Origin of the sequence: Mucilaginibacter sp. OK283, assembly GCF_900110415.1 — a bacterium.
Classification (GTDB): domain Bacteria; phylum Bacteroidota; class Bacteroidia; order Sphingobacteriales; family Sphingobacteriaceae; genus Mucilaginibacter.
In genome coordinates, this window is sequence record NZ_FODR01000002.1 from 171796 (window position 1) to 633168 (window position 461373).

Sequence of the window (461373 nt, forward strand, 5' to 3'; positions counted from 1 at the left end):
GTGGTGTGGGTTGCGCGGTTCATACTGCATAATGCGTACGTGCTTGCCGCCAATGCAGTAGCAGCGAAAGTAATCGTCGAAAACAACCTCTTCCTGCAGCATCATTACATATTGTTTGGTTTTGTTGTATTTATCAAAAAAGTCTTCTTTATCCTCCAGTTTATAAACCTCTTTCCAGCCGCCGCCATCAAAGGGCTTCATATAGGCTGGGAAACCAACGTAGTGGAAAATGCCATCCCAATCAAGTGGGTAGGCCAGGTTGCGGAACGATTTGTCGGTAGTATCATCGGGCAACTCTTTTGAGGGTAGTATCACCGTTTTAGGCACCGGTACCCCAATTTTTACAGCCAGCGCATTATTAAAAAACTTCTCATCGGCGCTCCACCAAAAGGGATTATTGATAACAGCAGTACCGCAAATAGCGGCATTTTTTAATGCTGCGCGATAAAAAGGAACATCCTGCGAAATACGATCGATAATAACAGCATAATCCAATGGCTCGGCCTGCATCACCTTATCAATGCGTACAAATTCCGCCGATATGTTTTTCTCTGCCTTCTGGTTTATCCTATCCACAAAAGCTTGTGGGAACGAATTTTCCTGTCCGAATAAGATGCCTATTTTTTTCATTATGTATATGTTTTTTGGTAGTTGTAGCTTTTAAATCAATAATTCACTAATTAAGTAAATCAATAATTATTTTATCGTTGATAAATAATGCGGAAACATTTCCTTCCAAATCGGCCAGTCGTGGCTGGCATTCGGGCGGATATCCAACCAATGCTTAATGCCTTTTTTGTTTAGTATGTTTGATAACTGTATGTTATAATCTTTACAAATATCGTGCTCAGATGTGCCCAGGATGATGTTGATGTTCCATAAGTCGCCCGCGTTGCTGCCGGGCAAATAATCTACAGGGTTGTTGTAAAAAATATCATCGTTATAAAAGCCGTCGGTAAACATTTTAATGTCAAATGCCCCGCCCATTGTAAAAAGATGCGCCACTTTTTCGGGGTGTTTAAATGCAAAGTTTGCTGCATGGTAACCGCCAAAACTGCATCCGGCAACTGCTACTTTACCAACACCTGTTTCGTGCATAGCCCAGGGTGCCAGTTCATGTAAAAGCATTTTATCGTACCAACTGTAATTACGGGCGCGGTCGGCCGGGTGGATGCCTTTATCGTACCAGGTTCTGTCGTCTAATGTATCGGGGCAATAAATCTTCACCAGGCCTTCGTCTACAAACCATTTTACACTATCAATCAGGCCAAAATCTTTGTTTTGGTGATAGCGCCCTTTGGTAGTAGGGAATAGGATGACAGGAAAACCACGGTCGCCAAATACCAGCATTTCTACATGCAGGTTTAGATTTGGTGAGTACCAGCGATGATATTTTTCGATCAAAATGAGCAGTTTAAGTTTTTAAATGATGTAAGTTAAGTGCTTTAACTGAAAAAGGCAACTAACTGATAAATTAATACGTTAGCTTAATAAATTGAAAACATAGCGTACTTTTGTGCCCTTTAAAATTAACATAAGATGAATTGGGGCTGGGTTGAAACAGAGATGACGATAATAGAAAAAAGGATAACGATAAATTCTGCCTTGCTTGAAAGAGAGGTATTATGCACGCTATTAATACCCGATGAACAGGAAATTGCAGAACCGTTAAGCCTGTTGTTGCTGAATGATGGGCAGGAGCTGGAAAATCTTGCGTTTAGCCAAACACTGGAGCAATTATATAACACCAATCGCATAAAACCGTTGTTGGTGGTAGCCATATATGCCGGTGAAGACCGGCTGCAGGAATATGGCGTAGCCGGCAGGCCCGATTTTAAAAAACGGGGCGCTAAGGCTGATATTTATACGCAATTTATTATAACCGAATTGCTGCCACAGATAAAAGCCGGAACAGGTATTCACGAATTTGAAAATACAGCCTTTGCAGGTTTTTCTTTGGGTGGATTATCGGCATTTGACATTTGTTGGAACAACGCGGATGTGTTTGATAAAGTTGGGGTATTTTCAGGTTCGTTTTGGTGGAGAAGTAAGGATTTAGCTAAGGGATATACTGACAACGACCGGATTGCGCATACTTTAATCAGAGAAACCGAAGGTAAGCCCGGTTTAAAGTTCTGGCTGCAAACAGGTACAAAAGATGAAACCAGCGACCGCAATAAAAACGGTATTATAGATGCGATTGACGACACCATCGACCTGATTAAGGAACTGGAGGCAAAAGGCTATTCGCGCCCTGCGGATATTCAATATGTTGAAGTAGTTGGCGGCAGCCATAACACTGAAACCTGGGGTAGGGTAATGGGTAAGTTTTTGTGTTGGGCGTTTGGGAGGTAGGATAGGTGTAGTAGTGGCCGAATAAGAAATAAAGCGATATTAAATCCAGGTCATTACCGCCCTTTGGTAATGAAATTGTTAAATCTGTCACTATAACTTGACTGCGTTTTAAATTCTCATATATTAAACGTACCTTTGCGCCAAATTTATAGGGGCATATTTCATGCAAAAAATAAGAAACATTGCGATTATCGCACACGTTGACCACGGTAAAACTACATTGGTTGACAAAATTTTACACAGTTGCGCCATCTTTCGTGATGGTCAGGAAACTGGTGAATTAATATTGGACAACAATGACCTGGAACGTGAGCGAGGTATCACCATCGTATCAAAAAACGTTTCGGTAAGGTATAAAGACGTTAAGATAAACATCATAGATACTCCTGGTCACGCCGATTTTGGTGGCGAGGTTGAGCGTGTATTGAAAATGGCTGACGGTGTATTGCTACTTTGCGATGCTTTTGAAGGTGCTATGCCTCAAACACGCTTTGTAACTCAAAAGGCTTTGGCTTTAGGCTTAAAACCAATTGTGGTTGTAAACAAAGTAGATAAAGAAAACTGCCGCCCTGAAGAAGTTTACGAACAAATATTCGAATTGTTCTTCAACCTTGAAGCAACTGAAGATCAGCTGGATTTTCCGGTTATCTACGGTTCATCAAAACAAGGCTGGATGAGCACCGACTGGAAAACACCTACAGATAATATTTTCCCGTTGATGGATGCTATCTTAGAGAACATTCCTCCCGCACCTATTGCCGAAGGTACTTTACAAATGCAGATAACCTCTTTGGATTATTCTTCATTCGTAGGTCGTATCGCTATTGGTCGTGTAGCACGTGGTACTATCAAAGAAAACCAGCCGGTATCTTTGGTAAAACGCGATGGCACTATTCAAAAATCAAGAATTAAAGAGCTTTATACTTTTGAAGGTTTAGGTAAAGTACGCGCTACAGAAGTTAGCTCGGGCGATATCTGTGCTGTAGTTGGTATTGAAGGTTTTGATATTGGCGATACCATTGCCGATTTTGAAAAACCAGAGCAACTGGCAGTTATCAAAATTGATGAGCCTACAATGAACATGTTGTTCACCATCAATACTTCACCTTTCTTTGGTAAAGAAGGTAAATTTGTTACATCTCGCCACTTACGTGACCGTTTGTACAAAGAGATGGAAAAAAACCTGGCGCTTAAGGTTGTTGAAACCGAATCGCCTGACTCATACCTGGTGTATGGTCGCGGTATCCTTCACTTATCAGTACTGATCGAGACCATGCGTCGCGAAGGTTATGAATTGCAGGTAGGCCAGCCGCAGGTTATCGTTAAAGAAATTGACGGTGTTAAATGCGAGCCGGTTGAAACGCTTATTGTTGATGTACCGGGCGATGTTGCAGGTAAAGTAATTGAGCTGGTAACACAACGTAAAGGCGACCTGTTGGTGATGGAACCTAAAGGTGATTTACAACACCTGGAGTTTGATATCCCGGCACGTGGTATCATTGGTTTACGTAACAACGTATTAACCGCTACAGGTGGCGAGGCTATTATGGCACACCGCTTTAAAGCATACGAGCCATGGAAAGGTACTATCCCAGGCCGTTTAAATGGTGTTTTGGTATCTATGGATACAGGCAAAACCACCGCTTTCGCAATTGATAAATTACAGGACCGTGGCAGGTTCCACGTTGATCCCGGAGTTGATATTTACGAAGGACAGGTATTAGGCGAGCACATCCGTGATAACGATTTGGTTATTAACTTAACCAAAGGCAAGCAGTTAACCAACATGCGTGCATCTGGTAGCGATACCAACGTGCGGATTGCGCCAGCCATCAAATTCTCGTTGGAAGAATCAATGGAATACATCCAGGCTGATGAGTACATCGAGGTTACGCCGCAAAGCATCCGTTTACGTAAAATCTACCTGAACGAAAACGAGCGTAAAATTAACGCTAAGAAATTCACAAGCCAATAATTTGGTGGATGAATTATAATATTGAGAGAGGCAAGCTTAGGTTTGCCTCTTTTTTTTAACAATAATTAATGCGATACCTAAGTTATTTGCTTTTGTATATTTTTGTAAACATGGCTACATGCTCGATAATGCCCGAATGCCTGCCGTTTTTAATTTGATAAGCTGATGCAGAAAAATAAAATTGAAGGTGTGGTAGTTCTATATCAGCCTGATATTTCGGTTGTTGGTAATATCAAATCATATATTGATGGTTTGGAGCATTTGTACATTATTGATAATTCTGGCGAGACCGATTTAAGTATTATTAACGGGCTAAGCGCCATTTCTAAATGCGTATATATAAAAAACCAAACCAACAAGGGCATCGCTAATGCCTTAAACCAGGGTGCAAAGCTGGCCATCGCTAACGGAGCCGATTGGTTGCTCACGATGGATCAGGACAGCAAATTTGAGCCGGGTGATATTTTACGGCTAATTGAATTTGCAATACAGCAGGATGACGAGTTTACTGGTATTGTATCGCCATTTCATCAAACCAATGTTTCTGTTAAGCCGGCAACTCATGATGATGTGGTGCTAACAACCATGACATCGGGAAACCTAATTAGTCTGTTTGCTTACCGGCAGATTAACGGTTTTGACGAACGATATTTTATTGATGCGGTTGATTGGGACTACTGCCTGCGCCTAAATATGCATAACTTTAAGGTGCTAAGGCTTAATACTGTACACCTTTCGCACGGCCTGGGCAATGCAACCAAACACCAATCGCCTGCGGGCTACCAAATAACCGCGCTTAATTACAACGAGATAAGGCGGTATTATATTACAAGAAATAAACTAATGTTTATATTCAAGTACTGGCGGCATTATCCCAACTTTTGTTATAATGTATTTTTAAGCATGTTTAGAGATCTGAGGCATGTTTTATTATATGAAAAGCATAAGATGATAAAACTCAGGTTTATGCTAAAAGGATGGCTGCATTTTATCACTAAAAAGACAGGTAAGCTTCAATAGCAGCATTTTATTCTTCTCCCAGTTACCCAACTTGTTAATTAATGCCGTTTTTTTATTGGCGTCTAAAAGAAAGCCAAAAACATGTATTGAGCATACTAATGCTGAAAATAGGCATGACCTTTTATTAAATACCGGCTTATTCTCCTAACCCTGGAAGCTTTCAGTATGGAACACGGCAAAATCAATACCCTGGGCCGCCCAAGCACAGCATTCATAGGTGTTCAATTATATCTCGATTCATCCTTGTTGATCCGGTTTTTGTAATTAGGTTGTATGGGTGTGATATTTGAAAACGAAGAAAGTTCCTTTTGTTTCTTCGCCTGACACCCATAATGTTGTATGAATATTGAATATGCCTATATTTGCAGCTTAATTTACTGCGATACCCTCTATATTTATCTAATGACCTTTAAAGAAAAGCTAAACTGGGAAATAAAGTACATTACAACGCTATCTAAAACCCCAATACGTTTAGCGCAATATTTGTACTCGAAATTTCATACCAAATTGGGTTCGTTGAATAAAATATCCTATTTATACCGCGAAAAAAGAGGACTCGAAATTGGTGGGCCAAGTCCGATATTCGGAGCTAAAGGTTATATACCTGTTTATCCTTTGGCCAAACAGGTTGATGGGGTCAACTTCAGCAACAACACCGTGTGGGAAAACACGATAAAAGAGGGGCCAACTTATAGTACAGGTGCAAATTTGGTTGGGCATCAATATATTTTAGATGGTATCGACCTGAACCCTATAGCTTCCTCATCATATGATTTTATCTTATCCAGCCACAGCCTGGAACATATTGCCAACCCAATAAAGGCGCTAAAAGAATGGCTCAGAGTATTAAAAACCGGCGGGGCGCTTACACTCATCTTGCCGAATCCAAAATACACCTTTGATCATAAACGGCCTATCACTAAACTGCAACACCTGATTGACGATTATAATAAAAATACTGATGAAAATGATTTAACACATCTTGATGAGGTACTAACCTTACATGATTTTGAACGCGATGGGGGAGTGACCGATATGGACCAATTTAAACAACGTTGTTTAGATAATATTAATAATCGCTGTATGCACCAACATGTGTATAACCTCGATCTTTTAACCCAGATATTTAATTACCTCAACGTTACCGTACTTATTACCGATTCATCTTTCCCGCATCATTTAACCATTGTCGGCATTAAGCAATAGCCTGATTTTAATGCCATAAGCCAGCACCGGTACTTTTATAACAGACAGATTTTTTTTTAAGCTTGTGGCGGAAGGGCTATTTCAAATCAGTTTCTTCAGGTGTCGGTTGTAAAACCTTTTATCGCTGTACTGCGATAAACATCGAAATATAGCCTTGTATAAGTAAATAATGGTTCTTTACAATACCATTTGCCGGTGTTTCGCCCGCTTATAAATAAGCCATCCTAAAATATTTATAAACAACTTTTGCAATTAACGCAAATCGGATACCAGATTGTTAGGGATTTGTACAGTAGCGTCCACCTTGAAAAATGCTACTATACAGTGGACACTGCAATTGTTTGATAAATTAAAACATGTTAGTTATTAGTGATAAAATGATAATTTTGACGACCGATGTCAGGCTTAGAAAATAGTGTATGTATCTTAACTGTTACTTATGGCGATAGGTGGCGGTTTCTGGAAAAAGTACTAAAACGCGTACTTGCCTATGATCAAATAACGCAGGTGATTGTTATTGACAATGCTTCGTTATATAGTGTGACAGATGAAGTAAAAAAACTGGAAGACAGTAGAATAATTGTTATAAGTAATACCGAGAATACAGGATCAGCAGGGGGGTATAAAACGGCGATTGAACATGCCGTAGAAAACACCCAAGCCGATTTTTTTTTTCTGCTTGACGACGATAACCTGCCCGGTGCCGATGTGCTTACCAAGCTGCTGACAGAATGGCAAAGTATTGAAGGTGCCAACAACAAGAAGGCTCTGTTTTGCCTTCGCGAAGACAGGGTTCAACACGTAAAAATAGCAAAAGGAGAAAATTCTCTTCGCTACCTGACTTTTAACGATTTTATGGGATTTAATGTTTTCAGGATATTAGCTAACCAATATCGTAAGTTGAACTATAAATTTCAGAAAGATGGGCCGTATAAAAGCCGGGTTCAGATGCCATACGTTCCTTATGGGGGATTATTGCTTCACAGAACAATAATTAATGATATTGGGTTTCCTGATGAAAGGCTGTTTTTATATGTCGACGATTCTGAGTACACTTATCGTATTACCCAAAATAAGGGCATTATCTGGCTAATACCTCTATGCAAGATAGTTGATATTGACAAATCGCAAGGATTAGATTACAAGCGAAGGCCCCTTCACTCTCATTTACTTGATCAATGGAATTTCCGAACATATTATCATGTCAGAAACCGCATGTTTTTTTACTCCAATAACTTTATCAGCAATATGCTGGTTTTTAAACTGAACAAAGGGCTGTATTTAAGCTATCTGAAAGTGATAAGTTTGATAAGTTCGAAAAGGGAAGCGTACTCAAAATTATTGGTAGCGGTAAAGGATGGGCTCGGAGGGAAATTAGGTAAAGCTGATAACGAAAAGTTTTAGCAGGCCAGCTTTTAAACAACAGGACTCTTTTTAGTAAATATTTGTTAAACAATTCAGCTTTATAAATACCGTGCATGGGCATTGTTAAAAAAAACGCTTATAAAAATACACTTATAACTTATACCGGTATGGTTATAGGTTATATAAACTTGGTTTTATTGTACCCTATTTATTTAAGCACTAAGGAATATGGCTTATTTAACTTAATTGGCGGTATAGCCATTTTATATTCAATTATCGCATCGTTGGGTATCCCTAATATTATTGCCAGGTATTTTGCCTATCACCGTACAGAAGACCGCGAGCATAAAGGTTTTATGCATTGGGCGGCAATGGTTTCGTTAATTGGCTTTATAGCGGCAACGTTGCTTTTTATAGTATTTAAGCCAATTATTGTTGCCAGCTATATCCAAAAATCGCCATTGTTTTTAAAATATTATTATTACCTGATACCGCTTACTTTTTTTACCATTTGCTTTAATTTTCTTGAAATGACAGGAAGGGTTATTTACCAAACTGTTTTTTCGGGCCTTTTAAAAGATGTTCTTTTGCGGCTGTTTACTACCGCTGGTATTTTAATGCTTGCAGTAAAGTGGATCGATTTTCAGGGGTTTATAATATTATATGTTTTTATTAACTTTTTGGTATCTGTTATGCTGTTAATCAGCATAGCTGCGTCCAAAAAAATCTCAATCAAGCTAAAACGACAAAGTATCTCGAAAATCAACAGTAAAGAGCTTATAACTTATGGTTTGTACACTTTAATATCGACTACGATATATGTACTGCTGCAGAAAGTAGATATAATTATGCTAAGTTCAATGTCCGGGCTGTCTGAACAGGGGGTTTATAGTTTTTTCTTTAATATAGCCGTAGTTATAGGGGTTCCGGCGCAAGCGTTAAGCCGTACAACCTATCAAATAGTAACCGACTCCTGGAAATCAAAAGATATGCCCACTATTGCCGGCCTTTATTATAAAACTTCTATTATACAATTGGTTGTTGGCTTGCTGTTGTTTATTGGTATTATTATTAACAGAGATAATTTGACAGGTATTCTTCACAAAAAAGAATATAGCGATCACTTTAACGTGTTTATCATAATAGGTTTAGGATTTTTGGTTGATATTACCGGGGGCTTAAATACCGCTATTATTGCGGCATCTCATAAATACCGCCTGGCGATGGGCTTTGTTATTACTTCAGGAGTAGTATGCGTAATTTTAAACTACCTGCTTATACCCAAATTCGGAGGTGCCGGCGCCGCTTTGGCATACCTGATAACGATGACTGCTTTTAATTTGGGCAACTGGTTTTATATTAAGGTGCGGTTTAAAATGCAGCCATTCCATTATAAACACCTGGTGGCTGTAGTTATTGCGCTTGTAAGTTTTTTTGTGGGGAAGTACTTTTGGCGTATGCCCAATTTATACCTGGATATAGCGGTACGCAGTGGAGTAACAACCCTGATTTATATATTGATGACATATTATCTTCATGTTTCTGATGATGTGAATGAAAAAGTAGATTCGGTACTAAAAAGAGTGGCTACAATTAATAAACGCAATTAGCTATAAGTTTACCTTTTTGTTTAAAAACTTAAGCTATAATTTTACCTTCGTAAACAATGCAGGAGTCAATTATAAGCGGCGATTACAAAACCGCCTACGATAAATTTTATCAAAAGCACGATGAGGCATGGCGTATGCTGGGTGCCAAATACAAAGCGCGGCATATTGTGGATGTGTGCAAAGGCCTTGCTTTTGCCAAAGTATTGGAGGTAGGCGCCGGCGATGGCAGTATCTTGAAAATTTTATCTGAAAATAACTTTGCTCCCGAATATCATGCTGTCGAGATTTCTGAAAGCGGGGTTAGCTATATTAAATCGCGCGAAATAAGAAACCTCAAATCTGTGCAGGTATTTGATGGCTATAAATTACCTTTTGCAACAGATAGTTTTGATTTGATCATCCTGTCGCACGTGTTGGAGCATGTAGAGCATGAACGTATGTTGCTGCGCGAGATAAAACGTGTGGCAAAACGTTGTGTTATTGAGGTGCCACGCGATTATAAAGCAGGAGTTGATACACGAATAAAGCACTTTTTGGCTTACGGGCATATCAATGTATATACGCCAAGTTCCCTGCGTTACCTGTTAAGTACCGAAGGTTTTGAGATAGAGAATGACCTAACATCGATGATTGAGCCCGAGGTTACCAGGTTTAATGCCTACGTTAATCAAAAGAAAACCAAAAGCTTGCTGAAAAATATAAGGATAGCAGCCGAATATTCGGTTAAGCAAGCCCTAAGTAAATTGATGGGAAAAAAGGTACGCGAACAATTTGCCAACGCTTATACCGTTTTGTGTAAGAAAGCCGACCATCAACCCGAATTGTTCTGACTTTTTATGTGATCGATGCAAAAACTTGCCCCAATAGCCCTGTTTGTATATAACAGGCCAGACCATACACGCCGAACCATTATCCATTTGCAAAAAAATGTACTGGCAGCCGAATCCCGCTTGTATATTTTTTGTGATGCACCTAAAACCGAAGCCGACCGGGCCAAAGTTGAGGAGGTAAGGCAGGTTGCCAAAGAAACCTCCGGCTTCAAAGCGGTAAAGGTTATCATGCGTAATCATAATCTTGGCCTGGCAGAATCGATCATTAGTGGCGTTACACAATTGGTTTATGAATATGGTAAGGTAATTGTTTTTGAAGATGATTTATTATCGTCGCCCTATACCCTGCAGTATTTTAATGAGGCGCTAGCCCGTTACGCCGATGAGGAAAAAGTAATGCACATTGGCGCTTATATGTATAACCTTAAAGAAAAGGATTTGCCCGAGACCTTTTTTTACCGTGCAGCCAGCAGTTGGGGCTGGGCAACGTGGGCACGCGCATGGGATAGTTTTGAACCCGATATTGATAAACTGATAAGCCAGTTTGATGCGCTTAAGATCCTTAAATTCTCTATTGAAGGCAAGATGAATTTCTGGAAGCAGATTAAAGAGTTTAAGGCTGGCAAAAATAATTCATGGGCCATCCGTTGGTATGCGTCTATATTTTTAAAAGGGGGGGTCACCCTAAACCCGGCCAAATCACTTATCAATAATATAGGGCACGATGGCACGGGTTTTCATAGTAATAAAGAGAATATGTATGATGTACATATTTCGCAGCAACCGGTTAAAAAATTCCCCGACGTTGTAGAAGAAAATGAAAAAGCATACCAGTCAATTAAGCACTTCCTTGCACATCGTAAGGGTACCTTGCTGCAGCGTGCTGTAAGATTTGTTAAACAAAAGATAGGGTGACTTCTATAATTTCGGTCAGCAGGATTAAGCGTATTTTTATACCATGTTAAAAGTAGTGCATCTCAATACCTATGATGGCAACGGCGGCGCAGGCCGCGGCTGCATGCGTCTTAACCGGGCCCTAATAACCCAGGGTATCAACTCAAAAATGGTGGTGCACTATAAATTTGGTAATAATCCACAAATAGATACTTTCAATTCCAATAGCATTCAAAAAGCATATACAGCGTTTACCATTATATTGGAACGGATTTTAGCTAAACGGTTTTTAAAGCCGCTGATGAAAACGCCGTTTTCGTTTGCCTGGTTTGGCCGTTCGGTAATTCATCACCCGGATGTTAATAATGCTGATATTATTCACCTGCACTGGATCAATCATGGATTTCTTGATCCGAAGCATATTGCCGAGATTGCCAAACTCAACAAGCCTGTTGTATGGACTTTTCATGATAGTAATGCTTTTACAGGCGGTTGCCATGTACGTTATGCCTGCGATCATTTTGTGCGTGAATGTGGTAACTGCCCGTTGCTGGTTAAGCCTTCGGATGGTGATATCTCGCACCAAATCTGGCTACAAAAAAATAAGGCTTATCACCAGCTTGATTTTGTCATTGCAGCGCCAAGCTTATGGATGCAGCAATCCATAGCCAACAGCAGCCTGATGCAAGGTAAAGCAATCCATCATATCCCCAATACACTCGAAACTGATATTTTTAAACCAATTGCCAAACAACAGGCAAAAGAAAAGGCGGGATTGCCAATTGATAAATTTGTTTTTTTGAGCGGCTTTATGCCGTCGCGTAAAGATTTGCATAAAGGCACTCAATACCTGTTGGATAGCCTTGAGTTATTGAAGCAGCGTTTAGGTATCGATGCCGATAAAATAGAATTGATTGTTTTTGGAAACCGTGGCACAGAAGGACTGCCCGATTTTCCATTTAAAACCAGCTTTTTAGGTACCATAAATAACGACGAACAATTAGCATTACATTATGCGGCTGCCGATGCATTCCTGATCCCCTCGCTGGAAGATAACCTGCCTTATACGGTGATGGAAAGCCTGGCCTGCGGAACGCCCGTAATAGCCTTTACAACGGGCGGTATACCCGATATGGTAAAGCATGAATACAATGGCTACCTGGCCACTTATCGTTCGGCAGAGAGCTTTACAGATGGTATGGAATGGGTTATTAAACATCCGCAGCCGCAGCTATTGCAAAAGCAGGCCCGGGATACTGTAATGGAAATGTTTTCAGAAGAGGTGATTGCCAAAAAGCACATCGAACTTTATCAAAGTCTTTTAAACGGTGTAGGAGGTAATGATGTTTAATCCTAAGCTTAGCGTTATCACCATAGTATACAATAACGTGCGCGATATTGAACGCACTATCTTGTCGGTTTTAAATCAAACCTATAACAATATTGAATATATTGTTATAGATGGCCTTTCCACAGATGGAACTTTGCAGGTAATTACTAAATATCAGGATAGTGTAAGCAAATTTATTAGCGAGAAGGATAATGGCATTTATGATGCCATGAACAAAGGGTTGGCGTTGGCTTCTGGTGACTACGTTATCTTCATGAATTCCGGCGACGAGTTTTTTGATGCAGACACTGTAGCCGCTGTTTTTGCCGCAGCTGATAATGCCGATATTTATTACGGCGAAACCGAAATGATAGCAGGTAACGGCGAGAGCTTAGGCCAGCGCCGACATAAGGCCCCGGAAAAGTTTACGTGGCGCGGGTTCAAATACGGCATGAGTATTAGTCACCAGGCTATTTACGTAAGGCGGGCATTAGCCGAGCCTTACGATATGCAATATCAGTTAAGTGCAGACATTGAATGGATCATCCGCGCCGCAAAAAAAGCAAAAAAGATAGTAAACGTAAACAGGTATGTTGCCAAATACCTGGTAGGGGGGATGTCTAAAAAAAAACATCGGCAAAGTTTGCAGGAGCGTTTTGCTGTTATGAAGCGATATTATGGATTAATTCCTACGATTTTAAACCATTTCGTTATAGCTTTCAATTTGGCGTGGTATTGGCTGAAAAATAAGCGGACAAACGATTGACATTAACAAAAAAGCGATGAACTGTCTGCCCATCGCTTTTTCATACAAGATTCAAAATTTTATTAAGCCTTTTTTGTAGCCGGCTTGGCAATCGTTTTCTTTTTTGTTTCGGTATACGCTGCTCCACCGAGAGCCAATACCAGCAGGATAGATCCTGCTAATGATATATTCTCGCCTGCATAATAAGACGTAGGGTGGAAAACAAATTCAATTTTGTGATTGCCTATCGGAATCACAGCAGCACGTAACAGGTAATCGGCCCGGAAATAAGGCTCTTCTTTGCCGTCTATAAACATTTTCCATCCTTTATCATAATAGATCTCGGAGAACACGGCTACTTGTGCCGCAGTTGAGCCACTTTCATACGTGAGGTGTTCTGGCGAATAACTTGTTAGTTTTATGGTTGATGAAGCATCAATTCCTACTGATTTTCCATCAATCATACTTTTGTATTGTTTATCAACAATGGCTTCGTCTTTTGGCGAAAAGCTGCTGATGGCTTGCATTTCCTGGTCGGCGTTATCAGCGAATTTTACGCTCTTCACAAACCAGGCATTTCCGCAAGCCGTGGAATTGGCCTGCATACCCGCATTTCCGGTTTTAGGATCTGCGGTAATAATATACTTGGTATTCAGCATATCAAGCACGTCGTGGTTTACACTTTTGGTAAATTGGTTTTCAATCAATTCATCAAATCGTCTTAGCCTGGCCGAGTGGAAACCGCCTACTGTTTTGTAGAAATATGATGAATGCGAATCATGAAAAGGATCGCCGGATGTCATGTCAAATACGCGGAAGTTAGGATCGGTGTCTTTCATGATAAATTGATCAACCTCGCGCGGGGTATATTGTTGCTCCAGGTCGGATTTGGCCACAAAATTGGCATCTTTAAGGTAGCGTTTATCAACGCTCCACATATCAATTATAACAATAACAGCCAATAGCAGGGCGGCAATATTCGCTTTGATTTTTTGTTTAACAATTAACCATAACAGACCGGCTGTTAACAACACGAAAACTAACGAACGAATGGCATCTGCACGCTCCAAACTCACCCGGTCATCCACTACGGCGTTGGCAACCGAGTTTGCCATCCCTGTATCACCTTTAAAAATTTGTGTAAGGTTAGCCACAAACGCCTGGTGTTCATCTGCCCTAAAGCTCAATAGCGCCTGCGGAATGGCTATCATCAGTAATAATAAACCGCCGGTAATGTAAAAGGCGATTTTAGCACGCTTTAAAATAAATGCTTTATCGGTATTGGTGATAACTTCGTTCACTGCAAGTAAAGCCAGTATTGGGAAACAAAATGCCGCTATCACCAGTGTCGACTCAACCGCCCTGAACTTGTTGTACATGGGTACGTAGTTGAAAAAGAAATCGGACAGGAAAGGCAGGTTTTTGCCAAAAGACAATAACATGCTCAGTAGTACTGCTCCTAAAACCCACCATTTAATACGGTTTTTAACAATCAGCAGCCCTAAAATAAACAGGAAGCATATGGCAGCCCCAAAATACCATGGGCCAAATGTACTTGGCTTATTACCATAGTACATTGATTGTGCAACAAAACCCTGTGCCTGGCCTGCATCAACACCTTTATCGGTTAATATTTTTACTGCTTTGGAGTCGTCATCAACAACTGTGCTGCTGCCACCGCCATAGGCGTTTGGTACCAAAAAGGTAAGGCACTCGCCAACGCTCTGGCTCCATGTATAGGCATAATCTTTATCCAAACCATGGTTAGGGCCCGCTGTGCCCTTGGCAGTTAAATTTGCTTTGCCCCTGATGGTATATTGGCTATATTCATAAGTGGTCCACAATGTACTTGCATTTACCGCGATGGCCAACACAACGCCGGCTGCCAAAAAGCCGATAGCCTTTAAAAATGGCTTGGTTTGCTTGTCTTTTATAGCGTGATAAAGTTCGATACCCAATAATATAGCTATAGATAACAGCAGGTAATAAGTCATTTGCACGTGGTTACTGCGGATTTCCATAGCAAGGAAAAATGCTGTAAGCGAAGCGCCCAAAAGGTAGCGGCCACGTAGGGTTAAGATAATGCCTGCCAGCAAAGGGGCAAAAAATGCTATAGCATAAGCCTGGTTACTATGGCCGGCGGTGATATAGATGAAGTTATATGACGAAAATGCAAAAGCTATTGCCCCTGCTGCCGCCAACCAGGGCGAAAGCCGCAATACGCTGAATAGCAGGTATGCCCCAAGCAAATAAAGCAATACCGTATCAACCGGGTTGGGGAACACGGTTTTCAAAACGCTAATCACATGTGTTGTGAGGTTTAATGGGAATGCGGCCCAGATTTGATAGGCAGGCATCCCGCCAAACATCTGATTGGTCCATAACGGCGCTTTACCGGTTGCCGCCCTAACATCGTTAATCTCTTTTTGCATGGACTGCGCCTGAGATACATCGCTTTGAAATAAAACCTTGCCCTGTGTTAACGGAGTGATGAAATAAGCAAAGGAAATTGCTATAAAAATTGCCGCAATAATGAGGTGAATACTATTGCGCTTGAACCAGTTATTCATTTATATTTTTTGAAATGGATATTAATTCCTCAAAAATAGAAATTTGAACGGGAATAGGAATTATTAGTTGTAAAGGAATTGCTTAACAGTTTCAGGAACGGCCGCGCATTACAAAAAAGAAAATAACCATGATAATCAAACTTAAAACATAAGCTATTACCTGTGCTTTATTGTAATCTTCCCGGTACTTGCGGATGTTAAAAAAATTATAAACCGCCAGTGCGCCAACCACCACCCAAAAAAAAGTATGGATTTTGGCAGCAGATACAAACAACTGGGTAGCTACGGCAAAAACAATAAAATTGGCAATAATCAATGTTATCGACTCTGGTGTATTATTGTGGTTTGGGCGTCGTTTGTATACTTCGTCTGGCAACATACGGGGTTATTTTACTTCTTCATAATCAACAAATTCGCCTTCGGTATCCGGCAACTTACCTTTTTTGCCTTCGGGAATATAGTCAACCTTTACAGTGCCTTCCGGCTTTCTTTGCTGATAGTTTTGCTGCTGCTGCGCCTGTTGCTGTGCTTTATTGATAACGTTTTGAAACAAAGCAGGTATCAGGTACCGCATTAAACTGCGGATAATGTATAAAACACAAATTGATATGATCAGGAAACGAATAAGTAACATCTGATTAATTTTAAGCTTACAAATATAAGTATATAACGGATAAATTGTTTTTTAGATGTGCAGATGTGCAAATTTCAGATGTGCAGATGTTTTTTATGTATAAAGATGGAAAAATCTTGCAATCATTTTACAATCAATACATTGTCGTCGGTGTTTAAAATCACTCATCTGCATATTTGAAATTTGCACATCCAATCAAAACTTCTCCTCCATCATTTTCTCCAATGCAAACATTTCATCGCGTAGTTTGGCTGCCAACAGGAAGTCCATATTTTTGGCGGCGGCCAGCATTTCTTTTTTGGTATTGTCTATCGATTTTTTTAGATCAGGTTTGGTCATATACTGAACAATAGGATCGGCCGCCAACGTGGCCATATCTGCTTCTATATAAGCCTTTTGTACCCCGCCTTTAAAGTCGACAACCGATGTTTGTTCCATGATCTCTTCGCGGGATTTGCCTACTGTGGTTGGTGTAATGCCATGTGCGGTATTGTATGCAATTTGGATTTCACGGCGGCGGTTAGTCTCATCCATCGTTATCTGCATCGAATCAGTAATCTTATCGGCATACATGATAACCCGGCCGCGATCATTACGGGCGGCGCGGCCAATGGTTTGAATCAACGAACGTTCTGACCGTAAAAAGCCCTCCTTATCAGCATCCAGGATGGCAACCAGCGATACTTCCGGTAAATCCAGGCCCTCACGTAATAAGTTAATCCCTATCAGTACATCAAACTCACCAAGGCGTAACCCCCTCAAAATTTCTACCCTTTGCAGGGTTTTTACTTCGGAGTGAATATATCGACATTTAATACCCAGCCTGTCCATGTATTTAGCCAATTCTTCAGCCATACGTTTGGTGAGAGTAGTTACCAGGATACGGTCGCCCATTTTTATGGTGCGGTCAACTTCATCTAACAAATCGTCAACCTGGTTTATTACCGGCCGTATTTCTATAACCGGATCTAATAACCCCGTGGGGCGTATCACTTGCTGAACCACTACGCCTTCCGATTTTTCCAACTCAAAATCGCCGGGAGTTGCGCTTACATAAATCGTTTGCGGCGCCAGCTTTTCAAACTCCTGGAAGTTGAGCGGCCGGTTATCCAATGCGGCCGGCAACCTAAAACCATAATCAACCAACGACATTTTGCGCGACCTATCGCCACCATACATCGCCCTGATCTGGGGGACCGTAACGTGGCTTTCATCTATAACCATCAGGTAATCATCCGGGAAATAATCCAATAAACAGAAGGGCCTTGCCCCTGGCAAACGGCCATCAAAAAAGCGCGAATAATTCTCGATACCAGAGCAATAGCCCAGTTCGCGGATCATTTCCAGGTCGTAATTAACCCGCTCTTCCAGGCGTTTGGCTTCCAGGAAACGGCCATCGTTTATGAATTGCTTTTTGCGGGTTTCCAGTTCCTCCTGTATAGCCCAGATAGATTGCACAAAGCGTTCGCGTGGCGCCACATACAGGTTGGCAGGGTAAACCACCATGTGCGTCATTTTCTCGATGGTTTTGCCGGTGCTTACATCAAAGGTTGTAAGTTCCTCAATATCATCGCCAAAAAAGGAAATGCGGTAGGCGTGGTCCATATAGGCCGGGAAAATATCCACCGTATCGCCCTTAACCCTGAAGGTACCACGCTTAAAATCGGCGGTAGTGCGGGCGTATAATATTTCAACCAGCCTATGCAAAAATGCATTCCTGCTGATGCGCGTACCCACCGCGAATTTAAATACTGATTGCGCAAAATCCTCCGGGTTACCCATACCATAAATGCACGATATAGACGACACCACGATCACATCCCTGCGCCCCGACATCAGGGCTGAAGTGGTACGCAACCGTAGCTTTTCAATCTCTTCGTTTATCTGTAAGTCCTTCTCAATGTAGGTGTTAGTAGTGGGTATAAAAGCCTCGGGCTGGTAATAGTCGTAATAGGATACAAAGTAGTTAACCGCGTTCTCCGGAAAAAACTGCTTAAACTCGCCATAAAGCTGGGCCGCAAGGGTTTTATTGTGGCTTAGTATCAGCGTGGGTTTTTGCGTTTGCTGGATAATATTGGCCACCGTAAATGTTTTGCCCGAGCCCGTAACGCCCAAAAGAGTCTGGAACGGATCGCCATTGTTTACGCCCTCAACCAGTTGCCTGATGGCCTCGGGCTGATCGCCGGTTGGGAAGTATTGGGAAGTTAAATTAAAATCCATGTGTAATGTAAAAATACAAATAATCCCGCAATAGGGTTTACAGATCAAATTAAGCAGGCAATAATGACAACAGTATGTCAACAGCGTTTGATGCCGATTTTTATATCTATTTACAACAGGTATTCCCGGTTTATGTTCGATGTGGACGGTGGTAAAACAATCAATCCACTTACTTCTCACCCTTTAACCGCTGCGCCCTTGCGAAAAAGCTTTGCAGGTTTATTTGTTCCTCTACCTCGTCAATGGCTTTCATGAGGTTGTTTTGAGTGTTGGTAAGTTCGGTGGCAGCGGCTTTGATGATGTCCCAAACGGGGCGCATGCGCTCCACCAGTTCCTGGCCTTTGGCGGTGAGCAGGACCAGCCGTTTGCGCTCGTCGGCCTTGTCCTTCTTCGACCGGATGAGCTTTTCCTTCTCCAGCTCTTTGAGCAGGCTGATGGTAGAGGGGTGGGTGTACCCAATTTCATTAGCCAGTTCCACCACGCTTAGCACAGGTTTAAAATGCAGGGTATAAATAACCGGGAACCACTTCGGTTCAAAATCAATATTGTTAGCCTTGTAAATCAGCACGCCGTCCTTGCGCAGCGTATCGGCCAGGCGCTGCAGCCGGGTGCTGATGGCTAAAATGCCCGATTCATCAATAACGTTCATCCGCTTGTGGTTAATTGTTCAAATGTAGCTCATAAAAAATATTATCGGCGCCCATCAGCGGGAACGATGGCGGCAAATCCTGTTTGGCCAGTTGCGTAAAGCCATTTTTTTCGTAAAACCTGTGGGCGGCTTTCAGCATATCCACCGTACCCAGGTATATAGCTGTAATATCATGTAGCCTGCAATAAGCAATCAATTCATCCAGCAAACGCTGCGCAATGCCCAATTCTTTGCCCCGGTACTCTTTGCGTACAAACATTTTGCGCAATGCACCGGCATTGCAGTCAATAGCAATAAGGGCTATGGTGCCCACCAGTTCGCCATCAATTTTGGCGCCCAGGAAAGTGCCGCCGGTTTGGTGGTAATTGCTTTCAATATCCAGCAAATCGGGCTGGCCTTCCAGCGTTACGGGTACGTTAAATTCTATCTGCTGTATGGGCAGTATAATGTCAATAATCTGCTCACAGTAAGCATTGTCAAGAGGGGTAATTTCAAGCGAAGTATCCATAATAGTTAATTTATGTATAAATCTACGTAGTTAACTACATATATTGCAAATAAAAATTTACTTGTGATGCATTTTATGACATAACACTAATAAATGATGGCTAAAATCACGCTCTTTTTAAAGCCTGATTTTACCAGGACCAAATTAACCGGTTGTGGGGAGAGTACCAGATTTTGATATCAAAACAACAGAAATTTAAAAATTAGATAGGGGCAGAATCGGGGCCTTGTAGGGAGTTCCGGGAAATGGCGTAAATAATATTGTTGTACATTGATTATGCTCCGGCAAAATTTAACTCCGGTGTTTTGCTACCGCAACTTCATTGCCCGTTAATCAAATAACGTGCATCCGGCCGTGTTTTAACGATATATCGCAGCACTGTTATAAAACAATATTAATTAACTATTTGATTTTTAGGTATTTGAGTGGATGGCATTTATTTGGTAATCATGGGTGTAAACAAAAAAATATTTACACTTAACACTATCGCCATGAACACATTTTTTTTACTCACCCACATTACTATGGCTGTATGCATGTTCGCTATTATATATACATCCGCATTAAAGGACGCAAATCCGCATACCGAAATAAAACAATGGCTTGCGCTTTTTGCCTCGTTCAAATTGAAACCTATCCGGTTAACCCGGCTCCAGCTTTATCGTGCGGCCATAGGGCTTATTACGATAATTATGAGGTAACATAATGCCTTAAATACACAAACTGCAAAATAATGCGATTAGTAGGCAGAAAATCAACTACTCAAAACTTGTGTAAGAGAGGGCGGGCTTTCCGTGAAAATTACTCCCGGGTTGCAATTACAGCCGACTGTTCTGCGTTATCAAAATTTTCCCAGGTATACTGTATGTTTTTCATCTTGATATAATAGGGAATAATTGCAATTAACTCCAGTCGAAGGTTAAATCCGTGATTGGGTCCAACAATCGACAAAATCATGGCTACACAACAAATAACTATGCTCAGAAGTGCGTCAATTTTGGCTACCCCCACAGCCCATTTTTTTTCGGTCCACAATCCAAAGGCTACAATGCCCTTAAATGTAAATAAAAGCATCAGGCACAGGCCAATGATTGAAAAGGGATCGTTAGTAGAGAAGCCAAGCAACGATATTAGAAAGATACGATGCAATAATCCAAAAACAATGGCTACGGGCATCATAACTAAAAATGCTATAAAAATCCATAAAAAACAGGTTACCCACCAAGGCAGTAATTTTCTTCGGCGCGAAGGCTTGGCTATATTTTCAGAAATTGGCTGGCGGGTTAATTCATCCTCGTGCATATCAGGTTTAGTATTGATATGCTAAATATATCAATAAGTATGGATTTTGTAGAAAAATTAAGGTTAAAAAGCAAGGTTTGGGATTGTTTTGATATCGCCACACTCCCTGTATATGCCTTATGAAGTTAGTGGGCAAGCACCTAACCCAAGGTAAGGGCCGTGTTAACTGAAAATTTATTGCTGGTAAGCAGCCTGGCAAAGCCAGCCATAGCAGGATAAATACTTATTTAACATCGACGTTAAATTTGCCGTTGGTAATTGTTTTGGTTGCGCCGGAGTTGTCGGCTGCTATTAAAGTTCCGTTAAAAGCGCCCTCTATATTGGTGCTGCTGATGGATGATACGGTTATAGATGCCGGATGGTTGCCGGTGTAATCAATAACATAATCATTGGCAAAATTACTACTGCCGTTAATTTTATAGATGATTAAAATTCCGAATGGCGGGTTGTAATTTTTAGTTAGGCTGTATGTGCCCACGGCAATGGCATTTGGCGAATATATATCCAGTTCCATTTTATCGGCGGTAGCGGAGGTGGAGGTTTTTGCCGAAATAAAAGCCGAGTAATATGTTGCTGTATTGCGATACCCCGAACTATCAATAGTATTGAAACTTTCATTGGCTCCGTCGATAGTTGCCGATATAGCACTACTGGCAGCCACCACAGGCGCGGTGTTTTTGTTGCACGATTGCCAAATAAATGCCAAACAAACAGCAAAAAGGAATAGTTTTTTCATCTGCATTGCTTTCATTTTCGGGTTGATTTATTAGTATGAATGTAAGCTTTTTTTAATTCAAAAATAACGAGTGTCCACGTAAATTATTCCTTGCAGAACAGTGGATGCCAGCAACAACAGCGCCCTCAATAAAGTCTGGTAAATGAACTTTGCCGGCATTGCAATGAGTTAAATTCGGGAGGCTATGATGTTATAATTGAAAAAGATATTATAAAAAACATTGCTTTGGTGGCATACGTAAGAAGGTATGACGACGAAGCTTATACTTTTATTTTATTGATGAGTAACCTTCGGGATAAAAGGTAACTGCTTTTTTGTATACCCATTAAATCACAAAGCCTCACGTACGTACGTGAGGCTTTGTGATTTAATCCGCTAATGATTATAATTTACCGCTTGGGTATACCCTTCACGCTATTTAACATACACAGAAACAACCTGGTTAGCCGATGTACGCGCACAACCTGAGCTCAGTACGGTGCATCCGGGATCCATTTCAACAAAACTGCCATTTTTCCAGTAACCGTTTTCGCCCGATGACGATGATGCACCGCCCGCATACAAATCGGTGTTATTGTATAAGAACAGCGAAGATACGTTTTCGGCAACTGCATAGGCCGATGGAGCAAGCATGGTGCCATTTTTCCAAACTGCCCCTGCCCCATTGTATTGCCCGCCTACATATACATCACTGCCCGCTACCAGTATGCTGGAAACGCTGTTGAATAAACTGTTGCCAGGTGTGTTTAACGGGATAGAAACGCCATTTTTCCAGAGGCGTGGTGCTTTATTTATGATTCCGCCCGTACCAGGGTCCCTTATTTCTTCAGTGCCGGCCACGTAAACGGCGCCGCCCGAAACAGCTATTGCCGTTGCCAGCGCGTTACCTGAGTGTATGCCATCGGTTATGTCAATTGGAGTGCCGTTTTTCCAGTAAGTGGCTTTTAAAATGGTAGAAGTTCCCAGGTATCGCGCCCCTGCCACGTATGTGTCGCCATTGCTCACGGCTAAAGCGTTGTTTAAATAATTACTTGTACCCGAGCCTCCGATATTAGTGACTGTTGTAGTTGTTAACTGGGTAGCCGTGCCATTTTTCCATACATAGTAAGTACCATTAATCTGGCCAAGGCAATAAACATCGGTACCCGAAACAACTATCGAAAACGTGTACCCTGTTTGTGAAGATAGATGCACAGCTGTGCCATTTTTCCAATAAATTGGTGTATTCGTAGATGCAGGCCCGGCTACATAAATATCGGTACCCGAGCCAACCATAGCGTAAGGGGTTGTACAATCGGTTATGGCCGTAAAGGATGAGTTTTTCCAATAACCAAAGCCTTTGACGATATCAGACCCAAGTACATACACACTTGGGCCGGCTACAGTATAAGTAAAAGCTAAGCCATTAGATGTGCCGCCAACAGTGGTAACGGTTACATTACCCGAACTGCCGCCGCCTGGCACTTTAACAACCAGTTGCGTAGTACTTGCCGTGGTAACGGTGGCAGCGGTCCCGTTAAATTTAACCGTATTATTAGCAGCTACGGCATCAAAATCGGTCCCTGTAATGGTAACTGATGCTCCTTCGGCAGCCGAGGTTGGATTAATTGCCGTGATAGTTGGGGCTACAATGTAGGTAAATACAGGCCCGGTAGCGGTTCCGCCCGATGTGGCTACAGTTACGGCCCCGCTGGTGGCCGCAGCCGGCGCGGTAACCACCAATTTTGTGGCTGTAGCCGATGTAACAGTTGCTGCCACACCGTTAAATTTTACGGTGTTATTAGCAGCAGTTGCATCAAAGTTTGTCCCGGTAATTGTTACGGCAGCGCCTGCTTTGGCCGAAACAGGGCTGATTGTGGCAACTGTTGGCGCCATTAAGTAGGTAAATACCGGCCCGGTGGCGGTTCCGCCGGTTGTGGTTACGGTTATGGCCCCTGTGCTGGCAGCCGCGGGCGCTGTTACAACCAAAGTACTTGCGGTAGCCGATGTAACACTTGCAGCAGTTCCGTTAAATTTTACGGTATTATCGGCGGCCGTAGCGCTGAAGTTTACTCCGCTGATAGTAACAACAGTGCCTGCTATGCCGGAAGCGGGGCTGATGGTATTAACCGCGGGCAGTTTTATAGGTATGATTATCGGGCTGCTTTTTTTACAGCCAGGCGAAACAAAAAGTATCGCAAAAAATATACAAATGGAGTAGCTGAGCTTTGTTTTCATAAGGTATAGTTTGACGTTTTAGCGCGAAGTGTTAAAACCGCATTTACTTGCCTATGAAATTGAGCATATTTAGGATGGTGGTCAATCCTCTTTTTGAGTGAATTGCGGGCAAACCTTCCTGATCAGCCTATTACAATATTTTTTCCTTCAGCGCCTTGGCTATCGCTTCTTTGCCACAGTTTACATGAAGTTTTAGATATATTTTTTTGAGGTGCGAGCGTACGGTGTCAAAAGCCATATTCAGCTCATCGGCTATTATTTTAATACTGTTCCCTTTTATTAAAAGCTGCAGCACATCAGTTTCGCGCAAGGTGAGGTTGTATTGGTTGTCGTTTTTTTGCTGAAATGACATGAGCACTTTTCTGGCAATTACGGGCGACATGGGCGCGCCGCCATCCAATACCTCGCGGATAGCATCAAACAGCCGGGCCGGCGGCGTTTTTTTTAATAAATAACCGTTGGCCCCGGCGCAAAGGCACTGAAAAAGCTTCTCATCATCCTCAAAAACAGTATACATGATTACGGCAGTTTCAGGGTGGGCTTGTTTTACCATAGCAACCCCGCTTATACCAGTTTTGCCCGGCATATCTATATCCATCAGCACAACATCAGGCTTAAGCCGTTCTATGATCTCTGCCGCCTGGTTGCAATTATCAAAATCGCCTTTAACTGCGTACTCAGGGTCGCTGTTAAGCAGGTAGGCCAATGATTCGCGCAGGCGGTCATTATCTTCAAATAAAACTATACTTACCGGCATAGGTGCTAAATTACGGTTTACTATTCAACAGGCCTATCACTCTTTTGAGTGATTAAAGCAGGGGTATTATAATGGTAAGTAAAGTACCTTCATTGCTGGCCGACAAAATTGAAATACTCCCTTTCCACTTTGCTAACCTTATTTTCATGTTTTTTATACCGTTACGTGCCGTAGGCTGTGTTGTATCAAAGCCTTTGCCATTGTCTTTAATAATCATTTGCAAATGGTTTTGGTTGGTTTGCAGGCTAATGTCGACATACGTTGCGGCGGCGTGTTTGTAAATGTTGTTTACCGCCTCTTTAAATACCAGGTAAATATCTTTTCTTTTTTCCATGTGCAGCTTTTTGTGGGCTATCTTTTCGTCAAAATGGAAATGATAGGCAATGTTTGCACCTTCAAACAATTCGGCGGTGTATCTTTTCATCCGCGCCACGGTTTGCTCATAGCTGTCATTTAGGGTGTTTATACTCCACACAATATCATCTAATGATTGGTTGGATGTATTTACTTCTTCGGTTATCCGCTTCAAAAATCGCCGGGCTTGTTCTGGTGCCGATAGGTTGGCGTTGCTGAGTTCGGTAAGTATATTGATGTTGCTGAGGGTTGAGCCGATGTCGTCATGTAAATCTGTGGCGATACTATTGCGGATAGCCTGAACCCGCAATAGCTGCCTGATGCGGTTAAGGTAGACGAAATAAATAATGCCGCCGGCGGTTATGATTGCTAAAACGATAAACCACCAGCTTTTATAATAAGGAGTTTGCACCGAAAAAAGCAAAGTGGCCTGGTTTGTACTCATTGTACCATCTGCCATTTGTGCTTTAACCCTGAAAGTGTAATTGCCCGATAGCAGGTTTGAAAACGATATTTGCCGGGTTCGACCTACCGAGATCCAATTTTTGCTCAAGTTATTAAGCCGGTAATAATATCGGTTCTGCATGCCGTCAACCAGGTTAACCGCGCTAAAAGCAATACTGATATTATTGTCGTTTGCCGGCAGGCTAATGCTTTGGGCCGGATTTAAATTATTGCCCGATGAAGTTACAGCGGTAATTAATACGCCCGTGGCACGGCGCGGCCGCAGCAATTGGTTTGGTATTGCACTGTAAAATATATGTGCGGTATTAAAATACACCTTATTTACGGTGCTATCGTACTTTACGCTTAACACAGGATCTTCTGACGATGGGTAGTAACCGCCAAATAAAAAAAAATGGCCGGTACCGGGTTCCATGCAGTTTAACCCGTTTTTAGTGCCAATCCATAGGCGGCTTTTATTGTCGGCAGCAAGGCTGTAAACGGTGTTTGATGATAGGGTTTCGGGCATATCAACCTTTTTAAATTTTTGGCTGCTGATGTCAAATTTCACCAGGCCCGCATTAGTGCCCATCCATATTTTACCCCTGCCATCTGCATAGATGGCGTTGATAACGCCATTATCAAAATCGGTATTATAAGCCGTGGGGAACAGCACAAATTTATGATTAGCACGACTCCATTTTACCAGCCCGCGGCCTTCGGTACCGCCCATCCACAGGTCGCCAAATTCATCCTCGGCAATACAAACGGGGAACCTGATGGGCAGTGGATTGTTTTTATCCTTTTTTGAATAAAGCTGCAGCCTATTATTGGTTAAATTATAAGCGGCAAGACCATTCCCTTCGCCAAGGCCCATCCAAAGTAAGTTTTCTTTGTCGGTAAATTGGGTTACCACGGGGCATTTTCCAATCAATAGCACATTTACCGGCCGGGGCACGGCCTGGCCTTTTTTCCATTCATATATACCTCTTTGCGTACCTATCCAAAATTTATCCCTGCCCGCAGCCCTGATATTCCAGGTATCATTTACGCCGGCAGTTTCCCCCATTAATATTTCCTTCCATGGCGAATTGATCTGATTGGTGTAAAATAACCCGCCACCGGTGGTGGTTAAAAAAATATGGTCCTTAACCACAAAAGTGCCCGATAGATCTATCCCCCGCTGATCTTCGGCGTTATATGCCGGCAGCTCAGTTGTAGAAACCCCGTTGGCTATCAGCGTAAACTTATACAAACCATTGTTGGTGCCCACCCAAAGGTTGCCTTCGGTATCAAACAACGTGCAAAACACATGTTGTTTGGGTAATAATATGCCGCTTTTAAAGCCGCTATGCCCAATGGCCGGTGTATCGGTGTTCCAGTACGCCAGCCCACCATCGCTTAGGGTACAAGTTGCAAGCCCATTGTTTAGCAGGTTGATGTGCGTGTTATAATATATCTGGCCTTTTCCGGGCAAATGATTGAAAGTTGAGGCCGTTACCTGGCCTGATATGGAATTCAAAAAGAAAACACTATCAACCATGTGTTTCACAAACCACAGATTTCCGTTTTTATCAAATGCGATATCCCTGACATTTAAACTATCTATCACCGATAGGGGATACCCCTTTAACTGGTTTAACGGAATAATTTTATTGCTTGTGGGAGTATAAATATGATATTGAATTTTTTTACCCTTCACCAATCTGAAAAGAACGCTCCCGTTGGGTAGGGCGTGGATGCTTTCTACGAACATAACCCAGGTTGCTCCCTGGTCATTAGGCCCTTTGATAAATTGAAGTATGTTAAGGTTTTGATCAAGTTTATAAAGTCCCGTTTGCGAGGCCGCCCATATATTATTTTGCTTATCTACCGATACGATATAGAAATTATTTTCGAAAGGGAACATTTTTGCCGAAGCCGGCACCAGCAGGTTTTTAAATGTATTGGCCCTGGTATTAAACATGCATAAGCCGGTTGATGTGGCTACCAGTAACCGGTGCCCGGGGAATTTTTGTACGGAGATGATATTATTGCCCGGCAGCGAGCTTGTTGCTCTGGAATGATGAAAATTTTTAAACTCAACCCCGTCATACCGGCTTAAGCCGTAGTTGGTACCCAGCCATAAGAAGCCATCATCGTCCTGGCAAATTGTATTGATAGTGGCATCAGGCAAACCATCTTTTACAGAAATATATGTCGGCAGAAGTTTGTCCAGCTTTTGTGAGTGGGCAGCAGGTACCATACCATTCAGTAATAAAAACAAGATTAGTTTTCGGTACATGTTTTGAGATAGTTAAAGATATGATATTCAGTTAATTGTTTGGCTGGTAAAAAAATATTTTAACCCACAACAGCCTGGTACCGTCAGGGTAAACGCATCTAACCGGGTTAACATAACTTAACACGTTATAAAAAATATTTTTTATAAGTACTTTATAATCAATGTTTTGTATTCAGTTATGGTTAGCGCTAAACTGAGCGTACAATTTAGAAGCATCTAAATATTTGTGCCTGTTGTTGGCCAATGCAAGTCCCTTTGGTGCCTGGTGCATTTAACCGGTATCAGCCAATAAAAACAAGGTATAGTTTGATGCTTATATCTTCCCGGTTGTCCGTAGTCTACCGCTATTGGAATGTCTGGCAAGCTACCACAAGTGTTTTTTGCCGCCTTCAGCCTTATGGCCCGCTGATAGGTAAACGCCATGCTAAGTAATGATATGCAAATCCAGGGTGCGCGTTTCATCCGGGATTTTGTATTTTTAAAGGGAGCAAAAGAGTAATACAAGAGCGTAAGGTTAAATAACAAACATGGTTGATTGGCCTAAAGGTATGGCGTATACTTAGCATGTGGGCCACAAGGCTGGAGCCTTGCGGCAGCGGGTGGGGGAAACAGGATGATAACAGATAAAAAAGAAATAGCAGAATTTGTTAAACAAGCAAAAAAGAAATAATAATGAAGCGACGCCTATTTTTTATACTATTCTTTTGTATAGGAATGTATAAAACATCTTTTGGACAATATTTTAAGATAATAGAATTTGATTATAGTTACAAAGATGGTTTTTCCATTAAGAGTAAGGATCATTCATTTAAAATTCAAAATAGAAAGAGTAAAACCGTTGAAATGTCTTATCCGATAAAGATGGGTATTGATATATACTCCGAAAAAGACACGATTGCAATGATTAGTGAATTGTTAAAAATTGAAGGAGATAAAAGACCTTGTATTTTACCAGTCATTTGCTATAATTCTTTGAGGTCTGAGATCTTCATGGGCGAAACAAAGCAATACTCGTTGCAGGTTGAGGCTTTGTTCATAATTAACCAATTATATTTTAGTCACCCATTTAATTACTCTCCATTTCCGGCATTGTTTGATGAAAGAGATGAGTCTATATTAACGATGAATGAAAAAGGTATAGCTAAGGCTTATGCTCAATATCGACAGTGGTTTGCCGAAATTAAGACTGTAGGATTGTCTGTCGCAAGGGAAAGGAAAATTTATCCCTTAAATGGTTCAATCAGGTGGTATTGATTAGATTGGTTGTAAACGGCGGCGTGACCGCTATCTCCAGCTACCGCAAGCGTTTTTCGCTGCTGCAAGCCTCCATGCTTGTGGCCCGCTGATAGGTAAACGCCATGCTAAGTAATAAATATGCAAATCCCGGATGTTTAATTTCATCCGGGTGTTTGTATTTTTAAACGGAGTAAAGAGTAATACAAGAGCTTTAAGGTTAACAATAAACATTGTTGATTATCCTAAAGGCATGGCGTGTACTTAGCATGCGGGTCACAAGCCAGGAGGCTTGCGGCAGCGGGGGGCTTGCGGTAGCTGAGGCACAAGCCAGGAGGCTTGCGGTGCGAAGGATCAACTAAAGGGAATGCAGTTGACGATGAAAACGAAATTCGGCAAGATCTCAACCTACCTTTAAGACCGTTTGATCCCTTGCATAAAGAAAGTAACTTCAATCATTAGTTTTAATATGTATTTAGAATATGAAAAAAAATGTTTTTTTTTATTTGGTTTTATGCACGTTCATGGCCTCATGTAATTTCGCAACTCCTAAAAAAGAAGTAAGGCAACGCCGCGTTTCATTATTCTGCCTCAAAGAGAATGATACGGTTTATGTTAAGATTACAAATAACACCGATAGCACCATTTATATCCCGGGAAAATATATGCCGGACTTTACAAACAATGATGATACGCTTCATTTTGAAACGATTAACAAATTTAAATATGGTGTTACCCGTTATTATCGATATAAGCATGTATTGGCTTTTGAGTTTTATACAACCCGGGAAATAAATGGCATTAAAGCCGATTCTGTAGAAGAATATAAATCGCAGGTAACATTTTTTAATCAATTTCGGGTTCTGCCAATGCGCGATATAAAACCTGGATCGTCATTTATTGAAAGGCTCGAGTTTGACGTCCCCCGATATGTAACTGTGGGGCAAGCCGTATATTATAAGAGTCCATTTTTTCAGAAAAATCAAATTAATTCTCAATATTTATATAAAGATTTTCTGCTTTTTGACAGTTTGCGTGCAAACTACGTTAATGCTCCGGTTTTGAATAGATATCGATAAATATTCCCCCAGCTATCGCAAGCGTTTTTCGCTGCCTCCAGCCTCCAGCCTTGTGGCCCGCTGATAGGTAAACGCCATGCTAAGTAATGAATATGCAAATCCTGGATGCACGTTTCATCCGGGATTTTGTATTTTTAAACAGAGCAAAAGAGTAATATAAAAGTATTAAGGTTAAACAACAAACATGGTTAATTGGCCTAAAGGTATGGAGTATACTTAGCATGTGGGCCACAAGGCTGGAGCCTTGCGGTAGCGGTAGCAAAGGTAGTTGTGAAAGCTGCCCATGACGGTAGTGCTCCTGTGCTTGCGACCAACAAGAGTCAAAATAGGGCGTACGTGAAATACTATACCATGATGGGAATCTAAAACAATAATGGAAAATATATTGCGACTGATATTTTTATGATAAAGGGCCTCAAATCGGCAACTGTGGTTCCTTTGCATCCTGCCACAAAAAAATAATAATTACACTATGAATAAAGAAGAAAAGATATACGAACTTTCAGGGATAGTATTGCGATATCTAACAAAAAAGATAACCGAAAACCTTCGAAGACTATATATGGATGTTGATTTTCAGGAAAACAACATAATCTTGACGGCGTATTTCGAAACAGAACCTAGTTGCATCGAGTTAGACTTACTAGATGATATTGTTACGAACAGTATGGTAGCAATTGCCGATTTTAGCGTCGAGGCGAGGGTTAAATTATTTGAGGATTTCAGGTACGATGAAAAACACGACGACCTCATCTTCGCTTTTTTTGATGAAACCGAATACGACTATGATTTGTGACAGAAGCCGGCAAGCAAATTTTTTTTGCCTAGTTGTAAATAGTTTCCCTGTATCGCAAGCGTTTTGTCGCTGCCGCCTTCAGCTACTGCAAGGTCTTTTGCTGGTATTAATTTATGATATTTTGTTTTACTTAAAAATATAAACTACCAGTTGTGTACCACCCCGTACCAGGGTGTACCAGGGTGTTTCAGGGTGTACCAGGGCGTACCAGGGTGTTTCAGGGTGTCTCGTCCGTAGTGGTACACACACTTTGGTACCAAAGCCAGCCTCTATGTTGTAAGTTTAGTTCTGCTCCATGGCTGTTTCTCAAATCTAATTTAAAAAAAATTTGCGCAAGTAAAAGCTTGCATTTATATTTGCAAGCAAATACTTGCGCAAATGAAAACCAGACGAGATGTTTACCAGGCCATAGCCGACCCTACCCGAAGGGCTATAATTAACATGATTGCTACACAGCCGCATAATGTAAACACTATAGCTGCAAACTTTGATGTTACACGCCAGGCTATATCGTTGCATATCCAGATCCTGGCCGATTGCGGCCTTATTAACGTTAAGCAGCAAGGGCGCGACAGGTTTTGCGAAGCCCGGCTCGATCAGCTCAGCGAGGTATCGGCCTGGGTAGACCAGTACCGCCAGCATTGGGAAAGTAAATTAGATAACCTTGAAAACTATGTAGTACAATTAAAAAATGAACGAAATGGAAAACACAACAAGTAACACTGCCGACCGCGAATTACGCTTGACACGCACATTGGATGCCCCGGTTGAACTGGTATGGGAGGTATGGACCCAGCCCGAACATATTGCCCAATGGTGGGGCCCCGATGGCTTTACCAACACCATAAGTAAAATGGATGTTGAACCCGGCGGCGAATGGGACCTGGTAATGCATGGCCCCGACGGAACAGATTATAAAAACAAAAGCATATTTAAGGAGGTAGTGCCGCTCAAAAAAATTGTATATGAGCATATTAGCAGCCCAAAGTTTGTTGCCACTATTGAATTTGAGGCACAGGGCGACCAAACATACCTGAGCTGGCATATGCTGTTTGAAACGCACGAGCAATTTATACAGGTGGTAAAAACCTTTAAAGCCGATGAAGGATTAAAGCAAAATATAGAAAAGCTAAACCAATACGTAAAAGGTATAAGTTAGTTTTAAACGTAGCCTGTGGCGAAACACCTTAAAAAAAGGCTAATCGCGCAACTTTACTGCATTTTTGGTAGCCCCGGCCGCGAAGGATAAGGGGCTGCCGGCTTTTGAAATGTCGCCGCCGTCAATTTTAATATTACTGCAGGCGGCGCCTTCAACCCGCATAAAAACAGCTGCCGGGCTAAGTACACGCGTTGCGGTTAGTAAAACATCCTGCGCGTTAATCATCCGCAGTACCGATTCGGCGTCTTTATTGCCCTGCGCGCTGAGGCCGTTTATTGCTGCATCTGTTACCTGGTCAAAAACAAGGGCGGGCCTTAATTCGGGCGTGGCAACTTCAAACCTTACATTATTTAGTGTAAGGCCTTTGGCATAACGGGCATATAAACCATAAGCCGGAAAAACTCCGTCGGCATAATATTCGCCCGCGTTTTTAGGTACATCGCGTACGGCCGCGTCTTCTGCAGTTCCCCCTCCGGCAAAGGTGATATGAACATCGTTAAAGCTAATGTTTTCGAGCAAAAAGCCATCGGCGCCGTTAATGGCTATACATGATTTGATTTCGCCGGGGTGATAGTTGCTGGTAAATTCGGCATCGGCAAGTTGCACCGGGACAACCACATTGGCATGAATGCCATTGAAAGATATATTACGCGCAGTACCCGGATCATCTATCGAGCCCATGCCGATTGATATGGGCCCCGTTACCTTATGCATCACCAGGTTGGAGAACGAGATGTTTTCTATCCGCGAGTGCCGTTCGCAACGCATTTTTATAGGGCAGCCGTAGGCTTCTAAAATGATGCAGTTAGAGATGGTAATATTTTCGGCAACCCCGCCGCCAAAACGGAAAACCGACCAGCGTGTGCTAAACGTACAATTGGTAATGGTTATAAACCTGCAACTGCCAAACAGCGCGCAGGCATCATCCTGCGATTGCACATCGCAGTTAACCATATGAACATAATGACAGCTGATGAAATGAAAGCCATCGTTATTATGGATAACCCGGCCACGGATGTGGATGCCATCGAGCTTTACATAACTGCTTTGAATAATGCGTACAGAGTGATAGGCGCAGTCTTTAAGATATATATCATTAACGACAAGATTTTGGCATTGGTAAAAAAGCAGGTGATAGGGGCGGTGATTGCCGCTGATGCCGGCCGGCGATGGCGCGCCCTTTGTGGGGCTACGGAACTGCGCACCCTGCCCGTCAATAGTGCCCGGGCCTTCAACGCGGATGTTTTCGGCCTTTACGGCAAATAACAAGCCTACATTGCCATCATTTAATGTGGTATCGCCGGTAATTGGGATGGCCTGGGCGGCGTAGTATTGTTTGCCATCTGCACTGCCCAGTAATTTGCCTTGCTGGGCAATATACAGGGTTACATTGCTTTTCAGCTCAACCGTGCCGATAACAAACACCCCGGCCGGCACCAGCACGGTGCCACCCTGATCTTTATTACAGGCATCAATGGCTGCCTGCAGTGCTTTGGTATTAAGTGTTACACCATCGCCTTTGGCGCCATAGTCCATAATGTTATAAATGCGGGTACCCAACATCGGATCGGCTTTTTGGATGTTTGCAGGCTGTGCGTGTAAAAAAGTGGGCGCTACTGCAATCATGCCGGCACCTGCGGATGCTTTTGTAACTGTTTTTAACCAGTTGCGCCTTGAAAAATTATCGTCGTGAGGTTCCATTGGTTATTAGGTAATAAAAATAAAATGTTTTCCCGGCCTGTTTAACTTGCTATAATTGGTTATTAAGGTATCGGCCAAAATCAAAATTAGGTTTATTTTGATGGGGATATTAACCTGTTTTGGCTAAACAATAATCCCGATTGTCATAATTAAGGCGGGCCGTATTTTTTTTCTGCCGGGCAATATATTGGGGGGCATTTTTAGGAGAGAAGCCTTAAATGGCGAAAATTGGCAAAGTATATTCGTGTGCGTTGCAAATGCTATCGGGTTTGTTGCAAATTGCAGATCGGCAACCCGCGACAATTACATTACCCCCACAGTTTTGGGCGCAAAACCGAAGTGGCGGGAAAAACTGGCCGAAAAACTGGCCGGGCTGCTGAAGCCAACCATATAAGCCACCTCAGATACGGTGGCAACGCGGCGCTGGAGAAGATTATGTGCGTATTGAAGGCGAATAATACGGATCAGTTCGCCCGGCGCCTGGCCGATAAGGCCCTTTAATTTGCGATGCAGCTGTGTGCGGCTGAGGCCTATGTCGCGGGCAAGTTGGTCGGCGCTGTAGCCCTCCTCATCCAGGTGGCTTTCTACCGCGTTGCGTACCCGGGCGATAAAGTCCTGCTCAATTGAGGGCATCGATAGTACATCGCTAAACCAGAGGTCGCGGCTGCTATAGTGTTCGCGCAATTGATTGCGCACATTGATCAGGTTTTCTATAAGGGCAAATAATTCGCGTTTATCAAAAGGTTTGCCCAGGTAGGCATCCGCACCGGTTTCGATACCCTGCACCTTACTGTCCATATCAGCTTTCGCTGTGAGGATGATGATGGGTATATGGCTGGTTTTTTCATCTTTTTTGAGTGTGGCGCTCACCTGGTAACCATCTTTCCGGGGCATCATCAAATCGGTAATAACAAGGTTGGGGATGTGCTCCAATGCTAAGGCAATGCCTGCATCCCCGTCGGCCGCGCTTATAACCCGGTATTTACCGGTAAGCGATTGCTGCATAAATTCCCTCAGCTCATCATGATCTTCGATGAGCAGTACCAGTGGTTTGTCGGTGTCGACAACCGGCAGAGCGCTGTCGTCCGCATTGGTGGAATATAATGCTTCACTGTACACGGTTTCTGCCAGCGGGCTCCCGCCGGCTTCGGCAACCTGGTAGGGCATGCGGATATTAATTTCTGTAAACAGCCCTTCCATGCTTTCTGCCCTTATCTGGCCTCCCATCAATTCTACCAGCTCCTTAGCTACGGCCAACCCTATGCCCGTACCTTCTGCCGATCGGGTATCTGAAGGATCGGCCTGGTAAAACCGGCTAAAAATGTACGGCAGTTTTGAAGCAGGAATGCCGCGCCCGGTATCCCTTACAGTTATGCTCAAAACATTACCAGGCGCACCGGTATCTTTTTGCAGCAATACTTCTACCCGGCCATTGTCGGTAAACTTGATGGCATTTGAAAGTATATTGAGGATAATTTTATCCAGCTTGTCGCGGTCGCCCGATATCCAAAGATTATCCCAGTCTGATGCAAAATGCAGCCTGATCCCCTTTTGCACAACCAATGATTCGTATGAGTGTATATGCATCCTGATAAGGGCCACAAAATCTAATGGTTCCCTGCTCACTTCCATTAAGCCGCTTTCCAGCTTACTCAGGTCAAGCAATTGGTTGATAAGCCTGAGCAACCGCGCGGCGTTACTCAGGATGAGCCGTATGTATTTTGTGGCATCCGTGCCGGTGGCGACAGATAGCAGCTCATTGGCCGGATTGATAATAAGTGTTAGCGGTGTTTTAAACTCATGGGTTATATTGGTAAAAAAACGGGATTTAACTACATCCATTTCCCGCAGCTTATCGGCCTTTTCGCTAAGTTCGGCTGTACGTTGTTGCACAATTTCCTCAAGCCGTTTAGCTTCAGCTGCTATTCGTTCCCTTTTTTCGGTTTCCTGTGCAAGCGCCTGGGCAGATAGCTTTTCTACTTCGGCCAGTTTAGCTGCCAGGTTTTGGTTGGTGCGGGCAAAATCAAGCGCCAGGTAAAGTGACAAGCAAAGCGGCAGAATCAATTGGCCTATGCTCATTACAAACACCCGTACAGAATTGAGTTCATAGGTCCATAGATGAAACACATCGGACCAGGCAAAAAAGTAAACCAGTACAACTGCTACCACGCCTGTAGCGATAAGCCATACACCCCGCTGCTTTTTTTTGATTAGATGGAATGCAGACCAAAAACCATCCATGATGCAAACAAAGAAAACCACAGAAAAATAATCGTCGTGTACATTGGCCCGTAAAATAAAATAATTTAAAAAGTACCCTATGAAATAAAGCATGTTCACGCCGGTTAATGCAACCACACGCCAACGTGGTACCCTGCCATAGTCCAGCACATAAAGTAGCATCACGGCTCCCCACATCATCAAAACTTTGCATTCTTGTGTTAAAAAGTCGGCATAATACTGCACCAACGGAAAACTTGTAAAATAAAACAAGTAAATACATATGCTGTTAATACCCACCAATAGCACAAAAAGTGCATAGTATAAATTTAGTTTTTGCCTGGGATAAAAAAGGAACAACAAAAAATGTAAAACGCCCAATATAATTTCGGCAGCCGCGCACATGGGCACAAAGCTAAAAAGTTGCCTGCTGTGGGTAATGTGTTTTGAAAACGGTTCATAGTCGCCTATCAAAGCCTCAAACCCCCAAAAGTTGGCGTAAACGCCAAAATAATTGGAGTAATGCATGGTGATGAGATGGGGGCGTGTGTCATTGAACCACAGCGGGATAAGGTCTCTTGGGGCGCGTATAGCTTCCATTTGCTGCGCCGAATGGCCAACCTTACCATAGCCCCCTACTTGTTTTCCGTCGATAAATATTTCAGATGCCCCATCGTGATTGATGCGGAAGGAGAGTTTTTTGCCTACCAGGTTTGTGTCAACTTTTAGCCACAGGCCAAACCAGCCAAGCCCCTGCCACCCAGGTGGTGGATCAGATTTTCCGAAAGCAGTATAGTGCAACGCATTCCAGCCGTTGGTGCTGTTTAAGGACCGTTTCCCCTGGGGCAACTCTCCGGCATGAAAAAACCATAGGGAATCGCGAAGGGATACTTCGTGTAATGTTCCAAAACTGCTGCCGCGTATTACCACAGTATCCTGCCCGTATGCCCCGTTAGCGGCGCACAGCAACATACACCACAGCAGGGTGCGCCATAAAGGCTTGCTTAAAAACATATTTTCGATAATAGGCAGAAAATGAGAAATAATTCTTATCACTCAAAAATAATACTTTCGGCCCGGGAATCAAAGGCATTTTATAAACAGGCTGGTTTAACTGGTAGTTATTTTTTTTTACCATGCCCTTTCTGTGGAGTTTTTATTGTACGGCCAGTGTCACAGCCTTTTGTTTAATCAATCATGTTTAATGTGATAATTCCAGCGTCGCTGTCAGGTGGGTGTAGTCATGTCAACTTTGCATATAATAATTTATTAACCGGGTATGGGCATTGTTTGAATTGCCGCGCTATAAATATTAATATTTATTTATTGCTTCCAATGAAAAAGATCAGGCAATATAACCTGTTACTGGCTTATCTTAGTTTAAAATAGCAGGCCTTCGCACAGATTTGGTTCAATAAAGTAAATAGGATAGCCTTATCTTTAAGCGCACATTTTTATCTGCGGGTTAATTTAAACAGTAGTTTGCTGTTTAACATGACTTTAAGGAATATTAAGCCAACATGTGATGACAACCCTTCTAAAGAAAAATATAAACACACACATCTCGCTTTCGGATGCCGAAATGGAGTCGTTCTGTGATTTGTTTCAACATAAAACCATCAAAAAGAAAAGCTTTTTATTGCGTGGGGGCGAAGTTTGCAAATTTGAAGGCTTTGTTGTGAAAGGGCTTTTTCGCGTTTATCATATTGATAAAAATGGCTTCGAACAAATACTATATTTTGCAATGGAAGATTGGTGGATAACAGATATTGATAGCTTCACCAATGGTTTACCATCTCAACTTTATATTGAGGCGCTGGAGGATAGTGAAGTGCTTTTAATTTCTAAAAAGGATAAGGAATTTGCCTACATAAATTTGCCTAAAATAGAGAAGCTGTTCAGGGTGATGACCCAAAAAACACATGTTGCCTTACAACGCAGAATGATTGACAACCTGGGTAAAACCGCCGACCAGCTTTATCTTGACTTTATCGAAAAATATCCGGGCCTGTACCAGCGCCTTTCTAACCTGCAAATAGCTGCCTACCTGGGTATCAGCCACGAATTTTTGAGTAAAATAAGACGGAAAATTGCCGGTAAGAAATAAGCCGTATTTCATTTATTGAACTTGTTCAATGTTTTTGAGCTGTGGATGATAGCATCTTTACAGCATTATTAAAACGATAAAATGAAACACATTCTTTCTGTAATATTCTTAACAATCCTAATTTCATTCAAAATGGACGTACAAGCACAAAGTTTCAAAACTATTGAAACAGGCAGTTTTAAACTCGAGGTATATAACGCATCAGAAAACAGTTTTGGGGTAGCATCAGTCATCGTATCAGGAAAAAAAGACGCTGTTTTGATTGATGCGCAATTTACATTGCAAGATGCCGAAAAAGTAGCCGGCGAAATCAAAAAATCAGGTAAAAAACTAACAACTATTTATGTTTCCCATGGCGATCCTGATTTTTACTTTGGCCTGGAAGTATTCAAAAAGTATTTTCCCGAAGTTACCGTTTATGCAGCGGCTGCAACGGTTGAGCATATTAAAGCTACAGCACAAAAAAAATTAGAAGTGTGGGGCGAGCGGCTGGGCAAAGGCATTACATCCAACGTAGTTTTGCCACAGGTATTAAAAGGCAACAGCATCGAACTGGAAGGTGAGAAATTAGAAATTATCGGACTGGAAGAATTTCCTTCCAAAACCTTTGTCTGGATCCCGTCGGCCAAAGCGGTTGTGGGGGGCATCAACGTATTTGGAACAACTTTCCATCTTTGGATGGCCGATGCGCAAACAGCCGATGCCCGTAAACAATGGATAAATGTTTTGGATAAAATTGAAGCGCTACAGCCGGTTATTGTAGTTCCGGCCCACGCTAAATCTGAAAGTGCGTTTGACATGAGCGCTGTGCAGCATACTAAAAGCTATATCCAGGTGTATGAAGAAGCTTTAAAAACCAACAAAACTTCTGAAACATTAATTGCCGCTTTAAAAGCCAAATATCCTGCCCTTACTTTCGACATTGCCTTGCAAATAGGCGCGAAAGTAAACACCGGCGAAATGAAATGGTAAAATCAGTATTCACATTTAGCCTGGCGGCGCCAAAAGCATCGCCATGCTGTTTTTAAGCAAACATAAAATGACCAATCTGGAAATTATAAAAAGCACTTATGAAGGCAAAACTTCAAAAGAGAATGGAAGAAATTTAGCTATGTACGTAGCAGAAAACCTTGCGTGGACAGAAGCCAAAGGCTTTCCCTATGCCGGAACATATATTGGTTTGGCCAGTGTTGAAAAAAACGTTTTCAGCCGTTTAGGAAGCGAATGGGTGGATTATAAGTTTACGCCCGAAGATTACGTGGCCAGCGAGGATAAGGTTGTTGCCTACGGCACTTATACCGGCACGTACAAAACTACCGGAAAATACTTTGAAGCAAGGGTAGCCCATGTTTGGAAATTAAAAGACGGAAAAATTACGGGCTTTGAACAGTTTGTAGACAGCCAGCCTGTAAACAATGCCATGAGGTAAACTAACCATTCACGGTTATCCAACCCTGGTAATGCCGGCCGGTAACTTACACCTAAGGCGGCCGAAAAAGCCTCCATAAAATATCCGGATACAACAGTTATTTTGGCAGAGTACACCATGGTATCACCAGCCAATTACTTTGATCATAGCCTAAACCTGGCGGCTTACATAGATATCCGATTTACATTACTATTTCAACTGGCTGCAGAATTTAGCCATCGATTTGGGTGTCATACTCCAGTCAGGCGCTTTAATGCTGCCCCATGCTTTAGGGTTATCATATAAGTTAAAGTAGCATACACCAAAAATATGCGGATTGGCATTTATTGTTTTGGCGGCATTGGCAAGCCACTGGTCCTGAAAACTTTCCGGGCCTTTAACGCCAAACTCGGTTATAAATAAAGGCTTGTCCAAAAATCTCATCCTAAAATATTTGCGGTTAAATATGGTGCTGAATGCCTCCTGCTTATCCGGGTCGGTTATGTTTTTATCAGGCAGGCCATAAATAGCTATGCTTATATAATCAACTACATCGCTGCCGGGCCAAAAATCAGCCGATCCTCTGTCGCCCGCGGGACCCCAAACCTTTTTTACATTTTTGCCTGGCCCGCCGTTAAACTGCATAAAATAGCGGTAGGCGGCAATGTAGGTAACCGGGTCCTGGCTTTGCCATGCATAACGGTGAATCGGAATCTCCATTTCGTGCATCCACCGCAAGTAAACCGTTTGATCGGTTGCCGAAATAATGTTGAATAATTTCGTTATCTGCTTATCAAAAGTACCATTTAGTATCCTTTCCAATGTAAGGGTATCGGCTTTGTGGGCAGCATCTTTCCAGGGCTCCATAGTAACAATAACACCATGGTGTCGGCCGGTAACCTCCAAAAAGCTTTTTTCAAATTCACCGCGCTCTACTTGTCCCAAATCGGTAAACAAATGTTCAACGCTGATGGTTTTTTGATCAAGCAATCGTTTATTCGGATCAAAAACGCCAACCTGCAGCACTTTTCTGATGGGCTTTGCTTTGCAGCTATCGGTATAATTACTATCGGAGTATACCGTTTGGCGGTATTTGTTAATGTAGGCCTTCTCTTCGGCCAGCCATGATGCATTGAAAGCGCCTTTGGTAATGTTCCAAACATCCACAATTAAAACCGGCTTATTAATAAACCGTAAGCGGTGCAATTTCTGCCTCATCATCTCCTGTGGTGTTTTCACCATCGGAAAATAATTAAGGCTATATTCAGATGGACTGCCAAGGGTGATGCTTACATAATCAACATTTTTATTCCCGGGCCAGTATTCGGTATCGCCGGGGTAGCCGGATGGGCTCCACACTACTTTAGCGTTGGGTGCATACTGCTTTAGCTTTTTTGCAAAATAATTAAATGAGGTAATGTACGATGCCGGCGATTGATATTGCCAGGGATAAAAATTTGTGGGCACCTCCATATCCGGGTTCCAGCGGATGTATGCCTGGTGGGGTACTTTTACAATGATGGACGCTAATTCGCGTATCTGGTCGTCAAATTTTCCTTTTTTTAACTCTGTTAAAACATCTGTATTATAGTTTACGCCCGATAGCCAGGTTTCAACAGTTAACATTACATCGTGCTTTGCCAGCTCGTTTTCAATATCACCCTTGTCCGACCATAGTGCGTTGTTTCGCCAAACTACCTTATATGCTGTTGTACTGCCCGGTTGCAAATCGGTGCCCGGATTGTTAGCGTTAAAAACGGCAAGTAAACGATCATCGGTCGGATAATAAATGTTAAGATAATAAGAGCGGTACCAGGGGTTAAGCAGCCAAAGCGCCACCACCAGCAATACAATGCCCAAACCAATAAATAAATAACGTTTTGAACGGGTACTTTTCAAGATTGTTAATTTTTAAGTGGAGTATTTAATGTAACATAATCATCGTTGACATTGGTGCCGTTTACAGCCACCATGTATAAACGGTAGTTGTTGTTATTTGGCGGTATATTAACATAAACGGTAGGGCCTTCGCCAACTTTGCTCATATTAGTAGCTGTGCCAAGCGCATTGGTTTTAACCAGGTACCATTCAAAACGCAGGTTAGTTTTTAAAAAAGTGGCAACATTCCATTTATCATACGCATATACCAACGCGCTATAGGGCAATAAGGCGCCTGTGGTAGTTGTTAAAGCAGGTCTTAAAATCCTTACCGGTGGCAAATCATTACCATGTATTTTACCGTGCCAGGTTGCGCTTATTTGATACAAATAGGGCTTGTTGCGACCCCATACATCTTTCAACCCGTCAAAAGTGGTAACCGAACCGCTTTGCTGGTCCTGCCAGCTGGCATAAAAAACACCTGTTCGCGGCCATACGGCTTTTTGTAAACCTTTTGGATTTACATTGCTCATAAAGTAAGAGGCCCCGATACCGGTGGTAACATATTTTAACGATTGTTTATCCTTAACAATAAGGCCAAAAGCATCTATGGCTGGTACTTGGGCGTGCAGTAAATTTACGGTAGTTGCCAATTCAGGTACCGACAGTACATCAAACGTTACGGGCCGCGCCGGATCTGCAAGTTTAATATCGTTAACCAAATGTTTTAACCACCTGATGTAGCGGTATTGGGCATAAAATATTTGCGGCGCATGATAAAAACGGTTTAATTGCTGGTAGCTGTAATTGGCCAAATTCCAGGCCGTGATACTGGTATTGGTTTTGTTTTTATTTACGGTTTTTAAAATGAGCGAGGCTACGTCGTTTAAATTGTCGGCGTCATCAATAAAGTTTTGGGCATCGGGTATCCAAAAACTATAATGAATTTTAAGCCCATGTTGCGCGGCAGCATCAAAAGTAGAGTGATCGTAAATATTGGGCCCGTATATTTTTACGGTATTTACACCAGCCTTACGCATCTCGTCAAAATCATTGACGATTATATTTTTTGTGAGCGGCGATATGTTTTTATACCAATAGTGGCCCTTTGGATAAATAACGCCCTGAACATCGGTAAATACACGGGGATTTAACAGGATGTTCTTCACTTCGGCAAGCCTGTCGTTTTCGGCTTTAACACTATCTGTAGATGAAGCCAGCCTTGCAACGGGGGCGTACAACTTGTTTTGATTAACAACTTGCCATAAACCGGCTGTATCTGTGGTAGTATTTTTAATAATGGAGTTTTCGCCGTTATGCACCCCTTCAAAATTGATATTACCCATGTCGGCATCATCATCGTTGTTCTTACTTGATACATAAACGCTGATGCAGATAACAAGTACAGTAAGTATCATGCTTACTTTTCGTACGCCAGTATAAATTTTCCTTCGTAGCAGCCAAAAATATTTTTTTCCGGTTTTTACGTTACTTGCAATATTGAACATGGTGCTATGGTTGCCCAAATACATCTGCAGCTTAAGCTCAGAACTGGCTATCAGCATAAATACCATAAACATGCAATTTAACAACGCAATTGCCGACATGAAAAATGTAAACGGGCTCCAGTCGGTATAAAGGCCATAAGCTATGGCCACCAGTGACACCACCAGCACGGCAATGTTAGGCAGGTTGTTTTTTAAATTTTTCTCGTCCTTAACATCTTTAGGGGTTGGGATGTACGGAACATTTTTACGGATGATGGTGTATACAAAACCTAATATAAAAATCCACCAGGTGCCGATGAGTAACAGCCCGCCCACTAAATGGAAGCCCCTTTCGTTATCCTCCATTACCCATTCCTGTACAAAGTGTCTTATCAAAACAACCGATGTAATAAAAGGAATACTGATAACCAAAAATTCCGAAAAGTCCATTTTTAACGGATACACATCCATGAACAGCGATAAAATGGGGATGGAAAAATTGATTAAAAATATAAAGCCCGATAAGTAAAAAAGGGGCAGCAACCCGTAATGGATTTTTTGCCGCCAGGTAAATTTTGTAAACAGCTTTACATATGAAGTAACCAGTAGCTCGAAAACCCCGCGCGACCATTTTATTTGCTGCTTATAATAGGCTGATAATGTAGCAGGCACCAGGCCTCGGGCCAGTACCTGCGGCACATAAACAGATTTCCATTGTTTGGCGTGTAGCTGCATAGCGGTATGCATATCTTCGGCCAGCCCAGCGGCATGTCCGCCTATTGACTCCAGCGCGGTGCGCCTGAAGGTACAATTGGCCCCGATAGCTTGCGCGGTACCATAGCTGTTCATACACATCATCATGGGCCCGTAAAAATGGTAGGTTTGTTGCGCCGCACCCTTTGCAATCCAGCCAATGCGCTGGTTATAATACGCCTGTACTACCTGCACATATCCTATTTCGGGATCATCAAAATGCGCCACAATAGGATCAAGAAATTCGGGGAAAGGTACATGGTCAGGATCAAGCACCAGGCACAACTCGCCTGATGATTGTGCCAAAGCATTATTGATATTACCCGCTTTGGCATTTACTTTTTTAATACGGGTAACATGGTGTACCCCCAATTGCTCGCAAACCGACTTAAGGTACGGATCGTCGGCCTCATCGCATAAATAAGTTTGATGCGGGTAGGTTATATTTTGTATGGCGGTAAGCGTTTCTAAAATCATTTCGTAGGGCTCGCCCGCGCAAAATGTTGTAAAAATATCTACCGTATATTGTTTGGTAACCGGCGGCGTAGCCGGTACGCTGATAGACCAATAGTGGTACCACTCATAAATTACTTTAAAAAAGGTATAAACAAAGGTTACAATAAGCAACCAGTAAAGGGGCTTATAACCAATAACCGATTCGTGAAGTAAGCTATACATGAAAAAAAACATGCAGGCCAGCCCTATCACAATCATCAGCCTTAAATTAAGCAGTTGCTTTTTTGAAGGTGGTTTTATATTACTACTATTCATGGATTATACAGCACGTAAAAAGGGACATTAGCAGTGGCGAAATAGCCGTTATCGTTATATACATATACATATAAGCGGTATGGGCCTTCGGTTTCCGGTACTTTAAATTTAATTATAGGCCCATTATTTTCGGTAACTGCGTTTTTGATATCCTTCAACGGCTTATCGTTAAAAATACCATTTGGCTTAAACCAATCCTCGGCAAACAGCTGCCACTTATAGGTAAGTTTAGCTGTACCAGGTTCATTCATATAGGCAATTGCAAAAGAAGTGGTTTTAGGGCTAAGCAAAATGTTATCGCGCCCGCCTTTATTCTCCACCAGCATGTATTTTATATCAGGCGCCTTGACGGGCGGCTTTTTTCCCGTCCATAAATATTGCATGGCGTTAACTATTTCGGTTTGCCCGCCATGCTCATCAAAAAGGCTAAACCAGGTGGGGGTAAGCTCCTGCTTTTGTCCCCAGTAAAAAACCATCGAACCTAAAAATCTTGGGTTATCAACCGGCATATAGTTACTATAGGTGGCTAAATATTGTTCTGCTTTTTTTGTGCTGGTATTTTCTACATAAGCGCCCCATACATTTTGGCTGGCTGCCACCCAAGGGCCTTCAACAGACCACTCTGTTATTAAAAACGGACCGTTCCATAGCCATTTGAAATCCTGCAGATCCTGCTTTAAGGTTTGTATCGAGCCAAAAATATTGAAAGATATAAAATCAATTTTTGTACGGTACCGTATATTAAAAATATTTTCTTTTTGAAACGTCATAACGGTTGTGGTAACCGGATGTTGCGGATCGTTGTAATGAATGCTGTCAACCAGGTTATTAAAAACAGTATAAAACTGGTTAAACCTGGGCCTGAACGGGAATGTGAGCTCGTTACCCAGGCACCAGCATAAAAGGGCAGGGTGGTTTTTATATTTATTAATTACAGAGGTGATTTTTTTTGTAAAAGCGGCAGCCTGCGGAGTATTGTAAAACTCATCCATCCTTAGGCTTGGCGGCATGGGCAAACCCACTATTACCGCTAAATTGTTTGCCTGTGCCGAGTCTAAAATATTGGCCAGGTGCACAGTATCCCAAACCCTTATGGTATTGCCGCCTGCTTCTTTTAAACGTTTAAGATTGGTATGGCCCGCTGCTCCTTTTACCAAAAAAGGCTGGCCTTGGCGGTATAAAGTATACTTGCCGTTTTCATTTTTAATGTAAACTGTTTTGCCGGCGTTATCAGCAGGTTGCGCTTTATTACAGCCAAAGGAAAAAAAGCAGGATAATAAAATTAAATGAATGACGACTAATCTGAAAGAGTAAAATATCATAAATTTTAGGCCAATTCGCTCACAAATGGAGTTTTGGTTAGTGTTTAAGGTTGATTTTAGACGTTACATTCTTGAAACTAAACATACGGCTTTTTACGGAATTTAAACGTTTTATGTTGTGATTGGGTTTTGCGGGGCTCATGTTTATAAAAACCAAATAATTGCCGATTTAATACAACGCTCTACTTTGATTTGAATAAGGCACCCGCTAAGTGGTTATTCCGAAATAAATCGCCCGGTTTTCATACAAAATAACTTAATTTTAAACATGATTTTCGTCCTCGATAAAACCAACACTATTGCCAACCAGTTTTTGGCCGAATTACGTGATGCCGAAATACAACAGGACAAAGCCCGCTTTAGGCGTAACCAGGAAAAACTGGGCCAAATTTTGGCCTATGAAATCAGCAAAACCCTCCACTATGAAACTAAAGGGGTACAAACACCCTTAGGCATAGCCAACGTTAATACCCCTGCCGACCAGCCTGTGTTAGGTACCATTCTGAGGGCCGGGCTTCCATTTCATCAGGGTTTTATGCATTATTTTGATCAGTCCGAATCGGCATTTATAACCGCTTACCGCAAGGTAAAAAGGGGAGGCTCGTTCCTGATCCAGGTAGACCATATCTCGACCCCGAACCTTGACGACAAAATCCTGATCCTGTGCGATACCATGCTGGCTACCGGCCAAAGCCTGGTATCTGTTTGCAAGGAGCTGATGGCACAATATAACATTAAAGAGCTGCACATAGCCGCCGTAATTGCCAGCACCGTAGGCATAGCTCATGTACGCGCCAACCTGCCTAAAGCCAAACTATGGGTGTGTGCTATTGACGAGGAAATGACCAGCAAAGCCTATATTGTACCCGGCCTTGGCGATGCGGGCGATTTGGCGTTTGGCGAGAAGGTGTAGAAGGGATTTCGGAACTGGGATTTTCGATATTGGATTTTCAATTTTTTAAAAAAGGGGCTAATCTCCATAAATTACATCCGCATTTTTTATAAATTAGGCTGTAGCTTAAATATTGTAAAAATGCTGGACGATTTTCCGTTTTATTTATGCCTGGTAATTGTGATATTATTATTGATCATGCTGAGCAGGAAAATAAAAGTTGCCTATCCTGTTTTGCTGGTATTAGCCGGATTAGGGATTAGTTTTATCCCGGGCCTGCCTACATTGCATATCGAATCGGAACTGATCTTTATTTTGTTTTTACCTCCGCTGTTATATGACGCGGCATGGCATATTTCATGGAAAGAGCTTTGGCACTGGCGGCGGATCATCGGAAGTTTTGCCTTCCTGGTTGTGTTTTTTACAGCGTTGGCGGTTGCATTGGTTGTTAATCATTTTATTCCCGGCTTTACGCTGGCCCTGGGTTTTTTATTAGGCGCGATAGTTTCGCCGCCGGACGCGGTAAGCGTAGGGGCTATTTTAAAATTTGTAAAAGTACCCAAACGGCTATCTTATGTTTTGGAGGGCGAAAGCCTTTTAAATGATGCGTCCTCGCTCATTATTTTCCGCTTCGCACTTATAGCGGTAGCAACGGGCAGTTTTGTTTGGCACCAGGCTGCTTTAAGCTTTGTGTGGATGCTGGCGGGCGGTATAGGCATCGGCCTTATTGTAGGCTACGCATTTATGAAAACGCATAAATACCTGCCAACAGATACCAATACAGATATTGCATTATCGCTGTTAACGCCGTATATCATGTATATAGCTGCCGAAGCCGTGCATAGTTCGGGCGTGCTGGCTGTGGTGAGTGGCGGCCTGCTGCTATCCAACTACCGGCTACGTTACCTCAGCAGCAGTTCAAGGCTGGGTGGTTTAAACGTTTGGGACAGCCTTAGCTTTGTGCTCAACGGTTTGGTGTTTATGATCATAGGGCTCGATCTGCCCCAAATTACGGCCGGGCTCGAACGTGTGTCTATTGCTACAGCTATTGGTTACGGTTTATTGGTAACCGGGGTTTTAATTGCCGGGCGCATTTTATCAGCCTTCGCTGCCGTGCTGGTTACCCTGGTAGCCCGGAATTTTATAACTGTTGCCGATAGTAGAAATCCTGGCTTTAAGCTTCCTTTTTTGATTGGCTGGTCGGGTATGCGGGGCGTAGTGTCATTGGCATCCGCTTTATCGATACCGGTTTACATGGCCAACGGATCGGCTTTTCCGCAGCGGAACCTCATTTTGTTCATCACATTTGTAGTCATCTTAACCACCTTATTGCTGCAGGGTCTAACGTTGCCTTACCTGATCAGGAAACTAAATTTGACCGACCCCGATGAAGTGGCGCCCGATGAGGAAGTTTATAACGATATCAGGAAACAATTAAACCAGCATGCGCTGCTGTACTTAAATTCAAACTGCTGCGAGCAAGTGAGCAGGCAGCCAATGCTTCAGCAAATGGCGCTGAAGTGGCAAAATAACGATCAATTAGCCGATGGTTTATTGATGACCGAAGAATCTAAATCCGTTTACCGCGATGTGCTGGATCTGCAAAGGAAATGGCTGATAAACAAGAACAAGGAAGATGTGAATATTGACGAAGAGATTATCCGGCGGCACCTCTTGTACCTTGACCTGGAAGAAGAAAAACTGCAATTTATTTAGGTCGGTTTTTCTATCATAACATAATCCCCGCTTAGCCCATTCATGGGCGATTGTTTGAATATTGTAACTTTTGGTTTGAATATTGTAACCCCTAACGTGTTCAATTGCTTAGCTTTATAGTATATTTCAACTTACTTCCAAATTAACCAATTATGGATAGTTTAACTATTACTATTAACGGAAAGCAGCAAGAGGTGAATGCCGATCCTAACATGCCCCTGCTCTGGGTCATTCGTGATCTGTTAGGGCTCACCGGTACCAAATTTGGCTGTGGCGTAGCACAATGCGGCGCGTGTACTGTTCACCTGAATGGTGAAGCCGTACGTTCCTGTGTAACCAAAGTGAGCCGTGCGGCAGGCCAGCAGATAACCACCATCGAGGGACTTTCGAAGGGCAACGACCACCCTTTGCAAATAGCATGGGCCCAACTGGATGTACCGCAATGCGGTTACTGCCAATCGGGGCAATTAATGTCGGCAGCGGTATTGCTGAGAGAAAACACTAACCCGACCGATCAGGACATCGATGACGCTATGTCGGGCAATATCTGCCGCTGTGGTACCTATCCGCGTATTAGGGCCGCCATACATAAAGCTGCTCAAATGCAGCGGGAAGGAGTAAAATCATGAACCGTCGCGCATTTTTACAATCGGGTACTATTCTGGGCGGAGGATTGCTTATTTCTTTTACCATACCACAAGCCAATAAGCTGGCAGCGATGGTCAAAACAACGGCCGACGCGGGTTTTGCACCCAATGCTTTTTTAAATATTGCAACAGATAACACCATAACCGTATACCTAAGCCATGTGGAAATGGGCCAGGGTATATGGACAACGCTGCCAATGTTACTGGCCGACGAACTGGATGTAGACCTGGGGCAGGTAACTGTTAAACACAGTGGCGTTGGCAAGGCATATAATCATACCGTATATGGTATCCAGATAACCGGTGGCTCCAGCTCTACCTGGTCGGAGTTTGACAGGTACCGCAATGCAGGCGCAACCGCCCGGGTGTTGTTAACACAAGCGGCCGCCAAACGATCTGGCGTTGCGGTTGAAAACTGTAAAACCGAAAATGGACATGTTATTGCTGCCGGCAAAAAATATACCTACGGCGAACTGGCGGCAGAAGCTGCACTTTTGCAGGTACCCCAGCAGGTACCCTTACGGCCCAAAAAAGACTGGAAATACATAGGCAAAGGCGCCGGCCGTATGGATGCTATTGTAAAAACCAATGGTGAAGCCAAATTTGGCCTTGATATCCAGTTCCCGGGCTTATTAACCGCGGTTGTGGCGCACGCGCCGGTTTTTGGCGGTAAAGTGAAATCGTTTGATGCCGGCAAAGCGATGGCGATACCCGGCGTAGTACAGGTAGTACAAATTCCAACAGGCGTTGCCGTAATTGCCAATCATTTTTGGGCGGCGCAGCAGGGGCGCAAAGCCTTGCAGGTAAACTGGGATAATGGAGCCGGTGCAGATTTATTTACAACCAAACAAACAGAAACATACAAAAAGCTGGCAGCTACCAACGGGTTGGTGGCCCAACAAAAAGGAGATGCCGCGGCTGGCTTAATCAAAGCAAGTAAAGTAATTTCGGCACAATACGTGTTTCCGTACCTGGCGCATGCTCCCATGGAACCCATGAATTGCACCGTAAACCTGCAAAAAGATAGCTGTGAAATATGGACCGGCACGCAGTTACCGGGCGTTGACCAGTTAGCAGCTGCCAAAATACTGGGCATGAAGCCCGAACAGGTAACAATGAATGTTGCTTTCCTGGGTGGCGGCTTTGGCCGCCGGGCTACGCCAACTTCCGACTTTGTTTCTGAAGCTGTTCATATTGCCAAAGCCAGCGGTAAGCCGGTAAAAATGGTGTGGACACGTGAAGATGATATGAAAGGCGGCTATTACCGCGGGGCTTGTGTGCACGATGTTTCGGTGGGATTGAATGAGCAGGGGCTGCCTGTAGCCTGGAGGCATAATATAGCGGGGCAATCTATTATGGCTGGTGCTCCAATGTTTGGCCCCCCTCCGGCTGTTGATGATACCTCTGTAGAGGGCGTAAAAGGTTCGCCTTATCTTACTACTGTACCTGATCATTTTATAGGGCTGCATACCACCAAAGAGGTAGTGCCTATCCTGTGGTTTCGTTCTGTAGGAAATACCCACACCGGCTACGTAATGGAAGCCATGCTTGACGAACTGGCACATGCTGCGGGCCGCGACGCGGTAGTTTACCGCCGGGCGCTGTTTAAAGATCATCCACGCCACCTGGCGGCGCTCAATTTGGTTGCCGATAAAGGCGGTTGGGAAAAACCGGCACCCCAGGGGCGGCATAAAGGTGTTGCCGTACACGAAGCTTTTGGCAGCTATGTAGCCATTATTGCCGAGGTTAGTATTAATAATGGCCAGGTGCGTGTGCATAAAATTGATTGCGCTATAGATTGTGGTTTGGCCGTTAACCCCGATGGCGTGAAAGCGCAGATGGAGAGTGGTATCATCTTTGGCCTCACCATGGCCTTATATGGCGAAATAACGCTGGAAAACGGCAAAGTACAGCAAAGTAATTTTTATGATTACCGCATTGCCCGGATGAACGAGTCGCCGGAGATTAACGTGTTTATTGCAGACAGTAATGAGAAAATGGGAGGTGCCGGCGAGTGCGCAGTGCCGCCAACGGCGCCCGCTATTGTCAATGCTATTTTTGCTGCTACCGGTAAACGGATATATAATTTGCCTATCATGAACCATAAATTAACTCAGGCATGAAAAAACTAATTTTCATCAGCATTACTTTATTTATCGCAGGCTCAATAGTATTATCCTTTAAGGCCGATGATGCTAAACCGGTCAGCGAGCCGGTGGTTATCAAAGATAGCATTGCCTCTGTTAAAGCCTTTAAGCAGGTATATACCGTATTAATGAGCGCTCGCTGCATGAATTGCCATCCCTCAGGAAACATTCCGCTGCAAGGCGATGATAATCATCTGCACACCATGTCGCCCCAAAGGGGAGTTGATGGTAAGGGCGTTTATGCCATGAAATGTTCTAATTGTCATCAGTCAACCAATACACCCGGGCTGCATACGCCGCCGGGCAATCCCAACTGGCATTTACCACCGGCAGATATGAAAATGGTTTTCCAGGGCAGAACGCCGCGCCAACTGGCTAAACAACTTATAAACCCCAGGCAAAACGGCCATAAAGACCTGAAAAAACTGATTGCCCATGCTGATGATGGCTTAGTACTATCTGGCTGGAACCCCGGCGAGGGCCGTACGTTGCCGCCTATGAGCCATGCTGCATTCAAAAAAGCGTGGATAACATGGCTTACAACAGGCGCTTACGCTCCTGCTAAATAACTTATGTTTAATTTAACAATTGCCTGTGTTGATACAATCATCAGCATGGGCAATATCATTAAGCAGCAATAACCCTCATTGCCAAATTTAATCGCCTTTTTCCGAATTAGACGACAGCACCAGGAACCGGCCGTAGTTTTGGTTTAATAATTAAGTACAATTAGATATCATGGTTAAAATGTCTAATTTATAAGCGTGAAGCCATATCCCCGGTGCCGCGCATTATCTGATATTATGTGTACACCTGTTTTGCCGGGCTTAATAGCATTAGGGGAACTGCCTTGGGTATCAACCATAGTTATCATGGTTTTTTAGCAGTTAAATAGGGATATGATTGCTTTTGCAGTACTAAATATATCGCCTTGCAATTTCTTTTGCCGAAATTTAGCGCGACTATGTTTAAACTGCTTGTAAATTAAATAATTATCAAGTTAAATAAAGGCATGCTTTTAATGTTATATGAAACTATTTGGCATGAAAAACGTATAAACAGAAACCAAACAATCTTAAAATAATCTTTTGGGCTATTGGGGGTTGGTGATAAATATTAAACGATGGGGTGATCAATAACAAATGAGAACATGCCAGACGGTAGAATTGCTGAGATTAAATTTCCGAACCGAATTAATAATCCAACCACAATCAAAAGTATTATTTTACTGAAGCAGCGCTTTTGTTTTGACTTATAAGGTTTACGATATTAATAAAAAATAATCTGCAGTAAAAGTATCAACACAGCAAAATGAGGCGAATTTTTCTTTTTATTTCGTGTTTATGCCAGCTTTTTTTCGGATTGTGTTATTCGCAAACACGCGATCTTAAATTTAAACAACTTAGTACAAACGAAGGCCTTTCCCAAAGCCATGTAGTAACCATCATTAAAGATAGCCGTGGCTTTATGTGGTTCGGGACCGAAGATGGCCTTAATAAATACGATGGTTATAAATTTACCCATTATAAGCACGATCAGAATAACAAAGCAACCATCATTGACAATTATGTACTATCTATAATGGAAGACGGTTCCCATAATTTATGGATTGGGACCGAAAGCGGGCTTGACAGATTTGACCGCGCCACAAACACGTTTATTCATTATTCCGATCATTCAACTTTCTCCGTAAGGTCTGTTTTTTTGGATAGCAAAAAGAGGATATGGCTGGGTACCAGTAAGGGTTTATATTTATTTAATGCTGCAAATGGTTCATTTAAAAAAATTACGTACGCAGGCAAAAATACAAGCGGTTTAATTAACGGGTTTATATACCAGGTTACCGAAGATAATAATGGCTGGTTATGGATAGGAACTGATGATGGCCTGTGTCATTTTAATCCCCAAAACGGTGAGTTTATCCGTTATGTTCATGATGCTGCAAACAACAACAGTATTGGCGCCAGTTGGATAAAAGCCGTATATAAAGATAGCAAGGGTAATATTTGGGTGGGTACTCATGGCGGAGGGCTGGCATTGTATAATAGTAAAAATGATTCATTTATAAATTTTAAACACGACCCTAATAATAGTAACAGTATTTGCCATAATGATATTCTTTCGATGCTGGAAAGCGATGGGAAATTGTGGATAGGGACCGAAAATGGCGGAATAAGCGTGCTCGATTATCCGGCCAACAAGTTTGTTTGTTACAAATTTGATGCAAATGATCATTACAGCCTTAGCAGTAACTCTGTTTACTGTTTATATAAGGATGATGTGGGAAACACCTGGATAGGTACTTATTCGGGCGGAGTTGATTTTTTACCGGGGTTGGGCAACAAATTCAATTCATACAGCCAAAACCCAAACAACCCAAATAGTTTAAGCAACAATAATGTGCTGGCCATATCCGGCGATGATACCGACGAAAATATTTGGATTGGCACCGATGGAGGTGGCCTGAATTTATTTAACCGAAAGAAAAAGACCTTTGTTCATTACCTGCATAATGATAATAATACCAACACTATAAGTAATAATTATCCAATGGCTATAGTGCCGTTAGATAAAAATCTTATTGCCATTGGTTACCATATTGGCGGGCTCGACTTGTTTGATAAAAAAAAGGGGACTTTTATACATTATATGCCCCAGGCAAATAATATGCGCAGCCTTTCCCTTTCAGATATTAACAATATGTATAAAGACCATGATGGCAACATATGGTTAGGTACCTGGAAAGGGGGGCTTAATTATTTTAATGTAAAAACCGGTCTCTTTACCCGATACAGGAACAATCCGCTTGATGATAACAGCGTAGGCAGCGATATTGTTACTACCGTATACCAGGATAAACAGGGCAATATGTGGATAGGTACCGATAATGGCCTGGATATATTAAACCCTAAAACCGGCCGTTTTACACATTACAGGCACGATGAGGGAAAGAAACACAGCTTATCAAACAACACTGTCGAGTCGATTACCCAGACTGCTGACGGTGATATGTGGATAGGTACAAACGGCGGCGGGCTTAACCTTTTTAACAAGCGCAGCCAAACATTTACGATATACACCGAAAGGGAGGGCTTGCCGAATAATGTGATTTACACTATTTTGAAAGATCATAAGGGAAACTTTTGGCTAAGCACCAACAAAGGGATTGCCAGGTTTAATCCAAAAACTAAAGTCGTCAGAAACTATGGCATTTCTGACGGGTTGCAGGGAGATGAGTTTAAAGGTCACTCCGGTTTTCAAACTGCAGATGGGCAAATGTTTTTTGGTGGCGTAAACGGATTCAGCACTTTTTATCCTGATAGTTTAAAAGATAATGACTTTATTCCTCCTGTTTATATAACCGGGCTGCAGATTTTTAACAAACCTGTTATCCCTGGCGATAAAAACTCACCGCTTCAAAAAGATATCAGCGAGACAAGCGCTATAAACCTTTCCTATAAACACTCGGTACTTACATTTGAATTTGCGGCACTGAATTATACCATTCCCGAAAAAAATCAATATGCTTATAAGCTGGATAACTTTGATAAGGACTGGAACTACGTTGGCACTAAGCGGACAGCCACTTATACAAACCTTGATCCGGGTACATATACATTCAGGGTTAAGGCATCAAACAACGACGGAAAGTGGAATAACAAAGGCACAGCCATTACTATTTATATTGCGCCTCCTTTTTGGCTCACCTGGTGGTTTAAATTAATTGTGGCTTTAGCTTTTATTATTAGCGGACCGGCATTTTACGTTATCCGCACACGTTCTATATTAAAACAGAAAGCCGAGCTTGAGCGCCAGGTAAAAGAACGTACCGAGCAGCTGGCACGGGCAATAGAGGTGGAGAAAAAATCGGCCCTTGAAGCCGAGGAGGCCAATAAGGCTAAAAGTATATTTTTGGCTACCATGAGTCACGAAATCCGGACGCCTATGAACGGGGTGATCGGGATGGCTTCCTTACTTGCCGAAACACCTTTGGACGACGAGCAGCGGACTTTTACCGAATCGATACAAACCTGTGGCGAAGATTTGCTGGCGGTTATCAACGATATTTTAGATTTTTCTAAAATAGAATCGGGCAATATGGAGCTTGAGGAAAAAGATTTTAGCCTGCGTACCTGTATTGAGGAAGTTTTTGACGTTTTTGCTTTAAAGGCCGCCCACTTAAAGCTCGACCTGGTTTACCAGATTGACTATGATGTACCGGCTCAAATTATTGGCGATAGTTTAAGGCTTCGGCAAATCCTGATTAACCTGATAAGTAACGCTATCAAGTTTACCAAAAAGGGCGAAATTTATGTTGCTGTACATTTGCTTGGTACTTCAGAAGATAATGATATCGAATTAAATTTTGAGATAAAAGATACCGGCATTGGTATTTCTGCCGATAAGCTTCACCGGTTATTTAAAGCGTTTTCCCAGGTTGATTCTTCAACCACCCGTCAGTACGGAGGTACCGGCCTTGGGCTGGTTATAAGTGAGCAGCTGGTGAAGCTAATGGGCGGTAAAATTAGCGTGGAGAGTGAAATTGATAAAGGGAGTACTTTCAGGTTTAATATTCATACGCAAAGGAGTTTACTGCAAGATGCCGTGCAAATAAACCATAGTATGAATGGTTTTGAAAAAAGCGAGATTTTGATTGTTGACGATAACGATACCAATTGCCGGATTTTAAAAGGCCAGCTGGAGCAGTGGCAGCTAAGCCCTGTAGTAGCAAATTCAGGCGAGCAGGCGCTTGACATCTTGTCGCGTCCCCATAATTTTAAGCTGGTTATTACCGATATGCAAATGCCGTTTATGGACGGAATTGAGTTGGCCAATTTAATAAGGGCCAAATTTCCAGATTTACCAATAATGCTTTTAAGTTCGATAAGTTATATTTTCCATAAGGATAATCCGGGTCTTTTTTGTTCCATATTAACTAAACCCGCCAAGCAAAACAATTTATATAAACACATCATAAAAGAGCTTGCCAGGCATGTAAATTCAACCAGTAACGAACCACTGCAGGCCGATATCGCCAAACATAAACTGTCCGATAATTTCTCGGAAAGGTACCCATTGCATATTTTGGTTGCCGAAGACAACCAGATGAATCAGAAATTAATTATGAAGGTTTTGAGTAAACTGGGATATGAAGCCGATTTGGCGGCCGATGGCCTGGAAGCCCTCGATTTGGTTAATAAGAAAACATTCGATGTGATTTTGATGGACGTACAAATGCCCAAAATGGATGGACTGGAAGCCACGCGAATAATAAAAAAACGTTTCCCCGAACGTCCTTTTATTATTGCGATGACAGCCAACGCGCTGCAAACCGACCTGCAAATTTGTATAGACGCCGGTATGGACGACTATATAAGCAAGCCATTTAAACTGGATGATTTGGTGAATAAGCTGGAAAAATGGGCTTTGAAGGATAGTGTAGATATTAAGCCAGGCAAGTTTTGAATGGCTGAATATTGAATGATTTGCGGGATGTGGTAATTGGCAATTAATAACATTCCAAATAGTTCCGGCTTGTTATGCAGGGTTGCCTGCCGGGGTGTATTAATCGCCCTCGGTTAAAAATCCCTTATCAACTATTTTGAACTTTGCTATAGTTTCAGATAGGGTTTTTCTTTTGTCCAAAGTTGCTTCTTTCATGCTTTCGGTCATAAAAGAAACAAGCAGTTCAACATGGTTCCTGTAAATTCTGCTTTTGCCATAAGCATCTATATACACGCCTGTTTTTTTCCTGAGGCGTGAAAAAGCAAATTCAATTTCATCAAAATCATCCTGGCTGATTTCAAATAATATCTTTTTTTTATTCGTGTCCAATAAATCATAAAAATCTATAGCCATATTTTTTACTCACTATAAGTGGCAATTTAAGTTGTTATTAAACTCAGCCTTTATAAAAAGCCTCTCTTATCTGCACTAAAAGCAATTCGGTTTTATCCATATCCGGCCTTTCGGGCAGGGTTGATGTTTCATAGGCCGCTTTTACACTTTCCATTTTTTCTTCCACCATTTTCATCAGTTCATCAAACTCAAATTCGCCGTTGCGGATCCTGAGTAAAAAATCCCGGTCGTTGCGTTTTACTATTACCTGCTGAGATACAGCTATTTCTTCGGCCATATTGAGCAGACGGAAGGTGTGCATCATATTTTTGGCATCGTAACTTTTGCCGTGCGACAGCGTACTTTGATATCGCAAATCGTTCCGTTTATCTTCCCACTCCTGGTACTCCTTATATTCCCGGCAGTAAACGGAATAGCTATCTTTATTAAAATTCATCACAGCCAGGTTTTCAATCCCTTTAGGCACCGAACTTAGCTGCACGTCATCAGCTCCGGCGCCAGAGATAAGCCCTTTTAGCCGGCCTTCCGTAAGCTGGCTTTGATGATATAATAAATACACATTCCTGAAATGGTCCAGGTTAATAAGGCCGCATTGCTCCTGGGTGTAGTTGTTTTCACTTAGCCATTCCTTTAGCAGGATACTGCCGTTGTTGTGTATCACATAGCAAAAATCCAATACCGATTTCCGTTCGCTATCCATTGGCCGGTTTATCTTTTTGTTGAGGCCCCGCGCCTTTTTTATTTGCGTTTGCGCATAGCCTGCAAAGGTATCCATGCACAGTTTTGATAAAAAATCGGCAGGTTTAACCCAATCCATTAGCGGATGGCGAAACAAAACATGTTCGGCCGGGGTATTTAGCAACTCCAGGATATTGGGGTTGTTTTTAACCAGCAGATCAAGAAAACGGCCAATTTCAAAATAAACCTCGTCGTTGGTAGCATTGGCTATCTGCTCCTGCCGTTCAAACCCGTACAATTGTTTTTTCGGCATCATGAAGATGCCCTTCTTGTCCACGTCCGACCCGGCCACGTTGAGGTTATAAGCGGTGCTGCCGCTTACACAATCCAGCAGGATGAGGTCTTTACGTAGTTTTAATTCCTTGTAGTCCATCATCGTATATGCCTCCTGAATAGCTCATTTAACGGCTGCGCCGGTTGCTGTTCTGATGTAAATTGTTGTAGCTGCTCTTTGCATTTTGCAAGCGTATCGCCAAGCCATTCATTCAATATAGCAACAGGCGCTATCATTGCTTTTTCATCAGCGAACTTCTTCTGTTCCAGTAAGCCGTCTATTTCGGCCTGCACCTTGTTATCGGCTAACAATACCCGCAGCTTATCAAACTCCATAGGCGGTACGGTGTGCTTCTCCACTATCCACCGGCAAGCAAGCGCCGGGCGCAACGCGTAAAAATATCGTTTAAGTTTTACCTCTTCAGCCTGTAAATCATCCCGCAGGGTATTATGTGCCATAGATAAATAGTGGTTCCCGGCAGATCGTAAGGAAAAATAGCCGGGCATCAAGCTCCGCAGCTCATCAGCAAAAACATCATCCTGCCGGTATACTATCGGCGATTGCAGCCACTCGTACAACGGCGCGTTTGATTTCATGAACAGCTTTAAAGTTTTCTTTAAATCCCAGCCGCCTATGTCCAATACCTCGTTAACCGGCAGGCCAACCACATCGGGCATTTCAACAATGCTCAAATAATCGCCGGCAGGGCGGGAGTAGATAAACCGCACATCAAAATCACTATCGGGCGAGGCAAAGCCCCAGGCCCGGCTACCCGATTCGCAGACGTACAGGATTTTTATATTTTCCGACTGCTCCAGTTCGAGCAGTTTTTGGAGGATGGTTTGTTTCATGGTGGTGACTATATAATCAAAGTATAGATATTCTTGTCAGCTTTAGTTTTTACTCTGGTGTGTTTAGTTTTATACAAATATTCGGATGAACGCTGACTAAGACTCACCCGGCGAGGCTGCGCCCGCCACCCTCTCTTCGGCTTCGCCGGAAAGAGGGGCTTGAAAATTTATTATTTATTTTTTTTCAAATATATTGATATTGAGCGTTCAAACCCCTCTTTCCACCGCAGGTGAAGAGAGGGTGGCGGGCGTAGCCTCGCCGGGTGAGTCTTTGCCGTCATGCGATATGAGTCATTCTTCCTTCAGAATTTCGCGAAATTTTACCGCTCGGGATGACCAGAAAATGGGATACTTCATAGGTAGGAACGAAGCATCCATTGGCCGACATGCATCGCCGACGGAATAGTTGGCGAATAGATCCTTCACTATGACAAATTTTCAAAATTACAACCTCGGGTCAACCGGCTCGCTTTCCATGGCCAGTACACCAAACACGCACTGGTGCACGCGCCTTAATGGCTCGTTATCGGTAAAACGCTGCAGCCCTTCAACGCCAAGTAAAAACTCGCGTAATGCCAGGCCTCTTTTGGCGTTTAGCCCTCTTGATTTTAGCCGTTCCATATTTTCGGGCGCGGTATATTCCGGGCCGTAAATAATGCGCAGGTATTCCCTGCCCCTTATTTTGATGGCGGGTTGTATCAGCCCCTTTTTATCTTTTTCGATAAAATGATAGGGCTTCACTACCATGCCCTCGCCCCCATTAGCTGTTAATGTCAACCACCATTCTGTAGCCTCGTTTATGCTGGCAGCATCGTTCAGGTCCACAACTTTATAAGGCGTTGCCAGCAATATGGCGGGGTCATGTGAACAGATCTTCGCAATCTGCTCCATATGCCACTCGTGGTTTTCATCCGTCCATAGCTTGCCTTCGGATGCCATGATGTGGAAGGGCGCCAGCTTGTAATCGTCCAAACTGTTTACCGGCCAGCAATAGCGTTGGTAGGCGGCAGTAAATTGTTCTGCCTCTTTTTGCCTTTCACCGTACTCAACCAAAAGAGTTTCGCCATTGGCATCTCTGGCGGCCAGTTGCTTTAAAGCGCCGGTTACTTCTGCTAAAGCATGCGTGGCGGCCGTACCCACAGCGGCATACTGTGTTTGCAATAAAGCTTGCGCTTTGGCGCTCCAGGGCATTAGTTCGGTATCCAGGCAAACCCAATCGGTATCAAAACACTCGTAAAACCCCGAATTGATCAGCGCTTCATTCAGCCTGCTTAACAAAGCCTGCTCGGTATCTTTATCATTAAAAAATGCCCGGCCCGTACGGGTATAAATAGTACCGATACCCTCATTGCTGATGCCAAAAGCTTTGCTGATTGCCGCCTCGTTTTTACCCACAATAACCACTGCCCTTGATCCCATATGTTTTTCCTGGCAAACTACCCGGCCAATTTCTGCAGCCTGGTAATAATCAAAAGCTTCGGTCGGGAACTCCAGGTAATCATCCAAAATGCTGGTTTTGCCTGGACTCATGGTTGGCGGCAAATAAATGAGCCATTTTGGGTTGATGGCAAAGCGGTTCATCACTTCCAACGCTGCAATGGCATTCTCTTCCCTGATGGTGATATTGTTGCCCAGCCGGGTTTCTACAATTTGTTTCCCCATAAAATCGGCAATATCCAGTGCCTGGTCGTTTTCCTGTTGCAGGGTTAAGCTTTCTGCCGATGGCTTAACATAGTTTAAGGGCTTTGCAGGTTCGCAGTAAACCTCCTTAGCCTTTACGGCAACCAGTTCCCGCTCGGGATAGCGTAACGCCGTAAGCGAGCCGCCAAATACGCAGCCGGTATCAATATCGATGGTATTATTTAACCACTGCGCCTGCGGTACAGGTGTATGCCCGTAAACCACCATGGCCTTGCCGGTATATTCGGCAGCCCAGTTAAGCCTTACGGGTAAACCAAATTCATCTATCTCGCCCGTTGTATCGCCATATAAACAAAATTCGCGCACCGCGCCAGATCCCCGGCCCTGCATGCTTTCTTTTAACCCGGCATGGGCAACCACCAGTTTGCCATCGTCAAATACATAATGGCTTATTAAGTCATCTATGAATTTGCTAACCTTATTCTTAAACTCAGGTGTTTCCGTACTCAATTGCTCAATTGATTTTTCTAAGCCGTGCTTAGCCTGTACATTTTTACCATTAAGCCAGCGCATCAGTTTAACATCATGGTTGCCGGGCACGCAGTAAGCCGTGCCGGCTGTTGTCATCGCCATTACTAATTTTAACACTTCGGGCGTTTTAGGGCCGCGGTCAACCAGGTCGCCTGCAAATACAGCTTTTCTGCCTTCGGGGTGCGCCCAGGTTTCTGCATTGTTTACATAGCCTAATTTACCCAACAGGGTTACCAGTTCGTCATAGCATCCATGGATATCGCCTATAATATCCAACGGGCCGTTTTCATGCTTTTTGTTATTATACAATGGGTCGCGGACGATGCCGGTTATGGCATCCACCTCCTCTGGCGACCTTAATTCGATAATATTGCGGAAACCTTCATACTTCAGCTTTTTAAAACTGCGCTTTAACTGCGAGATATGCTGCGGGATAACATGAGCGCCAAAATTACGGTCGGGCCGCAGAGCGTTCCTGGCGGCGCAAACTTTTTCGGGCATATTCAGGATGATGGCCACCGGCAGGCAATGATACTCTTTGGCCAGTTTCACCCAGTCGCGTCGTGCTTCTTCCTGTACGTTGGTAGCGTCTATCACGGTAAGCAAGCCGTTTTTTAAACGCAGGCCGGTAATATACCTTGCCAGGGCAAAAGCATCTGCCGATGCAGCCTGGTTATTTTCATCATCGCTTACCATGCCACGGCAGGTATCCGACGATATGATTTCCGTAGGCTTAAAATGCTTTCGGGCAAAACTCGATTTCCCCGAGCCGGTTGCACCTATCAGCACTACTAAAGCCAATTCGGGTATTTTTATATTTTTATCTCTTGACATTTCTTCTTTTTATTTTAATTCCTATGCCGCCATTCTTAAGCGAATTATGCACGAGGTGTTTCGGTTCAAATAATTATTGGCTTTGAACGCTGGCCACGACTCACCCCGGCTACGCTTCGCTGGCCGACCCTCTCTCCGGCTAAAGCCGCATAGAGGGTAACCCGTTTTTATTTTTTTCTTTTTTTGCCCCCTCTATGCGACGCAGTCGGAGAGAGGGGTGACGGGCGCAGCCTCGTCGGGGTGAGTCGTCGCCATGCGTAAACTTCATCCCCGTTATTATTTCGAGTTTACAACCCACTTTCTCCTTGCTTAAATACCGCCATTTGGCTTAATGCACCTACCTCGGGGTCAACCTCACCAACGGGTTTAAATGATACGGCGTAGCCAAACTGTGTGGCCACCCGGTTTGCCCATGCTACAAATTCAGGCCTTGTCCATTCAAAGCGGTGATCGTTATGGCGCATTTTACCTGCTTCATGATTGGCAAAGCGTACATTATATTCGGCGTTGGGCGTGGTTATTACTACCACTTCTGGTTTGGCGTATTCAAACACCGATATTTCCAGCGTGGTTAAACGTTGCTCGTCCAGGTGTTCAATTACTTCTACCAGGGCAGCGCCGTCAAAGCCTTGCAGGCGTTTATCGCGGTAGGTTAATGAGCCCTGGATCAGTTGTATCCGTTGCAGCTGCCTTTCGGTCATCCGGTCCAGCTTCAGCCTATCTTTGGCAATTTCCAGCGAGCGGTAGCTTACATCCATCCCCAAAACAAACTCAAATTGCTTTTCGGCTAATAACAGTTTGATGAGGCGGCCCTCTCCGCAACCTAAATCAACCACGCGTTTAGCGCCGGCAGATAGTAATTCATCTTTGGCAGCCTGTAAACGCAGGTCATGAATGCGCAACTGCGGCTCTTCCGCATCATTTATTCGGGGAGTTTCCATTTCAGCAGTATCGGGTTCAACCTGGTCTTTACTCAGTAAAACATCCAGTGTTTGGTTTGCCAGTGAACGCTGGCCTTTCATGTGCCGGCGAACGATGAGTTCGCTTGCGGGATGTGTTTCCAACCAGCCCTTGCCTTTAGCCAGCAACTTTTCTACCTCTTCCTGGTTTACCCAATAGTGTTTATCATTATCACATACCGGGATTAACACATACAGGTGAGATAGCAATTGCTGCAGCGTTACCTGGTTGCTTAACTCTACGGTAAAATACCGGCTATTGCCCCAATCAGGGTAAGTTGTATCCAGTGGATGCTGTACCGCATTAATGGTATATCCCAAAGGTTCAAAAAGCGCTTTCAATAGTACTTCGCCTCCTTTAACAGGCAATACGGCCAGCTTTGCGGTAAAGGGCATGGCTATATCAACCAGTTCGGGTTTGTCCTTACAACGGCCGTTAAGGGCTGATGAATAGGCCCTGGCTATGGCTGCGCTCATGAACGAACTGGCTACATAAGGCCTGTCGTTCACGTATTGCTCCAGTGCAAAATCGTTCCCTTTCGGGCCTGCGCTGCGTACCAGGCCTACAGGATCTATATCCAGCAGCAAAGCGGCAGTACATTTTTGCGCGCTTACCTCCGGGTAAAATATATGGGCCTTGCCCGAAGAAATATCGACTGACTGGATCTTCGCCGGATGCTTATGCAGCAAAAAGCTCAGCTCATCGGCCGGAAAATGGGTGGTGGATATAGTGAGTAACATAAATTGATAGCTGCGCTTAATGTATAATTATTTATTGATGTTTTGTAATAGGATACAAAGTAAGGAGGGCAGTGCGCAGCCTTTTTGCGTAGTGAGGGTGGGTTTTGAAATAGTGAATTTTATTTGGGGTAACACAGGCGTAGTGCTGGTTTGAAACCTTGGGTATTTAAAAGAAAAAAGAGGTGTGGCCTGTGCGATTCCTTCCTCGGGGAAGGGAAGGTAGGGGTTAAATCAGGCGTTCAATCCGCTTTATAACTCGTCGCTCATATAAACCCCTCCCTGCCTTTGCGCTCATTTCCAACCGCACCCCTCCCGTGGGGAGGGAATTAAAAATCGTTCAAACACTCAAAGTTTCAAACCCAATCGCTATATATCCCCCCTCCCACACACTCACACTTTTAATTTTTATTCCCCGCAATACCACGTACTATTGTAAACCAATATAACCCGTTTATGAAACCAATTTTTAAAATAGCCAGGGCTTTTGTTTTGCTGCTGTTAAGCCAGGCATGTTTTGGGCAGGCTACCACCAATGTACTGCCCGACTGGGCTTTTGGCGGTTTTGCACGCCCGGCAAAGTTGAACCCTATTATATCGCCCGATACCAGCCTCACGTTTATTGACCCGATGAGTAAAAAGCCGGTGGCCTGGGAGGCTAACGATACTTTTAACCCGGGCGCGGCGGTTAAAAATGGCAAGGTGGTGGTTTTATACCGGGCCGAAGATAAGTTTGGTATTGGCATCGGTTTCCGCACATCGCGGCTGGGTTATGCCGAAAGCCGCGACGGGCTGCATTTTACCAGGCGAAAAGCCCCGGTGCTTTACCCGGCCAATGATGCTGCCAAACCCTATGAATGGCCCGGTGGCTGTGAAGACCCGCGAGTGGCCGTTACCCCCGGCGGTACTTACGTTGTGTTTTATACCGAATGGAACCGTAAACTGCCCCGCCTGGGCGTAGCTACCTCAACCGACCTTATCCACTGGAAAAAGCACGGGCCTATTTTTGAAACGGCTTACCATGGTAAGTTTTTTAACATCGCCAGTAAATCGGCATCGATACTCACCAAAGTAGTGAATGGCAAACAGGTGATCATTAAAATAAATGGCAAGTACTGGCTGTATTGGGGCGAGCAGCATGTATATGCAGCAACATCAACCAATTTGGTTGACTGGGCGCCGGTGGTAGATAAAAACATGGAATTAAAACAACTGATATCGCCACGCCCCGGCTATTTTGACAGCGACCTTACCGAATGCGGCCCGCCTGCGTTGATGACCCATAAGGGAATCATATTGTTTTATAACGGTAAAAATAAACCCGCCGAAGGCCGGGATACCAGGTTTAACCCAAACTCGTACTGCGCGGGGCAGGCCTTGTTTGATAGTAAAGACCCGGCGAAGAACATCACCCGGCTCGACCTGCCCTTTTTAAGGCCGATGGAGCCTTTTGAAAAAAGCGGGCAGTATGTTAACGGAACGGTGTTTATTGAGGGGATGGTTTACTTTAAAAAGAAATGGTACCTGTACTACGGCTGCGCCGATTCGCGGGTAGGAGTTGCGGTTTATGATCCGGCCAGTCCGGCTAAGCCCGATCCGGTTGGGGGGAATTAGTGTTAAGTCTTGAGTTCTAAGTCGAAAGTCAATTTAAGGATTTCGAAGAAAGGCGTTTAATAGTATTAAAGTGTATAATCAAAAGTTAAATTAATTCTTTTTGACTTAGAACTTAAGGCTTTAGACTAAAAATTTAAGGGCGCATACTTTTTAAGCACTAAGTGTGCACCCTTAAACACACAGACCAAGGGATGGCCTGCCTGCGCAAAGAGGTCGTTATAAAGTTCTCTCTAAAACGATAACGGTCCGTGGCTGCTGCCGAACGGAAATTTATTAACCCGCCCATGCGAATGATCACAACGCGTATGATCGCGATACATTTTGGGGTTAAAACTTTGGCAGGGTACTGATTCAGATTTTGTAGCCTCCGCCTTCTCGGGCTGATTAACTACAGTGACATTTTTCTTCATGACGACTTCTCCTGTATATTTGGTTTATTTGAAATTGGTAGTATGAAGTTAAGCACAAAATAGCTCATTTACAATAGCGTTAGGAAGAAAAAAATAGTATTAAATAATATGGGTTTCCGGCTTACAAAAGTCGATCTACAATAAACGGGCTGGACTCACTTAACAGGATTTTGTAACAGCCATTGAACAAAGTAATCGTGAATGATGGAATCGATATCGCTGTTGCCTTTAGATGTAAAATACCATTGAACTCCATCATTAAGTAGCTCCTCCTCCTTAGCATAATAAAGATGAGCAAAGTCTTCAAGATACGATCCCTCGTCGAGTTCGAAATAGATGTCATAAAATATCTTTAATACCTTTATCGTTGGCGTAATCCCATCTAAAGAAAGCAAAATTAAATAGCTTACATAATTCCTGATTATTTGGTGCTTATCTGTATAATCAAGGTTTAATTCATCTAAAGCTTTAGTGGTTAAGGGCTGCAACTCAAAATGACTATCATGAACGCTTGCACCGGCCAGTTCTACCAGGTGTTCTGTATCAAACCCTGCCATTAACATATTAACGGCCCATCTGATCCAGATTTCGTCAATATTTCTGTTTAGAACTTTATAAGCCAATATTTCGGTAGTTGATGGGATAGGTTTCATCGTAAATAAAATTAGCGCTGGCCCGTGAAACGAACCAACGCAGGTTTAGGAATTAATTTGTTAATAATCGTATAAGATATGCCTCAATCCTCGGGTTTCTCCGTTGCATCTGCCATCCTTACAATCCTCGGCTCAAACTTGGCCAGTACTTCAACCAGGTCGCTTTGGGCGGCCATTACGGTGTGGATATCCTTGTAGGCCATCGGAGCTTCGTCCATATCGCTCCCCATCAGGGTGATGCGTTTATCAATTAGGTTGGCGGCAATGGCTGCTTTATCAAGCGTTTTAAAAGCGGCGCTCCGGCTCATTAACCGGCCTGCGCCGTGCGATGCCGAGTTGATGCTGGCCGCATCGCCTTTACCACGTACCACAAAACCAGGCGTACTCATTGATCCGGGGATGATACCCAACACACCTTTGCCTGCCGGCGTTGCCCCTTTACGGTGAACCATTACTTCGGTGCCATCGGCCAGCTTTTCTTTCCAGGCGAAATTATGGTGGTTTTCAATCATCATAACCGGTTGCTGGTTAAGCGCGCGGGCTATTTTGTTATGTATCTCGTGGTGGTTGGCGCTGGCATACTCGCCGGCAAGGTTCATGGCAATCCAGTATTCATGCCCCTCCTCCTTATCCAAATCCAGCCAGGCCAGGTGCTTGGCTTCGGCAGGCAGCCTGGTTTTGTCCATGGCTATTTTAGAGTAATGATTGGCCACGCTACCCCCAAAGCCCCGCGAACCGGAGTGCGATAACAAAGCCAGGTAATTACCAGCAGGTATTCCGTCCAAAACACCATCGGCAATGCTTAGCTCGCCCCACTCCACAAAATGGTTACCTGTTCCGCTGGTACCCAACTGCGCGTACGCCTTGTTTCTTAACGAACGGATCATCCTGGTCTCACCCCAGGTATTGCTATCAAACAATGAGCTGTCAAAATGCGATTTTGTAGTACATCCCATGCCAAAAAAAGTATGGTCGCCCAGCATGGTTTTTAATTTATCCGTTTCGGTATCTATCATTTGGGCCGGCAAATCAAAAATGCTCAGGCACATCCGGCAGGCAATATCCACGCCCACCGCGAAGGGTATAATGGTATTGGCTGTTGTAGCCAGCACACCGCCAATAGGCAGGCCATAGCCTTGATGGGCATCGGGCATTAAAGCGCCTGCAACAGCAACCGGCAACTGCACAGCCGAACGCATTTGGGCCATCGCGCCTGCATGAATATGCTCTGCTCCCCAAACCGGGAAATCGGTAACGGCCTCTTTCAGCTTAAACTCGTCCTGTAGCTGTTTTAAAAAACGGCCCTCTTTACGCAAAGCGATAACATTTTCGGCAAGGTTTTTAAACTTGCCATCGTTGTTAAACAGGTAGGTTGCCGGGTCGTTAATTAAAGCTTCCAGGTTGGCCAGTATATCGGTTTTGCTCATTACCTCGTTTTTCAATAAGCCCGATGCCACACGGCCAAAGCTTACCAATATATCCACGTCATTAATACCCAGGTCTTTTAAGTTGTTGTTGCTGATCTTTTCTTTTTCCATGACCATTATTATCTTTTTGATGATACAAAATAAAAGCCTTGCTGCGCAGCCTTTTTGCGCAGTAAAAAATATTTTATAAATTCATCCAAAATAAATCCGAAATCGAACATCCGAATTCCGAAATCAACAAATATGCCTGTAAACCGCAATGCCCTTATCCGCTATCGTACTATTGACAATTGCCTGCAAAACCGCTATAAAAAATGGACGCTTGACGATTTGATTGATGCCTGCTCAGACGCCTTATACGAATTTGAAGGCATTGATAAAGGCGTGAGCCGCCGCTCGGTACAGGCCGATATCGAGATGATGCGCAGCAATAAGCTGGGTTATGAGGCTCCCATTATAGTGGTAGATAAAAAGTATTATACCTATGCCGATAAAAATTACAGCATTACCAACAGCCCCATCAACCAGCAGGATTTAAAAGTTTTGAGCGAGGTATCGAGCCTGCTAAAACAATTTAAAGGCTTTAACCACTTTACCGATCTGAACGAAATGGTGAGCAAGCTGGAGGATAAAATCTATTCCCAAAAAACGCACAGCGCGCCGGTTATCGATTTTGAAAAGAATGATAACCTGAAGGGGCTGGAGTATATCGAGGTTATCCGTAAGGCCATCGTAGCTAAAAAGACCATGTGCATTACCTACCAATCGTTCAAAGCGCGCGAGGCTAACACCTTTTGCTTTAGCGGGTACCTGTTAAAAGAATACCGTAACCGCTGGTTTGTATTGGGCATGCCACATAAAAGAAATGCCCAAATGTTAAACCTGGCACTCGATAGGATTCAAACCATAGAAGAGCATTCCGATGAGTACCGCGAAAATAAATCGATAGATTTTGGCACTTATTATAGTGATGTTATCGGTGTAACCAAATCGCCGGGACAGCGCGATACACAGGTTGTGTTCTGGATTGATGATGCCAACGCCCCCTACGTGATTACCAAGCCCCTGCACCATACTCAAAAAGTAGTGAGCGAAGAGAACGGCGGCAAAGTTTTTACTATCCGCGTAATCATGAATTTTGAGCTGGAACGCGAACTGCTGGGTTTCGGCCCCAAAATAAAGGTATTAGGACCCAGGATTTTGGTTAAACAGATGAAGATATTATTGCAAAAATCGCTCAACAGATATGAAGTTCCCTCGGCTATACAGGTTAGTTCGGAAGAATAAAGGGCAATGTTCAGTTGTAAAAGTTTTCCTCCGGTTTGTATCCCTTTCCATCGGTTTGTGTCCTCACAAACCACTATTCCGATGGCAGTTTGTTCGGACTGGGCAACCGGACTATATATTGGGAAGATGCCTGTGAGGACACAGTTTTCGGGAAAACATTTTGACCTTTTGCCCATCACCTTTAGCCTTTCCCCTTTCCTCCCCGCTTCTTCGATGCCTTAGCTACCTTATTAAACTCCAAAGCCAAACCTATCCAATAGTCAAATTTTTTATTGGAGCCAATGTCGTCTCCATCAACCCAAACATAATCCTTCATTACCCGGCCGCCGTTTATCATCTGGCGGCAATCGCCATTTTCCAGTTCAACAGCTGCCTGGTTTTGGCCAATGCGGAAAAGCAGGCCGGTATCGCGCACACAAACGCACATTTTATCATCAACCATAAAGCACAACCCCTGGAACATTTTTATCTCGGCAATTTTGGGCTGTTCGCTTAGCGCTTCGCGCACGCGGTTGGTTAATTGTTCGTCGTAGGCCATGTTGTGTTAAGTTAATAGTACTAAGTCTTGAGTCAAAAGTCAAATTTCTCCTTTTTTTTACCGGCAATTTAAGACTTTCGACTAAAGGCTATCCATCATTACATGATTAACAAAGCAATAGGTATCATTATATATAGGCATAAATTTAACGAAAATCAGGTCACCTTAATTGCGCTAAATCTTTTTTGATGCGGCTTTTCTCGCTTGCTGTTTTGGCCAGGTTTAGCGCGGTTTGCAAATGAGCTATGGCAGATGTGTTATCTGCATCTTTATACAAATGGCCCAATAACACGTGGTACAGGTGGTTATCGTTCAACTTTAGTTTTTCGGCTTCAATAATGGCATCCTGTTTACCGCGGGCTTTGTACAGAGCATAGGTACGGTTGAGTGCGGCTGCGGGCGAATAGGCAATTTGCAGCAGGCGGTTGTATAACTGCAGGATGCTTTCCCATTTATTTATCGTATCCTCTTTTACAGTATGCCAGTAGGCAATGGCCGCTTCCAGGTGGTATTTGTTTACCTGGTTACCTTTAGATGCGAGTTCCAGGTAGTGTTTTCCTTTATCTATCAACTCATCAACCCAAAGGCTGGTATCCTGATCGTCATACCGCACCATTTCGCCATGTTCATCGGTACGGGCATCAAAACGCGAGGAATGGAAACACATCAGCGCCATCAGGGCATAAGTTTCGGGCAGGTTGGTCAACTCATTTTCAATGAGCAGGTAGGTAAGGCGCATGGCCTCTAAACAAAGGTCTTTGCGTAAAGGGGCATCCTGACTGGTAGAGTAATAGCCTTCGTTAAACAATAAATACAGGGTAGTTAAAACCGCCTGCAGCCTTTTGCTTATTTGGGAAGTGGCCGGGAATTCAATCTTCACTTTTTCTTCCCGTAATTTTTCTTTCGCCCTGAACAGGCGTTTATTGATGGTGGCTTTGTTGGATAAAAAAGCGTCGGCAATTTCATCAATCCCAAACCCGCAAAGAATTCTCAACGCCAGGCTCACTTGTGCTTCGGCAGGCAACACCGGCTGGCAAATGGCAAACATCAGCTGTAGCTGGCTGTCATTAATGTGTTTGTCCGACAGGTCTATTTCAAACTCCGCGTAATCCGACTGTGCCGATTGCAGGATGGGGGTAACTTTTTGGTCGAAGATCTTATTGCGTTTTAAATAATCTTTGGCCCTGTTGCGGGCAACAGCGTAAAGCCAGGCTACCGGATTTTCGGGCAGGCCCTTAAGTCCCCAGGTTTCGGCGGCGCTTAAAAAAGTTTCGCTGGCTATATCTTCGGCAATTTCGGGATGCTCAAAACCAAAGTGCTTGTATAGCACCGATACTATTTTACGGTACTCGGTACGGAATAAATGCGGCAGCAGTTCGGTATTGTTCATGGCAAGCATAATGCCACCTCCCGCATGCAGGAGGTGGCAGCATAAAATTACATATTCATGGGTACAATCTGGCGCACCTCAACATTACCGCCAACCAGCAAAATTGGGCAGCCTTTTGAAATTTCGGTAGCCTCTTCCAAAGTATCGCACTTGATGATGGAGTAGCCGCCAATTAATTCTTTAATTTCAACATAAGGGCCGTTGGTAACTATCCCATCTGGCCTTATTACAGATCCTGTGCCGTTATACAGGCGGTTGCCATTGGTAACCAGCTTGTTTTGTGCGGCAACACCGCCCAGCCAGTCCATCCATAATTTCATGGTTGCCTGCATTTGCTCTGGCGACCGTGACTCTGTAGCGTTTTCCTCAACTTGTCTGAAGATCAATAAAAATTCGTTCATGATGATTTAAATTTTGGTGATTAAAGCTATAAGACGATCAGGTTTTGCCGGATAGGACAACGGTCCGAAAAATATTTATATATTTCAATTACCGGTTCAAGATACGCCAAATTTGCAATCGAAAAATAAATGTAGCATTTTAAAAAATCCAGTATCTAAATAATCGAAACAAAACAAGTGCATGTCGTTCGAAGAAATTTACGATACCTATTACAGCAAAATCTTCCGTGTATGCATGGGGTATATGAATGATCACGACCGTGCCCGCGATGTTACGCAGGATACATTTATTACCGTTTGGCAAAAGCTCGATCAGTTCAGGAACGAATCGGCCATAGGTACGTGGATTTTCCGCATCGCATCAAACCATTGCCTGCGCCAGTTAGAAAAACAAAACCGGATGCCACCAGGCGAGATGCCGGCCGAACTGGAAGATAAACCACCACCCGATACAGAAGGCCAGGTGCAATTGCTGTATAAATGTATAGCCCAACTGCCCGAGATTGACCGCATCATCATTTCATTAGAACTGGAAGATATAAAGCAAGCCGAAATAGCCGCTATTACTGGTCTTTCTGAAACCAACATCAGGGTAAAGGTTTACCGGATTAAAGAAAAACTATCTCGAAAATTTAAAAAGTATGAGCAGCAATATTGATTTAAAAACGCTTTGGCAACAGCAGCCCGCCGGCAATAAGCCCGATATTAACGCGGTGATAAAAAAAGCGATTGATTTAAAACGTAAAACAAAAAACAAGTTAATATGGGCCAACCTGGTATTAATGGCAACTGCCATTTTTGTAATTGTAATATGGGCCAATTTGAGTACGCGGGTATTTACAACCACCGCAGGTATTATCCTGATTGTATGTTCGATAGTTGCTTTTGTGGCGGTAAGCAGCGGTTTGCATATGGGGCTGTTTAAAAGCCATCCCGAAGCTGATACTTTTACTTACCTGAACGAATTGATTTCGATACAAAAAAAACAGCAGTTCATCCAAACCAAAGTAATGAGCTTATACTTTGTGTTTTTGAGCTTTGGCCTGTTTTTGTACATGATGGAGTTTGAAAATAGGATGAGCGTTTTATGGGCAAGTATTACTTTTTTATGCTCTTTTGGCTGGATGGCCTTTGCTTATTTTTATTTAGGCCGAAGGCGGTTTAAAAAACAACAGGCCGAAATGAGCGGCGCTATCGAAAAATTGCAGGCTATAAATAAGCAATTGGAGGCATCTAAAGAAACGGAGTAAGTTGTTCGCGATTAAATCTCTTGTCGTCCTTTTCGCTTTTTGTACTAATTTTGCCGCTGCAAATTATCGCCCGCTATGATCCAGGTTTTCCGGTCTTTTAATCCTTTGAATGTTTTGTGGCTGGTGGTTGTGCTTTTTATCACCCGGCTTGGCTATATCATTCATGTACCCGATAAACTGGAATTTGTATTTGTTGAGCCGTTTGCACGCCTGCTGGTACCTGTTGCTTACGAATATGCGCTATCGCCCGGGTTGAATATATTGATTGCAGGCGTGTTGATACTGATACAGGCAATGCTGCTTAACTATTTAATAAACCACTATAATTTATTAAGCAAGCCCTCTTTTTTGCCTGCATTGATGTATGTAACGCTTTCGGGCCTGTTTTCGCCTTTTTTAATATTAAGCGCGCCGCTAATATGTAATTTTTTGCTGATATGGATGCTATTTAAGCTATTTAGCCTGTACAAAGGAGATAATGCCAAATCAATATCCTATGATGCAGGTATGATAGTTGCCCTTGGCTCGCTTATTTACTTCCCGTTTATTTATTTGTTTTTGGCTATTTGGATAGCGCTCATATTATTTAAACCGTTTAACTGGCGCGATTGGGTATCGGGCATTTTAGGGTATGTCACCATCTTTTTCTTTTTAGCGGTGTTTTACTATCTGAATGATAAGATTGCTGTTTTTTATAATATCTGGTTGCCACTGGGTAAAAAATTTCCTGATCATATCAGCATCAACTCCTATAATTACCTGCTGCTGATACCCGTTTTGATGATATTGGTACTTTGCATTTTTAAATTGCAGCAAAATTTCTTTAAAAGTTACGTGCAAACCCGTAAATCTTTCCAGCTGTTATTTTTTATTTTTTTGATTGCAGGATTTTCATTTTATGTAAATGCTTCTTTTCACATTAATCATTTTTTATTGTGTATAGCACCCGCCGCAGTGTTTTTTGCCTATTATTTTTTATACGCAACCAAAAAATGGTTTTACGAAAGCTTGTTTTTATTGCTGTTAATCAGCATTATCTACTTTCAGTTTAACAATTTTTAACTTTTACATTCGTCCAAATTTCAGCGGTTATATTAGTTTTGTAGCGTGAAACTATTATTGGCTGCTGTTTAAACAAACAACCAGGCGATTGTAGTATCATAAAAACTTACACAAAAAAACAAATCAGATGAAATTTGGCGTAGTTATATTCCCGGGCTCTAACTGTGATGAAGACATCATATATGTATTAGAAAAAATAATGGGTCAGCAGGTTGTAAGGTTATGGCATAAAGACCATGACCTGCAAGGTGTAGACTTTGTTGTTTTACCCGGCGGTTTCTCCTTTGGCGATTATCTTCGTTCAGGTGCTATTTCGCGTTTTTCGCCAATCATGCAGGAGGTTATCCAGTTTGCAGCAAAAGGCGGTTATGTAATGGGTATTTGCAACGGTTTCCAGATATTGGCCGAAGCGGGCTTATTGGATGGCGCTTTATTGCATAACGAAAACCGTAAATTCATTTGCCGCAACATTTACCTTAAACCGCAAACAACCCAATCGTTGCTTACTGTTGGTTTAGAGCAGGAACAGGCATACAAAATCCCTATTGCCCATGGCGAGGGCAACTTTTTTGCCAGTGCCGATGTGATAAAACGCTTAAATGATAACGACCAGGTAATGTTCCGCTATTGCGATGAGGCAGGTAATATTACAGCTGATGCCAATCCGAACGGATCATTGGAAAATATTGCCGGTATTACCAATGCAACACGCAATGTATTTGGTTTAATGCCTCACCCGGAGCGTGCTGCCGATGCTTTGTTGGCTAACGAAGATGGACTGGCCATTTTTGAATCAATACTATCAGTAGTTAGGGCCTGATGACCAGCCTGGTTATCGATATTGGTAACACATTTACAAAGATTGCCGTATTTGAGCTGGACGAGTTGCTTGCGGTTGAACAATTTGAAGATGTGCCCATGACCAGGCCGGATGAACTGATCAGTGAGTATAAAGTTGACAGGGGAATTGTATCGTCGGTAAAAAAAAATGTGGAGCCCTGGCAAAAAAGCTTAACATCGAAAATACCGTTGGTTACATTTAACAACACCATGACCAGTGGAATACAAAACCACTACCTAACCCCCGAAACACTTGGTACTGATAGAATGGCTGCTGTTATAGGGGCGAGCCATATATACCCCGGACAAAATAGCCTGGTAATAGCAGGCGGCACCTGCATAACCTACGACTATGTTGATGCCAACCGGAATTATTTTGGAGGCAGCATATCACCGGGTTTAAATATGCGTTATAAGGCTGTAAATTATTATACCGCCGGTTTGCCGCTAATAAATGCCGATGCGGGGTTTACGCCGGGCTACGGAAACAATACCGAAACCGCCATACGTTCGGGGGTGCAAAACGGTATAAAATATGAGTTAACAGGGTTTATTGAAAGTTATAAAGCCATTGATAACCAACTAAATATTGTGCTAAGCGGGGGCGACAGTATTTTTTTTGATACGCTGTTAAAAAATAGCATCTTTGCCCCCTACATAAAAATTGAACCTTATTTGGTTTTAAAAGGATTAAACGCAGCTATACAAAAGCATAATGATTAAATATACCAGGTTTCTTTTAACACTTCTATTTTCTGCAGTAATTGTATTTGCAGCAAACGCGCAATCTACCACCAGCTCTCCATATTCAAGGTTCGGTTTGGGCGATATCAGCCCACAGTCAACAGCCCAAAGCCTTGGTACTGGCGGTATTGGCGTTGCAACCAATAGGATCAGCTTGTTTAATAACATCAACTTCCTTAACCCGGCATCATACGCGGCTATTAATTTAACTACTATTGATATTGGTATCTATAGTAATTTTTCAACCCTGAGCCAAACCGGGCAAACCAGCCAAAGCAATAAAAACTTCAGGTTAAGCCACATCGCTTTTGGTATTCCTGTTAGTAAGCATTCGGCATTGAGTTTTGGCTTGTTGCCTTACAGCGAACGTGGCTATAACTATAAAAAGTCGGTTAGCAGTTTAGGCACTTCGTCGCCTGCCGATACCAATGTAACCAACTATAGTTATAATGGTGATGGCGGCTTATCAAAAGCCTATATAGGTTATGGTTTTACAATAGCCAAGCACCTGTTAATAGGAGCTAATGTATCGTATATATTTGGTAATCTTAAAGATAATACCACCACCGAAACACCCGACCTGGCCGGATTTTTAAATACCAAAATTGAACAAACTAATTCAATCGGCGGTTTAAATTACGATTACGGCCTGCAATATTCCATTGATCTTTCCCAAACAAAGCACGTTATTTTGGGTTACTCGGCATCGGCAGGGTCAAAGCTTAATTCACAATCCAGCTTTATTGTAAGCCATTACACCAATGATGCCAATGGCAACCCTAACATTGCGGTTGATAGCGTTATAAACAAACAAGGCTCATCAGTAAAGCTGAAACTTCCTCAAATAAACAGGTTCGGGATATCGTTCCAAAATGATGGCAAGTTTTTAGTTGGCGCCGATTATTCAATGGGGCAATGGTCAAACTACAGCATTGATGGTCAAAACCAGGGTTTGGTAAACAGTCGCACCATTAATGTTGGCGCGCAAATTACCCCAAACATTGGTACCATCCGCAACTACCTGGCCACTGTTGATTACCGTATTGGGGGTATTTATGATGAAACCTACATGGTTGTAAATAATACCCGGATAAAAAGGGTAGCTGTTACCGCCGGCTTTGGCTTGCCATTACGCCCTAACAACGGTAGTTTTTACAAAATAAACTTCTCTGCCGAGGTTGGTAAAAGAGGTACGCTGGCTAATGGCCTGGTTAAAGAAAACTATGTTAACCTGCACTTAGGCTTTACGCTTAACGACAGGTGGTTTACCAAATATAAATTCGATTAATAACATGATGTACCACGGGGCAAAATATGTAAAAGGCTTAGGCCTGCTGTTATTGCCCCTGCTTGCCTTTTCCATATCATCCTGCGAAAATGACCTGAACAAGGTTAAAGAGATTGCATCTAACGAAGTAGGGATAGTAGTTGAACCAACAACCGGGGTTGATTTGATTATGAGCGACTCGGCAAAAGTAAAGCTGCACTTGTTGGCCCCGCTTATGTTGCAGTACCAAACAAAAGATCCTTACAAGGTAATGCCCAAAGGCGTAAAGGTTATACTTTACGATAAACAAACCCAGCAGGAATCGGGTAATATTGTTGCAGATACGGGTATTTCCCGCGATACTAAAAAGCTTATTGAGTTTCACAAAAACGTAGTGGCAACCAATGCCAAGGGCGAAACCTATAAATCTGACGAGCTTTACTGGGACCAGACTACAAAAAAAGTTTATTCGCACAAACCTGTACAGGTAACCATGAACGGGGGGAACGTAATGAACGGCGATAGCTTTGAAAGCGATGACGCTTTCCTGCACCCTACACTTAAAAGTAGTACCGGCATATTTCATGTGGACGAAAAAGTGACACAATAATGTTGTTTTTTTCAGGAAAATTTTGTGTTATAGAATTTTACTAAAAATTGTATCTTGCGCCCTCTTTTAAAAGAATATAATAATTACAGAAGTATATGGGTATAATGGGTTTCTTGCGCGAACGGATGGGAAAAATCCTGGCAATCTTTATTGGGGTTGCACTTTTTGCATTCATCGTGAGCGAGGTAGTAAGATCAGGTGGGTCTTTTTTTAGAGACGACCGCAACGAACTTGCCGAAGTAAACGGCGAAAAGGTTCAATTAGATGAGTTTAATAAAAGGCTCGACCAAAACACAAATCAGTTTAGGCAACAATCAGGGCAGAGTCTTTCGCCCCAGATATTAAACTATGTTCAGGAAACTACCTGGAACCAGGTGATAAGCGAACTGTTGCTTAATAAAGAGATTGAAAAATTGGGCTTAACGGTTGGCGACGATGAAGCTGCAGCTATGGTAACCGGTAACAACCCCGACCAGCAGATAACCCGCGTACCCCAATTTGCCGATCAGCAAACCGGGCAGTTTGATAAAAACAAGCTAAACCAGTATTTAAGCTTTATATCGTCATCAAAGGCCGATACCGCTTCAAAACGCCAGTGGGGGGAATTCCTGAAGCAGGTATTCGAGGCCAAACAAAAAACAAAGTACATGGCTATTGTTACCAATGGCTTGTACGTAAACTCGTTGGAAGCCAATGATGATTACCGGGCAAAAAACAAGTTGGTTAGCTTTAAATATGCTACACTTGATTACGCATCAATCCCCGATGCTAAGGTTACTTTAACTGACGCCGATTACAGTGCCTACTATGATGCACACAAGGCTGAATTTAAAAATCAGCAGGAAACAAGATCATTTGATTACGTTGCTTTTAATGGATCACCTTCTAAAGAGGATAGCGCTGCCATTAAAACCGAAGTAAACAAATTGGTTGACAGTATAAAAGTAAGTACCAACGATTCGCTTTTTGTACAAATTAACTCTGAAACAAAAACACCGCTTGTATTCCAGAAAAAGGGCTCGTTTGAGCCTAAATTAGATACTTTAATGTTTAACGCTGCCAAAGGCTTTGTTTATGGTCCTTACGTATCAAACGGAAGCTATAAAATTGCCAAACTAAGCGATGTTAAAACCACTTTTGATTCTGTTAGGACAAGGCATATTTTGATTAACCCTCAGGCTGAAGGCGGCATCGAAAAAGCAAGGGCGAAAGCCGATTCACTTAAAAAGCTGATTGAAGGCGGCAGGCCGTTTACTGATTTTGTTGCCACTTTCTCGACAGATAAAGGAAGCGCTGTTAAGGGCGGCGAAATACCTTCATTTGATGTTAATGGTTTAATGGCCGGTGGCCAGGGTCAGATAACCGCCGAATATGCAAATGCGGCTTTTAAAGCAAGCAAAGGTAGCTTGATTGTGGTTACCTCGCAGTTTGGTGTTCACCTTATCCAGGTTGAGGATCAAAAAGGATCGGTAAAAGTAATTAAAGTTGCTATTGTTGATAAACCGATTGTTGCCAGCAGTAAAACACAAACTGTAGCTTACAGTAAAGCCCAGGGATTTTTAGCTGCTTTAACAAAAGATAATTTTGATGCCGAAGCAAAAAAAGAAGGTGTTAAAAAGCTTACTGCTGATGATGTTGCCGGCACCGCCTCGGGCCTGCCTGGTTTAGATAATGCCCGTGAAGTTGTAAGATGGGCCTTTAAGGCAGATAAAGGCGACCTTGCCGATAAAGTATTTACGGTTGGCGATCAATATATCATCCCTCGTTTAACTCAAATTAAACCTAAGGGCATTTTACCGCTTGATGTTGTTAAAAAGCAAATTGAGCCTGCTGTACGTAACGAAGTAAAAGCAAAACAACTGAACGAAAAATTTGCGGCTGCGCTGAACGGGTCATCATCAATTGACCAGGTAGCTCAAAAAGCGGGTACCAAAGCAGTTCCGGTTCAAAACATTGTTTTTGCAAACCCAATTATTCCGGGCCAGCAAGGTGCAGAATACAAAGTTGTGGGCTCTATCTTCGGTTCGAAACCGGGTGCGCTTTCAAAACCGATTAACGGGCAACAAGGTGTATTTGTTTATATTGTTGATGGCTTTACCAATCCGGCACCACTAACAAACAACTTAAGGCAAAAACAGCAAATAGCGCAAACCTTAATACAACGTGCAGACGGACAGGTATTGGATGCGTTGAAAGATAATGCTAATGTAAAAGATAACAGGGCTAAACTGTTATAATATAAATTAAAGTAATTTTACATCCGGGAGCAGCGTTAAAACTGTCTCCCGGATTTTTTTTGCCCTGGGGTTTTAAGAGTTGTGAAAAAAAACTGTCATCCTGAGGTACGAAGGATCTATTTGCGAACTTTGCTATCGGTCATGCACAACTGATAGATTATAGGTACAGGATTTACAAGGCAAAATTAAACTCAATTTACTTTTAGATTTTTAAAATTAGGATTTAGAATTTAGTGCAATTAGGATTTAGAATTTAAACTTATGGATATACAGGAAAACATCGTAAACAAAGTAGCCCAAAGTGGTTTGGTTACTTTAGATCCCGCATCGTTTTATCCCGCAGGCGAACGTGTTATTTACGACATTAAAGATAACCTGTTCCATGGCCTGATGCTGCGCGAGAAAGATTTGCGCGATTTTATAAAGGAACACGATTTTACCCAATACCAGGACAAAAACGTAGGCATTACCTGCAGCGCTGACGCTATTGTACCAACCTGGGCCTATATGCTGCTGGCAAACCGGATGGCCCCTTATGCCCGCGAGGTTGTTTTTGGGAACGCGGATGTATTAGAAACAGTTTTGTTTGAAAAGGAGATAGCGAAAGCCGATCTGGAGCAATACGCTGGCCAGCGTATTGTATTAAAAGGATGCGGAGATATAGCAGTCCCAGTTTCGGCCTATGTGGAGCTTACCAAAAAATTAACCCCGATAGTAAAAAGCATCATGTTTGGCGAACCATGCTCTACAGTGCCAATTTATAAGCGTAAAGATTAATATTAACTATTTGCTTTTTGATTGAATCCCCCTGATCAATAGTTTCCGGCTCAGGCAATAAAAATGGGTTTAAACCATTTATAGTATCGATTGTCATATTCATGTGCCGGTTATAAACACAAATTGGCTCAGTTAAAAAGCAAATATTAATGAAAAAAATCTTCTCATGCTCCTTGTTTTTTGTATTGTTTTACACTTCGGGCTTTGCACAGGAACTTGCAAAAGTTACTGAACCTGTGTTTAAAGTAGGCGAAAAACTAAGCTACAAAATGCAATACGGTTTTTTTAAGGCAGCCGAAGCCAATATAAGGATTGAGGCCAGCGACAAAAAATTACCGGGCAACGCCTTTCATTTGATTGCCGAAGGAAAAACAGCAGGTACCTTTGATATATTTTACAAGGTGCGCAACCGCTACGATTCTTATGTAGATCAAAATACATTGTTACCTTACTTTTACAGTGAAGACCGGCACGAAGGTAAATGGAAGCATACCGACAAGGCTACCTTTGATCAGAAAGACAATAAAGTAACCGCTAATAAAGGCGAATTTTCATATAAGGGCGATTCATATGATTTTGTATCGGCTTATTATTTTGCCCGTACTATAGATGTATCCAAACTTAAAAAAGGGGAGACATTTGACCTGCAATATTTTTTAGAGGATGGCTTTCATAAAATGAATATCACTTACGTAGGTACAGAAACCATTAAATGTGATATGGGTACTTTTAACTGTTTAAAATTTAACCCCACAATTATCCCTGGCCGTATTTTTCGTAAGGATAGTAAGTTGTACCTTTGGATAACTAATGATGGTAACAGGATACCTGTAAAGGCACATGTTGAAGTTATTTTAGGCAGTATAACAATGGAGCTTCAATCGGCAAGCGGATTGAAGTATCCGTTAAACCCCATAATGAATTAAATTAAAGTATGATAGAGGTAGGTAACGTGTTGGTGCACGAGGATGTGATAAAAGAAAACTTTGTTTGCAATTTAAACAAATGCAAAGGCGCCTGTTGCCTTGAAGGTGATTCTGGCGCCCCCCTGAACGCCGACGAACTTGATATTTTAAAAGAAATATATCCAAAAGTAAAGCCTTACCTAACCGCCAAGGGTATCAAAACCATCGAAAAGGTGGGTACTTATGTAAAAGATTTTGAAGGCGACTACACCACCCCTTGTGTAGACACCAACAAGGAATGCGCTTATGTAATTTGGGAAAACGGAATCACTAAATGTGGCATCGAAAAAGCTTATGAAGAAGGCGCTGTTACCTGGAAAAAACCCATCTCCTGCCATTTATATCCCATCCGTATCACAGCATACCCGGAGTTTGATGTGTTAAATTACGACCGCTGGAGCATTTGCAGCCCCGCCTGCACATTTGGCGATGAACTAAAGGTACGTGTTCACGAATTCTTAAAAGGCCCGCTAATCCGCAAATATGGTGCAGATTGGTACCAGGAATTGGAAAATGAGGTGGCCGGAAGGTAAAGGGAGCTACTGTCTGGGGTTAAACTGCTTTGCTGCTTTTAAGGCGCTGAGGTTGATTTAATTGCACTTTGCCTATGTCTTCTGTTTAAAAACCTATAATGTGTTTTAAGCGACTTATGGCTTTTGCACAAAATATTCTGTAAATTTGTTTGATACTAAAACGGAGGTCTTAATGAAACCCGAAATTACGCTGCCACCTAACGGGTTGTTCAAAACCCATAAGGCATATTCGCCCGAAGAAATACTTGCTGCAGGCGGGGCAACTGCCTTCGGTAAAAAATCAGGCAAAAACAATAAAAGTTTAATTAAGGCTCTGAAAAATGCCCCCCCGGCTGAGCCCTTCACCCAACAAGAATGGGATCAAACCATGCAGCATCTAAAAGATTCTAAGTAGTGAATTTATTATTTGATACCAACATCATTTTAACTCTAATCCGCTCAAATAATTACGATGATATCATTGGCTTACTAAATCCTGATAGTGTTCCTATTTATATTTCTGTAGTTTCAGAAGCAGAGATCAAATCAATAGCAATACAAAATAACTGGGGTATCAACCGGCGTAATAAACTTAATTTGTTTTTAGATAACGTTAATATCGTTGAGATCAGCCAAATGTTTGTCAATACATACACGGAGATCGACAGTTATTCTCAATGCCGAAATCCTGCTTTTGTTGATTATCCTTTCTCTACCCATCGGAACATGGGCAAAAATGATTTATGGATCGCTTCATTAGCTGCGTTGCTTGGGTTACAACTAGTTACCACCGATGGAGATTTTGACCATTTAAACGGAGTGTTTTTTGACGTGCAAAAGTTAACACCAACATTGTAAAATAGTATTGTAAACGGGTCCGTCCTATTTTGCTTAAAGTTGAAGCTCTACGTTGACTGTCGGCATACCAAAGCCTAAAACATTCCCACCAACTCTTTCAAATGACCTATCTGTACGGGTACATCGTCGGGCTTTGGCACATTAAAGGGGTTAAAATAAATAGCGTCCATACCAAAGTTCAAAGCGCCATAAACATCGGCTTCCAGGCTATCGCCAATCATTACGCTTTCATGCTTGGTTGCACCCGCAAGGTCTACCGCGTGTTGAAAGATAGCCTTATCGGGTTTGTTGACCCCTACATCCTCAGAGATGATGATATTTTTAAAATAGCCTGCCAGGTTGCTGCCTGCAATTTTTATCCGGGTAGAGTCTTTAAACCCGTTGGAAATCAAGTGTAGCGTATATTTTGATTGCAGGTAAGTGAGCGTTTCATGGGCGTGCGGAAACAGGTTTGTTTTTGTGGGGCACAATTGCACATAAGCGTCTTCAAAATCAACAGGCATCAGGTCGGGGTGCAGGCCAAGATCGGTAAAGGTGCGTTTAAAACGTGCATCGCGCAGCTCATCTTTAGTAATTTGTCCGGTATGGTATTTTGCCCAAAGCTGGTGGTTATTGCGCGTATAAGTTTCAATAAACAGGCCTGCGGAAGTAAGGCCGACGCGCTCAAGCTGGTGAAGGTGATAAAGTTCATGCAAAGCCTCCTCGGCATTTTTATCAAAATCCCAGATGGTATGATCAAGATCGAAAAAGATATGCTTTTTGATTTCGGATTTCGGAGGGGGAGTTTCTGATTGATTTTTCATTTGGATATTATGCATTTGCGACACGAAAGAGCAACATCCGCCAGTCAACTGCGCATCGCGCTGCAAAGTTCGTTATTAGATTGGTTGCTGTTACCTTTTTTTAGCATTAAAAACCGATCTGCCCTCAAAATATAACAGCGGCAACCCGGGCATAAATAAGCCTTCATTTCGCCGGCCATATTTTGTCTCAAATCTAACATCTCATATCTGTTTCGGCGATATCCAAAAGTTATTATACCCCAGGCCTATTTGTATTTCTATTAGTTCCTGTTGCAGCATCTCCAATACAGCCAAAAAATTGTACACAAAATGCACTTTATTTTCCGACTCTTTGGCTAAGGCCTTAAAATCGAGCATTTTGTTGATCTTAAGCAGATCGGCAACAGCTTGCTTTTGTTTTTCGATAGTGTAAGGGTACTGAACTACGGTATGCTTTACCTCTTCGCTGCGGTTAAGGTAGTTGCGCATCAGGCGTTCGTGCACCATCATCAGCTTGTACAGGCTTATTTCTGATAGCTCTTCGCCCGGAAGTACTACTTTTTCAACTTGCTCCAGGTCGTGCTTAATGTTACCGCGTTTCTCCTGTTTAAAACGCTCCTCCTCGTAAGGACGCAGTTCGTCGCACAGTTCCTTAAACTTTTTATATTCTATCAGCTTACGGATCAGGTTTTCCTTGGTATCGGTATCATCTGCGGCATTTTCGGCTTCGTAACGGGGCAACAGCATTTTGGCTTTAATGCGCATTAGCGTTGCGGCAACAAAAATAAACTCGCTGGCCAGCTCCATGTTCAGGCTGGTCATCTGGTGAATGTAGTTCAAAAAATCGTCGGCAATTTTGGCAATGGGGATATCATGGATGTCCAGTTCATCGCGCTCAATAAAAAACAGCAACAGATCAAACGGGCCTTCAAACTGGGGTAATCTTATGGCAAAGCTGTCGTCGGTCATGACTGTAAAAATAGGGAAGGAGAATCAAGAATGAAGAATCAGGAGGCAAGATTTTTTGAGTAGACAGGTAACATAAACAAAAGGCTGTTTTGCCTTGCCTCTTGATGCTTAATTCCTGACGCTTTTTTAATACAAATCGATATGCTTTATTTATAAATAATTAGTTTACTTTGTAAGTTAAATACAGATTACAAATGTCAATGCAGGTACCGGCCGGCGATTTATTATCGAAAATAAATTACCCTTCTGATTTAAAGCAACTTAACGAAGATCAACTTGAACAAGTTTGCCAGGAACTGCGCCAGTATATCGTCGATGTAGTATCGGTAAATGGTGGGCACTTTGCCGCCAGCCTGGGTGTTGTTGAGCTAACTGTTGCATTGCAATACGTTTTAAACACCCCTTATGACCAATTAGTTTGGGATGTAGGGCACCAGGCTTATGGCCATAAAATACTCACAGGGCGCCGGGATGCATTTCACACCAACCGGATTTATAAAGGCATCAGCGGTTTCCCCAAGCGATCTGAAAGCGAATATGACACTTTTGGTGTTGGCCACTCGTCAACATCTATATCTGTTGCTTTAGGGATGGCTGTGGCATCGCATTATAAAGGCGAAACCGACAGGCAGCATGTTGCTGTTATTGGCGACGGCGCCATGACAGCAGGTATGGCTTTTGAAGCTTTGAACCATGCAGGTATCGAAAATTCCAACCTGCTGGTGATCCTGAACGACAATAACATGTCTATCGACCCTAACGTTGGCGCTTTGAAGGAATACCTTACGGATATTACTACTTCCAAGCCCTACAACCGTTTCAGGGACGACATCGCGCACGTGCTGGCCAAGCTATCGGCAATTGGCCCCGATGCGTTTAAAATTGCCCAGAAATTAGAAAAAAGCATAAAAGGTACCCTGCTTAAACGAAGCAACTTTTTTGAAGCTTTAAAGTTCAGGTATTTTGGACCGATAGACGGCCACGATGTAAACCACCTGGTGAAAGTTTTAAAAGACCTGCGCGATATTCCAGGACCCAAAATATTGCATTGCGTTACCACCAAAGGTAAGGGCTACGCCCTGGCCGAAAAAGACCAAACCAAGTGGCATGCCCCCGGTTTGTTTGATAAAATTACCGGTGAGATAAAGAAAGCTAAATACGATAAACCACAGCCACCTAAATACCAGGATGTGTTTGGCCATAGCATTATTGAACTGGCCGAGCAAAACCCTAAAATAATGGGTATTACGCCGGCAATGCCATCAGGCTGTTCATTAAACCTGATGATGAAGGCTATGCCTAACCGTGCTTTTGATGTGGGTATTGCCGAGCAACATGCCGTAACTTTTTCGGCAGGTTTGGCAACTCAGGGCCTGGTTCCGTTTTGCAATATCTACTCCAGCTTTATGCAAAGGGCGTATGATCAGGTGATACACGATGTGGCCATACAAAAACTAAACGTGGTGCTTTGCCTTGATCGCGCCGGTTTTGCAGGTGCCGATGGCCCAACCCACCACGGCGCTTATGACCTGGCCTATATGCGTTGTATTCCTAATATGACGGTATCAGCACCTATGAATGAGGAAGAGCTGCGTAACCTGATGTACACAGCCCAGCAGGAAAACATGGGCCCGTTTGTAATTAGGTACCCGCGCGGTAATGGTGTGATGGTTGACTGGCAACGCCCCTTCAAAGCGATACCTGTAGGTAAAGGCCGGAAAATTTGCGACGGCGAGGATGTAGCGATACTATCTATTGGGGCCATCGGGAATGAGGCCATAAAAGCCATAGCTGCGCTAAATAACGAGGGTTACTATCCTGCTCATTACGATATGCGTTTTGTGAAGCCACTTGATGAAGCGTTGTTACACGAAGTATTCAGGAAATTTGATAAGGTGATTACCGTTGAAGACGGGTGCCTTGAAGGCGGGATGGGCAGTGCGATACTGGAATTCATGGCCGATAACGGCTATCAGAAAACCCAGGTGAAACGATTAGGTATACCCGACAGGATAGTTGAGCATGGCGAACAACCTGAACTTTGGGCCGAATGCGGTTTTGATGCCGACGGAATTGCCATGCAGGTTAAAAGCTTAGGTGCCCAGCGCAATGCACATACAATAGCGTCGTAAAAAGTTGAAGATGTAATTAGGCCAGTCCCTAAAAGGTGGCATGGCATGATCTTTAAAACTGCAATCGAACGCTGAACAGTTGAGCTGGCGAGTGTAAAGAGCGGAAGAAAAACTAATTTCTGAGTATAGGGGAAATATTCTGTACGCTACAACTAACTATAATTAGCTTATCAGAATTCAGGAGGTCTGGGCTTTCTCTTCGGTATACCATCAATATATTTACCTGTTTATATACAGATACCCGGGTTTTAGGAAACTGGGCATACCACACGTGCAGCTTTTTAGTTTAAAATGCCAAAGCCATGGCAATCTTATAAAAAAATTGAGGTTATATTAGCTGCGATTATATGAAAACATTTGTTATCTCATTGCTGCTGATATTTTGCCTGCAAAGTGCTTTTTCACAAACGCAAATTCTTCCGAAATTTTTGCGTAAAATGTATTTAAACAAGGATAGCACAAAAAAAAGCAGCTTCGTAATTTTACCTGCGCTGAGTTCTGCCCCCGAAACCGGCCTCGAAGTGGGCGGTGCAGGCCTATATTCTTTTTATAGCGATTCATTAAAAAGCAACACCCGGGTATCAAGTGTTTTTGGATATGGCACCGTAACCACCAAAGGCCAAAGCCGCTTAAGTTTAAATATTAGCTATTGGACGCCCGATAATGGCTACCATTATACTGCCGGCATTAGTTTCATAAACTTTCCTTTCAACTTTTATGGCATTGGTAATAATACCCGCAGCGCTGATGCGGCGCGTATTGGTCAAAAACGGACTAAAGGATATTTAGGTGTAGAAAAGAAGCTGTCTGACAGGCTTTATGCGGGTATTGTAGCCGGTGCTATTCGATATAAGATACCTCCCGAACCAAAGAATACTATTTTTTACACCGACCGGAGGGTAGAAAACCATGGCGGGGGCAGTAATATATATCTTGGCCCAAGTATCACATATGATAGCCGCAACAGCAATACGTACACTACAAAAGGTATGATAATTACCAGCTCTTTTGAAATAATTAAGGGATTTGGCAATAAAGGTTATAATGGAGGCTTTTTAAATATAGAGTATTCACAGTTTTTCGCTTTGGCAAAAAAGCTGGTTTTAGGTGTAGATATACAGGAACAGAGCCTTACCGGTCGTAGTTCGCCATTTTACTGGTTGCCGGCGTTGGGGAATGACGAACTCATGCGAGGCTATTACAACGGTCGTTACCGCGACCGGAATTTGCTTGCCGGCCAAACCGAACTACGCTATCGGCTAAGTCCGCGTATTGGCCTTGTAGGTTTTGCAGGCACGGGCGAGGTATTCAACAAAAGCTTTAGCTGGGCGCAACTTAAACCTAATTATGGCGGTGGTGTACGATACTTTTTCGACATTGAAAAAGGTCTCAGCATTCGCGCTGATTATGGGGTAGGGCAGAAAAATCCAGGCGAAAAAAGGCAAAGTGGCTTTTACGCCGCATTGGGACAGGCGTTTTAATTGCTTAGTAACAGGTTTTGTTTTTGCTTAATCATCGTTTGGCACGCCGGGAAACTCTCGTCGATCGACTTTATATGCGGTATTTCTGCTCAGCCTGGCGGCTGTAGTATTGCCTGGAAAGTAGAATAACGCATATGCACCTGTTTTTGTCATCCATATGCCAAAGTTAAAATACCAATAGGTGGCCGTGTTTATAACAAAAAACCCGGCGTTAACCGGGTTTTTTGTATTGTTACTTCTTTGTCCAAACGTTATTGTCGGGGTTGTAATCCGGTAAAACTTTATCAGGATCGTAGGTAACAGATTCAATTTCTTCTGTTGATGGATATTTAAACGTCCAGGTGGCATTGCGTTCCCAAACTTCGACAGGTAATTTCATCCTATCCACTTTACCACTTTTTGTTTTTATTTCCAATATTACCGGCATAGCCATTTTACCAAGATTATCAATGGTTATCATGGCGCCCTTAGTAGCATCGTTATCAACATACTTAACATCGCTTACAGCAACATCCAAACGCCAGTTATTCAGGAACCAGCCTCTCCAGAACCATTGCAGGCTCTCACCAGATGCATTCTCTATGGTACGGAAAAAGTCGTCAGGTGTTGGGTGTTTGAATGCCCAGCGTTTGATATAGGTTTGGAAAGCGAAATCAAAACGTTCGGGGCCTAAAATTTGCTCGCGCAATAAAGTAAGGCCGGCACCTGGTTTTGAATATAGTAATGTACCGGTGTTCCTTTCTTTAAGGTTAGCGGGCTGGCTTAGCATTGGCTCCAGGCCAGGCCGGGTATAGGTATCGCCAATTTTATGCATATCGCCAGGTTTGCGGGCATACTCACCGTTGTTAAAATCAGCAGTCGAAAGAGTATTGATGAAAGTATTGAAACCTTCATCCATCCAACCATATAAACGCTCGTTTGAGCCCACAATCATCGGGAACCAGGTGTGACCAAACTCATGGTCGTTAACGCCCCAAAGGCCGGCTTTTTTGGCCCTGTATCCGCAGAAAACAATACCTGGATATTCCATACCGCCAACAATGCCTGCAACTGCTGCTGCGGCAGGATAAGGAAATTCAAACCATTTTTGGGAGTTATATTCGATAGACTTTTTTACATATTCTGTTGAACGGGCCCAGGCATCAATGCCATCGCTCTCAACTGGATATGCCGAAATAGCGATAGACTTTTTACCACTTGGCAAATCCATTTTAGCGGCATCAACAATAAACGCGGCCGATGACGCCCATGCAGCATCCCTCGCGTTTTTTATTTTAAAGTGCCAGGTAAGCGTTGATTTACCGGCCGGGCGCGATTTAGGATCGGTAACTTCAGCTGCCGAACGGATAACTACCGTTTTTTCGCTTGCAGCGGCTTGCGCCCAGCGTTTTTGCTGCTCAGGCGTGTACACCTCGGCAGGGTTCAATAATTCGCCCGAGGCAACTACAATGTGGTTTGCCGGAGCGGTAATGCTCAGGTCAAAATCGCCATACTCCAGGTAAAACTCACCCGGACCTGTGTAAGGCTGCGTATTCCATCCCATTACTTCATCGTACACGCACATACGTGGGTACCACTGGGCTACAGTATAAATTTTGCCGTTTTTTGAGGCTTTATCGTCCAGGTATCCCATACGGTCTGATCCGTAATTGGGCGATACAAACGAATATTCTATTTTCAGCTTTACGTTACCGCCATTGGCAGTTACCTGTCTTGGCAAAAATACCTGCATACGGGTATCGCTTACCAGGAATTTCACATCGGTAGCGCCGCCTTTTGCATCAACAGCTTTTACCGATTTTATTTTGTAACCCGCATCAAACGCTTCGCCGCGGCCCCAGTTCCGGCTACCGGTTGGCGGAACAATTGCTGTACCGCGGGAATCTAACTTAAACAAATTCTGATCCAGCTGCATCCATAAAAAACTCAGGTTTTGCGGGCTGTTGTTGGTATAAGTTAAAACTTCCGAACCGGTAATCAGGTTGTTTTTATCATCCAAAGTGGCGGCCAAAGCGTAATCGGCACGGTTTTGCCAATATTTTGGACCAGGCTGCCCATCGGCTGCGCGGAACTCGGTACCATTTTTAGTATAAAATGGCGGGCCAAAGGTTTCATGATAACTGTAATCAGATGCAGGTGCGGCTGCTGGAGGAGGGGTTGGTGCCTGTTGCGCGTTAACGGCAGCAATAGCCATCATAAAGGCCGTACTTAAACCGGCCATTAGTTTTAAATTCATTTCAGTCAATTTTGAGAATACAAAGCAAGTATACACAAAAAAGCTTTTTTAAACAGCCCGTAAAATGATTGTTACGTGTTTGTTAATTAGTGAATGACTGAATTAGTGAATTATTGATTTGCCTTGCAATAGGCTATCAGTCAGGTAGGTTTAATTGCCTTATTAAACCCTGGAATGAGAATTTTGCCTGATTTTTTGAATATTACCGATGATGCACCTTTCGTGCATCATTGCCTCACTATTTGCACCCGGTAATACAAAAACTTACAGCCTTAATTCCTTTTTCTTCTATTTCTTCAAAAAATGATCGGCATATACCTTTTCATCAAAGCCAAAAAACAAGAAACCGCCATCTTCAATAACGGGGCGTTTAATCATGCTGGTTTTTTGCTGTAGTAGTTGCAGGGCATCGGTATTGGTTTTTATGCTTTCTTTAACAGCCGGGTCAAGCTGTTTCCAGGTTAGGCCTTGCTTGTTCATGAATTTTTCGTATCCTGCTTTTGTGTCCCACTCCTGTAGCTTTTCGGTACTGACCCCCAGTTTTTTGAAATCCTGGAAATCGTAATCAACTTTGTTTGCTTTAAGCCAGTCGAGGGCTTTTTTTACTGTATTGCAATTGGTAATTCCGTAAACTTTCATACCGCAAAGCTATTGATTTCCGCCACCACTTTTACTACCGCCACCCTTGGTATCATCATTATTGATACCACGCTGGTTCTTTTTAATGTCGCCGTTAAGCTTGCCAAATTTATAATTAAGCCTGATGGCAAAATTACGGTAAGGGTTGGTACCGCTGTAAGTATTATAAAAATCATTGGAGCGGGTGTAGCCATGATAAGTACGGTATTTACTGTAGGGATTATTAGCAACCAGCGACACGGTAAACGTCTTCTTGAAAAATTCCTTCGAGGCCACGTAGGAGTTAAATATAAAGTTGCTGGATTTTCCTTGCAGCGTTACATCGCCGCTAAAGAAACCTGCGTCAAGCGCCAGCCGGTAGCCGCCATCAAATTTATAGGCAAGGTTTCCGAAAGCGCGGCCGGTATAGCCGTCGTTGGTATAAAAGCTGCCGTTATAAGTTCCCTTGAGCCAGATGTGCGAAATTTCGCCATTGATACTTACGGTAAACTTTTTGGTAATATTAAAATTGGTATTCAGGTTTAGGCCAAGGGTACGATTGCTGCCTAAATTTTGATAGGTGGTATAAGTAACGGTATCAATCAGGGTACTCACATTTTGGATAGAGTTATTGGAGAACGCGTAGCTTAGCCCGGCGTTGATTGATCCTTTTGAAAAATTACTGTAAGTAAGCTCAAATGTATTGTTAAGTTCGGGCCGCAACTGCGGGTTACCGGTAGTTACAAACTTAGGGTTTGAGTTATCAATAAAAGGGTTTAGCTGGTATATACCCGGGCGCTGGATGCGCTGGGTAAATCCGAAATTGAAACTGCTTGTTTTAAAGCTGCGTTGTATGGATATTGACGGGATGAGGTTGTTGTATCCCCTATCCAGCGGCGTACCGGTAAAATCGGCGTTTACCTGGGTATGCTCCAGGCGTAAACCACCCTTGGCTGTCCATTTAGTAAATTTTACCTGGTACGAGTTGTAGGCGCTGTACACATCCTGGTGGTAATCAAATGTATTAGTTTGATTGGCATCAACAACATAATCCCCGGTACCGGCATCCTGGTTCTCGCGCCTGTAATCACTAAAATTATTACGCAGTATAACTTTACCGCCGGCTTCCAGGTTCACCTTTTTAAAGGGGTATACATAATCTAACTGAAAGGTATGCTCTTTGTTACCTGCGTTATTATACTGCCTGAAATTTGGATTATTGATGGCATCAAAATTTACCCTTTCGCTAAAACTATTGCTATTGTATTGATTACTTGGCGAGTAGCTGTATTTATAGGAAGCGGTAAGCAACTCGTCCTTTTTATTTTTGAAGCCTAACTGGTAATTAACAGATATGTCTGTCCCCTTATCATGGTTTATCCCGTCATTTAAGCTGCGGTAAGCCTGGGCAACACTGCCATCGCTTTTTATTTGTGTAGACGTCTGATCGCCTGTCTGATTAAAATTCCCTCTAAAAAGTTCAAACGAACCGGTAAGCAGGTTCAAACTATCCAACTCGTAACTTAATTCGGCATTGGCATATTTGTATTTACCTTCAAACGAGCCATCGCCGTTTTGATTCAATACCGATTGCGTAAGATTTTGTGTTTGCGAACTTTGAGTACTATTGCTAACCCGGTTTTGATTACCAAAACCTGCATAGCCCGACAAGCCGAACTTGCCCTGCTTTACTGTAGCATTTAAGTTATATCCCGGCCCCCAAATGCTGTTAAAGCGCGAATTGATACTGCCATTATAGCCTTGGTCGGCATTTTTTTTGGTGATGATATTGATGATGCCCGATAAACCCTCCGCGTCGTATTTTGCCGGTGGTGTGGTAATCACTTCTATCCTTTCAATGTTGGTAGCTGGCATCGCTTTTAACACATCCGACGGATTTTTAGCCATCAGAGCTGATGCTTTTCCGTTTACCAATATCTTGTAATTGCCGCTCCCTTTTAGCTTGATCTTGTCGTCTCCATCAACCGATAGCAAAGGCACCTTACGCATCATATCCAGTGCAGATATCGCTTTACTTTCCGGGTCGGCCTGCACATCATAAGTAAGCCGGTCAACCTCCTGTTTCATTACGGGCCTTACGGCCGTAACACTCACTTCACCCAGTTGCTTGCTGGCTGCCGACATATATATTTTGCCTGCATCAACCGTTGTACCGGCAGGTTTTATCGGAAACGTTTTAGTAGCGAAGCCAATAAATGCCACCGCCATCTGGTAAGTTTTACCTTCGGGCGCTTTAAGTTCAAAGCTGCCATCGTCTTTTGTAAGGGTACTTTTTACCGATGCCTTTGTACCGGCATCCTGCAAAACAACGGTAACATAGCCCAGAGGCTTATTTGCCGCCGAATCAATAACAGTACCTTTAACGGTAATATTGGAAGGGACGGGGCTTTGCGCTATCGTAAGTATAGAGAAACAACAGCAAATTACTGTGAGTACAAATTTATACATAAGGAATTTAGGTGATATGACGCAGCAAGATACCCAAGTGTTGCAACACTTGGAAAGTATTTAACATTATTTAACTAATTAGTTAGTTGTGAGGCGGTAATTTTTTATTTGTTAAACCTGGTCATGGTTAGTTCGGTACCGATGGTACAAAAACTCTTCACCATTTCTATCGAGCGGTCAATCAGCGCAGGCAGTTCGGGTTTCTCATCATCGTCAAAACCACTCAAAACATAATCAACCTGCCTGCCTTTAGGGAAGTTATCGCCTACTCCAAAACGCAGGCGCGCGTAATTGTTATGGCCAAGTGTTGCTTCAATATGTTTTAAGCCATTATGCCCTGCAGCGCTGCCTTTAGGTTTTAAGCGCAGGGTACCCAGGGGCAAGGCAATATCATCAACAATAACCAGCACATTTTCCAGCGGGATTTTTAAATCCTTCATCCAATGGTTAAGCGCTTTACCGCTCAGGTTCATGAAGGTAGTAGGTTTAATGAGGCAAAGGGTACGGCCTTTGAAGGATACCTCGGTATAATAGGCCAGGCGCATATTATAAAATTTGGCGCTCTCCTGTTTAGCCAGTTCATCCAAAACCATAAAGCCTATATTATGCCGGGTATCAGCATATTCGGGGCCTATATTCCCAAGTCCTACTATTAGATATTTCATTTAGGGGAGCAAAGATAAAAGTTTTTTGGATTAAGGGTTTTAGGAGCAGAACCGCTTTTAAAATTGATAAGGTTTAGTTCGCGTGAAGATGCAGGGTGATTTGCCTGTTTCTTCTTTACGGGTTAGTAACTTTGCGCAAAATAATTTTGAATTTTTTTAAAAGCTTGCCTTCGACGCAAAGTTTTTCAGATTCCGGAAGGCTTTAATTTGTTTTTTTGCAGAACCTGAAGCATGTCAAAACACAATTGAAATTATTGCCTGTTTAGGATTGAACGCTCCGCAATATTTAAAGGGATGGCAACTACAAAATTTACTGCACAGCTTTCCTATCGGCTATAACCTGGTGAGCCTGTTTGGGCAGGTTTACATTGCCGCTATGGCTTTCAAAATTAATTTTATGATAGGTAATTAACCAGGTATCGTCATGCTTTGCCAGCTTGGTGTGGTAAGTTGCGGTAACGGTCCAAACCTGATCGTCAAGAAAATGGTCGGTTACTGTACTGTAAAAAACATCGGCTGCCTTACCGTTAAGCTGCACCCTGAATGCCGAAAGCTGGTGATGGGTTTTATCAAAACCGGGCAAAAACGAAGCCCAGTTATCTACTACCTGTGCAGGAGAAAGTTCAATTGGGCCCAAACCGCTCATTGACGAATAATCGATCATAACCACAGGGGCCAGTGTGCTTTGTATTAACGCCCAGTCCCGGTCGTCTGCACCTTTAAATAAATTAGTAACTGTATTGATTATTTTATTGCCTTCCATGGTATTTAGATGTAAAGCTATCGAATTTGTTTCAAATCAATAGATAAATCGATAATTAGCATTACAACAAATTACATAAGAGGCAATTAACGGGCTAATACTATCTCGCATACTGCTTCACCAGCTTATCAACTATCTGCGCGGTTTCATCCGGGAAATCAACAATGATCTTTTTATCGTCGTTAATCCATTTAGTTAAGTGACTTCCAAAGGTATCATTGATTTCGGCAACTACAGGAACGCCCAGCTTCGAGGCCGACAGGGCGTTGCACTGCTGCTCGTATTGGCCTTTCATGGGTATCATCATTACCTTCTTTTCCAGGAACAGTGCCTCGGCGGGGCCTTCAAACCCACCACCGGTTAGCAGGCCTTCGCAACTGGCCAGGCTTTTGTTAAAGGCTTCATTATTTACCGGGAATATCTCAACGTTGCCGGCTTGCATGGGCGTTTTTTGCCGCTTTGAAAACACCTGCCATTTTACGTCTTTTACAGCGCCTAAATGTTTTAATAATGTTTTATCATCATAAGCGGGCAGGTAAACACTGTAATGGCCCAGGTTGCTGGTTTGCATCTGGCGTATTTCGCTGCGGATTACGGGCGTATTTATAAAAGTATCGTAACGCTCAAAATGGAAGCCTACATGATAGGTGGTGGGCGAATAATTTTTTAACAGCCATTGTGCAAAGGGATCCTTTTTTTCGGGCCGGGGCGTATTGGGCGATACAAAGGAACACTGATGGCTTAACGATACCGATGGAACGCGCTGAAGTTTACAGGCCCAGGCGCTTACGGGTTCAAAATCATTAATTACCAAATCGTATTGTTTTAAGGGGAGGTGGCGCAAGTCGTGCCAAAACTGGCGCAGGTTCATAATTTTCCAGGTTGCCCAGTTGTCAACCCCGCCATTGGTGCCAAAAACAAAACTAACCCCGTGAAACCTGTACTTCAAAGGCTGTGATAATGATACCTCGGCCTCGGTGCCGCTCACCAGCAGGTCAACCTCGCCATACTGCTGTAATAAAGGCACAATTTCACGGGCCCGGCTTATATGTCCATTGCCGGTTCCCTGTATGGCAAACAATATTTTCATGTAAATAGAATTAGGGGCAATTTAGTAAAATGAAATGTTTTAGGGATATTTAAATGGCTAAAGATTGTTACGGCATAAAGACGCTGTCAAAAAGTTTGATTTGAATACTTCAACTGAACAAGCACCAGGATTTTAAATTCGCCGGTGCATGTAACTTAAATCCGCAACGGGCATCTTATTGGGCATAAAAACATACCCATGTCCTTAGTCATAAAAAATCTCACCAAACAATATAACCAGCATAAAAGCGGCCTTACCGATTACTCCATCACCATTGAAAAAGGTGTATTGGGCCTGCTTGGGCCCAATGGCGCAGGCAAATCAACGCTGATGAAAATTATTGCCACTATTAGCAGACCTACCAAGGGTACTTTATTTTTAGATGGCGAGGATATTGTTGCCAATCCTGATAAAATCCGCAAAATATTGGGCTACCTGCCGCAGGATTTTGGGGTTTATCCTAACCTTAACGCCTACGAGTTTTTAGAATATATAGCAGCGATGAAAGGGGTAGGTGGCAATGGCTTGCGCAAGCGGATAGATTTGCTGTTAGAAGGAGTTAATTTAACGGCGGATGCCAAACGCCCGATAGGTACCTACTCGGGAGGAATGAAACAACGGATTGGCATAGCGCAGGCCCTGCTTAATGACCCTAAAGTACTGATATTTGACGAACCCACCGTCGGCCTCGACCCTGAGGAGCGGGTAAGGTTTCGGCAGTTGATCTCTGAACTGGCCACCGATTGTATCATCATCCTGTCATCGCACGTCGTTTCGGACATTGAGACTATTGCCGATGAAGTTGCTGTCATGAAAAATGGCATACTGCTTAATAAGGCTGCCCAGCCGGATATTATAAAACTGGTTGATGGTAAAGTATTTGAAGTGCTGGTGAGTAATGATGAAATTGCCGGCATCCGCGCCAAACACCAGGTTATTGATACAAGCCGGCAAAAGGATAAAACCAGGGTTCGTTTTATTACCAGAACCGGGCAGCCGGAAATGGGGGCAATAGCTGTAAATGCCGGTTTAGAAGATGCTTATTTGTTTTTAACGCAAAATAACAACTAAGCCCCGTGAGATACATTTACAGCATTATTAAAGCCGACTACCTGCAGCGCACGCGCAGCTACGCTTTCCTGATTACCCTGGCTATTACTTTTTACGCGGCCTATTCATTTGTGCCACCGCCTTCGGCTTCATATACCACCTTAAACGTTGTTGGCTTTAAAGGTGTTTATAACTCGGCCTGGGTGGGTTATGTTTCGGGGATGATGACCGCTATTATGCTGTCGCTTTATGGTTTCTTTTTGGTAAACGGCGGCATTAAAAAAGATATTGATACCGAAGTGGGCCTAATTATTGCAACCACGCCCATTACCAATTTTGGTTACCTGCTTAGCAAAATGCTCAGTAATTTACTGGTGCTGCTCACCATTGCCGGCTGCACTTTTATAGTAAGTATCATCATGTTTTTTGTGCGCACCAGTGGCTCGCCCTTTATTATCAGCAATTTCATTATCCCTTATTTGCTGTTTGTAGTGCCAGCCATGGTTTTTATATCGTCGTTGGCGATAGTAGCCGAAGTGTTTTTGGGCCGAAAAAGCATCCTGCAATATATCGCGTTTTTTTTCTTTTTTGGCGCATTGATAGCCAACGTTAACGGACAAAAAAGCGAAGCACTTGCAGTTATTATTGATCCGTATGGTGTACGCACCATGACAACCAGCATCAAAAACCAGGTAAACACCCAATATCACCAACATATTGATGGGGTTAACCTCGGTTTCACTTTCAACAGTAAACGAGGCTTCCGGATATTTGAGTGGAACGGTATAACTATAACCGGCCTGTTTTTAGTAAGCCGCTTATTATGGCTTATGCTATCAGTGGGTTTGGTTTACCTGTCGTCATTCTTTTTCCACCGGTTTGATTTTAAGCAAGCTGTAAGTAAAAAGAAAAAAGTGGTTGCTAACGAGCAGAAGCCGGCAACGCCTGCGTTTGCAGCCACCGGCATTAACCGCGCGCTTATGCCGCCATTGGTTACCGACTATAGCATATTACCGTTCGTTAAAACCGAATTACTGTTACTGGTGCGCAAAGGATCTAAATGGCTATGGCTCATTATTGCCAGTGTATCTCTAAGCATGCTGTTTGCGCCGATAGGTATTTCGCACATGTATATATTGCCTGTACTTTGGTTTTTGCAGGTAACGCGATGGTCTGAACTGGCTACCAAAGAAGAAACCTACCGCTTGCATTATTTTGCCTACGCATCCTACAAACCGTTACAGCGTATGTTGCCAGCCCAAATACTGGCAGGGGTGATATTAGGTATCGTTTTAGCATTTCCGTTGATATTGCGTTATGTAATTGCCGGCAACGGCTACGCCATCTTCAATATCATCAGCGGGGCTGTTTGCATTGTTTTATTAGCTGTTTGCATTGGAATTATAAGTAAGGGTAAAAAGCTGTTCGAGATCATTTTCTTTTTGCTCACTTACGCCCTTACCCAGGCCATACCCGTTGTTGACTACCTGGGTGCGCTGCCGCACGATAACCACATCATTTATATGGCTGTTATTTTAGGACTGAACGTATTTTTGGCGGTGGTTAGTTTTTGGGTGAGGGGGTATCAATCGAGGCATTTGTAGGAGGCTGATTGTTTTCGCCAGACAAGAAAATACACGCAGCAAGTTGAAAAAATTCAGACTTACGAAGTTTTTAAAACTTCGTAAGTCTTTCTCCGGCAGGTAGTTTTTTTGGAATCATGACTTGCGTAACCAACTCATTAATGCGCCTTATAACTTGCAATATCATTATACATGCTCCTGAACGAACTACGGATACCAAAACTCAGCATAGCAGTTTTATCGTGAAACTGGTCATTCTTTTCGCTACGGTAAAGGCCACCAAGCTCAATGCGCAGGTTATATTTAGGATTTAATAAATAAGCTATTTTCCCCTCCAGGAAAACCATGTTGGTGGTTAGGCCCTGGCCGGTATAGTTACCATATTGCCTTGATGGGTCGACGTATAACTGAAAAAGATCCTTACCGTAATTCATGCCGTTTATATCTAAGCCATAATGACCGTAATCAAGCTCACCGCTAAAGTCAAACCGTTTGTACGAGTAATTCAGCAAGCCCACAACCTCGCGCAGGTTTGCTCCCCATGGGTGTGCCAACGGCTCGCCATTATCAGCATAGTTTTGTACCGAGCTGCGTTCCGAATAGGTATATGGCTTAACGTTATTGGTTTCAATTAAATAGTTAAGGCCTTTAACGGCAAAAAGGTTTGCTCCCCTGAAACCAATTTGCCAGGCATATTTGTTACGGGAGCTGCCGTTACTGGAGAAAAAGTTTTTACTTTCAAATTCATCTAATGCAAACTGGCCATAAGCCGTTATACCGTCGGTAATTTTATACCTGCCGGTAAAACCCAATAAGGCATTATCCGGCGATCCGTTGGATGCCTCAACAGGCCTCAGGAATATCAGCGGATTGATATAGGTAAAATCAAACCCACGTTGGTGGCCTTCATCGTCCTTGGCACCCCATATAACCGAATCAAAAAATCCTAAAGCCAGGCGGTCGCTTACGTTCCAGTCTAAATAGTGGAATACGGCAAATTTCTTACGATCGTTGTTGTCAACCCGTGCCGATAAAGGATCGTCCATATAAGTCCACATGGCCATGTACCTTACATCGCCCAGTGTGGCCGTTACTTTAAAAAACGGATAGGGCGATGCGTAATCAGATAAAAGTACCGACCGGTAACCATCACCAATAAACGTTTTATCGCGTCCGGCGCTTACATTTAAATATTTATTTGGAGTGTAAGATACCAATGCAGTAATGTACGACCACCGATACTCGCTGCCATAAAGGCTGCCATATGCCTGGCCGCGTACTATGCCCACCTGGTTGGTGTAAGTAGCCAGGTATTCTGGCAGCTGCGCCCGGTTTTCGTAACCGGTTATGTTATACGATAACTGGCTCCCCACGGTACCGCCAATCTGCAAGCCCAATGAGCCAAAACTTGTATTTTTTTTACCCGAAAAGTCGCGGCTCAGATTAAAATCGGGCAGCAGATCGGCATAAAATGTGGCCTTATTGCTTTTAACGTCTATTTGATGCTCACTAAAAAAGCGGCCTTTAAAACCACCTGCGCTGTTCATCAGCGAATCATAGTGATGTTTCAATAACGAATCGTTCAAAAAAGGTTTTAAAGAACTATGCACCCGGGTTTTGGTAGAGTACACATCTTCGTTAAGTTTTTGGTAAAACTGGTACGAATAAGGTTGATAATCAGACTGGGCTTTTACAATCCCGCCTGTTAAAACAAATAATATGATAGCGGTAAATATTTTCTTCATATGTAGAATTGATCAATCAATTTTTTGTTATTCAAAATAATTTAGGGTTGCGAAGCCACCCTTTTTTAAATACTCGTCTTTTTTTACCAAATGCAAGTCAGAATGCATCATATCGGTAACCAGGGCCTTTAAATCATATTTAGGTTTCCAGCCTAATTTTTCGAATGCCTTTGTGGCATCGCCAACTAACAGGTCAACCTCTGTAGGCCTAAAATACCTGGGGTCAACCTTAACAACCGTTTGCCCGAACCGTAAAAAATCGAGGTTTAAACCAAGTTCAAAAGCCCGCTGTTCATCAATATCAATAATCACGCCGCGTTCATGCTCGTCCCGGCCGCTAAATTCAACTTCGACGCCTAACTCGTTAAAAGCCATTTTTATAAAATCGCGTACGGTGGTAGTTACACCGGTAGCTATTACAAAATCTTCGGGTTTCTCCTGTTGCAGCATTAGCCACATGGCCTCAATATAATCCTTGGCATGCCCCCAATCGCGTTGTGCCGACAAATTGCCTACATACAGGCAATCCTGCAAGCCTAATGCAATTTTTGAAGCTGCCCGCGTAATTTTGCGGGTGACAAATGTTTCGCCCCGTATAGGGCTTTCATGGTTAAATAAAATACCATTGCAGGCATACATTCCATAAGCTTCGCGATAGTTCACTATTATCCAGTAGGCATACATTTTTGCCACTGCATACGGCGATCTTGGATAAAAAGGTGTGGTTTCGCTTTGCGGCACGGCCTGCACCAGCCCATAAAGCTCGGATGTGGATGCCTGGTATATTTTGGTTTTTTTGGTAAGATCAAGCAGCCTTACCGCTTCTAAAATGCGAAGTGTACCTATACCATCAGCATTGGCGGTATATTCGGGGGTATCAAAGCTTACCTTAACATGGCTTTGGGCGGCCAGGTTATAAATTTCATCGGGTTGTACCTCCTGAACCAGCCTGATCAGGTTGGTAGAATCGGTAAGGTCGCCGTAATGAAGTTTAAACTTTACATCAGCCTCATGCGGATCGGTGTATAAATGATCAATCCTGTCCGTATTCAATAACGACGATCTTCTTTTTACGCCATGTACTTCGTAACCTTTCTTGAGTAAAAACTCAGCTAAGTATGCGCCATCCTGACCAGTAATGCCCGTTATTAAAGCTTTTTTCATCAATATTAAAGTGCTAATACTTCTATAAATACAATATTATCCAATTTAATTGTAAAAACAGCCATTGGGCCATACATAAGTTCTTTTGAGTAAATTGACATATGGTTATTTTACGGCGTCAGGAGTTATCCCTGTACTTCATATTGGCTAACTTATTTGGCTTTAAGTACAGGTAATCGTTTTTAAAATCAAGGATCATATTAAAACGTTTTAACAAATCATTGCCCAAATAGTTTATCTCAAAACCAAACGGATTTTTAGATCCTAATATCAGGGTAGGGATATCGGTAAGGTTAAAGCCGTTCAATTTAAAGGCCGGCGATAATACAGTCTTTGTTTCATATTCTGCTCCCCGCGGATCGTGGAGTATAACGGTGCGAATGAGTTTTAAATTGGCGGCAAATTTTTCTCTTGCGGCCCAGGTACTATCTAAAATGATGGCTTGTTCAGATCCTATATCCATACTGAAATTACCCGCATGTTTTTTGCCGTTTATTAAAAACGTGCCTTTAATGGACGGAAACGAACGTGCGAACATCATTTTTGATTTAATATAACCTTTTAAATCGCGGGGTAATTCAGAATGGATAATCAGCAGGTTATGATCATAATCCACCTCTGCCTGTTTGCCTTCAAATACGTTCCAGCCAATACGGCCATCCATTTCATGTGCCGTTATGTTGGTGGTAAGCACCTCGGGGTTGTTTACCACCAGGCTACCCATTTGCAGCTTAAAAACCTTGTTAAGCTTGTTGTAATTGGGCCTGGTTTTACCGGCTATGGCATCGGGCTGGTTTGATAATAATTTTGTTTTGTGCAAAATGGCATCCCTGGTTAAATGAAAATCAAATGAGCTGATATCAAAGTGCAGGTTCAATGTATCGGTATTATTAATAACGGCAACTATCTTAATGGCATTAAAGCCGGTTAGGGTAAAAGGAATGGTATCGTGGGTAACTGCCGTATTCTTTATTTTATCACCGGGCGGGATGGCACTGGCAATTTGGGTGTAGCAGGAATCTGTACCATTTAGCAGGATGATAAAATTGAACCTTGTACCCGGTTTTACTTTTACCCTGATGGAATCAATATCGGTATAAAATGTAACCCATTTTGTTTTTCGGGTTCTGTCAGCAGTAAAAATATCGGGCCTGGCTGTTGGCGACAGCGACCATACATTTTTATCAAAATAGCCACCATCGTTTATAGATACACTTTTAGATGTAGCTTTTATAACAGGCAATTTTGATTGTGCCAGGATTTGCTGGGTTATTAAAAAACATAGGAAAAGGCAAATGTATTTCATGCTTAGGTTGGATGATTTGATTAAAACGCGACAAGCCAAATATAAGCATACCTGCGTATAACTGAAAAATGAGATAGCCCGGGTTTGTTATGGTACATCATTTAAAAGCACTACCTTTAACATCATGAGCACCGCCAAAGAAAGCCGCTATATTAACGCTGCCCTTGATAGCTACCGCGAAAAGCTGGATACTATTCCCGATGACCAGTTTAATGAAACGCCGCCGGGCGGTGGCTGGTCATATGCCGAGGTTTACAGCCATATATTACAGGCTACCTTAGGTTCGTCAATAGCGTTGGAAAGGTGCGCGCATGGCAGTTGTCCGCCAACTAAAGATGGCGTGACATGGGGAGGCCGGATTTTATTACTGTTAGCCCGGTTTCCGAAAGTAACAGCGCCTGCGGTGATCAACGAAAAACTGCCGGCTGCAAAAATAACCAAAGAGGACGCCAAAAACCTGATCATCAAATGCCGTAAGCGAATGGAAGCTACCGCACCGCTTATTGACGCATCGTCTGCAGCAAGCCGTTATAAACATCCGCGGCTGGGTATGCTTAACGCCAGGCAGTGGTTTAGGTTTATCCGGATACACCTGGAGCATCATTTAAAACAGTTGGAACGCATCAAAAATAAATTATCGCAGGCTTGAAACCTTTTACATTTAACAGAGTCTTAACAGTGTGATAATGTTAGGTTTCGGATATTTGTAAAAATCATTGTGATGAATTTTGAATACACTTATTTGGTTGTTATAGCTTTGCTGCTGTTGGTAGGCATCTTCTATATCAGCCCTTATGAATTAACTGTTAATGAGGACGAAGACGACGAATAATCGTTTGTTTAGTATTTATTTAAAATTCAATAACCGGCAAAACCTGCCGCCTGTGCAATTAACCCCCTAATTTTAATGGCAAAACGTGAAGTAGATATTGTAGTAATATCCGATGTGCATCTTGGTACTTATGGATGTCATTCAAAAGAATTGCTTAAATATTTAAAAAGCATTAAGCCTAAGATACTTATCCTTAACGGCGATATTATTGATATTTGGCAGTTCAGTAAATCATACTGGCCCGAGGCGCATATGAAAGTGATTAGGCGCATATTAAAATTTGTTACCGAGGGCATTCCGGTTTATTACCTAACCGGCAACCACGATGAGATGCTGCGCAAGTTTGCCGATTTTGACCTGGGTTCCTTCAAACTGCTCAATAAAGTAGTGTTAAATATTGATGGCAAAAAGGCCTGGATTTTTCATGGAGATGTTTTTGATGTTACCATGCAGCACTCCAAATGGCTGGCCAAACTGGGGGCGGTAGGCTACGATACCCTTATACTCATCAACAGCATGACTAACTGGTTTTTGACCGCTTTGGGTCGCCAAAAAATGAGTTTTTCGCAAAAAGTTAAAGCCAGGTTTAAGGAAGCTGTAAAATTCATTAACCAGTTTGAACAAACTGCTGCAGACCTGGCTGTTGATAAAAATTACCAATACGTAATTTGCGGCCATATCCATCACGCCGAGATCAGGGAGATTGAAAATACCGACAAAACAGGTTCTGTATTATACCTTAACTCGGGCGATTGGGTTGAAAGCCTTTCGTCACTTGAATACCAAAATGGTAACTGGACTATCTTTAAATATAACCCCGAAGAATTTAACACCGATGCCGACGAAGACGACAAAACCGACGCCGAGGACCTTGACGCTAAAATGGATGTTAAAAACCTTTTAAACAGGTTCAGGCAGGAAATGGAGTAACGGAATAGCAAAACTTTTTAATGTTATTAAGCTACCCTATGAGTAGATCCGTTAATTTAAACCGACCGTCGAACTAACCGGGAGGGGATTGTACTCATGCGGCGGGAGAAATTGTGCACTACCTGCATTTTGAGGCCTGTTTGATACTAATTGTTCAGGATTTTTCGGGGTACTCATAAGATGGTTTCCTATTGCGGCAATACTCTTTATCCCTCAAGCTCAATTTCCTTTTTTATTGATATTGTAATACGGGGTGTTAATTGCATTTGTTATTCCCTATTAAAATGATAAACAATGTTTAACAGCAATAAAATTTCATTTAAAAATCATAATCCGTCAAAATTCCTACTTTTGCACCTGAATTTTTATTGATACACTATGAGCATCACACGAGGACCAATTTCGCAGTTTATTGAACGCAACTACCTGCATTTTAACTCCGCAGCATTAATGGATGCCGCTAAGGGGTATGAAACCCACCTTGATGAAGGCGGTAAAATGATGGTTACCCTTGCCGGCGCAATGAGCACCGCCGAACTGGGAATTTCATTGGCCGAGATGATCCGCCAGGATAAAATTGCCATTATCTCCTGTACCGGGGCTAATCTTGAAGAAGACATCATGAACCTTGTAGCGCACTCGCACTACAAAAGGGTGCCCAACTACCGTGATTTAAGCCCGCAGGAAGAATGGGATCTGCTGGAAAACCACTACAACCGCGTTACCGATACCTGTATTCCCGAAGAGGAAGCTTTCCGCAGGCTGCAAAAACACATCCATAAAATATGGAAGGATGCTGATAACAGCGGCGAACGTTATTTTCCGCATGAGTACATGTATAAAATATTGCTAAGCGGCGAACTGGAGCAGTATTATGAGATAGATCCTAAAAACTCATGGATGCTGGCCGCTGCCGAAAAAAACCTGCCTATTGTAGTACCCGGATGGGAAGATAGCACTATGGGCAACATATTTGCATCATACATTATTAAAGGCGAGCTTAAAGCTTCAACCATGAAAAGCGGTATCGAATATATGGCCTGGCTTGCCGATTGGTATACCAAAAACTCTTCGGGCAAAGGCATAGGCTTTTTCCAGATAGGCGGCGGTATTGCAGGCGATTTTCCGATATGTGTGGTGCCTATGCTTTACCAGGATATGGAGATGCATGATGTGCCTTTCTGGAGCTACTTTTGCCAGATATCTGATTCAACAACATCATACGGTTCTTACTCGGGTGCTGTTCCGAATGAAAAGATAACCTGGGGCAAGCTGGACATTCATACGCCTAAGTTTATTGTTGAGAGCGATGCCACCATTGTAGCCCCGCTTATATTTGCCTGGATATTAAAACAATAAAAAGTTTATAATCGATATTGATGGTGAAACCGTTAATAAATTTTCAAAATGGCATTAATATGCTTTAAAGAGTATTTAAATGACATTTTTGTGTTTATTTAGAACGATTATAAATTATAGGTTACTGTCATTTATGTGTCAGCGATACTGTAATAAATTTTACTTTTGTGGCTGTAAAAAGCAGATGGGTTACACATCTTTACAGCAGAATAAAACATTAATATAAAAATTATTTAGCATAAATACACTTTATGAGAAGTTTCTCATTGATTTTTAAACAATTCTCAAGGTCGGTTTTACTGATTGTTGGGTTTGCTTTCTGGGGTTTTTCTGCTGCTTACGCGCAAACAGACGCTGCTAAGGGCGAAACCATTTTTAAAGCCAATTGTACGGCCTGCCACAAGATCGACCAGATAATGACCGGTCCGGCATTAGGTCCGCAACTTACCTCCGAAACCGATGATAAGTACCTTATCAGTTGGATTCAGAATAACCAGGCCTTAATAGCTGCAGGTAACCCAAAGGCTCTTAAAATTGTTAAAGAGTTTGACGGTAAGGCAATGACCACATTTACCAACCTTTCTGACGCTGACGTTAGTAATGTAATTACTTACATCCGTGCCGATTGGAAAAGAATTCAGGACGAAAAAGCAAAAGGTCCGGTTGGCGGTCCAGTTGAGGCAAAAGGCCCGAGCGAACTGGTTGTTTGGGGTTTAATCGGTATTGTAATTATCGCTTTCATTTTAATACTTGTTTTGAACAAGGCTGCCGGATCATTAGAGCGTGTTTTAGCCAGCAACCCAAACATTATAGTTGAAGAAGAGGCGGTTGTTGCCGAGGCCGACAAAAACGTACTGCTTAAAAAGATCCTTAAAAACAAAAAACTGGTATTCTTTATACTGGTTTGCGGCACCATTGCTATGGGCAGCTGGGGATGGGTTACCTTGTGGAACACCAACGTGCACACAGGTTACCAACCGGTACAGCCTATCAAATACTCGCATGAGCTGCATGCTGGTCAAATGAAAATTGATTGCCAATATTGCCACGGCGGTGCATACAAATCAAAAAATGCTTCTATTCCATCATTAAACGTGTGTATGAATTGCCACAAGGTTGTTAAAACCGAATCGGCAGAAATTCATAAAATATATGATGCTTTAGGTTACGATCCTAAGACTCAAAAATACGATAGCACTGCAGCCAAGCCTATCCAATGGATACGTGTTCATAACCTGCCCGATCTGGCTTACTTTAACCACTCGCAACACGTAAAGGTTGCCGGTATTAAATGCCAGGCTTGCCACGGTCCTGTTGAAACCATGAAAGAGGTTTACCAATACTCGCCGCTTACCATGAAATGGTGTATCCAGTGCCACAAACGCACCGAGGTTAACGCCAAAGGCAACGCTTATTACGACAGCATACTTGCAGCACATGATAAGATTAAAAAAGGCGAAAAAGTTACTGCCGCTGTTTTAGGTGGTATCGAGTGCGGTAAGTGCCACTATTAATAAATAAGAATTTAGCATTACAGTTTATATAGCTTAAATGGACAGCAATAAAAAATACTGGAAAGGTTTAGAAGAACTAAACAAAACCCCAGAATTTGTTGAGAAAAATAAAAACGAGTTTGCAGAGCCTATCCCTATCGAGGATTTGCTGAGCGGATCTGGTTTATCGGCTAAAACCCCACGCCGCGACTTTTTAAAGGCGCTTGGCTTTGGTGTTGGTGCTGTTACGCTGGCTGCTTGTCAAAAAGTGCCTGTACACAAATCAATCCCTTACCTTATAAAACCTGAGGAAGTTACACCTGGTGTGGCTAACTACTACTCTTCAAGTTATGAAGGCCAGGCTATTTTGGTAAAAACCCGTGAAGGCCGCCCTATTAAAGTAGAAGGTAACCCTAACGATATTTTTGCAAAAGGTGGTTTAAGCGCACAGGGCCAGGCTTCGGTGCTTGATCTGTACGATGCAAACCGCACCCAGGATCCTAAAATTAATGACGCTGATGCAGCATGGCCCGAAGTTGATGCGTATGTATTGCGTGAGCTTGCGGCTGTTGCAGCATCAGGTAAAGGCATCCGCATAGTTACATCAACTGTACACAGCCCGTCTACCTTAGGTGTTATTGCCGATTTTATTGCAAAATACCCAACTACAAAACACATTAATTACGATGCGGTATCATACACCGGTATTATCCAGGCTAATCAAAACAGCTTTGGTAAAGCCGTATTGCCACATTACAATTTTGATAAAGCAGAAGTGATTGTAAGCTTCGGCGCCGATTTCCTTGGTTCATGGATCTCGCCTGAGGAGTTTACCCGCCAGTACGTATCAAACCGTAACAGCAAATCGCTTGAGGCAAAGAAAATGTCTCGTCATATTCAGTTTGAAGCTGGAATGAGCTTAACCGGTACCAATGCCGATAACCGTTTCCCTATTAAACCATCTGAAGAAGGTATCGCTTTATTAAGCTTATATAATGCCATTGCCGGTACAAGCCTGGCAGGTGCAAAAAAATTAAGCAATAAGGCAGCCGATACCGCTATCACTTTAGTTGCTAAAGAATTGTTAGCTGCAAAAGGCAAAGCGCTGGTAGTTGCAGGTTCAAATGATGTTGCTACACAAACTTTAGTAAATGCCATCAACTCCTTATTAGGCAGCTACGGCAACACTATTGATTTGGATAACCCATCAAAACAATACGCCGGTAACGATCAGGATTTTGTTGGTTTTGTAACCGAATTAGCCGCCGGCTCAATTGGCGCGGTTTTATTCCTGAATGCCAACCCTGCATACGATTACTTTAAAGCAAAAGAATTTACAGAAGCGCTTAAAAAAGCACGTTTAACTATATCATTCTCTGATCATGGTGACGAAACTGCTTTACTATCAAAAGTAGTAGCGCCAAACCACCATTATTTAGAGTCATGGGGTGATGCAAACGCTGTTGAAGGTTATTATACCGTAATACAGCCAACCATCAACCCGGTTTACAATACCCGCCAGGCCGAGCATAGCTTATTGGTTTGGGCCGAAAACCCGGTTAAAGATTACTACACTTATGTACGTAACACCTGGGATAAAGGTTTATTAGTTAAGGGTGGTTTATCTGGCCAAAAAGGATGGGAAAGCTTATTGCAGGCAGGTTTAATAAAAGCTGCCCCTGCAACTGCCGGAGCCTACACTTTCAGCCACGATTTAAATGCAGTAGCACAAACTATTGTTGATCATAGCAACAGCCTGGTATCGGGCGATAAATTTGAATTACAGGTTTATCAATCGGTAGCAATGGGCGATGGTAAACGCGCCAATAACCCATGGTTACAGGAGTTGCCAGATCCGGTATCTAAAGTTACCTGGGATAACTTCGCGGCCATGTCGATGACTGATATTCAGAAATTGGGTTTCGAAGAAGGTGATGTAATTAAAGTAGAAGCTAACGGCTACTCGGTTGAAGTTCCGGTATTGGCACAACCAGGCCAGGCACAGGGCACTATATCAATTGCTGTTGGTTACGGCCGCGTTAGCGCAGGCCTTGTAGGTAACAACGTTGGTAAAAATGCTTTCCCTTTCTACAGCTACCGTAACGGTACTTTCCAAACTACTGCGGTTATTACCGATTTCAAAAAAACAGGTATTATATCGCCGCTTGCGCAAACACAAACCCACCACTCATACGAGGGCAGGAGCGTTATCCGCGAAGCTTCATTTACAGCATACAAAAAGAACCCAGCTGCCGGTAGCGGTAACGAGGGCGAACATAAAGATTACAACAAAACATCGCTTTGGGATGATCATGACCGCCCTGTTTATAACTGGGTTATGGCTATCGACCTTAATGCATGTACCGGTTGCGGCGCTTGCGTTGTAGCTTGTAGCGCCGAAAATAACATCCCGGTTGTAGGTAAAGACGAGGTAAAACGTCGTCGTGAAATGCATTGGATCCGTATTGACCGTTATTACAGCTTTAACGATCATGGCGACAGCGAAGAAGCGATAACCAAAGAGAAAGATATTGCCAAACTTACCAATTTTGATAATGTATCGGTTGTTCACCAGCCAATGCTTTGCCAGCACTGCGATCACGCACCTTGCGAAACAGTTTGCCCGGTATTAGCAACCGTTCACTCATCAGAAGGTTTAAACCAAATGGCTTACAACCGTTGTATAGGTACACGTTATTGCGCAAATAACTGCCCTTATAAAGTACGCCGCTTTAACTGGTTTAACTACTGGAACGACTCGCGTTTTGATAACTACCTGAACAACGAGCACACACAATTAGTATTAAATCCTGATGTTACTACACGTTTCCGTGGGGTAATGGAAAAATGCTCGATGTGCGTTCAACGTATCCAGGCTGGTAAGTTAAAAGCCAAAATCGAAAAACGTCCGCTTAAAGATGGCGAGATCAAGGTTGCCTGTCAGCAAACCTGTTCTGCAAACGCTATCGTTTTCGGTAACGCAAATGACCCTAACTCTGAAGTTTCAAAAGCATTAAAGAGCGAAAGAACTTACTACGTGCTTGAAGAGTTAAACGTGCAACCGGGTATTGGTTACCAGGTTAAGGTTAGAAATTTATCAGAATTAGAGGCTTAAATTTTTTATATACAGATAACAAAATATATGTCATCTCATAGTGAATCAATAATAAGGGAACCGTTAATTACGGGTGAAAACATCACCTACGGTCAGATTACTGACGATGTGTTGCGCCCCGTAGAAAATATGCCGGGTAAGGCCTGGTGGATCGGTTTTAGCGTGGCATCATTGGGCGCCCTCCTTTGGGTGGTTGCCATTAGCTACACATTCTGGTTTGGAATTGGTGCCTGGGGCTTAAACAAAACAGTTGGATGGGCCTGGGATATTACCGGCTTCGTATGGTGGGTAGGTATTGGTCACGCCGGTACACTTATCTCGGCAGTGTTGCTGTTGTTCCGTCAAAACTGGCGTAACTCTATCAACCGCTCGGCCGAGGCGATGACCATCTTCGCGGTAATTTGCGCCGCCACCTATATCGGCGCGCACATGGGCCGCCCATGGATGGCTGTTTATTCATTGCCATTGCCAAATCAATACGGCTCATTATGGGTAAACTGGAACTCTCCGCTTATCTGGGACGTATTCGCGATATCAACTTACTTCTCGGTTTCATTGGTATTCTGGTATACAGGTTTATTGCCTGACATTGCTACCATCCGTGACCGTGCAACAGGTTTACGTCGTCGTATATATTCTGTAATGTCATTTGGCTGGACAGGTTCAGTTAAAACCTGGCAACGTTTCGAGACCGTGTCATTAATCCTGGCCGGTATCTCAACACCACTCGTACTATCGGTACACACCATTGTATCAATGGACTTTGCAACATCACTGGAACCAGGATGGCACACTACCATCTTCCCTCCATACTTCGTTGCGGGTGCTATCTTCTCGGGTTTCGCCATGGTACAAACGCTGTTATTAGTAGCGCGTAAAGTATTAGGGTTAGAAAACTACATCACCATGTTCCACATCGAATCGATGAATAAAATCATCCTTTTAACCGGTTCAATAGTGGGTGTAGCTTACTTAACCGAGCTTTTCATCGCATTTTACTCTCAGGCCGAGTACGAGCAATACGCTTTCATGAACCGTATCTCGGGTCCGTACTGGTGGGCATACTGGAGCATGATGACTTGTAACGTAATTACGCCGCAGTTGTTCTGGTTCAAAAAAATCCGTACCAATATTCCTTTGTCCTGGACACTGTCAATAGTAGTAAACATCGGTATGTGGTTTGAGCGTTTCGTAATTATCGTAACCTCGCTTCACCGTGACTATATCCCTTCAAGCTGGGCTATGTTTTATCCAACCTGGGTTGATGTGAGCATCTTTATTGGCTCTATCGGTTTATTCTTTACCATGTTCCTTTTGTTTGTAAGGGTGCTGCCTTCAGTGGCTATGGCCGAGGTAAAACTGATCCTGAAAAGCTCAAGTGAGCAAGCTAAGAGAAAATTACTTAAAAACGGCCATGTTGAACCTGCCGAGGCTGAGTTCTACATCAATTCATTAGGTAAGTTTGATAGTGTTGAACAGTCTTCATACGAAAAAGTATAAAAATGAGTAGCACCAAATATATATTAGGAATTTTTGATGATCCCGATGATCTGATGCACGGTATCGACAAATTACAAAAAAATAGTGTCCCTATTTACGATGTTTATTCGCCATGCCCTATTCACGGTATCGATGCTAAATTAGGCATAAAGGATTCGCGCCTGGGTTATGCAGCTTTCATGTTTGGCTGTTTAGGCGGTACCATCATGTTCAGCATGGTTTATTACATGCTTGTACACGATTGGCCAATCAACATCGGTGGCAAAAACTTTTTCGCCATACCCGATTTTGTACCGGTAACCTTTGAATGGACGGTATTGTGGACTGCCTTTGGTATGACATTTACTTTCTTTTTTGCCACGCACCTTTTCCCCGGCCGTGCGCCAAGGGTGATGGACCTGCGTGCTACCAATGATAAATTTGTTATCGCCATTGATGCAAAAGGTAATACGCCACACGCAGATATTGATAGTATATTAAAAGAAGCAGGAGCTGTAGAAGTTAAGCATAACGACAGAAAATATGTTAGCTATGAATAAGATTAAAATAATAGGAACATTGGTTATGATTATCGCTGCTTCGATAGTTATAACATCATGTAAAGATAAAAGGAGTACAGGTTGGGAATATGCGCCTAACATGTATGAGCATACTGCTTACGATCCTGATCAAAAGAACAGTCAATTTAAAGATGGTAAAACTGCACAAGTACCGCCAGCCGGAACAATCCCGGTAGGTTTTACTAAGTTTGATTATCCTAACACCAAAGAAGGTTACGAACTGGCGAGCGTTGAAGTTAAAACTGTAATTGCGCAAACCCAGGCAAATTATACAGAAGGTAAATTACTGTTCACCCATTTTTGTTCGCCTTGTCACGGTGTAACCGGCCAGGGTGATGGTTTAGTGGTTGCGCATGGTTACCCGCCGCCGCCATCATATTCAAAAGGGCAATCATCACGCGGTGGCGCTATGAAAGATTTAACTGACGGTAAAATTTATCATACCATTACTTACGGTGTAAACGCGATGGGCTCCTATGCTTCTCAGTTAAACCCCGAAGAACGCTGGAAAGTGATCATGTATGTTCACCATTTACAAACTTTATAAGAAATAATATTTAATGAGCACTCATAATAGTTTCGACGAGCAATTTGTGTTTACCGGTAAGGTAAAGACATTGAGCCTTGCTGCGATAGCAGTGGGGGTTGTAACCATAATTGCCGGATTTTTAACAGATGGTGAACGTACCTTTGCAAACTTATTGCTAATGGGGTATTACTTTGCCTGCGTTTGTATGGCCGGTGTATTTTTCTGCGCGTTGCAATATGTGGCCCAGGCAGGCTGGTCGGCATCACTGCTTCGCGTTCCGCAGGCATTTGCTAAAACATTACCAATTGCCGCCACTATATTGGTAGGCGTTATAGCAGCGGGTTTATTTATAACCCACACTACCGAAATTGAAGGCAAACAGGTAGTTGCCCCTTATTTATATAAATTATGGGCTATTGCCGGTGTCGAAGTTAAAGGCAATGCCAATTTCGACCCTATCATAGCCGGGAAACATGTCTTTTTAAACAAAGGGTTCTTTTTTGCAAGGTTATTTGTGTTTTTAGGTAGCTACACTATTTTCGGCCAGATGCTGGTAAAATACTCTGAAGGCGAAGACGAACTAGGTGGTATGTTCTACTATAAAAAGAGTTTTGCAATGTCATGCTTATTCCTTGTAATATTCGGTTTCACAACGCCAATATTTGCATTTGATGTTATCATGTCTTTGGAGGCGCACTGGTTCTCAACCATGTTTGGCTGGTACAACTTTGCTGCCATGTGGGTTAGCTGTTTAGCCATCATTACCTTAACAATTATTTATTTAAGGCAAAGTGGTTACATGCAGTGGATTACCCAGGATCATTTGCATAACCTGGGCCAGCTGATGTTTGGTTTCTCTATCTTCTGGACCTATGTATGGTTTGCACAGTTCTTACTTATCTATTATGCCAACATCCCTGAAGAAACAGTTTACTTTATACGCAGATGGGAGCCCGAATTTAAACCATGGTTCTGGTTAAATATTGTAATTAACTTTTTAGCGCCATTGTTGATTATCATGGCACGTGATTCAAAACGTACTACCAGTGTGTTAAAAGTTACCTGCTTTATTCTGATCATCGGTCACTGGTTAGATTATTTCCAGATGGTAATGCCTGGTACGGTAGGCCCAACAGCACACTGGTATACAGAGATACTCTGGATTGAGGTGGGTGTTGCTATAGGCTTTATAGGTTTGTTTATATTTTTGACGATGAACGCTTTGAGCAAGTTCAAATCAATAATACCTAAGAAACACCCTTTCCTGCAGGAGAGTCTTCATCATCACATATAATAATTGTTATTTTTGCATTAAATACAGAATACCAAACAAACATTAAAATGGCATTCAAAAAATTAATAAATTCTAAAACCATACTATCGTTTTTTGCGGCGTTTATGCTTTTTGGCACAAACCTGCTGATGGCGCAAACTCCGGCTGTCGCAGCCGGTACGGGCGAAGATGCCAACCAGGTTGACTGGACGGGCGTTGCCTATTATGTGCTGATATTTTTTCTGATATGCCTTGGTGTAGCTGTAATAGGTAAAATTTTAAAGATTTACGACCTTACCCTTAAAATTCAAGGTAAAAAAGGTTTAAAGTGGAACAATGTAATGGGCGCTATTTGCCTTATATTCCTGATAGCAGGTTTATATGGCGCTTATTGGTCGTTTACTGTTCAAGGCAGCATGACATTGCCCGAGGCCGCTTCAATACACGGTGTGAAGATTGATGAGATGTTCACGGTTACTACTATTTTAACCATGATCGTTTTCTTTATCACCCAGATATTGCTGTTTGGCTTCCTGTTTCAATACCGTCATTCAGACAAACGCCGTGCACACTTTTTGCCCCACAACAATACTATTGAAAAGGTGTGGACAATTATACCTGCTATAGTACTTACTATCCTGGTGGTGTTTGGTTTCTTTACCTGGCAAAAAATTATGGACGATACCGATGCCGTAGGCGAAGTAAAATCTATAAACATTGATATCACCGGCCATCAATTTGCATGGGAACTACGTTACCCAGGTAAGGACGGTAAGCTGGGACCAAAAAGTTTTAAGCTGACAACCGCGGCAAATAAACTGGGTGTCGATTTCACCAAGAAAAGCAGCTTCGACGATTTATCTGCCGATACTATGTATCTGCCGGTAAACAGGTCGATCAAATTGAATATACAGGCACAGGATGTAATCCATAGTGTTTATATGCCACACTTCAGGGTGCAGTTGAACGCGGTACCGGGATTGCCAACCTACTTTAAGTTTACGCCGACCATTACTACTGCAGATATGCGTCACAGACTTGATGACCCTAAGTTTGAATATATTGTATACTGTAATAAAATTTGTGGTGGTGGTCACTACAACATGCAAAAGGTTGTACGTGTAGTTTCTGAAGCCGAGTACCTGGAATGGTTGTCGCACCAAAAACCTTATTTGACTGATGGGTTGAAAAAGGAGTTGCATTTCGCTGATGCGGAACCGCAAAAAGCAGTGTCACAAAACAGGTTAGCGTTAAATAATTAATATAAGATAAAAGAGCGATTATGTCAACAGTAGCAGTTCACGATCACGTAGTAGCACACCACGACGAGCACGGTCACGAACATCACCATAACGAAACTTTCGTGTCTAAATACATATTTAGCATGGATCACAAAATGATCGCCAAGCAATTCCTTATTACAGGTATTACTATGGCGGTTATCGCAATGATTTTATCCATCCTTTTCAGGATCCAACTGGCTTATCCAGATAAAACATTCCCTTTATTAACTACATTACTGGGCCACTTTGCCCCTAACGGCCGTATCAGTACGGAGTTTTACCTGTCGCTGGTTACCATTCACGGTACCATCATGGTATTCTTTGTATTAACTGCCGGCTTAAGCGGTACTTTTGCCAACTTATTGATCCCCTTGCAGATTGGTGCACGTGATATGGCTTCGCCATTCATGAACATGCTATCGTATTGGTTCTTCTTTATGGCCAGTGTGATTATGTTATCGTCATTTTTTGTTCAAAGCGGCCCTGCAAGCGGTGGCTGGACAATTTACCCGCCGTTATCTGCTTTGCCTAAAGCTATGCCAGGCTCAGGTGAAGGTATGACACTATGGTTAATTAGTATGGTTTTGTTTGTTGCATCATCATTAATGGGTGGTATCAACTACGTAAGTACTGTATTAAACATGCGTACAAAAGGTATGGACCTTTGGAAAATGCCTTTGACTATCTGGGCTTTATTCCTTACCGCTATTTTAGGTATCCTTGCATTCCCTGTACTTGTTGCAGGTGTGGTGCTGCTGATATTTGACCGTAGCTTTGGTACCAGCTTTTATTTATCTGACATTGTATTGAATGGTGTGCAACAACCTTATGAAGGTGGTAGCCCAATCCTTTTCCAGCATTTATTCTGGTTCCTGGGTCACCCTGAAGTATATATCGTTATTATGCCTGCAATGGGTATCTCATCTGAGGTTATGTCGGTAAACTCACGTAAGCCAATTTTTGGTTACCACGCGATGGTTTACTCGCTGATAGGTATCACTGTGTTGTCGTTCATTGTATGGGGTCACCACATGTTTGTAACCGGGATGAACCCATTCCTTGGTGGTGTGTTCATGATCACTACATTGATTATCGCGGTGCCATCTGCAGTAAAAACCTTTAACTGGCTGGCTACACTATGGCGCGGTAACATCAGGTTTACGCCTGCCATGTTGTTCGCTATCGGGATGGTATCATTCTTTATCTCTGGTGGTTTAACCGGTATCTTCCTGGGTAACGCTGCCCTGGATATCAATCTGCACGATACCTACTTTGTTGTAGCCCACTTCCACCTGGTAATGGGTTCGGCAGCTATATTCGGTATGCTGGCCGGTGTTTATCACTGGTTCCCTAAAATGTTTGGTAAACTGATGGACGAAAAGTTAGGTTACCTGCACTTCTGGTTAACATTTATTGGCGCTTACCTGGTATTCTTCCCGATGCACTTTATGGGTCTGGATGGCGTACCTCGTCGTTACTATGCGTTCACCGAGTTTGCCTCGATGCAAAAATGGTTAACAATAAACACGTTTATTACATGGGCGGCTATCATGGCAGCTTTGGCGCAGGTGGCTTTCATATATAACTTTATCGTATCGATATTTGCAGGTAAAAAAACTACGCAAAACCCATGGCAGTCAAACACCCTGGAGTGGACAGCGCCAGTGGAGCATATTCATGGCAACTGGCCTGGCGAAATCCCTACTGTTTACCGTTGGCCATATGATTACAGCAAACCGGGCGCTGAAGAAGACTTTATACCTCAAACAGTACCTTTCTCGCAAACCATGAGTTCGAACTTGCCCCATGATTTTGAAGATAACCCTGCCGGTATGGACGAGTTGAATAAGTTTAACGACAAGCTGAAAGCAAACGACAGCGAAACACCAAAAGAATCTTAATACTGATCTGATCTTTTAGGGTACCGTACTGAATTTGAGGATTTGAAAATTTGAGAATTTGAAAATATTGCATCTTCAAATTCTCAAATTTTCAAATATACAGGGGATGTATTGAATTTGGGAGTTTGAAAATATTGTTTTCTCAAATTTTAAAATAATGCGTGTACAGTATTAATACCTATCTGGTTTTTAGGGCGCCGTACTGAATTTGAAGATTTGGAAAATATAGCATCTTCAAATTTTCAAATCGTCAAATTTTCAAATAGAAAGGTTCCCCTAAATTTTTAGAAGATATTTTAAATGAACACAGCCGTACCCAACAAACGTTTTCAAAAAACAGGCCTCATAACAATCGTTCTACTTTTTGTTTTGATACTTGCGGGCGGTGTTGTACGTAGTTCAGGATCGGGAATGGGATGCCCCGATTGGCCTAAATGCTTTGGCCGTTATATACCGCCAACAAGCAGCGCCGATTTGCCCAAAGATTACAAGCAAACCTATGTTGAAAAGCGGCTGGCCAAAAATCAGCGTTTTGCCAAAACATTGGATGTATTTGGTTATAGTGAGTTGGCCCGCAGGATTCGTGAAGACAGGTCAATCCTGGTTCCCGAAGAGTTTAATGCCGGCAAAACCTGGACAGAATATGTAAACCGTTTAATCGGTGCGATATCGGGGATATTTTTGTTGCTATCGGCCGTTTATTCGTTTGGCTATTGGAAAATCGATAAGAAGATTACCATATTAAGCATATTTAATTTGATCCTGGTAGTTTTCCAGGCCTGGCTTGGGTCTATCGTTGTATCAACCAACCTGGTGGCCTGGATAGTTACGGTACATATGTTATTGGCCCTGGCCATACTTGCCATATGCATTTACACTTACCATTTGGCCCGGGTTTATGGCAATGGTAAATTAAATACAAGCCCGGTTATATACATTGTAACATTGGCTGCATTGGTGCTAAGCGTATTGCAAATAACATTTGGCACCGAGGTACGGGAGAAGATAGATGCGGTTGCGGCTCATTTTCAGGGTGGTTACCGCAGTAACTGGATAAAGGGCGCTGGCGAAATTTTCACGCATCACCGCGATATGTCTATTTTGATATTTGTGATAAATGTGGTGCTTTATGCGTTGATCCGTAAAAAGTTTAACCGGCATTCAATTCATCAGCAGTTAATGAGCTTTAATTTTTTAATGATCATGCTGCAGATTGTTACCGGCATCCTGCTTTCGTATTCGGCTTTGCCGCCGGTAGCCCAGGCAGCACATATTTTATTGGCAAGTTTAATATTTGGGGCGCAGTTTTATTTGCTGTTGAATTTACATCAATCGGTTAACGTAAGGGGGGTAAGCAAATGAAATGGAGTGATTATTCAAAATTTATAAAATTGAGGCTCACCTTTATGGTTACCCTTTCTGCCTCGATATCTTTTTTGATAGGCAGTATGGCTAATAACCATGCACATTGGGTAAGTGGCATTAACTGGTTAAACTGGGTAAAACTGATTGTGGGTGGTTTTTTGGTTACATCAGCAGCCAATGGCTTTAACGAGATGATTGAAAAAGACCTGGATAAGCTAATGAAACGTACTATGGACCGGCCATTACCATCAGGTAAAATGACTAACGGACAGGCGCTTGTTTTGAGCCTGGGTATGGGTATGGCCGGTACCTATTTATTAGGCAGCCTTAACCTGCTTACAGGCTTGCTATCGGTGTTTTCGATACTGTTATATGCTTTTGCTTACACACCACTAAAACGTAAATCGCCGATAGCGGTATTTGTTGGGGCCATTCCCGGCGCGTTGCCCGCGCTTATTGGATATGTAGCCGCGCAACAACACGGGCGCATTGACGAAATAGCGCTAATATTATTTGCCATTCAGTTTGTGTGGCAGTTTCCGCACTTTTGGGCTATTGCCTGGGTGTTGGATGATGATTATAAATTGGCCGGTTTCAGGCTGTTGCCTACAGGCAGCCGCAATTTAGGAAGTGCGGTAATTACCTTTATATTTACACTGATATTGGTACCGGTAAGTTTATTGCCAACCATTTACCACTACGGCGGTTACTATGTTGGCGCGGTATCATTAGTATGCAGTATTGTTTTTTTATACCAGGCTTATAACCTGTTGCGTACACAGCAAATTGAAGCGGCCCGTAAATTAATGTTTGGGTCGTTTATGTATTTGCCCATAGTGCAATTAATGTTTTTATTTGATTTTATAGGAAAGTGAAAGTATGATGGCTTCGATTCAAAAAAATCCCGACAGGCTTGATCTGGAACCCAAGAAATTCAATATGTGGATTTTTATATTCACATCGTGTATGTTTTTTGCGGCCTTAACCAGCGGGTTTATTGTTTATAGCGGCGGCAAGGGGCATGGGCTCAATGTAATTATGCCGGCCGCGTTTCTTTATAGTACTGTAATTATAGTACTAAGCAGCGGTACCTTGTTTTTAGCATCAAAGGCCGCAAAAAACCTGCAAATTGCAAAGCAGCGTACCTATTTATGGCTTACACTGGCATTGGGTATTGCCTTTTTTGCCATGCAAATTTACGCCATGTATATACTTACCTACAAAATGCAGGTTTACTTTGTAAACGATAATGCATCACGTTCGTTTGTTTATGTGTTTGCGGGCGCGCACCTGGCTCACATATTTGCAGCAATATTATTGTTATTGAGCACACTTACAGGGGCATATAAGAACATTCCGCAGGTACGTAACCTGTATAAAATGCAAATGACTTCTATTTTTTGGCATTTTCTCGGAATTATATGGATTTATCTGTATGTTTTTTTACTTTTGAACCAAAATTAACACACCATTATTTAAGTACAAATGAGTACAACAGTATCACAAATTGATGAAGTAAAAACAACTCCGTGGTCTGGAGGGAGGTCTCCCTTCAATGTTGAGTACGGAAAAATTATGATGTGGTTTTTTCTCCTTTCGGATGCATTTACCTTTTCGTCATTACTAATTTCTTACGGCTCGCTGCGTTTTAGCGCAAGTGTTTGGCCGGCTGCAGATAAAGTTTTCCAATCGGTTCCAGGTCTTATCGATCACGGTGCTCCGTTGGTTTTCGTGGGTATCATGACTTTTATATTGATCGTTAGCTCTGTAACGATGGTATTGGCAGTTGAGGCAGGTCATCGTAACGCTAAAAAAGAAGTTGTAGGGTGGATGATTTTAACTATTGTTTTTGGTTTCATGTTCCTGGGTTGTCAGGCATTAGAGTGGGCTCACTTACATCACGAAGGTTTTTGGTGGGGTAGCACTCCGGGCAAAGAAGCTTTAAGTGAATTTTTTAATGCAGGAGGTACCGAAGCTGCAAGGCATATGACCGCGCAGGAATTTGCCAACCTGTTTTTCACCATCACCGGTTTCCACGGTTTCCACGTATTTACGGGTGTTATCATCAATATCATTATCACTGTTAACGTGTTGTTAGGCACCTACGAAAAAAGAGGTAGCTACTTAATGATTGAGAAGGTTGGCCTTTACTGGCACTTTGTAGACCTTGTTTGGGTATTTGTGTTTACCTTCTTTTACTTAGTTTAAAAATATTACATATATGTCAACAGAATCACACGAAGTTCACCACGAAGGTGGCGATCATCAATCAATGACCAAGGGAAGGATACTAAAAGTAGCTGGTATCTTGTCGATTATTACAGCGATTGAATTCATTATTGCATTGTATATGGTGCCAAAAGGTATTCTTCCAATACACTTTGCTAATCCTGTATACATCGTATTAACGCTGTTTAAAGCATTTTACATCGTAGCTTACTTTATGCACTTAAAGTTCGAGAAGCTTGGTTTGGCTTTGGCAATTATTGTCCCAATTTTATTTATAATCGGTTTAATCCTGGTACTTACTAACGAAAGCCACCACTGGATCGATCTTCGGGGGTAATGAAAGCTGCCATCTGGAAAAAAATTACAGTCCTGGTGCTCATATTAGCAGTACCAGGATTTTTGTATTATTTACTAACCGCTAAAGGCAAAAACAGGTATAAACCGCTTGCTCATTTTGGCCCTAAAGAGGTTGCCAAAACCACCCACAGGTTTCACGGTAAGGATATTCCTGATACCAATTACTACCAGCTGCCGTCATTTAAACTTACCGATCAGGATGGTAAACCTTTTACAGAAGCTAATCTTAAGGGAAAGATTTTTGTAGCAAGTTTTTTTTATACCCATTGCCCCACCGTTTGCAGTACAATCAATAATAACTTAAGTTACCTGGTAGGTACCTACTGGAAAAACAAAATGGTGTATTTTACATCCATCACGGTTGACCCCGACCGGGATACACCTGATGTTTTAAAAAAATACCTGCAAAGCTTTAAGCCCGAATCAAACCGCTGGGTGTTTTTAACCGGCGATACCACATCGGTATATAACCTGGCCCGCAAAGGCTTTTTGGTTGATGCGGTACAAACAGGCAAAGACGATTTTATATACAGCGATAAGCTGATACTGATTGACCAGGATAAGCACATCCGCGGTTATTACTCGGGCGCTAATACCAATGATGTAAACCGCCTTAACGACGAGATAAAAGTGCTGATAGCCGAAGAACTGCGAAAAGTTGATAAAGCCTTATATTAACAAATATGACCGATAAATTTATACTCCGTTTTGTTGCAGCCGTTACCATATTTGTAATAGCGGTTGTTGTAGTATTAAACAGGCACCTAATTCCGGGCCCCGCGGTTGCGCCGGCATTTACGCCATACCTGCCTATGCTTAACGCGGTGCTAAATGGCGCCTGTACGGTGCTTTTATTGCTATCCTTATACTTTATTAAGCAGGGCAATATCACGGTGCATAAGCGGCTTAATATCCTTACGTTTTGTTTGTCATCAACATTCCTGGTATCCTATATCCTGTTTCATTACCTTATGCGCCATGATACCTTGTATGGCGATGCCAATTTCGACGGCATCCTGTCCGATTCGGAACGAGCGCAGGCTGGTGGAATGCGTACTTTGTACCTTTCTATTTTAACGCCACACATCATACTGGCGGCAGGTGTATTGCCGCTAATATTATTAAGCTTTTACCGCGGCCTGCAAATGCAGGTTGAAAAACACCGTAAACTGGTACGCTGGACGTTCCCGATATGGCTGTTTGTAACCATTACCGGGGTAATTGTTTATTTGATGATAAAGCCTTATTATAATTTTTAACAGGTAGGTATATAGCCCGGCATGCTTATTGGGGCGATGCCTTTGGCCCGGGCTGTGCATTCATACGCCCGCAGGCGTTGCGCTCGCGGCCGGTATCCATTTCCATCCCTATCGCGTTTGTCTGAACGGGAATGGAATCAACTTAATTACACGAATTTTAAAAATTCTGGAAATTCTTTAATTCTATGAGTAATTCCGGTTCAGAATATATCTTTATGCTCACCAGCAGTCTTACGCTCTTTAGCAGGTATCCCAATGTAATTAAAGTCGATTTAATATCGGACACAGAATGTCCAATATCGGATAATGAAGTAAACACTTCGGCGTTGCGCATTCGAAATTCAGTTTTCGATATTATTTGGCCTCCTGTTTTTCTTAATTCAACAATTCAGGCTGGTATTCGCATCAATCCCCCGCTGCATCTGTTCGAATAGAAAGATTTATTTATTTTTTGTTCAGGTGCGTTGCTCTTATCGAACAAAAAATAAACGTCGAAACCTTATGCTTACTGCTTTTAGCATGCTCCCTATATAAACAGGCAAGTGTGCCACCCCGTACCAGGGTGTTTCAGGGTGTACCAGGGTGTTTCAGGGCGTACCAGGGTGTTTCACACTGTCTCATTCCTGCCGGTACACACACTTTGTTGGTTATGCATAGTACCGAAAATTTGTAAAAACAACCTGTATTCAATTCATAGCCATTTGATGTAACTACTTGATAAGTTTGGTTATTAATCCCGGAGCCGACGGAGTTTTAAAATTAGAAAGTCGTAAGCAATTTTTTAGGCGTAATAGCCAATACCATTTATCCCAATTTATTACTTAAATTTGCCTTCATGAAACGGGTTTCAAAAATTATTCTTTTCGTAATAGCCCTTGGCTTAATGGTAGGCGTAAGGCAGCCTGTAAAGGCCCAGTGCGCGCAATGTGCTGCAACTGTAGAAACTAACACCAAAAGCGGCGGTAACGCGGCTAAAGGCCTTAATAAGGGCATTTTGTTTTTGCTTGGTGCTCCTTATTTTGTGGTTGCTGTTGGCGGTTATATCTGGTATAAAAAATATCGCCGCAAAAACGTTAACCTTAACGATATGAGGCACGAGACGCTTAATCTTAACTAACATACAGAGAAAGATCGTCATTGCGAGGTACGAAGCAATCCCCTACATGCACATCACCATGCCTATCGGGGATTGCTTCGTGCCTTGCAATGACGGAGAAATATGTTAGGATAGTAATCGAAATAAAGAAGGCTTTACGTTAACATTTTCCCCATTACCCACTATGCCCGAAACGCCAAAATCATGGGCTATGCTCAACTGTAAATGTCCGCGTTGCCGCAGGGGCGATATGTTCCAGGGTGGGCCCTATAGTTTTGCCAACAAAATAAATTTAAACTGCCCGCATTGTAACCTGTACTTTGAAATTGAGCCCGGCTATTTTTACGCGGCTATGTATGTTAGTTACGCGCTTAATGTGCTGGAGGCCCTGGGCCTTGCCTGGCTCACTTATTTAGTTACGCACAATTCCGATTCACCCTGGTTATATCTTGGTGTATTAATAGCCGGCTGTATTTTACTGGCACCTATAAATTTCAGATATTCGCGGGTACTGTTGTTGTATTGGCTATCGCCAAAGATACATTACCAGGCTTATTTAGATACCGATGATTTACCAGGAAAGTCTTGATTTTTTAAAAGATCTGGCCGATAACAATAACCGCGAGTGGTTTACGACCAATAAAGAACGCTACGATGCCGCGCGTGAAAACGTGATTGATTTTACCGGCCAGCTGCTTGCCAAATTGCAAAAGATTGACCCGGCCATTGATGAAACCATCGACGCCAAAAAACGCGTGATGCGCATTTACCGCGATATCCGTTTCAGCAAAAACAAAACACCATATAAAAATAATTTCGGGGTAAGCATTCCGTCCGGCGGTTCAAGAGGAGGCACGGTGGAGTTTTATTTGCAAATTCAGCCGGGCAATTCTTTTATAGGCGGTGGTTACTGGATGCCCGAGGCGCCCCATCTGAAAGTTATCCGCCAGGAAATTGATTATAATGCTTCGGAGTTGAAGAATATTATTGACGATAAGGAGTTTGTGAAGCTGTTTGGCGACTTCCGAAAACAAGAACAGCTAAAGTCTGTTCCTCGTGAATATGGTGCCGAAAATGAAAATATCGACCTGCTAAAACTGAAAAGCTTTGTTGCCTGGCACAAAATATCCGACGAGGAAATAACTGCAGGGGGAGCCGTGCAACTGGTAGCTGATATTTGCAGCAAAATATACCCGTTGAATGTTTTTCTGAAAAATGCGCTTGCATAGTATATCCATTTAATATCTGTTTTATGAAAATCAAATATCTTTTATTAGTCGCTATTTTTTGTGTGGCCCTTAACTCATGTAAAATATTATCGCCAAAAGAGTATAGGTCGTTAGTCGCGCAGCGCGATTCATTGAATACCCGTACCGGTAACCTGGAAGAAGAACTTTCGCGCCTGCAAAACGATACCGCGCGCCTGCACCGCCAGATTAACGATTTACGCGACAATAACAACGCCTTAAATAACAACCTGGATGTTACATCAACCAAAGCAAACCAACTGGCTGTTGACCTGCAAAAGCGTGAGGCACGGTTAAAAGAGGTAGAAGAAATTCTGAAAAAGCGCGATGAGGCTACCAATGCGCTAAAAAATAAATTGCAAAAAGCATTACTGGGCTTTCAGCAAAGCGGCTTAACGGTGGATATTCGTAACGGCAAAGTATATGTATCGCTTACAGATAAATTGTTGTTTCCGTCGGGGAGTATCATTATTGATGACAAAGGAAAAGAAGCCCTAAAACAACTGGCTGCGGTACTGAATAAAGAACCAGACATAAACATGGCTGTTGAAGGCCATACCGACGATAAAAAAGTGAAAAATCTTGGCCAGATAAAAGATAACTGGGATTTGAGCGTACTGCGTGCCACATCAGTAACCCGTTACCTTACCGAGGTTGAGATGGTCGACCCGCACCGACTCACCGCTACAGGTAAGGGAGAATTTCAACCTATTGATACAGCCAATACCGACGAAGCCCGCACCAAAAACCGTAGGATTGAAATTGTGCTCACTCCGAAACTGGATGAACTTTATAACCTGATAAGTAAATAAAGACAAAAGCTCCCGAATCCTGGGAGCTTTTTTGTTATTTGCTGCTGCCACCGCGGGTTTTCAACCCGCGGCGATTATGGTTTCAGCTTTCAGCTGAACTATCTCAAACAAATGATCAACCCGTAGTTTGCGTTAGTGCAGCGGATACCGGCCATGCGAATAAGCTTGTGAGGTATGAGCGGATAGCACGGCCGCAGGCAACGCCGTAATGTCTTGAAGTTGTAAAACTATTCCAACCCATAGTTTGCAAATAGTTTTACAACTTCATCATGCGGAATAATTTTGCCAAGGTCGGCCTGAGTTATACCTTCCAATATATCTGATTTTTGATCGTAGTTTAATTCATCAAACCAATCAGGTTTTCCGGCTGTTGAAAAAGCGTTTGCATTCATGACTAGGCTTTCTTAATTAACGTCGAATAGAAACCTACTCCATCTCTTCCATCAGGGTATTAAAAATCACAAACTTTTCATCAAACATTTGCTGATGGATAGCCTGTAACTTGTGCAGGTGGTTCATATAATACTGCTGAAACTGATCAATGCTATCGGCATTGTACTGGATGCAGTAGGTAACCCCTTCGTTTGGAGAATCGATAACCCTTAAAATGCGGTGCGAGCTAAAATGCCCGGTAGCCATTACAGCCGGGATGTGAATGGTTTTCATATAATGAAGCCATTCGTTATGGATGGCTTCGTCAAGTATTATAGTATCGTTGTATACAATCATGGGGCAAAGTTAGTTAATTAGGTTGATTGAGTTGATTAGGTGAGTGGTTGATTTAGTTGATTAAGTTAACTGGTTATTGACTGAATTGGGTTATACATTTAAAAAACTTATTAGATGCTTTCTTAACCCATTCAATTCAATCAACCACTCACCAACTACGAGTCGGCTTTATCGCCCCTAAGCAACCTGAACCGTTTGCGGGCTTCGTTGATCCAGAGACTGCCGGGATAATCGGTGATTATTTTTTGGTACCATGCTTTGGCACTTGTTTTATCGTCAAGGTGGTTTTCGTAAATATCGCCCAGCATAAAAACGGCGTCATCAGCCCAAAGCTCGGTAGGGTGATCGTTGAAGATTTTTTTGAGCAGAGGTACCGCGTCGTTATAGTTTTTCTGCTGAATGAAAATGCGCGATTTGGCCATTAATATATCATCGCTAAGGCTATTGCCCGGGAATTTTTTGTCGATACTATCTAAGGTCATTAAAGCCTTTTCGGGTTGTTCGGCAAAAATCTGTAGGTCGGCCCGGGCATATATTTTTAACGCAGCGCCGGCGCTATCGGCCGCGGTGTTATCATTAATTAGCAGTAACAGGTTGAGGGCGTCATTTGCTATCAATTGTGATGTAGCCGCTTTCAAAACATCCAGCTGTCCTTTGGCCCAGGTAAAATCGCCGGTATAATAGGCCATTTTTGCATTCCGAAATTTGGCATCCTGGGCGATGTTGGTATTCTCAAAACCTTTTTCAACCTGGCTATATGTCAGGGTGGCTTCCCATGGCAGATTATTCAGCATATACACATCGCCCAAATCGAGTTTACAGCTTGCCAGCAGCTCGGTGCGGATATTGGGGATTGCGATGGCGCTCTCCAATAATTTTTGAGCATCATTAAGCTTGTGGAGTTTAAAAGCCTGCAAATTGGCCAGCTTTTGCATGGCAAAAACGGTATTGTTGTTGCGCCCAAATTCGGTAAGCAGGGCTATGTAATCCTGTTCAAGCCCCAGCAAATCGGCAGGCAGGTATTTGCCGGTAGTAACCTTTAAATTTTTGGTGTTGATGAGTTCGATCTTAGCCGGGATATATAAAGGATTGCCTGCACCCTTGGCAATAATATACTCGTAACCACGAATGGCGGCGTCATAAGCCTCGCTGGCGGTAAGGGTACGGCACAACTCATAAATGTTGTTGCCATCGTCATTTTGCCTGCGGCTGAGTGCCAGGGCCTGGTTAAGCGCCAGGTCGTACTCTTTTTGCTGCATATACTGCCAGGTAAGCAACTCAACATAGATGGTTTGCTGCGGGTCTTTTTGAATACGCCTTAGCAATGCTGCCTTAAGCAGGTCATAATCGGCTGCGCCTTCAAATACTATGGCAAAATTGCTTTCGGCCTGGGTAATGAAGCTTGGGTTTGCCGGCAAAAAATTAAGATACTCATCGGTAAGTGAAACCTTATCGCGTTTAAAACGATAGAGGTTGATGAGTTCGTAAGTAAAAGCTTCATCGTTTTTAAGTAGTTTACGGCCCTGAATAAATATTTTTATGGCATAATCAATATTCGCATTCTGGTAAAATTGGTTGGCCAGGCTGGCAATCTCCATTTGATCGGCAGGCAGGTTTTTCAGCAGGTAATCATATATGGTGTTTGCTTTATCAAGCTTACCCTGCTGGGTGTAAATGGTGCCCAGCATAATCTGGTATTGGTTTATGCCGGGGTGTTTACGCTGCAGTTTTTTGGTAATATTTTCGGCCTCATCAAATTTTTTGAGGTTTAACAGGGTGTTTACGTAGTAAGAATAATAGGTTTCGTTGTTTTGCTTATATAGTTTTTCGTAAATTTCAAGCGCTTTTTGAGTTTCGCCATTGGCATTATATTGCATGGCCAGCTGGAGTTCGTTATCCTGTGCAAACAGTGTAACAGTGCCCAGCAAAAAAAAAATAATAGTTGTAAATAAAACCCTCATCTAATCAAAAATAGGTAATTAATACGAATGCCGCAGCCATTTTTAGTTAATATCCGTATAAAGATAACACCGGGTAAAATTGTAGTGACATGTTGATAACGTTAACTAATTTTATCTAATTTGACCTGATTAATAAAAATGGCATAAGCAAATATGTTTGGGCGCTCGAGGATTTTTCTTTTTATTGTATTTTTCACAGTTATATGCTCATGCAAAGAACATATAAAGCAAATCCCCCTTGCCGATTTTTTTAAAACCCCTGAGAAAACCTTTTTTAAAATATCTCCCGACGGTAAGTATATAGCATACCTGAAACCATACAAGGATAAACAAAACCTATTCACACAATCGTTGGCCGATGGTACCGAACATATGGAAACATCATTTGATGATTATCCCGTAAGCGGCTGGTACTTTTGGACCTATAATAACCAACTTGTTTTTAACCAGGATATTGTGGCAAACGATGGGTTTAAAATGTATGCGCTTGATATATCAACGCACCAGCTACGTACGATCCTCTCACTCGAAAAAGTAAAGGTAAACCTGGTTAACCGTAACAAGCAGCAGCCAAACATCATCACCATCAGGATGAACAAGCGCGATCCGGCCAATTTTGATATCTATCGTCTGAATATCAAAACCGGGGAGCTATCGCCATATCTCATAAACCCGGGCAATATAACCGAATGGTTCCCGGATGCCGATGGTAAAATCCGGCTGGTAAAATCGTCAGACGGGGTAGACGAAACTATTTTATACAGGCCCGATGATAATGCGCCCTTTAAACCCATTATTCAAAACAATTTTAAAAACTCGGTAAGACCCATTGCTTTTGCCGGCTTGAAAAATAATTTTTACGCTTTATCAAACGTAAACCGCGATAAAATGGCGCTGGTTGAAATTAATGCTGAAAACGGGAAAGAAGAACGTACCATTTTTAGTAACAGCAATGCCGATTTAATGTATGTTGAATATTATAAAAATAAACACCGGCTTGAGTTTGTAAGCTGGGATGAGGCCAAGCCACGAAAATATTTTTTATCGCCTGATATACAACGTCTTTATAGAAAGTTGGAGGAGTTGCTGAAAGGTAATGAGGTAAGAGTGGTTGACCGGGACAGTTCGGAAAATAAGTTTATATTGTATACCTATACCGACCGCAGTCCCGGCACTTACTACCTGTATGAGGCCAGCACCTGTAAACTAATTAAACTGGGCGATACTAATCCATCGCTCGTACCTACAGAATTATGCGTGATGCAGCCGGTAGCCTACAAATCCCGCGATGGGCTGACCATCAATGGCTATTTGACCATGCCTTTGGGTAATAAAAAAACTAATTTACCTGTGGTAGTAATGCCGCATGACGGCCCCTGGGCCCGCGATACCTGGGGGTACGACGAGCAGGTGCAATTTTTGGCCAACAGGGGCTATGCTGTTTTCCAGATGAATTATCGTGGATCAACCGGTTATGGCAAAGCTTTCAGAAGTGCGGGCTACAAACAGGTTGGGGGTAAAATTCAGGATGATATAACCGATGGCGTACATTGGCTGATAGATAAAAAAATAGCTAACCCCAAAAAAATCGCCATTTTTGGCGGCCGTTTTGGTGGGTTCTCTGCATTGTACGGCGTGTCTTTTCATCCCGACTTATATAATTGCGCCGTTATACAATACGGACTCATTAACTTTTTTACCTATATCAAAGATGCCCCGCCGTTTTTTAAACCTTATTTAAAAATGACTTATGAAATGGTTGGCAACCCCGAAACAGATGCCGATAGGTTAAGGGCTATATCGCCGGTGTTTCATACCGATAAAATAAAGGTGCCTTTAATTATTTTCCAGGGCGCCAAAGATCAGCGCGCCAATATTAGCGAACTGAACCAATTTGTGCACGAATTACGCAAGCATGATGTGGATGTAAAATATTTTTTGAAACCCAATGAACGCGCTTTTTTCAGGAGTGAGCGCAATCGCTTTGAAATGTATACCGAGATAGAAAAATTCCTGGATTACAATATGAGGGTTAAACCATAACGGTTATGCCGGCACAAAAAACTGCTTACCGGAAAAACTTTTTGCTGATCATCGTATTCCTGGTGCTCATATCTATCACATTTGTGGTGGCGCTTTTTATATCATATAGTCTTACCTCCAAATACGTTGAAAATGAGTTTTCCTCAAAAAAAATTGAGGTACTGGAGCAAACCATGAAGCCCTACTATGATTTTTTTTACAACAAAATCCCCGAAATACAATTTTACGGCGGCTTTTTGGATTCGGCATCGGCGCGTAAATATGCTTCATCGGTTTTTAAGGAATATGAATTTGTAACAAAAGTTGTTTTTTATGATGTACAAATAGGCACCCGGTTGCCGGTAACCCGCTATGACAATAACCTGGATGTATCTGTTAAGGCAATTTATCAATATGGGCATCAAAACGGCAAAATATTGGGCACCCGCCAAAACCACATCGGCGATGAACCGGATTTTGCCGAGATGTCGGCAAAATTGCGTAATTATATAGCCTTTTCGGATACCACACGTGCGCCCACCCAGGATGAAATGTATAAAACATTTTGGGACGTTAAGCCCAATAAAATAACCTACACCAATACTTTACGGCCATTGGATGTTAAAAATTACCGGGAACTGTTGCGGGGTAAAACTGTATCTGCACCATATAAACAAAACATGATGACGTTTTACCTTGATCCTGTTTTATTGAAGGTAAAAAACACCCATCATGAACTTTACCAGAATGTGTCTATACAGCCGGTTGTATATGACCCTATTGACAGCGAAGGAAATAAATTGGTAACAGAGGTGCCGTTTCCGGGCGCTTTTTCTGATTATAAGTTATTTTTCAGTTCGGAAGAAGGGTACCTTACTGCCGAAACCAACCGGCGCTTTATGCCCATTGGAGCTGCGGTATTGGTTATAACACTTTTTTTGGTTGCCATAGGATGGCTTATCTATCGTAACCTGAACGTAAATATCAAACTGTTTAAACTACAATACGATTTTATAAACAACTTTACCCATGAGTTTAAAACTCCTGTAAGCGTAATAAAAATTGCAGGGTCAAATTTAAAAGGTGATGGCGAGCTTACCGAGCGGCAGCGCAAACATTATGGAAAAATTTTAGATGAAGAAGCAGATAAACTAAACGATTTGATGAACAAGTTGTTATCATTCACCCAGTTGGAAAATAAATCGATCAATATTAAGAAAGAAGAAATTGCAGTGGATGATTTTGTGGAGCGTTACATAGATACTTTTAAAATTAAGTACCCCGATTTTAAGCTGAATTATACCAGTAACGGGGTGCATACTTTTTATACCGACCCGGTGCTTTTGGGTAGTGTTTTTCAAAACCTGATTGAGAATGCGTACAAATATTCGCACCCCAAAAAAAGGCAGCTCAACATCAATATTATACAAAAAAAGGGCAATATCGTGTTTTCCTTTATAGATAAGGGGATAGGGATTCCCAGGAATGAACAGCATAATGTATTTAAAAAATTTTACAGAATAGAAAACCAATATAACCAAAACGGGAGCGTAGGTTTGGGTTTGGCATTTTGTAAAGAACTGGTTAATTTTATGGACGGCGAGATAACGGTGAACAGTAAAGTTAATGAAGGTTCGGAGTTTATAGTTACGCTTCCAAACGAAAATTAAAGTATGAACAAAGAAATCAAAATTGCGCTGGTTGAAGATGATGAAAACCTGCGTTTCCTGGTTGCCGAGCGTTTGCAAACCGAAGGTTACAAAGTGCTGGAAGCCGACAATGGAGAGGATGCGGAAACAATGATACTGGCCGAATATCCTGATATTGTACTGCTTGACTGGATGTTGCCCGGAAAAACCGGATCGGAAGTTTGTGGTAATATCAGGGAAAGTGGATACGATAAACTGGTGATTATGATGACCGCCAAAGCCCAGGATGTTGATAAAATTGAAGCTTACAATTTTGGAGTATCAGACTACATCACCAAACCATTTAATATGGATGTGCTGGTGGCTATGATTGACAGCAAAATTAAATTCAGCCTGAATAGCGAGAAGGCCGAATCATATAAGTTTGCCAACATGGAGCATCTGCCTAATACCCACTTGCTCATTCGTGATGGCCGTAAAATTGAACTTACCATATTGGAGAACCGGATATTACTGTACTTCCTTAAAAACAAAAACAAGGTTATCAACCGCGAAGAACTGATGATGGAAGTATGGGGCTACAACGCCGATGTAAACACCCGCACCCTGGATATGCACATTGTACGCTTGCGCAAAAAGATAGAAACAAATGCCGATTCGCCGCAGTATTTACAAACTGTACGGGGGATAGGATATAAGTTTGTCTATAATCAGTAAGTGATTTCGGAATTGGGATGTTCGATTTCGGATATATATGATAACGTCATTGCTGTAACAGGTAATGACGTTCCTGTTTCCTATAAACCCTCGCTACAATAAAATCACCAAAAAAAGTTCTTTCGTTTTTTGGGGAGTAATTGTTCCGGTTAAAGCAAGCCTCAATTTCCGGTAGCTTGCTGGCTTCTATGCCGTCAATCAGCCTGAAAAATAAAAACATGCTTTTTAAAAGGATACCTTGCCACCATTTTCCTGTTAACTGAAAATCGCAATTGAGCCAAAGTGCACCAGGCTTTAGTAACGAATGAATCTTACTGAATACTGTTCTTAATGTTGCTTCAGTAAAATTATCAAATAAAAAGGGGGTTATCGCTACATCAAAGCCAGCAGGTAGGTTTACGCCTTCAATAACATCGTTTATGAAAATAATTTCATTGCCACTGGTATTCCTCTTTTGGGACAGCGCCATCATTCGCTCTGCAGCCTCTACATAAGTTATCTTTAGGCCTGTCGGATGTAACCTTGTAATTTCATCAAGTATCCAGCCTGTACCACCGCCAACTATGAGTACATTATTGTTTGCTTGGATGTGATTGATTAAATAAAGTTGTGTATTGATTATGGCTTTACCATAAACTAAACGCGAAAGCAGGTCATAAAACCGGGCCGAGTTATTAAAACTGGCAGCCATATCAATGGCCTTTGAATATGAGGTTAACGGCTAATAACACTACGTATTGAAGGATAAGTACGCCATCCATAAAGAAAAAGTAATAGTACTCGTCTTTTTTCCAGGCCGATTTAAAGATAAGCCAACCGGTTAAAAATACCGTAAAAGTTAGCGCAAAAAAATCGAGGCTAAAGCCGTTATTCCTGAAAATGAATAATAGTACCACATAACCGGCCAATAACACCTGGCAAAACAGGTAGGCATTTTTTTCGCCCCAAACTACCGGGATGGTTTTCAATCCCATTTTACGGTCGTCAAAAAGATCGCGAATATCAAAGGGAATAGTAAGTGCGCCTATAAACAAAAAACGTTTAGCTATCAGTATAGTGGTATCGCGCATGGATACACTAGCGGCATGAAAATGCATAGCCTCCAGTATAGGAAACAGTACGCAGCTCATTGTCCACACCAGGGTAATAAGGAATGGTTTTAACCCGGGTATATTGCGCAATCCGAATTTTTGCTCGCCCACGGCAAACAGCGGCAGGCCATAGGCAAATGATAAAATACCCAAAAAAACCAGGAGGATTTTTGACTCAATGGTGATCAAAAAAAATAACGGTACCAGCGATAATAATGAAACTATGGTAAATGTAACCATAAGCCGATAGTGGGCAAAAAACCAACGTACGCGCTTATAAGGAGATGTTTCGGGCTTCTGAGGTTTGGTAATGATGATACAGAAATTGTAGATGCCTAAAGTGGAGGTGAATAGCAAACCCAATACCGGCAACACCGGTTTTGACCCTATTAAGTGGAATGTTACCAATGCCTGCGCCACCGCGCAAAGCGACATGAAGATATTACTGAACAGCAGGAAATCAAAAACAGACTGAAGCGATCTTTTCATTGGTAATGAATGTGCCTGGGGGTGATGTTATGTAAGCTTACCCGAAGGAGCATGCCCGGCTTTTAATGTAAATATCGTAATCTCTGGTAATATTCCAACTCTGCCATATAAACCTACAAAGCCAAAACCTACATTTACATATAATTGTTGCATGCCTTGCTGATAGTGGCCCGCCCATTCAGTATAAACATATTTTATAGGGCTCCACTGAAAATCATTTGTACGAACGCCAAACTGCATACCATGGGTATGGCCCGAGAACATTACATCTATTTGTGGATAGTCATTTAAAACCTGTGCACGCCAATGCGACGGATCATGCGACAGCAAGAGTTTAACCGGCAGGTCGTCTGTGTTTTTGGCGGCCAGTTCCATGCGGCCATATTTAGGGAAGCGGCTGTGCAGGCTCCAGTTTTCGATGCCGAGAATGCCTATTTCTTCGCCATTTACTTTAAGGCGGCGGTTCTCGTTGCGCAATAAGTCCCAGCCCATATTTTGGTGGGTGAGTATCAGGTCTTGATGGTCTTTTATTTTATCGGCCGGGCTTTGCCAGTCGCCATAGTCGCCGTAATCATGATTACCCAAAGATGAATAAACGCCAAGCGGCGCTTTTACTTTGCCGAAAATATCCTGGTAATCCCTCATTTCGCTGGTTTGTCCGTTAACCAGGTCGCCAGTGAAAAATATAAAATCGGGCTTCTCTGTCAATAGCATTTCTACCCCGCCAAGTACCGCCTTTTTGTTATAAAAACTCCCGGAATGGATATCAGAAATTTGCCCCAGCTTAATGCCGTCAAAAGCTTTTGGTAAATTGGGCAAATATAGGGCTTGATAACGTACATGGTAATCATACAGCCCCTTTGGCATATTGATTTTTATAGCAGCCAAGGGAACGGCACCTGCAAGCAGACCGGCCTTCAACAAAAATTCTGACCGGGGGATGGCATCCGGCGGAACGAGGGTATTATGCGCAGGTGTTTGATTTTTAAACCTGTTTTTACGCCACACCAGCAAACGTTTTATATCGTCAATTAACAGGAAGGGCAAAAAGGTAAGCTTGCCTATAAATAATAGCGAAAATATGAGCAGGCCGGCTGCACGAACGCCAAGGCCCGCAAAATATATATAAACACCGGTGAGCAAACCGCAAATGACTATAATGGAAGCCGCCCAATATAAAAAGGTAAACGTCTTTTTTTGCAAAAAATGCCATTTTGGGAAAGCCCCTCGAATGCCGTTTAATACATAAAGGTCAATTAGCAAAAGTGCCGAAATGATCAGGATGATATTAAGCGCGGTGTCCGTCATTTACACAAATGTACCAAATTAATAACGGTCATCATCTAAATCGAGGTCGTCTTCATCAGGCTGCAGGTTAAATAAACTGTTAAACATATCAGAGAAGGCAAAGCCATTATCTAAAAAGCCCTTGTTTAATTGCGAAAATTCTGACAGGCCATGCAGCACAAACTCCATTAGCAATAAAGTTTGATTTTCACTCAGGCGCGGATGTGATTTTTTAACCAGGTCTTTTAAGCCGGCAACCTCGGATAGTTCTTTTTTATAATCAATTGCCGACATGTCATCAACCAAAGCCAGGTTATTGCCCTCGCCAAACCAATTGATAATGCTGGCATAAGGGTTTACACCTTTAGTCTTTTTAGCCTTTTCAGGGTCGGGGAAGAAGGTTAGCAGTAAGGTTTTGATAGCTTTACCAATCAGGATATTGGCTACTTTGCCCGGGCCTTCCAGTTCACCTTCATAAACCAATTCAATTTTGCCTGTAATGGCCGGGATAACGCCCAGAAAATCGGTAATGCGCACAAACGTGCTGGGCTCATGGTTCATGATCATCCGGCGCTCGGCATTACTAATCAGGTTTTCATAGGCCGATATAGTTAAACGCGCCGATACACCCGATTTTTTATCGATATACTCGGAGTTACGGGCTTCAAAAGCAATTTGCTCAATCAGGTCTTTTACCAGGTCGTCAGCTTCAACGGCATTGCGTTGCTCATCGGTTAATGATGCTTCCTGTTGGGTGATCTTCCTTGAAATTTCTACCGTACGCGGATAGTGCGTTAAAATCTGGCTTTCAATGCGGTCTTTAAGCGGTGTAACGATAGAGCCGCGATTAGTATAATCTTCAGGGTTGGCCGTAAATACAAACTGGATATCTAAAGGCAAGCGCAGTTTAAAACCGCGTATCTGGATATCCCTTTCCTGCAAAATATTAAATAACGATACCTGGATACGGGCCTGCAAATCGGGCAGCTCGTTGATCACAAATATACCACGATGGGCGCGTGGGATTAATCCAAAGTGGATAACGCGTTCGTCAGAATAGGTTAGTTTTAAGGTGGCGGCTTTAATAGGGTCAACATCGCCAATTAAATCGGCTACGGTAACATCGGGCGTAGCCAGTTTTTCGGTATAACGCTCCGAGCGGTGGATCCAGCCTATTGGCGTTTCGTCTCCTTTTTCTTCGATAACACTATGGCCGTACCATGATATAGGGTTGTATGGATCATCAAACAGATCTGATCCTGTAATATATGGCACATATTCATCAAGCAAATTAATTAACAAGCGCGCTATGCGGGTTTTTGCCTGTCCGCGTAAGCCAAGCAGTAAAATATTGTGGCGCGATAGAATGGCAGTTTGCAAATCGGGTATAACCGTATCCTCAAAACCGATAATACCTGCAAAGCCTCCTTCGCGTTTTTTTAGCTGTTCTATAAGGTTGGCACGTAATTCATCTTTCACCGAACGGCTTTTGTAACCACTTTTTTTTAGTTCGCCGAGGGTTTTTATATCTAATAATTTACTCATTTGTTGAATTTGAAAATTTGAGGATTTGAAGATTTGAAAATGGAAAACCCATGATCTTCAAATTGCCATCTGATGTCTTTATTTTGTGTGGAAGCTATGCTTGTTGAAATTGGAAAATAGCATTTTCAAATCTTCAAATTAGCACATCTTCAAATTAGCGTACCGTTTTTCTTCTATTCTTAATATAGTCCTCAAAAATATACTCGCCTAAACCATTCAGCGAACTGTAAAAAGCCTTGCCGCCGTTAGTTTCTGTAAATTTACGTACAAACTGTTGCAGGTAAGGATCTTTGGCTATCATAAATGTGGTTATCGGTATTTTTAAGCGCTTGCACTGCGCGGCCATGTTAAGGGTTTTGTTAACCACTTTCCTATCTAACCCTATGCTGTTTTTATAATATTTAGTGCCTTCCTTTAAACAGGTAGGTTTACCATCGGTAATCATGAATATTTGCTTATTATGCGTTTTACGGCGGCGCAATAAATCAGTAGCCAGCTCTAACCCTGCATAGGTATTGGTATGATAAGGGCCTACCTGTAAATAGGGCAGGTCCTGTAGGGTTATAGGCCAGGCATCGTTACCAAAAACAACAATATCCAGGGTATCCTTAGGGTATTTGGTACGGATAAGCTCGGCAAGCGCCATTGCTACTTTTTTGGCCGGGGTTATCCGGTCCTCGCCATAAAGAATCATGGAGTGCGAGATATCTATCATCAGCACGGTTGAGGTAAGGGTTTTATAATCCATTTCCTCTACTTCCAGGTCGCGTTCAGTCATCATAAAATCACCGATGCCATGGTTAACCTGTGCATTATGGATAGATTGGGTCATATCTATCTGATCTAAACTATCGCCAAATTCAAACTCGCGGCGTTCAGCATTTTTTTCATCGCCCTGTCCCGATTGTGGTGAGCGGTGATTACCCTTACCCGATTTTTTAAGCTTGCCAAAAATTTCTTCCAATGCCGATTGGCGGATGCTTTGCTCGGTTTTAGCGGTGATATTAAAACCGCCGGTTTGCTGATCATCGCTTAAATAGCCTTTTTGCTTAAGTTCATCAATAAAGTCGCCAATACCATAATCATCGTTGGTAAGGTTATATTGCTTATCAAGTTCATTTAGCCAGGCCAATGCTTCGCCTGCATCGCCCGATGTATAGTTGAGCAATTCGAGGAATAATTTCAATAATTCTTCAAATCCGCCTTTAGGGATCTGGTTGGGGGTAAACCTGGAAAATCCAAAACCACGCATATCTTGTCCTTTTCTGTACTATAAAGGAACGGATAATTATTATGAAAAGTTTGGAGCAGGAGGGATTAAAACAAATTGTTAGGTAAGAATGACAATTTAGAGGTTTTTAATTTGAGGATTTGAAAATTTGAGGATTTGAAAATGAAACGCGCCAAAACGTTAAGAATTGACAGATGCGAAATCTGTCAGCCCTTAAATGTTTTTGAATTTTGAATTTTTATTTTTGAATTAAATATACACCAAACTATTCAAAAGTTCTGTAGGGTAAATAGGGTTGGCGCCGCGCTGGCTGGCAACATATGCACCTACGGTACATGCTTTATCAACAACCATTTGCATAGGGTGTTTAGCCAGCAACCCAGCTACAAAGGTGGCCAGGAATGCATCGCCTGCGCCTACCGAATCGCCAACTTTTACGGGGCAGCCAGGGCTTTCATAAAACTCGTAATCGTGCCATACTATGGCGCCGTGTTCGCCGCGGGTTACGCAGATGGTGCGGTTATGATATTTGGAGCGGAATTCGGTTATCTGGTCGCGTAAGGAGCGGCTACTGCCGCCAATTAACAAGTTAGCCTCTTCTTCGTTCATTTTCACTACATCGGCGCGGGCAACCAGTGTTTCGATGGTAGAGAGTGTGTAATGTGGCGGGCGTAGGTTTACATCAAATATTTTGAGCGCGTCGGTTTCGTCGAGCAGGTTGAGTAATGTTTCGCGTGTTTTGGCCGAGCGGCAGGCCAGGCTGCCGTAAACAATGGCCGCCGAATTTTTAGCTGCAGCGTTAAGCGCATCGGTAGTTTCAATACAATCCCATGAAACAGGTTCGGGTATAATGTAGGTTGCCTGGTTGTTCTCGTCCAGCTGCACGGTAACCTCGCAGGTTGGGTATTCGTCGTCCTGTTGGATGAGGCCGGAGTACAGCCCGTTTGATTTCAGGAATTCGATCAGCATGTCGCCACTGTTATCCATCCCAACCGAACTTGCAAAGGCAACTTTTACACCTTGCTGTACAAGATGCCTGGCCACATTCATAGGCGCGCCGCCTGCTTTTTTACCATCGCCAAAAGCATCCCATAAAACTTCGCCGAAGCTTAATACCTGGTTTTTCATAAAAGAGTTTTTTTAAAGGCAGTAAACTCAAAGATAGTTTATTTTTTGTCTGAACCGGAATTCACCGAATTAAAGAATTTTTCAATTTTTTTAACTCTGCTGGTTCCGTAAATTCGGTGAATTCCGGTTCAGATAAATTAACTATCTTCAAATTATGAAAAAACTCTTCCTGTCAATCATCCTAATGTTGAGCGTTTACTTATGCCGTGCGCAGGATAAACAAGCTATAGTGAATTTAATGTACACCCAGGAAAAAGCCTGGAACCGCGGCGATGTTGAAGGGTTTATGCAGGGCTACTGGAAATCAGATTCGCTGGTGTTTGTAGGGAAAAACGGGCCCGACTATGGCTGGCAAACCACGCTTGATCATTACAAAAAGCGTTACCCGGGCAAGGCTGCTATGGGCCGGCTTAAATTTACCATTTTACAGGTAAAAGTGCTTGATGCCACCAATGCATTTGTTTTGGGAGGCTGGCACCTTAAGCGCATTAAAGATGAGTTGGGCGGTTATTATACCCTTTGGTTCCGCAAAATTAAAGGCGAATGGAAAATAGTTTGCGACCACACAAGTTAGTTCCGGATTTGAGATTTGCTCAAAACCTTTTTACATTTGGCCCCCGGGGGTTTAATGGATGAAAAGAGGTTTGGTTATAGGCAAGTTTATGCCTTTGCACAAAGGGCACATCGCGTTAATTGACTTTGCTTTGCAGCATTGCGATGATCTTATTGTTTTGGTAAGTGCCAGCTATGATGAGCCCATATGGGGAAGCCGTAGGCTGGAGTGGGTTAAGGAAACTTATAAAGAGAATAATAAGGTGAGGCCGTGGCTGTTAAACTATGATGAAGCCGTTTTGCCAAACACTTCTGCATCGTCTGAAGGTGTATCCCGCATCTGGGCCAATTATTTGCAAAAGGAATTACCCCCTATTGATATTATATTTGCATCAGAACCTTATGGCGCCTATATGGGAAGGTTTTTGAATTGCGAAAGCATGATATTTGACGAGCCACGCAAAATAGTACCGGTAACGGCCACGCAGATAAGGGATAAGCCGTTTGCTTTCTGGAATTTTTTGGCAGATGCTGCCAAGCCTTACTTTACCAAAAAGATATGCCTGCTGGGAACCGAGTCTACCGGCAAAACCACCATGGCAAAACGGTTGGCGCATCATTTTCATACAGTCGAGGTAGCCGAAATGGCCCGCGATATTTTGGAACATACCAACGAATGTACTGAGGATGATTTGCAGCGGATAGCGGAGCTGCACGCCAAAACCATCAACGAAAAGATAAAAGATGCCAACAAGATTTTGTTTGTAGATACCGATCTGAACACTACCCGGTCATACAGTCACTTTTTGTTTGATAAGGATTTAGAGGTGCCGGAATGGGTTGAGGCGGCCAATCATTTCGATTTGTATATATACCTGGATGTTGATGCCCCATATGTGCAGGACGGCACCAGGCTTAACGAGGCAGACAGGAACAGGCTGGACGAAAGCCACAAACAGGAATTGGCCAATCATGGTATTCACTATGTTTTGATACAGGGTGATAGTTGGGACGAAAGATTTAAAAAAGCCGGGAAAGCAGTGGTGCAGTTTATAAAAACAGGAACTGTTTAATTGCCCGGCAAATTTTGTATTTCAGCTGTCTATAACCCTAAAGTCAGCCATCGTCTTAAATAATTCATTTTTATAACCTTCATTAAAAACAGACTGCTATAACCAAGGGCAAAGCGCAATTTGTAGCCTGCCGGGGCAATCAATTGGGTATAATAATTTAACGGTTAATTATACTTACATTCACACAGTTTTGTTTTACAAAAAGGGCTAAATTGCAGAACAAATTTTGCGCATAAGTGTTTCCTCTTACAACTAATTATGAGCATAAAAAGATTCCAGGTTTCGGGCAAGTTCAGTGATGTTAGTAACAGCCTGCAGACATCTGATGTTCTGGACTATTTACCGGTAGCTGTTTATGCATGCGATAACCTTGGATACATCACCGATTACAATAAATCTGCTGCAACACTATGGGGTCGCGAACCGGAAATAGGAAAAGATTTATGGTGTGGATCATCGAAAATATTAAATAACGATAATGAACCAATTGCACCCGATGAATGGCCTATGGCCCGTAGCCTTAAAGAGGGAATTTGTATTGAAGGAGAGCCAATAATTATTGAAAGGCAGGACGGTACAAGGATAAATGTGCTGTCATATCCTGTGCCTCGTTTTGACTTGAGCGGGACATTAATTGGCGGCATAAACACGTTGATAGATATAACCGGGCAAGTAAAAATGGATCAAAAGCAGGCCATGCTGGCTGCTATAGTTGATACATCGGACGATGCCATCATCAGTAAAACGCTCCAGGGAATTATTACCAGCTGGAATAAGGCGGCAGAAAGAATGTTTGGTTATACCGAGGCCGAAACGCTTGGTAAACATATATCAATAATTATCCCCGCCAACCGGATAGCCGAGGAAGAAACGATAATAAATAATATAGCCAAGGGGAATGCGATAATCCACTTTGAAACCTACCGGTTAACAAAATATGGAAAAGAAATCCCCATTTCGCTTTCTGTTTCGGCGATAAGAGACCAGGACGGACGAATAACGGGTGCTTCTAAAATTGCACGGGACCTTACCGATGTATATGCTGCCGATGAAAAAAAGGCCGTATTATCGGCCATAGTTGATACATCTGACGATGCTATAATCAACAAAAACCTGCAGGGCATTGTAACCAGCTGGAATAAATCTGCCGAAAAAACTTTTGGTTATTCGCAGGACGAGGCTATTGGCAAACACATTTCTTTAATCATCCCACAGGACCGGTTGAGTGAAGAGGAAATTATAATACAAAATATTTCGGCCGGTAACCGTATCGACCATTTTGAAACGATAAGGATAAAAAAGGACGGGGATACCGTCCCCATTTTACTATCGGTATCTCCGATTAAAGATAAAAGCGGCAATGTTATCGGCGCATCTAAAATTGCCCGCGATATCAGCGAAAGAAAAATTGCCGGCGCAAAGCAGGCTATGCTGGCAGCAATAGTAGATACATCAGATGACGCTATCATCAGTAAAACGCTGCAGGGCATCGTTACCAGCTGGAATAAAGCTGCCGAAAAAACTTTTGGATATACCGAGAACGAAGTAATAGGGAAACACATATCCTTTTTAATCCCAAAGGATAGGTTGCAGGAAGAAGAAATTATTATTCGGAATGTGGCCAATGGTATCAGAGTAGATCATTTTGAAACTGTTAGGCTAACCAAAAGCGGGCAACCCATACCAATTTCACTTTCAGTATCGCCAATTAAAGACGATAACGGTATAGTAATTGGGGCCTCGAAAATAGCACGCGACATAAGCGCCTTAAAAACAGCTTTGCTTAAAACGCAACGTTATGCTGAGCATCTTGAAGTGATTAACTCTTTGAGCAGAACGATTTCGGAAGACCTTGACATGGAGGTTATTTTACAAAAAATTACGGATATAACCACACAATTAACAGGCGCGCAATTTGGTGCCTTTATTTATACCGATCGTAAGCTCTCCACCGGCGAAGTTTATACATTATGTACATCATCCGGCGCATCTAAGCAGGAATTTGAGCAGTTTAACTTTATGGCAAATTCGTGGCTGTTTAACTTTGCATTTACAAGCAATGCTATTATACGCATTGATGATATTAACAAGGTAAGCCTGGCCAGCAAAGGCCTGCCTCGCGGGCATCCGCCTGTTGCAAGTTACCTGGGCGTTCCGTTAACTGAAAGTTCTGCAAATATTATTGCCGGCCTTTTCTTTGTACATGCAGAAGCCGGTATGTTTACCAGGGAACATGAAGTTATTTTACAGGCCATATCCCTGCAGGCCGTAATTGCCTTGCAAAATGCCCGGTTATATAAAGAAGTGGTAAATTTGAACCTGAAGAAAGACGAATTTATTGGGATGGCCAGCCATGAATTAAGAACGCCGCTAACCAGTATTTCCGGATATCTGCAAATTTTAGACCGGTTAGAAACCAATGAAAAAAGCAAAAGGTTTGTATCCAAAACCGTGCGGCAGGTCAGAAAACTTTCGTCCCTTGTGTCTGACCTATTAGATGTATCCAAAATTGAGGCTGGAAAGCTGGAACTGAACAAACGCCATTTTAATATAAAAAGAATAGTGGAAGAAGCGATCGAGCTTATTCAGGATGCGCAAATCAGCCATCAAATCAATTTTATATCAAACGTAGATGTTTTAACTATAACAGCCGACCCTCAAAGGATTGAGCAGGTGATTATTAACCTGCTAACCAATGCTATCAAATATTCGCCTGCCGGCAAAAAAGTAGACGTTGTACTGGAAGATCTTGGTAGCGAAGTTAAGATTGGGGTTAAAGATTCGGGAATTGGTATAAAACCAGATAAGCAGAAGAATATTTTCAATCGCTTTTACCGGGTCGAGGACCTTAATCCAAGTATGGCCGGGTTAGGAATAGGGCTTTACATTTGTAAAGAAATTACCGAACGGCATGGCGGAAAACTGTGGGTTGATAGCGCATACGGAGCCGGCAGCACCTTTTGGTTTTCATTGCCGGTTAAATAAGTTACAATATCCCGTTATACAATAGCTCAGAAGCTGTCTAAAAAAAACAGACCGCCTTTGCGGGTACCCACCAGCTCAACTGTAAAAAAATAATGACTGCAAATGGTAGTAAAGACGCATAATTGCATCTCCCGCGGGTTTAAGTTAACCCATAAAATAAAAAGTTATCTTAGTGTCCCTAATAAGGATATTTGAAGAATTTCCCTTAAAGAGTTTGGAGCATACAGCCGGCGGTTAAAATGGTATTGGAAAAATACAAGGAATCCTGAATTAAAAACTATCAGCGTAATTGTTGTTTTCTCACCCAACTCTTCTTAAAATCCGACGGATTTTGGCCCACCATTTTATTGAATAGTTTATTAAAGTAAGATAAGCTTTCGAAGCCAACAGCGTAACACACTTCAGTTACATTTTTATCCTGCATCAGCAGGTTTTTGGCAACATCAATGCGGTACTGGTTTACAAAATCGGTGAAGGTGATGTTGGTTTGTTTTTTGAAGTACCTGCAAAAGGCGGCCGTGGTAAAGTTTACTTTGGCGGCCACCACATTTACATCGGGGTGGCGGTTGTAATTACCGCCGATGTATTCATACACCGCACCCATCCTGATTTTATCTTTCAAGAAAAATTGCAGGCTAATATCCTCATCATTTAAAATGGTTATTTCGTCAGAATTGGCCAGCACCTGGAAAATCTCCATCAACGCCAATAATTGGCCAAATGAAGTTAACGTCGGCAACTGCTTTAACTTTTGTACGGCTATGCTTTTGGTTTCGCCATGAAATGCAATGCCATTAGCTGCTTTTTTAAATAGTTGGTTGATGGGGGTAAACTCGGGCGCTGTGCTTACGGCCGTGCCCAAAAAATCTTCTCTCAATTGAACAACAATCTGGTGATATTCGTTGCGGAGGCGGTAATCAAAATTAAGATGGGGTAAATTACTGCCGATTAAAACCAAATCGCTTTGGGTATACCCTGATATGTGCGAACCAACATGCCTTATCCCGGCGTCAGCTTCTACGTATACCAATTCATATTCGGGGTGGTAATGCCATAAAAAGGTATTGCGGAGCCTGGGCGAAAATAGCTTGAATGATTTGCCCGGTTCAAAATCAACTACCTCCAATTGTATTTTATCCATTCCTTATTATCCATTGATGTTTAATAAAGATACATATTTGGTCAACACAGAGCAAATATTGGTCATTGCAAAGAATAGCCACCTTTGCAAGGGGCGGTAGATTTGTATTATTAAACCAATACAAATGATGAAGACAACAGATGCACCCATGACTATGACACCCGGACCGGAAAACGCTCATAAAGAAATTCCTGGCAATCCGTCTACAGCAAAAACAAGCACCATACGCCTCAACGAACGCAAGAACAACGAGCCATTGCACATACTCAGCGAAGCTGACTGGAAGTTTTGGGTAGACAATGGATACGTGATTATTAAAAATGCAGTACCTAAAGAACAGGTTGCCAAACTGGCCGCTTACCTGTGGGAATATGAAGGCAAGGATGCCGATAATATAGAAACCTGGTATAAGAGGCCCAACGCCCAAATGCAAATGACCGAGTTGAATAACACGGGTATGGTTGAGATTTATAACCAGCAATTGATGTGGGATAATCGCCAGTACCCCAAGGTTCATGCGGCCTTTGCCGATATTTGGGGCACCGAAAAACTTTGGGTTACTATTGACAGGGCTAACCTGAACTTTCCGCTTAAGCCAGGTTTTGAATACAAGGGTTTTATCCATTGGGATTATGATCCCGAAACCAGGCCGCAAAACGTACAGGGTGTACTTGCGCTGGCCGACCAGACTGACGAAACCATGGGCGGTTTTCAGTGCATCCCCGAATTGTACCGTACCTACGATACCTGGAAACTTACCCAGCCCGCAGATAGAGATCATTACAAACCAGATACTACTGGCTTTGAGATAGAGAAGGTGAAACTGGAAGCCGGCGACTTGCTGATATTTAACAGCCTGCAGCCCCATGGTATTCGCCCCAATACCAGTAATAACAAAGTAAGGATAGCCCAATACATTGCTATGATGCCCGCCCAGGAAGACAATGAAGAATTGAGGCAGTGGCGCATTAATAGCTGGCGAAGCCGCGAAGCTATGCAAGGCTACGCCTTCCCCGGCGACCCGATGGAACGCGAAAAGCAAAACCCGGTTGCAGAATTATCTGATTTAGGAAAGAAGCTCCTGGGATTGGAGAGATGGTAGAAGGATGATGTGCTTTGGTTTTCGTTGGCTGTTTCCTCGCAGCCAACTTTTCCCACATTGGTGTTTATCCCTTTTTAGCATTTTTCTTTCGTAAATACTTGCTGAAAACGTTAATATACCTATCGTCAAATTTTACTTTGGTTATATCCTCAAAACCAATTTTATCCGGGTTGTCTGAGATGAAACCTTCGGCATCAAAATACTCAATGTGGACTTTTTTTGTGGTGATTTTTAAGATTGGACCTATGCTAAAAATAATGTTGGCCGGATCTTCAACCTCTACAATAGCATTCAGCCTGGTAGCTTGTATACTTTTAAAAACGGATTGCCAGCTGCTCAAATCGATTTTATAGCTAATGCCTACTTTATCCGCCTCGCCTTCGGCTATCATGATTTGTTTAAAACACTTGTCAAATTTGTTGTGCCGTATTTTCTTTACCTGTTTAACAGGTATAACACTGTATCCCTGCAATGTAAAGTCGCCAGCTTCGTGTAGTAAAATAAGATCATCAGAAAAATCAAGGATATATCCGCTGCTTGCTTCGTCGACTCCCTGGGCTACCGTTCGCGTTATTTTGACATAATTACCTAGATGAAGTTTTAATTTATCAGCGATCATTGAGGATAAGATTTGCCTTAAAGATATAAATTATTGCAGCGATTGACCGTGGAAAGTTGTCTTTAAGGATACAGGCGACGGGACAGTTGTGAGGACTATCTGAATGGCAAAAAAATAGCGGTGAAGAAACCTCACCGCTATAAATAATTTTTACTCAGAAATCCGAACTGGGTATTACGCAATCCGTAACAAAACTCAGAAAGGTTTGCCCGCAGCCAACTCCTTATCAGCCCATTTAACAGCCAGCCCTTCGCGAAATTTGGCATATTTCTCTTTGAAAGCCATTTTAAGCAAACTATCTACACCACCTTTAATAGCCAGGTTGTACAAACTTGCGGCCTTGCGGGTCATAGATGCATCCCAGGCGCGCAGGCTTAATGAGTAGGAGCCATCAATATATTTCATCCAGTGCCAATAGCCGGTAGGCATAAACAGGGTATCGCCGTGCTCTAAAAATACTTCAGTACCTTCTACACCATCAAGTGCGGGGAACTTTTTGATATCGGGGTTTAGCACATCATAATCCTCCAGCGCGTAGGTAGCGTTAGGGATGCAGTACAGGCGGCGTTTCCATTTGTTTTCAAACAATATTACATGCTTACGGCCACCAAAATGTGTGTGGAAAATATGTGGCAGGTCGATGTCGTAATGTAAAAATGTAACCGAGTTTGATCCGCCAAAGAACATGCCTGGCATGCTTTCCAAAAAGCCGCCCATGAGGTCTTTAGGCAATACAATATCATTTAATAATTGCGGCGCCTGCTTAAAAATATTAAAAAAGAAAATGCGCAGTTCCGTTGGTTTACTGCGTATCAGATCAATATATTCATCAAAAGGCATCTCGGTAGCCGATGAGTTAATCGGCTTTGATGGATCGGCTTTGGAGTTATCGTACAACGGCACCACCTTGTTGCCAACAACCTCTTTAAGGTATTCTGGAGTCCATTTTTCGCGGGCAGGCCAGGTTTTTGTGAGGCCTTTAATCACCAAAGGGCGGCGTGGGGTTAAATAGTTCTTCTTGAAATCCTCAGGAGAAATATTTTCAACAGTATCAATCGGGTTAAGTATAAAACTCATAATATCACCTTCCGGTTGTGCTAATTTAATTAGGTATCTTTAATATTACCCAAAAGTAAACAAAGGAACGAAATAAAATTTCAAAAGGTATCCGGCAGGTGTCAAAATAAACAAAGGCCAAAGCTTTTTAGCTCCGGCCTTTGTCTATTTTAAAGTTGTCATTTCACAAACCATTGCCCCAGTCGACGAACTATTGACCGCAATAGGCTGCAAATAACAAACTCAAAAATGCTTAGTTTGGCATTAAAACCGTATTTACTACGTGTATAACGCCATTGCTTTGGTTAACATCGGCAATAGTAATCCACGACTGGGCGCCTTTTTCATCAACCAGGTATAATTTTTTGCCTTTGGCCATAATTGTTAATTTGCCGCCACTTACGGTGGTTAATTCGGCTTTGCCCATACCTGCTTTAACTTTTGCCCATAACTCGGCTGCGCTTAGTTTGCCTGCAACAACGTGGTAAGTTAAAATTTTAGTTAAGGTTGCCTTGTTTTCGGGTTTAACCAGGTTGTCAACTGTACCGGCAGGCAGTTTGTTAAAAGCCTCGTTTGTTGGTGCAAACACCGTGAACGGGCCTTTTGACGACAATGTTTCTACCAAGCCAGCCGCTTTTACAGCTGCAACTAAAGTTGTATGGTCTTTTGAGTTAACTGCATTTTCAACAATGTTTTTAGTTGGATACATTGCTGCGCCACCTACCATTTTGGTTTGGGCCTGTACTGCGGGGGCTATTGCAAAAGTTGCTAATGCAAGGGCTGCGAAAATTAATTTTTTCATTTCGGTAATTTTTATAATTTTTTTAATGGCGCCTGCGCGCCTGATTGTTTGTGTTTTTAATAACCAAGCCGCCACGAGCTCTTGACGTTTTAATTATTATTTATTGGAAGATACGGCCTGTTGTGGAAAGCGGTTTTATTAGGAGAGATTGTTTCTTACACTGTTTTAGGGTAGTGCAAATTAAAAAAAGAGACCTGCGGCTATATTATCGGCATATAGCTTGCCGGTGGTTGTCAGGTAAATGGTATGCTCTTTTTGGGTTATCCATTCCTTATCAAAAAACTTGCGGGCTTCTACCTGTAACTGATCGGCAGCGCCTTTAGCTATAGTATTCAGCCGGTTTAAGTCTAATCCCCACATGGTGCGGATAGAGGTCATGATGTATTCGTTCAGTCGGTTATTTTCGGTGAGGGTTTCTGTTTCGGCTGGTATTTTACCGGCTATGATGGCCTTAGTATATTTAGCGTTATTGGCAATATTCCACTGTCTTACCTCGCCGTTGTAGGAATGTGCCGATGGGCCAATACCCAGGTATTTAATACCTTGCCAGTAGTTGGAGTTATGTTTTGAGTATTTACCAGGTAAAGAAAAGTTCGAGATTTCGTAATGCTCAAAACCATGATCGGTCATAGCTTGCATCAATACCATAAACTGGGCCGCACTTTGCTGATCGTTCATGGGCGGCTGTTTTTTTTTGCTGATAAAGGCTGCCAAAGCGGTTTGCGGCTCTACCGTCATGGAATATGCTGATATGTGCGGGATAGATAGGTCAAAAATTTTATCCAGGTTTTGTTTCCACTTGGTATCGGTAAGCAATGGGTAGCCGTAAATTAAATCGGCTGTTATATTTTCAAAGCCGGCATCCTGCACCCGTTTTACGGCCGACTCGGATTCGCGGGCTCGATGGGCGCGGTTCATCCAAACTAAATCTTCATCAAAAAACGATTGTATGCCAATGCTGAAGCGGTTGATATCTGTTTGGCGCAGGGCTTTCACTTTGGCAACATCCAGGTCATCCGGATTGGCTTCCAGTGTAATTTCGGCGTTGGAGGCAACTGTATGCAGTTGGGTAATAGTGTTAATAAGCAGGTGGATCTCGTCGGCCTCCAAAACAGACGGAGTGCCGCCTCCAAAATAGATGGTCTCTACGGTTTCACCATTCAGATAGCCTTTTTGCAGTTTAATCTCGCTTACCAATGCCTGCACCAGCTCATTCTTATATTGCGGAGAGGTGCTGAAATGGAAATCGCAGTAATGGCAAGCTTGTTTGCAAAAGGGGATATGTATGTAGATGCCGGCCATGTTTTAAATTGATAGTAAATTGCTATTAGCTTAAAGCTTTGTTCATTTGCCTTTGGTTTTTTGTAAACGTTTAGGCCAATGCAGAACAGGGCAAAGGTAAACGCAATTATGGATTTCTTGGGAGCAGTTTAAATTTGATTGAGATTATTTACGTGTGATACAAAAATCATTGCCGTTGACTTTAATCAACGGGCTAATAATTAAAATACCAAGGCATTAGCCAATCCAACTTAAATATCGGGAGGCTATTTGTTATTCACTCATTATTTCAGGATGGGAATAGTGCCCTGGCATTAATTGGCGTATATGCCGTATTGGTAAATTTTTAATCTTTTATTGCTTTTCATCGCTAATAAAATGGGTGTTCCGGAATAGTTATTCCCAACTATATTTACCTTTTTGCCATAAACTATTAAATATACAGTAAATAAACAGGAAATCTGTATTAAAATACATTGCACTAACTTTTTTGGTTAAAATAATAAGTCGTAAAATAAAAGAAATTGTCAATGAGTGATATTTTTGTAACTATTGGGCATTTTCTTTTGCCTAAGCCTGTTTTATCGCTATTGGTTTCCCTACAAGAAATATTTCTCCCTTAAAATCAGCGAAAAACAATTTTTCATGGTATTTTCAATAAATTTTTCTTTTGCAAAAGAAACCTTATTACCAATGTTTTACGTATCAAGACTATTGAGGTTTTCAAAAGTGCGCCGCACCCCTGATTTTTACCATGACTTTATTAATTATTTTTATATGAAAATAATCTTACTTAAATCTTTATGGATAGTATGTATTGTTTTCATTGCCCATATGGCTGTTGCGCAAGAATACTACGATGGAACTAATACCCCGAGGCAATATTACTATAACAGCTTAGAGTCGGCCACTGCCGGTACGGTGTCAACATTTTTACCGGCAGCGGGCTCTACCCGGAATTCGTCATCGGCTACTATTGATTTGGTTTCAAGCTCATCCTTAAATTCTTCTAAAAGCTTATCTTCATTAGCCCTGGGCGCTGTTGGTTATATCCGTTGGAATTTCATGAGCAGTTCCGGCTCTGCCGCCGCGTTAAGCATGTCGACCCGTACCTACGAGTGGGAGTTTGATTACAAAAATGTAACAGGTGCCGCTACTGCCGATAACTCCGTCACCATGGCAGCAAGCAGTTCATCGGCTACAGATTCCTGGCGTTATTGGCTCATTGCAAATACTTATACTGCTAACAGCGCTACTGATTACACCAAAGGCCTGTACGTTACCCAATATAATGGTAACCTGGTCTTGAGGTTTAAATACGGCACTGCCAATAACCAGGTCACAAACTATGCAACCGTATCGATGCCAAACAGTAGTACAACAACTTACCAGGTACGCATTGTAAAGTCGGTTATTGGTTATTATTACATTTATATATTAAACAGATCAACAGGGGTTACTACCACTTCGGGACCAACTAACGTGGGTACCACAGTGAGCAGCATTGATTTAAATACCTATAATTTTTCGTACCTGGAATCTTCAACTTCGGCCGCCAACCGTTTTCAGTGGGATAACTTTAATTTTTACCAGCAAAAAGTGGAGTATATCCCCATTACAAGCACGGCCAACGGCATTTCTTCCACTATCTCTCCGGGGCAGGTCAATGTTATACCTTATGGTGTAAACGCGAACATCAGGGGAGATATCAATTTTGGGATGTTGCGGTTCAATTCGACAACAAACGGACAGCTTTTATTTTCGAGTGGTGCCCTTTTTAAAACTACTAATAGTGTGCTTTCAGCTGCAACAGGAACATCACTGGTAACGGGTGTAAGCATGAATAGCACTAACACCTCGCAAATGACATTGCCCACGTCCGAATATTATTATTCGGCAGGCAATACCGATGGTACTACGGTAAATGTAATTAATTACTTTCTTGTTGCACAGGCGCTAAGTACTTTTAGTTCATCTGCGCCTACCAGTATCGCTTACTCTGTAAGTACCGCAGCTGCCGATAATTTTCAAAGCTTTTATACCAGCGGTTTTTTTCCTTATAACGGCGCATCAACAACGGGCGCCACGGTTGGGGTAGTGAAAACATATGACTGGACGGGTAGCACAAGCACCGATTGGAACAATACAGGTAACTGGAGTTCAAGCACTGTGCCAACATCTATTGATATTGCACGCATTGGTGTTGTTACTTTATCGGGGAGTAAATTTTATCCAATAATACCAGTGTCATCAGTTGCTACCTCTGTGGGTAGTATAATTTTTGGCACTGATAATTCTCAGTATACAACTTTTGCCGTAAACACCTCTTTTACAGTTAATGGCGATATTACAGTAACTGCATCGCTTGGCGTTAACAGCACCAATGGCAGCACATATTCGTTAACCTTATCCGGAACGGGTTCATTAACGGTAACAGGTGCATTAAATATTGGCGATTATAGCACACCAAAAGCCAATAACACCCCATTTTCGTTCACAACATCTATACCGCAGATGACCATGACGGGCAACATTAACTTAATTTCGACCCTTGATAACGGCCAAAGGAACTTTGATGCCAAAATAAGTATTATAAGTGGTACCGTAAGCGCAAGCAGTATCACATCGTCTAATCAAATCGCCCAAAATTTAACGCAGGTTGATAATACATCAACCGTGAGTGTAAGTGGTACGGGCACATTGAAGTTGATCGGATCGTCTGCATTGAGCGCATTATCCTCTTTGGGGACGAACGTAATGTCATTTAATAACGCGGGCGCAACGGTTGAGTATGCCGGGGCCAACCAAACTATTTATACCACCGCTACCATTACGGGGGCATCGGGGTCGGGCACCGGTAATCTGGCTAATGGCGTTTCCTACTATAACTTGAAAACATCGGGTTCGGGCATCAAAACTGTGCTTGGAAGCACCTTGTCGGTTAGCGGCGATTTTACTACATCTAATGCCGGGGTTGATTTGGCAGCCAATGACCCAACCGTAAATGTTACCGGTAACTGGACAAACTCTACAACGGTAACGCAAGACAGCGGTCCGATAACTATAGGCGGCAACGTTACCAACAACAGCGGCGGTACACTCGCTTTAGGATCGGGCAATTTAAGCATCGCCGGCAACTATACCAATAATTCGGGCGGCGTGTACTCACAAAGTACCGGTACAACTTATTTTAACGGCTCGGCTGCACAGTCCCTGAGCGATTTAAGCTCCGCAGGTACCGTTTTTAGCAACGTGAATTTTAGCGGCACATCGTTATCCAATGCCAAAACCATGTCTGGTTCGGGTGGCTTTGCCGTAGCAGGCACTGGCACGCTTACCATGGCAAATGCCACCACAAAACTTGATGCCGGCGGGGTATTAACTTTAATGTCTAATGCCTCGTCAACAGCTACCGTGGCCCAAATACCTACCGGCGCTGTTATTACCGGGAACGTAAACGCGCAGCGCTACCTTACCGGCGGTGCTGGTTTCAGGGGCTACCGCCTGATGTCGCCGCCGGTTAATATCAGCTCCAATACTTCGGGCGCCGGCAATATCGGCCTCAGCTATATCAGCACATCACAAACTTTTGGCGGGGTTACGTACCGGGGCGCTTTAACAGGCGGGCAGGGTACCGGTTTTTTTGTTTTTAATGGGAATCCCTCATTATATCTTTATAACGAAGCCTTAACTACAAATAATTCTAACTCCTATGTTTCGGGCAAAAACGTAGGGGTATATGATATTACAGCAACCGGGGTAACAACCAGTTCAGGTTATCCTGCTGTTTTAACCACTGGTGTAACCATACCTGTAGGTAACAGTTTTTTGTTCTTTTTTATTGGCGATAACAGCAGCACGCAAACCGCATCGGCAGTGCGGACGCCCGAAAATACAACCATTACAGCAATAGGTTATTTAAACCAGGGAAATGTACCGGTAAAATTCTGGAATACCAACAGCACATCAATACCTTACCATACCGGTACCGGCGCTATATTGCCGGGCTATAACCAGGTGGGCAACCCGTACGCAAGCACCATTAGCCTTGATGTGTTTTATGCCGATAATTTACTTACACCCAGCCTTATAAGCCCTATTTTTTGGGAAATGAGCCAGCCGGCACAAACTTATATCTCCTATAATGCTTTAACTCATACAACATCAAATACCAAAGCCAGTAAATATATTGTGAGCGGACAGGGCTTTATCATAGATGCCACAGCAACCGGGCAAACCGCAACTTTTAAAGAAGACCAAAAGGTAAGCTATCCCGCCATAACCAAATCAACCACCCCGGCTTTACTGATGAGTACTAAAAACGATATCAGGATGTTAAAAAAATCTTTTAGTACGCCTGCCCAGGAAAATACCCCTGCCGGTATGCATTTACAGCTTACTAAAGATAGTATGGTAAATACACAATGTGGTATATACTTTGCCAAAGAGTGGGATGATAAGTTTCACAACACCGAAGATGCCCTTGATTTAGATGGAGCATCGCCTAAGGTATACCTATCCAGCTATTCTGCAGATGGCGTAAGGACATCAATAAACCAGCTTGCCGATTATAAGGAGACCGGGAAAAAGGTCAAACTGTTTGTGAGGGCCACTGCAAGCGGTCTTTATAACCTTGACCTGGTTGATATTAATACCGACACCGTACAGTATAAATTTTACCTGATTGATCATTTCAAGAAAGACTCGCTTGATATAGGCAGATACAAATCATATGCCTTTAATATTGTAACTGCGGATACGGCTACTTTTGGGGGCAACCGCTTTGAGTTATCTGTTCAGCAGCAACCGGCATCAAAATATCAGTTAGTTACCTTCACCGCTCAAAAAGCTACTGACGGCGTTTTAGTTACCTGGAGAACTTATAACGAGGGCAGCAATTATTTTTTTACGGTAGAAAAACAAGAAGCCGATGGCAGCGGTTATGCTCCTGTTTACCAGGTACAAAGCAATGGCGGTACTATTTATAAATACACCGATAAGTTACCTAACACAGGCAATAACGTTTACAGGTTAAAACAGGTTGATTTATTTGGCAATATTTCCTACTCAAACCCCGTAAGCATCTATTTTGATAAAAATGGAAACGCGGATATGTTTAGTGTTTATCCAAATCCAACAGCCGGGACTTTAAATGTAAATGTTACCAACGGCAAAATTACAACGGTTCCAACAGCCTATAAATTAAATATTTATGATATAACCGGGGCGCTTGTAGTTCAAAAAACATCTGTTAAAGATAGCTGGAGCGAAAATGTGTCGCAGTTTATACCTGGCGTTTACATTGTTGAACTGAAAGATGCCGGTGGTAATTCGTTAGGTAAAGCAAAGTTTGTAAAGAAGTAAAAACCTTAATAAATGAAGATGGAAAGAGGCAGGTTTAGTTTAAATAGCTTAAAAAGGATATTAATATTTTCACTTCTGTTGGTAAGTCCACTCATCAGTAGGGGCCAAGCCGATGAAGGTTGTGGCGGCCAGGACCCCTATGATATAGCTTGCCCGCTTGATACCTGGGTTTTTTTACTTGTTATAGTAACGTGCTTATTTACCGTAATTTATTTACAGCGCAAAGGCAAATCCGCAGGCGGGTACGATAACATGCCAGGCAATCGGGTTTAAATTTTTATGATCAATTATGTTGAATTGAGCCCGGCAAGGGCAACTGTTCATATGATCTCATTTAAAGGATTTTCGCACAAAGGCCGCTATATGAATGTGTCGAAATAGTTTCTGTAAAAGCCCTCAATCCAGCCCGTTTAATTTAATTATTTCGCCTTTGTTGTTGCACCTGTTCTTTGTGCCTCTCCGCCCGTTTTTATACTTAAAATCATCATTTTTTTTATGAATTAAGTAACCATTTGTGGCGGCTCACGTAGAAATCTACATTAAGGTTGAATTTATTCCCCTTAAAAAATCAATTGTTTTTAAGGGGATAGATAACAACAGTCAGCGGTACAAAAATCAAAAAAAAATAATTTAATTATTGTAAAAACCTATGCATACGAGGTTTGATGAGAATCTTTTTGGCTGATTTTTTCGACTATGTGGCTATCAAATAAATGCAAGTTCATATGAAAATACGGATGCTCACTTTGTTAAAAGTAATTACACTGCTATTGGTTTCGTCAAATCTTTTTGGCACCACAAGGTATTGGGTTGGTAGTTCATCAACAAATTGGAATACTGCTGCAAATTGGAACGGAGGCACGTTGCCTGCCAATGGGGATGTAATTTATATAGCAAACGGAACATTTGCTGTAGGTACAAATTTGCCCACCATAAGCGCTGCCCCTGCATTTACACCGGCATCAATAACTATAGGCAATACAAAAATAATAACGCTGACAATTAACGCTGGTTTTACCTTAAGTGTACCCACTATAACCATGTCATCTACATCAAACACCAGCAAAATTTCGGTAGCCGGAACGTTGGATGTAAACAATGTTACCATGGCATCGGCAACCAGCATTGTTTTAGGCACAACAGGTATATTAAAGCTTTCGGGCGACATACAAGGCGGCACGCTCGATGCATCTGCCAATGGTTCGACCGTGATTTTAGACGGAACTACGGCGCAATCATTCCCGAACACAACCACAGTGGGGGGTACAGCAATTGACCATTTAGATATTTATAACACTTATTATGGCAGCACCAGCGACCGCGGTGTAACGCTTACCGGTGCAACAGTAAATCAAACCACCCTTGAGGCTAATGCCATATTTAACGCAAACGGCACGCTTACAGTAGGCACAGGTTATATGCTAACCATGAAAGCTAATTCCGACTACATTTCAAAATCAACCTTTACGTTTCGCGCAAATGATATTATTGATCCATCGGGCACAATTGAATACACATCACCAACGCAAATAGTTAACTTATATACTCCCAATGCGGGGCAGACCAATTTACCGCCGAATGTTGTTTTTACCGGCACAACAATCCAGATTAATTCCGGCACGTCTCCAAATACATCATCTAACTTTTTGGTAAGGGGCAACCTGACATCGTCGGGCTCAACCACTGTAACCTTTTCGGGTATTACAACTATCAATATCCAGGGTGATTTTAAAGGCACCAGTAATATTGATTTGGCAACTAACGCCATACCCGTAACTATTGAAGGCAGTTGGTTAAACACAGCTGCCGACGCGCCAACAAAACTAATTACCTACGATGGCAATGTAGCCAGCAATACCCAGGTGGTATCTACGGCAATAACCTATGGAGCTGGCCTTACCATGACCAACGCGAGCCCCAGAAAAGTAAACTCAGGAACTCTTGCTGTTACAGGTACACTATCAACCAGCGGGGGGGCGGTAGATTTAAACACCAACGACCCTACGGTAACCGTTACCGGTAGCTGGACAAATGCTGCAACAGTTACACAAGACGCCGGGTCTATTACCATTACCGGGAACGTTACCAATAACAGCGGCGGCACACTTGCCTTAGGCTCGGGCAATTTAAGTATCGCCGGCAACTATACCAATAATTCCGGTGGTGTTTACACACAAGGTACCGGTACAACCTATTTTAACGGCTCGGCTGCGCAATCGCTAAGCGATGTAAGCACCACCGGTACTGTTTTTGGCAAGGTGAATTTTAGCGGCACATCGTTATCCAATGCCAAAACCATGTCTGGTTCGGGTGGTTTTGCTGTAGCAGGCACAGGTACGCTTACCATGGCCAATGCCACCACAAAACTTGATGCCGGCGGTGTGTTAACTTTAATGTCTGATGCATCCTCAACTGCTACCGTGGCCCAAATGCCTACCGGCGCTGTTATTACCGGTAATGTAAACGCGCAGCGCTACCTTACAGGCGGCGCCGGGTTCAGGGGCTACCGCCTGATGTCGCCGCCGGTTAATATAAGTTCAAATCTTTCGGGCGCGGGCAATATCGGCCTTAGCTATATCAGCACATCACAAACTTTTGGCGGGGTTACGTACCGGGGCGCTTTAACAGGCGGGCAGGGCACCGGTTTTTTTGTTTCCAATGCTAACCCTTCATTATATCTTTATAATGAAGCTTTAATTACAAATAATTCTAACTCTTTTGTCTCGGGCAAAAATGTGGGGGTATATACTATTACAGCAACCGGGGTAACAACCACTTCGGGTTATCCGGCTGTGCAAACCACCGGGGTAACCATACCCGTTGGTAACAGCTTTTTATTCTTTTTTATCGGCGATAACAGCAGCACGCAAACCGCATCGGCAGTGCGTACGCCCGAAAATACCACCATTACGGCAACAGGTTATTTAAACCAGGGAAACATACCGGTAAAATTCTGGAATACCAACAGTACATCAATACCCTACCATACCGGCACCGGCGCCATATTGCCGGGCTATAACCAGGTGGGCAACCCATACGCAAGCACCATCAGCCTTGATGTGCTTTACACAGATAATTATAATGCCTCAACCAACGCCATAAGCCCTATTTTTTGGGAAATGAGCCAGCCGGCGCAAACTTATATTTCCTATAATGCTGTAACCCATACCACATCAAGCACCAAAGCGGGTAAATACATTGTGAGCGGGCAGGGCTTTATCATAGATGCCACCGCAACCGGGCAAACCGTAACTTTTAAAGAAGACCAAAAGGTAAGCTATCCGGCCATCACTAAATCAACCACTCCGGCTTTACTGATGAGCACTAAAAACGATATCAGGATGTTAAAGAAATCTTTTAGTACGCCTGCCCAGGAAAACACCCCTGCCGGTATGCATTTACAGCTTACTAAAGATAGTATGGTAAATACACAATGTGGTATATACTTTGCCAAAGAGTGGGATGATAAGTTTTACAACACCGAAGATGCCCTTGATTTAGATGGAGCATCGCCTAAGGTATACCTTTCCAGCTATTCTGCAGATGGCGTAAGAACATCAATAAACCAGCTTGCCGATTATAAGCAGATCGGGAAAAAGGTCAGGCTGTTTGTAAAAACAACTAAAAGCGGTCTTTATAACCTTGACCTGGTTGATATTAATGCCGACACGGTACAGTATAAATTTTACCTGATAGATCATTTTAAGAACGACTCACTTGATATAGGCAGGTACAAATCATACGCGTTTAATATTGTAACCGAAGATACGGCTACCTTTGGGGGCAATCGCTTTGAGCTATCTGTTCAGCAGCAACCGGCATCAAAATATCAGTTAGTTACCTTCACCGCTCAAAAAGCTACTGACGGCGTTTTAGTTACCTGGCGGACTTATAACGATGGCAGCAATTATTTTTTTACGTTAGAAAAACAGGAAGCCGATGGCAGCAGCTACGCTACGCTTTACCAGGTACAAAGCAATGGCGGTACTATTTATAAATACACCGACAAGTTACCTAACACAGGCAATAACGTTTACAGGTTAAAACAGGTTGATTTGTTTGGCAATATTTCCTACTCAAGCCCGGTAAGCATCTATTTTGATAAGAGTGGAAACGCCGATATGTTTAGTGTTTACCCAAACCCTACAGCCGAAACTTTAAATGTAAATGTTACCAACGGTAAAACTACAACGGTGGCATCAAGCTATAAGTTAAATATTTATGATATAACCGGGGCAGTTGTAGTACAAAAAACATCTGTTAAAGATAGCTGGAGCGAAAATGTGTCGCAGTTTATACCTGGCGTTTACATTGTTGAACTGAAAGATGCCGGCGGTAATTCGTTAGGCAAAGCAAAGTTTGTAAAGAAATAAGATTAACAAAAGACGATGACAAAAGGCAGGTTACATTCAGGGCAAACGCATCCAAATAGTTAACCGCGATAAGCTGTTATTTAATAATAGCTAACTGAATAAGCTTATAGCGTCGGAAGATATTAGCATCAAACGATACCTTATTTTTATCAGCTGATCCCGGTTAAATAATCCGGGTGCCAAGGGACTTTTGTTGGCCAACAAAAGGCACAAATATTTGGATGCACCTAAATTGCACGATCAGTTTAGTGTTAACCATGCTAAATTGCAATATGTTGATTATTAGGTATTTAAATTAAAATATATCTGAAATGTGTTAAGTTATGTTAACCCAATTAGATGCGTCTGCCCTGAAGTTAAGCTTAAAAGCATATCAATTTTTGCCTAAAGTCCTAAGCTCTAAGTCAAAAGAGAAAAAAACAACTTTAGACTTATGACTTAGTACTGTTGACTTAACATTAGTAATACCCATTTTTATCGGCCTGGTGGCGAAACAACGGCATCGCCGGCAGGGCCGGGTGGAACGCTGCCCGGAAAATTAACCTGAATGTCTTTTTGTCCCTTTGGTATTTCTATCCCCTCTTTATCAAATTCAATATAAATAGCACGCATTACACTGCTTTTCAAACTAAGCCATTTCGATATTTCGGCCGCCCAGAACCAGGCCCGGAATTCGATAGCTGTATCGCTGAAATTATAAAGAAAAACAGAAGGCGCCGGGGTTTTCATAATGTCGTCATTACCCTCAATAATAGTTTTAAGTATTTGCTCGGCTTTTACCACGTCTGTTCCGTAAGCCACCCGGATAATCAGCTCAACACGGCGGTTATTGTTACTTAAAGTCCAGTTTACTACGTGTTGGGAAATAAGGTCGCCGTTAGGAACAATAAGCTCAGATCCATCGCCACATTCAATTTTACTCGATCGGATTCCAATTTCTTTAATTGTGCCCGATTTGCCGCTTACTTCAATAATATCGCCCACCTGAACAGGCTTTTCAAAAGCAAGTATTACACCCGATACCAGGTTGTTTACTATATTTTGCAAACCAAAGCCTATACCAACGCCCAAAGCGCCAATAATAATGGTTACCCTATCCATCGGGATGCCCGCGGCGGTTATGGCAACAAAAAAGCCCACAACAAAAATGGTTAACCTGATAAGTAAAATAGACGACCTGGTTTTTTTAGCTTGTGGTGTTAGTTTGGTTTGCTGGCCGGCAAAATCATAAAAGTAGCTTATTACCCTGGCTATCAACCCCGAAATCCAGATTACAATTACAAACACCAGTATACTGCGAAAAGTGAAAGCTGTGCTGCTTACCTGGTGCGGCGAGTTTAAAAAATCATTAACCTGGTCGTATATATAATCATCGATGGTTAAGTTTTTAGCTAAAGCCACAAGCCATAATATTCCGGTTATTTTAATCAAAAAACCTTTTGACTTTTTCTGCAGCTCCTTAAAATCAAGAAAAGAGGTTAAGCTGTTTTCCATTTTTTTATTGCCCTCTAACTGCAAAAACAAACTTTCCATTAATATTTGAAACAGTAAATAGAAGCCCATAGCCAGGCATAGGTTTAAAGTAGCAGTTACAGCTAATAATTTGGCCAGGCTAAACCGCCCGGCAATGTTTAACAATACCGAAAAAATATGTAACCCAATAAATATCTGTATAGCCCGGAGCGTGTATGGAGGGTATCCTTCTTTATTCCTTTTTACATCCTTAAGAAATTGCAACGAGTAATAAATAACCAGCGAAGATAATATGAGCAGCATAATCCTGTCGGGATAGGTAATAAGCACCATTAAACTGCTTGCGCACAAAAATATGGCAGCTGTAAACAAAACAACATAAAATTTATATAGCGGCCGTGGCCAGTTGTTTTTAATTAAAATACCAATGCTTGCCATCATAATCAAAAACATAGTATGTGCAAATGCCAGTGTAGCATGATCATACAGATAAGGAGATATAATGGCAAAAACGGTTAGTGTTGATAGATAAGGATGCTTTACAATATAATTTGTTTGCTCAAAAATGTCATTATACCCCGTGTTTAAACTGGCGATTTTTCTGCGGCTGTTATATATCCAGGCAAAAAAAGCAACCAGTATCAACAGGTTTATCACGTGCCCAACGTAATTATATTTGTTGGTTATAAAGTAAACGTAAAGCAGGGAAACCAGGCGGCTGGTTTTTGCAAAAGCAGTGCCTAAGTCATTAGGTGTTTTACTTTTATGGGGGTTCCAGATAAAGCCATATTCGTTTGTAAGCGCTTTAACAGTAAACTCGTGAATTTTTAAATCTATCCTGTCGTCAAGGTCTATTAGTAAAATAGATAGGGCCGATACCCTGTTTTCGAGCAGGCCAATCCTGATCATGGATTTTTTTGCATTGCTATCTAAAGTTTGCCATTTTGCATCCAGGTCCTGCACCTGGGCAATTGTTTTAACCCTGAGGCTGCTATCTGAAGGGGCATTTCGCAAAACCGTATCCGATTTAAAGTCGGCTATCTTGCCACGGATGGCATCAAGCTGATTATTGTAAATGGTTACCTGCTCTTCCCAGGAGTCCATCTGGTTTTTAAGATGATCAATTATATCTCTTATGGTAACCAGGTTTCCTAAAGTAGATGAGCGGTCAATAGCATTACGCATCAAGGCCATCCGTTTTTCTAATGTTGGTAATTCCTGGCTAATCTCTAAAGTATCAAACCCGCGCGACAGGTCGGAATTGGTTTCGACGTATGAGGTGGTATAATCTTCAATTTTGCCAAGCAGCATATTTACCGAACCATCTACATTCTTAAACGATCGGATTACAGAGTCCCTTCGCAAAACCTTCTGCCTCAAAGAATCTCTTACCGATAGGTGCCCCTTTTTTTTTTTTACCTGCGCAGGGCACTCCTGGTTAAACGCCAGCGCGGCGATCAAAAATAAACAGATGGTTTTAAATAGGTTTTGCATTATCAATTATACGTAATAGATGTTGTTGAAGTATAGCCCGAAACCAAATTGTTTTAACGCTGCAGCTAATTGGGCAGTTATAACGATAACGGAATTAATAGCCCAATTGTGTTTTTTTTGGTCTATCTTTATTATTTTTAGTCTAATGCCAAATTTATATATTATTGCGGGTTGCAATGGTGCTGGTAAAACAACGGCAAGTTACACTGTTTTACCCGAACTGCTTAACTGTTACGAGTTTGTTAATGCCGATAATATTGCGGCGGGGATTTCGCCGTTTAACCCCGAAAGCGTTGCTTTGGGGGCAGGTAGGATTATGTTACAACGTATTGAAGAACTTTTAAAGCAGAAGGTTGATTTTGCCATCGAAACAACATTATCCATCAGAAGTTATGTATCGATGATAAAAAAAGTTCAGCAAAACGGGTATAATGTAACCCTGCTTTATTTTTGGTTAAAATCGCCTCAAATGGCCATGCAACGGGTAGCCTTACGGGTAAGCGAGGGAGGGCATAATATACCCAAAGATGTGATAATTCGCAGATATTACGGGGGATTAAAAAATTTGATACAACTATATATTCCCATCTGCGACAAGTGGCTGGTTGCCAATAATACAAATGTTGAACCGATATTTGTTGCCAGGGGTGGGCTTCGGTTTGAAACAAGTATAATAAAAGCCGATATTTGGAGTACTATTTTAAAGCAAAGCGATGATAACGAAAGCAAATACTAATATGGATATTGATGAATTGGCATCAAAGGTTATGGAGGGTTTGAAAAGGGCTAACCGTAAATTGGTTGAAAACGCCGCTTTGAATGACAGAAGCCTCATTGTAGGCGATGATAGAGACGGCTTTAAAGCTGTTCCTGCAAAAGAGTTGTTAAAAAAACTGCCTAAATAATTACTTCCGGCGCTGTATTGGTTTTTTTGCTCTTTGCCAGACCCAGACCGTATTTAAACGTGTCACCGTTAAAAAAAGCAAGCCCAGGTTCCTGTTTTTTGACTGCTATGGCTACGATCAAGCAACATTTATCTTTAATTACCGGGCATTACAAAACAACCAATTATTACCTTAATTTTGCTGCGAATTTTAATGGGTCGATTTTTAGATGCGTTTAGCTGCCTTGAGTTTTTTGTTAACGTGGTGCGTTGTCTTTGCCGCCTTTAGCCAGCAGGACACTTCGGCGGGCCGCAAGGCCCCGTCCTACAGGCATATCAGCATTGGCGGCAATTCCCTGCTCGATTCTGTGGCTAACGCCATGCAGGCCCGGAAGCTTTTTGTGGCCGACTCCATGGCAATGCGTTTCATCCGGATACCCGATTCAACCACTACCAGCGAATTTACTGATAGCATACTTGCCCATACCCAATATAAAGGGTATGGCTTTTTAGATATTCATTTAAAAACAAAAGGCAGGGTAAGGGATGGCCTTAGCCGCCCGCAGCGCGACCCCTGGATTATTGCCATTATTATTTGCCTGCTGCTATATACAGCAATACTAAATATCACGCTCCACAGCGATGTGAGTTTTGTATGGCAGTCATTTTATAGCAAGCGCGTTTTATCGCAGGCCGGCAAAGAGGAGGGGGTGGTAAGCCTATGGGCTTTTTTGGGGTTGTTTTTGCTTTTCTGCTTAACTTTTAGCCTGTTTTTGTACCAGCTGGCTGCTTTTAAGGGTGTTTATTATGTAGTAAGCGGCAGCAGGCTGTTTGTCCTGCTCACAATAGGTATTATTGCTTTATTTGCCCTTAAATTTGTAGTGCTTAAGCTGCTGGGCTTTGTGTTTGATATCAATAAACTGGTAAACGAATACCTGAACATATTGCACCTTACTTACTTTAATATCGCTTTTGTGTTTTTACCGGTGGTAATATGTTTTAGCATGTTGGGCGTGCAGTATATACCCATATTGCTCAACCTTACAATCATCGTTGTTATTGTTATTTTTTTATGGCAGTACCTCAGGAGTAGCGTAAGTATAATTTCTACTTTTAGATTTCACAAATTTTATTTATTTACGTATCTTTGTGCCCTCGAAATTTGCCCTATTTTAATTTTGATAAAGGCATTAAACATTAGGATTTAGGTAGTTAAAAGAATTGACTTGGAAGACAGAAAGAAAAAGGTTAAAAGTATATTAGTTACTTTATCAAAACCCGAAAACGACAAAAATCCGTACGCCGAGCTGGCAAAAAAGCTGAACTTGAAAATTGATTTCAGATCATTTATTCATGTTGAGGGCGTACCGGCAAAGGATTTCAGGAAGGAAAAAATTAACCTGGGTGATTTTACCGCGGTTATTTTTACCAGCCGCAACTCTGCCGACCATTTCTTCCGCATTTGCGAAGAGATGCGTTTTGAGGTGCCGGTAGAAATGAAATACTTCTGTTTATCAGAAACCATTGCGCTTTACCTGCAAAAATATATACAGTACCGCAAACGCAAAATCTTTTTTGGTAAGCAAACTGCAGCCGACCTGGCTGAAGTGTTAAAGAAACATTCTGCCGAAAAATTCCTTTATCCATGCTCAGATGTGGCCGCCGAAGAAACCCAGCGCTTTTTGTTGGAGAATGGTTATAATTTTACCCCAGCAGTGCTTTTTCGCACCGTTTGCAGTGACCTTTCAGACCTGGCAGAAGTGTTTTATGACGTTATCGCTTTCTTCAGCCCGTCAAGCATTCAGTCGCTCTATAAAAACTTTCCCGATTTTAAACAGAACAATACACGCATAGCAGCCTTTGGCGCAACTACCCATAAGGCAGTGCTCGAAGCTGGTTTGATTCTCGATATTCCGGCCCCAACACCGGCTGCTCCTTCAATGACAATGGCTATCGAACAATATTGTAAATTGGTAAATAAATAAAAAAAAGGAAATTTATTTACCAGTTTGAAACATTTTTGTCGGCAATAGCGTATTAGTGACATCTAATTTACATTTAAGTAGTTAGTCAGTTCATTGTTTTTTACACTGTAATTTATTGATAAAACAATGCCGTTGGCATTTAAAAGGGCTTTTTATTGCTTAATTCAAATGTTTTTTGGCACGGTAAAGCAAATTTGATATATTCGGGGGTCTTATAATGTTATATTTTTATAACTGATTTTTGATTTTAAAATGAAGCAGATATACTTTTTAATAGTTGTTTTAGCTGGTGGTGTATTAAGCGGTTGCGGTAGTGGCGGCGACAGGGGGGAAGTAATCGGCGTCCCGCAGCGTTCCTTTAAGGCCGAAGTACCTTACGGAATGGTTTATATTCCAGGTGGTTCGTTTATGATGGGCCAAACCGATCAGGATGTAACCTTTGCGCAAACAGCACAGCCAAAGCAGGTAACCGAGGCCCCGTTTTTTATGGACCAAACCGAAATTACCAACAGCCAATACAAAAAATTTGTGTTTTGGGTACGCGATTCTATCGCTATCACCAATTACGTAAATGATAATAAATATTACATACAGCCCAAAGGTGGCCGTCCGGCCAATGCAAGCGGCAAAAAATATATTAACTGGGCTTATGTAAAAAAGAACCCGGTTTGGAGCAATAGAAAGGGCGCTGCGAGCAACAGATCGAAACTTCAGGGTATGTTTTACCAGAATGAAGACCGTGTTTTTGACCGCGACGAGATTGATGTACGGCTGTTAAAATACAATTACGCACTAATGGTACTGCGTGATGCCGCAAACCACCGCAACGATCCAAAATCAAGGCGTTCGGATTTCATTTTGCGCGATACCGTTACCGTATACCCCGATACATTGGTATGGCTAAGTGATTTTTCATATGCCGCCAATGAGCCAATGGTCGAGGCTTATTTCTCGCATCCGGCTTTCCGCAACTATCCTGTAGTTGGCGTTACCTGGAGACAGGCAAGGGCTTTCACTGTTTGGCGTACCCGCTACAATGAGGCTTATAAAAATTCAAGACATTTACCCCCACGCGCCGATTACCGCTTACCTACAGAAGGCGAATTTGAATATGCCGCCCGCGGTGGCAGGTTAGGTACCGATTATCCATGGGGTGGCCCTTACATAAAAAATGCTAAAGGCTGTTTATTGGCCAACTTTAAACCAGGCCGCGGTAATTATACCGATGATGGCGGCGCTTACACCGTAAACGTGCGTTCGTATTTCCCCAATGATTACGGCTTATATAATATGGCCGGCAACGTAGCAGAATGGACATCATCTGCCTTTGACGAATCTGCTTCAACATTTGTACATGACCTTGCACCAACCTTCGCCGTTGAGGCAAAGTCTTCTGATCCCGAAGTGCTTAAACGTAAAGTTGTACGGGGCGGATCATGGAAAGATATCGGTTACTTCCTTCAAAACTCTACCCGTACCTACGAGTACCAGGACACCGCAAAATCATACATCGGTTTCCGCTGCGTTACAAGTTACCTGGGCCGGGATATCAAAGACAAACGATAAACAAAACAAAAACGTAAAATCATCTAAACAAAGTTATTTCTGATTATTATGGCTGGAACTGGAAAGAAAAAACCATTTGGAATAGGAAACATTATTTCAATCGGTGCAACGGTAGTTATCATTGGTTTGTTATTTAAAATACAACACTGGAAATTCGCTTCTGAATTTATCACTGCGGGCTTAGGCACCGAGGCCATACTTTTTTTTATTTTGGGTTTACAACGCGAAGATAAAGAGGTTGACTGGGTACGTGTATACCCCGAGCTGAATGAGGATTTTCAGGGCGAATTGCCTAAATCATCATCTCATCCGGTTGCTATAGGAGCAACAAATACAACCGCTGCCCTGGATAAAATGCTTGAAGATGCCAAGATAGGGCCCGACCTGGTACGCAGCTTAGGTGATGGTTTAAGAACCTTTGGCGATAAAGTTGCAGCGATATCAAAGGTAACCGATGCTGGCGAAGCCACTATAGCTTTTACCGCTAAAGTAAAGACAGCAACCGCAAGTTATGATAACCTGAGTGCTGCATTCGAAAAAGCGTCTGCCAATTTAGCCGAAATGGCTGATACCAATGTAGATTCAAAGGCGTACCATGAACAGGTAAATAAACTGGCCAAAAACTTGGGTTCGTTAAACGCGGTGTATGAACTGGAATTACAGGATTCAAACGCGCATTTAAAATCAATGAGCAAGTTTTATCAAAATATGGCCTTAACCATGAACAACTTTAACGAATCGTTAGATGATTCCAAACAGTTTAAGGAAGAGGTTGGCCGTTTAGCTAAAAACCTGGGGTCATTGAATGCTATATATGGCAACATGCTTACTGCGATGAACCAGCCGCGTGTTAGTTAATTATAAACAGATTTTTTAAAAGCTAAGATTTATATAGATGGCCGGAGGTAAGGAAACCCCAAGACAGCGAATGATAGGTATCTTATACCTGGTGCTTTTAGGCTTAATTGCGCTAAACGTACCAGAGAACCTATTGGATGCTTTTAAAAATATTACCAAAAGTTTGGATGCATCTACCAAGAATGTAAACTCCAGTTTACAGCAAACTTATAATTCATTTGAAACAAAAATAAAAGCTCAGCCTGATAAAGCTAAATATCTTAACGCGGCAAAAGAGGCAAGTAAAATGACCGATGACTTAAATAAATACATCGATGATCTGAAAGTTGAATTGACTGAAAAGGGGGGCGGTATCAATAAGGAGATTGATGATATTACTGCACGCGACAATTTGGATATATCATCAGAAGTGATGATCAACGGCAAGAAGGCAGATGTTTTAAAAGAAAAAATAGAAGCTACCCGTGCCAAACTACTGCAATTGTTAGGCAAGGATGCCGAAGGCGTAAACTTTTCTTTAAATGCGGATGCGCCAAAAGCAAATGTAGGGATGCAGCAAAAAACATGGCAGCAAGCTTACTTTGGCGAAGGTATCCCATTGGGAGCAACTATAACCACATTGGCCAAAATACAGGCAGATACAAAAAATGCCGAAAATGAAGTGGTTAAAAAATTATACAGCAACGTTGATAAAGCCGAAGTAACGCTGAATGCATTCAGGGCTGTAGCCGTGTCGCCAAGCAGTTACGTTTTGGCTGGGCAGCAATTTAAAGCGGATATTTATTTAACAGCTTACGATTCGCATACAAATCCAATTATCACGGTGGGGGGATCGTCCGTTCCGACTAAAGATGGTATTGGAACTTATACAACTACAGCAAGCGGCGAAGGCAAACATACTATGAGTGGCGAATTGGTTGTTAAAGCAGTTGATGGCGGCCCCGATAAAAGGTATACATTTTCTCAGGACTACATGGTTGCAAGGCCATCGGCCGTAGTGTCGCCTGATAAAATGAACGTGTTGTATATAGGCGTGTCCAACCCGGTATCGGTATCGGCTCCGGGTGTACCTACTTCAAGCTTAAATGTAAGCATGAGCGGTGGTTCTATCAGTGGATCTGCCGGTCATTACACGGTTAGGGTGAGTAGTGTCGGCGCTGCGAAAATTACCGTTACCGGCGAAAAGGGCATGGTTTTAGGATCTTCTGATTTTCGGGTAAAACGTATTCCGGATCCCAAAGCACAGTTTGGCGGCAAAAGCGGTGGTACAACCAGCGCTGCCAACATCAGGGCGCAGGACAGGCTTTTTGCTAAACTGGACAACTTTGATTTTGATGCTAAATTTAATGTTACACGTTTTACCATATTAATTATAAAACCGCGCCAGGATGCTATTATATATTCGGGCTCGAGCGGCGAACTTACCGGTGCAATGAGATCGGCTTTAAATACTGTTACACCAGGTACAACAGTTGTTTTTAAAGATGTTGTGGCCGTTGGCCCGGACGGCACGCCCCGCGGGCTGGACGCTATTGTATTATCCGCAAATTAAACGCGTATGAAAAAGAGAATTTTAATTGTTTTGCTTTGTATTGCCTGCGTTGGCGCTTATGCGCAAAAAAAACAACCGAAGAAATCGACCAGGAAAACAAATAATGCTGCTGCAGGACGGAGAGCTACCCCGCCGCCGCCCCAGCCTTCAAATACCGTGGCCAGCCAGCCATCACCGGATACAACCAAAAAGCCAATGAAGCCTTTTGAAAGGCCGCTTGATGGCTATTATAAAAAGAGTAACATTTTAAGTGCGAAAGTAACCCCGTACCCCAACCTGCGCGAAAGCGACGTAGCATTTGCTAAAAGGGTATGGCGCGAAATTGATGTACGCGATAAAATGAACACTTACCTTGCATCGCCAAAACGCCGTTTAATTGATGTGTTGCTGGATGCTATTACGGCAGGCGAACTAACAGCTTATGACCCAACACCGGGTAAAAAGGACGATATTAATGGCGATAGTTTCAGTACGCCGCTAAATGGGGCTCAGGCCAAGGGACGTTTATCCGGTGCAGATAGCAGCGTGGTGAAGAAATTTGATGCCAACGGCAATGAGATTGGATCTACAATGGTAGCCAGCGAATTTAACCCCGATAGCGTACTCAAATATCGTATAAAAGAAGATTGGGTGTTTGATCGCCAGCGCTCTATTTTTGAACCGCGCATTATTGGGATAGCGCCGCTTGTTAAACCAAAGGGTGTAGGTGCTGCAGATGTGGATTATCAGCCGGCTTTTTGGATTTATTTTCCCGAAGCCCGCCAGATACTTGCAACCAAAGAGGTCGTTAGCCGCGCCAGCGATGCAACAGGCTTAAGTTTCGATGATGTTTTCATGAAGCGTATCTTTACCAGTTATATTGTAAAACAAAGCAATGATAAAGATGAGCGTGTGAAAGATTACGCCCAGGGGATAGACAAGCTTTACGAATCGGAAAGGATAAAAAAGACATTAATGGATTGGGAGCTTAATCTTTGGCAATACTAATTGTTAAGTGAAAATTCAAAGGTGAAAAGTCAAAGCTGTTCTGGTTTTGACTTTTTGCGTTTTATGTAAATCATATTCAAAACTTCCGTCATTGTGAAGCACGAAGCAATCCCGAACTATTTGGGACTTAGCATGTAGGGGATTGCTTCGTGCCTCGCAATGACAGATATTTGATATAGCCAGTCAATAACTTAATTTTGACTTTGATCAAAGTATCCTAAAATCGCCTTTGCCTGTTTTAAATTAACCACTTCAAGCAATAATTCTTCATTTGCCTCGCGAATCTTTTTTACCGATTTGAAATACTTTAACAGCTTTTCGGCGGTGGTTTTCCCTATGCCTTCTATCAGTTCAAGCTCGGTAGCCAGGGTGCCTTTGTCTCGGATTTTGCGGTGAAAGGTGATTCCAAAACGGTGCGCCTCATCCCGCAGATGTTGGATCACTTTAAGCGTTTCTGACTTTTTATCCAGGTACATGGGGTATTGGTCGTTGGGGTAGTATAATTCTTCCAGGCGTTTGGCTATACCTATCACGGTTACTTGTTTTTCTATACCCAATAGTTTTAAGCTGTGCATCGCGCTTGATAACTGCCCTTTGCCTCCATCTATAATAATGAGTTGCGGCAATTCCGTCCCTTCGTCCAGCATACGGCGGTAGCGGCGGTGCACCGCTTCTTCCATGGTGGCAAAGTCATTCGGGCCTTCTACCGTTTTTACATGAAAGTGGCGGTAATCCTTTTTTGATGGCTTGCCGTCCCGGAATACTACGATGGCCGAAACAGGGTATTTACCATGGAAGTTGGAGTTATCAAAGCATTCGATGTGGCGGGGCAGCTGGTTCATCCGCAAATCCTTCATCATCTGCGTCAGCAATCGCTCGGTGCGGATTTCGGGGTTCAGCTTTTCGTATTGGTCAATTTTTTCCTTTTTGAAATACTGTACATTCTTTTGCGACAAATCAAGCAGTTTGCGTTTTTCGCCCAGTTTTGGTACAGTGAATTTGATACCCGGATGGTCTTCCACATCAATATCAAATGGCACAATCACTTCTTTTGACGTGCTGTTATACCTGCTCCTGAATTCGATGATGGCCAGGGCAAGCAGTTCCTCGTCGCTTTCATCAAGGCGTTTTTTAAGCTCGATGGTTTGCGTTTGGATGATGGTGCCGTTCATTACCTTTAAATAGTTCACAAAGGCCAGTTTCTCTTCGGATGCGATATTAAATACATCCACATCGGTGATAGATGAGTTAACGATGGTTGATTTGCTCTGGTAATTCTCCAGCAGGTCAAACTTGCGTTTCAGGCGGTGGGCCAACTCATAGTTGTATTCGGCCACGGCGGCTTCCATCTCGCCTTTAAGGCGGCGCAATATGGCGCCTATTTTACCATTCAGAATATCGGTGATATCCGCAATACTGTTATCATAATCTTCTTCCGTTTGGTAGTTTTGGCAAGGGCCCTTGCAGTTACCCAGCTGGTACTCCAGGCAAACCTTGAACTTGCCCTTGTCAATATTTTCGCGGGTAAGTGCCAGGTTGCAGGTGCGCAGGGGGTACGTTTCCTTTATCAGCCCTAAAATATTATGCATCATGCTGATAGATGCGTAAGGGCCCAGGTATTTTGATCCGTCCTTAACTATACGCCTGGTCCAGAAAATACGGGGAAAATTTTCGTTTTTGATAATCACCCATGGATAGGTTTTATCATCCTTAAGCAGTACATTATACCTTGGCTGATGCTTTTTGATCATGCTGTTTTCCAGCAGCCAGGCATCCACCTCGGTATCAACAATGGTAAAAGTTATATTGCGGATTTTGGATACCAAAACCCGTGTTTTGGCATTAATGTTAATGTCTTTATTAAAATAAGATCCAACACGGTTACGGAGGTCTTTAGCCTTGCCGATGTATATCAGTTCTTTCTCCTCGTCCCAATATTGGTAAACTCCCGGTTTATGGGGGATGTTTTTTAGGGCCTCTCTGTAATCAAATTTATCACTCATGTACTTGAAAACAAATATCGGTCCGTTATTGCGAGGTACGAAGCAATCCCAAACTATGTTGGATTTGCATGTAGGGTATTGCTTCGTACCTCGCAATGACGGGCTTTATAATATATATTTCGCAAACGTTAGTTTAGAAGTCCAGCTTCTTATCCACTTCATTTGTCCCTTGCTGTTGCTGGTTATACTGGCCGCAATCCAAAACAATGCTTACCCCGGTTTTTGGGGCGTCAAAATCAACTGTTTTTTTGATGCCAAGGGCCTGGTTGGCATATACCTTTTTCATATATAGCGCAAATATAGGCAAGGCGCTATTGGCACCTTCGCCCAGGCGGGTTGACTGGAAGGCGATGTCCCTGTCTTCGCAGCCTGTCCACAGGCCGGTTACCAATTGTGGAGTTATGCCTATGAACCAGCCATCGGAGTTACCATTAGTTGTGCCGGTTTTGCCACCTATGGGGTTACGCAGGCCGTATTTATAAGCCAGCCTTGATCCTGTGCCATCTTCAATTACGCCTTTTAACATATAAGTCATTACGTAGGCAGTTTGCGGGTTCATGGCCTGTACTACTTTAGGGGTGTGGCTATATAATACGTTGCCGTTTTTATCTTCAATGCGTAATATATAGGTAGGCTCGGTCCATAAGCCATGATTAGCGAATACGGAGTATGCTGCCGTCATTTCAAATACGGATGCGTCAAATGTGCCCAGGCAGATGGATGGGTATGCAGGTACAGCGCTGGTTATACCCATCTTTTTAATCAGTTCTACCACAGGTTCGGGCTTTACCTCGCTCATTACGTGGGCGGTTACCCAGTTTTGTGAGTGGGCCAGTGCCTGGCGCAGGGTTATAAAGCCCGGCAAAGTTTCTGACGGCGACGAGCGCGGGCACCAGGGATCGCCGTAGCCGCGGATGGTATCGGGCACGTTGTTGATTTTTAAACAGGGCGAGTAGCCATTATCAATAGCCACGGCATAAGTAAATGGCTTGGCTGTTGAACCTACCTGGCGGGTACCGTTTTTAACCTGGTCGTACTTAAAATGTTCAAAGTTGGTACCGCCTACCCAGGCTTTAACATAGCCGGTGGTGGGGTCCATGCTCATGAGGGCATTGCGCAAAAGCATTTTACAGTAAATGATAGAGTCGGTTGGCCGCATTACAGTATCAATATTGCCATGCCAGGTAAACAGGTTCAGGGTATCTTTGGTATCAAAATTGGTTTTGATATCCTCATCGCTCATGCCCTGCATTTTCAGCTGTTTGTACCTGTCGCTTTTCAACATCCCCTGGTTAATCAGGAATTTAAAATTGTGAATGTTTTTGGCCAGGTTTTGCCCGCGCCAGTGATCATTGAACTGCACCTGCAGGTTTTTCATGTACTCCTGTTGCGCCTCTTCGGCGTATTGCTGCATGGTGGCATCAATGGTAGTATAAATTTTCAGGCCGTCGCGGTCAAGGTCATAGGGCGTACCATCGGGGCGGTTTATATTTTGTTCTTTAAAAATCTTTTGAATCTCTTTTTTTAGCACCGATCTGAAGTAAGGGGCCGGGCCATCAAAATGGTTATTCTGATGAAAATCTAATCCAAGTGGCTTTTGTTTGAACTCGGCAACCTGGCCGCTGCTCAAATAGCCTTGCTCCTCCATTCGGTTAAGCACCAGGTTGCGGCGTTTAAGCGCATTGCCGGGGTGCCTGATTGGCGAATAAATGCCAGGGCCATTCACCATTCCGATTAATAAGGCAGCCTGATCGGGCGTCAACTTATCGGGCGTTGTATTAAAATAGGTACGTGCCGCCGATTTGATACCATAGGTATTGTAAGCACCAAAATCAACAGTGTTTAAATACATAGTCAGGATTTCCTGTTTAGTATAATGGCGCTCCAGTTTTACCGCGGTTACCCATTCCTGCATTTTTTGTACTACACGTTTAAACGGGTTAGCGGCTCTTTCGCTAAAAAGGTTAAGCGCCAACTGCTGTGTAATAGTACTGCCACCTTGCTTTTGCCCGATAAGTAAGTGCAGAAAAATAGTGAAACTACGACCAAAATCGATGCCCGAGTGATCGTAAAAACGCTTATCCTCGGTGGCTACTAATGCGTTGACCACATTTGGCGATAACTCTTTAAAAGTAACATTTGATCGGTTTTGTATATAATAAGTGCCTAAAACCTGTTTGTCAGATGATATTACCTCTGATGCCTGGTTGCTTTTTGGATTTTCCAGGTCACGAAAGGCCGGTAGCTGCCCAAAAACATCAAAAACAGTGAGCGTTATCATCAACGCCACAAAAACAAAAAGGGCTATTACCGCGCGCCATATATACCAGTTGTAGTGTCGTATCTCTTGCGGACTAATAGCTGGTTTTTTATTGTAGATCTTCATTTTTTTCAATAATATTTTTGATAGTATTCGATATAACTATCTAAAGTTTTTTGGTTGGCTAATTTATCCAGATTTTCCCGGGTAATGATAAAAAAACTGTATTTATCCTTTGGTACCTTCATAATATCCGGCATTAGCGGGATAATGGAACGGGCGTAATTTTTAACATCGTCCAGGTTATAAAAACGGCCTACAAATATCAGCTGACTATCGTTGCCAACAGGTTTCAAGTCGTGCTTAATAGCGCTGCCCGAAAAACGGGTCCGGTTAAACTGCCCTATACCAAAACGTGATGATGACAGGTTAGTTGTACCGGTACTTACATTTACCACAAAATAGTAATTTGTGCTATCGCGTAAGCTAAATATATACGTTGCCGCGGTTGCCGGCAGAGGGTTTGTAGGTGCTGGCGGCAGGGCTTGTTTAGCCGCGGCAAACTGGTCAAGTAATTTCCTTACCGAATCAACGCTTGGCGCTGTGTTGGCGGCAACCTGTTGTTTGGGTAGCTGAACAACTGTTTTAACCGAATCCTTGCGTAATAAAACTCTGGTACTTACCGATGTTTTAATGGAATCCTTGCGGGATAACACCACAGCGCTAACCGGCGGCTTAACAGGTACTGTTGTTTTAGGCTTATCGGCTGGCGGAGCTGGTTTTGCTACGGCTACCGGTGGTGTTACAGGTTTCCGCACCTCGGGTATCAACGCAACCGTGGGCGAGGGATGATACTCCGGGCGGTATTCTGTTTGTTTTTGATAAGCCACCGGCGGGGTAAACGGTATATCGTTAACATCGTTACCGGTTAATACCACAGTACGTGTTTCCATTTCTACCCTGTTCGAGTCGATATAAGTTAAATGCTGGGTGGCTAACGGTGTTACCAGTTTATCATCCGGGTATTTGGCTACTATTTGCTGCAAATCGGTCATGAAAGGTGTCAGCTTTTCCTGGTGGCCGGCCGCTATGGTACGTAAATAAAATAGCTGGGCTGCAAAGCGGTTATCGGGGTATTTGGTCAATAAATCGTTTGCCTGCGTAATCACTTCCGCATATTTTCTTTGCACATACAGGTCATAAACGCTGTTATACAAAGCGGTAAACCCGGCATCGGCATCGTCAAGGTGTTTACTATATTCAGGATCGAGGATGATTTTGGCAAAAACACTTTGACTGAATTCTTTCAGGATCATATTCTTATAAGCCTCGGATTTGGTTGCATCCACATCGGCATAAAGGCGATACAGGTTATAATAAACGGCCGCTTTATCGCTGCTTTTAGGGAAACGTGTTAATATAGCTTCGTACGTTGTAATAGCTTCTTTTTTATCGCCCAATAAATCGCGGTAAAAATTGGCCATATCCATGTAGGCGTTGTAAACGCGAATGTTCGACCTGTTAAGCAAATCCGGTGTTAATGGCAGGTTTTTAATTAAATCCTGCCGGTAGCTGCCCGCGTCGCCATTAGTTTTTGTAGCTGCGTCCTGGGGTGTTTGTGCAAAGGGGTCTTCCACAGGCGACGACATTACAGCGGCTCCATTGGCCGCTATATTTGTAGCCGATCGTTTACTGCGCCGCCAGTTATCTTCCAGTTTGCGGTTGCCCCATTGCCTTTTAAAATCATTTACACCAAGGCCTATGGCAGTTGGGTTATAAAAATAAAATGTGCTGCTGCCACTTTTGTTTGCCTGCTGATTATTGAGGTTATTGCTGCCGCGGCTATTTTCAAACTGGCCGTTGTTGGCTGCCGTAGTTACAGCAGCCACTTTATCCTGCAATATTTTATGGTTAACCATGGCATCAATTCGGGCAGTTCGCGTTTGCTCGTCAAGTGCGGCAAGCATTTGCAAAGTGTCCTCGCGGCCGATGGTTTGCAGCAGGCCGGTTAGTATTTGCAGGTTATTGGCTTTTTTGCGGATGATTTGGTAACCGGGATAGGTTGGCGCCAGGTAGGTAAGTGTACTATCGTAATAAAGCTTGGCCCCGGCATAATCGGCCTTATTTTTAAAATCGATATCGGCGATGCGTAGGTACGAGAGGCCTTTTTGATTTTGGTTTTTAACGCTGTTACGTACCGATAGCTGATAGTTTTTTACAGCACCGTCAATATCGCCGGCGGCGTAAAGTTGCTGCGCTACCTGGTAGTAAATCTGATCGGTAAATTCCTTGTTATTTTGGTTTTTAAGCAGCTTGCGCAGCCGTTCAATTTTATTTTGTTTGACGCCGTTTTCCTGGTCTTGCAGGCGGATGCGGTTTAGGTTGGCGTTAAAAGCCATCTCGAACGATGAATTGCTTTTAGCAATGCCGGCGTAATTAACTATAGCAGCATCGGGTTTTTGATTAAGCTCCTGTAACTGGGCCAAAATGAACGTCCAGCGAAGTTTCAGCTCACCGTCGTGGCAAAGTTTTAGGGCGGTTTTGGCGCTTTCCTCGGCGGCAGGGTAATCTTCTGTATTAATATAATATTGCAGCTGTGTAGCGTAAATGCCTGCCGGAATACTTTTTTTAGGGTTGATGTTTTTGATGGCGGTATCTATGGCCACTTTGGCTTCAGCCGGGTTATTGAGGTACAGGAGCGCCCGGCCTTTCCATATCAAAGCTTCCTGCTTAAGGTTAGCCTGCTTGCCGTATGATGCAATCACGTAGTTAAAGTACTCAACGGCATCAAAGTAGTTACCTTCCAAAAAGCGCGCTTTGCCCATAACCAGGTAAGCATCGCCTAAATAATGGCTTTGTTCTTTAATATTGATGATCTTGTTGGCTTTGCTAAAGGCCAGTTCCAGGTCTTTATCGGCAGTGGCGCTTTGTGATACGGTATCGGGGTAAACATTTAGCAGTTCGTTATACGAGTCAACAAAACCGGCGGCATAGCTTTCCTGCTTAAGGCGCAGCAGTTCGTTGGCATTAAACAGTATATTGTAATGCGCCGTAAGGTTTTGCATCTGGCGGTTAAAACCGCTTTCCTTTTCGAGCGAGCAACCTGCTATGATGAATAATAGCGCGGGCAATAATAATTTACGTGGTGTAGATAGGGAAAATATGCTCACTCGCCTCAAAATATGTTCTGGTTATAAAAGCATTGCTAAAATACTAAAGATTATACAATAGGTTTAATAAATTTGCGCATGGCCCAAAACGAAAAAGGTGACGATAAGGATAACGCTGGTAAGGAAGTAAACAGCTATACCAAATTTAGCGGTGTGGCTTTCCAGATGATAGCTGTTATTGGCGTGTTTGCCTTTGCCGGTTACAAAATAGACCAGGCCGGTAACCATCAAACCAAATGGGCCACGGCCGCTTTATCGCTTGTTGGCGTATTTATTTCATTGTACATTGTTATCAGATCCGTAAAGAGTTGAAACTACTTCCTACCGCATTATCTTTTCTTGTATTTATTGTTATTATTTCGTTACCTCCGTTGGTTTCGGGCTATGCCGGATATCCCGGTTTACTTATAGAGAAGTTTTGGCTGCTGTTTTTTTTTGTTGGCGGGCTTACCTTTTTTACGGTAATGGCCATTGTTTTTGTAGGCCAAATTAACAAAGAAATGTACGCGCAGGCCTTTTTGGCGGCTACTACGGTTAAGATATTGGCCTGCTTGTTTTTTGTGCTCTTTTTTTTGAAGAAAAACGTAGTAAACCGGTACGTTTTTGCCGGCGATTTTTTTTACGTATATTTTCTAAATATGGCCTTTGAAATTTATGGTTTGTTACGTAACTTGCGCAACCAAAAAATAAGGTAGAAAACTTCATTTAGATGTATAACAGCTCGATTTTGAACTCAAAAATATTTAAAACATTCCTGATTTCCGCGCTTTTTTTGATGTTAGGTGTAATGCCTACACTATCATTCTCGCAAGAAAATGCTAAAAAAGAAGAGTCAAAACCTTTCGATCCGAAAGAAGTAGTATTTGAACATATCGGCGATTCGCACTTCTGGCCAGTATCAATTCCGTTGATGGGCGAGCACTTTATTTCGTTGCCGGTGATATTGTATACTGATAAAGGATTGGAAATTTTCTTGTCTGGTTCTTTGTTAAAAGAAGAGGGTAAAGAAGAAGGTCCGGTTTATAAAGGCAAATACTATAGCTATAAGCTTGAAGGCAACAAAATTGTGGCCGTAAATGAAGCCGGCGAAGTAGATAAAACCGCCAAAGTTTATGATTTTTCAATCACCCGTAACGTAGCCAGTATGTGGATGGGCATGATTATTTTGTTAATCGTTTTCTTCGCGGTTGCATCCGGTTATAAAAAACGTGCAGGAAAAGCGCCAAAAGGCATCCAGGCTTTGTTAGAACCGGTTATACTTTTTGTACGCGACGATGTGGCTATCCCCAACATTGGTATTAAGCATGGTAAGTACATGCCGTTATTGCTTACTATATTCTTTTTTATATTAATCAATAACCTGCTGGGCCTGGTTCCGTTTTTTCCGGGAGGCTTTAACTTAACTGGTAATATTGCTGTAACCATGGTGTTATCGGTGATTGTGCTTATCGTTATCAATTTTAGCGGTAACAAATACTACTGGAAGCACATTTTTACTCCAGATATCCCTGTTTGGTTATATCCGATCATGGTACCTGTTGAGATTATCGGTATCATTTCAAAGCCTTTCGCGTTAATGATCCGTTTGTTTGCCAACATTACCGCAGGCCACATTATCGTACTAAGTTTAATATCACTGATCTTTATCTTTAAAACCGCATGGATGTCGACAGTATCTGTTCCGTTTGTGGTGTTTATGGATATGATAGAATTGCTTGTGGCATTTTTGCAGGCGTTCATTTTTACGATGCTTACCTCCCTGTTTATCGGGATGGCTGTTGAAGAGCATCACCATTAATCTGAATTAATTATAATTATATATACACGTTTAAATTATCAAACAATGATTGGAATGATTGGAACAATTGCACAGGCTGTAGCTGCAGCAGGCGTTACAGGTAAAATTGGTGCAATTGGCGCAGGTTTAGCCGTTATTGGTGCTGGTATCGGTATTGGTTCTATCGGTGGTAAAGCCGTTGAAGGTATCGCCCGTCAGCCAGAAGCTGCCTCAAAAATTCAAACTAACATGATCATCGCTGCAGCCCTTGTTGAAGGTGTTGCTTTGTTTGCCGTGGTAGTAGCTTTGCTCTAATTAAGTTTAGGCAAAAAAGAAAAGAACAACCCGGGGCGATTGGCTCCGGGCTTGTTTAATCCCTTAAAAAAACATTATACAAGTAATAGCTATACAGAATTATGGATTTAGTTACTCCCGCATTAGGCTTAGTTTTCTGGACAACGATATCATTCGTGGTACTGTTGATTATTTTAAGAATATTTGCCTGGAAGCCGATCTTAAGTGCATTAAGTGAGCGTGAACGTTTTATTGAAGATTCGCTTCAGAAAGCCGAAGCTGCCAAAGAAGAAATGTCCCGTTTAACTAACGAGAATGAATCGTTACTAAAACAAGCCCGTGCCGAGCGCGATCAGATCCTTTCTGATGCCCGCAAGGTTAAAGACCAGATGATTGTTGATGCTAAAGAATTGGCACACAAAGAAGGCGCGCGCATGATTGAGCTTGCCCGTGTTGAAATTAACAATCAGAAAGCCATAGCCATGGCCGATGTTAAAAACCAGGTAGCCACCCTGTCGCTACAAATTGCCGAGAAAGTGTTGCGCAAGCAATTTGAAGATCAGCAAAAACAAGACGAGCTTGTAAGCCAGTTATTAAAAGAAGTTAAATTATAATTTCGGATTTCGGAATTGGGATTTCGGATTTGGAAATCGCAATTTTCAGAATTATTATTTAAATAGAGATTTGGGTTGGAGGATCGGAAAATAAATCCGAAATCGAAAATCCGAAATCCCAAATAAGAAAAATATGTCAGAATTAACGGTAGGAACCAGGTACGCTAAATCCCTTATTGATCTTGCACAGGAACAAAACAGTGTTGACGTGATTAAGGCTGATATGGATCTTTTTATCCATACCTTAAAGGCAAGCCCGGAGCTTAAAGCGGTTTTGAGCAACCCGATCATCGCCCACAGCAAAAAAACCAAAATACTTGATGCCGTATTTTTAGGTAAAGTGAATAAGGTTACCATCGCGTTTTTTAAACTGATGGTTGATAAAGGCCGTGGCGAGGTTTTATATACAACTGCACATGAGTATATAAACCAGTTTAACATTAAAAAGCACATCACTAAAGCTAAGGTTACATCGGCTACCGAATTATCGGCTGCTAACAAAGCCGTGCTTACTGCCGAAGTGCAAAAAGCTGTTGGTGGTACCGTAATACTGGATGCACATGTTGATCCGTCGCTGATTGGTGGTTTTGTATTAACCGTTGGCGACAGGCAGGTTGATACCAGCATTGCTGCAAGCTTGAAAAAATTGAAAAAAGAATTTGCCCTGAAGGTGATTCAATAATAGTAAAAACAAAACTCTAAATAAATTTAAACAATGGTAGAGGTAAGACCAGACGAAGTATCGGCAATTTTGCGTCAGCAATTGGCAGGCTTCAAGTCAGAATCTGAATTAGAAGAAGTGGGTACCGTACTCCAGGTAGGTGACGGTATTGCACGCGTTTATGGATTAACAAAAGTACAATCAGGTGAGCTTGTTGAATTTGGAACAGGTTTACAGGGTATCGTACTTAACCTTGAAGAAGATAACGTGGGTGTGGTATTGTTGGGTAAATCTGACGATATTAAAGAAGGTGATACCGTTAAACGTACCAACCGTATTGCATCAATAAACGTAGGCGAAGGCATGCTTGGCCGTGTTGTTGATACTTTAGGTAACCCAATTGACGGTAAAGGACCGATTGTTGGCCAAACATACGAAATGCCTTTGGAGCGTAAAGCGCCAGGTGTTATCTACCGTCAGCCGGTTACCGAGCCTTTGCAAACTGGTATTAAAGCTATCGATGCGATGATCCCTATCGGCCGTGGCCAGCGTGAGTTGGTTATTGGTGACCGCCAAACTGGTAAAACTGCGGTTTGTATCGATACCATCATCAACCAAAAAGAATTTTATGATGCCGGCAAGCCGGTTATCTGTATATATGTTGCCTGCGGTCAAAAAGCATCAACAGTAGCAAACATTGTTCGCACATTGGAAGAAAATGGTGCTATGCCATTCTCTATCGTAGTTGCTGCAAATGCTTCCGACTCTGCTACCATGCAGTTCTTTGCTCCTTTTGCAGGCGCTGCTATCGGCGAGTACTTCCGCGATACTGGTCGCCCTGCATTGATCATCTATGATGATTTATCAAAACAGGCAGTAGCTTACCGTGAGGTGTCGTTGTTGTTACGTCGTCCACCGGGCCGTGAGGCTTATCCTGGTGATGTATTTTACCTGCACAGCCGTTTATTGGAGCGGGCCGCTAAAATCAACTCCAATGATTCTATCGCGCAGCAAATGAACGATCTTCCGGAGTCTATCCGTGGAATCGTAAAAGGTGGTGGTTCGTTAACCGCGTTACCTATTATCGAGACACAGGCTGGCGACGTATCTGCATACATCCCAACCAACGTAATTTCGATTACCGATGGTCAGATCTTCCTGGAGTCTAACTTATTCAACGCTGGTATCCGTCCGGCCATCAACGTGGGTATCTCGGTGTCACGTGTAGGTGGTAACGCACAGATCAAATCGATGAAGAAAGTGGCTGGTACTTTAAAGCTTGACCAGGCTCAGTTCCGCGAGTTAGAGGCCTTCTCTAAATTCGGATCAGACCTTGATGCTTCAACAAAATCGGTGTTGGATAAAGGTGTTCGTAACGTAGAAGTATTGAAGCAAGGACAATTTTCGCCGGTAACAGTTGAAAAACAAGTAGCTATCATTTACTTAGGTACCAAAAACCTGATGCGTAATGTACCGGTAAAAGATATCAGGAAATTCGAATTAGAGTTCACCAGTCAGTTAGAAGAGCGTCATCCGGAAGTATTAGCTGCCCTTAAAGCAGGTAAATTCGACGATCAGATAACAGGAGTACTGGAAACAGTAGCTAAAGAACTGGCAGGAAAGTACTAAATATGCAAATGTGCAGATTCCAGATGTGCAGATGATTTGCGCATCCGGAATCTAAACATAAATAATAACCAGTGTGGTGTAGCAATTTGCACATCTGCACATCTGAAATTTGCACATCTTAAAGAATGGCTAATTTAAAAGAAGTAAGAAACAGGATAAAGTCTGTAACGTCGACCCAGCAGATCACCAAGGCCATGAAAATGGTTTCGGCAGCTAAGCTGAAACGTGCTACAAACGCTATTGTTCAATTGCGTCCATACGCCAATAAGCTGAAAGACCTTTTGGCAAACTTATCGGAAAGTTTGGAGGATGGCGCATCACCATACCTACAGGAGCGTGAGCCGGTACGTGTATTGGTGGTTGTGGTATCATCAAATCGCGGTTTGGCAGGTGCTTTTAATGCCAACGTTATTAAAACGGCCAACAACCTTATTGCCGAAAAATACAGCAAGCAACTGGCAGCCGGCAACGTTTCGATAGTAGCGATTGGTAAAAAAAGCCAGGAGTTTTACGAAAGGCGCAAATACAATGTAATTGGCAATAATAACGATTTGTACCTTGACCTTAACTTCGAGAATGCTTCAAAAATTACTGAAAGCATTATGGAAGGTTTTGTGAATGGCAAATATGATAGGGTGGAGTTGGTATATAACCATTTCCGTAATGCTGCTGTACAGTTTTTAATTGCAGAGCAGTTATTACCGGTTCCAAAACCTGAGAAAAAAGAGGCTATAAAAGCCGCCAATGTTGATTACATCCTGGAGCCAAGTCAACGGGAAATTGTAGAGCAGCTGATTCCTAAAAACATCAAAATCCAGTTATACCGTGCGGTATTAGATTCAAATGCATCTGAACATGGCGCCCGTATGACAGCTATGGACAAAGCAACCGAAAACGCCGGCGAATTGCTGAAAGCTTTAAAACTTTCATATAACCAGGCCCGCCAGGCGGCTATTACTACCGAGCTTACCGAAATTGTAAGCGGCGCCGCAGCACTGGCCGGATAAACAAGCCCTTTATAAACTTATTTTATATGGCCCCCTTGTAAAAGGGGGCTTTTTTGTGTTTTATAGGCAGATTCTTGATTGATAGATATGCGATCGTACTTAATTTATAAGACAATGGTAGTTGTACTGATACGAAATTAAATACGGAAATATAATCCCACAGAATTGCGCCGAAATGAGGATTAAAATATAAAAAAGATATAGGTAAAACGATTTATGCGAAGAATTTTGGCAGAAAATGGCGATAGCCATAACCCTTACAAATCTTGTTTTACTTAACTAAGGCTTAAATTACTGGTAGAAGTTCGGGTATAGTTAACTATTTAATTGCCTTTTTATTCAATTTTTGACCTGAAATTCGCGTTTTTAAGGCTTTTTAAGATAAAAAGGCTCATATTTGCGCTAAAAAGATACTTTGCTCTGTGTTTAATCGTCAATTAAGATGAATTTTTTATGAATTTTTGATATTTTAAAAAAAATTACATTTTTTGGTGTAAAAAGATGCAGATTTTTCTTTATTTTTAATAAAAAGTCGGTACTGTTAAAAATTTTATTTTATTGTTGGCGCGTTGGTGCGAAAATCATAATTTAGAAAATTAACTTAACTGATTTTTATACAATGAAAAAACTTCTATTCACGAGTTTGTGTTTTCTGTTGTTATGCTTAACGCAGGTGCACGCACAAAACCGTACCGTTACTGGTACGGTTACAGCCAAAGACGATGGCCTACCCATCCCGGGGGTAACAGTAATTGTAAAAGGTACTACCTTGGGTACCCAAACCAATGCCGCCGGTAAATTTTCATTAAGCGTTCCGGCAAACGCTACCCTTACTTTTAAGTTTATTGGTTACAAAACAGTTGAAATGCCTGCCGTAGATCCTATTACTGTAGTGCTTACATCGGTAAGTAACCAGTTGGGCGAGGTTGTGGTAACGGGTGCGTTTAACACCAAGCAAACTTCACGCTCCATTTCTTATGCAGCACAGGTTGTAAAGTCCGATGCCTTAAACACTATTCGCCAGCCAAACGTTAACAATGCTTTGGCAGGTAAGGTTGCAGGCCTTCAGATTCGCAGCCAGTCGGTAGGTGCTTTGGGCCGTAACACACAAGTAAGGCTTCGTGGTGCTACCGGTTTCGGTAACAGCTCAGGTGCACTGTATGTTGTGGATGGTACTATTCTGCCAAACTCCGATGACCTTAACCCCGATGATGTTGAAAATATCACTGTATTGCAAGGTCCTGCTGCCTCAGCGCAGTTTGGTTCTGCGGGGGCAAATGGTGCTATCGTTATTACTACTAAAAGAGGTGGCAAAGTTAAAGGTGTTGGAATCGAGTTAAATGCCGGTGTAAACTTTGATAAGGTTTACATATTGCCTAACTACCAAAACACTTATGCCGGCGGTGCGGCTGCAGATTTAATGCAGTATCATTACAAAGCGGGCGATCCTGAAGGATGGAAAGCTTTGGATGGTAAATTCTACCCGGATTATACAGACGATAGCAGCTGGGGCCCTAAAATGGTTGGGCAGGAGTATATTCCATGGTATGCATGGGCTCCGGGAACCAAATATTCGTTTAAAACGGCCAGCCTTGTTGCCCAGCCAAACAACGCGCGCAATTACTTCGAAACAGGTACTACCCTTAATAATGGCATTGCTTTCACAAAATCGGCCGACGATTATAACATCAGGATGTCGTACAACAATCAACATGTAAATGGTATAGTACCGTATACCGCCCTGATGAAAAACGTATTTAATTTGAATGTTAACTACGATTTAGGAAAACACTTTACTGTTGGCGCCAACGTTAATTTTGTTAGCCAGAAGGTACATGGTAATATAAGCGATGGTTACGCCAATGCTTCTACCGGTAACTTTAACCAGTGGATGCACCGCGACCTTGATATGGGTATCATGAAGGAATTAAAAGACCTGACAAGCCCAGATGGTACATTGGTAAGCTGGAACCACCAGAACCCAACATCATACACTGCCGACGATCCTGGTTATTTTTATGCCGGTAACTACTGGTACAACATGTATAAAATAGCCGAGCTGAATACCAAAGATAATCAGCGCGACCGTTTTTATGGTAACGTGTATTTACAGTATAAGCTTAACAAGGATTTTAATATTAAGGCAACTTACCGTAAAAATTCAAGAAGCGAATGGCAGGAAGAATTCATTCCTGCTATCCTTCAAAAAAGCGGATCACAAACAGGTGTAAAAAATTATTACCGTACTTACAATGTTTATGAGAACCGTGAAAACTACGAGTTGCTGGCAAACTACAACAAACAGATTGCTGATTTTAAAATTGATGTAAATGCAGGTAGCGATATTTATAACAGGAGCTACAAGGATAATGGTGGTAACACTGTTGATGGTTTAAGCATCCCCGATCTTTATAATATAACTAACTCGGTTAGCGCGCCATCAGTTTTTAACACCCGTACAAACGAGCAATACAGGGCATTATTTGCAAAGGCTACATTAGGCTACAAAAACTTTTTATTTATAGATGGAACTGTACGTAACGATTGGTTTTCCTCATTATTCCCTCAGGATAACAGCGTATTAGCTAAGTCATTTGGTGGTTCATTCGTATTCAGCGAGCTATTGCCACAGTTTAATAACTGGTTAAGTTTTGGTAAGGTAAGGCTATCTTATGGTGAAACCCCACAAGCGCTTGCAACTGCTACCGATAACTACGGCGGATACAGGAATAACACTGTTTACGGTGTTAACCAATACAAATTTGGTACAAATATATTAATGAATACTCCCGACCAAAGTGTTGACCCGGCCTTACACGGTGCTGTGTTCAAACAAACAGAGGTAGGTTTGGATTTAAGGTTCCTTAACGATAGGTTAGGTTTATCTGCTACTTATTATGCAGGTACAGATGTTGATTTCCCAGCATCAGTTACCGTTAACCCTGCCAGCGGTTTTTCAAGCATATTAACCAACTTTGGTAAAATTCAAAGAAAAGGTATCGAACTTACCTTAAGTGGCACACCGGTACGCATCAACAACTTTAACTGGGACGTAACCATCAATGGCGCACGCCAGCTACAAAATAAAGTTGTAGAGGTTAGCAAAAAATATGGTGTAACCCGTTACACTAATCCGAGTGACCAGGTTTGGGGAACAGATATGCCTTACATGGTTTTCCAGGAAGGTAAAGAGTGGGGCCAGATATATGGCAACGGCATAAAACGTAATGCAGCCGGAGTTCCAATTATTGCCGCTAACGGTATGTATGCTAATGATCCGAACGTGTATTTTGGCAGCGTGCTTCCAAAATGGACTGGTGGTATCCAAAACTCATTCACCATTTTTAAGAGCTTTGTGCTTAATGCCAATATCGATTACCAGGTTGGCGGTAAATTTGTTTCATTATCAAACAGGTGGGGACAGTTTAGCGGGTTAACTGCTGCAACTGCCGCGCTTAATGATAAAGGGGTTCCGGTTCGTGACCCTGTAGCCGACGGTGGTGGTGTTAAAGTTAGCGGTGTTGACGCGGATGGTAAATCTGTTTCTAACTACATTGATGCTAAAACCTATTTCCAGGGTTTAACTAACAACAAAACTTACGATTCATATATCTATGATTTAACATTTGTTAAACTTCGTGAGGTTTCCATCGGTTACAAAATACCGGTAGCTAAATTAGGTTTAGGAAAAGTTATCCAGTCGGCAAGGTTTGATATTACCGGGCGTAACTTGTTATTGATCTATGCCAAATCAAAAGATTACGATCCTTCTGAAATTAGCTCGCAACAAGGTGAAACGGGCCAGTTACCAGGCACAAGGGGTTTAGGTTTTAATCTTAAGGTAACCTTCTAAGCAAACACAAATTAGATTCAACGAAAATGAAAAAGAGATATATTTATACACTAACAGCCGCGTTTGTTTGGTTAGGCACGGGCTGTAACAAGTTGAAAGACTTTGGTAGCGTTAACCAAAATCCTACCGCAACAACACAGCCTATTGTAGCTGGGTTGTTAACCAATGCCCAGGTAAGTGTTACTGGTCTGTCGTCAACAGGTACCCCTGCAATATCAGGAGGCCAGTACGCGCAATTTTTTACTGAAACCCAGTATTCTGGTACATCGTTATATACTTTACCTCAGAATGATTTTACACCTTACTACTCCGGCCCGTTATATGATTTGCAGAATATCATTAACCTTAACCAAAGCAAGGCATCATCTGCGGTAGCCAAAATTTTGCAACAATATATATTTTGGGTAGTAACAGATTCATGGGGCGAAGTTCCTTACAGCGACGCGTTAAAGGGCTTAACCGCTATTCAGCCGAAATATGATACGCAGGAGGCTATTTATAAGGGCATAATAGCCACTTTAACATCTGCCCAGGCCGAGCTTGATGGCTCGTCGTTGGCAGGAGATGTAATTTACGGTGGTGATGTTGCCTCGTGGAAACGTGCTGCAAACTCAATAAAATTGTTGGCGGCTGTTCAACTGTCAAAGGTTGTGCCTGCTGCAAGCGGTTACGCTGCAACAGCCGTTAAAGAAGCTATTGCTGCCGGCGTTATCGAATCAAACAGCCAGAATATGAAAGTAACTTTCCCCGGTGGCGGTATCAAAAGCCCCTGGTATAACTTGTACGATGGCCGTAAGGATTTTGCAGAATCTGCTACCATGACCGATATACTTAAAGGCCTTAATGATACCAGGCTTAGCGTATACGGTGGTAAAAGCGAGGCCATCGGCAACACAGAATCATCTGATATTGGTGTAACCTACGGTTTGGCCCGTAACAACGTGCTGGCATTTATTGAAGCTAATCCCAACTGGGCGCGTGTAATGCGTGGCGATTTCCGTACAACTACCGGCTCGGTAACTATTGTTACTGCGGGTGAGGTTTACCTTGCAAGGGCAGAGGCGGCGTCATTAGGATGGACCTCAGAAGTTGTTGCAACTGATTACGTGGCTGGTATCACAGCTTCAAACGGTCAATGGGGCTTAGCTGCACCAACCGCTGCCTATATTGCAGCTGCACCTCCAACCATTGCCAACATCACCATCCAAAGGTGGATTGCAAGTTACCCTGATGGGCACCAGGCATGGGCTATCTGGAGAAAGTCGGCTACTACTGCTAATCCAAAAGGTTACCCTGCACTTAATCCTGCACCAGATGCTGTTAATGCTTCTAAAAAGATTGTAAGCCGCTTTGTATATCCTACAAATGAGTATAGCTCTAATGAAATTAATGTAAAAGCTGCGGTTGCCAGGCTTACAGGTGGTGACACCCAGGACGCTCACGTATGGTGGGATGTAGACTAATCAATTGTAACTATTAATAAAAAAGACATGAAAAGGAATAAATTTTTAAATCATATTCTTCTTGCCTGCTCTGTTTTGGTAATGTTTTCTGCCTGCCGTAAGGTGCCGGCTGGCGACTTATCAAATGAGAACCCAACAGCAGGAACCAGCTATATTGGTATCCCTACCGGTATGGAAAATTCGAATTTTTTCGACCCATTTACTGACATAAAAACAGTAAATGTGTTCACCGTTAAAAAAGATGCGGCAAATAATACAGACCTTAAAAAGCCCGAGAAAATTGTGTTAACTGCCCTGCCTGATGCCATAACTAAATACAATGAGAAAAATGGCAAATCGGTTGAATTATTGCCTCAATCATTTTATACACTGGGTACCGGAGCTGATATAACACAGGCTTCAAGTGGTAATCTTACATTTGCATTCGCCTCAGGCGATTTTTCTAAGGACTTCATTATAAAGCTTAATGGCAGCAAATTGGATCTATCTAAAACATATGCGTTGGCGTATAAAATTACCAGCACTGATGGGTTAGCTATTCATGCTGCAAGTAAAGATACCATGTACGCATTTTTCAGCGTGAAAAATAAATGGGATGGTGTTTACCAGGTAACCAGCGGAACAATGGTTGATAAGACTAATGCTGCATTTACTCACCCCAATAACTGGTTAGCAGTTTATGGTATTTCAGACAACGGATCGCCGACCAATGGCCCCATGGAATACGAATTGAGGACCATATCTGCCACGCAGTGTGTACTGTATGATAATTATATCTTTGGTACTGTGGCTACGCCAATAACAACCGGTACAGCTTCTGATAATATAAGTTATTATGGTAGTTTCGGATTGATTTTAACCTTTGACCCTGCTACCAATAAAGTGGTAAGTGTGACCAATTATTACGGACAACCTGCTGGTAATACCCGTTATGCTCAACTGGATCCAAGTGGTGCTAATGTTTATGATCCAAGTTCCAAAACTGTCACAATTAAGTATAATATGTGCCAGCCATCGGTAATAGCTGATCCGCCATTTGTCAGAACAACCTGGGACGAAGTTTGGACTTATAAAGGTGCGAGGGAATAAACTGATAAGATAACATGATAAAAAATATCGAACCTGCAGGTAACGCGTACTGTGTTGTTCAGGAAGATATTGCCCATAAATAAAATCTTGTTCTATAGTTAATTAAAAGGGCTGCCCGGTTTGGGTAGTCCTTTTTTATTTGTGAAGATTTTCCACATTTAGCCACTATAGCTTAGTGTTTCTTAACTTATAGAGCCCTTATCATCAATAGCCATCAACAATATAATTCATTTCGGCCAAGCAAAATGCTGTTGTTAATAGCTGCATTTTATTTGACGTTAATTTCCTTACTTGTTTTATGTCAAAATCAATTATTCGGCAGTTGTTGGGTCGATGATAGTTGAAACTTTACTTACCGAGTTTGCCGGGAATCCGCCCTGCGCGGCATGTTCTCTAACCATATCCTCGTTGGGTGCGTTATAAATGCAATATATTTTATCATCGGTAACATAGCTTTGCACCCACTGAATTTGAGGACCCATACTGCTCAATACTCCGCATGATGTTTGCGAAATGGCTTTCAACTGTTCGGCCGAAAGATTACCCGCTCCGGGTATTTCTCTTTCAATTACATACTTTGGCATAATGTTTTTAGATTTTTAATTTATGTTTATAACACATTAAAGTTATAAAACAATTAATGGTTAATTGGAGAAATTACTACTTTTTTTCTGCTAATCAATGAGTTAGGTTTATATGTTGGCAAGCCAACTTCAAAAAATATCTCGTAAACCATGCCTTTTCGGCTTGGCGGTTTTATTATACCTTTACGTTATTAATAGCTAACAAAATTAATGCAGGATACCGCCATCAATAATGTGCAGCCCGTTGCTAAGCAAAACAAGCTTATTATCTATTTTTTATTGTTATGGACAGCGCTGAACATCCTGCAGGCCGCCACCCTGGAGGTGCACGCCGATGAGGCCTACTACTGGCTCTATTCGCGATTTATGGATTGGGGTTATTATGACCACCCGCCCATGGTGGCTGTATTTATCCGTGCGGGCTACGGATTAATCCATAACAGTTTTGGCCTGAGGCTGCTTACCGTTATATGCAGCAGTTTATCACTTTGGTTTATCTGGCTCACGCTTAAAAAATATAGGGTAGATGCGCTTACGTTTATCCTGGTAGTATCCGGTATTTTTGTGTTTCATATTTATGGCTTTATTACCACGCCCGATGCGCCACTGCTTATTTTTACGGTGCTGTTCCTGTTTTTTTTACAGCAATACCTTGAACAGGATGGCTGGAAGCTGGCGCTGATACTGGGCATAATAGCTGCATGTTTGCTGTACAGTAAATACCACGGCATATTGCTATTGGGCTGTACGGTGATATCAAGTCCTAAATTGTTTAAGCGGGCATCGTTTTATGGCATAGTGGTATTGGCGCTGGTGCTTTTTATTCCCCATATTTTATGGCAGGTTAATAACGAATTCCCGTCTATAAGTTACCACCTGGCCGAGCGCTCGGATAAGCCCTACGATCTGTCTTTTTCCTATAATTATCCGTTAGGACAATTGTTAATGGCCGGCCCTTTAATTGGATGGTTGCTGTTTTACAAAGGCTTTACCCTGCGTATAAAAGATGCTTTTGCCAGGGTGCTACTGGTAAATAGTATTGGCATTCTGCTGTTTTTTTTCCTGACATCGTTTAAAGGCGAGGTGCAGCTGCATTGGACGCTTATTGCCTATGTGCCGTTGTGCATGCTGGCGCTCATTCATTTTACGCAGCCGGGTGGTAAACCAGCCTGGTTTAACCGTTTGGCGATGATTAACATCGGGCTGATTGTTTTTGTAAGGCTGCTGATTATAGCGGGCCCGCCTATACTAAAACAAATGCACGCCCTCCGGATTTTTTACGATTTTAAAGATTGGGCAAAACTGGTGCATGATAAAGCCGACGATAACTACGTAATTTTTAACGAGGGCTTCCAAAACCCATCAAAATATAATTTTTACAACAATACTTTAAAAGGCTTTGATTACGACCCACGCTATTACCGCCGCACACAATACGAGTTTTGGCCGATAGAAGACAGCCTGCAGCACAAACGGGCCTATTATGTATTAGAACATCCTCAGCCGGGTTTCAGCACCGATACCATCAATACACCCGCAGGCACCTGGTACGGCGGCTGGGTAGATGATGTGCGCACCTATCAGAAAATTGAATTTGAGGCAACAGAAAAGGAAGAGGTGGTAGCACCGGGCCAACAAAAGGTTTTTGATTTAACATTTAAAAACCCTTACCGGGTGCCTGTTAGCTTCAGCAACAAAGGCCAGCTGCACCAGGTTATTTTTGAAGCCAGTTTTATTGTAGATACCGACGTGTTCAGCAGCCAAAGGGCCGACGATAGCTTTTACAACATCAGCCTGAAACCGGGTGAAACAACTCACTTTAAGTTTAATGTAACAGCGCCGGCCAAGCCGGGTAAGTACCAATTGGTGTTTTCGTTACTCACCGATCCGTTTAACGGCGGGCGTAACAGCAAGGCAATTGCATATACGGTAAAATAATAAAATCTATTTATTGGGCACCGCAACCAATTTCTGTTATGGCAAAATTCCCTGGCTGGGCGTCATCGTTTAAGCTTAAATAGGTCATAGATATTCCGCCAGGTGTAAAAAGTGATAAAATCACATTTATTAACAGGTATTTACACATCTTTATTTTTAATATTTCGTACAATTACCGCAAAAGGAGCGTGATGTTCGGAGGAAGTAGATTTTTCTGTAATATTACGGTAACACCATCCTAAATTTTATCCATTTAGTTAGCTATGTTAAGTTTCAAGATTAAGATACTACACATCGAAAACGTACAAGAAGATGCTCTCATGGTTAGGCAGGCACTTGACGAAGCCGGCGTGGTTTTTGAGAAGCTGGACATAAGCGAGCATGCGGACTACATTACCGCACTCAAACAATTTAACCCGGATGTAATACTTACCAATTGGCAAACACCAACCATTACTTGCCTTCAGGCTTTAAATATACTTAAAGAGCAAGCCCTCTTTGTTCCGTTAATACTTGTCACCGATCGCACTTCGGAGGAGGTTGCAATAAACGCCATGATGGACGGCGTTGCCGACTACTTATTGAAAGACAGGTTACAGCGCTTATCCATCGCCATCTTTAATGCTATGGAAAAGGCTATGCTAATTGCGGAGAACAAACAGTATGTTACCAGAGTCGCAAAAAAGCGGTCGTTTATAAAAGAAGTCGAAAATGTTGCCCACATCGGTATTGTTGAGGTTGACCTTGTAACGCAGGAGCGTAATTGGTCGGATGGGGTGTTTGAAATTTTGGGCTATCTCCCGGGAGAATTGGAGTCTTCGTTTCAGTCTATTGCCAAATGTGTACATCCGGATGACGTTGATCAGTTTATTGCAGATGGTGAATATGGCATGGCAAATTTAGATGTTCTTGATTTACAATACAGGATAGTTACGCCATCGAAACAAGTAAAATTTATCCACTCCAAATTAGTCATCATCCGGAACGATCTTGGTAAGGCGGTTAGGGCTTACGGCACTATACAGGACATTACCGAACTAAAAGTAGCCGGGCAAAAGTTAAACCAGGCAAGCCAGGAATTAAACAGGCTTTTTAACACGCTCGACGATGTGCTGTTTTCCAGGGACATGATTAACAACAAGCTCATCCAGATTTCGCCCGCCTGCGAAAAATTATATGGCTATAAATCGGAAGAATTTCTGAATAACCCTGATTTGTGGAATTTAACGCGACATAAAGATTACAAAAGTGTTTTTCTGGAAATGTTTGAACAGCTTTGCAGAGGAGAAACAGTTGTTAAACAATATAAAATAGTTCATAAAATAAAAGAGATAAAATGGGTAGAGAGCAAAGTTATACCAACCATTGACAAAGATGGCGCACTCATACGGATAGACGGTGTTACCCGCGACATTACTGAGAACAAAAGGATTGAACTTGAATTGCAGCAAAGTGAGCAGCGCTTCAGGGAATTAATAGATAACAGCAGCGATATTATTGTATTGACCAATGAGTTCGATCAGTTGATTTATTCCAGCGAGAATGTTAGCAAAATAATGGGTTATACTAAACAAGAGTATAATAATATAAGGCTTAAGCCCGACTTTGTACATGAAGATGACAGGGCGCTTCGTGGAAGGGTTTCATCAGAGAGCCACCAAAAACCCGGTAAAATAATTCCTTTTTGTCTGCGCTTTAAACACAGTAGCGGCTCCTGGATGTGGGTTGAGGGTACGGTGGTAAACTTGTTGCACGTGCCGGCGGTAAATGGAATATTGGCTAACTACCGCGATGTTACCGAACGTAAAAATGCAGAAGCTCAAGCCGAAAGAAGCCGTGTTCATTTACGCAAAATGTTTGCTATCCAGGCGGCTATTTTGGATGCCTTACCCCCACAGGTAGCCTTGCTTGACGAACATGGTTGTATTGTTACAGTAAACAAATCATGGAGGAATTTTGCCGGCCAGAATAATTTGCCCGAGGCCAGCTACAGTGCTGGTTTTAATTACCTGCAGGTTGCCGGGAACGCTACCGGGTTGGATAATGAGCAAGGATCAATGATATACCGGGGTATTAAAGATGTAATGTCCGGAGATCGTACTGATTTTTCGATAGAATATCTTAAAGATACCTCATCGGGCAAGAAATGGTTTCAGCTTGTAGCAGCGCCCTTAGCTGGCCTGATGCAAAAAGGAGCTGTAATATTAAATGTTGATATATCTGACCGCAAAATTATCGAAAACAACCTGGTACTTAGCGAGCAAAGGTACAGGCAGATAGCCGAGACCGCACAGGAGGGTATCTGGGTTATTGATAATGAATTGAAAACAATTTTTGTGAATAAAAAGATGTGCGATATGCTGGAGTACGAAGTTCATGAAATTATGGGTAAGCACAATTACGATTTTAAGCACGACAGCGATAAAATACAAACCCTTGAAAGACTTACACAAAAAGAACTTGGTGTAGTTGAAACCCACGAATCTACTTTTATCACCAAAAATGGCAAACGGTTAGTATGTAATGTATCTACCAATGGTATTTTTGATCCGGGTAGAACCTATGTAGGCACCCTGGCCATGATCACAGATATTACCGGAAGAAAAGTACAAGAAGAAGCGCTAAGAAAATCAGAAGCCAATTTATCTGCCATTATCGAAAACACTACCGACCTGGTTTACTCGCTGGATAAGGATTTAAAATTCATAACCTTTAATAACCAGTTTAAAAACGCCATTAAACACGTGTATGGGCTGGACGTAGTTCAGGGGGCATCGGTACTTGATATGCTTGCTGGTTTTGATCCTGTAACCGCCGGGAAATGGAAAGAGAATTACGCAAAGGCATTGGCCGGCGAGACACAGCAGTTTGTAAATGAATACCCTTATGGCGACGGTAAAATTTATTTAAGCTATTCCATAAACCCGATACGGGAAAGGGGTAAAGTGATTGGGTTATCCTGCTTTTCGCGCGATATCACAAAGCAAAAAATGGATGAGGTTGCTATTATCAAATCGGAAGCCAACCTTAGGTCGGTATTTGAAAACACCGACCTTGCAATCATTATGTTTGATAATGAGCTTAATATAGTTTCATTTAATACCAATGCTGCCAAACAATCTGCAAAATTCTTTGGTAAAAAACTAAAGGTTGGCAAGTCGGGATACGACTATTTTATTCAGAAAAGGTTATCATTTATTAACAACGTTATTGACCGGGTGAAGAAAAAGCAGCCTGTTAGTTATGAAACCTTTTATGATGTACATGACGGCGTTACTCAGTGGTTTGAAGTAAAATCGGTAGGTGTTTTTAAAGATAAAAAAGAAATGGTGGGCATTATCCTTACGCTAAAAAATATCACCGAAAGGAAAAACGCTGAATTAGAACGCGAACGGATGACTGCCGATATGATAAAACGAAACCAGGACCTGGAGCAATTTACTTACATCATATCGCATAATTTAAGGGCACCCGTGGCCAATATAAAAGGACTGTCGGGATTGCTTTATGATTTTGAGATGCCAGATCCCGAATACCGGTTTCCGCTGGATGCGCTTGCAACATCTATAAACCACCTGGACCAGGTCATACTCGATCTTAACCAGATATTACAGGCTGGTAAACAGGTAAATGACAAAAAGGAACTTGTTATTTTGCCGCAACTGGTAGATGACATCAAACTGGAAATTCAGCTGATGATGCAACAAAACAGCGTGATGATCAGCTGCGATTTTGCAACCATTGATGAGCTTTTTACCATTAAGAGTTACCTATACAGCATTTTTCAGAACCTTATCATCAATAGTATTAAATACAGAAGTGTCAGTATCGCTCCTGTAATTCATATTAAATCTGTTTTAGATAACGATAAGGTTATCCTTTATTTTGAAGATAATGGGAAAGGTATTGACCTGGCAAAATCCGGCGATCAGTTATACGGGTTATACAAGCGTTTTGACTTTAGTGTTGAGGGTAAAGGAATGGGCCTTTTTATGGTAAAAAAGCAGGTTGAAAGCTTAGGCGGCCAAATAAATGTAAAAAGCCAGCCAGGCAATGGGACTCAATTTATAATTGAATTGCCATTGTAACAATCTGCTTTTTTCCATACCTCATTTAGGATTTTGAGTACAACGGCTTTGCATCCTGGTAGCTTTTGGGCAGGTAAGGGGTATAACTCAGCGCCCGGAATAAAGCCTTTGTTTTTTGTAAACCTCCATTACCATTCACGGCGAAGTACCAGAAATGTTCTACATCGCCATCGTTCATTGTCATTTGGGTAACGCCTTGTGATTTGTGCTCGGCAATTTCCCAGTTGGCTATTACTTTGTAGTTTACCCTGTTTTTGTAGCTGAAGGATGCTGTGCGGTCTACCTTAAAATTTGCCGTATCTGTCAACGGCACGGTTTGCGCATAGCTGCTGTAGCCCTTGAACCGGGTAACGGTATCGGCCTTGTTGCAGGTAGCCGCACCTAAAATAACCGGCCTGTTATCGGCAGGCAATGTGGTTATGGCATTTAAGGCAATCAGCGCGGCGGCTTTATGGGCGCCATGGGTGCCAGCTTCGGGCAAAAGGGTAAATATAAAATCGTAGTGATTATTGGTTAAAACCTGGTGCAGGCGGGTATTTACCGTATTGACATTCCAGCTGGTATCAAGCGGTTCCTTTTCGTTTAAGGTATAGTGGGCATCTTTTTGATCGATGAAATAATAATTGTTTACACCCAAAATGTGGCCGGCGTTTACCAGTTCGCGCTTGCGGATGCGTGGCAGGTTGGCGCGGCCGGTTTTCTCGTCGGTTAGCTCAATGCCGTAATAGGTTTCGGCCAGGGTGGCGTATTTGTAGCCGGCTTCACCGTTGGTTATTACAAAAAGGTCAACTATGCCATGCTGTTCTTTGGCAATTTTGTATAACGTTACCGAAAATGTGCTCTCATCATCTGGATGTGCCATTACTACCAGTACACGCGGCCTCGCGGCTGTAGCCTGCGCCCTGCCCTGCTTTAATCCTCCCAAATAAAATACAACAGTTAATAATAGTACAATCAGCTTTTTCATACCCCATTTTTAAGGTTAAACCCGGAGGCGTGAGGGTGGATTCGAACCACCGTAAAGGGTTTTGCAGACCCCCGCCTGAACCACTCGGCCACTCCGCCTTTTTTTAAAGCAGCCCTATAGATCAATACCATAGGGCCGCTGTTTACTTTCAATTTACATCAAACCATAATTTGGTTGTAAGCACATCGGCGCCCTGGCTGGCAACCGCGGCCTTGTAGTTTACACCGTTTAACGATTGCTCCGTGCCGGGGTAAATAAACCGAACCGGCAGCTTGCCGCTTAATGTGCCAGCTACTGCAGGTTGCAGCTGCGGGTAATCAAGCCTGCGCCACTCGGTGAAGCCTTCCAGTCCCTGGCCAAATAAGGCTATCCATTTTTGCTCGCCAATTGATTTTTTGTAATTGGTGGCGTCATATTGCACAGCAGGCAGCGATGTGTAAGTAGCAATATCAGCATCGGCAATGCTGTATTGTTTTAATGAAGCGGTTACAGCCTGTTTGTATAGCGCGGCAGCGTCCCCGGCAATAAAGCCGCGTGCTACAGCTTCAGCCTGGTCAAACAAGGTTTCGGCATAGCTGATGATCACCGCAGGGGCATGCGGCGCTAAAAAGTAAGTGCCCGGTTTTGATGTTTTGGTGAAGCCCAGGTTGCTGGCATCGCCAACCAGCAGGCCGTTGGGTATGCCCACATAGGTTTGCGGTGTGGCATCCTTGGTTTTACTGGCATACACAGGCAGGCGCGGATCATTCAGCGCGAAAAGTTTATCAACAATAGTTTTGCTGATGCGGTAATCGTCGCGGGTATCAAACAAATTGCTGATGGGGTTCTGGTTTGGCGAATCTACATAGGTAAACTGCGCGGTTTCGGTATTGGCGCTTATATAGCTGCCGCCCTCGGTTTGTATATCGGCCAAAACCTGTTTGGCTTTTGCAGGCTCCCTATCGGCTATGCGCAAGGCAATGCGCAGGCGCAGCGAGTTGGCAAACTTTTTCCACAAGGCAATATTGTTGCCATAAATAACATCGCCGGCAATGGCTTTGCCCGATGGGTCAAGCGCGGCTTGGGCGGCTTTTAAATCATCAAGCAGGGCAAAATAAACATCCTTTTGGGTGTCATAAGCCGGGGTGAGGTACTGATCGATATTGGCTGCCTGCTTGTAAGGGATATTGCCGTATGCCTCGGTAAGCAAAGTAAATACCCATGAACGCAATACCAGCGCTACACCTTTGTAGTTGGTATTTCCCTGCGCGTCGCCCAGTTTAATGATCTGGTTAAGGTTAACTATACTTTTTGAATAACCTACCGTCCACAGCTCCTGGAAAGCGCTGTTGCTGTATATATACCTGTCGGGATCGGTATATTGAATTTTGGCCCAGTATTGTACAAACAGCAGGCTGGCGTCCATGTTGTTGGCCGTGCCCCAATAGGTATCGGCGGTAACCTTGCTGGCCGCTGTAAGCAGGTAATCGGGCTGTGCCGTTTGCGAGTTATTGGGGTTTTTGTTAATATCTACCAGGTCTTTTTTGCACGATGCTGCCGATAACAACAGCGCGCCTGATAATATGAGGGTTGTATATTTAAGTTTCATGGTTATTAAAATTTAAGGTTGATGTTAAAGCCAATATTGCGTACGGTTGGCAGGGTAAGGTCTTCCAGGCCCTGGCCGTTGCCGTTGTTAAAGGCGGTTTCAGGATCGATGTTTGGCGCGTTTTTGTGGATTATCCAAAGGTTGCGGCCAACCACAGATAAGGTTGCCGATTGCAGGCCAACGCTTTTTACCCAGTTTGAGGGGAAGGTGTAACCCAGTTTAACCTCGCGCAGTTTAATGTACGATGCATCGTAAACAAAAGCTTCATCAACATTGGTAAATCCTTTGTAGTATGATTGGGCAGGTAGTATGGTAGTATTGGCAGTACCATCGGCTTTTACGCCTTTAAATATCATACCATCGTTATACACGGTTACACCTGCCGGCGCGTTGCCGCTTACCTGTACCGCACCTGCTGATGCATTATTGCCCGGATAATAATAGCTGATACCACCATTTGCCGCCCCCCGCCCCGGCAGGGTTGAGGCCAACACGCCGGTATAGGTACCTGTGCGGTTGGTGTTTGAATAGATAGACCCGCCAAACCTGGCATCAACAAGGAAACCAAGGTTGATGCGTTTGTAGGTAAAGCTGTTATTGATGCTGCCCAGCCAGTTAGGTGTAAATTTGCCCAGGTATTGTTTGGTTGGATTGATAACCGGTGTACCATTGGCGCCTATTACAATTTGCCCGGATGCATCGCGGGTATAGGCGTTGCCATATAGGGTGCCATAAGGCTGGCCAAGGGCTGCCAATACCTGTACGGTACGGTCGCTTCCTAAAATGATGCTTTGCAGGCGGCCTTCATCATCCAGCTTAACTACTTTACTGCGGTTAAGTGAGTAGTTGGTGGTAATATCCCACGTAAATTCTTTTGATTTGACGGGCGTTAATCCCAATTGTACCTCGATGCCCTTATTGTTGATGCTGCCGCCATTGATCAGTTTTTGGCTGTATCCGGTTGATGGGCTTACATCAACGGTAACAATCTGGTTTATACTATTGGTATTGTAGGCGCTTACGTCCAGGTGAACCCTGTCCTGGAAAAAGCCCAGCTCAAAACCGGCCTCGGCCGATGTGGTGGTTTCCGGTTTCAGCTTGCTGTTTAAATCAACAGTGCCCAGGCTTTGCTGCGGGTTTGAACCAAAAGGAGCGGTGAAATTGTAGTAATTGATGAGTTGGTAAGGGGTTGTTGCCTTACCCACTTTCGACCATCCGCCGCGTAACTTGGCGTAGGTTAAAATGTCGCTTTTAATATCAAGCGCCTCTGATAGTATCAAACTGCCGTTAACCGAAGGGTAAAAGTAGGATAGGTTGGCCGCAGGCAGGGTCGACGACCAATCGTTACGGCCGGTAAGGTTAATAAAGGCGTAGTTTTTAAAACCTATTTGTGCCGATGCAAAGTAGCTGTAGGTTTTAAGCTTGCCATAGTAGTTGGACGATACCAGCGGATCGCGCGAGTTACTTAATGTGTACAAGCCGGCTACCGCCAGTTTGGGTGCTACCTGGTCGTTTTGCTCATTTAATATGGTGCTGATGTTGCCACCGCCCAAAACATCTAACGAGAAATCGTTATTCAGCTTTTTGGTGTATTGCAGCCTGGCTTCGGTATTGGTTTCGTTTACGGTGTAGGCATCTTCTTCGTATGATCCAAATGGGGTGCCGTTGGTCCCGTAAGCTACTTTAATTTTGCGCCTGTCGTTATAATAATCAGTCCCGGTGCGAAAATTGGCCGATAAGCCTTCAATGATCTTATAATTCAGCTCCACACTTCCTATAATGCGGTTTTTGTGTTGCCCTACCGTGTTTTCATAAGCCAGCCAGTAAGGGTTGCTATAGTAGCTGTTGTTCCAGTTAAAGGTGTTGCCGTTGGCATCTTTATAATTTTTAAGCTGGCTGATATCAACCTGGCGGCCAAACCATGTAAACTGTAACATGGTGCTGGTTGCACGCCTGCCGCCTGCGCCGGGCAGGTTATCGGCATCGTCTTTAATATAATTGGCAATGGTAGTAACCGTTAATTTTGGGCTAAGCTTGAAGGTGGAGTTCAATAAAAACGAGTTGCGGCCCTGCGAGGTGTTAGGTACAATACCCGTTTGGTGCAGGTTATTGTACGATAAGCGGTAGTCGGCCTTATCGCTGTTGCCTGCCAGTGCTACGCCGTTATTTAAGGTAACGCCCGTATTAAAAAAGTTTTTTACATTATCCGGATGGGCCACAAACGGAACAGCCTGGCCGTTGGAGTAAAACTGCGGAATAAGCGATCCATCCAAAGCGGGGCCCCAGCTTTCGTCAACGCCATCGTTAACGCCGCCGCCTTTGCCGTCTACATAGCTAAACTTGCCGTTTGATCCCTGTCCGTATTCGTTCTGGTAATAGGGCAGAATGTTTACGGTAGAGAAGCTGGTGTTGGAGTTGATGGTAACGCCAAGCCCTTTTGCACCTTTACCTGTTTTGGTTTTAATAAGGATAACGCCCGCTGCGGCCCGGTAACCATAAAGAGCCGCCGCGTTTGGCCCCTTAAGCACACTTACCGATTCGATATCCTCGGAGTTAAGATCGGCTATGGCGTTAGCAAAATCCCTGGAACCGTTGGTGCCTAAAAACTGGCTGTTATCTACAATGACGCCGTCAACCACAAATAAAGGTTGATTGTTGTTTCCTATCGAGGTTTCGCCACGGATAATGATGCGCGACGAACCCATATCGCCCTGGCTGTTGGTAACCTGTACACCGGCAATTTTACCTGCCAAAGCGTTCACCAGGTTGGTTTCTTTGGCTTCGGAGATGTCTTTTGATTTTAAGCCCTGAACCGAATAGCCCAGTGTCTTTTTATCTTTAGAGATGTTGAGCGCGGTTATCACCACTTCGTTAAGCGAGTTGGGGGCATCCTGCAGCACAATTTGCAGGTTGGTTTCGGCTTGTTTAACCGTAATTTCCTGCGTTGCAAAACCGAGATAGGACACTTTAAGTACATCGTTAATATTGGCGTTCAGGCTGAATTTACCATCGGCGCCGGTTTGTGCACCATTGGTGGTGCCTTTAACAGCTACACTTACACCGGGTAAGGGCAAGCCATCGGATTTAGCAGTTACCACCCCGCTTATTTTAACAGATTGCGCCGCAACCGTTTGGATGAGAAAAAAAGGCAACAGGATTGCCAGTAAAAATTTGTAGTTTTTTAACATGATAGTTAATGATTAATAGTTTTTATTGCCAGTACAGCAAAGCCAGCCAACAATATTTTGGGCATAGCAATGCCCGCTGTTGAATTTTTAGTACCGGTAAATTGATTGTTGATTGTGTTGGTTATAAGCCGGAACGGCCAGCTGCAGCAGGGGACCCGGGGCTAATAACCGTTGCCGTTATTTAACAGCAACAACGCATACCCTGCATATACAGGTAAACAGAAGCGGAAGAGGATGATACGAATTTGCGGGCAGGGAATACGTTTGGGAAAGGTGTCCTTGTTGTTTTCATAACAATTTGATATATAGATAGTAGTATTGAGTAGATAGTGCTGAGTTTTGAGTAAAAAGGTTTTTTAACCCCGAAAATCAATATAAAGCTTTGAGCGTTATGCCTTCTGCTTTTAGCTTTTAGTTAGTTTACAGATGCAGTTTTATTGTTCACCAATGCATCAACTACTTTTAGCATCGATGCAAACTCCTGGGTATCATAAAGGCGGGTGAGGTATACAATTTTGCCGTCTTTATCAATAACCACGTTGCGGGTTACGCCACTTTTTTTGTTGGCAAAGCTCCCGAAAATATCGGCACCCGGATCAAGCGCCAGCGGGTAGCTGATGTTCATTTCCTGCTGAAAATGCTGCACTTTTTCAAGCGGCTCATCCCTGTCGACCCCGATAAGTACCAGGCCTTTGTTTTTATAGGCCTGCCATACATCTTTTTCAAGGTGGGGCATTTCCTGGCGGCATACGCTACACCAGCTGGCGGTAAATTGCAGGATAACTACCTTACCCCGAAGCTGTTTTAATGAAGTTTGGGTGCCATCGGCAAGCACCAGTTTAAAATCGTCGGGAGCCTGATCGCCGGTTTTAACGATATAACCGCGATCAGTTGATGCGGGTAGGGGAGCCGGCGTTACGGTTTGCGCCCCGGCCAAATAGCCGCTTATTAATAATGAGCAGGTGATGAGTAGCTGTTTAATTTTCATAACGTAAATTTTTAACTGCATTTAATGCAGGGTTAAAAGCGCTGAAACTTAATTAAACAAGAAATTTGGACGATAACGATATGATGGGTGCAGCTATAAAACTGCCGGTAACGTAACATACATTATCTTTTCCGCGAATTAATAGCGGACAGGAATTAGCACCTTTATAACAATTGGGCTTACAGGTTGCTAAGACATCATAGGGCCTTTCCCTCCGTCTTTCTTGATAATTAAATTAAAGAACTGTTTGATGATGCAAATGTATAATATATTCTACTAAATAGATAGGCATTGTATAATTTAATTGTCATGAAATGGGAGGGGGAACGCCGGTTTTGAACGCTAGTCACGACTCACCCCGGCGAGGCTCCGCCATACTTGTTTTTCGCCTCGCCCATATTCCCATCAAATAATTTTTATATATTTATTCCCGAAAATGAATAACCTTGATGCCTTATAAACCCGGATTACATTTATTATCTGAATTCAGTACCGATAAACCTAACCTGTTACAATCAAGTGCGGCCTGCAGGCAGTTGTTTAATCAGCTCATCGATACCTATCAGCTAACCAAAGTTGGCGAAGTTTACCACGATTTTGATGGCGGCGGTTTTACGGCTGTGGTTTGCTTAACCGAATCGCATATGTCTATTCATACCTGGCCAGAGTATGGTATGGCCACTTTTGATGTGTTTTTATCTAACTATCAAAAAGAGAACGATGATAAGGCACGTGCTATTTACCAGGGTGTTATTGCTTTTTTTGAAGGTACCGAGATGCAAAAAAACGAAGTGAAAAGGTAATATGGCAGCTACACTAAACCCCAAAGCATTCCCTTTTTCGGGCGAGATTACTTGCCCAGGTTGTCAGCATAATATTACGCTTTATGATCAGGCAGGCTGCGAAGCGGTGGTTTGCCCGCAATGCCGGTCTTACCTGCTTTTTAATGATGCGGGCAGGCCTTATGTTGAGGAGAAAATTCACGTTTTAAAATTTAAGCCTGTTATGCCTTTAGGCACTACAGGTACATTAAAAGGTGTGGAGTACAAGCTGATTGCCTACCTGGAAAAGAAGGAGGGGGCAACCAGGTATGAGTGGCGCGAATACATGCTATACAATTATGCCAAAGGCTATGCCTTTTTATCGGAATATGATGGCCACTGGAGCCTGATAGCCGGCGCCAATTTTTACCCCGATTTGGCAAACGTAAATTGCATTTATGGCAACGAGGCCGAATATGAAGGTAATACCTATCTTAAATATAACGCTTACAGCCCGGTTATAACGGCCATGATAGGTGAGTTCGACTGGGATATATCCGCCGAAAAATTAAGAGCTAAAGAGTTCATAGATCCGCCTTATATGCTCACCAGCGAGGAAAACATCAAAAAGTATGTTACCGATTGGTACCTGGGCGAATACCTGGAAGAGGCGGAAATAGCGGCGGCTTTTAATATACCTGTTGAAAGCTTTCCCGAAAAAATTGGTATTGGGGCAAACCAGCCATCAAAATACAAAGCCAGGTGGCTGGCCGCTTATAAAATAAGCGGCATTGCCGCATTAGCGTTCCTGCTGGTGCAGCTTTCTGTTATTTGGCTTAGGCCCGAAAAGGTATTACTATCTGATACTTATGCGTTAGCTATGCCTCCCCATGTGCCGGATACGTCAAAACATGTAAGCACCGCGCTTGATTCTTTAAGAAACCGCACAGCGCCTGCGCCGGCCGATTCCTTAAACTCCTTTGCCCCCGATGCTAATGGCAATTATGAGTTTAAGTCCTTTAAAACCCCCACATTTATAATACCTGATGGACCTGTACCTTTAGAGTTTGAGTTGAACTCGCAGGTTGATAACAACTGGCTATCGGCAACGGTTGAGCTGGTAAGCGAAAAGGACAACCAAACCTGGAGCATATCAAAGGATATTGAGTATTATCATGGTTATGAGGACGGCGAAAGCTGGTCGGAAGGGTCATATACACAAACAGTGCTTTTATCAGAGATTCCTGCCGGTAAGTACCACATCAACATTTATCCTTATGCAGGCACAAGGGACGTTTCATCGCTGTTTATTAAGGTTACCGAAAGTGTTACCCTATGGCGCAATGTATTGGTTACGCTGCTGCTGCTTTGCCTTTATCCCTTATACTGCTGGTACCGGATGCGCAAATTTGAAACAAACCGCTGGATGAACAGTGATTTTTCACCCTATCAAAAAGATGACGAATAATGAAAACGGGAACTATAAGATCAAACGCAATATACATAGCCATTGTGGCTGCAATTGTAGGCTATTATTCATATGCCGCTTTTGATGGCCTGGCCTTTTGGCAAAGTAACGATGTGCAACGCAACGCCAGCTACAACGGCACCGTAGCGCACTCGGGTTACGGGGTTAGGTTTTATCATAAATAACGGTCATGAACAAAAAACTTCCCGTTCTTTTACTCGTATCGGTTTTTATTATTGCCACCTGCGGGCTTATTTATGAACTGATAGCGGGCACTTTGGCCAGCTACCTGCTTGGCGATTCGGTTACCCAGTTTTCTACCATTATCGGGGTTTACCTTTTTTCGATGGGGCTGGGTTCCTGGGTATCCAAATACTTTGATAAAAACCTGCTGGCCTGGTTTATCCGGATCGAAATACTGGTTGGCCTGGTGGGCGGTACAAGCTCATCTATCCTGTTCCTTGTTTTTGAAAGTGTAAGTTCGTTCCGTATTATATTATACGGACTGATATCCCTTACCGGCATCCTTGTAGGGCTGGAAATTCCGTTGCTGATGCGTATTTTGCAAAATAGGTTTGAGTTTAAAGACCTGGTATCAAAGGTGTTCACTTTTGATTATATAGGCGCTTTAATAGCCTCGCTGGTATTCCCGCTGTTGCTTATCCCTTACCTGGGTTTGGTGCGCACAGCTTACCTGTTTGGTATGCTGAATGTACTGGTAGCTTTAATAACCTGTATCAATTTCAGGCACGAAATTAAAGGGGCTAAATATTTGCAAAGCGCATCCATCATCAGTATGCTGGCCTTGCTGGTTGGTTTTGTGTATGCCAATACCATTACCAGTTTTTCGGAAAGTTTAACGTATAGCGATACCATCATTTTTTCGAAAAGTACGCCATACCAGCGCATTATCATCACCAAAAAAGGCCGCGACCTGCGGTTGTTTTTAAACGGAAACCTGCAATTCAGTTCGGTTGATGAATACCGCTATCACGAGGCGCTCATTCACCCTGTGTTACAGGCCCTGCCCGATGCCAAAAATATTTTGGTAATGGGCGGCGGCGATGGGCTTGCCGTGCGCGAAATTTTAAAGTATCCGCAGATTGAAACCGTTACCCTGGTTGATTTGGATAAGGAAATGACCAAACTGTTTCGCACTAATGATATGCTGCTGAAGCTGAACCGCCGCTCGTTATTATCGCCTAAAGTAACCGTGATGAATGCCGACGCCTTTTCATGGGCAAGGGCGCAGCATAAAACCTACGATGCCATTATTATTGATTTTCCCGATCCTTCCAATTACTCGGTTGGCAAACTATACACCAATACTTTTTATGCCATTGTAAAGCATTTGCTTAATCCAGATGGTATTATGGTGATACAATCCACATCGCCCTATGTGGCGCCAAAATCATACTGGACGGTGGAGAAAACCCTGCAATCAGTTGGTTTGAATACCGTACCCTACCATAACTATGTGCCCTCGTTTGGCGAGTGGGGCTATATTATGGCCATGACCAAGCCGGTATACAAAGTGCCCGGTCATTACTTGCCCGGTCTGCGTTTTATGTCGAAAGCCTGCCTGGAGCAGATGTTATATTTTCCGGCGGATATGGCCAGGGTACCGGCGCAGGTTAACAAACTGAACAACCAGATACTGGTAAAATATTTTGAGGATGAGTGGTCGACCGTTTTATAGCCGCAGCAGCGGGATGAAGCCGACCAGTCGCCGCGCGTTTATTTTGCAGGCGGGCCTGGTTACCGGGGCCATATTGCTTAATGGCTGCATCCGCAGGTTAAGCGGCGGCAAACCGGAGTATGCCCATATTAAAGGCAAATTGGCCGGCCCCAACGCCAAAGCCGGCCATGCCCTGCGCGATAAACTGCCCATGCCGGCACCCACCACACAGCAAATGGTTAAAACATTAATTATCGGCAGCGGTATTTCGGGCCTATCGGCCGCGAGGTGGCTGTTAAAGCAGGGCGAAACAGATTTTCAATTGCTGGAGCTGGAAGATCATGCTGGCGGTAATGCTTACTTCGGGACGAATGAGGTATCGGCCTATCCCTTAGGAGCGCATTATATCCCCATTGTAAATAACGATGATAAGCTGCTAATTGATTTTTTGCAGGAGCACCAGGTAATTACCCATTTTGACAAAAAAGGGCTGCCCTTTTATAACGAGTTTTACCTGTGCTTTGACCCTGAAGAGCGGCTGCTGATAAACGGCCACTGGCAGGAAGGCATAGTACCCGATTTTGGTGTGGCCGATAGCGACAGGAAACAGATCATCCGTTTTTTTGCCTTGGTTACCCGGCTGAAAAACGCGAAGGGCAACGATGGCAGGTATGCTTTTGATATCCCTTTGGATAATAGTTCGGCCGATGATGCCTACCGGAAGCTGGACAGGATCTCGTTCAAAGATTACCTCAAAGATAACGGCTTCGATTCGCCTTACCTGCTCTGGTACCTAAACTATTGCTGTAAGGACGATTATGGAACGCCGGCCCAAAACGTAAGCGCATGGGCGGGACTGCACTATTTTTCGGCCCGCAAAGGTACCGCGTCCAACGCCGATCCAAACGCTGTAATTACCTGGCCCGAAGGTAACGGCTGGCTTATGAAACGCCTGCGCGAAACCGTAAAAGACCATATTAAAACGGGCCACCTGGCTTATGACGTCCAGATAGAAGGAAGCGGCAAAGTGGCGGTAAAGGTGCTCGACCTGAAACAAAATACATCCGCTGTTATTTATGCAGATAAGGTGATCATGGCATCGCCACAGTATGTTAACCAAAAGTTGCTGAAAAATACTATACGTCCGGGGTTCGATGCGGGTAAGCTGCATTATTCGCCATGGCTTATTGCTAATATTACGGTTAATAAATTACCCTCGGCAGCCAAAGGCATGGTGCTGTGCTGGGATAATGTGGCCTACAATACGGCGTCGGTAGGGTATGTAAATGCCAACCAACAGGATATTAAACTGGTAGAACAACAAAAGGTGCTTACCTACTATTTGCCGCTTTGCGATAAAGAACCCCGCATTGCGCGGCTGGCAGCTTATACCCGCACCTATGAGCAATGGATGGATATTGTGGTACCCGAAATGGAGCAAATGCACCCCGGTATAACTGAGTGTATTGAGCAGGTGGAGTTTTGGCTGTGGGGCCATGGCATGATTAGTCCGTCGGTCGGTTATATTTGGGGCGATAACAGGCAGCAGGCGCGGTTGCCCATCAACAACCAGGTATTTTTTGCGCATACCGATCTGAGCGGGGTATCTATTTTCGAGGAAGCATTTCACCAGGGCATAAGGTCAGCACAACAGGTTTTAGCAGATGAACACGCAGCAATATAGTAACCAGGAACAGCCCTGGATAAAAAGCCGACTTGTAGATGGCATTTTTATCCTGTCGCCGCCGTTTATCGCTTTGCTTATCGTAGCGCTGTTTCCGGCGCAGTTTAAAAACTCGGGCCTGATGCCGGTTCAATATTGGGTGGTACTTATTGTGATGATAGATGTAGCCCATGTGTACAGCACGCTTTACCGTACTTATTTTAACCCGGTATCTTTTAAGCAGCAGCGGCATTTACTATTGGCCATCCCCTTGTTTTGCTACATGGGCGGGGTGATGTTGTATGTTGGAGGCGGCATTTATTTTTGGCGCGCGCTGGCCTACCTGGCGGTGTTCCATTTCATCAGGCAGCAGTATGGTTTTATGCGTATTTACTCGCGCCAGGAAAAACAAGGTTGGATTTTTAGATATATTGATAACGCGGCCATTTACATCGCTACCATTTACCCCTTATTATACTGGCATTTTACCGGCTACAAAAAAAACTTCAACTGGTTTGTCGATGGCGATTTTGTGCTTTTCCATTTTGACCATATCCTGGTGGTTTGCAAGGCTGTTTACCTGCTTACCATTTTGTTGTATTTTGTTAAAGAAATTTGGATTTTTATCACTACAAGGCAGTTTAATATCGCTAAAAATGTATTGGTTTTTGGCACTTTTTTGTCGTGGTATTTCGGCATCATTTACTACAACGGCGATATGGCTTTTACCACTCTCAACGTGGTTTCGCACGGCATTCCCTACATGGCCCTGGTATGGATTTACGAACAAAAGAAATTTGCCGGCAGCGCTAAGCCCAAAATAACCTTCCTTAAAATTACCTTCAGCAAGTATGGTGTGCTATCCTTTGTGGGCCTGCTCATCCTGTTTGCCTATTTTGAAGAAGGCCTGTGGGATGGCTTGGTGTGGAAAGAACACGCTTCAGTTTTTAAACCCTTTGCCACCCTGCCCGCCATCAACAGCGACATGCTGCTGGCGCTTATTGTACCTCTGCTGGCGCTACCACAATCTACCCACTATGTACTGGATGGCTTTATCTGGAAGATGAAGAAAAAGGATGCCGGCGAGAGGGCAGTACTTTACAATAAAGAGTATCCGGGCTAAAAATAATCCGAACACTTAAGCTGTTTTATATCAGTATCTTAAGTGTTCGGCTAAAAACGCGAACGCATCCCCACGCAAATCCGAACACCTGACCTTATCCCTTCGGCATAAACTTCTTCAGCGACATGATGTACCCGGCATGCAAACCCTCATGAAAAGGCAAAAATGCCACCGCTGTATCTATCGAATCAAGTTCGACACCATATCGGGTGGTGAAGGCACCATAATTGGCAAAAATGCCGTTATCCAGGTCGGTTTCCAGTTGTTCTATGGTAGATACGAATAACTCTTTGATGGTAGCTATGTCTTCTTCGCCAACAAAATCAGTGGGTTTGGTATCGGGGCGGTAGGGGGTGTAGAATTTATCCTCGGTAACAATTGGCAACCCGGCGCGGGTGTAGCAAATGCCTTGCTGGGCCGATATCATGTGTGCTACGTTCCAGATAATGTTGTTGTTGAACCCCTGTGGCACCAGGTTCAGTTGTTCGGCGCTAAGGTCTTTTATTGAGTTAAGTACCATGAGGCGCGGTTTAAGTATAATTTCTATCGATTTACGCATGTAAGATATTTTAGCTGATTTATGGCGCGGCTAAAGTATGAAGATTTGGTGTATTATTTTATCAAATTACTTAATGGTGATGGTGTAGTTTTAGGTGTTTAGGCTTTTATTATACCTTTGCGGCTTACGTTACGTTAGCTAAATACCGCTTGATTTACAACATCAAAAGATATGATTAAAAAGATTTACATACTCGTCATCTTCACTATAGTTACTATAACCACTACCCTGGCACAGGAACAAACGTCACAGGGACAAACCATCGACATTCATTTTAACGCCCTTGGCTTTTTGGATAACCGTGAATACAAGGCTTTTATTCCGCGCTCCCGCACTTATAGCGGCATGCGTACCGAGCTTGATTTAGGCTGGAACATTGATAGCTTAAACCATTTTGTTTTTGGGGCCAACGGCATTCACGAGTTTGGCGCCAAACCCTACTTTTTAAAAGTGAACCCGGTAGCCTATTACAATTTTACAGGTAAAAGCTGGCTGTTTTACGCCGGTGCTTTCCCCCGCGAAGGTTTGCTTGATGATTATCCGCGTGCTATTTTAAATGATACCCTACGCTACTACCGGCCTAATATTGAGGGCTTGCTGGCCCGTGTGCACAACGAACACTTTACCGAAACCGGCTGGATTGACTGGGTAAGCCGCCAAACCCAAACCGACAGGGAACAGTTTTTATTTGGATTTTCGGGCAAATACAAGCCATCGGTTAAAGGGCCTTTTTATGTATCCCATTACTTTATGCTGATGCACGATGCCGGTGCCGAAATTGCTGTTCCTAATGATAATATCAGGGATAACGGTGCCGGGCAAATCAGGTTAGGGTTAGACTTTAGTCATAAAACCTTTTTAGATTCGTTATCAGTTGAAGCCGGCGGCATGATGTCATTAGAGCGGGTGCGTGGTGTAGACGGGTTTCATAAACCGGCAGGCTTTGTGGCCAATGTTTATTTGAGCTACCATAAGTTTGCCTTATTTGATGAATTTTACAAAGGCCAGGGACATGAAATTACCTATGGCGATTCGTGGTTTGAAAAGAAAACTTATAACCGGATGGATATCATCTGGACACCATTTTTATATAACCGGGTAAAAGGTCAGTTTATTTTAAGCTTCCACCAAACGCCGGGTTTCAGGATGAGTAACCAAGAGGCTTTCAGGATCACTGTTGATTTGGGCCGCAAGACATTGATCAGGATGAAGAATTAAATTACATCCTGATAGGTAGATATTAGTATAAAGATCTCCCCTGCAAATGGAGATTTAAAACAATCTTATCATCACTTTATAAATAATACATCTATGCAATTAAAAAAAAAGTTACTGATTTTTGCCGCTTTATTGTTCATTATACCTGCCCGTTTGTTTGCGCAGGATAACCAGTTTTCGGGTTGGGCAGCAGTGTTCCATTCGCAAAAACTATCTGAACATTGGGGCTACTCGTTCGACGGACAGCTACGTTCACATGACGAGCTGAGTTACCTGAAACATATTTTGCTGCGCCCGTCGGCCAATTACTATTTTGCCAAAAACAAGGTTGGCGCCTTGGGTTATGCCTACATAGCCACGTATGGCCGCACCACTGCCGGCGATCAAACCTTTCGCCCCGAACACCGTCTTTGGCAGCAATATACTTACACCCATAAACTGAGCAAAAATGTAAACCTTGCGCACCGTTTGCGTTTGGAGCAGCGCTTTTTGGGTAACACTGCCGCTACCAAAAACGATAACTACTTTGCCCAACGCTTCAGATATTTTGCACGGGCCATTGTGCCTTTGAAAAGGGATTCGGCTGTGTTTGCGCAAGGCCCTTTTGTAGCCTTACAAAATGAGGTGTTTGTAAACATCCAAAACAAAAACAAGGTAAACAAACACTTTTTCGACCAAAACCGCGCCTATGTAGCTATTGGTTACCGCATTAACAAAATGATTGATGTGGAAACCGGCTACCTTAACCAATACATTAAACAAGCCGAAGCCTATACGATTAACCACGTGGCACAGTTGGCTTTTTATACGAGGTTTTAAAGCCTTACCCCGGCCCTCGCTAAAGGAGGGGGAGGAAGAAAAATGTTCAAAAAAGAAAAAGCGATGAGTTCAATTCATCGCTTTTTCTTTTTGGCAGTTCATGCAAATCAAAAAAGCCCTCTCCTTTGGAGAGGGTTGGGTGAGGCTCTTACATCCTGCTTACATCGCCGCTTCCTATCTTAGAGCTACTCACACTTTTTACACTACCTGTATAATATACATCGCCCGAGCCTACTACCGATGCCTCCAGTTTTTGGCTTACGTTAACCCTGGCATCGCCTGAGCCTGCAACACGTACCGATGCAGTATTGGTTGTTAAATCCCTTGCAGTATAATCGCCTGAACCGGCTACACTGATGTTTGAATTATCTGCGGTACCGCTTATTTTGATATCGCCCGATCCTGCCAGATTCACATCAAGGCTTTTAACCCAAAGTTTGCCGCTTACATCGCCCGATCCGGTTAGTTTCAGTTTAAATGAACCGGCACGCAAACCTTCCCTGAATGATACATCGCCCGAACCTGAAAGTGATACACCGTTTACTTCTTTAATCGTAACGTAGATCATGATCTTTTTGTGGCCGCCATCAAACCAGTGCCAGTCGTTATCGCTTTTGGTATAAATTTTAAGGGTGTTACCTTCTACTTCGGTAATAATGCGGCTGATAACGTCAGATGGCGCCTGTACCTTAACAGATTCTGTTGATCCCTGGGTGATAACCACATCAAACGAACCGGCGACGCTTACCGAGGTAAAGCCGGATAAATGGCGGTCTTCTGTGTTTTGGGTAACCTCGTCGGTTGGGGTATTTGTTTTTGCAATTGTATAGCCTGCAGTACCTGTTATCAAAGCAGCAATCAGTAATATTTTGCTTAATGTTTTCATCTTAATTATCTCTTATGTAGCTATATGACGCAAGTTATTTGGCGAGGTTGCATGATTTGAGAGAAATAGTTTAATATGTCATTGCTTTGTTCTTACCCATCTATTCTGTTATCCTTCGTACCTACCCATGACATATCCAATTTCCCTGTCATCCTGAGGTACGAAGTATCTATCAGCTGTGCATGACCGATAGAAAAGTTTGCGAATAGATACTTCGTACCTCAGCATGACAGTCTTTTATTTTTACTTTCATCCAACCCAATCAACCACCCACCAATCAACTCACTCCACCAACACCCCAATATAATAATTAAATGTGTCAACTTCAATGGTGTCCTTTGTGGCGCCGTCTAACTCAAAAGGTTTGAATTGTTTGGTTGGGGTGATGAATTTGTAATCGCCGCCATTTACGCGCACTTTAACGGGCATGGCAAAGTCTTTAGCATCGGTGCTGGTCCAGCGGGCATAGGCTTTACCTTCCCTGAACATAATCTCGAGGATGGGGATGGTTTTGTAGTGCAGGTACTGGTCAAATACCGGCGCCAGGTTCATGCCCGCCTCTTTGCTGATGTAATCAACCACCTGGTTGTAAGTAACGGTTTGGTGGTAGAATGTTTTGTTAAGGCCACGCAGTATACCGCGCCATTTTTCATCATCATTAATAATAGTGCGCACCATGTTAAGCATGTTGCCGCCTTTGTAATACATATCGCCCGAGCCTTCTTTGTTAACACCGTAAGCGCCTACAATAGGCCTGTCATTTGCAATGGCCATACGGGTGCCGTGCACATATTCCTGGCCGGCCTGTTTGCCATAAAAGGTTTCTACAAATAACGACTCAGAGTAGTTGGTGAAACTTTCGTGGATCCACATATCGGCCAGGTCTTTGGAGGTAATGTTGTTACCAAACCATTCGTGACCGCTTTCATGTATTACGATGAAATCCCATTTTAGTCCCCAGCCCGTACCCGAAAGATCGCGGCCCAGGTAGCCGTTTTTATAGTGATTGCCGTAAGCTGTACCGCTTTGATGTTCCATCCCCAGGTGATGGCTTTCTACCAGTTTATAGCCATCCTCGTAAAAAGGGTAGGGGCCAAACCAATGTTCAAAGGCTTTGAGCATGCGGGGCGCATCAAGTCCCCATTGTGCTTTAGCTTTATCCAGGTTGTAGCTTAGCGGCCAAAAATCCATGGTGAGTTTACCTTTTTCGCCGTTGTATATGCCCTCGAAATGGGTATAATCGCCAATGTTGGCTTCAATATCGTAGTTGTTGATAGGGTTGGCTACAAACCAGTCGAAACGGATGTAGCCATCTTTTAGGTCGGTTACTTTACGTAAACGGCCGTTTGATACATCTTTTAAACCCTTGGGTACGCTGATGCTGATGAGGGCGCTATCTACCTCGTCCTCCTGCTGATCTTTAGTTGGCCACCATACACTGGCCCCCATGCCCTGGCAGGCGGTTGATACCCAGGCATGGCCTAACGAGTCGGTGTTATACTCCACGCCGCCATCCCATGGTGCGCGTTTGGCAATAGTTGGGTTGCCCGAGTAGTAAACCCTAAACTCGTCCTTACTACCCTTGCTGATGTTTTTTGGGAAGGTTAAAAACACGGCGTTAAACTCGCGGGTATATTTTAACTCCTGCCCTTTGTAAACCACTTTTTCAATCTTTAGGTTATTCCAAAGGTCAAATTGCAGCTTATCAAAATCACTTACTGCGGTAAACTTAAACAGCACGTTACCGCTGATGAATTTTTTATCGACATCAAACTTCACATCCAGGTGATAATAATTGATATCGTAACAAGTACGCAGCGGCGTTGTTAACGATCCGCGTAAAGTATCAGCCCTGGTAAATTTTTCTTTAACTGTGCCTAATTGTGCCTTTGCCGGCAAAAAGCTTGCACCAGCCATCAAAAGGCCGAGTGCGTATTTAATCATGTTCTTATTTTGCATATATATTATTGTAAAGCCCTGTCTAAATCAAAAAATAAATTTGTCATTTCGAACGAACTTGGGGTGGCTTTGAGCCATAGGGTGAGGAGAAATCTTATACGCCTTGCATTCGAGAGGCTTATCGCGATGCAAATTGTCTAAGATTTCTCCTCGTACCTCGTTCGAAATGACAACGGGTTTAACTTAATCAGCTCAATCCAACCCAATCAACCACTCATTCAATCAACCAACACCCCCACATAAAAATTCAACTTATCCACCTCAATATTATCCTTATTTACCCCTTCAACATCAACCGGTGTAAAGCGGGTTGTAGGCGTAATAAATTTATACTCGCCGCCTTTTGCGCGGATTAAAACGGGCATAGCGAAATCTTTGGCGTTGGCTATCCACCTGGCGCTGAATTTGCCCCTTACGGTTGCAAACTCCAGGATGGGCAGATCTTTATAGCGCAGGTACTGGTCAAATACCGGTAACAGGTTTTTGCCCGATTGTTCGGTGATGTAGTTAACCACCTGGTCGTAAGTAACGGTTTGATGATAGAAAGTTTTGTTGAGGCCGCGCAGGATAGTGCGCCATTTTTCATCGTCGTTAACAATGGTGCGTACCATGTTAAGTACAACCGCACCTTTGGGATACATATCGCCAGATCCCTCTTTGTTTACGTTGTAAGGGCCAACAACAGGGCTGTCGTTGTTAATGCCTTCTCTTAGGCCGAAGTTGTATTCCTGCCCGGCTTTTTTGCCCCAGTTATCTTCAATGAACAACGATTCGGAATAGCAGGTAAAGCTTTCGTGGATCCACATATCGCCCAGGTCTTTCCCGGTAATGTTGTTGCCAAACCACTCGTGGCCGCTTTCGTGTATAATGATGTAGTCCCATTTCAGTCCCCAGCCTGTGCCCGACATATCGTAGCCCAGGTAACCATTTAAAAAATGGTTGCCGTAGGCCGTGGCGCTCTGGTGCTCCATGCCCAGGTGCGGGGTCTCTACCAGTTTGTAGCCGTCCTCATAAAAAGGGTAGGGGCCAAACCAGTGTTCAAAAGCTTTAAGCATGGGCCTGGCATTGGCACTAAAGTGTTTTTTCGCCTTCTCCAAACTGGTGGGCAGTACCCAGTAATCCATGGTAAGTTTGCCTTTTTCGCCCATGTAGGTATCGCCAAAATGTACGTAATCGCCAATGTTGGCAACCACGTCATAGTTGTTTATCGGATTGGCCACAAACCAGTCGAATTTGGTATAACCATCTTTTAACGGCGTAACCTTACGCAGGCGACCGTTGGATACATCTTTTAAACCTTTGGGTACGCTGATGCTGATGAGCATGCTATCAACCTCATCGCTCAAATGATCTTTATTGGGCCACCAGATGCTGGCACCCACACCCTCGCAGGCGGTAACCACCCATGGTTTTTTAAGCGAATCCTGTTTGTAAACAACGCCACCATCCCAGGGCGCGTTTATGGCAATGGTTGGTTTGCCCGAGTAATAAACGGTAAACTGATCCTTACTGCCTTTAGTAATTGTTTTGGGGAAAGTAACAAACACGGCATTGGCATCGCGCTTAAAAAACAGTGTTTTGCCTTTGTAAACTACTTTATCTACACTAAGGTTAGCAAACAAATCAAACTGCAACAATGTAAAATCCTGTGTGGCGGTAAACTTAAACAGGTTGCTGCCGCTGATAGCTTTATGGTCGATATCAAACTTAACATCCAGGTGGTAGTAATTGATATCGTAGCATGTTCGAGGTGCAGTTAAGTTGCCGCGCAGGCTATCGGCATGGGTAAAGGCTTCTTTTTCCTGCAGAAGTTGGGCATTTGATGTAAAAGGGATCAATCCTACAAGGATAAGGAGCGGGTATAAAGGCTTAAAATTCATATCTTACAGATACAGGGAAATGAGGTGAATAATAAAATCAGTCAAAATAACAGCCTAATTTAGCAACATAATTGCTAACAAATAATTTAATACAACACTGTTACATGAAGCAGCTAATAAATAGCCAATGTTAGCTAAAATTGGATAAAACTTCATTGCGATTTTATTCATTTTCGTATCATTGCAGCCCTTTTCAATTTTTAAAACTATGGCACATTTTCCGGCACAATATTCCACCTTATCTGCCATTGCTTTAAAAAATTATATCGGGGTGGCTTATGGCCTTCAGCTAATTAGTTGCAGGTTTTTATTGCGCGGGGTAAGCGATACCTATATCATCGAAGCAATTGATGCCAAATATGTGTTAAAAATCTACCGCGAACAACACCGCCCGCACGATGAAATACAAGGTGAAATTGAATTGCTCAATTTACTTAAAAATGGCGGCACAGGCGTAGCTTATCCGATAACTGCTGTCGATGGCAGCCAACTGCAACAATTTGACGCGCCCGAAGGTGTTCGCTACGGCATCCTGTTTTCGTACGCCGAAGGCTCCCCGGTTATGGATTTAAACGACGATCAGTTAAAAACTATTGGCCGGCAGATGGCTAATGTGCATAACATTACGTCGGTAGTCCGGCTTAGTTATCCCCGCAGGGAATATAGTATTGAAACTACGCTTATCAATCCCATAAAAAGTATTGAACCCGCGTTTAAAGATCTGCCTGATGAGTATGCTTATTTACAGGATCTGGCAGTTAAGGTAGCTCAAAAGCTAAGCTTGTTGGATACCGCTAACTTTAGCTACGGTTACTGCCAGTACGATTTTTTGCCCAAGAATTTTCATTTTGATGATGCCGGTAATTTAACATTTTTTGATTTCGACTTTGCCGGTAAAGGGTTTCTTGTTAACGACCTGATGTCGTTCTTCGTCCATTTCTTTATGCATGTGTATACAGGCAAGTTAAAGGATGAGGAAGCCCAGCGGATGTTCGCTGTTTTTGTGTCTGCATACCGGGAAACAAGAGCGGTGAGCGACGATGAACTCAATTCCATCCCTTATCTTGGCGTTGGTTTTTGGATTTTTTACCTCGGGTTTCAGCATGAACATTTTGATGATTGGTCGAACCCGTTTTTTGGGCCGAAGTTTATTAAGGATAGGGTGGGGTTGATAAAAGTGTGGGTGGATAAGTATTGCGGATTTTGAAACGCTGAAAAGACTCACCCGGCGAGGCTGCGCCCGCCACCCTCTCTTCAACCTGCGGTTGGAAAGAGGGGCTTGAATGCTAATTAACTCAACGGAAGTTTAGATGTGTGTACCTTTCAAAAAACAAAAAGCTATTTGCCAATAAACAGTGTTTTTTGTAAATTTAAAAATGTCGTCCATTACTGATTTTTGTAGAGAGTTACGTCGAAATGAAACCTCTGCGGAGAAATTACTTTGGCAGAGATTGAGAAACAGGAGAGTCTTTGCCCAGAAAATTCTAAGGCAATATCCTATCGGAGTTCAATCAAGTACCAAAGGGACAATTTACTACATCGCGGATTTTTATTGTCATGAAGCAAAGCTTGTAATAGAAGCAGATGGACCTGTACATTTACTGAAAAAGGATTATGATCAAAACCGGGACGAGGTTTTAGCCAAATCAGGACTACAAATTTTGAGGTTTGAAAATGACCTGATTTTAAATAACACCGGGATGGTTTTAAATAAAATCAAAGCCTATTTATAGTTAATTACATCGTCAGTTTTCATTAACTATTCAAGCCCCTCTTTCCAACCGCAGGTTGAAGAGAGGGTGGCGGGCGGAGCCTCGCCGGGTGAGTCTTCACCAGCGTTCAAAATCGATGTCGTGTACAATTCACTAACTCAATAATTCAGTAATTCAATAATTCCCACTAACTTTGCCGTCCTATAAAACAAAATACTATGCAATATGATGTTATCGTTATCGGTTCGGGCCCAGGTGGGTACGTTGCCGCTATACGTTGCGCCCAATTGGGTTTAAAAACCGCTATCGTCGAAAAATATAGTACCCTTGGTGGTACATGCCTTAATGTGGGCTGTATCCCATCCAAGGCCCTGCTTGATTCATCCGAACACTACCATAACGCTGCCCACACTTTTACCACTCATGGTATTAAGCTGGAAAATTTAGGTATCGATTTTGGCCAGATGGTAAAACGCAAGCAGGAAGTGGTAAATGCCAATACCAGCGGCATTAGCTACCTGATGAAGAAAAACAAGATTGACACCCACTACGGTGTAGGATCATTTAAAGATAAAAACACCATCAACGTTAAAAAGGCTGATGGTACCGAAACCGAGATAACCGGTAAAAATGTAATTATTGCCACCGGTTCAAAACCATCGGCATTGCCATTTTTAAAAATCGATAAAAAACGCATCATTACCTCTACCGAGGCTTTATCGCTTACCGAAGTGCCTAAGCACCTGGTGCTGATTGGCGGCGGCGTTATTGGCCTGGAGCTGGGTTCGGTATATGCCCGTTTAGGTGCAAAAGTATCTGTAATTGAGTTTATGGATGGCATTATCCCAACTATGGATAAAGCCCTTGGCCGTGAACTGCAAAAAGTGCTGACCAAACTGGGTATGGAGTTTTACCTGGGCCATAAAGTAACCGGTGCTACCGTAAAAGGTAAAGAAGTGACCGTTACTTTCGACACACCAAAAGGCGAGAAACAAGAATTAAAAGGCGATTACTGCCTGGTAGCCGTTGGCCGCGTAGCTTATACCGATGGTTTAGGTTTAGATAAAATTGGCATCACCGTTGAAGAACGTGGCCGCAAAATTACCGTAAACGATCAACTGGAAACCAGCGTTAAAGGTGTTTACGCCATTGGCGACGTAATTAAAGGCGCCATGCTTGCCCACAAAGCCGAAGATGAAGGTACTTTGGTTGCCGAAATTATTGCCGGCCAGAAACCGCATATCGACTATAACCTGATCCCCGGCGTAGTATACACCTGGCCTGAAGTTGCAGCCGTTGGCCAAACAGAAGAGCAGTTGAAAGCAGCCGGTGTAAAATATAAAACAGGATCGTTTCCCTTTAAAGCCAGCGGCCGTGCGCGTGCCAGCGGTGATTTGGACGGTTTTGTTAAAGTGCTGGCCGATGCCACTACCGACGAAATTTTAGGGGTACACATGATTGGTCCCCGTGCGGCAGATATGATTGCCGAGGCTGTGGTTGCTATGGAATTCCGTGCATCTGCAGAGGATATCGCCCGGATCAGCCATGCCCACCCAACTTATACCGAGGCGATGCGCGAGGCTTGTTTAGCGGCTACAGAGAATAGAGCGATACATATATAGTTGCCGGTTTGCAGTTTTGAGTTTGCAGTTATCATATTTAAAAGCAGGGACAATTTAGGTTGTTTCTGCTTTTTTGTTTTGATGGAGGAATTGTGTCTGAAACCTGAATTAAACGAATTTTTTGAATGGACAGAATTTAGCTGCCGGGGGGGAATTCTAAGAAGCTGTTAAAGGTGATTTGATAAAAATGTTATTGCTTTATACACGCCATCACGTATTAGGATATATATAAACATCCGGTTGAACGCCTGCCACGACTCACCCGGCCGACGCTGCGCTGGGCCACCCTCTCTCCGGCTTCGCCGCATAGAGGGTTTTGTATATTATTCTATTGATAACCAATAATTTATAGAATGAAGATTTCCCCAACCCTCTTTGCGGCTTTAGCCGGAGAGAGGGTGGTCGGGCGTAGTCTCGACCGGGTGAGTCGTCTCCGCCATGCTATACGCCGCTGCCTTTCGCCATGCTTTAACGTCCAAAATGGTTTTTAAACAGCTTCTAAAAATTCTTTAATTCGTTAACGGCGCAGCCTTCCTGAACGCCCTTAAAAACAAGCAATGGGTGAAAAATTCCGGTTCAGAAAATATTAGTTAATCCAATCATTAATTGGGATTGTACTTAATCCTGATTTGGAATAAAGCCTCTAATCTACTATTAGCAGAATATTAGCTATGATTGCAATTATTAATAAACCAGCTAAAGCGATGTATGATATATTCGATAGTTTTTTCATTGGCTTCATAAAATCGAGGTATAGCTGATTTTTCGTGCTGTCGTCAGATATCTGTTTGATTTGCCAGGAAACATAAATGTTGTTCACTAAAAAGAAGGTAACTGCTGCGTGTACCAAAAATACAGTTATTACTTTAGGTACGAATCCGAAATCGGCTTGCTCTATGGGGCCAATCGTAGCATGCCAACGTACAGGTTTGAGTTCTGTCGACCACACAACATAAATGAAATGTGCGATAAAGAAAACTACCGGCACAAGCGCATTCACGGTAAACCACTTTGCCCCATTAATTTTATTGTTAAAACTGGTTACTAAATAAGCCTGGTAGCCAACAATAAAACATGGATTAACCGCGAAGAGCAGGTTTGATATTGTTTTAATTATTTCATATGCTTGCCAGGAAGAGTGAGGAATGTTAGACATTTGGGACGCAATTATTGACGGCAAAAACAACAATATCAGCTGCCAGTAATTCAAGCGTATTTTCATGGATAAGTTTTAAGTTAATTAGGTAGCAATATAATCAATATCGCAATAGTCTGAACCGGAATAAACGAATTTTTTAAATAGGCAGAATTTAGCTGCGAGGGATTTTAAAATTCTGAAAATTCTTTAATTCGATAAACGGCGTAGCCTTCCTGAACGCCCTTTAAAACAAACAAAGGATGATAAATTCCGGTTCAGAAAACATTAGTCACTCCAATTATTAATTGAGATTGTACTTAATGCTGATTTGGAATAGAGCCACTAATCCTTCAAAAATCTGCTTTTAATAATCACGGCAACTATTGCCAGAACAAAGCTGCCCGCTGTGCTAAGTATAGATATGATCAATAGCTTTTTCATGGGCTCCCAAAAATCATCGGATAACTTTTGGCGCAGGAGGCTATCTTTCACGTTTTCAATTTTAGCTGATACATACAGGTTGTTTACCACAAAGAAAGTAATGAGCTCATGAATAAAAAGAATACCCACAATCATTTTGACCAGCCAGAAATCTGACCCTGAGGTGGGGCCGTCAGGCGATTTCTTACCATTAAAATCCTCTGTCAATAAAAGTGCGCAACCATATGTGCAAAAAAACGTCAATAAAACCGGCGGGACATTATTAATAATTATCCATATGGTACCCTTTATCTTTTTGTTGAAAGAAATTACCAGGTAGGTTTGATAACTGATGGCTAACAGGAAAACGATACACAATAACAGGCATATCAGTTCGGTATTAATATAATATTTTGCCCGGATGTGGTTAGGCATAAATGTACAGCCGATAACTAATATGAAAGGTGAGAAAAGGGCGATGAGCTGCCAGTAGTTCAAACGTAATTTCATCGGATAAGGTTAAACTAATAAGGCAGCAATATAATCAATATCGCTGCCTTATCAGTTGATGGAAATAAGATTTTTATCTATACCGCTATTACATGTTTACCCTTTTTATACCCAACTGTTGCAAAATAAAAGATGAATAGATAAATCGGGATCAGGATTACATAAGCTGTTTGAGCCGATATTTTATCAACCAATAAACCATAAATAGGAGGGAATACCGCAGCACCTGCAATGCCCATTACCAGTAATGAAGAACCAATTTTGGTAAAGCGGCCTAACCCTGAAAGTGCCAGCGGCCAAATAGCAGGCCACATTAATGAGTTTGCCAAACCTAATAAAGCGATGCAGCTAATAGACGCGTATTTGGGTGTAAATAAAGCTAAACCAGTTAAAATAACTCCCAATACTGCCGAATATACCAGCGCTTTTTGCTGCGAAATATAACGGGGAATAAACACGATGCCGGCGATATATCCCAGTACCATACAAATTAGGGTACCCGATGCAAAATATTTAGCCGTAGATAGCGGGATATTGTGTGCTATGCCGTAACCAATTATCGAGTCGCCGGCGATAACTTCGGCACCCACGTAAAAAAACAGGGCTACCACTCCTAATATTAAATGCGGGAATTGCGTAATACTTGTTTTGCCCGAATTCGCGGCGGCTACAGTTTCGTCCTCGTGATCGGTATCAATTTCGGGCAGGCCCGAAAAATAAATAAGCACCGCCAATATGGCTAATACAATCACCATTAATACGTAAGGCAATATTACCCTTGATGCTAATTCGTTCAGTTCAGCAGTTTTTTGGGCGATATCTAATTTGGCAAGGTTGGCATTAAAAGCATCAATGTTATTTAAAACCACTGCACCAAGCGCTATTGGCGCCAATACGCCGGCAAACTTGTTAAATATACCCATAACGCTGATACGCTTTGCGGCGCTTTCAGCCGGCCCGATTATAGTAATGTAAGGGTTTGATGCCGATTGCAAAACCGCGAGGCCGCTGCCTTGTACAAACAAGCCAATTAAAAAGATGGCGTAGGTACGGGTTAAAGCAGCAGGGATAAAAATAAGTGCGCCCACGGCTATAATGATAAGCCCTACGGCCATACCATTTTTAAAACCAAATATTTTAAGTAACCATGCCGATGGTTTTGCCATTAAAAGGTAAGCGATGTAAAACGCACTTGCTACCAGGTACGATTCGCGGTTATTTAGCTGGCAGGCTATTTTTAAATAAGGTATCAATACCGAGTTTAACCAGGTTACAAACCCGAAAATGAAGAATAGAACGCCGATGATTATTACCGGACTTACAATTGTTTTTTTTTGTGCCGATATTTCGGGTTTGCTAATGGATGTCATTTTTTATTTAAATCGTTAAGAAGTTAATTAAGTTTCTAAAATAATTAAAAAAGTTTAGCATTTGCAATATTGATGTTAGAAATTTAACAAATTAATATTTTATAATGGATTTTATTGGTGTTTTTACTAAAATAGGCCAATCGGTGAGACAATGGATACGAAAAATGCCGGATATCACTAAAATACAACAATCCGATTTAAATTCCGAAATTCGGGCGCTTGCATTTTCAAATGAGGATATTAATAGTAAACAACACCCGCATCCCGGCGCCTAAATATGGCGGTACCGAACGTGTTATCTGGTGGCTGGGTAAAGAACTAAATCGATTAGGCCATGTGGTTACATACCTTGTTGCGCCAGGTTCAACCTGCCCTTTTGCCAAAGTATTGGTTTATGACCCTGCTGTTGACATTAACCTTCAGGTACCCGACGATGTAGATGTGGTACACTTTCACTTCCAGGTAAATGGATTTAGCAAAAAACCTTATTTGATTAACGTACATGATAATCCCGGCTTTGGGCAGCAGCTAAATCGAAACTCCGTATTTGTATCTGCCAACCAGGCATCGCGCTACGGCGGCGAAGCTTTTGTACACCACGGCCTCGACCCGGACGATTACCACAAGCCCGATCTGTCAAAAAAACGGACACATGCCCATTTCCTGGCCAAAGCCGCCTGGAAGGTTAAAAACGTAAAGGGCGCTATTGATGTAGCCACCCAAAGCGGCAATAAGCTGATTGTATTGGGCGGCACACGCCTCAATTTAAAAATGGGGCTGCGGTTTACACCAAACTTAAATGTAAGGTTTAAGGGCATGGTTAATAACGATGCAAAGGCCGCCGTGTTGAATACTTCCAAAGCATTGTTGTTCCCGGTATTATGGCACGAGCCTTTTGGGTTGGCTATTATTGAAAGCCTGTATTTTGGTTGCCCGGTATTAGGTACGCCCTACGGATCGCTGCCCGAACTGGTGCCGGCAGAAGTGGGGTTATTAAGCGATAGTAAATCGGACCTGGTGAACGCACTTAAGGCGATAAATCAATTTAGCAACCAGCACTGTTACGAATATGCCATGGATAACTTTATGGTACATACCATGGTACAAAAATATCTTAAGTTGTATGAGCGTGTATTAAATGGCGAACAATTGAATTTGGGATTACCAACATTACAGGTTGCCAACACGGTGAAGTATTTGCCCTGGAGTGATTAGAATAGTTTTCCTTTTAGTACCTGTTTAACCAAATCAATTAAAATTCCGAAATTCGCCCCCAATAATTCCGGCATCAAACATCCGGCATCCGAAACGGTGAAACCCTCTTTAACACCTTTGAAAAATAGACTAATTGTTAAAAATCAACACCATGCTGCAAATACAGGAAAACGTATCACTTAAAAACTTTAATACTTTCGGCATAGATGCCCAGGCGAGTTATTTTGTGGAAATAGCCCATGAGGATGAGCTGGTTGAACTATTTGCCGACCCGCAATGGCAACAAACCGAGCGGTTGGTTTTAGGTGGAGGTAGCAATTTGTTATTGGTTACCAATTTTGATGGCCTGGTTATCCGTATGAATATCCGGGGCATTGAACACCGCATTAGCCATAACGATGTATTTGTAGAGGCCGGCGGCGGCGAGGTATGGAACGATTTGGTAAACTTTTGCGTTGCCCGTGAATATGCCGGGATTGAAAACCTGAGCCTGATTCCGGGCTCGGTTGGGGCATCGCCCATTCAAAACATTGGCGCGTACGGCGTAGAACTTAAGGACGCGTTTGTAAGCTGCAGGGCTTTTGAAATTGCCACCGGTGCATTTAAAACGTTTAGCAAAGCCGATTGTAAATTTGGTTACCGCGAAAGTGTTTTTAAAAGCGAGCTGATGGGGCAGTATATCATTGTATCGGTTAAATTTCATTTATCGCTTATCCCCAACATCAATACCCAGTACGGTGCAATAGGGCTTGAGCTGGCCAGCCGCGGCATTACATCGCCTACTATAAAAGATGTATCGCAGGTAGTTTCACATATCAGGGTATCTAAACTGCCCGATCCTACTACCATAGGCAATGCCGGTAGTTTCTTTAAAAACCCGGTGATCAGCCGGCACGAATTTGAAGCTGTATACACTAAGTTTCCAGATGTGGTTAATTACCCGGCTGCCGATGGGCAGGTAAAATTAGCTGCCGGATGGCTTATTGAACAATGCGGATGGAAAGGAAAAACCGTTGGCCACACCGGAACATGGCAGAACCAGGCCTTGGTATTGGTGAACCACGGCGGTGCCACCGGAGCGGAAGTTTACAACTTTTCGTCGCAAATTATAGACAGTGTGTACGCTAAATTTGGCGTTATGCTACAACGCGAGGTGAATATTATTAGTTAAAAATTTAAATTTTAACTAAATCTTCAATTTTGTTTTCATTTGTTTTCAATAAAAATTTTGCAATAATCTTTGTTTTTATATTCTAAGCAATAGTTGTTTTTGTTGCTGTTAATGTCTTGACAGGCAGGTTGTTGGTTTTGGTATAAGTGTATAGTTTACACTTATGTTTGCTTTGCTGATTTTTGGGGCCGTAGCCTGTTTTGTGCTGTATTTAATACAGTACTGGCACTATGCTTGCCTAACTGTTAACACAAAACTTTAACAAAATGACAAAGATTGAGTTTAACACCCTTGTACTGCGCCAGGCAACTTCGTTAAGATCATACGCCTTACATTTTACCCATGACGCAGACGATGCTAACGACCTTGTTCAGGATACAATGTTGAAGGCCATAACTTATTACAATAAGTTTAAAGAAGGTACTAATTTAAAAGGATGGTTATACACCATCATGAAAAATACGTTTATTAACAACTATCGCCGTTTTGTTAAAATGAGCACATTTGTTACCAAAAGCGACGAGATTTCTTCGCCAAACCTGGTATTCAGTTCAACAAAAAATCAAGGCGAAGCTAAATTTGTGATGGATGATATTAAAAGAGCTTTAGATAGGTTGCCAGGCGATTATTACGTGCCATTTACCATGTATTTTGAAGGACACAAATACCATGAGATTGCCGATCATTTAGAGATACCGATAGGTACTGTAAAAACCCGGATACACGTAGCACGTAAGCTATTGAAGAAAAACCTGAAAGCATACGATAACGGCATTGCCAAACCCGTTTACGCCGAAAACTAAATTTATAAACTCAACCATATATAAATAAAAAACCCGCTTACCAATGGCGGGTTTTTTGTTTTGAAACATTATGGGTTTCAATTTGTACTTTTGACTAAGCCGTGGCAGTCATCAGAAACTGTTAACACATCGCAATAACGGCTAAATTGCACCTCATGAACAACCGTATCTATTTTATTGCATCCGTTATCCTGATGTTGTTTGTTACCCAACAAAGCCGGGCAGACGAGCCTAACCTGAGGCATATCCGCAGTTTGCTGATGGTGTGCATGAATAACAGCAAAACAACCGATTCACTATATAAAAGCCTGGCGGTAATTAAGAACCCCGCGGGGGTAATTACAGCATATTTGGCTACCTTATCGGCATGTAAGGCCAAGCTCAGCTGGAACCCTTATATGAAGGTAAAGCACCTGAATAATGCCGAGGCAACCTATAAAACAGCCGTAAACGCTGATCCGCATAATATCGAGATCCGTTTTTTGCGCTTCTCCGTTGAGCACAATGTGCCTGGTTTTTTAGGTTTTAACAAGGATTTGGTTACCGACCGCAATGAAATTATAACTCAGCTCGGTAAAAAGAATTATGGTACCGGCGATAAGGATTTAACGGTAGCCATCATCAAATTTCTGCTGAATTCTAAACGCTGCACCCCGGCGCAAAATGAAGATCTGAACAAACACTTAGCCGAATTAAAGTGAGATACACTTACCTGGTCATCAATGTATTGACGGTATTTTTTCCGTTTGTATTATCGTTTGATAAGAAGGTGCATTTTTATAAAAGCTGGAAATATATATGGCCGGGCATGGCTACAACCGGCCTTTTCTTTTTGTTTTGGGATGTACTATTTACCATGAAAGGCGTATGGTCATTCAATCCACAGTATATTACCGGTGTTACAATGTGGGGTTTACCGTTTGAGGAAGTGCTTTTCTTTTTAACCGTGCCGTTTGCATGTATTTTTATCTATGCCTGTTTAAATTATTATATAAAATGGCAAATAGATATGCGGTTAACCGGTATCATTAGCAGCCTGGTGATTATGTTATCTGTTTTGGGGCTTATTTTTTATTATAATAAGATTTATACAGCAGTTACTTTCGGGCTTTTGCTGATCTTGCTACTGATGCTTCAGTATGTAATTAAAACAGAATGGCTTAGCCGGTTTTACATGGCATACGTAGTTGCGCTGGTCCCATTTTACCTTGTTAATGGAATTTTAACAGCCATCCCGGTGGTTATATACAACAATAGTCAAAATATGGGCAAAAGGGTAGGGACTATACCCGTAGAAGACCACTTTTACTTAATGGCGCTGTTACTTATGAATATCGGCTTTTTTGAGTACTTTAAAACAAGAAAAAAAACGGATGACCGATCTGCCTGAATACACCAAATCGCAACTGGCCCTGCGCAACGGGCAGGATAAGCCCCGGATTTGGGTGGCTTATAAAGGTATTATATATGATGTAACCGAAAGCCGCCTATGGCGTAATGGCAAACACTATGAGCATTGGGCCGGCCAGGATTTGACCCCCGAGCTCGTTGATGCCCCACATACCGAAACGGTGTTTGAAAAGTTTGAGAAAGTGGGTAGGCTAAGCGCAGGCCCCCCAGCCCCCTGAAGGGGGAGCTAAAAATATAGGCTGCTCTCCAAAGAAACAGCCTATATTTTTAACCCGCAATTCAAAAGCCCTCTCCTTTGGAGAGGATTTAGGTGAGGCTCTTATATCTCAAACTTGGCCAATCCCACAAATTGGGCTATGCGGGCAGCAATTTCTTCCTGTGTCAGGTTTCTTAATCTTTCAGATCCAAACTTCTCCACGCAGAATGACGCCAGGGCCGAGCCATAGATGATGGCGTTTTTCATGCTTTCGAAGCTCACGGTGCCCGCTTTGGCCATATAGCCGATAAACCCGCCGGCAAACGTGTCGCCTGCGCCTGTGGGGTCAAAAACCTCCTCTAAGGGAAGGGCAGGGGCGCTGAATATTTTATCCTCATGAAAAAGTAGGGCCCCATGCTCGCCTTTTTTAATAATAAGATATTGCGGCCCCATTGTTAAAATTTTACGGGCAGCCTTTACCAGCGAAAATTCGCCTGATAACTGGCGTGCTTCGGCATCGTTGATGGTTAGTACATCTACCAGCTTCAAAGTTTTCAGCAATTCATCCAGGGCAATATCCATCCAAAAGTTCATGGTATCCATTACAATGAGTTTGGGGCGGTTTTTAAGACGTTCGATAACGCTTTGCTGAACCTGTGGTGATAAATTGCCCAGCATGAGGTATTCGCAGTCCTGGTACGATTCGGGAATTATCGGATCGAAATCGGCCAAAACGTTTAGCTCAGTAACCAATGTATCACGGCTGTTCATATCGTTATGGTACCTGCCACTCCAAAAAAACGATTTCTCGCCCTGTTTAATTTGCAGCCCTTCGGTATCTACATTGTGTTTGTTGAGGTCTTCAATCTCGCTTTGTGGGAAGTCATCGCCCACCACGGCAACGATATTTATATCGTCAAAAAAGTAAGAAGCGCCCAAACTTGCGAAGGTTGCCGACCCGCCGACGATTTTATCCGTCTTCCCGAAGGGGGTCTCAATTGCGTCAAATGCCACAGTACCAATAACTAACAAACTCATGGAAAATATTTTAATTTTTTTTTGCGCAAATATTGTGAAATTACCGCAGAAATTATACTTTTGCACCACTCCAAACGGAAAAATAGTCCTGAGTAGCTCAGCCGGTTAGAGCATCTGACTGTTAATCAGAGGGTCGCTGGTTCGAGCCCAGCCTCAGGAGCCACAAAATCAATGATTTATCCCCACTCTGGCGAGTGGGGATTTTTTTTTCTCGCACAATTTTTGAAAAATTCACATTTCGTATGGTTATCAAATACTATGCTTTCCGTCGGGCATGGTGGCCTAAATAATAACTATATTTCGCCGCGTTGTAACGCTGCTGCCGCATGATTGGCCGCACGGGCAGTTAGTGCCATAAACGTTAACGAAGGATTTTGTGTACCGGTTGAAGTCATACAGGCACCATCTGTGACATATACGTTCTTGCAGGTATGTAGCTGGTTCCACTTATTGAGCATTGATGTTTTAGGGTCTTTACCCATTCTTACCCCGCCGATTTCATGAATATCAAGTCCTGGATTTTGCCCACTGTCGGCGGTAATAATGTTTTTGCACCCCGCTTTATCCAACATTTCTGCGCCTTGTATTAAAAAATCTTTTAATAATCGCGCATCGTTGTCATCATAGCCAACTGAAATTCGCAATAACTGTATGCCCCATTTATCTTTGAGATTGCTGCTCAATTGCACCATATTGTTAACCTTAGGAATGGTTTCGCCTTGCATCATCATAAAAACGTTCCACGGCCCCGGCTCACTTATTGCCTCTTTAAACCCTGCCCCCACTGTTGGTCTATCCGTATTATGTCCCCAAGCAGCACGGGTAGCCGTATAAAAAACCATATAACCCCTTAAAAAATCTGTTTCTTGCTTGTACAAATTTCGAAAATTTGGCATCATCACTGCGGTTGGCCTACGTCCGTAATAATACTTATCCATGGGGCCGTCAAAACTTGCCGTCATCGAACCCCTATAATTATGAAATGCAATATATTTACCCAACAGGCCGTGGTCATTCCCCAATCCGTCAGGAAAACGCTTAGAAGTAGAATTGAGTAAAATAAGGTTAGTATTCAACGTAGATGCATTCACGAAGATAATCTTAGAAAAATATTCCACAGCCTTGTTAGTATGAGCATCAATTACGCGAACACCTATTGCTCTTTGCTTGCTTTCGTCATAAATGATGGAATGAACAATGGAATCTGGCCGGAGCGTTAATTTTCCTGTTTTACTGGCCCAAGGTATGGTTGATGAATTAGAGCTAAAATAGCCTCCAAACGGGCAACCCCGCTCACATAGGCTACGTGCCTGACATTGTCCTCTGCCTTGTTGTAAATGAATTTCTTTAGGTTGTGTCAGATGAGCACATCTACCTATAATCACATTCCGGTCGCTGTAATTAGACATTATCCGTTTTTGTATCTCTTTCTCAACCACATTCATGGTCCAGGCTGGCAGAAACTCGCCATCAGGCAGTGTTTCGAGGCCATCATGATTCCCGCTTATACCAACAAAGTGCTCAACATGGCTGTACCAGGGAGCAATATCTTCATAACGGATCGGCCAATCAACAGCAAACCCATCCCGGGCTGGACCTTCAAAATCGAATTTGCTCCAGCGCTGTGTTTGGCGCGCCCATAATAATGATTTGCCACCTACCTGGTAACCCCGTATCCAATCAAATGGTTTATCTTGCACATAGGGATGTTCTGCATCTTTAACAAAAAAATGCTCACTTGCTTCGCTGAAAGCATAACAACGCTCTGCAATAGGGTTACTTTCTTTTATCTGAAGTGGCAAACGTCCGCGATGCGGAAAATCCCAGGGGTTCATGGTTGCAGTAGGGTAATCTTTGATATGTACTACGTCTTTACCTCTTTCCAGCAGAAGGGTCTTGAGGCCCTGCTCACAAAGTTCTTTAGCAGCCCATCCGCCACTGATGCCCGAACCGATGACAATTGCATCAAAAGTGTTATTCTGAAGTTCATTAAAATTTACGTTCGCCATGGTGACTTAAGTTTGTCAATGCAAGATAATAACGGAATGCATAAAATGGAACACCGTTTTTACCGATGTAGATTTGCGCTGCCTCCTGTTTCCTATTTTACTTTATCCTTCTAAACGTTAAAGCAAATGAATTTGGCTTTCTATGCCGCCTGCAGTTTATGCCTGGTTAATGTGTTTAACATCAATTATTTGGGTGCTATTAATCATTCTTTAATGCCAGCTCTTTAAATACTTTTGAAGGTATCAAATACAAAGGTTATGATTAACAGGAATAACCCGGGCCCTTCTGCCGGCGGCCGGCGTCCGCTGGAAACGGAGATTCCGCTTTCTGAAAAAGATGAGCAGGCCCGTTGTATGGAACGCATGCGAAAATTGCAAAGCGAAGCGCTTAAACTATGGCACGAATTAAAAGAGAAACGTAAATGAAAAAAATACTCGTACTCACCGATTTTACAGCCAATGCCTCGCACGCGGCGGCGGCGGCGCTTCGTATTGCCGCCAAGCTGGATGCTGGCATCTGTTTATACCATACCTTGCCTTATATTCCGTTGATACCCGGCGATAGCGGCGGCCCGTATGTGGCCGAAACGGAAAAGATGCTCTTTGAGGATAGTAAAGAACGCCTGATCCAGGAGGCTGACAAATTAAGAGAGGTTTCGGTAATGGTAATGGGCCATTGCCTGTACATTGAAGAAAGAAGCGGTGAGGGCAGCCTTGGCGGCGTCATCGGGAACCTTACCGAAGAACCGGACATTGAAATGGTGATTATGGGAGGCAGATCCGGCGGTGCACTGGAACATCTGATCACTGGCAGCAACACCGCTGCTGTTATCCGGAAGGCCCGGAAACCGGTGCTTGTCATCCCCATGAATGCAATTGTAAACGTGCCGGGAAAGGTTGTTTTTGCCACCGATTTTGGAACATCTGATATACCGGCAGTAAGCTTTCTGCATAATCTGGCAGTGCGGCTGGGTTTCTACCTGGATATTGTTCATATCATCCCTCGTAATGAAGTAGTAACCGGGATCGGTGCCGAGGTTGCCTTTCGAAATTACCTGGTTCGCCATGAGCTCAGCTATAACCAGGTGCAGGAAACAGATGTACACAAGGGGTTACAGCATTACTGCGAGGAAAACAGTGCCAGCCTGTTAGCCATGTCTCATGGAGAACATTCTTTCATTGCCAGGATGTTCGGCCATAGCGAGTCCCGGGCGATGATCGCTGATCAGCGATTGGCGGTGCTGGTTTTCCCACCCGGTTTTAAATAAGCGGGGCGGCATGATGATGGATTTACACCGCTTATTTTAAATAACTGACGAAAAGGCGCTTTTATTAAAAAATGAATAAAAACAAGTAATGACGAATATCGGCTATGAAAAGGTTAGTAAAGATAAGAAGAGCCGACGGGAAAATTAATCCGTATCCCTTCCTGATCCTGGTAGCGGTGGTCATGATTATCCTATTTACGGTGTTCCGTTTTATTTTTCGGAACCAGGTTTTTTAACAGGTATACCTGGCCGACAAAGCCGGACGATAACGGCGACGGGCCGTAAAATCTTTATAGCCACCATTCCCTTTTAAGCAGCAGGAAAATAAAAACAAGGCCGAACCAGGCAGGAAAAAGAACAGAGATCAGGAACATGTCCTGTTGCGCAATGCGCACCTTTATTAGTGATATATTTTTTTCCAGGACATTGCCAGTTTAACTTGACGGGACGGGTTACATCACTCAAAAATTTCCGGGAAAAAGCCGTCACCCGGAGGCGGGAAATCATAAGGCGATATTTCCTGTGGCCTTTCTTCGGGTTGAGCATATGGGGCCTCCGCCGGAGTGGGTGGTGGTGTGGGCTCAACCGGAGGTTTTACTTCGGGTTGTGGTTGTACGGCGGGCGCTTCTGTGGGCAGCGGCTTATCCCCATTTCTTTTGATGGTCATCGTCTGGATCTTTACAAGTAAAGTAATTGAATTTAAGGCGTTCAATGGGTGATTAGTATCATTATTCCAATTGATATTGATCACCAATAATGAAGCATTTGGCCAATTTTTGGTTATATAATTCAGCGATATGCAATTGCGGCGTTTGCTATGGCCAAAAAGTTCGCCTAAATCAGGAAAGTACGCCAACCAGGTGCTCAATATCGCCCATGGTATTGTATACCGACGGCGATACCCGGAACCGGTTTTCATAAAGCTGTATGTTAATACCCGCCGCCGCCAGTTTTTGGTGCAGCTTTTTTTCAGCCCCTTGCAGGGCAAAGCTTACTATCGGCGATGTTGATTCAGTTGGCGTCATGGGTTGGTAGCCCAGCTTAGGCAATTCCTGTTGCAGTTTATCAAGCAGGGGCTGACGGTACTTTTGTATGTTATCCACGTCGGTTTGCAGCAGGTAGTTTAAGGAGTATATAAGCGCCGGCACGGCGGCATTGCCCAGGGTGCCCACTTCAAAATAATTGCGGGTTTTGTCGCCCTGCACAAATTCAAACGGGGCGTTCCCGGCAGCATCAAAAGGAAAAACATGCGATTGCATATCTTTTAGCTGGCGGTAGCCAAACTGGCTGCGTTTAATTAACGGTAGTCTGTCTTTCCGTACATATAAAAAACCTGCGCCAAAATCGCCCATTAGCCATTTGTAGGTGGCGCACGCACAAAAATCAACACCAATGGCATGCACATCTATAGGCACCGCGCCTACTGCCTGTATAATATCCGCGTACACCAGGGCTCCCTTTGCATGGGCTATATCACATAGTGCTTTCAAATCGTGCTGGAAACCATTAATCATCGATACCAGCGAAACGGCTACCAGTTTTGTGCCCGATGTTATGGCGGCATCCATATCGGCCAGTTCAATTTTATTGTTTTTGGGCATAACCATTTTTACATCTGCACCCTGCCTGGCCATTTCCGAGTATAAGTACAACGAACCATCAAAATGGTAGGCATCGGTAACTATCCTGGCAGCTGTTCCCGGTAAGCCAAGGCCATTTACCACCAGGTTTTCGCCCGCCATGGTACTGGGCACCCATGAAATCTCGTCGGCATCGGCATTTATCAGGCGGGCAAATAAGGTGCGGGCGGTGTTTCTGTCCTGGTCAATTGTATCTGCCGCTTTTCCGTTAGCCATCCTGAAATCAAGGTAACTTTTGATGTTTTTAGCGCTGCCAATGCTCATAGGATGGGTATAGGCCGCGTTTAAAAATGTTCCTTTAATTGCAAACTGGTCCCTGGCGGGGAGTGGGTTGTCGTTTACTAACCCGGTGCCTGGCTCGTTAGCCTGGTTTTTGGCCAAACTGTTTAATAATCCCGGTGCAAATGGTAGCACGCCCAACAGGGAAAGCAGGCTCCTGCGCGATGGGCTGTAATTATTGGGCATAGATTTTTTTTAAATTGATTGTTTTGCCTATGGTTAAAACCGGTATGCTATCGTGGTAGTCCATCTTAAAGCCATCAATCAGCCGGATGGTTTTAAAGTCGAGCGGTTTGCCTTTAATCAGGTAGGTTTGTATTTCGTTACGTACCTGCTTTTCGGGGATGAATTTTGATGCCGCGGCAATATAATCGTCCAAAGTTAAATTGGCGGCCGGGTTTGCGGCATGAATCTGCCGGTTTCTTTTAAATAAAGTCAGCAGGAAATCAATGATAGAAAGTTTGCCGGCCGAGGTCAGCCGGATTTGGTTATCAAAGTAAAAGGCATAAATGAAACCTCTTTTATAAGGCAGGGTCTGGTAGTTTTTATCAATCCAGAATTTGGCTGCGATGGAGTCATTTGGCGCGTTTTTTACCTGGCTGCTATAATGGTCGTACAAATTGTTTTTATTCACATAGCCCAAAAAGGCGGCCTTATCCTGTATGCCCGATTTTACCAGGTTAATCATTGTCACGTAATCATTAAACCCTTCGCCAAACCATTGGTTGTCAAATTCATCGTTGCCAATTTGCATGTTATTGCCAATCCATGAATGCGAGGTTTCATGGGCCAGCACCCGCTTTTTATCGTCGTCAAATTTTCCCGAATAGCGCATAACAAAGCCATGCTTCTGGCTGTACCCGGTAGCCCATGGCTTGTCAATTGATAAAAGCGGCAGCACGCTGATGTAATAGTAAGGCGCTTCGTTGTCCTTCCAAAAATCGCGCAGCCCCGGAAAATAGCGCTCAAAAAAGGGTTTAAGCTCGGCTTTTAAGTTGTTAATGGTATCACTTTTTGATGTAATGGAATAATAGGGGATGCCGTGTACTTTGTAGGTGTTAATAACCAGGTTGGCGCCCATCAGCATCAGTACATCCTGCTCCTGTTTAAGCGTAATGGTTTGTTTAACAGCCGGGCCGGCGCCGGCTGCAGTCGACATAAAATAAGGTAAACCTGCCGGAAATGTGTCCCATTGGATACTTGCCTCGCTGGCCGGATGCCCCACCGGATTTATCATAAAAAACTGGGGCACCAGGTATAATATATTGGGCGTTATCAGCGGGCGAAACAATTCATCAACTGTTGCCCGTTTGGGGTTGCCAACCAATTGGCCGTTAATGGTATAGCTTATTTTCGTTGGCCCCGCGCCGGTATGGTAAACCGTTATTTTCCTTTCGCGTGGTGTAAGCTTTATTTTGTCTTTAGTGTTGATATTTTGCAGTACGTTAAAAATCTCTTTTTGGCCGCCAAAATTGAGGTCGCCGTAAATAAATACGGTGCTATCTTTGTTTGCGGGCATATAGTCGAGGCTTACCTGCAGTATGGCCGATTTTCCGTCCCAGCCAAGATGATAGGCTAATGGCGGGGCTGTATTTTTATTTTGTGCTTTTGCAAAAAGGGAAATACTGCAAAGAAGATAAATTACCGGTAAAAATCGGGTCATGGGCTGTTTTGATATCAGGCTACAATATATAAAATTTGCACCGCATAAAAACCACCGGCCTTATTGGAGGAGTAGGGAGGAACCAGCCCGTCCTCATTGGCTGCCCATAAATTAGGCGCTTACAGATATAAAACCCGATATTGAACAATAAAAATAATACCATGGAAATAGCCCCGAATACAACGCTTTTTACCACTAAGCATTACCATAAAGCAAGTGTTCTTTTTGTTGCGATGAAACGGATGGTGTTAAGCTTAGCATTCCTGGCGCCTTTAATAGCACAATGCCAGCAAATACAACCTGATACCGTTGGCGGGTATAAGCAGGTTTGGGCCGATGAATTTAATAACGAGGGGGCGCCAAACCCTGCCAACTGGAAGTTTGAGCAGGGTTTTGTACGTAACCATGAAGACCAATGGTACCAGGCCGGCAATGCCAGCTGCCACAACGGGTTGTTGGTAATAGAAGCTAGAAAGGTGCACCTGCCCAACCCTGCGTATGTGCCTAACAGTACCGACTGGCAGACCAGCCGACCGTTTATTGAATATACATCGGCCTGTATGAATACCGGTGGCCTGCAAAGCTGGCAATATGGCCGGCTGATTATGCGCGGCCGGATAAATACCGATTTGGGCTTATGGCCGGCTTTCTGGACCTTAGGCCTTAACAAGCCCTGGCCATCAAATGGCGAAATTGACATTATGGAATTTTACCAGGATAAACTGTTGGCCAACATAGCTTGTGGCACCGATGTACCCTACCAGGCCAAATGGTACAGCAATATCAAAAAACTCGATGAATTTGAGCCCGGCTGGAACCAGCGCTTTCATACCTGGCGAATGGATTGGGACGAAACATCTATTAGCCTGTATGTTGATGACATATTACTTAACCATGTGGCCTTAAAAAACCTGGTTAACCAGGACGGCAGCAACTTTAATCCATTTAAACAACCGCATTACATCCTGCTAAACCTCGCCATTGGTGGCGATAACGGCGGCGAACCATCGGCAACCACTTTTCCAAAGCGGTTTGAGGTTGATTATGTGCGCGTGTATCAAAAATAAAAAGCCGGATAACCAGCTTTATCAATATACAAGACAGTTCATGATGGTTTCACCGTTTCAACACGTATTATTGTGTAAATAATTATAAAACCACAGTCTGCATTTTAATTGGGTTGATACATGGCTATCGGGGCCGCAATGGTTGCGATAGTTGGCACTTATTGCATGGGCAATAGGTTATGCCGGTGTGTACAAACCAAACGGGTGGTTTTATTTTTGACATTATTAACCTTAGTTAACTTATACCCCCTTCATGAAAAAGAGTTGCCTGTTCGCTGTTAAAAGTATTACGCTTGTTTTCGCCTTGTTTTTTTTCATTTATCCTGTTAATAATGCAGCCGCATTGGCCGTGCCGTTAAAGGCCAATCCCGCGGCCAGCGTTGATAACCTGCAGGTGGAATATACAGATAAGCCCATTGGTATTGATGTGGAAACGCCGCGCTTTAGCTGGCAAATGAAAGCGCCGGCAGGGGCAAGGGGCTATGTGCAGCTATCCTACCAGCTTGAAGTAAAAGATGGCGCAAAACCCGTTTGGAACAGCGGGAAGATAAACAGCAGCAAATCATCGGGTATTGAATATGCGGGCAAAAAGCTTAAAGCTGCCACCCGTTACAACTGGAAAGTTACCGTTTGGGACCAAACCGGTGCCATGTTAACCAATACATCCTGGTTTGAAACGGGTTTGATGGATCCCGACCCCAAATTATCGGCCTGGGATGGCGCCACCTGGATTGGCGGCGGCAACAACGATTTGGTTTTATACTCCAAATACCTGCCTGTTTTTAATATGAATTACAAACTGGCCATTGCGCCCGGCAGCACCCGTGCAAGCATCATTATGGGAGCCAATGATGCCCGGTTAATGGATAAAAACAAAAATATTTTCCAGGTTGAGAATAAAAAGGACGAGAGTTATTTTAAAATCGAGCTGGATATTTCAAAGCTGGGCAGCGCCGGTACAGGTAACGCTAAAATTAATATATACCGTAGCGGTTATACCGGCAATGATACCGCTACACGTGTACTTAAATCGTTTGATATTAAAACGAGTGTAATTAACGAAGGCAATAAAAACAAAGAGCACCGTTTTGCAATCAATAACGAAATGGGCACTTTAACCTTTAGCGTAGACGGCGACTATGATTTCCTGGTAGATAATGATAAAACCCCTGCCGCCGCCCAGCCTGTTTTTCCGCCGCGCGGGCCGCACAGGGCGGTAGTTACGCTTAATCCGCTGGGGGCGCGTGATGTAATCACGTACGGGTTGCTTTGTGATATTGGTTATGCTGTGGATGCCGGGCAGCAGGCTGCATTTTCGGGGCTGGAGGTATCCAACGCGCGCAAGCCCGGAAATACCTTGTTTAAAGAGGACTTGTCGGCACAAAATTATGCGGGTATTTATAAATCTTTCATCGGCAACGAAGGCATCAGTATAAAAAATGACCGCTTCCTGGTTTCAGGCGGTAGCCAGGGTGTTTTTGCGGTGGCCGATCCAAGCCACAACTCCATGCCCATGCTGCGTACCCAATTTGAAACAAACAGTAAAAAAATCACAAGCGCTCGTTTGTACATTACCGCTAGGGGTATATATGAAGTATACCTGAATGGCAAACGTGTAGGTAACGATTACTACAACCCCGGCCTAACCCAATACAACATTACCCACCTGTATCAAACGTATGACGTTACCACTATGGTAAACAACGGGCAAAACGCCATAGGCGCTATGCTGGGCGAAGGCTGGTGGAGCGGCCTGCTAAGCTACGGCACCATCTGGAACCACTTTGGCGACAGGCAATCGCTGCTGGCCAAACTGGTTATTAAATATGCCGATGGTTCAAAAAAAGTAATTACTACCAACGATAAGGATTGGAAATATTACAACAAAGGCCCCATAGTTTACAGCAGCCTGGATATGGGCGAGGTTTATGATGCATCATTAGAAGCCGGAATAAGCAACTGGAGCACCATCAATTATAATGATAATGCCTGGCAAAAAGCGGTTAAGGTATCGGTGGATGGTACCGCTTACTCGGGTGTATCCTATGATTATTTTGGTCATAAGGACGATCTTAATTACGATAAGCTATCGCTGATTGGGCAAATTGGCCAGCCCGCCGGCATTTACAAAACACTTACAGCCCAAAGTATGCAGGAAGTACGCAAAGGCGTGTATGTGTACAACATGGGGCAAAATATGGTGGGCGTGCCCAAAATCTATGTCAAAAATGGCAAGGCCGGTAAAAAGTTATTGTTGCGTTATGCCGAAGTTTTATACCCTGCCCTCAAAGAATCGGGCAAGAATGTGGGGATGATCATGACCGAGAATTACCGCGGGGCCCTGAGCCAGGATGTGTATACCATGAAGGATGGTGAGCAAACATTTCAGCCGCACTTTACATCGCACGGGTATCAATATATTGAAATTACCGGGGTTGATGAACCGCTGCCGTTAAGCGCCGTGCAGGGGTTAGCCATGAGCTCTATCCACAAGCTAACGGCCGATTATGTCACTTCAAACCCCAAGGTGAACAAGCTGTGGTCGAACCTCACCTGGTCAAATATCGATAACTTTTTAACCATCCCTACCGATTGCCCGCAGCGTAACGAGCGCATGGGCTGGTCGGGCGATATCAGCATTTTTTCGCGTACGGCTACCTACCTGTCAAACAGCGACCAGTTCTTAAGGCGGCACCTTTTTGCCCTGCGCGACCTGCAAATGTCCAATGGGAAATTTACCGATATTGCCCCCGTTGGCGGCGGTTTTGGCGGTGTGCTTTGGGGCAGCGCGGGTATCACTATCCCCTGGGAAGCATATCAGCAATATGAGGATGTAGCCTTGTTAAAAGAGCATTACCCGGCCATGGCCAGGTACATGAGCTTTATCGATTCCACCATCAGCAAAAAAACAGGCCTCAGTTCCGATTCGCAGTTAGGCGATTGGCTTGGCCCGCAAAACAACCAGCTGGGTACCGATTACCTGGTAACGGCATATCATATTTTCGACCTGGGTATTATGGTAAAGGTTGCCATCGCTTTAAACAAGCCCGACGACGCTGTTAAATACCAGGAAAGGTATCTTGAACGCAAAGCCTTTTTTAACAAAACCTTTATCAATGCCGATAAAAAAGCGATGGGACTTGTTGGTCGTGGCGCGTTTGACCCGCCGGGCACCAAACAGGAATTTAAAGTAGCCGATATACAAACCGCTTATGCTGTAGGTTTATCGTTAGGGGTTTTTAACGATGAGAATATTCCTTATATGGCCAAGAACCTGCAGGCAGTTGTAGAACGCGAAAACAAGGATGATGGCGGTATTACCCGCCCTAAATACTCCCTCATGACCGGCTTTATAGGCACCGCCTGGATCAGCAAATCGCTATCCGATTACGGCCACACCGACCTGGCCTACAAGGTGCTGCAAAACAACCATTACCCCTCATGGCTGTACGCCATTGACCAGGGTGCAACCACCATATGGGAACGCCTGAACGGCTACACGGTAGAAAACGGCTTTGGCGGCAACAATAGCATGAACTCCTTTAACCACTATTCCTTTGGCGCTATTGGCCAGTGGATGATGGCCTACTCGCTGGGCATCCAGCGCGGCGAAGTTGGTTTCAAAAACTTTATCCTGCAACCCGAACCCGACCCAACCGGCCAGATGACCTACGCCAAAGGCTACTATGACTCCCCTTACGGGAGGATTAGCAGCAGCTGGAAAACGGCAGGCAACACGCTTGTTTATACCGCAACGGTACCGGCAAATACCAAAGCTACTTTACACTTGCCCGCTCCGTCAGCTTCGGCGGTGACCGAAGCCGGCAAACCCGCGGCAAAAGCAAAAGGCATCAAATTTTTAAAGTATGCCGATGAGAAGGCTGTTTATGAACTGGCATCCGGTAGTTATGTGTTTAATGTGGGGAAATAGGGGAGGTAATAGGATGGTCTCTCTTCCTCCACGGTCTGTGTCCTCACCGCTGTTTCCAATATTTTCGGTTGGCGAGGGCGATTATATTTCGGGAAGATGCCTGCGGGGACATAGGCATCGGGGAAAAACTACAGCGTCAAATTACTGCCATCTAACGATAGATAGCTGAATAATCAGTATATTTGAGTAACAAAAAAGGGACAGAAATGGGTACTATCGAAGAATTAAAAGCGATCAGCGGTACGGTTGTAAGGCGTTTAAGAAGGCAAAAGCTGGATAACGGCAAGCCATTTTTAATATGGTCGAACAAGCTGCCTAAAAATCAAAGCTACCTGGAATATCCCGATCATTCCATTAAAATTGTTACTGTTGCCCCAAATTTAAAGTCATTTACCATTGTTGAAGAATTGACCATGGGCCAGGCGCAGATAATCCGCAAGGAGTTAAACCTGTTTTAATATGCCCGGCCTGTACATCATTACGGGTTCAAACGGGGCCGGAAAATCAACGGTCGGGCCAGGCTATCTTCCGGAAGAGATTTTAAAACATCATACCGTTTTTGACGGTGACCTACTTTATACAAGGAAGCTTAATGAACTGTTTCCGGCAGTTACAAGGTCGGCAAAATATGCACGAAAGGATGCGTTGGAGTATGTAGTAGACTTGTTTGAAGAGCAGACCAACCAGGCATTGGCCAACCACCACAACTATGTTTATGAAGGCCATTTTACCAATGACGCCACCTGGGAAAAACCGAAGGCCTTCAAAGATGCAGGTTACCGGGTACACCTGATTTTTTTTGGATTGGAAAATCCAGAACTATCACAGTTTCGCGTTACGGAAAGGGTAACAGAAGGTGGCCACTATGTTGATCCACAGACCTTGAACAATAATTTCTACGGAAACCTCGAAAAATTGAATATTTATCACCCGATGATCGATGACCTGACCATCGTGGATACTTCCGAAATTAACCATCGGATCTTGTTCAAGTCCGTTATGCAACAAATTGAATTTCATGTTGAAAGGGAGGAATTACCGACCTGGTTTATTGACCACTTGCCAGCTATTGTGCAGTTGTTTTCCTAATTACTTTAGCCTAAAAATAACAGCTGGGGTAGTCAGAGACTACAGGCATAGTGGATCGAAGTCTGGAGACTTCGAACAGCGGAACTCTATGGACAGCGGGGTAATGATTTCACTATTGAAGTCTTCGATAAACTGTATTTCAAATTCCGATACTATTTCTTTGCAAAAGTCATCAACGTTTAAAAAAAATCTATAATTTTATCTCAGAGCATAGAACGTTGGTGTTTGTTAATAAGTTTATTGCCAATTATTTATGAGATAAAATTATACCCTTTGCTCTCTTTTTATATACTTTTCTTATCCCCAACTCACGTTAAAATAATGAAAACAAAACTAATGCTGGTTGCGCAAGTTGTATTAAGTATTATACTGGCAACACACATTACGGCTTCTGCACAAACAATTGCCAAACATCGCCTGATTGTAATTACAGACATCGGAAACGAGCCTGATGATTTTATGTCGATGGTCCGGTTGATGCTATACACAAATCAAATCGACATCGAAGGGCTCATCGCTTCAACATCCATTCATCAATCAAAAAAGGTTAGCCCGCAACTCATTGAAAAAGTTATTCGTAGTTATGAGAAGGTGCAACCTAATCTTCTAAAACATGAACCCGGATTTCCAACAGCGCAAAAATTATTAAGCCTGGTAAAAAAAGGCATCCCGGTTTATGGGATGGAAGGTGTAGGAAAAGGCAAAGATTCGGAAGGGTCGGACTGGGTGATCAAAATGCTTGAAAAGAATGACAGCCGCCCTTTATGGGTGACTGTTTGGGGCGGCCCGAATGTACTGGCGCAGGCACTCTGGAAAATCAGGGAGACTAAAAGCGAAGGGGAAGCAAAAAGGTTGATAAGCAAGCTCAGGGTATACACCATTTCGGACCAGGATAATTCGGGGCCATGGATACGCAGGAATTTCCCCGGCCTGTTCTACATCGCAAGCCCGGGAAATTATTATGCGGCTACATGGTCGGCCATCTTGAGGGTATTTCCGGGCGCCAACAACGAAGTTGTGAGCAATGATTGGCTTATGCGAAATATCCAGCAGGGACATGGGCCGCTGGGGGCAATTTATCCGGATGTGTCTTTTGGCATGGAGGGCGATACCCCATCCTGGCTCTCGCTGATTCCCAATGGACTGAACAACCCGGAGCATCCAAACTGGGGAGGTTGGGGCGGACGTTATGAATTTTACAAACCGCCCTTTGACCCCAAGCTGAAATGGATTGTTCCGCTGGAAGAAGAGACGAGACCATTTTGGACAAATGCCGAAGACGAATATACACCCTGGGTGCAGGGCAAATGGGGGCGTGCCATTGTAAAAGACACAGGCACATACAAAGACAACCATGTAACGATTTGGAGATGGAGAGAAGAAATCCAGCATGATTTTGCGGCAAGAATGGCCTGGTGCAATACGGATTATAAAGCTGCCAATCACCCACCGGTTGCCAAACTCCATATGCCCGAACAGCTCACGGTAAAATCCGGCGAGACCTTTAGTCTTGACGGCAGTGCATCCTATGACCCTGATGGAGATGCCCTGAGTTTTCACTGGTTTCAATACCGGGAAGCGGGAACGTTGCATGATACAATAGCGGTTACTCCGGCAGAAAACATGTCTGTCATTCCGGAACTAAAAGCGCCGGAGGTAAGTAGTATTCAAACTACTCACTTCATCCTGAAAGTTACCGATAAAGGAACGCCCCGGCTAACCCGGTATAAAAGAGTAATTGTAACCATTCTTCCAAAGCAATGAACGATAACAACAGGACATTTTTTACAGCCAATAACAGTTAAAAAGCCGAGGGCGAAAAATTTCATTTCAACTTGCATCCAAAGGCCGCGGGTTAATGCGGCCTTTTGTTTTGTGCGGTGTCCGTTCGCCCGGTTGGGTTGGGGTGTGGTTGGATAGGCGGACAAGGTTTTAACGGTGCCTATCTCCACCATGTCGGGTATACATCAGGTAAAACCTGAAAAAAGTCGTTATGACGTGCAACGGATATAGTTAAACAAATGTTCTAAGTTACCGTCATTGCGAGGTACGAAGCAATCTCGAACTATGTGGGACTTAGCATATCGGGGATTGCTTCGTACCTCGTAATGACGGATATTTGATATTGACAATCAGTTACTTACATGCGCGTCATTGCGAGGTACGAAGCAATCTCCGGGCTGTGTATGGTGGCTATGCATGGCGTATACTTAGCATGCGGACCACAAGGGTGGAGGCTTGCTAGCAGGTGCAGGTGTTAATCACGGTATTGGCAAGGCCCTAACCTGTGGAGCATGATTAGCTAGTGTAAGATAAACCAATGTTTCCCAATGATTTGGGCCATACTGATTGACGTGGCTGTCATAGCGGTCGAGCAAGTCTTCGGCTATAGCGGCATCTGATTTTCCCCTGGCGATGCTTTTACGGATGGCTGAAATTTCGGTGGAAAGGCGGTTATGCACTTTTTTGTTGTATTTGTCGAGCAAACCGAGCGCGTCGAAATGACGTTGAATCAAAGCGAATTCGTCATGGCTGATTGCTCCTGGCTGGATGAGTTGGTAGCGGAGCAAGGGGATGTTGCCTTGGATGACGAGCCGAGCGTCCAGAAAGCGGTGCTGCAAGAAGGTGTCGTCATAAAAATTGATGAACACTTTTTCTCCCTGCTCACGCCAGGTTTCGTTTTTCTGCAGGTTGCATTTAAAGCAGCAGGGCACCAGGTTTTTGGTCAAGATGGCGTATTCAGGGAATGCAGTTTGGCCGACGTAATGATCGAGGGTCCAACCAGTTTCTAACATACAGTAAGGACAGAGCTCCTGTATTGCGGGATGTTGTCTGCCGGAATAATTTTGTTTGAACTGCTTAAAGCTGCGGGTGGGGCTACCATAACATCCTTTAAGTGTCTTCCTGTATTTTGGCCGGTCAGCAGCAAACAGCGATCCAGGCTGCAGGCACAATGCGGGGAAATCCGTTAGATAGGTCTGATAGGCGGTTTGAACCCTGGGTGCAAGCCGGTTAAGGACACGCTGTGCGGCTGCCTGTTTTTCCGCGGTAATGTCGAGGAAAAGCTGATATTCGTCGATAGCGGCGTAATTACAATTGACCATTGGCGCCGTCGGTTAGGTTTTGTAAATAGATCCGGGCATTGAAGCTCAGTTGGTTATTGAAAAGCTGGTCGATCTGCGGCAGCGTGTAACGTTTGGACAGGTCTTCCAGAATGTTTTTGTAAAGGGCATTTTCTTCATCCACGTGGAAAATATCGTTATTGATATTGGTCAGGTTTTCTCCAAGGCATTCGATGAGCGGCTGACGTACCAGTGGAATATCCTCTTTGCGGTCGATGATACGGATAAAACGTGATGGAATATCCTGAACGATAACGGGGGAATGCGTAGCTAGTACGCAGACAGAGCTGAAATTGCGCAACACATAGCGCAATGCGGCCATCAGTTTGGCGGCTATGTTGGGATGTAGGTGTGTTTCAGGCTCGTCAAAGATGACGATGGAGTTTTTTTCCATGGCTGCAACCAAGCGGGTGACTAGATGGAAGATGATGCGTTGGCCGGAGCTTAATGCCTGGTTCAGGCGCTGATCGAAATCAGACCTAGAACCAAGCATTTCCAGTTGGTTAAGGTCGATACGCATAAAATCCACGTCCAAGTAGTTACGGATGCAATTCAGCCAGATGGCTTTCCGGGTCCGACTTTTAAGCAGGTTATTGTAAGCGCGCCAGAGGAGCTGTCCCATTAGTTCTTCGTTCAGCTGGCCTCTCGGGTCTTTAAAACTGATTAGCTCGTAGCTGATGGCTTCCTTCGAGGGTTGGTCAAACTTATCAAACAGGCTAAAGCTTACAGCGATAATCTTAGTGAACAGCGGGCGTTCTGGCTTGAAGTCGCCGGCTTCGTTGCTGTCTGAAAGTTTTTTTGCAAGCTGGGCCAGCAATTGTGTTTTGCCGGTGCCGTTTTTACCGATCAAGCAAAAAAAACTGTTGGGTATCGCCTCATCGTGGTTGAACGAGAAGTCGATGCGGTGTGGTAATGCGGCTCCGGGAACAGTGTGTTCGAAGCTGAAACTGAACCGTGGTTCCGGGTTCGCCAGGCCTACCTGCAACTGGTCGGAGGACTCATAGAGGGCACGCTGCGCCTCGCTGCTTCGGACCAGGGACGCGCTGAACGCTTTTTCATTTTCAATAGAAGCCCGTATGTCGGGGAAATAGCTGCAGTCGCGCAACGCGCGGGCGATATCCATATATTCAGACGGGAACGCGTTCTTTAAATCCTTGTAATAAGCAAGTGTTTGCCCTAGTGACGCGTATTCAGGGCCAAGCTCTGTAAATTCCCGAGGCAAGCGGGTGATCATTTTACCACGTTGGAGGATCTTGACTTCGCCAAGACCGGACCGGTTATCGGCTGTCGTATAAAACAGGAGTTCAAAACAGGTTTGGAAACCGAAATCATCCCAGGCTCTGGGCATGAGCGCCATGCAAGGAAAATGCCAGCCAGGGTCTGGTTTTTCATGATATTCTTTGACATAAAAGTTGATTTCGCTGTATTTTATCTCCCGGTTGTCCCAGAGGTCAAGTACTTTTTGAATAACTTCGTTTTGTTGCACCTGCCGGATGCCGGACTGCAGTTTGTAAAGGAACATTTGGGTTTCAGACAAGTCGTACCATTCTACTTCGGCATACAGCAGCCATGGTTTAAATGGTACTTGTAGGCTTTCAAACTCATGGTTTAGTTCAGGGAGCCCGGTAATGGGGCTGAGTTCCGTACGGACTTTGCCGAGGGCCACAACGGTAAAGCCTTCAGTAATAATGACGATGTCGCCGGGACGGTAAGGAAATTTGTCGACGGTAATGACGATTTCTTCACGTTGCAGCATATGGAAAAAGCTGGGTGCAGTGCGTTTCCAGTTACAGCCGAGTTTCCAGAGCTTGATCTTGCGGTCTACCTCAAACTCCAGTGCACGGAGTATCCGGTTAACTTGTTCGCCTCCATACAGGATGCCGGTTTCCTCACCAGTCGCTTGGAGGTACGCATAACGAACGATCTCTTTTGGCGGGTAGTATTTCTCGTTAATCTTTACACGGTAGGCTGTAGCCGGACGTAGCGCAATTTGATTATTCTTGATATATTCAACGGCCTGCAGTACGCTTTCACGGGTAATTAATTCAGGTTGAAAAGGCATGATAAGGGTTTTGGGTAAAAATAGCTGTTTAGCTGCAGATCAGCAAAAGGTATTTTGGCGGTGGTTATTCAGCAGCTGACTGGCGGTATTGTATGATGCCGTAATAGAGTTCTCGAATTTGCTACCTGCCGCCACGTTTTTTATCACTGGTTTTTGGGTATGTGCGACATTGAAATAGAATCTAAAGCTGACAAAGGGCCATATTATTGGTCACGCGGTCATCGTGAATATATTGGATAGTATGATATGGCAGGCGTAGACATAGGCATGGTCGAAAATGCTCAGCCCTTGTTGGTGTTCTCTGCCCCCAGTTGTCCGTAGTCTTCTGCTATTCGAATGTCTCCGACTTCGAACCTCTATGCCTGTAGTTTGCAACTACAGTAACCCAGTTAGGGTTAGTTTGGTTTACGAAGATTGTATATATTAAGTGCATCTCAATTCTGCAAATATTGGGGTATTATTGAGCTGATTGTTTGGGTATTCTGTAGACTATAGACATAGGAGATCAAAGTTGGAGACATTCGAACAGCGGAACTTTATGGACGGCGGGGGGAGCTCAAAAGAATCGCGAGCCTTCCAGGCTCAGCAATTTGACCTAATTGCAAAAGGCGATTTCGAGAGGGCTATGAACTTATGTATTAGCGATGTTAAAGCTAAATTCGGAACAAAATATGACGTTGGCATACAGCAAGCGCAAGCTTACGCAGATAAGTTAAATAAGGCAAAAACATCAACAACAAAAGAATAAAGTATGGATTACACAATAACGCCATATGAGTCTCTCGGAAATATCCGTTTGGGACTACATAGAAATGAAATTAGAAAACTCCTAAAGGAGCCTAATACTGAGTTTTATCGTAACCAATTTTCTAAAACCCCAACCGATTTTTTTGAAACTTTAGGGCTTTTATTAGCTTATGACGAAGATTTTTTATGTGAGGCAATAGAAATAGTGAAGCCCGCAAATCCGATTTTGTTTACGATGGAACTGTTAAACTTGCCCTATGCATCCGTCGAAGAGCAAATTGCGGAGTGGGACGAAGACGTAAAGATTATGTATACAGGCTTTACCTCTTATAAATTTGGTGTAGGTGTGTATGCGCCCAATAGAGATGACTCTCCGAATGAAATTAGCGAATCGGTAATTGTATTTAAGAAAGGGTATTACGATTAGTACCCCATATACAAATCAAAGGTTTTGTCGTGAACCCAAACCCCTCAATTCCCGCACCTCCCGTTAGCGATTGAAACGGATACCGGCCAGGCGGCTAAGGCCTGTGTAGTATGAGTGTAAAGCGCGGGCCGCAGGCAACGGCAGGAAAAGAGTCAGGAGGCGAGAATCAAGAATTAAGACGGATATGTGATATTCTGTAAGTGGGCTGGGGAAATAAGTGCTTTTTATGTTCTTGTTATATAAGTAACAGCCGTAATAATATTGTATTTTTGTTATTATGAAGTTTGTATTGGAAGTTAAAGAAAGTAAGGCAGCTGCGCTATTGGCGTTACTTAACGATTTACCTTACGTAAAAACCAAACCCCTTACGCCTTATAAAGCTAAAGTATTGGAAGGCGTTAAAGAGGCCGTTGACGAATTGAACCTGGTTTTGGCAGGTAAGTTAGAAGCCCGTAACGCCGATGATTTGCTAAATGAGTTATAGGGTAAAATTTATTCCTAAGTTTGAAAAGGAATTAAAGCGATTGGCAAAAAAATATCCATCGCTTAAGGCCGACTTTTCATTATTACTCGCCACCCTTAAAGAAAACCCTACCCAGGGAACTGCACTTGGTAATGAGTGCTATAAAGTTAGAATGTCAATTGCCAGTAAAGGAAAAGGGAAATCAGGAGGAGCAAGGGTAATTACCTGCTTCAAGGTGGTACAAAGTACCGTTTATCTACTCACCCTTTTTGATAAAAGTGAAAAAGAAAACATTCCTGATAAAGAACTTAAAGAGCTACTTAAATTTATTGATGAGTAAGCCGGTTTAAACCCAAGCTGGCGCACGCGTGTCGCGTGTGCCCCACATGCAAATCACGATTTTATTGTAACCCCCAACCCCTCAATTCCCGCAACTCCCGTTAGCGATTGAAACGGATACCGGCCAGGCGGCTAAGGCCTGTGTAGTATGAGTGTAAAGCGCGGGCCGCAGGCAACGGCGGGAAAAGACGTTAAGAATCAAGAGTCAAGAATCAAGACAAAAATGTTCGGTAGATGCAATTATTTTCTTTGTTTTCGGGTGGTAGAAGAGTTCGTTAATAGCTTCCTTCGTCAGCATGACAAGTCATTGTGCAGGCGTACCACCCTGAGCCTGTCGAAGGGTTGCGTGGAGAGGCCTTTGCCCGCGATGGTTCGACAGGCTCACCATGACAGCCCTTTATACAACATGGTTGGTGATATTTTATAACTCAAAAACATGGTCCGGCGTTTACCCGTGCGCTTTTTGATTCACTGATTTAACCATTTACTATAATAAACCATTATTTCGGTACTTTGCTTTTTGATTACCAGTCACCCTTTGCGCCACCACCTGCGCAATATTTCCAATCCGGAATTTTTTCCGGGGTTAAAAATATTAACCATTGGTAGTGTACCACCCCGTACCAGGGTGTTTCACCCCGTGTCAGGGCGTGTCACCCTGTTTCATCCCGTACCGGTACACACACCTGCAATTAACCCATTCGTACCCCATCGGGTAAATATTACGGTACCGGGCAAGGGGCGAAAAAGAAATTTTATACAATTTGCACTACAGTATATCACGGAGTGCAAATTGCATCAGATTTATCCTCACCGCTGCGGATAACCCATCGCCTGTTCGTTTATACAAATCGTTTATTTTTTTTAAACGTTTTTAGCGTGTTTCAAATCATTTGCTTTTGTACTCAAAAGCCCTCTCCCCCTGGTATCCGCAATCCTTCCAAACAAACAGCATGCCTGCAAGTGGCTGCTGCATCAGTTCATTGGCAGTAAGTCCTTTTTGGGCGGTGGTGATGTACAGGTCGCTTAGGTTGGGGCCGCCAAATGTGCAGGAGGTTACGTTGGCTACGGGTAGGGGCAAGGTAAATAATTTGGTTGCGGTATGCGGGTTCCAGCGGCTTACCTGCCAGCCGTTCCAGTGGGCAATCCACAGCATGCCTTCGGCGTCGATGGTCATGCCATCGGGGTAGCCATCTTTTTCGTCGATAGTGATCACCGTTTTTTTGTTGGAGATGGTGCCGCTGTGTGCATCAAAATCATAAGCCACCACGTTCATGGTCGGCGTATCGATATAGTAAAATGTTTTGTGGTCGGGGCTCCATGCCATTCCGTTGGATATGGTGGTGCCATGTATTTTGGGCGTGATATCGTGGTTGCCATCCAGCGTGTATAGTTTCCCGGCGTTCGGGGTTTCGTCAATAGCCATGGATCCAATCCAGAATCTGCCGGCCGGGTCGCACTTGCCATCGTTAAAACGGTTCTGCGGCAGATGGACTTCGGGGTGAGCAAAAAATGCCGGTTGACCACTTTGGCGGTCAACCATAGCCAAGCCGTTTTTTAACGCGGCAAGTAATTGCCCATCGTTGCAAATAGTTACCGCGCCAACCATCTGTTTAACATCAATGGTTCTGAAATTCTTGTTTTCGGGATTGTATTCGTGGATATGGCCGCCCATAATATCAACCCAGTATAAAATGTTATTGCGCCAATCCCAAACGGGCCCTTCGCCCAAAAAACTGGCGTGGTTAACTGCTACTTGTACCATTGTGTTATTTAATGCCATCGGGCAAAGTACTTACCGATGTCCAGCCGCCATCAACAATTAAACTTTGGCCGGTAATGTGTTTGGCCTCGTCGGATACTAAAAACAGCGCCGTGTTGGCAATGTCGGTAACATAAGCCGGCCGGCCCATGGGGGTAATGTTCGACCATACCCGTTCATAGTCCGCTTCTTCCATAGTACGTTCGGTTAAGGTAGCGCCCGGCGCAACGGTATTTACATTGATGCGGTACTGCGAAAGTTCGATGACCAGGTTTTTGGCCAGCATCTCCAAAGCGGCTTTGGTCATGGCATAGGCGGCAAGGCTTTTGAGCGCCTGGTGCCCCACTACCGACGAGGTAAAAAGTATTGCCCCGCCATTGGCCTGCGCCTTCATTTGTTTAGCCGCTGCCTGCGCCAGGAAGAACGAGCCGCCAAGGTTTACATCCAATACTTTGGAGAATGCTTCTTTGGTGTAGGCAAAAAAATCGCCATATAAGGTAATGCCGGCATTGGCTATTACAATATCCAGCCGCCCGTATAACTTTATGGCAGTATCAACCATGCTATTGATGAAATCCACGTCGCTTGAATCGCCGGGCATGGCCAAACAACTTTCCGGGTGGTTTTGGTTGATCAGGTCTTCCGCATTTTTTGCTAAACCGATATCTATATCATTCAATATTACGGTAGCGCCTTTTTGGGCCAGCATGCGGCAAATTTCGAACCCTATGCCCTGGCCTGCACCGGTAACTATGGCTACTTTATTGTTAAAACTCATGATATAAACTTAATGTGAATCTCTTAAAACCTTACTGCCCGAACCACCTACCAGGAAATCCATATCGGCCCCCAGGTGCGCCTGCTGCACATGGTCGAGATACAGTTTTACATAACCACGATTGGTAACCGGATCCGGTTGGACGTATTGTCGTTTTCGTTCGGCAAACTCTTCGGTGCTGATAGCTACATTTAACGTGCGGTTGGGTACATCAAGCGTAATCAGGTCGCCGGTTTTTATCAGGGCAAAATTGCCGCCCGCGGCAGCCTCCGGTGATATGTGCAATACCACGGTGCCAAAGCCGGTTCCGCTCATGCGTCCGTCGGATATGCGCACCATATCTGTAATTCCCTTTTCCAATAGCTTTTTGGGGATGCCCATATTGCCAACCTCGGGCATACCGGGATAGCCTTTCGGCCCTACATTTTTTAATACCAAAATGCTGTTTTCATCAACCTCCAATTCGTCGGTATCAATACGGGCTTTAAAATCCTCAATGTTTTCAAACACTACGGCTTTGCCGGTATGCTGCATTAAATGCCCGCTGGCCGCCGATGGTTTGATAACCGCGCCCTGCTCGCAGAGGTTACCTCCTAAAATAGCCAGGCCGGTAGCTGTATTAAAAGGTGCATCAACCGTAGTAATTACGTTGCTGTTGTACCCCACGGCATTACTGTAATTATCGGCAATGGTTTTACCGTTTACCGTTATGGCATCCCGGTGAAGCATACCATCCAGCGCTTTTAAAACAACAGGCAGGCCGCCGGCATAAAACAGGTCTTCCATAAAGTACTGACCGGAAGGCTGAAGGTTGGCTATCAGCGGGATGTTTTTAGATAGGGGATCAAAATCCTTCAGTTCGAGCGGTACGCCAATACGGCCGGCAATAGCCAGCAAATGGATTACAAAATTGGTTGATCCGCCAATGGCGGCGTTGGTAATGATGGCGTTTTCAAAAGCCTGCCGGGTAAGTATGTCAGATAATTTCAGATCTTCTTTAACCATTTCGACAATGCGTAAGCCCGATAGCTGCGCCAACACTTTCCGCCTGGAATCGGCAGCAGGGATGGCCGCGTTGCCCGGCAGCGATAGACCCAATGACTCAACCATACAAGCCATGGATGAAGCTGTGCCCATAACTGCACAATGCCCCTGGCTGCGGCACATGGCCGCCTCGATGGTAAGCAATTCCTCTTCCATGATCTTGCCCGAGCGTACATCATCATGATAGCGCCAAACATCGCTGGTGCCAATCTGCTTGCCCCGGTGGTTGCCGGTAAGCATCGGCCCGCCAGATACCACAATGGTGGGGATATTTACGCTGCAGGCACCCATTACTAACGATGGTGTTGTTTTATCGCAGCCGCAAAGTAGTACTACCCCGTCCAATGGGTTGGCGCGGATAGATTCTTCCACATCCATACTTGCCAGGTTCCTATAAAGCATAGCCGTGGGCTTCATTAAAGTTTCGCCAAGCGACATTACCGGGAACTCGACCGGGAAACCGCCCGCCTCTAAAATGCCCCGTTTTACCGATTCGGCAAGCTCGCGAAAATGAGCGTTGCAGGGGGTAAGCTCGCTCCATGTATTGCAGATGCCTATTACCGGTTTGCCTTGAAATTCATAGTCGGGAATGCCCTGGTTTTTCATCCAGGCGCGGTAAATAAAGCCATCCTTGCCTTTACGGCCAAACCATGCCCTGCTTCGTAGTTCTTGTTGGTCCATTGGTTGATATAGTTTTGCAGCCCGGGGGCATTTACAATTGGTGTTGAACAAATATAACCGCAAAATTTAATTATGGGCGCGCATTCGTTTGTTGTTTTTCTTTTGTAGACGCATAATTGCGTCTCCCGCGTTTAGGCTTAAGATTTGCAGGGTTGCCAAAATGCAGATTCGAACTTGCATGTTTTGAATATCCTGCGGGAGACGCAATTATGCGTCTCTACGGAAAAAAATGCGTGCCTTTTTATTTCTTGTTGTAGGTCAAGTTTCCCCGGCGAATAGCGCCTTACTTTTGATGTAAATAAAACAGCAACACATAAAATAATCAACATCATGGAAAATACAGTAAACGGCATTCACCACATTACAGCAATAGCAGGCAATGCCAAACGCAATTATAATTTTTATGCCAACGTACTTGGTTTACGCCTGGTTAAAAAAACAGTAAACTTCGACGATCCTGAAACTTACCATTTATATTATGGCGATAAAGAAGGTACCCCTGGTACTATCCTTACCTTTTTCCCCTGGGAAGGTATTACTGCTGGCCGCAGGGGCGCACGCCAGGCTACCGAAATTGGTTATTCGGTTCCTGAAAGCAGTTTTGATTTTTGGCTAAAACGTTTTGATGCCAACAATATCATCTACAATAAAGTATCTGAAAAATTTGGCGAACCATACCTTACCGTTTTAGACCCCGACGGTTTAAAACTGGAATTGATAGCTTCAAAAACTGCCGATAACCGCTTGCCATGGGAAACAGCCGATGTAAAGGCCGAAAATGCTACCAAAGGGTTCCACAGTGTAACTATCACTACCAACAAAATGCAGCCTACTGCCGATATTTTAACCGGCGTATTTGGCTACCGCTTGCTGGAGCAGCATGTAAACCGTTACCGCTTTATTACCGACGCGGTTGAAAACGCCGCCATTGTTGACCTGGTTGAGGTTGCCGGCGAAGTTGCAGGCCACGTGGCCGGTGGATCGGTTCACCACGTTGCATTCCGCGTTAAAAACGAGGAAGTATTGATGCAATACCGCGAAAAGATTGCCGCCCTTGGTTTGCATATTACCGATAAAATAGACAGGAACTATTTTTACTCATTGTACTTCCGCGAACCGGGCGGTGTATTGTTTGAATTGGCTACCGATAATCCCGGTTTTGCTGTTGACGAACCGGTTGACGAATTGGGTACCCATTTAAAATTGCCTGCACAACACGAAAGGTTCCGCAGCACTTTAGAGAAAACATTACCTCAATTATATTGATCATGTACACACATCAAAAAAATTATATAACCACAGGCGCCCCGGCAACCGAAGCCGGGGCAGCTCTGGTCATGATTCACGGTCGCGGCGGCACTGCCCAAAGCATTGCCAGCCTGGCCGATAGCTTAAATGTGCATGGTATGGCTATTTACGCCCCACAGGCCACTAACAATAGCTGGTACCCCTATAGCTTTATGGCGGGCGATAAAATGAACCAGCCGGCTTTAAACTCGGCCCTGGATACGATAGACCAGTTGGTGCAACAGATTAAAGCTGATGGCATCCCCGAAGAGAAAATTTATTTCCTCGGTTTTTCGCAGGGTGCCTGTTTAACGCTGGATTATATTACCCGCCATGCCAAAACATACGGCGGTGCTGTAGCGTTCACCGGGGGCCTGATAGGTGATGGCCTCGATCTTAACAATTACCAGGGTAACTTTAACGGAACACCCATACTGATCACCACCGGTAACCCCGACCCGCATGTACCTTTAACAAGAGTTGAAGAAAGCGTTGCCATCATCAAAAACCTTGGTGCCGATGTAACCCTTAAAGTATACCCCGGCCGGCCGCATACCATAACTCAACAGGAGATTGATCTGGCCAACCAGCTGGTATTTAAATAAATAGCGATAGTGGATAGCAACGTTAAACTTCCGCGTTTTAATACGCCGGAAGTTTAGCGGCATGGCTATAATCAAGCTTTATCTATGCAATCAATACCGATTCGGCCAGCGCTATAAAATATTTAGCGCCATAAATTAAAGCGTCGTCGTTAAAATCATAAGCCGGATGATGCAGCGGCATCGACTTTTCGCCATTGCCAATCAAAGCAAAATTGCCGGGAACATGCTTTAAAAACCGCGCGAAATCTTCAGATACGGTTACCGGTTTAATGTTGCTATCAATATTGCCTGGATCAAATATTCCGGCAGCGCCACGTAATGCAGCTTTTGTGCATTGCTCATCGTTAATAAGCGGGATAAATTCGTGGGTGTATTTTACGTCGACGATGCAATCATAAGCCAGAGCGGTACCGGCTGCCAACCGCCTGATTTCGGTTTGGACGGTTTGGCTTACTTCGGGCAAAAAACTCCTGGCGTCGCCTTTTAATATTGCCTGGCCGGGCAAAGCATTGCGGGTACCATTGGTAATAAACTCGGTGACAGATACAACGGCTATATCGGCAGGGTTTATCCGCCGGGAAACGATAGTTTGCAAATCCATCACCAGCGAACTTGCGGCTACCAAAACTTCGCGCCCCGCATGCGGGCGGGATGCATGGCCGCCAATGCCGGTTAACGTAATTTCAAAAAGGTCTTCAGCGCCCATAAGCGGCCCTACGCAGGTGGCAAAATGGCCAACCGGTAAGCCCGGCCAATTGTGGAGGCCATAAATAGCCTCAAACGGAAAGCGTTGCAGCAGGCCATTGTTAAGCATGGCCAGCGCCCCCTGGCCCCATTCTTCGGCTGGTTGAAAAATGAAATATATGGTGCCGTTAAACGTGCTTTCGGTTGCCAGCCATTTGGCAGCACCTAACAGCATGCTGGTGTGCCCATCGTGCCCGCAGGCATGCATTACGCCATGGTTCTTTGATTTGTATGGATAATTGCCTTGCTCGGTTATGCGTAGCGCATCCATATCGGCACGCAACGCTATGGATGTTGTACCGATGCCTTTTTTTAGCGTTCCAACTACACCGGTGCCACCTATGCCTTCGGTTACTTCATCCATGCCAAATTCGCGTAGTTTGGCGGCTATGAAAGCGGCGGTTTGTTTTTCTTCAAAACCAAATTCGGGGTGTTGGTGTAATTCCTGTCGCCAGGAACACATCTCTGCACGTAAAGCTTGCATATTTAAGCTGCTCATTTTTTGATGTGGATGAAAGCAGGTTAATGATTGGTGCCGCCCGCAAACTGCTTTTCGCCGGCTTTTACGGCAATACTCAGCTTGTTTTCGTCGGGCGGTTTGGGGCAGGAGTAATTGGGGCTGAATGCGCAATATGGGTTATAAGCCTTGTTAAAATCAACAATAAGACTGCCTTCCTTAAAATCGGTTGTTTTGAGATCGATGTACCGGCCGCCGCCATAAGTTTCCTGCCCGTTGGTGTCATCAGTAAAAGGCAAAAACAAATAATTGCTGAACATTGGATTTTGCGACAGGTAGATGCTTTTGTAAACCGTGAGTTCCATCGGTTTGCCCTGCAATATAAATTTCAGCAGGGCATATTTAATGTACTGGCTGCCTGTGCCATGAAATACGGGCATTATAAAATTGGTTTCGTTGCTCAGCAGTGTTACTTTACAGGTAACCCTGTAAGTACTGTCGGCATCGTAAAAGCGCAGGTTTTCGAGGTCATCCTTTTTTAAGGGCGAATGAGTGTCCGTTAAAAAATCGTTCATATAGCCCTGGCGAAACTGATCTATTTGCGCTTTATAGTCCTGCGCAAAACAGTTAAAGCCGGTCATTAATATCAGGATCAGGAGGTATCTCATAAGTTTTATAACTATTGCCTTATTAGTTGATGGCAATATATAAATTACAAAACTTAATGCCGAATGAAACGAACGATACCGTTTAATTATTAAGCGATAATGCCTGGCTGTAATCCCGGCTTATCGCTCTTTGTTTATCAGCAGCTATCTCGTTTTGCAGCGTTTTGCTGGTAAAAATGGCAACACCCAGGTCGGCCTTATACTGGTACCGTAACGAAAGGGTTAACAGGCTCGAATTCCAGTTATAAATATCCGAATAGTTATCGGGCCTGTCAGTAAACTGGCCATACATGCTGATGAATTTTTGTAAAACTTTATATGCATCTGTCATTTTAAAAAACAGGTAAATGTTCACAATTTTATCCCTATAGGCACGGATGCCCACCATATCAAGGTTTAAACTATCGCCCAGGTCCAACACATTTGGGTCAGTGTAGGCATATCTTAAGCAACTGTCGGCGTCAGCACGGCTATCGCCATCAAGGTAGGATAAGTTAGCAGCCTGGAGGTCTTTGATATCAGAGCCTAAAACAACATTGTTGCCGGGTCCGTTATTTAATGTTAAGTACGATATGGAGCCTGTTTTAAGCGCCTGGGCATTTGCCATAAACCACTGACAGCTAATAATGATAAACAGCGCTATTTTAATCCCTGAAATAGCCCTATGGTAAATTCTTTTTTCCATATCTCTCCACCTTGCATAATGTTGGAGAGACAAGTTTAATACCGAACTTTAATCGGCATTTATTTTTATTAACTTTTGATTAATTAATAAACTTATTTATAAAAAATGAAATAAACAGGCGTTTTTCTGTTCATTTGCCTTGTTTGGTTTTTTGTACACTGGTTTACAGTGGGTTAAATACTGTACAAAATAATATTCAGCACCTATTTTAACCGCCCGTTCATAAATGATGTGCCGGCTGCCGCTATTGGGTTCTGTCTGTTGGGGTCATGGGTAAAAGCAGAAACAAATAATTGCTGAATATTGGATTTTGCGACAGGTAAATGCTTTTGTAAACCGGGGAGTTCCATCGGCTTGCCGGTAGCGTGAATTTCAGTAAGATATATTTAAGGCAATACATGCCTTAACAGTTAATGACAATATATAAGTACAATGCTTAAAGCCGAACTGAATGAAAAAAGCGGTTTAGTAATTGAGGGATAATGCCTGTTTATAATACCGCCTGATTGCTCTTTGTTTATCGGCCTCTATTTCGGCTTCCAGCTTTTTGCATGTAAAAATGGCGACACCCAGATCGGCCTTGCACTGGTAGCGTAACGAAAGGCTTACCTGGCTTGAATTCCAGTTATAAATATCCGAGTAGTTATCTGGCTTCTCGGTAAACTGGCCATATAGGCTGATGAATTTTTTTAATACTTTATATGCATCCGAAAGGTTAAAAAACAGGTAAATGTTCACTATGCTATCTTTATAGGCACGTACAGCTACCATGTCAAGGTCTATGCTATCGCCAAGTGTAAAAGCATAAGGCTCGTTATAGGCATATTTTATGCAACTGTCGGCATCAATGCGGCTATCTCCGTCGAGGTATGTTAATTTACCGTATGGCAGTGTGCCGATATCTTTGCCCAAAGCAATGCAGCCATTGAATCCATTGGAGGCCATTAGGTATTTAAGAGAACCCGTTTTAAGTGTTTGGGCATGTGCCATAAACCATTGGCAGCCAACGATGATAAATAGGGCTGTCCTGATGCCCGGGATAGCCGTATGGTAAATTCTTTTTTCCATATCTCTCCACCTTTCATAATAATGAAGAGACAAGTTTAACATCGAATTTTAGTCGCGATGTTATTTTGGTTAGTTTCCGATTAAATTGTAAATAAAGTGTGAAAAGAAAACGGAACATTGCAATTGATTTACAATTGCAATGTTCCGTTTCGGGCACAAATATTTCTTAATGATTAAAGGGGGACTGGAATATTATTCAATGTTATTTGACCGCCCATTCATGGATACCGGCCGAATTATCAACCGGAAGCTGAATTTCCATCCGTAAAGCGGTAGTACTTACCGGCTCAAAACTTACCGTATTAAAGCTATCCTTGCTGATGGTGTAAGGCGTTGTGTTTTTTACCGGTACCCATTGCCCATCTTTTTTATACAATATTTTGTACGATGCCGGGATACGGCAACCACCCCAGGGTCCATCGTCAAACCAATAAACTTTTGATTCGCTTACGGTATGTGCCGCGTCAAAATCGTACTGAACAAATTCGCTGGTATCCTTAGCTGGCCACCAGTGCATAAAGGGAAAGCTGTTATCGTTTGAACTGGCCGGTTCATACTGGTCTTTTATAGATGCAAACATCTTTTTATTTTTTAATGATGCACTTACTTTACTGGTACTTGCAATGGTAGGTGCCGGCTGCGGCCTTGAAGCTGATGCCTCATAAGGGATCCAAACCGTCATTTCACTTGGCCCGCGGTTAGCCCAGGCGTAGTAGGGGATGGCCTTTACCTGTTGGCTGGTTTCGGTCAGTTTATCGCTGTTGAGTTGCCTTTTGGTGCTCTTGCCCTCGGCATTAATAACATCTACGCCGTTCAAGAGATCGGCCTGGTAATTGGCGTTTGCTATGGCGTTTTTATCTATCATGATGTTTTGCACCAGGCTGTCGCGGTTATCGGGGCCTTCCAGGCAATAAACAATAGGGCCGCGCTCAAAGGCAAAACGATCCCTGTCGTCTTTTACCTTTTGGTTGGCTAATACCTTTTCAGTTTCCATAGGGAGGTTAAGGCTTACCTTATCGCCTTTTTTCCAGCTGCGTTTTAGTACGGCGTACCCTTTTTCGATTACAAATGAGGTTGCTTTGCCATTGATAGATAGTACAACAGGCAGCTGTACGTTATTCATAAATGAATATAAATCGCCGGGAACAGGCTGCTGTTTGGCCCATCCGGGGATGCGTATCCTTAAGGTGAAGACTGTTGCTTTTGCCGGGTTAACGGTAATATCAACCTTGCCTTTCCAAGGGTAATCGGTGGTTTGTACAATGTTTACATTTCCCGATGTTAGCTTAATGTTGCTGGTATTGCTCATGAAGAGGTTAACATACAGGTCGTTTTTGTTTTTAGCATAAACATAGCCGGGTAACGATGGCAAAAAGCGTGTCATGTTGCTGATACAGCAGGCGCAGCTTATCCAGGCGCTGCGCTGGTGCTGGTTCATGGATGCCAGTGGGTTAGGGTAAAAAAAGCGGTCGCCACTCAGTGAAACGCCCGAAAGCAGGCCGTTGTACAGCGTACGTTCCAGCACATCAATATATTTAGCATCGCCATGGAGTAAAAACATTCGGTTGTTCCAGTATACATTGCCTATAGCAGCACAGGTTTCGGCGTAGGCCGACATGTTGGGCAACTGGTAAGCCTCGCCAAAAGCCTCGCCATTGCCGGTTGCGCCAATACCACCGGTAATGTATAATTTTTTGTTAACCACATCGCCCCAGATATCATCAATGGCGCTCAGGTATTTGGTATCGCCGGTTAAGGCAGCAATATCGGCCATACCGGTATACATGTAGGCTGCACGTACGGCGTGGCCTTCGGCCTCGTGCTGGTCAACCACTTTTTTATTGGCCTGGTTGTATGATTCGCCTTTGGGGCCGCGTACATCCAAAAAGAATTTGGCCAGGTCGAGGTATTCTTTTTTGCCGGTAACACGGTACATTTTGGATAGGCCTATCTCCACAATCTGGTGACCGGGATACTCTTCAATTTTGCCCGGCCCGAAGGTTTTTACCAAAAGGTCGGCATTTTTTATGGCGATGTTAAGCAAAGTACGTTTGCCGGTAGCCTGGTAATGTGCTACGGCGGCTTCGTACAGGTGCCCGCAATCATACAATTCGTGGCTCAATACCTCTTCATTCACCCAGCGTTTGTCGCCTATCCATTCATGAGGTTTTTTGGCGTGTACCGTGCGGAAGGTATACAGGTAACCATCCGGTTCCTGCGCGGCCCCAATAATACCAATGAGCGTATCGATATATCTATCCAGCGTAGGGTTCTTTTTGTTTTGCATGGAATAGGATGCCCCTTCAATGGCTTTGTATACGTCGGTATCGTCAAACGGGAACTCACTTAGCTTATCGCCATCTAATTGTTTGGCGGCGCGTAAAAAGTTATCCATGCGGCCGTTCTTTTTACACTGGGCAAGTACATACGGGATAGTTACATTGGCATTTACCGCCATTTTAGGCTGCCAGAATTTATCGTTTACCTGCACATTGGTGAATGCTACAGGTTGAATAGGATAATCCTTTTGCTGGGCAAATAAGTTGCTGCTTAAACCTAATACCGATGCCGACAACAGGCAGGCTATTTTAATTTTACTGGTCATCATATTTTAGTTTTTTACCATGCGGCTGCCATATACGGGGCCGGCACTGTTATCTTTTTTAGGTAATAATTTAACGCTTACTTTTTGCTTGCCCTTGGTTAACTCAATGGGGATCAGATAGCTGATGTCGTAGAAACGGCTCTCTTTGTACTTGTTTAAATCCTCGGTTGCCACTTTGGTGCCATCTATCATAATATCAAATGTGCGGCCGCGGTTATCCATACCCCAATACGTGTTAATGAGTGTGTTTTGGGTATTGGCATCAACTTTCATATCATAGGTAAAATAGCCGCCGTTTTCTGTCGACCGCCATTTCTTTTGATGGTCCTCGCCGGCGGTGGTGTTCTCGCCGGCAAAATTATGGTCGCGCTCGGGTTGCATTTCGCCTATGCGTAAAACATCGGTAGTGTGGGCTTCCAGTTCCTGTTGTTTTTTCTTTTGCTCATCATAGGCTTTTTGTTGTACTACCCAGGCATCCGGTGTAAATACATCCCAATAAACCGAGTAATATTCATCTTTGGTTTGGTTAAAGGGGATCAGCTTCACCTCTTCGGGTTTTGAAACGTTTTCGGTACGGAAGCTTAACTGGGTTTTATCAACCATTTGCAGCCATTTGTTAGGGTCGGTTTCGCTGGTTACAAAAACTGGTACTCCTTTTAACGGGTCGGGCTCGGTGTTGCCTAAAACGCCGGCTAACAAAACCGGGCCGTAAAATATAGCGCGCCTGTTGGCATTATCGGGCATGGCCTCGGTATATAAACTCTCGGGCATAGTAAACGTTACTTTATCGTTATTGCGCCATTTACGGTTCAATACAAAATAGCCTTCCGCATCAGGAGTAAGCTGTTGTGTTTTTCCGTTGATACTGATTGTAGGGTTGCCTGTCCATTTGGGTTTGCGGATGCGGATAGCAAATGTAGACGGTTTTGCAAGGGTGATAGTATAAGCCATCCGATCTGCCGAAGGCAAATTACCTTCCTGTTTAATGCTCAGGCCTTTCTGCTTCCAGTTTAATACCGACGGAATAAACAGGTTGATATAAACACTCCCATCGGCACCCCTGAAGTAGATGCTTTCGTTATACTTTACATGGTTTTCCATACCCGAGCCTACGCAGCAGGTAAAATCATCAAAGGGGGTGCTGTAGCTTTTTTTACCGCCCATGCGCAAAGGCACAAAATAACATACCCCGCCTGTTTCGTGGTTTTGCGATGCCAGGATGTGGTTGTATAAGCCCTTTTCGTAATAATCCATCAACCTTGCCGAAGGCTCAACCGCAAATAAATGGCGGGTAAGCTTTAGCATATTATAGGTGTTGCAGGTTTCGGTAGTGTTTTCGGTAAGCTTGTCATTTAGTTTGCCCGGCTCGGTAAGGTATTCGTAATTACTGTTACCGCCGGTTGCGTAGGAGTGAAAGCCGGTAACGGTTTCCCAAAAGAAATCAGCTATGGCTTTGTCCTTTCCATCACCGGTAAGTTCATATCTGCGGGCGCTGGCTATGATTTTAGGAATTTGGGTATTAGAGTGCTTACCGGGCAATATGTCGTTCTTTTGGGCAAGCGGGTCTAATATGCGCTTATCGTAAAACTTGTACGATAGATCCAGGTATCTTTTTTCACCGGTTATGGCGTATAAATTGGTCAAGGTTTCGGCCATCCCGCCGTATTCGCAAAGCAGCATTTTTTGCAGCTTGTCGTCGTCAAGGTTTTTGATGGTTTCGCCTGTCCAGTTGGCCATGCCCTGGCATATTTTGAGGGCCTGTGTATTGTTAGTATATAAATAGGCATCCAAAAGCCCGGCCATAACCTTATGTACCGTATACCACGGCGACCAGCCGCCATTTAAATCGAACCCGCGGGAACGGATGTCGCCTTTGGCTACTTCGGCCCAAATGGTATCTTCTTTGGGTATAGCGCCAACATAGCCGCTTTTACGCGCCACCTGGCATTCGTTCAGCTGGCTTACTATATAGTTTGTACGTTTCAAAAACTCTGGGTCGCGGGTTGATGCATAGTGCATGGCAATGGCCGATAGGTAGTGCCCCAAAGTATGCCCGGCCAGGCCCGAGTTTTCCCAGCCTTCGTATATTTTCCCTTTAGGCTGTAGGCCCGAGTGAGAACGGAAACCCGACAGTAATCGATCTGGCTCGATAGTTAATAAATAAGCGGCATCAACCAGCATAGCCTTTTTGAAGGGACTTTCTAAAAGTTGTACATCTTTTAAGTCAAAGCTATAGGCCTTAACCGGAACAATAGGTTTTACTTTAAAGCGGGTATCGTTCCATTCAGGTACGTAAGATTGCGCCTGCGTTTTTTCGGCAGCAATAAAGCATGCAACGGCATAGCAGCTTATTTTAAAATACTTGTTTACAAACATTAGCATAAGGTTAACACTATAAATTCAATTTATAAAATTACCGGGATGAAATGAATGTTTATGGATAATAATTGGCAGGTTTTAGCCGGATATTAGCTCTTTTTTTGCGGTATTGGCGTTTTTGAGGTTTTATTAATGTTAACAGTAAAGTAGCCATTATTGCCGGGCTTTATGCAATAATTACAATTTATTAATGCCATTGTAATAAGAAAGTTAATATACGGGCAGCTTTGGCAAAATTTTGTAAAAAATGCAGTGTTGGGGGCAAATAGATTTACATATCTGAAAATCAGGTTGTAAATAAATAGATTTTAACCCCAAAACTTTAATTTATGAAGTTGAAACAATTACTAAAAAAGTTCATTTTGCCTTTAGTAGCCTTGTTTGTATTTTGCTTAAATGCTAATGCACAAACAGTTACAGTAAAAGGAAAAGTATCTGACGATAAAGGCTTACCCCTGCCTGGCGTCACCGTCAGATTAAAAGGCACCAACAAAGGTGTAAGTACCAATATTAATGGTGCCTACAGCATCAGCTACCCGGGTACCGGCACGCTTAACTTTTCGGCCATTGGCTATATCCCCAAAGAAATTAAGCTTACCGGCCAAACCGAGATTAATGTTGTTTTGCCCGAAGACAACCAGGCGATTAGCGAAGTTGTGGTTACGGCACTTGGCATAAAACGCGATAAAAGGGTGCTAAGCTACAGCAGCCAGGAAGTAAAAGGCGCCGAGCTGGTACAGGGAAAAGATCCTAACATTGTTAACGATATTGCCGGTAAAGTATCTGGTGTGCAAATTACCAGTTCATCGGGTAACCCGGGCAGCTCTACCCGTATTGTAGTTCGGGGCGCATCGTCATTTTATGGCGATAACAACGCGCTGATGGTTATTGACGGTATCCCGATTGATAACAGCGAAACCGGTAACCTTAACTCCGGCCCGGGTACAAGCAGGATTGCCGATTTGGATCCTAACATTGTTGAAAGCATCAACGTGTTAAAAGGTGCGGCTGCGACTGCATTATATGGTTCGTTGGGTGCCAATGGTGTTATTATCATTACCACCAAAACCGGGTCGGCCGGCAAAAAAGCTACCGTCAGTTTCTCGTCTGATTTTTCGTCGGAAAATCCTTTGCTGCCACAAATCCAGAGCAAATATGCCCAGGGAACAAACGGACAGTTTTATGATGGTACAACTTTAAAAACCAGCACCTCCTGGGGGCCGCTGATGGATACCCTGAAGATAAACGGCCAGGCTGCAAAAAAATATAATCAATCAGACCTGTTCTTTAAAACCGGCCATACCTATAATAATGTGGTGAGCATTAATGGCGGCGGTGAAGCTTCAAACTACTATATATCGTATTCTAATTTTAATCAGCAAGGCACGGTACCAACTACCTCGTTTATCCGTAATTCGTTATTTGCTAAATATGGTGCAAAGATTCTGCCTAACCTGACCACCACGTTCCAGTTAAATTATTCCAATTCGCAAAACGACAGGCTGCCCGAAGGATGGGCTTTAGAGAGCCCGGTATGGACAATTTTTACTGCCCCTATATCGTACAACCTGTTGCCTTATGAAAATGCCGACGGAACGCAGCGCTTGTACCGTTACTCAAGGAATAACCCTTACTGGGTATTAAATAACATCTCGAACAAATCTGGCGTAAACCGCTTTATGCCAACTTTTACCGCAGATTACAAGCCTTTAAAATGGCTTACCGTAACTGAGCGTTTTGGTGCCGATGTATATGTTGAGCAGGATAAATACCATGAATCTGCCAACTCGGTATCTAACCCCAATGGCCGTATTGTAGTTAATAACGCCAATTTCAGGCAGATTAATAACGATTTGATCATCAGCGGTAACCATCAGTTTGGCGATTTTAACATTGATGGTGTTTTGGGAAACAATATTTTTTCGCAGTATACCGAAAATTCATATGCCAACGGCGTTGGCCTTTCGGTGGCCGATTTAGATAACATTAGTTCGGCATCTACGGTAAGTTATTCTGAGAGCCATGCGTTGGTGCGTAGAATAGGTTTTTACCTGCAAACCAACATCGATTATAAAAAATTCCTGATACTTTCTCTCACCGGCAGGTATGATGGAAGTTCGGTACTTTCAACATCCAATAATTTTTATCCTTACGGATCGGCTGCGGCCAGCTTCATATTTTCGGAATTTTTCTCCAAAGATTTCCAGGATGTGATGAACCTGGGTAAATTCAGGGTTTCATATGCAACAGTTGGCGGCAGTAACGTAGGTGCTTATTCACTTACTACACCTTACTATAGCCAAACCATCCGCAATATTACCTTCCCTTACCAGGGCCAGTCTGGATTCTTGCTAAGTTCAACATTGGGTAACTCTTTCCTGAAAAACGAAAGAATAAACGAGTTTGAAGCAGGTTTCGAAACAGGCTTTTTTAACAACAGGATAAGCCTGGAAGCATCATATTTTGCTAAGAAGACCGTAGACGGTATTATTCCAGGCGTAAGTATAGCCCCTTCTACCGGTTATAGCGGTACAACGGTAAATACCGGTGTAATGCAAAATAAAGGGATTGAATTGTTGCTTACTGTGGTGCCCGTTAAAACCAGAGACTTTAACTGGTCGGTAACCATGAACTTTACGCGTACCCGTAACAAGGTGTTAAACCTTTATGGCGATTTGCAACAACTGGGCAACGGTTTTACCTCGCTTATTGTAGGCCAGCCTTATGGTATTATATACGGCACGCGTTATGCACGCAATGCTCAGGGTAAATTATTGATTGATGCCGGTGGTTTACCTTATGCCGACGATACACAGGGTATAATTGGTAACACCAATCCTGATTGGACCGGCGGTTTCAGCAGTAACCTGCGTTATAAACAATTTAACCTGAGCTTCTTTTTTGATGTGAAAAAAGGCGGCGATATTCAGAACAATGTTGATGGCTACGGATACTTTTATGGTACGCCCAAAGTTACCGAAAACCGCGGCCCGAGAGTGGTTGACGGTATAAGCGCTACAACAGGCCAGCCAAATACTATCTCTGTTAACGGCCAGGCATATTACCAGCGTATAAACGGCATCACCGAATCGGTAATACAGGATGGTACCTATATTAAATTGAGGAATGTGAGTGTTGGCTATACTGTAAAACCGTTGTGGTTAAAAAGCACACCTTTTAAAACGCTTAATTTTAGTGTAACCGGTCGTAACCTGTGGATTTATGCGCCGCACTTTACCGGCGGCGATCCGGAAGTAAGCTCATTTGGTGCGTCAAACGGTGCACAGGGTATTTATTCCTTCTCTACCCCAACTTCCCGTTCAATCGACTTTAGCTTAAAATTCACACTTTAATCCATTTATCAAACAAAAAAGTATCATGAAAAAAATATCAATGATTTTAATATCATGTATCCTGATAAGTGCTTCGGGGTGTAAAAAATATATCGATGTAAATCAAAATCCCAATCAGCCCGTTGACGTGGCCGAGGCCCAGATCCTGGCGCCGGTTGAACTGGATATATCATCAAGCCTGTATGCGGGTAACGTGGCCGTAATTGTACAGGAATACATGCAGGTTGCTGCCCTTAACCAGGTAGCACCCAATGCAGGCACGTACCTGATGTATAACTCGGATATGGATGGCGACTGGGGCAACCTGTATGTAACCTGCCTGAATAACCTGGTAACGCTAAATCAAAAAGCTACGGCCGATGGTAAATCAAATTATGCAGGCATAGCTAAAATATTAACAGCATATTGCCTGGGTACCGGCACCGACCTCTGGGGAGATATGCCTTATTCGCAGGCTTTTAAGGGAAGCGCTGAGTTTACGCCCGTATATGATGCCCAAAAAGATATCTATACCCAGATACAAAGTTTATTGGATGCCGGTATTGCCGATATTGCCAAAAACGGTACGGTAAAACCTGGCGGCGACGACTTTTTTTACGCCGGCGATATGAGTAAATGGACAAAATTGGCCTACACTTTAAAAGCGCGTTATTATATGCACCTAACTAAAGCGCCGGGTTACACCGCCTCAACGCAGGCTCAGCTGGCACTTACAGCGTTGGAAAAAGGCATGCAATCAAACGATGATGACTTTAAAATGGCTTATACAGGCGCGGCTGGTGGCGAAAATCCATGGCAGCAAAACTTTATATCGGCCAGTACGGTTGTTTTGGGTAGTACTTTTGTTAATGGTTTTTCAACCCGTAGCGATCCACGCTTAAGTGCTATGGTAGCTCCGGCTACAGCAACGGGCCTTTACACCGGGCTGGGACAGGGCCTAAATACAATTGGTCAGTTGGAAGATTACTCACGTCCCGGCGACTTTTATGGCGCCACCGGAGCCACCAATTACATTGTAAATTATTCGGAAGCATTGTTTTTAAAGGCCGAGGCTACACTGATAACATCGGGCTATACAAGCGCGGCGCCTGTTTACCAAAGCGCGGTTTTATCGCACATGACAAAGCTTGGTGTTAGTACAGACAAAGCCAACGCTTACCTGGCCTCAAGAACCTTAACCGCCAGCAATGCCGAGCAGTTGATCATCGAAGAAAAAGGTATTGCCAACTTCCTTTCACTGGAAAATTTTACCGACTATAGGCGCACCGGTTATCCTGTTTTGCCCGCGGTACCAAACGCGTTATCGGCCATACCACGCAGGGTATTATATCCGCAGGCCGAAATTACCTCGAACCCGCAACCGCAGCAAACAGCTAAGCTGACTGACAGGCTTTGGTGGGACGTTAAGTAAATTGTAATCCCCCTTTTAATAATATAATTATTGCACCCGTATTCCCAGAAAGAATACGGGTTTTTTGCGTGGTGATTTTTGTTTATTAAGCGATTTGCCTCCATTCGGATTCTTTAACCCACGGGCACATTTACCGGGAGTAACCGGAGTCAATATTTTATGGAATTACATCAACGACATTAACCATGCAGCCCCTGCAGGGGTGAATAATTATTATCCCGTCTCCTGCAACAGAACCATTTGCAGCAATATCATTATTGTTTTTTAGCCTGGCTGGCGGCTACTCGTATGGCTGCTGATAACGTCATCGTCAGCAAATCGCCTGAATTGTTGCTTTACAGGGAAGGCCACCAGTAAACGAAAGCTATCATTATAACACCTATTCGCCCTTCTCATACTTTATTGCCAAAAGGTTTCAATAGGATTTGCATTTAGCTAAATAAAAATTACTTTTGCAATTATTTATAATAAGTCTAAATAAAAATAATAATGAAGAATAACCTTACTACACTTCTTGCTTCCTTCGCACTCCTCGTAATCTCTCCCCTTATAACACAAGCCCAGCAAAAAGCATCGATACAGGGCCATGTAAAAGACAGGGAGAATAAACCACTGCCAGGTACAACCATATCAATTGATGGCACCAACTATATCACATCAGCCGGTAATAAAGGCGATTTTAAACTGGATGTAGCCGCCGGCAGGTATACTATTCATTACAACTTTGTAGGCTTCAGAGAGATCAGCAAACAAATTGTAATTGCACCGGGAGCTGTAATTGATGAAAACGTTGTTTTGCAGGAAGATGCCGCTTCGCTGCAGCAGGTAGAAATAATTGGGCGTAAAGAAAAAACATATAAAACCAAAGCCACTTTTATAGGTAACAAAACCGAAACTGATATTAAAGATTTGCCACAATCTGTATCCTACGCCAGTAAAGAACTGATGGCCGACCAGGGTGCAGTACGTGTTGGCGATGTGGTTAAAAACTTTAGCGGTGTTTCGCAGTTCACTTTTTATGATGACCTTACCATCAGGGGCTTTCGCGTTAACGGACAAAGCAATACCCAGCTTGTAAACGGGCTGCGCACCAGTACCGGATTTTGGAAACAGCCCCTAACCAATTACCTGGAACGCGTTGAAGTGCTGAAGGGGCCATCATCCGCCCTGTATGGTAACGCAAGTCCCGGAGGTGTGGTTAACCGTGTAACCAAAAAACCGCTGAACGAAACCCGCAGAACGCTGAGTTTCTCGTTGGGCAGTTTTAACACATTCAGGGGGCTGGCCGATTTTACCGGCCCTGCCAACAAAGATAGCTCCCTGTTATACCGCCTTAATTTAGGGTATGAAGATGCCAACTCTTTCCGCGATCTGCAGTTTGATAAAAACGTGATCATTGCTCCTTCCTTATCATTCATCGCGTCACCAAAAACACACATCAATTTCGATATGGTTTACAACAGCTCGCGCAGCAGGCTCGACAGGGGTCAGTCTGTAATCGGCAACGACCTGTATTCAACCCCACAATCACTGGCACTAAGTGCCGCCAATGATTTTTTGAACGAGCAGACATATATTGTTACCTTGTCTGTCAATCACCAGTTTAATAACAACCTGAGCTTTAATGCCGCTTACTCAAAAACCGGGTACAGCGAGGACCTGCTTGAACACCGCAGCGCCAATGCCTACGCAAAAGACAAGCTGGGCAATGATATTCCTAACCTGGTAGCCATGCAGATATTTCAGCGCAAGCGAAAACGCTACATTGATAATTTTAGCGGTTACTTTAATTACAACGCCAAAACAGGCCCTATAGAACATAAAATTGTAGCAGGCTATGATTATGGCAGCGAAAAAATGCCGGTAGGCGCGTCACAACTTACCGCCTCGGGCTATCGGAATGCAGCTAATACAGGTACTATTGCCAACTATGTAGTAAAAGACAGTTTAAAGTATTTACGGGATACCAAGGGTAACCCGGTTGCCAACGTACCCTCTTTTGATTTGAATAATGCCATCAACTCGCAACGTTTACAGGACGACAGCAAGGCGCTTTTTTCGCAAAACGTACTTAACCCAACCTATTACTACCTTAATGCCGGGTATGTACAAGATCAGTTAAAGCTGGGCAGGTTGCAGGCACTGGCCGGCATCCGCTACGAGTATTATACCGATTTTGCAAATTATGCCACTTCAACACAACAAAAAACGCACTCCAGCGCGTGGCTGCCCCGCTTTGGCTTAGTGTATACCGCTACTAAAAACATTAATATTTACAGTACTTATGTAATGGGTTATAACCCGCAAACCGCGGCAACCATTGCTAACCCTAATGCCGGCGGACCATTTGCCCCGGTTACCAGCAACATGATAGAGCTGGGCGCCAAAAGCAGCTGGTTTGACGACAGACTATCCATCACAACCTCTGTTTACCAGATTGAGCAAAAAAACACCCTTTACAATGCCGGTGTGGCCGATCAGCCAGACCTGTTAAGGCCGGTTGGTAAAGAACGTTCACGAGGATTTGAGTTTGATATTACCGGGCGCATACTGCCAAACTGGAGCATGCTGGCGTCATATGCCTACAATGATGCTAAAATTACCGAAAGTGGTGTTGCTGCCGAGGTGGGTTTGCAAAAACCAAACGCCCCTAAAAACATGGCCAACATCTGGACGAGGTATAATATTATCCGCGGCGCATTTAGCGGACTGGGCATAGGTTTGGGCGCCAACTATATTGATAAACGCACACTATCCATCAACCTTACCCAAAGCATTCCCGATTATATATTGGTTGATGCTGCGCTATTTTATAATATTGGTAAAGTTCAGTTACAGTTTAATGCCAACAACATTACCGGTAAAAAGTATTGGGTGGGCGGATATGATTATATAAGACTGTTCCCCGGTGCACCCAGGAACTATTTGCTGACGCTTGGATACACCTTGTAATGGCAAAATCAAACTTTAAAAAGATAACCGGCTGGCTGCATTTGTGGATTGGCCTGGTAACCGGCATCGTAGTAGTTATCGTCTCGGTAACGGGCTGTATCTACGTGTTTGATAAAGAGATATTTGATTTTGTACACAAGGATATAGTAAGCGTTCAGAAAACCGGCCCCGCAAGGCCGGTTTCTGAATTGCTTGCTATTGCACAAAAAGCAGTTGGCCCCCATAAAAAGCTCAGCAGTATTAAAATAACCGAAGATGATAAAAGCTTTGTGTTTTCGGGTTTTAAAGTGAATGATAAAAAAAAGATCACTTTGTGGTACTTCAGCCAGTTTGAGTACTATGATTATGTTTACGTAAACCAATACACCGGCAAAGTTTTGGGTACTATCGATTTCAGGTACGAGTTTTTTAACGTTGTTGAGCAGCTGCACCGTCAGCTGTTACTGGTAAAGCCGGTGGGCAGTGTTATTGTCGGCAGCTGTGTCCTGCTTTTTCTGTTGATGATGATCACCGGCTTTATACTCTGGCTGCCCAAAAATTACAGGCAGTTTAAACAAAGCATTACCATAAAATGGAATGCCAGGTTTAAACGGGTAAATTATGATGTGCATAACAGCCTGGGATTTTATGTTTTGCCCATTGCCATACTTATTGCTGTAACCGGTTTGGTATGGTCGTTCAAATGGTGGGAAAAGGGCATTTATAATATGCTTGGCACAAAGGAAAAACCGCAGTTTTCGCGCGTATTGCCGGTTATCAGCACAGCCGATTCAACCCTGAACAAAATGGACATCATCCATCAAAACCTACTCAAACAATTAAATGGCAACTGGACCCAAATAGGGCTGGATATACCCAACAGGAAAGATAAAATGGTGATGGCATTTGTATACTTAAAACACCGCAGCGATGGCTGGAATGGCATCAGTTACTACTTTTTTGATGGCCGCACGGGCAAACTGGTAACAGCTATACCGCACAGCAAAAAAACGCTGGGCATGAAATGGCGCAACTCTAACCTGTACATTCATACGGGCCGCCTATATGGGCCGGGTACGCAAATACTGGCTTTTTTGGCAAGCCTGGTATGTGCATCGCTGCCTGTTACCGGCTTTTTAATATGGTGGGGCAAACGCAACAAAAAACCTAAAAAGAAAAGGCCGGTTACAGAACCGGCTGTACTGGCAATGGTAAACGCCTAATAGCTTATACTCCTTCGCTCAGCAGCTCCTTCTTCATTTTTAATATCAGCATCACTATAACCGATAGCACGATCAGTATAAAATAGCTGTATCCCAGGTTATGTTCATCTTTAGCGGGCAGCAGAAAAACAATGCCATAGCTAAAAAACGATACGATAACATAATTTATCCCGCCCGAAAGTCCGCTGGCTATACCGGCGTTTTTTGGGAAGCGGCTTAAGCAATAAGTAAAAAAGTTATTAAAAGTAAACCCTGCCGCTATATGGATTATAAAAGCGAAAAATATAATGGTATATAAATTGGCTATATACCTCATGCTTATCAGCATAACTATTACAAATATTACCTGCAGGGTAAGGTTTACCACCATGCGGTTAAAAAATGGTTTGTTGATGGTGGCTTTACCAATAAGCCCCCCTATAAGCCAGGCTATGCCCAACACCAGGGAGCTGTAACCCGCTACAACAGGCGATAGATGCAAAGTATGCTCTATAATAAAAGGACCTGTCATGTTATAGATCATCACCATACAGTATGCAAGCCCCAACATAATAAGACCGAGGGTAAAACTGGTGGTTTTTATCATGTCCGCATAAATGCCACCGATCTTTTTGATATGGAATGCCGAAAAGTTTTTCAAAGTTTCACCGCTGAAGATCAACTCCAAAACCACAAATACTGCTGCAAATATGGCCAGGAGGTAAAAGTTTGATTTCCAACCGTAACCGGTTTGCAGGTATCCGCCAATAAAAGGCGCTACAATTGGCCCGGTAGACCAGATGATAGAAAACATACTAAGATAATGCTTCAGCTTTTCGCCCGAAAAAAGATCGATAAAATAAGCGCGCTTGGAAACAATTACACCAGCTACGGTAATACCGTGTACTATCCGCATGAGGTATATTACATAAATATTGGCAGAGGTGGCTATAATAATACTGGCAACAGCAAAAAGCACCAGGCACGCCAGGCTTATATTGTACCGGCCAAAGCTATCAAGCACGCTGCCAATAAATAGTTGGGTAACGCCGTAGCTTATTAAAAACAAGGTTAAAGTAAGCTGCACCTGGATACTGCTCACATGCAATTCGGCAGCCATGGTAGGTAACGACGGGATGTATATATCAGTTGCAAAGCCCGAAAGTGGTATTAATGCAAAAGCCAGTAAATTGGCAATACCCTGGTGCCGTTGTTTAATTGTTTTTGGCACAGAAAGCGTTGAGTACATATTAATTAAATTTACTGAACGGGTGGAAAGGGCTATCTAAAGCTCTTTTTTCCGGTCAATTATTAAATAAGCCGCAAAGATACCCCGTTTGTGTAAGCGGTTATATATTTACCGTTTTTATGATCTTTTGACGACAGTTGAAACCGGGGTAGTATTAAGTCAACAGTACTGAGTCGTAAGTCTAAAGTTATTTTTTTTGACTTAGAACTTAGGACTTTAGGCTAAAAACGATCGGTCAATTTGTCGTTGACACGACACTGATATTTCATCCCAATTGCCTTATCAAATCTCCTAAAACTTTAAAGCTATTTTCCACTGCGCCATCAAAGGTTAAACCAAAACTAATGCGGATAAAATTGGTGAAGCGAGCATCGGTGCTGAAAATTTGACCGGGCGCAATGCTGATGTTTTGGGCAATGGCAAGCTGGTAAAGCTCAAATGCATCAATATTTTTATCCAGCTCAATCCACAGGGCATAGCCTCCCTGGGGCTGGCTTATTTTGGTGCCTGGCGGGAAATGAGTAGCAATAGCCTGGGTATAACGCAGGCTTTGGGTGTACAATGTTTTACGCAGGTTGCGCATATGCAAATCATATCGGCCTGTTTCAAAAAAATGAGCAACAGCTGCCTGGGTTGGCGTGGCCGAGCTGATAGTATGCATCATTTTGATATTGATAACCTGGTCTTTAAACCTGCCCGGTATGCACCAGCCTACCCGGTAGCCCGGCGCAATTGATTTGGAGACAGATGAGCATAACAGCACCCAGCCTTCGGTATCATAGCTTTTACAGGTACGCGGGCGGCTTTTGCCAAAATAAATTTCGCCGTAAATATCATCCTCAATCAAAGGGATCTGCCTTTTTGTTATTAGCTTAACCAATCGCTGTTTACTATCATCGGGCATGCAACTGCCTACCGGGTTACTAAAGTTGGTTACAAACAGGCATGCTTTAATATCCACTTTATCCATAGCCTCGGCCAGGTAATCAATATCAATACCCGTATCAGGATTAACCGGAATTTCCAGCACCTTCAAGTCAAGGCTGAGCATTATATTAAAGATCCCGAAAAAGGTTGGGCTTTCAATGGCAACCGTATCGCCCGGTTTGGTAAGCGCCCGCAGGCAAAATATCAGAGCTTCAAGGCATCCCTGCGTGGTTACCACATCGTCCCCGGTAATGTTGCCGCCCCAATTAAAAGCGTTTTTGGCCACATGCTTGCGTAACGAAATATTACCCTGCAAATTTTCATAATTGATATTACCCGTGGGGCTTTTACGGATAGATTCCATCATGGATTTACTGAGCTTAGCCATAGGGATAAGGCTTAGCGGCGGCGATGAGCGCGACAAACGTATAACACTTTCCTCGCTCATGTTTTGGTAAACCATCGCGATCATCTGGGTAACAGTGGCCTGCTCTATTTTTTTTAGCGGAGGTTTGGTTTCGGGCGCTTTGGTTAACCTTGCCGGTGAAAACTTAACGTAATAGCCCGATTTGGGCCTGGCCTCTATCATGCCCATGTTTTCCAGTTCTACATAAGCTTTGTATGATGTGCTGATGCTGATACCCTGCTCAAGGCTTAATGCCCTTACAGATGGCAGCTTATCACCGGATTTTAACAGATTCTGTTTTATCTGTGTTTCAATACGGGCAGCTATCTGCGCATATAAAAAATCATCGTTAACCCCGGCAATCAATTTCTCCATTTTAAAATCTGTTATGGCCAAAATTAACAAATCTGAATCTGTTTTGCTATACGCAGATGCTTTTACTTTGTAATGATCAAAATTTTATTAAAAATGGAACTTCAATTAATTGATTATCAGCCAAAGTATCAGTCGTACTTTGAAAAATTCAACAAAGCATGGCTCGAAGAATTTTTTGTGGTTGAAGCACTGGACAAATGGGTTTTAGAAAACCCCGACGAAGCTATGCTAAAACAAGGTGGTAAAATTTATTTTGCAGCCGCAGGCGATACTATTATTGGTACAGTAGGACTGCGCTTTATTGAGGATGGTGTTTATGAGCTTACCAAAATGGCTGTTGATAAGGCTTATCATGGTGGTGGTGCCGGTCAGTTTTTATGCCAGGCTGGTATTGATAAAGCCAGGGAAATGGGTGTTAAAAAACTCATCCTTTTTTCGAGCCGCATACTAAAAAACGCTGTTCACATTTATCACAAATTAGGCTTTACAGAAATCCCGGTTACGCCAGGCACTTATGGCCGCGCCGATATTATGATGGAGATAAATTTTGAATAAATAATACAGGCCCCTCAGGGTCTCTCGAAGCGGGCCCTGAAATAGCACGCAGGACTTAGCAGGCGCCCTCAGGGTCCCTTTTCAAGGAGACCCTGAGGGTACAGCGATAACATACTTTACACACCAAACTAAAACACGATGCAAGTTAGCCCTATAAGCGAACAGGAAATACAGCAACTACGTGCCGAAACCAACGGCACAACTCAAAAAATTCATTTCAATAATGCCGGGGCTTCTTTTAACCCCGATGTGGTGGTTGATACTGTAATTATCTACCTACGTGAAGAAGCCACCCTTGGCGGCTATGAAATTGAAGATAAATACCGGGAGCAATTAAATAATACCTATAGCCTGGTTGCCAAACTCATTAACGCCGATGCTGACGAAATTGCCATTGTTGAAAATGCAAGCACCGCCTGGGGCATCGCCTTTAACGGTATTGATTTTAAACCCGGCGACGAGATTATTACCTGCGAAATGGAATATGTAACTAATATCATCGGCTTTTTGAACGCTCAAAAAACGCTGGGTGTAAGCCTTAAAATAATACCGAACGACGCACAGGGCAATTTTCCGCTGGAAGTTTTTGAACAGGCAATATCGCCAAAAACCAAATTGATAGCCATGACGCATATCCCTTCAACTGCAGGCGGGATGATCCCGATTGTGGAGATTGGGAAAATAGCCCGCCGGCACAACATTTTATATTTGGTTGATGCCTGCCAAAGTGCCGGACAAATCCCGCTGGATGTAAAGGAGATTGGTTGCGATATGCTATCGGTAACCGGCCGTAAATATCTGCGGGCACCAAGAGGTACAGGCTTTCTGTTTGTGCGTAAGAAAATCCAGGACTCGTTGAAGCTCTTGTTTATGGATGGCTACAGTGCGCCAACCGTAAGCCTGCATGATTTTAAACCACGAAGCGATGCCCGCCGATTTGAGCTGTACGAGAAAAACCGTGCCCTTACCCTCGGGTTGGGTAAAGCCGTGGACTATGCCTTAAACATCGGCGTAGACAGGATTTGGGCGCGTATACAATACTTAGCCACCCTGTTGCGCAGTGAACTGGCCGCGATTGATGGCATTACTGTTCATGATTTTGGCGCGCAGCAATGTGGTATAGTAACTTTTTCGGCAAAGGGATTGGAGAGCTCATTTGTAAAAAATAAACTGGCCGAAAAAAACATTAATGTATCTGTTGGCAAAGCTATATCTACCCTTATTTATATGGATAAAAACCATCTGCAAAGCAATGTAAGGGCTTCGGTGCACTATTATAACACAGAGGCGGAGATACAGGTACTTTGTACCGAGCTAAAAAGCATGCTTGTCAGCTAAAGTCCATATTGTGTTTACCGTACATTAAAGGCTTCTTAACATCAGGTTTAAATAGTTATTTTTGAAACCGATGTTGAGAAGCTTCTTTAGTTTTTGCCGCTTTTTTATTTTCTGGATCATACTGGCCATCATTACCCGTGTGGTGTTCGAAGTCTATTTTCGCAACAAACTTAGTGGTGCCAGTTTTTCGGAGATAGCTCAAACCTTTCAGTACGGCTTCCTGATGGATGCCTCGGTTGCGGCATACATCAGCTCAATACCCTTGCTTGTGTTTTGTGTTAACTGGTTTACTAAAGGGCACATCGGCAGTAAATGGCTCAGGTTTTACGTTTACCTGGCTGTAGTTATCATCGCTATAGTAACGGTTGTTAACCTCAATATTTTCCGCGAATGGGGTACCAAGGTAAATTTCAGGGCATTTGATGTTTTCTTTAACGCGCCATCCGAGGCTTTTGCGGCATCCAGTTCGTCGCCGCTGTTTTTAACTTTTGTGCTGTTTGTGGCGTTAATAGCCTGCGGTGTTTTTCTGTCGAAATACATTATCGATTTTGATTTTAAAAAGCCCAACGCACCACTGATTGTAAAGCCCATTATCGTGGTTTTATTACTGGGTGTAAACCTGCTCATTATCCGTGGTGGCCTGCAGGTAGCGCCTATAGCCCAAAGCAATGCCTATTTCTCGCCAAAGCCTATCCTTAACCAATCGGCATTAAACACCGAATGGAACCTGATCCAGAACGTAGTAGAAAACCTGGAATCGCCGGGTAATCCTTACGTGTTTATGCCTGCCGAAAAGGCTTCGGCGATGGTTGATAGTATGTACGCCGTAAAAAAAGACAGCACTTTACATATCCTGACAACCAACCGCCCAAACGTGGTTATTTTTCAACTGGAAAGTTTTACTGCCGATTTAATTGAATCATTAGGCGGCGAAAAGGGCGATGCACCCAACTTTGAAGATTTTATAAAACAAGGGGTTTTGTTTGATAGCGCATATGCGGCCAGCGACCGTACCGACAAAGGCATTGTAGCCATTATGAGCGCTTTCCCGTCGCAGGCCACGCGCACAATTATCATTGATAACGAAAGGCAGGAACGCCTGCCGGCGCTATCCACTGTTTTTGCCGACCAGGGATACCGAACATCCTATTTTTACGGCGGCGAAAGCGAGTTCATGAACTTTAAGGCCTACCTGTTAAGCCACAAAATAACCGACCTGGTAGATAAAAGAGATTTTGAAGCCAAAGAAATGAACTCCAAATGGGGCGCACACGACGATATTTTATTCAGGCGGAATATCAGCTACCTGAACAAAGTACAAAAGCCGTTTTTTAGCTACGTTCAAACGCTAAGCAACCACGAGCCCTTTGAGCTTCCTGTTCCTCCACATTTCCCCGGCGATGATATGGGCAACAAATTCAGGAGTACGGCCTACTATACCGATGCCAGCCTGAAACAATACTTTGATGCTGCAAAAAAACAAAGCTGGTACAAAAACACCCTGTTCATTTTAGTGGCCGATCATGGGCATCGCTTACCGCTGGATAAATCGGAACCTTACGAACCACGTAAATACCACATCCCCATACTGTTTTTTGGCGACGCCGTTAAACCGGAATACCGCGGCCTGAGGATAAAAAAGCTGGGCAACCAAACGGATATAGCAGCTACCCTGTTGGCACAGCTGAACCTGCCACATCAGCAATTCAAATGGTCGAAGGATTTACTGAATCCCTATAGCCTGGATTTCGCATTTTTTGACTGGGATAACGGCATGGGCTTTATGCTGCCCAACCAGGCTGTTACTTACGATAACGCAGGCCAAACGGTTAGCTATATCCAAAACAAAAACGCTCCAAAAACTTATACTGATAAAACGTTGGATTATGCCAAGGCTTTTATGCAACAAGTGTTTTCGGATTATTTGAAGTAGTGACGTTCAGCAGTTATTTAAAGATTGTAAGGATTAAAAAGCTTCTACCTGCAATCCTTTTAAAATTCAGGGTGTTATGTTAAATCGCTGACCAAACCTGGTGCTTACTACCTGATCCTGGTTGACAGATTTAAATCTCTCCGGTACCTGTTTGGGCCGTCAACAGGCACAAAAAGTGGATGCGTTTTATTGCGCCAAACGTCAGTTTAGTGTTAATCATGAAAATTATAAAATATTAATTATCAAATATTTACAAATGAAATATTAAAAATGTGTTAAGTTATGTTAACCCAATTTATATATGTGTTTGGCCTGTCTCTTCTACCCGGTCTTTGCGTTAATTTACACTCAATGTTTCGCCACTATTCCGGGCGGGCGGCTCGGCGTTTAAGAGATGTTTAACAAAGAAATCGCGCTTCTTTTGACGGCCATAAACACCGCCATCGCCGTGTCCCATGCCCGGCACGGTAAGCAAATCAAAAAACTTATTGTTTTTTATCAGCGCATCAGCAAAACGATAGGTGGACTCGGGAGGTACGTTGGTATCGGCCTCGCCCACTATCAGCATTAAATTACCCTGTAGTTTTGCAGCATTGGTGATGTTTGATTGTTCGGCATAATGCGGGCCTACAGGGTAACCCATCCATTGCTCGTTCCACCACTGCTTATCTATGCGGTTATCATGGCAGCCGCAGGCAGATACCGCCGCTTTATAAAACTCGGGATGAAACAATACCGCACCGGCCGAATTTTGCCCACCTGCTGATGTGCCATAAACGCCCACCCTGCTGATATCAGCCTGCGGGTATTTTGCCGCCAGCGCTTTCATCCATAAAATACGGTCGGCAAAACCTGCATCAGCAAGGTTATGCCAGCATACATCATGAAAAGCTTTGGAGCGGTTTGCAGTGCCCATGCCATCAATTTGTACCACAATAAAGCCAAGCTGGGCTATGCTTTGCATTTCGTTAACGGCGGCAAAGTTTTTAGGCACAAATGAATCCTGCGGCCCGGCGTAAATATTTTCAATTACCGGGTAGCTTTTAGCGGAGTCCATATTGGCAGGGCGATAAACTACGCCCCATATATCGGTTACCCCATCGCGCCCCTTTGCTACAAACACTTCGGGCAGTTTTATGCCGGTATTTAATAAGGGCGCTATATCAGGATGTTCCAGTTCCATAACAGTTTTCAGCGTAGCTGTATTTTTGAGCACCATACGCGGCGCGACATTTACTTCCGAATAAGTATCGATATAATATTTTCTATCGGGAGAGAAAGTAAGCCGGTGATTCCCTTTTTCCGGGGTAAGGTCAACCATATTCTTACCATCGAGGCCCATACGGTAATAGTGAATAAAGTAAGGGTCTTCGCCCGCGTTTTTGCCGCTGGCGGTAAACCATAGCTGCCTTTTATTTACGTCAACGCTATCAATATCACGTACCACCCAATTGCCTTTGGTAATTAGCTTTTCTTTGCCGGTAAGCTCATCAACCTGGTAAATATGTCGCCAGCCATCTTTTTCGGTTATCCATATTACCTCATGCGTTTTGGGCATATAATGCGTATACAGCCTTTGCTCATAAATAAAAGTATTCGTTTTTTCGTCGATGATATTGCGGGTTTTTCCTGTTTGTACATCCACTTCGATAACCCTGAACCGTTGGTGTCCCCTGTCAACTTTTTCGTAAGTGTAATAACGGCTGTTTCCATCGCGCCAGTGCAGTATGGGCGCTCCAAAAAAATCAATCTTTTCGGCATCAACGGCCAGTTTGCTTTTATCGGTTATATTAAAAATAAAGGGTTGGTACGATGTGAATTCATCGCCCGGCTGGTCGTACTCATGCGATTCGAGCTGGCCCCTTGTAGTGCCGGGTACCGAACTTAATACATAGTATACCTTTTTTGTTTTTTTAGGATCGGTAAGGTAAGCCACTAAATGCTTACTATCCGGCGACCATGTGATTTCGGCATACGGCTTATCATTAGTACCGTCAGTTGTAAACTGTATTTCGGCAGAGCCCTTTAAGGCCCTGGCATACAAATTCCCGTTCCTGGTAAAAGCCGTCCATTGCTTATCGGGCGAAACCGAATCGGTAACATTAGCCTCCCAGCGATAGGTGCGTTTTTGCAGCGGGGCGGTTGGGTCGAAATCCTTAAAAACGGTATCGGTAGTTTTTTCGCAATGGTAATTACTTAAATCGCATTTAAGCCAGTTTTTGCCGGTTTTAAAAGTAATCTGCTTTTCATCGGCGCCATAAAACATAGCCGTGATGCGCAGTTTATTTGCGGGCACAGGTTTCCCTAACGCGGCAGCCACTGCATTGGCCATTTGTTTGGTATCAAAGGCCTGGTGTTTGGTTTGCTTTTCGGCATTAACAAAGTAATATTCAGTAGCATCGGCCCCGGCACGCTTGTCATACCAAAATTGCTTGCCGTTTGCCTGCCAGTTGGGCCTGATGTTGGTTACAACCGGGATCTTTTTCCAGGCAGAATCCAGCCTGTCGGCATTGGCATAGGCCTGCAGCATTTGTTGATGGGTTGGCAAATATGGTGTAACCGCCGGCTTTTGGGCATAGCTAAAGTTAGCTGAAAAAACCAGCAACAAACAAAAACGAGTGTATCGCATCGGAGACAGATGAAAATTGATGAATGTTTTTAATGCAGCCCGGCGCTAAAACCGGGCTGCATTTGTTATTTATTAAAATCGTAAAACTTCCAGCTGGTGGTAAAATCCCTGGTTAACGGCTGGTTGATAAATGTGGCCCGCATCATTTCAATAGGGATAAGATTCTGCTTCATAAACGTATCATGAAATTGCTTGTAGGTCATTTTACCACTATCAACCATCTCTTTTTTAAGCTCCATAATTTGCAGGCCGCCCAGCAGGTAGGCTACCTGGTAAAGCGGGCTGTACCCCCCTTCAAATGAGCGCCTCACTTCACCTGCGGCGTTGGCTTTTTCGTGCCCTACACGGTCAATCAAAAAGTCGATACATTGCTGTGGCGTCCATTTGCCCAGGTGATAATTGAGCGAAAAGATGATCCTTGCGCAGCGGTGCATGCGCCAAAATAGCATCCCAACCCTTTCTTCGGGTGTTTTGGCGAAGCCCTTATCATACAATAATAATTCCCAGTATAACGACCATCCCTCTACCCCAAATGGCGTCACAAAATCCTGCCTATAGGCTTTGTACCGGCTGTTAATAAAGTATTGCAGGTTATGGCCGGGTATTAATTCATGCTGAACTGTGCCTCTTGAAAAATAAGGGTTATTGCCGCGCATGCTCATCAGTTTATCCTGCGCTTCCATACTATTGGTTGGGTACGATATCATGATCTCTTTACCACCTAAAAAGAACGGGTTAACCAATTGCCGCTCGGGCGACATCATTGTCATGCCCCAGGTTTCTTCGGCCAATGGCGGTATCGTGATCAGGTCGCGTTCTTTAATGAAGCTGATGGCATCGTTATATAATTTCACAATCAGTTCTGGCTGATGGCCTACCGGCACGTAGCTATTCTTTACCTTTTCCAGCGCTTTTTTCCAATCGCTGCCGAAACCCATTTCCTGCGATGCCTTTAACATTTCCTTGTCGCACCAGGCAAATTCCTTATTGGCCAGCTGAATCAGTTCTTCGGGTGTATAAGGGATCATTTCGGCCTGTAGCTGGCTTATCAGGGCATCGCGGCCAATAGGCACGCCCTTTATACCGCTGCTATCAGGTTTTTGGGTTGTTATTATTTTGCCTTTGCTTAATGCGATATCGCTGTACTTGCCAAGGGCAGCATCAAGGGCTTTATAAGGTGCGGGCACCCACCAGGTAAAGGCAGGATCGTATGTATTGTAAAAGCTATAAAAATCTTTTAAGCGCCCTTTAAGGCCTGCCAGCGCCTCTTTGGTAATGCGCGCCAGTGGCATATCCAGGCTGGGCAGTTTATGATATGCCGCAGTATCGGCTTTTAATTGTTTCAGTATGGCGGTCAATTCGGTTGCTACCTTTTCGCCGTCCATAAAATCGCCGTGGCGGCGTTTTTTTTCCAGGGCGTAAATGCCATCGGCACATGAAAGGTATTTGGCAACCTGGTTATATTGTTCCTCTTCCTTTTTCAGGTCGCCCAGGTCAAAGTTGATGCGTTTCTTCAACAAAATATAATCTACTTTACCATAAATGCTCATCGATTCAAAATCGGCCTGTTGCAGTTGCTTCAGGTAATCGTTATCAATCTCAACCAGCCTTTTGCGCTGCTCGGGCGAATTAAGCACATTCATTTTATACTCATCCTCGTTATGCTCGTTAACATAATAAGGCGAGTAAAAATCTTTTATGGCATTAATATCCTGCCCGTAACGAATGATGGTGCCCGCCATTTCGCTGGTTTGCTCATAAAGGGCATTGTTAGCGGTAGCTGTTTGTGCCTTGCCCGCCAATGAGCAGGTTGTTAAACAAAGTACAGCGAAAAAGGTAGTGGTTGTTTTTGTGATGGTAAACACAGTTTAGTTTTTAGATGGTAAGTTAGCTGTTTTATATAAAAGATTAAAGCAAAAAGCGCAAGGCTTAAAGCTTTAAGACTGTCGCATTAATTGACCCTGCCTGGGGTATGTTAACTTGCCGCCCTGCTCAGGCTTACCAGGTTATTGTTATACGAATCGAGGTAACCGCGGGGCGAGTTACCTATTACAAATTTAAATACCCGGTTAAAATTGGTGATACTTTTAAAACCACATTTGTAAGCCACGGTATTAATACTCTCAAACTTGTGGGCTATCAGTTTTTTACAGGCTTCGTTCACCCTTATCTCATTTAAAAACGATATAAAAGTATGCCCGGTATGCTTTTTAAAATACCGGCAAAACGATTCGGGTGTCATAAAGGCTACTTTGGCAACATCCTCCAGGGTTATCTGTTCGCTGTAATGCTGCATGATAAAATTGTAAATATTACCTATCCTGATCCCCTCATTCTCGGTAATGCCCGGCAGGTTGCCATAGGTTGATAAAGGATCCAGCTTTGCTTTCATATTCACCAACACCTTAAGCAGGTTAAAAAACTGAACAAGTTGATCTGTGCCACCGGCGTTTCGTAAAGCTATCATGGTTTGCGATACCTTGTCAGACGCGCTATGGGGTATTTTAAAACCCTGCTGGTGCTGCTGCAAAAACATCTTGCTCGATTTTAGCTCGGGTAAATCAAATAGGGGGGCCAGGGTTCCTTCGGGGTTAAAAAAAATAGATATGGCCTCAATCTGCTTATCGCCCCCGTTTACAAAATATTCGGGGTTGCTTTTAAACACATGCGGTAAATTGGCGCCGAGTAAAAAAATGTCGCCCGATGAATAATCGTGCATGTTGTTGCCGGCAATCAGGGTTCCTTCTCCTTTCTGGATCCAGGTAATCTGTATTTCTTTATGACGGTGCAGATAAGGATAATGGTATGGAAGAGAAACTTTTTCTGCTATCACACTCTTATCATGGGGTACAGGGATAGTAAATTGTAAAACTTTCATATGAACGATTGTTAATGTTCCCTGAATTTACAATTACTTAACTCTAAAAACCAACAATTGGCCCTAAACGGGTAAAATGCTGCTATCATCTGTTAATTTCATGCAGATGGAGCGGTTAAAATCCTGACAGATGCCCATTTTTTAACCACCCCAGGGAACAGGATTAAATGTTATTTGTACAATAATAAATTACTCGGTATAACTATAAGTCACAGATTTGCGCCATTATTGGGCAGGTTAATTGTGCTGTGTACAATTAATATGTTCATTAATTGTTACCACTTATTTGGTGAAAATGGCAAATCAACCTCTGGGGCCGCCACCTTTAAATAACGTTTTTTTGCTGATGGTTTATTCATCAGTCATGTAGGCCCCCTGACCTTTAGGGTTTAGGTGCCGACGGCCATCTTCGCAAATTTTACAAGGTAAGGGACTACGGCGGATATTGCTTGCCGCAGATAGTTCAACTGTAAAGAGTTAACAACCGGGTAAAGTTATGGAGATAGAAATAAATTGATTGCTATTGGCGGCTATTTCCTCATTGGAGGCCTCCGGTGGGAATGATTTTAAGGCAACTTTAAATAATAAACCCCACCTCAAATTTAATTTTGTGGTGGGATTTTACGATATAAGAGATGGAATTTAATTTAACTGTAATAGCTGCGGGCCAAATTCTTCAAAAAATATCTTGTCGGCATTTATTCCTGATTCCCTCAGGTCATTAAACTGTTTTTGGATAAAAAACGATGGCCCGCACAAATAATAACGGGTTTGTGGATGGTGCTGCAGATCTTCAATCCTGTTTATATCCAAATACCCGTCATGAATATCTTCAGCTATGTTTTCGGGCGATGGTGCATCATAAAAAATATGCTGGTTAAAATTTGAATTATTAATTGCCAGCTCATTGATATTGTCTTTAAAAGCGTGTACCGATTCGTTACGGCAGCCATGAAGCCAGGTGATGGGCTGTTTTGTTCCTTTTTGGGTTAAGTGCTGTACCATGCTCATTAAGGGGGTTAAGCCAACACCGCCACTAATAAACATTACCGGCGTATCTAAATTATCGGGCAGGGTAAAATTGCCTGCCGGCGAGGTAAGCTCCACCTGTTTGCCTTCAGTAATTTCGTCATGCAGTAAATTGCTTATCATGCCATTAACATCAACGTTTGCACCTGCTTCCCGTTTTACCGAAATGCGGTAATAATCATCATTTGGTGCACTTGAAATACTGTATTGGCGTATCTGGCTTATATTTAGCTGCGGAAGAAACAACTTGATACTGATGTACTGCCCCGGTTTGTGGTGCGGAACTTTTCCGCCATCGGCAGGGTATAGGTAAAAAGAACATATTTCCGCTGATTCCATTTCTCTACGGCCCACTTTAAATAAGCGCCAGCCTGTCCAACCGTTCGGTTTTAAAACCTGGTCCTGGTATAAATTTGCCTCATGGCCGCCCATTAATGCAGCTAACTGGTTATAAGCTACTTTCCAGGCTTCTAAAATTTCGGGGGTAGCAGCATCGCCTAAAACCTCGCTGATAGATGCCAGCAGGTGGTTGCCCACTATGGCATAATGCTCTGGCCGGATATCTAAACTGATATGCTTTTGGCCAATCCTGTCAACCACGGGTAACAGTACAGATGGATTGGCAATATTTTCTGCATAAGCAAGTACGGCCATGGCCAGGGCGGTTTGTTGTTTACCTGTTTGCTGGTTTCCCATGTTAAACATGTTTTTTAACTCGGGATTGTGTTTAAACATCCTGGTATAAAAATGAGTAGTTAGTAGTACGCCATGTTCTTTCAAGATCGGAACTGTGGCAAGGATGAGCGCTTTTTGATCGTTTGTCATAATAATATATTAATATCTTTTTATCCTAAATTGAATTGTTTAAGACTGATAAATAGTTCAACGGGGCAAAGCTAAGTTTATAATTAATAAAAGACAAAAATATCCTTTATTAATTTATTATCTTTGTTTTTAACAATGGCAATTTTTTCAAAAACATGTGAGTATGCAATAAGGGCCGTGTTTTATATAGCTCATAAAACGGTGGCCGACGGCAGCAGGGTAGGCATCAAGGATATTGCTGCCGGAATTGATTCGCCCGAGTTGTATTTAGGCAAAATATTGCAGGATTTGAGTAGAAAAGGTCTTATTAGCTCGGCTAAAGGCCCGCATGGCGGTTTTTTTATTGAACCGGCCGCATTAAAAAGGCCCTTGAGTGATATTGTAGAGGCTGTTGATGGCGACAGTTTGTTTCATGGCTGCGGTTTAGGGCTTAAGCAATGTTCGGAAATTAAGCCCTGCCCACTGCACAATGAATTTAAAGATATCAGGACCCGGATATTCGTGTTGTTAAATACTACCACCATAGGCGAGTTTAACACAGAGTTGATAGATGGTTTATTGTCCTTAAAGAAATAAAACTCCAGTCGGCCTATTTAACATTTTACCAAACCGCTTATGATACGCCAGGCATTACCAATTGACGCGATCTTGCTTAGTAAGCTCATTATCCTGGCTATGGGCAACCTTGCCCCAAAATTTGTAAACGGCAGAGATGAAAGCGAGGCCTGTTCCCTTTTTGAGTTGTTCGCCGGTAAAACAGGCAATCAATACAGTTATGAGAATGCTTTAGTTTACGAAGATGAAAGCGGCATTTGCGGCATGATCACTGGGTATGATGGCGCTAAGCTGGCTACTTTAAGAAAGCCGTTTTTAAAATACATTAAAGCGACTTATGGATTTGAGCAATCTGTGGAAGACGAAACCCAGCCCGGCGAATATTATATTGATTGCTTAAGCGTGTTGCCCGGTCACCAAGGTAAGGGGATAGGCAAAAAACTGATTGGGGCACTTATTGAACACGCGGCTGATAAAGGATATTTTACAACCGGGCTGTTGGTTAGCAAAAGTAATCCCGGGGCGAAATCTATGTATACCAGCAAGGGTTTTAAGGTGGTGGACGAGCGGTTTTTTGTGGGGGATATGTACGAGCACCTGCAATATAGGTTTGAGAAATAAGGCTGGTTTAAAACATTACGCTTCAAAAATGCGCAGGTATCTGCTTACCGAAAAATCCATCACCGCCATAGCGCCTTTTAAAATATAACGACCAAAGGCACCATACATAGCTTGATATTTAAGGTGACTGACAGATTGCTGTATTTGCAAAATATCCTTTTTGGACAGTGGGATAAGATTAGGATAGCTATACATAAATGATACCGATTTGAGGTCGGGGCTTACCTGTATCACATCGCCAACTAATAATAAGCCATCATTTTGCGGGCTGTACAAAACGCTGCCGCCTGGGAAATGACCGCCGCTGCATATCAATTTAATGTCGTCCCACAAGGTAATTTCCTGCTTTTCCCATAAATGTAATGGTGCATCCCTCCGGCAAAGCCACTCTTCATCCAGTGCATTAATGTAAACAGGTGCATTGCCAAAGGCTTTGCTCCACTCCACTATTGTGGTAAAATAGTGCGGGTGCGATAGGGCGATGGCTTTGATGCCACCAAGTTTATTCACTTCGGCAATAGTTTCCTGGTCAATATTGCTGATGCAATCCCATAAAATATTACCGCCTGGAGTTATCAGCAGGTGGGCACGCTGGCCTATGCCAAAAGCAGGCCCGGTATAAATGGCATACAGGTTAGGGGCAACCTGTTCAATTATGTTTTTATATTGCTGATTTAAACTGGCAAGCGTAATCCAGCTTTGGCCTTTGGGGTTTACGTACTGACGGTCGTCTTCGCAAATTTTGCAACGCGATGGCGGCGTAGCCGATGGAGGGTATTGTACGCCGCAGGTAGTGCAGATGTAGGGTATAAGTGGCATATTAGTCAGAGCTTGTAAATTATTTTATATAAATCCTGCAAAGGATATTCTCCCTGTAATCCATAATCTTCAATTACAATTTTGCCTGTATTGGTATAAAATGTTATGGTTGATTTGGGCTGATCTGGAGCGCTAACGGAATATTTATTTTTTAATTTTTTTAAATCGGTATGCTCGAGTATCCTGTCAATTTGTTGCATTTCGTTTTTACTCAACGAATAAGTGGAATCTTTGTACTTAGGGTTATCGTAGATTTTTTTACAACTACTTGAATTATTTGCCAGGTTTATCAGGCAATGGATTGACGGATACCACTCTGATTCCACCCCGAAATTGCTCAAATTTGATTCGATTTTAACGATGGAGCGGCCCTCGACTGACTTTTGTTGGCAACTAAATGTGAAGGCAGTTATAAAGAGAGTAATCAAAAGGCAACACCTTAGCCGGAATACCAAATACCTCATTTATTTATTTTTAAGAATGTTAACGCTTTTTCAACAGGCAACTCGTCAAAGATGGTAGCGTCTTAAGTCTTCAGCGTTTTTTGCTTATTCCGCAACATGATCATTGCCTTATCTGCCCGTACTTTCCGTGTATCTTCCTGCTTTGCCGAGCCTACCCAGTCGCAATAGCCCTGCTTGTATGATTTGGACAGGCTTTCAAAAAAATCCATAGCCTCGGGTTCCTGGTCAAGCAGTACCTGTAACTCGGGAGGGGTGCCTTCAATGTGTTCGCCTTTTTTTAACATTTTGGTTTTAATGAGGTATAAATATGGCCTTATTTTTCTTCCTTCCCAAATTTCGGAAGCGTCAAATCGGCAATTTGCTCCATCCAATAAAAAATTCAAATAGTAAAATTACCCAGTGGTGGTTAAAAGCGACTTGTTTTTGGTTGTGTAGTCGGGGGCAGGTTTCGTTAATGAATATAGTTCTATGATGCTTTGAATCGGTTATTCGATTTCAATTAGCTTCTATCTTTCTAAGGGCCATCGGCCCGGCATATATTGTAGCCACGGGTTTCAACCCGTGGATGATTGTCCAATGAACCACAAGAGTGCCATCGGCACGGCCTATGTTTTGGTTTAAATCCAGGTATTTTCAATTTGCTGAAACGATGTATACGCGTTGACAATATGAATCGAATACGGCTCTCAATCTTTACCGCGGGTTAAAACCCGTGGCTGCGAAATTGGCCGGGGCGTAGTCCCTATTCGTGTTGTTTTACCTGGTGCACTCGCAATGATGCGTGAATACGATCAAGTACTGTTACTTACCCCCTGCAAATGTTATATCAATGTAAAGTGTAAAAAACACACCAACTAAATTAGCCTGATGGCCCTCATATCCTTAAATTTGCGCCGTTAACCATATCAAATACGCATGGAGGCAGAAATTAGCGCGGATACTACATCATCAAAGGTCAGCTTAACTATTATAGGCTTTGTAGCATTCACTTTTATTGCCTACGTTTCCATCGGGTTATCGCTGGCCGTGCTTCCGGTCTTTATTCATCAAAAATTAGGGTTTAGCGCTGTGGTGGCAGGCATAGTAATCAGCCTGCAGTATATTACTACTTTTTTGTGCCGCATGTTTGCCGGTAATATGGTAGATAAGCGGGGGCCGAAGCCTGCGGTTACCATGGGCATGGCTGCTTTTACTGCAAGCGGCATAATGCTGCTTTTTGCCTGGCTGCTGCGCGATATACCGCTGATAAGCCTGGGTATGCTGATAATTACCCGCCTGGTAACCGGCATTGGCGAAGGCTTTGTAGGATCGAGCCCCATAAACTGGGCCATATTTGCCACCAGCGACGAACATACGGCTAAAGCAATATCATTTAACGGCATAGCCAGCTATGGAGGTATTGCCGTTGGTGCGCCGCTTGGGGTAATTATTAGCAATAGCTTTGGTTTAGGTGCTATAAGTTTGCTGATTGCAATGCTTGCCTTTGGCGGCTTTTTATATGCCAAAAACAAAACGGCGCTGCAAGGCAGCAGCAAAGCGCCCCGCCAGGGGTTTTTACAGGTATTAAAAAAAGTATCGCCATATGGTATCGCTATGGGGCTTGGCGGCCTGGGGTTTGGTACCATATCAACCTTTATAACACTATATTACATGGCCCTTAAATGGCAGGGCGCGGTATTGTGCCTGTCGGCCTTTAGCGGTATGTTTATTTTGGGGCGTTTGGTTTTTTCAAAAGCCATCAACAAATATGGCGGTATGAAAACCAGCCTTGTTTGCCTTTCGGTAGAAGTGATTGGTTTACTGGTGCTGTGGTTGGCCCCTGTGCCATACCTGGCTGTAATAGGTGCTGGTATTACGGGGCTTGGTTTTTCGCTGGTATTCCCGGCCCTTGGTGTCGAGGCGGTTAAACTGGTTCCTGCATCTAATAAAGGTGCGGCACTTAGCGGCTATAGCCTGTTTATCGATATGTCGTTAGGCTTAACCGGCCCGTTGGTGGGCTTTGTGGCCAGCCAGTTCGGGTTGATGTATATTTTTCCGTTTAGTATGGTTATGGTGGTTATAGGGTTGGGGATGGCGGTGTGGTTGTATTATAGGCGGCAGGCTGTAATTTAGTATCGCTAATGTGGTGATGTAGTATCAATTATCGCGAAGGTCCACCTGCCATTTTTTAAAGCGAATAGCTTTTTTATGCTCTTCTCCTGGTTATTATAAACGTAGCTTTCATATACTGCTACTTGTTCGGGGGTAAACTGCTCGGCCCTAATGCTGGCCGCTACTTTGTTTACCCGGCATGTATCCCATAAACTTTCGGGGTATTTATTGTTAAAGCGATATTTAAGCACAGTATCCATCGCCTTGTTAAAATCATTCATACTGGTAACCCGGAGAGATAAGTGACGCGATAAATCCTTTTTATACTGATCGCTATCCAGTTTCAAGCCAAACACAACCGGTAACTTGTCGGGGTCGCTATTGCCGCAAAACTCCCAATCCCCATCAAGTATTAATGTATCGGTTTTCAAAAATGGATTTTTGATGCTTTCAATTACCGATGCCCTTAAATCGCCGGCTTTTAATACAGGTAATTGCGCCTTATTAGGTGTGCAGGCTATATGCCCCAGCATCAACAACGCGGTAATGGCAAAGCCTGTTATCTTTTTCATGTTTTGATGAGGTTTTCGGATAATCATAACTACACTGTTAATACGCTTACCGGTTTAAAAGTAACCCTAAGCTTAAAATAAGCGGAATAAGGGTATTTATGAGGGTGTTTTCAGGCTATTTTATGCGTATAAATACGTGTTTTTGATTTAAGTATTGGAAGTTATTTATTTAACTATACATTTATATACCAATTACTTATATACTATATTTAATATAAGTTCGTAACCTTGAGTTTTTTATCATACCGGCTATTTATGCGCGAATCAATTAACCTTTTTATATAAATATTATACCTAAATCCTATGAAAAAAATATCCACTCTTTCTGCTACTTCGCTTATATTGTTGATAGTGGCTTTTATTGCATACAGTTGTTCTGGTAACAACAAACCCCAAGAGGGCGAAACAAAAGCCGATTTGGCAGTTTCGGGGAAAAACGATGCATTTTTGAACCACCGCGATTCGGTGCCATCGCCACAACAATACAGCGATTCGCTTTTTAAGCTGAGTCACGATTATCCAACAACATTTAAACCGGTTATTAACCCTTCGTGGCAAAAGGCATTAAACGGGCAGCCAATTTCTGATAAAAATGCCATTGCCTACATGGATTCGTTAAAAAGTTACGTTGCCCCCAATGTATTGCCTTTTTTTAGTGATAATAAAAACTGGACATCGGCAAAATATGGCTGGTTTAATGAACCCTGGGTGGGCGCGCAACGAGAGGCCATTTTGGGTACTTATTTAGGCAACGGTAACCCGGCCAATATGTTTAAAACCCTCAAAGAGGATGAAGCCGGGTATGCGCTTGTTTTATATGATTCAGTTGCGGCTTATACCGTAGGACAAATTTGGGGCAAAACCGGACAAAAAGTTAACCTTGCAAATGATGCGGCACAGTTTAAGGAAGGTAGTGTTATTGTAAAGTTTGCATTTTCCAACGTCAACTATCCGCAATGGCCGGTAATGAAAAATGCGCAAACCTTTAGTGTTTATGATACCATTCCAACCAAAGAAAATCCAAAAAAAGGATATCAAGTAAGGAAGGTTAGCTTTTTTCAGATGGATATTATTGTAAAGGATAGTAAAACATCTCCAAAAACAGGTTGGGTTTATTCAACATTTGTGTATGATATGGATGCCCCCGGATCTGGATGGGATAAAATGGTGCCCTTGGGTGCCATGTGGGGCGACGACCCGGGGATAAATAGTCCGCTTATCCCACCTTACCCTAAACTGGCCGAAACTGTAATTAACCCCAAAGCCCCGGCATACAGTACAGAAACATTAGGATGGGGCGGGCGGTTAAGTGGCCCTAACGACGGTGCTGTTGCGCAGGTGGCATTTGATATTAATAGCGGTAAAAAATATACTAACCTTGCACTATCATCATGTATGAGTTGCCATAGCCCGGCACAGGATTCCTTTAATTCGTTCTTGTTGCCTGGTCCGTTCCCTTCGTCCGATAGTTTAAAGGTTTATACTCCAGGCAGCCCAAATTGGAATTTATGGTTCCAGGATAATTATGGCAATGTACCTTTTGATAAAGGGCAGGTAGCTATGGATTACGATATGGTGATGGCATTTAAATCGGTGTTGGCTTACCAGGCCGCTCACCCATCAGCCCAAAGCAAACTATTGCAAACCAAAGCAGCGGCAGTTGCCAGGTTCAGAAGGCATAATACCAACAGCAGATTCTGGCATTAATAAAGGATTTGCACGTAACGCACACCCGACTCAATTCAATAGCAATTGGGTCGGGTTTTTATTTGTCATGGCTTGTTTTCCATACAGCAAACTTACTCCAAAATGATTTCTTAACCTTATATTGAGCCTTGATATCGCTATAATACAATTTGGAGTTGTGCTCTAATTCTTCCTGCACAACATTAAGTATTCTGCTTGTTTTATCAGGATAAAAAGGCTCCGAATCCGGCTCTATAATCACGGGCTTGCTAAATAATTCCTTTATTGAATCATATCTGCTACGTATAAACTCGTTTGAAGGCCATGCGAAGTTATCCATACAAGCAACTTCCAGCGCACCATTGGCATAAAAGTAATGTGATTTAGGAACCCAGGCTATTAAAAAGCCAGGACCGATATCGTGCCCATAATCATAAAACTGTATCATGCTCAATTGCCATCCAAGTGCCATCCAGGTATCCCATGGCGGGGCATCGCCACCATCAACATATCCTGCGCTTTCGGCTTCGGGTGCACCATCAACAACTGTTGAATCCGGGTCGAATATCATAATCCGGCCATAGTGATGTAACTCAGAAACGGGAATTAACTCCACTCCGGATTCAACTAACAAGGTTGATCGTGTTGAAATAATCTTGTCAATAACAGCAGACTTTTCACTATCCGAATTTTCAGGATAAAAGTAATGCGGCGATAATTCCTCTGTCCGGAACAGGTTGGTGTTAAAGTTATTGTTAACTTTTTCTATCCAGGTTGCGGTTTCCTGTATCACCTTGATTATATCCATAGATAAGGTTTGTATTAAAATATATTGATAATGCCGTTTTCCGGTCTTACTACATGATGCCAACTATTTGCCACTACATCAGTCTCACCACCAGTCCATCCATCTCTTCGGTAACCCGCATCTGGCAGGCCAGGCGGCTGTGTTCGTCGGCGTTGGGCAGGGTATCCAACATATCAAGTTCATTATCTGTGGCATGAAAATATTGTTCGGGACCTTCAAGTACCTGTACGTGGCAGGTGGCGCAAAGGGCCATGCCGCCGCAGGTGGCCAGCACATCGTATTCGGATGCTTTTAAAACCTCCATCAGGCTCAGGTTGATGCCTTCGGGGATTTCAACAGGCTGGCGGTCGCCGTGGCGGTCTTCAATGATTAAGTTGATCATGGTTAAAATTCGGTTACGCCGTAAACGGTGGTGTATTTAAAACTCAGTTTTTGTTCGGGATAAACGTACTTGAAGGCGCTTTGGGCCATCAGCGCGGCTTCGTGGAAACCGCAAAGGATCAGTTTTAGTTTACCGGGATAGGTATTGATATCGCCGATGGCATAAATGCGCTCCACGTTGGTGCTGTAATCCCTGGTGTTCACCTCAATAGCCGAAAAGCTAATGTTTAAGCCCCAATTGGCAATCGGGCCCAGTTTGGGGCTCAAGCCAAACAGCGGGATCAGGTGATCGGCAGCTATATGGCTTACCTCGTTATTCCTATCAAGCAGGGTTACTTCCTGCAAATGGCCTTCGCCGGTTAAGGCTACTACGTTTGATTTCAGGATGAGATCAATTTTGCCTTCGCGGGCCAGTTCAAAAACCTTTTCGGCAGAGTCGGGCACACCGCGGAAGGTATCACCACGGTGAACCAGGGTAACACGTTCGGCTACGTTGGCGAGGAATATCGCCCAATCCAGCGCAGAATCGCCACCACCGGCCAAAACTACTTTACGGTCGCGGAATAGTTCGGGATTTTTTACCATGTAGGCCACGCCTTTGCCTTCAAAATCAAGCAGGCGATCAATCTCCGGCTTGCGGGGTTCAAAGCAGCCCAGGCCGCCGGCTATTACTACTACCTGGCAGTGTACGGTGGTGTTATCATTGGTTTGGATGGTATATGATCCATCGTGGTTCCGGTTAAGGGTTTCAACCCGTTCGCCCAGGCTAAAGGTAGGATGGAAGGGGGCTATCTGCTCCATCAACCTGTCTACCAATTCTTGCGCGGTAACTTCGGGGTAGCCGGGGATATCGTATATAGGTTTGTGCGGATAAATTTCAGAAAGCTGGCCACCTACCTGGGGTAGTACATCAATCAGGTGGCAGCGCATTTTTAAAAGCCCGGCTTCAAAAACCGCGAATAAACCAACCGGCCCTGCGCCAATAATGCAAATATCAGTATCAATATGTTCCATAACCTGCTCTTTAATTCAGCACTCAAATGTGGCTGTAAAGCGGGTGACAAACAAATGATATAAAGTAATATCCGATTACTTTAAGTTATAATTGGCCAGGCAGAAACGTTTAAAAAGTTCAATCAGTTTGCTGTTTTTTCCATGCAGCTGGATGAACTGGAAGGTGCGGAAAATCTCGAGCCCTTTTATATCGATAATGCTCAGCTCGTTATATTTTAACTCGCTTACTACCGATTGGATGGACAGGAAAGTAGCTGTATCTGAGTATAAAAGGTATTGTTTTATGGCGATGCTGCTCTCCAGCTGAATCTCGATGTTCAGGTCTTTGGGGCTGATCTGCACACTTGCCAAAGCATCGTAGATCACATCCAGGGTACCTGATCCGGCCTCGCGCAAAACAAGGGGGATATCTAATAACTGCTTCGGGCTTATTTCGGCCTTTTTTGATAACTTATTGTTTGCCCTGGTTACCAACACTATCTCATCCTTGGCAAATGGCGAATAGGCCAGCTGGGGTGAGTGGGACGAGCCTTCGATGATGGCAATGTCCAGCTTCTCGTCCATAATCATTTGCGAAACCTGGTCGGTATTGGCTTGTATAAAGTTGAAAGTGATTTCGGGGTAAGTTTTCTTGAACAGCGCCAATATTTTGGGCAAAATGGTTTGGGCTACCGTAGTGCTGGCCCCGATGTGCAGGGTTCCCGCCTCGATGTTGTTGAGCTGCGCCAGTTCGGTTTCAAGAGCGCTATAAGTTTGAAAAATCTTATCGGCGTAATGTACCAATACTTTGCCGGCCGTAGTAAGCACAATGTTGTTTCCGTTGCGCTTAAACAGCTGCACATTAAGCTGCTGCTCCAGCTCCTTAATATGCTTGGTAACGGCAGGCTGGGTAATAAACAGCTCGTTAGCCGCTTTGGTAAAGCTAAGCCGCTGCGCAACCGTATAAAATACCTTTAACCGAAAATCGAAGATCATTGGGTTAAAGGTAAGGGTTTAATTTTTAACCGGGAAACTGTGTGTACCGGTACGGGGTGAAACACCCTGGTACGCCCTGAGACGCCCTGGTACGCCCTGAAACACCCTGGTACGGGGTGAAACACCCAGGTACACCTGCAATTGTTGGATTTTAAAATATTAAAAAGAGCAAGGGAATAGCACGATTCCTCACTTGCAAAGGGGAGGTAGGGGTTAAATCAGGCGGTCAGGTCGCCTTGTAATCTGTTGTGCGGCGAAACCCATCCCTGCCTTTGCGCTCAATTTCAACCGCACTTTAACTCTTGATTCTTAACTCTTGGCTCTTCTCCCTATATTTGCACCATGACAGGAAAATCGCCCAAAGAATCATATACCATCATGAATGAACTGGTATTGCCTAATGATACCAATACATTAAACAACCTGATGGGTGGGCGCCTGCTGCACTGGATGGATATTGCCGCCGCCATATCGGCACAAAAACATTGTAACCGTATTGTGGTTACGGCCTCGGTTGATAATGTATCGTTCCAGGCGCCGGTTAAACTGGGCGATGTAATTAGTATTGAAGCCAGGGTAACCCGCGCTTTTACCACTTCGGTTGAAGTAAGAATGGATGTTTGGGCTCAAAATATTCCATCGGGGACCAAAGTTAAAAGCAACGAGGCCTATTATACTTTTGTAGCCTTAGATAACGACGGACAAAAAACCCAGGTGCCGGCATCATTGCCCGAAACTGACGAAGAAATAGCTTTGTACGAAGGCGCACTTCGCCGCCGCCAGCTGCGGTTAATACTGGGTGGCAAAATGCAGGCCAACGACGCAACCGAACTGAAAGCCTTGTTTTTTGGCGAGCAATTGCCCCTGAATTTGAAAGATTAATTTTAGTAACAATTGCGGCCCGGCTGAGTCAAAAGGATATCAACTTAAAAATTAACCGGCCATGAGATACTTTCTGTGCTTTTTATTTCCGCCGCTGGCCATTTTAACAACCGGCCGTATTGGTGCATTTATACTCAATATATTTTTAACCCTGTTTTTCTGGATCCCCGGCGTAATTCACTCCATACTGGTCACCAGCGATTATTATGATGCGCGCAGGCACCGCCAGCTAATGCGCGCCACACGCAGGGCACGATATTGGTAATTGGGTTTCATGTGAATGGTTGATTAGGCGAGTGGTTTTTAATATGTTTTAAACAGGCTGCCCTGGCTTGTTGTATTTTATCGGGATAGTTTCCTGGTTTCCCGGCTATTCCTTTTTATTTTCTTTTTGATAATAAAAATTCCTTTACGTAATTATACTTAACTAATAATTAGTATTACTACCTGTGCACTCAGGTAGTGTCCCTCTTTTCGTGCTTTGTATTGCCTCCTAATTTTACCCCGTAAATAATCCAGGAGTAAGCAAAAATCCCTTGATGTTAATTGTACCTGTAATACATCATTAAACAGAGTAGCACCCGTGAGCCGAAAAGGGAATTAGAGTAGGCACCAAATTATCTATCTTATGGGAAAGATCCACACAAACGCCGGCAAAACAGGTGTACAACAAAATGCCGGCGATGAAGAAATGGTTATTACGCCGGGCGGGCCACGTCCAAAATCAATGGTTCATTATATTGAACCGGGGCATCATGTTAGCAGCGAAGGCGGCCGGTTAAAAATGATCCACACGGCCACTGCCAAAGTGGTTAAAGATTTTGGCGAAATACCCAAACATAATAAGCAATCAGAAAGCCGGGTAGTTAGGGCAAAGCCTTTAAATAAGTTAGGTGGCGGCGCTACGCCAGGCCCTATAACCGATGGCTGGATAATAAATTCCGAATGGACTAATACTACCGGCAACCCGATAAGCTACTTCAGCTCAAAATGGGTTGTTCCGCCGGCGCCTGCTACAGATAACGGGCAGCTTGTTTATCTTTTTAATGGCATCCAGCAAACCAATTCGGGGCCGTTTATCCTCCAACCTGTTTTACAATGGGGTAATTCACCAGCCGGCGGCGGCAGCAACTGGGCAATTACCAATTGGTATGTTGATGGGCAGGGCGGCCTTGCTTTACATGGCTCATTGGTAAATGTAAACCCCGGCGATGAATTGCAGGGAGTGATGACTTTAACAGGGCAATCGGGCGGTACATGTGATTACCTGTCGTCATTTATTGGCAATCCGACTGCCGACTTAACAGTTACCGGTATCGATGAGCTTAAATGGGCCAATGAAACCCTTGAATGTTACGGATTTTCGGCATTTTCTGATTATCCGGATACCGATTTGACAGCCTTTTACGATATCGAAATAAAGCTAAGAACATCCAATTCGCCGGTAACCGATGTGGAAGCCAACATCAATTGGCTGGCCGATAACAGCGTAACGGATAACGGCCAGCAATGCGTAATTGTAAGTAACGATAGCCCCGCGGGCGAAGTTTATTTGTATTACCGGGGTGTAACGCAAGGCATGTATTTTGTAACCGATAAAAGTACTTATGGTAAAGATGAAGTTGCCGACGTAATTTCGACAGCCGGCGGTAAATTTACCGATGCATTTTGGCTGGTACTGGAAGGTTTTACCAAAGACCAGGTTACCAAAGATCAGCCATCGGCCCTTCATCCGGCCCTGTCAGGAGCATTTAATAGCCTTGCCGGTGTTACTATTACGCCAAACCCGGCTAATGTGGAGTATGAGGACCCTGCGGATTTGCATACCCCACAGCGCATCAGGTACCCTTTTGATGTAACATTCACATCAACAAGTATGTTCCCTGCTGTAGGCTCGGCCCCCATATTTGAGCAGTTGAATGCGTCTATAACTATTGAGGGTAATACGTTAAGCGCCATCACTTTATTTGAGCTGGTATCGGGCGCCGATCCGTATTTCACTAACCTCGATCCTTCAAATTCCCACGATGTATTTTACCTGAGCCAGGACCTGCGGGTGTTTTCGGTAAGCGCGGGCCATAGCCCGGTTTCGGGCGCGCCGGCATTTACAAGTGATCCGTACACCTCCATTCAAAACTTTTTAGGATTTTTGAATTCAAACACATCCTTTACCAATCCGGGTGCGGCTGATCCTTTAAATGCCCTGCCGGGCCAGTCGGGTTACGAAACCGGCGATTCGTCGGTTACACCTTTGGATGGGGCGTCGCAAAAAAATTACAATTTTGCCATTGCCCGGGTACGCTTACAGGATGCCGCATTAGCCTCTGCCGATAACGTAAGGGTGTTTTTCCGGCTTTTTGTAGCCCCCTCATTTGATACCGATTTTCAGCCTGCAACCACCTACAAAAGTACATTGGGAACCAGCGGGGCCGATAACGGCAAGCCCATATTCCCGTTAGCGTCGGGCGATGGTATAACAGATCCATCGGGCCAGGCCGTTAAAACTATTCCCTTTTTTGCTACGGATGCCGCCGGTACACATGATTACGATTCGTCGGTAGCCAACGCTAATATCCGCAATATAGTTATCCCGGCGGGGCACAATAAAACCTGGGCCTATTTTGGCTGCTACCTGGATGTATACGATGCCGGCAACCAGGCCAAGTTCCCCGGAACACACCACTGTATTGTAGCCGAGATTGCTTATGACGATGCGCCTATCATCAACTCAGGCGGGGTAACCATGAGCCCCGAAAATTCAGATAAACTGGCACAGCGCAATTTGCAGATCACTTCATCGGGCAATCCAAGCTATCCCGAAACACATCGTATCCCGCAGGCTTTTGACATGCGCGCAAGCGAGGCCGTTGCTACCACACCCGGTTTACTGCTTGATTACCCCGACGAACTGATGATTGACTGGGGCAATACGCCGCATGGCAGCGTAGCCAGCCTTTACTGGCCGCAAATTAACAGTGCCGATGTGCTGCAGCTGGCATCAACGCTGTACAGCACTCATTTATTAGCCGCCGCCGATGCCAACACCATTAAATGCCAGGTTACCAAGGGTGTTACCTACATCCCAATCCCGGTTGGTACGGGCAAAAATTTTGCCGGCCTGTTTACGCTCGATTTACCGCAAGGGATAACAGTTGGCCAGGAATTTAACATCAAGGTGCGCCGTGTAACCTCGCGCAAGCCCGAGCAAATTAATGTTGTTACCGTGCTCAAAGAGAGCCACGGGGCCATTAACGTTGGCGGCAGGGGCAAGCCCATGCGTAACTGGCGGTATATTACCGGCACCTTCCAGGTTAAAATACCGGTAGGTACCGATAAAGCCCTGCTTGGCCCCGAAGAAAATACGCTGGCCATTTTAAAATGGAGGCTGGAAAACATGCCGCAACAAAACCGCTGGTACCCCGTGCTGGAAAGATACGTTAGGGATGTTGCCATGCGCGTTGATGGTTTTGGCGGCAATTCGGTATCTGTTAAACCATCGCTGGATGGTGTGCCAACCAAAATAGCTGTCCACGAAAAACTGGTGGAGTACAGCGGCAAGGTAAGCGAAGTTGTTTACAATTGCTTTGGCGACCTGGAGGGTTTTGCACTGGATAAATGCTGTACCAAACCGCATTTATTTAAATGCACCGAAAAATCTGTTGGCGAACTGGTATCCCGCGCCTGCAAAGAGCGCTGGACGATAGCGGTGTTTGTAAACGAAAAACAGGACGATAAGATCTGCGAGATCAGGGTATATCCCTGATTGAGATAGCTTTATCAGGTGCAAAGGCTGGCCGTAAGGTCGGCTTTTGTGTTTTATAGCCGGTTTGGAAAAAAAAGCCCCATCGCACACACAAGGTTTAAGCCCAATCCAACTCAATCAACTTAATCCAACCTAATCAACCATTCACCAAAATTTCCCATATTTGCCCCGATGCAAAAAGGTAAGCTATTAATTATTGACGATGAGGAACGCCTGCGTAACCTGATGGCCCGCATTTTGCAATTGGAAGGCCATGAGGTAATTACCGCAGGTACGGGCAAAGAAGGGCTGCGTAAATTACAGCAGGAGAATATCCAGGTTGTTTTGAGCGATGTTAAGCTGCCCGATACTGATGGTATTACGCTTACCGATACCATTAAAAAAGCATACCCATCTACCGAGGTTATTGTACTTACCGCCTATGGTACCATCAACGATGGCGTAAAGGCCATTAAGGCGGGCGCCTTTGATTATATCACCAAGGGCGATGATAACGAAAAGATAATCCCGCTGGTAAGTAAAGCCATGGATAAGGCCCTGCTGCAGCAAAAGGTACTGGAACTGCAAAGTAAACTGAACGATAAATTTGGGTTCGATAGGCTGATTGGCAGATCAACAGCCATTAGCGATGTTATTAAGCTGGCCCAAAAAGTAGCGCTAACCGATACCACTGTTTTACTATTGGGCGAAACCGGTACCGGGAAAGAGATTTTTGCCGAGGCCATTCACCAGGCCAGTAACCGTAATACCAAATCGTTTGTGGCGGTAAACTGTAGCGCCTTTACCAAAGAGTTACTGGAGAGCGAACTGTTTGGCCATAAAGCCGGCTCATTTACCGGTGCTGTTAAGGATAAAAAAGGATTGTTTGAGGAAGCATCGGGCGGTACCATATTTTTAGATGAAATTGGCGAGCTTGACCACGACCTGCAAGCCAAACTGCTCCGTGTGCTGGAATCACAACAGTTTTTAAAAATTGGCGATACTAAACCTACCCAGGTTAATGTACGCATACTGGCGGCCACCAACCGCAACCTGCAAACCGAAATTAACGACGGCCATTTCCGGTCGGATTTGTTTTACCGTTTATCTGTTTTCCAGATCACGCTACCCCCATTGCGCGAGCGTAAAAAAGACATCAAGTTACTGGGCGAGTATTTTATGCAATACTTTGCCCTGAAAGTTAAAAAGCAGGTAAACCAGCTTAGCGACGAGTTTGTAAGCAAACTGGAAGCCTATAACTGGCCTGGCAACATCCGCGAGTTTAAAAACGTAATTGAACGCGCCGTAATTCTCACCGATAATAATATTCTGGACGAGAGCCTGCTGCCTTACGAAATTCAGCAGCAACAGGTAAAAGCAGGGGCACCTATCTCGGCATTTGATCTTTCATCCGTTGAGAAACTCCATATTCAGCGGGTACTCAACCACACCCATGGCAATCGGGCCGAGGCTGCCAATTTGTTGAATATTGGGGTGGCTACGTTGTATAGGAAGTTGAAGGAGTATGGGTTGGAATAAGGGGAGGAAAACTATCGTCTGCCCACTGTCATGCTGAGGAACGAAGCATCTATTCGCGAACTTTGCTGGTGGTTGTGCATGGCGTACAATAGATCCTTCGCTATCGCTCAGGATGACAGAAAATGAAACTTGCCGCCGCCGCCGCGCCGCCGCGCCGCCGCTGCCGCGAGTTTAAACTCGTGGTAAAACATGGTTTCAGCTTTCAGCTGAACTTGTAAGCAAACATGGTTAACAAAGGTTAACACAATTTTGATTTGTTTTTACTTAAATCATTTATAGTCAATGTATTATGATAAAATCATGGTTAACATGTGTTAACCATGATTTTATCGTTTTTCGTATTGCCCCGATATGAAACTTAGGGCTGCTGCAATGCCGCTTTGCCCCACACACCTGCAAAAACTTCCTATGCCCCGCCGCCGCACAGCCCGGCATTGTTTTGCCCGTTTTCGCCCGAAGCTGTTCTGCTGACAGCCCGGGAAAACGTGGGCTTATTGCAATGAAAGATACGCAGCTAAAATTCTGCTAATTCCTTAATTCTGCAAGTAATTCTGGTTCAGACAAAGACTGAAGCTGTTCTGCTGACTGGGATAAGTAATGTTTTGGGAAACGAGAACCATAAATTATCCTCGCATGTCCTTTGCGCAACTATTTGGTTCCACATGAAACTTTGTCATTGCGAGCGCAGCGTGGCAATCTCGTAACTATGCAGGGCGAACTATTTAGGAATCGATATTATTTCGTAGAAACCGACAGCATCGGCCCGCTCATTCGCCGCGGGAGGGCTGTTACTTTGTCTTGATACAAAGTAACCAAAAATCAAGTCAGCAGAAATGCTTCTTTGCGCTCTAGGCCTTTGCCCTGCAAAACGGGCAAAACCTGGGCTGGAATTATTTTGCCCCGGCCCGCTTAGCCCCACACACGTGCAAAAACTTCCTATGCCCTGCAGCCGCACAGCCCCGCATTGTTTTGCCCGTTTTCACCCGAAGCTGTTCTGCTGACGGGAAGGGGAATAGCCTTTGTAAAGATGGTTACAGGTTGGGCCTGCACTGCACTTTGCGAAATGCTTACGCTAAGGGGGAAGAGTTTTTTGTAAGAAAAATGATCACAAGTCCTCCTGGCGCAATCTTTACAAAAGACCCGCTAAGTGGGGGATAAATTGTTTAACAAGTCGATCCGATCTAATATCATAATTATTTTGATTGAGCTATAATGTTCTCTGTAGATCCACTCTACCATGCCTTTAAAGGTGTTGTTTTCCTCAGCATCAATTTTTGACTTTATTAAAAGCCTGTTTTCACCTTGGTTATCTCTTTCTTGAATTCTATAATTGTAATTTATTTCAGAATAATAATTATTATAAAATACCGCGATTTGAGCTTCAGTTAAGATTAAAGTTCTGACGCTATCTTCGTTAACTTTTTCAAGAAAGATTGTTGATATTTTATCTAAGATGTCCTGAGGGGGAAGCGATCTATCTCTTAGATGAATGTAAATTTCGGAATGAAACTCTTTAAGATAGATAAGTGTTAAAGTTAATGTAGGAAAGAAATAATTATTTGCTTTTAGAGAAGCAGTAACCAGCTTACACGCGTAAAAATCTTTTCTTGTTGCCTTAATGTTAGGTTAGGATTCTGAAAGATCGTTTTGGCAAACTTTAGGAATGTCTGTGGTTCATCTCGAAATTCCTGAAATTGAGACCGTTCAGTAGAGTTAAAGAAGCTTTTAAGGTCTAAATAATCATATAGATATTTAATAAACAAGTTGCTATCAGGCAATGGGATGTTATATTCTACATCAATAAAACGCCTCAAATATTCCATCCCGTCAATTTTTTCACTTCCGTAATAACCTCGTATGGCATTAGTTAATTGAATCTTATCGATAGAAAGGACGAATATAATTCCTCGAACGTTGAAAAAATGCTTTACCTTTTCCAAAACTTCAACGGCATAATCAGGTTTGCATCGGTCTAATTCGTCAATAAAGAAAATTAAAGGTTTATCACTGTTGTTTTCGGATAAGAACTTTTCCAAATCTGTTCGGAAGTCTTTTAATCCTTGCTTTTTAGTAGCGTATTCATTTATTTCATCCCTTAGAATTTCAGATGTAGATTCGGTTATCTTTTCAATAGCATCAGTGATAACTTTAGTTTCAATATATTTTTCAGCTATCGCCTTAATTAACGCGGGCAAAACTTTTTGCGTAATTTTTGAACCATTTTTTATAAGTGATTTAAAAGTGGCATCCGACTTTTTCGTCAATGTTTGTAACTCTGACATTAAAGCCACTAAAGGATCGCTTTCAAAATCGCTTTCCCAAGCATTAAAGTAAAGTGTATTGAAACCTTCATTAGAAAGATACTGCTTCCACATCTTTACAAAAGTTGTCTTACCTGTACCCCATTGATTATTGATTGATAAGACGAAGCTTTCGGAGAAGTTATTTAAGATACTTGTCAGCGCTTCAGCATATGGTCGCCTTTTGAGTTTACAAAACTTAAATGGATCATCTTTGGGTATTTCGATTTCGGTGTATTTTAATCCCATGGTTAATATATATCAAGTTTAGGTTTTTATTTACATCTTGATAACTTTCAAACTTAATTGTCGTTCGACGATTAAATCAAAGTCTGACTAAGTAGGTGTTTGACGCTTTTCTTATTTTATAAGATTATATATATTGAGCGCCTATTGAGCGCCTACATCTTGTAGCCAACCAGCGGGAGATGTATAGACAGTTGGCTCATTGTTATAAAGATGTTCTCGAATCGAATTGTACTGCTCATTTTTACTAAACGAACCAACAATTAATGCTCTTGCTTCTTCAACGCTATTCGCCACTGCAATGCCTTGGATGTCTTTGCTTGCAGGGAATCCTGACCATCTGTATAAATTCATTTTTTGCCTATTTGGATTATTTAATTAAATGAGTATGAACGAAATCCGTGATTGCAGGGATATGTTCATAGAGTCCACGTCCGGCTACTGCCGATGAAACTCCACCTAACCATTTGAAAATTTTTGACTTGAAAGCTTCTGAATTGCCTTTGTTGTCAGAAACAATAGTTTCGAGTTCTTTTATTTCGTCTGGATTAACACCGAACTTTTCCAATTCATTAAAGTTGGTCGTTGTGTTAAATGTAAATTTTTTTTGCTCAATACTGTAGCCTGTGGCAACATTCAATGGATTATTGTTGCCATAAATATTATTTGTTACGATGTTCTCGATTTTTTTTGTTGCGTCATCAGTCATTTTAAAATCGTCATTTAAATCTGGAAATTCCTTATTTAACTCAAGTAAGGTATCAATAAGTTTTTGCTTAGTTAAATCAATTATGTTTGATAATTGTATTCTTCCAATTTCTTGTCTCGCCGAGATAACAGTTTTATTTGATGTTATTTGTTTTTCTAAAAGTTCGCTTAAAAGTAATACTTGATCAGTGGTTAATTCCACGATCCCTTTATCACCAGTGATTGAAATTATGTTATTTTCGATACTTGCGATTCCTTGAGTTGCCTCGTAAACACTAACGATGTCGTCTAACTCTTTCCATTTTCCAAAACTAACAGGTACGGTTTGTTTGTACATTCCATATGGATCGGACAGGGTAGCTTTCACAGTGCATCTTATTCTTCTATACACTGGTAAGTGAGGATCTTCATGGATATAACCTTCCAGTTCTTTTTTTACCCACTGTTTTAATGTTTCATTATCAATTTTGAAAGCAATCAGCTTAGCGCGTGTTAATGCTTGACTAAGAGTTATTTTATCGTAAACAATATCATTAATAAGACTTTTAATCATTAACTGGTTTTTAATAGAATCGAAAAGGTTTAATCTGGCAGTTTAAACAAGCCGGTTAGTTTTGTTTAAATTTATATACAATCGTTTAATAAAAAGAATTTTATCTCTTGAACAAAATGTTTTCATATAGATGGCTCAGGTTTTCAAATATACTGAAATCTGAACAAGTCTGTGTTACAGACATTTTTTCAAAAATGTTGTAAAGTTCAAGTCATCCAATATTTCGGCACCTAAAATTGGCACTAATACAAAGACTTCACCTTCGTTAAAAATTATTCTTCTATCATATCTCTCCCGCGTTAACGATTGCAGCGGATACCTGCCTCGCGCCTAAGGCCCGTGCAGTATGAGCGAAAAGCGTGGGCCGCAGGCAACGCCCTTTTAGTAGCAAGTAGTTAGTATCAAGTAGCAAGACAAAACAGCGCAACTAAAATCGTGGTTATCCTTTAATCCTAAAAATCAAGGTTCAGACAAAAAAAGATCAACTTAACAACGGGCCGTTCCAGCTGCGGCGGGGTTTTAATCTGTGGCTAAACTGGTTTCAGCTTTCAACTGAACTGTGAAGCCAAAGGCTTCAACCCGCTTACCCACGAGTTACGCTACGCTAACCTCGCGGGAGTTCGGGAGTTCGGGTTCATCTGAACGTTAAAGCCCTACAGCGTTCAATTTTTCTACTGCTTATCAAAAACCATGGGTGAAGCAACGCAACTGGCATTAAACGGGCAGGTAAAGTAAAGTGAAAGTTTATTTTTCTGGCCGTTGAGCGACAGGCCGTAAGCAGCGGTTTTGGGGCCGTCAACGGGGGTAAGTTCGGTTACGGGGCCGTAACTGTTTTTGGAGTTTGAATAATTTACCTGGTCGAACATGATTAACGAATCATTTTTGATGCTATATTTCCCGGTGCTTCTAAAGCGGTATCCTATTATTTTTTTGGTAACCGAATCTGTGGCTATAATATCGTATTGAAACTGGTTGCCATTTTTAAATTCATATTGTTGAATTCCCTGGAATTGCTGGATAGCCCATTTTCCGGTAATATTAATAGTCCCGCTTGCATCCTTTTTACAGGCAGAAAAAGTAAATGCTAAAACAGCAGTTAAAAGGCTGAAAATTTTGATAAGGGTAAGTTTTGTTTTCATATTGATAATTACGCACAAACAGATGCTGCTGATACAGTTGAGGAGTTTTTTTGTTAAAGTACCCTCATCTGCCAATCGCTGCCGCGAGTGTTTAATTTGTGCAACAACATGGTTTCATTTTCAGCTTTGCTGTGAAGCCGAAGGATTCGGCCAACGTATTTATTCAATACCGTTCTGCTAATTCTCTTTTGCGCGAAATAAATTTACCCTGTTACCCTATAACAACCATTTGCGTCACCCGCAAAAGTTTAAAAGCAATTGCAATGGGGCTTTTATGTTTATATTCCTATTTTTGGGCAAAATTTAAAAAAGTGGAAGTAATAAAAAGCATCATCGATTTTATATTGCATATAGATAAGCACCTGGTACAAATAACCAGCGCCTACCAGGGTTGGACATACCTGATCCTGTTTGCCATTATTTTTGCTGAAACCGGTTTTGTTGTTACCCCATTTTTACCCGGCGATTCGCTGCTGTTTGCGGCAGGCGCCCTTATAGCCGGCGGCAAATCGGGCCTTGATATTTACTTGCTGGCCATTATACTGGTAATTGCGGCGTTTGCCGGCAATACGGTAAACTACCTGTTGGGCAGTTACCTTGGCCCCAAAGTGTTTAAGGAACAAAATAAGATTCTGAAGCTTGATTATTATCTTAAAACCAAAGCTTTTTTTGATAAACATGGCGGTAAAGCGGTAATATTCAGTCGCTTTTTGCCTATCATCCGTACCGTTGCGCCCTTTGTAGCCGGTGTTGGCCATATGCCATTTTTGCGTTACAGCCTGTACAATATTGTGGGCGGAGCTGCCTGGGTACTTAGCTTTTTAATGATAGGCTTCTTTTTTGGTAATATACCGGTGATTAAAGAAAACTTTACCATTGTAGTAATGGTAATTATACTGGTATCTATTGTGCCGCCTGTTTATGCTGCTATAAAAGCAAAAACAGCGAAGAATACAGCCGGGTAATACGATACTTTTAAGGCATCCCACAGGACAGGTGACCCGCATGAAACACACTTAGCATGTGGGGTACCGAAACAAGTAATCGGTATGACATTGAGGATTAAATTGTTGCCATTTCCCCTTCAGAATCCGTGGATATTACCACCCGGGTTGGTTAATAAGCTGAGTTTAATTTACCGAATCAAGCAAGGTTGTTGCCACCAGTTTACCATCTTTACCATAAGTTTCTGATTTGGCAAAACGGCCCAGCTTTGGCGCAAACCATTCGATAACTTTGATTTGAAAAGGGATGGATGCCCCCATCATGCTAATCCTGAAAATGATATCATTGGTTATTTTAAAACAATCAAAACTGCCGGCTTTGGTGGTTACCTTCTCCTGCTTTTCAACCTTGCGGTTGTTTATATTCAATTGTACCTGCCCCATTTGCGTGCCGTTGCTGCCAACATTAATGTTAAGGGCTCCGTCGTCAAGCTTTTGCCCGGCTTTCAGGTTTATGGGGTAGCTCAGGTATTTAGTATCGCCGGTCATTTCCATGTTGCCTAATTGCCTTAATGAAGCCGCCGGGATAAATGTTTTCATGTCAATTTTTATAGCCTGGCCGGTACATATAATTTCAGAATTTCCGGTACCCATTGATTTGCCGGTTTTATCAAAAAGTTCTATCCGGGCGTTTACGGTGGCGGCATCCTTTTTATTGGTATTGCACACCATCGATCCCATGGGTTTGCTATCGCCGCCCTGGTTAACGTATGTGAATTTTTTGCCGTTTACATTGCTAATGAACGGACTGCAGTTTTGTGCCGATACCTGGCAAACGAAAGATGTAATAAAAATTATAGCAGGAATTATTTTTTTCATGGAATTGATTTGTTGAACATTAAAACTACAAAACCATTGCGATATTGTGGATATGAGCCCATATGTATTTTAACTCCCCCTTCAGGGGGCCGGGGGGCTACGGCTGCCCGGCATCCACCCAGGCCGAATACCAGAAACTGCCCACCGAAAGTATGGATGCCCGCATTTGCCGCTCGATCATACCTTTCAACGCTTTTTGATAGGCAAGGCTGTAGGCTTCCGAGTAGTCTTTAACCTCTTTTTTGCCATGCAATACCATGCTGTATTTTTTACCGGGAGGATAGCTTTTGTTTAATATCCGTTCGAAACGCAAAACCGTATCTGCGCTTTTAAATGATGCCCTGCAAATCCGAAAGGCCTCGGCCAACGGGTTTTCTATATAGCGGGCCTTACCTGCCTTTAAATTGTACTTATCGGCAAAAAGCTCGGGGATGCGGCTTTCCCATAGCGCATGGATGCCGGTTTGGTTGGTAAACTGCCCATTGTAGTTGATGGTAAGGTGCAAAGGTACATGGGCATCGGCAATGTAATGCCCAAGGTTGGCCGAAGTATTCAGGATAGCCAATGTGTCGTGAGCCTTAAATGCCCTTACCAGTTTATAGTACTGGTATTGAATGGTCCAGGGAACGGTGCCGTATTTGTTTAAGGTATCGGCGGTATATTTTTTGGCGGCATCCTTCCATTTTTGCGGCATGGCGGCCCATGGTTTTTTACCATAATAGTCGGCATCAAAAAAATGGCGGGGGGCTTCTGTGGAGTCTACGTAACGGCGTTTGTCGGCGCTTACAGCATGTTCCACGATATAATCGATATTTGACTTGTAAAACCCAATCATACCCTTAGGTAGCGTATAAACGGCCAGTTTGTTGATGCGGTAATGCGCGAAGAAACCCCAGGAGGAGCACAGTAATATTAACCCGATACCTGATAAGCTTAAAACGATGGCCCGCTTCATGAGGGTAAATATGGGTTTAAGTTTTGGTTTTTTTGGGTGGATTTTAGTTTTTTAGCTAAATTGCCTTTTATAGAAATAAACATGAAGTTGTTATCAAGCTATCTGCTGAAAAAAATAAAATTGATTATCTCGATTTTTAGAAAAAGTAACGCTTTAAGCGAAACAGATCACCTACTATCAACATCAGCAAACAGGGAACGCCTGGGGGAATCTATCGAACAATTGAAATCCGGGAAAACGATCAGCTATAATTTCGATGAATAATTACAACTTCCCCACATAAACCTTCGTGTCATAATTAATGGTAATAAAACCATCCTGCTGATACCGGGCGAAAAGTATTTCCAGGTCATTTATCATAGCCTCATACCCGGCCTCTTCGCGGGTAGGCATATATGATGACGAGAGTAGCCGACCCGCTAATCCTTCCAAATCAAAAACCTGTTTGTTTGCAAATACTTTGAGCCGGAAAGTTTCGGGCGCAAAAAAGGCGCCTATCTGCTCATTATTGATATTCCGGTGATCAACTTTCACATAATCGTTACCGTGGGCAACGATGAGTTGGTCATATTCAATCTCAAAGTCCGAACTTGTTTTTCGTTCGTTCCATATCAGTGCCACAATTCCGCCAGGCTTTAGTACGCGTTTAAACTCAGTATTTGATTTTTCCCGGTCGAACCAATGAAAGGCCTGCCCGGCTATCATAAAGTCGATGCTACCGGTTTCCAGTCCCGTATTTTCGGCGGTGCCATTCATTGCTTTGAAGCCGGGATAATTGCCCAGTAGCTCAAACGATTTAGCACGCATCTCCTGGTTGGGTTCAATGGCGATCACTTTGTATCCGGCATCCAGGAACAGGGCGGTGGATATGCCGGTACCCGCGCCAATATCGGCGATGAGTTTGTCGGTGGATAGCTCGTAATCGTCTTCCAAAAATTCCACAATTGTTTTGGGATAGTGAGGCCGGTACTTTACATAATCGTTTACCCGGTTGCTGAACCTGGTGGTGCTGTTGTTGGTCATTTTTAGGTTGATTGGGTTGGATTGAGTTAGATTAAGTTGATTGAGTTGGATTAAGTTAAGATTAAGTTGATTCGTTTGAGTTATTACCATGATTTGTATACACTAAACAATATGCCATTGGTACGAAATGTTTTAAAAACTTTGCCATCTAACCCCAACTTAATCAACCTAATCTAACCCAATCAACCAATCAACTAACTTGCCATCTAACCCCAACTTAATCAACCAAATCTAACCTAATCAACCAATAAACTTTTTTAAAATAGCATTTGCAATAATCAAATTATCGCCCTATATTTGCAGTCCTTAAAATAAGTAGAAAAAAGAATAACAAGCTATACGATGGCAAATCATAAATCATCTTTAAAAAGAATCAGGTCAAACGCTGCGAAGCGTCTGCGCAACAGGTACCAGGCAAAAACAACCAGGAACGCTATTAAAAAATTAAGAAACACTACTACTAAAGCTGATGCAGCTGCATTGTTAGGTAAAGTGATTTCTATGCTTGATCGTTTAGCTAAAAAGAATGTTATTCACAAAAACAAAGCTTCAAACAATAAATCGAAGCTTACTAAATTTGTAAACGGCTTAAGCTAAATCTTAGCTTTTAACGATATAAAAAAAGGATCATACCAGCGGCATGATCCTTTTTTAGTTTCCATGCTTTTTCATACTTTAATGCCGTGGAAAACTACGAAAACAAGATCGGCATAAAATCATGGGCCGAAGCCGACCGTCCGCGCGAAAAACTGAGCGGCCAGGGCAGGCGGGCGCTTACCGATGCCGAACTGATTGCCATCCTTATTGGCTCGGGCAGCCGCAACGAAACGGCTGTCGAACTTAGTAAACGCATCCTGCACCATTACGAAAATGATTTGAATAAGCTTGGAAAAGCTTCTATATCAGAACTTTCTAAGTTTAAAGGGATAGGCGAGGCCAAGGCTATTTCCATCATCGCCGCCCTTGAAATTGGCCGCCGCCGCAACGATACCGAAAGCCAGGCGCCCGATTATATCAACTCCAGCAGAGATGGCTACAATATTATGCGCCGCCATTTGATGGATTTAAATCACGAAGAATTCTGGATAATTTTATTAGGCCGTTCGCAGAAGGTACTGGGTAAGGAACTGATTAGCAAGGGCGGGTTAGCCTCCACCGTGTGCGATCCTAAAATAATTTTCCACGCGGCCCTGCAATACCAGGCCAGTGGTATTATATTGGTACACAACCACCCATCGGGTAACCTGAAGCCAAGCCAGGAAGATATTTTGCTTACTAAAAAGCTCTCTGCCGCAGGCCGGATGCTGGACATAAGCGTGTTTGATCACCTGATTATTACCGATAATGGATACACGAGTTTGGGAGATGCGGAGATGATGTAATTTTTTGTAAAAAAAAATATAGATATTTATTGTCTGCGCAATAAACGATAGTAATTTTATGAGATCATCTGTCTCAATTAGTAAACGATCGCTGTTAGATTTTTAGAATAAATGAAACCAAGGCATTATTCGTTTTTGACAATCTTTTTTGTGCTGTTAGGGTGCGCAAAAGAAAATAATCAGCAAGATTTAAAACCTGGGATAGAAATTATTGCCTGGGGGGATAGCTTGACAAAAGGTTTGGGCAATAAAGAAGCATATCCATATATGTTACAGCAATTGTCATCTATAAAAGTAGATAACCGAGGTATTGGTGGCGAAACCAGTACACAAATAAAAGCGCGTATGATAAGTGATACTACCGGATATAAAAAACCGGTTATTATATGGGCCGGAAGGAACAATCTTATACATCCGCAAACGGTGAAGGCTGATATAGATAGTATGGTGAGTAAATTGGGCCATCAGCACTATGTTATATTGGGGATTTTAAATGCCGATAAGGTAGATGAATACTCAGGAACCAGCAAACACGATATTGTTGTTAAATTAAACGCCGATTTGGCTGCGAAATATTCTGATCATTTTATTGATATAAGGTCAATTCTGATAGCCGGTTATGACCCTCAGAAGCCCCTTGATGTAGAGAATTTTAATAATGACGTGCCTCCGCATAGCCTTCGGTTGGATTATGTTCATTTAACAGTTTCCGGATATAAGGTAGTAGCAAAATCTGTTTATGAGAAAATAAATCTACTTACCAACTAATCAGAATCCGGGGTTCTGTAATTTAAATTCCTGTTAAAACCATCAATCTTTCTACTTTTAGCTTTCACCCTAAATTGTATCTTTGCCGATTATCATTTCTGAATAATGAAGATATCGTATAACTGGCTTAAAGAATTTATTGATACCGATAAAACTCCGCAGGAAATTTCGATCATCCTTACCGGTACCGGTTTGGAGGTGGAGAGCCTGGAGAAAGTACAACCCATTCCCGGTGGCCTGGAAGGGCTTGTGATTGGTTTTGTAAAGGAGAGTGTTGCCCATACCAATTCAGATCACCTGCATGTTACTAAAGTTGATGTAGGCGGCCCCGAAGACCTGCAAATTGTTTGTGGAGCCCACAATGTGGCCGCAGGACAAAAAGTGGTTGTAGCCACTGTAGGTACTACCATATACCCAACCGTAGGCGAACCATTCGCTATAAAGAAATCGAAGATCCGTGGCGAGGTGTCCGAAGGGATGATCTGTGCCGAAGACGAAATTGGTTTAGGTACCGACCATGCTGGCATCATGGTACTTGATGATGACGCCGTAGTAGGATCGTTAGCTAAAAACTATTTTAAGCTGCATGACGATTATATGTACGAGATAGGCTTAACGCCTAACCGTGCTGATGCCGTATCGCACCTGGGGACTGCACGTGATATTGCAGCGTTTTTGAAAATAGGGATCAGGAAACCTGATGTAAGCGCATTTAAGGTTGACGATACCAGCCGCACCATTGAGGTTGTGGTTGAGAATGAGCAGGCAAGCCCACGTTATGCCGGCTTAACTATCAGCGGTGTTGAGGTTAAAGATTCGCCAAAATGGTTAAAAGAACGGTTGGCTGTAATAGGCATCCGCTCTATCAATAATATTGTGGATGTTACCAACTATGTGTTGCACGAATTGGGCCAGCCACTACACGCGTTTGATGCTGATGAGATAACCGGCGGCAAAGTGCTGGTTAAAAACTACCCCGAAGGAACAGTTTTTAAAACCCTGGATGATGTTGACCGTAAGCTATCAGAAAATGATTTGATGATAGGTAACACCGACGAGCCTATGTGTATTGCCGGTGTTTTTGGTGGCGCTAAATCTGGTGTTAAGGAATCTACCAAAAATATCTTTTTGGAGAGCGCTTATTTCAATTCGGTATCGGTACGTAAAACGGCCAAGCGTCATGGTTTAAAAACGGATGCGTCGTTCAGGTTTGAGCGTGGTACCGATCCGGATATGCCTGTGTTTGCTTTAAAACGTGCGGCTTTGCTCATTCAGCAGGTTGCAGGTGGCAAAGTATCGTCGCAAATTTCTGATCATTACCCGGCCCCGGTCGCGCCTTTTGCGTTCGAGGTTACTTATAAAAATATCGACAGGCTCATCGGCCAGCAAATTACGCATGGCGAGATCAAGGCGATCATCGAGGCACTTGACATTAAGATAGTGGGTGAAACTGCGGACTCGCTATCATTGGAAGTTCCTCCATATCGTGTTGATGTAACCCGCGAGGTTGATATTGTGGAAGAGATCCTTCGCATTTACGGGTATAACAATATTCATATCCCAACCCAAATCAGGGCATCGCTTAACAACTCGCAAAAAAAGGAGAAGGATACGGTTCAAAACCAGATTTCGGATTTGTTGACAGCCAATGGTTTTAACGAGATACTATCAAACTCGTTAACAAAATCGGCCTACTCAGATAACCTGGATGTGGCTGTAAAAATCCTGAACCCGCTAAGCAGCGACCTGGATGTAATGCGCCAAAGCCTGCTGTTTTCAGGATTAGAAGCTATCGCCTACAACCAAAACCGCCGTGCGGCCGATTTAAAGTTTTATGAATTTGGCAAAGTATACAGCGTTAAGGATGATAAATATAGCGAGGTACAACGCTTCTCGGTATTCATCACCGGCGCCGATGCAGCCGAGCAATGGAACGCAAAGCAACAGCCGGTTTCGTTTTATAACTTAAAAGCAATTGTTGATGGTATTTTGCAGCGCTTAAACATTACCGATTTTGTGGTTGAAGATGCTACCTGCGGCAAACTGGCCTTCGGTTTACAATACATGCTGAATGGTAAACAACTGGTTAAGTTTGGCCCTGTTGGCGCCGCTGCCCGAAAAAAAACCGATGTAGAGAAAGAGGTTTTTTATGCCGACTTTAACTTCGACCTGGTATTGAGTGCCGTGCGTAAAAATGTGATTGTTTACCAGGAGGTTTCTAAATTCCCTGCCGTAAGGCGCGACCTTTCAATGCTGATAGATAAGTCGGTTTCGTTTGGTCAGTTAAAACAAATTGCCCAGCGTACCGAACGTAAGCTTTTAAAGGAAGTAAGTGTATTTGACGTTTACCAGGGCGATAAGCTGCCCGCGGGTAAAAAATCATACGCGCTGAGCTTTATCATCCAGGACATTGAAAAAACGCTTACCGATAAAGCCATCGACTCGGTAATGCAGAAATTAATTTATAATTTAGGAAAAGAAGCAGGAGCGGAGATAAGGAAGTAATTAGTGAATGGGTGAGTTAGTGAATGAGTGATTTTAAAATTTGTTTTTCTATTCACTAAATCGCTAATTCACTAACTCACCAATTAAAACTTCACTAACTCACTAATTCACTAAATAAAACATGCCTTCATTAGCAGAACAGTTAAACATAATAGTTGATAAAACCGAAAGGTTAATTGAGCTTTGTGCTGCTTTACAGGAGGAGAATGACCTGTTGAAGCTGGAGAGTGAGGCGCTTACTGTTGCACTTGATGCAAGTAAAAATAAGACGAAAGACCTGGAAGAAAAGCTTCGTGTATTGAAACTTGCAAAATCATTTTCAGAAACAAATGAAAAAAGTGTTGACATTAAGCAAAAAATTAACGACTTTGTGCAAGAAATAGATAAGTGTATTGTATTATTAAAAAAATAGTACAAAAAGTGAAAAGCTCAAATGGGAGAAATCTCAATAAAAATAAATATTGCTGACAGAGTTTACCCCTTAAAGGTAAACATGGAAGAAGAAGAAATAATACGCAGGGCGGCTAAACTAATTAATGATCGGATAAAGGAATATCAGGAAAATTATGCGGTGAGGGATAAGCAGGACTTGCTTTCGATGTGTGTGTTGCATTATGCCACATCATCGTTAAAGGCAGAGAAGAAGGTGAACAACGAAGATACCGATGTTGCCGAAAAGGTATACCAGTTAGACCACATGCTGAACGAATTTTTTTCGAAGTAATAAACGTTCTTTACATAACATACAGAGCACATTTAAGATTTAACCGCAGTTAAATTTTAGGTTTCACTATTAAAAACTTAACGCTTCAATATGAGCGGATCATGTGGGGCATGCGTTGCTATACGTACCAGCGTAGTCCCGATCCCAACGTCGAAATGAGGTTTTTCAATACATGATACTTAAAAATTAGTTGCGGTTTTTTTATATACATACATACCCAATAAACCTAAAATGGACATATTACTATACGTTATTATCGGACTACTCGTAGGCATCGGCCTCGGGATAGTCATCGGGCGCTTCCTGTTACGGAAGCTTTTTAAAGACCAGGAAACATCGGCACAAAATAAGGTGAAGAAAATATTAAAAGATGCCGAAAACAATGCCGAGATCCTGAAGAAAAACAAGTTACTGGAAGCCAAAGAAAAGTTTTTGCAAATGAAAGCAGAACATGAGCAGGAAGTAACCAATAAAAATAACAACATTAACCAGCGCGAGAATGGTGTAAAACAAAAAGAACAATCATTAAACCAGCGCCTGGAAAATATGAACCGCAAGGAAAGTGAGCTGGATAATACCCGCAAAAACCTGGAGAAACAAACCGAAATTGTTGTAAAAAAACAAGAAGAGGTTGATATCCTGAAAAACTCCCACCTGCAACAGTTGGAAACCATCGCCGGCCTATCGGCCGAGGAGGCTAAAAACCAGTTGGTTGATAACCTGCGCGAGGAGGCCCGCAGCAAGGCCATGATCCAGATTAAGGATATTGTGGACGAAGCTAAGCTTACTGCTACTAAAGAAGCCAAAAAGATAGTTATCCAAACCATCCAGCGTACCGCTACCGAGAGTGCTATTGAAAACACGGTATCGATATTTAATATCGAAAATGACGAGATCAAGGGCCGTATCATCGGTCGCGAAGGCCGTAACATCCGTGCTTTGGAAGCCGCTACAGGTATCGAAATTATTGTTGACGATACCCCGGAAGCCATCATCTTATCTGGCTTTGACCCGGTAAGGCGCGAGATTGCAAGGTTGGCCATGCATCGTTTGGTAACCGATGGCCGTATCCACCCGGCACGTATCGAGGAGGTGGTTGCCAAAACCAAAAAGCAAATTGAAGAAGAAATTGTTGAAATAGGCGAGCGCACCGTGATAGACTTAGGTATTCATGGTTTACATCCTGAGCTTATCCGTATGGTTGGTAGGATGCGTTATCGTTCATCATACGGGCAAAACCTGTTGCAACACTCGCGCGAGGTTGCTAACTTTTGCGCAACTATGGCCGCCGAATTAGGTTTGAACGTGAAGATGGCTAAACGTGCCGGCTTATTACATGATATTGGTAAAGTGCCTGACGATAACCCCGAGCTGCCGCACGCTATTTTGGGTATGCAATTAGCCGAAAAATATAAAGAGCATCCGGAAGTTTGTAACGCCATTGGAGCTCACCACGATGAGATCGAGATGACCTCGATGCTGTCGCCGATTATCCAGGCCTGTGATGCTATTTCAGGCGCCCGCCCGGGTGCACGCCGCGAGGTGGTTGAAAGCTACATCAAACGCCTGAAAGAACTGGAAGAACTGGCGTTATCATACCCTGGTGTCGAAAAAACTTTCGCTATCCAGGCCGGCCGTGAACTACGGGTAGTTGTGGAGAGCGAAAAGATAAGCGATGCACAATCAGAAGTTTTAGCTGCCGATATTTCAAACCGGATTCAAACCGAAATGACCTATCCGGGCCAGATAAAAGTTACCGTGATCAGGGAAACCCGTTCGGTGGCGTTTGCCAAGTAATTAAAATAAAAAATCAATGAAAACCCTTTCGGCTTATACCCGGAAGGGTTTTATATTTGTACCGTGGCCAGCAAAAAAACAGCAAACAATAAAACCGGAACGCAAGCCGATGCCAAAGCTAATGAAAGTATTGCCCGGCAATATATCAACAAGTATGTTTTAAGTCATCAGGACCCAATTAACCAGGTGATACATTATATATGTGTGCCGTTGTTAATGTTTAGCATATTCGGATTGCTTTGGGCAATTCCCTTTCCCTACTTCAAATTCTTAGGGACATACAACGGGTATTTTAATTGGGCATCATTTGCAATCGCTATAGCTGTTTATTATTATTTGCGCATCTCACCGCTTATTTCGTACACCATGCTTTTTGTATTGTTAGGGTTTAGTTATCTTATCATGACCTTATTAAGCTGGCAAACAACAGGTGGCCCGGCAATGTGGCTGGTGTGCCTTATTGTTTTTATTCCCTCGGCCTGCCTGGTATTAATTGGTAACTCCCGCGAAAAAACTTTCGCGCAATATGGGTTTAATTTAAAGTTGTTACCTATAGCCCCCGTTTACCTTGTGTATATACTTTTAAAGAAGTTTGGTATTAATAGCTGATATATTTAAATTATAGTTAATGTTAACAGCTGGGTATAAATATAATCTTGTGTTAACATTGGGGTAATATTGTAGCGCAACCTTTGTGTTCAAAATAAACACAAATGAAAAAGTTATACTTTATCCTTTTATCACTGCTCATTATTGGAGTTGCTAATGTTGCCAATGCGCAAATTACCACCTCGTTAGTAAGCGGAAAAGTTACCGACCAAAAAGGCGTTACCTTGCCTGGTGTAACCATTACCGTGCTTAACACAAGTACCGGTACACGTTACGGCTCACAAACCAACGGCGATGGCCGTTATACAATTGCCAACGTTAACCCGGGTGGCCCCTACACCATCACTGCTTCTTTTATCGGGTTTAAAAAAGATGAAAGAACAGATATTACTTTAAGTTTAGGTACAACAACCTTAAACTTTGCCCTTGCCGATGAAACAACAACTTTATCGGAAGTAAAAATTAAAGGTACTGCAGGCGGCACCAAAACAGGTGCAAGCACCCGCATTAACCAAAACCAGATTAAAAACCTGCCTACCATTAACCGTAGCCTGCAGGATTTAACCAGGTTAACGCCACAAAGCAACAACAACTCATTCCAGGGAACCAACTATCGTTACAACAACGTAACGCTTGACGGTGCCATCAATAACGACGCAATTGGTTTTAGCCCTTCATTAGGTGGCCAAAGCAATGCTTCGGGCCAGGTTGGTAGCAGTACCCGTACAAGCCCGGTATCGTTAGATGCTATCCAGGACATCCAGGTATTGGTTGCACCTTATGACATTAAAATTGGTAACGTATTGGGTGGTAGTATAAATGCCGTAACCCGTAGCGGTACAAACGATTTTACCGGTGCAATTTATGGTTACGGCCGCGGTTCCTTTTTAGTAGGCCCCAACAATGCCTCAGCCGCTGCCGGTGGCGATGGTTCAAAACTGCCAACAAGCTTCCATGATTACCAAACAGGTATCCGTTTAGGCTTCCCTATCATCAAAAATAAATTATTCTTCTTTACCAACGAGGAAATTGCCCGCCGCCAGGACCCGGTTATCCGCGGTGCCGATGCAAGCGGTTCAAGCCAGATCCTGAGCTTGCAAGATGCCCAGAACCTTACTGCTGCTTTCAAAAGCTTTACAGGAGGCTTAAGCCCTGGTACTTATCAAAATTCTTCCATTTATTCAAAATCAAACAAGTTTTTTAACCGTTTGGATTGGAATATCAATGATAACAACCAGTTAACTATCCGTAACAATACCATTTCATCTACCGCTACCAACCTGGAGCGCGATCAGCAAAACTTCCGTTTTGGCGGTATTGATTATGTATCTCATAACAACTCAACTTCAACCGTTGCCGAGTTAAAATCAAGGTTTTCAAACAGTGCAAGCAACAGCTTGGTTGTTGGTTACTCAAACGTACATGACTACCGCGATCCTACTTCAGATCCATCGTTGCCACAAATAGAAATTACCGGCCGCACCCCAGGTACTACCATTTTTATGGGCACCGACCGCGAAGCTGCTATATTTGATATGCACCAAAAAACTGCTGAGTTTACCGACAACTTTACCTTAACAAAAGGCAGACACACATTTACATTTGGTACACACAACGAGTTTTATAACATTACTTATAACTTTGTTAACTCATGGAATGGTCGTGTTGCTTATAGCAGCATAGAAAATTTCATTGCTAATAATCCTTCGCGTGTACGTACAAATTTTAATTACACCAACAACAACCGCGATTATATTTTAGATAATCCATCAGCTAAATTTAATGTTAACCTGATGAGTTTATACGGCCAGGATGAAATACAGATTACCGACAATTTTAAATTGACAGCAGCTTTACGTCTTGATTATGCCGGTGTGCCTAACAAACAGCCATTAAGCGATAAAACAACAAATGCTCCGGTTGATTTAAATTATGGTAATACGTTTACCTACACTAAACCCCGTGACATCAAACAAAACTATTTGAACAATATAGAGATCAACCCTCGTGTATCATTCAATTATGATGTAAATGGCGATCAAAGCCTAATAATACGCGGTGGTAGCGGCTTCTTTACAGGTCGTGTTCCTTTTGCCTGGTTTGGTTATGCATTTTACAACAACGGTGCTACTTATGGTGCTTATGACAATAAATCAGCTCAAAAGCCAGGTACAAACCCAGTTTCTACATCGTCCAATGGCCGTTTAGATTATGTTAATGCTCAAGGTTTTAACACAGCTGCTACAGGCCCAACCCAGGTTGACTTAATTGATAACAAATTTAAAATGCCACAAGTATGGAGAAGCAGTTTGGCTTTTGATTATACAACCGACGATCAGTGGAAATTTACTCTGGAAGGTATTTATACCAAAACCATTCACGACCTGAAATTCCAACAGGTAAATACCAAGGATAGCGTAACTTATTATACTTACGATACTCAAAAACAACAACCGATATTTGTTAATCAAAAAGTTAACTCATCATACACCAATGCTTATGAGTTATCAAACACAAGCCTTGGCTACCGTTACAGCATTACAGCACAGGTAGGTAAAACCTTTCCGTTTGGCTTAAGCGGTAATGTTGCCTATACTTACGGTCATTCAAAAGATGTTACCAATGGTATCCGTAACTCAATGGAGTCAAACTGGCAGTTAAACCAGGCTTTAAACCCTAACAATCCGGGTTTAGCCAATTCAAACTTTGATATCCGTCACCGTATCGTATCAAACCTTAATTTAAGGCACGATTGGGATGCTGCTAAAAACTATACTGCAAACTTTACCTTCTTCTTTAGTGCACAATCTGGTAACCCTTACACTTACGGTTTTTACCCAAGCGCTATTGACGGTACAGGACAACAAGTTAGCTTAGCTTACATCCCTAAACAAGGCGAAACTGTTAATTTCTTTAGCGATATTGTTGGCGGACAAACTGCCGCTCAGCAAGCAGCTGCTTTTGATGCTTTCATTGATAAAAACAGCTACCTGTCGTCACGTCGTGGTAACTTTACACAACGTAATGCAGCCTTTACTCCATGGAATAATCAGTTAGATTTCCGTTTTTCGCAAGACTTTAAATTTGGTGGCAAGCACAAACAGGTTATTACTTTTACCTACGATATTGTTAACCTTACCAACTTGCTGAACAAAAAATGGGGTCAGTACTACTTCTCGGCCAATACATTTAACTCAACTTCAAGCATTGGTTTAGCGCCAAAAACTACACCATCGTTTGCTAATGCGGCAACAACTTATCCTAAATATACTTTCCAGGATCCTGGATTGCCTTACTCGGTTGATTTGTTTGCTTCACGCTGGCAAATGCAGTTTGGTATCCGTTACGGATTTTAATAACCAAACAACATAGTTAATATTAAAACGTCCCTGCCGGTTTACCCGGCAGGGACGTTTTTCATTTTGTTAAAATTGCGGGCATACTTTTTAAACACCGAAAATTATTTATATTTTCGGCCCGAAACCTTATTACAACATATGTATTTAAACTATTGCCGTTATCGCCGGTACTCCAAAATTATTCCCCGCTTTCCAAAACTCCTGTTTTTATTTTTTATCCTTAATTCATTTGCCGCAAAGGCCCAGTTTTCATACGGCGAAAGCTCTCAAAAATTTGGCGTAGGCATTAATGCCGACTATGATATGCCCGCGGGCAGCCTCAAGTACACTTATAAAGCCGCTCCTGCTTACGGCGCAAGCTTTTATATTTTTAATGAAAACTGGACTGCCAACGTAAGCGCCGGCTATCGTGTTTATAAGCCTAAACAGGATGTTTTTTATTATGCCGTGGGCGACAACGATTATGGAACCGCTACTTATGGCAACTTCAGGAGCTATATGCTTTATTTGGGTGGTGCCTACAATTTTGAAATCAGTGATGGCTTCCGGGTTTTTGCCGGCGTAAATTTAGGGGCTTATGCAACTAAGTTTTTCTCCCATTCGGTTGATGCTGCTTTTGATAAGACCGAGGATATTAACGAACAGGAACTCTACGGAGCCCCCAAGGCCGGTATAAACCTTAGTTTTGGCGAAAACCTGCAGCTTAATATCCAGGGTTCGTATAATTTTTTTGCTACTACCGGGCAAACATACTATAACTCACGTACCGGCACTTTATATAAATCAATATCAACCGGCGCTGGCTTAATTTATAAATTTTAATGATGAAAAATATTTACCTGGTTTTTATTGCGTTGTTGATTACAGCCGTTACCTCCTGCCAAAAAGATGTTAACCCATATATTACCAAAGCGCAGGTTGATAAAATTGATAGTATACGGCACCCGGCTATAAAAAATGTTGCTTTTATTTACAATAATGAAGTTTACTTTTTAGCTGATTTTACAAGCAAACCACAGAAAATCACGAACAACGGATCGACTAAGAAGTTTATCAGGATGTCGCATGATCATACGAAATTTGCTTACAAAAACTTAGCGGGATCTATTGATATAGTTGATAAAACGGGTAAACTGCTGGCATCATTAACGCAATATAATGATATTCGCAATTTTGACTGGAGCGCCGATGATAAAACACTGTACATCATCAATAGCGATAATGTAGCATTTTACGGGCCGGCCATGAAAGTGCCCGGTGTAATTTATTTTACCGGCTATTACAATTTCATATCAGCCGCTGTATCAAAAAACGGCGATCTCGTGTACCTGCTGCGCAAATATAACTTTGATGCATTGGATCAGTACGAAATGGTAATAAGAAAGGCAAGCGGCGGCGATCCTGTTTTTTACAGGGCCGAGGAGTCGGGTTTGCCGCCTATGGCTACCATTAATTTTGCTGCTAACGGCCTGGATATGGTACTCGGTTTCGAGGGGCCTGGTGATGATGTATCAAACGTTTACCTGTTTGATAATATGGCCCAGTACCCAACTTATAAATTAGGTTTTAATTCCATAAGTACACCTGCTTACCAAAGCAATATTAAATATATGCTTGGAGCGTTTGATGATGATTCGGGAAGTCATTTAATAGGCGCAGTTTATTTGGATACCGATATTAAGGATAATAACAAAACCTTTGCCGGATATGCAGGTGTAAAATACCTGGATTGGAAATAACAATATGAAAATGCTTGTAGTGTTGTTAAGTCTTAAGTTCTAAGTCTTAAGTTGATTTTTTTGACTTAGAACTTCCGACTTAGAACTTAAGACTTAGTACTGCTGACTTAACATTATAAATTTTTACCCAGTTTTTCCAATATATCCTGTGGTACCTGTTCCAGGTCGAGCACCAGGAAGCCATCAAGGCAATCTGCAAATTTAGGGTCGATATTAAAGCTGATGATCTTGGCATTAAGCGCGATGTACTGGCGTAGCAATACCGGCACTTTCATATTGCGCGTTTCCACTTCCGATATCAGGTTATCAAGCCCCTTAAAACTATCTTCGCCGGCCATCAGTAAGTCGGTATCGATGCTCGAAAAATCAACTTTAAATTTTTTGCGCGGTTTTACATATTGCGCCAGCTCATGATCAAAATGGTTGCGGTTGATATAATCTACGATGAGCGATTTGGAGAATTTAGAAAAAGAGTTACTGATGCTTACCGGCCCTATCAAATAGCGGTACCTGGGGTTATCAATCAGGAATTTGAGGATGCCTTTCCAAAGTAAAAACAAGGGCAGTGGTTTAGTTTGGTATTCCTTGCGGATCCATGAACGCCCAAGCTCCAAACTTTTACGCAGCACCGGGGTAAACTGGGCTTTTAACTTAAACAATTCGTTAAGGTAAAAGCCTGTTTTGCCTACGCTATAAAATATCTCATCGCCTAAACCAATACGGTAAGCGCCAACTATAAGTTTGGCCTCAAAATCCCATATAAACAGGTGGTTGTAATAAATGTCGTATTCGTCAAGGTCAATAGCTTTGTTGCTGCCTTCGCCAATATCGCGGAAGGTTATTTCACGCAGGCGGCCAATCTCCCGGATGACATTCGGGATCACCGAGGTTGGTACTATAAATACTTCATAGTTCTTTTCTATCCATATTCTATAGTTATCGCGCAGCGGGGCAACCTCTTTTTCAAGTATATCCACGCTTATTTCGGGCACAATATCCTTTGGCTGCCGTTTTATTTTGAAAAGGTTACGCGGGCTAAAAATCTTCTTTTCTTCCTCCAATCCGGTGCCTAAAGCGTAGGTACGGGCGCGTAAAAAATTCAGCAGTTTGGCGCTGTTGTTATAATCGGGCACATCCAAAACATTAATGGGTTTGCCTATGCGTAGTTTAATGGTATGGCCGTGCTTGTTAAATAATTCAGACGGTAGCTTGGCTGTACGTAATGCAGGGTGTATTAAACTGAGCAGGTTAAACAATAAGCCGTTGTTGCCATGGAAGTATATAGGTATTACCGGCACTTTTGCCTTCGCGATAATTTTACCTACTACGGGGTGCCATAAACGGTCGGTTACCTGTTGTTGCTCTACTTTAAAGGTAGATACCTCGCCGGCCGGGAATATGCCTATCGGCGTACCATTGTTTAACAGCTCGAGCGTGTTTTTCAGGCCGCTGATGCTTGAGGAGTGCTCAACATTTTCAAACGGGTTTACAGCAATAAAAAAATCGCTCAGGTTGGGGATTTTTTTAAGCAGGAAGTTGGCCATCAGTTTAGCATCCGGCCTTACCGTTAATAACATTTTTAACAACACCAGGCCCTCAATGCCACCATATGGGTGATTGGCTATGGCAATAAAGCTGCCGGTTTTGGGAATGTGCCTCAGGTCGCGCTCGTCAAATTCAATATCGATGCCGCATCCTGCTAATATAGCGTCAATAAACTCGATGCCTTGTTTGGGCTGTGCCTGGGCAAACAGTTCATTAACCTGGTTAATTTTCATTATTTCCATCAATAAAGCGGCCAGGCCAGGCATTTTCAGCTTATCCAGTTTAGTGGCTTTGGCAAACTCTTCGGTGGTTATTACTTTCATTTTTTAGATAGATGAATTAATTGTCAAATAGGTATCCTGAAATTTTTATTAATTTACGGTTGATAATGCTGCAAATGAAAACACCTGTAAAAAACTATCTTTCGGTAACCAAAAAAGAATGGAACGGAATGGTAGTATTGATTATTTTAATAGCATTGATTTTAGCGGCGCCATACGCGTATCAAACCATCCGCAAAGATAATACAATAAATTTTAAAGAGTTTGATAAAGCCGCTGCAATGCTAAGCAAAGCAGATAGCACCAGCACAGCAGCAAACGGCCCGGAAAGCAGCAGGAGCTCCCTGAAAGCTGCGCTATTTGCATTTAATCCCAACAATTTACCCGAGGCAGAATGGGAGAAACTGGGGCTGAGCGCAGATCAGGTTAAAGTAATAAAAAACTATGAGGCCAAAGGCGGCCGGTTTTATGCCAAAACCGATGTTAAAAAGATATACGCTATAACCGATGCTGACTACAAACGGCTGGAACCCTACATTAACCTGCCTGCCACCGGTAATTACACTAAGAAAGCAGCGCCCGGTGAAATTATAGAAATAAACGGCGCCGACTCGGCTAAGCTGACGATGATCAGGGGCGTTGGGCCTTCATTCGCCAGGCGTATTATAAGGTACCGGGACAGGCTCGGCGGTTTTTACAGAAAAGAACAGCTGAAAGAGGTATTTGGTATAGATGATAGCAAGTATGCCGAAATTAAAAACGGCATTGCTGTAAACGGCAGCCATATTACCAGGCTTGATATCAATAAAGCCACCTTCGACCAGTTGCGGCGCTTCCCATACTTGAGCTTTAAGCAGATAAATGCGATAGTAGAGTACCACAACCAGCACGGCGATTATGAATCGATAGCTGATATGAAAAATATTGCCATACTTGATGACGGAATTTTGCGTAAAATTGGGCCTTATTTAGTTTTTAAATGATTACCGAGCAAATAAAGAAAGCCATCCGCGATATTCCCGATTTCCCGAAGCCGGGAATAATATTTAAAGACATAACCCCCATCTTAAAAGACCCGGCCCTGTGCGATAGTATTATTAATGCTTTTGTGGAGCAATTGAAGGGTACCAAAATAGATGTGATTGCGGGGATAGAAAGTCGCGGGTTTTTATTCGGGCTTACGCTGGCTTCTAAATTGGGCGTTCCGTTTGTGCCAATACGTAAGGCAGGCAAGCTGCCATATACCATAAAGCGCAAGGCCTATAAACTGGAGTATGGCGAAGCGGTAATTGAGTGCCATACCGATGCTTTTGAACCCGGCCAGCATATCCTGATTCATGACGACCTGCTGGCTACCGGCGGTACAGTAACTGCAGCCAGCGAGCTTATTGAAGAGATGGGCGGCATAGTAGCCGGTTTTTCGTTTGTAGTAGAGCTGGGCTTCCTGAAAGGCCGCGAGCGGATAGCGCCGATAAGCGAGACGTTGGTGGTATTGGCGGAGTATTAACTTTAAAGTATCAGGTAGTTAGTATCAAGCATCAAGATTTTTTGATGTGCAGATTCCAGATGTGCAGATGATTTTGCCTGAACTGAATTTTTAGAATTAATTGAATTAGCCGAATTTTAAAATTCTGAAAATTCTTTAATTCGGTGAATTTTGGCTCAGACAAATTCTTGCGTTAGGGATCGGCGCGGATACCGGCCAGCGTGATTAAGGCCTGTGCAGTATGAGCAAAGAGCCCGGCCGCAGGCAACGCCCTTATTAAGTATCAGGTAGTTAGTATCGAGTATCAAGACTTTTTTACCTAAAGAAAGCTACAAATAATTGTAAAAAAGTAATAAAAAATAACAATCCCGGTTGACTTGTGGTTGCTGTCCCCACTGAGGGTCTCTCTAATGCTATTAAATTAAGGCCGATTTAATATCGAACACCGAATATCCAATTTCGGATAATGAAGGAAAAACTTCAGTGTTGGATATTCGAAATTCAGTGTTCGTATTTATTTTACACTTCTGCTTCTCTTAATTTAATAGTATAGGAACCCCCGCAAGGACGGAATTGAATTTTTCTTAAAAATATTTTCGCCCCCTTTTCTTACCTAAAAACTATCCTATTCAAACTAAACCTATTATTCATACCGTATACCATTTTGTACTATGATTACCCGGTGTTTTGGATGAAACTTTACCCATACTTTAATCGTTTATTTGTATAACCAGTTATATAAATTAGTATGGAAACCTTATTTACAGACGACCCGGCAATGCATGGATTCGACTTCTCTACCAGTGAAAATCAACGTATGGTGGGCCAGATGGCCAAAGATTTTGCTGAGCGCCACATTAAACCCCACGTAATGGAATGGGACGAAGCGCAACATTTCCCCATTGAATTGTTTAAGCAATTAGGCGAATTGGGCATGATGGGTGTGTTGGTTCCTGAACAATACGGCGGTTCTGGCTTTGGCTATTTTGAATATGTAACCGTTATTGCTGAGATTGCCAAAGTTTGCGGTTCTATCGGGTTATCAGTGGCCGCGCACAATTCGCTTTGCACCGGTCATATCCTGGCCTTTGGTAGCGAAGAGCAAAAAATGAAATGGCTGCCCAAACTGGCCATCTGCGAGTGGTTAGGAGCCTGGGGACTAACAGAAGCCAACACCGGCAGCGATGCCTTGGGAATGAATACCACCGCCGTTTTAGATGGCGACCACTACATAGTAAACGGATCAAAAAACTGGATTACCCATGGCAAAAGCAGCAATGTGGCCGTGGTAATGGTGCGCACCGGGGCAAAAAGCGATTCGCATGGTATTTCGGCGCTGGTTATTGAAAAAGGTACGCCCGGTTTTACCCACGGCAAAAAGGAAAACAAGCTGGGCATGCGCGCGTCTGAAACTACCGAACTGATATTTGACAATTGCCGCGTACCCAAAGAAAACCTGCTGGGCGCCGAAGGCGAAGGCTTTAAACAAGCCATGAAGGTTTTGGATGGTGGCCGAATTTCTATAGCCGCTTTATCATTAGGCATAGCTAAAGGCGCCTTCGAGGCAGCCGTAGCTTACTCTAAAGAACGCAGGCAGTTTGGGCAGCCGATAAGCAATTTCCAGGGAATTGCCTTTAAACTGGCCGATATGGCTACCGAAATTGAAGCGTCTGAATTATTGATTATGCAAGCCGCCGACCTGAAAAACCGCCACCAGCCGGTTACCAAACAATCGGCCATGGCCAAATACTTTGCATCAGAAACAGCCGTACGCGCAGCCACCGAGGCGGTACAGATATTTGGCGGCTACGGCTATACCAAAGATTTCCCGGTTGAAAAATATTACCGTGATGCAAAACTATGCACCATAGGCGAGGGGACGAGCGAGATACAGAAGATTGTGATAAGCAGGGAAGTGTTGAGGTAGTAGTGAGTAGTGAGTTGTGAGTAGTGAGTTGTGAGTAGTGAGTAGTGAGTTGTGAGTAGTGAGTTGTGAGTAGTGAGTAGTGAGTTGTGAGTTGTGAGTAGTGAGTAGTGAGTTGTGAGTAGTGAGTAGTGAGTTGTGAGTTGTGAGTTGTGAGTTGTGAGTTGTGAGTTGTGAGTTGTGAGTTGTGAGTTGTGAGTTGTGAGTTGTGAGTTGTGAGAAATTGGCGGACAAGGTAGGCAATTCTGAAAATTCTGATTCAGACAAGTTTGTATTTAACAATAAATAACATTCGTAAATAAAAAATGCTTTTTCAAAACTTTATATTTAAAGATTGAAAAAGCATTTTGTCATAACCTTTATCTTATCGATGGCCGTTAATTGTGGATATGCCCAGGATTTAACTTTTAAGCCGCGGCGTATTCTAACAAAGTTAACTGCCGCAGATTCACTGCGTAAAAATAGTAGTGTCACCTATTTTACAGCTTCTCGTCCTGTCATTGAAAGTTTTGTATTATCTGTAGATCAAACCAAGGTAGAAATACTCCACGGACCTCTTTATGATGGAGCAAGAGAATATTACGTGCAACTGCCGGTGAAATTAACTAATACATCTGCCGATACTTTACGATATCTAAGTATGTCATGTTCCTGGTGGGATATTTACAGAGCAGATAATCAAAAGATAAAAGTTTTTTCGCCGAATATCTGTTATAAAAATTCGTCGATAACTTGTATAGTACCGCCTCATCAGTTTGTAATAAGGAACATTATTGTTTTGGTTCCTAAAGAAATGGCATCTGTAATTTTTAAAATAGGAATGGCGGTGCAGAGGAAGTTCGTTAACAGTTTGCTTAAGGATGAGGTGTTGCTAAGTTCAATTGCACCGACAAACCAGCATGTAATATGGTCTAATTATGTAATGGTTTCGCAGTGGAAGGCTAAAAAAAGCAGGTAGTTCGTTAATGCTTTAATTAAAGTTGAACAGGCTGTTTGCCAAAGGCATTAGATTAAAACATATAATGTATATTAGTGCCTGTTAACTTATTAATTTATATGTCATTTCGTTTACTGACACTTGTATTTTGTATAAGCCCGTTTATCCTTTTTGCTCAGGCTGGACCCAAAAAAGCAATTAAGAAATTAGGAGCAAATCCTATCTATATAATAGATAGCGTACGCGTATCTAAGCAGGAAATGATGGACTATGATGCTAAGCAGGTTACCTTAGTCCATGTACTCACCGATTCCGATGCAATAAATGGATATGGACAAGAAGCTATCGATGGTGTTGTTCTGATAGAATCAAAACAATTCGCAACAAAACGGTACATACGATTTTTAAGAAAGGTATCTGCCCAATATGATAGTGTTTATAAAGCAACTAATACCGATACTACCTTTCAATATGTAGTAAATGATAAAATACAGAAGGGCGACTTTGCAGGTAATCTTGCTTTGATCGACAACGATAATTTTTTGGCTTTAACACTACTTACCGCAGAAGAATTAAAACGAGGTTACGGTATTAATGATAAACTTATTGGCATTTTGATTAAAGCACGCAGACCGGATAACCTTTTTAACGGCAAGAAAAAATTTTAACCGTTGGTAACTTACAATTAACCATATTGTAGATAAAGGCATTACCCCAATCAACTATTTCAACTTCGCTATTTGATATTCAAAACCAAATAGTTAACTTTGCCCTCCCTTGAAAGGAGGTATTTAGGAAATTATGATCATTATTAACGTAAAAGACGGCGAATCATTAGACAAAGCATTGAAACGCTTCAAAAAGAAATTTGAAAAAACAGGTGTTTTAAGAGAACTTCGCAGTCGTCAGGCTTTTGAAAAAAAATCTGTAACCCGTCGTCATGTTGTTAAACATGCCATCTACAAGCAAAATATGAACTTAGAAACCACTGTTTAATTCTGTCAAAAGAATTTTTCAGTTTTCTTAACACTATATTAAAACTATTTGTACATTCAATCTCTGGATGTTCAAATAGTTTTTATGTTTTTAGAGCGTTTTATCCAATATATTAAGTTCGAAAAACGGTACTCTCCACATACCGTATCGGCCTATCAATCAGACCTGGATCAGTTTATGCTCTTCCTCAACAACCCTGGTGATGCCATCGTTGTTCCCGAACCCATAATTACCCATCCCAACCAAATTACGTATCATGACATCCGCAACTGGATGGTGAGCATGATTGACCATAAATTAACCGGCCGGTCGGTTAACCGCAAGATGGCAACCCTGCGCAAGTATTTTAAATTTTTATTGCAGGAGGGTGTTATTACGCAAAACCCGGCATCAAAAATCCGTTCACAAAAAATACCAAAGCACCTGCCGGTAGTAGTTGAGGGCACAAGCCTTACCCAAATGCTGGATAACGATATTGTTACCGATGATGACTTTGAAGGCATGCGCAACAAGCTGGTGGTTGAGTTATTGTTTGGCACCGGCATACGCCTTGCCGAGCTGTTGGGCCTGAAAGATAGCGACATTAACGATTATGAAGGCACTTTAAAAGTATTGGGCAAACGCAATAAAGAACGCATTATACCTATCAATACCGAATTGCGGATATTACTTGGGCGGTACCTGGAGTTAAAGAAAAATCAAAATTTTCATAACATTTCGGTAATGTTAATCGTTACAAGTAAAGGTACCGATGCTTATCGGCAACTAATTTATTTGATAGTGCAAAAATACCTCTCTAACATATCAACCCAAACAAAAAGAAGCCCGCACGTGCTGCGGCACACATTTGCTACAAGCTTACTCAACAATGGGGCCGACCTGAACTCCATTAAAGAACTTTTGGGGCACGTTAACCTAAGCGCGACCCAAATTTATACACACAATTCAGTTGAACGATTAAAGTCTATTTACAAACAAGCCCATCCAAAGGCGTAATTAAAGGAGGAAACATGAAAATTACAGTGCAATCAATTCATTTTACCGCAGACAGGAAATTATTAGATTTTATTCAGAAGAAAGCTGATAAGCTGGATACGTTTTATGACCATATTATAAGTGGCGAGGTTTACTTAAAGCTTGAGAATGTGGAAGATGAGGCAAATAAAATTGCCGAGATTAAATTATTATTGCCGGGTAACCAGATTTTTGCCAAAGAGAAGTGCAAAAGTTTTGAAGAAGCAACAGATTTGGCGGTTGAGAGCCTGCGCAAGCAGATTGAGAAGCATAAACAGAAGAAAGCAATAGCCGATGCTGCTGCCAAAAAGGTAATACTAACCGAGGTAGAAGAAGGATTTTAATATAAAAAAGGCCATTTTATGGTTAAAATCGACGGGTTTACAGCCCGTCGATTTTTTTTGATAAAAAATTTTGCAGCGGGGTATTTTTTTGTAGATTTGCAATCCCTTTCAGAGAGGTGCCAGCGTAGTAAAATACCTTGTAAATTTTTGTAAAGAATGTTCTTTAAAATATAAAAAACTTATTAGTTTTGCCGCTCGATAAACGGAACCCCAGGGTTACGGTAATTGAAAGAGTAAAATAAAAGATAAGCCTCCTTAGCTCAGCTGGTAGAGCGACTGACTTGTAATCAGTAGGTCATTGGTTCGATCCCGATAGGAGGCTCTGTTTTTTTCGGAGGTGTGATGTTTAGCTTCAATCTTGGACAGCACAAATCCGAAAACAACAACTGGGGAGATACCAGAGCGGTCAAATGGGGCGGACTGTAAATCCGCTGCTTCGGCTACGAAGGTTCGAATCCTTCTCTCCCCACTTTTTTTAATGAGTGATTTATTGAGTTAGTGATTTAGTGAATGCTAAAATCACCAATTCACTAAATCGCTCATTCACTAATTAAAAACAAGCGGAAGTAGCTCAGTTGGTAGAGCGATAGCCTTCCAAGCTATAGGTCGCGAGTTCGAACCTCGTCTTCCGCTCGGTTACAGTAGGCAGTTGGCCGTGGGCAGTTTACAGTTATTATTAACTAGCAACTGCAAACTAACAACTGATAACTGCAAACTAAAAAAATAAGCCGACGTAGCTCAGGGGTAGAGCACTTCCTTGGTAAGGAAGAGGTCATGGGTTCAAATCCCATTGTTGGCTCAACAGAATAAAACATAATAAAGAATACATTTTTAAGTATAAATTAACCTACAAATAATTATAAATCATGGCAAAAGAAAAGTTTGACCGCAGTAAACCGCATTTAAACATCGGTACAATCGGTCACGTTGACCACGGCAAAACAACCCTTACTGCAGCTATCACTAAAGTTTTAGCTGATGCAGGTTTATCAGAAGCTCGTTCATTTGATTCAATTGACTCAGCTCCTGAAGAAAAAGAACGTGGTATTACAATTAACACCGCGCACGTTGAGTACTCAACTGCTAACCGTCACTACGCTCACGTTGACTGTCCAGGTCACGCGGATTACGTGAAAAACATGGTTACAGGTGCTGCTCAGATGGACGGTGCAATCATTGTAGTTGCTGCAACTGATGGTCCGATGCCACAAACCCGCGAACACATCCTGTTGGCACGTCAGGTAGGTGTACCTGCACTTGTTGTTTTCATGAACAAGGTTGACATGGTTGATGATCCGGAATTATTAGAATTAGTAGAAATGGAAATTCGTGAATTATTATCATTCTACGAATATCCAGGTGATGATATCCCAGTAATCCAGGGTTCTGCATTAGGTGGTCTTAACGGCGATCCTACCTGGGTTGGTAAAATCATGGAGTTGATGGATGCTGTTGATAACTTTATCCCTATCCCTCCACGTTTGACAGATCTTCCTTTCTTAATGCCTGTTGAAGACGTATTCTCAATCACTGGTCGTGGTACTGTTGCTACCGGTCGTATTGAGCGTGGTGTAATCAACTCAGGTGAGCAAGTTGACATCCTTGGTATGGGTGCCGAGAACTTGAAATCAACTGTAACTGGTGTTGAGATGTTCCGTAAGATCCTTGATCGCGGCGAAGCTGGTGACAACGTAGGTTTATTGTTACGTGGTATTGAAAAAACTGATATCCGTCGTGGTATGGTTATTTGCAAACCAGGTTCAGTGACTCCACACACCGACTTTAAAGCAGAAGTATACGTATTATCAAAAGCAGAAGGTGGCCGTCACACTCCATTCTTCAACAAATACCGCCCGCAATTCTATTTCCGTACAACTGACGTAACCGGTGAAATTTCATTGGCCGAAGGTGTAGAAATGGTTATGCCAGGTGATAACGTTACCATCACTGTAAAATTGATCAACGCTATCGCTATGGAAAAAGGCTTACGTTTCGCTATCCGTGAAGGTGGCAGAACAGTAGGTGCTGGCCAGGTAACTGAAATTTTGAAATAAGAATTTCAAAAAGGTTAATTGGAAACATAAGTTTACTGTAAAAAGTAAACTTATGTTTTCTTATTATAAAATATACACGGGAATAGTTCAACGGTAGAATAGAGGTCTCCAAAACCTTTGATCAGGGTTCGAATCCTTGTTCCCGTGCATAAGCAAAGTTTAAAAATGGCTAACGTAACTGAATATATTAAAGAATCATACATCGAGTTAACTGAGAAGGTAACCTGGCCAACCTGGCGTGAGTTGCAAAGCAGTGCCATATTGGTATTGGTTGCTGCAATTATCATTGCCTTGGTTATCTTAGGTATGGACCAGATCATAGCTTATTTGCTTAAAGCATTTTATAGTTCACTTACATAATATTTAGGAGATAGCGATGAGTGATCAATTGAAGTGGTATGTAGTTAGGGCCATAAGTGGTAAAGAAAAAAAGGTTAAACAATATATAGATGCCGAAATTAGTCGTTTGGGCATTACCCATTTGGTACCACAGGTATTAATACCAACCGAAAAGTACTATCAAATGCGCGATGGAAAAAAGATTGCTAAAGAGCGTAACTACTTTCCGGGCTATGTATTGATGGAAGCTGTATTAGATGGCGAAACCGAACACATCATCAAAAATATAAACAGTGTTATAGGATTTTTAGGCGACAAAGCCGGTAATGCTATCCCACTGCGCCAGGCCGAAGTTAACCGTATTTTAGGTAAGGTTGATGAAATGAGTGCCCAGGGCGAAACAATGAACGTACCTTACTACATAGGCGAAAACGTAAAAGTAATGGACGGGCCTTTCAATGGTTTCAGCGGTGTTATCGAAGAAGTTAACGAAGAAAAAAAGAAATTAAAAGTTATGGTAAAGATATTCGGGCGCCGTACGCCGCTTGAATTGAATTACATGCAGGTAGAGAAAGAATAGTTTTCAAAAATTTCGGATGTCGGATTTTCGATTTCGGAATTTTTGAATTTTAAAATATAAGATAGAAGAGTAAGGGAATAAATCCGAAATGGAAAATCCCAAATCCGAAATCAAAACGTCCTTAAATGTTACTTAGCTTCCACTTACTAACATTGAGTTATAATTAAAGTAAATTAAAATGGCAAAAGAGATCGGTGCAATGGTAAAGCTGCAGGTTAAAGGCGGCGCCGCAAACCCATCACCTCCAATTGGCCCTGCATTGGGTGCAAAAGGTGTGAACATCATGGAGTTTTGCAAGCAATTTAATGCACGTACCCAGGATAAAGCTGGAAAGGTGTTGCCTGTTTTGATTACTGTTTATGTTGACAAATCTTTCGAATTTATCATCAAAACCCCTCCTGTTGCAATCCAGTTATTGGAAGTTACAGGTTTAAAAAGTGGTTCGGCTGAACCCAACCGTAAAAAAGTTGCCAATGTAAATTGGGAGCAGGTTGAAACTATAGCCAAAGATAAAATGGTAGATTTAAATGCATTTACTGTAGAATCAGCCATGAAAATGGTGGCAGGTACTGCCCGTAGTATGGGAATCACCGTATCAGGTACGGCTCCCTGGAACTAAATTGGTTTCGGATTTCGGATTTTCGATTTCGGATTTTTAAAATCTCAAATCTTAGATCTCAGATCTCGGATCAAAAATTATTAATTTATACAAAATCAGTTTAAGACAGTGGCTAGATTAACAAAAAATCAAAAAGCGGCACTCTCCAAAATTGAGGCAAACAAATCGTATTCATTAGAAGCTGCATCAGCTTTGGTAAAGGAATTAACCTTGACTAAATTTGATTCATCAGTTGATATAGACGTTCGTTTAGGTGTTGACCCGCGTAAAGCCAATCAAATGGTACGTGGTATTGCAACATTACCTCATGGAACCGGTAAAACTGTACGTGTATTGGTGCTTTGTACTCCTGATAAGGAACAAGAAGCTAAAGATGCAGGTGCGGATTACGTAGGTTTGGATGAATATATTGCCAAGATTGAAGGCGGATGGACTGACGTTGATATTATCATCACTATGCCAAGTGTAATGGCTAAGGTAGGTCGTTTGGGTAGAATTTTAGGCCCGCGTAACCTTATGCCAAACCCTAAATCAGGAACAGTAACTCCAGAAGTTGGAAAAGCTGTAACTGAGGTAAAAGGCGGTAAAATCGACTTCAAGGTTGATAAAACAGGTATCATCCATACCTCAATAGGAAAAGCATCATTCCCTGCAGATAAAATTTATGAGAATGCATTAGAAGTATTGCAAACTATCTCAAAATTAAAACCATCAGCAGCAAAAGGAACATATTTCAAGAGCATTCACATCTCTTCAACCATGTCTCCTGGAATAACAGTTGAAACTAAATCAGTAGCGGGGATCTAATCATGAATAAAGAAGAAAAATACGACCTTGTTCTTGCCCTTACTGAGCAAATGAAAGAGTACGGTAATTTCTATATTACTGATACCTCTAATTTAACAGTTGCAAAGATCAACGATATCCGTCGTCAGTGTTTCCAAAGCGAAATCACAATGAAAGTGGCAAAAAATAGCTTGATTAAAAAAGCTATGGAAGCTGCAGGTGGCGATTACACTCCAATATTTGATGTATTAAAAGGTTCATCATCAATCCTTTTTTCAAAATCAGCAACTGCCCCGGCAAAGTTGATTAAACAATTAAGGAAAAAAAGTGACAAACCGATTTTAAAAGCAGCTTATATTGATTCAGCAATATTTATTGGCGACAACCAGATCGATACGTTGATCAAGTTGAAATCAAAAGAGCAGCTGATAGGCGAAGTTATCGGATTATTGCAATCACCAGCCAAGAATGTTATTTCTGCACTGCAATCAGGCGGAAATACTATCGCAGGTTTGGTAAAAACATTACAAGAAAGAGGTTAACTAACACCTCAATAAAGTTAGATAACAATAAACAAAAAGCATTAAAAGTAAAATTTAAATAAAATGGCGGATTTAAAAGCGTTTGCTGAACAGTTGGTAAACTTAACAGTAAAGGAAGTAAACGAATTAGCTCAGATCTTAAAAGACGAGTATGGTATTGAGCCTGCTGCTGCAGCTGTTGCTGTTGCTGCTGCTCCGGCTGGTGGCGATGACGCTCCTGCTGCTGAAGCAGTACAAACTGCATTTGACGTTATCCTGAAAGAAGCAGGTGGCGCTAAATTAGCAGTTGTTAAATTAGTAAAAGACTTAACTGGCTTAGGTTTGAAAGAAGCTAAAGATCTTGTTGATGGTGCACCAAAAGAAGTTAAAACCGGTGTAACTAAAGAAGAAGCTGAATCTTTGAAAAAACAATTAGAAGAAGCTGGAGCAGTAGTTGAGGTTAAATAAGTTAACCCAATAAAATATAGCATGAGACTCCGACCTATTTTGGTCGGGGTCTATTGCTGTTTATAAAGGTTTGGATATTAGATGCCAGATATGAGATGTAAGATATGAGATTTTTGGCGGTTAAACTTTTAACTACCAGCCTTCTGCAACATATTCGGTCTCAAATCTCACATCTCAAATCTCACATCTACAAAAGTTTATTAATAAACTAAAAATTAAACACCTTGGCAAACAACATTAATCAAAGAGTAAACTTTGCAACCAGTAGAAAGGTACTTGATTACCCCGATTTCCTGGATGTTCAGTTACAATCTTTCCAGGAATTTTTTCAATTGGAAACCACCTCAGACAACCGCTATAAAGAAGGTTTGTTTAAAGTGTTTGCTGAAAATTTTCCTATCTCAGATTCAAGGAACATCTTCGTTTTAGAGTTTCTGGATTACTTTATTGATCCGCCACGTTATGATATACAGGAGTGTATCGAGCGCGGATTAACTTATAGCGTACCATTAAAAGCCAAGCTTCGCCTGTCATGTAATGATGAGGAGCACGAAGATTTTGAAACAATTGTACAGGATGTTTATTTGGGTACTATCCCTTATATGACACCTAAAGGTACATTTGTTATTAACGGTGCCGAGCGTGTAATTGTATCGCAGTTACACCGTTCACCTGGTGTATTCTTTGGCCAAAGCCGCCATACCAACGGTACAAAATTATACTCTGCCCGTGTTATTCCTTTCAAGGGTTCATGGATTGAGTTTGCTACAGACGTTAACAACGTGATGTATGCTTACATTGACCGTAAAAAGAAATTCCCGGTTACCACGTTGCTTCGTGCTATTGGTTATGACTCTGATAAAGATATATTAGAGTTATTTGAACTGGCCGACGAAGTAAAAGTTAGCAAATCGGGCCTGAAGAAATTCATTGGCCGTAAGCTTGCTGCAAGGGTACTTAAAAAATGGGTAGAAGATTTTGTGGATGAGGATACCGGTGAAGTGGTATCTATCGACCGTAACGAAATTATCCTTGAGCGTGAAACTGTATTAGAAGATGACCATATTGATATGATCATTGATGCTGGCGTTAAAACCATCATCCTGAACAAGGAAGATGCTTCAACCAGCGGTGATTATACTATTATATATAATACATTACAAAAAGATACTTCGAACTCTGAGAAAGAAGCGGTTGAGCATATCTACCGTCAATTACGTAACGCCGAACCACCTGATGAGGAAACTGCACGTGGTATCATCGATCGTTTGTTCTTCTCGGATAAAAGATATGACCTGGGCGATGTGGGCCGCTACCGCATCAACCGTAAATTGAAATTAAATACCTCTGATGAAACTAAGGTATTAACCAAACAGGATATTATCGCCATCGTAAAATATTTGATCAAACTGATCAACTCAAAAGCCGAGGTGGATGATATTGACCACTTGTCAAACCGTCGTGTTCGTACAGTGGGCGAGCAATTATATGCCCAGTTTGGTGTTGGTTTGGCCCGTATGGCCCGTACCATCCGCGAGCGTATGAACATCCGCGACAACGAGGTATTTACACCTACTGACCTGATTAACGCACGTACACTATCATCTGTGATCAACTCGTTCTTCGGAACTAACCAGTTATCACAGTTTATGGACCAAACCAATCCACTGGCAGAGATTACGCACAAGCGTCGTCTGTCAGCCCTTGGGCCCGGTGGTCTGTCACGTGAGCGTGCAGGTTTCGAGGTTCGTGACGTACACTACACCCACTACGGTAGGTTATGTACTATCGAAACTCCGGAAGGACCAAATATTGGTTTGATCTCGTCGCTTTGCGTACACGCCAAGATTAACAACTTAGGCTTTATCGAAACACCGTACAAACGTGTGGTTGATGGTAAAGTGCAGGTTGATGAGCCGGTTATCTACTTATCTGCTGAGGACGAGGATGGTAAAACTATAGGCCAGGCAAACGCGCATTACGATGATAAAGGTGTATTTGCATTACCGAAAGTAAAAGCACGTTTTGAAGGTGACTTCCCGATCATCGAGCCTGAAAGGCTGGATTTAATGGATATTGCTCCAAACCAGATCACGTCTATCGCGGCTTCATTAATTCCGTTTTTGGAACATGATGATGCTAACCGTGCCTTGATGGGATCGAACATGCAACGCCAGGCTGTGCCTTTGTTACGCCCTGAGGCGCCGATTGTTGGTACCGGTTTGGAAGGCCGTGTGGCAAAAGATTCACGTACACTAATCAATGCCGAAGGCGATGGTGTGGTTGAGTATGTAGATGCTAACGAAATCCGGATTAAATATGACCGTAACGAGCTTGACCGCCTGATATCATTTGATGGCGATTCAAAAAGCTACCGTTTAACCAAGTTCAAGAAAACCAACCAAAGTACTACCATGAACCTTAAGCCTATTGTTAAAAAAGGGCAACGGGTATCAAAAGGTGAAGTGCTTTGCGAAGGTTACGCAACACAGGCAGGCGAGCTTGCCCTGGGCCGTAACTTAAAGGTGGCTTTCATGCCTTGGCAAGGTTACAACTTTGAGGATGCTATCGTGATCTCTGAGCGCGTTGTATCACAGGATATTTTCACTTCGCTTCACGTTGAAGAGTTTGAACTGGAAGTACGTGATACCAAACGTGGTGAAGAAGAATTAACACCAGATATCCCTAACGTATCAGAAGAAGCTACTAAAGACCTTGACGAAGACGGTATTATCCGTGTAGGTGCCGAGGTTAAAGAAGGCGATATCCTGATAGGTAAGATTACCCCTAAAGGCGAATCTGACCCATCACCGGAAGAAAAACTGTTACGCGCCATTTTTGGTGATAAAGCGGGTGATGTTAAGGATGCATCTTTAAAAACTCCACCGTCAATTGCCGGTGTGGTTATAGATACCAAATTGTTTAGCCGTGCTAAGAAAACTTCGAAAGCCGAAGAAAAAGCACAGTTGGAGAAACTGGATAACAAACATGATAAAGCAGTAAAAGATCTTAAAAACACTTTGATTGAAAAGTTATTTGAGATTGTGAACGGCAAAACATCGCAAGGTGTTTACAACGTTTACAAAGAGCTTCATGTGCCTAAAGGTGTAAAATTCACCCAGAAAATTTTAGTTGAGCTTAATTACGAGAACATTAACCCAACTAAATGGACAACTGATGATGATAAAAACGACCAGATAAAAACCTTGCTTCATAACTACAATATCAAGGTTAATGAAGAGCTGGGCGCTTACCGTCGTGATAAATTCGCTATCAGTGTGGGTGATGAGCTGCCATCGGGTATAGTTCAAATGGCTAAAGTTTACATTGCTAAAAAGCGTAAGCTTAAAGTGGGTGATAAAATGGCCGGTCGTCACGGTAATAAAGGTATTGTTGCACGTATTGTACGTGATGAGGATATGCCTTTCCTTGAAGACGGAACACCGGTTGATATTGTGTTGAACCCGCTGGGTGTACCTTCACGTATGAACTTAGGGCAGATATACGAAACCGTATTAGGTTGGGCAGGTAAAGAGTTAGGCATTAAATTCGCTACCCCAATTTTTGATGGTGCAAGCCATACCGAAGTTGAGGAGTGGGTTAAAAAGGCAAACTTACCAGAATCTGGCCGTACCTATTTATACAATGGCTTAACAGGCGACCGTTTTGACCAGCAAACCACAGTAGGTATCATATACATGCTGAAACTTGGTCACATGGTTGATGATAAGATGCACGCACGTTCTATCGGGCCATACTCATTAATTACACAACAACCATTGGGTGGTAAAGCCCAGTTTGGTGGTCAGCGTTTTGGTGAGATGGAGGTTTGGGCATTGGAAGCATTTGGTGCTGCCAATATCCTGCAGGAGATATTAACCGTTAAATCGGATGATGTTATCGGCCGTGCCAAAACTTATGAGGCTATTGTTAAAGGTGAAAACCTGCCAACACCATCAGTTCCTGAATCATTCAACGTATTGGTTCATGAATTAAGAGGTTTAGGTTTAGATATCACCCTGGAATAATTAGTGATTTAGTGAGTTAGTGAATTAGTGATTGATAAAGTCGATCAGAATTTGCTAACTCGCTAATTCAAGAATAATGTGAATGGTTTGGCAGGTTGCTTAAATCACTAATTCACTAACTCACTAATTCAATCATTAAAAAAACAAGGAGACTATGTCTTACAAAAAGGATAATAAAATCAAAAGTAATTTCACCACAATTACTATCAGCCTGGCCTCTCCCGAGTCCATTCTTGAGCGTTCAAGCGGTGAGGTTTTAAAACCAGAAACCATCAACTACAGGACCTATAAACCTGAGCGTGATGGTTTATTCTGCGAGCGTATTTTTGGTCCGGTTAAAGATTATGAGTGCCATTGCGGTAAATACAAACGTATCCGTTACAAGGGTATAGTTTGCGACCGTTGCGGTGTTGAAGTAACCGAGAAAAAAGTTCGTCGCGAGCGCATGGGCCACATTAACCTTGTAGTTCCTGTTGCGCACATCTGGTACTTCCGTTCGTTGCCAAATAAAATTGGTTACTTACTGGGCTTACCAACAAAACGGCTAGACTTAATTATATACTACGAGCGCTATGTAGTAATACAGGCAGGTATCAAAGAATCAGACGGAATCAACAAAATGGATTTCCTGACTGAAGAAGAATACCTTGATGTATTAGATACCCTTCCGAAAGAAAACCAGTACCTTGACGACAAAGATCCTCAGAAATTTGTTGCCAAAATGGGTGCCGAGGCTTTGGAAGAATTATTAAAACGCCTTGATTTGGATGAGCTTTCATTTAGCTTACGCCACCAGGCAGCAAACGAAACTTCACAACAACGTAAAAACGAAGCATTAAAACGTTTACAGGTTGTTGAGGCTTTCCGTGATGCAAAAACCAGGATTGAAAATAACCCAGAGTGGATGATTGTTAAAATCGTTCCGGTTATCCCGCCTGAATTGCGTCCGTTAGTGCCTTTGGAAGGCGGCCGTTTCGCTACTTCAGATTTGAATGACCTTTACCGCCGTGTAATTATCCGTAACAACCGTTTAAAACGTTTGATCGAGATTAAAGCGCCGGAAGTTATCTTACGTAACGAAAAACGTATGTTACAAGAAGCTGTAGATTCGTTATTCGATAACTCACGTAAAGTTAACGCGGTTAAAACCGAAGGTAACCGTGCTTTAAAATCACTTTCGGATATCCTGAAAGGTAAACAAGGCCGTTTCCGTCAAAACTTATTAGGTAAACGTGTGGATTACTCTGCCCGTTCGGTAATTGTTGTAGGGCCAAACCTTAAATTACACGAGTGCGGTTTACCAAAAGATATGGCTGCCGAGCTGTTTAAACCATTTATCATCCGCAAAATGATTGAGCGTGGTGTAGTTAAAACAGTAAAATCTGCTAAAAAGATTGTTGACCGTAAAGACCCATTAGTTTGGGATATTTTGGAAAACGTATTGAAAGGACACCCTGTATTGCTAAACCGTGCGCCTACGCTGCACAGGTTGGGTATTCAGTCGTTCCAGCCTAAACTGGTTGAAGGTAAAGCGATTCAATTGCACCCATTAACCTGTACGGCCTTCAACGCGGATTTTGACGGTGACCAGATGGCCGTTCACGTACCACTTGGTAACGCGGCAATTTTGGAAGCCCAGGTATTGATGCTTGCATCACACAACATTTTGAACCCTGCCAACGGTACGCCTATTACAGTACCATCACAAGACATGGTGCTTGGTTTGTACTACATAACCAAAGGCCGTAAAACTGATGATGGACGTGTTGTAAAAGGCCAGGGTTTAACTTTTTACTCATCCGAGGAAGTTATTATTGCTTACAACGAACGTAAAATTGATTTGCACGCCTTTATAAAAGTTAAAGCTTTGACAAAAGACCGTGAAGGCAATATTGTAAGCAAAATTATTGATACTACTGTAGGCCGCGTGTTGTTTAACGAACATGTACCTGTTGAAGTAGGTTATATCAATGAACTGCTTACCAAGAAATCACTGCGTGATATTATTGGCGAGGTGGTGAAAATTACCGGTATGGCACGTGCAGCACAATTCCTTGATGATATTAAGGAGTTAGGTTTCAAGATGGCATTCCAGGGTGGTTTATCATTTAACCTGAAGGATATCAATATCCCTGCAGAAAAAGTTACACTGATCGAAACTGCCTCTAAACAGGTTGAAGAGGTTATGGGTAACTATAACATGGGTTTCATTACCAACAACGAGCGTTATAACCAAATTATCGATATCTGGACACGTATCAATAACCGCTTAACAGCGAATGTGATGGACATCCTGAGCAACGATAACCAGGGCTTTAACTCGGTGTATATGATGCTTGATTCCGGAGCACGTGGTTCTAAAGAGCAGATCCGTCAGCTTGCAGGTATGCGTGGTTTGATGGCTAAGCCTCAGAAATCTGGTTCAGGTGGCGAGATTATCGAGAACCCTATCCTTTCAAACTTTAAAGAAGGTTTGTCGGTATTGGAGTACTTTATCTCAACCCACGGTGCGCGTAAAGGTTTGGCGGATACGGCATTAAAAACAGCTGATGCTGGTTACTTAACCCGTAGGCTGCATGACGTTGCCCAGGACATGATTGTAGGCGAAGTGGATTGCGGTACCTTAAGGGGTATTTATACAACTGCGCTAAAAGATAACGAAGATATTGTTGAGCCATTATACGATCGTATTTTAGGCCGTACTACCTTGCATGATGTTCATGACCCTATCACAGGCGAATTGCTGGCATCTGCAGGACAGGATCTGACAGAGGAAGTTGCCAAGAAAATTGAAAATTCTCCTTTAGAAGGTGTTGAAATCCGTTCGGTATTAACTTGCGAAAGCAGGAGAGGTGTATGTGCATTATGCTATGGCCGTAACCTTGCAAGCGGCAAACGCGTGCAAAAAGGCGAGGCTGTTGGTGTAATTGCTGCACAATCAATTGGTGAGCCGGGTACACAGTTAACGTTACGTACATTCCACGTGGGTGGTACCGCGTCAAACATTGCGGCTGAATCACAGATCAACGCTAAGTTTGATGGTATCATCGAATTTGAAAACGTACGTACGGTTGAATTCAGTACTGCCGAAGAAGGTAAAGTTGATGTGGTATTAGGTCGCTCGGGCGAGTTCAGGATTGTTGAGCAGGGAAGCAATAAAGTTATTGTTACCAACAACATTCCTTATGGTTCATACCTGTATGTTAAAGATGGTGCCAAAATCACCAGAGGCGACAGGATTTGTTCATGGGATCCGTACAATGCGGTTATTATATCTGAATTTGCAGGTTTAACCCAGTTTGAAGCTGTATTAGAAGGTATCACTTTCCGTGAAGAATCTGACGAGCAAACCGGTCACCGCGAGAAAGTAATTATCGATACCAGGGATAAAACTAAAAACCCTGTTATCCAGATCACGGATACAAAAGGTAACGTAATAAAAGGATATAACATTCCTGTAGGTGCTCACATTGCCGTTGAAGAAGGCGAAAAACTACAAACCGGGCAGGTTATTGCTAAAATCCCTCGTTCAACAGGTAAAACCCGCGATATCACCGGTGGTTTACCACGTGTAACCGAGTTGTTTGAAGCACGTAACCCATCTAACCCGGCTGTAGTAACCGAAATTGATGGCGTGGTAACCTTAGGCGGTATTAAACGTGGTAACCGCGAAATGACCATCGAATCAAAAGATGGCCAGATCAAGAAATACCTTGTTCCATTGTCAAAACACATCCTGGTACAGGATAACGACTTTGTGAAGGCTGGTATGCCGTTATCAGATGGCTCCATATCTCCGGCAGATATCCTGGCTATTAAAGGCCCGGCTGCAGTGCAGGAGTACCTGGTAAATGGTATACAAGAGGTTTACCGTTTGCAGGGTGTGAAAATTAACGATAAACACTTTGAGGTTATCGTTCACCAGATGATGCAGAAAGTAGCTATCGAGGATGCAGGTGATACCCGTTTCTTGGAGCGCGAAGCTGTTGACAGCTGGGATTTCATGAACGAGAACGATGAGATATTTGACAAGAAAGTTGTAGTTGAGCCAGGTGATTCAACAACATTAAAAGCTGGTCAGATAGTATCATTAAGGAGGTTACGCGATGAGAACTCGATTTTAAAACGTAAAGATTTGAAATTGGTTGAAGTACGCGATGCAATCGCAGCTACATCAAGCCCGATACTGCAAGGTATCACCAGGGCCTCGTTAGGCACCAAATCGTTTATCTCTGCCGCCTCGTTCCAGGAAACTACCAAAGTACTGAACGAAGCAGCAATCGCAGGTAAAAAAGACAACATGCTTGGCTTGAAAGAAAACGTTATTGTTGGTCACCTTATTCCTTCCGGTACAGGTTTACGCGAATACGAAAATATCCGTGTAGGCTCACAGGAAGAGTTCGACCGCTTAATGGCTTCAAAAGCTGAAGAAGTAGAAGCATAGTTTAAACTATTTATACTATCCAAGTCCCCCGGGTTTTATACCCCCGGGGGACTTTTTTTTGAAATAATTTTTAATTAGTTAAAACAAAAGAGACAAACACCTGTTTAAGCTGAACTTGTTTTGAACGTTGCATGCATCTTGGTATTAAAACAAAGGGAAAAGAACAAAGTAATTACACTAACAAAAGAGACTACGATGAAAAGTACGTCTTTTTGTTATTTTAGTAGCATGGAAGAACAAAACGAAAACCAGCTCAATATTGAGCTCTCTGAAGAAATTGCCGAAGGCATTTATTCAAACCTGGCCATCATTACCCACTCCAGTTCGGAGTTTGTGCTCGACTTTATCAGGGTTATGCCCGGGGTACCTAAAGCTAAAGTGAAATCAAGGATAATTTTAACTCCCGAGCATGCCAAACGCCTTTTATCGGCATTAGATGAGAACATCGAAAAGTTTGAAACATTAAATGGCCGCATCAAAATTCAACAGGACCCGTCGGGTTTTCCGATGAATTTTGGCGGCACAATGGGGCAGGCATAATGCATAGCTGATTATGAATATTAAATGAAGTTGTCTCAGAATTGGATTAATATTTGCATGCTAGATTGTAACCATTATGCGTTATAAGGGTTCACTTAATAACTATTTAGCTTAGTCTAACATCATATGAAAAGTACTATTGTTTTAGATGCAGGATCCGCCATTTTATTGGTGGCCTTTTTGGTAGGGATGACATGTAATCATTTATCAAATAATTCATACACAAAAATTAAAAAAGCTACAGGCACTACATACTACGTTGATAACAACAGCGGGGATGATAGTAATACAGGCACCGCTGTTGGCACCGCCTGGAAATCCCTTGCTAAAGTAAATGGTATTAAATACAATCCTGGTGACCGGATTTTGTTCAAAAGAGGTTGTACCTGGAAAGGACAGCTTAATCCAATTGTATCAGGAGCTCAAGGCTCTCCTATAGTTTTTAGTGCTTATGGATCTGGAGACAAGCCAGTAATAAGTGGGTTTACAACACTATCTAACTGGGAAAGCGTAGGGGGGGGGATTTGGCAAGTTGATTGTTCGTCTTGCGCTACGGCTTTAAATATGGTTGCCATGGACGATGTTTCATTAGCCATGGGGCGTTATCCCAACTCTAATACTGCAAATAAAGGATACTTGACTATAGATAGTCATCAGGCAAATATCAGCATAACCGATAATAACGCTGGAAATTCAACAAATTGGACTGGTGCAGAGGTAGTGATCAGAAAAAACAGGTGGGTTATTGATAGAAGCCCAATTGTAAAACAGGATGGCCCCACTATTTATTATACGGCCACCTCCAATTATAATCCGCTCGATAAATTTGGCTATTTTATTCAAAATAGCGTCAAAACACTTGATAAGCCGGGCGAATGGTATTTTAATAAGATTACTAAAAAATTGATGTTGTATTCAGGCGCTTCAAAGCCATCCGGCGTCGTAAACGCAAGCGGTGTTGACAAACTCCTTTCAATAAATAATAAAAGTTACATTACTATTGACGGATTGGAGTTTGATGGCGCCAATGTAAATGCTGTTGAGATCAAAGGCTCAGAATTTATAAAATTTGTAAATAATAAAGTTGCCTTTTCCGGAGTTAATGCCATTTTGATGGCCAACGCTAACGCAATTACTATACGTAGTTGTGTAATTGAAAAATCCAACAATAACGCCATAGATGGGCATTACAACTGCAATAATTTAGTAATATCGGGCAATCAGATAAACAACACCGGAAGAGATGCCGGGATGGGACAAAGTGGCGATGGAGCATATATGGGTATTACTGTCAATGGATCGAATAATAGCGTCGACTCAAACGAAGTTATTAATACAGGATACATACCAATAACATTTCGGGGAAATACCGATGTTGAACGTAATTTTATAAATAATTATGCAATTGTTAAGGACGATGGCGGGGGTATCTATACTCGCGATTCGACGAATGTTACAAGAGTTCGTAAGGTTGCAAATAACATCGTAATCAATGGTGTGGGTGCCGGCGCCGGAACCGATAAGCCAGACTATTTAAATGTTACCGGTATTTATATCGACGACAATTCTAAGAATCTTCAAATAATTGGAAATACCTTGGCTTACAATGGCTTTAGTGGTATTTTTATTCACAATTCAAACAATGTGAGTGTAAAAGAGAACACCGTATTTAGCAATGGTCGGCAAATTTTAATGCGCCATGATCAAATCTCAGCTAATAGCCCTTTAAAGTTAGTCGATATTTCAGGTAATATTTTTGCAACTACTAAATCAAGCCAATTGGTAGGTGAATTAAGCACCATAAATGATAACGAAGTGTCAAAGAGTTGTAAGTTCACTAACAATCATTATCTGCAAGCTCCTGGTGCAAAAGGATTAACTACGTTGGTCACTTCTTCAAGCCGTACCTCGTTGAGGACGCTGCGGGATATTTCAACAACTGATGTTAACCAGAATAATTCCGGAACTATACAAACGATTGATGGCAATTCGCTTCGATTTGAATACAATGCCACTAATATGCCTAAAGTGATTAGTTTGGCAGGAAGTTATACGGATTATAAACATAATATTTATAACAAAACGGTTACGTTGCAGCCGTTTACGTCCGTTATATTGATAAAGCAATAACGAATAATATAGTTAAAATGCGAAGCGGCCCGTTTTAACCAAACCGTTATGTGATGTGTTGGGTTGGGATCTGTTTTGTTAAACAAACGTAGTATTTGGTGACAAAAATAAATGACAGTTTGCTTAACATTTAGTTTACTAAAGCCTAACCAAGTCTTAGAATTAAATTAACTTGTTATGTCAAATAAATTACAATATTTGATGAATTGAATCTGGTAATTTGCAATTTTTATCCTTTATAGTGCTTAATTTTAAAAAAAATAAAATGATATAAAAAATATATTGCAAAATTGAAAATTTTTGCTTTATATTGCAGTTCCAAAATATTACAGTTTTATTACATTTATCTAAAAATATTTATACTGTTTGCATGAATAAAAATCTGCTTCAAAGACTGAGTTTTGCAATTGTCCTCATTCTTTCTTTTTTCTTAATTACTTCCTGTTCGTCAGTTAAAAATGTTAAATATTTCCGCGATATACCCGACTCGACGCTTTCAACTTCAATAGGAAGAGCCGAATATGTTGAGCCTGTAATACAAACTGACGATATTTTAACAATAGTTGTTCAAACGCTTGACCCCAACGCTACAAGCCTCATAAATATGGGGAATGTGCCAGTCAGTGCAACTGGTACAAGTACAGTTAATACCGGCATATTATCAGTTGGACAGCAAGTTGTTTCCGGATATTTGGTTGACAAGGAAGGCGATGTTGAATTGCCCATTTTAGGCAAAGTCCAAGTAGTGGGATTAACAACCAGTAAAGCAAAGACGCTTATTGAGGCCAAAGCCGGGGAATTTTATAAAAGCCCTTCGGTGACGGTTAGGTATGCTAATTTTAAAATAAGTGTTGCCGGTGAAGTTGCCAGGCCATCTACATACATAATACCGAATGAAAAGGTAACCATTTTAGATGCTTTAACAATGGCCGGAGACCTCACTATATTTGGCAAGCGTGATAATGTTTTGTTGATTCGTCAAAACGAAGACGGAACAAAAACAGCTTATAGGATAAACTTAAATAAAAGCAACATCATGACTGCTCCTTATTACTACCTGAGGCAGAATGATTTTATTTATGTCGAACCTGGCAAAGCCAAAGCAGCTGCTAATGATGCTAACCAACTTAGAACTTACACTATCATAGGTTCTGCTTTATCAGTATTAATCATTATAGCTTCCAGACTATAACCCTCAACAATTATCTTCTACATATTTTATGGAATCTAACCAAAACGAACTTAATTATAATAATAAAAATTCGGACGAAGAGTCAGGATTGGACATAAAGGCTTTTTTTGCAAGTATTTTATCCAACTGGTATTTCTATTTATTAAGCGTAATTGGATGCCTTGTTATAGCTTTTGCATTTGCCCGTTATTCAAATCCAAAATATAAGATAAGCAGTAAAATTATTATTGACGATCAAAAAAATTCTCCAGGTGGTGCTGGTGCTTCAAGTATGATGGTGGATTTTTCTGACCTTTTTGACTTGCCAAGTAATACCGAAAACGAGATGGAAATATTGCGTTCCAGAACGTTGATGGAAAATGTCGTAAAAGGACTTAATTTGAACGTTGTCGTATACAAAAGAGGATTTGTACGCAATGTGGAATTATATGATGAAGCGCCGTTCGATGTAAAAGTAATACCTAAGGTTGACTCAATTTTGTTAAGTAAAAGTGATATTGATATTAAAGATAACGAAATTACTGTGAAGAACAAGACGGCCGATACAACTATAACCGCCACATTTGACAAAGTAATATCGCTACCGCAATATGACCTAATATTTACCAAGAAGCCAGGTAAACTCGTAGATGCTGATGGTTATTCAATCAGCGTGGTGTCTGTGGACGCGAAAGTTGAAGATTTGTCTGCTGATTTTGATGTTGAGATGACGGATAAAAAAAGTACCGCTCTTAATTTAACTTTTGACTATGCAAATCCCAAGAAAGGAGAAGTTATTCTGCAACGAATGATGGATTTGTACCTTAAGATCAACCTTGAAAATAAAATTCAGATTGCGGACAGTACATTGAAATTTGTGGATGAGCGGTTGAAACTGGTGAGCACACAACTTTCTGATGTTGAGGGTAACCTGGAGCAGTTTAAACAAAATAACAATCTTGCGGATATTAGTGAGCAAGCAAAGGTGTTGGTTGGAGATGCGTCTGCTGCTATGAAGCAACAAAATGATATTGACATACAATTATCAATTATCAACGATATAGATAAATATTTGGCCGACCCACGGAACAAAAGAATTATACCAAGCGCACTCACCGTACCAGATCCTGTGTTTGCCGACGCAATTGGTAAATACAACGAGTTGTTAGTTGAACGCGACAAATTAAGCATTTCAATTAAGGATTCCAATCCGTTAATTAAAAATATGGATGATCAAATTGCTAATGCAAGGCTTGCCCTGGTAAAAAGCTTTGACTCCTATAAAAGGTCATTGACAATAACACGTAATGAATTAAAGACCAGAAATAATGGTTTTTCGGGAATGATTAAGGGTGTGCCTAAAAAGGAAAGGATATTTCTTGATTATTCCAGGCAACAAAACTTAAAAGAGCAACTTTACCTGTTTTTGCTGCAAAAAAAGGAAGAGACGGCTATTTCTAAAACTTCAACAATATCTACCGCTCGCATTATAGACAAAGCCAAAAGTGATTATTTGCCATATAAACCCAACAAGAAATTGATTTATTTAGTTGGCGCAGTTTTTGGTTTATTATTACCATGGGGGTATATATATGGCAAAGAGCTTTTGAATATAAGAATCCTTAACAAAGAGGATATATATAAAAATAGTCCACTTTCCATCGTTGGCGAAATTGGTAACAACAAGGAAGAGGTTTCATTGGTTGTAACAAATAATTCCCGATCGGTAGTATCAGAGCAATTTAGGGCGCTCAGAACCAATCTGCAGTTTATACTTAACCCCGATAAGCCAAATGTAATATTACTAACCTCAAGTATGAGTGGTGAAGGTAAATCGTTTATTACGCTTAATCTCGGAAGTACATTGGCCTTAGGGGGCAAAAAGGTTGTGTTAATTGAGTTGGACCTTCGTAAACCCAAACTGTCTGCAAACCTTGGGGCCGACCATAATGACGGTTTCACCAACTATGCGGTATCCGCTAAAATGAAATATTCCTCTATTGTTAAGCCTTCGTATTTCTCAGAAGACTTGTCTTTAATATCGGCGGGCCCTATTCCTCCAAATCCGTCTGAATTATTGTTAAGCAGCAAGCTTGACGAGTTAATTGAGAGTTTGAAACTGGAATATGACTATATCGTAATTGATAGCCCGCCTGTGGGTATGGTATCTGATGCCCTGTTGATTGAAAGGTTTGCAGATATAACGCTGTATGTTTTGCGCCAGGAATATACTTACAAATCACAGTTAAATATAGTTAATGATTTGGCCAGTGAACGCAAATTAAAACGCCCTTACCTTGTAATTAATGATATTAAATCACGTAAAGGCGGTTATTATGGCTACGGCTATGGCTACGGTTATGGTTACGGCTATGGTTACGGCTATGGTTATATGGAAGATAAGAAGGAAAAGAAAAAGTCTTTTTTCAGTTTCCTGAATAGAAAATAACAAGGTTTGTTATCAGATGCACCCGATATAAGACATTATTGATAGGGTAAACAATATCTGATATTTTAGAATGGATATGCGATTATGAAATATGCATTAAAAAAGGTTTTGAGATCGTGGTTTTTATATCAAGCCTTTCAATATTTCTCAAATTGTAGAAAATACTCAAAGCGAGGAACAAAAATTGGATTCAGAACCCGCTTTGAGAAGGTAAATCTCGAAAGTTACATTTTCTTAGAAGACAACGTTGCTATAAAAAGTTCATCAATAGGGTCGCATACTTACATCGGCATAAACTCCTCTGTATTTTTTGCAACTATCGGAAAGTTTTGCTCTATAGGGCGTAATGTTGAAATTGGGCTTGGTATACATCCAATTGATCATGTTTCAATTCATCCTGCTTTTTACTCTAATGACAAGCATTTCAAGTGTTTTTCTAAAGAACAGCAGTTTTCCGAAGAGTTTAAATCCATTTTAATTGGGAACGATGTATGGATAGGTAATGGAGCAAGAATACTTGGCGGTGTAACTATCGGGGATGGAGCGGTAATTGCTGCCGGGAGTATTGTCACAAAGGATGTAAAAAGCTATGAGGTAGTTGGTGGTATCCCGGCTAAATCAATAAAATTCAGGTTTGACGATCTTACTGCGCAAGAATTACAGGCTACTAAATGGTGGGATAATAGTGAGGAGTGGTTTGAAACTAATTATAAGTTTTTTAATGATCCTGCCACGTTTAAGCGGGAAACAAATTTTATAAAAAACAAGGTTTAGCAAAAATGAAAGCTAAGGATTTCTTTAATTTTATTTCGGTATTACTGCTTGTTCTTACGTCTGCCGTGCCATTTTTTATGGCGCAGGTGCAGTATATATTTATAGGATTGGGGATCGCATTGCTGAATTTGATGATTAATTATAACAAATGGTTCGATCTGAAATTCTGGTTTTTTATAGCAGCCATTTTCTTGTGTCAAATGGTTCAGGGGTATACCAATGATCAAATTTTTATTTCTACATATCTTGGAATGATACTGAGGTTTGTTTGGATATATCTAATTATTAAATCGTCGAAATTAAATTATCTTAGATATTACGTTAAGATAATGTATTTCTTTTCTGTGGTAAGTTTGTTCTTTTATGTATCGATGGTTGCCTTACCGGATTTGAAATCGGTTTATCATTCCTTGTCGGCACCGTTTAACTTTTATTTATTTCCGGTTTCAATTGATGATCTTTCCGATCTTCAAAATTTCCACATCATTATTTATAATTTTCACGGCTATGATTATGCTTCGCAATCAAATGCGGCGTTGGCCCAAATCAGGAATTGCGGCCCTTTTTGGGAACCGGGAGTTTTTTCGGGGTTTTTGATCATTGCTCTTGCGTTTCTATTTTTCTCTGAAGGTACTGTAAGAAATAAAAGAGGATATATTTTTATTATAGCGTTAATAACAACCTTTAGCACCACTGGTTACCTGGCTTTGATAATTTCTGTAGCACTTTATAATAAAGAGTATATAAAGAAATATAAAATTATTTTAGTACCACTATTAGTTGCAAGCAGTTATTACGCATTTTTCAATATTGCATTTCTTAGTAATAAAATCTCTGACCAATCTAAACAATTGGATCAAGATAAATCAAGATTTGGTAGTGCTCTGCGGGATCTGGCCTTTTTTATACAAAATCCGCTTTGGGGAGAAGGCAGGAATGCAGATTCGGCTTACGGACGCGCTATTTCCGGCGACGACGTTGAAACAAATAACGGAATAACAAGTGCGCTCGCCGGATTGGGTGCGGTGTATTTTATCATTTTCTCTGGTATGGTTATATATTCTTTTAAACGATTAGGGAATAATATAAATGAAAAGAATGTTTCCTGGGTACTCTACCTCGTCTTCCTGATTATATCGTTCTCCGAGGTATATTTTGTAATTCCATTTTTTATGAGTTTAAGCTTTTTATATGTAATTGCCGATACTAAATATCAGATAGGAGTTAAAAGAATAGTTCCCAAAAAAAAGATTTGGGAAACCTATAACTTAGATACACGTCAACTGCAGTAATGCATTATTAACTGAGTTTAAGTAACATTAAATTTGAAAAATATGAAAGTCGCCCTTATTGTCCCAACCTTTAACCGTAGTAAAATATTATCAGACTTTATTGAAATTATAAAGGCTCAAACAGTACAGCCTGACCTTTTTATAATTGTTAACGATGGATCTACAGATGAAACCGGCAGCATATTGGCCCAAAATCCACAGGTTTTAGAGTTAAAAGGCGACGGTAATTTATGGTGGACAGGGGCTGTTAACTTAGGGATTAAATACGTACTTGATAATCATCCAGATATTGATCACATTTTGCTTCAGAATGATGATGTTATATTGATGAATGACTGGCTGGAGAAAATAATTGTATTAGGTGGGCAAAATAAAGATACGCTGATAGGTTGCGCCGCTGTTGACTACCGGGATAAAGAATCAATTACTTATGCGGGTAAATACACGCACAAATGGTTTGCTTATAATAAATTTATATACCAGGGAAAAAAGATATCAGAAATTGACGTTAACCTTCCTATTTATCCTTTTGACCTTATTGGCCGCGGAATTTTAATACCAATTACGGTATTTGAAAAGATCGGGCTTTTTGATGCCAAACATTTTAAGCACCGAGGAGATACTGAGTTGCCGCTAAGAGCAAAAAAAGCTGGATTTAGATTAATGTTATCATTTATACCGCTTGTTTATGATATGCCCGATAAAACTCATGGTGTTGATATTAAAACAAAATATACGCTAAAAGATCTAAAGCCATTCTTTTTTGATTTTAGGTCGTCTACCTATATAAAATATAGGTTTTACTATTCAAAGATTGTGGCAGATAACCCAATTCAATTTTTAACCTTCTTTGGCTGTAGCTTAATGGCGCATTCAAGAAAGTTTTTAAAGAGATTTAAATTTATTTAAAATGGTGATATAATTATATACACAACAAAATAGATCAGTAAACCCTTCTTAGTTACTTAATTAAGCATATGTTATTTAATTCTATAGAATTTGTATTATTCCTGATAGTTGTTCTTGTTGTTTATAATTTTCTTTCCCAAAAAGGCCGATTAATATTTTTATTATTAGCAAGCTGTTTTTTTTACTCGTGTTGGAATTTTAAATATCTTTTTTTAATTGCGTTTACTTCGGTATCCAGTTATACTATAGCATTATTGATTGTTGATGAAAAATTCAAGAAATACAGGGCATTATTATTGTCTATCTGCATCATTATCAATTTAGCGATACTTTTCTTTTTTAAGTACTTTAATTTTTTTAACAAAACCATAAGCCAGATATCAGCCTTATTAGGAGGTAGTTACCATTTCTCGATGCTTAACTTTCTGCTGCCGGTAGGTATTTCATTTTATACATTTGAGTGTTTCAGTTACGTAATAGATGTTTACAGGGGTTCATTAAAGCCCGAAAAAAGCATACTCAGATTTTTTCTGTTTGTTACTTATTTCCCTAAGCTTGTAGCAGGGCCAATTGTTAGATCTGACCATATTTTACCTCAACTACGTGTATTCAAAAACTTTAAAGAGGAGAATTTTAGAAAAGGCCTTACACTGATCCTCTGGGGATTGTTTAAGAAAATGGTTATTGCGGATAGGCTCGCGATATCGGTAAACCACGTTTATAATAACGTTAAGGGAGCATCATCGCTATCATTAATTATAGCTACAATATTTTTTACCTATCAAATATATTGCGATTTTTCGGGGTATTCCGATATTGCAATAGGTGTATCAAAATTGCTTGGGATTGATTTGATGGAAAATTTTAGACGCCCATACTTTTCAAAAACGGTTACTGAGTTTTGGCGGCGCTGGCACATATCTTTATCAAGCTGGTTTAGGGATTATTTGTATATTCCATTGGGTGGCAGCCGCGTGTCGGTAGGCCGGTGGGTATTTAACAGCATATTTGTTTTTTTAATAAGCGGTTTGTGGCATGGCGCTAATTATACTTTTTTAATTTGGGGAGGCATCCATGGAGTTATGATAGTAGTTGAGAAATTTTACTATGGTAAAAACATCAGCAAAATAAAAAGCGGTGTAACACCTGCCAATATTGTTAGGTGGGCCATCACTTACTTTGTGGTAATGGTAGGTTGGATATTTTTTAGGGCTAATACGCTGCACGATTCAATTGCGATCATACGTAAAATTGTTGATTTCGGAAACTTTGGCAACGACGTTAAGGCTATTTTTACCCAGGGTGGTGCGGAAGGTTTACTGGGTTTGAATTTTTACGATTTCATATTGGCTGTTTTATTTCCGCTTATACTGGTTTCAATCAATTTTAAAGTTCGTAAAAGCGGCTTGGTTAATTATGTGTATGAACAAAGCACCTTTAAAAGATGGTCCCTATATCTTTTGGCAACGTTTATAATATTTTGGTTTGGCAAATTTGGTGTTAACGAATTCATTTATTTCCAGTTTTAGTATGAAATATAATGTATATACAAAATCATTAATATTTGTTGTAGCCGTTGTTGGCATATGTACATTATTAAATTACGTCATCCCTGCCCCGGCTATCAAGATAGAGCGCGAAAGATTTGCCGAATTTGAAAGGGTTAAAGACAGCGTTCAATCGTTAACTCTCGGACGGTCACACGGTGGTGCTGTGATATATGATTATTGGGATTGTAAAGGCGAAAATTTTTCTATTGGCGGTAGGGACATAGCATCAATAAAATATTTGCTCGAATACTATGTTCCGCAAATGCCCCATATAAAAGAAGTACTCATCTCCATGTCCTACTCTTCGTTATACTATGATAATGAAGCTTTATCAAATGGAAACTTGAATGATGCGCGTAAGTCACTCTATGCTTCTGTCCCTACATTTAAGTTAATATCTGCTGACGACTACAATAATTTGATATTTGGAAAACTAATGGCATTTACGAGGGCTGATCATGGTTTTACCGAAATTAAGTTATTGGCTAAAACGTTGCACGATAAAAAAAACAGGAAAAAAACAGGAAAAGATGAGGCAGAGGAGAAGTTAGATTCCACCCAAATTATAAAATCGGCGCCTGTGCAGGCATTTGACCATAGTAAGGATCGTAATATAGCTTTGATGTACAATCCTAAGATTATATCAAAGAGTTTAGAAGACCTGGAAAGCATAATTGTTTTTTTGAAAGCTCATCATGTTAGATGTATCTTTTTTACACCACCGTTTTACAAAGATTATACAGCCAATACTCCGCCATCTGATATTAACGAAATGCGTAGTAATGTTTATAGATTTGTAAAGAAATATGGAGTAGAGTATTATGACTATTCGCAGTATGCCGACATTTCAAATAATGTGAATTTTTATATGAACGCCGACCATATGAATGCCGCAGGTAAAGAAAAATTTACCAAGCTTTTGCTTGCAAAAATTAGAAATATTAAACACGTAAATTGATAATATAATAAAGAAATGTAGTAATAATTGCAATTATTACTACATTTTGAACGAAATGACTGAATAAGTTATATAATTTTATTAGATTTGTTGATGGGGTTTTTACGCATCAAAAGACATTTACCATGAGCCGCTGGCAGTATATAAAAAATATGAAACTTAGTGAACTCTCTTTGAAAAGAGTTCAGAAGATTATTTATAATCGTTTAAGTTATATCCCTCACCTACTGGCTTGGAACAGCAATAGCGACTTTGTAGAAAAAAACAAAGAAGGTATTGAAAAATACCATAATTTGTACAAAGGACAACGTTGTTTTGTTGTTGCAAACGGGCCAAGCCTTAAATTAACAGATACCGGGCGCCTTACTAACGAACTTACATTTGGCATGAACCGCATTTTTTTATCGGGTTTTAAGCCAACGTTTTTGGTTGTAGGTGATATGGAAACTATGCTGATACAATTCCCCGAAGATTTTTCAAACTACCCAGGTGTAAGGTTTTACAATTGGAAAGCACGCAACATTTATAAAAAAGTGAAAGATATACTTTTTTTAAATATGAGCTATAAACTTCAATTTTCAAAAGATCTTACAAAATCATGTTGGGCCGGCCACAGCGTTACCTACGTTTGTTTGCAACTCGCATATTATATGGGTTTTACTGAAGTTATCCTGATAGGTAAAGATCATAGCTATGTAGGGATGGGAACCCCGGGGCAATTTGTGAAAGCTGACGGTAAAACACAAAACCACTTTATTAAGGATTACTTTCCGGCAGGGAAAGGGTGGAAGATTCCAAATTACAAAGGCGAAGAGCTTGCTTATACCATTGCAAAAAAAGCCTTTGAAGATGATGGCCGCGTTATTTATGACGCAACAGTAGATGGAAAGTTGGATATTTTTGAGAAGAGGGATTACGACACTTTTTTTAATGATGAGTTAACAGAAATAAAAAGGTAGATTTTAAAATTCAAACTTGTTAAAAATATTATTTATCAGAATTTGTAATGAAATACGTAGCTGAAATTCCTGTTAGATTGGGAAGTAAAAGAGTTCCCAAAAAAAACTTAAGGCATATTCTTGGAAAGCCAATGGTTGGTTATGCGATAGACGCCTGTAAACAATCTGAGTTTATTGATAGTGTTTACGTAAATTCTGAGGCAGATATCATGGAAAAGCTTTGTGCCGATTATGGTGTAAACTTCTATCGCCGTACGCCGGAACTTGCCGAGGATCATATAGTACAAGATCAGTTTAACTACGATTTTTTGAGCAATATCGAAACAGAAAACCTGGTGATGGTTAATCCGGTGTCGCCGTTGGTAACGCCAAAGGATATTGATGACGCCATTAGGTTTTATGAAGAAAACCAACTGGATTGCTTAATATCCATCAGAGAAGAAAAATTACAGGCATTTTTTGATCACCAGCCGTTAAATTTTAATGATCAGGCTTTGCTTCCGATGACTCAGAATTTAAAACCCGTACAATTATGCGCCTGGACAGTGTGTATTTGGAATGCAAAGAAATTTAAAGAACAATTTGAGGCAAAAGGCTACGCTGTTTTTGTGGGCAAATACGGTTTGTACCCTATTGATCCTATTCGTTCAATTAAAGTGAGTACCGAGGAAGATTTTCAATTAGCTGAATTATATCTGTCGTTAAAAAATACAGCGGCCGAAAAAACAATAACATATTATGAGTAAAATATTAACATCACCTTCTTCATTTGGCCAGGTGGGGCCAGAGCCTGTTGACTTGCTTGTTAAAAGTGGTTATGAGGTAATTAATAACCCCTACGGCCGCAAATTAACCGAAGATGAAGTGATTGAGCTGGCAAAAGATTGTATTGGCATTGTTGCAGGCGTTGAGCCACTAACCCCCCGGGTAATGGATTCTTTGCCTTTACTAAAATGCATTAGCAGGGTAGGTATTGGTATGGATAGCGTTGATTTAAAATATGCGGCCCAAAAAGGCATTGTTGTTACAAATACACCTAACGGTCCTACAAGAAGCGTTGCCGAACTTACTTTGGCAATGACATTTGCTTTGCTACGTAAAATTCCGCAAGCCGATGCTGATTTGAAAAACCGGGTATGGAAAAAACAAACCGGTAACCTCATTTTTAATAAGGTAATTGGTGTAGTGGGATTAGGCCGTATTGGTCGTTTGGTATCAGAATTATTTCGTGGTATTGGTAACCCTGTAATTGGGTATGATCCTTATAGTGACCCGGTATGGGCCGAGAAGACAGGTGTTAAATTGGTTGATTTTGAAACCATATTAAAATCTGCGGATATAATTACCCTACATGTGCCCGGCAATGAAGATAAAAGCCCGGTAATTGGCACCAAAGAGCTTGAACTGGTGAAAAGTAGTGCGATGCTTATCAACATATCCCGCGGAGGCATAGTTGACGAAGATGCACTTTATAACGCGTTAACAACAAAAAAATTGACATCGGCGGCAATTGATGTATTTACAGAAGAACCATATGCGGGTCCCCTTTGCGATCTGGAGAATGTGGTTTTAACGCCGCATCTCGGATCATATGCCGAAGAAGGGAAATTGTTAATGGAAATTGACGCTGTAAATAATTTAATTGAAGCCCTCTCTTAAATTAAATCATGAACGCTGGTTTACTCGAAAAATTAAAGGCTGATATTGTTAAAGCAAAGGAAACCACTCGTGATCGGCCTGTTGTAGTTCTTTTTCTTATTAAAAAGAGTGTAAGGATAGTTTTACTTTACCGCGTTTTAAATCATTTTTATTATAAAAACAGATTTGTTTATTATTTATTAACTCCAATAGGTATTTATTACCGGTTGATGACTAACAGATACTGCATTGATTTGCCAGTTAAAACACGAATTGGAAAAGGCTTAAAATTGAATCATGCCTATTCGATCGTTGTTAATCAACGAACCGTTATTGGCGAAAACGTTTATCTGGGGCACAATATAACTATCGGATCAAACGGAAATCAAATTCCTTCTATCGGAAACAATGTCGAAGTTTTTACTGGTAGTATAATTGTTGGTAATGTAACTATCGGTGATAATGTAAAAGTAGGTGCTGGAAGTCTTGTTATTAAAAGTATTCCGGCAAATTCAATTGTTGTGAGTGCCCCATGTACGTTATTAAAGCAGAGTTAAAATTATAAAATCTACAATAATGAAATATAAAGTTGGAATAATTGGTTATGGCATTATGGGTAAAATTCGTAACCAGGCCATTAAAGAGATTGAAAAAGCCGTTGTTGTTGCCGTTTCAGAACCAAATGCCGAGGCTGTGGTTGATGGCATACCCAATGTTAGTCATGATGATATCATCAATAACCCCGAGATTGATGTAGTTATTGTTTGTACTCCAAATTTTTTGAACAAACCGCTAACTATACGAGCATTAAATGCAAAAAAGCATGTGTTTTGCGAAAAACCACCCGCATTTACCGGCGCAGATATCCTCGAGATAAAAGAAGCCGAAGCTGCCAGCGGTAAAAAATTAATGTATGGTTTTAACCACCGCCATCATGATAGTGTTATTCACATGAAAAACCTTATTGATAGCGGCGAATACGGAAAAGTACTTTGGTTAAGGGGCCGCTATGGCAAAAGTGTTACCAAAGATTATTTTAATCAATGGCGTGCAAAAAAAGAGCTTTCGGGCGGTGGCATATTGATGGATCAAGGCATACATATGCTTGATCTTTTCCTTTACCTATCAGGTGATTTTGATGTGGTTAAAGCGGAGGTATCAAACCTTTACTGGCATATGGATGTTGAGGATAATGCGTTTGTTATTCTTAAAGAATCAGCAACAGGTAAAGTTGCTTCATTACACTCAACCATGTCGCAATGGCGCCACTTGTTTTCGTTAGAGATTTTCCTTGAAAAAGGTTATATGGTTTTAAATGGATTAATTACGTCATCAATGTCATATGGTGAAGAAACATTGTCAATAGCCAAAAACAGATCAACTGCACCGGCCGCTACCTGGAAAGACGAAGTAGTTACTAAGTATGTTAACAACAATAGCTGGCGTTATGAAATGGATCATTTCTTTGACTCAATTACAGATGACAAGGAGATAGCCATTGGTAATTCAGATGATGCGTACAAATTGATGCGTATTATAGATAAAGCTTACGATCAAAAGGATTTTTAAAAATTACATTATCATAAATTAAAAATTTCTACTATGGAAAGAAGAGAGCAACTCAAAGATTATTTAAAGGATTACACCTCGCGGTTGACCGCAATTTTAGACAAGATTGAAGTTGAACAACTTGAAAAAGTGGTTACAGCAATGATCACTGCATTCAAGAATGGTAAAACTATTTATGTAGTAGGTAACGGCGGCAGCGCTGCAACCGCATCACACATGCAAGCCGATTTCAGATTTTTTGTGCGTTACTTTTCAAAGTTCCGTCCCAAAATTTTTGCTTTAACAGATAACGTTCCAATGATTACAGCAATTGGTAACGATAATAACTTTGACGATGTATTTGTTGAGCAAATGCGTGGTCAATTTGTATCTGGCGACGTTCTGATCGCCATTTCAGCAAGTGGAAATTCACCTAACCTGGTTAGAGCAGCTGAATTTGCTAATGAATTAGGCGGTACCTCAATTGCTTTTGTTGGATTTTTAGGCGGTAAGCTTAATGAAATTTCAACTATACCATTATATACACCAAACCCTAAAGGCGATTATGGTCCAATAGAAGATGTACACATGATATTAAACCATATAATTGTGAATTATCTTTCTGTTGATCCGGAGTTTCTTTCACTTACTGCTTAATAATTAGTAAATTATAATACCCTGTTATTAATGACTTACAATTCAGCTTTTAAAAAGGATCTTGAAATTGCTATTCAGGCAGCGCGCCTTGCCAGCGAACTGTTAATTGCGGCCAAGCAGGCCGATGTAAAGATCAATAGCAGCATAGGAAAAGATATTAAACTGGAAGCAGATGTTGAATCAGAAAAATTAATAGTTAAGCATTTATCAGAAAATACCCCTTATAATATATTAAGTGAGGAGTCGGGACTGGTTAAAGCATCTGATGAACAAACGCTTCGGTGGATAGTCGATCCGCTTGATGGCAGCCTCAATTTTTCAAGGGACTTTGATATGTACGGCATCTCTATTGGTCTTTGGAACAATGGAGAGCCCGTTTTGGGTGTTATATATGATTTTAATCATCAAAAACTATACACGGGCATAGTAGGCGAAGCTGCTTTTTGTAATGGCGATAGAATTTATGTAAGCGACATTACAGACAAAAAGGACAGTATTTTAACTACCGGATTTCCGGTTTATTCAGATTTTAGCCAGGAAACCCTGCTTAAATTTGTTACTGGTATACAGGCATATAAAAAGGTGAGGCTGCTTGGATCGGCCGCGCTTTCGCTGATCATGGTTGCCAAAGGAAGCATGGAAGCCTACACCGAAGATGATATTGCTATTTGGGATGTTGCTGCCGGTTTGGCTATTGTTAAGGCTGCTGGCGGTAGCTATTCATACAGCGAGGGCTCGGGTCCTAATTACCTAAAGGTTTATGCATCCAACGGACAATAACACAAACAGAATATGATCTTAGATTCAGTAGATAATATAGAGTTCTATAAATCCTTTAACGCGGATATATACGAAGGGCTTCAATTTATAAAAAATGCTCCTGTAGATATCGCGCTTGGTGAATACCCTATATCGGCCAATGTAAAAGCATTGGTTATGGAGTATGAAACCAAAATTGATAACGGATTTGGTTACGAAGCACACAAGCGTGTTATCGACATTCAGTTTCCTTTTATCGGCAAAGAGCTGGTTAAGTATGTCACGCTCGATAAACTATCAGCATATACAGCATATGATGAGGTAAAAGACGTTACTTTTTACAGAACAACCGAGCCGGAATCTGAAGTAGTTATTGGTAATGGTATTTACGGAATATTCTTTCCGATAGATGCCCATGCGCCGCAGCACTGTTATAGTAACATGCCCGAATACATTAAAAAGATTGTTATAAAAATTAAAGTTACCTAATTCAAAAAGATATGCGAGGCGTTTATGATCAGGCTATAAGTAGCATTAAAGAAGAAGGGCTTTCTGTATTTTTAGATAGGTCTGTCAGATATTCCACATTAAAATTAAAGCGACTTTTTGAGTCGGAGGATAAAGAAAACCTACAGAAGTGGAAGGATATTAAGAACAAATATAAAGGCAAACGCGCATTTATATTGGGGAATGGGCCAAGTTTAAATGAAACACCGTTGTACCTGCTTAAGGATGAGTTCACCATGTGCTTTAACCGCGTAAACATGCTTTACGAGCGCTTAAGCTGGAAGCCTGATTTTTTTGCAATTACCGACGATTTGGTATACATGGATATGCTTGATGACTTGAATGGCAAATTGTTAGAAGATTTTGAGTATAGCTTTTTCCCTGATATTACGCCCTATAACATTAACTTTAAAGAAAAGCTTAAAGCCAGGGATAATGTATTATGGTTACATACTGACACACCTGGTTTCTCTTTAAATTTACCTTATTGCGGTATAAATCAATCTGTAGTTAATGCAGGTTTACAAATACTGGCTTACCTGGGCTTTACAGAAATTTACGTTTTAGGCGTTGATATGAGCTTTGCCAGCCATACCGGGAAAAAACTAAGTTCACGCGATTGGGAAGCAAAAGACAATAATGATATAAGCCACTTTGACCCCCGTTATTGGGGAAAAGGGAAAAAATATCATACCGCAAGGGTTGATATCATGGCCGAAAAATTTGACGATGCGTATAAGTTTTTTACCCAAAATGGCGTAAATATCTATAATTCGACAATTGGTGGTAAGTTGGAGGCGTTTCCAAGAAAGGCCATCCGTGAACTTTTTAATTACCCCGAGGAAGAAGAAAGACAGCTTTTTATTGACGGCATAAATCCAAAGCTTTCGGTAGATGCTTTTCTGAAATTTTGGAACGAATCAAAAGTTATAAAAACTGTCGAAGAGTTTTCTGTTACCGACGAAGTTTTTACAACTGATAATGTACTTGGCAAGGATTTGATCAGAACAGCGATCCTTTCGCATATACCTTTTGGGCCTTACCAAAACAAGTATATATTTATTGACAGGAATAGTAACATCTTACAAAAGATAAACAACCAGGATGAGCCCAAATAACTACCTGCGTCTTTCACATACCATATCGCAATCTACTCCGGCTTATGGCAATAAGGATAGGATTTGTATCAGACCAAGCTCGTCTATAAAAAATGGTGACACGGCCAACACATCTCTTTGGATGTTACCCAATAACCATATAGGCACACATATAGATTCGCCTTATCATTTCTGCGAAAACGGGGCTAAAACATTTGATATACCTGTAGGGGATTATTTTTACAACAAAGTGTCGCTTATTGATGTTCCATGTACCGAAGCTAAACTGATAGGCATTGATGACATCAAATTATTTACAACCATTTTACCTGATACCGAACTGCTGATCATCCGTACCGGATATGAACAATATCGCGGGGAAGATAAGTACTGGAATGATAATCCCGGCCTTGCTCCTGAGCTTGCCGATTATTTAAGGGAAAATTACCCATCGTTACGTTGCGTGGGCTTTGATTTTATCTCGCTGACGTCCTGGAAATTCAGGGTAGAAGGCCGTGCAAGTCACCGGGCGTTTCTTTGCCCTGCAGAAGGTAAGAAATTTATCCTTGTAATTGAGGATATGGCTATTGCGGCAGCGCATGATAAAATGGAATTGGTGGTTGTAGCGCCGATAATGGTTGAGGACGGCAACGGCGGGGCCGTTACTATTTTTGCGAAATAACAACTGAAGTCTGATGCTTTTACAGCATCGTAATTTAGTAAACAAACTATCCTGCTTTAAAACAGCAGGTTTATTTATTAACGATTTTAATCATTAAAAATTAAATATGGTAAAAGTTGCACTTATTGGCGCCGGGAAAATGGGAATATCCCATTTATCTATCTTGGGTGCCCACCCCGATGTCGAAGTTGTTGGGGTTTGTGATACCTCTAAAATGGTAAATGATTTTTTATCAAGGTATTGCAATTTTAACTGTTTCACCGATTATAAGAAGATGGTGAACGAAGTTAAACCAGATGCGGTTGTTGTGGCTGTACCTACAAAATTTCACTACAGCATTATAAAAGATCTGTTAGAGAGTAAAGTTCACATTTTTGCCGAAAAACCTTTTTGCCTTACCGCCCCGCAGGGCGAAGAGTTGGTTAAACTGGCCGAAAAACAGGGCAAGGTTAACCAAGTAGGCTATCACAACAAGTTTATCGGTACTTTTGGTGAAGTAAAAAAAATAGTTAATAGTGGCGCTTTAGGCCAGCTAAACCATTTTGTGGCCGAATCATACGGCCCGGTGGTTATTAAAGCAAAGCAGGAAACCTGGCGCTCAGATCCGTCTGAAGGCGGTGGCTGTTTGCTTGACTATGCTTCGCATGTGATTGACCTACTGAATGATATCCTTTCGCCTGTTACGGCGGTCAAGGGTAGCTTGTTAAAATCTATCTATTCAAAAAGTGTTGAAGATGCGGTTTATTCGCTGGTTGAGCTTTCAAATAAATTAACCGGTGTTTTATCGGTTAACTGGAGCGATGAAACCTACCGCAAAATGTCAACCTCTTTAACTGTTATTGGTACAAAAGGCAAAATAGTTTCAGATGCTAATGAACTTAAAGTATTTCTTAAGGAAGAGAATGCCTATCCTGGATATTCAAAAGGATGGAATGTAAAATACATAACCGATTTAACAGAAGAGGTTGACTTTTACTTGCGCGGAGAAGAATATTCGGCGCAGCTTGATTATTTTGTTAAAGCCGTTGAAGGTAAGGTTCCAAATACAATTAACACATTTCAAAGTGCATGGTATACCGATCGCGCTATTGATTTAATTAGAAAAAGCGTTAAATAACATACAATGGAAAGAATTCTTTTTGGAGACAACCAGTTTTTTGCTGTTAATCATATATCTGACGAAAAATCAAGAGCGCAATCGATCAAATTTAAGGATGATAGCGCAATTATTAAAACACTCGATGAGGCGAGGGCTGTTGGCATAAATACATTTATGTGTACCACTCATGACCGGATAGCTAACATTTGCGATATCATCAGAGCCGATCCCGAGAAGTATAAAGACTTTAAGGTGTATCCTTGTATGCCATACGCGCACAAATATGCTAATGCAGTAACAGAACTGGGTATATCTGGTACCATAAAACAATATGTGCCAGGTAACCTTTTTGGTACGCTGTTTAAAGGCGGTGTTGCATTTTTATCAAAGGATTTTATATCTATCATGGAGCTTTTGATTGATGCTGAGATGAAAATGTTTAAAGGGGTAAATACACCGGTAATATTTTTACAAAACGTAATAACCGATTTGTTCCTTGGCTTGGGCGCCAACGAAATTTTAACAGGTTTTCACAGCTATGTAAAAAAGAAATATAATGCTGAAGCCGGTTTTATTACTATGAACATGCCTAAGTTACTAGGGGTGCTTGAAAAAGGAGGCATTGAAAACCCAATTATCTGTTCATCAATTAACAAAGTAGGTTTCCGGATGTCTGGAGGTAAAGAAATTTATGAAGAGACGCTTAAGACCCGTAAACTGAGGGCTATTGCCATGCAGGTATTGGGGGGCGGTGCTATTCCGCCAAAAGAGGCGATAGAATATGTTTGTAATTTACCAAATATAGAATCGATACTTTTTGGTGCATCGTCTAAAGCAAATATCGAAAGTACAGTATCCTCCATTAATCTGTTCGATTCTAAGAAATAAGTTTTATTATCAGGTTTGTATAAATATTAGTAGAATGAAAAAAGTTGCTCTTGTAACAGGAATAACCGGCCAGGACGGTTCATATTTAGCGGAATTATTGCTATCAAAAGGTTATGAAGTTCATGGTATAAAACGTAGAAGTTCTTTATTTAATACCGATAGAATAGATCATTTGTACCAGGATCCGCATGAAAGCAACCTGAAATTCAAGCTTCATTACGGCGATCTGAGCGACAGTACCAACCTGATAAGGATTATTCAACAAGTACAGCCGGATGAGATCTATAACCTTGGCGCGATGTCGCATGTTAAGGTTAGTTTTGATACACCTGAGTATACGGCTAATGCTGATGGTATTGGCACGCTTAGGATTTTAGAAGCCGTAAGGATACTTGGGCTTACCAAAAAAACTAAAATATATCAGGCTTCAACATCCGAATTGTATGGATTGGTACAGGCTGTTCCCCAATCGGAAACCACGCCTTTTTATCCACGATCACCTTATGCGGTGGCAAAAATGTACGCCTACTGGATTACCGTTAACTATAGGGAGGCCTATGGCATTTATGCTTGCAACGGTATATTATTTAATCACGAAAGCCCGTTGCGTGGCGAAACCTTTGTTACACGGAAAATTACCCGGGCAACTGCTAAAATTGCTTTAGGGCTACAAGATAAACTTTATCTTGGTAACCTTGATGCCCAGCGCGATTGGGGCCACGCTAAAGATTACGTTGAAGCCATGTACCTGATATTACAACAAGAAACCCCTGAAGATTATGTAATTGCAACAGGAGTAACCACACGTGTGCGTGAATTTGTGCGCATGGCATTTGAGCAGGTGGGTATTACAATTGAATTTAAAGGCGAAGGTGTAGGTGAAAAGGGGTATGTTACGAGTTGCAGCCTTCCAGATTACCAGATAGAGATTGGTAAAGAAGTTGTGGCGGTTGATCCGGCTTATTTTCGCCCTACCGAAGTTGATCTGTTAATTGGCGATCCAACTAAATCAAACACTAAATTGGGTTGGAAACCTAAGTATGATCTAAAAATGCTTGTCGAAGACATGATGACTTCTGACGTCAACTTTTTCCGTAAGGAAAAATTATTAAAAGAATATGGTTATTCAATTAAAAATCAGTTTGAATAAACTGATTTTTAATTGTTTATAGTCATTTAAAACATTGTAATAAAAGGTCCTTTGCAGGATCAGCGATTTATGGAAAAGAATAGCAAAATATATATTGCTGGGCATAAGGGAATGGTTGGTTCGGCCATTACCCGTAAGCTGCGGAACGAGGGATTTGAAAACCTTATTTTAAAAGGATCAAAAGAACTCGATCTGCGCGATCAGCGCTCGGTATTAGATTTTTTTAAGGCCGAGCAACCCGATTATGTTTTTCTTGCAGCGGCTAAAGTTGGTGGTATTGTGGCAAACAACACTTACCGGGCCGATTTTTTGTATGATAACTTAATAATGGAATGCAATGTTATTCATTCGGCCTATCTTACTAATGTTAAAAAACTCATGTTTTTAGGTAGTTCATGCATCTATCCTAAACTTGCCCCGCAACCGCTTAGGGAAGATTATCTGCTTACCGGCCCGCTTGAAGAAACTAACGAGCCTTACGCGATAGCGAAAATAGCCGGTATTAAAATGTGTGAAACCTATCGCAGCCAATATGGCTGTAACTACATTAGTGTAATGCCAACAAACTTATATGGCATTGGCGATAATTATCACCCAACCAATTCACACGTATTACCTGCTTTGATCCGTAAGTTTCATGAAGCTAAGATCAATGGCGACGAAGCTGTAACCATTTGGGGAACCGGAAGTCCAAAAAGAGAGTTTTTATATGCAGACGACCTTGCCGAGGCCTGTTTATTCCTAATGGAAAATTATAACGGGCACGAACTTGTAAACGTAGGAACAGGTGAAGACCTAACCATTGCCGAACTTGCCGGACTTGTAAAAAAGATTATTGGGTTTGAAGGTGAGTTAAAATTCGACACTTCAAAGCCAGATGGTACGCCACGTAAGTTAATGGATGTTAATAAGCTGCACAGTTTAGGTTGGAAACATCATACCAGTCTTGAGGAGGGCATTTTATCGGCTTACAATGATTTTAGTGATAAAAGTAAGATAAACAGCGAGCGATAGGCCCTCCGCCTATAAAGCTGTTTTAATGGCACCTATGATAACCAAATAATTGACAGTTAAAAGCCATTAATTTATTTTTCGTAGTCTTAATTAACTCCACAGGTAAATAAAATGCCCTACCATGATTAAAACTGTTACCGCAAAAGTTAATAAATACTTTTCTAAAGGCCATGAACGATCTGTTAAAGTAAAAAAAAACATTGCTTTTGCATTTCTGTTAAAAGGGGGCAGTATTGCTATAGGGTTAATCCTAATACCACTTACCATTCGTTATGTAAGCGCTACGCAATACGGCATATGGCTCACTTTAAGTTCGGTTATAAATTGGTTCAGTTTTTTTGATATAGGGCTTGGCAACGGGCTTAAGAACAAACTTGCCGCATCAAACGCGTTAGGTAATGATGAAGATTCAAAAACTTATGTGAGTACTACCTATGGTATTTTAACTATAATTTCTGCCTGTGTTTTCTTACTCTTTTTTATTGCAAATTTCTTCATTAATTGGTCGAAGGTTTTAAACTCTCCCAATATCCCTGGTAGCGATTTTAACCATATAGCCTTAATAGTAGTAGGTTTTTTTTGCTTGCAGTTTGTATTACAGATAATAAATACCGTGCTTACTGCTTGTTTGGCTACAGCAAAAGTATCGTTGATCCTTTTTTTAGGTCAGTTATCAAGTGTTATCATTATTTATATCCTCACCTTAAAAACAAGCGGCTCTTTAACCAACCTTGTACTTACATTGGGTGGGGTGCCTTTAATAGTACAGCTTATTGCTAGTATTTGGTTTTATACTACCACTTATAAACGGTTTGCCCCCAGTATCAGGAATATAAATTTTAAATATATAAAAGACCTTTTAAATCTTGGGGGTATATTTTTTATCATCCAGATAGGAGCGCTTATTTTATTTCAAACTGATAACATTGTAATTACACAAATATTTGGTCCCAAGGAGGTAACCACCTTCAATGTAGCGTATAAACTTTTTGCTGTAGTGGTAATGGCGTTTAGCATTATCATGACGCCGTTTTGGAGTGCCTTCACAGATGCATATACCAAAGGCGATATAGATTGGGTGAAAGCCACCCTAAAAAAAATTAAAAAGATATGGCTTGCATTTTCTATGTTGAGTGTTGTACTTTTTATAATATCTCCTTTTGTTTATAAGATCTGGCTGCACGGAAAAGTGGTGATTCCACTTTCGCTCTCATTTGCTATGATGTTGTACGTCATAGCTACGTGTTGGCAAACCATTCACGTTTTCTTTTTAAACGGCATTGGCAAATTACGGCTACAGCTTTATTTGGTTGTCGTAACTTCTATTATTAACATACCGATAGCCATTTTACTGGGGAAATATATTGGAGTAGCTGGTGTTACTTACTCAAACTTCCTGATGTTTCTCGTGATGGGTTTTCTATTTCACGTACAGACAAATAAATTGCTCAATAAAACAGCCACAGGTATCTTTGACAAATAACAGTGGCTGTTTATTTTGTATTTAATAAGATTAAGAAGTTTTTTAACGGTAAACTTGATCTTCGTTGGTCCACTAATTTATGCTATGTAATCTTTAAATTAATTCACCTTCAAATACGTTTTCTTATATTCATTTAGTACCCGGGTTATTCTGGATGGGTTTCGCCATTCAAACAAGTGGATAAGCCATACAGTAAAACTCAATAAACCTACTGGGGCAACAATGCCCAGGCCAAGTTTGTTGATATCGGCATCGCGGCTGCTTATTAGGTTAAGGTAATCCTGGCCTGTTCTTGTGTAAAGGTCTTCAGCAAAGCACCAGGCGCCGTCCCTGGCGTTACCAAGCGCAAATTGAATTAGGATAGAGTTGTTTTGCGCGTGCAAACCGGCTAATGACATTAAGGGCGATACCTGGTTAAGCTCGTTAATAACCTCATAAGTGAGGGCCGACAGAATAGTGTTGATAGCATTAAAATCCTTATGTACCTGGGCCAATGGCTGGTTAAAGGCCCGGGCGGTTTCAACTACTGCAACGCCCAAATCAAAGTTGATATGCGCGTTCATGCCAATAAGCAGGTGTTGCAGTACCATTTTTCGGGGTTTATTAAATATGCTGAAAGCCAATGCCCATGATGCCGAAGGTTGCTGTTTTTGTCGCCATTGATGATAGGCCTTAATATAACGGCTTGCAAAAGTAACATCCAGTTGCTCCATTCTTTTGCCATCCTCAAACTCGCCGGCCAATATACCTTCCTTTACTTTGCAGGTTACTTTGTGGTATAAAGCCGCAAAATATCCCGCCCGGCTGCCGGTTTGTATGGCATCGGCAATGATGGTTTCCAATTCGGTTATTATTTGATCGATGGTTGTAGCTTGCATAGGATTGTATCCGTAAGTTTAGGCAGGTAATTAAACTTAAAGATAGCGCAATAAACCGCATGAACAATACGTGGTTCAATTACTTTTTGGCCGATATCAGGATATTTTTTTTCGTGGGCTGTAACCTACATAAATTTCTTCCACCAGGCTGAGTTGTAAGCGCCTTTAACTTCGGTGGGCTTACCGGGTTCAGGTACAAAAAGATCTATCTTTTTATCTTTGGCAAACTGCTCCAAACGTTCAACCGGCTCATACCAGGCGTGGGGGGCCAGGTTAAACGTGCCGTAGTGTATGGGCATCATGAGCTTGCCTTTGAGGGCTATGTGGGCGTTTGAAGCATGATCGGGGCCCATATGGATATCCGGCCAATATTTTCCGTAGGCACCTACCTCAAGCATCGTTAAATCAAACGGGCCAAAGGCCTCGCCAATCTCGGCAAAACTTGGCGACCAACCCGAATCGGCGCCAAAATAAATATTATGTTTTGGGCCTTTTATTACAAAGCTTGCCCAAAGGGTTTCGTTACGGTTTACCACGCCGCGGCCCGAAAAATGCCTTGACGGGGTGGAGGTAGTAACAACCTGGTTACCTATCAGCACACTATCGCCCCAGTCCATCTCAAATACAAAATTTTTAAGTATTCCCCATTTTTCAAGATACTGGCCTACACCAACCGAGCAGTAAAAAGGAATTGATGAGTCTGTAAAAAATTTAATAGTATCCTTATCCAGGTGATCGTAATGGTCATGCGATAGCAGCACAGCATCCAGCGGTGGCAAATCTTGTAAAGCAATAGCCGGTTTAAAAAAGCGCTTCGGGCCGAAATGTTTGGAGAAAGATACCCTATCGCCCCAAACCGGATCGGTAAGAATGCGTTTGCCGTCAATTTCAATTAATATGCTGGAGTGGCCAACCCAGGTAATGCGCAGGCCACTTTTGGGCGCGTCATTAAAAATAGTAACGTCGGTTTTAAAGGGGCCAATCGGTTTTCTGGGCGAGTTTTCGGCTTTATTGCCTATATATTCGCATAAAATGGGAATCATTTTTCCAAAACCGGCCTCGTCGGTAGGAATAACGTTGATATATTTTTTTGCTTTTTTGCGGGATCCTTCTAAACTCATCTAAGCAATAATAATACTTATACTGGGTGTGTGACAGCTTTAACACAAAAAAGTTACGATAGATTGTTGCCGCCGGTTTTATTTACTTAAAAATGATATTGCTGTATCACAAAATGTAACCAGCGATGCCGGCAAAACATCGCTTAAATAAGGGTGGGCACCGCCAAAGGTATGATCTCCGCCAGGCAAAATAAAAAATTCAGCGTCGGGATGCACGCCATATAGTTCTTCGGCGTGGTCTAGCGGAACAGTAGGGTCTGCATCGCCATGCATCAATAGCCAGGGCTGTTTAACTTTCGCTGCCTGCGCCAATATATCCAGGCGTTTAGGATATTTATCCAGATCGCCCAGCAGGGTTGATTTTAAGGGCATTTGTTGGCCTGTGCGCTTATTGGGCATGTAAATAATGCCCTGTAGTCGCCATTGTATCTCAATTTCTTCGGGCCAAAGGTTATAAAAGCTTGATATGGAAGCCATAGTAACCAGCTTTTTTATCCGGCTATCCTCGGCTGATTTAATGATACTGATACCGCCACCCATGCTGTGGCCAATAAGGTAAACCCCACGGGCTGCCGCCATGCCCGATCCGCTACAGGCAAAATCAATAATGGTATCCAGATCTTCCAGCTCTATCGAAAATGTATTGTCGCTAAAGGCTATCAGGTCGGTAAAATCAAGCGGGTTATCGGACGTGGTGCCGTTGTGCGAAAAATTGAACTTCAGGTATTTGAAACCAGCGTTGGCAAAGTAGCCAGCTACTAAATTATGCGTGCCCCAGTCTTTAAAACCTTTAAAGCCATGTGCGAAGATAACTATAGGTGCGTCTTTAAAAGCGTTATTGTAAGTTACGTCTATCAGCATGGGGCGGCCTTTAGCGCCTGGGAGGGTGTAAGTATCTTTACGGATCATGGGGGTTAAAATATCACCTCGGTTACAGTTATATCGCTTGCTTTTACTACCAGGGTATTTGCTAAAAGGTCGCCTATGCGCTGGTGCTTTTCTGTTTTTGAAATGCAGATTATTGCCGGTATTCCGTACATCATGATATCTATCGGGTCACAAATGCGGCGTTTAAGTGCATCTATAATTGTTATTTTAGCCCCGCCGCTTGTAACAACTTTAAGTTTGCATATATCATGGCCCGGTGTTCCGTTCAAGGCTTCAATGACTACAAAATATAAAAACCAAACCAGGAATATAGGCAGGGCCATCAATCCGGTAACGGTCATATTGTCGGGCCGGGTAGATTCATCGAAAGCATAAATGTATCCAAAGTAAAAAATGCCATAAATGCTGTAGTCAATTAAAGTAGCAAATATGCGTAATTTGATATAGGCCCGGGGAATAACCGTAGTTACTTTCATTATTCAATACTACACTTTTTTCCCGTTAAAAGTAATATTATACAAATCAGTCCTGCGGTCTTTCAAATTTTGTACGCTGCCGTATTCATGCAGCTCGTCCAGCAGTGAAAGGTCTACGTCGGCTATTACAATCATTTCGCTGTTTGGTGTAGCTTCGGATTGAATTCCGTTGGTAGGGAAGCCAAAATCCGACGGTGTAAATACCGCCGACTGCGCATAGCTGATGCCCATATTATTTACATTGGGCAGGTTGCCCACGCAGCCCGCGATGGCCACATAACATTCATTCTCAACCGCCCGTGCCTGCGAACAAAACTTAACCCGGTTATAGCCATTTTGGGTATCGGTTAAAAATGGTACAAACAGGATCTGCATATCCTGGCTGGCCAGTATCCGTGATAACTCCGGGAATTCCACATCGTAGCAAATCAGGATACCTATTTTACCGGCGTCGGTTTCAAATACCCTAACCTCATCGCCGCCGCGGATACCCCATGAGCTGATCTCGGAAGGGGTAGGGTGAATCTTATAAACCTCTTCCATACTGCCATTACGCCTGAAGAGGTACGATACATTGTATAACGAATCTTCAAAAATGGTAGGCATACTGCCGGCTATGATGTTCACATTATATGATACCGCCAGCTTTGAAAATTCTTCGATGATAGGCTGGGTATATTTAGCTAGTTCACGCATGGCTTTGGCGCTGTCCATGTGGTTGTAATCGGCCATTAAAGGAGTGCCAAATAACTCTGGGAACAGTATAAAATCTGCCTGGTAATCGCTTACAGCATCTACAAAGTATTCTGCATGCTTTAATAGTTCGCTGATGTTATTGTACGGGCGCATCTGCCACTGTACCAGGCCAATGCGCACTACAGTTTTTTGGTTGATAGCGCTGCTGATTTCCTCGTAATACACATTGTTCCACTCTATTAACGTAGCAAAGCCCTTGCTGCGGCTGTCTTCGGGCAGGTAATTACGCAGCACTTTACGCACGTGAAAATCATTGGCCAGCTGGAAAGATAGGGTAGGGTCATATATCTCTTTATACTTAACCTTATCAATATATTGGCGGGGGGTAAGATCATTCTGGAATTTTTGATAATTGGGTATCCGGCCACCTGCAATAATACTTTTCAGGTTCAGTTTTTCGCACAAGGCCTTGCGGGCATCATAAAGGCGACGGGCCAGGCGCAAGCCGCGGTAGTTTGGGTGAATAAATACATCTATTCCGTATAAAACATCACCTTTATCTGTGTGGGTTTTAAAGGTACTATCGCCGGTAATTTGTTTGTAGGTATGGTTATCGCCAAATTTTTGATAGTCGACTATAATGGCCAACGCACAACCTACCACCACATCGTTCACGGTTACACAAATTTGCCCTTCGGGGAATATTTTGATGAGCTTTTTAATGGAATTGGCATCCCAATAATCCTCGTCCATATCCATGTATGCCGATTTCATCGACTTTTTTAATTCCTGGTAATCCTGTACTTCCAGGTTACGCATTTCAACACTTTGCAAATCCATATTGTACTTTTAAGATGCTGTATCCTTAAATAAAAAACCCGGTGATTTGTTTTGCCCTTAAATAAGCCTTTGATGTTAATTCTTCCTGTGCCACCATACCCACAGCATCAATACCGGTTGTAAAATTAAGCGAAGCCAGGCAATAAGTGGTGTTACGGTTATGTTACCTAATTTAAAAGGAGCATCAAAAAGCATTTGGATATGAACCGGTAAAAACGCTGCCAGCATCAGTACAACGCCATATACCGCCCAGGGCCTTGTCTGGGGCCGTATCAGCAGGGGCGCGAATGATATTTCTGCTACCCCGGCAATAATATTCATTAAAACGGGGAAGGGTATATAATGCGGAATGATATGTATGTAAGATTCGGGATTTATGAAATGATTAATGCCCGCAAATGCATAACCAACCACCAATATGAACAGGCTAACCTTTTTCAATAAATGCATTTGTCAATATACATAATTTTGCCAGGTATTGTTTTAAGCAGTTTTTATGTGGTTTTTGCGTCATTTCGGCTAATTTATAACCATTCTAAATACCTCTGTTTGACAAAGTGTTGACATTGCATCCCTTTTATAGTGATATTTTTGTTCGGTCAAATTTAAAACTGCTTTGAAGTATTTAAAGGTTATTGCTTTTACACACAAACAGATTGAACTGAAGGAAATAGGAAGATTGGTGGTTTGCCAGGAAAATCTGACTGAAAAGCTTCAACAGGTTAAAACTCAATTTGGAATACCGGAAATATTCTATCTGGCTACATGTAACCGTGTGGAATTTGTTATGACTACTCCGCAAGTAGTTGATAAGGACTTTGCCAAACGTTTCATCGAAGCGTTTAACACCGAACTTTGTGAACACTCCCTGAGTACCTTCATGGATGGCGCTTCTATTTATGAAGACCAGGAAGCTATGGTGCACCTGCTGCGTACTTCATGCTCGTTAGAGAGTTTGATAGTTGGTGAAAAGGAGATACTGGCCCAGTTGCGCAAAGCATATGAACACTGTAAAGAAGCCGGACTTACCGGTGACGGCCTGCGTATGATTATGAACTGTGTGGTTAAAACAGCCAAGGAAGTTTATACCCATACCAATATTTCAAAAAACCCTATTTCGGTTGTCTCGTTAGCTTATCGTAAGCTTAAAGATTTAAACCTTTGCTCAAATGCCCGTGTGTTGATTATCGGCGCCGGCGAAACCAACCGAAATTTATCTAAATACCTGCAAAAGCATAAGTTCAGTAACTTCGCGGTTTTTAACAGGACTGTTTCGAAGGCGGCTGAACTGGCCAGAGACCTTGGCGGCGAGGCATTTGACCTGGAAGCACTTAAAACATACAATAAAGGCTTTGACGCTATTATCACCTGTACGTCGGCAGTTGAGCCTATCATCACCACCGAAATTTACCAATCGCTGCTCAACGGCGAAACCGGCAAGAAAACTATCGTCGATCTTGCCATCCCTAATGATACCGCTCCCGAAGTTTTAGAGCAATTCCCGGTTAACTTTATCGAAGTACATTCATTAAACGAAGTTGCCAAACGTAACCTTCAGGAGCGCTACCACGAACTGGTACACGCCGAAGGTATTATTGAACAAAATATAGCGGAGTTTTTAACCCAACTGAAACAACGCCGTATTGAAGTGGCCATGCGCCAGGTGCCCGAAAAGATAAAAGAGATTCGCAACACGGCCATCAATTCTGTTTTTGCTGATGAAGTACAAAGCATGGATCAGCAATCGCGCGACATCCTGGAAAAAGTGATTAACTACATGGAGAAGAAATATATCAGTGTGCCCATGGTTATGGCTAAGGATATATTGATTAATGAAAATTGATTTAATTTTTTCATTGCTGCCGCGGGTTTAACGAAGTGCAACCTGTTGTAATCATAAATTAAGCTTCCAGCTTAATTTTACTCGATTTTTTATAGAAAAATCAATAAGCATCAAATCAAATTGATATTCATAATAAAAGCCGGATAAATCCAGCCTTTTATTTATCGATCTAAAATGTCATTATTTTTTACTCTCAGGTAATACTATTTTACTAACGGCTATCTTAGCCTCTTCCGCTTTTTTTACAAAAAAAGGATCATTAGCATGACTTTTAATATTGTTGCTTAAAATCGCACCTCTGTAACCTTTTTGGGTACTCGCTTTTTTTTCTGTTGCCATAATTACCTCCTCTATTCAAATTTACAGTTCCATTTTCTTTTCACCAAGAACGCTTCATAATTGACGTTTGATAGCCGCCGCGAGTTATACTTCGTGACATTCCCGGCAGCAAATTTATTTTAATTTTTGGCCGATTATTACTAATTTCCCAACCTAAACCAAGTCATTCTATGTCTGAAACCGTTACTGTTGATGAAGCGTTAAAAAAGGGTCAACGTATGATAAATTACCCTGTTATCGCAATACAGATAGTCGGATTTGGAGCTGCGTATTATTTAACAACATTTCCCACTCTTCCTCAGTGGATAGCTTTGATTGTTTTCTTATCAGGATTTACGGGAGCCTGGCTTTATTGGAGTTTTAAAATTACAAAATGGAAATTGTGGGCATTCAAGAATGTTGACGATGTGTACGATTTAAAATATAGGGCAATAAAGGGAAAGCTAATTTGGCCCGATGGTAGCATTTGGGAAAAAACGGAGATTTGGTCAGCTGCCGACAAAAAGAAATGGATCCAGCTTCAGGAACGGTTTATTGAATATGATGAATTTGATGACTCACATGATGTTCACTAATACTCTAACCACTTCCAAAACCTTACAGATACCATATCGCCTTCTTTATAACTATCGGGTTCGCCGTTGGATACGCGGAGCTGTACGCCTTCTTTTTCGATTATCAGGTCTTCATAAAACCCGCGGAAAAGGATTTGTTTTATTGCCCAGCTTTTGGTTGATGAGATCAGTTTAATCCTTATCCAGTCTGGATAAATTACTACATGGTCTTTTACGGTTTCAATGCCGCAAACCTGTGCGCTGGCAGCGGTAAGCACATTACAGTTACTTAACAGTTGGGCGGTATACAAATGCTGCGGGTGTTGATACAACATTTTTGGATGCCCTTGCTCCACAATCTGACCATTTTTTATCACTACCAGTTCATCGGCCATAGATAGCACCTCGGCCGGGTCATGCGATACCATGATCACCGTAATGCCAAGCTCTTTTACAATTTGCCTGATGTCCTGCTGCAAGCCCTCGCGGAACGTAGTATCTACCTGGTTAAAGGGCTCATCGAGTAATAAAACCTGTGGGCGGGTAATTATTGCCCTTGCTATGGCCACGCGCTGCTTCTCGCCGCCACTCAGGTCGGCCACCCGTTTGTCGGCCATGTGGAGCATGTTAAGCTGTGTTAAAATTTGCTCGGTTTTTTCCTTTTTTGCTTTTAGGTCGGTTGCAGGCAGCATGGCCGCTACGTTATCCCAAACTTTGGCAAACAGGTTTAGGTCGTCGGTATGTTGGGTAACCATTTTCATAGCATCATGCCCGGGAATCAGTTTTTCTTCGGGCCCCCAAATGCGGTCGCCTTTAAACTTAACAATGCCTTCATCAGGAGAAAGCAATCCGTATAATAATCGAAGCAGCGTGCTTTTCCCGCTTCCGCTTTCGCCAATAATAGCCGTTATTTTTCCGGGCTGGATAGAAATATCTGTAGTTTTAACACCGGCCGCCTGTTTACCGGGATATATTTTACTTACTGCAATGGCCTGCAAAAAAGGAATGTCTGACATTGACACGAATAACACGAATTAAATCGAATTTCACAAATCTGGATGGACTCCAAGAATCCGAATTTTATAAACACGAATGGCACGAATTGAAGCGAATTTCACGAATCTTGATTAATATTAAATGGAATTAATAATTACGAATTGGGTTTGATTTCACAAATCTGCCTGAAGCTAAAATTCGTGAAATTCGACCCAATTCGTAATTATTCGAGTGTATTAGAATCCCAGCGTCAATCCAAAGCTAAAGTTCCTCAACCCTTCCTGGGCGGGGCTGTTTTCAAACATATCGTTAAAGTAGTACTTGGCGTAGATGCCCATAATGCCGTAACCCATGCGGATGAATGCGCCTTTGCGCAGTTTGGCAAAGTGATAATCGTCATCAAATTTTTGCTTGCCGCGTTCTTCGCTTATTTGTTTTACACGGCCGTTAAGCAGGATGCCAACCTCGGGTCCAACAACCAGCCGGAAGTAGTTGCCACGGCTATCCTCATGACTGCGGTAGTAGAATGACAATGGTATGCGCAGGTAGCTTGACGAAAAACGGTTTTTGCTGAAGTGGATGCTATCCGGCAAAAAAGTTAACACGGGGGCATTACGTTGTATGGTAATATCCTGGCGCAAACGAATGTTAGTCCAGTCGAACCCGCCCGAAACATATATTTTGAAGGCGCTGTTAAAACGGTAGCCAAACTGTACCACATCAAAACCAAAGTTGGCTGTTTTGGCCTGGCGGTAACTGAGGAACTTGTTTTTTTCAGATAAAGTAAAGCTGCCGTTGTCAACCAGGGTGGCAAAACCAAGGTCGATCCTGGAAAAGGTTATTCCGAAAGAAAAACCAGGGGCTTTTGTCCTTTGTACCTTTGTGCTGTCGTTGCTATATGGCGATACATAAGGTGCATCATGGCCAAGCCCTAAACTAACTTTTATATGTTTTTTGGTTACAATAGTGGTATCTGTACTGGTTTTGGTCGAGTCGACTATCGTGGTTGTGGTAGTTGTGGTGGTTTGGGCAAAGCCGTAGCCTGCTGCAACGCATAGCATTGCCGTAAAAATTAAGCGTTTCATATTATCGGGTATATATTTTTTCTTTAGATTTTATTTTTCTTTTTTCACTTTAATGATGCCCAGGTTTACACCGGTAATGGTGGCATCGTCCTCATCGGTATTGCTAAATTCAATGATCTTATCTTTACGCTTATCAACAGCGGCAATCATTACATTAAACACATCGCCCAAACTGCGGATCTTATGCTTTTTTGCCGGCGTTGCTGGCTTAATAGTTGTCACTTCTGTTGGGGCAACAGGCGATTTAATACTTGCAAAAACCGGTGTTTCGTCAATATGTTTTGGGAATATCCGGGTAACTGTATCTGGCTGTACCGTAACTTTTACTTCCTGCTTGTTAGTTGCCGATGCTAATGCCGGCTGCTGATCGTCGGGTTTTGCAATATCCCTGGCAGGCGCGGCTGTAACCGGGGCTGTTGTAACCGCTTTTTTATTCGGTTTGTGTATGCTGATAGCCGCTAAACTGTTAGCCGGGGCCGCTTCCTTCGGCTTTTTACCGGCAGCAGTTTCAGGCTGTGTTGCCTGGATTGGCCCTGCAACCGTTTTTGGTTTTATCGGATGGATGACACCTGCCAGCCCATCTTTTTTGATTGTTTTTACTTCTTTAGGGATAAATAAAACACCGGCGGTTATCATTAAAACCGCTGCTGCCGCAATACTCAGGTATGGCAGCCATACCTTTTTACGTTTGCCTGCATCCAATTCGCCGGTAATTCCTGTCCACACGTTTGCAGATGGTTCTATCTCGTAATCGTTTAATGCCGATTGAAATAGCTTGTCCAGATCCTTATCCTGCATATCCATAGCTTTTGCTCTCCATTTTTGCAATTTGTTCTTTTAATATTGTTCTCGCCCTTGATAGTTGCGATTTTGATGCCCCTTCGGTGATGCCTACAATTTCGGCAATTTCTTTGTGTGCAAAACCTTCTAAAGCATATAGGTTAAACACGATGCGGTAACCCGGTGCAAGTTGCTGTATCAGCCCCATCAGCACTTTGGCATCAAGGTTGGCGGCAGCTATCGGGTTAACCGATGGCTCTGTGCCTGCCTCGTCTATATCAACCACCTGCATCATTTTGTGGTGCTTGCGATAGTATTCAATAGAACTATGTACCATAATGCGCCTTACCCAACCTTCAAATGATCCATCTGCCCGGTAATCAGCCATTTTGCCAAAAACTTTTATAAACCCGTTTTGCAGCATGTCTTCGGCCTCCATTCTATCGGTAGCGTAGCGCATACACACGGCCAGCATTTTACCCGCCAATTGTTTGTATAACAATTCCTGTGCCTTACGTTCGCCCGCTTTGCAGCGTTCAACCAATTGTTCGATAGTATATTTAGGTTCCAAAAACATCATTTAAAAGTAAGATGGTAACCTGGGGCAAATGGTTGCATGGGGTTTGAAATATTTTTCAATTATTGATTTGCGGCTTTTTATCTCCTATAAAGTAAGCTATCTTTATTTATAATGAAGAAAATAATAGCCACAATAATACTCCTCATTTTTTGCCTGCCCATATTTGCCCAAAAAACTGAACTTTATATATTACTTAAACCCGACCGTGTTTTCGACGGTGAGCAGATGCACCCTGGCTGGTGGGTACTTGTGAAAGGTAATCATATAGAAACAGCAGGGGAGGCCGCTACCATAAAAACACCCGGCAATGCTAAGGTGATTGACCTGAAGGGTACAACCCTGATGCCCGGGCTGATTGAAGGGCACTCGCACCTTTTCCTGCATCCGTATAACGAGACTGCCTGGAACGACCAGGTACTTGGTGAAAGCCGTGCCGAACGTACCGCACGTGCCGTTAACCATGCCCGCGCAACGTTGATGGCTGGCTTTACTACTGTGCGCGACCTGGGCACCGAAGGCGCCACCTACGATGATGCGGGTTTAAAAACTGCGATTGAAAAAGGCATAATCCCCGGCCCCAGGATGTTGGTGGCTACCCGGGCAATTGTAGCTACCGGTAGTTATGGCCCTAAATCAGAAGTTGCCGAAGCCAGCATAATTAAAGGCGGAGAAGAGGCTGACGGTATTGATGGAATAGCCAGGGTTGTGCGGTCGCAAATTGGCCATGGTGCAGATGTAGTAAAAATTTATGTGGACTATCGCTGGGGGCTAAACAGCACCGCAGCGCCCACCTTTACCGAAGAAGAGTTGAAGGTAGCTGTACAGGTAGCCAAAAGCAGCGGTCGCACGGTTGCTGTACATGCGTCAACTACCGAAGGTATGCGCCGGGCCATAGCGGCAGGCGTAACTACCATTGAGCATGGCGACGGCGGAACACCAGAACTGTTTAAGCTGATGAAAGAAAAAGGCATAGCTTTATGCCCAACCCTCAACGCCACCGAATCAATTTCGGGCTACAAAGGCTGGAAGAAGGGCATCGATCCGGACCCCGCAGTAGTAAAGCAAAAGCATTACATTTTTACCGAAGCATTAAAGGCCGGTGTTGCTATTTGTATGGGCGGTGATGTCGGTGTATTCAGCCACGGCGATAATGCCCGCGAAATGATATTAATGGCCGAATACGGTATGAAACCCTTAGTGGTACTGCGCTCGGCAACATCGGTTAACGCCGCCGTTTTTGGATTGAAGGATTTGGGGAATATCAAGACGGGATACCTGGCAGATTTGGTTGCCGTTAATGGTAATCCGGTTGAGGATATGAAAGTTTTGAAAATGGTGAAGCTGGTGGTGAAGGATGGGGTGATTGTGAAGGAGTAATATTACCCACGCCGTAATTGCTTCGTTCCTACTCACGATATATCCAATTTTCCTGTCATCCTGAGGTACGAAGGATCTGTTAGTTTTGCATGACCGGCAGAAAAGTTCGTGAATAGATCCTTCGTACTTCAGGATGACAGTATTTTATATTTTATTTTTGAATGTCATTCCCCCTTCAGAATTTCGCGAATTTTACTATCCAACATGGCAAGCTTTAATAGACGGGTATTACACCTTCAAAGTCCCCGGATTTTACAATCGCAATGACGGTTTTTTCGTTAACGGTTCTCTAATTTTTCTTCTCTCTAAACCGTTTATAAATTTTAACCGCGATCATCAGGATCACCCCCAGCGATACTATTCCCACAACTCCAAATATCCAGCTTAAGCCATCTTTTTTTACTGCAAGAAAAACTATTGCGAAAAGTAAAATGGTGGCCAACTCATTCCACAGGCGTAATTGGGTTGATGTCCATTTAAAAATACCTTTACGCATTTGCTTCATTTTGTGCTGGCAGATGTAGTGGTAAATTATAAGCCCGATAACAAAACCAAGCTTTATAGGGAGCCACGCCATCAGCATAAAACCAGGCTTTATATAAACCATGGTTATCCCCGCAGCCAGTACCAGGAACATGGAGGGTACTGTTATAATATACCATAGCTTTTTCTCCATGATCTCGAACTGGGCTGATAGGATGCTACGATCCGGCTCTGGCTTGTCTTGTGCTTCGGTATGGTAAATAAACAGGCGCACCATATAAAACAGCCCCGCCATCCAGCAGACTACAAAAATGATATGTATGGCGAGAACGTATTCGTACATGAAGCCCCCTAACCCCCTAAAGGGGGGATTTTTTGATTTGCATTTTTTTATTACCCCGACTATAGTTCCCCCTTTAGGGGGTTAGGGGGCGTATTCCTTTATAATTTCTACCGCGTACTTCACATTATCAAATGGGATATCGGGCATAATGCCGTGGCCCAGGTTGAAAATGAAACCTGGCTCGTCCTTCATCCGGTCGAACAGGCGGTATATGCGATCTTTAATTACTTTTTTGTCGGCGTATAATATATGCGGATCAAGGTTACCTTGCACGGCTACACCGGCAGGTAAACGCTTTTTGATATCCAGCAAATCAACATTCCAGTCAATCGATACCACATCCGGCTTAGCCTCGGCCATCAGCGGAGCAAAAACCGAACTGCCTTTGCAGAACGATATCACCGGGATATCCTTACGGTTAAGCTTGCTGATGATCTGTTGGATGTAGTAGTGGCTAAACTCTTTATAATCATCCCAGGCCAAAGCCTGTGCCCAGCTATCGAAAATCTGTACCGCGTTAACGCCTGCTTCAATTTGAAGGTTCAGGTAATCGGCTGTAACGGTTGCTATTTTTGATAACAACTGATGCGCCATTGCCGGCTCATTGTGAAGCATCAGTTTGGTGAGCTTAAAATCTTTCGACGATCCGCCTTCAACCAGGTAGCTCATCACAGTAAATGGCGCGCCTGCAAAACCAATCAGCGGGATGCTGCCATTTAAACGCTGCTGAATCACCTTAATGGCATCGGCAACATATTGTAATTTATCACCTACATCGGTTTGCAGGTTATCAATATCTTTTTGTGTACGTACCGGGTTGGCAAACTTAGGGCCTGTTCCGGCGTTGAAACTCAAATCGCCGCCCATAGCCTCGCCGGTAACCAGTATGTCCGAAAACAGGATGGCACCATCAATACCTAATAAATTAACCGGCAACATGGTAACATCGGCAGCAAGTTCCGGTGTTTTGCACATTTCCAAAAAGGAATACTTGTTTTTAATATCCCAATATTCTTTCATGAAACGGCCGGCCTGGCGCATCATCCATACCGGTGGCCGTTCTGTTTTTTCGGAAAAAGCTGCTTTTATTAATAACGAATCTCTCATATCTTATAGGAGAGTCAAGAACCAAGAATCAAGAGTTAAGACTTTTTGAATTGCAGATAGCAGAGTTAGATGCCATATGCAAGGTTCTTGTCTTGATTCTTGATTCTTGACTCTTGACTCTATTTTTTTGTTTTAATCTCCTTGTGAAGTTTGTTTATAACATCCTTCATTTTGGCGGTAATTTTATCGGCATGCTGCTCGGCCAATTGCAGGTAGGCTTGGGCTTTATCATAATCATTATGCCTTATACTTATATTGGCCACCGTAACCAACGCGGCCACATGGTCATTTACAGATCGCAGCGGGTATTGGGCTGCAATCTCATAATGTTTTTCGGCTGCTTTAAAATCCTGTTTTTGCACACAAATACCGCCGTAAATAAATTCATAATAACCCCGGCGCTTTTTACTGAGCCATTCGGGCTTACTGATTTCTTTTAACGAGGCTTCTGCCTTATCAAATTCTTTATGGTGAAAATATTTGGCTGCAACAACCAGGGTGCCCTGTTTAAAGTAATCCCATATTAGTAACAAAATCATCAAAACAGCAACAGCCGCAAGCTCATAAATGCGCAGGTACAATAACAAGCCTAACGATAGCAGGAAAACAAATGCAATAAATATGCGCACCCGGTTACTGAACATTAATTAGTGCTGATTATCGGTAAATTTATAGCCTACACCACGGATGGAGTGGAAATAAACCGGGTTTTTAGGATCTGGTTCAAAATACTTACGGAAGGTTAGGATAAAGTTATCGATAGTACGGGTTGATGGGTATACATCATAGTTCCAAACAGTTTCCAGAATCTGCTCGCGCGATACCGCATCGTTACGGCGCTCAATTAAAAGCTTCAGTAACATGGTTTCTTTTTTGGTAAGCGGAGTAATAGAGCCATCTTCATTCACCAGCTCAAACGAGTTAAAGTGGATGGTTTTTTCGCCTATTTTGTAGCTGTTAAACTCCTTAAGGTCATCGCCTTTCAGGCTGCGTTTTACCAGGTTGTTCACCCGTAAAATAAGCTCTTCCAGGTTAAACGGTTTGGTTAAATAATCGTCGGCACCTTTTTTAAGGCCCGAAATTTTATCCTCATTGGTGTTTTTGGCTGTCAGGAACATGATAGGTACCTCGGTATTTTCCAGCCGAATGGTTTCTGCAACCACGAAGCCGTCAATTTCGGGCATCATTACATCTAATATAACCAGGTTAAAGCGCTCTTCTTTAAACAACTGCAAAGCCTTTTTACCATTTTTAGCTGTCGAAACTTTATAACCTTCCAGCTCCAGGTTAAGTTTAATGGCTTCCAACAAATGCTCTTCGTCTTCGGCTAATAGAATTCTTTTTTTGTTAGGCATCGTCTGACTCATAATTTTAATACACTAATTTTAATAAACACGAATGGTCACGAATTAACTCGAATTACACGAATTTTAATTAAACACGAATCTCACTAATTAATCGAATCACACAAATTTCTCATTCAAACTATATAAGCAGATTAGTGAAATTTGATATAATTTGTGCAATTGGTGTTATCCAAATACAACTTCAAAAATGCTACCAGCAGGGCGGTTGTCTTTCACCTTAATACTGGCATGGTGCTTATCCAGCACCTCTTTTACTATATACAGGCCCAGGCCGGTTCCTTTGGTATTGCGGGTTTCCTCGCTGCCTACACGGTAAAAACGGTCAAAAATACGGGCTTTTTCGTTATCGGCTATGCCAATGCCCTGGTCGGCTACCTCCAGGTATACCTTATCATCTTTTGAAAATAACTTAACAACCACTGCCGAGCACGGGCTGGAATATTTTACAGCATTCTCGATTAAATTGGTTACCACAGATGTAAGCGCAAACTTATCGCCGGTGATTTCAATTTTGGGTTCAATCTCGGCATCGATAATCATTTGGTTGCAATCGCATTTGCTGATTTGCAAACGGTTTACAATGCTATCTACCAAAACCGAAAGATTGAAGCTTGCTTTAGGAAATGTGTATGATTGGTTTTCGATTTTGGAGGCCAGCAACATATTCTCTACCATATCATCCAGGCGCTCAACATCGTTAAGCGATTTATCGATAAAATCAAGTACCTGTTCTCTGGTCAGGCTACGTTTCTGGATAGTTTGCAGTAATATTTTGATAGATGCCAACGGCGATTTCAACTCATGTGTCACCGATAGTAAAAAATTCTTTTTTTGCTCCTGCAGCTTACGTTCCTTATTAATGGTTTTATGCAGACTAACGGCCCCCAACGTAAATACCAATATAAACATGGATCCCTCGCATAATACCATACTGATAGGCCTTGCGTGAGGCGTTACCAGCATATACCCCCACCATACCAGTTGAGCAACGGCATAGATGATGAGCGCATAAAAAATTACAAATGTCCTTTTCATTTCAGTTATCAGTGGGCAGTTGCCAGTTGCCAGTTTGCAGTTATCAGTTTAAACTTGGGCGGTTGTAAGTTTGCAGTTATGCTTTTTTTTAATGCTAACTGTCAACTAAAAACTGCCAACTTATTTTCCGTTAAATACCAAATCTAAGCTATCAAAAATAGTGCGTTTGGTTTTTTCTAAATCAATTTTTGTATGTGCCGATGATATAAAACCAACTTCATAACCTGATGGCCCCAGGTAAATACCCCGGTTTATCAGTTCGCGGTGGAATTTTTTGAATTTTTCCATGCTTGCTGCATCAATATCTTCGGCTTTACGAATATACTCTTTATCTGTAAAAGCAAACCAGAATATCGATCCGATACCAAACACCTTAAATTTATAATTACGGGCCGTAGCAAAACGCTGGATGGCCTCGGTAAATTCTTCTCTTTTATTATTCAGGTCGCGGTAAAAACCCATGCGCAAAAGCTCGGTCAGTTGGGCGATACCTGCAGCCATGGCTACCGGGTTGCCAGATAATGTACCGGCCTGGTAAACGCCGCCATCGGGCGATACATTGCCCATAATTTCGGCCGATGCGCCATAACAGCCAACAGGCAAACCACCGCCAATGATTTTGCCATAGGTAATAATATCCGGCTTAATCTGGTAATAGCCTGCCGCGCCTTCGAAACCAACGCGGAAACCCGAGATTACTTCATCAAATATAAGCAGCGTGCCGTTTTGGGTACATATGTCGCGCAAAAACTGCAGGTATTCTTTTTCCTGTAACAGCAAACCGTTATTGGCCGGGATAGGTTCGATGATGATGGCTGCAATCTGATCTTTAAATTCATTAAAAGCCAGGGTAAGGGCTTCCTTATCGTTCAGGGATACTACGATGGTTTCGTCAACAAAGGCCTTTGGTACGCCTGCAGATGAGGTTTCGCCAAAGGTAACCAGGCCCGATCCCGCCTTTACCAATAAAGCATCGGTATGGCCGTGGTAACAACCTTCAAATTTTAGGATTTTATCGCGTTTGGTATAACCCCTTGCCAACCTGATGGCCGACATAACCGCTTCGGTACCCGAGCTTACAAAGCGTAGTTTTTCAATAAATTTATTGTTCTTCAGAATCAGTTCGGCAAGTTCATTTTCCAGGGCGGTTGGTGCACCAAACGACATGCCGTTTTGCATTACCTCTATAACCTTCTCCCGTACCTTGGTATTGTTATGACCAAGGATGAGCGGGCCCCAGGAGCAGCAGTAGTCAATAAACTCGTTGCCATCGGCATCCCAAATGTGACTGCCATCGCCTTTTTGAATAAACAAGGGCGTACCATATACCGATTTAAACGCCCTCACCGGCGAGTTAACCCCACCCGGAAAGTAAGTTTTAGCCTTGGCATAAAGCTCGGCACTTTTCTCCCTGCTAATATCCGGCTTCCCCATAGTATTAACCGGTTCATTAGCCTCGCCCGAAAACATCTTTTTTATTGAATCTAACATTTTTATATTTTTCCAACCGTCATTGCGAGGTACGAAGCAATCCCCGATTTGCAAATCCACCCTGTATAGTTTGGGATTGCTTCGTGCCTCGCAATGACGGCGTTTTATAGTATTTTTTACCTTTCAGCTTTCGCCTTTAATCTTTTACCTCTGTTAAAGCCATTTATTCTCTAAAACTTCCTTGGCATGATACGTCAATATCGCGGTTGCGCCTGCCCGGCGGATGCTGGTAAGCACCTCGGTTATGGCGCGCTGCTCATTGAGCCAGCCGCGTTGCACAGCGGCTTTTATCATGGCGTATTCGCCGCTTACATTGTAAGCGGCTACGGGTAGTTCGGTATTATCTTTTATTAGTTTTATCACATCCAGGTAGGGCAGGGCCGGTTTTACCATTAAAAAGTCGGCTCCTTCCAACTCGTCTAAGTTAGCCTCTATCAATGCCTCGCGCTGGTTGGCCGGGTTCATCTGGTAAGTTTTTTTATCACCAAACTTGGGCGCCGAATTTAAAGCATCCCTGAACGGACCATAAAAAGCACTTGCATACTTAGCCGAATACGACATGATAGAAACGTTGGTAAAGCCATTTTGGTCCAACACATTTCTGATATATCCTACACGGCCATCCATCATGTCTGACGGAGCAATAATATCGGCCCCGCATTGCGCGTGTGCCAAAGCCATTTTACCTAAAACCTCCAGCGTTTCGTCATTCAATATTTCGCCGTTTTTAACAATACCATCATGGCCATCGCTGCTATAAGGGTCCATCGCTACATCGGTAACAACACATGCCTCGGGAAAGTTCTTTTTAACTTCGCGGATAGCGCGCAGGTACAAGCTTTCTTCGCGGTAGCTTTCGGTGGCCATGGTGTCCTTCAGCGCTTCATCAATGTTGGGGAACAAATCAAATGATTTTAAACCCAGCTTCATGCAGCTTTCAATTTCGCGCAGTAAATTATCTACAGAGTACCGGTAAATACCCGGCATAGATGATACTTCGCTTTTCTGATTTTCGCCATCGATAATAAACAGGGGGAATATCAAATTGGCCGCACTTATGTGCGTTTCCTGCACCATTTGGCGGATTACTTCACTTTTACGGTTTCTACGTGGTCGTTGTAACATGTTATAGCTAATGCTCCGGTTTCGGGAATTGCCTTTATGGCCGGAGGCACGCAAAGTTATATAAACCCAAACAATTATGGCCCCTCTAAACCTATTAAAGGTAATTTATGGCGTAAGGATGATTTTACAGAATTGTATAATACAAACAAAATATTCAGGGCTTCATCCCATCTAACTGTTTGATAAGCAATGGAAACCCATAAATTGATCATGACAATGGTGTTAGTAGCCGGAAATTCTGCTCCGGCTTCACGGCGGTGTGTTTAAACACATTAGTGTTGTGTCATGTATAAATTGACAATGAAAACATACTATTAAGATGAGCGGGTCATGTAATCAAACATGGTTAACAAAGGTTAACATAATTTTGATTTATTTTTACTTAAATATCTTATAATTAGCATTTTAACAAAAAATCATGGTTGACATGTGTTAACCATGATTTTTTGCGTTTTTCGTATTCTTCCGATATAAACTTAAAGTTGCCGCTGCAATACCATTTCTCAATTCATTCCTGACGCTACATTGCCAGTGAAACATATTAAGCTTTTAACACCTGTTGGTTAAACAGGTTGTTCCAAAAACGGCTTCGGCTAAGCCTACTTCGTCGGGCGAAAAGGGTAATGTGTACCTGGTGCCCATTTCGTCGAATTTTTTGCCAGTTGATTTACCAATGGCTATCACCTGCTGGTTGGGCTCTAACAGGTTATCCTGGAAATAGGCCTCTACGTTAGATGGGCTGGTAAAAACCAGTACATCAGCGCCGGTTCCTTCTACCTGCTCTTCAATTACAGTTTCGTAAACAGTAAGATCGATTATTTTGGTTTCGGCAGATAAGCCTTGTTGTATGCTGCGTAAAGAACCTTCGGCGCCGGGAAACAATACTTTAGTGCCGTTGGCTAATGTTGCAAAATCGGCCGCAACTTCGGCTGTATCGCCACTTTCGCCAACGTAGGCTGCAAAGTGGCCGTTACGGCGCAAGGTATCTTCAGATCCTGAGCCCATTACACCAAATTTTACTTTATTGGATAATTGCGGCTTTAGTGCAAAGAAATACTCTACCGCATTTTTACTGCTGAAAAATATCCAGTTGATATCTCTTAAAATATAAGGATCAAGCTTATTGATAACAGGTACGGTGCGGATAAGCGAACGGGCATCTATATTGATGCCATGTTTTTCCATCGCCTTGCGGAAGTAGCTTTGCTCCGAAAGATCGCGGGTTATAAATACGCTTTGGGCCAGTTTGCGGTTAGTATCAAACATAGCTACAACCTTTTGGGCCAGGCCAGCTGTAGTATCCGATTTAAGGAACACCCTATCCGGGAATTCATCGCCTTCATCGGCTTTTGATGTAAATACCTGGTACAGATCATCCTCCTTGCGGCAATAACACCCAAGGGGGAGGTGGCAACCACCGCCGAACAGCTTTAATACGGTACGTTCAACAGCCAATTCTTCGGCTACATCCGGGTGGTGCAGTGCTTGCAGGGCTTCAAAAAGTTCCTGGTCGGCTTCACGTATCTGTATAGCCAGAGCGCCCTGTGCAGGTGCAGGGATCAGCTCGGCAGGGGTTAATTCCTCTACGTGAAATTCGCTTAAATCGATGTTTAAGCGGCTTACACCGGCCTTGGCCAGCATAATGGCATCATACTTTTCATCGCGTAGTTTACCTATGCGGGTAGGTACGTTGCCACGTAATTCTTCTATCTCCAGGTCGGGGCGGTAGGCCAGTAACTGGGCCTTGCGCCTGTTTGATGATGTGCCAACAATAGCTCCATATTTAACAGATAGCTTTTGATGCACATCTACACAATCTTTCAATATCAGCAACAGTTCAGATGGATCTTCCCGTTCTGAAACTGCTGCGATGATGAGTCCCGGAGGGTTTTCGGTCGGCAAATCTTTATGCGAATGTACCGCAAGGTCAATAGTGCCGGCTAATAATTCTTCTTCTAATTCTTTCGTGAAAAAACCTTTGCCTTCCAGCTTATCAAAGCTGAGGTTGAGGATACGGTCGCCCTGTGTTTTAATGATCTTTAACTCGGCGGTAATGTTGATGGCGGCAAGGCTATCTTTTACAAAATTGGCCTGCCACAGCGCCAATTCGCTGCCACGTGTTCCTATTATCAGTTTTCTGTCCAAAAGAATGATTGTTTGCAGCTGCAAATTTAATTTTTTATCAGCATGAAAAGGTACAACAACATCACGAATTTTTTCTGATTGCAACAATATGACGGTTAAGTGTGCGATTAATACCTTTTAACGCCATTTCTTTATTAAACATTCCTGCATTGATTAAAGTTATCTTTGAGTCTAAGTCTTAAGTACTAAGTCGCAAGTCCGAAGTCTTGAATTTTCCATGTGAATTATCACCTTTGGCTTCAGGCTTAAGATTTAGCACTTAAGACTAAAACAGGAATACATCATTTCATCAAAATGAAAGCAGTTATTATAACCCGCCCCGGCGAACCATCGGTTTTACAGGTACAGGAACGGCCCCAGCCAGCTTATGCCGATAACGAAGTATTAGTTAAGGTTATGGCCGCGGGTGTTAACCGGCCAGATGTTTTTCAGCGCAAGGGTAATTATCCGCCTCCCGCCGGCGCACCACAGGATATCCCGGGCTTAGAAATTGCCGGTATCGTTGTGGCTATTGGTACAACGGTAACCCACCTGATGGTTGGCGATAAAGTTTGCGCCCTGGTTGCAGGCGGCGGTTATGCCGAATATTGTAATGCTCCCGAAGAACAATGTCTGCCGATACCCGAAAATCTTTCATTTACAGAAGCAGCCTCGTTGCCCGAAACGTTTTTTACCGTTTGGAGCAATGTGTTTGATCGTGCAGGTTTAAAGGACGGCGAAACATTACTGGTTCATGGGGGCTCAAGTGGTATTGGCGTTGCCGCTATACAAATGGCCAAAGCATTAGGGCATACGGTTTATGTAACAGCCGGATCAGCAGATAAATGCCGCTTTTGCGAAGCTTTGGGTGCGGCAAAAGCAATTAACTATAAAACAGAAAACTTTACCGATGTTATTAATGATATAACTGCCGGCAAAGGCGTTGATGTGATACTGGATATGATAGGCGGCGATTATACAGCGGGCAACATTAAATCGCTGGCTGTTGAGGGCCGGTTGGTGCTTATTAATACGATGAACGGCAATAATGTTCAAATTGATTTGGCACAGGTGATGCGAAAGCGATTGACTATTACCGGCTCTGCGCTGCGCTCGCGCGAGGTAGAATTTAAAGGTGCTATTGCACACAAATTAAAAACGGTTATCTGGCCACTATTGGCATCTGGTCGAATCAAACCTGTTGTTCATGCTGTTTTCCCTGTTGCCGAAGCCGCAAAAGCCCACGAGCTTATGGAAAGCAGCGGGCATATTGGCAAAATAATGCTTGATTTTGGCGATCAGTAACTATAATTAAAGCCGACATAAATTATCGTGCAAAAATGTTGCCTTTGCTATTTAAATATTTGGATAGAAATCATAACTTTGCGCCTCTGAAATAGCATCTTATATTTTACAAGCAGGATACTATTAAAAAGGAAAATTCTTAAAACACCAGGTTATATATGCCAAACATTGGAAAAATATCACGGATCATCGGTCCGGTAGTTGACGTAAGTTTCGCTGATGACGCTCATCTCCCTAAAATTTATGACGCGTTAGAGATCACGAAAGATAATGGCCAAAAAATCATTTTAGAAGTTCAGCAGCATTTAGGTGAAGATCGTGTACGCGCGATTGCGATGGATTCAACAGACGGATTGCTACGTGGCATGAAAGTTTTGGATTTGGAATCGGCTATCAAAATGCCAATTGGAGAAAATATTAAAGGCCGTGTATTTAACGTAGTAGGCGATGCTATCGATGGTATACCCGATCTTGACAAAACCAATGGCCGCCCTATTCACAATACCCCTCCGCGTTTCGAAGACTTGTCTACCGAAACTGAAGTATTGTTTACAGGTATCAAAGTTATCGATTTATTAGAGCCTTACGTAAAAGGTGGTAAAATTGGATTGTTTGGTGGTGCCGGTGTAGGTAAAACAGTATTAATTCAGGAGCTTATCAACAACATCGCTAAAGCTTATGCAGGTTTATCTGTATTTGCAGGTGTTGGCGAGCGTACACGTGAAGGTAATGACCTTTTGCGCGAGATGCTTGAAGCAGGCATTATAAAATATGGTGATGCATTTATGCATTCAATGGAAGAAGGCGGCTGGGATCTATCTAAAGTAGATACCGAAATGATGAAAGATTCAAAAGCAACCTTCGTGTTCGGTCAAATGAACGAGCCTCCTGGTGCACGTGCGCGTGTAGCTTTGTCGGGCTTAACCATTGCCGAGTATTTCCGCGATGGTGATGAGGATGGCAAAGGCCGCGATATCCTTTTCTTTATCGACAACATTTTCCGCTTTACACAAGCAGGTTCCGAAGTATCAGCGTTATTGGGCCGTATGCCATCTGCGGTAGGTTACCAGCCAACACTGGCAACAGAGATGGGTACCATGCAAGAGCGTATTACTTCAACCAAACGTGGTTCAATCACATCTGTACAGGCCGTTTATGTACCTGCGGATGACTTGACCGACCCTGCACCGGCAACAACATTTGCCCACCTGGATGCTACAACCGTACTTTCACGTAAAATTGCAGAGCTTGGTATTTACCCTGCTGTGGATCCTTTGGATTCTACATCACGTATCTTAAGCCCGGCTATTTTGGGCGACGAGCATTACAATACCGCTCAGCGTGTTAAAGAAACTTTACAACGTTACAAAGAACTTCAGGATATCATCGCCATCTTAGGTATGGACGAGTTATCTGAAGAAGATAAACTGGTTGTATCACGCGCCCGTCGTGTTCAGCGTTTCCTTTCTCAGCCGTTCCACGTTGCCGAGCAGTTCACCGGTTTAAAAGGTGTATTGGTTGACATTAAAGACACCATCAAAGGTTTCAACATGATCATGGATGGCGAAGTTGATGAGTACCCTGAAGGTGCATTCAACTTGGTTGGAAGCATTGAAGATGCCATTGAAAAAGGTAAAAAATTATTGGCAGAAGCTAATAATTAGTAGCAAGTATATAGTATCAAGTAGCAAGACTTATTTTAATTTTGCTACTTGATCTTCATAAATGTACTTGATACTTGATACTAACTACTTGATACTATAAAGAAATGACTTTAGAAATTCTTACTCCCGATAAAAAGATCTACGAGGGCGAAGCCACATCGGTTACCGTACCTGGTACTTTGGGATTATTTGAGATATTAAACCACCACGCGCCTATCATATCAACCTTACAGGATGGTAAGCTGGTTGTACGTGGGGGTAACGCCGGTAAAGAAGAAGTGTTTTTTATCAAAGGCGGCGTAGTTGAAGCATTAAACAATAAGGTCATTATTTTAGCCGAAGGAATTCTGCATAAATAAACTATACCCTTATTTTTCAGAAAAAACGTCCGGGTATAGCACCCGGACGTTTTTTTTTGAATGTTTTTTTAATAGGGTTTTTAGAGAATGAATTATAGGGAGTAAAAAGGCAGGAATATTTATGTCAATTGGCAAATTCAAAAAATAATGCAGTATCATCATCTGCATATCTGCACATCTGGAATCTGCACATTTAACAAACTTTTTTAGCCACCAACCCCATTTTAGGAAGAAAATCGGCAATTTACTATGCATGCATAAAATATGTACCGAATACCGTTTTGAACTTTGGTCTATTTTGTTAAAAATTATGTTCTTTAAATAATTAAAAATACGTAATTTTATATTGTTAAATAAATATATTAAGATATATTATACTTTTTGAAAAAATAAATCCTGACTATTGTTATTCGCGGTTGCTATATCTACCTTACGTTTATTGATTCAAGCAATCAAATAAACCTGGTCAACAACAAGAATAATTTATAAAGTTAGTCTACTAAAAAAATAAAATGAGTTCATCATCAGATACCACGGCGGCTATAGAATTGAATAAGTATAGCAAAACTTTTACCCAGGATCCAACACAGCCGGCTGCACAGGCCATGCTTTATGGTATTGGTTTAACAGACGATGATATGCGCAAAGCCCAGGTTGGTGTGGCAAGTATGGGTTACGATGGTAACACTTGTAACATGCACCTGAACGATTTGGCTAAGATAGTTAAACAAGGTATCTGGGATGAGGATATGGTAGGCCTGATATTCCATACCATTGGTGTAAGTGATGGCATGAGTAATGGTACCGAAGGGATGCGTTATTCTTTAGTGAGCCGCGATATTATTGCCGATTCTATTGAAGCTGTTACAGGCGCACAGTATTATGATGGCTTAATTACTTTGCCTGGTTGCGATAAAAACATGCCCGGTTCTATTATGGCCATGGGGCGTTTAAACCGTCCGTCAATTATGGTATACGGGGGCACTATTAAACCGGGGCATTGGAAAGGCGAAGACCTGAACATTGTATCGGCATTTGAGGCTTTAGGTAAAAGGATGGCCGGTACTATTGAGGATGTTGATTTTATGGGCATCATTAAAAATGCCTGCCCAAGCGCGGGCGCATGCGGTGGTATTTATACAGCTAATACGATGGCCGCAGCTATTGAAGCTTTAGGCATGAGTTTGCCTTATTCATCATCAAACCCGGCGCTAAGCGAAGAGAAAAAAGCCGAGTGCCTGGCGGCAGGAAAGGCTATCAAAATATTGTTAGAGAAAGACATCAAACCATCAGACATCATGACCCGCGAGGCATTTGAAAATGCTATGGTGATTATTATGGTATTGGGCGGCTCAACCAATGCAGTATTGCACCTGATTGCGATGGCCAAAAGTGTTGATGTTAAATTAACCCAGGACGATTTCCAATCGGTAAGTAACCGCATCCCGGTATTGGCCGATATGAAACCAAGCGGTAAATACATGATGGAGGATTTACACAACATTGGCGGCATTCCGGCTGTGATGAAGTATTGTTTGGCGCAAGGCTGGTTACATGGCGATTGCCTTACCGTTACCGGTAAAACAATTACCGAAAACTTAGCAGATGTACCCGAACTGGAGTTTGATACACAAAAAATTATATGGCCGGTTGAAAAGCCTGTTAAAGTTACCGGTCACTTGCAGATACTTTACGGCAATATTGCCGAAGGTGGTAGCGTAGCCAAAATTACCGGTAAAGAAGGTACTCATTTTGAAGGCCCTGCCCGCGTGTTTGATGGCGAGTTTGAACTGATTGCCGGCATCCAGAGCGGCCGAGTCAAAAAAGGTGATGTGGTGGTTATCCGCAACGTAGGCCCTAAAGGCGCCCCGGGTATGCCCGAAATGCTTAAGCCAACATCGGCCATTTTTGGTGCGGGTTTAGGCAGCTCGGTAGCATTAATTACCGACGGACGCTTTAGCGGCGGTACACACGGTTTTGTGGTAGGCCACATCACCCCCGAAGCCTTTGACGGGGGCGCCATTGGCTTAATTAACGACGATGATAAAATTATTATTGATGCAACAACAAATACCATCAATGTAATACTATCAGACGAAGAAATGGCAGCACGTAAAGCCGCCTGGAAACAGCCCGCTTTAAAAGCAACCAAAGGTTTATTATACCGTTACGCCAAAACAGTTAGCTCGGCTGCTGAAGGTTGCGTAACAGACGAAATGTAGTAGCCCCCTAACCCCCTGAAGGGGGAACAGGAGCAAGGGAAAAAGATAAATAATTAAAATATACACTTAACACTCCCCTTTTAGGGGGGATAGAGGTCAAAAAATATGGAGACGCAGACAATAGTTCAGGAAATAGGTGAAACAGCAGAAGAAGCCGCAAAAACACCTGTAGTTGAAGTTTCAGGATCGGTAGCATTATTGGAGGCATTGATTGTTGAAGGTGTTGATACCATCTTCGGTTATCCGGGTGGTGCAATTATGCCCATTTATGATGCTTTGTTTGATTACAATGATAAGCTGAACCATATCCTGGTCCGCCATGAGCAGGGTGGTATCCATGCGGGGCAGGGTTATGCGCGTACGTCCGGTAAAGTGGGTGTTGTGTTTGCAACCAGTGGCCCTGGTGCAACTAACCTGGTAACAGGCCTGGCTGATGCGCAAATTGATAGCACACCATTGGTATGTATCACCGGCCAGGTTTTCGCGCATCTTTTAGGTACCGATGCTTTTCAGGAAACCGATGTAATTAACATTACTACCCCGGTAACCAAATGGAACTACCAGGTAACAGATGCCAACGAGATCCCTGAAGTGATTGCCAAGGCATTTTACATTGCCAGAAGCGGCCGCCCTGGACCAGTATTGATCGATATTACAAAAAACGCGCAGATCCAGCTGTTTAACTATAAAGGTTATACACCCTGCAACCATATCCGCAGCTACAGGCCAAAACCTATAGTTCGCCCGCAGTATATCCAGGAAGCTGCCGCTTTAATTAACGAAGCTAAAAAACCATTTATCCTTTTTGGCCAGGGCGTAATTTTGGGCAGTGCCGAGCAGGAATTTAAAGCTTTTGTTGAAAAAAGCGGGATTCCGGCAGCATGGACTGTTTTAGGTGCGGGCGCTATCCCAACAGATCACCCTTTAAATGTGGGTATGCTGGGCATGCACGGCAACTACGGGCCAAACGTATTAACCAACGAATGCGATGTGTTAATTGCCATAGGTATGCGTTTTGACGACCGTGTAACCGGCCGCCTTGATAAATATGCCAAACAGGCAAAGGTTATCCACCTGGATATTGATCCGGCCGAGATTGACAAAAACGTAAAATCGACCGTACCTGTTTGGGGCGATTGTAAAGAAACGTTGCCGTTGCTTACCGCCTTGGTAGATGAAAAACAGCATACTGAATGGCTTGCTAAATTCAATGAATACACCCGCCAGGAAGTGCAGCAGGTAATTGAAAAAGAACTTAACCCGACTACAGTTGAAATGACGATGGGCGAAGTAATTAAACAACTTAACGAAATTACCAAAGGCGAAGCAGTAATAGTAACCGACGTAGGTCAGCACCAGATGGTGGCCTGCCGTTATGCTCAATTTAACAATACCCGCAGCAACGTTACCAGTGGCGGTTTAGGTACTATGGGCTTTGCCCTGCCGGCAGCTATAGGCGCTAAATTTGGCGCGCAGCACCGTACCGTAGTAGCTATTATCGGCGACGGCGGTTTCCAGATGACCTGCCAGGAATTAGGTACAATTATGCAAAGCGGTATCGATGTAAAAATTATCATCCTGAACAACCGGTTCCTGGGCATGGTAAGGCAATGGCAGGAATTGTTTAACTCGCGCCGTTACTCGTTTGTTGATATTCAAAGCCCGGATTTTGTGGCGCTGGCAGCAGCATACCGCATCCCCGGCAAGTGTATTGATGACCGTAAGGATCTTCCATCGGCATTAAATGAAATGCTGAGCAACAAAGGATCGTTCCTTTTAGAAGTAATGGTTACCAAGGAGAATAACGTATTCCCGATGGTACCGCAAGGTTGCAGTGTAAGCGAAATCAGGTTAAAATAGGCCCCCTAACCCCCTAAAGGGGGAACTTAAAAAAAGAAATCATGACCCAGGATACAGAAAAACAGGAATTTAATATCACGGTTTATACGGAAAACCAGATTGGTTTATTAAACCGGATAGCTATTATATTTACACGCCGTAAAATTAATATTGATAGTTTGAATACGTCTCCATCAGAGATAGAGCATATTCACCGTTTCAATATTGTAATTACCGAATCGGAGGATGTGGTACGCAAACTTACCCGCCAGATTGAAAAACAGGTAGAGGTATTAAAAGTATACTACCATACCAACGAAGATGTGATTTGGCAGGAAATGGCGTTATATAAAGTATCGACAGATGTAATTGCCGAGAAGGTAAGTGTTGAGCGTTTATTGCGCGAAAATGGCGCCCGCGCTGTAGTGATCCGTAAAGATTATACGGTGTTTGAAACTACCGGCCACCGCGAGGAAACAGATAACCTGATCAGTATTTTGCAGCCTTACGGCCTGATTGAGTTTGTGCGCAGCGCCCGTGTTGCAATTATTAAAGATAGTGACGGATTTAACCGTAAATTGCGCGAGTTTGAGCGCCTTGAACCGGGCGAAGACGTTATTGAGAACGAATATTTAAACCAGGGACAGAAAGTATTTACGATGTAAAGAGGAGGTGAAAGGCTAAAGCTGAAAGGCGAAAGGTCGGCCACCCAAAAACGTCATTGCGAGGCACGAAGCAATCCCGAACTATACAGGGCGGATATGCTAATCGGGGATTGCTTCGTACCTCGCAATGACGGTTCAATTAGATAACCTAAAATAATTATAAAATCAAAATCGGTGAAATCATCTATAAAACGGTGAAATCCCAAAAAACAAACAATAAAACAATGGCAAAATTAAATTTCGGCGGTACCGAAGAAAATGTGGTTACCCGCGATGAGTTCCCTTTATCAAAAGCTCAGGAAGTACTAAAAGATGAAGTTGTAGCAGTAATTGGCTATGGCGTTCAAGGTCCGGGCCAGGCGCTTAACCAAAAAGACAATGGCATCAATGTTATTGTTGGTCAGCGTAAAGGCACAAAAACATGGGATAAAGCTGTAAGCGATGGCTTTGTACCGGGCGAAACCCTTTTTGAAATTGAAGAGGCTTTACAAAGAGGAACTGTAATTTGCTACTTACTAAGCGATGCTGCACAAATTGCTTTATGGCCGACTGTAAAAAAACACCTTACTCCGGGTAAAGCATTATACTTCTCTCACGGGTTTGGTATCACTTTTAATGAGCAGACAGGCATCGTTCCTCCTGCCGATGTTGACGTATTTTTGGTTGCCCCTAAAGGTTCAGGTACTTCATTACGCCGTATGTTCCTGCAGGGCCGTGGCTTGAACTCAAGCTACGCTATTTTCCAGGATGCTACAGGCAAAGCGTTTGATCGTGTAATTTCATTAGGTATTGCTGTAGGCAGCGGTTACTTATTTGAAACCAACTTCAAGAAAGAAGTATACAGCGATTTAACCGGCGAGCGTGGTACGCTGATGGGCTGTATCCAGGGTATTTTTGCCGCTCAGTACGATGTATTGCGTGCAAATGGTCACTCACCATCTGAGGCTTTTAACGAAACTGTTGAAGAGTTAACCCAATCATTAATGCCATTAGTTGCAGAAAATGGTATGGATTGGATGTATGCCAATTGCTCAACTACAGCACAACGTGGTGCTTTAGATTGGTGGAAAAAATTCCGTGATGCCACTAAACCGGTATTTGAAGAATTATACAAAAGCGTTGCAACCGGCAAAGAATCACAACGTTCAATTGATTTGAACAGCCAGCCGGATTACCGCGAAAAATTAGACGCCGAGCTGAAAGAATTACGCGAAAGCGAATTATGGCTTGCAGGTAAAACTGTACGCAGCTTACGCCCTGAAAACCAGGTTGTAGAAGCGTAAGATATGTATCAAGTAGTTAGTATCAGGTAGCAAGATTTTTGATTTGCAGCAGGTACTAACTACTTGTTATAATACCAGTACTGTGTCAAACAAAATCAACTCAACGACTCTCGTGTACCTGTCTTGATACTTGATACTTACTACTCGATACTATATGCCGTATCAAAATCAAGCTGACAGCTTACGCAGCGGTCTTGATACTTGATACTTACTACTTGATACTATAACACCATGGGACAAACATTATTTGATAAAATATGGGATGCGCACGTCGTCAGTAGCAACGAGGGTTTTCCGGATATTTTATACATCGACACACACTTCATTCACGAGGTAACCAGTCCGCAGGCATTTGATGGTTTGCGCACCAGGGGGTTACCGGTTTTCAGGCCAAAACAAACAGTGGCCACTGCTGATCATAACGTTCCTACAATTAATCAGCACCTCCCCATAAAAGAAGAACTTTCCCGTTACCAGGTTGATATGCTCACCAAAAACTGCAAAGAGTTTGGTATCGAGCTTTATGGTTTAGGTCACCCTTTCCAGGGGATAGTGCACGTAATAGGGCCCGAGCTGGGCATCACCCGTCCCGGTGGTACTTATGTTTGCGGCGATAGCCATACATCAACACACGGCGCCTTTGGTGCCATAGCGTTTGGTATAGGTACATCACAGGTGGAGCAGGTAATGGCAACCCAGTGTTTACTGCAATCGCGCCCAAAACGCATGAAGATTGAAGTAAACGGCAAGTTGCAAAAAGGTGTTGGCGCCAAAGATATTATCCTGTACATCATCTCCAAAATCTCGGCCGCAGGCGGTACAGGTTATGCAGTGGAGTATGCAGGCGATACCATCCGCGCTTTAAGCATGGAAGGCCGCATGACCATCTGTAACATGAGCATCGAAATGGGTGCCCGTTGCGGATTGATAGCCCCCGATGACACCACAATTGAATATGTAAAGGACCGCGAATTTGCCCCTAAAGGCGAAGAGTGGGACAAAGCAGTAGCTTACTGGAAAACTTTATACTCAGATGCGGATGCAGCCTTTGATGAAGTATTATCCTTTAAAGCCGAAGATATTGAGCCAATGATTACCTACGGAACAAACCCCGGCATGGGCATTGGCGTAACACAACACGTTCCCGAAACTGCTTCGTTTGAAGCAAAAGAACAGGGATCGTACAAAAAAGCCCTTGAATACATGGGGCTGCATGATGATGAACAATTATTGGGTAAACCTATTGATTACGTTTTCATCGGCAGCTGCACCAACTCGCGCATTGAAGACCTGCGCCAGGTGGCCGAATTTGTAAAAGGCAAACACAAAGCAGATAACGTAGTGGTATGGGTAGTCCCCGGCTCTAAACAGGTACAGGAACAAGCCATCCGCGAAGGGCTGGACAAAATATTTGATGCAGCGGGCTTCCCGCTTCGCGAACCTGGCTGCAGCGCATGCCTGGGCATGAATGAGGACAAGATCCCGGCAGGTAAATACTGCGTATCCACATCTAACCGTAACTTCGAAGGAAGACAGGGACCTAACTCCCGCACCTTCCTGGCCAGCCCGCTAACCGCGGCAGCAAGTGCCATTACAGGGAAGGTGACGGATATACGGGAGTTTCTGTCTGAAGAAGTTGTCTGAACCGGAATTAAACGAATTTATAGAATTAACAGAATTTTAAAATGCCGCTTCAAGAAATTCTAAAAGATGTCTGAACCGGAATTAAACGAATTCATTGGATTAACAGAATTTTAGAATGGTACTTCAAAAATTCGTGTAATTCTAAAAATTCAATTCCGGTTCAGAAAAAATACAATGGACACCTTTAAAAAGACGCCCGAAGAATTTAAAGATTGCACAAGCCGAATTATTGGTTGTGCGATGCGGGTTCACTCTTTTTTAGGGAATGGGTTTCAGGAAGCTATCTACCAAAGAGCATTGGAGATTGAGATGGCTTTAGAAGGTCTGGTGGCTACAAGAGAGATGGAAATGCCAATCTTTTATAGAAATGAACAGATTGGCACAAGGCGGGTTGATTTCTTTGTAGAAGGTGAAATAATGGTTGAGTTAAAGGCAATTATTTTATTAGAAGATGTTCACCTTGCACAAGGCATTAATTATCTCGAAGCGTACAATATAAAAACAGGTTTACTTATAAATTTCGGAAGTAAAAGCCTGCAGTTTAAAAGATTACTGAATAAAAAACATAATCCGGATAATGTCAACCGGAATTCATCGAACTAAAGAATAACAGAATTTTAAAATCCAAATTCAATAAATTCTAAAATTCGTGTAATTCTAAAAATTCGACAAATTCCGGTTCAGAAAAAAGAAACATTATGAGTACCAAAATATTCAAACACATACAAACCAGCGTGGTGCCTTTGCCTATCGAGAACATCGATACGGACCAGATTATCCCTGCGCGGTTTTTGAAGGCCACTACCCGTGATGGTTTTGGCAATAACTTATTCCGCGACTGGCGTTTTGACGGAGACGATAACCCTAAACAGGATTTCGTGCTCAACAACCCAAACTATAGCGGCAAGATCCTGGTTGCAGGCAAAAACTTCGGTTGCGGTAGTAGCCGCGAGCATGCGGCCTGGGCCATAGCCGATTATGGCTTTGACGCCGTGGTAAGCAGCTTTTTTGCTGATATTTTTAAAGGCAACGCACTAAACAACGGCTTGCTGCCTGTACAGGTGAGCGAAGATTTTTTAAAGAAGATCTTCGACGCGGTTTATGCCGATGAGCACACTGTAGTTGAAATCGACCTGGTAGACCAGTTCATCCGCCTGGTAACTACCGGCGAGCAGGAAAGCTTTGAGGTTAATCCCTACAAAAAAGCCTGCATGACCAACGGTTACGATGATATCGACTATATCCTGAGTAAAAAGGAACTGATTGAGGAATTTGAAGACCAGAGGTAAAAGGCGAAAGGCAAAAGAAAGAGGTAAAAGCTGAAAGGTAAAGGGCGAAAGGTCAGAAAAAATTGCTCGATGACCTAATGACAGCAAAGCGAAATGACCATTAGCCGACTGCAAAGACCAATGAACTAATGAACCAATGAACAAAGTTATCCACAGAGAAGGCAAAGGCACCGCAAAGTTGTTTGACGAACGTAGTTTGGCGAATGATTATGCAACGCTCGCGTCTGCCCTAAAACTTGGTTTGCGGGTTTTGGATGTGGGTTGCGGTACCGGGGCTATCAGTAAAGATATAGCCGCCAAAGTTGGTTCAACAGGTCATGTTGTGGGCATTGATAATACGGAGTTCTTTATCCAAAGCGGAAAGGAAACTTATGCGGATGTTAAAAACCTCGATCTGATTTATACCGATCTGTTTGCATACGAACCGGAAGAACAGTTCGATCTGATTGTAGCCGCAAGGGTTTTACAGTGGCTAAATAATCCGGTGGAAGCTTTAAAGAAAATGTACTCGCTTTTAAAACCGGGTGGCATAGTGTCCATATTGGATTATAACCACGAAGCGCTGGAATGGCAGCCGCAACCGCCGCCAAGTATGCTGCGGTTTTACGCTACTTTTTTAAGATGGCGCGGTGATGCCGGCATGAACAACCACATAGCCGAAGACCTGCCAGCTTATTTTACCGAGGCCGGCTTCAAAGATATTGAGGTGTTTAACGCCGACGAGGTTTACCAAAAAGGCGAGGAAAACTTTATACGCAAAGCAGGCATCTGGGCAAGTGTAGCACAGTCTAAACAAATGGTAGAGGAAGGTTATATTGACGACGAATTGCGCCTGCTGGCCATTGATGAATACACCGAATGGGTAGCAACCGATGCCGAGCGCATGACAATGAAACTAAAAGAAATAAGAGGAACTAAGTAATAATTAACTCAAAAAATTCTCCCTTCAGGGGGTTAGGGGGCTTATGGGAATTCAGAAACACATTTTAGTAATACCCGGCGACGGGATAGGCCCCGAGGTTACTACCTGGGGTAAAGCAGTTTTAGAGAAAATTGGCCAGGATTTTGGCCATGAATTTACCTTCGACGAGGCCCTGATGGGCCACGCCGGTATCGAGGCTACGGGTAACCCACTGCCCGATGAAACTTTGGCAAAAGCAAAGGCAAGTGATGCCATTTTATTTGGCGCCATCGGTCACATCAAATATGATAATGATCCATCGGCAAAGGTTCGCCCTGAGCAAGGATTATTGAAGATCCGTAAAGAATTGGGATTGTATGCCAACCTGCGCCCTATCATGTTATTTGATGAGCTGCTGGATGCATCGAGCCTTAAACCGGAAATTTTGAAAGGTACCGACATACTTTTCTTCCGGGAACTTACCGGCGACGTTTACTTCGGCGAGAAAAAACGCAGCGAGGATCGCAATACTGCTTCCGACCTGATGATCTATTCGCGTTACGAGGTTGAGCGCATCGCCATTAAAGCCTACGAAGCTGCCATGGTTCGTGGCAAAAGATTATGTTCGGTTGATAAGGCCAACGTGCTGGAGGCTTCACGCCTGTGGCGCGAGGTGGTGCAGGAGATAGCCAAAAACTATCCCGAGGTTGAAACCGAACACATGTTTATTGACAACGCCGCCATGCAGCTGGTTAAAAACCCTAAAAAGTTTGATGTGGTATTAACCGCTAACCTTTTTGGCGATATTTTAACCGACGAAGCATCGCAGATAGCAGGCTCAATGGGTATGCTGGCATCGGCATCAATTGGTGATGGCACCGGCTTTTTTGAACCTATCCACGGTTCGGCACATGATATTGCCGGCATGGATAAGGCTAATCCATTGGCATCTATATTATCTGTAGCTTTGATGTTAGAAATCAGTTTCGGCCTTAAAGACGAAGCTAAATTGATCACATCGGCCATCGATAAAACGCTGAAAGAAGGCTACCGCACCGGCGATATTGCCGATGCAAAAACCGACAAGAGCAAAATTTTAGGCACCAAAGCAATGGGGCAAAAAGTTTTAGAATACCTGTAGGCGAAGCCCCCCAGCCCCCTGAAGGGGGAGCAGGAAGACTAACACGTCATCGATCCAAAGTCAAACCAATGACTAATGACCAATGACACAATGACCAAAACAATGAAGTGGAACGCTGATTTATACGACCAGAAACATGCCTTTGTATTTCAATTTGGCGAGGATGTTTTGGCTCTGCTGGATGTTAAACCCGGCGAACATATCCTGGATATTGGTTGCGGCACAGGCCACCTAACCAAGCAGATCCAGGATAAAGGTGCCATTGTAAAAGGTACCGACTATTCGCCGGATATGATAGCACAGGCCAAAAAACTGTTCCCCGATGTTGATTTCGCGGTAGAGAATGCTGCCGATTTTTATACGGAAGAAAAGTACGATGCTGTTTTCAGCAACGCGGCCCTGCATTGGGTTTTGGATGCCAATGGCGCTATCAAAAGTGTTTACAATGCCCTTAAACCCGGCGGCCGTTTTGTGGCCGAAATGGGCGGCAAAGGCAACGTGGCCAAACTATTGGAGGCTATCCGTTTGGTACTGCAAAATCATGATTACCATGACCAGGCCGAAACCAAAGTATGGTTCTTCCCCTCAACTGCCGAATATGCCAGGTTGCTGGAAAACCACGGCTTCCGGGTAACCTTTACGGCCCATTACGACCGTAAAACCCCACTGCAGGACGGCGACCAGGGCGTAGCCAAATGGGTAACCATGTTTGGCGCCCAGTTTTTAGAAGGCATCCCCGAAGAAGAAAAAGAGCAAATACTAAAAGAGATAACCCACAAGCTGGAGCCCTACTATAACGAAGGCGGCCAATGGTACGCCGATTATAAAAGGCTAAGGTTTGTAGCTGTAAAGGAATAGCTTGTTTAGTAGTAAGTATCAAGTAGTAAGATTTTTTTTCGCTTCTTCATAATTTGATTCCTACACTAAATCAACAATAAAAAGTATGTCGTTGGTCGAGATTTTTAAAAGATGTTTTGATTGACGATATTTATAGATTAATAACAAATTGAAGTAGCAACACGTCGCGTAATAGGAGCAATCTTACTACTTGATACTTACTACTTACTACTAAAAAGAAAGATATGTTACACGATCCCAACCGCGTTTATGTTTTTGATACCACGCTTCGCGATGGCGAGCAGGTACCAGGGTGCCAGTTAACCACCCCCGAAAAGATTGAGATAGCAAAAGAACTGGAACTACTGGGCGTGGATATTATTGAAGCCGGTTTCCCGGTTTCAAGTCCGGGAGATTTTCAGAGTGTTGTCGAGATCTCGAAGGCAGTAACCAACCCTACCGTTTGCGCGCTTACCCGTGCCAACAAGGGCGATATTGATGCTGCTATCGAGTCGTTAAAATATGCCAAACACCCGCGTATCCATACGGGTATCGGCTCGTCGGATATGCACATCAAGCATAAATTTAACAGCACCCGCGAGGAGATATTGGAGCGTGCCGTTGAAGCCGTAAAATATGCCAAACGCGCGGTAGAAGATATCGAGTTTTATGCCGAAGATGCCGGCCGTGCCGATGTGGTTTACCTGGCCCAGATGGTGGAGGCTGTTATTGCCGCCGGCGCTACCGTGGTTAACATTCCCGATACCAATGGCTATTGCCTGCCCGATCAGTATGGCGCCAAAATCAAATTCCTGAAAGAGAACGTTAAAAACATCGATAAAGCCATCATCTCGGTACATTGCCATAACGATTTGGGTTTGGCTACCGCCAACTCCATAGCCGGCTTACAAAACGGTGCCCGCCAGATAGAAGGCACCATCAACGGCATTGGCGAACGCGCCGGGAATACTTCTATCGAGGAAGTGGTCATGATCCTGAAAGTGCACCAGGTGTTGGGCTTAAAAACCAATATCGATTCAAAACGGTTTTATGAACTAAGCCAGATGATCCGCACGCAAATGCGCATGCCGGTACAGCCTAATAAGGCTATTGTAGGCAGCAACGCCTTTGCGCACAGCTCGGGTATTCACCAGGATGGGTTCCTGAAAATGCGCGAAAATTACGAGATCATTCGCCCTGAAGATGTAGGCTTTCCGAGCGCCACAATAGTGCTAACCGCGCGCAGCGGCAGGCATGCTCTGAAGTTCCACCTGGAACGCCTTGGCTTTAGTTTGGATAAAGATGAACTTGCCCAGGTATACAACAAGTTTTTAACGCTTGCCGATGTCAAGCTTGATATAAATGACGAAGACCTGCAGGGCTTAATGGCCCACAGGCTGGTAAAAAATTAATAATGGAAACCGAAACTAAAAACCTGCTCGATTTCGATTCGGCTTACGAACGATTGAAAGGGGTTGTTAAACGCACTCCGCTGGAGTATAATGCCGGCTTATCAGCCAAATACGAGTGCGAACTATATTTAAAACGCGAAGATTTACAAATAGTACGCTCATACAAACTGCGCGGCGCTTATAACATGATAAGCCAGCTTACGCAGGACGAGCTTGACCGTGGCGTAGTATGCGCCAGCGCGGGCAACCACGCGCAGGGCGTAGCCTTTAGCTGCAGCCGCTTAGGTACCAAAGGCGTAATTTTTATGCCCGAAATTACCCCCAAGCAAAAAGTTACCCAAACCGAAATGCACGGCAAGGGCAATATCGAGATCATTTTAACCGGCGATACCTTTGACGATTGCCTGCGCGAGGCTTTGATATACACCGAAGCCCACCAGATGACGTTTATCCCGCCTTTTGATAATTACCGCATCATTGAAGGCCAGGGAACAGTAGGGGTAGAGATACTGCAGGACCTGCCCGATATCGAAGCCATCATTATGCCCATAGGCGGTGGCGGCTTAGCGGCCGGCACAGGCACCTACCTTAAGCAACACGTACCAGGCATTTATCTGGTAGGGGTAGAGCCCGAAGGCGCCCCATCTATGCTGGAAGCTTTTGAACATGGCGGACCAACCACCTTAAAAGAGATTAACCGCTTTGTTGACGGTGCCGCCGTGAAATGCGTAGGCAAACTCACCTACAACCTTTGCCAGCAGGTATTAGACGAAATGCTGCTGGTACCCGAAGGCAAAGTGTGCACCACCATACTCAAGCTATACAACGAGGACGCCATTGTGGTTGAACCCGCCGGTGCCCTGTCTGTAGCCGTGCTTGATGCCTGCAAGGATAAAATAAAAGGCAAAAAAGTAGTTTGCGTTATCAGCGGGGGCAACAACGATATTGCCCGCATGCAGGAGATCAAAGAAAAATCCCTCCTGTACGAAGGTTTGAAGCATTACTTCATCGTACGCTTCCCGCAACGCCCGGGAGCCTTGAAACTGTTTGTGAACAATGTATTAGGCCCTCACGATGATATTACCCGTTTCGAGTTCATCAAAAAAACCGAAAAAGAAAACGGCCCCGCCCTGGTAGGCATCGAACTAAAAACCGCCAGCGACTACCCCGCCCTGCTCAACCGCATGGCCGCCCACCGTTTCGACGTTATCGAGCTGAATAAAGATCAAACGCTGTTTGAGTACCTTGTTTAGGTGAGTGGTGAGTAGTGAGTAGTGAGTAGTGAGTAGTGAGTAGTGAGTAGTGAGTAGTGAGTAGTGAGTAGTGAGTAGTGAGTAGTGAGTAGTGAGTAGTGAAACGGGCCGGTCATGCTGAGCCTGTCGAAGCACGCGGGCAAAGGCCTGGCCGCCATGTATAACCGCCATGCTTCACCCGCCCGTCATTGCGAGGAACGAAGCAATCCCCGACTATGCTCCAAAGCACATCGGTTACCCCAAAATATCAAAGCCTCCCGAAGCCAAAAACTCCGGGAGGCTTTTTGTTTATCCCAAAGTCATGCCGAACTTGTTTCGGCACCCCACAGGACAGGAAACCTACACGCAAATCAATTTTGACTTTTGAATTTTTCACCAATAATTGTTTTTTTAAGGTGTTCAAGAGTGCTTCGCAGTTTTTCCTTTTGAATTTAAAAAGGGCATTCCCTGCGGGCCGGGTTTTTCGCTCATACTGCACAGGCCTTAACCACTTGGCCGGTATACGCTACACCCCCTAACGCGAAGCATCGGGTAAATAAGAAGGCGCTTAACAAAGTAATAAATGTTACTTACCTTAGTTGTCCATGAAACCTATAATTACCTGTTACATTATCCTTATCGCTGCCTTTACAGCCTGCCAACCGAATTTGCAATCACAGACTGATCGCGCCATCGCCACCGCGAAATTAAAGTTTTCAAATCTTGCGATAGAAAGTCCACCGGACTATGAATTAGTAAGAAAGCTGGAGATAAGACATCCCGAAGCTACGATTCAGTTATTGCAGCCAACCAGGCAGAGCGATGGCGACGGGCAGATCATCGTTTTATCAAACACTCAAAATCAGTTTTACGCTGTGCCCTTGCCACTTACCAGGTATAAAGGCTATTGGAACTTTGTTTATGATACAACATCACCAGATAACACATTAAAAACTAAGACCTTTGAAACAGAATTAAACAAAGCACTTGATACATTGGGCTTAAATAGGGGTTATGATGGTTCAAATGTGATCAACGAACTTTTTACCTCGGTATTGCAAGCAAGGCAACTCTCCGGGCTTGACACGCCAACTCTTAAACCTGTAAATATACAGCCTCATGTATATCCTGATAGCTGTATAGAAATGGGCAGGAAAACATACCAACGGCTGGTAAGCCCTATGCGCAAGGACAAATATTGGTTTAGCCATCTATATCGGGACAATAGCGACCGGATTTTTCTTGTTGACTCCGTTTACACCGTAAAAGGGAAAAAGAAATATTACCACTTTAACATATACAGGCAACCTTGCGTTATTGAGGTAAAACTGCTAAACTTATAATGCATCATAAACGGCCATGCAGGTTTTGACTTTTGAATTTTTCCTTTTGAATTTAACACGGGCGTTCCCTGCGGGCCGGGTTTTCCGCTCATACTGCACCGGCCTTAGCCACTTGGCCGGTATACGCTGCACCCATAACGTGGGCTGTGAGCAGAATTGGGACTTTGTGCTTTACAACAGCGTCGTGATTTGCATACAGGCGCACAGGCCTGGAGGCCTGCGGTAGCGGGAAGTGCTTGCGGTAGCAGTGCACCCAGCGAGCTAATAAATTGTCATGCTTTCAGAAGCAGCAGAGAACTTATAATTATTAATATCCATTGGAATTTTGATAAGCTTTTAATAAATCCTGAGTGATTTCGTCTACGTTTTCTGGACCAAAAATCATTAGGTAATTTTCCAATTCTGACAGATTCCCCCCTTTAAGAACTAAATAATGTCCGAAGTAAATTAAAATCGTATTTTCATTTAATACTCTTCTAAAGTCACGGATAGCGATATAGTGTGTCAAAAAATCCAAATAGCTGGATTTATCTTCTATTAGCGTTTTTTGGAGGACTTGTATAGTTGTTAAATTAAAGTATTTCAATATTGTAATCACCAAATTAAAATTAGTGCTTTTGCGAAGTTCATATCCAGTTTCCGCAACTATGTGATTCCTGATTTCGGAAACAATTGGATCCATTTGCATAAATGAACCTATTGAGGTCTTATTTATATCGACATCTTCTGGTTTAGCTTCTATTAATTTGGATATGTTTTTTTCATAATCAGTTAATTGCGACTTCAATTTTACAAACTCTAAATCAGCAGTCTCTAATAAGGCTGCTAGCCTATTGAATGTTCGTTTAAAATCGTCTGGTATATTAACGCCTTTGTAACCTAAGTCATGTTCAATTTCCGCCCAAGCGTGTTGTAATATAGATCTAATCTGAATTTCACATTTAAAAAAAGCGAACTTAGAGTATTCAGAGAACTTAATTCTTTCAGCAGACAAGGAGAGCACAATATGGAGAGACCTATATCCAAATTGATCATTTTTTAAAATTCTTTTGTCTATAGAATTTTCTTCATCTGTTTCAAATTCCTTTTTTAAAATCTCTGCAATAATGTCGACCTCGCTTTCCAAATAGGTAATTATTCTTAAACCAACTAGATCTGTTATATCAGACAGCTGGCGGTATTTATCCCCCTTCTTTTCAATTTTATTAGATAAACTGTTACTATCCTTTAATCTACCAACAATTTGATGCAGAACAACCTTTTCCTTTTCAACTAAGTTTTTGATTAAATTAATCATTAAACTTTTGAAATGTTCCAAATCTCCTTTTTTGCTTTTAAAATCTTTTAGTATTTGTTCTTTCATGCTGAAAAGTAAGCTGATTAATTTTGTAATCGATAGACCGCGATTTAATTCTTGAAATTCAACACTCTTAAAAGCCCCTTTAATTTCATTAGCCTGTCTTGTCCTAATAATCGATCACAAGTCATCCGCCCGCTGACCTTTACACAAGACTTGCGCTAAATTGGGGATCTCTTAATCTATAAAATTCAAGATCGCTAAAATAAAGTTCGGCGTCATCTGGATAACCAGCCAAATGCTTTTTAATTCTGCTACTGTAATTCTTTTTGCTTCATTATTACTCATATACCTAAAATTTAAAACTGTTAACTTTATACTTTTGAACTCGTTATTTAATTTATCAGAGAATTTACGTTGAAAATGTTATTGTCAGTGTTTTTCAGCATGCGCTCGGCTTTAGCTTCTTACTAAAATGTTTTTTAATTTTGACTTGTTGGAAGACAAGTTCAACACGGGCGGGTTGACGCGCCGAATCACCCTTATTCACCATCCTTCCCGCCAAATAACTTTCCCATCTTTCCAATTGTTTCCATAGCCTTATCAAGGGATGATACATCATATTTAAGTTTCTCAAGTTCAATGGTAGTTTCACCTTTCTTTATAGCGGAATTTCGATCCGTTTTATAAAGGCTTTCTATCGTTTTTTTTGTTGAATCAATATCTCCATAAATAACGGACATCTTCAATGCAATAAGCTTTGACTCAATGTTTGTTCGTTCGTTGTTGTAATATTTTATCTCATCTGAATTTCTTTTATAAAGATTAAGAAAGAAAAATGAAAAGATTTCTACGAAAAGGACAATTGATAAACGGGGTATCATGTGGATGAAAAACCTTATTCCAGAGTTTGAGGTTTCATCAAAAAGGTATGCTGGTGCATCGTCAGCGTAGACAACAAGTATAAGCAACACAATGGCTACAATAGTTAATGCGAGTCCAATTAGTAAATTGGTTATTCTGTTGTTTGAAATTTTATCAATTTGTTCTGATATACCAAATTGAATATCGATTATATTTCGCTCAATTAAATCTAATTTGTGTTCCTCTTCTGAGTAATACGGTTCTGATTCTACATCCGAATTATCCTCGTTATTTTGATTACCAGTTACCACGTCTTCATTCAGTATCTCTTTAATTAATAGTTTGATATTATCTCTATTCCTTAATGACGCCTCAAATGAAGCACTAGCATTTTTGTTTCTTGTTATTTCCTGAGTGGACTTACCCCCCTCAGCTAAAAACTTCGCTATCCTTGGGAATATGAAGGAGCCGGCTGAAATAAGAACAGCAGCAGGGACTACGAAATTTACAGCATCTGTAAAGGGCTGCAATTCATTGGGAGATAAAAATAGCTTGCCTACCACGAGTAATAAAAGAACCGCTGCAACAATCGGAATAAAATATAAAAGAAATTTTATAAGAGATTTTCTGTTCATGGATAAGATATTAGATGATAAATATAATAAAAAATACTTCTTCCCGCTGCCGCTGTCTCCAGGCCTGTACTCCCGCATGCAAATCACGATGCTGTTGCAAAGCACCCAGCCCCAACCCATCCCCCAATCCGCGTTAGGGGTAGTAGCGGATACCTGCCCGCGCCTAAGGCCCTGTGTAGTATGAGCGGATGACCCGGCCCCAACTTCTACCGGTTGGGGAAACGCCCCGGGAAAAGGAGTGAAGAGATTAGCATCAAGCGTTAAGACTTTTTGGTGTAAAACCCGGGCGATCTGCTGATGGATAGGCAATATATGGGCCGTGCCTACGGCACTCTTTTACCTGCTGTTTATTTTACCACGGGTTAAAACCCGTGGCTACCATATTGGCCGAACCTACGGTTCTTTTTTATTGGCTGTTTGTTTAGGAGGGATTTCAAACAGCTACTGCAATATTGCCGGGATGATACCTATTGTGGCTGGGTAAATGAAATCATCATTGCAGCTAAGAGCCGTAGGCTCGCAACATGTTGTAGCAACGGGTTTTAACCCGTTGGATGAATACACAATAGCAATAGAGTGCCGTAGGTACGGGGCATATATTTGACGAATTCCCCCTTGGCGCAATTCTTAAGCGTTCGTCGGGCAGAAGGCTGACTTGTGATTACTTCACCGGCTACATCCTAATAGAACGTGGCTGTCCTGAACACCACCTCTATACAAACGCTAAATGGGGTAGCAAGCTTACGCTCATTAACAACGACGGCTAGGTTAAGTGGCTTTTATTTATCTAAATATGAATTGTGACAAGTAAATATCTATTTCAGGTTTTAATGCTAAGGACGCAGGATGATTTTGGTCTTTTAAACTTTTCAAATAGCCTCCTACCAATGATCTGATTTCACCTCCGGTAGATCCGGTTTCAATTTTTAATCTAATTTCATCGACAACATGAGCATATTCAGAGCCTGATTTATTTTCGGCAAATGCCAGTACCTGAGTATAATCCATGTCTAATCTTTTTTAAGGTGAGGGTATTACGCTCGATTGGTCTCGGGCATCCGTGGCATTAAATATACGCTTGCAAAAGAGCAATGAAAAACATAAGCTTTGACTAATGCGCTGACAACATCAACGAGAAGCTCAATCCTACACACTGCGCTACACAATCCACACAAAAATGAACAGGAGGCAGGTAAAAAACGCTGCGGGGCTTTCAACCTTCAGTCTGGTTTTGCATTGAATAAATTTTCCACGGCCAATCTTTCAGCAAATTCAGCAAGTTCTTTTTCCGGCTTTATAGCATTGAATTTGTTTTTAGCCTGGTCGGCTTCGTTTTGATGTATTATTTTGCAATCCGGAAAATCAAATTCAACAAAGTAGTTGCCAAATTCACTTAACAGTTTTTCCCGCGAAACCAAAACGGTGTCTTTAATATTCCTGAAAAACTTTTTGTATTGCCTGGTTAACAAAATATAATCTGTAGCTGGCAGCACAATGGGTAAATGCTCGGTCCAGGTAGTCAACGTAAACGGTTCATTATTTTGTTTCTTTTTGAAAAAGAAGATCTTTGGAACAAAATAGCCATCGCCAAGTTTTTCCTGTAGCTGCCGCCTGTTAAAATTGTATTCCCAAACCTTATGACATTCTTCCTCGCTCAGGTAGCAGGTTTGCATGGGGTCAAAATGATCTTTACTTGCCCATAAGTTTGTTTTATTCCAAATACTGATTTCTTCATGCGCATTTGATTTATATGGGTCAGAATCGGCTTGAGGATTTAAAACAAATAAATCCAGGTCCGCACAAAACTTCTCAACGAATTTGAAAGCTTCAGTTCCAAAAAATGCCGGGCGCATAAAATTGAGGTTGAAAGAAAAATTGGTATCGTCAAAATCATCAATAGGTGCAATGTCCTCTTCTTCCGGCTGATTATCTGCGTCGGGCTCGTTATAATCAAATGAAAAATATACCTCGGTGTCTTTATTTTCAAAAAACCATTGCGTGTTCCCTTCACCTGCCGCAACTAAATTGTTTGATAAATAATCAGAAATTTTATCGGTTGAAATTTCTTTGCCTTTTTGTTTATAGAAAAATAAATCGTAACTCATATTGGGTGATACAGTTTTGGATGTAAAGGTTGGGTTTGTTATGCCAATATACAGCTATTAAGTTAACAGAAACAGAATGAAAAATAATATCGAACACTGAATTTCGAATATCCAACACCGAAGTTTTCCTTCATTGTTCGAAATTGGATATTCCCGCCCCTTAGCGCAAGTGTTAGCGGTCGCCCTGTGTTCGGATGACTTGTGACTTGTTTAGGACAACACAGCCGGCCGATGTTGTCGATTACCACTAAATAATGTAAAAAAACGCGGTTACATGGAGTGTTTATTTTCAATGGCGGCCCATTCTTTCGAACTTATATAACAGCCAGGGAAATCCCTTTTAAGTCTTTTACCTCATGTAATGGTTTTTTCGCTGAGATGGGTAACCCCTACGGGGCTTAAAAGAATTTCGATATATTTTGCTACAAACAGGTAGCCTCTACGAGGTAGACTGTCATAAATACAAATAAAAGGTGCATGGCTTATACAAAGGCAACCCTTTAGTTTGATAACCAACTTATTGCTTACCTTGGCAAATATCAATCACTATTTTACACTCCACCTTATTCAACTATGCCGGGCGCCTATCCATTAGAAAAATACCTATTCACAGATGCCGACTTCGACACCATGAACTGGCACGACTGCCCTATCCATTCCTTCTCGTTCAACGACGATGATGAACTATTGTTGGATATCGACTATATGTTTGAATGGGTAAAACCCAAAAAGAACAGCAAGTATTATAAATTCTGGATTGCACCCTGCACTCTAATTTTCGAAAACGTTCGCGAGGTTGAGTTTGAATTGGATGGTGGACAGCCCATTATAGATTTTATCCAAAGGGAAAACCCTCAAGCAACCATAGCTGCCGAATACCTGGGCAGGGAATTTGAATATGATTGGGATATGGTGATGGTTAATGGCGAGATGACCTTTAAGTCGGCAGGCTTTAAACAATATGTTAGGCAGGCGCCAATTCTTATCCGCGAGCAAAAACTCGGGCTGAAAACCAGGGGTGGGATTTGCTTTGACAGGTTATCCTTTCCGGAAAAGAACCAAGAGCCAGGAATCAAGAGTTAAGATTAATTTGCTGCTAACCTGGCGTTCGTGTCAACGATAAATTGACGGGTAGTCTTTAGCCCAAAGTCTTAAGTTCTAAGTCAAAAAAAGAAAAAACAACAACTTTAGACTTACGACTTAGTACTGTCGACTTATTGCTGTAATATTTTGTTTTACTTAAAAAATGTTAACTGCCAGTTGTGTACCACCCCGTACCAGGGTGTACCATGGCGTACCAGGGTGTTTCATCCTGTACCGGTACACACACCTTGGTGCTAAAAAAAAACGCCCCAATCCTTCCCGCTTAGGCGATAGTAAATCCCTTTAGTTTATCGCGGAATATATCAATACTCGGTGGCCCCAATGGCAAAAGCATCGGCAGATGGGCGTTGGGTGCCATAATAATCAAATTCTACGCCATATGATAAAACGTTTGCCCCGGCATTAATAAGCGGAGAGGATGACAACAAATGGAAATCATCTTCAGCATAATTTACAAATTGACATGGGCTTACATCGTTGGCTACATAATTATTTGAAGCCGTAAGCTTAACATTGCTGCTTTTTTTAATTATTGGAAGTACCAGGTCCGACTGGATAATTGCGTTGTTGATTACGGTGTTCATCGGGATAGTTTCGGAATTTAATTTTATGCCACCCAACGCCGAACCAATGATGGTATTATTAATAAACTGGAAATTGGGCCCCGGCGTGTATCTGGAATCTGCAAAAATGCCATAAGCTTTTGAATTGATGATGTAGTTATTAAACACCAGGTTATCGCCAAGCCCCAGTACAATAATTCCGTTGCCGGGTGCATCCTTAATCACGTTGTTATAACATTTTCCACCGGTACCTTCGCCAATTTGTATACCGTTATTTTGATAGGAGGCAAAGGGGCTTACCCCAGGTGTTTTAACTGTATTGTTATAAATTTCGCAGCCTAAAATAGCACTGCCAACCTGGATTCCTTCGGCACCGGTAGAATCGGTGATGTTTTTGTATAACTTAACATTCACCACATCGCCCGGCCAAACCTTACCGCAGGAAAGCGAAACGCCGTTGGCATAAAACGAATTACCTACATAAAATCCTTCGCCACCTGTTTTGTGAACATAATTATCATGAAGAATTACGTTTTGCATAGTGAAATGCCCACGCCACGTTGCTTCATCACAAGTTGGATCTGTTTTGGCCATAATACCTGCAAAGCCACTATTACGCACCTCCACATTTGCAATTTCAAAATCCGAGCTCAGGTTATCCATCGTCATGCCGATGTTGCCGCCATTGATGTCAAACCCATACTCGGTATCGGGGTCGCCATTTCCCAGTATTTTAAAATACTGGCAATTTTGTGTTTTAAAACCATATGAAGCGGTAACAGCGGTTGAAAAAGTTACTTTACCGCCCTTATTAATAATAACGATGGGGGCAGCCGCGGTTCCTTTAAAGTTTTTAAGCAGTAAAGCGCCTCTTTTACCGGCGGGGATACACACGGTTGATCCAGCTGGTATGTTAGTGCCGTCAACCATCCATTCAGAGGGCTGAACGGTATAGGTGCAGTCGGTAATAGCTAAAGACGAAAATTTGGCGTTCGTAACTGAAGGAGTGCTCAGCGGCCCGTCAATTTTATTTTTGGTGCACATCGCGAACGATGACACAACTAACATACCGGCGATGGCACGTATCAAGTAACTTTTATTTTTCATGTATAAATTAATAGCGGGGCTTAAAATATACCAGATTCAAAGAATCATCCTATTTCAGGCATTCCTGGCTTTCAAAAGAAAGTTTTTATACGTGACATTTCGTGAATAGTTACCCGGATGCGGGGCATCGTGATAGCCATAACGGCAAAGGACCAACGAAGCTAAACCTACTCCATCATTAGCCTCCTGATCAATTCCGCGCTTTGGGCTTTGCCTTCTTCCAGCCTGTGGCTGAAGAAGGATTGTACTTCGTTAAAGTGCTTTTTGTAGCCCTCCATATCGCCGTAACCAATAATGGCCGACCATTCCCTTACTGCCGAGTGGAACTCCAGGTCATCGCCGCGGATGGTTTTATCGTAAAGGGCGGTTTCGATGGATTCTTCTAACAGTTCTTCGTTTTTAAACAGGTATTCGGCAATGCCAAGCCTCAGCCGGAAGGGCGGGGTTTGGCAAATGAGGTTGTCATAAGGGTTTACAGCCAGGTGGTACCAGGCATCAACCATGCTCAGGATACTCAGGTGCGAGTTGGGTTTCTGGTGATCGGCATGTTGCGATAGCGAAAACTCTTTCATCACGGTATCACTCAGCATAATAGGTTTGCGGCTTTCATGAAAAACAAAATCGCGTGCCTTATACAGCCGCTCCCTGAAGGTTTGCGCTTCTTCTTTGATCATCAACTTAAATAATTCCGACTCTGACTCCGAGTAGCGTTTTACCTGCTGGCGGGCGTACGGGTTTAAAATGGCCAGGCCTGCGTATACGTGCGCCTTATAGCTAAAAATACGCAGGGTGGTCAGGATCTTCACATTGTCTATACCGCCCAGGTACGATGCGTTTTCCCAGGGGAAAAACCCCGCAGCTTTCCAGGCTGTGCCCATGCTTTCAAAACCTACGTGGGTAACGGCCTGGGTATCGGCTACAATTTTATCGTGCTCGTGGTAATCGGCAATCTCTACAATGTCGCTCCCAATAGCTGTAAATAAATCGTACATACGCTGGTACGCATCCGCTTTGGCCCGGTGCGGAATCAGGATAAGTGTTTGCCCTTTGGGTTCAAAACCCGGCCCGTGCATGGCATGAAAAGTAATGATTTGCACATCGGCGGGCAGGTATTTTTCAAATATGGCTATCTCGGGGTGCTTAACGGATGTTTGGCCGGCAACAATGGCCCCGTACTTGGTAAGCGGGCCGCACTCGGCTACTACCTGTTCCAGTTTGTCGGCCTCAACCGAGTAAATAACCAGGTCGTTTGTGCGGGATACATCGCGCGCGCTATCCATTACAGTGATGCCAAAGGGGCTAAGTTCCTGTTCCAGCTTGTCGCGGTTTTCGGGTAAATCGCAGCCGCAAACGGTGTAACCTGCTTTTGCAAAAGCCTTTGCGTACAAACGCCCCATATCGCCCAACCCAATGATACCTATATTCATGCTGCTAATATAAGTATGAGTAGCAAAATTCCGTATGAAACCTTACATTAGCGATCAGAAACGTACAGGATAATAAAATAAAAACCATTAAAATCCTGTTTTGTTAATAACAGGTACCTAATTTTACATGATGAACAAGCATTCTATATTCCGTATCTCTGTTTTAATGGTCATTATTTTAAGCATCTGCGGTGTGGGCTTTGCCCAGGATACTGTTAAAAAAGATGCTGCTAAACCGCCTGCCACCAGGCCTGCCGTTGCAAAACCGGTGGTGAAATACGGAGCTGTACCCACCGGTACTGTTAAGCCCGCCATTACCCCTCCAAAATATAACTACCAGCCCCGCCCTACAGCTGCTGATTCGGCCCTGGCCAAAGACAAAAGCCTGAACGGACAATATCAATACCTGTTAAGTAAATTATACCATTACCAACAGCCATTGGTATCGGCTTTATGGAAAAACTTACAGGATACTTTAAAAACAGAACGCCGCAACCTGAAAGAAGCCCAGGCTAAACTGGCCGCGCAAACACAGGATATTACCGGCCTTAAAACCGATGTGGCAACTAAAAGCCAAACCCTTTCCGAATCAAACGCCAAACGCGATGAGATAAAACTCGCCGGCATAAGCTTTACCAAAGCCACCTATAATTTAATGATGTGGGGCCTGGTAATTGTTTTTGGGCTAACGGCAGCCATCGTAATAGCCCGGTCGGGTGCGCACAGCCGCGAAGCAAAGTACCGCATAAAATTGTACAACGAACTTGACGAGGAATACAAAGCCTACAAAGTAAAATCCAACGAAAAAGAAAAGAAACTGGCCCGCGAGCTGCAAACCGAACGCAATAAGCTGGATGAGTTGTTGGGAAGAGGGTAGGCTTTTAGATGTGCAGATTTCAAATTAACTGCGTTGAGGGCTGTGCCGTTTCAGATGTGCAGATGTCTTCTGATTATTATGTCGGAGTTGTTTTGGCGTCCCACGTGCTAAGCACTCATTAAGTAGGCTACCTTTCATATGAGATGCTGAAATAAATTCAGCATGACTTTTTTTCTCTTATAATTTCCTTTGATGAACAATACCCAACTTTTAACACTTATCACCCGCCTGCGTTCTGTGGCCGATGTGGGTTTGCTGTATGCCAAAAACGAATATGATATTGAACGCTATGCCGAGTTACAGCATATAGCAATTGAAATGCTGGATAATGTTACCGGTTGGGGCATAGATGATATTAAGTTTAACTTCCCGATGCCGGATGATTACCCTACAGCTAAGGTTGATGTACGCGGGATGTTATTAAATGCCGAGGGTAAAATATTGCTGGCTAAGGAAAGTGCCGACGGCAAGTGGAGCCTGCCGGGTGGCTGGGCCGATGTAGGCTATAGCGCCAAAGAGGTAATTGTTAAAGAATTTGAAGAAGAAACTGGTTTAACTGTAGTTGCCGATAGATTATTGGCCGTATTTGACAAAAAAATGCACCCTCACCCGCCGCAGCCCTTTTACGTTTACAAAATGGTGTTTCATTGCAAAGCAGTAACCACCGCCGTTAAACAAGGGTTTGACATGCTGGATGTTGAATATTTTGATATCGATAACCTGCCCGAACTATCAGAAGACAGGATATTGAAAAGCCAGATAGAGTTGCTTTATCAAAAGGTTATCAGCGGGGATTTGGCGGCGGAGGTTGATTGATTCCGGATTATTAAGACTTACGAAGTTTCAAAAACTTCGTAAGTCTATGATCGACTATAAACTGCCGACTGCAAACCGCTTACTGCAAACTGCCCGGTGCCGGTGCCAGTTTAGGTAAAACCTTTTTGTTAGCAGGCAAAGCCTGGTATTTTTTATAAGCGTCATTAATGTAAGCCGTCATGCTTGGGGCATTGTTGTTTTTAAGGAAAGCATAGCTTGGACGATATAACGACATGAAGTTTTCCAACTCGGCACCCCGTAGCGGTATTACGCTTTTTACATAATCTACATTAAATGCTTCATCAATTTGCCTTTCTTCTTCTTCGCGTTTAAAATATCTTTTTAAACGTCGCGCATCTTTACCCTCTTTACTGAACCAGGTTGATGGCGACATTACAGATACCCGGCTTTTGGTATAAACCTCTGGATATTCTTTACGCGGATCGAAAGCTTCCCTGGTGGCACTTACATTTACCTGCCTTAAAGATATGGTTTGCGATATCATATCTATTCGTTTGAGCCTCATGTCTGTAATGTACAATGTGTCTGATACATAGCCAGGTGCATTGAATATCAGTGTATGGCCCGTTGCCGTGCGGATGCTGAAATTGCCGTTGTTATCAGTAATTGTGATCTGTTTGTTGGTGACATCTTTTACAAAAACGTTAGCCAGTTTTTCATTTTTGCTTTTTTCGTAAACCGATCCTTTTAACACATCCTGGGCTTGTATATGTGCAGATACAAATAGGCCAATTATCAATATTAGGTAGTTCGGTTTCATGGTAGTTGAATTATGCCGTAAAATAAACTTATTTTTTGAGCATATGGTTTTCAATTTAACATATTTAAATATGGATGGTGGTTTAATGACAAAGGGGGGAGAGATAAATATTTATTATCAAAATATTGACACCTGAAACGTTTCTCGTTACATTTGTAAATGATTATTAGCATTCGGCATAAAGGGTTGCGGCTATTTTTTGAAAAAGGGGATGCATCAAGGTTAAATGCTCAACACGTAAGTAAGATCAGATTAATCCTTACCCGTTTAAACGCTGCAAAAACTATAGCCGATATGAATGTTCCGGGATATGGACTACATCAGCTAAGCGGCGAATTGAAAGGCTTTTGGGCTGTAAAAGTTGATAAAAATTACCGGATTATATTTCAGTTTATTGCTGAAGACGCTTTTGAAGTTGATTATTTAGATTATCATTAACAAGGAGAAAAAAAATGCAGATGTTTGACCCAGCCCACCCGGGCGAATTAATCCGTGAAACCCTTGAAGGGATAAGGGAAGAAACAGGAAAAAAATTAACAGTTGAGCAGGTTGCCACCGGCCTGGGAACAACCCGTAAAACATTGTCGGCTATAATTAATGGCAAACAGAGTATTAGTTCAGATATGGCATTGCGCCTGAGCGCAGCCTTTAATACAACACCTGAGTTTTGGCTGCACGCGCAGGAAAATTATGATCTGGCCCAGGCCCGCAAAAAGTTCGACATAAAAAAGGTTACTGTTTTTTGGCATCCGCAGGTCGCTTAAAAATTTCTGCCACAAAAAAACCGCCTCATTTTCATGAAGCGGTTAATAGAATATATATTAGTTCTGTCCCGGTAATGGTTGGGCAGGTTTAATAACGGTTCACTTTAAAATCAGATATGCCACCATTCATGTGGATGTATATCTTGTTTTTGGCAGCATCAAAACCCGGGGTTTCATAGCTGTTATCATTCTTTTTGGTAAAGCCCTCAAATTCATTTGATGATAAACCTGTGTTGGCATTTATACTGCAAGCGGCATCTTTAGGCACATTAATAATAACCTCTGATACACCTGTAGATACCTCTACGTTGGTGCTTGCCAGCGGTGCGCCAAGCTTTACTTCAAATGAGGCTGCACCACCCTTTAAAGTTACACTTTTTATTTTAAATTTACTTAAATCGAAATCTAATTTTGTTGCACCTGTTTCAACATAAATGTCCCAGATGGGGTTCGGGTTTAGTTTGATATCTGCCAGGTTCGATTTGTTGTTATCAGAGTCAAAATGCCAGCCCTTATTGCCCTTCATTTTAAAGTTCAACACATACACAGAATCTTCTTTGTTGGCATTAAATTCATATTTGCCGTAAAATTCTTTTGTTTCTGCTTTAAATAGCTGGCTGGTGGTATCATTTAAAGTATAAGTAGTAGCACCTCCATTGATATTCAAGCGGGCAAATTTAGCATCGGCGGTGTAATCTTTATTAAAAACACTGCTGCCTTCAATTTTTGTCACGCCATGATCGGTGTTGGTGCTGTCGCTGTCATCGTTACTGTCGTTGTTGTCGTTATCATGGTCGTCGTCAAAGTTGATAAAAGTGCTGGGCCAAAAATGATAGCGGTTACCAAAGTTGCCAAACAGTAGCAGCGAGAATCCACCAATTATTACGGCCAGTTTTACTACAGTCGCCAAAGGCGACCGGTTACCTGCAAATACCAGGTTTACGCCGCCTATAATTAAAAATATAGGCCATAGGTAAAGTATATTCATCCATTGAAAATGGAAGATATGGAAGTTATGGAGCAGGAATATGGCTCCTATGCATACCAGGATTGTTCCGGGAATAAGTCTGTCGGTTTTCATGGTTATATAGTTGGAGGAGTGTTATTAAAATTATCGTCTTTTTTCTCTTCTGTATTCAGCGGTTGTTCAGTTGCATTTACTTCGGGCTCAGCAGTTGTATTCTGCCAGCCTTCTTTTTCCCATGGCTGCCTTTTTTGTCCGGATACGATCATCGCTAAGCCGCCAACTACCAGGATTGCGGGCCATAGCCTTGCCACGTGCCAGAAACGAAAGATGCCCAATTCATGAAACAGGAAAACTGCGCCAAAAAATATAAGGATGAAGCCAAAAATGATACCGGCTGGTGTTGACGTTTTTTTAGGGAACGCAGGTTCAAAAGGAGTGCCCGGATTTGCAGGTGCGTTGGCGTCAAAAGGGGTGAAAGGCTGTTGCGGCGGTACCCGATAATCAACATTGGGGTTAAAGTAGCCTGCACCTTTGTTCGGTATAACTATCCACAATACAATATAAGCCATAAAGCCGGTTCCCATAAATATAAAGGTGAGTACAAATAGTGCGCGTATAATAGCAACATCCATATCAAAGTACTCGGCCAGGCCGGCGCAAACGCCGCCTATTTTCTTCCGGTATTCATCCCGGTAAAGTTTCTTTTCCATAATTTTATTTAAATATCGTTCAGTTGTGATTGTTTGATGATATAAAGGTATATATGGTGGCTCAAAACGCCTATATATTATAGGTTAGCAGGGTCAACAAGTCGGTGAACTGCCGTGTTTCAGCGGTGAAAAAGTTCTAAGTCCGAAGTCTTGAGTCGTAAGTCTCAAGCTCTAAGTCTGAAATCAGGGAGAAGAACTTTTAACCTTCAACTCAAAACTTCAGACTCAGAACTTCAGACTTAAGAGCTACAACTGGCCGGGCGCAGGTTTAATGATAATCTCATCCACATTGGCACCGGGGCTCATCCTGTAAATATTGATGATTGCCGATGATATGTCTTCGGGCAAAACCATGGTGTTTTTATCCACAACGGCATCCTTCCATGAATCTGTCAATGTCGATCCGGGGATTATTGCTGTTACTTTTACCCCATGCTCCTGCGTTTCAAGCCTCATTATTTTTGTTAAACCCAGTAGCGCGTATTTGGTTATGCTATAGCTGCCGGCCTGTACAACGGGGTTTAATGCAGCTACCGAGCAGATGTTAAAAAAATGTCCCTTATGTGCCGTTATCATGGTTTTGCCAAAAAAACGATAAAGTTCATAAGTTGGCATCAGGTTGGTTTTTAGCTGTTTATCAAATGTGTCATCTGCATCGTCCAATATGCTCGATGGGATAAAAGTGCCCAGGTTATTTACCACCACATCAATAAAGCCGAGTTCCTGCTGCGCGGCGGTGGCGAAGGCCAATAATTGGGCCTTATTGCTGCCATCTGCAACCTTTGCAAAAACTTTAATACCAGGGTTTGACCTGTTAAGCAGGTCTGCAAATTCAAATAATTCTTTTTCATTTCGTGAACAAATTGCCACGTTTAATCCTTCATTGGCGAAGGCTACGGCAATGGCGCGGCCCATGCCTTTTGTTGAACCGGTGATGAGGGCATTTTTCATGATGGCGTACTATATTTTTTTAGTTAAATGTTCGTTATTGCAGCGCCCGGGTTAGTGGCACCGCTTTTATTTGCTTTTGTTAAAGCTTTACGGCGCTAATTTACGTAAGCCATATTAATAGCTTGCAAAAAGCGCCTATTTTAGGCAATTAAACAATAGCGGCTGGGATGCTAAATTTAAAAATGTAATTTTATCCAATTTTTAACATATACCTATGATTCAAAGTTTAGGCAGATATATACTTTTATTACGTTTAAGTTTTCGAAAACCCGAGAAATTTTCGGTGTACTGGGCCGAAGTAATGCGCGAAATGGTTTCGGCCGGCATCGGTTCCTTGGGCATCATCATGATCATCTCGGTTTTTATTGGTGCAGCTGTAACTATTCAAACTGCTTTTCAATTAATCAGCCCTTTAATCCCCAAATCGGTTGTGGGGGGTATCACCCGCGATAGTATGATTTTGGAATTTAGCCCTACTATATCATCGCTGGTACTGGCCGGCCGCATTGGCTCAAGCATGGCATCGCAAATAGGTACCATGCGCGTTACCGAACAGATAGACGCTTTAGAGATCATGGGGGTAAATGCTCCCGGTTATCTGATATCGCCCAAGGTAATTGCGGGTGTTACCATGTTTCCATTATTGGTAATTGTATCTATATTATTGGGCTTTATTGGTGGTTACGTTGCCTGCTTTACATCAAGCGAGGTGACTACTGATGATTTCCTGATTGGTTTGCCTGATGGCTTTAACACGGTAATTATTACCGTTTGTATGGTTAAGGCAGTTGTGTTTGGCTTTATTATTACTACCATATGCAGTTACCAGGGCTTTTATACATCGGGCGGCGCGCTTGAGGTAGGCCAGGCTGCAACTCGCGGAGTTGTATTTAGCTGCGTAATGATACTCATGTTCGATTTAATTATCTCCCGCCTCTTCTTATGATAGAAATACAAGACATCTATAAAAAATTCGGAGAAAACGAAGTACTTAAAGGCATCAGCTCCACTTTTGAACCCGGCATTAATAACCTTATAATAGGCGGATCGGGATCGGGGAAAACAACACTATTGAAATGTATAGTCGGTCTGCACGAACCAAGCAAGGGCGATGTGCTTTTTAACGGCGAAAACTTTACCGATATGGGTTTTGAGCAGCGTGTGCCAATCCGCACACACATAGGCATGCTTTTTCAAAACTCGGCCTTGTTTGATAGTATGACTGTGGAGCAAAACATCATGTTCCCCCTTAATCTGTTCACCAATCAATCAAAGGCCGAAAAACGCGACCGCGCCAATTTTTGCCTGGAGCGTGTTAATCTTGCCGGTAAAAACAAGCTTTACCCATCCGAACTTTCGGGCGGTATGAAAAAGCGTGTGGGTATTGCCCGCGCTATATCCATGCAACCCAAATACCTTTTTGTTGATGAGCCAAACTCGGGCCTCGACCCGGTTACTTCTATCCTGATAGATGACCTGATAAGCGAGCTTACCGTAGAGTATAACATGACCACCGTTGTAGTAACCCACGATATGAACTCGGTAATGGGTATAGGCGACCACATCGTTTTCCTGCACCAGGGTAAAAAATGGTGGGAGGGCAGCAACAAGGAAATTGCCCACACCGATAACAAAGAACTTAACGACTTTGTATTTGCCAGCCGGTTTATGCGGGCAGCGAAAGCGAAATTATAAGCGAGTATCAAGTAGTTAGTATCAAGTATCAAGATTTTTTGATGGTTAGTTCGAATTAATTGCCAATATACAATCTTTAAAAACGATACAAGCGCAGGTGCGTTGATACTTGATAATAGAAAAGATATGCACAATTTTAAAGAACTAAAGGTTTGGAAAGCAGGCATAGAGATATCGAAGATTACCTTTCAATTGTGTAGAGCGTTTCCATCCGAAGAAAAATATGGGTTGATTTCATAAATGGTTCGTGCAGGCATTTCTATCCCCTCAAATATTGCCGAAGGATGCGGCAGAAAATCAAATAAGGAATTATATCAGTTTTTAAGTATTGCCTTAGGTTCATCCTTTGAATTGGAAACACAATTTATAGTTGCCAAAGAATTTGGTTATATCACCCAAGAAACATTAGATGCTGTCTGTATTCAGATCACCGAGATTCAAAAGATGATATACGGTTTTCAAAAAAGCCTCAACGTTTAGTTAGTATCGAGCCGCAAGTACAAGATTTTGATCGGATTGGCCATGAAGCGATTCAGTATTCAAATCTCTTATCCAAAAAAAGATACTAAATTTGCGCCAAACAAGTGTAGCTGTCATGATACTTGATACTCGCTATTTGATACTAAAAAAAGATAAATTGCGCCACACAAGTGCAGCGGTCTTGATACTTGATACTAACTACTTGATACTAAAAAAGAATGATTCAACTACTTACCCCAACGCACTGGAAAGATTACGAGCTGATTGATTGCGGCAATTTTGAAAAGCTGGAGCGTTTTGGGAATATTATATTAATACGCCCCGAGCCGCAGGCGGTTTGGAGCAAAGGCTTACCCGCATCTGAGTGGCAGCGCTTACATCATATAAAATTTAAAGGACGGTCGGCCACCGCAGGCGACTGGTTAAAAAAAGACCAGAAAACGCCCGACCGCTGGCATATTGAATACAAGAACAATGATGCTGCCATTAAATTTCGCCTGGGTTTAACCTCGTTTAAACACCTGGGTATTTTTCCTGAGCAGGCGGTTAATTGGGATTACATAACCCAAAACATTAAGCGTTTTAAAACCCCGCAGCCCAAAGTACTTAACCTGTTTGCTTATACAGGCGGGGCTTCGCTGATAGCGCAGGCTGCCGGTGCGGATACTACACACGTGGACTCAATTAAACAGGTAGTTACCTGGGCAAATGAAAACCAGGAAATATCGGGCTTGAGCAATATCCGCTGGGTGGTTGAGGATGCACTTAAATTTGTAAAGCGCGAGTTAAAACGTGGCAAAAAATACAATGGCATTATCCTTGACCCGCCTGCTTACGGCAATGGCCCTAACGGCGAAAAGTGGAAACTGGAAGATAACATAAATGAGATGATGGCCGATGTGATGCAGTTACTTGATCCTGAAGAGCATTTCCTGATCCTGAATACTTATTCGCTTGGTTTTTCATCAGTAATTATAGAAAACCTGATCAAAAGTGCTTTTCCCAAAGTTCAAAACCTTGAAATTGGTGAGCTTTACCTGCAGGCCACCGCTGGGGCAAAACTACCACTTGGAGTTTTTGGAAAGTTTCATAAACTTAAAGGTAATTAATTATCAATATTTATATTTGCAGCAAACTAAAGCGGCTTTTATTGCTTTATAAGTAGCTGAAAATTAGTTTGCATTTACAATACATCTTACATACACCTGCCATTTACCGAACTTCAAAGACACATGAAATTAAAAAACGTCCTACTATCTGCCACCCTGCTCTTATCGTCTATTATACTATTAGCGGGCTGTTCGCAAAACGACAAAACCGGAAAAACCGATAGTAAGAAAGCCGCCGCTAAAACCGATGCGGCCAAAGCCGAGGCTGCGGATACCCTCAGCATAAAAAAATCAGATTATCCGCCGATTGATAAAAAATTGTACGATTCGCTGATGAAATTCAATGCTCATGGCGATACTACAGGCAGATGGCCGGTAAAAAACACACCATACCCTATAGGGGGTGCTATTTTGCCATTTAAACGTGTAGTAGCTTTTTATGGTAACTTATACAGCAAAAAGATGGGTATTTTGGGCGAATTACCTCCAAATGAAATGCTTGCCAAATTAAAAGGTGAAGTAAAACATTGGGAAAAAGCCGACCCAAAAACACCGGTACAACCGGCTTTACACTACATTGCAGTAGTAGCACAGGGCGATGGCGGTAAAGACGGTAAATTCCGCTACCGGATGCCGTTTAAACAAATTGACAGTGTGTTGGTATTGGCAAAAAAAGCCCATGCCATTGTGTTTTTGGATGTTCAGGTTGCATTGAGCAACATACAGGCCGAGTTACCTTTATTAGATAAGTACCTGGCAATGCCACAGGTGCATTTTGGTATGGACCCTGAGTTTTCGATGAAAGATGGTAGTAAGCCTGGCCGTAAAATCGGGACTTATGACGCGGCAGATATCAACTTCGTATCAGACCACCTGGCAAAAATTGTGAAGAAAAACGGCCTGCCTGCAAAAATTTTAATAGTTCACCGCTTTACCAAAAAGATGGTAACTAATTACAAAAATATCAAGTTACATCCCGAAGTGCAGTTAGTAATGGATATGGACGGCTGGGGCGAACCTGATTTGAAAACCGGTACCTACCGTTATTTTATTAACCAGGAGCCGGTACAGTTTACAGGCTTTAAATTGTTTTACAAAAATGATATCAAAAAAGCCCCTCACCACATGCTAACACCAGAGGAGGTTTTATCAAGATATAAGCCGTACCCTATTTATATTCAGTACCAATAGGTTGTAAGTGTGACGTTTTACGTCGTACGTGCCATAGTTAAATATGTAGCACGTTACACAGTAAGCAATACAAAACCCGTAAACCCATCAGTTTACGGGTTTTGTATTATATATATTTGCTGTTAATAACGTACGACGTACAACATAAAACGTACAACTTTTTACTTATTAAACTATTATGATAAAATGGGGCATTATTGGCTGCGGGAGGATAGCCCAACGGTTTATGCAGGGCTTTGCGGCCGTTGATGGTGTGGCGTTGGTGGCATCGTACTCAAGGCGTGCCGTTACGGTTGATGATTTTGTAAGCAAGTATGGGGGGATTGCCTGCTATAGCATTGACGATTTGCTGGCAAGTGATATTGATGCCGTTTATATTGCAACGCTGCCGGATAGCCATGCGGCATACAGCATCGCCGCCCTTAAAGCCGGGAAGCATGTGCTTTGCGAAAAACCGGCAACGGTAAACTTAGCCGAACTTGATGAGGTTTTGGAAGTGGTTAAGGCGACAGGCTTACTATTTATGGAGGGAATGAAACCTCCCTTTTACCCCTTGTATACCAAGCTAAAAGAATACCTGGCAACAGATCCCATCGGGCCGGTCGGTTACGTGCGTGCCGGGTCGGCTGTTGCCGATTGTCCGCCCGATCATCCAAATTACAGTCTCGAACTTGTTGGCGGTAGCTTAATGGGTATAGGTATTTACGAAGCTTTTTTGGCGATAGACTGGCTTGGCGATTTGCAGGATGTACAAACCATGGGGCGATTTGGGCAAACGGGTATTGATATGTTTGCCATATTCCAGACGATGCACAAGGGTGGGTATTCACAGTTATACGCGGGTTTCGATTTGCATGGTAAGGGCGATGCGCTGATAGCTGGTCCGCTTGGCCACGTAACCATTCACAAAAACTGGTGGAACCCGGCGAGGGCTACCATTGATTATTTGGATGGCCGTTCGGTTGAAATTAATGAACCTTTTACTGCGGGAGGTTTGAACTACGAACTGGAACACTTTTGTAATTTGATACGGAGCGGACTAACAGAAAGCCCGATCATCCCGTATCAAGTGTCGCGCCAGATGATTGATATGATAGATAAGGCAAGGGCGCAGGTGGGGTTGAAATATCCTTGTGAAAAATAGAGTCAAGAGTTAAGAATCAAGAATTAAGACTTTAAGCCGTGTCCCAACCGTCGCGGGGTTTTAACCCGTGACCAACTTGGTTTCAGCTTTCAGCTGAACCCCGAAGCCACAGGCTTCGGCCAGGTTTACCCACGAGTTACGCTACGCAACACGGGAGATAAGGTTAACATAACTTAACACATTTCAGATTTGTTTTTTATAAATAATTGATAATTAATGTTTTGTATTTTAACATGGTTAACACTAAACTGATCGCGTAATTTAGGCGCATCCAAATATTTGTGCCTGTTGTTGGTCAGCACCGGTACGTTTGATACCTCAATCGTTTAACAAGTATCAGGCAATAAAAACAATGTATCGCTTGATGCTTATATCTTCCCGACGCTATAAGCTTATTCCGTTAGCGTTAACTGTCGTGGGGGGTAACCGGTGACCAAGATTGTTTCAGCTTTCAGCTGAACCGCGAAGCCACAGGCTTCGGCCAGGTTTACCCACGAGTTACGCTGCGCTAACCTCGCGGGAGATTAAAATTTATTTGAATTCAGCACCGGGTTTTGGCTGGCATTTACCTGGTAGGTATAAATAGCGTTTTGCTCATCTATCTCCACTATCCGGTATCCCTTATAATCGGTACCCCAGTTGCCACCAATGTGCGAGTCGAAAAAATGAGGGAATTTGTTGCCGGTGTAACGCACTCCGTCCAGTAAATGGTCGTGCCCGTGAAAAGCGGCTTTTACGTTGGGATATTTATGAAGTAATTCGATAGTTTCGGGGCAATCCACAAACACATCGTTTTTATTCCAGTTTATCGGCGGGATATGTAGCACCACCAACACAATTTTTTTATCGGTAAACTTATCAAGGGCAGCTTTTATAAATACATTGTCGGGGCAAATGTAGGTCCCCTTGGTATCGGCAGTATTGGCCAGTACAAAACCAATATCGCCAAACTCAATGGTGTACTTATCCTCGTAACCAAAACTGTTTTTCCAAACCGAGGCATCGGCAAAATCATGGTTGCCCGGGATGGTATGATAGGGCACACTCAATTTATCAAAATATTGTGATTTAATTTCGGGCAGCAGATCGGGTCGGTTATGTACCAAATCGCCGTTTATAATCACCATATCCAAATGATTTTTATCGTGATCCTGGTTTAGCCATCTAACCATATTGCCCGTGTTGGTGGCAAAATCAGTGCCGGGCTGGCCGTAGTGAATGTCGGACACGAGAGCGAAGCGTAGTTTAAGTTTGCTATTACGCTTGCGCAGATAGCTGCCGTCTGTATTGGCGAATGAGTTAACGGCCGGTAATAAAGTTAAAGCCGCCATGCCGGTAAGGCTTGTGCCTATGAAGTTTCTGCGTGTGCTCATTTAATGAATGTTGAATTTGAAAATTTTTAGATAAATGATGTTCCCCTTTTAATTTATTTCACAATCACCCAACGGTTAAGCGTATTCAATTCGCCTTCAATAACAACCTTGTAGAAGTTAGATGGCATGTTTTTTACATCGATTAAAGCATGTTCGGTAGTAACCGGGACTTCAGCCAATAATTTATATTCATCGGCTTTGCCTTCTTTATAATTATTGGCGGCGGCTACCCATATTTTTACTTTGCCTTTGCCGTCCATGGCTTTCCAGCTTACATCAAGCAAACCCTGAACTAAATTGGCTTCGGGCTGGGCCACAGATACCGCGCCGATGAGTGAAATACCATCTGCCTCGCGCAATTGTGCTTCAGGGACTTTTACATTTAAAAAGCTATTGATGGATGGGGTAATATCCACAATACCGGGTGTATAATACTTAGCGTAATTATTTAAAGGCCTGTAGCTGGTTACCATCCATGTGCTGCGTTGGCGTGTGGTTTGACCGCCATGGCCTTTACCGGTTTGCTCATCGCGGCCATGGTCGGTAGTTACAAATATCACCCAGTCCTCTTTAAAGTTTTTTTGGCGATATTGCATAGCCTGCCAAATGCGGCCAACCTGGGCATCCATTTTTTCTATCGCGTCATAATATTGCGGGCTATCGCCATAACGGTGGCCCATATCATCGGTGTATTCCAGGTATACCCATGACAAATCGGGCGCTTTATCTTTAATACAGTTTGCTGCCGATGATGCTACCTGCTCATCTATCAGGTGCATGTAATTACCGGCTTTATCGTGCGGGAATTTAATGGTATCCAATTCGTAGCCATCGTAAGTATAATCCGGGTGGATGTTGCCGGCGTCGGGCAGGTTATCGCCAATGAGTTTGGTACGGTTATCTGTCCAGCTTGAAAATATGGCGGTTTTTTTATTGGGATAGGCGTTTTTAAACATCCGGAAAATGTTCCAGTAATTGTAGTTAGGCGCTTTAATGTCGTTGCCCCAAACGTTGTGCTTATTAACCCATGTAGCGGTAAGCAGGCTGTTATAGCCGTTGGCAGATATGGTAGGTGTTTGCGAGTAGCCCCCTTTTTCGCCACCAACATGCGCCCGCAAATAAGTACCGTGCGAGGCTATTAGTTTAAGATTGGGCGTATTTAGTTTTTCGATAACATCGGCCGGAATGCCATCAGCAATAATAAATACAGCTTTTTTAACACGCGTTTGGGCGTTTAAAGTAATGGTTGCCAGGCAAAGCAGGCTGAGGAATAATATTGGAGTACGCTTTTGCATTATAATATATTAATGTGCTAAGCTAAGATGAAGAAAAAACCGCTGAGTTAATAAATTGTTATGTTTTGGCTCAACATAAACGCCTGGCATGGTACAATTGCCTTTTTCTTTACCTTTACGTCATCAATGACCCCCGGCAATAGCACAACCCAAACAAAATGGCTTTACCTGTTTATAGGTACAGCAGTTGCTATGAATTTTACCGGGCTGTTTACCACTATCATGGGCCCCGACCCAAGCCTTTATGCAACCATCGCCAAAAATATGGTGCTAGGTGATGATTACGCTGACCTGTATGCCTGGGGTACCGACTGGCTGGATAAACCGCATTTTCCGTTTTGGATAATTGCTCTTTTTTTTAAATGTTTTGGTTTTAAAACATGGGCCTATAAGTTACCTGCCATATTGTTTATGATGATGGGAGCAGTTTATACATACTATTTGGCAAAAGCATTATACATTAAACAGATTGCGTTGTGGGCGGTGCTGATATTACTCACAGCACAGCATATCATCCTATCCAATACCGATGTACGGGCCGAAGCTTATTTAACGGGGCTCATTATAGCAGCTGTATATCATTTTTATAAAGCACAAAACAGCAATAGCATCTGGCACCTGGTGCTGGCCTGCGCATTCACAGCCTGTGCGGTGATGACAAAAGGAATGTTTGCCCTCATCACCATTGGTGGCGCTATTGTTGGGCACTTGCTTATTACCCGGCAATGGAAACAGCTGTTTCACTGGCGATGGTTGCTGGCTGTAGTGCTGGTACTTATTTTTATTTTGCCCGAAATTTGGTGCCTGTACCAGCAGTTTGATCTGCATCCCGAAAAGATTGTATTTGGCCGCACCGGTGTATCGGGTGTCAAGTTCTTTTTTTGGGATAGTCAGTTTGGCCGTTTTTTTAACACCGGCCCCATTAAAGGCAGCGGCGATCCATCGTTTTTTATTCATACAACCCTTTGGGCTTTTTTGCCCTGGTCGCTTTTGTTGTTTGTAGCTGTATTCCAGTTCATCAAAAAAGGAGCAAAAAATGTGCAGGCACACGAGTGGTATTGTATCTGCGGGGCTTTACTTACGTTTTTACTATTTTCGGCATCACAATTCCAACTGCCGCATTACCTGAATATTGTATTCCCTTTTTTTGCCATCATTACCGCCCAATATCTTTATGACCTCGCATCACCTAAAAACACTAAGGCTGTACAAGTCACCCAAACGGTGGTTATAACAATCATGCTGATTATTATAAGCGCTTTAGGCTACTTTTTTAGGCCATCGGCCTTTAACTGGCTAACCGGGGCTATTATTTTGATGTTTGTGCTGTTACTGTTGTTTTTGCCCGGCCGCATTTCCACAGGCATGCAGCAAACTATTTTTAAAACAGCACTGGCATCATTTATTGTAAACCTATTTTTAAACCTGTGCTTTTACCCTGCCTTACTGCTTTACCAGGGCGGCAGCGAGGCGGCTATCTACATCAACCATAATAACCCGGACAAACTGCCCGTATATGTAGCTGCCGGCCAGTTTCATGATGATTTCAACTTTTACCTGGACGCTTCTTTTAAAGAAACCACGCCTGATGACATGGCTAACCTGCCCGGCCAGGTAATGCTTTATGCCGATGCAGGCGTGTTGCAGGAGTATGTAAAAAAAGGGTTTTATGTAAAGCCGCTAAAAATCTTCAAAAGCTATGCAATTACCCACCTGGCTCCTGCATTTTTAAACAAGGGCACCCGCGATAAGGAATTATACGATATGGAGGTAGCCATTATTCAATCGCCAAAAAAATAAAACAGGTGTAACGTTTAGTGGATAGTTTATCGTAATGTAGATATAAACCTTTCTTTATGATCCGTAAAGCCATTACCATCCTAAGTTTATCACTCGTTGTAATTACTGCGTGTAAGAAAATTGACAGCAAACCCGACAACGGTAAAGATCTTGTATTGACCACTACAGAGCAGCAAAAAGTTGCTGCGGATAATGCTTTTACCCTTAAATTATTTAAGGCTGCTTTAAATATTAACGGCAATGATAACCTTTTTATATCTCCTTTAAGCGTGAGCATGGCCATAGGTATGACCAGTAACGGCGCAGCTGGTCAAACCCTGCATGATATCCGCAACACTATGGATTTTAACAATTTTACGGAAGACCAAGTAAATAGTTATTACCACAAAATGATAACCGAGCTGCCGCAACTCGACTCAAAAACCACATTGAAATTTGCCAACTCCATTTGGTATGCCAATAACTTTACCCCGGTGCCTGCATTTTTGCAAACAAATTCTGCTAATTACAACGCCAGGATAGAGTCTGTCGATTTTAAGAATGCAGGCACAAAAGATATTATCAATAATTGGGTAAGTAACGCCACCGACGGTAAGATAGCTAAGATTATAGACGATTCGACTGACGGTGCAATAATGTACCTCATTAATGCCATCTATTTTAAAAGCAGCTGGGCAAATAAATTTGATGCTGCTAAAACTCAGAAAGGTACTTTCTACCTGCCTTCAGGCGGTACAATGCAGGCCAATTTTATGAATCTAACATATACTCCGTTAAATATTAGTATTGCCAGTGATGCCCGGGTGCTGGAGTTGCCCTATAACAATAATAAGTTCAGTATGGTGATATTAACACCGGCGGGTAAATCGGTGCAGGAATATGCCGCCGGCCTCGATTCGGCCAAATGGCAAAGCCTGATGGCTGGTTTATCGAAAAGCTATGTTGATGTTAGCATGCCCAAATTTAAGTTTAGTTATGATACAGAATTAAAAGGTGTTTTATCAACGCTGGGTATGGCCAATGCATTTAGCGACCTTGCCGATTTTACCCGGATAAATGCCGCCGGTGGCCTCACCATTACCGAAGTAAAGCATAAAGCTTATATTGAAGTAGATGAAGAAGGCACAACTGCTGCTGCCGTAACTTCGGTAACCGTTGGTCCTACTGCTGTTTTGTCCTACAATTTTAAATTAGATCATCCCTTTATTTTTGCTATCCGCGAAATGAAAACCGGACTGGTATTGTTTGCGGGGGTGGTGAATGATCCAACAAAATAGTGTAGTGTTAGGTCATAAGCACCCAGTCATAAGTCCTAAGTCAAAAGAAGAAGGAATTCAACTTTTGACTCAGGACTTAGTACTATTAACTTAAAAGTATCTAAAACACAGTATAACTAATTACTTTGCCTTATTAATTTCGGCAATTGCATCATCAATTGCGCTTGCCGATGCTGTATCGTTTAACCCGGCCCTTTGTGTTTTTAACTTGGTTAATACAGCTATAATTTGAGGGCCAACGTACTTTTTAAATTCAACGCCCAGTTTTTTTATCTCGGTAATCCCCTGCAGTGCATGTTCCTGGCTTTTTATCCTGCCTATGTAAGCAGCAAATTTGTCGGTAAGCTTATACCGTGATTCCTGGAAACGACTCATATAAAACGTGAATATATAGTCCCATTTGTCGTCCCCGGCATTTGCTGTATAAACGGTGAACAGGGCGTTGGTTAAATCTCCTTCATTATCTTTTTCATACAGTGGTGCCAACGTCATAGCCTCGGTGGGGTTTATCTGGTTTATCGCCCACAAAGCGGCACCCTGTACGGTGTACGACTGGCTTTTTAAAGCTTGCTTTAATAGTTCAAGCTCGGTGGGTTTTCTATATTTCCCCAAAAGCACAATGGCTTGTGCCTGTGCCAACGGGTTGTCGTCTTTTTGGGCAATGTCAGCAATCAATGGGTACGCCGCAGTGCGGATGGTATCGTTGTCCATGTTTAAAGCCCGCAGGGCTTTAAGGCGTAAACCAAAGTATTTGTCTTTTAACGCACCGAGTAATATCTTTTGGCCTAACGGCGTTTTTTGCGACGATGTTGCCGCTTCAATAGCCTCGTAACGATCAAGATATAAAGGAGCCAGTTGGTATTGAAATGCATAGTCTTCTATAGTCTTATGATCGGTTTTTTTGGCAAGCAACAGCTTGTCGCCATCAACGTTTACCAGGTCGGGTTTTAACGGTAGGGTGAAAGTTAAGGTATCTGCCTTACTGCGCATCCAAACCTGGTGACGTTCTTTTTTGCCAGCTACGTAAATATCTACCGCAAACGGAAATGTGAAAATTTGCCCGCTTTGGGTTTGTTGCAGGTATATGCTTTGTTTTTTACTGGTTTCATCCCAACTATAGCTAATGTTTAGTTCGGGATGCCCGGCGCCGTAATACCATTGGTTAAAAAACCAGTTCAAATCAAGGCCGCTGGCCTCCTCCATAGCCAGTCGAAGTTGTTGGGCTTCTGCACTTTTAAATGCATTTGTTGTCAGGTAAATATTCAGTCCCTTGTAAAAAGCATCGTTCCCTAAGTGATGGCGCAACATATTCAGTATACGGCCGCCTTTTTGGTAGGTAACCCCATCAAATACATCCTGGCTATCGTGATAATAAAAACGCACCAGGTTTTTTGTGGCATTTTGCGGGCTGCCCAGGTAGCCCTGTAAACCCTCCTGGATATGTTCGTCGGCAGCATCCTGTCCGTAGCGATGTTCGGCCCAAAGTATTTCGCCCAGGTCGGCAAATGATTCATTGAGGGTGAGGTTGCTCCAGCTTTCGGTAGTTACATAATCGCCAAACCATTGGTGAAACAGTTCGTGGATGCTGCCAAAATCGTTATGAATCCGGTCAACCAGTTCGCGCCTGGTAGCCTGGGCACCTTCGCCGGTCACCATTGCCGTTGTGTTTTCCATAGCTCCGCTTACATAATCACGAACGGTAATTTGCGCGTATTTATTCCAGGGATAATCCACCCCGGTAATTTTCGAAAAAAAGCTCATGGCATCCGGTGTAAAACCAAATATATCTTTTGCGTAAGGCGCATACTTGGGCTCAACATAGTAGCTTACCTCTTTGCCGTGCCAACTGTCTTTGTAAATCGCGAAATCGCCCACGGCCATCATAAACAGGTAAGGCGCATTGGGCCATTCCATTTTCCAGGTATCGGTGCGGGTTTTGTCGGCGTTGATTTTTTGTGATGCAAGCCTGCCATTGGATAGGGTGACATATTTTGCGGGAACGGTCATGGCTATTTCGCTGGTTGTTTTTTGATTGGGTTTATCAATGGTAGGGAACCAGACCGATGAGCTTTCCGGCTCGCCTTCTGTCCATACTTGGGTTGGCTTATTTTTTTCTGTTCCATCGGGGTTAATAAAGTACAGGCCTTTCCCGTGTTTACGCGAGGTTTTTAACTCGTTTGGTTTAGCGGTGTAGTCTATGAATAGCGTGTAGCTTTCGTTGTTATGGTAAACCCTATCTAATTTAATGGCAACGGTAAGGCTGTCGTAACTAAATTTAAGAGGATAGTTTTTGCCATTTTTTGCAACCGAAATATTCTTCAAATCCATCCCCTTGACATCCAGCCTTAATGTATCGGTTGGGTAAAAGTGAGGTTTTAGCGTAAGCCACTCTTTACCGTATAGGTAGCGTTTTTTATAATCAAAACTTACAGCCAGTTTGGTATGTACCAGATCATTGATCTTAGCCGGCGTTTCCTGGTAAGTAGTTGCGATTGGGTTTGCAGACTTTTCCTGGGCAAATACCTGGTTAAAAGCGCCAACGTTAGCCAAACCGGCGCAAAACAGCAAGGTTACAAAAAGCTTTTTCATATTCATTCGATTTGATACGAACAAATATATGATATTGTATAGTACTATTTATAACATAGTACTATTTATTTATATAGATGCTCAATTAAAAAATCGAAGAAATGTTGTGGAATCGAATACTTAATATATTTTAGTGCTTTATTAAACAAGTGTCGCCAACCAGTTGCCTAAACCAATGAAAAGTTTTAGTATAAAATTTAAATCAATATTTCTTCCCTTCATCATTATTGCGGTGTGTACTGTATGTGGCTACACCTTTATAAACTGGTTACTTATTATCAAACTTCATCTTTTTGAAGTTGACGAAGATTGGCTAAATTTTTTTATGCCTGGCGCACTGTCAATTATCCCGGTATTTATTTTTTTGCGACCAAGGTTAAAACTACTTAAATTCAAAAAGAAGGGCGACCCGTTAGGAGCAATGATTATGCTTCTATGGGTAACGGTAGCAGTACCTACTCTTCTTGCGCAAGCTTATCTTGAGGTTGCATCCGGAACTTTAACCACACTTGATCGTATCAGCCAGATCAACCAGTTCCCTCAAAGCAGGTATTATAAAGTACGGCATTTTTATATCGATACCAGCCGGGCCGGCGTTAAAACCACATTTGAAGTAAGCGGAAAGTATAACGAGAACTTTGACATGGGGATTTATACTGCAAGCCCCGTTTTTGATGAAAAGCCTGCAGGTCCCGTCCGTCGGCCGATGAACTTGCCTGACAGTATTAAACGTGCGCTCATAGTGGTAAACGGACAAAAGCTGGCCGTGGATAACTTAGCCTACTTAGATCCAGCTAATATCAAAAGTATCGACATAATTAAAAGTAAAGCTGCTATAGCCCTGTTTGGTAAGGAAGCTGAACAGGGTGCTATGCTGATTAAAACTAAAAAGCCCGTTAATTTAAATACGATGGGTTTGCAAGCTTATCAAACGCCGCAAAAACCAATTGCCTGGATTACGCTCAGATTCAGCAAAACGATTAGCAATAAGTTGGAGCCAAATGAAAAGGAAGAACGGTTTAAGGTTTTTGCCCGGGAAAGCCAACAGGAGTTTAATGCCAAAAAATTAGATGATTTTGTTTACCTGGACAGGATAGGATTAAGCAAAGAAGAAAAAAACTATGCTGCGGCTGTAAAATCGAGGGATAGCATTACTGCCAATCCTATTATTCTTAAACCCGTTAACGAACCATTTGAAGCAAGGCTGGGCCAAAAGCTGCCATGGGTGTTTGGATCATTTGGAATCGGGACCTGCGTGTTCCTGATAGCTTTGTTGTTTATACCATTAAAGGAGTTTGTAAATGTAGATTTTAAAGAAGCCCCGGAAGAACCAGCCTCAGGCTGGGAGGATTTCAGGAATATATTTTTTCCTCGCAAAGGTTACTACTTCACCCCAATTATTATCGACCTTAATTTGCTGATCTACATTATTATGGTATGCTGTGGTCTTGGTTTTATTAGTTTTGACGGCAACGATTTGTTAAAATGGGGAGCAAACTTTAGACCCGCTGTTCAAAATGGCGAGTACTGGCGATTGCTGACGAGCGTGTTTTTACATGGTGGCCTGATGCATATTTTGTTTAATATGTACGGGTTAATGTTTGTAGGGATTTTCCTGGAGCCACTAATGGGGAGTACGAGATACTTAATTGCTTATCTGTTTACAGGGATTTTAGCCAGCCTGGCAAGTGTTTGGTGGCATCCGGCCACTATAGGGGTTGGCGCGTCAGGTGCAATATTTGGCATGTACGGCATATTTTTGGCCCTCCTTACCACAAACCTGTTCCCCCACGACTTTAAAAAATCATTCCTGGTAAGTACAGGTATTTTTGTTGGGTATAACCTATTGTTTGGTTTAACAGGCGGGATAGATAACGCCGCGCATATTGGAGGACTCATCAGCGGCCTGCTTATTGGTTATGCTTTATATCCCTCACTAAAAAAGCGTGCCCGCGAAATAGATGCCGAAGCAGAAACGCAAGAGTTACTTGAGGAGTTAACGGGCAAAACGGAAGAGTAATCAAAACTTACGAAGTTTTTAAAACTTCGTAAGTTATAGATATCAACGTTATTTAGCCGCAAACAACGTCCACGGATAGGCTTTCATATTCCGTAAATATTTGGCCTGGTAGTTATATTCGGGATGCTGCTTCAGAAACGGTGCTGCCAGGAAATCATCGCCGCTTGGATGGCCCATGTGTGCCCACAGCTGGAGTTTGCTAACCATATCGGCAGTGGCAACTTTGCCTTGTACGGCGCCCATGGGGTAGTAGGGGCCTTCGCTCCACTCGGGGCAGCCTTTAGGGTCTTTATCAATATGGCCATCAATAACGCAGCGGTTTAGCGCGGTTTTATTGTTAAGCGCATCAAAGGTATCGCCTTCAATTGTTTTACCGTTATCGGCATCAAGTTTGCCTTTGTAGTTAACACAAACCAGTTTTTCCATGCGCAGTTTGCGGGCGTTGGGCGAGTTGGTTTTATCATTTACATTAAATGTTGTTTCCTGTTTAATCAGGTTCGGGTCGGCAGGGAAGTTTGAGCCTATCATGGCGGTATCTTTTGATCGCCATACTTTCATGGTTTTAAGGCCCAGCTCCAGTTTAGCCACCTCGTTGGTTTTGGTATCGCCAATGAGCCAGTCGTTAGCGTAACCGCCGTTGTTATCGGTAGTCATTATTTTTATCACATCATCAATACTGTTGCTGTATTGGGCGGCTTTGCGTGCGCGTACAAACTCGGGGGTGCGGGTGGTATCAAAACCTTTAAAGCCGGTAATGGTAGTTTCGGTTATCACAATGCCGCTGCTGGTTTCTACAAAATCGTCGCCGCTATGGATAAAGCCCGGCGCGGTATCCATTAGTATATGATTGCCTTTTTCGGGTGCGATATCGGCAATTACATTCCAGCGTTCGCCCACAATATAATCCGTCCAGTTATTATGGCCTATCACTATTTTGCCATCTTTGGTATATTTTCCTGTAGCTATAAAGGCGCTGCAATTTCCCGGTGCTTTGTTATCGCCGCTGCCGGGTTTTACTTTATTCATCAAACCGGGCACATAATATTGGGCCAGTTCGATGTTGGCATTAAGTGCGGTAATATCCAGGGTATCGTATTTCAGGCCTTTGGCTTTCAAACCTTCGATTATGCCACGAATCTCGTCCTGGTATTCTTTACCAATCTTGTTCCACATAAACCGGGCCGATGCCTTGCGGTAAAAAGCCCAGTCTTTTTTACTGGTATAGGGCAGGTAATACTGCATCACCTTTATTAAGGTATCTATTTCTTTAGATAGCAGGTAACCATGCTGATAGCCAATATCGGCAGGCGAACCCGCCAGGTGCACGTAAATCCATCCGTTTTTGTCTTCGCGGGAGGCTTTGCCCATGCGGTCATGCGCTATAGTATTTTTTTCTGTGGGTTTTTGCTTGCAGGCAAATAATAGAGTGGTGATAAAGATGATAGAAAGCGTTTGAGCAAATTGTTTCATCGTGTTTAACTGCTTAATTGTTAGATGGATGAATATAGGGAAAGAAAATGGGGATAGCAACAGAACTTATTTTGCCAATGGGGAAATCGCTTTAAGTTAAGCAATTGACAGGATGCTCCAGAGGAGCAAAAGCTTTGTAGCATAAATGGATTAACGTTTTTGCGTGCCAGAGGTACGCCACCTAAGGTTCCGTACCTCTGGCACGGAGCTCCATCCCGGGTTTTTTACTACAAAGCTTTTCCCCCGCTGGGGGAGTAATTCCCTAATAAAAAATCAGGCTCATGAAATTTTACGCCGTCAGTTAAACGGCCATTTTCCGGCACCCTGCATTGGCGTTTGGGAGATGGAAGTAACACCCCAATTAAATCGCTTAACCTCCAGCTAAATACCCCGAAACCTTCCGTTAAAACAAGTATATAAAATTTATAAAAAAATAACTCACTAACTATTTGATTATTACTGTAAAGTTTCTATCTTTGCCGTCCCTTTCGGGGGGAATAATATGTCTTGAACGAAGCCCTACTGCTTCGATGGACACAAATAAATTAAAGAAATGTCAGGAATTATTGGTAAAAAAGTAGGAATGACCAGCATTTTCGACGAAACAGGGAAGAATATTCCTTGCACCGTAATCGAAGCTGGCCCTTGCGTGGTAACACAAGTTAAGTCTGTTGATACAGACGGATATGCAGCTGTACAGCTGGCATATGGCGACAAAAAGGAAAAAAACACCTCCGGTCCGTTAAAAGGACACTTCCAAAAAGCCGGTACAACTCCAAAGCGTAAGCTTGTTGAATTCAAAACTTTCGAGGACGAAAAATCATTAGGTGACACTGTTACCGTTGATATTTTTGCCGCGGGAGATTTTGTTGATGTGGTTGGTACTTCAAAAGGTAAAGGATTTCAGGGTGTGGTAAAACGTCACGGTTTTGGTGGTGTGGGTATGCAAACTCACGGTCAGCACAATCGTTTACGTGCGCCAGGTTCCTTAGGTGCGTCATCATGGCCATCGCGTGTATTTAAAGGCATGCGCATGGCAGGTCAAACCGGTAACGTTCGTGTTAAAACACAGAACTTACAAGTGATTAAGGTTTACGCTGAGCAAAACCTGTTGGTTGTTAAAGGTTCCATCCCCGGAGCTAAGGGTTCATTCGTAATAGTGGATAAATAAGATGGAAGTAAACGTATTAAACGTATCAGGTAAAGAAACAGGTGCCAAGGTGCAGCTTCCTGAGTCGGTATTCGGTATTGAGCCAAACGATCACGCGATTTATCTTGATGTTAAGCAATTTTTAGCTAACCAACGTCAGGGTACACACAAATCAAAACAGCGTAACGAAATTGCAGGTTCAACCCGCAAATTATATAAACAAAAAGGTACAGGTGGTGCCCGTGCAGGTAGCGTTAAATCTCCATTATTTAATGGTGGTGGTCGCGTTTTCGGTCCGCAACCACGCGATTACAGCTTCAAATTAAACAAGAAGTTAAAATCACTGGCCCGTAAATCGGCTTTATCATACAAAGCAAAAGATAACAACATTTTAGTATTGGAAGATTTTAATTTTGATAGCATCAAAACTAAAAACTACATTAAAATGGAGGCCGACCTGAATGTTACTAATGACAAAACATTATTAGTAGTAGCAGGCGCCGAAAATAACAATGTGTATTTATCAAGCAGAAACCTGAAGAAAACGAAAGTAATTTCGGTTGAGCAGCTAAACACTTATGATGTGTTAAACGCTGGTAAACTGTTATTAACTACAGGCGCTGTTAAAACTTTGGAGGAAGCATTAGCTAAGTAATTATGGAAATTTTAAAGAAACCCCTACTTACTGAAAAAGTAACTCAATTAACCGAGAAACTTAACCGTTATGCTTTCAAAGTTGATCACAGAGCAAACAAAATTCAGATTAAAGGCGCCATTGAGGCAATGTACGGTGTTAACGTTAAGGCGGTAAACACTATGAAATACGTCGGCAAACTTAAAACTCGCAATACTAAGGCAGGCGCCGTATCTGGCCGTGCTGCTACGTATAAAAAAGCGATCATTACTTTGAATGACGGTCAAACAATTGATTTTTACAGCAATATATAATTATAGAGATGGCAGTAAAGAGATTTAAACCGGTTACCCCGGGTACCCGTTTCAGAGTTGACGTATCTAACTCAGATATTACAACAAACGTTCCTGAAAAGTCGTTGGTTGTATCATCCAACACAAGATCGGGCGGACGTAACAACACCGGTAAAATGACTATGCGCTACTTAGGTGGTGGTCATAAGCAAGCATACAGGTTGATTGATTTCAAACGTAATAAATTTGACATCCCTGCAAAAGTTGCAACTATCGAGTACGATCCTAACCGTTCGGCACGTATAGCACTGTTACATTTTGTTGATGGTGAAAAACGATACATGATAGCTCCGGAAGGCTTAACAGTTGGAACGGTAGTTGTAGCCGGCGAGACAGCTACTCCAGAGGTTGGTAACACCATGCCTTTGAAGAACATCCCGTTAGGTTCTATCATCCACAACATTGAGTTAAACCCAGGCCAGGGTGGTGTTATTGCCCGCAGTGCCGGTACTTATGCCCAGCTTTCGGCGCGCGATGGTAAATATGCCATCATCAAATTGCCTTCAGGCGAAACACGTATGATATTGTCAACTTGTTTGGCAACTATCGGTACCGTTTCAAATGGCGAAAGAGCAAACGCGGTGTTAGGTAAAGCAGGCCGCAAACGTTGGTTAGGCCGCAGGCCGCGTGTTCGTGGTGTTGCCATGAACCCGGTAGATCACCCTATGGGTGGTGGTGAGGGTAGAGCCTCAGGTGGTCATCCACGTTCACGTAAAGGGTTGTTAGCTAAAGGCTACAAAACTCGTGATAAGAAAAAAGGGTCGGATCGTTATATCATTGAAAGAAGGAAAAAATAATGGCACGTTCAATTAAAAAAGGACCTTATATTGATCATAACCTGGAAAGAAAAGTTCTGACCTTGAATGAATCAAGCAAAAAATCAGTTGTAAAAACATGGTCACGTCGTTCCATGATCTCTCCTGATTTCGTTGGTCACACATTCGCAGTACACAATGGTAACAAGTTTATCCCGGTGTATGTAACAGAAAACATGGTTGGTCACAAGTTGGGAGAATTTGCTCCAACCCGTACATTCCGCGGTCACGCAGAGAAGAAAAAATAACAGGCAATGGAAGCAACAACAAAAATTAAAAAGTCTGTACTGATCAGGCAACAAAAAGAAGCTGCAAAAGCCGTAACCGGTGGTGCATCTGTTGCCAAGTTACAGGACTGCCCAACTTCACCACGCAAGATGCGTTTGGTAGTTGACCTGGTTCGTGGTAAAAATGTATTTTCAGCTTTAAGTATCTTAAAGTTTACTAATAAAGAAGCTGCCATCCGCGTAGAGAAATTATTAGTATCGGCAATTACTAACTGGGAAGCAAAAAACGAAGGTAAAAAAGCCGAAGATCATGGCTTGTTTATTAAAGAAATCTCAGTAGGCGGTGGCCGTCAGCTAAAAAGGTTACGCCCTGCTCCGCAAGGAAGGGGATACCGTATCCGTAAACGCTCAAACCATGTAACACTGGTTGTGGATAGTAAAAACGAAAACAATTAATTTGAAATGGGACAGAAAGCACATCCAATAGGTAACAGATTAGGAATCATCAGAGGTTGGGATTCTAATTGGTTCGGTGGCAATCATTATGCCGACAAATTAGTTGAAGACGAAAAAATCCGCAAATACCTTTCAGCACGTATCGCTAAAGGTGGTGTATCAAAAGTGGTTATCGAACGCACATTAAAACGCATCACTGTAACTATACACACTGCCCGTCCGGGTATTGTGATTGGTAAAGGCGGTGCCGAAGTTGATAAGATTAAAGAAGAGTTGAAAAAACTTACCAAAAAGGAAGTTCAGATCAACATCTTCGAAATCAAACGCCCCGAGCTTGATGCACAATTAGTGGCAGAAGGTATTGCAAAACAATTAGAAGCACGTATCTCTTTCCGCCGTGCCATGAAAACTACTATAGCTTCAACCATGAGAATGGGTGCCGAAGGTATTAAGATCATGACATCAGGCCGTTTAGGTGGCGCTGAGATGGCACGTAGCGAACAATATAAAGAAGGAAGAATTCCTTTGCACACTTTCCGTGCTGATATTGACTACGCATTAGCAGAAGCATTAACTACTTATGGTAAAATAGGTGTTAAAGTATGGATCTGTAAAGGCGAAGTTTACGGCAAACGCGATTTATCGCCAAACATTGGTGGTGCAAGCAGCGCAAGCGGTAAAGGTGGCAGGCCAGATGGTGCACCGGCATTCGGTGGTCGTGATAACGCTCGCGGTGGCGAACGTGGTGGCGAACGCAGAAATGACAGGAAACCAGGTGGCGGCGATCGCAGAGGCGGTCCTGGAGCAGGTGGTCAAGGTGGTCCTCGTGGTGGCGGTAGCCGTCCGGGTGGTCAAGGTGGCAGCCGTCCAGGTGGTCAAGGTGGCGGTAACCGTCCAGGTGGCCCAGGAAAGAGATAATTATAAAATAGAAAGACAAATATCGTAACGATATAAAAGCTTAAGAAAATGCTACAGCCAAAAAGAACGAAGTTCAGAAAGATGCAAAAAGGCAGGATGAAAGGTTTAGCCACTCGTGGTGCTGAACTTTCATTCGGATCTTTCGGTGTAAAATCACTCGAAGCGGCATGGATTACCAGCCGCCAGATCGAGGCTGCACGTATTGCTGTAACACGTTTTATGAAACGTGAAGGCCAGGTGTGGATCAGGATTTTCCCTGACAAGCCTGTAACCAAGAAACCAGCAGAGGTACGTATGGGTAAAGGTAAAGGTGCTCCTGAGTACTGGGTAGCGGTAGTACGCCCCGGAAGGATCATTTTTGAGGCCGAAGGTGTGCCTATGGAAGTTGCTAAAGAGGCTTTGCGCCTTGCAGCACAAAAACTTCCGGTACAAACAAGATTTATTGTACGTAGGGATTACGTAGAAGCATAAATTGGAAGAGTTGAAAAGTTGTAAAGTTTTCACAAGTTGTAAAGTTAGATGCCGAACTTTCAACCATCAAACCAAAACAATACAACGTTGAAACTTTCTACTATTACAACAAATAACACAAGAAGATGAAGAACTCAGAAATTTTGGGACTATCTACAGAAGAACTGGTAGCAAAAATCGGCGAGGAAAGGTCAACCCTTACCAAATTGAAATTTGCTCACGCAGTATCGGCTATCGAGAATCCATCCCGTATAACAAAGGTACGCAAGGGAATTGCTCAGTTAAATACTGAATTAACAAAACGCAAAGCGGCGTCGGCTTCTGAAAAGAATTAATTTTTTAAGCATTCAGAAAAATGGAAAGAAATTTAAGAAAAACACGTACCGGCCTGGTGGTTAGCAATAAGATGGAAAAATCTATTGTAGTGGCTGTTGAGCGTAAAGTGAAACACCCTATCTACGGTAAATTCGTGAAAAAAACCACAAAATTTATGGCTCATGATGAGACCAACACTTGTGGCATTGGCGATACCGTATTGATTATGGAAACCCGCCCGCTGAGCAAGAGCAAAAACTGGAGATTAGTTCAAATTTTAGAAAGGGCTAAATAAGATGGTACAACAGGAATCAAGATTAAACGTAGCCGATAACAGTGGCGCTAAAGAAGTTTTAGTGATCCGCGTGTTAGGTGGTACCGGCAAAAGGTATGCATCTATAGGCGATAAGATAGTAGTAACCGTAAAAAGCGCTTTACCTTCAGGTAACGTAAAAAAAGGTACTGTATCAAAAGCCGTAGTAGTACGCACCAAAAAAGAGATCCGCAGAAAAGATGGTTCATACATCCGTTTCGACGATAACGCAGCTGTTTTGTTAAATAACCAGGATGAGCCAAGAGGCACACGTATCTTTGGCCCTGTTGCAAGAGAACTGCGTGAGAAACAATTTATGAAAATTGTATCATTAGCACCGGAGGTATTGTAATCATGGAAAAGAAAAAAGTTGCAACACCAGGCAAACTGAAAATTCGCAAAGGCGACCTGGTAAAAGTTATAGCCGGCGATTCAAAAGGATCGCAAGGTAAAGTAGTTGAGGTGATAATAGCAAAAAACAGGGCTGTTGTTGAAGGTGCCAATATGGTATCAAAACATACCAAACCTAATGCTGCTAACCCTAACGGCGGAATTGTTAAACAAGAAGCTGCTATACATATTTCAAACCTAATGCTGGTTGACCCTAAATCAGGTAATACAACCCGTGTTGGCCGTAAATTGAACGATGCCGGCAAATTAGTAAGGGTAGCAAAAAAATCAGGGGAGGAAATTAAGTAATGACTTACGTACCAAGATTAAAAACAAAATACAAAGACGAAATTCGTACCGCACTGAAAGATAAATTTCAGTACAAAAGCGTAATGCAGGTTCCTAAACTGGAAAAAATTGCCATTAACCAGGGTGTTGGCGGTGCTACTACCGATAAAAAACTGATCGAGAACACCATCACCGAGTTAACAACCATCACTGGCCAGCAGGCAGTATCTTCAAAATCTAAAAAAGATATCTCGAACTTTAAATTGCGTAAAAATATGCCGGTTGGCGTACGTGTTACCTTGCGTGACAACACAATGTATGAGTTTTTAGATCGTTTAATCGCTGTTGCCCTGCCACGTATCCGTGACTTTAAAGGCATCAACGACAAAGGTTTTGACGGCAGAGGTAACTATACTTTAGGTATTACAGAGCAAATTATATTCCCTGAGATAAATATTGACAAAATCAATAAAATCCAAGGTATGGATATTACCTTTGTAACCTCCGCAACAAACGATGTTGAAGCATTGGAGTTGTTGAAACAATTTGGATTACCATTTAAAAATCAAAATAGCAATGGCTAAAGAAGGTGTAAAAGCTCGTGAAGTAAAGCGCGCTAAATTGGTTGCTAAATACGCAGAGAAAAGAGCAGCCCTTAAAGAAGCCGGCGATTACGTTGGTTTAGATAAATTACCTAAGGCATCATCTCCGGTAAAATTACACAACCGTTGTAAATTAACCGGCCGCCCACGTGGTTATATGCGTCAGTTTGGTATTTCACGGGTAACATTCCGTGAAATGGCTCTTGATGGCAAAATCCCGGGAGTAAAGAAAGCAAGCTGGTAATTTCAGTATCAAGTATATAGTATCAAGTAGCAAGACATACCTTGCGAACGGTATTGAAGAGTAGAGGTAGTTAGCATCAGAAAACAAGACAAAATCTTGATACTTGATACTAACTACTTGATACTATAAAAAAGAATTAACCGATGGAAGGTCGCCCCGGATGTTACGGGAAGGAAACCACCATCATAACCCAATAAAATGAATACAGATCCAATCGCAGATTATCTTACAAGAGTAAGGAATGCTATTAAAGCCAACCATAGGGTTGTTGAAATTCCTGCATCAAATCTGAAGAAGGAAATCACCAAGGTGCTTTTCGACAAAGGTTACATTGCCAATTACAAGTTTGAGGAAAATGGTCCGCAAGGCAGCATCAAAGTTGCTTTAAAGTACCACCCGATAACTAAAATTTCTGCTATCCGTAGCATTACGCGCATCAGTAAACCAGGTTTGAGGAAATACGCAGGCATGGAAAAAATGCCAAGAGTATTAAATGGTTTAGGTATCGCCATCCTGTCAACTTCTAAAGGCGTAATGTCTGATAAAGAAGCCCGTCAGCAAAATGTAGGTGGCGAAGTTTTATGCTACGTTTATTAATAGGAGAAATTAAGCAATGTCAAGAGTAGGAAAAGCACCGATAGCAATGCCAGCAGGAGTAACTGTTACCGTATCAGCAGATAATGTTGTTACAGTAAAAGGCCCTAAAGGTCAATTGCAGCAAGCGGTTGATAGCGATATCACCATTGCACAGGAAGATGGTCAGTTACTGGTTCAACGCCCGTCTGATCAAAAACGTCACAAAGCATTACATGGTTTATACCGTGCGCTTATCAACAACATGGTAGTAGGCGTAACCGAAGGTTACAAAATCCAACAGGAATTGGTTGGTGTAGGTTACCGTGCTACCAATACCGGTAATACATTAGATTTAGTGTTGGGTTACTCTCACCACTATGTATTTGAATTGCCAACAGAAATTAAAGTTACAACCACTGCTGATAAGGGTAAAAACCCAACTATCATACTTGAATCAATTGACAAACAGTTAATTGGCCAGGTAGCTGCAAAAATACGTTCGTTACGTACTCCAGAGCCTTACAAAGGTAAAGGTATTAAGTTTGTAGGCGAGATATTGAGAAGAAAAGCAGGTAAATCAGCATCTAAAAAATAATCGTCATGGGAGCTAAATTATCAAGAAGAGACAGGATTAAAAAAGGTATCAGAAAACGCCTTTCAGGATCAACAGAGCGTCCTCGCCTGTCAGTATACAGGAGCAATAAAGGTATTTACGCGCAGATCATTGACGATTTAACCGGTAAAACTATCGTATCAGCATCATCTTTGTCAAAAGATTTTACCGCTGATGGCACAAAATCTGATCAATCAGTAGCCGTAGGCAAACTGGTAGCTCAGAAAGCTATCGCAGCAGGTATTAAAGATGTGGTTTTCGACAGGAACGGTTATTTGTACCATGGTCGTGTTAAGTCACTGGCCGAAGGTGCACGTGAAGGTGGTTTAAACTTTTAATCGAACAGAGAAATGTCAACAATCAACATAAAAAGAGTAAAAACAAGCGAGATCGAATTAAAAGACCGCTTGGTAAGCATACAGCGTGTTGCCAAAGTAACCAAAGGTGGCCGTACTTTCAGCTTTTCTGCCATTGTGGTAGTAGGCGACGAAAACGGTGTTGTAGGTTACGGATTAGGCAAAGCAAAAGAGGTTACCGAAGCCATTGCAAAAGGTATTGATGATGCTAAAAAGAACTTAGTTAAAGTTCCTATTATCAACAACACAATCCCTCACGAGCAAATTGGCAAATTCAGCGGTGGTTTTGTTTTCTTGAAACCAGCAGCAAACGGTACCGGTGTTATCGCGGGTGGTGCAATGCGTGCAGTGTTAGAGTCTGCAGGTATCCACAACGTGTTAGCTAAATCAAAAGGTTCATCAAATCCGCACAACGTGGTTAAAGCAACTGTATCTGCGTTATCACAATTACGTGATGCCCATACTGTAGCACAGCAACGTGGCGTTAGTTTAGGTAAAGTATTTAACGGATAATCAGTCATGGCCAAAATCAAAATAACACAGATTAAGAGCGTGATCGACAGAAGTGAGCGCCAAAAAAAGACTATCGAAGCATTAGGCTTGCGTAAAATTAACCACAGTGTGGAAGTTGAGGCAACTGCAGCTATAATTGGTATGGTTAGAAAAGTTAACCACCTGGTAGCGGTAGAAAATATTTAATATCATGAATTTAAGTAATTTAAAACCTGCAGAAGGTTCTACTAAAAATAGGAAAAGAATTGGCCGTGGTACAGGTTCTGGCCGTGGCGGTACGTCAACCCGTGGCCACAAAGGCGCCGGTTCACGTTCAGGTACAAGCAGCAAGGTAGGTTTTGAAGGCGGTCAGATGCCTTTACAACGCCGTGTGCCTAAGGTTGGTTTTAAAAACCCTAACCGCGTAGAGTATACTGGTGTAAACCTTGATGTATTGCAAGAATTAGTAACAAAATACACACTTGATGTTGTTGATTTTGATACTTTGAAATTACATGGTTTGGTATCACGTAACGACCTGGTTAAAATTCTGGGCCGTGGCGAATTAACTGCCAAATTAGAAGTTAAGGCACATGCATTTACTGCTACAGCTCAAAAAGCTATTGAAGCAGCTGGTGGTACCATAGTTAAGCTATAATTTTAGGATGAAGAAATTTTTCACCACATTATCCAATATCTGGAAAATCGAAGATTTAAGAGTGCGTATTATAAACACACTCTTATTTCTTGCAATATATCGCGTTGGTACTTTCGTTGTTTTGCCAGGGGTTAATCCTGCATTAGTAGCTAACCAGAAAGCAGAAGGATTAGTAGGATTGCTGAATATGTTTGCAGGAGGGGCGTTTTCACATTCGTCTATTTTTGCATTGGGTGTAATGCCTTATATCTCGGCTTCAATTGTGGTGCAATTATTAGGCATCGCGGTACCTTATTTTACCAAATTGCAAAAAGAGGGCGAAAGCGGCCGTAATAAGCTAAACCAGTGGACACGTTACCTAACCATAGGTATAACTGCCCTGCAGGCTATAGGTTATTTAAAATCGCAGATCTCTGCTGATGCTATGATGATCAGCAACCCATTCTTTACTGTTCTTAACATGTTTGTTTTAACGGCAGGTACATTATTTGTGATGTGGCTGGGCGAAAAAATTACAGACAAAGGTATTGGTAACGGTATATCGCTTATCATCATGGTGGGTATCATTGCCCAGTTGCCCGGTGCATTTTTAACAGAATTTAACTCGCGTACCAGTGGTACAGGCGGTTTAATTACATTCATTGTTGAAATTGTGGGCTTAATTGGGGTTGTAATGTTTACTATCCTTATTGTACAGGGTACCCGTAAAATTGCGGTGCAGTATGCTAAACGTATAGTGGGCAATAAACAATATGGTGGCGTGCGCCAGTATATACCGTTAAAGGTAAATGCTGCCGGTGTAATGCCTATTATATTTGCGCAGGCATTAATGTTTATACCGCAAACTGTACAACAGTTTATGCCAAGCATTTCATCAAACGGTATACTAATTGCGTTGTCAAATTATAATTCATGGCAGCATAATACGCTGTTTGGCGTGTTGATCATCCTGTTTACTTACTTCTATACTGCTATTACGGTTAACCCTAACCAGATGGCTGACGATATGAAGAAGAACGGCGGGTTTATTCCGGGTGTTAAACCAGGTAAGTCAACCGCCGATTATATAGATGGTGTAATATCAAAAATTACCTTACCAGGGTCTATTTTCCTGGCTATGATAGCAATTATACCGGCAATTGCCAGTTTGGTAGGTGTATCTCCAATCTTCGCAAGATTTTTTGGCGGCACATCGTTAATTATCCTGGTAGGTGTTGTGTTGGATACCTTGCAACAAATAGAAAGCCACCTGTTGATGCGCCATTATGATGGTTTAATGAAAACCGGACGGATTAAAGGACGTACAGCAATGCCTGCTGCTGCCGGAACAAGTCCGACAGCGATCTAATAAGGAATGTCAAAAATAATTTACAAGTCTGCCGAGGAAATAGAGTTGATCCGGGAAAGCGCGCTGCTGGTGTCCAGAACACATGCAGAGGTTGCTAAAGTAATAGGCCCGGGTGTTACTACTATCGAACTCGACAGACTTGCTGAAACCTTTATACGTGATAACGGCGGTATCCCCGCTTTTTTAAACTACGGCGGGTTTCCCTACTCCCTCTGCATATCATTAAATGACCAGGTAGTTCATGGTTTCCCCGGAAAACATGTACTGGTAGAAGGTGATTTAGTTTCTGTTGATTGCGGTGCTATATTAAACGGTTTTGTAGGCGACTCGGCTTATACTTTTGCTATTGGCGAAGTAAGCGACACAGTAAAAAAACTCATGCGGGTAACCCGTGAGTGTTTGGACCTTGGGGTTGCTAAAGCTGTTGCAGGCATGCGGATAGGTGATATAGGCTACGCGATACAGGAACACGCCGAGAAAAATGGCTTTGGAGTTGTTAAAGAGCTGGTAGGGCATGGTGTGGGGGTTAAACTTCACGAAAAGCCCGAAGTGCCTAATTACGGTAAACGTGGATCGGGTATTAAGCTTGAAGAGGGGATGGTGATTGCCATTGAACCGATGATAAACGCCGGCCGCGCCGGTGTTAAGTTTTGGGATGATGGATGGACTGTATCAACTGTAGATAAGAAAGCATCTGCTCATTATGAGCATACTGTTGCTATAGGTAAAGGAAAACCTGACATTTTATCAACGTTTGAGTATGTTGATAATGTTTTAAAAGAAAAGAATAATAATTAAATAATTTTTATTAATTTTGCATCCCGGTTTTAGGGCGGATAATTAAGTAAAAATCAACAAAATATGGCTAAACAATCTTCGATCGAACAGGACGGTACAATTAGAGAGGCATTGTCAAATGCAATGTTCAGGGTTGAGCTGGAGAACGGTCATGAGATTATAGCCCATATTTCGGGCAAGATGCGTATGCACTATATCAAAATTTTACCTGGCGACAGAGTGAAGTTAGAAATGAGTCCGTACGATTTGAGTAAGGGTAGAATAACCTATAGATATAAATAAAAAAGAGATGAAAGTTAGAGCATCCATTAAAAAACGCAGCGCAGATTGTAAGATCATTCGCCGTAACGGGAAACTTTACGTTATTAACAAGAAGAATCCTAAGTACAAACAACGCCAGGGCTAAGAACAATTAATTTTGAATTAGTGAATTAGTGAGTTATTGAATTAAAAATCATCTCGCACAATCACTAAATCACTAAATCACTAAATAAAGAATATGGCAAGGATATCAGGTATTGATTTACCAAAGAATAAAAGAGGAGAAATCGGACTTACTTACATTTTCGGTATAGGCCGCTCAACAGCTCAAAAGATTTTGACTGAGGCAGGTATCGATTTTAATACAAAAGTACAGGACTGGACCGATGAGCAGTTAGCCTCAATCCGTGGAATCATCAACGATCAGATTAAAGTGGAAGGTTCACTTCGTTCGGAAGTGCAATTGAACATTAAACGTTTGATGGACATTGGTTGCTACCGTGGTACACGTCACCGTAAAGGTTTACCATTACGTGGTCAGCGTACTAAAAACAACTCACGTACCCGTAAAGGAAAACGTAAAACAGTTGCTAATAAAAAGAAAGCTACTAAGTAGTAAATAACGATTGGTTAGCAGCGGGTAGTTATATACTTTAAGCTTACCAGGAATAAAAATTATAATCACGATTAGTGGGTCAGGGTTATTCTATAACCCAGTAATTCATTAATTCAATAATTAAAAAAATGGCTAAAAGTAAAAAAGTTACCAAAAAGCGCATTGTGATTGTTGAGCCTGTTGGCGAAGCACACATCAATGCTACTTTTAACAACATCATCATTACCCTTACCAACAAAACCGGACAGGCTATTTCATGGTCATCTGCAGGTAAAATGGGTTTCAAAGGTTCAAAAAAGAACACTCCTTATGCTGCCGGTCAAGCTGCTGCCGATTGCGGTAAAGTTGCTTATGACTTTGGTTTGCGTAAAGTAGAGGTGTTTGTAAAAGGCCCTGGTGCTGGTCGTGAGTCGGCTATCCGTACTTTGCAAACTGCAGGTATCGAAGTTACCACTATCAAAGATATTACACCGCTTCCACACAATGGTTGCCGTCCGTCTAAAAGAAGAAGAGTTTAATTAACAGATTTTAAAGCTAAGATTCTACAGCTACAGGCTGTAAGATACTTTAAAAATACACAAAATGGCCAGATATACAGGACCTAAGTCCAAAATTGCACGTCGTTTCCGTGAGCCGATCTTCGGTCCGGATAAAGCGTTAGAACGTAAAAACTATCCACCGGGAATGCATGGCGCTTCAAAACGTCGTGGAAAACAATCTGAGTATTCAACTCAGTTAATGGAGAAACAAAAAGTTAAATACACTTATGGTGTATTAGAGCGTCAGTTCGAAAACTTGTTTCACCGCGCTTCGGCTAAAGAAGGTATCACAGGTGAAAACTTGCTGAAATTCTTAGAAGCCCGTTTAGATAACGCTGTTTATCGTTTAGGTATATCACCTACACGTTCAGGCGCCCGTCAGTTGGTTAACCACAAACACATTAATGTAAACGGTGCTGTTGTAAACATCGCATCATATGCATTAAAAGCTGGTGACGTTATCTCTGTACGTGAAAAATCTAAATCATTAGAAGCTATTACTACATCAGTAGCAGGCAGAAGAATCAACAAATACAGCTGGTTGGAGTGGGATGCAAATACCTTAACAGGTAAATTCCTTAACTATCCTAACCGCGATGAAATTCCTGAAAATATTAAGGAGAACCTAATCGTCGAGTTGTATTCAAAATAATAAAAATAATTATCCAGGGGATGGTTGGCATATTCTGTCAATCATTTTCGTGGTTAAAATCATTTCAATTAGTAAACAATAAATAAAGGATATAAATGGCAATTTTAGCATTTCAAAAACCAGACAAGGTTATCATGCAAAAAGCAAATGATTTTGATGGTACGTTTGAATTTCGTCCGTTAGAACCAGGTTTTGGTGTAACCATTGGTAATGCTCTGCGTCGTATCTTACTTTCATCACTCGAAGGTTATGCAATTACTTCAGTACGTTTTTCGGGAGTAACGCATGAGTTTTCAACCATCAAAGGTGTTGTTGAAGACGTAACCGAGATCATCTTGAACCTTAAAC

Annotated in this window: 398 protein-coding genes, 7 tRNA genes and 1 riboswitch (2 of these 406 cut by a window edge); of the genes, 263 read left to right on the forward strand and 142 right to left on the reverse strand. The window is 42.6% G+C overall.

The features are described from left to right. Positions 1–630: the 5' portion of an ATP-grasp domain-containing protein gene (locus tag BMX56_RS05510; protein WP_090642115.1), read on the reverse strand. It extends 456 nt beyond the left edge of the window; only the first 630 of its 1086 coding nucleotides appear in the window; the start codon lies at positions 628–630; its stop codon lies beyond the left edge, outside the window. 66 nt (positions 631–696) lie between these two features. Then, the gene (locus BMX56_RS05515; protein WP_090642117.1) at positions 697–1404 is read right to left on the reverse strand and encodes an alpha/beta fold hydrolase; all 708 of its coding nucleotides are present in this window, start codon (positions 1402–1404) and stop codon (positions 697–699) included. Positions 1405–1539: 135 nt separating this feature from the next. Here BMX56_RS05515 and BMX56_RS05520 point away from each other — a divergent pair, with 135 nt between their 5' ends. The 10 genes from BMX56_RS05520 (at position 1540) to BMX56_RS05565 (ending at position 13351) form a co-directional block, all read left to right on the forward strand. Continuing rightward, entirely contained in the window at positions 1540–2355 is an 816-nt protein-coding gene (locus tag BMX56_RS05520) for an alpha/beta hydrolase (protein ID WP_090642119.1), read from the forward strand. Positions 2356–2518: 163 nt separating this feature from the next. After that, positions 2519–4330 carry a translational GTPase TypA gene (typA, locus tag BMX56_RS05525; RefSeq protein WP_090642122.1) on the forward strand — a complete coding sequence of 604 codons (1812 nt, stop codon included), beginning with the start codon at positions 2519–2521 and terminating at the stop codon, positions 4328–4330. 165 nt (positions 4331–4495) lie between these two features. Continuing rightward, positions 4496–5350 carry a glycosyltransferase gene (locus BMX56_RS05530; RefSeq protein ID WP_090642125.1) on the forward strand — a complete coding sequence of 285 codons (855 nt, stop codon included), beginning with the start codon at positions 4496–4498 and terminating at the stop codon, positions 5348–5350. A 402-nt stretch (positions 5351–5752) separates the two neighbouring features. Beyond that, positions 5753–6556 carry a methyltransferase domain-containing protein gene (locus tag BMX56_RS05535; protein ID WP_177183728.1) on the forward strand — a complete coding sequence of 268 codons (804 nt, stop codon included), beginning with the start codon at positions 5753–5755 and terminating at the stop codon, positions 6554–6556. Positions 6557–6952: 396 nt separating this feature from the next. Next, a complete protein-coding gene (locus BMX56_RS05540) occupies positions 6953–7960 on the forward strand; it encodes a glycosyltransferase (RefSeq protein WP_090642131.1) in 1008 nt (335 codons plus the stop codon). Positions 7961–8034: 74 nt separating this feature from the next. After that, positions 8035–9531 carry an oligosaccharide flippase family protein gene (locus BMX56_RS05545; RefSeq protein WP_090642133.1) on the forward strand — a complete coding sequence of 499 codons (1497 nt, stop codon included), beginning with the start codon at positions 8035–8037 and terminating at the stop codon, positions 9529–9531. Positions 9532–9587: 56 nt separating this feature from the next. Continuing rightward, positions 9588–10361 carry a class I SAM-dependent methyltransferase gene (locus BMX56_RS05550; protein ID WP_255369777.1) on the forward strand — a complete coding sequence of 258 codons (774 nt, stop codon included), beginning with the start codon at positions 9588–9590 and terminating at the stop codon, positions 10359–10361. A gap of 15 nt (positions 10362–10376) precedes the next feature. After that, entirely contained in the window at positions 10377–11276 is a 900-nt protein-coding gene (locus tag BMX56_RS05555; RefSeq protein WP_090642136.1) for a glycosyltransferase family protein, read from the forward strand. A 43-nt stretch (positions 11277–11319) separates the two neighbouring features. After that, a complete protein-coding gene (locus tag BMX56_RS05560; RefSeq protein WP_090642139.1) occupies positions 11320–12606 on the forward strand; it encodes a glycosyltransferase in 1287 nt (428 codons plus the stop codon). After that, positions 12599–13351: a glycosyltransferase family 2 protein gene (locus BMX56_RS05565; RefSeq protein ID WP_090642142.1), complete on the forward strand. Its 753-nt coding sequence runs from the start codon at positions 12599–12601 to the stop codon at positions 13349–13351. The genes BMX56_RS05560 and BMX56_RS05565 overlap by 8 nt, the downstream gene beginning before the upstream one ends. Positions 13352–13413: 62 nt before the next feature. Here the strand turns inward: BMX56_RS05565 and BMX56_RS05570 are convergent, their stop codons facing one another. From BMX56_RS05570 to BMX56_RS05595, 6 genes are all read right to left on the reverse strand, one after another. Further along, positions 13414–15900, reverse strand: coding sequence for a YfhO family protein (locus tag BMX56_RS05570; RefSeq protein WP_090642145.1), 2487 nt, complete (start codon positions 15898–15900; stop codon positions 13414–13416). A gap of 91 nt (positions 15901–15991) precedes the next feature. After that, on the reverse strand, positions 15992–16279 hold the full coding sequence (locus BMX56_RS05575; RefSeq protein WP_090642147.1) for a hypothetical protein: 288 nt from the start codon (positions 16277–16279) through the stop codon (positions 15992–15994). A 6-nt stretch (positions 16280–16285) separates the two neighbouring features. After that, positions 16286–16534: a DUF4834 family protein gene (locus BMX56_RS05580; RefSeq protein ID WP_090642150.1), complete on the reverse strand. Its 249-nt coding sequence runs from the start codon at positions 16532–16534 to the stop codon at positions 16286–16288. A gap of 195 nt (positions 16535–16729) precedes the next feature. Then, entirely contained in the window at positions 16730–18754 is a 2025-nt protein-coding gene (gene uvrB / locus BMX56_RS05585; RefSeq protein WP_090642153.1) for an excinuclease ABC subunit UvrB, read from the reverse strand. Positions 18755–18923: 169 nt separating this feature from the next. Continuing rightward, positions 18924–19403 (reverse strand): MarR family winged helix-turn-helix transcriptional regulator, encoded by a 480-nt coding sequence (locus BMX56_RS05590; protein ID WP_090642155.1) that lies wholly within the window; start codon positions 19401–19403, stop codon positions 18924–18926. Positions 19404–19413: 10 nt separating this feature from the next. After that, positions 19414–19911, reverse strand: a complete 498-nt coding sequence (locus BMX56_RS05595; RefSeq protein ID WP_090642157.1) for a GNAT family N-acetyltransferase — start codon at positions 19909–19911, stop codon at positions 19414–19416. Positions 19912–20402: 491 nt separating this feature from the next. Here BMX56_RS05595 and BMX56_RS05600 point away from each other — a divergent pair, with 491 nt between their 5' ends. Continuing rightward, positions 20403–20612 (forward strand): hypothetical protein, encoded by a 210-nt coding sequence (locus BMX56_RS05600; RefSeq protein ID WP_143065371.1) that lies wholly within the window; start codon positions 20403–20405, stop codon positions 20610–20612. A gap of 100 nt (positions 20613–20712) precedes the next feature. Here the strand turns inward: BMX56_RS05600 and BMX56_RS05605 are convergent, their stop codons facing one another. The 5 genes from BMX56_RS05605 to BMX56_RS05625 all read right to left on the reverse strand — a co-directional run bounded on the left by BMX56_RS05605 (position 20713) and on the right by BMX56_RS05625 (position 28005). Beyond that, positions 20713–21213, reverse strand: a complete 501-nt coding sequence (locus tag BMX56_RS05605; protein WP_090642163.1) for a hypothetical protein — start codon at positions 21211–21213, stop codon at positions 20713–20715. Between the two features lie 223 nt (positions 21214–21436). Then, positions 21437–21949 carry a hypothetical protein gene (locus tag BMX56_RS05610; protein ID WP_143065372.1) on the reverse strand — a complete coding sequence of 171 codons (513 nt, stop codon included), beginning with the start codon at positions 21947–21949 and terminating at the stop codon, positions 21437–21439. 414 nt (positions 21950–22363) lie between these two features. Beyond that, positions 22364–24166, reverse strand: coding sequence for an IPT/TIG domain-containing protein (locus tag BMX56_RS05615; protein WP_090642169.1), 1803 nt, complete (start codon positions 24164–24166; stop codon positions 22364–22366). A gap of 130 nt (positions 24167–24296) precedes the next feature. Next, positions 24297–24923, reverse strand: a complete 627-nt coding sequence (locus BMX56_RS05620) for a response regulator transcription factor (RefSeq protein WP_090642172.1) — start codon at positions 24921–24923, stop codon at positions 24297–24299. A gap of 52 nt (positions 24924–24975) precedes the next feature. Further along, the gene (locus BMX56_RS05625) at positions 24976–28005 is read right to left on the reverse strand and encodes a ligand-binding sensor domain-containing protein (RefSeq protein ID WP_090642175.1); all 3030 of its coding nucleotides are present in this window, start codon (positions 28003–28005) and stop codon (positions 24976–24978) included. Between the two features lie 672 nt (positions 28006–28677). Here BMX56_RS05625 and BMX56_RS05630 point away from each other — a divergent pair. The 5 genes from BMX56_RS05630 to BMX56_RS05650 all read left to right on the forward strand — a co-directional run bounded on the left by BMX56_RS05630 (position 28678) and on the right by BMX56_RS05650 (position 32272). After that, positions 28678–29259 carry a hypothetical protein gene (locus tag BMX56_RS05630; protein ID WP_090642178.1) on the forward strand — a complete coding sequence of 194 codons (582 nt, stop codon included), beginning with the start codon at positions 28678–28680 and terminating at the stop codon, positions 29257–29259. Between the two features lie 461 nt (positions 29260–29720). Next, positions 29721–30317, forward strand: coding sequence for a hypothetical protein (locus BMX56_RS05635; protein WP_090642191.1), 597 nt, complete (start codon positions 29721–29723; stop codon positions 30315–30317). A gap of 667 nt (positions 30318–30984) precedes the next feature. Further along, positions 30985–31113, forward strand: a complete 129-nt coding sequence (locus tag BMX56_RS30465) for a hypothetical protein (RefSeq protein WP_255369778.1) — start codon at positions 30985–30987, stop codon at positions 31111–31113. 378 nt (positions 31114–31491) lie between these two features. Further along, entirely contained in the window at positions 31492–31833 is a 342-nt protein-coding gene (locus BMX56_RS05645; RefSeq protein WP_090642197.1) for an ArsR/SmtB family transcription factor, read from the forward strand. Beyond that, the gene (locus BMX56_RS05650; RefSeq protein WP_090643912.1) at positions 31814–32272 is read left to right on the forward strand and encodes an SRPBCC family protein; all 459 of its coding nucleotides are present in this window, start codon (positions 31814–31816) and stop codon (positions 32270–32272) included. The genes BMX56_RS05645 and BMX56_RS05650 overlap by 20 nt, the downstream gene beginning before the upstream one ends. Positions 32273–32311: 39 nt before the next feature. Here BMX56_RS05650 and BMX56_RS05655 read toward each other — a convergent pair whose 3' ends face one another. Both BMX56_RS05655 and BMX56_RS05665 read right to left on the reverse strand, forming a co-directional pair. Next, positions 32312–33973, reverse strand: coding sequence for a glycoside hydrolase family 28 protein (locus BMX56_RS05655; RefSeq protein WP_218152387.1), 1662 nt, complete (start codon positions 33971–33973; stop codon positions 32312–32314). A 303-nt stretch (positions 33974–34276) separates the two neighbouring features. Next, positions 34277–37207 carry an ATP-binding protein gene (locus tag BMX56_RS05665; RefSeq protein ID WP_090642204.1) on the reverse strand — a complete coding sequence of 977 codons (2931 nt, stop codon included), beginning with the start codon at positions 37205–37207 and terminating at the stop codon, positions 34277–34279. A gap of 511 nt (positions 37208–37718) precedes the next feature. Here BMX56_RS05665 and BMX56_RS05670 point away from each other — a divergent pair. From BMX56_RS05670 to BMX56_RS05680, 3 genes are all read left to right on the forward strand, one after another. Next, positions 37719–38300, forward strand: a complete 582-nt coding sequence (locus tag BMX56_RS05670) for a Crp/Fnr family transcriptional regulator (RefSeq protein WP_090642207.1) — start codon at positions 37719–37721, stop codon at positions 38298–38300. 132 nt (positions 38301–38432) lie between these two features. Beyond that, a complete protein-coding gene (locus BMX56_RS05675) occupies positions 38433–39272 on the forward strand; it encodes an MBL fold metallo-hydrolase (protein WP_177183729.1) in 840 nt (279 codons plus the stop codon). 67 nt (positions 39273–39339) lie between these two features. Next, positions 39340–39729 carry a nuclear transport factor 2 family protein gene (locus tag BMX56_RS05680; protein WP_090643922.1) on the forward strand — a complete coding sequence of 130 codons (390 nt, stop codon included), beginning with the start codon at positions 39340–39342 and terminating at the stop codon, positions 39727–39729. A gap of 189 nt (positions 39730–39918) precedes the next feature. Here the strand turns inward: BMX56_RS05680 and BMX56_RS05685 are convergent, their stop codons facing one another. From BMX56_RS05685 to BMX56_RS05695, 3 genes are read right to left on the reverse strand one after another with little or no spacing between them, the layout of a single operon-like run. Further along, positions 39919–41607 (reverse strand): glycoside hydrolase family 26 protein, encoded by a 1689-nt coding sequence (locus tag BMX56_RS05685; RefSeq protein ID WP_090642212.1) that lies wholly within the window; start codon positions 41605–41607, stop codon positions 39919–39921. Between the two features lie 5 nt (positions 41608–41612). Beyond that, the gene (locus BMX56_RS05690) at positions 41613–44597 is read right to left on the reverse strand and encodes a glycosyltransferase family 2 protein (RefSeq protein ID WP_090642214.1); all 2985 of its coding nucleotides are present in this window, start codon (positions 44595–44597) and stop codon (positions 41613–41615) included. Then, the gene (locus BMX56_RS05695) at positions 44594–45919 is read right to left on the reverse strand and encodes a glycoside hydrolase family 2 TIM barrel-domain containing protein (RefSeq protein WP_090642217.1); all 1326 of its coding nucleotides are present in this window, start codon (positions 45917–45919) and stop codon (positions 44594–44596) included. Before BMX56_RS05695 ends, BMX56_RS05690 begins: the two co-directional genes overlap by 4 nt. 268 nt (positions 45920–46187) lie before the next feature. On the opposite strand from BMX56_RS05695, the gene upp reads away from it, so the two are divergent. The 6 genes from upp to BMX56_RS05725 all read left to right on the forward strand — a co-directional run bounded on the left by upp (position 46188) and on the right by BMX56_RS05725 (position 56787). Beyond that, a complete protein-coding gene (gene upp, locus BMX56_RS05700) occupies positions 46188–46832 on the forward strand; it encodes a uracil phosphoribosyltransferase (protein ID WP_090642219.1) in 645 nt (214 codons plus the stop codon). A 120-nt stretch (positions 46833–46952) separates the two neighbouring features. After that, a complete protein-coding gene (locus BMX56_RS05705) occupies positions 46953–48527 on the forward strand; it encodes a Na+/H+ antiporter (RefSeq protein ID WP_090642222.1) in 1575 nt (524 codons plus the stop codon). A 152-nt stretch (positions 48528–48679) separates the two neighbouring features. Further along, the gene (locus BMX56_RS05710) at positions 48680–49156 is read left to right on the forward strand and encodes a (2Fe-2S)-binding protein (protein WP_090642225.1); all 477 of its coding nucleotides are present in this window, start codon (positions 48680–48682) and stop codon (positions 49154–49156) included. Then, positions 49153–51297 carry a xanthine dehydrogenase family protein molybdopterin-binding subunit gene (locus BMX56_RS05715; RefSeq protein WP_090642228.1) on the forward strand — a complete coding sequence of 715 codons (2145 nt, stop codon included), beginning with the start codon at positions 49153–49155 and terminating at the stop codon, positions 51295–51297. Before BMX56_RS05710 ends, BMX56_RS05715 begins: the two co-directional genes overlap by 4 nt. Further along, on the forward strand, positions 51294–51890 hold the full coding sequence (locus BMX56_RS05720; protein ID WP_255369779.1) for a hypothetical protein: 597 nt from the start codon (positions 51294–51296) through the stop codon (positions 51888–51890). The genes BMX56_RS05715 and BMX56_RS05720 overlap by 4 nt, the downstream gene beginning before the upstream one ends. Positions 51891–52632: 742 nt before the next feature. Further along, on the forward strand, positions 52633–56787 hold the full coding sequence (locus BMX56_RS05725) for a hybrid sensor histidine kinase/response regulator (RefSeq protein WP_090642231.1): 4155 nt from the start codon (positions 52633–52635) through the stop codon (positions 56785–56787). Between the two features lie 99 nt (positions 56788–56886). Here the strand turns inward: BMX56_RS05725 and BMX56_RS05730 are convergent, their stop codons facing one another. From BMX56_RS05730 to BMX56_RS05750, 5 genes are all read right to left on the reverse strand, one after another. Continuing rightward, positions 56887–57180 (reverse strand): hypothetical protein, encoded by a 294-nt coding sequence (locus tag BMX56_RS05730; RefSeq protein ID WP_090642234.1) that lies wholly within the window; start codon positions 57178–57180, stop codon positions 56887–56889. A 43-nt stretch (positions 57181–57223) separates the two neighbouring features. Continuing rightward, positions 57224–58294 (reverse strand): DNA polymerase beta superfamily protein, encoded by a 1071-nt coding sequence (locus BMX56_RS05735; protein WP_255369780.1) that lies wholly within the window; start codon positions 58292–58294, stop codon positions 57224–57226. Then, positions 58291–59043 (reverse strand): nucleotidyltransferase domain-containing protein, encoded by a 753-nt coding sequence (locus BMX56_RS05740; protein ID WP_090642240.1) that lies wholly within the window; start codon positions 59041–59043, stop codon positions 58291–58293. Before BMX56_RS05740 ends, BMX56_RS05735 begins: the two co-directional genes overlap by 4 nt. A gap of 444 nt (positions 59044–59487) precedes the next feature. Next, positions 59488–62049, reverse strand: coding sequence for a polynucleotide kinase-phosphatase (locus tag BMX56_RS05745; RefSeq protein WP_090642243.1), 2562 nt, complete (start codon positions 62047–62049; stop codon positions 59488–59490). A gap of 287 nt (positions 62050–62336) precedes the next feature. Further along, the gene (locus BMX56_RS05750; protein WP_090642246.1) at positions 62337–63749 is read right to left on the reverse strand and encodes a 3' terminal RNA ribose 2'-O-methyltransferase Hen1; all 1413 of its coding nucleotides are present in this window, start codon (positions 63747–63749) and stop codon (positions 62337–62339) included. Positions 63750–64202: 453 nt separating this feature from the next. Between BMX56_RS05750 and BMX56_RS05755 the strand changes: the two genes are divergently transcribed. Then, positions 64203–65360 (forward strand): glycoside hydrolase family 130 protein, encoded by a 1158-nt coding sequence (locus BMX56_RS05755; protein ID WP_090642248.1) that lies wholly within the window; start codon positions 64203–64205, stop codon positions 65358–65360. A 565-nt stretch (positions 65361–65925) separates the two neighbouring features. Here the strand turns inward: BMX56_RS05755 and BMX56_RS05760 are convergent. Next, positions 65926–66423 (reverse strand): hypothetical protein, encoded by a 498-nt coding sequence (locus BMX56_RS05760; protein WP_090642251.1) that lies wholly within the window; start codon positions 66421–66423, stop codon positions 65926–65928. 83 nt (positions 66424–66506) lie between these two features. Next, positions 66507–67961 (reverse strand): RtcB family protein, encoded by a 1455-nt coding sequence (locus BMX56_RS05765; protein ID WP_090642254.1) that lies wholly within the window; start codon positions 67959–67961, stop codon positions 66507–66509. Between the two features lie 132 nt (positions 67962–68093). Here BMX56_RS05765 and BMX56_RS05770 point away from each other — a divergent pair, with 132 nt between their 5' ends. Further along, positions 68094–69137, forward strand: coding sequence for a helix-turn-helix transcriptional regulator (locus BMX56_RS05770; RefSeq protein WP_090642257.1), 1044 nt, complete (start codon positions 68094–68096; stop codon positions 69135–69137). A 181-nt stretch (positions 69138–69318) separates the two neighbouring features. Here BMX56_RS05770 and BMX56_RS05775 read toward each other — a convergent pair whose 3' ends face one another. The 3 genes from BMX56_RS05775 to BMX56_RS05785 all read right to left on the reverse strand — a co-directional run bounded on the left by BMX56_RS05775 (position 69319) and on the right by BMX56_RS05785 (position 71466). After that, positions 69319–69675 (reverse strand): TfoX/Sxy family protein, encoded by a 357-nt coding sequence (locus BMX56_RS05775; protein ID WP_090642261.1) that lies wholly within the window; start codon positions 69673–69675, stop codon positions 69319–69321. Between the two features lie 160 nt (positions 69676–69835). Beyond that, a complete protein-coding gene (locus BMX56_RS05780) occupies positions 69836–71065 on the reverse strand; it encodes an RNA polymerase sigma factor (RefSeq protein WP_090643926.1) in 1230 nt (409 codons plus the stop codon). Between the two features lie 47 nt (positions 71066–71112). Continuing rightward, entirely contained in the window at positions 71113–71466 is a 354-nt protein-coding gene (locus BMX56_RS05785) for a YciI family protein (RefSeq protein ID WP_090642264.1), read from the reverse strand. A gap of 181 nt (positions 71467–71647) precedes the next feature. On the opposite strand from BMX56_RS05785, the gene BMX56_RS05790 reads away from it, so the two are divergent. The 13 genes from BMX56_RS05790 (at position 71648) to BMX56_RS05850 (ending at position 82588) form a co-directional block, all read left to right on the forward strand. Then, entirely contained in the window at positions 71648–72124 is a 477-nt protein-coding gene (locus BMX56_RS05790; protein WP_090642267.1) for an RNA polymerase sigma factor, read from the forward strand. Further along, positions 72108–72716, forward strand: coding sequence for a hypothetical protein (locus BMX56_RS05795; RefSeq protein WP_090642270.1), 609 nt, complete (start codon positions 72108–72110; stop codon positions 72714–72716). Before BMX56_RS05790 ends, BMX56_RS05795 begins: the two co-directional genes overlap by 17 nt. Before the next feature lie 75 nt (positions 72717–72791). After that, the gene (locus tag BMX56_RS05800) at positions 72792–73778 is read left to right on the forward strand and encodes a DUF6427 family protein (protein ID WP_090642273.1); all 987 of its coding nucleotides are present in this window, start codon (positions 72792–72794) and stop codon (positions 73776–73778) included. A gap of 127 nt (positions 73779–73905) precedes the next feature. Continuing rightward, on the forward strand, positions 73906–74598 hold the full coding sequence (gene purQ / locus BMX56_RS05805; protein WP_090642276.1) for a phosphoribosylformylglycinamidine synthase subunit PurQ: 693 nt from the start codon (positions 73906–73908) through the stop codon (positions 74596–74598). Then, complete coding sequence (locus BMX56_RS05810; RefSeq protein WP_090642279.1) at positions 74598–75341, forward strand: type III pantothenate kinase; 744 nt, start codon at positions 74598–74600, stop codon at positions 75339–75341. The genes purQ and BMX56_RS05810 overlap by 1 nt, the downstream gene beginning before the upstream one ends. After that, positions 75334–76650, forward strand: coding sequence for a PorV/PorQ family protein (locus BMX56_RS05815; RefSeq protein ID WP_090642283.1), 1317 nt, complete (start codon positions 75334–75336; stop codon positions 76648–76650). The genes BMX56_RS05810 and BMX56_RS05815 overlap by 8 nt, the downstream gene beginning before the upstream one ends. A 4-nt stretch (positions 76651–76654) precedes the next feature. Beyond that, a complete protein-coding gene (gene lptC, locus BMX56_RS05820; RefSeq protein WP_090642286.1) occupies positions 76655–77239 on the forward strand; it encodes an LPS export ABC transporter periplasmic protein LptC in 585 nt (194 codons plus the stop codon). A 104-nt stretch (positions 77240–77343) separates the two neighbouring features. Next, positions 77344–79476, forward strand: coding sequence for a peptidylprolyl isomerase (locus tag BMX56_RS05825; protein WP_255369800.1), 2133 nt, complete (start codon positions 77344–77346; stop codon positions 79474–79476). 261 nt (positions 79477–79737) lie between these two features. Beyond that, complete coding sequence (locus tag BMX56_RS05830) at positions 79738–80253, forward strand: DUF2480 family protein (RefSeq protein ID WP_090642291.1); 516 nt, start codon at positions 79738–79740, stop codon at positions 80251–80253. A gap of 149 nt (positions 80254–80402) precedes the next feature. Next, positions 80403–81179, forward strand: coding sequence for a DUF3108 domain-containing protein (locus tag BMX56_RS05835; RefSeq protein ID WP_090642294.1), 777 nt, complete (start codon positions 80403–80405; stop codon positions 81177–81179). 8 nt (positions 81180–81187) lie between these two features. Further along, positions 81188–81751, forward strand: coding sequence for a DUF3109 family protein (locus tag BMX56_RS05840; RefSeq protein ID WP_090642297.1), 564 nt, complete (start codon positions 81188–81190; stop codon positions 81749–81751). Between the two features lie 172 nt (positions 81752–81923). Next, positions 81924–82145, forward strand: coding sequence for a hypothetical protein (locus tag BMX56_RS05845; protein ID WP_090642300.1), 222 nt, complete (start codon positions 81924–81926; stop codon positions 82143–82145). Then, positions 82145–82588 carry a type II toxin-antitoxin system VapC family toxin gene (locus BMX56_RS05850; protein ID WP_090642303.1) on the forward strand — a complete coding sequence of 148 codons (444 nt, stop codon included), beginning with the start codon at positions 82145–82147 and terminating at the stop codon, positions 82586–82588. Before BMX56_RS05845 ends, BMX56_RS05850 begins: the two co-directional genes overlap by 1 nt. A gap of 74 nt (positions 82589–82662) precedes the next feature. Here BMX56_RS05850 and BMX56_RS05855 read toward each other — a convergent pair whose 3' ends face one another. Both BMX56_RS05855 and BMX56_RS05860 read right to left on the reverse strand, forming a co-directional pair. After that, positions 82663–83391 carry a YjjG family noncanonical pyrimidine nucleotidase gene (locus BMX56_RS05855; protein ID WP_090642306.1) on the reverse strand — a complete coding sequence of 243 codons (729 nt, stop codon included), beginning with the start codon at positions 83389–83391 and terminating at the stop codon, positions 82663–82665. 201 nt (positions 83392–83592) lie between these two features. Then, positions 83593–84339, reverse strand: a complete 747-nt coding sequence (locus tag BMX56_RS05860) for a segregation and condensation protein A (protein ID WP_090642309.1) — start codon at positions 84337–84339, stop codon at positions 83593–83595. A 200-nt stretch (positions 84340–84539) separates the two neighbouring features. On the opposite strand from BMX56_RS05860, the gene dxs reads away from it, so the two are divergent. Together dxs and BMX56_RS05870 are read left to right on the forward strand one after the other, a co-directional pair. After that, complete coding sequence (dxs, locus tag BMX56_RS05865) at positions 84540–86471, forward strand: 1-deoxy-D-xylulose-5-phosphate synthase (protein ID WP_090642312.1); 1932 nt, start codon at positions 84540–84542, stop codon at positions 86469–86471. A 347-nt stretch (positions 86472–86818) separates the two neighbouring features. Then, positions 86819–87952, forward strand: coding sequence for a BamA/TamA family outer membrane protein (locus BMX56_RS05870; RefSeq protein ID WP_090642318.1), 1134 nt, complete (start codon positions 86819–86821; stop codon positions 87950–87952). A 232-nt stretch (positions 87953–88184) separates the two neighbouring features. Here BMX56_RS05870 and BMX56_RS05875 read toward each other — a convergent pair whose 3' ends face one another. The 6 genes from BMX56_RS05875 to BMX56_RS05900 form a co-directional block, all read right to left on the reverse strand. Continuing rightward, positions 88185–90188 (reverse strand): M1 family metallopeptidase, encoded by a 2004-nt coding sequence (locus tag BMX56_RS05875; RefSeq protein ID WP_090642322.1) that lies wholly within the window; start codon positions 90186–90188, stop codon positions 88185–88187. 288 nt (positions 90189–90476) lie between these two features. Continuing rightward, on the reverse strand, positions 90477–90827 hold the full coding sequence (locus BMX56_RS05880; protein ID WP_090642325.1) for a Spx/MgsR family RNA polymerase-binding regulatory protein: 351 nt from the start codon (positions 90825–90827) through the stop codon (positions 90477–90479). Positions 90828–90836: 9 nt separating this feature from the next. Then, positions 90837–93275: a TonB-dependent receptor gene (locus BMX56_RS05885; protein WP_090642328.1), complete on the reverse strand. Its 2439-nt coding sequence runs from the start codon at positions 93273–93275 to the stop codon at positions 90837–90839. A gap of 104 nt (positions 93276–93379) precedes the next feature. Further along, positions 93380–93940: an aminoacyl-tRNA hydrolase gene (gene pth / locus BMX56_RS05890; RefSeq protein ID WP_090642330.1), complete on the reverse strand. Its 561-nt coding sequence runs from the start codon at positions 93938–93940 to the stop codon at positions 93380–93382. A 310-nt stretch (positions 93941–94250) separates the two neighbouring features. Then, positions 94251–94703, reverse strand: a complete 453-nt coding sequence (locus tag BMX56_RS05895) for a nuclear transport factor 2 family protein (RefSeq protein ID WP_090642333.1) — start codon at positions 94701–94703, stop codon at positions 94251–94253. A 100-nt stretch (positions 94704–94803) separates the two neighbouring features. Beyond that, positions 94804–95793 carry a glycosyltransferase family protein gene (locus BMX56_RS05900; RefSeq protein ID WP_090642336.1) on the reverse strand — a complete coding sequence of 330 codons (990 nt, stop codon included), beginning with the start codon at positions 95791–95793 and terminating at the stop codon, positions 94804–94806. A gap of 198 nt (positions 95794–95991) precedes the next feature. Here BMX56_RS05900 and BMX56_RS05905 point away from each other — a divergent pair, with 198 nt between their 5' ends. Both BMX56_RS05905 and BMX56_RS05910 read left to right on the forward strand, forming a co-directional pair. Next, a complete protein-coding gene (locus BMX56_RS05905; protein WP_090642339.1) occupies positions 95992–96864 on the forward strand; it encodes an ABC transporter ATP-binding protein in 873 nt (290 codons plus the stop codon). 5 nt (positions 96865–96869) lie between these two features. Further along, the gene (locus BMX56_RS05910) at positions 96870–98447 is read left to right on the forward strand and encodes a hypothetical protein (RefSeq protein ID WP_090642342.1); all 1578 of its coding nucleotides are present in this window, start codon (positions 96870–96872) and stop codon (positions 98445–98447) included. Positions 98448–98584: 137 nt separating this feature from the next. Here BMX56_RS05910 and BMX56_RS05915 read toward each other — a convergent pair whose 3' ends face one another. From BMX56_RS05915 to BMX56_RS05925, 3 genes are all read right to left on the reverse strand, one after another. Continuing rightward, a complete protein-coding gene (locus tag BMX56_RS05915) occupies positions 98585–100171 on the reverse strand; it encodes a gliding motility protein RemB (RefSeq protein ID WP_090642345.1) in 1587 nt (528 codons plus the stop codon). Positions 100172–100198: 27 nt separating this feature from the next. Continuing rightward, positions 100199–101335, reverse strand: coding sequence for a GDP-mannose 4,6-dehydratase (gene gmd / locus BMX56_RS05920; protein WP_090642347.1), 1137 nt, complete (start codon positions 101333–101335; stop codon positions 100199–100201). Positions 101336–101453: 118 nt separating this feature from the next. Continuing rightward, positions 101454–102641 (reverse strand): hypothetical protein, encoded by a 1188-nt coding sequence (locus tag BMX56_RS05925; RefSeq protein WP_090642350.1) that lies wholly within the window; start codon positions 102639–102641, stop codon positions 101454–101456. 124 nt (positions 102642–102765) lie between these two features. Here BMX56_RS05925 and BMX56_RS05930 point away from each other — a divergent pair, with 124 nt between their 5' ends. The 22 genes from BMX56_RS05930 to BMX56_RS06035 all read left to right on the forward strand — a co-directional run bounded on the left by BMX56_RS05930 (position 102766) and on the right by BMX56_RS06035 (position 125781). Further along, positions 102766–103290: a DinB family protein gene (locus tag BMX56_RS05930; protein WP_090642353.1), complete on the forward strand. Its 525-nt coding sequence runs from the start codon at positions 102766–102768 to the stop codon at positions 103288–103290. Between the two features lie 258 nt (positions 103291–103548). Beyond that, the gene (locus tag BMX56_RS05935; protein WP_090642356.1) at positions 103549–104403 is read left to right on the forward strand and encodes a UDP-2,3-diacylglucosamine diphosphatase; all 855 of its coding nucleotides are present in this window, start codon (positions 103549–103551) and stop codon (positions 104401–104403) included. Between the two features lie 378 nt (positions 104404–104781). After that, positions 104782–105762 carry a deoxyhypusine synthase family protein gene (locus tag BMX56_RS05940; RefSeq protein ID WP_090642359.1) on the forward strand — a complete coding sequence of 327 codons (981 nt, stop codon included), beginning with the start codon at positions 104782–104784 and terminating at the stop codon, positions 105760–105762. A gap of 251 nt (positions 105763–106013) precedes the next feature. Next, on the forward strand, positions 106014–107276 hold the full coding sequence (locus tag BMX56_RS05945; protein ID WP_090642362.1) for a c-type cytochrome: 1263 nt from the start codon (positions 106014–106016) through the stop codon (positions 107274–107276). A 37-nt stretch (positions 107277–107313) separates the two neighbouring features. Next, positions 107314–110370, forward strand: coding sequence for a TAT-variant-translocated molybdopterin oxidoreductase (locus BMX56_RS05950; protein WP_090642365.1), 3057 nt, complete (start codon positions 107314–107316; stop codon positions 110368–110370). Positions 110371–110397: 27 nt separating this feature from the next. Next, entirely contained in the window at positions 110398–111870 is a 1473-nt protein-coding gene (gene nrfD / locus BMX56_RS05955; RefSeq protein WP_090642368.1) for an NrfD/PsrC family molybdoenzyme membrane anchor subunit, read from the forward strand. A 2-nt stretch (positions 111871–111872) separates the two neighbouring features. After that, the gene (locus BMX56_RS05960; protein ID WP_090642371.1) at positions 111873–112409 is read left to right on the forward strand and encodes a DUF3341 domain-containing protein; all 537 of its coding nucleotides are present in this window, start codon (positions 111873–111875) and stop codon (positions 112407–112409) included. Further along, on the forward strand, positions 112402–112977 hold the full coding sequence (locus BMX56_RS05965; RefSeq protein ID WP_337993752.1) for a c-type cytochrome: 576 nt from the start codon (positions 112402–112404) through the stop codon (positions 112975–112977). The genes BMX56_RS05960 and BMX56_RS05965 overlap by 8 nt, the downstream gene beginning before the upstream one ends. Positions 112978–112990: 13 nt before the next feature. Then, complete coding sequence (locus tag BMX56_RS05970; protein WP_090642376.1) at positions 112991–114253, forward strand: quinol:cytochrome C oxidoreductase; 1263 nt, start codon at positions 112991–112993, stop codon at positions 114251–114253. 47 nt (positions 114254–114300) lie between these two features. Next, a complete protein-coding gene (locus BMX56_RS05975; protein ID WP_090642379.1) occupies positions 114301–115494 on the forward strand; it encodes a cytochrome c oxidase subunit II in 1194 nt (397 codons plus the stop codon). A gap of 122 nt (positions 115495–115616) precedes the next feature. After that, complete coding sequence (locus tag BMX56_RS05980) at positions 115617–117416, forward strand: cytochrome c oxidase subunit I (protein ID WP_090642381.1); 1800 nt, start codon at positions 115617–115619, stop codon at positions 117414–117416. A 300-nt stretch (positions 117417–117716) separates the two neighbouring features. Further along, on the forward strand, positions 117717–118778 hold the full coding sequence (locus tag BMX56_RS05985; protein WP_090642385.1) for a COX15/CtaA family protein: 1062 nt from the start codon (positions 117717–117719) through the stop codon (positions 118776–118778). Beyond that, complete coding sequence (gene cyoE, locus BMX56_RS05990) at positions 118775–119656, forward strand: heme o synthase (protein WP_090642388.1); 882 nt, start codon at positions 118775–118777, stop codon at positions 119654–119656. The genes BMX56_RS05985 and cyoE overlap by 4 nt, the downstream gene beginning before the upstream one ends. Before the next feature lie 4 nt (positions 119657–119660). Beyond that, positions 119661–120245 (forward strand): cytochrome c oxidase subunit 3, encoded by a 585-nt coding sequence (locus tag BMX56_RS05995; protein ID WP_255369781.1) that lies wholly within the window; start codon positions 119661–119663, stop codon positions 120243–120245. A 21-nt stretch (positions 120246–120266) separates the two neighbouring features. Beyond that, complete coding sequence (locus BMX56_RS06000) at positions 120267–120989, forward strand: cytochrome c oxidase subunit 3 (RefSeq protein WP_090642390.1); 723 nt, start codon at positions 120267–120269, stop codon at positions 120987–120989. A gap of 13 nt (positions 120990–121002) precedes the next feature. Further along, positions 121003–121347, forward strand: coding sequence for a cytochrome C oxidase subunit IV family protein (locus BMX56_RS06005; RefSeq protein WP_090642393.1), 345 nt, complete (start codon positions 121003–121005; stop codon positions 121345–121347). Continuing rightward, complete coding sequence (locus tag BMX56_RS06010) at positions 121347–122045, forward strand: SCO family protein (RefSeq protein ID WP_090642396.1); 699 nt, start codon at positions 121347–121349, stop codon at positions 122043–122045. Before BMX56_RS06005 ends, BMX56_RS06010 begins: the two co-directional genes overlap by 1 nt. 5 nt (positions 122046–122050) lie before the next feature. Then, entirely contained in the window at positions 122051–122626 is a 576-nt protein-coding gene (locus tag BMX56_RS06015) for a DUF420 domain-containing protein (protein WP_090642399.1), read from the forward strand. Positions 122627–123461: 835 nt separating this feature from the next. Continuing rightward, entirely contained in the window at positions 123462–123743 is a 282-nt protein-coding gene (locus tag BMX56_RS06020; RefSeq protein WP_090642402.1) for a hypothetical protein, read from the forward strand. A 163-nt stretch (positions 123744–123906) separates the two neighbouring features. Beyond that, complete coding sequence (locus BMX56_RS06025; RefSeq protein WP_090642405.1) at positions 123907–124311, forward strand: DUF983 domain-containing protein; 405 nt, start codon at positions 123907–123909, stop codon at positions 124309–124311. Continuing rightward, positions 124289–124951, forward strand: coding sequence for a DUF2461 domain-containing protein (locus BMX56_RS06030; protein ID WP_090642408.1), 663 nt, complete (start codon positions 124289–124291; stop codon positions 124949–124951). Before BMX56_RS06025 ends, BMX56_RS06030 begins: the two co-directional genes overlap by 23 nt. A gap of 23 nt (positions 124952–124974) precedes the next feature. Continuing rightward, complete coding sequence (locus BMX56_RS06035; RefSeq protein ID WP_090642412.1) at positions 124975–125781, forward strand: OmpA/MotB family protein; 807 nt, start codon at positions 124975–124977, stop codon at positions 125779–125781. A gap of 227 nt (positions 125782–126008) precedes the next feature. On the opposite strand, the gene BMX56_RS30070 is transcribed toward BMX56_RS06035, so the two are convergent. The 3 genes from BMX56_RS30070 to BMX56_RS06045 all read right to left on the reverse strand — a co-directional run bounded on the left by BMX56_RS30070 (position 126009) and on the right by BMX56_RS06045 (position 128471). Then, a complete protein-coding gene (locus BMX56_RS30070) occupies positions 126009–126173 on the reverse strand; it encodes a hypothetical protein (RefSeq protein ID WP_177183731.1) in 165 nt (54 codons plus the stop codon). Between the two features lie 34 nt (positions 126174–126207). After that, positions 126208–126510, reverse strand: a complete 303-nt coding sequence (locus BMX56_RS06040) for a DUF4286 family protein (RefSeq protein ID WP_090642415.1) — start codon at positions 126508–126510, stop codon at positions 126208–126210. Between the two features lie 155 nt (positions 126511–126665). Then, positions 126666–128471 (reverse strand): tetratricopeptide repeat protein, encoded by a 1806-nt coding sequence (locus tag BMX56_RS06045; RefSeq protein ID WP_090642420.1) that lies wholly within the window; start codon positions 128469–128471, stop codon positions 126666–126668. Positions 128472–128624: 153 nt separating this feature from the next. Between BMX56_RS06045 and BMX56_RS06050 the strand changes: the two genes are divergently transcribed. Genes BMX56_RS06050 through BMX56_RS06060 form a run of 3 tightly spaced genes read left to right on the forward strand, consistent with a single transcriptional unit; the run spans position 128625 to position 132859 of the window. Next, positions 128625–130514, forward strand: coding sequence for an alpha/beta hydrolase family protein (locus BMX56_RS06050; protein WP_090642424.1), 1890 nt, complete (start codon positions 128625–128627; stop codon positions 130512–130514). 5 nt (positions 130515–130519) lie between these two features. After that, the gene (locus BMX56_RS06055) at positions 130520–132163 is read left to right on the forward strand and encodes a sensor histidine kinase (protein WP_090642427.1); all 1644 of its coding nucleotides are present in this window, start codon (positions 130520–130522) and stop codon (positions 132161–132163) included. Between the two features lie 3 nt (positions 132164–132166). Continuing rightward, positions 132167–132859 carry a response regulator transcription factor gene (locus BMX56_RS06060; protein ID WP_090642429.1) on the forward strand — a complete coding sequence of 231 codons (693 nt, stop codon included), beginning with the start codon at positions 132167–132169 and terminating at the stop codon, positions 132857–132859. Between the two features lie 46 nt (positions 132860–132905). Here BMX56_RS06060 and BMX56_RS06065 read toward each other — a convergent pair whose 3' ends face one another. The 6 genes from BMX56_RS06065 to BMX56_RS06090 all read right to left on the reverse strand — a co-directional run bounded on the left by BMX56_RS06065 (position 132906) and on the right by BMX56_RS06090 (position 139630). After that, positions 132906–133550: a class I SAM-dependent methyltransferase gene (locus BMX56_RS06065; protein ID WP_090642431.1), complete on the reverse strand. Its 645-nt coding sequence runs from the start codon at positions 133548–133550 to the stop codon at positions 132906–132908. Between the two features lies 1 nt (position 133551). Further along, entirely contained in the window at positions 133552–134439 is an 888-nt protein-coding gene (locus BMX56_RS06070; RefSeq protein WP_255369782.1) for a UbiA prenyltransferase family protein, read from the reverse strand. Between the two features lie 27 nt (positions 134440–134466). Further along, positions 134467–135747: a metallophosphoesterase gene (locus tag BMX56_RS06075; RefSeq protein WP_090642434.1), complete on the reverse strand. Its 1281-nt coding sequence runs from the start codon at positions 135745–135747 to the stop codon at positions 134467–134469. Between the two features lie 18 nt (positions 135748–135765). Then, positions 135766–137271 carry a sigma 54-interacting transcriptional regulator gene (locus BMX56_RS06080; RefSeq protein ID WP_090642437.1) on the reverse strand — a complete coding sequence of 502 codons (1506 nt, stop codon included), beginning with the start codon at positions 137269–137271 and terminating at the stop codon, positions 135766–135768. Positions 137272–137425: 154 nt separating this feature from the next. Next, positions 137426–138523: a vWA domain-containing protein gene (locus BMX56_RS06085; RefSeq protein ID WP_090642439.1), complete on the reverse strand. Its 1098-nt coding sequence runs from the start codon at positions 138521–138523 to the stop codon at positions 137426–137428. A 228-nt stretch (positions 138524–138751) separates the two neighbouring features. Continuing rightward, positions 138752–139630 (reverse strand): carbohydrate kinase family protein, encoded by an 879-nt coding sequence (locus tag BMX56_RS06090; RefSeq protein ID WP_090642442.1) that lies wholly within the window; start codon positions 139628–139630, stop codon positions 138752–138754. A gap of 154 nt (positions 139631–139784) precedes the next feature. Between BMX56_RS06090 and BMX56_RS06095 the strand changes: the two genes are divergently transcribed. The 3 genes from BMX56_RS06095 (at position 139785) to BMX56_RS06105 (ending at position 144240) form a co-directional block, all read left to right on the forward strand. Then, positions 139785–140204 carry a YybH family protein gene (locus tag BMX56_RS06095; RefSeq protein WP_090642445.1) on the forward strand — a complete coding sequence of 140 codons (420 nt, stop codon included), beginning with the start codon at positions 139785–139787 and terminating at the stop codon, positions 140202–140204. A 58-nt stretch (positions 140205–140262) separates the two neighbouring features. Continuing rightward, positions 140263–141255 (forward strand): AAA family ATPase, encoded by a 993-nt coding sequence (locus tag BMX56_RS06100; RefSeq protein WP_090642448.1) that lies wholly within the window; start codon positions 140263–140265, stop codon positions 141253–141255. Positions 141256–141513: 258 nt separating this feature from the next. After that, entirely contained in the window at positions 141514–144240 is a 2727-nt protein-coding gene (locus BMX56_RS06105) for a PAS domain S-box protein (RefSeq protein ID WP_090642450.1), read from the forward strand. Between the two features lie 280 nt (positions 144241–144520). Here the strand turns inward: BMX56_RS06105 and BMX56_RS06110 are convergent, their stop codons facing one another. Continuing rightward, positions 144521–145381 carry a helix-turn-helix domain-containing protein gene (locus BMX56_RS06110; protein WP_090642453.1) on the reverse strand — a complete coding sequence of 287 codons (861 nt, stop codon included), beginning with the start codon at positions 145379–145381 and terminating at the stop codon, positions 144521–144523. A gap of 124 nt (positions 145382–145505) precedes the next feature. On the opposite strand from BMX56_RS06110, the gene BMX56_RS06115 reads away from it, so the two are divergent. Continuing rightward, complete coding sequence (locus tag BMX56_RS06115) at positions 145506–146483, forward strand: phytanoyl-CoA dioxygenase family protein (RefSeq protein ID WP_255369783.1); 978 nt, start codon at positions 145506–145508, stop codon at positions 146481–146483. 64 nt (positions 146484–146547) lie between these two features. Here the strand turns inward: BMX56_RS06115 and BMX56_RS06120 are convergent, their stop codons facing one another. The 4 genes from BMX56_RS06120 to hemW all read right to left on the reverse strand — a co-directional run bounded on the left by BMX56_RS06120 (position 146548) and on the right by hemW (position 150262). After that, positions 146548–147102: a hypothetical protein gene (locus tag BMX56_RS06120; protein WP_090642458.1), complete on the reverse strand. Its 555-nt coding sequence runs from the start codon at positions 147100–147102 to the stop codon at positions 146548–146550. A gap of 195 nt (positions 147103–147297) precedes the next feature. Next, the gene (locus tag BMX56_RS06125; protein ID WP_090642461.1) at positions 147298–148179 is read right to left on the reverse strand and encodes a cupin-like domain-containing protein; all 882 of its coding nucleotides are present in this window, start codon (positions 148177–148179) and stop codon (positions 147298–147300) included. A gap of 232 nt (positions 148180–148411) precedes the next feature. Further along, a complete protein-coding gene (locus tag BMX56_RS06130; protein WP_090643937.1) occupies positions 148412–148960 on the reverse strand; it encodes a fasciclin domain-containing protein in 549 nt (182 codons plus the stop codon). Between the two features lie 180 nt (positions 148961–149140). Next, positions 149141–150262: a radical SAM family heme chaperone HemW gene (gene hemW / locus BMX56_RS06135; protein ID WP_090642464.1), complete on the reverse strand. Its 1122-nt coding sequence runs from the start codon at positions 150260–150262 to the stop codon at positions 149141–149143. 756 nt (positions 150263–151018) lie between these two features. Between hemW and BMX56_RS06140 the strand changes: the two genes are divergently transcribed. Then, positions 151019–155605: a T9SS type A sorting domain-containing protein gene (locus BMX56_RS06140; protein ID WP_177183732.1), complete on the forward strand. Its 4587-nt coding sequence runs from the start codon at positions 151019–151021 to the stop codon at positions 155603–155605. Positions 155606–156330: 725 nt separating this feature from the next. Beyond that, entirely contained in the window at positions 156331–159978 is a 3648-nt protein-coding gene (locus tag BMX56_RS06150; protein WP_177183733.1) for a T9SS type A sorting domain-containing protein, read from the forward strand. Between the two features lie 474 nt (positions 159979–160452). Here BMX56_RS06150 and BMX56_RS06155 read toward each other — a convergent pair whose 3' ends face one another. After that, positions 160453–162945, reverse strand: a complete 2493-nt coding sequence (locus BMX56_RS06155) for a mechanosensitive ion channel family protein (RefSeq protein WP_090642477.1) — start codon at positions 162943–162945, stop codon at positions 160453–160455. Positions 162946–163090: 145 nt separating this feature from the next. Between BMX56_RS06155 and BMX56_RS06160 the strand changes: the two genes are divergently transcribed. From BMX56_RS06160 to gldN, 8 genes are all read left to right on the forward strand, one after another. After that, positions 163091–163681: a zeta toxin family protein gene (locus BMX56_RS06160; protein WP_090642480.1), complete on the forward strand. Its 591-nt coding sequence runs from the start codon at positions 163091–163093 to the stop codon at positions 163679–163681. Next, positions 163659–163850: a hypothetical protein gene (locus BMX56_RS29830; protein ID WP_143065374.1), complete on the forward strand. Its 192-nt coding sequence runs from the start codon at positions 163659–163661 to the stop codon at positions 163848–163850. The genes BMX56_RS06160 and BMX56_RS29830 overlap by 23 nt, the downstream gene beginning before the upstream one ends. 208 nt (positions 163851–164058) lie before the next feature. Further along, entirely contained in the window at positions 164059–165036 is a 978-nt protein-coding gene (locus BMX56_RS06165; protein WP_090642483.1) for a DUF4271 domain-containing protein, read from the forward strand. Between the two features lie 12 nt (positions 165037–165048). Beyond that, a complete protein-coding gene (locus BMX56_RS06170; protein WP_090642486.1) occupies positions 165049–165813 on the forward strand; it encodes a uroporphyrinogen-III synthase in 765 nt (254 codons plus the stop codon). Positions 165814–166065: 252 nt separating this feature from the next. Then, positions 166066–167379 carry a T9SS ring complex lipoprotein PorK/GldK gene (locus BMX56_RS06175; protein WP_090642490.1) on the forward strand — a complete coding sequence of 438 codons (1314 nt, stop codon included), beginning with the start codon at positions 166066–166068 and terminating at the stop codon, positions 167377–167379. A gap of 48 nt (positions 167380–167427) precedes the next feature. Then, positions 167428–168237, forward strand: a complete 810-nt coding sequence (gene gldL / locus BMX56_RS06180) for a type IX secretion system motor protein PorL/GldL (RefSeq protein WP_090642493.1) — start codon at positions 167428–167430, stop codon at positions 168235–168237. 37 nt (positions 168238–168274) lie between these two features. Continuing rightward, a complete protein-coding gene (gldM, locus tag BMX56_RS06185) occupies positions 168275–169789 on the forward strand; it encodes a type IX secretion system motor protein PorM/GldM (protein WP_090642496.1) in 1515 nt (504 codons plus the stop codon). Between the two features lie 6 nt (positions 169790–169795). Next, entirely contained in the window at positions 169796–170776 is a 981-nt protein-coding gene (gene gldN / locus BMX56_RS06190; protein ID WP_090642499.1) for a type IX secretion system ring subunit PorN/GldN, read from the forward strand. 191 nt (positions 170777–170967) lie between these two features. Here gldN and uvrC read toward each other — a convergent pair whose 3' ends face one another. The 3 genes from uvrC to BMX56_RS06205 form a co-directional block, all read right to left on the reverse strand. Further along, a complete protein-coding gene (gene uvrC / locus BMX56_RS06195; protein ID WP_090642501.1) occupies positions 170968–172779 on the reverse strand; it encodes an excinuclease ABC subunit UvrC in 1812 nt (603 codons plus the stop codon). Positions 172780–172912: 133 nt separating this feature from the next. Then, the gene (locus BMX56_RS06200) at positions 172913–175165 is read right to left on the reverse strand and encodes a transglycosylase domain-containing protein (RefSeq protein WP_090643941.1); all 2253 of its coding nucleotides are present in this window, start codon (positions 175163–175165) and stop codon (positions 172913–172915) included. A gap of 5 nt (positions 175166–175170) precedes the next feature. Continuing rightward, a complete protein-coding gene (locus BMX56_RS06205) occupies positions 175171–178209 on the reverse strand; it encodes a type IX secretion system periplasmic lipoprotein PorW/SprE (RefSeq protein ID WP_143065375.1) in 3039 nt (1012 codons plus the stop codon). Positions 178210–178287: 78 nt separating this feature from the next. Between BMX56_RS06205 and BMX56_RS06210 the strand changes: the two genes are divergently transcribed. The 11 genes from BMX56_RS06210 (at position 178288) to BMX56_RS06260 (ending at position 190596) form a co-directional block, all read left to right on the forward strand. Continuing rightward, entirely contained in the window at positions 178288–178521 is a 234-nt protein-coding gene (locus BMX56_RS06210) for an AtpZ/AtpI family protein (protein WP_090642508.1), read from the forward strand. Next, positions 178518–178904 carry a hypothetical protein gene (locus BMX56_RS06215; RefSeq protein WP_090642510.1) on the forward strand — a complete coding sequence of 129 codons (387 nt, stop codon included), beginning with the start codon at positions 178518–178520 and terminating at the stop codon, positions 178902–178904. Before BMX56_RS06210 ends, BMX56_RS06215 begins: the two co-directional genes overlap by 4 nt. 32 nt (positions 178905–178936) lie before the next feature. Continuing rightward, complete coding sequence (atpB, locus tag BMX56_RS06220; protein ID WP_369829629.1) at positions 178937–180007, forward strand: F0F1 ATP synthase subunit A; 1071 nt, start codon at positions 178937–178939, stop codon at positions 180005–180007. 54 nt (positions 180008–180061) lie between these two features. Continuing rightward, on the forward strand, positions 180062–180301 hold the full coding sequence (gene atpE / locus BMX56_RS06225) for an ATP synthase F0 subunit C (protein ID WP_090642516.1): 240 nt from the start codon (positions 180062–180064) through the stop codon (positions 180299–180301). Between the two features lie 101 nt (positions 180302–180402). Beyond that, positions 180403–180894, forward strand: coding sequence for a F0F1 ATP synthase subunit B (gene atpF / locus BMX56_RS06230; protein WP_090642519.1), 492 nt, complete (start codon positions 180403–180405; stop codon positions 180892–180894). 133 nt (positions 180895–181027) lie between these two features. Continuing rightward, a complete protein-coding gene (atpH, locus tag BMX56_RS06235; RefSeq protein WP_090642521.1) occupies positions 181028–181576 on the forward strand; it encodes an ATP synthase F1 subunit delta in 549 nt (182 codons plus the stop codon). Positions 181577–181609: 33 nt separating this feature from the next. Beyond that, a complete protein-coding gene (atpA, locus tag BMX56_RS06240; RefSeq protein ID WP_090642524.1) occupies positions 181610–183184 on the forward strand; it encodes a F0F1 ATP synthase subunit alpha in 1575 nt (524 codons plus the stop codon). A 125-nt stretch (positions 183185–183309) separates the two neighbouring features. Then, positions 183310–184191, forward strand: coding sequence for an ATP synthase F1 subunit gamma (gene atpG, locus BMX56_RS06245; RefSeq protein WP_090642527.1), 882 nt, complete (start codon positions 183310–183312; stop codon positions 184189–184191). Between the two features lie 619 nt (positions 184192–184810). Beyond that, positions 184811–188044, forward strand: a complete 3234-nt coding sequence (locus BMX56_RS06250) for a SusC/RagA family TonB-linked outer membrane protein (RefSeq protein ID WP_090642530.1) — start codon at positions 184811–184813, stop codon at positions 188042–188044. Positions 188045–188070: 26 nt separating this feature from the next. After that, complete coding sequence (locus BMX56_RS06255; RefSeq protein WP_090642533.1) at positions 188071–189507, forward strand: SusD/RagB family nutrient-binding outer membrane lipoprotein; 1437 nt, start codon at positions 188071–188073, stop codon at positions 189505–189507. Between the two features lie 27 nt (positions 189508–189534). Then, positions 189535–190596 carry a DUF1735 domain-containing protein gene (locus tag BMX56_RS06260; protein WP_090642536.1) on the forward strand — a complete coding sequence of 354 codons (1062 nt, stop codon included), beginning with the start codon at positions 189535–189537 and terminating at the stop codon, positions 190594–190596. Positions 190597–190907: 311 nt separating this feature from the next. Here BMX56_RS06260 and BMX56_RS06265 read toward each other — a convergent pair whose 3' ends face one another. After that, a complete protein-coding gene (locus BMX56_RS06265) occupies positions 190908–191180 on the reverse strand; it encodes a DUF4242 domain-containing protein (protein WP_090642539.1) in 273 nt (90 codons plus the stop codon). 210 nt (positions 191181–191390) lie between these two features. Between BMX56_RS06265 and BMX56_RS06270 the strand changes: the two genes are divergently transcribed. Together BMX56_RS06270 and BMX56_RS06275 are read left to right on the forward strand one after the other, a co-directional pair. Further along, a complete protein-coding gene (locus BMX56_RS06270; RefSeq protein WP_090642542.1) occupies positions 191391–193118 on the forward strand; it encodes a glycosyltransferase family 39 protein in 1728 nt (575 codons plus the stop codon). A 263-nt stretch (positions 193119–193381) separates the two neighbouring features. Further along, a complete protein-coding gene (locus BMX56_RS06275) occupies positions 193382–197206 on the forward strand; it encodes a PAS domain S-box protein (protein ID WP_090642545.1) in 3825 nt (1274 codons plus the stop codon). A gap of 25 nt (positions 197207–197231) precedes the next feature. On the opposite strand, the gene BMX56_RS06280 is transcribed toward BMX56_RS06275, so the two are convergent. The 5 genes from BMX56_RS06280 to BMX56_RS06300 form a co-directional block, all read right to left on the reverse strand. Then, positions 197232–198173, reverse strand: a complete 942-nt coding sequence (locus BMX56_RS06280; protein WP_090642548.1) for a PIG-L family deacetylase — start codon at positions 198171–198173, stop codon at positions 197232–197234. A 25-nt stretch (positions 198174–198198) separates the two neighbouring features. Then, positions 198199–198271: transfer RNA gene (locus tag BMX56_RS06285), tRNA-Cys, on the reverse strand. 50 nt (positions 198272–198321) lie between these two features. Continuing rightward, a complete protein-coding gene (locus BMX56_RS06290) occupies positions 198322–199761 on the reverse strand; it encodes a SusD/RagB family nutrient-binding outer membrane lipoprotein (protein ID WP_090642550.1) in 1440 nt (479 codons plus the stop codon). A 5-nt stretch (positions 199762–199766) separates the two neighbouring features. Next, complete coding sequence (locus BMX56_RS06295; protein ID WP_090642553.1) at positions 199767–202949, reverse strand: SusC/RagA family TonB-linked outer membrane protein; 3183 nt, start codon at positions 202947–202949, stop codon at positions 199767–199769. 415 nt (positions 202950–203364) lie between these two features. Continuing rightward, positions 203365–203937 carry a peroxiredoxin family protein gene (locus tag BMX56_RS06300; RefSeq protein WP_090643945.1) on the reverse strand — a complete coding sequence of 191 codons (573 nt, stop codon included), beginning with the start codon at positions 203935–203937 and terminating at the stop codon, positions 203365–203367. Positions 203938–204056: 119 nt separating this feature from the next. Beyond that, a riboswitch (SAM riboswitch) is annotated at positions 204057–204170 on the reverse strand. Between the two features lie 216 nt (positions 204171–204386). Here BMX56_RS06300 and BMX56_RS06305 point away from each other — a divergent pair. The 6 genes from BMX56_RS06305 to BMX56_RS06330 are packed head-to-tail and all read left to right on the forward strand — an operon-like array spanning position 204387 to position 210630. Then, entirely contained in the window at positions 204387–204740 is a 354-nt protein-coding gene (locus BMX56_RS06305; protein ID WP_255369784.1) for an S-adenosylmethionine decarboxylase family protein, read from the forward strand. A gap of 1 nt (position 204741) precedes the next feature. Next, positions 204742–206166, forward strand: coding sequence for a DUF4178 domain-containing protein (locus BMX56_RS06310; RefSeq protein ID WP_090642560.1), 1425 nt, complete (start codon positions 204742–204744; stop codon positions 206164–206166). After that, positions 206166–206351 carry a hypothetical protein gene (locus tag BMX56_RS06315; RefSeq protein ID WP_090642564.1) on the forward strand — a complete coding sequence of 62 codons (186 nt, stop codon included), beginning with the start codon at positions 206166–206168 and terminating at the stop codon, positions 206349–206351. The genes BMX56_RS06310 and BMX56_RS06315 overlap by 1 nt, the downstream gene beginning before the upstream one ends. A 5-nt stretch (positions 206352–206356) precedes the next feature. Next, positions 206357–207865 (forward strand): polyamine aminopropyltransferase, encoded by a 1509-nt coding sequence (locus BMX56_RS06320; protein WP_090642567.1) that lies wholly within the window; start codon positions 206357–206359, stop codon positions 207863–207865. Further along, complete coding sequence (locus tag BMX56_RS06325; protein ID WP_090642570.1) at positions 207843–209528, forward strand: FAD-dependent oxidoreductase; 1686 nt, start codon at positions 207843–207845, stop codon at positions 209526–209528. The genes BMX56_RS06320 and BMX56_RS06325 overlap by 23 nt, the downstream gene beginning before the upstream one ends. Next, on the forward strand, positions 209509–210630 hold the full coding sequence (locus tag BMX56_RS06330; RefSeq protein ID WP_090642573.1) for a hypothetical protein: 1122 nt from the start codon (positions 209509–209511) through the stop codon (positions 210628–210630). Before BMX56_RS06325 ends, BMX56_RS06330 begins: the two co-directional genes overlap by 20 nt. Positions 210631–210724: 94 nt before the next feature. On the opposite strand, the gene BMX56_RS06335 is transcribed toward BMX56_RS06330, so the two are convergent. Beyond that, complete coding sequence (locus BMX56_RS06335) at positions 210725–211150, reverse strand: DinB family protein (protein ID WP_255369785.1); 426 nt, start codon at positions 211148–211150, stop codon at positions 210725–210727. Between the two features lie 210 nt (positions 211151–211360). Between BMX56_RS06335 and BMX56_RS06340 the strand changes: the two genes are divergently transcribed. Then, on the forward strand, positions 211361–212407 hold the full coding sequence (locus tag BMX56_RS06340; protein ID WP_090642579.1) for a hypothetical protein: 1047 nt from the start codon (positions 211361–211363) through the stop codon (positions 212405–212407). Between the two features lie 93 nt (positions 212408–212500). Continuing rightward, positions 212501–213226 carry a DUF2490 domain-containing protein gene (locus tag BMX56_RS06345; RefSeq protein ID WP_090642582.1) on the forward strand — a complete coding sequence of 242 codons (726 nt, stop codon included), beginning with the start codon at positions 212501–212503 and terminating at the stop codon, positions 213224–213226. A gap of 148 nt (positions 213227–213374) precedes the next feature. Here BMX56_RS06345 and BMX56_RS06350 read toward each other — a convergent pair whose 3' ends face one another. The 3 genes from BMX56_RS06350 to BMX56_RS06360 all read right to left on the reverse strand — a co-directional run bounded on the left by BMX56_RS06350 (position 213375) and on the right by BMX56_RS06360 (position 217951). After that, positions 213375–214112, reverse strand: coding sequence for a head GIN domain-containing protein (locus BMX56_RS06350; protein ID WP_090642585.1), 738 nt, complete (start codon positions 214110–214112; stop codon positions 213375–213377). Positions 214113–214394: 282 nt separating this feature from the next. Beyond that, the gene (locus BMX56_RS06355; RefSeq protein WP_255369786.1) at positions 214395–216071 is read right to left on the reverse strand and encodes a M1 family metallopeptidase; all 1677 of its coding nucleotides are present in this window, start codon (positions 216069–216071) and stop codon (positions 214395–214397) included. 218 nt (positions 216072–216289) lie between these two features. Further along, a complete protein-coding gene (locus BMX56_RS06360) occupies positions 216290–217951 on the reverse strand; it encodes a M1 family metallopeptidase (protein WP_090642588.1) in 1662 nt (553 codons plus the stop codon). 208 nt (positions 217952–218159) lie between these two features. On the opposite strand from BMX56_RS06360, the gene BMX56_RS06365 reads away from it, so the two are divergent. The 3 genes from BMX56_RS06365 to lpdA all read left to right on the forward strand — a co-directional run bounded on the left by BMX56_RS06365 (position 218160) and on the right by lpdA (position 221285). Then, positions 218160–219158 (forward strand): phosphotransferase enzyme family protein, encoded by a 999-nt coding sequence (locus BMX56_RS06365; RefSeq protein WP_090642591.1) that lies wholly within the window; start codon positions 218160–218162, stop codon positions 219156–219158. A gap of 169 nt (positions 219159–219327) precedes the next feature. After that, the gene (locus BMX56_RS06370; protein ID WP_090642594.1) at positions 219328–219684 is read left to right on the forward strand and encodes an endonuclease domain-containing protein; all 357 of its coding nucleotides are present in this window, start codon (positions 219328–219330) and stop codon (positions 219682–219684) included. Positions 219685–219881: 197 nt separating this feature from the next. Further along, complete coding sequence (gene lpdA / locus BMX56_RS06375; RefSeq protein ID WP_090642596.1) at positions 219882–221285, forward strand: dihydrolipoyl dehydrogenase; 1404 nt, start codon at positions 219882–219884, stop codon at positions 221283–221285. 643 nt (positions 221286–221928) lie between these two features. On the opposite strand, the gene BMX56_RS06380 is transcribed toward lpdA, so the two are convergent. The 3 genes from BMX56_RS06380 to BMX56_RS06390 all read right to left on the reverse strand — a co-directional run bounded on the left by BMX56_RS06380 (position 221929) and on the right by BMX56_RS06390 (position 224723). Then, on the reverse strand, positions 221929–222507 hold the full coding sequence (locus BMX56_RS06380) for a hypothetical protein (RefSeq protein WP_143065376.1): 579 nt from the start codon (positions 222505–222507) through the stop codon (positions 221929–221931). Positions 222508–222765: 258 nt separating this feature from the next. Beyond that, positions 222766–223353, reverse strand: a complete 588-nt coding sequence (locus BMX56_RS06385) for a hypothetical protein (protein ID WP_090642602.1) — start codon at positions 223351–223353, stop codon at positions 222766–222768. A 77-nt stretch (positions 223354–223430) separates the two neighbouring features. Beyond that, positions 223431–224723, reverse strand: a complete 1293-nt coding sequence (locus tag BMX56_RS06390; protein ID WP_090642605.1) for a sugar MFS transporter — start codon at positions 224721–224723, stop codon at positions 223431–223433. Positions 224724–224954: 231 nt separating this feature from the next. Here BMX56_RS06390 and BMX56_RS06395 point away from each other — a divergent pair, with 231 nt between their 5' ends. From BMX56_RS06395 to BMX56_RS06420, 6 genes are all read left to right on the forward strand, one after another. Next, complete coding sequence (locus tag BMX56_RS06395) at positions 224955–225938, forward strand: glycosyltransferase (RefSeq protein ID WP_090642608.1); 984 nt, start codon at positions 224955–224957, stop codon at positions 225936–225938. Positions 225939–226089: 151 nt separating this feature from the next. Beyond that, a complete protein-coding gene (murB, locus tag BMX56_RS06400) occupies positions 226090–227109 on the forward strand; it encodes a UDP-N-acetylmuramate dehydrogenase (protein WP_090642611.1) in 1020 nt (339 codons plus the stop codon). A 266-nt stretch (positions 227110–227375) separates the two neighbouring features. Next, the gene (locus BMX56_RS06405; protein ID WP_090642614.1) at positions 227376–227912 is read left to right on the forward strand and encodes an RNA polymerase sigma factor; all 537 of its coding nucleotides are present in this window, start codon (positions 227376–227378) and stop codon (positions 227910–227912) included. 155 nt (positions 227913–228067) lie between these two features. Then, positions 228068–228613: a hypothetical protein gene (locus BMX56_RS06410; protein ID WP_090642617.1), complete on the forward strand. Its 546-nt coding sequence runs from the start codon at positions 228068–228070 to the stop codon at positions 228611–228613. Then, positions 228610–229302, forward strand: coding sequence for a lycopene cyclase domain-containing protein (locus BMX56_RS06415; protein ID WP_090642620.1), 693 nt, complete (start codon positions 228610–228612; stop codon positions 229300–229302). Before BMX56_RS06410 ends, BMX56_RS06415 begins: the two co-directional genes overlap by 4 nt. Further along, on the forward strand, positions 229286–229540 hold the full coding sequence (locus BMX56_RS06420; protein ID WP_090642623.1) for a cytochrome b5 domain-containing protein: 255 nt from the start codon (positions 229286–229288) through the stop codon (positions 229538–229540). Before BMX56_RS06415 ends, BMX56_RS06420 begins: the two co-directional genes overlap by 17 nt. 101 nt (positions 229541–229641) lie before the next feature. Here the strand turns inward: BMX56_RS06420 and BMX56_RS06425 are convergent, their stop codons facing one another. Beyond that, complete coding sequence (locus BMX56_RS06425; protein ID WP_090643953.1) at positions 229642–230556, reverse strand: PfkB family carbohydrate kinase; 915 nt, start codon at positions 230554–230556, stop codon at positions 229642–229644. An 86-nt stretch (positions 230557–230642) separates the two neighbouring features. Between BMX56_RS06425 and BMX56_RS06430 the strand changes: the two genes are divergently transcribed. Further along, a tRNA-Asn gene (locus BMX56_RS06430) sits at positions 230643–230719 on the forward strand. Positions 230720–230849: 130 nt separating this feature from the next. Here BMX56_RS06430 and BMX56_RS06435 read toward each other — a convergent pair. Next, entirely contained in the window at positions 230850–232565 is a 1716-nt protein-coding gene (locus tag BMX56_RS06435) for a GMC oxidoreductase (RefSeq protein WP_090642626.1), read from the reverse strand. A 258-nt stretch (positions 232566–232823) separates the two neighbouring features. On the opposite strand from BMX56_RS06435, the gene BMX56_RS30075 reads away from it, so the two are divergent. The 3 genes from BMX56_RS30075 (at position 232824) to BMX56_RS30470 (ending at position 234069) form a co-directional block, all read left to right on the forward strand. After that, positions 232824–232991: a hypothetical protein gene (locus tag BMX56_RS30075; RefSeq protein WP_177183734.1), complete on the forward strand. Its 168-nt coding sequence runs from the start codon at positions 232824–232826 to the stop codon at positions 232989–232991. After that, positions 232988–233833 (forward strand): universal stress protein, encoded by an 846-nt coding sequence (locus BMX56_RS06440; protein ID WP_090642629.1) that lies wholly within the window; start codon positions 232988–232990, stop codon positions 233831–233833. The genes BMX56_RS30075 and BMX56_RS06440 overlap by 4 nt, the downstream gene beginning before the upstream one ends. Before the next feature lie 104 nt (positions 233834–233937). Next, positions 233938–234069, forward strand: a complete 132-nt coding sequence (locus tag BMX56_RS30470; RefSeq protein WP_255369787.1) for a hypothetical protein — start codon at positions 233938–233940, stop codon at positions 234067–234069. A 221-nt stretch (positions 234070–234290) separates the two neighbouring features. Here BMX56_RS30470 and BMX56_RS06445 read toward each other — a convergent pair whose 3' ends face one another. From BMX56_RS06445 to BMX56_RS06455, 3 genes are read right to left on the reverse strand one after another with little or no spacing between them, the layout of a single operon-like run. Next, positions 234291–234752 carry a hypothetical protein gene (locus BMX56_RS06445; RefSeq protein ID WP_143065377.1) on the reverse strand — a complete coding sequence of 154 codons (462 nt, stop codon included), beginning with the start codon at positions 234750–234752 and terminating at the stop codon, positions 234291–234293. Next, the gene (locus BMX56_RS06450; RefSeq protein ID WP_090642634.1) at positions 234673–235938 is read right to left on the reverse strand and encodes an aminotransferase class V-fold PLP-dependent enzyme; all 1266 of its coding nucleotides are present in this window, start codon (positions 235936–235938) and stop codon (positions 234673–234675) included. The genes BMX56_RS06445 and BMX56_RS06450 overlap by 80 nt, the downstream gene beginning before the upstream one ends. Then, complete coding sequence (locus BMX56_RS06455; RefSeq protein ID WP_090642637.1) at positions 235928–237415, reverse strand: M1 family aminopeptidase; 1488 nt, start codon at positions 237413–237415, stop codon at positions 235928–235930. The genes BMX56_RS06450 and BMX56_RS06455 overlap by 11 nt, the downstream gene beginning before the upstream one ends. A 161-nt stretch (positions 237416–237576) precedes the next feature. Between BMX56_RS06455 and BMX56_RS06460 the strand changes: the two genes are divergently transcribed. From BMX56_RS06460 to BMX56_RS06480, 5 genes are all read left to right on the forward strand, one after another. Continuing rightward, a complete protein-coding gene (locus BMX56_RS06460; RefSeq protein ID WP_255369788.1) occupies positions 237577–238482 on the forward strand; it encodes a glycoside hydrolase family 16 protein in 906 nt (301 codons plus the stop codon). A 253-nt stretch (positions 238483–238735) separates the two neighbouring features. Next, complete coding sequence (locus tag BMX56_RS06465) at positions 238736–242413, forward strand: alpha-L-rhamnosidase (protein WP_090642640.1); 3678 nt, start codon at positions 238736–238738, stop codon at positions 242411–242413. Positions 242414–242595: 182 nt separating this feature from the next. Further along, positions 242596–242871 (forward strand): hypothetical protein, encoded by a 276-nt coding sequence (locus BMX56_RS06470; RefSeq protein WP_143065378.1) that lies wholly within the window; start codon positions 242596–242598, stop codon positions 242869–242871. A 1-nt stretch (position 242872) separates the two neighbouring features. Beyond that, complete coding sequence (locus tag BMX56_RS06475) at positions 242873–243502, forward strand: zeta toxin family protein (protein ID WP_090642646.1); 630 nt, start codon at positions 242873–242875, stop codon at positions 243500–243502. 321 nt (positions 243503–243823) lie between these two features. Next, complete coding sequence (locus BMX56_RS06480; RefSeq protein WP_090642649.1) at positions 243824–245266, forward strand: DUF1593 domain-containing protein; 1443 nt, start codon at positions 243824–243826, stop codon at positions 245264–245266. A 497-nt stretch (positions 245267–245763) separates the two neighbouring features. Here BMX56_RS06480 and BMX56_RS06485 read toward each other — a convergent pair whose 3' ends face one another. Next, the gene (locus BMX56_RS06485) at positions 245764–246606 is read right to left on the reverse strand and encodes a hypothetical protein (protein ID WP_090642652.1); all 843 of its coding nucleotides are present in this window, start codon (positions 246604–246606) and stop codon (positions 245764–245766) included. Further along, positions 246593–248686: an AAA family ATPase gene (locus BMX56_RS06490; RefSeq protein WP_090642655.1), complete on the reverse strand. Its 2094-nt coding sequence runs from the start codon at positions 248684–248686 to the stop codon at positions 246593–246595. Before BMX56_RS06490 ends, BMX56_RS06485 begins: the two co-directional genes overlap by 14 nt. Before the next feature lie 511 nt (positions 248687–249197). On the opposite strand from BMX56_RS06490, the gene BMX56_RS06495 reads away from it, so the two are divergent. From BMX56_RS06495 to BMX56_RS06510, 4 genes are all read left to right on the forward strand, one after another. Next, positions 249198–249434, forward strand: coding sequence for a hypothetical protein (locus tag BMX56_RS06495; protein WP_143065379.1), 237 nt, complete (start codon positions 249198–249200; stop codon positions 249432–249434). 3 nt (positions 249435–249437) lie between these two features. Then, on the forward strand, positions 249438–249860 hold the full coding sequence (locus BMX56_RS06500; protein ID WP_090642661.1) for a hypothetical protein: 423 nt from the start codon (positions 249438–249440) through the stop codon (positions 249858–249860). A 277-nt stretch (positions 249861–250137) separates the two neighbouring features. Then, positions 250138–250344, forward strand: coding sequence for a hypothetical protein (locus tag BMX56_RS06505; protein WP_090642664.1), 207 nt, complete (start codon positions 250138–250140; stop codon positions 250342–250344). Further along, the gene (locus BMX56_RS06510; protein ID WP_090642667.1) at positions 250334–250663 is read left to right on the forward strand and encodes a type II toxin-antitoxin system RelE/ParE family toxin; all 330 of its coding nucleotides are present in this window, start codon (positions 250334–250336) and stop codon (positions 250661–250663) included. The genes BMX56_RS06505 and BMX56_RS06510 overlap by 11 nt, the downstream gene beginning before the upstream one ends. Positions 250664–251551: 888 nt before the next feature. Here the strand turns inward: BMX56_RS06510 and BMX56_RS06515 are convergent. The 3 genes from BMX56_RS06515 to BMX56_RS06525 are packed head-to-tail and all read right to left on the reverse strand — an operon-like array spanning position 251552 to position 254927. Continuing rightward, on the reverse strand, positions 251552–252445 hold the full coding sequence (locus BMX56_RS06515) for an SMP-30/gluconolactonase/LRE family protein (RefSeq protein WP_255369789.1): 894 nt from the start codon (positions 252443–252445) through the stop codon (positions 251552–251554). Next, positions 252432–253202 (reverse strand): SDR family NAD(P)-dependent oxidoreductase, encoded by a 771-nt coding sequence (locus tag BMX56_RS06520; protein ID WP_090642670.1) that lies wholly within the window; start codon positions 253200–253202, stop codon positions 252432–252434. The genes BMX56_RS06515 and BMX56_RS06520 overlap by 14 nt, the downstream gene beginning before the upstream one ends. Before the next feature lie 9 nt (positions 253203–253211). Then, positions 253212–254927 carry an IlvD/Edd family dehydratase gene (locus tag BMX56_RS06525; protein ID WP_090642676.1) on the reverse strand — a complete coding sequence of 572 codons (1716 nt, stop codon included), beginning with the start codon at positions 254925–254927 and terminating at the stop codon, positions 253212–253214. A 330-nt stretch (positions 254928–255257) separates the two neighbouring features. Between BMX56_RS06525 and BMX56_RS06530 the strand changes: the two genes are divergently transcribed. Both BMX56_RS06530 and BMX56_RS06535 read left to right on the forward strand, forming a co-directional pair. Next, positions 255258–256193: a ring-cleaving dioxygenase gene (locus tag BMX56_RS06530; RefSeq protein WP_090642680.1), complete on the forward strand. Its 936-nt coding sequence runs from the start codon at positions 255258–255260 to the stop codon at positions 256191–256193. Between the two features lie 2 nt (positions 256194–256195). After that, entirely contained in the window at positions 256196–256819 is a 624-nt protein-coding gene (locus BMX56_RS06535; RefSeq protein WP_090642684.1) for an alpha/beta hydrolase, read from the forward strand. 82 nt (positions 256820–256901) lie between these two features. Here the strand turns inward: BMX56_RS06535 and BMX56_RS06540 are convergent, their stop codons facing one another. From BMX56_RS06540 to BMX56_RS06565, 6 genes are all read right to left on the reverse strand, one after another. Beyond that, positions 256902–258062, reverse strand: coding sequence for a M20 aminoacylase family protein (locus BMX56_RS06540; protein WP_090642695.1), 1161 nt, complete (start codon positions 258060–258062; stop codon positions 256902–256904). 23 nt (positions 258063–258085) lie between these two features. Next, positions 258086–258688: a DUF1684 domain-containing protein gene (locus tag BMX56_RS06545; protein WP_090642698.1), complete on the reverse strand. Its 603-nt coding sequence runs from the start codon at positions 258686–258688 to the stop codon at positions 258086–258088. Positions 258689–258770: 82 nt separating this feature from the next. Next, entirely contained in the window at positions 258771–259373 is a 603-nt protein-coding gene (locus tag BMX56_RS06550) for a hypothetical protein (protein WP_090642703.1), read from the reverse strand. A gap of 465 nt (positions 259374–259838) precedes the next feature. Continuing rightward, positions 259839–260441: a hypothetical protein gene (locus BMX56_RS06555; protein WP_090642707.1), complete on the reverse strand. Its 603-nt coding sequence runs from the start codon at positions 260439–260441 to the stop codon at positions 259839–259841. Between the two features lie 202 nt (positions 260442–260643). Beyond that, positions 260644–263049: a glycoside hydrolase family 127 protein gene (locus BMX56_RS06560; protein WP_255369790.1), complete on the reverse strand. Its 2406-nt coding sequence runs from the start codon at positions 263047–263049 to the stop codon at positions 260644–260646. A gap of 3 nt (positions 263050–263052) precedes the next feature. Beyond that, positions 263053–265422, reverse strand: a complete 2370-nt coding sequence (locus BMX56_RS06565; protein WP_090642715.1) for a glycoside hydrolase family 127 protein — start codon at positions 265420–265422, stop codon at positions 263053–263055. A gap of 332 nt (positions 265423–265754) precedes the next feature. On the opposite strand from BMX56_RS06565, the gene BMX56_RS06570 reads away from it, so the two are divergent. Together BMX56_RS06570 and BMX56_RS06575 are read left to right on the forward strand one after the other, a co-directional pair. Next, positions 265755–268778, forward strand: coding sequence for a SusC/RagA family TonB-linked outer membrane protein (locus tag BMX56_RS06570; protein ID WP_090642720.1), 3024 nt, complete (start codon positions 265755–265757; stop codon positions 268776–268778). Between the two features lie 25 nt (positions 268779–268803). After that, a complete protein-coding gene (locus BMX56_RS06575; protein ID WP_090642725.1) occupies positions 268804–270189 on the forward strand; it encodes a SusD/RagB family nutrient-binding outer membrane lipoprotein in 1386 nt (461 codons plus the stop codon). 264 nt (positions 270190–270453) lie between these two features. On the opposite strand, the gene BMX56_RS30475 is transcribed toward BMX56_RS06575, so the two are convergent. Beyond that, positions 270454–270585, reverse strand: a complete 132-nt coding sequence (locus tag BMX56_RS30475) for a hypothetical protein (RefSeq protein ID WP_255369791.1) — start codon at positions 270583–270585, stop codon at positions 270454–270456. A gap of 93 nt (positions 270586–270678) precedes the next feature. Between BMX56_RS30475 and BMX56_RS06580 the strand changes: the two genes are divergently transcribed. Both BMX56_RS06580 and BMX56_RS06585 read left to right on the forward strand, forming a co-directional pair. Next, positions 270679–273141, forward strand: a complete 2463-nt coding sequence (locus tag BMX56_RS06580; protein WP_090642730.1) for a TonB-dependent receptor — start codon at positions 270679–270681, stop codon at positions 273139–273141. Then, positions 273141–274343 carry a PepSY-associated TM helix domain-containing protein gene (locus tag BMX56_RS06585; protein ID WP_090642735.1) on the forward strand — a complete coding sequence of 401 codons (1203 nt, stop codon included), beginning with the start codon at positions 273141–273143 and terminating at the stop codon, positions 274341–274343. Before BMX56_RS06580 ends, BMX56_RS06585 begins: the two co-directional genes overlap by 1 nt. A 4-nt stretch (positions 274344–274347) precedes the next feature. Here the strand turns inward: BMX56_RS06585 and BMX56_RS06590 are convergent, their stop codons facing one another. After that, positions 274348–275571, reverse strand: coding sequence for an MFS transporter (locus BMX56_RS06590; protein ID WP_090642738.1), 1224 nt, complete (start codon positions 275569–275571; stop codon positions 274348–274350). A gap of 265 nt (positions 275572–275836) precedes the next feature. Beyond that, on the reverse strand, positions 275837–277279 hold the full coding sequence (locus BMX56_RS06595) for an aminotransferase-like domain-containing protein (RefSeq protein WP_090643965.1): 1443 nt from the start codon (positions 277277–277279) through the stop codon (positions 275837–275839). A gap of 93 nt (positions 277280–277372) precedes the next feature. On the opposite strand from BMX56_RS06595, the gene BMX56_RS06600 reads away from it, so the two are divergent. The 3 genes from BMX56_RS06600 (at position 277373) to BMX56_RS06610 (ending at position 281105) form a co-directional block, all read left to right on the forward strand. After that, the gene (locus BMX56_RS06600; RefSeq protein WP_090643970.1) at positions 277373–277834 is read left to right on the forward strand and encodes a GNAT family N-acetyltransferase; all 462 of its coding nucleotides are present in this window, start codon (positions 277373–277375) and stop codon (positions 277832–277834) included. Between the two features lie 138 nt (positions 277835–277972). Further along, a complete protein-coding gene (locus tag BMX56_RS06605; protein ID WP_090642742.1) occupies positions 277973–279172 on the forward strand; it encodes an aminotransferase class V-fold PLP-dependent enzyme in 1200 nt (399 codons plus the stop codon). Between the two features lie 70 nt (positions 279173–279242). Continuing rightward, a complete protein-coding gene (locus tag BMX56_RS06610; RefSeq protein WP_090642747.1) occupies positions 279243–281105 on the forward strand; it encodes an LTA synthase family protein in 1863 nt (620 codons plus the stop codon). Between the two features lie 337 nt (positions 281106–281442). On the opposite strand, the gene BMX56_RS06615 is transcribed toward BMX56_RS06610, so the two are convergent. From BMX56_RS06615 to hmpA, 4 genes are all read right to left on the reverse strand, one after another. Next, on the reverse strand, positions 281443–283734 hold the full coding sequence (locus BMX56_RS06615) for a S9 family peptidase (RefSeq protein ID WP_090642752.1): 2292 nt from the start codon (positions 283732–283734) through the stop codon (positions 281443–281445). A 65-nt stretch (positions 283735–283799) separates the two neighbouring features. Further along, entirely contained in the window at positions 283800–285599 is a 1800-nt protein-coding gene (locus BMX56_RS06620) for a DUF885 family protein (protein ID WP_255369792.1), read from the reverse strand. Positions 285600–285709: 110 nt separating this feature from the next. Next, positions 285710–286612, reverse strand: a complete 903-nt coding sequence (locus BMX56_RS06625) for an AraC family transcriptional regulator (protein WP_090642756.1) — start codon at positions 286610–286612, stop codon at positions 285710–285712. 642 nt (positions 286613–287254) lie between these two features. Continuing rightward, positions 287255–288466 carry an NO-inducible flavohemoprotein gene (gene hmpA / locus BMX56_RS06630; protein ID WP_090642760.1) on the reverse strand — a complete coding sequence of 404 codons (1212 nt, stop codon included), beginning with the start codon at positions 288464–288466 and terminating at the stop codon, positions 287255–287257. 135 nt (positions 288467–288601) lie between these two features. On the opposite strand from hmpA, the gene BMX56_RS06635 reads away from it, so the two are divergent. Beyond that, the gene (locus BMX56_RS06635) at positions 288602–289042 is read left to right on the forward strand and encodes an RrF2 family transcriptional regulator (RefSeq protein WP_090642764.1); all 441 of its coding nucleotides are present in this window, start codon (positions 288602–288604) and stop codon (positions 289040–289042) included. 39 nt (positions 289043–289081) lie between these two features. Further along, entirely contained in the window at positions 289082–289642 is a 561-nt protein-coding gene (locus BMX56_RS06640; RefSeq protein WP_090642767.1) for a GNAT family N-acetyltransferase, read from the forward strand. A 15-nt stretch (positions 289643–289657) separates the two neighbouring features. On the opposite strand, the gene BMX56_RS06645 is transcribed toward BMX56_RS06640, so the two are convergent. The 3 genes from BMX56_RS06645 to BMX56_RS06655 form a co-directional block, all read right to left on the reverse strand. Continuing rightward, positions 289658–290461 (reverse strand): MBL fold metallo-hydrolase, encoded by an 804-nt coding sequence (locus BMX56_RS06645; protein ID WP_090642771.1) that lies wholly within the window; start codon positions 290459–290461, stop codon positions 289658–289660. A 5-nt stretch (positions 290462–290466) separates the two neighbouring features. Further along, a complete protein-coding gene (locus BMX56_RS06650) occupies positions 290467–290802 on the reverse strand; it encodes a DUF6438 domain-containing protein (protein ID WP_143065380.1) in 336 nt (111 codons plus the stop codon). Positions 290803–290987: 185 nt separating this feature from the next. Further along, positions 290988–291209 (reverse strand): YdeI/OmpD-associated family protein, encoded by a 222-nt coding sequence (locus tag BMX56_RS06655; RefSeq protein ID WP_143065381.1) that lies wholly within the window; start codon positions 291207–291209, stop codon positions 290988–290990. 631 nt (positions 291210–291840) lie between these two features. Between BMX56_RS06655 and BMX56_RS06660 the strand changes: the two genes are divergently transcribed. Beyond that, the gene (locus BMX56_RS06660; RefSeq protein WP_090642783.1) at positions 291841–293037 is read left to right on the forward strand and encodes an MFS transporter; all 1197 of its coding nucleotides are present in this window, start codon (positions 291841–291843) and stop codon (positions 293035–293037) included. Positions 293038–293042: 5 nt separating this feature from the next. Here the strand turns inward: BMX56_RS06660 and BMX56_RS06665 are convergent, their stop codons facing one another. Further along, complete coding sequence (locus BMX56_RS06665) at positions 293043–293588, reverse strand: hypothetical protein (RefSeq protein WP_143065382.1); 546 nt, start codon at positions 293586–293588, stop codon at positions 293043–293045. 303 nt (positions 293589–293891) lie between these two features. Between BMX56_RS06665 and BMX56_RS06670 the strand changes: the two genes are divergently transcribed. Beyond that, positions 293892–295295, forward strand: coding sequence for a hypothetical protein (locus BMX56_RS06670; protein WP_090642792.1), 1404 nt, complete (start codon positions 293892–293894; stop codon positions 295293–295295). A gap of 58 nt (positions 295296–295353) precedes the next feature. Here the strand turns inward: BMX56_RS06670 and BMX56_RS06675 are convergent, their stop codons facing one another. The 4 genes from BMX56_RS06675 to BMX56_RS06690 all read right to left on the reverse strand — a co-directional run bounded on the left by BMX56_RS06675 (position 295354) and on the right by BMX56_RS06690 (position 298452). After that, positions 295354–296082, reverse strand: a complete 729-nt coding sequence (locus BMX56_RS06675; protein ID WP_090642797.1) for a hypothetical protein — start codon at positions 296080–296082, stop codon at positions 295354–295356. Positions 296083–296155: 73 nt separating this feature from the next. Next, entirely contained in the window at positions 296156–296464 is a 309-nt protein-coding gene (locus BMX56_RS06680; protein ID WP_090642801.1) for a 2Fe-2S iron-sulfur cluster-binding protein, read from the reverse strand. 2 nt (positions 296465–296466) lie between these two features. Beyond that, a complete protein-coding gene (locus BMX56_RS06685; RefSeq protein WP_090642806.1) occupies positions 296467–297477 on the reverse strand; it encodes an NAD(P)/FAD-dependent oxidoreductase in 1011 nt (336 codons plus the stop codon). A 75-nt stretch (positions 297478–297552) separates the two neighbouring features. Next, positions 297553–298452 carry a LysR family transcriptional regulator gene (locus BMX56_RS06690; protein ID WP_255369793.1) on the reverse strand — a complete coding sequence of 300 codons (900 nt, stop codon included), beginning with the start codon at positions 298450–298452 and terminating at the stop codon, positions 297553–297555. A 342-nt stretch (positions 298453–298794) separates the two neighbouring features. Between BMX56_RS06690 and BMX56_RS06695 the strand changes: the two genes are divergently transcribed. The 4 genes from BMX56_RS06695 (at position 298795) to BMX56_RS06710 (ending at position 304615) form a co-directional block, all read left to right on the forward strand. Beyond that, complete coding sequence (locus BMX56_RS06695) at positions 298795–299334, forward strand: acyl-CoA thioesterase (protein WP_090642811.1); 540 nt, start codon at positions 298795–298797, stop codon at positions 299332–299334. 61 nt (positions 299335–299395) lie between these two features. Continuing rightward, complete coding sequence (locus BMX56_RS06700) at positions 299396–299599, forward strand: YqaE/Pmp3 family membrane protein (RefSeq protein WP_090642816.1); 204 nt, start codon at positions 299396–299398, stop codon at positions 299597–299599. A gap of 363 nt (positions 299600–299962) precedes the next feature. Further along, positions 299963–303097 carry a hypothetical protein gene (locus BMX56_RS06705; RefSeq protein ID WP_090642821.1) on the forward strand — a complete coding sequence of 1045 codons (3135 nt, stop codon included), beginning with the start codon at positions 299963–299965 and terminating at the stop codon, positions 303095–303097. A 171-nt stretch (positions 303098–303268) separates the two neighbouring features. Beyond that, entirely contained in the window at positions 303269–304615 is a 1347-nt protein-coding gene (locus tag BMX56_RS06710) for a sigma-54-dependent transcriptional regulator (RefSeq protein ID WP_090642824.1), read from the forward strand. Positions 304616–306180: 1565 nt separating this feature from the next. Here BMX56_RS06710 and BMX56_RS06715 read toward each other — a convergent pair. The 4 genes from BMX56_RS06715 to BMX56_RS06730 all read right to left on the reverse strand — a co-directional run bounded on the left by BMX56_RS06715 (position 306181) and on the right by BMX56_RS06730 (position 309561). Next, on the reverse strand, positions 306181–307164 hold the full coding sequence (locus tag BMX56_RS06715) for a KAP family P-loop NTPase fold protein (RefSeq protein WP_090642829.1): 984 nt from the start codon (positions 307162–307164) through the stop codon (positions 306181–306183). 141 nt (positions 307165–307305) lie between these two features. After that, positions 307306–307515, reverse strand: a complete 210-nt coding sequence (locus tag BMX56_RS06720; protein ID WP_090642833.1) for a hypothetical protein — start codon at positions 307513–307515, stop codon at positions 307306–307308. Between the two features lie 16 nt (positions 307516–307531). Beyond that, positions 307532–308422 (reverse strand): AbiTii domain-containing protein, encoded by an 891-nt coding sequence (locus tag BMX56_RS06725; protein WP_090642838.1) that lies wholly within the window; start codon positions 308420–308422, stop codon positions 307532–307534. A 671-nt stretch (positions 308423–309093) separates the two neighbouring features. Continuing rightward, the gene (locus tag BMX56_RS06730; protein WP_090642845.1) at positions 309094–309561 is read right to left on the reverse strand and encodes a hypothetical protein; all 468 of its coding nucleotides are present in this window, start codon (positions 309559–309561) and stop codon (positions 309094–309096) included. 311 nt (positions 309562–309872) lie between these two features. On the opposite strand from BMX56_RS06730, the gene BMX56_RS06735 reads away from it, so the two are divergent. Further along, positions 309873–310526 (forward strand): DedA family protein, encoded by a 654-nt coding sequence (locus tag BMX56_RS06735; RefSeq protein WP_090643983.1) that lies wholly within the window; start codon positions 309873–309875, stop codon positions 310524–310526. Between the two features lie 165 nt (positions 310527–310691). On the opposite strand, the gene BMX56_RS06740 is transcribed toward BMX56_RS06735, so the two are convergent. The 3 genes from BMX56_RS06740 to BMX56_RS06755 form a co-directional block, all read right to left on the reverse strand. Next, complete coding sequence (locus BMX56_RS06740) at positions 310692–311384, reverse strand: TapB family protein (RefSeq protein WP_090642849.1); 693 nt, start codon at positions 311382–311384, stop codon at positions 310692–310694. A 97-nt stretch (positions 311385–311481) separates the two neighbouring features. Further along, positions 311482–312339, reverse strand: coding sequence for a zinc dependent phospholipase C family protein (locus BMX56_RS06745; RefSeq protein ID WP_177183735.1), 858 nt, complete (start codon positions 312337–312339; stop codon positions 311482–311484). Between the two features lie 264 nt (positions 312340–312603). Continuing rightward, complete coding sequence (locus tag BMX56_RS06755) at positions 312604–313362, reverse strand: class I SAM-dependent methyltransferase (RefSeq protein WP_090642856.1); 759 nt, start codon at positions 313360–313362, stop codon at positions 312604–312606. A 342-nt stretch (positions 313363–313704) separates the two neighbouring features. Here BMX56_RS06755 and rpsT point away from each other — a divergent pair, with 342 nt between their 5' ends. The 11 genes from rpsT to BMX56_RS06810 all read left to right on the forward strand — a co-directional run bounded on the left by rpsT (position 313705) and on the right by BMX56_RS06810 (position 326245). Beyond that, positions 313705–313959, forward strand: coding sequence for a 30S ribosomal protein S20 (gene rpsT, locus BMX56_RS06760; RefSeq protein ID WP_090642860.1), 255 nt, complete (start codon positions 313705–313707; stop codon positions 313957–313959). A gap of 86 nt (positions 313960–314045) precedes the next feature. Continuing rightward, entirely contained in the window at positions 314046–314744 is a 699-nt protein-coding gene (gene radC, locus BMX56_RS06765) for a RadC family protein (protein WP_090642865.1), read from the forward strand. Positions 314745–314855: 111 nt separating this feature from the next. Continuing rightward, positions 314856–315512, forward strand: coding sequence for an SGNH/GDSL hydrolase family protein (locus BMX56_RS06770; RefSeq protein WP_090642869.1), 657 nt, complete (start codon positions 314856–314858; stop codon positions 315510–315512). Between the two features lie 105 nt (positions 315513–315617). Beyond that, the gene (gene pheT / locus BMX56_RS06775) at positions 315618–318017 is read left to right on the forward strand and encodes a phenylalanine--tRNA ligase subunit beta (protein ID WP_090642873.1); all 2400 of its coding nucleotides are present in this window, start codon (positions 315618–315620) and stop codon (positions 318015–318017) included. A gap of 121 nt (positions 318018–318138) precedes the next feature. Beyond that, a complete protein-coding gene (locus tag BMX56_RS06780) occupies positions 318139–318429 on the forward strand; it encodes a hypothetical protein (RefSeq protein WP_090642877.1) in 291 nt (96 codons plus the stop codon). 21 nt (positions 318430–318450) lie between these two features. Further along, on the forward strand, positions 318451–318741 hold the full coding sequence (locus tag BMX56_RS06785) for a cell division protein ZapA (RefSeq protein WP_090642882.1): 291 nt from the start codon (positions 318451–318453) through the stop codon (positions 318739–318741). Positions 318742–318972: 231 nt separating this feature from the next. Next, the gene (gene rny / locus BMX56_RS06790; protein ID WP_090642886.1) at positions 318973–320538 is read left to right on the forward strand and encodes a ribonuclease Y; all 1566 of its coding nucleotides are present in this window, start codon (positions 318973–318975) and stop codon (positions 320536–320538) included. A 63-nt stretch (positions 320539–320601) separates the two neighbouring features. Beyond that, on the forward strand, positions 320602–321147 hold the full coding sequence (locus tag BMX56_RS06795; RefSeq protein ID WP_177183736.1) for an Mpo1 family 2-hydroxy fatty acid dioxygenase: 546 nt from the start codon (positions 320602–320604) through the stop codon (positions 321145–321147). 104 nt (positions 321148–321251) lie between these two features. Continuing rightward, complete coding sequence (locus tag BMX56_RS06800; protein ID WP_090642894.1) at positions 321252–324503, forward strand: TonB-dependent receptor; 3252 nt, start codon at positions 321252–321254, stop codon at positions 324501–324503. Between the two features lie 141 nt (positions 324504–324644). After that, positions 324645–325328 carry a hypothetical protein gene (locus BMX56_RS06805; protein ID WP_143065383.1) on the forward strand — a complete coding sequence of 228 codons (684 nt, stop codon included), beginning with the start codon at positions 324645–324647 and terminating at the stop codon, positions 325326–325328. Next, a complete protein-coding gene (locus tag BMX56_RS06810; RefSeq protein ID WP_143065384.1) occupies positions 325328–326245 on the forward strand; it encodes a hypothetical protein in 918 nt (305 codons plus the stop codon). The genes BMX56_RS06805 and BMX56_RS06810 overlap by 1 nt, the downstream gene beginning before the upstream one ends. A gap of 113 nt (positions 326246–326358) precedes the next feature. Here the strand turns inward: BMX56_RS06810 and BMX56_RS06815 are convergent, their stop codons facing one another. Beyond that, positions 326359–328113 (reverse strand): lysophospholipid acyltransferase family protein, encoded by a 1755-nt coding sequence (locus BMX56_RS06815; RefSeq protein WP_090642907.1) that lies wholly within the window; start codon positions 328111–328113, stop codon positions 326359–326361. A gap of 74 nt (positions 328114–328187) precedes the next feature. On the opposite strand from BMX56_RS06815, the gene BMX56_RS06820 reads away from it, so the two are divergent. From BMX56_RS06820 to BMX56_RS07050, 46 genes are all read left to right on the forward strand, one after another. After that, positions 328188–329054, forward strand: coding sequence for a ComEA family DNA-binding protein (locus BMX56_RS06820; RefSeq protein WP_177183737.1), 867 nt, complete (start codon positions 328188–328190; stop codon positions 329052–329054). After that, positions 329051–329578: an adenine phosphoribosyltransferase gene (locus BMX56_RS06825; protein ID WP_090642916.1), complete on the forward strand. Its 528-nt coding sequence runs from the start codon at positions 329051–329053 to the stop codon at positions 329576–329578. Before BMX56_RS06820 ends, BMX56_RS06825 begins: the two co-directional genes overlap by 4 nt. Positions 329579–330305: 727 nt before the next feature. After that, entirely contained in the window at positions 330306–331484 is a 1179-nt protein-coding gene (locus tag BMX56_RS06830) for an acyl-CoA dehydrogenase (protein WP_090642921.1), read from the forward strand. A 331-nt stretch (positions 331485–331815) separates the two neighbouring features. Continuing rightward, positions 331816–332439 carry a hypothetical protein gene (locus tag BMX56_RS06840; RefSeq protein WP_143065386.1) on the forward strand — a complete coding sequence of 208 codons (624 nt, stop codon included), beginning with the start codon at positions 331816–331818 and terminating at the stop codon, positions 332437–332439. A 98-nt stretch (positions 332440–332537) separates the two neighbouring features. After that, positions 332538–333086, forward strand: coding sequence for a hypothetical protein (locus BMX56_RS06845; protein WP_090642935.1), 549 nt, complete (start codon positions 332538–332540; stop codon positions 333084–333086). A gap of 133 nt (positions 333087–333219) precedes the next feature. Continuing rightward, positions 333220–333414 carry a 30S ribosomal protein S21 gene (rpsU, locus tag BMX56_RS06850; protein WP_090642938.1) on the forward strand — a complete coding sequence of 65 codons (195 nt, stop codon included), beginning with the start codon at positions 333220–333222 and terminating at the stop codon, positions 333412–333414. 48 nt (positions 333415–333462) lie between these two features. After that, positions 333463–334410 carry a tyrosine-type recombinase/integrase gene (locus BMX56_RS06855; protein ID WP_369829630.1) on the forward strand — a complete coding sequence of 316 codons (948 nt, stop codon included), beginning with the start codon at positions 333463–333465 and terminating at the stop codon, positions 334408–334410. A 14-nt stretch (positions 334411–334424) separates the two neighbouring features. Further along, on the forward strand, positions 334425–334772 hold the full coding sequence (gene hpf, locus BMX56_RS06860) for a ribosome hibernation-promoting factor, HPF/YfiA family (protein ID WP_090642946.1): 348 nt from the start codon (positions 334425–334427) through the stop codon (positions 334770–334772). Positions 334773–335021: 249 nt separating this feature from the next. Further along, positions 335022–335094 (forward strand) — tRNA-Thr (locus tag BMX56_RS06865). 66 nt (positions 335095–335160) lie between these two features. After that, a tRNA-Tyr gene (locus tag BMX56_RS06870) sits at positions 335161–335241 on the forward strand. A gap of 91 nt (positions 335242–335332) precedes the next feature. Next, positions 335333–335405 (forward strand) — tRNA-Gly (locus BMX56_RS06875). A 94-nt stretch (positions 335406–335499) separates the two neighbouring features. Beyond that, positions 335500–335571: transfer RNA gene (locus tag BMX56_RS06880), tRNA-Thr, on the forward strand. A gap of 67 nt (positions 335572–335638) precedes the next feature. Beyond that, positions 335639–336826, forward strand: coding sequence for an elongation factor Tu (gene tuf / locus BMX56_RS06885; RefSeq protein WP_090642950.1), 1188 nt, complete (start codon positions 335639–335641; stop codon positions 336824–336826). A gap of 76 nt (positions 336827–336902) precedes the next feature. After that, positions 336903–336973, forward strand: a tRNA-Trp gene (locus BMX56_RS06890). An 18-nt stretch (positions 336974–336991) separates the two neighbouring features. Continuing rightward, positions 336992–337186: a preprotein translocase subunit SecE gene (secE, locus tag BMX56_RS06895; protein WP_090642955.1), complete on the forward strand. Its 195-nt coding sequence runs from the start codon at positions 336992–336994 to the stop codon at positions 337184–337186. Between the two features lie 16 nt (positions 337187–337202). Next, positions 337203–337745, forward strand: a complete 543-nt coding sequence (nusG, locus tag BMX56_RS06900) for a transcription termination/antitermination protein NusG (protein WP_076374894.1) — start codon at positions 337203–337205, stop codon at positions 337743–337745. Between the two features lie 178 nt (positions 337746–337923). Continuing rightward, on the forward strand, positions 337924–338364 hold the full coding sequence (gene rplK / locus BMX56_RS06905) for a 50S ribosomal protein L11 (protein WP_090642959.1): 441 nt from the start codon (positions 337924–337926) through the stop codon (positions 338362–338364). A 108-nt stretch (positions 338365–338472) separates the two neighbouring features. Beyond that, a complete protein-coding gene (gene rplA, locus BMX56_RS06910; RefSeq protein ID WP_090642963.1) occupies positions 338473–339171 on the forward strand; it encodes a 50S ribosomal protein L1 in 699 nt (232 codons plus the stop codon). Positions 339172–339173: 2 nt separating this feature from the next. After that, on the forward strand, positions 339174–339692 hold the full coding sequence (gene rplJ / locus BMX56_RS06915) for a 50S ribosomal protein L10 (RefSeq protein ID WP_090642968.1): 519 nt from the start codon (positions 339174–339176) through the stop codon (positions 339690–339692). A 63-nt stretch (positions 339693–339755) separates the two neighbouring features. Next, positions 339756–340139, forward strand: a complete 384-nt coding sequence (rplL, locus tag BMX56_RS06920) for a 50S ribosomal protein L7/L12 (RefSeq protein WP_073405423.1) — start codon at positions 339756–339758, stop codon at positions 340137–340139. A gap of 224 nt (positions 340140–340363) precedes the next feature. Then, positions 340364–344167, forward strand: a complete 3804-nt coding sequence (gene rpoB, locus BMX56_RS06925; RefSeq protein WP_090642973.1) for a DNA-directed RNA polymerase subunit beta — start codon at positions 340364–340366, stop codon at positions 344165–344167. 154 nt (positions 344168–344321) lie between these two features. After that, positions 344322–348611 (forward strand): DNA-directed RNA polymerase subunit beta', encoded by a 4290-nt coding sequence (gene rpoC / locus BMX56_RS06930; RefSeq protein ID WP_090642977.1) that lies wholly within the window; start codon positions 344322–344324, stop codon positions 348609–348611. 228 nt (positions 348612–348839) lie between these two features. Beyond that, positions 348840–349151, forward strand: coding sequence for a DUF3467 domain-containing protein (locus BMX56_RS06935; protein WP_090642981.1), 312 nt, complete (start codon positions 348840–348842; stop codon positions 349149–349151). A 126-nt stretch (positions 349152–349277) separates the two neighbouring features. Continuing rightward, positions 349278–351281 (forward strand): right-handed parallel beta-helix repeat-containing protein, encoded by a 2004-nt coding sequence (locus BMX56_RS06940; protein ID WP_090642985.1) that lies wholly within the window; start codon positions 349278–349280, stop codon positions 351279–351281. A 370-nt stretch (positions 351282–351651) separates the two neighbouring features. Continuing rightward, positions 351652–352473, forward strand: a complete 822-nt coding sequence (locus BMX56_RS06945) for a polysaccharide biosynthesis/export family protein (protein WP_090642993.1) — start codon at positions 351652–351654, stop codon at positions 352471–352473. Between the two features lie 28 nt (positions 352474–352501). Beyond that, positions 352502–354901: a GumC family protein gene (locus BMX56_RS06950; protein ID WP_090642996.1), complete on the forward strand. Its 2400-nt coding sequence runs from the start codon at positions 352502–352504 to the stop codon at positions 354899–354901. A gap of 84 nt (positions 354902–354985) precedes the next feature. Continuing rightward, positions 354986–355675 (forward strand): xenobiotic acyltransferase family protein, encoded by a 690-nt coding sequence (locus BMX56_RS30660; RefSeq protein ID WP_090643000.1) that lies wholly within the window; start codon positions 354986–354988, stop codon positions 355673–355675. Positions 355676–355680: 5 nt separating this feature from the next. Continuing rightward, positions 355681–356967 carry a hypothetical protein gene (locus BMX56_RS06960; RefSeq protein WP_090643005.1) on the forward strand — a complete coding sequence of 429 codons (1287 nt, stop codon included), beginning with the start codon at positions 355681–355683 and terminating at the stop codon, positions 356965–356967. Positions 356968–357009: 42 nt separating this feature from the next. Beyond that, positions 357010–357876: a glycosyltransferase family 2 protein gene (locus BMX56_RS06965; RefSeq protein ID WP_090643009.1), complete on the forward strand. Its 867-nt coding sequence runs from the start codon at positions 357010–357012 to the stop codon at positions 357874–357876. Positions 357877–357944: 68 nt separating this feature from the next. Further along, positions 357945–359405: an MBOAT family O-acyltransferase gene (locus BMX56_RS06970; protein ID WP_090643014.1), complete on the forward strand. Its 1461-nt coding sequence runs from the start codon at positions 357945–357947 to the stop codon at positions 359403–359405. A 1-nt stretch (position 359406) separates the two neighbouring features. After that, positions 359407–360384 carry a hypothetical protein gene (locus BMX56_RS06975; RefSeq protein ID WP_090643019.1) on the forward strand — a complete coding sequence of 326 codons (978 nt, stop codon included), beginning with the start codon at positions 359407–359409 and terminating at the stop codon, positions 360382–360384. A 152-nt stretch (positions 360385–360536) separates the two neighbouring features. Continuing rightward, positions 360537–361343, forward strand: a complete 807-nt coding sequence (locus BMX56_RS06980) for a motility associated factor glycosyltransferase family protein (RefSeq protein WP_143065387.1) — start codon at positions 360537–360539, stop codon at positions 361341–361343. A gap of 47 nt (positions 361344–361390) precedes the next feature. Beyond that, positions 361391–362089, forward strand: coding sequence for an acylneuraminate cytidylyltransferase family protein (locus BMX56_RS06985; RefSeq protein WP_090643030.1), 699 nt, complete (start codon positions 361391–361393; stop codon positions 362087–362089). Then, positions 362082–363002, forward strand: coding sequence for a phosphoglycerate dehydrogenase (locus tag BMX56_RS06990; protein WP_090643034.1), 921 nt, complete (start codon positions 362082–362084; stop codon positions 363000–363002). Before BMX56_RS06985 ends, BMX56_RS06990 begins: the two co-directional genes overlap by 8 nt. 8 nt (positions 363003–363010) lie before the next feature. Beyond that, entirely contained in the window at positions 363011–363538 is a 528-nt protein-coding gene (locus tag BMX56_RS06995) for a serine acetyltransferase (RefSeq protein WP_090643037.1), read from the forward strand. 19 nt (positions 363539–363557) lie between these two features. Next, entirely contained in the window at positions 363558–364550 is a 993-nt protein-coding gene (locus tag BMX56_RS07000; protein WP_090643041.1) for a Gfo/Idh/MocA family protein, read from the forward strand. A 33-nt stretch (positions 364551–364583) separates the two neighbouring features. Beyond that, positions 364584–365186: a D-sedoheptulose-7-phosphate isomerase gene (locus BMX56_RS07005; protein WP_090643045.1), complete on the forward strand. Its 603-nt coding sequence runs from the start codon at positions 364584–364586 to the stop codon at positions 365184–365186. A gap of 30 nt (positions 365187–365216) precedes the next feature. After that, positions 365217–365966 (forward strand): inositol monophosphatase family protein, encoded by a 750-nt coding sequence (locus BMX56_RS07010; protein WP_090643050.1) that lies wholly within the window; start codon positions 365217–365219, stop codon positions 365964–365966. A gap of 12 nt (positions 365967–365978) precedes the next feature. Next, positions 365979–366434, forward strand: a complete 456-nt coding sequence (locus BMX56_RS07015; protein ID WP_090643055.1) for a NanQ anomerase/TabA/YiaL family protein — start codon at positions 365979–365981, stop codon at positions 366432–366434. A gap of 11 nt (positions 366435–366445) precedes the next feature. Beyond that, the gene (locus BMX56_RS07020; protein ID WP_090643060.1) at positions 366446–367570 is read left to right on the forward strand and encodes a 6-hydroxymethylpterin diphosphokinase MptE-like protein; all 1125 of its coding nucleotides are present in this window, start codon (positions 366446–366448) and stop codon (positions 367568–367570) included. Further along, positions 367557–368231 carry a cyclase family protein gene (locus BMX56_RS07025; protein ID WP_090643064.1) on the forward strand — a complete coding sequence of 225 codons (675 nt, stop codon included), beginning with the start codon at positions 367557–367559 and terminating at the stop codon, positions 368229–368231. The genes BMX56_RS07020 and BMX56_RS07025 overlap by 14 nt, the downstream gene beginning before the upstream one ends. Before the next feature lie 106 nt (positions 368232–368337). Next, positions 368338–369348 (forward strand): Gfo/Idh/MocA family protein, encoded by a 1011-nt coding sequence (locus BMX56_RS07030; protein ID WP_090643069.1) that lies wholly within the window; start codon positions 368338–368340, stop codon positions 369346–369348. Between the two features lie 6 nt (positions 369349–369354). Beyond that, on the forward strand, positions 369355–370218 hold the full coding sequence (locus BMX56_RS07035) for an aldo-keto reductase family protein (protein WP_090643074.1): 864 nt from the start codon (positions 369355–369357) through the stop codon (positions 370216–370218). Between the two features lie 34 nt (positions 370219–370252). Next, a complete protein-coding gene (gene gmd, locus BMX56_RS07040; protein WP_090643079.1) occupies positions 370253–371368 on the forward strand; it encodes a GDP-mannose 4,6-dehydratase in 1116 nt (371 codons plus the stop codon). Between the two features lie 69 nt (positions 371369–371437). After that, on the forward strand, positions 371438–372382 hold the full coding sequence (locus BMX56_RS07045) for a GDP-L-fucose synthase (protein ID WP_090643082.1): 945 nt from the start codon (positions 371438–371440) through the stop codon (positions 372380–372382). Between the two features lie 121 nt (positions 372383–372503). Further along, the gene (locus tag BMX56_RS07050; RefSeq protein ID WP_090643086.1) at positions 372504–373865 is read left to right on the forward strand and encodes a lipopolysaccharide biosynthesis protein; all 1362 of its coding nucleotides are present in this window, start codon (positions 372504–372506) and stop codon (positions 373863–373865) included. A 98-nt stretch (positions 373866–373963) separates the two neighbouring features. On the opposite strand, the gene BMX56_RS07055 is transcribed toward BMX56_RS07050, so the two are convergent. From BMX56_RS07055 to BMX56_RS07080, 6 genes are all read right to left on the reverse strand, one after another. Beyond that, a complete protein-coding gene (locus BMX56_RS07055; protein WP_090643091.1) occupies positions 373964–374743 on the reverse strand; it encodes a DUF5995 family protein in 780 nt (259 codons plus the stop codon). A gap of 125 nt (positions 374744–374868) precedes the next feature. Further along, on the reverse strand, positions 374869–375864 hold the full coding sequence (locus tag BMX56_RS07060) for an MBL fold metallo-hydrolase (protein ID WP_090643095.1): 996 nt from the start codon (positions 375862–375864) through the stop codon (positions 374869–374871). A gap of 78 nt (positions 375865–375942) precedes the next feature. Then, complete coding sequence (locus tag BMX56_RS07065; protein WP_090643100.1) at positions 375943–376773, reverse strand: alpha/beta hydrolase family protein; 831 nt, start codon at positions 376771–376773, stop codon at positions 375943–375945. A gap of 5 nt (positions 376774–376778) precedes the next feature. Beyond that, positions 376779–377228, reverse strand: coding sequence for an RDD family protein (locus tag BMX56_RS07070; protein ID WP_090643104.1), 450 nt, complete (start codon positions 377226–377228; stop codon positions 376779–376781). 9 nt (positions 377229–377237) lie between these two features. Then, positions 377238–378764, reverse strand: a complete 1527-nt coding sequence (locus BMX56_RS07075; RefSeq protein ID WP_090643108.1) for a carbon-nitrogen hydrolase family protein — start codon at positions 378762–378764, stop codon at positions 377238–377240. Positions 378765–378839: 75 nt separating this feature from the next. Beyond that, complete coding sequence (locus BMX56_RS07080) at positions 378840–379214, reverse strand: DoxX family protein (RefSeq protein WP_090643112.1); 375 nt, start codon at positions 379212–379214, stop codon at positions 378840–378842. Between the two features lie 166 nt (positions 379215–379380). On the opposite strand from BMX56_RS07080, the gene hemA reads away from it, so the two are divergent. Further along, the gene (hemA, locus tag BMX56_RS07085; protein ID WP_090643117.1) at positions 379381–380607 is read left to right on the forward strand and encodes a glutamyl-tRNA reductase; all 1227 of its coding nucleotides are present in this window, start codon (positions 379381–379383) and stop codon (positions 380605–380607) included. A 180-nt stretch (positions 380608–380787) separates the two neighbouring features. Here hemA and BMX56_RS30085 read toward each other — a convergent pair whose 3' ends face one another. Further along, on the reverse strand, positions 380788–380946 hold the full coding sequence (locus BMX56_RS30085; protein ID WP_177183738.1) for a hypothetical protein: 159 nt from the start codon (positions 380944–380946) through the stop codon (positions 380788–380790). A gap of 170 nt (positions 380947–381116) precedes the next feature. Here BMX56_RS30085 and BMX56_RS07090 point away from each other — a divergent pair, with 170 nt between their 5' ends. Beyond that, the gene (locus BMX56_RS07090; RefSeq protein WP_090643122.1) at positions 381117–381521 is read left to right on the forward strand and encodes a hypothetical protein; all 405 of its coding nucleotides are present in this window, start codon (positions 381117–381119) and stop codon (positions 381519–381521) included. Here BMX56_RS07090 and BMX56_RS07095 read toward each other — a convergent pair. The 4 genes from BMX56_RS07095 to BMX56_RS07110 all read right to left on the reverse strand — a co-directional run bounded on the left by BMX56_RS07095 (position 381518) and on the right by BMX56_RS07110 (position 384941). After that, complete coding sequence (locus BMX56_RS07095) at positions 381518–382516, reverse strand: ABC transporter ATP-binding protein (RefSeq protein WP_090643127.1); 999 nt, start codon at positions 382514–382516, stop codon at positions 381518–381520. The genes BMX56_RS07090 and BMX56_RS07095 overlap by 4 nt on opposite strands. Before the next feature lie 216 nt (positions 382517–382732). Further along, entirely contained in the window at positions 382733–383581 is an 849-nt protein-coding gene (locus BMX56_RS07100) for an outer membrane beta-barrel protein (protein WP_090643133.1), read from the reverse strand. Positions 383582–383611: 30 nt separating this feature from the next. Beyond that, the gene (locus BMX56_RS07105; RefSeq protein ID WP_177183739.1) at positions 383612–384409 is read right to left on the reverse strand and encodes a hypothetical protein; all 798 of its coding nucleotides are present in this window, start codon (positions 384407–384409) and stop codon (positions 383612–383614) included. Further along, on the reverse strand, positions 384369–384941 hold the full coding sequence (locus BMX56_RS07110) for an RNA polymerase sigma factor (RefSeq protein WP_369829631.1): 573 nt from the start codon (positions 384939–384941) through the stop codon (positions 384369–384371). The genes BMX56_RS07105 and BMX56_RS07110 overlap by 41 nt, the downstream gene beginning before the upstream one ends. A 111-nt stretch (positions 384942–385052) precedes the next feature. On the opposite strand from BMX56_RS07110, the gene BMX56_RS07115 reads away from it, so the two are divergent. Then, positions 385053–386318, forward strand: a complete 1266-nt coding sequence (locus BMX56_RS07115) for a metal-dependent hydrolase family protein (protein WP_090643142.1) — start codon at positions 385053–385055, stop codon at positions 386316–386318. Between the two features lie 289 nt (positions 386319–386607). On the opposite strand, the gene BMX56_RS07120 is transcribed toward BMX56_RS07115, so the two are convergent. The 8 genes from BMX56_RS07120 to hemC form a co-directional block, all read right to left on the reverse strand. Next, the gene (locus BMX56_RS07120) at positions 386608–387144 is read right to left on the reverse strand and encodes a CopD family protein (RefSeq protein WP_090643146.1); all 537 of its coding nucleotides are present in this window, start codon (positions 387142–387144) and stop codon (positions 386608–386610) included. A gap of 81 nt (positions 387145–387225) precedes the next feature. Further along, positions 387226–388251 (reverse strand): uroporphyrinogen decarboxylase, encoded by a 1026-nt coding sequence (hemE, locus tag BMX56_RS07125; protein WP_090643151.1) that lies wholly within the window; start codon positions 388249–388251, stop codon positions 387226–387228. A gap of 119 nt (positions 388252–388370) precedes the next feature. Next, complete coding sequence (locus BMX56_RS07130; protein ID WP_090643156.1) at positions 388371–388895, reverse strand: tetratricopeptide repeat protein; 525 nt, start codon at positions 388893–388895, stop codon at positions 388371–388373. 3 nt (positions 388896–388898) lie between these two features. Further along, positions 388899–389606 carry a response regulator transcription factor gene (locus BMX56_RS07135; protein ID WP_090643161.1) on the reverse strand — a complete coding sequence of 236 codons (708 nt, stop codon included), beginning with the start codon at positions 389604–389606 and terminating at the stop codon, positions 388899–388901. A gap of 177 nt (positions 389607–389783) precedes the next feature. After that, a complete protein-coding gene (locus BMX56_RS07140; protein WP_090643168.1) occupies positions 389784–390653 on the reverse strand; it encodes a sensor histidine kinase in 870 nt (289 codons plus the stop codon). A gap of 120 nt (positions 390654–390773) precedes the next feature. After that, on the reverse strand, positions 390774–392144 hold the full coding sequence (gene hemL / locus BMX56_RS07145) for a glutamate-1-semialdehyde 2,1-aminomutase (protein WP_090643171.1): 1371 nt from the start codon (positions 392142–392144) through the stop codon (positions 390774–390776). 153 nt (positions 392145–392297) lie between these two features. Beyond that, positions 392298–393269 carry a porphobilinogen synthase gene (gene hemB / locus BMX56_RS07150; protein WP_090643175.1) on the reverse strand — a complete coding sequence of 324 codons (972 nt, stop codon included), beginning with the start codon at positions 393267–393269 and terminating at the stop codon, positions 392298–392300. A gap of 549 nt (positions 393270–393818) precedes the next feature. After that, positions 393819–395414, reverse strand: coding sequence for a hydroxymethylbilane synthase (hemC, locus tag BMX56_RS07155; RefSeq protein WP_090643996.1), 1596 nt, complete (start codon positions 395412–395414; stop codon positions 393819–393821). A 294-nt stretch (positions 395415–395708) separates the two neighbouring features. On the opposite strand from hemC, the gene BMX56_RS07160 reads away from it, so the two are divergent. The 16 genes from BMX56_RS07160 (at position 395709) to BMX56_RS07245 (ending at position 414529) form a co-directional block, all read left to right on the forward strand. Then, positions 395709–396698, forward strand: coding sequence for an NAD(P)H-quinone oxidoreductase (locus BMX56_RS07160; RefSeq protein ID WP_090643179.1), 990 nt, complete (start codon positions 395709–395711; stop codon positions 396696–396698). A gap of 158 nt (positions 396699–396856) precedes the next feature. Beyond that, positions 396857–398362 carry a F0F1 ATP synthase subunit beta gene (gene atpD / locus BMX56_RS07165; RefSeq protein ID WP_090643183.1) on the forward strand — a complete coding sequence of 502 codons (1506 nt, stop codon included), beginning with the start codon at positions 396857–396859 and terminating at the stop codon, positions 398360–398362. A 104-nt stretch (positions 398363–398466) separates the two neighbouring features. Beyond that, the gene (gene atpC, locus BMX56_RS07170; RefSeq protein ID WP_090643187.1) at positions 398467–398721 is read left to right on the forward strand and encodes an ATP synthase F1 subunit epsilon; all 255 of its coding nucleotides are present in this window, start codon (positions 398467–398469) and stop codon (positions 398719–398721) included. A gap of 512 nt (positions 398722–399233) precedes the next feature. Beyond that, on the forward strand, positions 399234–400943 hold the full coding sequence (ilvD, locus tag BMX56_RS07180; RefSeq protein ID WP_177183740.1) for a dihydroxy-acid dehydratase: 1710 nt from the start codon (positions 399234–399236) through the stop codon (positions 400941–400943). A gap of 105 nt (positions 400944–401048) precedes the next feature. After that, entirely contained in the window at positions 401049–402803 is a 1755-nt protein-coding gene (gene ilvB / locus BMX56_RS07185; protein WP_090643196.1) for a biosynthetic-type acetolactate synthase large subunit, read from the forward strand. Between the two features lie 41 nt (positions 402804–402844). Then, the gene (ilvN, locus tag BMX56_RS07190) at positions 402845–403447 is read left to right on the forward strand and encodes an acetolactate synthase small subunit (RefSeq protein WP_090643201.1); all 603 of its coding nucleotides are present in this window, start codon (positions 402845–402847) and stop codon (positions 403445–403447) included. A 224-nt stretch (positions 403448–403671) separates the two neighbouring features. Further along, complete coding sequence (gene ilvC / locus BMX56_RS07195; RefSeq protein WP_090644004.1) at positions 403672–404730, forward strand: ketol-acid reductoisomerase; 1059 nt, start codon at positions 403672–403674, stop codon at positions 404728–404730. 231 nt (positions 404731–404961) lie between these two features. Then, entirely contained in the window at positions 404962–406374 is a 1413-nt protein-coding gene (gene leuC / locus BMX56_RS07200) for a 3-isopropylmalate dehydratase large subunit (RefSeq protein ID WP_090643205.1), read from the forward strand. Positions 406375–406548: 174 nt separating this feature from the next. After that, positions 406549–406977 (forward strand): GxxExxY protein, encoded by a 429-nt coding sequence (locus BMX56_RS07205; RefSeq protein WP_090643208.1) that lies wholly within the window; start codon positions 406549–406551, stop codon positions 406975–406977. Positions 406978–407072: 95 nt separating this feature from the next. Continuing rightward, positions 407073–407663 carry a 3-isopropylmalate dehydratase small subunit gene (gene leuD / locus BMX56_RS07210; protein ID WP_090643212.1) on the forward strand — a complete coding sequence of 197 codons (591 nt, stop codon included), beginning with the start codon at positions 407073–407075 and terminating at the stop codon, positions 407661–407663. A gap of 136 nt (positions 407664–407799) precedes the next feature. Beyond that, entirely contained in the window at positions 407800–408585 is a 786-nt protein-coding gene (locus BMX56_RS07215) for a methyltransferase domain-containing protein (protein WP_090643216.1), read from the forward strand. Positions 408586–408634: 49 nt separating this feature from the next. After that, positions 408635–409705 carry a 3-isopropylmalate dehydrogenase gene (gene leuB / locus BMX56_RS07220; RefSeq protein WP_090644010.1) on the forward strand — a complete coding sequence of 357 codons (1071 nt, stop codon included), beginning with the start codon at positions 408635–408637 and terminating at the stop codon, positions 409703–409705. Positions 409706–409807: 102 nt separating this feature from the next. Beyond that, positions 409808–410563: a methyltransferase domain-containing protein gene (locus tag BMX56_RS07225; protein ID WP_090644015.1), complete on the forward strand. Its 756-nt coding sequence runs from the start codon at positions 409808–409810 to the stop codon at positions 410561–410563. A gap of 224 nt (positions 410564–410787) precedes the next feature. Next, the gene (locus BMX56_RS07230) at positions 410788–411954 is read left to right on the forward strand and encodes a 2-isopropylmalate synthase (RefSeq protein ID WP_090643220.1); all 1167 of its coding nucleotides are present in this window, start codon (positions 410788–410790) and stop codon (positions 411952–411954) included. Between the two features lie 2 nt (positions 411955–411956). Further along, entirely contained in the window at positions 411957–413207 is a 1251-nt protein-coding gene (gene ilvA, locus BMX56_RS07235) for a threonine ammonia-lyase IlvA (RefSeq protein ID WP_090643225.1), read from the forward strand. 584 nt (positions 413208–413791) lie between these two features. Next, positions 413792–414529: a hypothetical protein gene (locus BMX56_RS07245; RefSeq protein WP_090643235.1), complete on the forward strand. Its 738-nt coding sequence runs from the start codon at positions 413792–413794 to the stop codon at positions 414527–414529. Between the two features lie 307 nt (positions 414530–414836). Here the strand turns inward: BMX56_RS07245 and BMX56_RS07250 are convergent, their stop codons facing one another. Together BMX56_RS07250 and BMX56_RS07255 are read right to left on the reverse strand one after the other, a co-directional pair. Beyond that, positions 414837–415892, reverse strand: a complete 1056-nt coding sequence (locus BMX56_RS07250) for a GTP pyrophosphokinase (RefSeq protein ID WP_090643240.1) — start codon at positions 415890–415892, stop codon at positions 414837–414839. A gap of 476 nt (positions 415893–416368) precedes the next feature. Continuing rightward, positions 416369–417325 (reverse strand): hypothetical protein, encoded by a 957-nt coding sequence (locus tag BMX56_RS07255; RefSeq protein WP_090643244.1) that lies wholly within the window; start codon positions 417323–417325, stop codon positions 416369–416371. Between BMX56_RS07255 and BMX56_RS07260 the strand changes: the two genes are divergently transcribed. Next, positions 417324–417509 carry a hypothetical protein gene (locus BMX56_RS07260; protein ID WP_090643248.1) on the forward strand — a complete coding sequence of 62 codons (186 nt, stop codon included), beginning with the start codon at positions 417324–417326 and terminating at the stop codon, positions 417507–417509. The two genes, BMX56_RS07255 and BMX56_RS07260, sit on opposite strands and share 2 nt — an antisense overlap. 599 nt (positions 417510–418108) lie before the next feature. Here BMX56_RS07260 and BMX56_RS07265 read toward each other — a convergent pair. Both BMX56_RS07265 and BMX56_RS07270 read right to left on the reverse strand, forming a co-directional pair. Beyond that, complete coding sequence (locus tag BMX56_RS07265) at positions 418109–418333, reverse strand: hypothetical protein (protein WP_090643253.1); 225 nt, start codon at positions 418331–418333, stop codon at positions 418109–418111. 212 nt (positions 418334–418545) lie between these two features. Beyond that, complete coding sequence (locus BMX56_RS07270) at positions 418546–419430, reverse strand: hypothetical protein (protein WP_090643257.1); 885 nt, start codon at positions 419428–419430, stop codon at positions 418546–418548. A gap of 573 nt (positions 419431–420003) precedes the next feature. Between BMX56_RS07270 and BMX56_RS07275 the strand changes: the two genes are divergently transcribed. Beyond that, on the forward strand, positions 420004–420513 hold the full coding sequence (locus BMX56_RS07275; RefSeq protein ID WP_090643262.1) for a hypothetical protein: 510 nt from the start codon (positions 420004–420006) through the stop codon (positions 420511–420513). Positions 420514–420836: 323 nt separating this feature from the next. Here the strand turns inward: BMX56_RS07275 and BMX56_RS07280 are convergent, their stop codons facing one another. Together BMX56_RS07280 and BMX56_RS07285 are read right to left on the reverse strand one after the other, a co-directional pair. Beyond that, positions 420837–422204: a right-handed parallel beta-helix repeat-containing protein gene (locus BMX56_RS07280; RefSeq protein ID WP_090643267.1), complete on the reverse strand. Its 1368-nt coding sequence runs from the start codon at positions 422202–422204 to the stop codon at positions 420837–420839. A 167-nt stretch (positions 422205–422371) separates the two neighbouring features. Then, the gene (locus BMX56_RS07285; RefSeq protein WP_090643271.1) at positions 422372–423631 is read right to left on the reverse strand and encodes a prephenate dehydrogenase; all 1260 of its coding nucleotides are present in this window, start codon (positions 423629–423631) and stop codon (positions 422372–422374) included. A gap of 127 nt (positions 423632–423758) precedes the next feature. Here BMX56_RS07285 and BMX56_RS07290 point away from each other — a divergent pair, with 127 nt between their 5' ends. Beyond that, positions 423759–424508, forward strand: a complete 750-nt coding sequence (locus BMX56_RS07290) for a hypothetical protein (RefSeq protein ID WP_143065388.1) — start codon at positions 423759–423761, stop codon at positions 424506–424508. A 192-nt stretch (positions 424509–424700) separates the two neighbouring features. Beyond that, positions 424701–425324 carry an NUDIX hydrolase gene (locus tag BMX56_RS07295; RefSeq protein WP_090643281.1) on the forward strand — a complete coding sequence of 208 codons (624 nt, stop codon included), beginning with the start codon at positions 424701–424703 and terminating at the stop codon, positions 425322–425324. 79 nt (positions 425325–425403) lie between these two features. On the opposite strand, the gene BMX56_RS07300 is transcribed toward BMX56_RS07295, so the two are convergent. Beyond that, positions 425404–426105, reverse strand: a complete 702-nt coding sequence (locus BMX56_RS07300) for a carboxypeptidase-like regulatory domain-containing protein (protein ID WP_090643286.1) — start codon at positions 426103–426105, stop codon at positions 425404–425406. Between the two features lie 159 nt (positions 426106–426264). On the opposite strand from BMX56_RS07300, the gene BMX56_RS07305 reads away from it, so the two are divergent. Together BMX56_RS07305 and BMX56_RS07310 are read left to right on the forward strand one after the other, a co-directional pair. Continuing rightward, positions 426265–426543 (forward strand): type II toxin-antitoxin system RelE/ParE family toxin, encoded by a 279-nt coding sequence (locus BMX56_RS07305; RefSeq protein WP_090643290.1) that lies wholly within the window; start codon positions 426265–426267, stop codon positions 426541–426543. Between the two features lie 14 nt (positions 426544–426557). After that, the gene (locus tag BMX56_RS07310; RefSeq protein WP_090643300.1) at positions 426558–426869 is read left to right on the forward strand and encodes a HigA family addiction module antitoxin; all 312 of its coding nucleotides are present in this window, start codon (positions 426558–426560) and stop codon (positions 426867–426869) included. Between the two features lie 88 nt (positions 426870–426957). Here BMX56_RS07310 and BMX56_RS07315 read toward each other — a convergent pair whose 3' ends face one another. From BMX56_RS07315 to BMX56_RS07325, 3 genes are all read right to left on the reverse strand, one after another. Continuing rightward, on the reverse strand, positions 426958–427950 hold the full coding sequence (locus BMX56_RS07315; protein ID WP_090643304.1) for a LiaI-LiaF-like domain-containing protein: 993 nt from the start codon (positions 427948–427950) through the stop codon (positions 426958–426960). Between the two features lie 2 nt (positions 427951–427952). After that, entirely contained in the window at positions 427953–428546 is a 594-nt protein-coding gene (locus BMX56_RS07320; protein WP_090643308.1) for a PspC domain-containing protein, read from the reverse strand. Between the two features lie 246 nt (positions 428547–428792). After that, the gene (locus tag BMX56_RS07325; protein WP_090643312.1) at positions 428793–429497 is read right to left on the reverse strand and encodes an SDR family oxidoreductase; all 705 of its coding nucleotides are present in this window, start codon (positions 429495–429497) and stop codon (positions 428793–428795) included. A gap of 214 nt (positions 429498–429711) precedes the next feature. On the opposite strand from BMX56_RS07325, the gene BMX56_RS07330 reads away from it, so the two are divergent. From BMX56_RS07330 to BMX56_RS07355, 6 genes are all read left to right on the forward strand, one after another. After that, positions 429712–430443, forward strand: coding sequence for an MlaE family ABC transporter permease (locus BMX56_RS07330; RefSeq protein WP_090643317.1), 732 nt, complete (start codon positions 429712–429714; stop codon positions 430441–430443). Next, positions 430440–431192, forward strand: coding sequence for an ABC transporter ATP-binding protein (locus BMX56_RS07335; protein ID WP_090643324.1), 753 nt, complete (start codon positions 430440–430442; stop codon positions 431190–431192). Before BMX56_RS07330 ends, BMX56_RS07335 begins: the two co-directional genes overlap by 4 nt. Positions 431193–431432: 240 nt before the next feature. Continuing rightward, positions 431433–431672: a four helix bundle protein gene (locus tag BMX56_RS07340; protein ID WP_255369794.1), complete on the forward strand. Its 240-nt coding sequence runs from the start codon at positions 431433–431435 to the stop codon at positions 431670–431672. 218 nt (positions 431673–431890) lie between these two features. Next, positions 431891–432781: a class I SAM-dependent methyltransferase gene (locus tag BMX56_RS07345; RefSeq protein ID WP_090643327.1), complete on the forward strand. Its 891-nt coding sequence runs from the start codon at positions 431891–431893 to the stop codon at positions 432779–432781. Between the two features lie 123 nt (positions 432782–432904). Next, complete coding sequence (locus tag BMX56_RS07350) at positions 432905–433972, forward strand: hypothetical protein (RefSeq protein ID WP_090643331.1); 1068 nt, start codon at positions 432905–432907, stop codon at positions 433970–433972. 178 nt (positions 433973–434150) lie between these two features. Further along, entirely contained in the window at positions 434151–435116 is a 966-nt protein-coding gene (locus BMX56_RS07355) for a Gfo/Idh/MocA family protein (protein ID WP_090643335.1), read from the forward strand. Positions 435117–435640: 524 nt separating this feature from the next. On the opposite strand, the gene BMX56_RS07360 is transcribed toward BMX56_RS07355, so the two are convergent. Beyond that, positions 435641–436489 (reverse strand): metallophosphoesterase family protein, encoded by an 849-nt coding sequence (locus tag BMX56_RS07360; RefSeq protein WP_090643338.1) that lies wholly within the window; start codon positions 436487–436489, stop codon positions 435641–435643. A 53-nt stretch (positions 436490–436542) separates the two neighbouring features. Further along, positions 436543–437784, reverse strand: a complete 1242-nt coding sequence (locus BMX56_RS07365; RefSeq protein WP_090643345.1) for an alkaline phosphatase family protein — start codon at positions 437782–437784, stop codon at positions 436543–436545. A 60-nt stretch (positions 437785–437844) separates the two neighbouring features. Here BMX56_RS07365 and BMX56_RS07370 point away from each other — a divergent pair, with 60 nt between their 5' ends. Together BMX56_RS07370 and BMX56_RS07375 are read left to right on the forward strand one after the other, a co-directional pair. Further along, positions 437845–439584 carry an ArnT family glycosyltransferase gene (locus BMX56_RS07370; RefSeq protein ID WP_255369795.1) on the forward strand — a complete coding sequence of 580 codons (1740 nt, stop codon included), beginning with the start codon at positions 437845–437847 and terminating at the stop codon, positions 439582–439584. A gap of 56 nt (positions 439585–439640) precedes the next feature. Next, complete coding sequence (locus tag BMX56_RS07375) at positions 439641–440861, forward strand: serpin family protein (protein ID WP_090643350.1); 1221 nt, start codon at positions 439641–439643, stop codon at positions 440859–440861. Positions 440862–440981: 120 nt separating this feature from the next. Here BMX56_RS07375 and BMX56_RS07380 read toward each other — a convergent pair whose 3' ends face one another. Further along, positions 440982–443450 carry a M1 family metallopeptidase gene (locus tag BMX56_RS07380; RefSeq protein ID WP_177183741.1) on the reverse strand — a complete coding sequence of 823 codons (2469 nt, stop codon included), beginning with the start codon at positions 443448–443450 and terminating at the stop codon, positions 440982–440984. A 175-nt stretch (positions 443451–443625) separates the two neighbouring features. On the opposite strand from BMX56_RS07380, the gene BMX56_RS07385 reads away from it, so the two are divergent. Next, a complete protein-coding gene (locus BMX56_RS07385) occupies positions 443626–445470 on the forward strand; it encodes a rhomboid family protein (protein ID WP_090643358.1) in 1845 nt (614 codons plus the stop codon). Between the two features lie 48 nt (positions 445471–445518). Here BMX56_RS07385 and BMX56_RS07390 read toward each other — a convergent pair whose 3' ends face one another. Then, entirely contained in the window at positions 445519–446940 is a 1422-nt protein-coding gene (locus BMX56_RS07390; protein ID WP_090643363.1) for a C45 family autoproteolytic acyltransferase/hydolase, read from the reverse strand. 553 nt (positions 446941–447493) lie between these two features. On the opposite strand from BMX56_RS07390, the gene rplC reads away from it, so the two are divergent. From rplC to BMX56_RS07530, 28 genes are all read left to right on the forward strand, one after another. After that, positions 447494–448111, forward strand: coding sequence for a 50S ribosomal protein L3 (gene rplC / locus BMX56_RS07395; RefSeq protein WP_090643368.1), 618 nt, complete (start codon positions 447494–447496; stop codon positions 448109–448111). A 1-nt stretch (position 448112) separates the two neighbouring features. Continuing rightward, positions 448113–448745: a 50S ribosomal protein L4 gene (rplD, locus tag BMX56_RS07400; protein ID WP_090643371.1), complete on the forward strand. Its 633-nt coding sequence runs from the start codon at positions 448113–448115 to the stop codon at positions 448743–448745. 2 nt (positions 448746–448747) lie between these two features. Then, the gene (rplW, locus tag BMX56_RS07405; RefSeq protein ID WP_090643376.1) at positions 448748–449038 is read left to right on the forward strand and encodes a 50S ribosomal protein L23; all 291 of its coding nucleotides are present in this window, start codon (positions 448748–448750) and stop codon (positions 449036–449038) included. 8 nt (positions 449039–449046) lie between these two features. Next, the gene (rplB, locus tag BMX56_RS07410; protein ID WP_090643381.1) at positions 449047–449874 is read left to right on the forward strand and encodes a 50S ribosomal protein L2; all 828 of its coding nucleotides are present in this window, start codon (positions 449047–449049) and stop codon (positions 449872–449874) included. Continuing rightward, the gene (gene rpsS, locus BMX56_RS07415) at positions 449874–450140 is read left to right on the forward strand and encodes a 30S ribosomal protein S19 (protein WP_076377419.1); all 267 of its coding nucleotides are present in this window, start codon (positions 449874–449876) and stop codon (positions 450138–450140) included. The genes rplB and rpsS overlap by 1 nt, the downstream gene beginning before the upstream one ends. A gap of 6 nt (positions 450141–450146) precedes the next feature. After that, positions 450147–450575 (forward strand): 50S ribosomal protein L22, encoded by a 429-nt coding sequence (gene rplV / locus BMX56_RS07420; RefSeq protein WP_090643385.1) that lies wholly within the window; start codon positions 450147–450149, stop codon positions 450573–450575. Between the two features lie 6 nt (positions 450576–450581). Beyond that, positions 450582–451493 carry a 30S ribosomal protein S3 gene (gene rpsC / locus BMX56_RS07425; RefSeq protein ID WP_090643390.1) on the forward strand — a complete coding sequence of 304 codons (912 nt, stop codon included), beginning with the start codon at positions 450582–450584 and terminating at the stop codon, positions 451491–451493. A 48-nt stretch (positions 451494–451541) separates the two neighbouring features. Next, a complete protein-coding gene (gene rplP, locus BMX56_RS07430; RefSeq protein ID WP_090643396.1) occupies positions 451542–451964 on the forward strand; it encodes a 50S ribosomal protein L16 in 423 nt (140 codons plus the stop codon). 125 nt (positions 451965–452089) lie between these two features. Beyond that, positions 452090–452299 (forward strand): 50S ribosomal protein L29, encoded by a 210-nt coding sequence (rpmC, locus tag BMX56_RS07435; protein ID WP_090643399.1) that lies wholly within the window; start codon positions 452090–452092, stop codon positions 452297–452299. Between the two features lie 20 nt (positions 452300–452319). Continuing rightward, positions 452320–452574, forward strand: a complete 255-nt coding sequence (gene rpsQ, locus BMX56_RS07440; RefSeq protein WP_008506277.1) for a 30S ribosomal protein S17 — start codon at positions 452320–452322, stop codon at positions 452572–452574. 1 nt (position 452575) lies between these two features. Beyond that, on the forward strand, positions 452576–452944 hold the full coding sequence (rplN, locus tag BMX56_RS07445; protein ID WP_073405786.1) for a 50S ribosomal protein L14: 369 nt from the start codon (positions 452576–452578) through the stop codon (positions 452942–452944). Positions 452945–452979: 35 nt separating this feature from the next. Further along, the gene (gene rplX / locus BMX56_RS07450; protein ID WP_177183750.1) at positions 452980–453291 is read left to right on the forward strand and encodes a 50S ribosomal protein L24; all 312 of its coding nucleotides are present in this window, start codon (positions 452980–452982) and stop codon (positions 453289–453291) included. Next, positions 453291–453854, forward strand: a complete 564-nt coding sequence (gene rplE / locus BMX56_RS07455; RefSeq protein WP_090643407.1) for a 50S ribosomal protein L5 — start codon at positions 453291–453293, stop codon at positions 453852–453854. Before rplX ends, rplE begins: the two co-directional genes overlap by 1 nt. After that, positions 453847–454116 (forward strand): 30S ribosomal protein S14, encoded by a 270-nt coding sequence (gene rpsN / locus BMX56_RS07460; protein WP_090643411.1) that lies wholly within the window; start codon positions 453847–453849, stop codon positions 454114–454116. The genes rplE and rpsN overlap by 8 nt, the downstream gene beginning before the upstream one ends. A 198-nt stretch (positions 454117–454314) precedes the next feature. Next, positions 454315–454713, forward strand: a complete 399-nt coding sequence (gene rpsH / locus BMX56_RS07465) for a 30S ribosomal protein S8 (RefSeq protein ID WP_090643415.1) — start codon at positions 454315–454317, stop codon at positions 454711–454713. Between the two features lie 16 nt (positions 454714–454729). Next, on the forward strand, positions 454730–455287 hold the full coding sequence (gene rplF, locus BMX56_RS07470; RefSeq protein WP_090643419.1) for a 50S ribosomal protein L6: 558 nt from the start codon (positions 454730–454732) through the stop codon (positions 455285–455287). 5 nt (positions 455288–455292) lie between these two features. Beyond that, complete coding sequence (gene rplR / locus BMX56_RS07475; RefSeq protein WP_090643423.1) at positions 455293–455643, forward strand: 50S ribosomal protein L18; 351 nt, start codon at positions 455293–455295, stop codon at positions 455641–455643. A 12-nt stretch (positions 455644–455655) separates the two neighbouring features. Continuing rightward, complete coding sequence (gene rpsE, locus BMX56_RS07480) at positions 455656–456174, forward strand: 30S ribosomal protein S5 (RefSeq protein WP_090643427.1); 519 nt, start codon at positions 455656–455658, stop codon at positions 456172–456174. 6 nt (positions 456175–456180) lie between these two features. Continuing rightward, the gene (rpmD, locus tag BMX56_RS07485; RefSeq protein WP_090643431.1) at positions 456181–456360 is read left to right on the forward strand and encodes a 50S ribosomal protein L30; all 180 of its coding nucleotides are present in this window, start codon (positions 456181–456183) and stop codon (positions 456358–456360) included. Positions 456361–456364: 4 nt separating this feature from the next. Then, a complete protein-coding gene (rplO, locus tag BMX56_RS07490; protein ID WP_090643436.1) occupies positions 456365–456811 on the forward strand; it encodes a 50S ribosomal protein L15 in 447 nt (148 codons plus the stop codon). A 7-nt stretch (positions 456812–456818) separates the two neighbouring features. Further along, a complete protein-coding gene (secY, locus tag BMX56_RS07495; RefSeq protein ID WP_090643441.1) occupies positions 456819–458159 on the forward strand; it encodes a preprotein translocase subunit SecY in 1341 nt (446 codons plus the stop codon). A 6-nt stretch (positions 458160–458165) separates the two neighbouring features. Further along, a complete protein-coding gene (map, locus tag BMX56_RS07500) occupies positions 458166–458957 on the forward strand; it encodes a type I methionyl aminopeptidase (RefSeq protein WP_090643445.1) in 792 nt (263 codons plus the stop codon). 63 nt (positions 458958–459020) lie between these two features. Beyond that, the gene (infA, locus tag BMX56_RS07505; RefSeq protein WP_090643449.1) at positions 459021–459239 is read left to right on the forward strand and encodes a translation initiation factor IF-1; all 219 of its coding nucleotides are present in this window, start codon (positions 459021–459023) and stop codon (positions 459237–459239) included. Positions 459240–459246: 7 nt separating this feature from the next. Next, the gene (gene rpmJ, locus BMX56_RS07510; RefSeq protein WP_074487407.1) at positions 459247–459363 is read left to right on the forward strand and encodes a 50S ribosomal protein L36; all 117 of its coding nucleotides are present in this window, start codon (positions 459247–459249) and stop codon (positions 459361–459363) included. A 93-nt stretch (positions 459364–459456) separates the two neighbouring features. Next, positions 459457–459834: a 30S ribosomal protein S13 gene (gene rpsM, locus BMX56_RS07515; protein WP_090643454.1), complete on the forward strand. Its 378-nt coding sequence runs from the start codon at positions 459457–459459 to the stop codon at positions 459832–459834. 128 nt (positions 459835–459962) lie between these two features. Then, the gene (rpsK, locus tag BMX56_RS07520) at positions 459963–460352 is read left to right on the forward strand and encodes a 30S ribosomal protein S11 (RefSeq protein WP_090643458.1); all 390 of its coding nucleotides are present in this window, start codon (positions 459963–459965) and stop codon (positions 460350–460352) included. Between the two features lie 64 nt (positions 460353–460416). Further along, entirely contained in the window at positions 460417–461025 is a 609-nt protein-coding gene (rpsD, locus tag BMX56_RS07525; RefSeq protein WP_090643461.1) for a 30S ribosomal protein S4, read from the forward strand. A gap of 95 nt (positions 461026–461120) precedes the next feature. Continuing rightward, on the forward strand, positions 461121–461373 hold the 5' end (the start) of the coding sequence (locus tag BMX56_RS07530; protein WP_090643464.1) for a DNA-directed RNA polymerase subunit alpha. It continues 740 nt past the right edge of the window; the window shows 253 of its 993 coding nt (coding positions 1–253); the start codon lies at positions 461121–461123; its stop codon lies beyond the right edge, outside the window.

Excerpts from the sequence above, each read along its gene's own strand:
- BMX56_RS05520 (WP_090642119.1), top strand. The coding sequence starts at position 1,540 with ATGAATTGGGGCTGGGTTGAAACAGAGATGACGATAATAGAAAAAAGG.
- typA (WP_090642122.1), top strand. The coding sequence starts at position 2,519 with ATGCAAAAAATAAGAAACATTGCGATTATCGCACACGTTGACCACGGT.
- BMX56_RS05530 (WP_090642125.1), top strand. The coding sequence starts at position 4,496 with ATGCAGAAAAATAAAATTGAAGGTGTGGTAGTTCTATATCAGCCTGAT.
- BMX56_RS05535 (WP_177183728.1), top strand. The coding sequence starts at position 5,753 with ATGACCTTTAAAGAAAAGCTAAACTGGGAAATAAAGTACATTACAACG.
- BMX56_RS05540 (WP_090642131.1), top strand. The coding sequence starts at position 6,953 with ATGTCAGGCTTAGAAAATAGTGTATGTATCTTAACTGTTACTTATGGC.
- BMX56_RS05545 (WP_090642133.1), top strand. The coding sequence starts at position 8,035 with ATGGGCATTGTTAAAAAAAACGCTTATAAAAATACACTTATAACTTAT.
- BMX56_RS05550 (WP_255369777.1), top strand. The coding sequence starts at position 9,588 with ATGCAGGAGTCAATTATAAGCGGCGATTACAAAACCGCCTACGATAAA.
- BMX56_RS05555 (WP_090642136.1), top strand. The coding sequence starts at position 10,377 with ATGCAAAAACTTGCCCCAATAGCCCTGTTTGTATATAACAGGCCAGAC.
- BMX56_RS05560 (WP_090642139.1), top strand. The coding sequence starts at position 11,320 with ATGTTAAAAGTAGTGCATCTCAATACCTATGATGGCAACGGCGGCGCA.
- BMX56_RS05565 (WP_090642142.1), top strand. The coding sequence starts at position 12,599 with ATGTTTAATCCTAAGCTTAGCGTTATCACCATAGTATACAATAACGTG.
- BMX56_RS05570 (WP_090642145.1), bottom strand. The coding sequence starts at position 15,900 with ATGAATAACTGGTTCAAGCGCAATAGTATTCACCTCATTATTGCGGCA.
- BMX56_RS05575 (WP_090642147.1), bottom strand. The coding sequence starts at position 16,279 with ATGTTGCCAGACGAAGTATACAAACGACGCCCAAACCACAATAATACA.
- BMX56_RS05580 (WP_090642150.1), bottom strand. The coding sequence starts at position 16,534 with ATGTTACTTATTCGTTTCCTGATCATATCAATTTGTGTTTTATACATT.
- uvrB (WP_090642153.1), bottom strand. The coding sequence starts at position 18,754 with ATGGATTTTAATTTAACTTCCCAATACTTCCCAACCGGCGATCAGCCC.
- BMX56_RS05590 (WP_090642155.1), bottom strand. The coding sequence starts at position 19,403 with ATGAACGTTATTGATGAATCGGGCATTTTAGCCATCAGCACCCGGCTG.
- BMX56_RS05595 (WP_090642157.1), bottom strand. The coding sequence starts at position 19,911 with ATGGATACTTCGCTTGAAATTACCCCTCTTGACAATGCTTACTGTGAG.
- BMX56_RS05600 (WP_143065371.1), top strand. The coding sequence starts at position 20,403 with ATGAACACATTTTTTTTACTCACCCACATTACTATGGCTGTATGCATG.
- BMX56_RS05605 (WP_090642163.1), bottom strand. The coding sequence starts at position 21,213 with ATGCACGAGGATGAATTAACCCGCCAGCCAATTTCTGAAAATATAGCC.
- BMX56_RS05610 (WP_143065372.1), bottom strand. The coding sequence starts at position 21,949 with ATGAAAAAACTATTCCTTTTTGCTGTTTGTTTGGCATTTATTTGGCAA.
- BMX56_RS05615 (WP_090642169.1), bottom strand. The coding sequence starts at position 24,166 with ATGAAAACAAAGCTCAGCTACTCCATTTGTATATTTTTTGCGATACTT.
- BMX56_RS05620 (WP_090642172.1), bottom strand. The coding sequence starts at position 24,923 with ATGCCGGTAAGTATAGTTTTATTTGAAGATAATGACCGCCTGCGCGAA.
- BMX56_RS05625 (WP_090642175.1), bottom strand. The coding sequence starts at position 28,005 with ATGTACCGAAAACTAATCTTGTTTTTATTACTGAATGGTATGGTACCT.
- BMX56_RS05630 (WP_090642178.1), top strand. The coding sequence starts at position 28,678 with ATGAAGCGACGCCTATTTTTTATACTATTCTTTTGTATAGGAATGTAT.
- BMX56_RS05635 (WP_090642191.1), top strand. The coding sequence starts at position 29,721 with ATGAAAAAAAATGTTTTTTTTTATTTGGTTTTATGCACGTTCATGGCC.
- BMX56_RS30465 (WP_255369778.1), top strand. The coding sequence starts at position 30,985 with ATGGTAGCAATTGCCGATTTTAGCGTCGAGGCGAGGGTTAAATTATTT.
- BMX56_RS05645 (WP_090642197.1), top strand. The coding sequence starts at position 31,492 with ATGAAAACCAGACGAGATGTTTACCAGGCCATAGCCGACCCTACCCGA.
- BMX56_RS05650 (WP_090643912.1), top strand. The coding sequence starts at position 31,814 with ATGGAAAACACAACAAGTAACACTGCCGACCGCGAATTACGCTTGACA.
- BMX56_RS05655 (WP_218152387.1), bottom strand. The coding sequence starts at position 33,973 with ATGGAACCTCACGACGATAATTTTTCAAGGCGCAACTGGTTAAAAACA.
- BMX56_RS05665 (WP_090642204.1), bottom strand. The coding sequence starts at position 37,207 with ATGTTTTTAAGCAAGCCTTTATGGCGCACCCTGCTGTGGTGTATGTTG.
- BMX56_RS05670 (WP_090642207.1), top strand. The coding sequence starts at position 37,719 with ATGACAACCCTTCTAAAGAAAAATATAAACACACACATCTCGCTTTCG.
- BMX56_RS05675 (WP_177183729.1), top strand. The coding sequence starts at position 38,433 with ATGGACGTACAAGCACAAAGTTTCAAAACTATTGAAACAGGCAGTTTT.
- BMX56_RS05680 (WP_090643922.1), top strand. The coding sequence starts at position 39,340 with ATGACCAATCTGGAAATTATAAAAAGCACTTATGAAGGCAAAACTTCA.
- BMX56_RS05690 (WP_090642214.1), bottom strand. The coding sequence starts at position 44,597 with ATGAATAGTAGTAATATAAAACCACCTTCAAAAAAGCAACTGCTTAAT.
- BMX56_RS05695 (WP_090642217.1), bottom strand. The coding sequence starts at position 45,919 with ATGATATTTTACTCTTTCAGATTAGTCGTCATTCATTTAATTTTATTA.
- upp (WP_090642219.1), top strand. The coding sequence starts at position 46,188 with ATGATTTTCGTCCTCGATAAAACCAACACTATTGCCAACCAGTTTTTG.
- BMX56_RS05705 (WP_090642222.1), top strand. The coding sequence starts at position 46,953 with ATGCTGGACGATTTTCCGTTTTATTTATGCCTGGTAATTGTGATATTA.
- BMX56_RS05710 (WP_090642225.1), top strand. The coding sequence starts at position 48,680 with ATGGATAGTTTAACTATTACTATTAACGGAAAGCAGCAAGAGGTGAAT.
- BMX56_RS05715 (WP_090642228.1), top strand. The coding sequence starts at position 49,153 with ATGAACCGTCGCGCATTTTTACAATCGGGTACTATTCTGGGCGGAGGA.
- BMX56_RS05720 (WP_255369779.1), top strand. The coding sequence starts at position 51,294 with ATGAAAAAACTAATTTTCATCAGCATTACTTTATTTATCGCAGGCTCA.
- BMX56_RS05725 (WP_090642231.1), top strand. The coding sequence starts at position 52,633 with ATGAGGCGAATTTTTCTTTTTATTTCGTGTTTATGCCAGCTTTTTTTC.
- BMX56_RS05730 (WP_090642234.1), bottom strand. The coding sequence starts at position 57,180 with ATGGCTATAGATTTTTATGATTTATTGGACACGAATAAAAAAAAGATA.
- BMX56_RS05735 (WP_255369780.1), bottom strand. The coding sequence starts at position 58,294 with ATGATGGACTACAAGGAATTAAAACTACGTAAAGACCTCATCCTGCTG.
- BMX56_RS05740 (WP_090642240.1), bottom strand. The coding sequence starts at position 59,043 with ATGAAACAAACCATCCTCCAAAAACTGCTCGAACTGGAGCAGTCGGAA.
- BMX56_RS05745 (WP_090642243.1), bottom strand. The coding sequence starts at position 62,049 with ATGTCAAGAGATAAAAATATAAAAATACCCGAATTGGCTTTAGTAGTG.
- BMX56_RS05750 (WP_090642246.1), bottom strand. The coding sequence starts at position 63,749 with ATGTTACTCACTATATCCACCACCCATTTTCCGGCCGATGAGCTGAGC.
- BMX56_RS05755 (WP_090642248.1), top strand. The coding sequence starts at position 64,203 with ATGAAACCAATTTTTAAAATAGCCAGGGCTTTTGTTTTGCTGCTGTTA.
- BMX56_RS05760 (WP_090642251.1), bottom strand. The coding sequence starts at position 66,423 with ATGAAACCTATCCCATCAACTACCGAAATATTGGCTTATAAAGTTCTA.
- BMX56_RS05765 (WP_090642254.1), bottom strand. The coding sequence starts at position 67,961 with ATGGAAAAAGAAAAGATCAGCAACAACAACTTAAAAGACCTGGGTATT.
- BMX56_RS05770 (WP_090642257.1), top strand. The coding sequence starts at position 68,094 with ATGCCTGTAAACCGCAATGCCCTTATCCGCTATCGTACTATTGACAAT.
- BMX56_RS05775 (WP_090642261.1), bottom strand. The coding sequence starts at position 69,675 with ATGGCCTACGACGAACAATTAACCAACCGCGTGCGCGAAGCGCTAAGC.
- BMX56_RS05780 (WP_090643926.1), bottom strand. The coding sequence starts at position 71,065 with ATGAACAATACCGAACTGCTGCCGCATTTATTCCGTACCGAGTACCGT.
- BMX56_RS05785 (WP_090642264.1), bottom strand. The coding sequence starts at position 71,466 with ATGAACGAATTTTTATTGATCTTCAGACAAGTTGAGGAAAACGCTACA.
- BMX56_RS05790 (WP_090642267.1), top strand. The coding sequence starts at position 71,648 with ATGTCGTTCGAAGAAATTTACGATACCTATTACAGCAAAATCTTCCGT.
- BMX56_RS05795 (WP_090642270.1), top strand. The coding sequence starts at position 72,108 with ATGAGCAGCAATATTGATTTAAAAACGCTTTGGCAACAGCAGCCCGCC.
- BMX56_RS05800 (WP_090642273.1), top strand. The coding sequence starts at position 72,792 with ATGATCCAGGTTTTCCGGTCTTTTAATCCTTTGAATGTTTTGTGGCTG.
- purQ (WP_090642276.1), top strand. The coding sequence starts at position 73,906 with ATGAAATTTGGCGTAGTTATATTCCCGGGCTCTAACTGTGATGAAGAC.
- BMX56_RS05810 (WP_090642279.1), top strand. The coding sequence starts at position 74,598 with ATGACCAGCCTGGTTATCGATATTGGTAACACATTTACAAAGATTGCC.
- BMX56_RS05815 (WP_090642283.1), top strand. The coding sequence starts at position 75,334 with ATGATTAAATATACCAGGTTTCTTTTAACACTTCTATTTTCTGCAGTA.
- lptC (WP_090642286.1), top strand. The coding sequence starts at position 76,655 with ATGATGTACCACGGGGCAAAATATGTAAAAGGCTTAGGCCTGCTGTTA.
- BMX56_RS05825 (WP_255369800.1), top strand. The coding sequence starts at position 77,344 with ATGGGTTTCTTGCGCGAACGGATGGGAAAAATCCTGGCAATCTTTATT.
- BMX56_RS05830 (WP_090642291.1), top strand. The coding sequence starts at position 79,738 with ATGGATATACAGGAAAACATCGTAAACAAAGTAGCCCAAAGTGGTTTG.
- BMX56_RS05835 (WP_090642294.1), top strand. The coding sequence starts at position 80,403 with ATGAAAAAAATCTTCTCATGCTCCTTGTTTTTTGTATTGTTTTACACT.
- BMX56_RS05840 (WP_090642297.1), top strand. The coding sequence starts at position 81,188 with ATGATAGAGGTAGGTAACGTGTTGGTGCACGAGGATGTGATAAAAGAA.
- BMX56_RS05845 (WP_090642300.1), top strand. The coding sequence starts at position 81,924 with ATGAAACCCGAAATTACGCTGCCACCTAACGGGTTGTTCAAAACCCAT.
- BMX56_RS05855 (WP_090642306.1), bottom strand. The coding sequence starts at position 83,391 with ATGAAAAATCAATCAGAAACTCCCCCTCCGAAATCCGAAATCAAAAAG.
- BMX56_RS05860 (WP_090642309.1), bottom strand. The coding sequence starts at position 84,339 with ATGACCGACGACAGCTTTGCCATAAGATTACCCCAGTTTGAAGGCCCG.
- dxs (WP_090642312.1), top strand. The coding sequence starts at position 84,540 with ATGCAGGTACCGGCCGGCGATTTATTATCGAAAATAAATTACCCTTCT.
- BMX56_RS05870 (WP_090642318.1), top strand. The coding sequence starts at position 86,819 with ATGAAAACATTTGTTATCTCATTGCTGCTGATATTTTGCCTGCAAAGT.
- BMX56_RS05875 (WP_090642322.1), bottom strand. The coding sequence starts at position 90,188 with ATGAATTTAAAACTAATGGCCGGTTTAAGTACGGCCTTTATGATGGCT.
- BMX56_RS05880 (WP_090642325.1), bottom strand. The coding sequence starts at position 90,827 with ATGAAAGTTTACGGAATTACCAATTGCAATACAGTAAAAAAAGCCCTC.
- BMX56_RS05885 (WP_090642328.1), bottom strand. The coding sequence starts at position 93,275 with ATGTATAAATTTGTACTCACAGTAATTTGCTGTTGTTTCTCTATACTT.
- pth (WP_090642330.1), bottom strand. The coding sequence starts at position 93,940 with ATGAAATATCTAATAGTAGGACTTGGGAATATAGGCCCCGAATATGCT.
- BMX56_RS05895 (WP_090642333.1), bottom strand. The coding sequence starts at position 94,703 with ATGGAAGGCAATAAAATAATCAATACAGTTACTAATTTATTTAAAGGT.
- BMX56_RS05900 (WP_090642336.1), bottom strand. The coding sequence starts at position 95,793 with ATGAAAATATTGTTTGCCATACAGGGAACCGGCAATGGACATATAAGC.
- BMX56_RS05905 (WP_090642339.1), top strand. The coding sequence starts at position 95,992 with ATGTCCTTAGTCATAAAAAATCTCACCAAACAATATAACCAGCATAAA.
- BMX56_RS05915 (WP_090642345.1), bottom strand. The coding sequence starts at position 100,171 with ATGAAGAAAATATTTACCGCTATCATATTATTTGTTTTAACAGGCGGG.
- gmd (WP_090642347.1), bottom strand. The coding sequence starts at position 101,335 with ATGAAAAAAGCTTTAATAACGGGCATTACTGGTCAGGATGGCGCATAC.
- BMX56_RS05925 (WP_090642350.1), bottom strand. The coding sequence starts at position 102,641 with ATGAAATACATTTGCCTTTTCCTATGTTTTTTAATAACCCAGCAAATC.
- BMX56_RS05930 (WP_090642353.1), top strand. The coding sequence starts at position 102,766 with ATGAGCACCGCCAAAGAAAGCCGCTATATTAACGCTGCCCTTGATAGC.
- BMX56_RS05935 (WP_090642356.1), top strand. The coding sequence starts at position 103,549 with ATGGCAAAACGTGAAGTAGATATTGTAGTAATATCCGATGTGCATCTT.
- BMX56_RS05940 (WP_090642359.1), top strand. The coding sequence starts at position 104,782 with ATGAGCATCACACGAGGACCAATTTCGCAGTTTATTGAACGCAACTAC.
- BMX56_RS05945 (WP_090642362.1), top strand. The coding sequence starts at position 106,014 with ATGAGAAGTTTCTCATTGATTTTTAAACAATTCTCAAGGTCGGTTTTA.
- BMX56_RS05950 (WP_090642365.1), top strand. The coding sequence starts at position 107,314 with ATGGACAGCAATAAAAAATACTGGAAAGGTTTAGAAGAACTAAACAAA.
- nrfD (WP_090642368.1), top strand. The coding sequence starts at position 110,398 with ATGTCATCTCATAGTGAATCAATAATAAGGGAACCGTTAATTACGGGT.
- BMX56_RS05960 (WP_090642371.1), top strand. The coding sequence starts at position 111,873 with ATGAGTAGCACCAAATATATATTAGGAATTTTTGATGATCCCGATGAT.
- BMX56_RS05965 (WP_337993752.1), top strand. The coding sequence starts at position 112,402 with ATGAATAAGATTAAAATAATAGGAACATTGGTTATGATTATCGCTGCT.
- BMX56_RS05970 (WP_090642376.1), top strand. The coding sequence starts at position 112,991 with ATGAGCACTCATAATAGTTTCGACGAGCAATTTGTGTTTACCGGTAAG.
- BMX56_RS05975 (WP_090642379.1), top strand. The coding sequence starts at position 114,301 with ATGGCATTCAAAAAATTAATAAATTCTAAAACCATACTATCGTTTTTT.
- BMX56_RS05980 (WP_090642381.1), top strand. The coding sequence starts at position 115,617 with ATGGATCACAAAATGATCGCCAAGCAATTCCTTATTACAGGTATTACT.
- BMX56_RS05985 (WP_090642385.1), top strand. The coding sequence starts at position 117,717 with ATGAACACAGCCGTACCCAACAAACGTTTTCAAAAAACAGGCCTCATA.
- cyoE (WP_090642388.1), top strand. The coding sequence starts at position 118,775 with ATGAAATGGAGTGATTATTCAAAATTTATAAAATTGAGGCTCACCTTT.
- BMX56_RS05995 (WP_255369781.1), top strand. The coding sequence starts at position 119,661 with ATGATGGCTTCGATTCAAAAAAATCCCGACAGGCTTGATCTGGAACCC.
- BMX56_RS06000 (WP_090642390.1), top strand. The coding sequence starts at position 120,267 with ATGAGTACAACAGTATCACAAATTGATGAAGTAAAAACAACTCCGTGG.
- BMX56_RS06005 (WP_090642393.1), top strand. The coding sequence starts at position 121,003 with ATGTCAACAGAATCACACGAAGTTCACCACGAAGGTGGCGATCATCAA.
- BMX56_RS06010 (WP_090642396.1), top strand. The coding sequence starts at position 121,347 with ATGAAAGCTGCCATCTGGAAAAAAATTACAGTCCTGGTGCTCATATTA.
- BMX56_RS06015 (WP_090642399.1), top strand. The coding sequence starts at position 122,051 with ATGACCGATAAATTTATACTCCGTTTTGTTGCAGCCGTTACCATATTT.
- BMX56_RS06020 (WP_090642402.1), top strand. The coding sequence starts at position 123,462 with ATGAAACGGGTTTCAAAAATTATTCTTTTCGTAATAGCCCTTGGCTTA.
- BMX56_RS06025 (WP_090642405.1), top strand. The coding sequence starts at position 123,907 with ATGCCCGAAACGCCAAAATCATGGGCTATGCTCAACTGTAAATGTCCG.
- BMX56_RS06030 (WP_090642408.1), top strand. The coding sequence starts at position 124,289 with ATGATTTACCAGGAAAGTCTTGATTTTTTAAAAGATCTGGCCGATAAC.
- BMX56_RS06035 (WP_090642412.1), top strand. The coding sequence starts at position 124,975 with ATGAAAATCAAATATCTTTTATTAGTCGCTATTTTTTGTGTGGCCCTT.
- BMX56_RS30070 (WP_177183731.1), bottom strand. The coding sequence starts at position 126,173 with ATGAATGCAAACGCTTTTTCAACAGCCGGAAAACCTGATTGGTTTGAT.
- BMX56_RS06040 (WP_090642415.1), bottom strand. The coding sequence starts at position 126,510 with ATGATTGTATACAACGATACTATAATACTTGACGAAGCCATCCATAAC.
- BMX56_RS06045 (WP_090642420.1), bottom strand. The coding sequence starts at position 128,471 with ATGAGGGTTTTATTTACAACTATTATTTTTTTTTTGCTGGGCACTGTT.
- BMX56_RS06050 (WP_090642424.1), top strand. The coding sequence starts at position 128,625 with ATGTTTGGGCGCTCGAGGATTTTTCTTTTTATTGTATTTTTCACAGTT.
- BMX56_RS06055 (WP_090642427.1), top strand. The coding sequence starts at position 130,520 with ATGCCGGCACAAAAAACTGCTTACCGGAAAAACTTTTTGCTGATCATC.
- BMX56_RS06060 (WP_090642429.1), top strand. The coding sequence starts at position 132,167 with ATGAACAAAGAAATCAAAATTGCGCTGGTTGAAGATGATGAAAACCTG.
- BMX56_RS06065 (WP_090642431.1), bottom strand. The coding sequence starts at position 133,550 with ATGGCTGCCAGTTTTAATAACTCGGCCCGGTTTTATGACCTGCTTTCG.
- BMX56_RS06070 (WP_255369782.1), bottom strand. The coding sequence starts at position 134,439 with ATGAAAAGATCGCTTCAGTCTGTTTTTGATTTCCTGCTGTTCAGTAAT.
- BMX56_RS06075 (WP_090642434.1), bottom strand. The coding sequence starts at position 135,747 with ATGACGGACACCGCGCTTAATATCATCCTGATCATTTCGGCACTTTTG.
- BMX56_RS06080 (WP_090642437.1), bottom strand. The coding sequence starts at position 137,271 with ATGAGTAAATTATTAGATATAAAAACCCTCGGCGAACTAAAAAAAAGT.
- BMX56_RS06085 (WP_090642439.1), bottom strand. The coding sequence starts at position 138,523 with ATGCGTGGTTTTGGATTTTCCAGGTTTACCCCCAACCAGATCCCTAAA.
- BMX56_RS06090 (WP_090642442.1), bottom strand. The coding sequence starts at position 139,630 with ATGAAAAACCAGGTATTAAGCTTCGGCGAAGTTTTATGGGATGCTTTT.
- BMX56_RS06095 (WP_090642445.1), top strand. The coding sequence starts at position 139,785 with ATGAAAAAACTCTTCCTGTCAATCATCCTAATGTTGAGCGTTTACTTA.
- BMX56_RS06100 (WP_090642448.1), top strand. The coding sequence starts at position 140,263 with ATGAAAAGAGGTTTGGTTATAGGCAAGTTTATGCCTTTGCACAAAGGG.
- BMX56_RS06105 (WP_090642450.1), top strand. The coding sequence starts at position 141,514 with ATGAGCATAAAAAGATTCCAGGTTTCGGGCAAGTTCAGTGATGTTAGT.
- BMX56_RS06110 (WP_090642453.1), bottom strand. The coding sequence starts at position 145,381 with ATGGATAAAATACAATTGGAGGTAGTTGATTTTGAACCGGGCAAATCA.
- BMX56_RS06115 (WP_255369783.1), top strand. The coding sequence starts at position 145,506 with ATGATGAAGACAACAGATGCACCCATGACTATGACACCCGGACCGGAA.
- BMX56_RS06120 (WP_090642458.1), bottom strand. The coding sequence starts at position 147,102 with ATGATCGCTGATAAATTAAAACTTCATCTAGGTAATTATGTCAAAATA.
- BMX56_RS06125 (WP_090642461.1), bottom strand. The coding sequence starts at position 148,179 with ATGAGTTTTATACTTAACCCGATTGATACTGTTGAAAATATTTCTCCT.
- BMX56_RS06130 (WP_090643937.1), bottom strand. The coding sequence starts at position 148,960 with ATGAAAAAATTAATTTTCGCAGCCCTTGCATTAGCAACTTTTGCAATA.
- hemW (WP_090642464.1), bottom strand. The coding sequence starts at position 150,262 with ATGGCCGGCATCTACATACATATCCCCTTTTGCAAACAAGCTTGCCAT.
- BMX56_RS06140 (WP_177183732.1), top strand. The coding sequence starts at position 151,019 with ATGAAAATAATCTTACTTAAATCTTTATGGATAGTATGTATTGTTTTC.
- BMX56_RS06150 (WP_177183733.1), top strand. The coding sequence starts at position 156,331 with ATGAAAATACGGATGCTCACTTTGTTAAAAGTAATTACACTGCTATTG.
- BMX56_RS06155 (WP_090642477.1), bottom strand. The coding sequence starts at position 162,945 with ATGCAAAACCTATTTAAAACCATCTGTTTATTTTTGATCGCCGCGCTG.
- BMX56_RS06160 (WP_090642480.1), top strand. The coding sequence starts at position 163,091 with ATGCCAAATTTATATATTATTGCGGGTTGCAATGGTGCTGGTAAAACA.
- BMX56_RS29830 (WP_143065374.1), top strand. The coding sequence starts at position 163,659 with ATGATAACGAAAGCAAATACTAATATGGATATTGATGAATTGGCATCA.
- BMX56_RS06165 (WP_090642483.1), top strand. The coding sequence starts at position 164,059 with ATGCGTTTAGCTGCCTTGAGTTTTTTGTTAACGTGGTGCGTTGTCTTT.
- BMX56_RS06175 (WP_090642490.1), top strand. The coding sequence starts at position 166,066 with ATGAAGCAGATATACTTTTTAATAGTTGTTTTAGCTGGTGGTGTATTA.
- gldL (WP_090642493.1), top strand. The coding sequence starts at position 167,428 with ATGGCTGGAACTGGAAAGAAAAAACCATTTGGAATAGGAAACATTATT.
- gldM (WP_090642496.1), top strand. The coding sequence starts at position 168,275 with ATGGCCGGAGGTAAGGAAACCCCAAGACAGCGAATGATAGGTATCTTA.
- gldN (WP_090642499.1), top strand. The coding sequence starts at position 169,796 with ATGAAAAAGAGAATTTTAATTGTTTTGCTTTGTATTGCCTGCGTTGGC.
- uvrC (WP_090642501.1), bottom strand. The coding sequence starts at position 172,779 with ATGAGTGATAAATTTGATTACAGAGAGGCCCTAAAAAACATCCCCCAT.
- BMX56_RS06200 (WP_090643941.1), bottom strand. The coding sequence starts at position 175,165 with ATGAAGATCTACAATAAAAAACCAGCTATTAGTCCGCAAGAGATACGA.
- BMX56_RS06210 (WP_090642508.1), top strand. The coding sequence starts at position 178,288 with ATGGCCCAAAACGAAAAAGGTGACGATAAGGATAACGCTGGTAAGGAA.
- atpE (WP_090642516.1), top strand. The coding sequence starts at position 180,062 with ATGATTGGAACAATTGCACAGGCTGTAGCTGCAGCAGGCGTTACAGGT.
- atpF (WP_090642519.1), top strand. The coding sequence starts at position 180,403 with ATGGATTTAGTTACTCCCGCATTAGGCTTAGTTTTCTGGACAACGATA.
- atpH (WP_090642521.1), top strand. The coding sequence starts at position 181,028 with ATGTCAGAATTAACGGTAGGAACCAGGTACGCTAAATCCCTTATTGAT.
- atpA (WP_090642524.1), top strand. The coding sequence starts at position 181,610 with ATGGTAGAGGTAAGACCAGACGAAGTATCGGCAATTTTGCGTCAGCAA.
- atpG (WP_090642527.1), top strand. The coding sequence starts at position 183,310 with ATGGCTAATTTAAAAGAAGTAAGAAACAGGATAAAGTCTGTAACGTCG.
- BMX56_RS06250 (WP_090642530.1), top strand. The coding sequence starts at position 184,811 with ATGAAAAAACTTCTATTCACGAGTTTGTGTTTTCTGTTGTTATGCTTA.
- BMX56_RS06255 (WP_090642533.1), top strand. The coding sequence starts at position 188,071 with ATGAAAAAGAGATATATTTATACACTAACAGCCGCGTTTGTTTGGTTA.
- BMX56_RS06260 (WP_090642536.1), top strand. The coding sequence starts at position 189,535 with ATGAAAAGGAATAAATTTTTAAATCATATTCTTCTTGCCTGCTCTGTT.
- BMX56_RS06265 (WP_090642539.1), bottom strand. The coding sequence starts at position 191,180 with ATGCCAAAGTATGTAATTGAAAGAGAAATACCCGGAGCGGGTAATCTT.
- BMX56_RS06270 (WP_090642542.1), top strand. The coding sequence starts at position 191,391 with ATGCAGGATACCGCCATCAATAATGTGCAGCCCGTTGCTAAGCAAAAC.
- BMX56_RS06275 (WP_090642545.1), top strand. The coding sequence starts at position 193,382 with ATGTTAAGTTTCAAGATTAAGATACTACACATCGAAAACGTACAAGAA.
- BMX56_RS06280 (WP_090642548.1), bottom strand. The coding sequence starts at position 198,173 with ATGAAAAAGCTGATTGTACTATTATTAACTGTTGTATTTTATTTGGGA.
- BMX56_RS06290 (WP_090642550.1), bottom strand. The coding sequence starts at position 199,761 with ATGAAACTTAAATATACAACCCTCATATTATCAGGCGCGCTGTTGTTA.
- BMX56_RS06295 (WP_090642553.1), bottom strand. The coding sequence starts at position 202,949 with ATGTTAAAAAACTACAAATTTTTACTGGCAATCCTGTTGCCTTTTTTT.
- BMX56_RS06300 (WP_090643945.1), bottom strand. The coding sequence starts at position 203,937 with ATGAAAATTAAACAGCTACTCATCACCTGCTCATTATTAATAAGCGGC.
- BMX56_RS06305 (WP_255369784.1), top strand. The coding sequence starts at position 204,387 with ATGCCTTATAAACCCGGATTACATTTATTATCTGAATTCAGTACCGAT.
- BMX56_RS06310 (WP_090642560.1), top strand. The coding sequence starts at position 204,742 with ATGGCAGCTACACTAAACCCCAAAGCATTCCCTTTTTCGGGCGAGATT.
- BMX56_RS06315 (WP_090642564.1), top strand. The coding sequence starts at position 206,166 with ATGAAAACGGGAACTATAAGATCAAACGCAATATACATAGCCATTGTG.
- BMX56_RS06320 (WP_090642567.1), top strand. The coding sequence starts at position 206,357 with ATGAACAAAAAACTTCCCGTTCTTTTACTCGTATCGGTTTTTATTATT.
- BMX56_RS06325 (WP_090642570.1), top strand. The coding sequence starts at position 207,843 with ATGAGTGGTCGACCGTTTTATAGCCGCAGCAGCGGGATGAAGCCGACC.
- BMX56_RS06330 (WP_090642573.1), top strand. The coding sequence starts at position 209,509 with ATGAACACGCAGCAATATAGTAACCAGGAACAGCCCTGGATAAAAAGC.
- BMX56_RS06335 (WP_255369785.1), bottom strand. The coding sequence starts at position 211,150 with ATGGTACTTAACTCAATAAAAGACCTTAGCGCCGAACAACTGAACCTG.
- BMX56_RS06340 (WP_090642579.1), top strand. The coding sequence starts at position 211,361 with ATGATTAAAAAGATTTACATACTCGTCATCTTCACTATAGTTACTATA.
- BMX56_RS06345 (WP_090642582.1), top strand. The coding sequence starts at position 212,501 with ATGCAATTAAAAAAAAAGTTACTGATTTTTGCCGCTTTATTGTTCATT.
- BMX56_RS06350 (WP_090642585.1), bottom strand. The coding sequence starts at position 214,112 with ATGAAAACATTAAGCAAAATATTACTGATTGCTGCTTTGATAACAGGT.
- BMX56_RS06355 (WP_255369786.1), bottom strand. The coding sequence starts at position 216,071 with ATGCAAAATAAGAACATGATTAAATACGCACTCGGCCTTTTGATGGCT.
- BMX56_RS06360 (WP_090642588.1), bottom strand. The coding sequence starts at position 217,951 with ATGAATTTTAAGCCTTTATACCCGCTCCTTATCCTTGTAGGATTGATC.
- BMX56_RS06365 (WP_090642591.1), top strand. The coding sequence starts at position 218,160 with ATGGCACATTTTCCGGCACAATATTCCACCTTATCTGCCATTGCTTTA.
- BMX56_RS06370 (WP_090642594.1), top strand. The coding sequence starts at position 219,328 with ATGTCGTCCATTACTGATTTTTGTAGAGAGTTACGTCGAAATGAAACC.
- lpdA (WP_090642596.1), top strand. The coding sequence starts at position 219,882 with ATGCAATATGATGTTATCGTTATCGGTTCGGGCCCAGGTGGGTACGTT.
- BMX56_RS06380 (WP_143065376.1), bottom strand. The coding sequence starts at position 222,507 with ATGAAAATACGCTTGAATTACTGGCAGCTGATATTGTTGTTTTTGCCG.
- BMX56_RS06385 (WP_090642602.1), bottom strand. The coding sequence starts at position 223,353 with ATGAAATTACGTTTGAACTACTGGCAGCTCATCGCCCTTTTCTCACCT.
- BMX56_RS06390 (WP_090642605.1), bottom strand. The coding sequence starts at position 224,723 with ATGACATCCATTAGCAAACCCGAAATATCGGCACAAAAAAAAACAATT.
- BMX56_RS06395 (WP_090642608.1), top strand. The coding sequence starts at position 224,955 with ATGAGGATATTAATAGTAAACAACACCCGCATCCCGGCGCCTAAATAT.
- murB (WP_090642611.1), top strand. The coding sequence starts at position 226,090 with ATGCTGCAAATACAGGAAAACGTATCACTTAAAAACTTTAATACTTTC.
- BMX56_RS06405 (WP_090642614.1), top strand. The coding sequence starts at position 227,376 with ATGACAAAGATTGAGTTTAACACCCTTGTACTGCGCCAGGCAACTTCG.
- BMX56_RS06410 (WP_090642617.1), top strand. The coding sequence starts at position 228,068 with ATGAACAACCGTATCTATTTTATTGCATCCGTTATCCTGATGTTGTTT.
- BMX56_RS06420 (WP_090642623.1), top strand. The coding sequence starts at position 229,286 with ATGACCGATCTGCCTGAATACACCAAATCGCAACTGGCCCTGCGCAAC.
- BMX56_RS06425 (WP_090643953.1), bottom strand. The coding sequence starts at position 230,556 with ATGAGTTTGTTAGTTATTGGTACTGTGGCATTTGACGCAATTGAGACC.
- BMX56_RS06435 (WP_090642626.1), bottom strand. The coding sequence starts at position 232,565 with ATGGCGAACGTAAATTTTAATGAACTTCAGAATAACACTTTTGATGCA.
- BMX56_RS30075 (WP_177183734.1), top strand. The coding sequence starts at position 232,824 with ATGATTAACAGGAATAACCCGGGCCCTTCTGCCGGCGGCCGGCGTCCG.
- BMX56_RS06440 (WP_090642629.1), top strand. The coding sequence starts at position 232,988 with ATGAAAAAAATACTCGTACTCACCGATTTTACAGCCAATGCCTCGCAC.
- BMX56_RS30470 (WP_255369787.1), top strand. The coding sequence starts at position 233,938 with ATGAAAAGGTTAGTAAAGATAAGAAGAGCCGACGGGAAAATTAATCCG.
- BMX56_RS06445 (WP_143065377.1), bottom strand. The coding sequence starts at position 234,752 with ATGAAAACCGGTTCCGGGTATCGCCGTCGGTATACAATACCATGGGCG.
- BMX56_RS06450 (WP_090642634.1), bottom strand. The coding sequence starts at position 235,938 with ATGCCCAATAATTACAGCCCATCGCGCAGGAGCCTGCTTTCCCTGTTG.
- BMX56_RS06455 (WP_090642637.1), bottom strand. The coding sequence starts at position 237,415 with ATGACCCGATTTTTACCGGTAATTTATCTTCTTTGCAGTATTTCCCTT.
- BMX56_RS06460 (WP_255369788.1), top strand. The coding sequence starts at position 237,577 with ATGGAAATAGCCCCGAATACAACGCTTTTTACCACTAAGCATTACCAT.
- BMX56_RS06465 (WP_090642640.1), top strand. The coding sequence starts at position 238,736 with ATGAAAAAGAGTTGCCTGTTCGCTGTTAAAAGTATTACGCTTGTTTTC.
- BMX56_RS06475 (WP_090642646.1), top strand. The coding sequence starts at position 242,873 with ATGCCCGGCCTGTACATCATTACGGGTTCAAACGGGGCCGGAAAATCA.
- BMX56_RS06480 (WP_090642649.1), top strand. The coding sequence starts at position 243,824 with ATGAAAACAAAACTAATGCTGGTTGCGCAAGTTGTATTAAGTATTATA.
- BMX56_RS06485 (WP_090642652.1), bottom strand. The coding sequence starts at position 246,606 with ATGGTCAATTGTAATTACGCCGCTATCGACGAATATCAGCTTTTCCTC.
- BMX56_RS06490 (WP_090642655.1), bottom strand. The coding sequence starts at position 248,686 with ATGCCTTTTCAACCTGAATTAATTACCCGTGAAAGCGTACTGCAGGCC.
- BMX56_RS06500 (WP_090642661.1), top strand. The coding sequence starts at position 249,438 with ATGGATTACACAATAACGCCATATGAGTCTCTCGGAAATATCCGTTTG.
- BMX56_RS06505 (WP_090642664.1), top strand. The coding sequence starts at position 250,138 with ATGAAGTTTGTATTGGAAGTTAAAGAAAGTAAGGCAGCTGCGCTATTG.
- BMX56_RS06510 (WP_090642667.1), top strand. The coding sequence starts at position 250,334 with ATGAGTTATAGGGTAAAATTTATTCCTAAGTTTGAAAAGGAATTAAAG.
- BMX56_RS06515 (WP_255369789.1), bottom strand. The coding sequence starts at position 252,445 with ATGGCATTAAATAACACAATGGTACAAGTAGCAGTTAACCACGCCAGT.
- BMX56_RS06520 (WP_090642670.1), bottom strand. The coding sequence starts at position 253,202 with ATGAGTTTTAACAATAAAGTAGCCATAGTTACCGGTGCAGGCCAGGGC.
- BMX56_RS06525 (WP_090642676.1), bottom strand. The coding sequence starts at position 254,927 with ATGGACCAACAAGAACTACGAAGCAGGGCATGGTTTGGCCGTAAAGGC.
- BMX56_RS06530 (WP_090642680.1), top strand. The coding sequence starts at position 255,258 with ATGGAAAATACAGTAAACGGCATTCACCACATTACAGCAATAGCAGGC.
- BMX56_RS06535 (WP_090642684.1), top strand. The coding sequence starts at position 256,196 with ATGTACACACATCAAAAAAATTATATAACCACAGGCGCCCCGGCAACC.
- BMX56_RS06540 (WP_090642695.1), bottom strand. The coding sequence starts at position 258,062 with ATGAGCAGCTTAAATATGCAAGCTTTACGTGCAGAGATGTGTTCCTGG.
- BMX56_RS06545 (WP_090642698.1), bottom strand. The coding sequence starts at position 258,688 with ATGAGATACCTCCTGATCCTGATATTAATGACCGGCTTTAACTGTTTT.
- BMX56_RS06550 (WP_090642703.1), bottom strand. The coding sequence starts at position 259,373 with ATGGAAAAAAGAATTTACCATAGGGCTATTTCAGGGATTAAAATAGCG.
- BMX56_RS06555 (WP_090642707.1), bottom strand. The coding sequence starts at position 260,441 with ATGGAAAAAAGAATTTACCATACGGCTATCCCGGGCATCAGGACAGCC.
- BMX56_RS06560 (WP_255369790.1), bottom strand. The coding sequence starts at position 263,049 with ATGATGACCAGTAAAATTAAAATAGCCTGCCTGTTGTCGGCATCGGTA.
- BMX56_RS06565 (WP_090642715.1), bottom strand. The coding sequence starts at position 265,422 with ATGTTTGTAAACAAGTATTTTAAAATAAGCTGCTATGCCGTTGCATGC.
- BMX56_RS06570 (WP_090642720.1), top strand. The coding sequence starts at position 265,755 with ATGAAGTTGAAACAATTACTAAAAAAGTTCATTTTGCCTTTAGTAGCC.
- BMX56_RS06575 (WP_090642725.1), top strand. The coding sequence starts at position 268,804 with ATGAAAAAAATATCAATGATTTTAATATCATGTATCCTGATAAGTGCT.
- BMX56_RS30475 (WP_255369791.1), bottom strand. The coding sequence starts at position 270,585 with ATGAGAAGGGCGAATAGGTGTTATAATGATAGCTTTCGTTTACTGGTG.
- BMX56_RS06580 (WP_090642730.1), top strand. The coding sequence starts at position 270,679 with ATGAAGAATAACCTTACTACACTTCTTGCTTCCTTCGCACTCCTCGTA.
- BMX56_RS06585 (WP_090642735.1), top strand. The coding sequence starts at position 273,141 with ATGGCAAAATCAAACTTTAAAAAGATAACCGGCTGGCTGCATTTGTGG.
- BMX56_RS06590 (WP_090642738.1), bottom strand. The coding sequence starts at position 275,571 with ATGTACTCAACGCTTTCTGTGCCAAAAACAATTAAACAACGGCACCAG.
- BMX56_RS06595 (WP_090643965.1), bottom strand. The coding sequence starts at position 277,279 with ATGGAGAAATTGATTGCCGGGGTTAACGATGATTTTTTATATGCGCAG.
- BMX56_RS06600 (WP_090643970.1), top strand. The coding sequence starts at position 277,373 with ATGGAACTTCAATTAATTGATTATCAGCCAAAGTATCAGTCGTACTTT.
- BMX56_RS06605 (WP_090642742.1), top strand. The coding sequence starts at position 277,973 with ATGCAAGTTAGCCCTATAAGCGAACAGGAAATACAGCAACTACGTGCC.
- BMX56_RS06610 (WP_090642747.1), top strand. The coding sequence starts at position 279,243 with ATGTTGAGAAGCTTCTTTAGTTTTTGCCGCTTTTTTATTTTCTGGATC.
- BMX56_RS06615 (WP_090642752.1), bottom strand. The coding sequence starts at position 283,734 with ATGCGATACACTCGTTTTTGTTTGTTGCTGGTTTTTTCAGCTAACTTT.
- BMX56_RS06625 (WP_090642756.1), bottom strand. The coding sequence starts at position 286,612 with ATGAAAGTTTTACAATTTACTATCCCTGTACCCCATGATAAGAGTGTG.
- hmpA (WP_090642760.1), bottom strand. The coding sequence starts at position 288,466 with ATGACAAACGATCAAAAAGCGCTCATCCTTGCCACAGTTCCGATCTTG.
- BMX56_RS06635 (WP_090642764.1), top strand. The coding sequence starts at position 288,602 with ATGGCAATTTTTTCAAAAACATGTGAGTATGCAATAAGGGCCGTGTTT.
- BMX56_RS06640 (WP_090642767.1), top strand. The coding sequence starts at position 289,082 with ATGATACGCCAGGCATTACCAATTGACGCGATCTTGCTTAGTAAGCTC.
- BMX56_RS06645 (WP_090642771.1), bottom strand. The coding sequence starts at position 290,461 with ATGCCACTTATACCCTACATCTGCACTACCTGCGGCGTACAATACCCT.
- BMX56_RS06655 (WP_143065381.1), bottom strand. The coding sequence starts at position 291,209 with ATGTTAAAAAAAGGCGAACACATTGAAGGCACCCCTCCCGAGTTACAG.
- BMX56_RS06660 (WP_090642783.1), top strand. The coding sequence starts at position 291,841 with ATGGAGGCAGAAATTAGCGCGGATACTACATCATCAAAGGTCAGCTTA.
- BMX56_RS06665 (WP_143065382.1), bottom strand. The coding sequence starts at position 293,588 with ATGAAAAAGATAACAGGCTTTGCCATTACCGCGTTGTTGATGCTGGGG.
- BMX56_RS06670 (WP_090642792.1), top strand. The coding sequence starts at position 293,892 with ATGAAAAAAATATCCACTCTTTCTGCTACTTCGCTTATATTGTTGATA.
- BMX56_RS06675 (WP_090642797.1), bottom strand. The coding sequence starts at position 296,082 with ATGGATATAATCAAGGTGATACAGGAAACCGCAACCTGGATAGAAAAA.
- BMX56_RS06680 (WP_090642801.1), bottom strand. The coding sequence starts at position 296,464 with ATGATCAACTTAATCATTGAAGACCGCCACGGCGACCGCCAGCCTGTT.
- BMX56_RS06685 (WP_090642806.1), bottom strand. The coding sequence starts at position 297,477 with ATGGAACATATTGATACTGATATTTGCATTATTGGCGCAGGGCCGGTT.
- BMX56_RS06690 (WP_255369793.1), bottom strand. The coding sequence starts at position 298,452 with ATGATCTTCGATTTTCGGTTAAAGGTATTTTATACGGTTGCGCAGCGG.
- BMX56_RS06695 (WP_090642811.1), top strand. The coding sequence starts at position 298,795 with ATGACAGGAAAATCGCCCAAAGAATCATATACCATCATGAATGAACTG.
- BMX56_RS06700 (WP_090642816.1), top strand. The coding sequence starts at position 299,396 with ATGAGATACTTTCTGTGCTTTTTATTTCCGCCGCTGGCCATTTTAACA.
- BMX56_RS06705 (WP_090642821.1), top strand. The coding sequence starts at position 299,963 with ATGGGAAAGATCCACACAAACGCCGGCAAAACAGGTGTACAACAAAAT.
- BMX56_RS06710 (WP_090642824.1), top strand. The coding sequence starts at position 303,269 with ATGCAAAAAGGTAAGCTATTAATTATTGACGATGAGGAACGCCTGCGT.
- BMX56_RS06715 (WP_090642829.1), bottom strand. The coding sequence starts at position 307,164 with ATGGGATTAAAATACACCGAAATCGAAATACCCAAAGATGATCCATTT.
- BMX56_RS06720 (WP_090642833.1), bottom strand. The coding sequence starts at position 307,515 with ATGAATTTATACAGATGGTCAGGATTCCCTGCAAGCAAAGACATCCAA.
- BMX56_RS06725 (WP_090642838.1), bottom strand. The coding sequence starts at position 308,422 with ATGATTAAAAGTCTTATTAATGATATTGTTTACGATAAAATAACTCTT.
- BMX56_RS06730 (WP_090642845.1), bottom strand. The coding sequence starts at position 309,561 with ATGAAAACAAAACTTACCCTTATCAAAATTTTCAGCCTTTTAACTGCT.
- BMX56_RS06740 (WP_090642849.1), bottom strand. The coding sequence starts at position 311,384 with ATGAAAAAAATAATTCCTGCTATAATTTTTATTACATCTTTCGTTTGC.
- BMX56_RS06745 (WP_177183735.1), bottom strand. The coding sequence starts at position 312,339 with ATGAAGCGGGCCATCGTTTTAAGCTTATCAGGTATCGGGTTAATATTA.
- BMX56_RS06755 (WP_090642856.1), bottom strand. The coding sequence starts at position 313,362 with ATGACCAACAACAGCACCACCAGGTTCAGCAACCGGGTAAACGATTAT.
- rpsT (WP_090642860.1), top strand. The coding sequence starts at position 313,705 with ATGGCAAATCATAAATCATCTTTAAAAAGAATCAGGTCAAACGCTGCG.
- BMX56_RS06770 (WP_090642869.1), top strand. The coding sequence starts at position 314,856 with ATGAAACCAAGGCATTATTCGTTTTTGACAATCTTTTTTGTGCTGTTA.
- pheT (WP_090642873.1), top strand. The coding sequence starts at position 315,618 with ATGAAGATATCGTATAACTGGCTTAAAGAATTTATTGATACCGATAAA.
- BMX56_RS06780 (WP_090642877.1), top strand. The coding sequence starts at position 318,139 with ATGCCTTCATTAGCAGAACAGTTAAACATAATAGTTGATAAAACCGAA.
- BMX56_RS06785 (WP_090642882.1), top strand. The coding sequence starts at position 318,451 with ATGGGAGAAATCTCAATAAAAATAAATATTGCTGACAGAGTTTACCCC.
- rny (WP_090642886.1), top strand. The coding sequence starts at position 318,973 with ATGGACATATTACTATACGTTATTATCGGACTACTCGTAGGCATCGGC.
- BMX56_RS06800 (WP_090642894.1), top strand. The coding sequence starts at position 321,252 with ATGAAAAAGTTATACTTTATCCTTTTATCACTGCTCATTATTGGAGTT.
- BMX56_RS06805 (WP_143065383.1), top strand. The coding sequence starts at position 324,645 with ATGTATTTAAACTATTGCCGTTATCGCCGGTACTCCAAAATTATTCCC.
- BMX56_RS06810 (WP_143065384.1), top strand. The coding sequence starts at position 325,328 with ATGATGAAAAATATTTACCTGGTTTTTATTGCGTTGTTGATTACAGCC.
- BMX56_RS06815 (WP_090642907.1), bottom strand. The coding sequence starts at position 328,113 with ATGAAAGTAATAACCACCGAAGAGTTTGCCAAAGCCACTAAACTGGAT.
- BMX56_RS06820 (WP_177183737.1), top strand. The coding sequence starts at position 328,188 with ATGAAAACACCTGTAAAAAACTATCTTTCGGTAACCAAAAAAGAATGG.
- BMX56_RS06825 (WP_090642916.1), top strand. The coding sequence starts at position 329,051 with ATGATTACCGAGCAAATAAAGAAAGCCATCCGCGATATTCCCGATTTC.
- BMX56_RS06830 (WP_090642921.1), top strand. The coding sequence starts at position 330,306 with ATGGAAACCTTATTTACAGACGACCCGGCAATGCATGGATTCGACTTC.
- BMX56_RS06845 (WP_090642935.1), top strand. The coding sequence starts at position 332,538 with ATGTCATTTCGTTTACTGACACTTGTATTTTGTATAAGCCCGTTTATC.
- rpsU (WP_090642938.1), top strand. The coding sequence starts at position 333,220 with ATGATCATTATTAACGTAAAAGACGGCGAATCATTAGACAAAGCATTG.
- hpf (WP_090642946.1), top strand. The coding sequence starts at position 334,425 with ATGAAAATTACAGTGCAATCAATTCATTTTACCGCAGACAGGAAATTA.
- tuf (WP_090642950.1), top strand. The coding sequence starts at position 335,639 with ATGGCAAAAGAAAAGTTTGACCGCAGTAAACCGCATTTAAACATCGGT.
- secE (WP_090642955.1), top strand. The coding sequence starts at position 336,992 with ATGGCTAACGTAACTGAATATATTAAAGAATCATACATCGAGTTAACT.
- nusG (WP_076374894.1), top strand. The coding sequence starts at position 337,203 with ATGAGTGATCAATTGAAGTGGTATGTAGTTAGGGCCATAAGTGGTAAA.
- rplK (WP_090642959.1), top strand. The coding sequence starts at position 337,924 with ATGGCAAAAGAGATCGGTGCAATGGTAAAGCTGCAGGTTAAAGGCGGC.
- rplJ (WP_090642968.1), top strand. The coding sequence starts at position 339,174 with ATGAATAAAGAAGAAAAATACGACCTTGTTCTTGCCCTTACTGAGCAA.
- rplL (WP_073405423.1), top strand. The coding sequence starts at position 339,756 with ATGGCGGATTTAAAAGCGTTTGCTGAACAGTTGGTAAACTTAACAGTA.
- rpoC (WP_090642977.1), top strand. The coding sequence starts at position 344,322 with ATGTCTTACAAAAAGGATAATAAAATCAAAAGTAATTTCACCACAATT.
- BMX56_RS06935 (WP_090642981.1), top strand. The coding sequence starts at position 348,840 with ATGGAAGAACAAAACGAAAACCAGCTCAATATTGAGCTCTCTGAAGAA.
- BMX56_RS06940 (WP_090642985.1), top strand. The coding sequence starts at position 349,278 with ATGAAAAGTACTATTGTTTTAGATGCAGGATCCGCCATTTTATTGGTG.
- BMX56_RS06945 (WP_090642993.1), top strand. The coding sequence starts at position 351,652 with ATGAATAAAAATCTGCTTCAAAGACTGAGTTTTGCAATTGTCCTCATT.
- BMX56_RS06950 (WP_090642996.1), top strand. The coding sequence starts at position 352,502 with ATGGAATCTAACCAAAACGAACTTAATTATAATAATAAAAATTCGGAC.
- BMX56_RS30660 (WP_090643000.1), top strand. The coding sequence starts at position 354,986 with ATGAAATATGCATTAAAAAAGGTTTTGAGATCGTGGTTTTTATATCAA.
- BMX56_RS06960 (WP_090643005.1), top strand. The coding sequence starts at position 355,681 with ATGAAAGCTAAGGATTTCTTTAATTTTATTTCGGTATTACTGCTTGTT.
- BMX56_RS06965 (WP_090643009.1), top strand. The coding sequence starts at position 357,010 with ATGAAAGTCGCCCTTATTGTCCCAACCTTTAACCGTAGTAAAATATTA.
- BMX56_RS06970 (WP_090643014.1), top strand. The coding sequence starts at position 357,945 with ATGTTATTTAATTCTATAGAATTTGTATTATTCCTGATAGTTGTTCTT.
- BMX56_RS06975 (WP_090643019.1), top strand. The coding sequence starts at position 359,407 with ATGAAATATAATGTATATACAAAATCATTAATATTTGTTGTAGCCGTT.
- BMX56_RS06980 (WP_143065387.1), top strand. The coding sequence starts at position 360,537 with ATGAAACTTAGTGAACTCTCTTTGAAAAGAGTTCAGAAGATTATTTAT.
- BMX56_RS06985 (WP_090643030.1), top strand. The coding sequence starts at position 361,391 with ATGAAATACGTAGCTGAAATTCCTGTTAGATTGGGAAGTAAAAGAGTT.
- BMX56_RS06990 (WP_090643034.1), top strand. The coding sequence starts at position 362,082 with ATGAGTAAAATATTAACATCACCTTCTTCATTTGGCCAGGTGGGGCCA.
- BMX56_RS06995 (WP_090643037.1), top strand. The coding sequence starts at position 363,011 with ATGAACGCTGGTTTACTCGAAAAATTAAAGGCTGATATTGTTAAAGCA.
- BMX56_RS07000 (WP_090643041.1), top strand. The coding sequence starts at position 363,558 with ATGAAATATAAAGTTGGAATAATTGGTTATGGCATTATGGGTAAAATT.
- BMX56_RS07005 (WP_090643045.1), top strand. The coding sequence starts at position 364,584 with ATGGAAAGAAGAGAGCAACTCAAAGATTATTTAAAGGATTACACCTCG.
- BMX56_RS07010 (WP_090643050.1), top strand. The coding sequence starts at position 365,217 with ATGACTTACAATTCAGCTTTTAAAAAGGATCTTGAAATTGCTATTCAG.
- BMX56_RS07015 (WP_090643055.1), top strand. The coding sequence starts at position 365,979 with ATGATCTTAGATTCAGTAGATAATATAGAGTTCTATAAATCCTTTAAC.
- BMX56_RS07020 (WP_090643060.1), top strand. The coding sequence starts at position 366,446 with ATGCGAGGCGTTTATGATCAGGCTATAAGTAGCATTAAAGAAGAAGGG.
- BMX56_RS07025 (WP_090643064.1), top strand. The coding sequence starts at position 367,557 with ATGAGCCCAAATAACTACCTGCGTCTTTCACATACCATATCGCAATCT.
- BMX56_RS07030 (WP_090643069.1), top strand. The coding sequence starts at position 368,338 with ATGGTAAAAGTTGCACTTATTGGCGCCGGGAAAATGGGAATATCCCAT.
- BMX56_RS07035 (WP_090643074.1), top strand. The coding sequence starts at position 369,355 with ATGGAAAGAATTCTTTTTGGAGACAACCAGTTTTTTGCTGTTAATCAT.
- gmd (WP_090643079.1), top strand. The coding sequence starts at position 370,253 with ATGAAAAAAGTTGCTCTTGTAACAGGAATAACCGGCCAGGACGGTTCA.
- BMX56_RS07045 (WP_090643082.1), top strand. The coding sequence starts at position 371,438 with ATGGAAAAGAATAGCAAAATATATATTGCTGGGCATAAGGGAATGGTT.
- BMX56_RS07050 (WP_090643086.1), top strand. The coding sequence starts at position 372,504 with ATGATTAAAACTGTTACCGCAAAAGTTAATAAATACTTTTCTAAAGGC.
- BMX56_RS07055 (WP_090643091.1), bottom strand. The coding sequence starts at position 374,743 with ATGCAAGCTACAACCATCGATCAAATAATAACCGAATTGGAAACCATC.
- BMX56_RS07060 (WP_090643095.1), bottom strand. The coding sequence starts at position 375,864 with ATGAGTTTAGAAGGATCCCGCAAAAAAGCAAAAAAATATATCAACGTT.
- BMX56_RS07065 (WP_090643100.1), bottom strand. The coding sequence starts at position 376,773 with ATGATCCGTAAAGATACTTACACCCTCCCAGGCGCTAAAGGCCGCCCC.
- BMX56_RS07070 (WP_090643104.1), bottom strand. The coding sequence starts at position 377,228 with ATGAAAGTAACTACGGTTATTCCCCGGGCCTATATCAAATTACGCATA.
- BMX56_RS07075 (WP_090643108.1), bottom strand. The coding sequence starts at position 378,764 with ATGGATTTGCAAAGTGTTGAAATGCGTAACCTGGAAGTACAGGATTAC.
- BMX56_RS07080 (WP_090643112.1), bottom strand. The coding sequence starts at position 379,214 with ATGCATTTATTGAAAAAGGTTAGCCTGTTCATATTGGTGGTTGGTTAT.
- BMX56_RS30085 (WP_177183738.1), bottom strand. The coding sequence starts at position 380,946 with ATGGCAACAGAAAAAAAAGCGAGTACCCAAAAAGGTTACAGAGGTGCG.
- BMX56_RS07090 (WP_090643122.1), top strand. The coding sequence starts at position 381,117 with ATGTCTGAAACCGTTACTGTTGATGAAGCGTTAAAAAAGGGTCAACGT.
- BMX56_RS07095 (WP_090643127.1), bottom strand. The coding sequence starts at position 382,516 with ATGTCAGACATTCCTTTTTTGCAGGCCATTGCAGTAAGTAAAATATAT.
- BMX56_RS07100 (WP_090643133.1), bottom strand. The coding sequence starts at position 383,581 with ATGAAACGCTTAATTTTTACGGCAATGCTATGCGTTGCAGCAGGCTAC.
- BMX56_RS07110 (WP_369829631.1), bottom strand. The coding sequence starts at position 384,941 with ATGATGTTTTTGGAACCTAAATATACTATCGAACAATTGGTTGAACGC.
- BMX56_RS07115 (WP_090643142.1), top strand. The coding sequence starts at position 385,053 with ATGAAGAAAATAATAGCCACAATAATACTCCTCATTTTTTGCCTGCCC.
- BMX56_RS07120 (WP_090643146.1), bottom strand. The coding sequence starts at position 387,144 with ATGTACGAATACGTTCTCGCCATACATATCATTTTTGTAGTCTGCTGG.
- hemE (WP_090643151.1), bottom strand. The coding sequence starts at position 388,251 with ATGAGAGATTCGTTATTAATAAAAGCAGCTTTTTCCGAAAAAACAGAA.
- BMX56_RS07130 (WP_090643156.1), bottom strand. The coding sequence starts at position 388,895 with ATGTTCAGTAACCGGGTGCGCATATTTATTGCATTTGTTTTCCTGCTA.
- BMX56_RS07135 (WP_090643161.1), bottom strand. The coding sequence starts at position 389,606 with ATGCCTAACAAAAAAAGAATTCTATTAGCCGAAGACGAAGAGCATTTG.
- BMX56_RS07140 (WP_090643168.1), bottom strand. The coding sequence starts at position 390,653 with ATGAAAAGGACATTTGTAATTTTTTATGCGCTCATCATCTATGCCGTT.
- hemL (WP_090643171.1), bottom strand. The coding sequence starts at position 392,144 with ATGTTAGATTCAATAAAAAAGATGTTTTCGGGCGAGGCTAATGAACCG.
- hemB (WP_090643175.1), bottom strand. The coding sequence starts at position 393,269 with ATGTTACAACGACCACGTAGAAACCGTAAAAGTGAAGTAATCCGCCAA.
- BMX56_RS07160 (WP_090643179.1), top strand. The coding sequence starts at position 395,709 with ATGAAAGCAGTTATTATAACCCGCCCCGGCGAACCATCGGTTTTACAG.
- atpD (WP_090643183.1), top strand. The coding sequence starts at position 396,857 with ATGCCAAACATTGGAAAAATATCACGGATCATCGGTCCGGTAGTTGAC.
- atpC (WP_090643187.1), top strand. The coding sequence starts at position 398,467 with ATGACTTTAGAAATTCTTACTCCCGATAAAAAGATCTACGAGGGCGAA.
- ilvD (WP_177183740.1), top strand. The coding sequence starts at position 399,234 with ATGAGTTCATCATCAGATACCACGGCGGCTATAGAATTGAATAAGTAT.
- ilvB (WP_090643196.1), top strand. The coding sequence starts at position 401,049 with ATGGAGACGCAGACAATAGTTCAGGAAATAGGTGAAACAGCAGAAGAA.
- ilvN (WP_090643201.1), top strand. The coding sequence starts at position 402,845 with ATGACCCAGGATACAGAAAAACAGGAATTTAATATCACGGTTTATACG.
- ilvC (WP_090644004.1), top strand. The coding sequence starts at position 403,672 with ATGGCAAAATTAAATTTCGGCGGTACCGAAGAAAATGTGGTTACCCGC.
- leuC (WP_090643205.1), top strand. The coding sequence starts at position 404,962 with ATGGGACAAACATTATTTGATAAAATATGGGATGCGCACGTCGTCAGT.
- BMX56_RS07205 (WP_090643208.1), top strand. The coding sequence starts at position 406,549 with ATGGACACCTTTAAAAAGACGCCCGAAGAATTTAAAGATTGCACAAGC.
- leuD (WP_090643212.1), top strand. The coding sequence starts at position 407,073 with ATGAGTACCAAAATATTCAAACACATACAAACCAGCGTGGTGCCTTTG.
- BMX56_RS07215 (WP_090643216.1), top strand. The coding sequence starts at position 407,800 with ATGAACAAAGTTATCCACAGAGAAGGCAAAGGCACCGCAAAGTTGTTT.
- BMX56_RS07225 (WP_090644015.1), top strand. The coding sequence starts at position 409,808 with ATGAAGTGGAACGCTGATTTATACGACCAGAAACATGCCTTTGTATTT.
- BMX56_RS07230 (WP_090643220.1), top strand. The coding sequence starts at position 410,788 with ATGTTACACGATCCCAACCGCGTTTATGTTTTTGATACCACGCTTCGC.
- ilvA (WP_090643225.1), top strand. The coding sequence starts at position 411,957 with ATGGAAACCGAAACTAAAAACCTGCTCGATTTCGATTCGGCTTACGAA.
- BMX56_RS07245 (WP_090643235.1), top strand. The coding sequence starts at position 413,792 with ATGAAACCTATAATTACCTGTTACATTATCCTTATCGCTGCCTTTACA.
- BMX56_RS07250 (WP_090643240.1), bottom strand. The coding sequence starts at position 415,892 with ATGAAAGAACAAATACTAAAAGATTTTAAAAGCAAAAAAGGAGATTTG.
- BMX56_RS07260 (WP_090643248.1), top strand. The coding sequence starts at position 417,324 with ATGGATAAGATATTAGATGATAAATATAATAAAAAATACTTCTTCCCG.
- BMX56_RS07255 (WP_090643244.1), bottom strand. The coding sequence starts at position 417,325 with ATGAACAGAAAATCTCTTATAAAATTTCTTTTATATTTTATTCCGATT.
- BMX56_RS07265 (WP_090643253.1), bottom strand. The coding sequence starts at position 418,333 with ATGGATTATACTCAGGTACTGGCATTTGCCGAAAATAAATCAGGCTCT.
- BMX56_RS07270 (WP_090643257.1), bottom strand. The coding sequence starts at position 419,430 with ATGAGTTACGATTTATTTTTCTATAAACAAAAAGGCAAAGAAATTTCA.
- BMX56_RS07275 (WP_090643262.1), top strand. The coding sequence starts at position 420,004 with ATGCCGGGCGCCTATCCATTAGAAAAATACCTATTCACAGATGCCGAC.
- BMX56_RS07280 (WP_090643267.1), bottom strand. The coding sequence starts at position 422,204 with ATGAAAAATAAAAGTTACTTGATACGTGCCATCGCCGGTATGTTAGTT.
- BMX56_RS07285 (WP_090643271.1), bottom strand. The coding sequence starts at position 423,631 with ATGAATATAGGTATCATTGGGTTGGGCGATATGGGGCGTTTGTACGCA.
- BMX56_RS07290 (WP_143065388.1), top strand. The coding sequence starts at position 423,759 with ATGATGAACAAGCATTCTATATTCCGTATCTCTGTTTTAATGGTCATT.
- BMX56_RS07295 (WP_090643281.1), top strand. The coding sequence starts at position 424,701 with ATGAACAATACCCAACTTTTAACACTTATCACCCGCCTGCGTTCTGTG.
- BMX56_RS07300 (WP_090643286.1), bottom strand. The coding sequence starts at position 426,105 with ATGAAACCGAACTACCTAATATTGATAATTGGCCTATTTGTATCTGCA.
- BMX56_RS07305 (WP_090643290.1), top strand. The coding sequence starts at position 426,265 with ATGATTATTAGCATTCGGCATAAAGGGTTGCGGCTATTTTTTGAAAAA.
- BMX56_RS07310 (WP_090643300.1), top strand. The coding sequence starts at position 426,558 with ATGCAGATGTTTGACCCAGCCCACCCGGGCGAATTAATCCGTGAAACC.
- BMX56_RS07315 (WP_090643304.1), bottom strand. The coding sequence starts at position 427,950 with ATGAAAACCGACAGACTTATTCCCGGAACAATCCTGGTATGCATAGGA.
- BMX56_RS07320 (WP_090643308.1), bottom strand. The coding sequence starts at position 428,546 with ATGGAAAAGAAACTTTACCGGGATGAATACCGGAAGAAAATAGGCGGC.
- BMX56_RS07325 (WP_090643312.1), bottom strand. The coding sequence starts at position 429,497 with ATGAAAAATGCCCTCATCACCGGTTCAACAAAAGGCATGGGCCGCGCC.
- BMX56_RS07330 (WP_090643317.1), top strand. The coding sequence starts at position 429,712 with ATGATTCAAAGTTTAGGCAGATATATACTTTTATTACGTTTAAGTTTT.
- BMX56_RS07335 (WP_090643324.1), top strand. The coding sequence starts at position 430,440 with ATGATAGAAATACAAGACATCTATAAAAAATTCGGAGAAAACGAAGTA.
- BMX56_RS07340 (WP_255369794.1), top strand. The coding sequence starts at position 431,433 with ATGGTTCGTGCAGGCATTTCTATCCCCTCAAATATTGCCGAAGGATGC.
- BMX56_RS07345 (WP_090643327.1), top strand. The coding sequence starts at position 431,891 with ATGATTCAACTACTTACCCCAACGCACTGGAAAGATTACGAGCTGATT.
- BMX56_RS07350 (WP_090643331.1), top strand. The coding sequence starts at position 432,905 with ATGAAATTAAAAAACGTCCTACTATCTGCCACCCTGCTCTTATCGTCT.
- BMX56_RS07355 (WP_090643335.1), top strand. The coding sequence starts at position 434,151 with ATGATAAAATGGGGCATTATTGGCTGCGGGAGGATAGCCCAACGGTTT.
- BMX56_RS07360 (WP_090643338.1), bottom strand. The coding sequence starts at position 436,489 with ATGAGCACACGCAGAAACTTCATAGGCACAAGCCTTACCGGCATGGCG.
- BMX56_RS07365 (WP_090643345.1), bottom strand. The coding sequence starts at position 437,784 with ATGCAAAAGCGTACTCCAATATTATTCCTCAGCCTGCTTTGCCTGGCA.
- BMX56_RS07370 (WP_255369795.1), top strand. The coding sequence starts at position 437,845 with ATGTTTTGGCTCAACATAAACGCCTGGCATGGTACAATTGCCTTTTTC.
- BMX56_RS07375 (WP_090643350.1), top strand. The coding sequence starts at position 439,641 with ATGATCCGTAAAGCCATTACCATCCTAAGTTTATCACTCGTTGTAATT.
- BMX56_RS07380 (WP_177183741.1), bottom strand. The coding sequence starts at position 443,450 with ATGAAAAAGCTTTTTGTAACCTTGCTGTTTTGCGCCGGTTTGGCTAAC.
- BMX56_RS07385 (WP_090643358.1), top strand. The coding sequence starts at position 443,626 with ATGAAAAGTTTTAGTATAAAATTTAAATCAATATTTCTTCCCTTCATC.
- BMX56_RS07390 (WP_090643363.1), bottom strand. The coding sequence starts at position 446,940 with ATGAAACAATTTGCTCAAACGCTTTCTATCATCTTTATCACCACTCTA.
- rplC (WP_090643368.1), top strand. The coding sequence starts at position 447,494 with ATGTCAGGAATTATTGGTAAAAAAGTAGGAATGACCAGCATTTTCGAC.
- rplD (WP_090643371.1), top strand. The coding sequence starts at position 448,113 with ATGGAAGTAAACGTATTAAACGTATCAGGTAAAGAAACAGGTGCCAAG.
- rplW (WP_090643376.1), top strand. The coding sequence starts at position 448,748 with ATGGAAATTTTAAAGAAACCCCTACTTACTGAAAAAGTAACTCAATTA.
- rplB (WP_090643381.1), top strand. The coding sequence starts at position 449,047 with ATGGCAGTAAAGAGATTTAAACCGGTTACCCCGGGTACCCGTTTCAGA.
- rpsS (WP_076377419.1), top strand. The coding sequence starts at position 449,874 with ATGGCACGTTCAATTAAAAAAGGACCTTATATTGATCATAACCTGGAA.
- rplV (WP_090643385.1), top strand. The coding sequence starts at position 450,147 with ATGGAAGCAACAACAAAAATTAAAAAGTCTGTACTGATCAGGCAACAA.
- rpsC (WP_090643390.1), top strand. The coding sequence starts at position 450,582 with ATGGGACAGAAAGCACATCCAATAGGTAACAGATTAGGAATCATCAGA.
- rplP (WP_090643396.1), top strand. The coding sequence starts at position 451,542 with ATGCTACAGCCAAAAAGAACGAAGTTCAGAAAGATGCAAAAAGGCAGG.
- rpmC (WP_090643399.1), top strand. The coding sequence starts at position 452,090 with ATGAAGAACTCAGAAATTTTGGGACTATCTACAGAAGAACTGGTAGCA.
- rpsQ (WP_008506277.1), top strand. The coding sequence starts at position 452,320 with ATGGAAAGAAATTTAAGAAAAACACGTACCGGCCTGGTGGTTAGCAAT.
- rplN (WP_073405786.1), top strand. The coding sequence starts at position 452,576 with ATGGTACAACAGGAATCAAGATTAAACGTAGCCGATAACAGTGGCGCT.
- rplE (WP_090643407.1), top strand. The coding sequence starts at position 453,291 with ATGACTTACGTACCAAGATTAAAAACAAAATACAAAGACGAAATTCGT.
- rpsN (WP_090643411.1), top strand. The coding sequence starts at position 453,847 with ATGGCTAAAGAAGGTGTAAAAGCTCGTGAAGTAAAGCGCGCTAAATTG.
- rpsH (WP_090643415.1), top strand. The coding sequence starts at position 454,315 with ATGAATACAGATCCAATCGCAGATTATCTTACAAGAGTAAGGAATGCT.
- rplF (WP_090643419.1), top strand. The coding sequence starts at position 454,730 with ATGTCAAGAGTAGGAAAAGCACCGATAGCAATGCCAGCAGGAGTAACT.
- rplR (WP_090643423.1), top strand. The coding sequence starts at position 455,293 with ATGGGAGCTAAATTATCAAGAAGAGACAGGATTAAAAAAGGTATCAGA.
- rpsE (WP_090643427.1), top strand. The coding sequence starts at position 455,656 with ATGTCAACAATCAACATAAAAAGAGTAAAAACAAGCGAGATCGAATTA.
- rpmD (WP_090643431.1), top strand. The coding sequence starts at position 456,181 with ATGGCCAAAATCAAAATAACACAGATTAAGAGCGTGATCGACAGAAGT.
- rplO (WP_090643436.1), top strand. The coding sequence starts at position 456,365 with ATGAATTTAAGTAATTTAAAACCTGCAGAAGGTTCTACTAAAAATAGG.
- secY (WP_090643441.1), top strand. The coding sequence starts at position 456,819 with ATGAAGAAATTTTTCACCACATTATCCAATATCTGGAAAATCGAAGAT.
- map (WP_090643445.1), top strand. The coding sequence starts at position 458,166 with ATGTCAAAAATAATTTACAAGTCTGCCGAGGAAATAGAGTTGATCCGG.
- infA (WP_090643449.1), top strand. The coding sequence starts at position 459,021 with ATGGCTAAACAATCTTCGATCGAACAGGACGGTACAATTAGAGAGGCA.
- rpmJ (WP_074487407.1), top strand. The coding sequence starts at position 459,247 with ATGAAAGTTAGAGCATCCATTAAAAAACGCAGCGCAGATTGTAAGATC.
- rpsM (WP_090643454.1), top strand. The coding sequence starts at position 459,457 with ATGGCAAGGATATCAGGTATTGATTTACCAAAGAATAAAAGAGGAGAA.
- rpsK (WP_090643458.1), top strand. The coding sequence starts at position 459,963 with ATGGCTAAAAGTAAAAAAGTTACCAAAAAGCGCATTGTGATTGTTGAG.
- rpsD (WP_090643461.1), top strand. The coding sequence starts at position 460,417 with ATGGCCAGATATACAGGACCTAAGTCCAAAATTGCACGTCGTTTCCGT.